The following is a 453,596-nucleotide window of genomic DNA, read 5'->3' as shown; positions in this document are numbered from 1 at the left end:
GCCTCGCCGCCGGTGCGTCGATCCCCTGCGCCGACTATCTGGGCTTTGGCGACCTGACGCCCGAGGTGCTCGATTATATCCTCTTCACCTCGCGCGACCGCGGCGGCAACGAACTCGCGACGGTCACCGCCGACCTCAACGGCAGCCTGTTCAACCTTCCCGCGGGCCCGGTTTCGTTCGCGACGGGGGTCGTCTACCGCAAGGAAAAGGGCTGGCGCGATCCCGATCCGCTGACCGTGCTCGGCATCGCCAACACCAACCAGCAGGATCCGATCTCGGGTTCGACCACGGCGAAGGAGGCGTATCTTGAGCTTTCGGTGCCGATCCTGGCGGGCAAGCCCTTCTTCGAGGCGCTGACGCTCGACGGCGCGGTGCGCTTTTCGGACTATAACCTGTTCGGCAGCGACTGGAACTACAAGGCCAGCCTCGACTGGATGATCAACGACAGCTTCCGGCTGCGCGGCACCTATGGCACCGGTTTCCGCATTCCGAACGTGCCCGAACTCTACGGCGGCGTGTCCGAAGGCAATCTCACCACGACCGATCCCTGTTCGCGCTACACGACGAGCGGCAATGCGACGCTGATCGCCAACTGCCAGGCATCGGGAGTGCCCGCCAACTATGTCCAGCTCGGCACGACCATCCTGACCACCGTCGGCGGCAACGAGAATCTGAAACCCGAAAGCTCGACGACCTGGACCGTCGGGACGGTGATCTCGCCCAAGGGGCTCGTCCCCGGCCTTTCGCTGACCGCCGACTGGTTCGATATCAAGATCAAGGATGCGATCCGCGCGATCCCCGGCTCGACCAAATTGTCGATCTGCTACGCGAGCCAGAATCTGTCGCACCCCTTTTGCGACGATTTCACGCGCAGCAACCTGACGGGTGAAGTCACCTATCTGTCGGCGCAGCCGATCAACACCGGACGCGAGGAAATGAGCGGGCTCGACCTCGGCCTCGTCTACGCCGGCGGCATCGGCAGTGTGAATATCTCGCTCGACGTCAACCTGACCTACCTCAACAAATATGTCGTCCTGCCTTTCCCCGGCGGCGCGCCGATCGATTTCGACGGCTTCATCGGCGGCGGCAACGGCGGCTATTCGAAATGGCGCGGCTATGGCGTGCTCACCGCCGAAAAGGACGGCATCAGCGCGACCTGGTCGACCCAGTGGATCGGCAAGGCGACCGACTTCAATGCGGCGCCCGGCGAAATCGGCTATCGCACCCCGAATGTCTTCTACCACAATCTCCAGCTCGCATACGAAATCGACGAAAAGACGCGTTTTCAGCTGGGGATCGACAATCTCTTTGACCGCAAGGCGCCCTATATCCAGAGCTTCACCGATGCGAACACCGACACCATGACATACGACCTGCTCGGCCGCCGCTTCTACGTCGGTTTCCGGACGGCGTTCTGAAGGGGCGCATGATGGCGATCCGCTGGCCGCTTTTCATCCGCCGGACGCACAAGTGGCTGGCGCTCGTCGTCGGGGTCCAGGCGCTGCTCTGGACGCTGACGGGCTTCTACATGGTGGCGGTGCATATCGACATCATCCACGGCGATCATCTGGTCCGCGCGCCCGCGGCCCGGCCCTTCGACCTCTCCGGCCTCGCGCCGCCGGCGCAGGTCGTCGCGGCCGCGCCGGGAGTGTCCGAAATCCGCCTCCAGCGGCTCGGCGACCAGCCCGTCTGGCGCGCCGAAACCCCCGACGGTCCGCGGCTCTTCGACGCGCGGACCGCGGCGCCGCTGCCGCCGCTGGGCGAGGCGCAGATCCGCGATCAGGCACGGCGCATCTACACCGGCGACGGCCGGATCGTCGCGGTGCGCCTGCTGACTAAGGCGCCGCAGGAAATGCAGGCGCGCAAGCCGCCCTACTGGCAGGTCGAATTCGAAGGCTGGAACCGCCCGACGCTCTACCTGTCGCCCGCGACGGGCGAGCTGATCTCGCGCCGCCACGCGCTGTGGCGCGTCTTCGACTTCGCGTGGATGCTCCACATCATGGATTATGACGAGCGCACCGACGTCAACAATCCGCTGCTCCGCGTCGCGACCTGGAGCACCTTTGCCATGGCGCTCACCGGCGCGTGGCTGCTGATCTGGTCCTTCCCGCGGCGCAAGAGGAAAAAGGCATGAAACGGATCCGGCTGACGCCGCTCTTCTTCCGGCGCATCCACAAATGGGTCGGTCTCATCCTCGGCCTCCAGTTCCTGCTCTGGGCGCTCAGCGGGTCGGTGATGGCGCTGCTCGACAAGGACAAGGTCGGCGGCCACGGCGGCGGCATGTCGCACGCACATCCGCTGCCCGAAGGCGATTATTTCGGGCTGGCCGGCCTGCCGCGCGGCGAAGCGGTCGAGGGGCTGGTGCTCCGCGATCTCGGTGCGCGGCCGGTGTATGAAGTCCATGGCGCCAAGGGCGTGCGGCTGGTCGACGCGACGACCGGCGAGGCGATCCGCGTCGACCAGCAGCTCGCGCGCGACGTCGCGTCGATGATGAACGACGCGCCGGTGCGCCAGGTCAGCGTGCTCGCCAGGCCGAACCTCGAGGCGCGCGATTTCGCGGGCGCGATGTGGCGCGTCGACTTCGCCGATGCCGAGAACAGCAGCGCCTATGTCTCGCTCGACACCGCGCGCTTCCTCGTGATGCGCGGCGACACCTGGCGGACGTGGGACTTTTTCTGGATGCTCCACAACATGGATTATGTGAACCGGGCGAGCTTCAACCACCCGCTGATCATCTTCGTCGGCTTCGGCGCGCTGTGGCTGTCGGGGACGGGTTTCTACCTGCTGTTCAAGAGCTTCAGCCGCGCCGATTTCCGCTGGCTGCGGCGCCGCCGCAAGCCCGTCGTGACGCGCAGCAGCGCCGCCTGACCGTCAGTCGTCGATCGAAAAGGCGGCGGACAGTTCGAAGCGCGTGCCGGGGTGCGTCAACCAGGCGTGGCTGACCAGCCGCCCGCGGCTCCACGTCCGCCGCGTCATGCGCAGCACCGGCTCGCCGTCGGCCAGCCCCAGCATCGCGTGCGTGCGCGCGTCGGGCATCATCGCGCTGACGCGGTGCTCGACGCGTTCGAGCGGCGCGATGCGCGTCAGATATTCGTTCGGGGTCCTCTGCGTGAAGTCGATCCGCCCGTAATCGGGCGCGACCGAGGCGAGCACGAAGCGTTCCTCGAGCTGGATCGGGAATTCGGCTTCGTGGTGGATGATCACCGAATGGAACAGCCGGGTGCCGATCGGGACGCCGAGCAGCGGCGCGGTTTCGGCGGTCGCGCGCTCCTCCGAATTTTGCACGACGCGCGCGCGATAGTCGTGGCCGCGCTCGCGGATTTCCTCGGCGATGTTGCGGATTTCGATCATCTGGCCGATCGGCCGCGGCTCGGCGATGAACGACCCGATCCCGGCGCGGCGGACGATGATCCCCGACGCCTGCAACTCGCGCAGCGCGCGGTTCGCGGTCATGCGCGAGACGTCGAAGCGGTCGACGAGCTCGGATTCGGACGGAACGCGGTCGCCGGGCTTCAGCTGGCCGTCGCGGACCGCGTCCGAAATGCTCTGCTTGATCGCGACGTAGCGCGGGGGCGACCGGTCGTCCTTGCCCGCGGTCCCGTTGGTGGCGTCGATTTTCCGGCTTGCTGCGAGCGCATGAGGATTCATCAGCCGTATATACAGGTGATCAGGCGAAAAATCCAACCGGTGTCGCATAATCCGGCGGACTGTCATGGCCCCTCCGCTGGCGGCGGCGCGGCGCTAGGCGGCGGCGTGCGGCTTTGCTATCGCGGACGCGTGCGGCCGCCCGGCCGGACAGGAGAGGATGATGACCCGTTCGACCTTCTTGCTGCTCGGCGCTTCGGCGCTGTGCGCGGCGCTTGCGGCGTGCGGCGATGCCGGCGCCCCCGCCGGGCAACCGGTCGCCGCGACCCCGCGTGCGTGCGCGACGCTCGCCGACACGCCGGTGCGGCTTGCCGGCGGCCGCTTCGTCATGGGCGAGGACGATGTCTATGCCGAGGAGGGGCCGGTGCGCGAAACGACTGTCGCGGGTTTCTGGATCGACCCGCACGAGGTGACCAACCGCCAGTTCGCCGATTTCGTCGCGGCGACGGGCCATGTCACCGTCGCCGAGAAGCCGGTCGACCCGAAACAGTTCCAGGTGCCTGTCGAGCAAATCCCCGCCGACATGCTCAAGCCCGGGTCGGCGGTGTTCACGCCGCCCGATTTCCCATCGAACAACTATGCCGACTGGTGGAAATATGTCCCGGGCGCGAGCTGGAAGAAGCCCTATGGGCCGACCGGACCCGACCGGGTGGCGAACGAACCCGTCGTGCATCTCGCGTGGGACGACATGGTCGCCTATGCGAAATGGGCCGGCGGCAGGATTCCGACCGAAGCCGAATGGGAATATGCCGCGAGTGCCGGAAAGCGGTCGAAGAATGTCCAGCCCGCCGAAGCGAACAGCTGGCAGGGCGCCTTTCCCAACTACAATGCCGAAACCGACGGGTTCAAGGGCGTGTCGCCGGTCGGCTGCTACAAGCCCAACGCGAACGGCCTCTACGACATGGTCGGCAATGTCTGGGAAGTGACCGCCGACCTCTTCCGGCCCGGGCATGACCCCGACGACACCGACAATCCGAAGGGCCCCGACGAAGGCTCGGCCTATGACCCGCTCAACCCGGGCATGGTGTCGCGCACGGTGAAGGGCGGCAGCTATCTGTGCGCCCCCAACTATTGCCAGCGCTACCGCCCGGCTTCGCGGCAGGGGCGCGACCCCGGCATGGGCACCAGCAACGTCGGCTTCCGCCTCGTCTACGACAAGGCGCCGGGGGCCTGACCGGCAGGACAGCGGCGGGGACTCAGCCGAAGTCGGTGGTCAGCGTCGCGGTCAGCCGGCGCGGGAAATTGTAGAGATAGATCCCCGACGGCCCGTTCGCCCAGCCGAACTTGTTGCCGACATTGGCGAGCTGGACACGCAGCGTCGCGGGCGCCTTGCCCAGCTTGAAGCGGTACCGTCCGCCGACGGACGCGATCGCGCGCGCCGGGATGACGAGCGTGTCGTCGCTGCTCGCCACGCGGTCCGACGTGCTTTCGACCACGAGGTCGACCGAGACGGCGGACGCGAAGGGCGGGCGATAGTCGAGTACCGCGGTCGAGAGCCGGCCGAAGCTCGCCAGCGGCTTGCGACCGGCAAGCCCGCCGTCGATGGCATCGCCCGACAGTTTCGCGTCGATCAGCGCGGTCCCGGCGATCGCGGTCAGCCCGGGTGCGATCTGACCCGACAGCGAGAATTCGGCGCCGCGGTGCCGGACATCGCCGAGCTGGCGAAAGACGCGCGCCGCGTCGAGCGAGTAAAAGGGTTTGCGGACCTCGAACACGCCCGCGACCAGCCGGATCGCCGGCGTGATCGACCAGCGCAGCCCGGCGTCGATCTGGCGCGTGCGGATGGCGGGCGGGGCCTCGTCGCGGTTGACCGCGTGTCCCGGGGCAACCGGGCTTTCCTCCAGCCCCTGCGTATAGCCGGCGTAGAGCGCGAGCGACGGCGCGGCGTGGATGGCCGCAGTCGCGTTGAACAACAGGGGCGCGTCGCGGGTGACGATGGCGGGGACGCCGGGCCCGACGACGCGCTTGCGATAATGCGTTTTTTGCAGCCCCAGGCTGATCTCGCCGACATCCTTCCACCGCCCTTCATAGGCGATACCCGCGGTCCATTGGCGCACCGTGTCGCGCGCCTGCGCGCCGAAGGCGGCGGCGGGTTCGGGAAGGGCGACCGGTTCCTCAAGCGGGTGGCGGCCGATGAAGATGCTCTGGCCGCCGCCATAGGTGCGCGCGCGGTCGCGGCCTTTCAGCGACAGGTGCAGTGCGTGCAGGCGCGGCCCGTCGGCGAACCGGCGCGACAGGCGGATCTCGCCGCTCGTCGATCCGGCGGTGCGACCGGGTTCGGCGATCACCACTTCGTCGGCGTTGCCGTCGGGCTGGACGTCGAGGAACAATTGGGTGTGCGACCGGTCGAGCGTCAGTTCGGACCGGAACACGCCTGCCTTCAGCGTCCAGCCGCCGCGGTCCGCCGACGCGATGACGCCGCCGTTGATGATCTCGCCGTCGTTGGTCGCCCAGACCTGCCCCAGCCGCTTCGCGCGCACGATGCGCGGCGGCAGATAGTCGCCACCCGTCAGCAGCAGCGGCGGATTTTCCTCGTCGGAAATGCCCGTGCGGCTCCAGAAGGGGGTGATGGCGATCCCGTCGGCGGGTTCCCAGCGGGCGATCAGCGCCGCGGTGCGATAATCGGCCTCGCCGCCGGTGTGGTTCCGGTCGGCGATCAGCCCGAACCCGGCGCCCAGCGACAGGCGGGCGGTGACCGGTATCTGCGCGTCGACCTCCAGGGCCGACGCGCGGAAGGGACCGTAACGCGCGCCGACGCTGAAGAGCGGTTCGTCCCCCGGGCGGCGCAGGCCATAGTCCGCGATGCCGGTGGGGGCGGGAAAGGGGTAGCTTTGCGCCGACAGCCCGACGCGCATCTGGAGCCCGCCGATCAACCGGTCGGTGAAGCTGCCCTGCTGGTCGATATACAGGCCGTCGAGGCGGATATTGCCGGCCTCGGCAGCCGAAAAGCCGCGGACGTAATTGGGGTTGTAGATGCCGATCTGCTCGCCGCCGATCGAGGTACCGAAGGCATCCTCGGCGCTCGTCGTCGCATTGTCGTCGCTCCGCTGTGCAAGCGCGGACGCCGGGGTCGCGGCGAGCGCGAACGCCAGCGCGGCAAGGGAAGCACGGCGCATCACCGCACCGCCTTCATGCGGCGCCGGACCTCTTCCCAGTCGGTCATGAACATCGCGGCGGCCAGCCGCGCGGCGGGCCGCTCGGGGTTCAGCCGGTCGCTGCGCAGGTCGTCATTTTCCTGCGAGTAGCTCGACATGTGGACGAGCAGCGGATGCACCCCCGCCGATCCCGGCTGGTACCAGCTGCGGTCGTTCTGCAACTGCATCGCCAGCGGACGCGGTCCCCACGCATATTCGGAATCGGGATCATAGTCGGGGAGCGTGTCGGCGACATAAAGGCCATAGGCCGAGCCGGTCCGGACCTGCAGGCTGCCGTCTTCGACGCCCTCCGCCTGAACCTGGCGGCGCGCCATCATGTCATAGGGGTTGAGAAAGACGTTGAGCACCGCCGCCTCTTCGGAGGTCGTGATATAGCGGCCGTCGCGCGGCACCGTGTCGGCGTTGCCCTCGATCACGCTCTTTGCCCGCAGGCTGAAGATCGCGCCGACCAGCCGGACCCCGTCGATCGTCGGAACGACGGAGATGTTGATGTCGGCCTGCACGCTCGTCCCGCGCACGTCGCGCAGCGAGGGTTGCTGCATCAGCGCGTCGAAGGCGACCATCGCCCGCCGGCGCAGCAGGTCGATCTCGGCAACCGGGATCGGGGACTGCATGCGCGGCTGATGGACATGGATGTCGGGCGCTTTCGACGACCAGCCGGGCAGGCCGGCGCCGGGGTCGGGCGCATCGGCGGACCAGCGCTGCATCAGTTTCTTGGGCGCGCGGCTGTCGCCGGGCGCGGCGATCGCTGCGGGGATCGCGGGAGCACTGACGGCAAGGCCGAGCAGGACGAGTTTGAGGAAGCGATGGTTCATTGGTCGGGCTTTCGGAAAAATGGGAGGGAGGAGGGTCAGCCGGGGACGCCGAGCGCGCTGCCGATCCCGCGCAGCAGGCCGCGCTTCTTCTTCGGCTTCGCCTCGCTTGCGGGTGCGTCCGAATCGCCCTCGTCGCCGCTGCCCGCCAGCATCGCGGCGAGGTCGACGCCGAGCATGCTCATGTGCGTCGCCCTGGTACGCAGCTTGACCGCCCAGCCGGCGGGGGCTTCGCGCGGGGCGCCGTAATTGGCTTCGGGCCCGAACGCGGTCATCATCAGCATCGCCGAATCGGTCGCCTTGCCGACCGCCGACGGAACGACGCATTCGGTCGCTTCGGGCGCCAGCAGGATGCGCTGCTGGACAAGGCGCGCGATATCCGATTGTTCGAGATAGTCGGGCAGCGCCATGCCGGGCATGCGCACCGCGCTCGACGTCCACATCACGACCGTGCCGTCGTCGCGCGCGCCGGTGACGGTCAGGATAAGCCCGCGCGCATTGGCGAGCGTCGGCCAGCTGACCTTGACCGCGCCCGATGCGAGTTCGGCGTTGCGCGGCGCCAGCGCCGCGAGGAAATCATTCGCGGGGGCCACAGTAAAGCGCATGTCGGGCGAATAATTGCCCTGCACGACATGGTCGCCGGCCAGCGAGGCGTTGCGCGGCACGCGCGTACCCTTTCGCCCGTTCGGCCATTCGCCATAGGTCGCATGGCTGGCCGTGGACGGCGGTGTCATCGCCCGTACATTGGGGCCGGTGCCAAAGGGGGAGGGGCCGCCGGCCTTCATCGCCGCCAGGTCGATCACCACCGGCTGGCCGGCCGGGGCGGTTTCGCCGCAGCCCCAGTAAAGTTCGATGCGGCCCTTGGGCTGTTCGGCGGTTCCCGGCCGGTAATCGGCCCTGCCGTCAACCTTGGGTTCGGCGCCCGCGGGCGTGACGAGCGGCAGCCGTTCGCCGGCGCCGAGGATCTGGGGCGGCAGATGTTCGGCGCTGGGCGCGGGGTTGCGGCGCACCGAGCCGAGCTGGAGCAGGAGGTTCTTTTCCACCCCGGCGGGCTGGCCGGTCGCCATCCCCGACACGGTTTCGGCGGAGAGCCAGTAGACGGCCTCGACTTTCGGCTTGGGCGCCTGCTGCGCGGTGGCGGCGGTCGCGGCGAGGGCGATCGCGCCGAGGCCGGCGCCGGCGGTGAGCATCTTGTTCATGGGGAGCGTCCTTCGGAAGGGTCAGGATGCCGGCGCGTCGCGACGCGGCGCAGCGGGCGGGGAGATGTGGAGGCGCAGCCCCGGATGATCGATGACGAAGCGCCGGTCGGCGAACATGTCGATCCCGAGGATCACGGCGGGCTGTTCGGGCGTGAAGCCCAGCACCTTGAACACCGAAAGGTCGGCGATGCGCACCTTGCGCCCTTCGACCTTCGCCGCGCCGATCGTCAGCGCGGCGATCGGGGCCTCGACGCTCGGCATCGCATGATTGGTCGCGCCCTTGATATCCGAAGCCTTGGCAAGCTCCGGGCTGTCGGGCGACAGGCCGATCGCCCTGGCCGCCGCCCAGTTGATGATCGTTCCGCGCGCGCCGGTGTCGAGCACCGCGGGCACTTCGACCCCGTTGAGGCGGATATTCAGCCGCGGCGCGCGCATGTCGTCGAGCGTGAAGGGCACCGACGCCGTCATCCCGTCGAGCATTGCGGCCTCGACCCGGGGCGTCATGCGCCAGCGTCGCCCGGGCATGTCGAGCTCGACCGCGAAGTCGGCGATGATGTCGGCGCCCAATATGCCGTCGATGCCCAGATGGTCGGTCGGTCCGGGGGGCAGGAGCATCAGTTCGGGCGACGGAAAGGCGTGGCCCGCGACGCGCACCTCCTTGACGACGGCGGTTTCGACCTCGCTCCGCCCGGCGGCGCCGTCGAGCGGGTCGTCGGACAGTTTCGCGACGAGGCCGGGCATCGCGGCGCGCAGTTTCGGCATGATCGTGGTGCTGCTCGCGGCGGTGTCGATGACGAAGCGCTTCGGGGCCGAGCCGTCGATGCTGACCAGCACGACCGGGTGGCCCGTCGGCAGGATTTCGAGCGACTCGCCGGCGGCGACGGGCGTGGTGACGGCGGTTGGTTCGGCGGCGATCACCCGCGCCTGTTCGGCAATGACGAGCGCGCCGAGCAGGCCGAAGGCGGCGAGGCCGTGGCGATAGCGGACGAGGGACATATCGGATCTCCTGGCGGCGACGAGCCGCTGACGGAGCCCGGTTATGTCCGGGGGCGGCGCTGCTCCACGCGCCTGCGACGAAGCCCGGAAACGCCTCGCCGGAGCCCGATGCCGCGCGACGAAGGCCGACGCTGGTGCGACGAGCAAGGACGTCAGCACCGCGCATTTCCATTATGCTCGGCTTAAATTACACAATGGAATCGCCATGCCGCTGAAACCCGAACATCGTCAGACGCTCTATCTGGTCGCCGCGACCTGGATATTGTCGGGCATACTCTACCTCATCCCCTATCATCTGTTCAGCGGCGCCAGCCTTTACGTCACCGTTTCGGTGATCAACATCTGCGTGATGGGGGCCTTGCTGTCGGGGGGCGTCTATTGGGCGGTGCGGGCGACGCGGCGGCGCAATGCGGCGGTCCGGCTGGCGGCCATGGGGGTCGCGGTCATCCTCGCGTCGGGGACGCTCGCGCTCGTCGATGCGGCGACCGGCGAGTGGATCGGGCGCCTCGTCGTCTCGTCGCAGCAGGCGGCGCCCTTTGCGCTGCGCGCGACGAACAATTTCATCGCGTTGGTCTGGCAGTTCGCATTGCTCGGCGCGGCATTCTCGGTGATCGAGGCGAACGGGCTGGCGCGCGAGCGCGAACGCGAACTCGCGGCGGCGCGCGAGGCGGCGAGCCGGGCCGAGGCCGCGGCCAGCGCGGCGAGCCTCGCGGCGCTGCGCTACCAGCTCAACCCGCATTTCCTGTTCAACACGCTCAACGCGATCTCGTCGCTGATCGTCACACGCGAATATGCCGCCGCCGACGCGATGCTCGCCAAATTGTCCGAATTCCTCCGCGCGACGCTGTCGAGCGACCCCGAGGTGCTGCTCCCGCTCGAGGACGAACTCGCGACGCTGCAGCATTATCTGGAGATCGAGAGCGTGCGCTTCGGCGAGCGGCTCGCGGTCGAGTTCGTGTGCCCGCCCGGCCTCAACGACGCGCTGGTGCCGGGGTTCCTGCTCCAGCCGCTGGTCGAAAATTCGATCAAATATGCGCTCGCGCCGTCGCCGGTTCCTGTGACGATCCGCGTCGAGGCGTCGGCCGACGACGACGCGCTCGTCGTCACGGTCGAGGACGACGGCACCGGCCACCCCGGCGACATGCGCCCCGGCACGGGGCTGGGGCTGACCAACGTCCGCCAGCGGCTCCGCACGCTCTATGGCGCGGCGGGCAGCCTCGAAACGCTCAAGCGCGAGAGCGGCTTCCTCGCGGTGGCGCGCCTGCCGCTTCGCCGCCGTGCGGCCGCGCCGACCGCCGCATGACCGCGCTGCGCGTCCTGCTCGTCGACGACGAACCGCTCGCGCTGCGGCGGCTCGAAACGCTGTTCGGCGACATCGACGGCGTCGCGGTGGTGGGCAGCGCGGCGAACGGCGAAGAGGCGGAGGAGCGCATCGCCGCGCTCGCGCCCGACCTTGTGATGCTCGACATCTCGATGCCGCAGAAGAGCGGGATCCGCGTCGCCGCCGACCTTGCGGTCGACCCGCGCCCCGAGATCGTCTTCGTCACCGCCTTCGAACATTATGCCCCCGACGCGTTCGAGGTCGACGCCGCCGACTATCTGCTGAAGCCCGTGCGCTTCGACCGCCTCCGCCAGGCGGTCGAGCGCGCGCGCCGCCGCCGGGCGCTGCGCGACGCCGCCGACCGGCTGGCCGGCCTGCCAGGGCCCGACGCGCGCAGCGACGCGATGTGGATCCAGGTCGCGAACGGCAACCTGCGCCTGCCGTTCGATCAGATCGAATGGGTCGAGGCCGCGAAGGACTATGTCCTCCTCCACACCGCGACGCGCAGCTATATCCACCGCATCTCGATGACCGCGCTCGAACAATTGTTCGATCCCGACCGGCTGATGCGCGTCCATCGTTCGGCGTTCATCCGGCCCGCGCTGGTCAAGGCGGTGCAGCGGCTGGGCAAGGGGCTGATCGCGCTCGAGATGGAGGATGGCGCGGTCGTCCCCGTCGGGCCCAGCTACGTCAAGGCGGTGCTCGCGCGGCTGGGGCTCGACTGATCGCGGACCGGACGGGCGGCGCCGTCCCCTCCCGGGTCAGAGCAGCAGCGAATTGGGCGCCAGCCCGACGAGCGCGCGGCCGTGGAGTTCGGTCGCGACGTCGAGGTCGTAGACGATGTGGCTCTGCATGACCTGCACGTCGCGCAGCAGCCGCTGCATCGGATTGTCGAGCGCGTGGACGCTCGATCCGACCGCCTCGCAACAGGTGCGCACCGCCTCGACGCATTGCTGCACCGCGATCGCGATCTCGGCGCGGATGCGGATGCGCTCGCCCGTCTGCTCGGGTTCGTCGATCTCGCCGATCAGCAGATTCTCGCGCGCGGCGGCGCGGATCGTGCGTTCGGCCGAGCGCGCGAGCAGGTCGGCGCGCGCGAGGCGCATCTGCCCCGCGGGTTTCTCGACGCTCGTCGTCGTGCTCCCCAGCTTGACGTGTGCCCGGAGCCGGTCGCGGCACAGCATCACCGCCTGCCGCGCGGCGCCGAGCGCCGGGATCGCCGCGGTGACGCACAAATTGGGCAGCATCGGCGAGCCATAGAGGCCGGGACCGTGGATCGCCCGCCCGTTGCCGCGCCCCGACCGCACCGGCTGGACCGCGAACTGATGGCCTTCGGGGATGAACAGGTCGTCGACGGCGATATCGTTGCTGCCCGTCGCCGCCATGCCCGCCATCTGCCAGGTGTCGATCACGCGGACATCCTCGGCGCGCATCAGCATCATCCGCACGACGGGCGCGCCGCCCGCGACGGGTTCGAGCGCGTTGAGCATGATCCAGTCGGCGTGCATGACGCACGTGCCCCATTTCCAGCGGCCGCTCAGGCGAAATCCGCCCTCGACCGGGGTCGCGACCCCGGGCGGCGCCGCGGCGCTCGGGGCGATGACATAGGGGGTGCGCCCCCACACCTCGGCCTGCGTCGCCTCGGGCATCTGCGCGATCAGCCAGTTGTGCTCGGCGGCGAAACAGGCGGTCCAGCCGGTCGAGGGGCACGCCTCGGCGATCGGCAGCGTCGCGCTGATATAGGTGTCGGGATCGAATTCGAGCCCGCCGAAGCGGCGCGGCACATAGAGGTAGAAATAGCCGCTCTGGCGCAGCGCCGCCCACACCTCGTCGTCGGGGCGACGGTCGCGCTCGGCCGACGCCGCCTTGCTCGCGACGAGCGGTTTCAGCGCCGCCATGCGCGCGATCAGAACGTCGGGGGTGATCGCGGCGACCGCGTCGGGGGGCAGAAAATCGTCGCCGGCGGGAATGCGGCGGTCGGCCAGGCTTTCGGGCATCATCGTCTCCATGCTTTTCGCCAGCATAGGGTGTCGCAAAGGATAATGTCAACTAGGTTGACTAAATTCCTTCGCCGCGTCATGGTCGCACGATGACGCAGCCGCCCGCCTACCCGCCCTCCCACTTGCACGCCGCCGCCCTGCGCGGCGCGCTTCGTTCGCTCGTCCGCCCGGTCGCCGTCGTCACCGCGACGCACGCCGGGCGCCATCATGCGATGGCGGCCACCGCCTTTTGCGAGGTGAGCATGGACCCGCCGTCGATGCTCGTCTGCATCAACCGCGCGAACGCGACGCATGCGGCGGTCGCGGCGGGGGTCGACCTGTGCCTCAACCTGCTTGCCGAGGACCAGGCCGACGTGTCGTGGCGCTGCGGCGGGGGCGTCGCCGCGGCCGAGCGCTTCGACGCCGGCGACTGGCTGTTCGAGCCCGAACGGCCGCCCCGGCTCGCCGGGGCTTGCGCCGCGATCGTTCTGCGCCCGGTGACGATCGTCGAGCATGCGACGCACGCCGTCGTGATCGGCGAGGTCGTCGATGTCGGTGCGACGGGGCCGACGGCGCCGCTCGCCTTCCACGAGGGCGCCTATCTCTTCCCGCTTGCGCACGCGGCGCTCAATTTGGTTGCGCATTCGGCGCGGCTGGGCGAAGCGGACGGCATGCAGGACGGCTATCTGATGCTCGACGTGATGCGGGCTTTCTACTGGTTCGACGAAGGATTGCAGTCGGCGCTGCGCGCGCGCGGCTGGGACGCGGTGTCGCGGTCGCAGTCGATGACCTTTGCCAATATCGCGCTCGGCGTGCGCCGCCCCGCCGATCTGGCGCGCAACCTCGGCATCACGCGCCAGGGGGTCAGCAAGATGCTGCAGGAGATGGTCGAGCGCGACTGGATCGTCATCGAACCCGACCCGACCGACAAGCGTGCGTCGATCGTCGCATTCAGCGAAAAGTCGCAGCAGCTGCGCGCCGACGCGCTCGAAATCCTCGGCAAGATCGATGCCGCGCTCGGCGAGCGGATCGGGGGCAAGGCGCTCGACGCGCTGCGCGCCACGCTCGCGCGCGACTGGGGGGCGCCGCCCGAGATTGCGGCACCCGACCGCGCTCAATAACCCGCGAGGTGGCCGTTGCCGCGCAGTTCGTAGCTGAAGGTCGACGGCAGATAGGGCAGCATGTCGGCGTCCCACGCCGCGAAGGCCGCCTTCAATCGCTCGAAATCGGCGGGCCGGACCGTCTTCAGATTGGCGACCTCGCGCGGATCGGCGGCGATGTCGAACAGGAATTCGTGTCCGCTCATCGCCAGATATTTGAGGTCGCCGTCCATCGCCGCGCGCTGGTCCTGCGCCTTGTGGCGCCAGAATAGCGGGCGCGGCTCCCCGGTCGCCCCGGCGGTGAGGTCGGGGAGCAGGTTGCGGCCGTCGAGGGCGGGCCAGTCCGCCTGCGGCACCCCCGCCGCGGCCAGCAGCGTCGGCACCCAGTCCATCGTGATGTTCACCAGATCGCTTCGCGTGCCCGCCTTGACCCGCCCCGGCCAGCGCAGCAGCGTCGGGACGCGGATGCCGCCTTCGAGCAGTTCGCCCTTCATCCCGCGCAGCGGCCAGACCTTCGAAAAGCGCTCGCCGCCATTGTCGCTGGTGAAGATGACGATCGTATTGTCGGCCTGGCCGTTGGCGTCGAGCGCCGCGAGCAGCCGCGCGACGCCGCGGTCGAGGCTTTCGACCATCGCGGCGTAGACGGCGTTCGATCCGCCGTCATAGTGGAAGGAATCGCGGATCGTCTTCGCGACCTCCTCGTCGGCGGGTCCCTCCCACGGCCAGTGCGGCGCGGTGAAATGCGCGCTCAGCAGAAAGGGGCGCCCCGCGTCGCGCAGCCGGCCGAGCTCGGCGACGCAGCCATCGGCGATCAGGTCGGTCAGATAGCCGGTGCGGTGGATCTCGGTCTCGTTTTCCCACAGATCGTGCTGGAACCGGCCGCGGATCGTCATGCCATGCTCGAAATAGTCGGCGCCGCCCTGATAGATGCCGAAAAAGCGGTCGTAGCCGCTCTTGCGCGGGCCATGGTCGGGCAAGCCGCCGAGATGCCATTTGCCGACGAGCGAGGTGGCATAGCCGGCGCGTTTCAACAGGTCGGGCAGCGTCACCACCGAATCGGCCAGCCCGAGCTCGGGATGCACGCCGAGCGGTTCGTCGAGCCCGGCCGGAAAACGATATTGGTAGCGCCCGGTCATCAGCGCGAGTCGCGTCGGCGAACAGACGCTGCTGTTGGCGTAGGAGCGGTGCAGCGCGACGCCGCCCGCCGCCAGCGCGTCGAGCGCGGGGGTCGCGATATCGTCGCGCCCGAAACAGCCGAGATCGGCAAAGCCCAGGTCGTCGGCGAGGATGAACAGGATATTGGGCGCCTGTTGCCCGGCCGGGCGCGCGGCGGCGCGCGCGCCGACCAGTCCCGTCATCGCCCCGGCCATCGCCGATACCGCACCCGCCTTAACCAATGTCCGTCGTGACAGCATCGCCATTCCTTCTCGCGCATTCCGGGGCGGTTCCGGCCCCTTTTTCCTGCCGGTTCTTCCGCCCGGCGCGGCGTGCGGCATCGGCGGACAATGCCGAAATTCGCGCCGTTCCGCCAGTTTTCCGGCATGGCCATGCTTTCGCATCGCGGCAATTATGTCAACCTACTTTACATTTTATACTTAGAACCCTAAACGATTCCCGACAGGCGGACAGCATCCGGAAAAACCGGAGCCGCCGGCAAAGGCGCCGTCCTTCGCGTTCGATGCGGAGTCGCGGCCTCAGAGGGAGAGAGTGGATGTTTGGCAATGTAGCGCATGGTCTTCCGGTCCGGGTCTGCCTGATCGCGTCGGCGGCTTCGATCCTTACCGCCGTCCCGGCGCTGGCACAGGATGCCGCGGGCGCGGCGGGCGATGAGAATGTCATCGTCGTCACCGCGCAGAAACGCGAGCAGGATGTCCAGGACGTTCCGATTTCGATGACCGTCGTCGGCGGCGAACAGCTCAGCGACCTCGGCATCAAGGACTTCACCGAACTCGACCGCTACGTCCCCAATTTCTATGTCCAGACCACCCCGGGGAACAACGCCTTCTACATTCGCGGCATCGGCTCGACCCCCGGCAACCTGGCCTTCGAGCAGACCGTCGGCCTGTTCGTCGACGGCATTTACGGCGGCCACGCGCGCCAGTTCCAGGCGCCCTTCCTCGACGTCGAACGGATCGAGGTGCTGCGCGGCCCGCAGGGCGCGCTCGTCGGCAAGAATACCAGTGCGGGCGCGATCAGCGTCGTCAGCGCGCGCCCGACGCGTGATTTCCGGGCGACGCTCGAGGGCAGCTACGAATTCGAGCTCGGCGGCACGCGCCTCTTCGGCATGGTGTCGGGACCGCTGTCCGACGCGGTGAGCGTTCGCGTCGCCGGCCAGTATGAGGACAGCGACGGCTATATCGAAAACACGCTGCTCGGCGGGACCGAACCGAAGCGCAAGAGCCTGTTCGGGCGTGCGTCGCTGCTGATCGACCCGGGCAACGGCGCCGACCTGCTGATCCGCGTCGAGGGCGGCAAGGTCGATCTGACCGGCAATGCCGTCGAACGCTATCTGACCGCGAACGACCCCGACCTCAAGCGCGAGACCGGCGGTTTTCCGGGGTTCATGGACAAGGATTACGACAACACCGACAGCCTGAACGCCAGCGCGACCGCGAATATCGAGATCGGCGACCATGTGCTGACCTCGGTCACCGGCTTTTCTTCCTATGACTTCGAAAAGAAGGTCGACGCCGACTTCGGGCCGGCCCCGGCCTTTGCGTCGCTTTTCGCCGAAAAATTCAGCCAGATGTCGCAGGAAATCCGCCTCGCCTCGCCGACGACGGGCCGGTTCGAATATATCCTCGGCGCCTATGCGCATGTGAACGACTATGACCTGTTCGGCACCACGCTGATCCGTTTCGGTCCATTCAACGGCCGGTCCGACCGGGTCTTCCGCCAGGAGAATGTGACCTGGTCGGGTTTCGGCAGCGCGACCTGGCATCTGACCGACGCGGTGCGCGCGATCGCCAGCCTGCGCTACACCTACGACCGCAAGACCGCCGACCAGACGCGCTCGAACAGCGGGGCGGTCCAGCCGACGTGGCTCGCGACGCCATTGTCGGGGCGGCGCGTCGAAAAGGAATGGGATCCCTCGGCGGCGCTCCAGTGGGACGTGTCGGGCGATGTGATGCTCTATGCCTCCTATGGCCAGGGGTCGAAGGCGGGGGGCTTCATCGGGGCGCAATCGACGACCACCCTCGCGCAGTTCCAGATCGAGGCCGAGGACGCCGAGACCTTCGAGGTCGGCGCCAAGCTCGCGCTGCTCGACCGGCGCCTGCGCCTCAACCTCGCGGCATTCCGCACCGACTTCACCAATTTGCAGGTGTCGTCGTTCGACGCGGTCAGCAACAGCTTCATCACCAGCAACGCGGGCAAGGCGCGCAGCCAGGGTATCGAGGCCGATGCCAGCTGGCAGGTCGCCGACGGCTTCGCGCTCAGCGGCTCGCTCGCCTATCTCGACGCGAAATTCATCGATTTCCCCGGCGCGCCCTGTCCCTTCACCAACCCGACCTGCGTGCCCGCGAACAACAATGCCGCGGGGCAGCCGCTGCCGCGCTCGCCCAAATGGAGCGGGACGCTGTTCGCCGACGTCGCCGTACCGCTCGGCGGGGCGATCGACTTCGTCGCCAACGGCGGCGTCACCTTCCGCAGCAGCGCCTTTCTCGAGGAAAGCTTCAACCCGGCCGCGGCGCAGGACAGCTTTGCCAAATTCGACCTCCGGCTCGGGATCCGGGGCGCGAACAAGCGCTGGGAGCTCGCGCTGGTGGGCAAGAATCTGACCGACGAGCTGACCGCCAGCCATGCCTTCAACACCCCGCTCGCTGCCGGGGTCATTTCGAAATTCCTGCAACCCCCGCGGACGATCGCGGTGCAGGCGAAATTCCAGTATTGAGGAGGTGCTGCGCCCCGGTCGCGGCGGACGGCGCGCGCCGCCGCCGTTCGCGGCCGGTCGCGCAAATCGTGCGGGCTGCCGCGCGCATCTTGTCAATTAAATAAGTTGAGTTATGGTGCGTCGATATCGGGACGTAACCGAGTCGACCGATCCCCCGTTTTTCGGACCAGAAGGATCGCGCCATGGCCACGCAGCCGCAAACCCCCGACCTATTCGAAACCGCCCGCCCGCCGGGGCTCACCATCGGCGACTACCGGCCCGGCCATCGCGTGCTCGAACGGGCGACCGTGGCGGGCGACGTGGTGACGCGGTGAAGTTCGACGGCACGATGCTGCAGGGGCCGCGCCCGCGCTTTCGTACCGCCACGCGCGTCGCGATCGTCGGCGCGGGCTTTTCGGGCACGCTGCTCGCGATCAACCTGCTCGAACAGGCGGATGTCGAGGTGCTGCTGATCGAGCGCGACCGGCGGCGCATGGGCGCCGGGGTGGCGTACAGCAGCTTCGACGCCGCGCACCTGCTCAACGTGCGCGCCGGCAACATGAGCGCCTTTCCCGACCGCCCCGATCATTTCACCGACTGGCTCGCGGCGCGCGGGCTCGGCACCGCGGCGGCGTTCGTCAGCCGCGCGACCTACGGGAGCTATCTGCGCGAGACGCTGGCGCATGCGATGGAACGCCACGGCCGCCGCCTGCGGCTCGTCGACGACGAGGTGCTCGACATCGAGGAGCGCGACGGGCGCGTCACGCTCGGGCTCGTCAACGGCGGGCTGATCGAGGCCGACAGGGCCGTGCTCGCGATCGGCAACCTGCCGCCGCACGACCATCCCGCGGTCGCCGCCGCGGGGCTGACCCCGTGGCGCTATGTCGGCGACCCGTGGGCGAGCCCGCTCGCCGAGGGGCTGCGCAGCCACCAGACGGTGCTGGTGATCGGCACCGGTCTGACCGCGATCGACGTCATCCTGCGGCTCGCGTCGAACGGTTTCAAGGGGCGGATCATCGCCATGTCGCGCCGCGGGTTGCGCCCGCATCGCCATGTCGAGGGCCTGCCGCGGCCGCAGCCGGTGCTCGTGACCCCCGCGCCGCACTTGTCGGGTCTCGTGCGCTGGGCGCGCGGCGCGGCGCGCGCGGGCGACTGGCGGCTCGCGGTCGATTCGGTCCGGCCGGTCACCCAGATGATGTGGGCGGCCGCGGGTCCGGCGAAGCGCGCGCGCTTCCTCCGCCACCTCCGCCCCTTCTGGGACGTGCACCGCCACCGCCTCGCGCCCGAGGTGGCGGCGCGGATCGACGCGCTGATCGCGACGCGCCAGCTCGTCTTTCGCGCCGGCAAGATCGCCGACGTCGCCAGCGAACCCGACAGCGTCGTCGTCCGCTGGCGCTCGCGCGGCGAGGACGCGCTCCAGCGGCTCGACGTCGCGCGCATCATCAACTGCACCGGACCGCAGGGCGACCTCTTGCGCGCGTCGGACCCGCTTGTCCGCCGCCTGCTCAAAAAGGGGATGATCCGGCCCGACGCGCTGCGGCTGGGGCTCGATATCGACCGCAGCGGGCACGTCGTCGGCGCGGACGGCGCCGCGGCGGCGCATATCCTCGCGATCGGGCCGATGACGCGCGGCGATTTGTGGGAGGTCGTCGCGGTGCCCGACATCCGCACGCAGGTCAGCGCGCTCGCGCGGCGGCTGGTCAACGCGCACTGGACGGGGGGCGAGGGGCTCTAGCGGCTGCGCACTGGACTTCGGCGCTCGGTTACTTATATACCAACCGTTATGGAACAGGATGTCATCGCCGCCCCGGCCGCTGCGCCAAAGGGCCGCCCGCGCGAATTCTGCGTCGACCAGGCGCTCGCGGCGGCGCTGCATGTTTTCTGGGCCAAGGGCTATGACGGCGCGTCGATGACCGACCTGACCGAGGCGATGGGTATCACCAAGCCCAGCCTCTACGCCGCTTTCGGCAATAAGGAAGCGCTGTTTCACAAGGCGCTCGACCTGTATGAGCAGGAAAAGCTCGAATATGGCCGCGCCGCGCTCGACCAGCCGAGCGCGCGCCGGGTCGCCGAACATTATCTGCGCGGCGCGATCGAGGTGCATGGCGGCAGCCGCGATCCCCGCGGCTGCATGGGGCTGATCAGCTCGCTTGCGTGCAGCCCCGAGGCCGAATCGATCAAGGCCGATGTCGTCCGCCGCCGCGCCTCGTCGCAGCGCGCGCTGGTCGAACGGTTCGAACGCGCGAAGGCCGAAGGCGACCTGCCCGCGCATGTCGATGCCGAAGGGCTGACGAGCGTGCTCTACGCGCTGCTCCAGGGCATCTCGGTGCAGGCCGGCGCCGGGGCGTCGCGCGCCGAACTCGAACGGCTCGTCGATACCGGGCTGATGCTCTGGCCGAGTCCCTGACCCGCGTGCGCTCAATATTCGTACCGGCCGGTATAAAAAGCTTGACGCGGGGCCGGAGGCATTCTATACCATCCAGTATGGAAAGTGGCAGGGTCTTCCGGCCCGCCGCAAGAGCGAAGGGAACGCCGATGCGCCACATGCCCTGTATTCGGGTCTAGTCCGCTAGCCCCTTCCTCGCTTCCGGCGCGATGCCGCCAGCGTCCTCCGGGCGCCGGAACGGTTTCGCCCGCCCTTCATCTCCCCTCGCCGGGCGCGGCTGTCCCCGGGGCTCCGGCCTCGCTGCGCCCGGCACCTCCGCCCGATCCCGCCGCTCCCTGTCCAGGAGGATCCGCCCATGGCCTATCTCGCCGTCAACGAAGCGCTCGACTTCGCCCTCTCGCCGGGGATCATCCCCTCGCTCGCCCCCGCCGCATCGAAAGCCCGGCCCGCGGCCTTTTCGGCGCTGGAATGGTCGGTCGTGATGCTGGCCCGCCACGACCGGCCGTCGAGCCTCCGCGCGCCGGGCCGCATCGCCCGGCTGCTCGCGCTGCTGTTCGGCGACGGCGCCAACCGCCGCCTCGCCGATCCGAAGCTCGAGGCGCTGCGCCGCATGGCGGTGCTGACGTGGCATCATGGCTATACCGTGTCGTCGGCGCAGATCGCGGCCTTCCTCGCCGCGGGTTATTCGCCCGACCATTATGACCTGCTCGGCCGGCGCATCGCGCAGGCGCACGGCGCCCGCCTGTTCCGGCGATAACCCGGCGCACTCGCGCCCGCACCCGCGGCGATTTTTTTGCGCGCCTGCATCCGGTCGCGCGTCCCATGGCGTCTACCTGCTGACCGGCCTCGCGGCCGGTCCTGGCGGCGGTCGTGCCGGCCCGTCCGGGCCTCCGGCTGCCGCGCGCGATCCCCTCTCCCCGGTGGGGTTCGCGCGCGGCCTTGCCCGCGACCGCCGCCTGTGGTTTCACCATGCCGTCCGGCATGCAGGGAGAAGACGCATGATCCATCTGACAGCCGCGATTGCGACCGCCGCGCCCGCGGCGGCGCCCGCCACCCCCGCTGCGGTCGCCGCGGCGCCGGCGGCGCTGCCCGCCCCGCCGGTCAGCCCGGCCGACGTCGCCGCCTATATCGATCCGCGCGATGTCGCCGCCTATCTGCCCGCTCCGCCGCCGACCACCGAACTCGTCGCGATCAGCGGCGATTTTTTCCGTCTTCTCGAGAACATCACGATGGTGGCGCTGTTCGTCGTCGGCTTTTTCCTGCTCGCGCGATTGCTCCATGCCTGGATGCTGCACCGCTCGATCCGCCGCGCGCTCGAGGCCAAGTCCGACGTCGTCGCGCCGCTGATCGACAAGCTCAACAAACCCTACGAACATATCGGCGCCCGACCGACCGATATCGCGGGCGACGCCCCCGGCGACGATCGCAACGGTCTGGTGCTGCTCGCGATCGGGCTGGCGATGGCGGGTTTCGGTTTCATCCAGGGGCATGAACAGATCGTTCGCGTCGCGGCCGGCGCGGCGCTCTTCCCGGCTTTCGTCGGCATCGCGCTGCTCGTCCGCCGCCGCCTCGCGCGCGCCGCGGCTGCCGAGGAACAGGCCGCTGCGCGCGGATGAACGCGCAGGCGATGAGGATTGGGCGCTCAACCAGCGCGTCGTCGCGGGGGATCGTGCGGCCTTCCAGCTCCTCGTGCTGCGGCACGAGGGACGACTGCGCGCCTTCCTGTCGCGCGCGGCGGGCAGCGAGGCCGATGGTGACGATCTGGCGCAGGATGCTTTGGTTCGCGCCTGGCACCGTGCGGCCGACTATCGGGGGCAGGGGAGCTATGCCGCATGGGTCATGGGGATCGGCTGGCGCCTCTTCCTCGACCAGCGGCGGACCGCGAAACGCCGGGCGTTGCTCGCGTTGCGCGACGACGCGCCCGCCGACAGCAACCCGCACCCGGCCAGCGACGCCGCAATCGATGCGGGCCGCCTGCTCGCGACGCTCTCGGCGCAGGAACGCGCTGCGCTCACCCTCTGCTTCGGCCACGGCTGGTCGCATGGCGAGGCGGCCGCGATCATGGGAGTGCCGCTCGGCACGCTCAAGTCGCTGGTCTTGCGCGGCCGCGCGAAAGCGCAGAAGCTGACCGGCGAAGGAGGCGTGTCATGAGCGAATCCGATGATCGGGATCTCGACGCCATGCTGGGCAGCTTGCTTGCGCCGCCGGCCGGTCCCGGCGACCGCGATTTCGCGCTGCGCGTCGATCGTGCGATCGACGTCGAGGCGGCCTATGCGCGCGCGCGCCGCCGCTTCTGGGCCAGCTTCGCCTTCGAGGCAGCGGCGGTCGCCGCGCTCTTCGCCGCGCTCTGGCTGCTCTCGGGCATTCCGCTGCTCGCACCGCTCGCGGGACCCGCGCAATGGGGCCTCGCGCCGCCGCTGCTGCTCGTCGTCCTGCTGTGGTTCGGGGGCACCCGGCGGCTGCGCGGGGTCTAGTGCCGGTCCCGTCCGGATCGGACCGTTCGTCGTCATAATCCCGCGCCCGTCATCGCCGTAACCCTGAGCTTGTCGAAGGGCGCTTCCCGGACGGACGCCCCGCGCCAGGCTCAGGGCTACGGTTCAATATTGCTTCGACCGTCCCGCCCGTCGGCGGGAAGGGACAACGGCGTTCGCTTCCCGGCCCGGTTCGAAAATCAGCTCTCGTCGCCGGCTTCGCCGGGCGCGGCAGGGCGCCCCTTGCGCACCGCACGCGCGGCGCCGGGTGTCGCTTCGGGCACGGCTTCGGCTGCGGTCGCGCCCTTGACCAGCGCGTCGAGCGAGCCGCCGTCGAAGCCCAGTTCTTTCATCAGCCCGTCGATCACCGGTGCCTGCGCGCGATAGGCGAGTGCCGCCGACACGGCATTGCTGGCAAGATTTCCGCCATTTTCGCCGCCGAAGCTCCCGACCCCGGCCGCGCCGCCGCCATTCTGCGTGATGCCGTCGACCTGCACGATCTTGATCGAATCGATCGCTTCCATCGGCTTCGCCGCCTCGCGCACCACCTCGGGCAGCACCTTGAGCAGCGCCATCTTGGTCTGCAGCGAAATCTGGTTCGACGACAGGATGTTCGCGGCCTCGTTGATCGCGCGCTGGCCCGCCGCCTCGACCTCGAAGCGCACGCGCGCGGCGTCGGCGCGCAGCTTCTCGGCGTCGGCCTCGCCCTCGGCTTCGAAACGCAGCGCGGCGGCGCGGTTCGATGCCGCTTCCTTCTCGGCCTCGGCCTGCACCTTCACCGAAATCGCCTGCCGCTCGGCTTCCTTCGCCGCCTCGATCAGCTCGATGCGCTTCGAACGCTCGGCGATTTCGGTCTCTCGCGCGGTCGACACCTGTTCCTCCGCGGCGACCGCGACGGCGCGCGCCGCGTCGGCCTCGCCGCGCGCCTGGCTTTCCTCGCGGCTCTTGTTCTGGATCAGGATCTGCTGTTCCTGCCGCGCCAGTTCGATCGCCTGCTCCTGCGCGATCCGCGCTTCCTCGATCGCGCGGTCGGCCTCGATCTGCTTCGCGTCGATCAGCTGTTTCGCCGCAATGCGGGCATTTTCGGCTTCCTGGTTGCGCTGCGCCTGCTCGCGCGCGATTTCGGCGGCCTGCTCGGCGCGGCGCACCTCGATCTCGCGCGACTGGTTGAGCTTGGCGAACTCCTCCTCGCGCTTGATCCCCAGCGACTTTTGCTCGGCTTCCAGATTCTTGGTCTCGATCTGGACGCGCGTGTCCTGTTCGATGTCGTTGCGCGCCTTCTTGCGCAGCTCGATCTGCTCGGTCAACTTGGTCAGGCCCTCGGCGTCGAACGCGTTATTGGCGTTGAAATGCTCGATCGACGTCTGGTCGAGCCCCGTCAGCGACACCGATTCGAGCTCGAGCCCGTTCATCGACAGGTCGTTCGAACTGACCTGCTGCACCTTCTGGACGAAATCGGCGCGCTGCTCGTGGAGCTGGTTCATCGTCATGCCCGCCGCGACCGAACGCAGCGCGTCGACGAACTTGCCCTCGACCAGATCCTTCAGCGCTTCGGGGTTCATCGTGCGCAGGCCCAACGTCTGCGCCGCCATCGCAATCGCGCCCGCATCGGGACGCACGCGGACATAGAATTCGGCCTTCACGTCGATGCGCAGCCGGTCGAGCGTGATCAGCGCGTCGACATTCTTGCGTTCGACCGCCAGCCGCACCGTGTTCATGTTCACGGGCATGGTTTCGTGGAGCACCGGAAGCACCAGCGCGCCGCCGTTCATGATCACCCGCTCGCCGCGGAATCCGGTGCGGACAAAAGCTATTTCTTTCGTCGCGCGCCGATAAAGCCGCGTGATGATCAGTCCCAGGATGAGCAGGACGGCCAGCCCGATACCGGCGTAGATCGCGATTTCAATCATCATGGAATTTACTGCCCCCAAAAGCCTGTTTCCGGTCCCCGGAATCGGGGACACCATGGGGCGATCTTAGGGTCAGTCGAGGCGGGGTAAATAGAAATCGCCGTTTGAAAAGCCTTTGAATATTTCGCCTTCGCGTTTGACCAGCAGGATCGTCTCGCCGGTCTGGAAGCTCTGGCCGGGGCTGTCGGGCTCGACCATGATCTGGTGCGGGTGGCCGTGGCGGTCGATGCATTTCGCCGGTGCGGGGTTGCCCGGCGACGCGGTGCCGACAGTGATCGTCGCGCGCGTGCCGAGCAGCTCGTCGCGGTCGATCGCGGTGGTCTCGACGCTCGGCAGGATGCGCGCGACGACGCGCGCGGCGAGCCCCGTCGGGGGCAGCGCGGCAATCCCGGCGACGGGCGCCGCGAGCAGTGCGGTGGCGGGGCCGCCGGTGAGCGCGGTCAGCAATTGCTGCAGGCCGAGCCCGACCAGCCCGAACAGCGCGAGGAAGAGTATGAGCCACATCAGGAAGGGGATGCGCCCGATCCCCGCCCAGGCGAGCAGCGCGTCGGCGGCGCCGCCGTCGCCGTCGGCATGCGTGTCGGCGCCGTCGATGTCGCCGACGATTCCCAGCGCCTGCACCGCACCGATCAGCAGCATCAGCACCAGCGCGGCGCTGAAGACGACATTCTCGGGCGCGAAAAACTGGTCGATCATCAGCGCTTTGTGGCGTCAGCCGTCCTCGCCGTCCAGCCCCTGATATTTGAGCTGCAGATAGCGTTCGCGCGTCGCCAGCTTGTCGAGCTCGCCCGCCGCGAGGCTGCGCGCGGCGTGGCCGATCTCGGTCTCGAGCGTCTTGAGGCCGCCGAGCAGCGTGTCGTCGGGGGTGCGCCCGGCATGCGCCTCGCCGCGCAGCCCCGCGGGGATGCGCTGATACCCCGCGACCAGCTCGGGCAGATCCTCGCCGACGAGCTTGCGGATGTTCGCCGCGGCGGGGCTCGACGCGTCGAGCGTCTGGAGCTGCGGCGCGAGCAGGTCGAGCTGGACCCCGATGCCGTCGACCAGCGTCCTTGCGGGCGCGGGCAGCGCCGGGCGCTGCGCCTCGAGCCAGATTTCGGTGCGCCCCGCGAGCTGCTTGAGGTCGGTCTTGACGAGGTCGGCCTGCCGCGGCTCGGGGAAGGGCGGCCATTTGCCGAACAGCACGGCGACCCCGACCAGCAGCACGAACAGCGCGAGCAGCCCGGTGAAGCCGAGCGGCTGGATCAGCGCCCCGAACAGCGCCGCGCCGATCAGCACGATCCCGCCCGCGACGAGCGCGCGGCCGAGCTTCCTGTAGAGATGCTGGCGGCGCAGCGCGACGCTCTTGGTGCCGATCGGGCGGCGGCGCTCGCGCGACCGTTCGATCGCCGATGCCGCCGACAGCCGGACCTTGTCGACCTCGCTCATGCTCACCGGCGTCAGCCCTCGAGCGCGGCGAGCGGGCTGTCGGCGCCGCCGACGCTCGCCTGTGCCTGGCTCGCACCCTCGGCGCGCGCGATATAGCCCTTCGACTTGGCGACCTCACCCTCGAGCGTGGTGACCGTGGTCTTCATGCTGTCGAGTGCCTTCAGCTTGAAGGTGTCGATCGCATCCATCGTGTCGTAGATATTCTGGAACGCGCGCTGGAGCGTCTCCATCGGGATGGTGCTGGAGGCTGCCTGCTCGTGGATGCGCGCGGTATTGTCCTTCAGCATCTTCGACGTGCCGTCGATGATGTTCGCGGTCGTCGTGTTGAGCGCGGTGATCTGTTCGAGCACCAGCTTCTGGTTGGTCATCGCCTGCGCGACGGTGATCGCGGTCTTCAATGCGCCGACGGTCGTCGTCGACGCGCGGTCGACCCCCTTCACCAGCTCGACATTGTTCTTCTTGACGAGGTCGAGCGCGAGATAGCCCTGCACCGTCACCGCCATCTGGGTGAGCAGGTCCTGCGTCCGCTGGCGCGCATAGAAGAGCGCATTCTCGCGGATCACCTTGGCCTTGGCGGGGTTGGTGCCGTCGAGTTCGGTCGCCTTGTCCTTGAGCCGCCGGTCGAGCGTGCCCGCGATGTGGATCATCTGCTCGAGCTTGCCCATCGCCTCCCACAGCTTGCGGCGCTCGACGTCGATCGCCGCATTGTCCATGAGCAGCTCGTCCTTGCCGTTGGCGAGCGCGGTCAGGATGCCGCCGATATGCGTCTGCGCGCTGCGGTACTGCGCGAAATAATTGCTGACCTTGCTGCCGAAGATCTTGTCGAGGAAACCGCGCTTCGACAGCAATTTGCCGTTCGCCGACGGGTCGAGCCGTTCGACGGTGTTCCTGAGCTCGATCAGATTCTGGCCGATGTCGGTGTCGCGGTCCATCGCCTTGACCGGGCGGTCGAGGAAGCGGTTCGACTGGTTCGCCGCCTCGAGCATCTCCTTGCGGCCCATGTTGGTGATCTGGTCGATGCGCTGGCCGAATTCGGGGCTGTTCTCGTCCTGCGCGACAAGATCGTCGATGAAGCCGTCGACGCGTTCCTCGAGCTTCGATTTCTGCTCGGTCGACAGCGACACCAGCCCCGCCGCCTTTTCGGGGGCAACCACCGGCACCGGGTCGGGCGGGGTCAGCTTCAGCTCGTCGGTTGCCGTCGCGGTTGCGGTCACTTCGCTCATTCCTGTTCCTTTCGGGCCCCGTGCTGCCGCCAATATGGCATGCGCAACTGTGTTATTCAAGCATCACACCTGCTTTTGCCTGTCCAGCACCGGCGCGATCCACGCCGACAGCACCAGCTGCGCCATATGATAGACAAGGATCGGGACGAGCACCATGCCGGCGATGGCGGGCGGGAACAGCGTCGCGGCCAGCGGCGCGCCGACCGCGATGCTCTTCTGCGCGCCGGCAAAGAGCAAGGTGATGCGGTCGGGCCGCGCGAGCCGCAGCAGCGCGCCGAAACCCCACGCGCCCCCGAAGGACAGCGCGAGCAGCAGCGCGACCGCCGCGCACACGATGCCGATCTCGCGCGCGTCGAGCAGGTCCCAGATGCCCGCGACCACCGCCGCCGAAAAGGCGACATAAACCGCGACGGCGATCGCGGTGCGGTCCATCACGGTCGCGAGCCCGCGGTGCGCGAGCACCCACGGGCGCAGCCAGCGCTGCGCGAACTGGCCGGCGACGAAGGGCAGCAGCAGGATCGCGACGATACGCAGCGCGCCGTCGCCGCTGATCGCGCCCGCGCTGCCCGCGAGCGCCGCGAACAGCAGCGGCGATGCGATCACCCCGACGAGGTTGAGCAGCGCGGCGGCGACGACGCTCGCCGCGACATTGCCCCCCGCCAGCCCGCTCGCCGCGGTCGCCGACTGCACCGTCGAGGGCAGGATGCCCATGTAGAGGAAACCGAGCGCCAGCGTCGGCGGCAGCCAGGGGGCGGTCGCCGCCTGCGCGGCGAGGCCGAGCAGCGTCATGATCCCGAAGCAGAAGGCGAGCGCGCCGCCCTGCAGTTTCCAGTTGCGAATGCCGTGGAGCACCTCGTCGCGCGGCAGGCGGACGCCGTTGAGGAAAAACAGCAGCACGACCGCCGCGGTCGACACCGCCTCGGCGGCCGGCACCGCGGCCCCGCGCACCGGCAGCAGGCTCGCGAGCAGGATGGTCGCGAACAGGATGGGGACAAAGCGATCGGGAAACAGGCGTGCCAGCATGGGGGAGCGATGGCGGGGGGAGGCGAGGTTTGCAAGCCGATCATCGCCCCACCGGGCAATCGTGGCAATGGTTCACGCGGAGGCGCGGAGGCGCCGAGAGACCTTCCCATTTTCCGTTTGTGCTGAGCTTGTCGAAGCACCGTTCTTCTTTTCGTCGCTGCAAGAAAGAACGGCCCTTCGACAAGCTCAGGGCAAACGGTTTTGGAAATCGCCCTCCGCGCCTCCGCGTGAACCAAATTGTCTGTGCCCTCTGCACGAATCCCGTCATCGGGGCTGGCGACGATCGCTGCGCCCGCTAAACCCGTCCCATGAACCTCCTCATCCTCGCCGCGCTCCCCGAAGAGGCCGACGCGCTCTTCCCGGGCGCGGGCACCGCCGCGACCGGCATGGTCCCCGTCCGCCGCCTCGCCGTGCACGGCCACGGCCTGACCATCGCCACCTGCGGCCTCGGCAAGGTCAATGCCGCGCTTGCGGCGGGCCTCTTCGCTGACGGCGCCGATGTCCTGCTGATGACCGGCACCTGCGGCGCGCTGGGCGCCGAGGCCGGACGCGCCTATTGGCTCGCCGAGGCGGTGCAGCACGATTATGGCGCCAGCCAGCCCGGCCTTTTCCGCCGCTACCGCGCGGGCGACTGGCCGATCGGCGAAGCGGGAGAAGCGCATTTCGCCGCCATGCCCGACCCCGGCCTCGGCCTGCCGCACGCGCGCATCGCCAGCGGCGACAGCTTTATCGCCTGCCCCGACGCTGCTGCCGATCTGAAAGCCAGCCTCGGCGCGACGCTCGTCGACATGGAGGTCGGTGCGGTCGCGCAGGTCGCGGCGCGCCTCGCCAAGCCTTGGGCCGCGATCAAGGCGGTCACCGACGACGCCAATGACGCAAGCGGCGGCGACTTCCACGCCAACCTCCTGCGCGCCGCGCGCGCGGCTGGGCAGGAGGTCGAACGGCTGGTCGCGATGCTGTGAGGCGCGCGCTGCTCGCCGCGCTGCTGCTCGTCATTGCGGGAGCCGCCGTATGGCTGCTGCTCACCCGCGCGGTCGCCCCGATCGCCGGGATCGCGCCGCAACGCGACGCCGACCTTTTCGCCGCGTGGCGCCTCGGCGCCGCCAAGGACGATATTGCGGCGATCGAGGCCTATCTTCAGAAGGAAGGCGTCGCCGACATCCTCCCGCTCGCCGACATCCTGCGCAGCGACGCGCGCTGGCGGACCTGCAAGGCGGGCCAGCCCTTCGCCGTCCCGCCGCGCCGCCTCTGGCCCGCGATGGTCCCGACCTTGCGCTACATTCGCGATGAGCTGGTCCCCGTCACCGGCCCGGTGCGCGTCGTTTCGGGCTATCGTGATCCCGTCGCCAACGCCTGCTTCAGGGGCGCCAGCGCGAGTAAGCACCTCCACTTCGCCGCGCTCGACCTGACCCCGGTCGAACCACTGTCGCGCGCCGAACTGATCGCGCGGCTCTGCCCCCTCCACGCCCGCACCGGCGCGCGCTTCGACGTCGGGCTCGGCATCTACGCGATCACCCGCTTCCACATCGACACCGCCGGCCACCGCCGCTGGGGCGCCGATTACCGCGCGGCGTCATCGCCGTGCGTGAACTGACGAACGTCCTCCTATCGTCACCCCGGGTCGGGCGCGGGATGACGAAGGTCGGGTAACGACCGATTGCGGACGCTAGAGATGTGCACCCCGGCGAAAGCCGGGGCCCAGAATGCCGACGCAAACCCAGCCTGTTGTTACAATGGACCCCGGCTTTCGCCGGGATGACGTCTGCAAAGGACGCGGCCCGCCTTCCGCCCCGAAACCGCCATGCCTCTCAATCATAACTCAGATGCGTCGCCTTCCCCCGGAAGATCCAGTGCGCGAGGATCGAATAGCCGAGGATCGTGGGCAGCACGATGACCGCCCCGGCGAGCAGGATCGTCAGCGATTCGGGCGCGGCCGCGGCCTGCCATATGTCGAGCCGGTCGGCGATCAGATAGGGGTAGAAGCTGTAGGCGATGCCGACGAAGCCCAAAGCGAAGAGAATGCCCGCGGTCGCCAGCGGCACCCACGACAGTTCGTCCCTTTCGCGCAAGGGGCGGCGCAGGAAGATTGCGAGGCCGATGAATAGCGTCGCGGCGGCGATCGGGATCGGCAGCAGCGCGATGATCTCGGGCAGGCGGAACCAGCGATCGAAGATGCGCTCGGACAGGAGCGGGGTCGCGATCGAGATGATCGCCATCGCCAGCGCGGTGAGCCACAGGCTGACCTCGGCCCAGCGCACCGCGCGTTTCTGAAGCTCGCCCTCGACCTTGTAGATCAGCCAGCAGGCGCCGACGAAGATATAGCCCGCGACCAGCCCGAGCGCGGCGAGCAGGCAGAACAGCACCGCGGCGAGGCTCTGGTCGAACCCCAGCACATAGGCGCCGAGCATATAGCCCTGGCAGAGCGCGCTGATCAGCGAGCCGTAGAAGAAGGCGCTGTCCCAGCGATGCTTGTGCTCGGGCGGCGCCTTGGCGCGGAATTCGAAACTGACGCCACGCAGCATCAGCGCGACCAGCATCAGCAGGACGGGCAGGTAGAGCTGGGTCAGGATCAGCCCGTGCGCCACCGGAAAGGCGACGAGCAGCAGCCCGATGCCGAGCACCAGCCAGGTCTCGTTCGCGTCCCAGAAGGGGCCGATCGAGGCGACCATCAGGTCCCGATTCTCGTCCTTTTCGAGCCGCGTCAGCATGCCGACGCCCAGGTCGTACCCGTCGAGGATGACATAGAGCAGGATCGACAGCCCCATCAGCCCGGCAAAGATCACGGGCAGCCACCAGGCATCGAAGAAGGGCGTCATGGCCTCACCTCCAGCGCTTCGGCGGCGCCCTCGCCGCCCCCGGGCATCGGGAACATCGGCTTGCCCTGCGGCGCCGCCTTGCCGAGCCTGGCGAGGCGATAGAGCACCGCGACATAGGCGGCGAGCAGCACCGCATAGACCGAAAGATACAGCGCGAGCGAGGTCGCGACCATGCCGGGGCCCGCCGGTCCGACCGCGTCGGCGGTCTTGAGCACCCCGGTGACGAGCCAGGGCTGGCGGCCGATCTCGGTGACATACCAGCCCGCGAGCGTCGCGACCCAGCCCGCGAAGGTCATCGCGACGAGCGCGCGCGCGAGCCAGCGCGGCATCGCATCGACCCCGCGCCGCTTGATCGTCCACGCCGACGCCCACGCGATCAGCAGCATCAGCACGCCGATGCCGACCATCACGCGAAAGCCCCAGAACAGTGGCGCGACCGGCGGATGGTTGCCCTGATAATCGTTGAGCCCCGGGACGACGCCCGCCGCCTCGTGCTTCAGGATCAGGCTGGCGCCCGACGGGACGGCCACTTCCAGATGATTGGTGCGCGCCTTTTCGTCGGGGATGGCGAACAGGACGAGCGGGACATGGCTGCGCGTTTCCCAGTTCGCTTCCATCGCCGCGACCTTCTGCGGCTGATGTTCGAGCGTGTTGAGCCCGTGCATGTCGCCGACAAAAATCTGCACCGGGATCAGCAGCGCCGCGGCATAGACGGCGGCCTTCAGCGTCCGCCGCACGCCTTCGCCGCCGCCGTCCTTGAGCCAGCGCCACGCGCTCATCCCCGCGATCAGGAAGGATACGGTCAGCGCCGAGGCGAGCAGCATGTGCGTCAGCCGGTACGGCATCGACGGGTTGAAGACGATCGCCCACCAGTCGGTCGCGTGGACGACGCCGTCCCGAATCTCGTATCCGACCGGGGTCTGCATCCAGCTGTTGAGCGCGATGATCCAGAAGGCCGACAGCGTCGTGCCCCCCGCGACGAGCAGCGTCGCCACCGTGTGCACCCAGTTGGGGACGCGGCGGAAACCGAACAGCATGATGCCGAGGAACACCGCTTCGAGGAAGAAGGCGGTCAGGATTTCATAGGCGAGCAGCGGGCCGGCGATGTTGCCGACCTTTTCCATATAGCCCGGCCAGTTGGTGCCGAACTGGAAGCTCATCGTGATCCCCGAGACGACCCCCATCGCGAAGCTCAGCGCGAAAATCTTCACCCACAGGCGGTACGCGTCCATCCACGCCTCGTTGCCGGTGCGGTTGTACGCGAGCTTGAAGCCGAGCAGTGCCCAGCCGAGCGAGATGGTGATCGTCGGGAACAGAATGTGAAAGCTGATGTTCGTCGCGAACTGGATGCGCGCGAGCATCAGCGGATCAAGTGCGTCCATCGTCACTCTCCGTCAGGCTGCGGCCCTTGCCGCGGCCGAGCATCCGGTCCTTGAATTCGAGCGCTTTTACCACACGCTCGCCCAGCCGCAAAAGCTGGAGCAGCCGTTCGGTGTCGAGCCGCTCCATTTCGGCGTACCAGTCGGTGAGCAGCTCGATCTGTTCGTGCATCGCCGCGATGCGGTCCTGCGCGAAGCGGTCGGCGGGATCGGTCGCGGGCTCCATCAGCAAGGTGCGCAATGTGGTAAGCGTCGGGTCGATCTCGCGCTTCTTCCGCTCCTCGACGAGCGTGCGGAAGATCGCCCACACGTCGCGTGGGGTCGCATAATAGTCGCGGCGGTCGCCGGGCAGGTGGCGGAGCTGGACGAGATTCCAGCTCGCGAGTTCCTTGAGCCCCATCGATACGCTGCCGCGCGACAGGCTCAGCGCTTCGCTGATCTCCTCGGCGTGGCGCGGCCCGTCGGCGAGGAACAGCATCGCGTAGATCTGTCCGACGGTGCGGTTGATCCCCCAGCGACTCCCCATCTCGCCGAAGTGCAGGACGAACGCCTGCGCTAGCGGGGAGAGCCGGAACGGCGAAGACGGGGAGTCGGGGGCGGAGGGCGGTTCCACGCGCTGCGCTATACGTGCTGATTTTTGAACTTTCAATAATAATTGAAACTTTAACGATCCGATGGGCCGCTGCGCGGTCCTTTCGCCAACTTCGGCAATTTTGTTGCGGCGCAGCAGCGCTTCTGTTAGGGGCGCGCCGTTAGCGGCGCTCCGCGCGCTGCCCCCAACCATCAAGGTAAAATCCGCATGTCTTTGCGCAATATCGCCATCATCGCGCACGTCGATCATGGCAAAACAACTCTTGTCGACCAGCTTTTCCGTCAATCGGGGACGTTCCGCGAAAATCAGCGCGTCGAGGAACGCGCGATGGATTCGGGCGACATCGAAAAGGAACGCGGGATCACCATCCTTGCCAAATGCACCTCGGTCGAATGGGGTGAGGGCGCCGACACGACGCGGATCAACATCGTCGACACCCCGGGCCACGCCGATTTCGGCGGCGAGGTCGAGCGCATCCTGTCGATGGTCGACGGCGTCATCCTGCTCGTCGACGCCGCCGAGGGGCCGATGCCGCAGACCAAGTTCGTGACCGGCAAGGCGCTCGCGCTCGGCCTCAAGCCGATCGTTGTCGTCAACAAGATCGACCGCAGCGACGCGCGTCCGGCCGAAGTGCTCGACGAGGTGTTCGAGCTTTTCCTGACGCTCGAGGCGAGCGACGAGCAGCTCGACTTCCCGATCCTCTATGCCTCGGGCCGCGGCGGCTATGCGTCGAGCGACCCCGAAGCGCGCGACGGCGATTTCACGCCGGTGTTCGAAACGATCGTCAGCCATGTGCCGGCGCCGGGTCTCGACGAAAGCGGCCCCTTCACCTTCCTTGCGACGCTGCTCGACCGCGACAATTTCATCGGCCGCGTGCTCACCGGCCGCGTCCAGTCGGGGACGATCAAGGTCAACCAGCCGATCCACGCGCTCGACATGGACGGCAAGGTCATCGAGACCGGCCGCGCGTCGAAGCTGCTCGCCTTCCGCGGGCTCGACCGCGTTCCCGTCGACGAGGCGCGCGCGGGCGACATCGTCGCGATCGCGGGGCTTGCGCAGGCGACCGTCGCGAACACCATCGCCGACACCGGCGTGAGCACGCCGATCGCGGCGCAGCCGATCGACCCGCCGACGCTGTCGATGCGCTTTTCGGTCAACGACAGCCCGATGGCGGGCCGCGAGGGCAGCAAGGTCACGAGCCGCATGATCCGCGACCGCCTGATGCGCGAAGCCGAGACCAATGTCGCGATCCGCATCACCGAAAGCGCCGACAAGGACAGCTTCGACGTCGCGGGCCGCGGCGAACTCCAGCTCGGCGTGCTGATCGAGACGATGCGCCGCGAGGGCTTCGAACTCGGGATCAGCCGCCCGCGCGTGCTCTATGGCGAGGACGAGGTGGGCAAGCGCACCGAGCCCTATGAAACCGTCGTCATCGACGTCGACGACGAGCATAGCGGCACCGTCGTCGAGAAGATGCAGATCCGCAAGGCCGACCTCACCGACATGCGTCCGTCGGGCGGCGGCAAGACGCGCATCACCTTCAGCGGCCCGTCGCGCGGCCTGATCGGCTATCACGGCGAATTCCTGTCGGACACGCGCGGCACCGGCATCATGAACCGCCTGTTCGAGAAATACGGCCCGTACAAGGGCGTGATCGAGGGCCGCAAGAACGGCGTGCTGATCTCGAACGGCAATGGCGAAGCCGTCGCCTATGCGCTCGGCCCGCTCGAGGAACGCGGCATCCTGTTCGTCTCGCCCGGCGAGGCGCTCTACGAAGGGATGATCATCGGCGAGAATGCCAAGCCCGACGACCTCGAGGTCAATCCGATGAAGTCGAAGCAGCTCACGAACTTCCGTTCGACGGGCAAGGACGACGCGATCCGCCTGACCCCGCCCAAGCGCATGACGCTCGAACAGGCGATCGCCTATATCGACGAGGACGAGATGGTCGAGGTGACCCCGAAGAACATCCGCATCCGCAAGACGCTGCTCGACCCGCACGAGCGCAAGAAGGCGTCGCGCAAGAAGGAAGCGGCGTAAGCGACAGACCGGCGGCCCCGGTGGCCGCCGGTTTTTCTTTGGGCGCTTTAAAAATCCTGTTCGCATCGAGCGAAGTCGAGATGCCCATCGGCATTGCGCGAGGCCGACGGGTGTCTCGACTTCGCTCGATGCGAACGGTTACAGGTAGGTTCCTGATAGCTGAGGATGCGCCGTGGCCCGCCTGATCCTGTTCAACAAGCCGTACGGTGTCCTCTCGCAATTCACCGATCGCAGTATGCCCGAGGCGCGCGCGACGCTGTCGGACTATATCGACGTGCCCGGCGTCTATCCCGCCGGCCGGCTGGACCGCGATAGTGAAGGCCTGCTGATCCTGACCGACGACGGCGCGCTGCAGGCGCGGATTTCGTCGCCGAAGCACAAGATGCCCAAAACCTACCTCGCGCAGGTCGAGGGCGAGCCCGACGATGCCGCGCTCGAAGCGCTGCGCCGCGGCGTCACGCTGAACGACGGCCCGACGCGCCCCGCGACCGTGCGCTGCATCGACCCGCCGCAGATCTGGGACCGCGACCCGCCGGTGCGATACCGCAAGAGCGTTCCCGACTCATGGCTCGAACTGACGATCACCGAAGGCCGCAACCGCCAGGTCCGCCGCATGACCGCCGCGGTCGGCTATCCGACGCTGCGGCTGGTCCGCTGGCGGATCGGGGCGTGGGAGATTGGGGAGTTGGGGCTGGGGGAGTGGCGCGAGGTTGGGTGAGATAATAAGGCTTGAGCCCCTTTTCCTTCGATATTTCTTGGAATGAAGTCTCTATAATCTCGAGCGGTAGAAGTGATCGCGTAATCTTGGGCTCCCTGAATTATTTGAATCTGATAACAGGGGCATATGATACTTCCTCAAGATGCCCGCTTGGATCGCGCCATTCGAGATGAGAACGGCGACAAGCTTGGCCGTGGCCCTTTCGTTGAAAGTCTCGTTCGGGCTTTAGTTCGGGATGAAGTAGGAACTGACGGCAAACTAACTGCTCGCAGGTCGACAGGATATGTGGTGGGCTTGACCGGCCGCTGGGGTCTTGGAAAATCTAGCGTCGTAAGCCTCCTTTCAAACCGACTAGGTTCAATGGACAAGACCTTGGTCGCTAATTTTAACCCTTGGCTTCTGAAGGGCGGGGATGACCTGCTTACGGGGTTCTTCAATTCGGTACGAACAGCCGTGGGGAAAAATGCGCGAGAAGAATTGGAGGCGCTTAGGGCGGATATCGACAGCTACTGGGGTGCTCTCAACATCGCGGGAACCGCAATCGCCACGGCCGCGGATCCCAGTGGGCTCCTTGCCAAGGTATTTCGCTGGCGACCCGGCAAACCAAGCGTCACCCCTGAAACGGAACGTAAGCGCCTTGAGGACAAGATCGAAAAGCTGGGATGCGCAGTAGTAGTGCTCATTGATGAGCTGGATCGAGTTGAAGATGATGACGTTCGTGCCGTCGCTAGACTCATCAAAGCGGTCGGCGAGATTAAGGGTGTATCATACTTGGTGGCTTATGATCCGGAGCGTGTCGCGGAGGCGTTAGGTCGAGGCGTTGCTGGAGCGGGCGAGCGGTATCTGGAGAAGATTATTCAGCATCCAATTCCACTTCGTCCGCTTTTTGAGGAGGACTCGCGGGCTTTAATCGTTGCTGCTTTCGAGCAACATGGAACCGCGGTGCCAGAGGCTAATGCCGATTTCGAGCGAGAGATTTTCAAATATATTGTTGAGTCTGTTCAGACACCGCGAGAAATCAAAAGATTAGTTGGGGCCTTCACCGTCTTGGAAGAGGCGGTTCGAGGCGAGATCAATCCCTATGATGTGCTGGGATACTGCTGGCTTCAGACGAAGTCACCCCGTGTAAGAGACGTCATCGCCGCAAATCCAGATACCGTTGTGGATGATCCGGGCGAAGTTGAGATAGCTAACCGGGTCGCGCTTCATTTCGATCAAGGCCGCGCCCCCGAGGTTGGGTCGATACTTGGCGATATGGCGACGCCACATGCGGAACTCATTCAGATGTTATTTCCGCGCTTTTCGGATCGACGATCAGCCGGAGAGGGAGACCGTTTGTCGCGACGGCGAAACCTTGTTCGGATGCTTTATCTAGGTAACCCACCGGGGATGATTCGCCGGGCAGATGTCGAAGCCGTCTGGAAAATGGCGAGTCCAAGCTTGGAAAACGAACTTCGCCGGATGGAGGTCGACGATACCCTTCGCCCATTCATTGATAGGCTTGATGATCTGATTCCAAGTCTCAACGAGTCAGGAGACTCGAGCTTCTGGCCCGCACTGTCAAAGACGTTGGTTCGTACCGAGGACTGGTTAAGGGAACCCAACACGGCTTTGTCGATTGCAAACGACGCAGCCACAGTGTTCACGCGGCAGGCCATGCGTGATGTTAGGCTAACCAGCCGCATTCGACACGCAATTGGCTCCCTTCAAATGGCTGGGGATTTAGTCCTCGTACCGTGGATTTTGCGCAAGGCCATGCGTGCTCACGGTCTCTCCGTTCATTCTCGTGGAGATTCCGACAAATTTTTCATGGATAAGCTGCAGACTCAGACAATGATGGAGGATGAGTTTCCAAAATATCGAAGTGCAGTTCAGAGCGGCCACATGCTTCGCCGTCTCCCATCGCTTGAGCCCTTATTTGCATTGCTTAATGCATCGAGATGGAACGATGAGCTTCGCACTTCCATGACCCAGCAGCTCGAAGGTGAAGAAGCTATCGGAACGTTTGCTGGTCTTTTGGTACCACCCGGATACGCGTCTGAGCTAAGCACTATAAATCAGATATGTGATGCCGATAGGCTGAAACAAAACCTTGGAAGCTTGCTTGAGAACGCAGACGCCTTTCCTGATCCATGGATACGCGATTGTGCGGTCCGATTGCATCGGACTTTAGATGGGAAGGATCCATTGTTCGATGACGACTAGGGGCGAACTTTGAAAAACTGTCCTCGGAAATTCGGTCCTTGGAAAAGAACAAACTATAAACAAATCCCTTTCCTAAAATCCGTCCCCCCGTCATATCCTGTCCGATTCGTCCATCGACAGGAGGTTTTCGATGCAGAACCGTACGCCCATCGCGCCGGAGGCGCGGCCGCCGCTGCCCGACTTTACGCCGGTGCCGCGCAAGTACCGGCACGACGGGTGGACGCCCGAGCGGCAGAAGGCGTTTATCGCGGCGCTCGCCGATACGGGGTCGGTCAGCCGCGCGGCCGCGATGGTCAATATGGCGCAGACCAACTGCTATACGCTGCGCCGCGCACCCGGCGCCGAAGGGTTCCGGCGGGCGTGGGAGGCGGCGCTCGATTTCGGGGTCGCGCGGCTGAAGGATATCGCGTTCGAACGCGCGATCGACGGCTATCTGGTGCCGGTCTTTGTCGCGGGCAAGCTGATGGGGTTCCGGCGGCGGCACAATGACGCGCTGCTGATGTTCTGCCTGCGCCATTACGGGCAGGATGCGGGCGGCCGACGCACGACGATCAACTATTTCTCGACGCGCGCGCGGGCGGGGGCGTTGGCCGGCGCCGGTTCGACGGGGGTTTCGACCGCGCTCGACGCGAACGGAGCCGAAAGTGCGGGCGCGGTGGCGGAGGCCTCGACCACGACGGTGCGGACGGTGATCCATGGCGGCGCGGCGGGGGGCGATCCGGTCGGGGCGCAGGACGACGCGGCGGCGCGGCTGGAAGGGTTCGAGGGGGTAGCGCTCGATGCAGAGGCCGAGGCCGAGATCGACGCGGCGCTGCTCGCGCTGGCCGAGCGGCAGCGCGCGCTGATCGCGGCGGCCGACGTCGGCGGGCCCGACGCGATCGCGGCGCAGGTCGCGGATCCCGGGGTCGGGCTGGTGCGGATCGGCGAGCGGAGCGCGCCCTATTACGGGCCGCTGCAACTCGACGACGATCCGGGCGAGATCGTCGAGACGGGGCGGCCGGCGGGCGAGGCGCATTGGGTGAGCGCGGGCGACGCGATCCCCGAAGAGTATCGCGAATGGATCGAGGCCGCCGAAGCGCGCGGCGAGCCGACCGCGGCGGTGCCGCTGGACCGCACGGGCGGCGACGGGGTTGCAAGGGTGCGCCCGCGTCCGCCGCGGCGCCGGCGCGCGGCGGATCCGCCATCGCCCGGCTGAACGCGCGCGGCGGGCGACGGTCCGGGGCGGCGATGCGGCGGGGCGGCTTTACCCTCCCTTCATTCCTGACCCCTATCGTTGCATATGAGGGACCACTCGCACGACGGAACACGCTATGCACATGGTCCACGAGATGCAGCGGCTGCGCGCCGAACATGTCGCGCTGACGACCCTCTCGGGCTTCCTTCTCGATCTGGTTGCCGCGCCGCGCCCGCCGCGGCCGACCGAGCTCGCGGCGGTGCGCGGCATGTTGCGCGACACGCTGGTCCGGCACCTGAAATGCGAGGATTGGGCGCTTTATCCGCGGCTCAAGACGAGCGGCGATCCCGAGCTCGCAAAGCTCGCGTGCGATTTCGTCGGCGAGATGGGGCACGTCGCCGACGCGTTCGCCGCCTATGATGCCCGCTGGACCGCCGAACGCGCGGCGGCCGACTGGCCGGGCTTCTGCGACGAGACGCGGGCGGTGCTCGGCGCGGTCGGGGCGCGGATCGCGCGCGAGGACCGCGAGCTCTATCCCGCCGCCGACGCGCTCGCGCTGCGCCGGCGCCACGCGGCGCAGGCGCGGGAGCGCAAGGCGGCGGCGGTCCGCGCGGCAGGCTGAGCGCGCGCCGCCGCTCGGCGCTTGATTTCGCGGGGCGGCTCGCCTAGCCGCGCGGGCAGGAAACGGAGATTTTACGATGACCGATACGCCCCCCGACCGCATGTCGACCAACCCGCGCTCGCCGCATTTCGACATGGAGGTGCTGCAACGCGGCATCGGCATCCGCTTCAAGGGCAAGGAGCGCACCGACGTCGAGGAATATTCGATCTCCGAAGGCTGGATCCGCGTCGCCGCGGGCAAGTCGAAGGACCGCTTCGGCCAGCCGATGACGATCAAGCTGTCGGGCGAGGTCGAAGCCTGGTTCGAGGATATCGCGGCCGAGGGCGGCGCCGACGCCCCCGAAGCCTGACGGCGGTCTTCGCCGGCGGCGAGTCCCCCCTCACGGACAAGAAAAAGCCCCGGGAGACCGGGGCTTTTTTGTGACTGGCTGGCGGGGGGCTTATTGGCCGAGCGAGGCGACGACGATTTCGAGGCCGTTGCCGGGCTTCCAGTTGTTGTTCGTCCAGACCGGCGCTTCGAAGCTCGGCGCCTTGCGCGGCGCGGCGCTGTGGCCGGGGTAGATGAAACCCTGAACGGGGTTGGCGCGGAGACCGAGGTCGCCGATCGGCGCGTACCAGACGCGGACCATGCTCCAGTCGCCCGCGGCGCTGACGTCGATGACGCGGACGTTGCGCTCGATCTGGCCGCGGCGGCCGTTGATCGGCGACCAGTTGGCGTGGTCGATGCGGATTTCGCGGTCGCTGACGACCTTCTTGACCACCGCGACATGGCCCATCGGCATGCCGCGGGTGCCGGCGAACGCCATCACCGCGCCTTCGCGCGGTTCGTCGCCGCGCTCATAGTCGTCGGCGGCCTGCGCCCACCAGGTCTTCGCATTGCCGCGGATGTCGACGCCCGATTCGGCGCGCGCGAAAGGAACGCACTGGAGATAGCTCGACGCGGTCGCGGGGGTAGCGGTCAGCATCGCGGCAAGCATCGTCAGGCATGCGGCAAAGGCACCCGAAAAGCGGCTGGCTGACATGGAAAGCGACCCCCGTTTGGCTTGTGTTCAAGCGTTGGAGGCTGTCTGCCACGGCTTTCGCGACAAACCACCCGTCGCGCGACGAACCGCATCGCCGGTGCGGTGGACCGGGGAACCGTTTGAAAGCGGGCTCGATTCGCCGCCCGCCGGGCTCGCTTCGCCGTCAGGCGGCGGCGCTCGCCGACCGCTGGTCGAGCGGACGGAAGAGCGCGAGCACGTCGCTCGCGGGCATCGGGCGCCCGTAATAATAGCCCTGGATATTGCCGCAGCCGAGGCTGCGAATCGTCTCGACCTCGAGCTCGCTCTCGGCGCCCTCGGCGGTGGTCGACATGCCGAGGCTGTCGGCGAGCGCGACGACGGCGCGGATGATCGCGATCGATTCGATGCTGCCCTTCGCCGCGCCGACGACGAAGCTGCGGTCGACCTTGATCGTCGAGAATTGCGTCTTGCGCAGATAGCCGAGCGACGAATAGCCGGTGCCGAAATCGTCGAGACTGAGGCGGATGCCGAGCCCGATGAGCTGGTCGAGCAATTGCGCGGCGCCGCCGCCGTCGCGCAGGAACACGCTTTCGGTGACCTCGATCTCGAGCCGCTGCGGCGGCAGCCCGCTTTGCGCCAGTGCCGACACCACCACGGAGGCGAAGGCGGGGTCGGTGAGCTGTTCGGCCGAGACGTTGACCGCGACCTTGAGGTTCGACGGCCAGCGCATCGCCTCGTGGCACGCGGTGCGCAGCACCCATTCGCCGATCGGTGAGATCAGGCGGCTGTCCTCGGCGAGCGGGATGAAGCGCCCGGGCGAGACATTGCCGAGCTTCTGGTTGTTCCAGCGGATGAGCGCTTCGAAGCCGTTGAGCGTGCCGTCCTCGGCGGTGACGACGGGCTGGTAGTAGAGCTCGAATTCGCGGCGTTCGAGCGCCCCGCGCAATTCCTGTTCCATCACGCGCCGCTCCTCGGCCTGCGCGTGGAGCGAGGCGACATAGGCCGCGACGACATTGCCGCCCTTGTCCTTCGACTTGTAGAGCGCGAGGTCGGCGTTGCGCGTCAGCGTCTCGACGGTCGATCCGTCCTGCGGCCCCATCGCGAAACCGATGCTCGCGCCGACGAAGAGCTGGTGGTTGTCGACGACATAGGGGCGGCTCAGGGTCGCGATGATGCGTTTGGCGAGCTCTTCGGCCTCGGCGGGCGACGGGACGTTTTGGAGCACCACCGCGAATTCGTCGCCGCCGAGCCGGCCGCAGGTCATGCCGCGGTCGATCATGCCCCTGAGCCGCGCCGCGACCTGCGCGAGCAATTTGTCGCCGACCGGGTGGCCGAGCGTGTCGTTGACCGCCTTGAAGCGGTCGAGATCGATCATCAGCATCGCACAGCGCGACTTGGCTTCGATCGCGTGGGCGAGCGCGCGTTCGAGATCCTCGTGCAGGCTGAGCCGGTTGGGCAGGCCGGTGAGATTGTCGAAGCGCGCCATGCGCGCGATCTGTTCGGCCGAGGCGCGCTGTTCGGTGACGTCGGATCCGACCCCGCGAAAGCCGAGGAACTTGCCCGCTTCGTCGAGGCGCGGCGACGCCGACAATTCCCACCAGCGCGGCTTGCCGTCGATGGTGACGGGGACGATCAGGTTCGAGAAGCTGTCGCGGCGCTTCATGCGCTCGGCCATGTCGTGCAGGCTCTTCGGGAAATTCCCGGTCGTCCAGGCGTCGCCCGACAGCGCCTGGAGCAGCGGGATGCCCTCGAGCTGCTCGGCCGACGCACCGAGCGCATAGGCGAGGCGCGGCGAGACATGGACGAGGCGGCGGCTGTTGTCGGTCTGCCACAGCCAGTCGGCCGAGGTTTCCTCGAATTCGCGGAGCAGCAGACTGACCGTCTCGGTCTTTTCGTGTAGCACCTCTTCGGCGCGGCGGAAGCGGATGTGGTTCTGCGCGAAGCGGATGCAGAAGGACGAGAGCAGGGCCCCCGCGGCGATCGCGATCCCGGCGAGCGCGGGCGCGCCGGCGAGCGCGAGCGCGAGTGCCGCCGACAGGCTGACCGGGGCGATGAACAGGATGCACGCCATCGGCAGCGTGTGCACGACGATCGCAAGCGTCAGCATCATCAGCAGCGCGACGGTCCACATCGACAGCAGATGATCGACCGAGGGGTGCAGCCCCTGCAGCCAGAAAGGCGCCGACCAGACCACCGCCGAATAGGCGGCGTGGCGGTTGCACAGCCTGAATTCGGCGGTGCCCGAATGGCGCAGGTCGCCGAGCGGCAGCCGCGACACGACATGGTAGGACCAGAGGCTGAACAGCAGCGTCGCGAGCCCCCATCCGGCGATGACGGCGACCGGAACCGTGGTGGCCATCGTCACCACGGCGACGATCGTCATGCCCAGCCCCATCGTCAGCCGCAGCTTGCCGCGGCCGCGCAGCGGCGCGAGCTGCAGCTGGCGGAGGTCGCCGATCTCGTCGTCGCTTCCCGCCAGCCCGAGCAGCACGCGCACGGGAATATCTTCGTTCGGAATCGGATCGTTCGCCACCCTGGTCACAGGGCTGGTTTAACGAAAGCGGGTTACTTGATCGTAACCAGCCACGCGGAGCGGAGCGATCTTCTGTCCCGGAACGGGACGGAAATCAGGCGGCGATCGCGAAGGGCTGGATTTCGCCCGCCAGATATTGCGCGCGCGCCTTCGACCGGCTCAATTTGCCCGAACTGGTGCGCGGCAGGGTGCGCGGCGGGATCAGTTCGATCAGGCAGTTCATGCCGGTGATCGCGCGGACGCGATCGCGAATCGTCTCGCGCAGCGCGACGCGTTCGGCTTCGTCGCTGGTGCGGCACTGGACCAGCACCGCGGGCGTTTCCTCGCCGCCCGGCGCGGTGATCGCGAAGGCGGCGATGTCGCCCGACTTGAAGCCGGGGAGCTGTTCGACCGCCCATTCGATGTCTTGCGGCCAGTGGTTCTTGCCGTTGATGATGATCATGTCCTTGGCGCGGCCGACGACATAGATGTAGCCGCCCGACAGATACCCCATGTCGCCGGTGTCGAGCCAGCCATCGGCCATGCACGCGGCGGTCGATTCGGGGTCGCGGTAATATCCGGTCATCAGCGACGGGCCGGTGCACCACACCTTGCCGACCGTCTGGTCGGGCAGGACGTTGCCCGCCTCGTCGCGGACCTCGATGGTCATGTCCTTGACCGCCTTGCCGCAGTTGACGATCGCGCGGTACCGCGTCGGGCGGCCGGCGTCGTTCGCGGCGCCCGACAATTCGGTTTCCTCGACCAGTTCGACGACGATGCCCTCGCCCGGAGGCATGATGCTGACCGCGAGCGTCGCCTCGGCGAGGCCGTAGCTCGGCAGGAAGGCGCTCGCCTTGAAGCCCGCGTCGGCAAAGGCGTCGACGAAGCTCTGCATCACGTCGGGGCGGATCATGTCGGCGCCATTGCCCGCGACGCGCCAGCGCGACAGGTCGAAGCGGTCGGCGACGTGGCTCTGGCTGGAGATGCGGCGCGCGCAGATGTCATAACCGAAGGTCGGCGAATAGCTGAGCGTCGTGCCCTCGTTGCGGCTGATCAGGTCGAGCCAGGCGAGCGGACGGCGCGCGAAATCCTCGGTCTTGAGGTAATCGACCGACACCTGGTTGGCGACCGGCGAGAGCAGGCAGCCGACGAGCCCCATGTCGTGATACCAGGGCAGCCAGCTGATGCAGCGGTCGCTGTCCTGCAATTCCATGCCGTGCGAATGCGCTGACAGATTGTTGAGCAGCGCAGCGTGGGTCACCGCGACGCCGTGCGGGAAGCGCGTCGAACCGCTGCTGTACTGGAGGTAGCAGGTCGCGTCGCTCTGCTGTTCGGGCAGCGCGGCGACGGGCGCGGCGCGGCGCTCGAATTCGCTCCAGTCCATCGGGCGGACGCCGCGCTGTTCGGCGGCTTCGACCGCCATGGCGGCGATTTCGGGCGGGAAGAAGAGCATCGTCGGATCGCAGCTGGTGAGTTGGACGACGAGCTGGCCGACGTAGGAATCGCGACCGCCGAAGCTGGTCGGCAGCGGCAGCGGCACCGGCCAGGCGCCGGCGTAGATGGTGCCGAAGAAAAGCGCGGCGAATTCGGCGCCGGTCTCGGCGATCAGCGCGATGCGGTCGCCGGGCTGTACCCCGGCGGCGACCAGGCGGTAGGCGGCGGCGAGTGCGTCGGCCTTGAGTTCGCGATACGGATAGGGACGGATGAGCTTGCCGCGCGGATCGTGGAAATTGAGCCCGCGGCTGCCCGCTGCGGCATAGTCGAGCGCTTCGCCGACGGTGGCGAAGTCCGAAAAGCGGCGCGGCTGGGCGCAGGTGGTCGGCGTCGGCACGAGCGCGTCCGCCGGGGTGATCGGGGTGTCGGTCATAAGGGCTCCAGGGTCCCGCGAAGCGGCGCGCGCGGCAACAAGCATGTCATCTTTCGGGTCCATGTGTGCGGCGCGATCCCTTGTGGTTGGAACAAATCGCCTGCTTCGGGCGGATTGGGCCCGATATGGCGGCGCTGGTCGTTCTCAATCGGGCCCGACTGTGGCATAAACATGGCATGGTCAATAGCCGCGCTCGATCCGACCGGAGCAGAAAACGACTCGACGCGGCGCGGCTCGACGAGCTGGGGCTGGCCTATGTCGCGCGATTCGCCACCAGCCGCGCCAAACTGACGCGCTATCTGGCCCGAAAGATTCGCGAATCCGAATGGGTTGGCGACGACGACGCCATGGCGTCATGCGAAGCCGTCGCCGACCGGATGGAGCGGCTGCGCTATCTCGACGACCGCCAATATGCCGCGATGCGCGCCGGCGCGATGACGCGGCGCGGGCTGGGGGTGCAACGCGTGAAGGCGCAGCTTTTCGTCGACGGCATTGCGCCCGAAGACAGCGGCGAGGCGATCGAGGTCGCCGAGGGGGCCGCCATCGCCGCCGCCATCGGTTTTGCCCGGCGGCGGCGCCTCGGCCCCTTTTCGGTCCGCGCATCCGATGATCCTGCCCGGCGCGAGCGGCAGGTCGCGGCCTTTGCCCGCGCGGGGCATTCGCTCGCCCTCGCGCGGCGGATTCTGGCGATCGGGCCGGAGGATACCGCGGCGCTCGACGCGCTGGACGCCGAAGCGAGGCAGGATTAGGGGACGGTCTCCGACCGCTGGCAAGGATGTGGCGATGCGTGCGTGGATGATGGCCTTTGCCCTGACCCTGGCGTTGCCGGTCGCGGGCTGTTCCGACGGCGCGGCGGAAAAGACCGCGACCACCGCGGTGACGATCCGCATGGCCGGCACGGCGCACCGCTTCGACGTCGAGGTCGCGCGCACCCCCGAAGAACAGGCGCAGGGGCTGATGTTTCGCACCAGTCTGCCCGAGGACGGCGGCATGCTCTTTCCGTTCGAGAAGCCCAAATATGCGAGCTTCTGGATGAAGAACACGCTGATCCCGCTCGATATGTTCTTCATCCGCGGCGACGGCAGCATCGACCGGATCGCCGAAAACACCATTCCCGAGAATCTGGAGCCGGTGGTCAGCGGCGGCGAGGTTGCGGCCGTGCTCGAGCTCGCGGGCGGCACCGCGGCGAAGCTCGGCATCGACGAAAGCGCGACAATCAGCTGGAAAGAGTGACGATCGGCCGCGCGCGCGCCCTTTGGCGCTTGCGAAAGACGGGGGCTTGCCTGTAAACGCGCGCGCATGGGCATTTTAGGCAAGATTTTCACCTGGTGGGACGGCGCGACCGTCGGCACGCTGCTGAACAGCTGGAAGACGGGCGAGCAGGTCGGCGAGGACGGCCTCGGCAACCGCTATTTCCGGGCGCGCAAGGGCGACCGCCGCTGGGTGCTCTACAACGGATCGAACGACGCCAGCCGGGTGCCGCCCGAATGGCACGGCTGGCTGCACGGCACGCTCGACGAACTGCCCGGCGAGGCGCTGCCCGCGCCGCGCGCGTGGGAGCGCGAACCGACCGCGAACCTGACCGGCAGCGCGGGGGCCTATCGCCCCGCGGGCGCGCTCGAACGCGGCGGCCGCCGTGCCGCGGCGACCGGCGACTATGAGGCGTGGCGCCCCGGCGCCGAGTGAGCCGGATGGCGGTGCGCCCGATCCCGACCGCGCTGACCGCGCTGGCCCTGACGGTGGCGCTCGCCGCCTGCGACCGCGGCGGCGCGGGCAAGGGCGGCGGCAGCGACACGGTGGCGATCACCAAGGCCGAGCGCGTGCCTGAAGAGGTCGGCGGCATCGAGGGCGCGACCCCGATGGCCGAGCGCGTCGCGGTGGTCGGCCTGCTCAACAAGCGCAACGGGCTGGTCCGCGACCTCGAGATGAAACCCGGCGACAGCGCGCGTGTCGGCCGGGCGATCGTGCGCCTGCGCGCGTGCGAGACCACGGCGCCGTGGGAAGACCCGCCCGAAACCGGGGCCTTCGTCCAGCTGACCGTGCAGGATCAGCGCGACGACAAATGGTATCGCGTCTTTTCGGGCTGGATCTTCCGCGAGCGGCCCGAACGCAACGTGATCCAGCACCCGATCTACGACGTCTTCGTCAAAAGCTGCGCGATGACATATCCGGGCGGCGAACCCGTCGCGCGCTCCGCGCCGAAATCCGAAGCGGGCGCCGCGGCGCCCAAGGCGTCGAGCGCCCCCCAGTCGCCCGCGACGAACGGCGGCGAAGGCACCCCGGCCGGCGCGGCTCCCGCCGCGCCCGCGCCGGCAGCGCCCAAGGCGCCGGCGCCCGCCGACAGCACCGAATAGAGCCGCGCCAGATAATCGGCCTGCGGGATTTCGATCGCGCCCAGGCTTTCGAGGTGCGGGGTGATGAACTGGCAGTCGAGCAATTGCCAGCCGCCGGCGATCAGCCGCGCGACGAGGTGCGCGAGCGCGACCTTCGACGCGTCGCGCACGCGGCTGACCATCGATTCGCCGAAAAAGGCGCGCCCGAGCGTCACGCCGTAGAGGCCGCCGACGAGCGCGTCGCCGTCCCAGCATTCGACGCTGTGCGCGTGGCCGAGGCGAAAGAGCCGTTCGTAGCTCGCCTTGATCACGGGGTTGATCCACGTCGTCGGGCGATCGCCCGCGGGCGCGGCGCACAGCGCCATGATGTCGGCGAAGGCGGTGTCGGTGGTGACGCGAAAGCGCTCGCCGACAACGACCTTCCGCAGGCTGCGCGACAGGTGGAATCCGTCCAGCGGCAGGATCGCGCGCAGCCGCGGCTCGACCCAGTGGACCGACGGATCGTCCGCCGCGTCGGCCATCGGGAAGAGCCCCTGTGCATAGGCGCTGAGCAGCAGCGCCGGGTCTATGGTCTCGAACGGCTTCAGGATGCGGGCTTCACGAATTTGAGCGTCATGCGGTCCGATTCGCCGATCGCGAGATATTTCTCGCGGTCCTTGTCGCCCTCGCGCAAGGACGGCGGCAGCGTCCAGACGCCCTTTTCATAATCCTTCGTGTCGCGGGGGTTGGCGTTGATCTCGCTTTTGGCGGCGAGCTTGAAGCCCGCGGCCTCGGCAAAGGCGATGATCGAGCTTTCCTTCATATAGCCTGATTTCTCCTCCTTCGCGGCATCGTCGCCTTCACCCAGCCGGTGGTCGACGACGCCCAGCGTGCCGCCGGGCTTGAGCATCGCAAAGATCTGGCGGAAGGCGTTCGCGGTGTTGTCGGCACCGTCGAAGCGCCAGTTGTGGACGTTGCGGAAGGTCAGCACGACGTCGGCGCTGGCGTCGGGGACCTTGGGATTGGTGCCCGCGGCGGGAAATTCGGCGAGCCTGACCGCGCCATAGACGTCGGGTTTGGCACCCTGCCATTCCTTGACGCGATTGAGGCCGCGCTCCCACGGCGCCGCGGCGTAGAGGGTGCCGCCGCCGGCCTTGGCCAGCGGGGCGAGGATTTCGGTGTACCAGCCGCCGCCCGGCCACAGCTCGACGACGGTGTCGCCGGGTTTGACGCCGAAGAAGGCGAGCGTTTCGGCGGGGTGGCGATATTTGTCGCGCGCCAGATTGGCGGGGGTGCGGGTGGGGGCGGCGACCGCGGCGGCGATCGCGTCTCCCGCCTTCGCGGCGGCGTGGCCGGCATGGCCGTCGTGCTGCATCGCAGCGGCGGGGACCGCGATCAGGGCGGCGGCACTTGCAACAATCAAAAGCGAACGCATATGGGGCACCTCTCTCCGGGGGAAGGCTCCTGTTTGCGTAGGGATTCGCGTCGATGCAAGTGTCCATGCTGTCGGTGAGTATCGGCGCCGCGCTGCTGTTCGTCGTCGCCGAGGTCGCGGGATGGCGCCGCAACAACCGCCGCGACGTCGACCGCGTCGGCTTCATGCCCTGGCGCGGGATCGCGCTGGCATCGGCCGCGGTCGCGCTGTTTGCGGCGGCTTTCTGGCTGAGCGGCCGCTAGAGGCACGCCTCCAGATAGGGCTGGTCGAAGCCGAACTGGCGCGCCTTTTCGAGCGTATAGGGGCGCAGGCCCATCGCGCGATATTCGCCGATGATCTTGCCGTCCTTGTCCTCGTCGAGATATTCGAACTTGAACAATTCCTGCGTGACGATGACGTCGCCTTCCATCCCGATCACCTCGGTGACGTTGGTGACGCGGCGTGAGCCGTCGCGCAGGCGCTTGATCTGGACGATCAGGTCGACCGAATCGGCGATCTGTTTCGAGATCGCTTCCTTCGGGATCTTGATGTCGCCCATCAGCACCATATTCTCCATACGGCCGAGGCATTCGCGCGGGCTGTTCGAGTGGAGCGTACACATCGAGCCGTCGTGACCCGTGTTCATCGCGGCGAGCAGGTCGAAACATTCCTGGCCGCGGACCTCGCCCATGATGATGCGGTCGGGACGCATGCGCAGCGCGTTCTTGACGAGGTCGCCCATGTGGATTGCACCATTGCCTTCGAGGTTGGCGGGGCGCGTTTCGAGCGGCAGCCAGTGCGGCTGCTGGAGGCGGAGTTCAGCGGCATCCTCGATCGTCAGCACGCGTTCGCCGGGGTCGATCATCTTGGAGAGGGCGTTGAGCATCGTCGTCTTGCCCGAACCCGTACCGCCCGAGATGACGATGTTGAAGCGGCTGGCGCCCGCGATCTTCAAGGCGGTGCACATCTTCTGGCTCATCGCGCCCCACTGGCAGAGCATGTCGAGCGTGATCGGCTTGGCCGAGAATTTGCGGATCGAGATCGCGGTACCGCGCAGGCTGAGCGGCGGCACGATCACGTTGACGCGGCTGCCGTCCTTCAGGCGCGCGTCGGCGAGCGGGGTGGTCTGGTCGACGCGGCGGCCGACCTGGTTGCAGATGCGCTGCGCGATCTGGAACAGATGCTGTTCGTCGCGGAACTGGATCGGCGCGATCACCAGCTGGCCCTTGCGCTCGACATAGGTCTGGTACGGGCCGTTGACCATGATGTCGCTGATGTCGGGGTCGGCGAGCAGTTCCTCGAGCGGGCCGAAGCCGAGCAGCTCGTCGACGAGCACCTTTTCGAGCGCGAACTGTTCGCGGCGATTGAGGGTGATGCGCAGTTCGGCGAGCACTTCGAGGATGATCGGGCGGAATTCCTCGGTCAGCTCGTCCTTGCTGAGCGTTGCCGCGGCTTCGGGATCGACGCGTTCGAGCAGGCGCGGCAGCACCTGTTCCTTGATCTTGTGGACGCTGGCTTCGAACCCTTGGGCCTTTTCGGGCTCCATATTTTCGGCGGTCGAGCGCTGGTTCAGCCGCTCCATCGCCTCCATTTCGGGGCTGAGCGACGACGGGAAGGGATCGGCGGCGGAGGGCGAATCGAGCGACGGGAACTGGCTGCCGCCGCCGGGCGCCCCGGGGCCTCCCTGCATCGGCTTCGCCACGCCAAAAGCGGGGCGGCCTGCGGTTCCGGGACGGCGTCCGAATGCACTCATTTTTCTGTCCTGCCTCGCATGTCATCGGCGTCGGGGCTCGCGCCGGCCGCGCCGGCACACCCCCGATGGACAGGGTGAATAGACCGGAAACTTTGAGATTGTCCTAATGCGCCGCCGCCCAACGCAAAGGGGCCCGCATCGATCCGATGCGGGCCCCGTTTGATCCGATGATGCGGAGACCGGTGTCAGCCGGCGATATGCTCGGCGAGGACGGTCAGCCCGGCCTCGTTGACCTCGGCGAAGCCGCCCTCGACCTCGATCGTCTCGGGCGCGGCGCCCTGCGTCGGATAGATGGTCAGCGGGCCGTTGCGCAGCGTCGCCATGAAGGGCGCGTGGCCTTCGAGCACCGAGAAATCGCCCTCGCTGCCCGGCACGGTGACCATATAGACGTCGCTCGACCGTTCGAGGCGGGCGGGGGTGACGAGTTCGAACTTCAGGGCCATGTCAGTCTCTCATTTCCCTCCCGCCGGAGCGGGAGGGGAAATTGCATTAGGCGGCGTCGGCAGCCAGCTTGGCGGCCTTGGCGACCGCTTCCTCGATGCCGCCGACCATGTAGAAGGCCGCTTCGGGGAGGTGGTCATATTCGCCGTCGACGACGGCCTTGAACGATTTGATCGTGTCTTCGATCTGCACGAACTTGCCGTCGATGCCGGTGAAGACTTCGGCGACGTGGAACGGCTGCGACAGGAAGCGCTGGATCTTGCGCGCGCGGGCGACGGTCAGCTTATCTTCTTCGCTGAGTTCGTCCATGCCGAGAATCGCGATGATGTCCTGCAGCGACTTGTACTTCTGCAGCGTTTCCTGGACGCGGCGCGCGGTCTCGTAATGCTCCTGGCCGACGACGCGCGGTTCGAGAACGCGGCTGGTCGAATCGAGCGGGTCGACCGCCGGATAGATGCCGAGTTCCGAGATCGCGCGGTTGAGCACGGTCGTCGCGTCGAGGTGGGCGAACGAGGTTGCGGGCGCGGGGTCGGTCAAGTCGTCCGCGGGGACGTAAATGGCCTGCACCGAGGTGATCGAACCCTTGTTGGTCGAGGTGATGCGTTCCTGCAGCGCGCCCATGTCGGTCGACAGGGTCGGCTGGTAACCCACCGCCGAGGGAATACGGCCGAGCAGCGCCGACACTTCCGAACCCGCCTGGGTGAAGCGGAAGATGTTGTCGACGAAGAAGAGCACGTCCTGGCCTTCCTGGTCGCGGAAATATTCGGCCATGGTGAGGCCCGACAGCGCGACGCGCGCGCGGGCGCCCGGGGGCTCGTTCATCTGGCCGAACACCAGCGCCACCTTCGACCCGTCGGGGGTCGGGTTGCCGTCGGCGTCCTTGGCGATAACGCCCGCGTCGAGGAATTCATGGTAGAGGTCGTTGCCTTCGCGGGTGCGTTCACCGACGCCCGCGAACACCGACACGCCGCCATGGCCCTTGGCGATGTTGTTGATCAGTTCCTGGATGAGAACGGTCTTGCCGACGCCGGCGCCGCCGAACAGGCCGATCTTGCCGCCGCGTGCATAGGGGGCGAGAAGGTCGATGACCTTGATGCCGGTGACGAGGATCGCGGCTTCGGTCGACTGGTCGACGAATTCGGGAGCCTTGGCGTGGATCGGCGCGGTCATGCCGGCGTTCACCGGGCCGCGTTCGTCGATCGGGTCGCCGATGACGTTGAGGATGCGGCCGAGCGTCTGCGGGCCGACGGGAACCGAGATCTGCGCGCCGGTGTCGGTGACCGGGCTGCCGCGGGTCAGGCCGTCGGTCGCGTCCATCGCGATGGTGCGGACGGTGTTTTCGCCGAGGTGCTGCGCGACTTCGAGGACGAGGCGGTTGCCGCCGTTGTCGGTTTCGAGCGCGTTCAGAATTGCGGGCAGCGGGCCGTCGAACTGGACGTCGACGACGGCGCCGATGACCTGCGCGATGCGGCCCGTCGCGGCGCCGGCGGTTGCGGCGGCCTTCTTCGGCGCGGCGGCCTTTTTGGCGGGGGCCTTCTTTTCAGGGGCGGGTGCGGTTGCCATTGGTTTGTTCCTCGGGTTGATCGGTTAGAGCGCTTCGGCGCCCACTTTCTTCGTGGAGCTACAGCGCTTCCGCGCCAGCAATGATTTCGATGAGTTCGGTAGTGATCGCGGCCTGACGCGTGCGGTTGTAGACGATGGTCAGCTTGTTGATCAGGTCGCCCGCGTTGCGCGTCGCATTGTCCATCGCGGTCATCGACGCGCCCTGTTCGGACGCGGCGTTTTCAAGGAGGCCCTTGAAAATCTGGATCGTGATGTTGCGCGGCAGCAGGTCGGCGAGGATTTCTTCCTCGCCCGGCTCATATTCGACCGCGGCGCCGCTCGACGCCGGGGCTTCGGCCGGGGCGGGAACGGGGATCAGCTGCTGGCCGGTCGCTTCCTGGAGGAGCGCCGAGCGGAACTTCGAATAGAAGAGGTGCGCGACGTCGAAGGCGCCGGTCGCGTACAGTTCCATGACCTTGGCCGAGACGTCGTGCGCCTGCTCGAAGCCGATTTCGCGGATGCCGGTCGTCTCGTACTGCTCGATGATCTGGCCCGCGAACAGGCGCGCGATGACCGGGCGGCCCTTGCGGCCGACGAGGTAGAAGAGGACCTTCTTGCCCTGCGCCTGCAGCTCGTTCGCCTTGTCGCGCGCGGCCTTGACGATGTTCGAGTTGAACGCGCCGGCCAGCCCGCGGTCGCTGTTGAGCACGACGAGCAGGTGGGTGTCGCTGCGGCCGGTGCCGGCGAGCAGCTTCGGCGCGCTGTCCGACCCGCCGACCTTCGACGCGAGGCTCGCGACGACGCCTTCGAGGCGCTCGGCATAGGGGCGCGCGGCTTCGGCGGCCGCCTGCGCCTTGCGCAGCTTGGCCGCCGCGACCATTTTCTTGGCCTTGGTGATCTTCTGGGTCGATTTGACCGAGCCGATCCGGCCTTTGAGTTCCTTCAGATTGGCCATGAAGCCCTATCCTTGTATCCCGGCGCGAGGCCGGGATCTCATGGGCCCCGGCTTGCGCCGGGGATCAGATCACGCGAAAATCTTGGCGAAGGCGTCGAGCGCCGCGACCAGACCCTTCTTGGCGTCGTCGCCAAGGTCCTTGGTGTCGCGGATCGTCTTCAGCACATCGGCATGATCGCTGCGCAGATAGGCGAGCATCGCCTGTTCGTAGCGCGTGACGTCGGTGACGGCGACGCTGTCGAGATAGCCGTTGGTGCCGGCGAAGATCGATGCGGTCTGCTCCTCGAACGGCATCGGCTGGAACTGCGCCTGCTTCAGCAGCTGGGTCAGGCGCGCACCGCGGTTGAGCAGCTTCTGCGTCGAGGCGTCGAGGTCCGAACCGAACTGGGCGAAGGCTTCCATTTCGCGATACTGCGCGAGCTCGAGCTTGATCGAGCCCGACACCTTCTTCATCGCCTTGGTCTGCGCGGCCGAGCCGACGCGGCTGACCGACAGGCCGACGTTGATCGCCGGGCGGATGCCCTGGTAGAAGAGGTTGGTTTCGAGGAAGATCTGGCCGTCGGTGATCGAAATCACGTTGGTCGGAATATAGGCCGACACGTCGCCCGCCTGCGTTTCGATGATCGGCAGCGCGGTGAGCGAGCCCGAGCCGTTGTCGGCGTTCATCTTTGCCGCGCGCTCGAGCAGGCGGCTGTGCAGGTAGAAAACGTCGCCGGGATAGGCTTCGCGGCCCGGCGGGCGGCGGAGCAGCAGCGACATCTGGCGATAGGCGACGGCCTGCTTCGAAAGGTCGTCGTACACGATCACGGCGTGCATGCCGTTGTCGCGGAAGAATTCGCCCATCGTCACGCCGGTGTAGGGCGCGAGATACTGGAGCGGTGCGGGTTCCGAAGCGGTCGCGGCGACGACGATCGAATATTCCATCGCGCCGTTTTCTTCGAGCTGACGGACGATCTGCGCGACGGTCGAGCGCTTCTGGCCGACCGCGACATAGATGCAGTACAGCTTCTTCGATTCATCGTCGCCCGCGTTGACGTCCTTCTGGTTGATGAAGGTGTCGATCGCGACGGCGGTCTTGCCGGTCTGGCGGTCGCCGATGATCAGTTCGCGCTGGCCGCGGCCGACGGGGACGAGGGCGTCGAGCGCCTTGAGGCCGGTCTGGACGGGTTCGTGAACCGAGGTGCGCGGGATGATGCCCGGCGCCTTGACTTCGACGCGCATGCGCTTGTCGGCCTTGATCGGGCCCTTGCCATCGATCGGGTTGCCGAGGCCGTCGACGACGCGGCCGAGCAGGCCCTTGCCGACGGGGACGTCGACGATCGTGCCGGTGCGCTTGACCTGGTCGCCTTCCTTGATCTCGGCGTCCGAGCCGAAGATCACGATGCCGACGTTGTCGGCTTCGAGGTTGAGCGCCATGCCCTTCACGCCGTTGGCGAATTCGACCATTTCACCGGCCTGGACATTGTCGAGGCCGTGGACGCGGGCGATACCGTCGCCGACCGACAGCACCGAGCCGATCTCGCTGACCGTGGCGTCGGTGCCGAAATTGGCGATCTGGTCCTTGATGACCTTGCTGATTTCAGCGGCGCGGATTTCCATTGTTTAGCCTTTCATCGCCTGTGCGAAGCTATTGAGACGGGTACGGATGCTGCCGTCGATCAGCTGGCTGCCCAGCTGGACGACGAGGCCGCCGAGGATGGCGGGATCGACGGTGGTCGCGATCTGGACGTCGCGGCCGACACGGGTCTTGAGGTTCGCGGCGAGCGCCTTGAGCTGCGCAGCGCTCAGCGGGTGCGCGCTGGTGACCTTGGCGGTCACTTCGCCGCGGTGCGCCGCGACGATCGCCTGATAGGCGTCGATCATCGCGGGCAGGTCGGCGAGGCGGCGATTCTCGGCGAGCACGCCGAGGAACTTGCCGGTCAGCGAATCGAGCTTCATCGCCTTGGCGACGGCGGCGATCGCCTTGGCGGCGTCGCCGCGGCTGACCACCGGGCTCGACACCAGCGCCGCGAGGTCGGCCGATTCGGCAAGACCTGTCTTGAGCGTCGCGAGGCTCTTCTGGACGCTATCGATATCGTTCGATTCGCGCGCCAGATCGAACAAAGCGACCGCATAGCGGCCCGCGAGGCCCGCCGTGATGTTGCCCTGAATGCCGCCGGAATTCTCCACGCGTGAAAGTCCTTTGCTACGATCCCGTGGGGGATGGGTCGCGCTTTTACGGGGAGATTCGGTGAACGTCCCCCGCGCGAAGTCGCGGCGCGCCTAGCAACGATTTTGGTGCAATGCAAGGTGGGGGCGGGGTGAATCCCGCCGCCTCCCGAAACCCGTTTGCCCCGAGCTTGTCGAAGGGCCGTTCTTTCTTCAAAGGTCGAAAGAAAGAAGGACGGAACTTCGACAGGTTCGGCCCGAACGGATGAGGGACAAGCATATGGGTGAGATGATTCGGATGACGATGGACGATGGCGCCGAAATCGCCGTCTATCATGCCCCGGCCGAAGGCGAGCGCCGCGGCGGGCTGGTGCTGATCCAGGAGATCTTCGGGGTCACCGACCATATCCGCGACCTGTGCGACGAATATGCCGCCGACGGTTATGAGGTGCTCGCGCCCGCGCTGTTCGACCGCGAGCATCCGGGGTTCGAGAGCGACTATTCGGGGTCGCAGTTCGAACGCGCGGTGCAGCTGGCGCGCGAACTGCACCCGTTCGAGCAGAGCCTGAAGGATGCGCAGACGTGCATCGATGCGCTCAAGGCGAAGGGGGTGGTGTTCATCACCGGCTATTGTTACGGCGGCTCGGTCGCGTGGCGGATGGCGCAGATCAGCCCCGATCTTGCCGCGGCGTCGGCCTATTATGGCAGCCTCGTTCCGACCCAGTTCGCCGATCCGGCGCCGGCCTGCGCCACCATCGCCCATTTCGGCCGCTTCGATGCGGGCATCCCGATGGAGGGGGTCGAGGCGCTGATCGCGAAGGATCATCCGACCGCGCAGATCTTCGTCTATGACGCCAACCACGGCTTCAACAGCGACCGCCGCAAGGATTATCACGAACCGTCGAGCGAACTCGCGCGCGAGCGCACGCTGATGCTGTTCCGGGCGTGCGGGGGGTGAGGCTCGTCTTCCTCCACGGCCCTGCGGCGTCGGGGAAGCTCACCGTCGCGAAGGAACTCGCGGCGCTGACCGGGCTGCCGCTGTTCCACAACCATCTGGTCGTCGACGCGCTGCTCGCGGTGTTTCCGTTCGGCAGCCCGGGTTTCGTCGCCTTGCGCGAACGCATGTGGCTCGACGTCTTCGCCGCGGCGGCGGACGAGGACCGCTCGCTGATCTTCACCTTCCATCCCGAGGCGAGCGTCGCGCCCGACTTTCCGCAGCGCGTCGCGGCGCTGGTCGCGGGGGCGGGCGGGCGCGTCGATTTCGTCGCGCTGACCTGTTCGTCCGCCATCGTCGCGGCGCGCGTCGAGGCGCCGTCGCGGCAGGCGAGCGGCAAGCTTTCGTCGCTCGCGCTGCTGCGCGACCTCGAAGCCGCGGGGGCGTTCGCCTATCCGCCGCTGCCGCCCGCGGCGGTGACGGTCGACACCGGGACGGTTGCGCCGCGCGCGGCCGCGGAACGCATCGCCGACGCGCTGGGGCTGGACGCGCTGGCGCCGTGAAGGTTGCGCTCCGCTCGGCGCTGGTTCTGCTCGCCCTTCTGCTCGCGGCGACCGCGCTGCTCTACACGCAGCAGCGCCGCCTGCTGTTTCCGGCGCCCGCGCAATATCCCGCCGCGGCCCCGGAGGGTTTCCGCCTCGTCCACAGCCGGACCGTCGACGGGCTGCGCCTCGCCGCCTTCTACCGCCCGGCGCAGCCGGGGCGGAAGACGATCCTCTTCTTTCACGGCAATGGCGACAATCTCGACGGCGCGATTCAGGCGATGCGCGGGCCGGCCGCGGCGGGACATGGGCTGCTGCTCGCCGAATATCGCGGCTACGGCGGCAATCCGGGGAGCCCCGACGAGACGGGGCTGTACCGCGACGGCGACGCCGCGATGCGCTGGCTCGCCGAAGCGGGCGTCGCGGCGCGCGACATCGTCGTCGTCGGCAATTCGATCGGATCGGGGCCCGCGACCGAAATGGCGGTGCGGCACCGGGTCGCGGCGCTGATGCTGGTGTCGGGGCTTTCCGACCTGCCGTCGGTCGTGCAGCGTCAGCTTCCGCTCATCCCGCGGTGGCTGGTGCGCGACCGTTTCGACAATGCGGCGAAACTGCCGAAGGTCGGTGCGCCGCTATTCCTGATGCACGGCGACGCCGATACGCTGGTGACCCCCGACAATCTGGTGCGCCTGCGGCAGGCGCGGCCCGACGCGACGGTCGAACGCGTCGCCGGCGCGGGGCACGAACTCGCCTATACCGCGCCCGCGCAGGCGATCCTGACGCGCTGGGTCGATGGCCTGCCCTAGGGCGCCGGAGCCGCGGCGCCCGCCGCGAGCTTCTGGCATTCGTAGACCAGCCGTTCGTTGGGGCTCGCGGGCAGCACCGAGCGGATCGCGTCCTGCTGCGTCGCGAGCGCCGCCAGCTGGTCGGGGTTGGCGCTGCACCCCTTGATCGCGACGCCCGCACGCACCTCGCGCGCCTTCGCCATCGTTTCGGCATCGAGCAGATAATGATCGACGCGATATTCGCGCCCGGCCTGGTCGATCGAGGCGATCGTCACCGTCGCCTCTTCGTTGGGAACCAGGATGCGCTGCCAGCGTCCGTCGGCCCCTTGCGCATATTGGGTGCGGCCGTTGACGCAGCCGTCCTTGCCGATCGTCACGGGTACGTCGGGGGTTTCGGAAATGGTGATGCGGCTGCGGTCGGGGCGGATGGTGCAGAGCAGCCGGCCCTCGGCGAGCGCGGCGGGCAAGGTCGCATTGCCGTCGGCGTCGGGCCCGTCGGCGGGCAGGTCGGCCTGCGCCGAGGGACGGGTGAGGAAGAGGATCGCGGCGGCGAGGATCAGCACCGCGCCCGCGCCACCCGCGATCTTCGCGTTGCGCAGATTCTTCTGGCCGTAGAACATCAGCCCTGCCCCGGCGGCGAGTGCACCGATGACGAAGAGGACGCCGGCGAGCGCGATGCGATTCTCGCGCGCGGCGAGCGCATCCTGTTCGGCGCGGGCGGTGCGCAATTCGCGGTCGAGCCGGGTGGCGGCATCCTTTGCGGCATTGGCCTGCGCCGCGGCGCGCGCGCTGGCGTCGAGCGCCGCACGGTCGCGGGCATCGGCGTCGGCGAGCGACAGGCACGCGGTGCCGATGCTCGTGAAGCTCTGTCCGGCATCGGTCAGGAAGCGCGTGAGCTCGCGGTTCGATATCGCGAAGGCGAAGGGCGAATCGCCGTCGTCGGCGCGCGTGATGAAGGTGTTGATGCCGACGACACGGCCGCAGCCATCGACCAGCGGGCCGCCCGAATTGCCGCGCGCGATCTTGGCGGTGTGGACGAGGCTCGCGATGCCGTCGATCGCCTGCATGTTCGACAGATTGCCCTCGCTGCGCACCGGGGTGCGCGGGGTGATATAGTCGGCCGAACTGCGCGCGGTCGCCAGGTCGACATTGCCGGGATAGCCCAGCGCGACGACGTCGGCGCCCGATTCGAAGGGGCCGACGTAGAGCGCCGCGGCGGGCACGCGGCCTTCGGTCATCTCGATCAGCGCAAGATCGCGCTTGGTGTCGATCGCGATCAGCTTGGCGGCATAGCTTTTCTGGCCCTCCGACGGGACGACGCCCAGCGCGACATTGCCGGGATAGCGCACCGCCGATTCGACGACATGCGCATTGGTGACGATTCGCGTCGGCGAGATGGCGATGCCGCTGCCATGGCCGAAACCGACGACCTCGCCGTCGACCATCGCGACGGTGACGACGCGCACGACGCTGCGCGACGCGGCGCTGATATCGTCGGCGGCGCGCGCCGGAAGGGTGAGCGAGAGAAGGGCGAGCAGCAGCGCGATCAGGCGGGTCATGGCGCGCAACCTAGTCGGGTGCGGCGCGAAGGCAAGCGGTGCGCCGTCAGATATAGGGGCTCCACATCATCATCCATGCCCCCGCGCTGCCGGCAAGGATGACGAGGCCGGCGAGCGCAAGCAGCGCTGCAACGCCCTTTCTGGCCGCGGGGGTGCCGCGCGCGCCGGCGCGCAGATAGAGTTCGGCGACCGCGAGCGGCAGCAGCGAGTTGGCAAAGGCGAGGAACAGGTCGAAGGGGCCGTCCATCGCCTTGCCGATTCCCGCGCCGCCGGTGGCGATCCCCCACGCCATATAGCCGACGCGCATGAACCACACCGCGCTCGCGACGACGAACAGGCGGATCGCCCAGCGCCGATGCGCGGCGAAACGCTGCGCGCGGGCGCTCCGCCACGCCAGCCAGCCAAAGCCGAGGATCAGCAGCGCGTCGAGCGTGATGCCGAAGGCGCCGGGAAGGTTCAGCCAGGTGCCGCGCCCCCATGTCAGCCATAATCCGCCGAGCGCGAGCGCCAGCGCGCTGAGCATATAGAGCCGCCCGTTCCAGCGATGGAGCGCCGGGCGGCGCGTGCGAATCGCGGGGATGAGCTGGACGAGCCCGCCGAAGGTGATCAGCGCCGCCATCAGCACATGCACCGCGAAGAAGAGATTTCCCGCCGCATCGCCCGGCACGAAGCCCTTGATCAGCGGTTTGGTGTTCCACGCCGCGAAATCGCCCGACAGCGCGGACGGGTAATAGAAGAGCAGGATGAAGGCGGTGAACAGCAATTGCCCCGCCGCGATCGCCAGATAGCAGAAGGTCGCCGCGCGCCCGAGCCAGTCGGTGCCGCGCGCCGGTCGGCCGGGTGCGAAGGAAGCGTCGATCGTCGCCATGTTGCGGACTCCCCGATTGGAAGGGAAGCGTGGCGCACGAACGATAGTGTGTCAATGTAATAATACAGCAATACGGTTCGGGGGCTGGGCGATGGCGGTTTTCGGGCGGGAACCGACACTTTTGGTATGGCGAGGGTTATGGGACAGCTTTCCGTCCCAACGGGTCATTGACCGTGATTGCGACGGAGAACGGCAGCATGCGACCGATAGTCGCCGATAGAGATGTGCACCCCGGCGAAAGCCGGGGCCCAGAATGCCGACACGAACCTGGCGTGTTTCTGCAATGGACCCCGGCTTTCGCCGGGATGACCGGAAATGGACGCGGTCCGCTCACCAACCCATTTCGGAAGTTACCGGTCGGTGCGACACTCATGGCAGCAATCGACCGGTTGCAGACATAAATCCTCCCTGTGGCCGCAGGCCATGGGGAGGGGGACCGCTCGCGCAGCGAGTGGTGGAGGGGCTGAAAGGCCGTGCGACGCTTGACGGCGTCGGCCCCTCCGTCAGCGCTTCGCACTGCCACCTCCCCATCGCTGCGCGACAGGGAGGAATGGGACCGCTTCGACAGGCTGCGGGTCTGTCTTTCGTCGTCACCCCGGACTTGATCCGGGGTCCATGACTTCGAGACTGCTATGGATCCCGGATCAAGTCGGCAATTATCCCCTTCGGACAAGTATCGTGACTAAGGCCACAACCGCTGGTATGCGGGCCGGATGGGGGAACTATCAAAAACGAAAGCTAAAAGGGACAAATTTGTTTCGGTTGCCGCCATTCCGATCACAGGTGGAATTGGCTATTTCGTCACAAAGGTCATTGACAGGTGGGGTGTGCTAGACGCCGCCGCCAACAGTATGGGGGATTTCCTCAAAGCCCATGTTTCCGGGGGCGACTTGGGGATCGTGCTTTGGCTTCTGACGTTCTGCGTCCTGTATGGTGCAGTCCTATATCTGGTGCGGCGACCACCGACACGAGAAACTCAGACGACAGCCCCTGCGAAGTACGCGCCGATAGCGCCGGATCAATTCTTCGCCCGTCCATCTCGTTATCGCAAGGAAACCCAAGCAACAGACGAAGAATTGGAATACTGGCGGAATGTCGACCAGATGAAAGTGTGGCAGGCGGCGTATTTGTGGGTCGGAAAGCTACCAGCCAAAGATTACCCGGCCAATGCTCCGGGCGTAGTTAAGGCATTGGCTGAGCGCATGGGGCGGGACGTGAAAACGGGAAAGCTGGCTGTTTTAGAGCCGTTCTCACGTGACAAGAACCCCCGTCTCGCGCTGACTTTTCATCTGGTCGGTCGGGACGAATATTCGACCGTCAGCCGAGACGCGCTGGTGAACTATGCAAAACTGACCAACGAACAACCGCGTTTCCTGTCCCCGCCCTAACTCAGCCCGCGTCCCGCCTTATAGCGCGATACCGCCGCCAATAGAGCCTTGACCTCCGCCGGATTCATCTCTTCGTTCCAAACCGGTCCACGACCCTGAAATCTGAAACGCCATGGCTCACCTGACGCGGCAATCAGTTCAAGGGTCTGGATATCGACATCCACGGCAACAGTCTCCTGATATTTGCAACCGGCCATGCAGGTAATCACGTCCCGACTGATGACGCGAGGGGTGACCCCCACTGGCCCAGCGGGGGTCGAATAACTACCGAGGGAATAGAATCGCCAGTCACCCCAATAGCCGATGCTTGCGGTGATCTGGAACAGCGTCGCGCCAGTCTCCTTGTTAATCCCCGCCCGCAACATGACGTCGCCCTCACCCATGGGGATATGGCCCTTGGTCCTTCCTGCACGCTCTGTGCTGATGATGGCAATCGTCTCCATGTCGTCGTCTAGAACCGTGACAGCGCGGGCATAGTCGGCCTCGCCGCGCTCCATCAGTTTCTTCCGGTATTTCGCCATCGGGTCCGATTGCGCAACGGCAACAGGCGTGATCGAAAGGGCCGCTGCGGCCAATGCGATCTTAGCAATAGTTTTCACGACAATTTCCCCCGCTCGCCCCGGCTGGTGCCGGGTGGTTCGTAACGTGCGAGCACGGGCGAGCACGCCCCACGTATTCCCCGTGAGGGTGTTTTATTTCGTGGGCCGCCCGACAGAGCGGACCCGTGCTCAGCACGTTCAGTGCATCGCAGACGGCTTACGAGACCGAAGGCGACAGAGCGGATGTAGGTTGAAGGCGACCGAAAGTCCATGCCAGAAGCCCCACAGGGAGGGAGCGGGCTTTATGGGCGTACATATCGTATATGTCGGAGGGAGACCCCACGACGTCAGCACTTATCAGCGTCGCAAGACTGTTTGGGTAGCGAGCGGCGAGTACGACGGCGAAAGACTGATTCAAGAAGGCCGTTCGGAAACCTCAGCACTTCGCGCATGGGAGGATATTGCGGACTACCGAATGAAGAAGTGACCTATGGGAGACCTCGAAGGTCCAGCTAGCGTCAAGACTCCAGCATCCCCACTGAAATCCAACCGACAGTGTCAGCAAATCATCCTTCCGAAAAGGGTTACGAATTGCACCCACGGTGATCGTTGGAAGCAGGACAACATGCATCAAACCAAGGTTGCTAGTCTGGCAAATCAGTTTTCCCATAACGGGTATCTCAATACCACAGGTATCAGAATACCGCAAGGGTTACCGCGCAGCCCGATCCATGCTATATCTGGCAGATGACCGACGATCCCAATGACCGCTTCGACCGACTGCTATCCGCCATGGTGCATGGCGGTCCCCCTGTTACCGGGAAAAAGAAACCAGCAGACGATCAAGCATCAGGTGAGGCGTCTGACGCATGTTCCAGCGAAACTCAAACTCTCCAAGATACTTCGGAAGATGTTGACGGCTGACGTGGATATGGGTGCCGTTGATCCCGCGCTTTAGCTGCGCCCAGAAGCCCTCAATCGCGTTCACTCCCGCCCCATCCTTGGTCGCATACTGACCGCGATTGTGGTTGACCTTGATGTGGCTGTAGCCCTTCCGGTCGATGTCCTTGTAACCACCCATTTCGTCGGTGCTGATACGGGTGCCGGGAAGAACGTGCTGCTGGATCAGGTTGTGCATGGCAAACTTGGTCCGGCTAGTGACAACGCGGGTGATGAGTTCGCCGCGACGTTCGAGCATCCCAACGACAACGGTCTTGTTGCCCATGTAGCCATTGCCTTTGCCGGACACCGAACCGCCGACAATCGTCTCATCGATCTCAACCGTCTCACCCATGCCGCCCAGCGGGTCGTCGCTATCCAGCGACCCCATGTATTCCCGGATCTGGTGGCACATACGCCATGCCGTTTTGTAGGTGACGCCTAGCTGGCGTTCGACCTCCTTGGCGGCAACACCGTGGCGCGACGTGCAGAACAGGAACATGACGAAGAACCAGTCGCGCAGCGGCGTTCGGGTCCGGTCAAACGGGGTGCCAGCCGTCGGGTAGACCTGATGCCCGCAATATTCGCAAGCGTAGGACCGACGCTTCGCGACCCGGTAGAAATGTGCGCTCTTGCCGCAACCGCCACAGTCATGCCGGTCACCGAAGCGGACACGCATGAGGTGGTCGAGACACGAATCCTCAGTCGGGAAGCGGTCCATAAACTGGCGAAGGGTAGGTGCTTTGCTCATGCGAATCGTATAGCCGTAGGGGCTACTTGTTTCAAGGGGATAATCGCCGATCAAGTCCGGGATGACGAAGTCAGGCGGGAACGTCCGCTTTCCACCCCATGGCGGGCATCGCCCGCAAATAGGCCTTTCCTATATTATCCGGCTGTGTCAGCCTTCGTCCGGCTTCTTCATTTGGCGGATAAAAGCGGTCGCTGCCCGGCAGGCGCGAGGTCCCGATCGGGGACGCGCGCAGGGCTGAATTTTGCTGAACTTTGGAAATGCCGCGCGGCGCTTGCCCGGCCGCACCCAACCCGGGACGATGAAACAAGGCCATCGCGGCTCACCACCCCGAAGCTGCCGATCCGGCCGTCCGCCGCCCCCCGGGTTTTGAACGCAAGCATCGGGACGCACGCATCGCCGTACCCGGGCAAAAGGGTTCCGACGCTGTGAAAGGACCCCCTCATGACCTATGCGATAACCGGGCTCGATCCCGCCCCCTTTGCGCCGCTGTTCGCGCTGGGCGACGCCGAACTGGCCGAACGCGGCGCACGGCGTGTGGCCGCGGCGGCCGATCGCGGCTTTCCGTGCCGGATCAGCCTCGCGGATGCCCGCGCGGGCGACGAACTGATCCTGCTCCATCATGTCAGCCACGACGTCGCGACCCCCTATCGCAGCGCCTATGCCATCTATGTCGGGCGGGACGCCCGGCCGGCGCGTTTCGTCGACGCGGTGCCGCCGCTGTTCGAAGGGCGCACGCTGGCGCTGCGTGCTTTCGACGCCGCGGGCATGCTGCAGGCCGCGCGGCTTGCCGGACCGGGCGAGGCCGATGCCGCAATCCGCGACCTGTTCGCCGATGGCGGCATTGCCTATATCGATGCGCATAATGCCGCGCACGGCTGTTTCGCCGCGCGGATCGAGAGGAATTGATCATGGCTTTTGACACCATGACCGACGATGCGCGCTGGGCCGCGGTGCTGCGCCGCGACAAGGCGCAGGACGGCCGCTTCGTCACCGGCGTGCTCACCACCGGCATCTATTGCCGCCCCAGCTGCGCCGCGCGCCATCCGCTGCGCGCGAACATCCGCTTCTTTGCCGACGGCGCCGCGGCGCGCGCGACCGGGCTGCGCCCGTGCAAGCGCTGCCTGCCCGACGACGTCGCGCGCGACGAAAGCGCGGTGATCAAGGCGATCGCCGCGATCAAGCAGAGCGAGGAGCCGCTCGCGCTCGCCGACCTTGCCGCGCGCACCGGCTATTCGCCGACGCATTTCCAGCGCGTCTTCACGCGCCACACCGGGCTGTCGCCCGCCGCCTATGCCCGCGCGCTGCGCGAGGAGCGCGCCCGAACGGCGCTCAGCGACGGCACGCGGGTGACCGACGCGATCTACGACGCGGGCTTTTCGGGGCCGTCGCGCTTTTACGACAATATGGAGGGACGCATGGGTATGACGGCTTCGGCGTGGGTGAACGGCGGCAAGGGGGCGACGATCCATTGGGCGGTCGTTCCGACCAGCCTGGGCGACATGCTCGTCGCGGCGACCGCGAAGGGCGTGTGCCGGCTGAGCTTCGACGAGGGGCGCGCGGCGCTCGAGGAACGCTTCCCCGCGGCCGAGCTGGTCGAGGGCGGCGATGCCTTTGCGGCCCTGCTGCGCGAAGTCGTCGCGGCGGTCGAGGCTCCCGTGAACGGTTTCGACCACATCCCGCTCGATGTGAAGGGCACCGCCTTTCAGGAAGCCGTGTGGCGCGAGCTTCGTAAGATCCCCGCGGGCGAGACGCGCAGCTACGCCGATATCGCCGCCGCGGTCGGCAAGCCCAGGGCGGTGCGCGCCGCGGGCAGCGCCAACGGTGCGAACAATGTCGCCGTGCTGATCCCGTGCCACCGTGTCGTGCGCAGCGACGGGTCGCTGGGCGGCTACGCCTATGGCCTGCCGATCAAGGACGAACTGCTGAAGCGGGAGAGGAAATAGTTGAGGGGCGACCAGCCTTGCGCGCGAAGCATGCTGGTCGCCCGGATCCGTATCGATCCCTTGATCCTATTTGCCCTCTTCCTTCTCTTGCTCGGCGAAGATCGCGGCCATCGTCACGCGCGCTTCCTGGATCTGGCCGGCGTCGATCTGTTTGACCACCTCGGCCACCTTATTCGCTTCCTTTTGCTTGTGGCTGGAGAAGGCAAGCGGCGCGAGCACCGAGCGGGCGAGCTTCCCCTTGTTCTCGTCGAGCAGCTGGCGCGCCAAGATCAGGCGATAGCCATTGTCGTAGGACGAATAGTCGAACACGCTTTCGAGCGCGATCAGTGCGGGCTCGGGGATCGGTTCCTTGGCTTCGTAATAGGTCATGTAATAACCGATCGCGGCGCGCGGATCCTTAGGGTCGAGCCGGTACGCCTCGGAGAACCAGGGCCGTGCCTTGGCGTAGAGCGTTTTGTCCTTTTCTTCCTTGGCGCGGGACATGAACAGGCCGCCCATCAGGATATTGGCCTTTTCCGACTGTGGATCGAGCGCGAGCGCCCGCTTCAGCGCCGCTTCGGCTTTCGCATATTCGAGCGCGTCGTTATAGGCCTCCGCTGTCATCAACTGGACCGCCAGATTGTCGCTGTACTGAACGTCTTTGCCTGCGACTTCATTGGCGACGCTTCGCGCTTCGCGCTTGTTGACCCCACGTTGGCTCTTGATATGGGCCTTCATGACGGCCTCTTCGCCGGGCGTCAGGCGACGGATGACGACTTTCGGCGCGACATAATTGGCCGGCTGAACGTCGAGCGTCGGGAATGGACCATCCTTGTATTTGCGCAGTTCGGCCTGCAGCTTGTCGAGGTCGCCGAAAATCCGCTTTGCAGCGACCAGGCTGTCTTCGCCGGCATTCAGCGCCTTCAGATAAGCGGCGAGCTGGCCCTGTCGATCCTTGTTGAAGTTCAGATAGTGGGCAAGCATCCAGCCGAACGAATAGGACTGGTACATGTCCAGCCCGTCGAGGCTCTTGCTGTGATCGAACAGTCGCGACAGGCGGATGCCCGGCAGCTCGAACAGCGCCGATCCGCGGTGCTGGGGTACATTTCCGACGCGGAAGGCCCCGCCGTCGAGCAGTTCCAGCGTCCCGTAAAGCTCTGCGAAACCCTCGACATACCAGTGCGGGTAGGCGGTGCTGAATTTCTGCAGCATGAAATGATGGACATATTCATGGAACAGGATGCGTTCGGGGGACAGGGTTGTCCGCTCGCGGATCGCACGCTGGGTCAGGTCGCGGTTGAACCGATCGTCGTCGCTCTCCTCTGCGGGAACGAAGGAAACCGCCGACCCGGCGCGCGGAATGTAAAAACCCGCGACGCCAGCGCTGCCAGCGAGGCGGCCGATGTCGTCGGTATTGCCGAAACGATAGACGCGAACCTTGTTCGCGTCGCCGACTTCGGGTCCGGGGACGGGCAGCCCCTGCATATAGCGCAGCGCGTTGTCGAAGCGTTCGAGCCGCGTCGCAAAACCCTCGGTATCTTCCTTGCTGCTTTCCGAAATGATGATGAAGTGACTGGTTTCGGCTTCCCACCATTCGGCGTGGGCGATGCTGGCCGATACCAGCATGACGAGAAGGGCTCCGGCGCGCAGAGCCTTGTTGAACAGTGCAACCACTTTGTATTCCCCCGGTTTTCGATGCGGTACTATAGCAAGGCCATGACGCGCATCAACCGCTTGCCGAAAGGATGGACGAGATGACCGACACCGCTGCCAGAATTGCCCGTTTCCGCGCCCTGCACGTTCCCGGCGCCCCCCTCATCCTCGTCAATATCTGGGACGCGGGCAGCGCGCGGGCGGTGGCCGCGGCGGGGGCAAAGGCGATCGCGACGGGCAGTTTCGGCGTCGCGGGCGCGCAGGGCCGCGCCGACGGCGAGGATTCCCCGCTGGAGGATGTGTTCGAAAATCTGGGGCGCATCCTGTCGGTCACCGACCTTCCGGTCACGATCGACATGGAATCGGGCTATGGCGCCGATCCGGCCGCGGTCGGTGCTTCGGTCGTGCGCGCGTTCGAAGCGGGCGCGGCGGGGATCAATATGGAGGATCGGCTGCCCGGCGAAACCGCGCTGCTCCCGGTTGCTGAGGCGCAGGCGCGCTACCGCGCCGCTGCCGACACCGGGATCTTCGTCAACGCACGCTGCGACACCTTCCGCGGCGCCGATGTCGCGTCGGACGGCGATGCGCTGGTCGCCGCGACCCTCGAACGCGCACGTGCCTATGCCGATGCGGGCGCGGGGTCGTTGTTCGTGCCCTTCCTGCTCGACCCGAAATGCATCGGCGCGATCTGCGACGCCTCGCCGCTGCCGGTGAACATCCTGCGCGGCAAGGGCGGTCCGACGCACGGCGAACTGGCAGGTCTCGGCGTGGCGCGGATCAGCCATGGGCACCAGCCCTGGGCGGCCGCGATGGCGTGGCTCACGGGACAGGCTGCACAGGTCTTGGGCGGTGACGAACCCGATTACTGACCGGAGCTATTCCCCGGTTCCGTTCCCGACCTCGTCCTCGGCTTCGATGGCCTCCTCGCGGAGGCCCGTGCTCTCGGCGCGCAGTCGCAGCAACTGGTTGAGCAGCGGGCGGGCCTGTGCGCCCATATGCGGGTCAAAGGCGATCGACTGCGCCAGCTGGATTGCGGAACCGAACTGGCCCCGGTTGGCGAGAGCGAGGGCGTAGGCGACGCGGAATTGGATATTCTCGGGCGAAAGCCGGAACGCTTTCTCCAGCCCGTCGATCGCTGCGGTGGGCGCCATTTCGCGCTGCTCGGAAAAGCTCTGATAATAGACATAGAGCGGCAGCGGGTCGTTGGGATCGGTCTTGATTGCCAGTTCGACCGGCGCCCGCGCCCTGACCCAGCTTGCATCCTCGAAGTCGTCCTTTTCGTCGAGGTCGTGCATCATCCATTCGCCGAGCAGGACGTTGGCGCGGACATGGTCAGGCTTGATCGCGAGGGCGCGGTCGAGCGCACTGCGCACCGCGGGGAGATTGCGGACATCTTCGTCGAGTCCCCATTCGGCGGCGGCATATTCGAACCAGGCCGAAGCCGAGTCCGCATGGGTTGCCGCGAGCGTGCGCAAGCTGTCGCGGATCGCTTTGGCGTCGTCGTCGCGGGCCGGGCCGTTCATTCGTGCGAGACGAAGCGGGATCAGCGCATCCTCCGCCGGGGGAAGCACCGACACGGTGATTTGTGCGGGGACAGGGATCGGATCGTTGGTCATGCGATAGCTGAGAGGGCGCTTCAGATAGACCGTCAGATCCTTGTCCAGTTTCGCGATGTCGCCGAACGCGGTGCGCGCCGCCTGGGTGGGTTCCACGCCCATGTTGATCGCACGGATATAGGTGCCCAGTTGTCCGTCGCGCGCAGGGTCGTGGAACAGCATATGGATCAACAGCCAGGCACGCCCATAGTAGACGTCGACCTGTCCCACGGTTTTGAGTGACTGGGGGTCTGTGGTAATCAGTGCCGCCACCGGAATCTGCGGCAACTGGACCAACCCGTAGCCGCGTCCATAGGCGGGTTTGCCGATAAGCGCCTTGCCATTCTTGTCGAAATCGACGGTCGAATAATATTCGGCGAAACCTTCGATGATCCACGCCGGAAAGGCGCCCGTGCGATAGCGCTTCATGAAATGATGCGCATATTCGTGGAACAGCGTTTCCTGCGACGGGGACGTGCCGCGGGTCGAGCCGCCATTGTCGCGGTGCGACACGGCGAAGCTGCCGTCGCGCGCAGTCCGGTAGAAACCGACGACGGAGGCATCGCGCGAGCCGCTATGCAGCTTTGCGACATCGCCCGTCGAAGCAAGGAGGTATATCGGCAACCGGTTGGGCTCGCCCTGTTCCTTGACATTGAGCAACAGGCGCAGCGCGACGTCGAACCGCTGCAGTTTCGAGGCGAAATCGCGCAGCGATTTGTCGCTCCCCTCGCTGTAGATGATAAAACTTTCGGTTTCGGCGCGCAGCCAGCGCGCGTCGGCTATTGTGGCGGTCAACGCCGCGACTATCGCGGCCCCCGCCGCTAAATATCTGATCATGCAAGCTCCCCCAGCTTTGTCCGCCGATGCTGGCACCGCGCTGCGGGGCTGTAAAGCCCCGCGTGCTCAAACGAAACTATAGGGGTCGATGTCGATCGCGAGGCGCGCCTTCGACGGCCAGTCGATCTGCCCGACCCAGTCGCGGATCGCGCCCTGCAGGTCGAAACTGCGCGGCGCGTGGAGCAAGAGGCGGAAGCGGTGGCGGCCGCGCAGCATCGCCAGTGGGGCGGGCGCGGGGCCGTAGACGGCGAGGCCTTCGGCGACGGGCGCCTTGTCGCCGAGCCTTTTGGCGACGCCGCGTGCGACCTCGATATCCTCCGACGAGATGACCAATGCGGCGAAGCGGCCGTAGGGCGGCGCGCCCGCGAACTTCCGCGCCGCGGCCTCGGCGGCGTAGAAGCCGTCGCGGTCGTTGGCGACGAGCGCCGCCATCACCGGCGCGTCGGGGACGCGCGTCTGGATCAGCACCTCGCCGGGCTTGACCCCGCGTCCCGCGCGCCCCGCGACCTGCGCGATCTGCTGAAAGGTGCGTTCGGAGGCGCGCAGGTCGCCGCCGTCGAGGCCGAGGTCGGCGTCGACCACCCCGACGAGCGTCAGGTTCGGGAAATGATAGCCCTTGGTGACGAGCTGGGTGCCGATGATGATGTCGACCAGCCCGGCCTCGACATTGTCGACGAACTCGGCCGCCTTTGCGGGCGACCAGAGCGTGTCCGAGGTGACGATAGCGGTGCGGGCTTCGGGAAAGCGCAAGCTCACCTCGTCGGCGACGCGCTCGACCCCGGGGCCGCAGGCGACGAGGCTGTCCTCGTCCTCGCATTCGGGGCAGAGCCGCGGCGGCGGCATGACATGGCCGCAATGATGGCAGGCGAGCCGGTGGACGAGGCGGTGCTCGACCATCCACGCGGTGCAGTTGGGGCACTGGATGCGGTGGCCGCAGGTCCGGCACAAGGTCAGCGGCGCGAAGCCGCGGCGGTTGAGGAAGAGCAGACTCTGTTCGCCCTTGGCGAGGCGGTCGGCGAGCGCATCGACGAGCGGCGGTGCCAGCCAGCGGCCGCGGTCGGGCGGATCGTTCCGCATGTCGATCGCGGCGAGGTCGGGCAGGGTGGCGCCGCCGAAGCGTGCCGGAAGCTGGATGTGGCGATAGCGCCCGGCCTCGACCATCGCGAGGCTTTCGAGCGCGGGGGTCGCGCTCGCGAGGATGACCGGCAGTCCCTCGAAATGCCCGCGCATCACCGCGACGTCGCGCGCGTGGTAATGGACGCCATCCTCCTGCTTGAAGCTCGTCTCGTGCGCCTCGTCGACGACGATCACGCCGAGCTTGGCGTAGGGCAGGAACAGCGCCGAGCGCGCGCCGACGACGATCTTCGCTTCGCCGCTGGCGATCGCGTGCCACGCGCGCCGCCGCTCGACCGCGCGCAGCCCCGAATGCCAGGCGACGGGCTCGCAGCCGAAACGCGCCGCGAAGCGCGTGAGCATCGGTTCGGTGAGCGCGATTTCGGGGAGCAGGACGAGCGACTGCCGGCCCGTGTCGATCGCGGCGGCGATCGCCTCCATATAGACTTCGGTCTTGCCCGATCCCGTGACCCCGTCGAGCAGCAGTGTTTCGAATGCCGCCGCCGCGACCGCGCCGCGGAGCTGCGCCGCCGCCGCCGTCTGTTCGTCGGACAGGTCGGGGGGCGCAAAGGCGGGATCGGGTTCGGGGTAGGGGGCGTCGGCCGACACGCTCACCGCTTCGAGCGCGCCGGTCTGGACGAGCCCGCGGATCACCGCCTCGCTGACCTCGGCGAGCGCCGCGAGTTCGCGCACCATGCCCTGCCGCTCGCCGATCTCCTCGAGCGCGACGATGCGCTGCGGCGTCATGCGCGCTGGGATTTCGCCGGTGGCGCGATATTCGACGATCGGGCGCCGCGCGTCGGCGAAGGCGGCACCGGGGAGCACCATCCGCAGCACCGATCCGGGCGGCGCGAGATAATAATCGCTCGTCCATTCGACGAGGCGGCGCAGCGGCGCGGGCACCGGCGGCACCGGCACGATTTCATAGAGGTTGCGCAGGCGGTTGTCGCCGACGGGTTCGGGGGCGCCGAAACTGGCATCCTCCCACACCACGCCGCCCATCCGGCGCGGCCCGAGCGGCGCGACGACGACGCTGCCGAGCGGCGCTTCGCTGCCCTGAGGCACGCGATAGTCGAGCGGGCCGAGAGCGGCGGTCAAAAGGAGGACGCGGGCGCGGGTCATGGAACTGGGCAGGATATAGGGCGGCGGATAAAATAGGAAAGCGCCGAGGCGGGCGGCGTCGGCTGACGACCGATAGCGGACGTTATGTTTCCTGCGCCGCCGCTGCTCTCTCGACAATTTTTCGAGTCAGATATTCGTAGATGCCACGCTGCCGGGTGTCATTTTCAACAATGGCAGCAGCCTCTACCATGTAGTCGGTATTCAGAGCGGCATTTGCGTCTGCAACGCCTGCTTTGATCGCCAGAGCAATCTCTTCTACCGTTTGGCCGCCAGGATGACTGCACTCTCCTATAGGGGGGAGGACCGTAACGACGAACTCTTGCAGTGCGCCCCGGCCAATCTTCAAACGGAGCATATTGTGCGTAGGACCGGTCACATGCTGTGCTGTGAAGGTGCCGTCATTCTCTGAAATATTCATTCGCTCGACCCCCAGCACCATTTAGCGCGCTAATGGCAGCTCTCCACCCCAAAGTGGTCGTCACCCTACATCGCCTTGATATAGTCGACCATCTGGCTGACCACCGTGCCCCAACCGTCGTGGAAGCCCATTGCCTCGTGCTTCTGGCGCGCCGCCGAATCGCCGTGGAGCGCGACCGCCTTGTAGCGCGTGCCGCTGCCGTGCGGTGTCAGGAACAGCCCGGCGGTGAAGAAGGGTGCGGGGGCGGGGCGAAAGCCGGGAAGCAGCGTGTCGGTGAAGATCAGCCGCTCAAAGGGCACGACCTCGAGATAGCAGCCGCTGTTCGGAAATTCTTCGCCCTCGGGCGAGCGCATCACCGTGTTGAACGCGCCGCCGGGGCGTAGTTCGATCGTGCAGTCGGTGATCGTCCACGGCTTGGGCACGAACCAGTGCTGCAGATGTTCGGGGGTCGTCCACACCTTCCACACCAGCTCGACGGGCACGTCGATCTCGCGGTCGAGCACCAGGTCGAGCTCGGGGTCGATATGCGGGAGCGGAAAGGTCATCGGTCTTCCTCCTTTTTGAGCTTGAGCAGATAATCGTCCATGCGGTCGAGGCGCCCCTCCCACAGGCGGCGCTGGGTCCCGAGCCAGTCCTCGGCGAGGCGTAGCCGGTCGGGGGCGAGGCTGTAGGTGCGTACGCGCCCGACCTTGCGCGAGTGGACCAGTCCGCAGCCTTCGAGAATTTTCAGATGTTCGACGAAGGAGGGGAGCGCCATCGCGAAGCGCGCCGCGAGTTCGCTGACCGAGGTCGGACGTTCGCTGAGGCGTTCGAGCACATGGCGCCGCGTCGGGTCGGCGAGCGCGCGGAAGATGCCGTCGATCATCGCGGGCTGCGGGGCAAGGGGGGCGTCGGGCCGGACGTTCGACATGGCGGGGCTTCCTTTTGCGGGGTCCAGTCTATGGTCGGAAAATACTTAGGTCAATCCCTAAGTATTGGGGTGAGTCACCGGACCCGCGAAAGGCGTGCCGATGCGAAGGGATCAGCTGGTTGCGAGCGCCGCTTTCCCGGCGCGAGGCTTCGCGGGTTTCGGGCGGCGGAACCAGAAGGTCCACACCGCGAAGCTGCCGAGCATCGTCATCGCCATTCCCGAAAGCGTCATGACGATCCGCCAGGGCCAGCCGCCGATCTTCGACGCGTGGATCGGGAAGGCCTTGTTGAACGCCTGTGCGCCGCCGGGCATGGTCAGCGCGTCGCGGGCGCCGAGCACCTGGCCGGTCGCGGCGTCGAACCACAATGTCGAACGGCCGTTGGGCAGCCATTCGGCCTGCTGGCGCATGCGCAGCATGATCGGGTCGCCGGATTTGCGCGGCAGGCTGAGGATTCGGAATTCGGCGTCGGGAAAGCGCCGCCGCGCTTCGGTCAGCATCGCGGTATAATCGGGTTTCGCGGCGAGCGGGCCGCCGCTGTATTTCGGCGGCTCGATCGCTTTGGCGGCTTCGGCGGGCGACCCGAACGGCGCGATCATCACCATCGCGAAGGGGCGAAAGATCATCATCGTGCCGGTGACGACCGAGATCAGCAGCAGCGGTGCCGCGATGATGCCGAGGTCGCGGTGGTGCATCACGATCGCCGGGCGCGACATCCGCCTGGGCCACAGCCGCAACTGGAAGGTCTTGCGCGTGCGCCACCACAGGATCACGCCCGAGATCACGAAGAACAGGCCCGCGAGCCCCGCGATCCCGATCACCCATTCGCCGCTGTCGCCCGCGAAGAGATGATGATGGAAGTCGAAGATCCAGAGTTCGGGTCGCTCCCACTGGCTCGCCCAGCGCGTGACGATCTCGCCCGCCTGGCTGGCATAGGCGCCGGTATCGCCGCCGTTCGGCGCACCGAAGCGGAGCTGGTGCAGCCCGAAACGCCCGTCGGCATAGATGATGCCCTGCGCGCCGGGCATCGCCATCAGCCGCTCGGTGGTCGCGGCGACCGTCGCGAGGTCGCCGCGCAGCGGATCGCCGGTGCCCGGCAGCCCGATCCACAGATGCTCGTAGAGCAGGATCGTGCCCGACAGGCCGAGCAGCGCGAGCACGAGGCCGAGCAGGCCGCCGGTCCAGCGGTGGAGCGTGTCGAGCAATTTCATCATCGGGCGGTCACTCGATCAACATCGTCATTGCGAGGGGCCGGAGCCGACGCGGCAAGCCAGGCGCGGCGTAAACCCGCGCTGGATTGCTTCGCTTCGCTCGCAATGACGGAAGGAAAAATCAAAAGCGGTAATCCCAGCCGAGCGTGAAGGTCCGCCCGCGTCCCGCGAAGAAGGCGAGATTGTCGGTCGGCAGCCGCGTGTCGCTCGAATAGTCGATGTAGAATTTGTCGAACAGATTCTGCACCGACAGGCTGAGGCCGCCGAAGCCGGTGTCGTAGCGGATGCTGGCGTCGGTGATGTTGTAGCCGCCGAAATTATTGGCCTGGTTGGGCTGGGGCTTGCCCTCCATCGCATGGAAGCTGCGCGACAGGAAGAATTGCGTCTGCACCAGCGCCGACAGCGGCCCCTTGGCATAGCTCGCCGACAGGTTGACGCGATCGGGCGAGATGTTGACGCCGTCGAGGTCGGTATCGACGATCCCGTCGGGCGCGCCGCGCGAGGCGTCGCTGTCGAACAGGCCCTTGATGTGCGCATAGCCGACATTGAGCTTGAGCCCGTCGATCGGCAGGCGCACGCCGAGGTTGAGTTCGAGCCCCTGGATCTCGATGCGCAGCCGCTGGACGTCGAAATTGCGGTCGGTGCCCTGGATCAGCAACTGCCCCTTGTCGCTCGACGACCAGAAATAGGCCGCCGACGCGTCGAGCGGGCCGCGCTTCACTTCGAGGCCGATTTCGCGATTGTTCGAGACGATCGGGTCGACCCCGATCGAGTTCACCGAAAATCCGGCCTCGCCGACCGAGCGGGTGATGCGGCCGATGTCGGGGACGGTGAAGCCCTCGGCATAGCTCGCATAGGCGCGGATTCCGTCCCACGGCTCGACGATGACGCCGCCGTTGACCAGCAGGTCCTTGAAGCTGGGCTTGGCGCCCGCGACGTCGACGCCGCCATAGGTCGAAACGCCGCAATTCGTCGTGACCGTGGCCGAACAGGCGCGGAAGGTCGTCGACGCCAGCGTGTGATAATCGTCGATCTTGATCCGGACATTTTCCCAGCGCACCCCGCCGGCGACGCGGACGATCCCGTCGAACAGCTTCAGATTCGCCTGACCGAAGGGCGCGAGGCTGCGGAAATCGCTCGGCGGCACCCAGACGCGCCCGGTCGCGATCAGCGCCTGCTCGGTCTTGTCGAAGAGGGCATCGAAGCCGAGCGTGACGGTCAGATTCTCGAAACCCGGCACCGCGCGTTCGTAGCTGATTTTGGCGCCAAGCTTGCGCGACCGGTTCTGCGACTGGTCGAACAGGGTGCCGACCGGCGCGAGCGCGGGGTCCTGGAAGGTCGCCTGCGGGTTGATCTCGCCGCCGAAGGTGTCGCGGCTGCGGTTGAAGAAGATCTGGCTGACGAAATTGCCGCCGCCGAGGTTGCTGTCGGTCAGCGACAGCGCGACGCTTTCGGTGCGATTCTGCGCCGACTTGCCCGGCGGGGTGCCGTGCACCGCGCTCGTCGGGACGCCGGTCAGGCGGTTGCCCGCGACCGCGACATAATCGCCGTCGCCTTTGAGCTCGAACCGGCTCGCGATCAGGTCGAGCCGCATCGTGTCGGTCACTTCGTAACCAAGCCGCGCGAACAGCGAGAGCGCCTTCGAATCCTGCGTTTCGCCCTGCGTCAGGTTGATGCCGATGCGGCGCCCCTCGCCATCGTAAAAGGCACCGCGCTTTTCCCACGCGGCGCCGAAGGTCGCGTCGAAGCGGTCGGCCTTGTACTGGACGAGGCCCGCGACCTTGCCGCCGAGTCCATCCTTGCTGAAGCCGTCGTCGGCGGTACCCTGCAACAGCAGGCGGCCCGACAGGCCTTCGGTGCTCGGCGCACCGACGGTGACCTGGTTGACGATGCCGCCGGTGCCGCCGATGCCCTGCAGCGCGTTCGAGCCATAGATCAGCTCGACGCGGTCGACGAAGAAGCCGTCGACGGTGAAGCCGTCGCGGCTGCCGTCGCGCATCGGGGTCGACTGCGGAATGCCGTTGATCGCATAGAGCGGCGAGCGTCCGCGCAGCGTTTCGCCCGCGCCCGACAATTTCTGCCGCGTCGGCGAGAAGCTGGGGGTCAGCGTCGCGACTGCGTCGGTCACCGAACCCGAAATCGCGATCTGCTGGTCGAGGCTGTCCTTGCCGATGACGTCGATCGTCAGCGGCAGCGCATTGGGGGGCAATATGGTGCGCGCCGCGGTGACGACGATCGTCTCGGCGCCGCCGTCTTCGGCCACCGGTGCGGCATCCTGCTGCGCGAAGGCGGGCGTCGAAAGGGCGGTGCCGGCGAGCGCGGCGGCGAACAACTTGCGATTCATTCTCAACTCCTGTCCGGAGAGCCCGCTAGTGCGACACATTCGCATATGCAAGAGGGAATGCACGCTGCGCGGCACTTTCGCCAACTTCCGCGCGTCCGGTCGAAATTCTCGCCACGCGCCTGCAAGCGCTGCTATCACCCGGGTCATGCGGGAAAAGGAACTGCGCTTCGCCCTGATTTGCTACGGCGGCATCAGCCTCGCCGTCTATATGCACGGCATCACCAAGGAAGTGTGGCGCCTCGCCGCGGCGTCACGGGCGTTCCACGACGGACAGGAACTGCCGGGCTCGTGCGCCGTCTACCGCGACCTGCTTGCGGCGATCGAGGCAAAGACGAGCGTGCGCCTGCGCGTGCTGACCGACATCGTCGCGGGGGCCAGCGCGGGGGGGATCAACGGCATCTTCCTCGCGCGCGCGCTGGCGACGGGGCAGTCGCTCGACCCGCTCACCGACCTGTGGCTCGAGGACGCCGACGTCGACAGTCTGCTCGATCCCGACGCGCGTCCGCTGTCGGCGGCGACCAAATTCTGGGCGGTGCCGATCGCCGGCTGGGCGATGAAGAAGCGCGGCAATGTCATCGACCGGACGGTGGGCGAGGGCGCGCAGGAAGAGGTGCGCGCCAAGCTGTCGCGTTTCGTGCGTGCGCGCTGGTTCGAGCCGCCCTTCGGCGGCGCGATCTTCTCGAACCTGCTGCTCGACGCGTTCGACGCGATGGAGGCGGGGCCGCGCGGGCCGGTGCTGGTTCCGGCGGGACAGCCGATCGATCTGTTCGTTTCGGTCACCGACTTCACCGGGCACAGCATGCCGCTGTCGCTCAACAGCCCGCCGCGCGTGACCGAGCAGGAACATCGGCTGATCATCCGCTTCCGTCACGACGGGCGTGCGGGCGAGGCGCTCGACGACGTGCCCGCGCTCGCGGCGGCGGCGCGCGCCACTGCCAGCTTCCCCGGCGCCTTTCCGCCCTTCACGCTCCGCGAACTCGACGCGGTGCTCGCGGCGCGCGCGATCGCGTGGCCGGACCGCGATGCCTTTCTCCGCGTGCAATTGCCCGCGGGCGGCGAGGCCGATCCCGCCGACCGTGTGCTGATCGACGGCTCGGTGCTCGCCAATGCACCCTTCCGCCCTGCGATCGCCGCGCTGAAACAGCGCCCGGCACGGCGCGAGATCGACCGGCGCTTCGTCTATATCGACCCCAAGCCCGACTACAGGTCGATCAGCTTCGGCAAGCCGGGCGATCCCGCCGAGGGGGCGGAGAGGAAACTTCCGGGCTTTCTCTCGACGATCCTCGGGGCACTCTCCGAAATCCCGCGCGAACAGCCGATTCGCGACAATGTCGAGGCGATCGAGGGCATGTCGCGGCGCATCCGCCGCATGCAGCGCATCGTCGACGCGATGAAGGTCGAGGTCGAGGAACAGGTCGCGGCGCTGTTCGGCACGACCTTCTTCCTCGACACGCCGACCCCGGCGCGGCTCGCCAAATGGCGCGCCAAGGCGCAGGAGCAGGCAGCGGCGCGCGCGGGCTTCGCTTATGCACCCTATGGCCATCTCAAGCTGTCGGCGGTGGTCGAGGGACTGGTGGCGGCGGTCGACCGGGTTGCTCCGCCCGAAGGCGCGGTGCACCGCGCCAACCGGCGGCGGGCGCTGTGGGACGAGGTGCGCGCGCGCGGGCTCGACCGCATTTCGGGACGCAAGGGTGCGGGCGCGAGCGGCGACGCGATTGCCTTTTTCCGCGCGCACGACCTCGGATTCCGCGTCCGCCGGCTGCGTTTCCTTGCGCGCGAACTCGACACCGCGGTCGAGGCGACGCGCGAAGCGCGCGATCCGGTGTGCGAAGCGATGCGCGAGGCGATCTTCAAAGCGCTCGGTCGCTATCTCGAGCGCGAGGCCGACCGCTGGCTCGAAGGGCTCGACGTAACCGCCGATGCCCCGCCGGGCGCATGGATCGACGCGATCGCGGCGCGGCGCGACCTCGTCGCCGTTGATACCGAGGCCGACGTGCTGATCGCCGAAGGGCTGGCGGCGCTGCCCAGGGACGATCGCCGCACGCTGCTGCTCGCCTATCTCGGCTATCCCTTCTACGACATCGCGACCCTGCCGTTGCTTCAGGGCGAGGGGTTCGACGAATTCGACCCGATCAAGATCGATCGCATTTCGCCCTCCGACGCCACCGCGATCCGCACCGGGGGCGCGCAGGCGATGCTCAAGGGGATCGAGTTCAACAGCTTCGGCGCTTTCTTCAGCCGCGCGTATCGCGAGAACGACTATCTGTGGGGACGCCTGCACGGCGCCGACCGCTTGATCGACATCGTGGCGTCAAGCGTGACGGGCGACGGTGCGCTGACCCCGCGCGAGTTGGCGGCGATCAAGCGTCGCACCTTCCATGCGATCCTCGATGAAGAAGAAGGGCGGCTGCCCAAGGTGGAGGCGCTGATCGCGGAGATCAGGGGCGAGGTCGATCGCGCTTAGGCCGGGCGATTGCGGAGATCGCAAATGCGACGTCGATGGCGGCTTTGGGGTGGTTAAGCGATAGTCTGTTCTTGGTACTTTCGCACAAGAGCAGGCGCAGCTTAGCCGGATTTTTTGGGTCGGCCGCGTCGAAGATCGAGCAGCTTCGAATCGAAATCCTGAAGAAGGTGCGCCCCGCTTTTAATATCGCCCCGTTTGAAAGCTGCGTACGACGCTTCCAGCAACGCCGTCGCTGGTGGGATAGCTTCTTTGTCTTTGATGCGGTCGAATGATACCGGAAGGCCACGGCGCAAAATATCATAGGCTTTGTCGAGCGTCATTGGCTCGTCCCAATCGCGTTCCGGAAATCCGAGCGAAGCCCCCATCACGACATAGGCAATGTGATTTCGATATTCCCTGAACCGACCGAACCCATATTCTCTCTCTTTCTGCCGTTCGTCCATGCTGCCCCCAGATCGGAATGTCCGCATGCAGGTGATCTGGCACAGCAAACGAATGGCGACAATCGGTCGATTGCCGTCATTGCACCCAGATCGACCGTGAACGGCAAAAGGGGTGGAGAGCGGACCGCGACCATTTCCAGTCGTCATCCCGGCGAAGGCCGGGATCTCGCCGATGCGTCATGGCTTGCAGGGCGGGATCCCGGCCTTCGCCGGGATGACGGAAAACGACCGAATACAGCCCTCCGTGCGCCCCGGCGAAAGCCGGAGTCCATTGCAGAAACACGCCGGGTTCGTGTCGGCACTCTGGGCCCGGCTTTCGCCGGGATGCACATCTCTGACGTCCGCAATCGGGCGTTACCCGCCGTTGTCGGGTTTGCCATGGCGCTGCCCGAATCTTGTCCGTCGTCCGCGTCGGAAGGCGGTCGTCGCTTCACGCCGCAATGCACCCTCCGGCGGCCCCCGGCCTGCGCGGAGGCGACGGGGCGCTCAGTCGGTCAGATCGTCCCACATGTCCTTGATGCGGCCGAAAAAGCCCTGACTCGCGGGGCATTCGTCGCCGGTCTCGGTCTCGCGGAAGGCCTGGAGCAGTTCCTTCTGCTTGGCGCTGAGCTTCGTCGGCGTTTCGACGTCGATCTGGACGACGAGGTCGCCGTGGCCGCGGCCGTTGAGCACCGGCATGCCCGCCCCGCGCTGGCGGAGCTGCTTGCCCGACTGGATGCCGCTCGGGATATTGATCTCGTGCTTCGCGCCGTCGAGCCCGGGGATGGTGATGCAGCCGCCGAGCGCCGCGGTGGTGAAGCTGATCGGCGCGCGCGTGAACAGCGTCGTGCCCTCGCGCTCGAAAACCTTGTGCCGCGCCATGTGGAGAAAGATGTAGAGGTCGCCCGGCGCCGCACCGCGTGCGCCGCTTTCGCCTTCACCCGACAGGCGGATGCGCGTTCCCTCGTCGACCCCCGGGGGGATGGTGACGGTCAGCGTCTTGCGCCGGTCGACGCGCCCTTCGCCGTGGCAGGTGCCGCACGGATCGGCGATGACCTCGCCCGATCCCTGACAGTGGGGGCAGGTCCGCTCGACCATGAAAAAGCCCTGCTGCGCACGCACCTTGCCGTGGCCGCCGCAGGTGGTGCAGCGGTGCGTCGAGGTGCCGGGCTTGGCGCCCGACCCATCGCAGCTGTCGCAGCGCGCCGCGACGTCGACCTGGATCTCGCGGCTGATGCCGGTGAAGGCATCCTCGAGCCGGATTTCCATGTCGTAGCGCAGGTCGGCGCCGCGCGCCGGGCCGCGCTGCTGGCGGCCGCCGCCGAACGCCGATCCGAAGATCGATTCGAAAATGTCGCCGATGTCCCCGAAATCGGCACCGCCGCCTGCGGCGCCGTGCGGCATGCTCTTGCCGAACCGGTCGTAGGCCGCGCGTTTCTGCGGGTCCTTGAGCACGTCATAGGCTTCGTTGATCGCCTTGAAGCGTGCCTCGCTGTCGCCGCACCCCGGATTCTTGTCGGGGTGGTACTTCATCGCCAGCTTGCGGTAGCTCGCCTTGAGCGCTGCGTCGTCGGCGGTGCGCTCGACCTCGAGCAGTTCGTAATAATCGATGTCGAGCGACATGGTGCCCCTAACCTCGCTTCCCGAAGCCGTTCGCCCCGAGCCCGTCGAAGGGCCGTTCTGTCTTCGTTGGGGAAGAGGGAGAACGGTGCTTCGACAAGCCCGGCACGAACGGCATAGGGATGAGAGTCCTTACTTCTTGTCGTCTTCGACTTCCGAGAATTCGGCATCGACGACATCTTCGTCGGCCTTCGGAGCGTCACCGTCGGCGTTGGGCGACGCCGCAGCCTGCTGCTCCTTCTCGTAGATCGCCTGGCCGAGCTTCATCGCGACCTGCGCGAGCGCCTGGCTCTTTTCGGTCATCGCGGCGGCATCGCCGCCCTCGACCGCGGTCTTGGCTTCGGCGATCGCGGCCTCGATCTCGGACTTGAGACCGGCATCGACCTTGTCGCCATGCTCGCGCAGCTGGCTCTCGGTCGAGTGGATCAGGCTCTCGGCGTTGTTCTTCGCCTCGGCCGCCTCGCGGCGCGCCTTGTCTTCTTCGGCGAACTGCTCGGCGTCCTTGACCATCTGGTCGATGTCCGCGTCGCTGAGGCCGCCCGAGGCCTGGATCTTGATCTGCTGTTCCTTGCCGGTGCCCTTGTCCTTGGCGTGGACCGACACGATGCCGTTGGCGTCGATGTCGAAGGTCACCTCGATCTGCGGCACGCCGCGCGGCGCCGGCGGAATGCCGACGAGGTCGAACTGGCCGAGCATCTTGTTGTCCGCCGCCATTTCGCGCTCGCCCTGGAACACGCGGATCGTCACCGCCGACTGGTTGTCGTCGGCGGTCGAATAGACCTGCGACTTCTTGGTCGGGATGGTGGTGTTGCGGTCGATCATGCGCGTGAACACGCCGCCGAGCGTCTCGATGCCGAGCGACAGCGGGGTCACGTCGAGCAGCAGCACGTCCTTGACGTCGCCCTGCAGAACGCCGGCCTGGATCGCGGCGCCGATCGCGACGACTTCGTCAGGGTTCACACCGGTGTGCGGTTCCTTGCCGAAGAAATCCTTCACGACTTCGCGCACGCGCGGCATGCGCGTCATGCCGCCGACGAGCACGACCTCGTCGATCTCGCTCGCCGAGACGCCGGCGTCCTTGATCGCCTTCTTGCAGGGCTCAAGCGTGCGCTTGACGAGCTCTTCGACCAGCTTTTCGAGGTCGGCGCGGGTGATCGTCTTGACGAGGTGCTTCGGCCCGTTGGCGTCGGCGGTGATGAAGGGCAGATTGACCTCGGTCGTCGCGGCCGACGACAGTTCGATCTTCGCCTTTTCGGCGGCTTCCTTCAGCCGCTGCAGCGCGAGCTTGTCGCCGCGCAGGTCGATGCCTTCGTCCTTCTTGAAGGTGTCGGCGAGATATTCGACGATCTTCGAGTCAAAGTCTTCGCCGCCGAGGAAGGTGTCGCCGTTGGTCGACTTCACTTCGAACACGCCGTCGCCGACCTCGAGGATCGAGATGTCGAAGGTGCCGCCGCCAAGGTCATAGACGGCGATCGTCTTGTTCTCGGTCTTGTCGAGGCCGTAAGCCAGCGCGGCCGCGGTCGGCTCGTTGATGATGCGCAGCACTTCGAGGCCGGCGATGCGGCCGGCGTCCTTGGTCGCCTGGCGCTGGGCGTCATTGAAATAGGCCGGAACGGTGATGACCGCCTGCTCGACCTTTTCGCCCAGATAGGCTTCGGCGGTTTCCTTCATCTTCTGGAGGATGAACGCGCTGATCTGCGACGGCGAATAATCCTCGCCGCCCGCCTTGACCCAGGCGTCGCCGTTGGCGCCCTTGGTGATGTTGTAGGGGACGAGTTCCATGTCCTTCTTGGTCATGGGATCGTCGAAGCGGCGGCCGATCAGGCGCTTCACCGCGAAGATGGTGTTTTCGGGATTGGTCACCGCCTGGCGCTTCGCCGGCTGCCCGATCAGCCGCTCGCCGTCCTTGGCGAAGGCGACGATCGAGGGCGTCGTGCGCGTGCCTTCGACATTTTCGATAACCTTGGGCTTGCCGCCTTCCATCACCGCGACGCAGCTGTTCGTGGTGCCGAGGTCGATCCCGATCACTTTGGCCATATGATTACACGTCCTTGTTGCTTCTTCGGCGCCCTGAAAAGGCACGCCATACCATGGGCCCCGACTGGGGTTTCTGGGCGCGATATAGGTGCGCTAATCCTTGGCACAAGGACTCAATCGGCTTATCGGGAACAGGAAAATTCTTCGCCATACGGAGTCCGATGCCATGAAGCCCTTCACCCCCCGCCTGTTCGCCTGCACCGCGCTCGCCGCGACCGCGCTTGGTCTTGCCGCGTGCGGCGAGAATCTCGGCAAGGGCCAGCCGCTCAACGTGGTGAGCGGGCATATCGTGATGGGCGCGACCCCCGACCGTCCCGCGGTCGGCTATTTCCGCGTCCAGGGCGGCCCGGTGCCGGTCGAGCTCGTCGCGGTGACCGCCGATCTCGCGCAGCGCGTCGAGATGCACGAAAGCGTCAAGGAAAACGGCGTGATGACGATGAAGCCGCTCGACCGCGCCGCGGTGCCCGCGAAGGGCGAACTGGTGTTCAAGCAGGGCGGCAAGCATCTGATGATCTGGAACATCAATCCCGCCGCGGTGCGCGCGGGCAAGCTGCCGATGGCGTTCGTCTTCACCAACAACAACAATGAACGCATCCTGTTCGACATGCCGATCAAGCAGGCGTCGACCGACACGAGCGGCGACGGCGCGGCGATGGATCACGGCGCGATGGAGCATGACGGCACGGGCGATGCCGCGGTGAAGACCGCCGAACCCGCAAAGAAGTAAGCTGCGGGTGGAGCGCGACGGGCGCCGGCTGACCGCGGGCGAGATCGCGCTCGCGCGGAGCGTGTTCGGCGACGCGATCCGCTACGACGCGGTGCGGGTGCGCCACCGCAAATGGGCCTTTTTCCAGCCGCGCGGGGTCGTGATGGCGCCGATGGGGCATCTGCATTTCCATCCGCGCGGCGACGTCTATTGCGAAGATTTTTCCTGTCCGACTTATGACGCGCTCAAGGCGAAGGGGCTGTTCCTCCACGAAATGACGCATGTGTGGCAGGCGCAGACGCGTGGCCGCTGGTATCTGGTGCTGATGCGTCACCCCTTTACGACATACAGCTACAGCCTCAGGCCCGGCTGGCGGCTCGAGCGTTACGGGCTCGAGCAACAGGCCGAGATCGTGCGGCACTACTGGCTGCTGACGCAGGGGGTGGTGATCGGCGGGGCGCCCGGTGCAGCCGCCTATCGGGCGATCCTGCCCTTCACCCCGGAAGGGTCCGCATGACCGATTTCGAATTCGTCTTCGTTCTCTACAGCCTGCTGCTCGGGCTTTCGATGGTCGAACTGCTTGGCGGGCTCGGCCGCGCGCTCGAGGCGCGCTTCGCCGCCGAGGCATCGCGCGGCCAGTTCGCGCTTGGCTGGCTGACGCCGCTCCTTGCGATCTTCGTGATGCTCGACCTGCTGTCTTTCTGGCAGGCAGCCTGGGCGGTGCGCGCGCATGTCGCGGTGTCGGGGACGACGCTGATGGCGGTCGCCGCTTTCGCGAGCCTCTATTATCTCGCTGCACGGCTCGTCTTCCCGTCGCGGCCCGAGGGGTTCGCGAACCTCGACACCCATTATTTCCGTGTCCGGCGCATCGTCCTCGGGCTGTTGCTCGTCCTGCTCGCGGCGCAGTTCGCCTTTTACCTGACGCAGCCCGCGATGGCGGCGGTCGTTGCGCGTCCGCTGGTGTGGGGACTGACGCTGGTCCTTACGGCACTGATGCTCGCGGCGATGTGGGTCCGCGGCGTGCGCGCGAGCATTGCGGTGCTCGCGCTGCTGATCGCGCGCTACGTTGCCGTCTATTTGCTCTGAGGCGGCTGCTGCGCGCGCGGTGCGCATACCTTCCCCTTGAGTAGGGGACGGAAAATTCCAGCTAGCCAAGGGGGCGGTGTTCGTCCTATGTTCCCCGCATGGATTTTGCCTCGCTGCTCGTTGCCCTCGTCGCCCTTGCCATCGGTGCCCTCATCGGCTGGCTGTTCGCCGGGCGGCAGGCGGGCGGGCTCAAGGCCGAGCGCGACGGGCTGGCCGAGCGTTTTCGCACCGCGGTCACCGACCTTGCGGCCGAAGCCGAGGCGCGCAAGGCGGCGGATATCCAGCTGTCGGCGCTGCTCGCCGAACAACGGGCGCGCGACGCGGCGCATGATGCGCAGATCCGCCAATTGCACGATGCGCAGGCTGCGCTCACCGCACAGTTCCGCGAGGTGGGACAGGCGATGCTCGGCGAGGCGCAAAAAAGCTTTCTCGAACGCGCCGACGCGCGTTTCCGGCAGAGCGAGGAGAGCGCCGGGCAGAATTTGAAGGCGTTGCTCCAGCCGGTGCACGAGCGTCTCGAAAAATATGAGAGCGAAGTGCGCAAGGTGGAGACCGAACGGCAGAGCGCGTTCGGCCTGCTGCAGGGCCAGATCGAATCGATGCGCACCCAGAGCGAGCGCGTGTCGAGCGAGGCGGCGAAGCTGGTCAACGCGCTGCGCAACGCCCCCAAGGCGCGCGGCCGCTGGGGCGAACAGCAACTGCGCAACGTGCTCGAAAGTTGCGGCCTGTCCGAACATGCCGATTTCCAGACCGAGGTCAGCGTCGCCGACGGCGAGGGCGGACGCCTGCGCCCCGATGTCGTCGTCAAGGTACCCGGCGGGCAGAGTCTGATCATCGATGCCAAGGTCTCGCTCAATGCCTATCAGGACGCGTTCGGCGCGGTCGACGAGCGCGAAAAGGCCGCGCATCTCGCTGCGCACGCCGCGGCGATGAAGGCACATGTCAACACGCTCGGCGCGAAAAGCTACTGGAACCAGTTCGACGATACCCCCGACTATGTCGTGATGTTCGTCCCCGGCGAGCATTTCCTCGCCGCCGCGCTCGACCACGATCATGAGCTGTGGGACTATGCTTTCGACCGCAAGGTGCTGCTCGCGACTCCGACCAACCTCATCGCCATCGCGCGCACCGTCGCGGCGGTGTGGCGGCAGGAAAAGCTCGCGGGACAGGCGCGCGAGATCGCGGCGCTCGGCAAGGAACTTTATGCGCGCATGTCGGTGATGGGCACGCACATCGCGCGTGTCGGCAAGAATCTCGATCAGGCGACGGGAGCGTATAACGCTTTCGTCGGCAGCTTCGAATCGCAGGTGCTGACCCAGGCGAAGCGTTTCGAGGCGCTCGATATCGAAACCGGCGGCAAGGAGATTCCCGCGCTCCCCGTCGCCGAACAGGCGGCCCGCCCGCTCGCGAAGCTGGCGAGCGCACCGGCGGCGGTCAACGACGCGGGCGAATAGTCAGAGAGCCGCGCCAAATCGGGTCGCCCGAGCCTGTCGAATGGTCGCACTTCCTCTCTGCGCGACAGGGGAGGGACGGTGCTTCGACAAATTCGGCGCGAACGGGTTGGGACTATATCGAGCGCCGCAGCACCGCCGTCAGGCCATCGGCGTCGGTCAGGACAAGCGTGCCGTCGTTGGGAAAGCGGAGGCTCACGGGCCCGCGCATCATCGCGAAGAAGGCGCCTTCCTGCGCCATGCCCGCCCCCGGGCACGCCATTTCGGTCGCCATCAGCGGCCCGGCGGTGAGCGTGCGGCCGTCGCGCGTGTAGCGGCCCGAAAAGCGGTTGCATCCTGCGCTGCCGCTCAGCCGGTCGGCTTCGAAGGCGAGCGAGGTCGGGCGGTCGGCCGCGACGGGCGTGCCGCCGATCGACACGAAGCTCCAGCTGGTCCCGGCGAGCTCGGTCGGCGGGAGGATGCCGCCGCCGCAGCCCTTCACCGTCTTGCCGTTGGCGATGACCGTCACCGTGTCGCGATAGCGCCGGTCGCTCATCCCGTCGCTGCATTCGCCGTGGGTGATGTCGACCGTCAGGCGGCTGGTGACGTAGCGCTCGCCGTTGAAGCTCGGCCGGGCGCCGGGATTGGCGACGACGATCTTGGTGTCGCCATAGTCGCCGTCGTAGTTGAGTATCCCGGGGGTGATCTCGAGCGTCCAGCCCGGTTCGGTGCCGAGCGCCATATAGGCGGCCGCGGGCGGCGTAGCCGGACCCTGCGGGGCTTCGGCGGCGGGAACGCATCCGGCGAGGGCGACGCTGAGCGTCAATATGGCAAGCGGCTTAAACATGGTCATCTCCCAAAACCCGTTTGCATCGAGCGAAGTCGAGATGCGTCTTCCGCGACGCGGGCGTGTCTCGACTTCGCTCGACACGAACGGAGGAGGGGCGTTGTAGTTGCACCGCGCTGTCGCGCGGCTGAATGCTATCTTCGCCGCTGGTTCAGCACTTCATAGGCCATCACCGCCGCCGCGACCGCGGCGTTCAGGCTGTCGGCCTTGCCGAGCATCGGCATCTTGACGCGCACATCGGCGGCGGCGGCATAGGCGGCGGGCATGCCCTGCGATTCATTGCCGATCAGGATGAAGGTCGGCGCGACGTAGCGTGCCGCCTGATAGTCGACGGTGTCGCCGCCGAGCCAGGTCGCGACGAGCTGCCCCGGTCCGCCGCGCAGCCAGGGCAGGAATTCTTCCCAGCGCGCCTGTACCAGCGCCTGCGTGAAGATCGCGCCCATGCTCGCGCGCACCGCCTCGACGGCATAGGGATCGGTCGATTCGTCGAGCAGGATCAGCCCGCCCGCACCCACCGCATCGCCGGTGCGCAGCATCGTGCCGAGATTGCCCGGATCGCGCAGCCGCTCGGCGACGAGCCAGATCGGCGCCGCGCCGCGATCGAGGTCGGCGAGCGCCGTTTTCGGCTCGGCATAGATACCGACGACGGTCTGGGCATTGTCCTTGCCCGACAGCTTCGAAAGGATCGCGGGGGTGGTGTCGATCACCTCGCCGCCGCCCGCGAGCGTCGCGTCAACGAGCGCCTGCGCGAGCGGGTGGCCAGCGCCATCGGGGCCGAGGAACAGCCACAAGGGCAGCACGCCGGCCTCGCGCGCTTCGGTCGCGATGCGCAGTCCTTCGGCGAGGAACAGTCCCTCGGCGCGGCGATGGCGTTTTTCGCGCAGCAGCCGCATCCGCTTGACCAGCGGATTCGACAGGCTTTCGATGGTGGAACGGCGGGCGTGATTCATGCGGATGGGGCCACGGCCTCAGTCCTCGCCGAAGCTGTCCTTGACCAGCCCCACGAGCTTGAGCAGCGCGGCGTCGGCGCCGTCGCCCTTCGTATGGATGGTGATCGAATCGCCCTTCGCGGCACCGAGCATCATCAGCCCCATGATCGAGGTGCCGTTGACCCGGCTGCCGCCTTTTTCGACCTCGACCGACACGGTTTCGGGCAGGCGGCTGACGAAGGTGACGAACTTGGCGCTCGCGCGCGCGTGGAGTCCGCGCTGGTTGGTGATTTCGACCGTCTCGCTCGATTCGCTCATGATGTCACCCCCAGCATCTCCGACGCGACGGAGATATATTTCTGGCCCGCTTCCTTCGCGGCGATCACCGCGGGGCGAAGCTCCATCGTCTTGCGCGCGCTTTCGAGGCGGATCAGCATCGGCAGATTGACCCCGGCGATCACTTCGGTGCGACCGGCGTCGAGCAGGCTGATCGCGAGGTTCGACGGGGTGCCCCCGAACAGGTCGGTGAGCATGATCACGCCGCGGCCTTCGTCGACCTTGCGGATCGCGTCGGCGATTTCCTTGCGGCGCATCTCCATATTGTCGTTGGGCCCGATGCACACGGTTGCGATCGCGCGCTGGGGGCCGACGACATGTTCCATCGCGGTCACCATCTCCTCGGCAAGGCGGCCATGCGTCACGAGGACCATTCCGAGAAGCGGCAGTGCTTTATCGCTGGGCATGCAGTCTACGACCCTTGTGCTTTTCCGCCGGACGCGGGAGGGGGCTTGCCCTCAAGCCCATCTTGCGGGGCGGAGTCAAGGTTGCGGTGGGTCACCGTCGGCGCATGGCCCGCCTCGCGCAGCGTGCGGGCGACGCGCTCGGCGACATGGACCGAGCGGTGGCGCCCGCCGGTACAGCCGAAGGCGACGGTGACATAGCTTTTGCCTTCGGCGCGGTAGCGCGGCAGCAATGTCAGCAGCAATTGCTCGATCTGCGCGATGCTCGCCTCATAGGCAGGGTCGGTCATCACATAGGCGGCGACCTCGGGATCGAGCCCCGTACCGGGGCGCAGGCGCGTGTCCCAATGCGGGTTGCGGAGGTAGCGCATGTCGAACACCAGATCGGCGTTGCGCGGTAATCCGCGTGCGAAACCGAAGCTCAGCACGCTCAGTACCGGCTCGTCGGTACCGGTGTCGCCAAAGCGCTGGCGCACCTCCTGTTGCAGGTCGTTGCTCGAATAATTGGTGGTGTCGATGACATGCTCGGCCCAGCGGCGCAGCGGCTCCATCATCTCGCGCTCGCGCGCGATGCCGTCGGCGGCGGGGCGATCCTCGGCGAGCGGGTGGCGGCGGCGCGTCTCCGAAAAGCGCCGTTCGAGCTCGGCGCCGGCGCAATCGAGGAACAGGGTGCCGATGTCGCGCCCGCCCGCTTCGCGCAATTCCTTCATCCGCCGGACCAGCGGCGCGGGCTTGAAACCGCGGCTGCGGCTGTCGATACCGACCGCGAGCGGGCGGCCTTCGCGGCCCTGCCCCCCGGGCGCGCCGAGCAGCGCGTCGAGCAGCGCGACGGGCAGGTTGTCGACGACCTCCCACCCCAGATCCTCGAGCACCCGGAGCACGGTCGATTTGCCCGCTCCCGACAGGCCCGTGACGAGGAGCAGGCGCTGGCTTTCCTCGGTCATTGTACGCTTCCCACCCGGTCGAGCGCCAGCATCACCTTGATCGGCGCCGATGCCTCGAAGCCCGCGACCAGCACCGCGGGCAGCGCGTGGCCCGCGACCATCTCGGCCTGGTTCGCGGGGGGCATGCGTTCGGGACGGTTCGAAAGCCGCACCGCAAGGGCGAGCGGAACGGGCGCCACATGCGGCTGTTCGACGATGCCGATCCCGCGCACCTCGATCCTGCCGGCCAGATTTTCGGGCGGGCGGCACCACAGCCGGCCGCGTTCGTGCCAGATGTCGCAGCGATCGTCGGCGACCAGTCGCGCGCCGCGATCGATCAGCCGCAGTGCAAGGTCGGACTTGCCCTGCCCCGATGCCCCGAGGATCAGGATGCCGCGGCTTCCGGCGGCGACGCAGGTTGCGTGAATATTGGAAACGGGAATGGTGGTCCGGCGCGGCAACATAGCTTTTCAGCTTACCGGCGTGTCAGCGGCGGGGCAAGGCGGATAGGGGGTGGAAAACCTCCTATTCCGGGACGCGCGCTGTGACCTATCGCTCCGCCTCGCCGCCGGTGTCCGCCGCGGGCAGGGTGATCAGCAGGCTGGCGCCGGGTTTGCCGTCGTCGCGGTCGCGCGCCGCGATATGCCCGCTGTGTCCCTCGACGATCGTCCGCGCGATCGCGAGGCCCAGCCCGCTGTGACGCCCGAACGCCTCGCCGTCGGGGCGCTCGCTGTGGAAGCGGCGGAAGATCGCGTCGCGCTGCGCGGGCTCGATCCCGGGGCCGTCGTCGTCGACCCCGATGTGCACCTCGCCCCCCAGCTGCGTCGCGCGCACGCAGACGAGCCCGCCAGGCGGTGAAAAGCTGACCGCATTGTCGATGACATTGTCGATCACGCGCTCGAGCCGGTGGCCGTCGCCCATCACCATCGTGGTGCCCTTGCGCGGGCGGGCGAAGGCAATGCGCGGGTGCGGCGCCCCGTCCCCTTTGGCCGCATCGGCCTCGGCGCGCGCGGCGCGCGCGGCGAGCATCGATTCGATCATCAGCCCGATGTCGATCGGTTCGAAATTGGTGCGCGACAATTGCGCGTCGATGCGGCTGGCGTCGCTGATGTCGGTGACCAGCCGGTCGAGGCGGCGGACATCCTCGTCGGCGATCGCCAGCAGCTGCGCGCGCTGTTCGTCGTTCTTGACGCGGCCCAGTCCCTCGATCGCCGAGCGCACCGAGGCGATGGGGTTCTTGAGTTCGTGGGTCACGTCGGCGGCGAAATGCTCGCCCGCGTCGATACGTTCGCGCAGCGCCTGCGTCATGTCGCTGAGCGCCCGCGCGAGCGTGCCGATCTCGTCGCGGCGGCTGGGCAGGCGCGGCACGACGACCTCGCGGGCGCGGCCGAGGCGGACGCGCACCGCGGCGCGCGCGAGCTTGCGCAGCGGACGGACGATCGTGCGTGCGAGGAAGAGCGAGAGCAGCACCGACGCGATCAGCACCACCGCGACGACCACCGCGAGGCGGAAGCGTTCGGCGCGCACGGTGCGCGTGATGTCGCGCGCGTTGAGCGTCATCAGCATCGCTTCGGGCGTGTCGAGGTCGACGACGCGCGTCGCGCTGAGCAGCGGGGTTCGTTCGGGGGCGTAGCGGAAGCGGGTCGCGCCTTCACCCGATCGCATCGCGTCGATCACCTCGGGCCAGGCGGCGGCACGGTCGACCGCGGGTTCCTCGAACTCGGGATAGGAAGGGGCGCCGACGATCCAGTCGATGCCGCGATCCATCGCGCGCGCGGCGTCGCGCTTCCATGGTTGCAGGTCGGGGTCGCGCAACGTGTAGGTCGGCGGGCCATGTTCGAAACTGTCGTAGATCCGGCGACCGTCGGGCGCATAGAAACGCAGCCGCGATTCGGTCGCCGCGACGAACTCCTCGATCAGGCGCTGCCGCTGGTCGGGCCGCGCAGCCTCGATCGCGCTGTCGAGCATCGCGAGCTGGTCCTGCATCACCGCGATGCGGGTGTCGACCAGCCGGCTGCGATAGGTGTCGAGATAGAAGAAGCCGAACATCAAGAGCGCGATGGCGAGGATGTTGACCGCAAGAATGCGTGTGGTCAGCGACCAGCGCGCCGACCAGACGAGCGGCTGTTCCTCGATGTCGTGCGCGGGATCAGCCTTCGTCGGCAAAACGATATCCCGCGCCATAGAGGGTGGCGATCGCGTCGAATTCGGGGTCGACCTCGCGGAACTTCCGGCGCAGGCGCTTGATGTGGCTGTCGATCGTGCGGTCGTCGATATAGACGTCGTCCTGATAGGCGGCGTCCATCAGCTGGTTGCGGCTGCGCACGATGCCCGGACGCGAGGCGAGCGTTTCGAGGATCAGGAATTCGGTGACGGTCAGCGTCACCTCCTTGCCGTCCCAGCTCACCTTGTGGCGCGCCGGGTCCATCGTCAGCCGGCCGCGGCTGATCGGCTCGGCGACGGGTTCGTCCTCGGTGCCGGGGGCGTTCCGGTTGAGATCGACGCGGCGCAGGATCGCGCGGATGCGCGCGATCACCAGCCGCTGTGAAAAGGGCTTGGCGATATAATCGTCGGCCCCCATCGCGAGGCCCAGCGCCTCGTCGATCTCGTCGTCCTTGCTGGTCAGGAAGATGACCGGAAGCTGGCTCTTCTCGCGCAGCCGCCGCAGCAGTTCGAGCCCGTCCATGCGCGGCATCTTGACGTCGAACACCGCGAGGTCGGGCGGATTGTCGATCAGCGGTTTCAGCGCCGCCTCGCCGTCCGAATAGACGCGCGTGACGAATCCCTCGGCCTGCAGCGCGATCGACAGGGATTGCAATATGTTGCGGTCGTCGTCGACCAGCGCGATGGTTGCCGTCATTCTCTTTCCATTGGGCGGACCCGGAGAGGCGGATTAGCCGATCCGCCGCCCAGCGACAACCGCGCCGCGCGCCGGGGGTTCTGTCGCTGCGTGTCGGTCGCAAGTGTCGCACGGTCGCGCGGGAATCTTTTGACCTCCCGCGCCATCCTCGCTAACGCGACCGGGATTTACGGAATCGGCGTCACGTCGGCACCCATTGCGAATGCGGGCCAGCCCTTTGGCTTGGCGGGTCTTGCATACCTATGCAACGGGTCGGCGGACATGGGAAAGGCGAAGACAATGACTCAGGTGACGATCGGCAACCGGACCGTGGAAACCGCGGCGACCGTGGCTGAAAACTGGGGCACTGCCCAGCTCGTCGAGGATGCGATCCGCAACGGCGAAGGCGTGCTGGCGAAGGACGGCCCGCTCGTCGTCGCGACCGGCAAGCACACCGGGCGCAGCGCCAAGGACAAGTTCATCGTCCAGGACGATGAAACGCGCGACACCATCTGGTGGGGCAAGACCAACGTCCCGATGACCCCCGATCATTTCGCCGCGCTCAAGGAGGACTTCCTTGCGCACATGGCGGCGCGCCCGCGCCTCTATCGCCAGCAGCTGTTCGGCGGTTCGCAGCCCGAGCATCGCGTCGGGGTGCAGGTCATCACCGAATTCGCCTGGCACAGCCAGTTCATCCGCACGCTTCTCTGCCGCCCGACGGCCGCTGAACTCGCGAATTTCGCGAGCGAATATACGATCATCGACCTGCCGAGCTTCCGCGCCGATCCGGCGAAGCATGGCTCGCGCACCGAAACGGTGGTCGCGGTCAACTTCACCGAGAAGCTGATCCTGATCGGCGGCACGCAGTACGCCGGCGAGATGAAGAAGTCGGTGTTCGGGATCCTCAACTATCTGCTCCCGGTAAAGGGCGTGATGCCGATGCACTGCTCGGCCAACATCGGCCCGGACGGCGACACGGCGGTCTTCTTCGGCCTCAGCGGCACCGGCAAGACGACGCTGTCGGCCGACGCGTCGCGGACGCTGATCGGCGACGACGAGCACGGCTGGTCGGACACCGCGGTCTTCAACTTCGAGGGTGGCTGCTACGCCAAGATGATCCGCCTCTCGCCCGAGGCCGAGCCCGAGATTTTCGCGACCACGAAGCGCTTCGGCACGGTGCTCGAAAATGTCGTGATCGACCCCGCGACGCGCGAACTCGATTTCGACGACGCGACCCTCGCCGAGAACAGCCGCGGTTCCTATCCGATCGATTTCATCCCGAACGCGTCGGAACAGAATATGGGGCCAGTGCCCAAGACGGTGATCATGCTCACCGCCGACGCCTATGGCGTGCTGCCCCCGATCGCCAAGCTCACCCCCGACCAGGCGATGTATCACTTCCTGTCGGGTTATACCGCGCGCGTCGCCGGTACCGAGATCGGCGTGACCGAGCCCGAGGCGACCTTCTCGACCTGCTTTGGTGCGCCCTTCATGCCCCGTCACCCGTCGGTCTATGGCAATCTCCTCAAGGAGCGGATCGCCAAGGGCGGCGTCCAGTGCTGGCTCGTCAACACCGGCTGGACCGGCGGCATGGCGACGATGGACGGGATCAAGCGCATGCCGATCAAGGCGACCCGCGCGCTGCTCAACGCCGCGCTCGACGGCAGCCTCAACGACGCCGAATTCCGCAAGGACCCGAATTTCGGCTTCATGGTTCCGGTCGCGGTGCCGGGTGTCGATACCGCGCTGCTCGACCCGCGCGAAGCCTGGGCCGACAAGGCGGCCTATGACCGCACTGCGCAAACGCTCGTCGGACAGTTCATCGACAATTTCGCGCAATTCGCGGACCATGTCGACGAAGGCGTCCGCCAGGCCGCGCCGCAGGCGGCCGTCGCGGCATAATTGACCCGGAAACTTCCGGGTGCTCAATCACCCGGAAGGACCGGACCCATGACCACCGAATATAGACCGCGCCTGTTCGAGCGCGATTCCGACATCCGCGCGCTCGGCGAGCGATTGCTCGCCTGCGCGCTGCCGCGCGAAGCCTGGACGCACGAGGCGCATCTGGGCGCCTGCCTGTGGCTGCTGACCGAGCGGCCCGACATCGACGTCGACGCCGGGATCGCGACCATCATCCGCCGCTTCAACGAGAGCGTCGGCGGCGTGAACGACGATCACAACGGTTATCACGACAGCATCACCCGCGCCTATGTCGCGGGGGTGCGGCACTTCCTGTCGGGGACCGCCGAGACGGGGCTCGCGGCGCGCGTCAACGCGCTGCTGCTGTCGCCGATGGGCACGCGCGACTGGCCGCTGCGCTTCTACAGCCGCGACCTGCTCTTTTCGGTGCCCGCGCGGCGGGGCTTCGTCGAACCCGATCTGGCGCCGCTGCCGGCCTAGAGCGCGATGCCGGGCGTCCAGCCGCTCGCGGCAAGGAACGCGGCGGGGTCCTGCATCGCGATGATCTCGCGGATCGCCGCCGCCTTGTCAGGCGCGCGCTGGTAATAGCTTTTCGCGACCCGGTATCCGACCCAATAGCCAAGGTCGCCGGGCCATCCGTCGCTGCCCTGCTGGTTGTAGAGCCAGCGCGAGCCGATCGCCTTCACGTCCTTTTCGGCGAGGAAGGCGGTCTCCAGTTCCTTCTCGCGTCCCCTGGCCCATATGTGGAGCAGCGGATAGCCGACCGAACCGGTCATCTGTTCGGCGACAAATTCGGCGGCGCCTTCGGTCAGGGCGGCGCGGAGCACCGTTTCTTCGCGATCCTCCACCTGCGCGAGCGGCTGCTGCGCATGGACATATTCATGCGCGATGACATGGACGAAGCGGTCCTCGTCGTCGGCCTCGATGCACTTCGCCACGCACAGCGCCTCGAGCCCGATGTAGAGCCCCCTGGCATTCGCCGTTCCCGCGGTTGCGCCGCGCCCGATCGCGATCGTGATCGGCGGGAAGCGGGCGGGCGGATAGAGCGCCGCGAGCCGGTCGGTCGCCGCGACCAGCCGCGCGCGGACATTGCCGAGCTTCGCCGCGCAGCCGCGTGCGTCGGCGAAGACCTGCGGCTTGTCGCGCAGCGCCGCCGCGAGCCGTTCGGGCGTGATGCGACGCATGGTCATGAATTCGCGAAGCCCCGGCGATGCATCGGCGAGGTAGCGCGCCGCGAGCGCGTCGGGATTGGCGGCGACCGCTGGATCGTCGTGGAGCGCGAAGAAACGGTCGACGTCGCTCGTCACGATCACAACGCGCGACGTCGCTTCACTCGCATGGCTGGCGGGCCCGAGCAGAAACGCCGCGAGCACCGCCGCAACAGCGCGCATCACCCCTTCGCCCCCGCGACATATTCGGCGACATTCTGCGCTAGAACGTCGAGCGGGACGTTGCCGCCCTTGACCACGACGTCGTTGAAGTCGCGCAGGTCGTATTTCGCGCCGAGCGCCTTTTGCGCGAGGGTGCGCTGACGGACGATCTCGCTGTGCCCGACCTTGTAGCCGCACGCCTGCCCCGCCCAGCTGCAATAGCGGTCGACCTCGCTCGCGACCTCGAGCGGGTTCGAGCCATTCTCCTCGACGAAGAAGCGCACCCCTTCCTCGCGCGTCCAGCGCTTCGCGTGCAGCCCGGTGTCGACGACGAGGCGGCATGCACGGAAGGCGAGCGACTGGAGATAGCCGAGCCGCCCGACCTCGAAATCGTCGTAGAGGCCGAGTTCGTCGGCGAGCTGCTCGGCATAAAGCGCCCAGCCTTCGCTATAGGCGTTGAACGCCAGCATCGTGCGGATGAGCGGCATCGCATGCGCATATTCGCCCTGCCACGCATGCCCCGGAATCGCCTCGTGCATCGCAAGGTCGGGGAGCGAATATTTGCTGTGCAATTCGGTGGTGCGCAGGTTGATCCAGAAACGGCCGGGGATGCTGCCGTCGATCGATCCCGCGCCGCCATAGGCCGCAGGTGCGCCGGGTTCCTCGGCGAGCGGCAGTCGCTTCACCTCGACATTGCCCTTGACCAGCGTGCGGAAGGCGCGCGGCAGTTCGGCGCGGATCTTGCCGAGCCAGCTCTGGATATAGGCGACGATCTCGGCGCGGCCGGCGTCATTGTCGGGGAATTTATATTTGGGGTCCTTGGCGAGCGCGTTCATCCGGTCGCCGACCGAACCCTCGGTATAGCCGATCTTGCGCAGGATCGGGTCCATCTGGCCGTGCAGCGCCGCCAGCTCCTCGCGCCCCATTGCATGGACCTCGTCGGGGGTCATGCGCGTCGTCGTGCTCGCACGCAGTCCCCATGCGTACCATTCGTCGCCGCCCGGCCGTGCCCACAGGCCGGCGTCCATCGTCGCTTTCGGCCGCTGCGCCTTGAGTTCGGCGAGCTGGCGCTCGAGTGCGGCGGCGACAGGGCCCTGCACGATCTTCGCCGACCGTGCGTTCCAGTCGCCCGCGATCTTTGCTTCGCCGGTGCGGCGGGCCAGGCTTTCGATCATCGATCCGCCCGCCCTGGCGTCGGCGAGGCTCGCCTCCATCTGCTTGATCGCCTTGTCGATCAGGAAGGCGGGGGCGATCAGGCCCTGGCCGCCCGCGGCTTTCAGCCGCTCGGTCTCGCCGTCGAGTACCCCCGGAAAAGCGCCCAGGCGCGCGAGATAGGCTTCGGCGTCGGCGGAGTTCTTCACCGGATGGTCGCTGTCGAGGAATTTGGGGATGTCGAGATAGGCGCCGACATTCTGGATCACGACATAGGGCGTGTTGCGCCAGCCGCCGACCGCGACGTCGCCGTAGGGGAGGGCAAAGCCGTCGAGCGCGACGCTATATGCGCTGTCGACCACCGCGAGGCTGGTGCGCGTCGCATGATCGAGCCCGTTCTTGTCGAAGGCGCGCACGCGCGCGACGTCGGCCTTCAGCGTGCCGGCGAGCGCCTGGATGCCCGCCGCCGAGCGGTCACCGAGCTGGCCGCGCGCCGCGGCGCGTGCGCCGGTATCGATGCCGAGCGAGGTTGCTCCTTCGGGCGACTGCGCGAGCAGATTGTCGGCGATCGACGAGAGCAGCGCGTCGGCGCCGGCCTTGCCGGTCGCCGGTGCCGCGGGGGCTGCGAACACGGGCAAGGGGGCGGAGAGGGCGAGCGTCGCACCGCCTGCGCCGATCGCGGCAAGCGTCTGGCGGCGGCTGATCGGGGTGGAAAGGCTGTCGTGCACGTGTGGCTCCCTGCGACCATGGTTTCGGTTGCAACCTGTCTAGGCGGCGCGGCGCAGCGGTCAACGAAAAGGGGCCGGGAAAGCCCATGCTCGCCCGGCCCCCGTCGAAAATTGTGGTGCGTTGGTCAGTCGGTCAGGTCGGCGGGCACGGTGCCGCCGTTCGCCGCGAGTTCGCGCATCACCGCCTTGTGCAGCCAGATGTTCATTTCGGCACTGCCGTCGAGCGCGCCGGTGTAGCCGAGTTCCTGCGCCAGCTCCTTGCGATTGGCGAGGCTCGGGTCGATGCCGACGAGCTTCATCAGGTCGACGATCGAGGTGCGCCAGTTGAGCGGCTGGCCGGCGCCGGCGGCCTGTGCCGACAGGATCGCTTCGACGTCGACGTCGCTGATCGGTGCGGGGGCGGCGGGGACGGGTTGCGGTGCGGCGGGTGCGGTACCCGCCGCGGGGGCGGCGGGAGCGGGCTCGGCGGCCTCCGCCTTCTTGCCGAAAATCGCGTCTTTGATCTTGCTGAAAATACCCATGATGTTGCTCCCACATGATGCGGCCGTACGCCCCCGGAAGGGAAGTCGCACGTCGGCAGGCTAGGCTTGGGCATGGGGAAATGACAGTTCAATGAACGGCTCGTCCCCCGCCCCCGCGCTGCTATGATAACGCGCATCGGCGTGGTTCGATCCCCGCGCCGCGTTGGGAGTGCAAGTCTATGAATTTCACCGATATCCTCTCGCAGGCCGGCGGCATCGAATCGATGGCGAAGGACCTTGGCATCCCGCCCGCCATGGCGAAACAGGGTGCCGAGGCGCTGCTCCCGGCGATCCTCGGCGGCTTCAAGAAACAGGCGCAGGGTGGCGGGGGCGTCGAGGGACTCGGCGGGCTGCTCGGCCAGCTCGGCGGCGGCGGTCTGCTCGACGCGGTGCTCGGGTCGCAACCGACCCCGGTCGACAAGGGCAATGACGTGCTGGGGCAGATTTTCGGAACAAAGGAGGTCAGTCGCTCGGTTGCGGGCGATGCGGCGGCAAGGACCGGCATCGACGCCGGCACGCTCAAGAAGATGCTGCCGATCCTCGCGATGCTCGTCGCGGGCTATATGTCCAGACAGGGCGGCAGCGAGGGTGGCAACGGCGGCCTTGGCGGCATGCTCGGCAACGTCCTTGGCGGCGCGCTCGGTGGTGGCACGGCGCCTTCGGCGGGGGGGCTCGGCGGTCTCGGCAAGCTCATCGATCTCAACGGCGACGGCAATCCGCTCGACGACATCCTCGGCGGGCTGGGCAAGCTGCGCGGATAAGGGATCGGTCCCCTCCCGCTTGCGGGAGGGGATCGTTCACGCCGCCAGAAGACGCAGCTCCTGGCGAAAATCCTCGTCCACCCCGATGCGGCCTCGCATCGGGGTGACGGCGCCATCCGCATCGGCGTCGCCTTCCTCGAACAGCGCGCACGCCGCCTCGCTGCCGCGCGCGGCGCTGAAGCGCGGAACGACGCGGCCGGTCGGGCGAAAGCCGAGCTTGCGCAGCACCGCGCCCGACGCCGGATTGTCGGTGAAATGGCCCGCGGTCAGCCGGGGCAGATTCATGGCGCGCGCGATGCCGATCATCTGGCGTCCAGCCTCGGTCGCGAAACCGAGGCCCCAATAGGGCCGGGCGATCCAGTAACCCATTTCGAGCGTGCCGTCGGGGGCGGGTGAAATGCCGCAGCCGCCGACGAGGCGCGGTGCGCCGCCGGTGCGGGTAAAGATCAGGAAGCGCGGCTGCGCCGGATCGACGGGCTGGCCGAGGAACGCCTGGGCATCGGCTTCGCGATAGGGCCAGGGCGCGGTCGCGAGGTTGCGGACCACCGCTTCCTCGCCGATCGCCCGTGCCAGCGCCGGTGCGTCTTCCTGCCAGCCGGGCCGCAGCAATAATCTTTCGGTACGTGCGAACATTTACGTCACTCCCATTTGCCTGTCGCCGTGGCGCCAGATGGTGACGCTTTGACGACAGTCGATATGCGAGGGAGATGGTCAGCCCGTTTTTCGCGTCGATCCGCCAAGCGGCGGATATAAGACAAGAAAAAAGGGAGCCGGGGTGACCCGTCTCCCTCTTTTCGAACTTTGCCTCCGCTTGCGGCGGAAAGGACCGTTCCGGGTCATCCCTTGGATGGACGACCCGTCAGCGATCGTCCTTATTCGGCGGCTTCGGCCATCATGTCGACCGATACATATTTGCGGCCGAGCTTGCCGTCGTGGAATCGGACGCGGCCGTCCGCGGTCGCGAACAGCGTGTGGTCCTTGCCCATGCCAACGTTGACACCCGGGTAAACCCTGGTGCCGCGCTGGCGCACGATAATGTTGCCGCCGATCACTTCCTGACCGCCGAACTTCTTGACGCCAAGGCGACGGCCGGCTGAGTCGCGACCGTTGCGCGAAGAACCGCCTGCTTTTTTATGTGCCATGACTGATGCTCCTTAACTTTTGGGGGCCGAGCTGCGGGTAAGCGCGCTCAGGCGTCCTTCTTGGGGGCTGCCTTCTTGGCAGCGGGCTTCTTTTCGGCGGTTTCGGCCTTGGGGGCGGCGGCCTTCTTCGGCGCAGCTTCCTTGGCAGGGGCAGCCTCTTCCTTCGGCGCGGCTTCCTTCTTCGGCGCAGCCTTCTTGGCTTCGCCGACAGCGAGGATGCGGAGCAGGGTCAGCGACTGGCGGTGGCCGTTGCGACGACGGTAGTTGTGCCGGCGACGCTTCTTGAAGACGATGACCTTTTCGCCGCGCGTCTGCGCGATGATCTCGGCCGACACGGTCAGGCCCTTGGCATCCTTCACTTCGCCGCCGTCGCCGGCCAGCAGGATATCGCCCAGCGACACGGTGTCACCGGCTTCGCCGTCGATCTTTTCAACGGCGATTTTGTCTCCAGCGGCGACGCGATATTGTTTGCCGCCCGTGCGCACGATTGCGAACATCGTCTTCCATCCAATCAGAAACTAGAACACCCGCGCTGCCGGTCACCCGCCGAAGCAAGCGATTTTTCCGGCATGCGGGAAAGTCAGCGCCACTAGCGGTGAAGCGCTTGGCTGTCAACCGCATATTCCCGTGCTTTTTACGGCTTTTTGCCGTTCGCGCGGGATTCGGGGCATGTGCTCCGATTCGGCGCTTGCTGGACGCGCGTGGCGCCCATATCAGGGACGGCAATGATCCGCACCCGTCTCCTTTTGCCGGCTGTCGCCGCCTCGCTGTCGCTTTCGGGCTGCGCGGCGGCGCAGGGCACCGATGCCCCCTCGCTTGCCAAACGGCCGGTCGAGGGGCGCCTCAACGTCGCGCCGCCGCCCGTCGTCGTGACGCCGCCAGGGCCGCTTCCCGACGACCTGGCGGGGCGGCTCGCGCGCTGGGAATCCGACGGTACGGCCGGGCAGCAGGCTTTTGCGGCCGAACGCGACAATGCCGTCCGTCTCGTCGCTGCGGCGGGCGGTGCGGCGGTCGCGAGCGAATCGTGGGTCGTCGCGCAGCAGGCGATCTCGCGCCTCGTCGCGGCGCGCGCGCCGCTCACCGCTGCGCTCGGCGACATCGATCGCCTCTATATCGAGCGCAGCGTCGACGAAGCGATCGACGGCATGCCGGCGATCTACGCGCTGCGCGATCGTCTCGCCGAAACCGTCGCGACGCAGGATGCGGTGATCGAGGCGCTGAGCCGGCAGTTGCCGGGCGAGTAGCGAGGCCGCCGCTCCCGCGCCGGCGGGGGTGGTATCTTTCTAGTTCAACCCGTGTTTCTTCAGGGCATGGCGAATCTGGTCGTAGCTCAGTCCCAGTGCCTCGGCCGCGATCTTCTGGTTGAAGCGGCAGCGCGCCATGGTGTCGGATAATATCTGTTTTTCATAGGCATCGACCGTCGCGCGCAAGTCGCTCACCGGTCCGGGCGGCGGCGTGGCGGGTGCGGGCGCCGCAGCCGGTGTGCCTGCCGGCGCCGTCGCCGAGTCGCCCTTCGCCGCCGCAACCCTGTTCGCGACCGGCTGCCACGGGCTGGCGAACGGATCGAAGGTCAGCGCGTCGACCGGGCGTTCGGGATCGGCCCAGCGATAGATGGCGCGCTCGATGACGTTCCTGAGTTCGCGGACATTGCCCGGCCAGTCGTGCCCCTCCATCGCCGCGAGGGCGCGCGGGCCGAAACCCGGCCATTCATCCCAGCCGAGCACCGCCGCCATGCGCTGGCCGAAATAGGTGGCGAGGACCTCGATATCGCCTTCGCGCGCGCGCAGCGGGGGCAGGGTGATGACCTCGAACGAGAGCCGGTCGAGCAGGTCGGCGCGGAACCGGTTGTCGTCGACCAGCGCGGGAAGATGCTCGTTGGTCGCCGCGACGATGCGCACATCGACGCGGATCGGGCGCGACGAGCCGACGCGCGTGACCTCGCCATATTCGACCGCGCGCAGCAGGCGCTCCTGCGCGCCCATCGACATCGTCGCGAGTTCGTCGAGGAAGAGCGTGCCACCGTCGGCCTCTTCAAAGCGTCCCGCGCGCGTGCGCGTCGCACCGGTGAAGGCGCCCGCCTCGTGTCCGAAAAGCTCGGATTCGATCAGCGTTTCGGGCATCGCCGCGCAGTTCATGATCACATAGGGCTTGTCCCAGCGCGCCGACAGGCGGTGCAGGCGCTCGGCGATCAATTCCTTGCCGGTGCCGCGCTCGCCGATCACCAGCACCGGCCGGTCGAGCGTCGCGGCCTGGCTCGCGCGTTCGACCGCGTCCTGAAAGGCCGCCGACTGGCCAATGAACTGCGTTTCGCGTTCCATTCCCAATCATTGGCAAAATTTCCCGCTGATTGGCAAGTCGATTCTGCGTGGATTGCGAATCCGGCGTAAAGTTCGGCGGATTTCTGCGCTTCGCTGCAATTGGCACGCCCCCTGCATTGCTTTTGGCGAACCGGTGCAAATCGCTCCGGTGCAGCGAAAAAGGGAATGACGATCATGAAGACGATGTTTGCCCAGGCCACCACCTTCGCGCTCAGCGCGGCCGGCGCTCTGGCGATCCTCGTCGGCGTGATCGACCAGCCCCAAGTCGCCTTCGGCATCGCCGCTTCCCCGGGCGGGATGGCGCTGGCGGCCGCTGCAGCAACCCCGGCGGTCGGCCTGATGGCCTGACCGGCACTGGTGCCGGGGCACTCTCCCCCCTTGCCCCGCCCCGGCACCAGCATCTTTCAACGACAACAGGTCTCGAAAATTCGACAGGAGCTAGTCAAATGGGTATTTTTTCACGCACCCGCGACATCATCGCCGCCAACGTCACCGATCTGCTCGACCGTGCGGAGGATCCCGAAAAGATGATCCGCCAGATCATCTTTGAGATGAACGAGACGCTGGTCGAGGTGCGTGCCTCCGCCGCCCGCACCATTGCCGACCAGAAGGAAATGCGCCGCCACATCGCCAAGCTCGAAAGCCTGCAGGACAGCTGGAAGGAAAAGGCCGAACTCGCGCTGTCGAAGGACCGCGAGGACCTAGCCACCGCAGCGCTCGTTGAAAAGCAGAAGGCCGGCGACATGGCCGCCAAGCTTAAGGCCGAGATCGCGGTGCTCGACGAGGCGCTCCAGGGTTATGAAGCCGATATCGCCAAGCTGCAGAAGAAGCTTTCGGAAGCGCGGGCGCGCCAGTCGAGCGTTGTCAACCGCCTCGAAAGCGCCGAAAATCGCTACCGGTTGCGCGAAATGACCCACGGCGACCGCGTCGAAGATGCCTTCTCGCGCTTCGAGATCCTCGAGCGCCGCGTCGATGAGGCCGAAGGCCGCGCCGATGCGCTCGGCCTCGGCTACAAGAAGTCGCTCGACGAGGAAATCGCCGAACTGCAGGCCGCCGACAAGGTCGCCGACGAACTCGCCGCGCTCAAGGCCGCGCAGGGCAAGAATTAAGGAGCCGGACCGATGGAAGAAGTGATCATTGTCCCGATCGTCATCGGCACGCTCTTCCTCGGTCTGCCTTGGCTGATCCTCCACTATGTGACCAAGTGGAAACAGGCCAAGACGCTGACCGGAGAGGATGAGCAGCTGCTCGACGAACTCTACGACACCGCCCGCCGGCTCGAAAACCGGCTCCACACCGTCGAACGCATCATCAGCGCCGACCATCCCGATTTCCGCCCCGCGGTTCGCAGCGATGAGGATCTGGCGCAGCTCGAAATGACCAGGAGGAACTGAGATGTCTGCCAGCCGCACCAAATTCTACCTCGACAAGCAGAACGCCAAATGGAGCGGCGTCTGTGCCGGGATCGCGGACTATAGCGGTGTCGACGTCCTCTGGGTCCGCGTCGGCGCGGTGCTCCTGACGCTGATGGGAGGCTTCCCCTGGACGCTGATCGCCTACTGGATGGTTGCCTGGATGGGAACGCCCAAGCCCTTCGCGCTCTATGGCTCGAACGAAGAGGCCAAGTTCTGGCAGGGCGTGCGCTCGAATCCGGCCGCCTCGACCCGCGACATCCGTTCGCGCTTCCGCGACATCGATCGCCGGCTCGCTGACATCGAACTCTATTATACCAGCCATAACCGCCGCCTTGCCGACGAAATCGACGCGCTCCGCTGATCCGGACGTCGCGCGGGCAAGACGCAACAGGGAGACGACATATGAATTTCGGTGGAACCGGTTTCGTCCTCGCCATCATCGCCTTGTCGATCGGCGGCTGGATGTTCACCACCTGGATCCGCGCCAAGCATGGCTATCCGGTCGAGAATGAATGGGGCGGCACGGTTCATCGAACCGACCCCGACGCTGATCGAAAAATCCGGCTGCTGACCGACGACAATGCCAAGCTCGCGGGCCAGATCGGCCGCCTCGAAGAACGCATCGCGGTACTCGAACGCATCGCGACCGAAACCAACGGGCAGGCCGCGCAGCTCGCCGATCAGATCGATCGCCTGCGCTGAGTCCGCAACGAAACAGAGGGGAAGACAAGTGAATCTCGACGTCCTGAACGCCCTCGCTCCCGCCGCCGCGATCATCGGCACCATGGCGGTCGGCGGCTGGATCTTCACCACCTGGCTGCGCGTCAAGCACGGCTACCCGCTCGAAAACAGCTGGGGCAAGGCAATCTATCCCAAGACCAGCGACGAGGCGATGGAACGCATCAAGCTGGTCAGCCAGGAAAATGCGCAGCTGCGCGCCGAACTGGGTTCGGTCAAGGACCGGCTCGCGGTGGTCGAACGCATCGTCACCGACGAAGGCCACCGGCTGAGCCACGAGATCGAGGCGCTGCGGCGCCCGTCGAACTGAGCGAAAGGAACGCGTCATGGACAGCTGGGTCCAATTCTTCCTGATCGTCGTCGGCCTGCCCGTCGTGCTCGGCATCGGCAGCGACATGTACCGCCGCCACCTGAAGTTCAAGGAGCGGCAACTGACCGCGATCTCGCACGAAACGGCCGAAAAGGCGGCGCAATATGCGGCGCAGACCGAAAGGCTGGAAGAGCGCGTCCGCGTCCTCGAACGCATCGTGACCGACCGCGGCATCGCCGTCGCCGACGAGATCGAGAAGCTGCGCGACGCCCCGCTCAACTGACGCAATGAAAAGATAAGAGGAAAGGATCCCCCATGAACCCCTTCGAAATGGTCATCGGCATCGTCCTGATCGTGACGATCGGCAGCATCGTCCGCGCGAAATACGGCGTACGCCGCGATCGGCGGGGCCAGGAATATTTCGTCGGCAACGCGGGCAATGACGCCGAGACCAAGGCGCTGATCGCCGAAATCCGTGCGCTCAAGGACCGCATCCAGGTGCTCGAACGCATCGCCACCGACAATAATCGCGCCGTCACGCTCGATCAGGAAATCGAGAAGCTGCGCGACAACAGCAAGATCTGAACGCCGGAAAAGGAGCGACGCTCATGGCTTTCATCACCCCCGATCTCACCGCTGCCGCGGTCGCCCTGTCCGCGCTGGCCATCGTCAGCCTCGTCGCCCTGCGCGGCTGGCGCGACTGGATCCAGCTCAAGCGCGAGGAGCTCAACGCCGGCCATGGCGCCGTCGCGACGCACGAGCCCGGCGTTCCCCACGCAGGATCGCGGATCGAGATCGCCGACCTCAAGGAACGCCTCCGCAAGCTCGAGGCGATTGCGGCCGGCGTCGATCTCTGATCCGTCGCGGGCATCCCATTACCGCGAACGGACCGAAGCCATCCGGGACGACCTTGCTCCGTGCCGGGTGGCTTCGGTCCGTTCGCGGGAGCAATCGGGACGGGCGGGATTGCCGCTCTTTCCTCGCGCCGCAATTTCTGCCAGTGCCGCGCGCATGCGCAGCCTCGACGATATTTTCGAAGAATATGATTTTCTCGACGGCGACGACCGCTATCGCCTGCTGATCGACCTCGGCCGCACCCTCGAACCGATGCCCGACGCGCTCAAGACCGACGCGACGCTCGTGCGTGGCTGTTCGGCCAGCGTCTGGGTCTATCCGGTGCCGCAGGCGGGCGATACCCTGCATTTCCTCGCCGACAGCAATGCCGCGATCACGAAGGGCATCGTCGCGCTGGTTCTCGCCGCGGTGCAGGACAAGCCCGCCGCCGAGGTCGCGGCGATGGACGTCGCCGCGGCGCTCGCGCCCTTCGACCTGACGCGCCAGCTCTCGTCGAACCGCACGCAGGGCGTCCCCAACATGATCGCGCTCGTCCAGGACACTGCAAGGCGCCTCGCCGCGGGCTGACGCCGCTCGGCTATGCCGATGGTCGGCTTCGGGGTGGAGGCGACGTTTGCTTCCGCTTTTTCGTCATCGCGGACTGGCCCCTGGACCGGGGCGGCGCGAGGGCCGCCTGATGTTCCAAAGTTCAGGAAAGTTCAGCCCGGTGCGCGCCCCGTTTCGGGCCTCGCGGCGCGCTGAACGCGCCCGGCATGCCTCGCCGTGGCCGCACCCGCAAGCCGGGCGGCGGCGACCGCTTTATCCAGCAAATGAACGAGCCGGACGAAGGCTGACACAGCCGGATAATATGGGAAAGGCCTATTTGCAGGCCTCGCCCGCTTCGGGGTGGAAAGCTGTCATCAGCGATCCTCCTTGTGGTCGCGGGTCATGGGGAGGGGGACCGTCGCCGCAGGCGGTGGTGAAGGGGCCGCGAGGTCGCGTCCTTCTCCCCTCCGTCAGCGCTTTGCGCTGCCACCTCCCCATCGCTGCGCGACGGGGAGGAGCGACTGACCGCATCCGGTCAAAGGCGGCTTTCTGAAATTTCGCGCCGCTGGGAGAGCCTCCGTTTGCCATCGAGCAAAAGAAAAGGGCGCGGGAGTTGCCTCCCGCGCCCCTGTTCTCGGTCGATCGCTACGATCAGAATTCGTAGGAGACGCCGACCTTCAGGCGCCACACTGACGACGACACGTTGATCTGGTTGTCGCTGGCGATGTTGTCGAGCCCGTTGAAGCCGGTGAAGATGTAACGACCCTGATTGTCGACGCCGCTGACTTGGGCGATGTCCTGCAACCCCGCAAAGTTACGGCGCTTCTGGACGTTCCAGTCATTGTCGAGGAAATTCAGGAAATTGTCCATCGTCGCATAGAGCTTGATCTTGTCATTGCGCCCGAACAAGCGGCCCGGACCCGGGATTTCCTGCGAAAAGGACAGGTCCATATCGAAATACCAGTTGTTCGAGCAGGTATTCCGCGGGACGGTGGAGCCGATGTACTTCTTCGCGCAGCCCATGCCATTGATGTAGTTGACAAGCGACGTCATATCCGCGGCTGAGATGGTTGAATCCGGAGATACGTTAGGATCAACGGCGTTAAGGCCACGCGGCAGATAGGCGAGCGCATTTTCGAAGCCCGAGGCGCTGTCGTTGAAGATACCACCGCCGGTGAAGGTCAGGCTGTAAGGACGGCCCGATCGTGCGATGAAGCTGATCGCGAAGCGCGTCGACAGATCCTCGAAGAATTCTTCGCGGAAGGCGAGTCGAGTCGAGATATTGTGGCGGCTTTCGTAGAAACCCCTCGCAGCAGCCGGATTGTTGCGGTCAAACGCGGCGACGAGATCGTAGTTCGACCCCGCCGTCGAATTGTACATGCTCCGGCGATCCTGCGAGTCGGTATAGGCATAGCCGACGTTGAAATCGACGTTGCCATTCTGGGTGAACAGCCCGCCATCGAACGTCTTTTGCAAGATAATCGACGCGTTGTGGCTGCGAAAACCGGCGCTGTTGGTGAGCTGCAGTTCGTCGTCGCGGCTCGTCGCCGGATTGAAACAGCCAGCGTTGACGTTCGAATAGACCGGACCGGGGTTTAGGCCGACCAGTTCAGCGTTACACGTTGCGGCATTGGGGTCGATCGATGCGTAGATCGGGCGGCCGTCGATGGCGAAGCCGTTCAGTCCCTTGGTGATATTGGGGGTCTGCGACAGGTCGACGATAGTGAACGGATTGCGATATTTGCTGTAGATATAGTCCAGGTTGAGGTTCCACCCGCTGAAGAAACCCGAAGAGGCGAAGTTCAGTTCGGACGAAAAACCGATATTGGCGCGGAGCACCGACGGCATCTTGATGTTCGGGCTGATCGACTGGGTGTCGCCCAAGCCGCGAGCGGCGTTATCCGACGCTGCCTTCTGGAAGCAGGTCGGAACGCCCGTGAACTGGCCGTTCACGACGACGTCGAGCGGGCCGGTGCCGCATGCGGCCGCGGTCGTTGTTCCGGTCGCAAAGCCGCGGCCGTCGTTCTGGAAGGCGTTGCCGAACCAGACGAGCGGATCGCCGCCCGAGAAGATGCCGATGCCAGCGGTCAGCTTCGCACGGCTGAACACCGCGAAATCGTCCATGTCATAGGTGAGCGCGAGGCGCGGCAAGACAATCGGGTCAAGGTTACTGAAACCGGTGGTGTTCGGGAACCCGTAGCGCTGCGCGAACACGGGGTTGTAGTTCGGCTGACCGCCCGAATACCAGTCAACGCGGACACCCGCCACGGCGTTCAGTCGGTCGCTGACTTCCCAATCGTCCTGCGCAAAGATCGAGAAATTGGTGCGCTTAAATGCCGCCGCCGCATCGAGCACGTTGCCGGTTGCCGTGAAATTGCCTTCGGCGCCGACTGCGCCGCCCTGAGCAACCTGCTGGGCGGTCGGGTTGGTCGTCGATCCGTTTGACAGAATGCCGTTGCGCAGGTCGTCGACATTCTTGAAATAGAGCGTGCCGGTCGCATTCTGCACGAACAGGTTGAACAGGTCGGCGCGGTTCATTTCGAAACCGACCTTGAGCTGGTGTGCGCCCAGATCGAGCTTGCCGACGCCGCGGAAGGCGTCGATCGTTGTTTGCAGGTCATTCGCGGCGCGCGAGAAGCCGGGGCCCGCAAGAACCTGACCATAGCGGGTGTTCGCGCCCGTTCCGGTCGTAATGCCGACGATGATGCGCGGGATCGGATTGTCTGACTGCGCTTCGCCACCGCCGATCGGATCCTGACGATCGATGACCTTCGAGTGCGAGTAACGGAATTCGGTCGAGAACTGGTCTGACCACTGCGAATAGAGGCGCGCCGAATAATAGTCCGATTTGGTGCCGCTGAGATAGAAGGTATTGAGGCCCGTAACGCGCGGGTTGCTCGTGCTCGAGCTGAAATCGTCGGGACGCGTCGTGCTCTCCTCAAGGCGCTGATAGGTCAGTTCGAGGCGGTGATCGTCGTTGACCTGCCAGTCGAGGCGACCAAAATAGCGGTCGTTCTTGAAAGGGCGGCTGCGGACGAGCGGGCCGGTTTCGATACCGTAGACGCTGCTCAGAACGTCGGAGATTTCGTCGAACTTGGCGACGGGCACGCCCGCCAACTCGTTGGCATAACCACCGGCGCCGGCGGGGCCGTCATCCTGCGACTGGCCAGCTTCATGATGCTCGTAGGCGCCGAAGAAGAAGAGGCGATCCTTGATGATCGGGCCGCCCAGCCAGGCGCCCCAGCGCTTTTCGGGTTCGACCGGTGCCAGCTTGGCGATGCCGGGCAGCGAATCGCCGCGCATGCCGTTGTCCGAATATTCGAAGAAGCCGCCAAACTTGTAGTCGTTGGTGCCCGACTTGGTCACGACGTTGATCGCGCAGCCGGTGAATGCACCGTAATCGACGTCGAACGGCGCGAACTGGACCTGCGTTTCGCGGACCGCGTCATAGGGGATCGGGGTCGACGAACGCGACGAGAAGCCCGTGTCGTTGAGGCCGTAGACGTCGCCCTGGCTGATGCCGTCGACGGTGAAGGCGTTGCCGCGGTCGTTGCCGCCGAGGCACGAGATGCGGTCCTGGCCCGAGCCGCCATCGTCGCGGTCGAGGCTGACGCGGGGATCGAGGCGGATGATGTCGCGGACGTCGCGGTTGAACGACGGGGCGCTCGACAGGACTTCTGCGGTGAAGCTGGTGCCCGGGCCGACCTCAAGCTGGGTGACGCGGACGCGGGTGCCGGTAACGACGATCTCGCCCGCGCCCGACGCGAGCGCGAAGGTCAGGCCCGTGTTGCCTTGCAGCGTCGTGTAAATGTCGTTGAGCGTCTGGCCTTCGAACGAATCGGCGTTGACCGCGACCGAGTAGGGTCCGCCCGTCGTCAGGCCGGTCGTGGTGAAGCGGCCGTCGGCGCCCGTCGTGATCGTGCGCGAAGCGCCGGTGCGGGTGTCGGTGATGACGACCGTCGCGCCGCCGATCGGCGCGCCGTTGTCGTCGTTCACCTGCCCCTGGATGCCCGTCGTGATCTGCTGCGCCTGGGCCGGCGCGGCGACGATGGTCGCCACGCTGATAGCCATCAGGCTTGCGGCGATCGAATAACGAAGTTTCATGGAAATCCCCTTTGGTGGTGCATTCGGCAGGCACGCATATTCGGGGCGCGCCTGACCTGTGAGCGCCCCTGAAGCCCGCATGTGGCACGATTGTGACAGCAAATGTGACAGTGCAAGCCGTGTGCGGCAGCGCTTTTGTCAGTCCCGCCAAAAAGCGCGCATTTGCGTACAACCCCGCGAGTTATCCACAGGCGGGGTTGCGTTTTTCTTCGCGACTGTTGCTGCAATGCAACATCACCGGCCGCATTTCGGCCGGGGTTACCGCGACTCAGGCGGCGTCGCCGGCCTCCTTCGCCTTGTCGGCATAGACGCGAACAGGGTCCTTGCGGCCCTCGACGACATCCTTGTCGACGACGATCTCGACCACATCGGTCAGGTCGGGCAGGTCGAACATCGTGTCGAGCAGGATCGCTTCGACGATCGAGCGCAGCCCGCGTGCGCCGGTCTTGCGTTCGATCGCCTTCTTGGCGACCGCGACAAGCGCATCGTCGGTGAAGGTCAGCGCGACCTCTTCGAGGTCGAACAGCTTGCGGTACTGCTTGACCAGCGCATTCTTGGGCTCGCCGAGAATCTTGACCAGCGCGTCGACATCGAGATCCTCGAGCGTCGCGATGACGGGCAGGCGGCCGACGAATTCGGGGATCAGCCCGAACTTCAGGAGATCTTCGGGCTCGATCTGTTTGAGCACTTCGCCCTGGCGGCGTTCGTCGGGGCCGGCGACATGCGCGCCGAAACCGATCGACTTGCCCTGCAGGCGGTCGCCGATGATCTTTTCGAGGCCGCTGAACGCGCCGCCCGCGATGAAGAGGATGTTGGTCGTGTCGACCTGCAGGAATTCCTGCTGCGGATGCTTGCGCCCGCCCTGCGGCGGAACCGATGCGGTCGTGCCTTCCATCAGCTTGAGCAGGGCCTGCTGCACGCCTTCACCCGACACATCGCGGGTAATCGACGGATTTTCGGCCTTGCGGCTGATCTTGTCGATTTCGTCGATATAGACGATCCCGCGCTGCGCCTTTTCGACGTTGTAGTCGCTGGCCTGGAGCAGCTTGAGGATGATGTTCTCGACATCCTCGCCGACATAGCCCGCTTCGGTGAGCGTCGTCGCATCGGCCATGGTGAAGGGGACGTCGAGGAAGCGCGCGAGCGTCTGCGCGAGCAGCGTCTTGCCGCTGCCGGTCGGGCCGACGAGCAGGATGTTCGACTTCGCCAGTTCGACTTCGTCGCCGCGGCCCGAATTGGCGAGGCGCTTGTAATGGTTGTGCACCGCGACCGACAGCACGCGCTTGGCGGTGTTCTGGCCGATCACATAATTGTCGAGATGCTGGCAGATTTCGAGCGGGGTCGGTACCGCGCCGTCCTTGCGCGCGGCGACGCCGCCCTTGATCTCTTCGCGAATGATGTCGTTGCACAGTTCGACGCATTCGTCGCAGATGAAGACGGTCGGGCCCGCGATGAGCTTGCGGACCTCGTGCTGCGACTTGCCGCAGAATGAGCAGTAAAGCGTGCTCTTGCTGTCGGAGCCGGAGAGCTTGGTCATAAAATTCCTTCTGGGGCCGCGCAAAACGCCGCGTGGCCCATGGTGACGCCGCCCCCGCTGGAGGCGCCGTCCATTATCCTAGCCCGCGACCACCCAATTACAATATGGCAATTGGGTGACGGCGGGACAATGCCCCCGGCTAGCGACATGCGGCGAACGGGGCGTCAAGAAACGCGGTTACCGGCGATCGGCGGTCCGGGCATGGCCCGCGGACGGCGCGGCGAGGCGCCCGTCCGCGGATCGCGCCGGGTCATTCGGGGGCGCCGCCGCTGCCGAGGTCCTTGGTCGCGGAATCGCCGTCGGGGCGGCGGTCATAGACATGGTCGACCAGCCCGAATGCTTTGGCTTCGTCGGCCTCGAGGAAGGTGTCGCGGTCCATCGCCTTTTCGATCTCTTTCAGCGACTTGCCGGTATACTGGACATAGAGGTCGTTCATCCGCTTGCGGATGCGCAGGATTTCCTTGGCCTGGATCTCGATGTCCGACGCCATGCCGCGCGCGCCGCCCGACGGCTGGTGGACCATCACGCGGGCGTTGGTCAGCGCGACGCGCATGCCGGGTTCGCCCGCGGCGAGCAGGAAGCTGCCCATCGATGCGGCCTGGCCGATGCACACCGTGCCGACGCGCGGGCGGATATATTGCATGGTGTCGTGGATCGCCATGCCCGCCGTGACGACGCCGCCCGGCGAGTTGATGTACATGTAGATGTCCTTCTTCGGATTTTCCGATTCGAGGAACAAAAGCTGGGCGACGATCAGCGAGGCCATCTGGTCCTCGACCTCGCCGGTGACGAAGATGATGCGTTCGCGCAGCAGGCGCGAGAAGATGTCGAAGGCGCGCTCGCCGCGGCTCGACTGTTCAACGACGGTGGGCACCAAAGCGGCGAGCGGGTCGATCATTGGGAATGCGTCCTTCATTATCCGGGATACCGCACCGAGAATTCGGCGGGCTGGCCCCTCCACCGCCCTACATCGGCGCCGTGCGCGGCGGATTCAAGAGGGCAAAAAGAAGGGCGGGAAAGTCCCGCCCTTCCGAATCCCTGTCGACCGGCTTCAGTCGCCTTCGCCGGGCTCGGGTGAGAAATGCGTCTCGAACTTGCCTTCGACGCCCTTGAATTCGTCGGCGTCGGCCGGGCTGTCCTTCTTGACCGTGATGTTCGGCCATTCGGCGCTGAATTTGGTGTTGAGCTCGAGCCATTTTTCGAGGCCGCTCTCGGTGTCGGGCAGGATCGCCTCGGCGGGGCATTCGGGTTCGCACACGCCGCAATCGATGCACTCGTTCGGGTTGATGACGAGCATATTCTCGCCCTCATAGAAACAGTCGACGGGGCACACCTCGACGCAGTCCATATATTTGCACCGGATGCAGGCGTCGGTGACGACATAGGTCATGGAATACAGGCTCCCTTCGAAGGCGGCGTCCTCGCCGTCCAACAGATGCGATTCAGCGCCTCTAGGCCGCGCGGCGCGCACGCGTCAACGCTAAGCGACTGTTGCGAATCACTCTCATCGAATAGCCGCCCGGCGCCGCTTTGGCGGCACAGCATTTCTCGTCGCGCCGATAGTTCAACTCGCGGCGGGAGCCACGGGATCGAGACGTGTGTAGCAAGCCTGCGCTTCGGGCGCGGGACCGCGACGCAACGGCAGCGTCAGCAGCCGGATGACTTCGATTCGTTCGCCGATCGGCAGCACCAGCGTCGCACCGGCGTGCACCGCCGCCGAAGCGCGCGTCACGCGCCGGCCGTCGAGCCGGATATGCCCCGCCGCGACCATCGCCTGTGCGATCGCGCGCGAGCGTGCGAACCGCAGATACCAGAGCAGCTTGTCGAGCCGGATGCTCCCTGCGGCCCCCGGGCTGGACATCAATCCTTCCGCGCGTCGGCGAGCAGCGCGGCGAGGCCGGCGAACGGGCTGTGCGGCGACGGGCCGCGCCGGGCCGTCCGGTCGGGCCGATCCTGTCGCGGCGGCGGGGTGCCGGGCTTGCCGCCCTTGTGCCTCTTGTTCTTGTGCGGCGTGCCGGGTGCGGCGAACGACCGGTCCTTCCCGGCCACGGCGACAGGCTGCGCCGATTGCGGGCGCTGTCCCTGTTTCCGGGCAGGCTTGCGGCGCGGCTTCTTGTCGCGGCCGCGATGCCCCGACCAGCGCCAGCGGTCGAGTTCGGGATCGCCGACGCTTCGAAAACCGAACGCCTGCAGCAAGCCGCGCCGCGCCGCGTCGTCGAGTCCCAGCGAGGTGGCGAGTGCCGAGTCGATCGCAAAACCTGCGGGCGGGGCGGCGGTGGCGGCGGTTTCGTGCCCGCCATGGTCCTCGTCATGCTCGTCTCCGCCCGCGATCGGCGCGGCGGGTTTGGCGTCGGCCTGCAAGCGTGCGGCGTGTGCCTGCCGCGCGAGGCGTTCGGCCATATCGATACGCAGCCATCCGTCGCCGCAGCGGCGAAAGCCGGCGATGGCGAGCGCGGCCGGCAGGCCGTTTTTCTGCCACACCGCGCCGTGCGGCGGCAGCGCGGGCACATGGCCCCCTTGCTGCGCGGCGAGCAGCGCGGCGCGCCAGCGCACCGCTTCGGGCTTCAGCAGCGCGGGATGGAACAGATCGAGCGAGCCGATGGTCAGGCCGATCTTGCGCAGCTGGGGACGTTCATCGGCGCTCAGTGCGGCAAGCTGCGCATCGACGCCGTCACGTGCGACGAAGCCGCCGCCGTCGACCAGTGCCGCGAGAAGGGCGCGGACACGCGGCGGAGTGAACAGGTCGCCCGCGGCAGCGCCCATCGCCGCGAGCGGTCCGGCGTGGCGTGTGAGTTGCGCCGCGACGAAGCGGTGCAGCCGTTCGGAAATCGCCTGCACCTGCGGCGGGTCGAGCCGGCGCAGTGCGGGTTCGATCTGGATCGCCGGCTGGACGAGCGTCGGCCCCTTGGCGAGTGTCGCGACGACGTCGCCATGCCAAGCGAGGCGCGGCGGCTCGCCCGGCGCGCCGACCAGCGAAAGCGCGGCATCCTCGCCCTCGGCCAGCGCGGCGGCGCGGCGCGCGAGTTCGGCGCGGAGATGCTTTTCGGCGGCGGCGAGCAGCAGCCGGTGATCGCTCGCGCGCGCCGTCGCGTCGACCTTGAACTGGAAGCCCTTCAGCGTCCCGATCGCCTCGCCGTCGACCGCGACGGTGCCGTCGGGCCCGACCGCGACCGGCAATGCCGCGTCGCGCTGTCCGGCGTCGCGGATGAGAAGTGCAAGCCGCCGATCGACGAAACGCTGCGCCAGCGCCGCGTGCAGCGCGTCGGACAGCCTGGCTTCGAGGTCCTGCGTGCGTGCTGTCCAGCCGGCGGCGTCGGCGATCCAGTCGCCGCGCTGCGCGATGAAGCAGAGCGTCCGCACCGCGGCGATCCGGCTCGCGAGCTGATCGATGTCGCCGTCGGTCGAATCGAGCCGTGCCAGTCGCCGTGCGAACCAGTCGGGGTCGATCATGCCATCGCCGCTCGTCCGCCACTGCCACAGCTTCAGCACCGTCCGGCTGTGATGCTCGGCGCCCAATTGCTCGAAATCGGGGAGGCCGCACGCGTCCCACAATCGCGCCACCGCGTCGAAATCGCCGCCGCGTGCGCGCACTTCCATGTCACCCGCGAGATGCTTGAGCACCGCGAGGTCGACCGCCTCGGGCGCCGCGCGCAGCCGCGGGTGCGACGGCGGCTCGGCGAGGTCGGCCAGCAATTGTTCGAGTGATCCGAAGCCGGGGAGGGGATTGCGCCAATAGACGCTTTGCAACGGCGGGAAATGATGCTCCTCGATCGCGTGGATCTCCTCGGGGGTGAAACCGCCCTGGGGCAGGCCGACGGTGCCGAAACTGCCGTCCTGCTGGTGCCGCCCGGCGCGTCCGGCGATCTGTGCCATCTCGGCGATCGTCAGCCGCCGCAACCGCCGCCCGTCGAATTTCTGCAAGGACGCAAAGGCGACGTGCTGGACGTCGAGGTTGAGCCCCATGCCGATCGCATCGGTGGCGACGAGATAATCGACCTCGCCCGCCTGAAACATCTCGACCTGCGCGTTGCGCGTGCGCGGGCTGAGCGCCCCCATCACCACCGCCGCGCCGCCGGCAAAGCGGCGCAACATTTCGGCGATCGCGTAAACCTCCTCGGCCGAGAAGGCAACGACCGCCGATCGCTTGGGCAGCCGTGACAGCTTGCACGTGCCGGCGTAGCTCAGGGTCGAGAAGCGCGGGCGCCCGACAATCTCTGCCTCGGGCACCAGGTCGCGGACCAGCCCGGTGATGCTTGCCGATCCGAGGATCATCGTCTCCTCGCGACCGCGCGCGCGGAGCATGCGGTCGGTGAAGACATGGCCGCGCTCGGGATCGGCGCCGAGCTGCGCCTCGTCGATGCCGACGAAGGCGACGTCGCGTGTCAGAGGGAGCGCCTCCATCGTGCCGAGCAGGTAGCGCGCCTGCGGGGGCATGATCCGCTCCTCGCCGGTCACCAGCGCGACCTCGTTTGCTCCCTTGATCCTGACGACGCGGTCATAGACTTCGCGCGCCAGCAGCCGGAGCGGAAAGCCGATCATGCCGCTGGCATGAGCGGTCAGGCGCTCGACCGCCAAATGGGTTTTGCCGGTGTTGGTGGGGCCAAGGACTGCCTTGACCGGGGTGGAAGAGGTTGACGTCATTGCCTTGCCCCCGTGCTGGCATGGGCTGCGCTGCGGCGCAACAGCCGATCGACGGGCCGGAAAAGAAATCCACCATTGCGGGGCGTGCCGTGCGGATATCGGCGTCGCAACCAATCCCGCCGCCGCCACGGCTCGCCGCAAGGCCCCGGGCTTCAGCCGTCCGTTAAATTGACTTTAACGGCCTTTGTTTACAGACCGGCAGCCGGAAACATCATCGATGTTCCGTGCGCGGGAGGCGCGGCGGGCGTCGAATGGGGGTTGCAGTCTTTGTTCCAGCGTCACGAACCCATTGCGGGCATGTCCGGCAACGCGGCCGCGCTGTCGATGACGCAGGCGATTCCCTTTGGCCGTGCCGGTCATGCCGAGCAACCGGGCGACGCCAAATGGCATGAGGGCTGGCGCGAACGGCTCGCCAACCTCGATCTCGTCCCCGATCTCGGCGACAATATCGGTTCGCGCGAATGGTGGCGCGGTCTTGCGACACTGACCTTGCTCTGCGGCAGCGCGATCGCGACCTTTCCCGGCGTCGAACCCGTCGTTGCAGGCGGCACGCCCGCACTCGATGCCGCCGATTTCAACGAGGCGCGCGCGCAGATGATCGTGCCGCTCGCGCTCGGCGGCGATACCGGGCGCCACATGGCGGCGACCGACGCGGTGCGCCCGCTGACGCAGACTCCCGAACGCCCGCAGATCGAACTCACCGCCACATTGGGCAGCGGCGACAGCTTTGCGCGTCTGCTCGAACGTTCGGGGGTCGGCCGTGCCGACGCGCAGGCGCTCGCGAGCCAGGTGTCCTCGGCCGTGCCGCTCGCCGATATCGCGCCGGGCACGCGCATCGACCTGATCCTCGGCCGCCGCGCCGCGCGCACCATGCCGCGTCCCGTCGATGCGCTCGCGATGCGCGCGCGCTTCGACCTGCGTATCGAGATGGAGCGGGTCGACGGGCGTCTGGTGATGCGCCGTATCCCGATCGCCGTCGACGCGACCCCGCTGCGCATCCGCGGCAAGGTCGGCGACAGCCTCTATCGCTCGGCGCGCGCTGCCGGCGCTCCCGCGGAGGCGGTGCAGGCCTATCTGCGCGTGATCGGCAAGCAGATCGCCGTGGGCCGCGAAATCCGGTCGAGCGACGAATATGACATCATCGTCGACTATCGCCGCGCCGAAACCGGCGAGACCGAGGTCGGGAAATTGCTCTACGCCGGGCTGGTGCGCGGTGGAAAACAGAAATTGTCGATGGTCGAATGGACCGTCGACGGGCGCCTGCAATGGTTCGAGGCGTCGGGCGCCGGGCAGGCCACCGGTGGCATGGTCCGGCCGACCAACGGGCGCCAGACCTCGGGCTACGGCATGCGCCGCCACCCGATTCTCGGGTACAAGCGCATGCACAGCGGCACCGATTTCGGCGGCGGTTACGGCGCGCCCATCTATGCGGTGACCGACGGCACGGTGGCGATCGCCGGACGCCACGGCGGTTACGGCAATTTCGTCAAGCTCAACCATGGCGGCGGCGTCGGCACCGGCTACGGCCATATGAGCCGCATCGCGGTGCGCCCCGGGCAGCGCGTCAATCGCGGGCAGGTCATCGGCTATATCGGCTCGACCGGGCTCTCGACCGGCCCGCACCTTCATTTCGAAGTCTATCGCAACGGCCGCGCGGTCAACCCCGCGACCGCCAGCTTCGTCACCCGTGCGCGGCTCGAAGGCAAGGCGCTCGCCGATTTCCGCGCGCGCATTCGCCAGCTCACCGCGATCACCCCCGGCGCGGCGCTGGCGCCGGTCGCGACAAGGGCGGCTGAGGGACCCAAGCTCGGCAGCCTCGCCGATGTCGCTTCGAAACGCGCCGGCGACGGAAGCTGACGAATGCGGCCCACTCCCGAAGGGGAGGGGCGCAGAAGAACCATTTGCCCACGCCGCGCACGCCGCTATGCACGCCGCATGACTCGCGCCGCCTTTCCCGATCTTCGCCTGCGCCGTACCCGCCGGACCGCATGGAGCCGCGCGATGGTGCGCGAAACGCATCTGACCCCCGCCAATCTGATCTGGCCGCTCTTCGTTTGTGCGGGCGAGGGGGTGGAAGAACCGATCGCCAGCCTGCCCGGGGTGTCGCGCTGGTCGGTTGACCTGCTTGTCGCGCGTGCGTGCGAGGCCGTCGCCGCGGGCATTCCGTGCCTTGCGCTCTTTCCCTACACCGAAGCCGATCGCCGCAGCGACGACGGCGCCGAAGCGCTCAACCCCGCCAATCTGATGTGCCGCGCCACGGCTGCGATCAAGCAGGCGCTCGGCGACGACATCGGCGTTCTCACCGACGTCGCGCTCGACCCCTATACCAGTCATGGGCAGGACGGGTTGATCGACGGCGCGGGCCGCGTGCTCAACGACGAAACGGTCGCGGTGCTCGTCGGGCAGGCGCTCAACCAGGCGCGCGCCGGCGCCGATATCATCGCCCCCAGCGACATGATGGACGGTCGCATCGGGGCGATCCGCAAGTCGCTTGAGGCCGAGGGTTTCGGCCATGTCCAGATCATGAGTTACGCCGCCAAATATGCCTCGGCCTTCTATGGTCCCTTCCGTGACGCGGTCGGCTCGCGCGGGCTGCTCAAGGGCGACAAGAAGGGCTATCAGATGGACCCCGCCAATGCCGAAGAGGCGCTGCGCGAGGTCGAAATGGACCTCGCCGAGGGGGCCGACAGCGTGATGGTCAAGCCCGGCCTGCCCTATCTCGACATCGTGCGCGCGGTGAAGCAGCGCTTCGAGGTTCCCGTCTTCACCTATCAGGTGTCGGGCGAATATGCGATGATCGAGGCCGCCGCGGCGGCCGGAGCCGGCGACCGCGACGCGCTCGTCCTCGAAACCTTGCTCGCCTTCCGCCGGGCCGGCGCTTCGGGCATTCTCACCTATCATGCGCTCCACGCCGCGAGACTGCTCGGCGCGTGATCGAGACGTCGCGCCTGACGATGCGTGCCTGGCGCGATAGCGATGTCGCGCCCTTTCAGGCGATCTGCAGCGATCCCGATGTCATGGCGACCCTCGGTCCCCCGCTCGACATGGAAGCCACCGCGACGCGGATCGCGTGGATGCGCGGGCACGCGGCCAAGCATGGTCATTGCTTCTGGGCACTCGAACGCCGGAGCGATGCGCGATTGATCGGTTGGTGCGGGGTGATCCGCGGCGACATGCCGCCGGTCGCCGACAAGGTCGAGATCGGCTGGCGGCTGGCGCGCGACTGCTGGGGCGCTGGCTTCGCCAGCGAGGCGGCACGCGGCGCGGTCGCATGGGCTTTTGCGAACCTGCCCGACGATGAAGTCCGGGCGATCACGTGGCAGGACAATGTCCGCAGCCGCGCGGTGATGGAGCGGCTTGGCATGCAATATTGCGCCGACCTTGACTTCGATCATCCGAAGCTCGCCGCCGACGATCCGCTGCGCCCGCACGTCACCTACTCGCTATCACGTCTGGCATGGGAAACCGCATGACCGCTTCAGCATCGCCACGCCGCTGGCTGTTCGTCGCGACGATCCTCGTCGGCAGCTTCCTGCTCTTCCTCGTTCAGCCGATGGTGGCGCGGATGGTGCTGCCCCGATTGGGCGGCGCGCCCGCGGTGTGGAACAGCGCGATGCTCGTTTATCAGGCGCTGCTCCTCGGCGGCTATGCCTATGCCCATTGGCTCGGCCGCTTCGCGGTACGGCGCCAGGCGATGATCCACGTCGCGCTGCTGCTCGCCGCGGCGCTGTGGTTGCCGATCGGCATCGCCAACCTCGCGCCCGCCGCCCCGGGGCAGGAGGCGCTGTGGGTGCCGTTGCTGCTCGCCGCGTCGATCGGGCCTGTCTTCTTCGCGGTCGCCGCCCAGGCACCGTTGATGCAGCGCTGGTTCGCCGCCGACGTGCGCGCGGGTGATCCTTATTATCTCTACGCGGCGTCGAATCTCGGCAGCTTCGCAGGGCTCATCAGCTACCCCGCGCTGGTCGAACCGGCGCTGCAGCTTGCGGCGCAAAGCTGGGGCTGGACCGCGGGTTATGCCCTGCTCGTCGTGCTGGTCATCGCCGCCGCTGCGGCGCGGTGGCACGGCGCTGCCGCCGAACCCGCCTCGGGTGCGGCTGCCGCTGACGAAGCGCCGCCGACCTGGCGCCGGCAGCTGCACTGGCTGCTGATCGCGGCGGTACCGTCGGGACTGATGCTGTCGACCACGACGCACCTCACCACCGACATCGTCGCGATGCCGCTGCTGTGGGTGCTGCCGTTGGGCCTCTATCTGCTCAGCTTCGTGATCGCCTTTTCGACCGCCGACCGGCTGGTCCAGATCTTTGCCGTGATCGCACCGCCGGTGCTGCTCGCGACCGGCGGGCTCGCGCTGCTCAGCGACGGCGGCGGCTCGATGATCGTCGCGCTCGCCAGCCTCGCGATGCTGTTCATCGTTGCGGTCGCGCTTCACGGCTATCTCTATCATCTGCGCCCGGCGCCGCGGCACCTGACGCTCTTCTATCTGATCATGTCGGCGGGCGGCGTTCTCGGCGGACTGTTCGCGGCGTTGATCGCGCCGCTGGTGTTCGACTGGGCCTATGAACATCCGCTGCTGGTGCTGGCTGCGGCGGCGCTGTTGCCGCTGCCGGTCCTGTTTCCGTGGGACAAATGGCTGGGCCTGGAGCCGCGCCGGGCGACGCTCGTGATGGCGCTGCTCGTGCTGATCGCATGCTATATCGCGCTGCGCATGGCCGACGACTGGCGCGGGTCGCTCGACGGCATGATCGGGCTGGGCGCGCTCGTGATCCTGTTCATCGGCCTGCTGGCGATCGGCCGGCGCTGGGCCTATGTCGCGACGCTGGCGGCGCTGATGCTCGGCGTCGGCGGCCTCAGCACGATCTACGAGAGCTTTTCGGGCGCGCGCGTGCGCAGTTATTTCGGCGTCTACACCATCGCCGACGACGGGGTTCGCCAGGAACGCCGCCTCGCGCACGGCACGACGCTGCACGGGCTGCAGATCACCCGTGCGGGGCACGAACGGCGCCCGACGACCTATTACGGGTTCCAGTCGGGGGTCGGGCTGACACTCGACAAGGCCGAGGCGCTTGCCGGGCCCAATGCCGCGATCGGGATCGTCGGGCTCGGCACCGGCACGCTCGCCTGTTACCGCCGGCCGGGCCAGCAATGGACGATCTTCGAAATCGATCCCGCGATGGTCGCGATCGCGCGCGACCGGTCGAAATTCACCTTCCTCGCCGATTGCGCGCCCGACGTGCCGATCATCATCGGGGACGCCCGGCTCCAGCTTGCCAAGCAGCCGCCCGCCAGCCTCGACATCCTTGTCATCGATGCCTTCTCGTCCGATGCGATTCCGCTGCATCTGGTGACGAGCGAAGCGATCGGGGTGTATGCGCGCGCACTCAAGCCCGACGGCATCCTGCTCATCCACATCTCGAACCGTTTCTTCAACCTCGAACCCGTGCTTGCGGCGGAGGCCCGGGCGCGCGGCTGGACCGCGGCGATCCGCATGGACCCCGCGACCGGCGGCGAAGCGGCATCGCTCACCAGTTCGAACTGGGTCGCGCTCACCGCGACGCCGCAGCGCATGCGGCAATTGACGGGCGGTATCCAACCGCGCGAAAAGGCGTATGACGATGGCGTCTGGGTCCCGCTTGCGGGACGCGAAGGCTTCACCCGCTGGACCGACGACTATGCCTCGACGTTGCCGATCCTGATCTGGAAACATATTATCGGAGGTCGCGACGAATGACACGCGCGGACATCAGCATCATTACCGTGAACGGCAAGACGCCGCAAATCGATCCCAGCGCCTTCATTGCGCCCGGCTGCCGGATTATCGGCGACGTGCGGATCGGTCCCGACGTCAGCATCTGGTACAATTGCGTGCTGCGCGCCGATGTCAGCCATATCGAGGTCGGCGCGCGTTCGAACATCCAGGATGGCAGCGTCGTCCATTGCGACGGCCCGATGCCGCATCGCCCCGACGGCTATCCGACGATCATCGGCGAGGATGTGTTGATCGGCCATCTCGCGATGGTGCACGGCTGCGTCCTCGACGACCGCGCTTTCGTCGGCCTGAAGGCGACGGTGATGAACGGGTGCCGCATCGGCAGCGACGCAATGCTCGCCGCCGGCGCGCTGCTCACCGAGCACAAGGAAATTCCGTCGCGCGAACTCTGGGCCGGTTCGCCCGCGCGCCGCGTGCGCGAGATCGGCGACGAACAGGCCGCCGGCATGCAGGTCGGCGTCGCCCATTATGTGCTCAACGGCCGCATGCACAAGGCGGCGGTCGAGCAGGGCTGAGGATCGAAACCGCCAAGGCATGCACGGAAAAGAAAAGGGCGCCCCGGTTTCCCGGGACGCCCTTTCCGAACCGTTGCCGGTGGCTTAGCTGAAGTTCACCATCGCATAGAGCATCGGGATCGACAGCAGGGTGTTGGTCCGCGAAAAGATCATCGCGGTACGCGCAGCCTTCGCCTTGGTCGCATCGTCGGCTTCGACGATGCCCAGCGCCTTTTTCTGGTTCGGCCAGATCAGGAACCAGACGTTGAACGCCATGATCAGGCCCAGCCACATGCCGACGCCGATCAGCTTGTACGGGTCCTGAAGGCCGAGCGCGGGCGCCAGATATTTGGAATGGCCGGCGATCGCGATGCCCAGCAGAACGGTGATCAGCGCCGCCCAGCGGAACCAGAAGAGCGCGGCGGGCGCGATATGCTTTGACACGCCGGGTTTCAGCTCGGCCGGGATCTTGGGCATCGTCGGCATCTGGACGAAGTTGAAATAATAGAGCAGCCCGATCCACAGCACGCCGAAGAAGGTGTGCAGCCAGCGCATGATCGCGTTGCCCGCGGCGAGGCCATCCTCGAAATTCTGGCCGTTGAGGCACAGCATCAGTACGATCGCCAGCACCAGGCCGGTGCCCAGAACGGCGTGCAGATTACCGAAAAACTTGTCCATGGCAGTTCCCCCTCGCTTGTTGTCGGACGCGGTGCGACCCCGAGCCCGGCGGGGGGTATGCCAGCCCGGGGGGTGTGGCTCAAGCTTGCTTGTCGGCTGCCGGTTCCTCGGGCAGCGCGAGCCCGTTCTTCATCATCACCGGCAGCTGGGTCAGCGTGAAGACGAAGGAGAGGGCGGTGACGCCCCACACCTTGATCGTCAGCCACAGGTCGAAACTCATCTGCTTCGCCTGGATGAGTTCGTACATGACATGGTTGGCGATGCCGAGCGCGGCGAAGAACAGGCCCCAGTTGCGCGACAGCAGCAGCCAGCCGCGCTCGGTCAGCCCTTCGAGCGCCGACTGGAGCAGATATTTGAGCAAGGGCTTGCCGAACCACCAGCCCCCGAGCAGCAGCACGGCAAAGGCGGCGTAGATGATCGTCGGCTTCATGACGATGAAACGCTCGTCGTGGAACCAGATGGTGAGCGCGCCGAACCCCAGAACGAGCAGGCTCGACATCCACAGCATCGGCGAAATCTTGCCGAGCTTCCATTTGGACACCGCCATCGCGACGACGATCGCGACCATGAAGGCGATGGTGCCCTTGATCGCCGCGGTGGTCGCGGCGAAGGCGCCTTCGCCGCCCGACGAGAGTTTATAGGCGAGAAAGAAGACGAGCAGCGGCCCGAAATCGATCGCGAAATTGAGCCCGCCATGTTTGGCGGGCGGCGGCGCAGGGACCGGTTCGGGTCCGCCGGGCAGCTGGTCGATCGGTCCGTTCATCGGATATTTCCTGCAATGATGCCCGCGATCTCGTCGGCGTCGAAGGGGCGAAGGTCGTCAATCGTCTCGCCGATACCGATCGCATGAATGGGAAGGCCGTGGCGTTCGGCCGCGGCGACGAGCACCCCGCCGCGCGCGGTGCCGTCGAGCTTGGTCATGACCAGACCTGTGACCCCGGCGACCTCGCGGAACACATCGATTTGCGACAGCGCATTCTGGCCCGTCGTCGCGTCGAGCACGAGCACGACGTCGTGCGGTGCGGCGGGATTGAGGCGGCCGAGCACGCGCTTGATCTTCTCGAGCTCGTCCATCAGTTCGCGCTTGTTCTGGAGGCGGCCCGCGGTGTCGACGATCAGCACGTCGATGCCCGTCGCGGTCGCCTTTTTCACCGCGTCGAAAACGATGCCCGCGGCGTCGCCGCCTTCGGGGCCGGCCATGATCGGCACGCCCAGCCGTTCGGCCCAGACCTTCAACTGGCCGATCGCCGCGGCGCGGAAGGTGTCGCCCGCAACGAGCATCACGCCATAATCCTGTTCCTGGAACAGGTGCGCGAGCTTGGCGATCGTTGTCGTCTTGCCCGATCCGTTGACCCCGATCACGAGGATGACCTGCGGGCGGGGAAAGGCGTCGATTTCGAGCGGTTCGGCGACCGGGCGCAGCACCGCGGCAATCTCGTCGGCGACGATCTTGCGCAATTCCTCGACATTGCCCGCAACCGCGTCACGGCGCGCCGCAAGCCGATCGCGGATGCGCGCCGCCATGCCGGGGCCAAGATCGGCGGTGATCAGCGCTTCCTCGATCCGGTCGAGGTCGTCCTCGTCGAGCCGCGCCTTGCCGGCGAGCCCGGCCAGATTTTCGCCAAGGCGTTCCGACGTGCGTTTGAGGCCGCCGAACAGCCGTTCGCTCCAGCTCGCGCCGCTCATGCTGCCAGTTCCCTTGCCGCCATCCGCTCGCCGTCGCGGGCGCCGATGCGGACCGGCACGATGCGTCCCGGCGCCGTCGGGGCGGCGAGCGTCAGCGCGGCGAAATTTTCGCCATGCCCGGTAAGTCCGTCGCGTTCGACGAGCATGCGGGTGATGCGGCCCGTCTGGGCGTCGAGCCAAGCGTGTCGGCGCCGTGCATTGGCCTCGCGCAGGGTCGCGGCGCGTTCGCGCGCGACGCCGCGACCGACCTGCGGCATGCGCGCGGCGGGGGTTCCGGCGCGAGCGCTGTAAGGAAAGATATGGCCGAAGACGATGTCACAATCGTCGATCAGCGCCAGCGAATTGGCAAACATGGTTTCATCCTCGGTGGGAAAGCCGGCGATCAGGTCGGCGCCGATCGCGATTTCGGGGCGGGCCGCCTTGAGCCGCCGGGTCAGCTCGACAGCCCCGGCGCGGCGGTGGCGGCGCTTCATGCGCGTCAGTACCATGTCGTCGCCCGCCTGCAGCGACAGATGGACGTGGGGCATGACACGCGCTTCCCGGGTAAGCAGCGCGAACAGCGCCTCGTCGATGCGATCGGGGTCGAGCGACGACAGTCGCAACCGTTCCAGGTCGGGCAGCGCGAGCAGCGCCTCGACCAGCGCCGCGAGGCTAGCTCCGCTGTCGTCGCCATAGCTGGCGAGATCGACCCCGGTCAGGATGATCTCGCGCTGGCCGCGGTCGAGCGCGGTGCGGGCGCTTGCCACCACCGCATTGATGGTTGCCGACCTGGCGGACCCGCGCGCGATCACCGTCGCGCAGAAGGTGCAGCTGTGCGAGCAGCCGGTCTGCACGCCGAGGAAGGCGCGCGCGTGATCGGCACCGGAGAGGGCGGGGGTGTAGTCGCGGCCGGGTACCGCCGCCGGGCCGGCGCCATAGCTCGCCGCCAATCCCTTGGCGTCGTTGCGCACGACCTGTGCGCCCATGTCGGCAAAGCGTGCAGATTCCAGCTCCGCCGCGCAACCGGTCACGACGACGCGCCTGCCGGGGCTTTCCCGCAAGGCGCGTCGCACGGCTTGTCGTGCCTGCCGCACCGCCTCGTCGGTCACCGCGCAGCTGTTGAAGACGATCGTGTCCGGTGCCGCCGCCTCGCGGACCGCCGCGCGGATCGCTTCGCCCTCGGCGATGTTCAGCCGGCATCCGAAATTGACGACTTCGGCGCCGCCCCGCGTTGCGACGCTCATCCGAACTGGGCCCAGTCGGTCTCGCCGTCGAACACGCGCGTCGCGGCGCCGCTCATCACGATGGGTTCGCCGGGCGCCCAGCGGATGATCAGGTCGCCGCCGGGCAGCGAGACTGTCACCGGCGAGGCGACCTTGCCCGCGCGGATCGCCGCGACCGCGGTCGCGCAGGCGCCGGTGCCGCACGCCTGCGTCAACCCGACGCCGCGCTCCCACACGCGCAGTTGCAAACGGTCGGGGCCGTCGAGGCTCGCGACATTGACGTTGACGCGCTCGGGGAAGAGCGGGTCGGTCTCGATCCGCGGGCCGAGGTCGGCCAAGGGAATGGCATCGGCTTCGGGTACGAAGAAGATGATGTGCGGATTGCCGACATTGACCGCCGCGCCATGCTCCAGTTCGTCCCACGCGACGGGCATGTCGCGCGTGTCCATCGGCATCGCTAGCGGGATATGCTCCCAGTCGAATTCGGGTTCACCCAGCGTCACTTCCGCGCCGCCGTCGGCGGGCGCCACGCGCAGCATCCCGCCCAGCGTCTCGATCACGGCGGGCTTGCCGATCAGCGTCGCGACGCAGCGCGTCGCATTGCCACACGCCTCGACCTCGCCGCCGTCGGCGTTGAAGATACGCATGCGCACGTCGGCCTTCTCCGACGGTTCGAGCAGGATCAACTGGTCGCAGCCGATGCCGTGCCGCCGGTCGGCGATTGCGTGGGCGCGCGCTGCCGTCATCGCGACCGGCGCCTCTCGCGCGTCGATCACGACGAAATCATTGCCGAGCCCGTGCATCTTGGTGAAGCGATCCGCCATGCTGGCGCATGTAAGGCGGCGGCGCGGCGAAGTCTAGCGAGGCGGAGGGCCGGCCGGCGCCGCGGCGGCGATTGCTTTTGGAGCCGGCGCTACGCCGTCTTGCGCTGCGCTTCGTCGCCGGGTGCGTCTGCGATCGCGGCCGCCGGTCCCCGCAGCAACCCGCGCTCGGCGAGCAGCTTCAGCGTCGCGGCCGCCGACGCGGGTTTGCCGTAATGCCAGCCCTGCGCCTTGGCGACTCCCAGCCGGGTCAGTTCGGCCGCGGTCGCTTCGTCTTCGACTCCCTCGGCGGTGATCGGCATCGCCAGACTTTCGCCGAGCCGCACGATCGCGATGACGATCGCCTGCGCGTCGGGGCTGCCCTGCATCGCGGCGACGAAGCTCTTGTCGATCTTGATCCGGTCGAAGGGTAGCGCGCGCAGGTGGGACAGCGAGCTGTAGCCGGTGCCGAAATCGTCGAGGCTGAGCGCCACCCCCTGATTCTTGAGGCTGGTGACGATCGAGCGTACGAGCGGCAGGTTTTCGAACAGCGAGCTTTCGGTGATCTCGACCTCAAGCTGGCTGGCGGGGAAGCCCGTTTCGACGAGCAGCTTGGTCAGTTTCTGGCTGAACCAGGGATCCTTGAGCTGCTGCGGCGAGATGTTGACGGCGAGGGTGATCGACGGGTCCCAGCCCTTGGCGATCTCCAGCGCCTGTCCGATCACGCGCAGCGACAGCTCGCCGATCAGGCCGCTGTCCTCGGCGACCGGAATGAAACGGTCGGGCGGGATCAGGCCATATTCGGGCGATTCCCAGCGCATCAGCATCTCGAAGCCGACGAGGCGCCCGGTGGCGATGTCGACCTGCGGCTCGAAATAGGGGGCGAATTCGCCGCGCGGCATGCCGCTGCGGATTCCCGTCTCGATCTGGTTGCGGACCTGTACGGCCATTTCCATGCCGTGCTCGAACCAGCAGAAGCGGTTCCGCCCCTCGTCCTTGCAATGATACATGGCGATATCGGCCTGGCGAACCATCGTGTCCATGGCAGCGCTGGCGTCGGTCGCCAGCGCGATGCCGATCGAGGCGCCGATACGGATTTGCTGGCCGTCGTGCGTCACCGGTTCTTCGAGCGCGGTGACCAGCTGCGCCGCGAGCGTGTCGACATGCGCCCTGCCTGCCGGCTCGAACATCAGCATCGCGACGAACTCGTCGCCGCCCAGTCGTGCCATCAGCGCGCTCGGCGGCAGCACCGCGGCGATGCGCTCGGCCGCCACCTTGAGCAGCCGGTCGCCCGCGGCGTGGCCGTGAATGTCGTTGACGGTCTTGAAATGGTCGAGGTCGAGCAGGAACAGCGCGACGTGACGGCGGGCTTCGGCGGCGGCGGCGATCAGGTCCTGCCCCTGTTCGAGCATCGCGCGGCGGTTGAGGAAATCGGTCAGCGGATCGCGGTCGGCGAGGTAGCGCGCCTTTTGTTCGGCAACGGTGCGCTCGTGAATTTCGCGGTTCAGATCTTCGTAGCGGCGCCAGCCGAACAGGATCAGCGCGATGTTCAGGATCAGCGTCGCGGCGAGCACCCGGTCGGTGCCGCCGCCGATTCCCGACAGCGCGCGGACGACCGATTGCATCACGGTGCTGCCCGTGCCGACGAACAGGATGATCGCCGCGACGACGATGCCGCCCGCCACCACGTCGCGTTTCGCCCCCTCGGCGCGGTCGGGTCGTTTCGGCGGTTCCGCGGTCGCCATTGATCACTATCCCCCACAATCGGCCCGACAATGCGCGCGAAGCGGTGAAATTTGCGTTAAGCGCCGCGCCCCGCAGCGTGGGCCGCTTTCCGTTCCGGCCTTGCCAATCGCCGTGCTTTTGCGTAAGGGGCCCGCGTCCGGACGCATCAAGCGACCGGGCAGATACGACATCCGCGACGGAAAAGTCTGTCCACGGATAGCCGCTGGTTGGCGAGGTTTCGCTCACCGGCGTCTTTTGCGTTGCGGCCTGTCAGAAGGGATTTTTGGCGCATGTTCGACAGTCTGAGCAATCGGCTTGGCGATGTTTTCGGGAAGCTCCGCGGCCGCGGCGCGCTGACCGAGGCCGACGTGCGCGCCGCGATGCGCGAAGTGCGAATCGCGCTGCTCGAAGCCGATGTCGCGCTCCCCGTCGTGCGCAGCTTCGTCGATCAGGTCACCGAACTCGCGATCGGCCAGAATGTCTTGCGTTCGGTCACCCCGGGCCAGCAGGTGGTCAAGATCGTCAGCGACGCGCTGACCGAGATGCTCGGCTCCGAAACCGCCGAGCTCGATCTCAACGTCGCGCCGCCCGCGGTCATCATGATGGTCGGCCTCCAGGGCTCGGGCAAGACGACGACGACCGCGAAGATCGCGAAGCGCCTGAAGGACAAGGAACGCAAGAAGGTGCTGATGGCGTCGCTGGACGTCAATCGCCCCGCCGCGCAGGAACAGCTCGCCGTCCTCGGCGGCCAGATCGATGTCGCGACCTTGCCGATCATCGCGGGCCAGCAGCCGGTCGAGATCGCACAGCGCGCGATGCAGGCCGCGAAGCTTCAGGGCTTCGATGTGCTGATGCTCGATACCGCGGGCCGCCTCCACGTCGACCAGCAACTGATGGACGAGATGCAGGCGGTGTCGCGCACGGCGAACCCCACCGAAACGCTGCTCGTCGTCGACAGCCTGACCGGGCAGGACGCGGTACAGGTCGCGCAGCGCTTCACCGACCAGGTGCCGCTCACCGGCGTCGTGCTCACCCGCATGGACGGCGACGCGCGCGGCGGTGCCGCGCTGTCGATGCGTGCGGTCACCGGCAAGCCGATCAAATTCGCGGGCACCGGCGAAAAGCTCGACGGGCTCGAACTCTTCCAGCCGTCGCGCATCGCGGGCCGCATCCTCGGTATGGGCGATGTCGTCAGCCTCGTCGAGCGCGCCGCCGAAACCATCCAGGCCGAAGAGGCCGAGGCGATGGCGGCGAAGATGGCCAAGGGCATCTTCGACCTCAACGACCTGCGCACGCAGCTCAACCAGATGCGTCGCATGGGCGGCCTCGGCGCGCTCGCCGGCATGATCCCCGGGATCAAGAAGGCGCAGCTGGCGATGGCGCAGGGCGGCGCCGACGACAAGATGCTTGTCCACTTCGACGCGATCATGGGGTCGATGACCCCGAAGGAACGCGCGAAACCCGAAATCCTGACCGCGAAGCGCAAGATCCGCATCGCCAACGGTTCGGGTACCACGGTGCAACAGGTCAACAAGGTGCTCAAGATGCACCAGGAAATGGCCGGTGCGATGAAGAAGATCCGCAAGATGGGCGGATTGAAGGGGCTCGGCGCGCTGTTCGGCAAGGGCGGCGGCATTCCCGGAATGGGCGGCGGCGGGGGCGGCGGCCTCGGCGGTCTTCCCGGCCTCGGCGGCGGGGCGATCCCGCCCGAACTCGCCAATTTGATGAACAAGAAGAAATAACCCAGACAACCCAGTTCAGACGTAGAAGGACAATATCATGGCTACCTCCATTCGCCTTTCGCGCGGCGGTTCGAAAAAGCGCCCCTATTACAAGATCGTCGTCGCCGATTCGCGCAGCCCGCGCGACGGCCGCTTCATCGAGCGCATCGGCAGCTACAATCCGCTGCTCGGCAAGGACAATCCCGAGCGCGTCAAGCTCGACACCGAGCGCGCGAAGCATTGGCTGAGCGTCGGCGCCCAGCCGAGCGACCGCGTCGCCCGTTTCCTCGACGCCGCCGGCGTCAAGGAACGCGCCGCGCGCAACAACCCGAACAAGGGTGTCCCCGGCGAAAAGGCCAAGGAACGCGCCGAGGAAAAGGCCGCGAAGATCGCTGAAGCCGAAGAGGCCGCCGCTGCAGCCGCCGCCGCTCCGGCGCCGGAACCCGAAGCTGTTGAAGAGGCGCCCGCCGCTGAAGCCGCCGCGCCCGAAGCCGCTGAGTCGGATGCGACCGGTTCGGTGAAGAGCGAAGAAACCGCCGAAGCCGTCGCCGAAGCGGTGGCCGACGAAGTCCCGGCCGGCGCGACCGCCGAAGACGCGACCGCGATCGCCGAGGAAGTCGCCGAGGGCGGCCCGGTCGCCGAAGAAAAGGCCGAAGGCTAAGCCTTGGCCGACGCAAACCGCCCCGTCACCCTCGCCGCCATTGCCGGCGCGCATGGGGTGCGGGGTGAGGTGCGCCTGAAGCTGTTTGGCGAAGGCGCGGAGGCTCTCCGCGCCTTTTCCGTTTTCGATGCAGGCGCGCGCAAGCTGACCCTCAAATCGGTGCGCCCCGCCAACCAGGGGGCGGTCGCGACCTTTGCCGAGATCGCCGACCGCAGTGCGGCCGAGGCGCTGCGCGGCACATTGCTCACGGTCCCGCGTTCGGCGCTGCCGTCGCTTGGCCCGGGCGAATATTATCACCACGACCTGCTCGGACTGCCATGCGTATCGACCGATGGGGCCGCCATCGGCCATGTCGTCGCGGTCGAAAATTTCGGCGCGGGCGACATTCTCGAGATCGAGAAGCCCTCCGAGACCGGCAAGAAGCCCGTGCGTTTCATGGTGCCGATGAACGAGCGGGCGGTACCCGCGTGGGATACCGATGGCGTGACCGTCGACGCGGCTTTTGTTGAATAACGGCTCCTTCCCATAAAATCCGTTCGCCCCGAACTTGTCGGCGGGACATTCTTCCTTTCTATGTCGGAAGGACAGAATGGTGCTTCGACAAGGTCGGCACGAACGGAGGTTCGGGATGCGTTTGATTTCCGCTTTTCTCATGGCTTCGGCGCTCGTCGCGCCGACACTGGCCTTCGCCCAGGGCCCCGCCCCCAAGACCCTTGACCAGCTCGCGCCCGAGATCGACGCGCTTTTCGCCAAATATCAGGCCGAAGCGCATGTCCCCGGGCTCGTGTACGGCATCGTCAAGGACGGCAGGCTGGCCTATGTAAAGGGTGCCGGGGTCCAGAATATCGCCGACAAGAGCCCCGTCACCCCCGACAGCCTGTTCCGCATCGCGTCGATGACCAAGGCGTTCACCGCGCTCGCGATCCTGAAACTGCGCGACGACGGCAAGCTCCGCCTCGATGACCTCGCCGAACAATATGTGCCCGAGATGAAGGGCTGGACCTATCCGACGAAGGACAGCCCGCGCATCCGGGTGCGCGACCTGCTCCAGCATGTCGGCGGGCTGGTCACCGATGATCCGTGGGGCGATCGCCAGCAGGTGTTGTCGCAGGATGCGTTCACGACGATGATCGCGGCGGGCGTGCCGTTCAGCCGCGTGCCGCAGAGCCAGCATGAATATTCGAACTTCGGTTATGCGCTGCTCGGCCGGATCGTGACCAATGCCTCGGGCATGGCTTACACCGACTATGTCCGGCAGGCGATCCTGACCCCGCTCGGCATGGCGGACAGCGGTTTCGACGCGCCGAAGGCGCCGAACGCCCGCTATGCGCGCGGCTACCGCTGGGAAAATGATCGCTGGTCGCCCGAGCCCGAGATGATCGACGGGGCGTTCAACGCGATGGGCGGGTTGCAGGTCAGCGCGAACGACTATGCCAAATGGGTCGCCTTCCTGCTGTCGGCATGGCCCGCGCGCGACGATCCCGACACCGGTCCGGTCAAGCGCGCGACGGTGCGCGAGATGGCGCAGGGGCTCAATTTCACCTCGGTCGCCAGCCGCATCGGATCGACGGGTGCGGATGCGTGCAAGCAGAGCCTCGCCTATGGCATGGGCTGGCGCGTCGCGCAGGATTGCGACCTTGGCCTGACCATGGCGCATGGCGGCGGTTATCCGGGCTATGGCAGCCATGTGATGCTGATGCCGGATCATGGCGTCGGTATCTTCGCGCTCGCCAATCGTACCTATGCCGGGCCGTCGGGACCCGCGTGGGACACGGCGGTCGCGATGGAGGGTGCGGGCCTGCTCGAAAGCCCAGCCGTGCCGGTTTCGCCGGCGGTCGCGGAAGCCTTCGCCGCTGCGCGCGCTGCCTATGCCGCGGGCAATATCGGGCCGCTCGAGGGCCGGCTGGCAATGAACTTTCTTATGGACCGGTCGGCCGCGAACTGGGCGGCCGAACTCGCGCTGCTCAAGGAACGGCTCGGTGCCTGCCCCGACGCCGAACCGCTCGCGCCGCTGGGGGCGCTGTCGACCGCTTTCCGGCTGAACTGCGAAAAGGGGAAACTCGACGGCATGTTGCTCCTCGCGCCGACGACACCCGCGACCATTCAGGCGTTGCGCCTGCGGGCGGCGTCCGAATAGCCCCATGGGCTTTCTCGCGCTGTTCCTGCTGCTCTTTCCCGTTGCGGGGGCGGCGCTGGCATGGGGATTGCTGCGCGGTCGGTCGCTGCCGCTGGCATGGCTCGTCGGCGTGCTCGCCGGCAACGCGCCGATCCTGTTGCTCGCGGGTGCGGTCCATCGCGGCGAGGGCGGGACCGCTGGCGGGGGTGCCGACTCCGGACCGCTTCTGTTTCTCGGGCTGTCGATCGGCGTCGGGGTCCTCGTGGCGCTGGCGACGCTCGCCACCCTCCAGTTCGCGTCGCGTTCGCGCGGATGAGTGCGCTCACGCCGCTTCGACGAACACCACCCGGTCGCGCCCGCTTTCCTTTGCGGCGTAGAGGTTGATGTCGGCCGACTTCATCGCCGCGCCGAAACTCGTGTCGCGCGCGATATGGACGAGGCCCATGCTCGCCGTCACCGGACGCTGCAACGACGGCACCATCTGTGCGATATAGGCGCCGACGCGGCGGCGCAGCTTTTCGGCTTCGCCGGCGACCGCGCCCGCTTCGCAGCGGAACAGCAGCGCGAATTCCTCGCCCCCGATTCGGGCCGCCATCGCGCTGCCCGATCCCAGCGCGACCCCGGTAGCGAAGATCACCCGATCGCCGACATCATGGCCGTGCCGGTCGTTGATCGCCTTGAAATGGTCGATGTCGACGATGGCGATCGCGACCGGTGCTTCGCCTTTGTAACTCTCCTCGATCGCGCGGCGGTTGGGCAGTCCGGTAAGCGGGTCGGTATGCGCGATCACCCGCATCGCCTCGGCCTGCGCGCGCGCTTCCTGCCGCTCGCGGCGCAGGCGGACGAGGCGGTCGAGAACGCCGAGCGCGGTGAGCATGACCTCGAGCCCGAGCGCGGGAAACAGGGCAAAGAGGAAGGCTTCGAAAGGCGCCTTGAGTATGATGTCGTGTAACAGGCTGACGCCATAGACGCCGCCAATGCCGCTCCACGCTGCCGCCTGGTACCGCGCGGTGCGGCTGCCGCGGCGCAGCGCGATGGTAATCGTCGTCACGCACAGGATGAGCATTGCCAGAAGAGCGAGGTTGCGCAGCGCGAAATAGAGCGCGGGCGGGGCCGCCATCACCGTCACGGGCGTCGTCAGCAGGATCAGGAACGGCGGCCAGCCGAGCAGCGGCCAGGCCCAGCGGGGTATCGTGTCGCGCTCGAGATAGGCGCGCAGGAACGGCCCCGATACCACGACGCCCAGATCGAAGAAAAAACTGATCCACACCTGACGCGCGAAGCTGTCGGGAGCGAGAATGGGCCCCATCGCAAGCGGCGAAAGGCCGATCGCCAGGGCGAAATAGGCAAGAGCGCGCCCGCTTTGCCAGATCAGGAATCGTTCGCGAAGCAGCGCATAAAAGGCGGCGTTGTAGGCCAGAGAAAAGAGGAGGAGGCCCAGGAAGATCCCCGTGAGGACGCCGTCCCAAGTCATCGTCGTGGCATCGGCGAACCGCGACTGCGCGTGCGCGGGCACGGCGCTGCCCAACAGCCCCGCGCCGATTGCCAACGCTTGCGCCCATCGCGCCATTCGATTCCCCTGGTCCGAGAGAGGGGAGGTTAAGCGCCGAGCCGCTGATTTTTGGTTAACGTCGCGTTGGCAAGCTTGGGGCAAGAGGACCGCAGCGCCGGGCTTGCCGAAGGGCGCCTTGCGGCGGGGACTCCCTTCGGCAAGCCCGGCGCTGCGGCCGGTTGCGCGGAACCGTCATCGAGCCTTGCGCCGCGCCGGAATCCCGCAATGCGCCGCAACCCGCGCGAAGACGCTGTCTGCGCCCGGTGCGCTTGGCAGCGCGATCCATGCGCCAAGACGCCGGAACGGGGTCAGCAGCCAAAGAATGCCGCGGTGCAGATCGCGGCTGAAATGCGGGTGGCCCTCATTCCAGTTCCGCATCCAGATTTCGTCCTTCATCACAAATCTCCTGTTGTTGGACGGATGCAAAATGTCCGTTCGCGCGGCCGATCGCCAACAAAAGCTTTGCACAAATATATAAGGAGAATTTATATAGTAGAATGATCAAGCTGCCTCCTCTCGCCGCCATCCGTGCCTTCGAAGTCGCCGGGCGACTGCAGAATTTTTCGCGTGCCGCCGAGGAGCTGGGAATGACGCAGGCAGCGGTCAGCTATCAGGTACGTCAATTGGAGGACCGGATCGGCCGTGCGCTTTTCGTCCGTGAAAAGGGACGGGTACGCCTGTCCGAAACCGGGCGGCGGCTGCTCCCGGCGATCAGCAACGCCTTTGCGACCATGGGCGACGCGTTCGCGGCCCTCGGCAGCGACGAGGCCGACGTGCTAACGATCGACGCGATGACCACCTTCGGGGGCACCTGGCTCAGCGCGCGGATCGGCGGCTTCCAGCTCGCCTATCCCGACCTTGCGGTGCGCATGTCGATGAACAACGAACTGGTCGATTTCGACGCCACCAACGTCGACGTCGCGGTTCGTGTCGGGCGTGCGCCCTGGCCCGGGCTGCGTGCCGATTTTCTCTATCGGAGCCACGTCACGCCTATTTGCGCGCCAGGCTTCCTCACCACCAACCGCATCGAACGGCCGGCCGATCTGCTCCGCGTCGACCGCCTTGCACCCAACGATCCGTGGTGGGCGGGCTGGTTCGCCGCCGCCGGGGTCGACGCCGTTCCCCCGCCGCAGCGCCGCGGCATCGAACTCGACAGCCAGTTGCAGGAAGCGAGTGCGGTGCAGGGGGGGTATGGCATAGCGCTCATGACGCCGCTGCTTTGGCGCGCCGAACTCGATGCCGGACGCCTCGTCCAGCCGTTCGGCGCGCTCTACCAGCCGGGCACCGCGCATTATCTGGTCAACCGCGAAAACCGCGTCGGAGTCCGCAAGATCGAGCGTTTTCGCGAATGGCTGCACGCCGAACTGGACAAGGATCGCCACCGGCTTCCCGAGGCGCTATGGCAGCCGCTGCCATGACCTTTGCCGCCGTTCCCCTCACCCTCTATCCCGACATGTTTCCCGGCCCGCTGGGCCACAGCATGGCGGGCCGCGCGCTCGAGGCGGGGGTCTGGTCGTGCGCACCGGTGCAGATCCGCGACTTCGCGACCGACAGGCACCGCACCGTCGACGACACCCCGGCGGGCGGCGGCGCCGGCATGGTGCTCAAGGCCGACGTGCTCGCCGCGGCGATCGATCATGCGGTCGCGGCGAATCCGGGGCTGCCGCTGCTCGCGATGACCCCGCGCGGCGCACCGGTCACCCAGCGCCGCATTCGCGACCTGTCCGCCGGTCCGGGGGCGATCATCCTGTGCGGACGGTTCGAGGGTTTCGACGAACGGATTTTCGAAGGTCGGCCGATCGAGCAGCTGTCGATGGGCGACATCATCCTGTCGGGCGGCGAGATGGGAGCACTCCTCCTCCTCGACGCTTGCATTCGCCTGCTTCCCGGCGTAATGGGCGCGGCTTCCAGCGGGGACGACGAATCGTTCGAAAACGGTTTGCTCGAATATCCGCACTATACCCGGCCCGTTACATGGGAAGGGCGCACGATCCCCGAAGTGCTGCGATCGGGGGATCATGCGAAGATCGCGGCCTGGCGGAAACACCAGGCCGAGGTCGACACACGGTTACGCAGGCCGGACCTTTGGGAGCGCCATGAGGGCGCTCGGGACCGACCTGCCTCTGGCGCGCGGCGAAAAGAAAAGGACACGAGGACATGAACCTCATCCAGACGATCGAAGCCGAAGAAATCGCCAAGGCTGGCAAGACGATCCCCGAATTCCGTCCTGGCGACACGCTGAAGGTCGGCGTGAAGGTCGTCGAAGGCGAGCGCACCCGCGTGCAGAATTTCGAAGGCGTGTGCATCGCACGCTCGAACAAGGGCATGGGCTCCAACTTCACCGTGCGCAAAATGTCGTTCGGCGAAGGTGTCGAGCGCGTCTTCCCGCTTTACTCGCCCAACATCGATTCGATTACCGTCGTCCGCAAGGGCGCTGTCCGTCGTGCGAAGCTTTACTATCTGCGTGGACGCACTGGTAAATCGGCACGTATTGCGGAGCGCCGCGAATACCGGTCGGAAGCCGGCGAAGGCTAAGGAGAGCTTCTTCTCTACAAAGCCGAAACAGCTTTCAAAAACGACCGGTTCCGCCAACAGGCAGAGCCGGTCGTTTTCATTTGGGCAAAGCGAATTTGATGCAGCCGTCCGATTCCATGCAGCCGACACGGCGCGCCTTCCTCGGCGCGGGGCTATGCTTTGGGGCGGTCGGCCTGCCGGGCAAGGCGCTGGCCGCAACCGACGCGCAGCGGCTCGTCGCCGCGGCGCGCAAGCAGGTCGGGGTGACGCTCGCCTATGACCCTGCCTACACGGTGCTTGCATTCCCGAACGGCGATGTCGACCGCGCCAAGGGCGTGTGCACCGATGTCGTGATCCGCGCCTTTCGCGACGCGCTCGGGGTCGATCTGCAGGTGCTCGTCAACGCCGACATGCGGTCCGATTTCGCGGCCTATCCGAAAAACTGGGGGCTGCGCCGTCCCGACCGCAACATCGATCATCGCCGCGTGCCGAACCTTGCGACATACTGGACGCGCCAGCGCGCGCGGCTTTCCGTTTCGCGCGATCCCGCAGACTGGCGGCCGGGCGACATCTTTACCGCGATGACCGGCGGGCGCTTCCCGCACACCGGTATCGTTTCCGACCGAATTACGGCAGCGGGCCGCCCGCTGATCATCCACAATATCGGTCGCGGCACACGCGAGGAAGACGCGCTGTTCGATCATCCGCTGACCGGCCGTTTCCGCTGGAAAGTCTGAGTTTCAACCGAGTTCTTGCACTGAGGAGTGAGTAAATGGGTTATCGTATCGTTGTCGCCGGCGCGACGGGCAATGTCGGGCGCGAAGTGCTCGCCATCCTCGCCGAACGCGAATTTCCCTATGACGAGATCGCGGCGGTCGCATCGTCGCGCAGCCAGGGCGACGAGATCGAGATCGGCGACACCGGCAAGACCGTGAAATGCCAGAATATCGAGAATTTCGACTGGTCGGGCTGGGACATGGCGATTTTCGCGATCGGCAGCGACGCGACCAAAATCCACGCGCCCAAGGCCGCGGCGGCAGGGTGCGTCGTGATCGACAACAGCTCGCTTTATCGCATGGACCCCGACGTGCCGCTGATCGTGCCCGAGGTGAACCCCGACGCGATCGACGGCTATACGGTGCGCAACATCATCGCGAACCCGAACTGCTCGACCGCGCAGATGGTCGTTGCGCTGAAGCCGTTGCACGACGCGGCGACGATCACGCGCGTCGTCGTGTCGACCTACCAGTCGGTGTCGGGCGCGGGCAAGGCGGGCATGGACGAACTGTGGAACCAGACGCGCCAGATTTTCGTCGGCGACGAAAAGGATATCCAGAAGTTCACCAAGCAGATCGCGTTCAACGTCATCCCGCACATCGACAGCTTCCTCGACGACGGCTCGACCAAGGAAGAGTGGAAGATGGTCGCCGAGACCAAGAAGATCCTCGATCCCAAGATCAAGGTCACCGCGACCTGCGTTCGCGTCCCGGTCTTTGTCGGCCATTCGGAAGCGATCAACATCGAGATGGAGAAGGAGTTGTCGGCCGAGGACGCACAGCGCATTCTGCGCGAGGCGCCGGGCGTGATGCTCGTCGACAAGCGCGAAGACGGCGGTTACATCACCCCCGTCGAATGCGTCGGCGATTATGCGACCTTCGTCAGCCGCGTCCGCGACGACAGCACGGTCGATAACGGCCTGAACCTCTGGTGCGTCAGCGACAACCTCCGCAAGGGCGCGGCGCTCAACGCGGTGCAGATCGCTGAACTGCTCGGCCGCAGACATCTGAAGAAGGCCTGATCCGGAATCCTCCCCGTCGCGCAGCGATGGGGAGGGGGACAATGCGAAGCATGGTGGAGGGGCTGAAGCCTCGCGCCAAAGCCCCTCCGTCAGCGCTTCGCGCTGCCACCTCCCCATGGCTTCGCCACGGGGAGGATCGCGTTGGCGATAGCTCGATATTCAAGCTATGCCGCTGAAATGCCCAGCCCCTGTGCCTTCACTTACGCCATCGTCCGCAGCCCCGCCCCCTCGGCGGTGAAGGGCATCCGTGCCGGTGGCGGACCCGACCCCGATTTCGCCGGCCTCGTCGCCGAACACGAGGCTTATGTCGGGGCGCTCCGTGAACTCGGTCTTGCGGTCGACGTCCTCGAACCGCTCGATGATTTCCCCGACGCGCTGTTCACCGAAGATGTCGCGCTGACTTTCCCCGAAGGCGCGATCCTGCTCCGCCCCGGCGCGCCGAGCCGCGCCGGCGAGGTCGCGCATATCCGCGTACCGATCGCGGCGCATCATCGGCGCCTCCTCGAAATGACCGGCCCCGGGCATGCCGATGGCGGCGACATATTGCGCCTTGCCGACCGGGTGATCATCGGCCTGTCGGCGCGGACCGACCGCCCCGGCGCCGAGGAACTTGCCGGGCTCCTCGCCCAACTCGGCTACCGCGCCGAGATTGCCGACACGCCGCCCGGCGTGCTCCATTTCAAGACCGGCTGCGGGTTGATTGACGATCGCACGATCCTTGCCGTACCCGCGCTCGGCGACTGTCCGCAGTTCGCGGGACTGGAGGTTGTGATGACCCCGCCCGGCGAAGACGCAGCCGCCAACATCCTGCGCATCGGTGACACCGTCCTCGTCGGTGATCGCTGGCCTGCGACGCACGCGCTGCTGGAAGCGCGCGGCATCGCGTTCCGCGCGCTCGCTACCGATCAGATCGCGCATATCGATGCGGGGCTCAGCTGCATGTCGCTGCGCTGGTGAGAGGAAGCTGCGGATGAGCATCCCGCCCGCGCAGCGCCGCCTGCTCGTCCTCCTCGCGGCGCTGCTGCTCCTCGCGCAGGTCGCGCAGCCCTATCCCGAGGTTGCGCTGCTTCAGCATATTCCGACGCTGCTGACCCTGATCGCGTCGCCATGGCTGCTGCGCCGCTGGCCGCTCTCGACCGCGTCGGTCGCGTGCATCGCCGCCTTTCTGGCGCTTCACACGCTTGGCGGTCGCTACGCCTACAGCAATGTCCCGTATGACGACTGGGCGGTCGCGCTGACCGGCGGCACCCTGTCCGATGCCTTTGGCTGGGGCCGCAACCATTATGACCGCCTGGTCCATTTCGCCTTCGGGGCGCTGTCGGTGGTCCCGGTCGCCGAAATCGCAAGGCGCTGGGGCGGCCTGACCGCGCGCGGCGCGGCGCTGGCGGTCCTCGCATGGGTGCTGGCGCTCTCGTGTCTCTACGAGATCTTCGAATGGCTGCTCACCATCGTTGCGGCGGGGGCGACCGCCGATCGCTACAACGGCCAGCAGGGCGACATCTGGGACGCGCAAAAGGATATGGCGCTCGCCGCCCTCGGTGCGATAGTGGTGCTGGCGGTCCGGCGAAGGAGATAGGCGATGCGCAAGGCGGCGATGCTCGCGGTGGTGCTGGGTCTTGCGGCGTGCAAACCCCCCGGCGAGACGGTCCCTGCCGATGCCGACCCTGCCGCACCGCCCGTGCCCGAAGCCAAGGCCGATGGCCCTGCTGCGGCGACCATGGCGGTCGGCCTCGACGGCGGGGGGCTGCGTTTCGTCGACAAGGCCAGCGGCAAAACCAGCCTGCTCGCCTTCGGCATCGCGCGTGCGCAGGCGGAAGCAGCGCTCGCCAATGTCGCGGGCAAGGAGGATGATCGCAGCGCCAACGCCGAATGCGGCGCCGGCCCGATGGAATTCACCCGCTACGACGCGATGACGCTCAACTTTCAGGGCGGCAGGTTCGTCGGCTGGTTTCTCGGCAACGAACCCGGCGCCTACATATACTCGACGATGGCCGGCACGGGCATCGGCACCACCCGCGCCCGCGCGGGCGAAGCGGTGACGCTCGAAGCGGTCGCGGGCAGTACGCTCGGCGAAGAGGTGCGCCTCGGCGGCGGTGACCAGGCCATCGGTGCGATCTTTGCAGCGCCCGGCGATGCGGCCAGGATCGACGCGTTGTTTGCCGGAACCAACTGCTTCTTCCGCTGATCGCTTTCGCGTTCAGGGAATGATGATGCTCGTGTCGGCCTTCACGCGGTCGAGCGCGATCAGCGAACGATAGCTTTCGATGCCGTCATTTTCGGCAAACAGCCGCCGCGTTAGCGCCTCATAGGCGCGCATGTCCGATGTGACGATCACCAGCACGAAGCTGATCCCGCCGGTGACATAATAGCATTGCTGCACCTCGGGGGTGCCGCGGAACAGCGCCTTCGCCGCGTCGACCGTCGCGACGCGTTCGTCGTGCAGCCGCACCTCGACGACCGAGGTGATCGTCAGCGCAACCGCGTCGGGATCGACCAGCGCGACGTTGCGGGTGATCACCCCCGCCGCTTCCATCGCCGCGATGCGTCGCTGCACCGCGGCGGCCGACAGGTTCACTGCCTCGGCGATCCGCCGTTGCGGCATTTTCGCGTCGCGCTGGACCAGGCGCAGGATCGCGCGATCGAACGAATCGAGATTGCGCGGCGATCGGGAAGCAGAACGGATCATGGGCGGGTTTTTGTTGCATTTCGGCCCCCGATCAAGAGCGCATCGCTCGCGCCCGCGATGATATGACCCGCTCCGATCGAAAAGCCTGGATGGTGCAAGATGGTTCGGAACGGAAATGCGACGCTGACCGGCGTCTTGTGCGGCGCGGGCGCAGGCGCGCTGTGGGGGCTCGTCTTCCTTGCCCCCGAGCTTGCGCGCGCCTTCGATCCGCTCCAGCTCACCGTCGGTCGCTATCTCGCATACGGATTGATCGCGCTGCTCCTCGTTGCGCCGCGCTGGAAGGCGCTTGTATCGCGGCTCGGCCGGCAGGAATGGGTGGCGCTCGGCTGGCTCGCGCTCGCGGGCAACACGCTCTACTATATCCTGCTGTCGGGCGCGGTGCAGATGGGCGGCATCGCGATGACCTCGCTCGTCGTCGGCTTCCTGCCGCTCGCGGTGACGATCATCGGCAGCCGCGAGCGGGGTGCGGTGTCACTCGCCCGGCTCGCGCCGTCGCTGCTGCTGTGCGCCGCGGGGGCGCTGTGCATCGGCTGGCAGGCGGTCGAAGCACTCGCGGCAGCCGCCACGCTCGCGCCGCTGCTCGGGCTGCTCTGCGCGCTCGGGGCGCTCGCGTCGTGGACCGCTTACGCCGTCAGCAACGCGCGCTGGCTGGCGCGGCTCGGCGACATGCCGTCGCACGACTGGAACCTGCTGCTCGGCCTCGTCACGGGGGCACAGAGCCTGGTGCTGCTCCCGCTCGCCTTGTGGCTCGGTGACTGGACGCAGACCGCGGCCGACTGGCGGATGTTCGCGGGCGTGTCGCTCGGGGTCGCGCTTTTCGCCTCGATCGCGGGCAATGCATTGTGGAACCGCGCCAGCCGCCTGCTGCCGCTGACGCTTGTCGGCCAGATGATCCTGTTCGAAACGCTCTTTGCCCTGCTCTATGCCTTCGCGTGGGAAGGGCGCGGCCCGACGCTGCCCGAAGCGGTCGCGTTCGTTTTCGTCGTCGCCAGCGTCCTGTCGTGCATCGCAGCACACCGCCGCCCGGCGACCGAGGCCGGCGCGGCGCCCGCACCCGCCTGTCCGCCGCAGGCCTGACCGGCGGCCAAAGAGGCTGGACCGCACCGGCGCGGCGCGGCATGATGGCGCGATGGAAACGGCCCCGCCCTGGTTCACCGGCCAATTGCTGCTCGCGCTGCCCGGAATCGGCGATCCGCGCTTCGAACATTCGGTGATCGCGATGATCAGCCACGACGAGAGCGGTGCGATGGGGATCGGGATTGCCGACCCGATTGACGGCATGACGGTCGGCGCGGTACTCGACCAGCTCGACATCGCGCATGAGGACGATCCGCTCGACACGCCGGTCTTCCTGGGCGGCCCCGTCGAGCAGACGCGCGGTTTCGTGCTGCACAGCACCGACTGGGGCGGCGAAGGCGCGGTGCAGGTCGCCGACCGCTGGATGCTGTCGAGTTCGCACGACATCTTGCGCGCGATCGGCGGCGGGCGCGGCCCGTCGCGCTGGCTGGTGGCGCTCGGCTATGCAGGCTGGGGTGGCGGGCAACTCGAGGGCGAGATGGTCCGCCATGGCTGGCACGTCACCCCGGGGAGCGACCGGCTGCTGTTCGACACGCCACCGGGCGAGCGCTGGCAGGCGGCCTTTGCCGAGGCGGGGATCGATGCGCGACTGCTGACGACCGAAGGCGGCGAGGCCTAGGCCGGTGTCGCCCCCGTGCGGACGGAGGCGACGGTCACGCGATTGCTACCGCGCGAGCGCGAGCAGCGGGCGGTTGCCCTTGAGATTGGCGAGCGCGGTGCGCGCAGCCCAGCGCGAATCGACATAGCGCCCGTCGGACAGTTCGAGGTCGTAGCGGATCGGGCTGGCGAGCGCGGCCTCGTACGAGGTGGCGGCATCGCCGGTGCGACCCAGGCGCGCATAGGCGGTTCCCATGTTGATCAGCCGCGACGGATCGCGTTCGTCGACCGTGGTTTCGCCGGCCAGCCGTTCGAGCGCACCCTGATTGTCGCCCGCCTTGAGCTCGGCATAGGCGACGGGCAGCTGCTGCGGATCGCTTTCCGGACCCGTGACGACGATGATCGATTGTGCCGCGGCAGGCGCCGCGAAAGCGAAGGCGACGAGCGGCAGCAGGATTTTTTTCATCTTTCTATCTCCCCGAAAACTTTGGCCGATTTTCTCGCGCAGGCAAGGAAAAGTCAATGTTTTCGGGGGTTTGTAACATTGTTGTCACAAATCCGGATTAAGATCGTCGCAAGGCGCATTATAAGTCAGGATTTTCAGAATCTTGGACTTTGCGACTCGCTGTCACAATCGCGCGGCAGCGAGTGTCACAATTGCGTCGGCCGAAAATTATTTCGCGCCGCCCGTCGGTTTTGCGGGCGGTGATTCGCGTCGGCGACCCGCGTCGCGCGCGTCGTTCAAGCGGCCCGCATTCGCGATATAAAGAAAAGTTTATATTTGATCGCAAGCGCGCTTTCGGCTAGGGCGCCGGGCATAATTGCTCGACAATTCGTGGCCGCTCGCCTGCGGCCGAACTGCCTGAATGGAGACAAATCCGTGGCCACTCTCGCCGCCGACACCCGTGACTATGTGATCGCCGACATCGGCCTTGCCGACTTCGGCCGCAAGGAAATCAACATCGCCGAAACCGAAATGCCGGGCCTGATGGCGCTGCGCGCCGAGTTCGGCGCCGCGCAGCCGCTGAAGGGCGCGCGCATCACCGGTTCGCTGCACATGACGATCCAGACCGCGGTGCTGATCGAGACGCTGACCGCGCTTGGCGCCGAAGTCCGCTGGGCGACGTGCAACATCTTCTCGACGCAGGATCATGCCGCCGCCGCGATCGCCGCGTCGGGCGTGCCGGTGTTCGCGGTGAAGGGCGAGAGCCTCGCCGATTATTGGGACTATGTCGGCCGCATCTTCGACTGGGGCGTGGAAGACGGCACGACCTGCAACCTGATCCTCGACGATGGCGGCGACGCCACGATGTTCGCGCTGTGGGGTGCCAAGCTCGAAGCCGGCGAGACGATGCCGGCGCCCGAGAATGAGGAAGAGATCGAAATGCAGCGCGCGCTGAAGGCGTTCGTTGCCGCGAACCCGGGCTACCTCACCAAGACGGTCAAGGCGATCAAGGGCGTGTCGGAAGAAACGACGACCGGCGTCCACCGTCTGTACCACATCGCCAAGAAGGGCGAGCTGCCCTTCCCCGCGATCAACGTCAACGACAGCGTCACCAAGTCGAAGTTCGACAATCTTTATGGTTGTAAAGAGTCGCTCGTCGACGCGATCCGCCGCGGCACCGACGTGATGCTCGCCGGCAAGGTCGCGACCGTCGCCGGCTTCGGCGACGTCGGCAAGGGTTCGGCGCAGTCGCTCCGCAACGGCGGCGCGCGCGTGCTCGTCACCGAAATCGACCCGATCTGCGCGCTGCAGGCGGCGATGGAAGGCTTCGAGGTCGTGTCGATGGACGAAGCCGTGAAGCGCTCGGACATCTTCGTCACCGCGACCGGTAACGCCGACGTGATCACCGCCGAACATATGGCGGCGATGAAGAATATGGCGATCGTCTGCAACATCGGTCACTTCGACAGCGAGATCCAGATTGCGGCGCTCGCGAACTACAAGTGGACCGAAGTGAAGCCGCAGGTCGACCTCGTCGAATTCCCCGACGGCAAGCAGATCATCATCCTGTCGAAGGGCCGCCTCGTGAACCTCGGCAACGCCACGGGCCACCCGAGCTTCGTGATGTCGGCGAGCTTCACCAACCAGACACTGGCGCAGATCGAACTGTGGACGCGCAGCGAGCAGTACAAGAACGACGTGTACGTCCTGCCCAAGCATCTCGACGAAAAGGTCGCGGCGCTGCACCTCGAAAAGCTGGGCGTGCATCTGTCGAAGCTGACGCAGAAGCAGGCCGACTATATCGGCGTGCCGGTCGAAGGCCCGTTCAAGCCCGATCACTATCGCTACTGATCGAACTTCTTCCGATTCAATCTGACCGTAGCCCTGAGCTTGTCGAAGGGCGCCTATCCCGAGAAACGCCCTTCGACAGGCTCAGGGCTGCGATGCGGGATATGCGAACGGCATCAAAACTGTGGACGGCGCGCCCATCGGAGGATGGGACGCGCCGTTTCGCTGTGACATGCGATTGAAACCTGCTGGTATCGCCTCTAGGGCTGGCGATCATGACAAGCGTGTCGGCGGCGGAAATGCGGAGATTTGACCGGGAATGAGCGGCACGCTGTCCCCGACCATGCTGTTCGCGCTCGGCGGTTTCGCGGCGTTGTGGCTTTTGCTCGGCCTGTGGGCGGCCGCGCGCGGGATCGCGATGCAGCGACGGTCGGCCTTTGCCGCGGCGCAGACCGACCGGCTGGCCAATCTGATCGACGTGTCGCCCTATTTGCCCGTGGTGGTGCGCGGCGACTGGCGGATCGAGGCGAGCGAGCGGCTCGGCCGCTGGCTCGGGCTCGAGCGCGGACCGCGCAATTTCGACGAGTTGCGCGGGCTCGACGCGGGGCTGGATGCGGGCGAGCATGAAGCGCTGCGCCAGGCGATCCTCGGTGCGCAGCGCGGCGCCAAGCCCTTTGTCATGAGCCTGCGACCGCAGGGCGGCGCGCGCACGCTCTTCGTGCACGGCACGCCGGCGCCCGTCAGCATCGGCGGCGCGGGCAGCGTTCTCCTGTGGCTCGACGACGCGACCGACAGCCTCGCGTCGCAATTCCAGCTCAAGCACGAGCGCGACGAGGCGATGGCGGCGTTCGAGGCCTTGTCGGGGCTGATCGAAGTCGCGCCCTTTCCGATGTGGTTCCGCGACACCCGGCTGGAACTTGCGCTCGTCAACCTCGCCTATGTGAAGGCGGTCGAGGCGCCGGGTGCGGCGGCAGTGATCGAGCAGGGGATCGAGCTGCTCGAGCCCGTCGCGGGGGTCAGCGCCGCCGAGGCGGCCGAACAGGCGCGCCTTGCGGGGGCGGCGCAGATGCGCACCGTGCCGGTGACGATCGCCGGCGAGCGGCGGATCATGCGCGTCGTCGACGTGCCGCTGGCGCCGCAGGGCGGCAAGTCGATCGGCGTCGCCGGCTATGCGATCGACGTGCAGGAACTGGAGAGCGAACGCGGCGCGCATCGCCGTTTTGCCGACACCCAGCGCGAGTTGCTCGACCGGCTCTCGGCGGCGGTCGCCCAGTTCGACGGCGACCATGGCCTGAGCTTTGCCAACCAGCCGTTTCGCCGCTTGTTCGGGCTCGATATCGAACAGGTGGCCGAGCGCCCCGATTTCGCGCGGCTGCTCGAGGCGTGGCGCGAGGCGGGACGAACGCCCGAGGTGCGCGATTTTCCGGAATGGCGCCAGGCGCATGTCGACTGGTTCGCGCTGGCGCATGCCAGCGAGGAAGACTGGTTGCTGCGCGACGGGACGCATCTGCGCGTCGTCGCGCAGCCGACCCCCGACGGCGGGCTGCTCTTGATCGCCGAGGACCGCACCGAGCAGGTCCAGCTGGCCGGCGCGCGCGACACGCTGCTGCGTGTGCGGACCGCGACCTTCGACAATCTGTTCGAGGCGGTCGCGGTGTTCGCGCCCGACGGACGACTGCACCTGTGGAACCAGCGTTTCCGCCGCCTGTGGGGGGTCGACGAGCCGACGCTGGCGGCGCATCCACGCGTCGATGCGCTGATGGGCGGGCTGGCCGACCGGCTGGCAAAACCCAACCAGATCAGCATCGTGCAGGAGGTGATCCGCGCCGCGACGCTCGAACGCACACAGCGCGCGGGCGAAATCCGCTTTCGCGACGGCCGCCATTTCGATTTTGCCGCGATCCCGCTTCCCGACGGCAATGCGTTGCTGATCATGCTCGACGTCACCGACAGCCGGAAGATGGAAAGCGCGCTGCGCGAGCGCAACGAGGCGCTGGAGGCGGCCGACAAGGTCAAGACGGCCTTCCTGTCACGGATGAGCTATGAGCTGCGGACGCCGCTCACCTCGATCGGTGGCTTCGGCGAAATGCTGCAGGCGGGTTATGCGGGGCCCCTGTCCGACCAGCAGGGCGCCTATGTAGAGGCGATCATGGATTCGGTCGCGGTGCTGTCGCGCCAGATCGACAATGTCCTCGACCTTGCGCAGGGCGAGGCGGGGACGCTCGCGGTCGAACGCGCACCGGTCGATGTGCGTGCGCTGCTCGAAGGCGCGCTCGCCGAAGCGAGGCCGCTCGCGGACGCCGAGGGTGTCGAGCTGGCGGGCAACCTGTCGGCTGCGCTCGGCAACATCGAGGGCGATGCGCCGCGCCTGTCGCGGCTGGTTGCCGGATTGCTCGACAATGCGGTGCGCTATACCGCGCCGAGCCGCAAGAAGGGCGGCCGCGTGCTGCTCCACGCCGATGGCGACGCGAAGGGCCTCGACATCATCGTCTCCGACAATGGTCCCGGCATGCCCGACGCGGTCGCCGCGGTGACGCGGGGGACACAGGCGGGGACACAGTCGGGCGGCATCGGCCTCGCGCTCGCGCGCCAGCTCGTCGCGGCGCACGGCGGCACGATGGAGGTGATGAGCGAGAAGGGACAGGGGACGCTGGTGCGGATCAGCCTGCCGCGTGCATGACCGACTATCGTTGCGACTATGACCTTGCCGATGCCGGCCGGATCGGCGCGGCGATCGGCGCGGCACTGGAGCCCGGCGACGTCGTGCTGCTGTCGGGCGATCTCGGCGCGGGCAAGACGACGCTGGCGCGCGCGATGCTCAAGGCGCGCGGGCTGGCCGGCGAAGCGCCGAGCCCGACCTTCGCGATCGTCCAGCCCTATGCGCCGCCCGAGGTCGACCTGCCGATCGCGCATGTCGACCTGTACCGCATCGAGGCGCCGGACGAACTGATCGAACTGGGGCTCGACAATTATCTGTACGACGGCGTGCTGCTGATCGAATGGCCCGAGCGACTTGGGGCAGAGGGCTGGCCCGGCGCGCTGTCGATCACGATTTCGGGGAGCGGCGACGCGCGCGCCTTGACAGCCGCGGTGCCGACGTCTTGGGGGAGCCGATGGCCGCTCCGATGATTCCGCCCCCGCATGCGCCCGCCTTCCTCGCCGCGCATGGCTGGGGCGACGCGACAATCTTCCCGCTTGCCGGCGATGCCTCGTTTCGTCGCTATTTTCGCGTCGTCGACGGCGCGCGGCAGGCGGTGCTGATGGACGCTCCGCCGCCACACGAGGACCCGCGTCCCTTCATCGCGGTGGCCGAATATCTGTGCGATCAGGGATTGAGCGCGCCGGTGATCCTCGCGCGCGACCTCGACCGGGGGTTGCTGCTGATCGAGGATTTCGGCGATGTCCGGCTGCGCGAGACGATCGATGGCGCGCCCGATCGCGAAGCGCGCCATTATGCCGGGGTGACCGACCTTCTGGTCCACCTGCACGCGCGACCGCCGATGGCGGGGCTGCCGGTGCATGGCCTCGAACAATGGCTCGACGAGGTGATGCTGTTCAGCGACTGGTATTGCCCGGCGCTGGGGATCGACGTCGATCGCGACGCGTTCCGCGCGGCATGGGAGGCGGCGCTGGCGCCGATCGAGGCCGACGGCCTGCCGCGCGTTACGGTGCTGCGCGATTTCCACGCCGAAAACATCATGCTCGTCGGCGACCGCGACGGGATTGCGCATTACGGGCTGCTCGATTTCCAGGACGCACTCGTCGGCCACCCCGCCTACGACCTTGCCTCGGTGCTCGAGGACGCGCGGCGCGACGTGACCCCGGCAGTCGAGGCCGCGATGCTCGACCGCTATGCCGCGGCGACGGGGCAGGGCGCGGCGTTCCGCAATGCCTATTGGGCGCTCGCGGCGCAGCGCAACACGCGCATCCTGGGCGTGTTCGTGCGGCTGTGGAAGCGCGACGGCAAGCCCGGTTATCGCCAGTTTCAGCCGCGCATGTGGGGACTGCTCGAACGCGATCTCGCGCATCCCGCGCTTGTCCCCGTCCGGCAATGGTTCGACGCCAATATTCCCGCCGACAAGCGCGCGGAGGCATGGACGTGAAGGATCCGAAACCGGTGACAATCGAAAGCGCGATGGTGATGGCGGCGGGGATCGGCAAGCGCATGCGTCCGCTGACCGCGACGCGGCCCAAGCCGCTGGTCCGCGTCGCGGGCAAGGCGCTGATCGACCACAGCCTCGACCGCATCGAGGCGGCAGGCATTCCGCATGTCGTGGTCAACGTCCACTATCTCGCCGATGCGCTCGAGGCGCATCTCGCGGCGCAGCGGCGGCCGTTCAGCATCGCGATTTCGGACGAGCGCGCGCATCTGCTCGAGACGGGCGGCGGGATGGTGAAAGCGTTGCCGCAGCTGCGCGGTGACCCGATCCTGATCGTCAACAGCGACAATATCTGGACCGACGGGCCGCAGGACAGCATCCTGAACCTCGCGAGCCACTGGGACGGCGCGCGCATGGACGCGCTGCTGCTGGTGATCCGGCAGGCGAGCGCGACCGGGCATTCGGGACGCGGCGATTTCCACATGGATCCCTCGGGCCGGCTGTCGCGTCGCAGGGCGGGGCGCGTCGCGCCGTTCGTCTACACCGGCGTCCAGCTGATTTCGCCGCGATTGCTGGAAGATGCTCCTGACGGCGCCTTTTCGACGAACATGTTGTGGGACCGCGCGATCGCGGCAGGGCGGCTCTACGGCCTGTCGCATATGGGACAGTGGTTCGAAGTCGGAACCCCCACGGCCATCGCCCCGACCGAAACGGCGCTGACCGAGGTCTGATCGGTTTTGGCCGGGATGAAGGGCGGGCCCGATGTCGGGGGTCGCGCGCCCGCGATTTTGCGCTAAGGCTGCGCGGGTGTCATCCGCCTCGCATCCAGCCGTCTTCTCCATCCCGGTCCACCGGGCCTTCGCCGATGCGCTCGTCGCCGGGCTGACCGCGCGCTTTGCCGACGGTGCGCTGGGGCTCGCCGAAGGCATGATCCTGCTGCCGAGCAACCGCGCGCGGAGCGCGGTGCAGGCGGCGTTCGTGCGCGCCGGCGGGGCGGGGCTGCTGATGCCCCGGCTCGCGGTGATCGGCGACGCCGACCTCGACGAGAGCGTCGCGCTCGCGCTTGACCCGATCGACGAGACGGGGGCGATGCCCCCCGCGATCGAACCGCTGCGCCGCCGCCTGCTGCTCGCCGAACTGATCGAACGCCATACCCCTGCGGGCGAAGAGGCGATCCGCGGCGCGGCAGCGTTCCAGCTCGCCGAAGGGCTCGCGCGGGTGATCGACCAGCTTCATTATGAGGAGGTCGCGCCGGCTGCGCTCGTCGATCTCGACCTCGGCGCCTTCGCCGATCATTGGCGCGCCTCGCTCGGGCGGCTTCGGCTGCTCGTCGATCACTGGCCGGACGTCCTCGCCCGGACGGGGCACATCGACCGCGCGGCGCGGCGCAACCGGCTGCTCGACCGGGTGGCGGACGGCTGGCGCGTCGCACCGCCCGCGCGCTTCACCGTCGCCGCGGGCATCACCACCGCGGCGCCCGCGGTCGCGCGGCTGCTGCGCACCGTCGCCGACATGGCGCGCGGCATGGTCGTGCTGCCGGGGCTCGATGCGGTGATGACCGCGGAAGAATGGGAGGCGCTCGGGCCGACGAAAGCCGATCCCGAAAACCGGGCCCGGCCGCTCGAAACCCATCCGCAATATCATCTCAAGCTGTTGCTCGACCGCATGGGCGTTGCGCGCGCTGAAGTCGTCGAGTGGGACGCGGGTTCGGCGTTCGACGGTCCCGCCGCCCGCTCGCCTTTCGTCTCGCTGCTCTTCGCCCCCGCCGAATTTACCGCGCAGTGGCAGACCGCGGGCGACCAGTCGGCGGCGACGGCGGGTTTGTCGGGCGCGGTGTTTGCCGACGACGGGCAGGAAGCGCAGGGCATCGCGCTGCTGATGCGCGAGGCGATCGAGACAGCCGGGCGGACGGCGGCGCTGGTCACCCCCGATCGCGGTCTGGCCGAACGCGTCGCGGCGGCGCTGGCGCGCTGGGGTATCTCGGTCGACGACAGCGCGGGCCAGCCCCTGTCGAAGACACCGCCGGGGGCCCTTGTGCTGCTGCTCGCCGAGCTGGCGGCGCGCTTCGATCCGATCGCGCTGGTGGCCTTGCTCGGCCATCCGCTGGTCCGCAAGGGCGAGGGGCGCACGGCGTGGCTCGATCAGGTCCGGCGGCTCGACCTGTTGCTGCGCGAGCCGGGGCTGACACCGGGACGCGCCGGGGTGAGCGAACGGATCGCCCGGTGCGCCGCCGACCCCCGGTCGCGCGGGCACGCGCTCGCGGTACAGCTTCAACCCTGGTGGGATGCGGTGGCGGCCGCGCTCGATACGGCGCTCGCGCCCTTTGCTTCGCCTTCGCCGCCCGCGGTCCTGCTCGGCGCATTGCAGGCGGCGCTCGAGATGCTGGCGGGCGACGCGGTGTGGAGCGGACCGGCAGGACGCGCGCTGGCGGGATTGTTCGATCAATGGGCGCTGGCGCGCGGCGATGGGCCGTCGCTGGTCGATCCCGGTGATTTCCCCGCGATGCTGGACCAGCTCCTCGCCGCCGAAAGCGTGCGACCGCCTTACGGGGGACACCCGCGTCTGTTTATCTGGGGATTGCTCGAAGCGCGATTGCAGCGCGCCGACCTGATGATCCTTGGCGGGCTCGACGAAGGGCGCTGGCCCCCGGCGATGCAGCCCGATCCGTGGCTCGCGCCGGGCATCCGCCGCCTGCTTGGCCTGCCCGCGCCCGAACGCCAGCAGGGCGCCGCGGCGCACGACTTTGCGGGTGCGCTTGGCGCGGGCGAGATCGTCGTGACGCGCGCGCGGCGAAGCGGTGGCGACCCCGCGGTGGCGTCGCGCTTCTGGCTGCGGCTGGCGGCGCTCGCGGGCGATCTGCCCGAGCCCGCGCCAGGGGGCGTAGCGGTCACGCGGCTCGCCGCGGAGCTCGACGTCCCGCCGGGCGACCCGCAGCCCGTGGCCCGGCCGCGTCCCGCGCCCCCCGCCGGCGAGCGCCCGCGCCGGATCAGCGTCACGGCGGTCGACCGGCTCGCGCGCGATCCCTATGCCTATTATGCCAACCAGATGCTCGGCCTGTCGGCGCTCGACCCGCTGAGCGCCGCGCCCGACCCCCGCTGGCGCGGCACGCGTGTGCACAAATTGTTCGAGGATTGGGTGCGTGGCGGCGCGACGGCGGACGGCTTCGAGGCTGCGCTTGCGGCGCTGGCGGCCGACCCCGCGCTCGACGCGATCGCGCGCGCTTTCTGGCTGCCGCGGATCGAACCGGCGCTGCGCTGGGCGGCGGCGCAGGTCCGCGAAGCCGGCGTACGCGTGCCGGTCGATGTCGAGGTACGCGGCGAATGGACCGACGGCGGACTGACGCTGCACGGCAAAGCCGACCGGATCGACCGCGACGCCGATGGCGGTCTCGCGATCGTTGATTACAAGTCGGGCGGCGCGCCGAGCACGAAAGCGGCTTATGCGAAGCTCGACAACCAATTGGGGCTGCTCGGCCTGATCGCGCGCGAGGGTGGCATGGTGGGCATCGCCGCGGCGCCGGTTGCGAGCCTTGAATATTGGAGCCTGCGTCCCGATCGCCGCGCGGGCGGGGCGGGGAAGATCAGCAACACTTATGGGCCTCGCAGCGACCTCAAGACCGCCGAGGCGGCGATCGACCATGCCGCTGACGCGCTGTCGGAACTGGCGGCTTCCTACCTGTTCGGCGAAGCGCCCTTCGTGCCGGGCGAGGCGGCGGGCTATGGGGAGTATGACCAGCTGATGCGCCGCGACGAATGGTTCGGGCGCGGGGAGGAGGGCGCATGAGCAAGCCGTCCGGCCTCGCGACGCTCGACCCGCGACAGGGCGCCGCCGCCGACCCCGAACGCCATGTCTGGCTCGGCGCGTCGGCGGGCACCGGCAAGACGCAGGTGCTGTCGGCGCGGGTGCTGCGGCTGATGCTCGACGGGGTGTCGCCCGAGGCGATCCTGTGCATCACCTTCACCAAGGCGGGCGCTGCCGAGATGGCGCACCGTATCCACGAGCGGCTCGCGGCGTGGGTGCGAATGGCCGATGGGGAATTGCGGCTCGACCTGCATGCGCTCGGCCTCGACTGGGATCGGCCGGGGCTGATGGCGCGCGCCCGCGCGCTGTTCGCCACGGTGATCGACAGCCCGGGCGGCGCGATCCGCGTCCAGACGATCCACAGTTTCTGCCAGACGCTGCTCGCGAGCTTCCCGCTCGAGGCGAAGCTGCTGCCCGGCTTTCGCGCGATCGAGGAGGATGAGGCGGCGGCGCTGCAACGGCAGGTGCTGGGCGATCTGCTCGGCGAGGCCGCGAGCGAAGGCGATGCGCAGCGCGGTGCGGCCGCGGCGCTGTCGCGGCGGCTGGGTCCCGATGCCGCGCTGTCCTTCCTGTCGAGCTGCGCTGCCGCTTTCGGCGGTCCGCGCGCGCTGTTGCCGCCCGCCGCGCACGATCTGCGCGCGGCGTTCGACCTGCCCGGCGGCGATCCCGATGCTTGGCTCGCCGCCGAACTCGCGGGCGAGGCCGTCGCCGATGCCGACATCAAGGCGGTGGCGGCGAGCGGTGCGGCGTGGGGGACCAAGACCGGGCTCGCCTGTTCGGACGTGATGGTCGGCTGGCTGATGGCCGACGCGACGAAGCGCGCAGCGATGCTGGACGAATTGCTCGGTTGTTTCCTGACCGGCAAGGGCGAGTTGCGCGCCGATTTCGCCGGCGAAAAGGGCAAGATGACCGACTGCGTCGACAGCGCCGTGTGCATCGTCGATGCAGCGGCGGCGCTGCGCGGCACCGTTGCGGCGATGCGCGTCGCCGACGAACTGGCGGCGGCGTGGAAGCTCGGTAGCCGTTTTGCCGAGGCCTATGCACTCGCCAAGCGCGAAGCGGGGCTCGCCGATTTCGACGATCTGATCACGCTGGCGGGCACGCTGCTGCGCGTCAGCAGTTTCGGCGAATGGGTGCGCTTCAAGCTCGACCAGCGCACCGATCATATATTGGTCGACGAAGCGCAGGACACCAACATGCGCCAGTGGGGAATCGTCCTGTCGCTCGCCGAGGAGTTTTTCGCGGGCGTCGGTGCCAGCGAAGAGCGCATTCGCACGCTGTTCACCGTCGGCGACCGCAAGCAGGCGATCTTCGGCTTCCAGGGCACCGAGCCCAAGGCCTTCGCAACCGCGCGCGACATGTTCCATGCGATGGGCGAGATCGGCGGGCAGCCGTTTCAGCAGGTCGATCTGGTTTCCAACTATCGTTCGACCCCCGCGGTGCTCCGCGTCGTCGATGCCTGGCTGGCGACTGGCGGGACCGCGGCGATGGGGCTCGCCGGCGAGGAACCGCCGCACCGACCGTTCCGCGAGGCGCACGCCGGACAGGTCGAATTGTGGGAGCCGTTGCCGGTGGGCAGGGCGCTCGATGCCGCCACCGAGGAGACGGGCGCGGAAGACGGCGGGGACGAGGGGGGCGGCGATTCGAGCCTGCCCGCGAGCGATCCCGCGAGCATGCGGCTGGCGCGCGCGATCGCGGGTGAGGTCCGGCAGTGGATCGAACATGGCAAGGACGGACGCCCCGTGTCGCCGGGCGACGTGATGATCCTTGTGCGTCGCCGCCGCGATCTCGCGGCGCGAATCGTCGCGCGGCTGCAGGCGCTGCACGTCCCCGTCGCGGGCGTCGACCGCTTCGCGCTGACCCAGCCGCTTGCCGTGCAGGATTTGATGGCGGCGATGCGTTTTGCGGTGCAGCCGCTCGACGACCTGAATCTCGCGGCGCTGCTCGTCTCGCCGCTGATCGGCTGGACGCAGGACGAGCTTTATGCGCGCACCAGGGCACGCGGGCGCGCCGCGATCTGGGAGCATCTTCGCGCTGCCGAGGGCGACATGCCCGCGGGGACGATGGCGGCGCTGCGCGCGCTGCTGAACATGGCCGATTTCACCACGCCGTTCCGCTTCCTCGACACCCTGCTGTCGGGGCCGATCGACGGGCGGCGCAAGCTCTTTGCGCGGCTCGGGCGCGAGGCGCGCGATCCGATCGACGAACTGCTGGGTCAGGCGCTCGCCTTCGAGACGCGCGAGACGGTGTCGCTGCTCGGTTTCCTGACGCAGGTCGAAGAAAGCGCGGCCGATATCAAGCGCCAGACCGAGGCGCGCAGCGACGTCGTCCGCGTGATGACCGTGCACGGGTCGAAGGGCTTGCAGGCGCCGATCGTCATCCTCGCCGATGCGACCGACGATGCGGCGATCGGTCACCGGCCCTTCACCGTCGACGTCGCGGGATGGGAAAAGCTCCCGGTCTTCGCGGTGCCCGCCGACGAACGGCACGGCGCGCTCGCCAAGGCTTATCAGGAAGCTGCCGACGCCGCGGCGCAGGAGCATTGGCGGCTCTTCTATGTCGCGATAACGCGCGCCGAGGAAATTCTCGTCGTCGCCGGGGTGACGAAGAAGCCCGACCGCAGCGTACCCGAGGCAAGCTGGCACGCCGCGGCCGATGCGGTGCTCAGGGATATGGGGCACGAATGGGAGGATGCCGGACCCGACTGGTCGCGGCGACGGGTACATCGCGCCAACGGCGGAAAATGGGCAAAAGCGACAAAGGCGGCGAAAACCACGCCGCCGCTGCTCGTCCTGCCCGATTGGGTGCATGCCGCCGCGCCCGAGGAGGCGCGCCCGCCGCGCCCGCTCGCGCCTTCGTCGCTCGGCGACGACGATGTCGCAACGCCGCCGCAGGGGAGCGTGCGCGCCGACGCGGTGACGCGCGGGCTGCTGCTCCATTCGCTGTTCGAGCGCCTGCCGCCGGTGGCGCCCGAGCGCCGGCGCGCGGCGGCGCTGCACTGGCTCGCGGTACAAGCCTCCGAGCTGGATGAAGCGGCGCGTGGCGCGCTGGTCGACGAGGTGCTCGCGGTGCTGGGCGACCCCGCCCATGGCGCGATCTTCGGCCCCGGTTCGCTGGCCGAGGTGCCGCTGTCGGCGGTGGTCGAGGGCGGCGCAGTCGTTGCGGGGATCGTCGACCGGTTGCTCGTCACGACCGATGCGGTGACGGTGATCGACTACAAGACCGGGCGGCATGTTCCGACGGATGCGTCCGAAGTGGCACCCGCCTATCTGCGGCAGATGGCGGCGTATCGCGACGCGCTGACGGTGATCTTTCCCGGACGGCGGGTCACTGCCGCGCTGCTTTATACGGCAGGGCCGCGGTTGCTCGCGCTGGACGACGCTGCGCTGGCGCCGCACAAGCCGGGCTTGCTGGCGATGAAGGCGAATTTGCCAGCTTCGCCCCTTGAGCCGGGCGCCGCCAACTCCTAGCTTGGCGGCAACAGATATTCAGGAGATTCCCAATGGGTACCAAAGCGATCAGCGACGCCAGCTTCCAGGCCGATGTGCTCGACAGCGACACCCCCGTGCTCGTCGATTTCTGGGCCGAATGGTGCGGTCCGTGCAAGATGATCGGGCCGGCGCTCGAGGAAATCTCGGACGAACTGGCGGGCAAGGTGGTGATCGCCAAGCTCAACATCGACGACCATCCCGATGCGCCGAGCAAATATGGCGTGCGCGGCATTCCGACGATGATCCTGTTCAAGAATGGCGAGATCGCCGACACCAAGGTCGGTGCGGCGCCGAAGAGCGCGCTCAAAGGCTGGCTCGAGGGCGCGCTCTAAATCACAACCTCGTCATTGCGAGCGGAGCGAAGCAATCCAGGGGCGGCATATGCAGCTCCGGATTGCCGCGTCGCCTTCGGCTTCCCCGCAATGACGGGATTGGAGGCTCAGCTCCTGTAGTCGGCGTTGATGCTGATGTAGCCGTGGGTGAGGTCGCACGTCCACACGGTCGCGCGGCCGTCGCCGAGGCCGAGATCGGCGCCGATGCGGATGTTCTGTCCCTTGAGATGCGCAGCGACCGGCGCCTCGTCATAGCCCTCGACCGGTAGTCCCTGTTTCGCGACCCAATGGTCGCCGAAGCGGATTGCGAGGCGGTCGCGGTCGGCGGGTTCGCCCGCCTTGCCCACCGCCATCACGACGCGGCCCCAGTTCGCATCCTCGCCCGCGATCGCGGTCTTGACCAGCGGGGAGTTGGCGACGGCGAGCGCGACGCGCTTCGCGCTGTGGTCGTCGGTGGCGCTGGTGATCTCGATCTCGATGAATTTCGACGCGCCCTCGCCGTCGCGAACGACCTGATGCGCGAGGTCGAGCGCGACCTGCCGGATCGCCGCGTAGAGTGCGTCGGCCCCGGCATCGTCCCATGATTCGAGCGGCGGATTGCCCGCCCGACCGGTGGCGAAGAGCAGCACCGTGTCGCTGGTCGAGGTGTCGCTGTCGACGGTGATGCTGTTGAAGCTGCCGCCCGTCGCCTCGCTCAGCATCGCCTGCAGCAGCTTGGGCGCGACCGCAGCGTCGGTGAAGATATAACCGAGCATCGTCGCCATGTCGGGGGCGATCATCCCCGATCCCTTGACGATGCCGGCCACCTGCACCGTCCGTTCGCCGATCACCGCGCTGGCGCCCGATCCCTTGGCGAAGGTGTCGGTGGTGCCGATGGTCTCGGCGGCGGCTTCCCACGAACAGGGCCCGGCGGTCAGCGCGGCCGCGACCCCGGCGCGCGCCTTGTCTTTGGGCAGCGGGACGCCGATGACGCCGGTCGAACTGACGAAAACATCCTCGCGCGCGCAGCCGAGGTGGCCGGCGACCTGATCCATGATCTGCTCGACCGCCTCGCGGCCGCGATAGCCAGTGAAGGCGTTGCTGTTGCCCGCGTTGACGATCAGCGCGCGGCCCGTGCCGCGCTTGACCTGTTCGCGGCCGAGCTCGACTTCGGACGAGCAGCAGACGTTGCGCGTGAAGACGCCGGCGACGGTCGTGTCCGGCGCGAGCTCGACATAGGTGAGGTCGCAGCGGTCCCATTGCTTGTAATGCGCGCGCGCGACGCGGAGGGTGACGCCGGCGATATCGGGAAGCGCGGGAAAAGCGGCGGGAGCGAGGGGGGAGCGGGTGATCATGATGGGGGGCGCATAAACGCTATCGGCCCATAGCAAAACCCCTCCCGTAAACGGGAGGGGCTGGATCCTCCCTGTCGCGAAGCGATGGGGAGGTGGCAGCAGCGCAGCCGCTGACGGCGGGGCTTTGGCGCGGCCCCTCCACCACTCGCTTCGCGAGCGGCCCCCCTCCCCACCGCTACCCGGCAGGGAGGATTAAGGGGTTACGCCGGGATGCCGCTGATCGATTTCACTTCCATGAAATCCTTGAGCCCGAGCAAGCCGCCTTCGCGGCCGTTGCCCGACGCCTTGTAGCCGCCGAACGCCGCACCGGGTCCGGGACCCCAGGCGTTGACCGCGACCATGCCGGCGCGCAGCTTGGGCGCGATGGCGGCGGCCTTTGCCGGATCGCCCGAGATCACCGCCGACAAGCCATATTCGGTGTCGTTGGCGATATCGACCGCCTGGTCGAGATCGTCATAGGCCATGACCGTCGCGACAGGACCGAAGACTTCTTCCCTGGCGATGCGCATGTCGCGGGTGACGCCCGAGAAGACCGTCGGCTTGATATAATAGCCGCGGTTGACGTTGCTCGGCAGGCCGGTGCCGCCGGTTTCGAGCTTCGCGCCTTCGTCGATCGCCGACTGGATCAGGTCCTGGATCTTGTCATATTGGGCCTTGTTGACCACCGGTCCGATATGGCCGCCTTCCTGCGTCGGGTCGCCGACCGAGGTGCCGTCGAACATCGCCTTGATGACGCCGACCGCTTCGGCTTCGCGCTCCTTCTGGACGAGGATGCGCGTCGGGGCGATGCAGCTCTGGCCGGTGTTGACGAGCACCCCCTGAACCGTCGGGGGGAGCACCGCGGCGAAATCGGCGTCGGGCAGGACGATGTTCGGCGACTTGCCGCCCAGTTCCTGATGGACGCGCTTGACCGTGTCGGCCGCCGCCTTGGCGACGAGGATGCCGGCGCGCGTCGAGCCGGTGAAGCTCACCATCTCGATCCCGGGGTGCGACGAAATCGCGTTGCCCACCGTCGGGCCATCGCCCTGAACGAGGTTGAAAACGCCCGGCGGCACGCCCGCGGCGTCGAGGATCTCGGCAAAGATCACCGCATTGCCGGGGCATTCTTCGGACGGCTTGAGGATCATGGTGTTGCCGGCGGCGAGCGCGGGTGCAACCTTGAGCGCGATCTGGTTGAGCGGCCAGTTCCACGGCGTGATCATGCCGACGACGCCGATCGGCTCGTAGGCGAGCGTGCCGGCGTGATATTGTTCGGTGAAGGAGAAATCCTTCAATGCCGCGATCGTGCCGAGGAAGCCGCCGATGCCAGCGCCGACCTGTGCGGTGCCCGCAAAGCTGACCGGGGCACCCATTTCGGCCGCCATCGATTTCGCGAGGTCGGGACCGCGCTTCTTATATTCCTCGACGATACGGCCAAGCAGTTCGAGCCGTTCCTCGCGCGTGGTCTGCGAATAGGTTTTGAAGGCCTCTTTCGCCGCCGTGACAGCGTCGTCGACGTCGGCGGCGGTGCCGAGCACGACGGTCGAGGCCGCTTCTTCGGTCGCGGGGTTGATCACGTCGTGGAGCTTGCCGCCCTTGCTGTCGACCCATTTGCCGCCGATGTAATTTTGTTTCAGGTGCGTTTCGGTATCGCTCATTCTCTGTCTCCCATCGGCGTTGAATTACGTCTCGGATTGCTACCTAATGACGGCAGCAAAGGAATCAAGGCGCGACGCGCTTTTCGGCGGCGAGGCGCGACATCAGGATGGCGGCGCGGGTCGCCTGGCGCGTGATGCTGTCGAGTTCGACCTTTTCGCCCGGGGCGTGGTCGCCGGTCGAATAGGGACCGAGTCCCGCGATGCCGTCGACGTCGGCCGCCACGAAGCTGATGTCGCCGGCGCCGCGCTTGAGCGGATCGAGCGGCGCCATTTCGGCGAGACCGAGATCACGGTTCACGCCGTTCAACTTGGCGAGCAGTGCGCGGTTGCCGTCGGTCGGCGCCATCGGCGGATAGGCACCCGGATCGAAGGCAAGCGTCGCGCCGGTGCCGGGCAGGTGGCGTGCGACGATCGCCGCCATCTTTGCCCTGACGCGCGCCGACTGTTCGCCCGACAGCGTGCGCAGGTCGCCGCGCGCGATCGCGATCGGGGCGACGATGTTGGTCTTGCCGGTCGCGGTGGCGCGGATGCCGCCCGCATCGAGCGCGGCTTCCTGTCCCCCCGCGATCAGCCCGACGTTGAAGGTCAGGTTGGGTTCGGGCAGTTCGGCGCGGAAATCGCGGACGATGCGCGCGAGTTCGTAGATTGCGCCATCGCCGACATCGGCGCTGAAGATGCCCGAACTGTGCGCGCTCTTGCCGGTGGCGGTAACGGTCCAGCTTTCGGACGAACGCCGCGCGATCGAGCCCATGTCGGCGCCATCGTCGCGGACCAGGCCTTCAAAATCGAGCGCGACGTCGCTGCGCTTGCCCGCCTCGACCAGGTCGGCGCGCGCCAGCGCGACCGGATCGCCTGCGTCTTCCTCGTCGCCGGTCATGTGGATTTCGATGTTGGCGCCGTTCAGCGTGCCCGCTGCCTGCATCGCGCGCAGCGCCGCGACGATGACGACCATGCCGCCCTTGTCGTCGCCCGCGCCCGGACCCTCGCCCCAGCCATCCTTGCGGGTGAAGCGCTGGAAGGGCGAATCGGGTTCGAACACCGTGTCGAGATGCGCGATAAGGAGCAGGCGCTTGGCGTCGGGGCGCCCCTTGCGCACTGCGATCAAATGTCCCGCGCGTTTCGTTTCAGGAGTCGGTTTCCACGTCACCGTGAAACCCAGCGGTTCGAGTTCGGCGCGCATCATCGCCCCGACCTTCTCGACGCCCGCGAGATTCAGCGATCCGCTGTTCTGATTGACCAGCCGTTCGAGCAGCGCGATCGAACGCTCCTGCTCGGCGGCGACGGTGCGCGTCATCGCGGCCTCCGCCTTCGACAGTTTGGCCGCGGCAGGGGGCGCAAACGCGAGCGAAGCGGCGAGAAGGGCGGCAAGCGGCAACGATTTCATGGGGAAGAGCTCCTTTGTCGAATCGCTTTTGCCGTCTGTGCCGACGCTTGGCTACCCCTCTCTCATGGCGAGCCCCTTTGGATATGAGCCGAGCGCCGCCGCCGTCCGCTCGACATCGTTCGCGTCATTATAGGCGTGGAACGACAGCCGCATGACCGTGCCGCGAAAATCCGCACGGAGCCGGTGCTCGTCGAGCGCCGCTGCGACGCGCGGTTGGTCGGCGCCGGTGTCGATACACAGCGTTCCGCCGATCGCACCCGTCGGCCAGCGCCATTGCTGGGTCCAATCTTCGAGCGCGTCGCGCAGCATCGCCTGCAGCGCGCGATTGTGCGCGGCGATCGCGTCGACGCCGATCGCCGCGATCTCGGCGATCCCCGCAGCCGACAGGATGAACGGCGCGACATCGGGCGTGCCGCCCCACCACCGCTTTGCGTCGGTGGCGTAGCGAAAGGCGTGGATATCCATCTCGAACGGATCGTCGTGGCTCCACCAGCCGCGTTCGGTCGGGGTGAGCGCGGTGCGATCGTGAGGTGCAACCCACAGCCACGCCGCGCCGGGGCCGCCGCAAAGCCATTTGACGCTTGTCCCGATCACCGCGTCGACGCCCCAGGCGGCGGGGGCCACGGGCACCACCCCGACCGACTGCGCGCAGTCGGCGATGCAGCGTGCGCCCGCTGCTTTCGCCGTCGCGGCAATGCCCGTCATGTCGGCGAGCGCGCCGCTGTTCGAACTGACGTGCATCGCGATGACCAGCGCGACATCATCGTCGAGTGCGGCCGTCCAGTTCGCCGGATCGCGGACGTCGTCCTCGTCGGGCAGATAGCGCACAGTCCATCCGGTGGCTGTGAGCCCGCCAACGACATAGCCGATAGTGGGAAAGGCGCTCGGCGCGAGCAGGATGGTGCGGCGATCGGTCGCCTGCCCGAGCGCCGAGAGATAGCGTGACAGCCCTGCGCTGACATTGGTTGCGGGGCATAGGTCGCATGCCTCGACTCCGATCAATTCGCCGAGCGCCGCACGCCAATCGTCGATCGCGGCGAGCCAGTCGGGCCAAGCCTCGCCCTGTTCGCGCCACGAATCGAGCAGCCGCGCCTGCAGCGCGGTTGCCGCAGCGCGGGGTTGGCACCCCACGCTGTGGCTCTTGAGATAGGTGACGTCCGGAGGCAGGTGGAAGCGGTCGGTCGCGCCCGGTCGGAGCAGCGCGCCTGTCACAGCCCGCTCCCGTGCCCTGCCGCGCCGCTGCTGATGCTGTCGCGCTTGACGCCATATTCGGCGCCCCAGCGATCGGTCATCTCGGCACGAATGTCCCACAATTCGGGAAAGAAGCGGTGCCGCGCGCCGGCGTTGAGCAGTTCGACCGGGCGACCCTTCAGCGATTTCGATCCCATGCCGATCGAGCGGTGGATCAGGTAGATGTGGACCGCGCGAAAGATCTGGAACTGTTCGTCGAATTCGACCAGCGCTTCCGCGACCATATAGGCCTCATCATGCGCATAGCCGGTGTCGTAGACATCGGCGACGGTCCGTCCCGCGGGATCGAGATAGGCGGTCTTGTAGCGCGCCCAAAGCGGCTGGGGCAAAGTGAGCAGCAGCTGGAAGCCGGGGCTTTCCTGTCCTGATCCGTTGCCGAGTTCGAGCCGGATCGACTGATAGTCGAAGGGGCTCATCGTCTCGAGCAGCGAAAGCTGGCTCGTCATCAGACGCATGATCCGGTTTACGCGGTCGAACAGGCTGAGCACGCGCATCGTCTCGCCCGCGGCCATATGGCCATCGATTTCGGCAAGAGTGAAAGCGATCAATTTCATCCACAATTCCTCGACCTGGTGGACGATCTGGAACTGGAGCTCGTCGGGAGTGCAGAGCGTGGCGAGCGGCTTCTGGCACTGGAGCAGGCGGTCGACCGCGAGGTAGACGCCATAGTCTTTCATGTCGGGGGTTTCGATGCGGCGGTGGATATCGTCTTTGTCGAGCATGGGATCGGTCCCTTGGCTGAATCGTCATCATTCGGAACCGCAACCCCTGACCGGATCGAAGCGCGCTTGTATGCGAAGCGGCCTGTCGACGGGTGCGAGGCTGCGGCTTGGGCGAAGATGTCAGCTGCGCGGGGCGACCCCGGCCGGCGGGCGCCGCGGCGAACCGGCTTGTCCAAGCCAGAGCAGGGCGCCCGCGATGCTCAATTTACGAGCAGGTCCGACGGCAGCGTCGGCTCGCCGATGATCAGGGCGAAGCGGCGCCAGATTTCGTCGCGGTCGGGATCGCCGCGTTCGATGAAGCTCCGCACCATCTGCTCGCCGAGGCCGTAGTTGATCACATAACTGCGATACTGGTCGGTGAAGCTTACCGACTGTTCGGCGCGCTCGGGCGAAACGAGGAGATATTTCTGCGTCAGCTCGATCGCCGCTGCACGGTCGATCATCCCGTCGAGATATTGCTGTGCGATCGTCAGCCGCGCGCCGGTCAGCGCCTTCATCGCGTCGAGCAGCTGCCAGTAGCGATCATCCGACGGCGGGACGATATCGGCGAGCGGCATCAGCACGTCGCGTTCGGTGTCGGGGCGCGTCTGGCCGGGGAAGGCGAGGTCGATGCCGTAATTGGCGGTGCCTTCGGCGATCAGGCTTTGCGGGCTGTAGAGCGGATAGACGCTGTATTCGGTCCAGCCGCGCCCCTTCACCAGCTGTTCCTCGATTTTCATGTTGAGCAGATGATGGCCGGGGTAGCCTTCGTGGCAACCGAGGTCGAGCGCGCGCGAAAGGCGGATCGGCAGGTCGGTGTTGACCTGGATCACGCTGTGATAGCCGCCCTGGTAATAATTATAGCCGCTCCAGCTCTTGCCGGTGACGAACTGCAGGTCGAAGCTTTCGCCGGGAGCGAGCGCGACATGCGCGACGGTGCGCCCGCGGCAGCGCGCGATCGCGGCGTCGAACACGCGCTGCAGCTTGTCCTTGGGGATGGTGAAGCGGTCGAGATAGGCCTCGACGCGCGTTGCGAGGGGGCCGTCGCCGGGGACGAGCGCATCGATCGTGGCGAGCGCCGCGTCGTAGCTCGCCAGCGGCTTGAGCACCGGACGCACCCCGAACAGGCGCTCGGCTTCCTCCGCGAAGGAAAAGCGCGTGCCGCCCATCATCATCAGTCGCGTCTCTGCGGCGCGGAGCTGCGCGGCGAGAAAGGCGCCGCGACGCCGCTCGATCGGATCGACAAGGCCAGCTTCGGCCTCGTCGAGCTTTGCCATCAACTGCCGCGTCACGACGAGCAGCGCCTTCTGGTCGCGCGGACTGGCGATCGCGGCGTCCATCAGCCCCTGCGGCCCGTAATAGGCGTCGATATAGCCTTTTTCGTGGGTTCCGATCTCGAGGCTCAGCGCGACATAGGCGGTCGCGATGGCGTCGACGGTCTGCCCCGCCAGAGCCGCGCGTTCGGGATCGGCCGCTGCGCCGCGCACCGGCCAGCTCGCGGTGCTCGCCGGCGGGGGCGGGGTGTCGGGGATCGCGCCCGACGGCGGCGGCAACGCGGTGAGTCCGGGAACGATCACCGCGCGCGGTTCGACATCGCCGACCGGCGCGGCGGCGCGTTCGGGGGCGCCCGACGGCGGCGGCAGGGCCGTCATGCCGGGGACGACCTCGATGCGGCGCACATCCATGTCTGGAAGCTTCGGCGCATCGGTCGCGGCGGGCCGCGGCGGCGCGGGAGCCGCTGCAGGGGGGCGGGCCACCGGCGCGGTCGGAGCCGGCGTGGCGCCGTCATCCTGTGTCCGGCGCTGCTCGACCGCACGCTTCATCTCGGGATCGAGCGCGTAGCAACCCGACAGGAGGATGACGGTCGCGGTGAGCGCGGCGAGCGGCAGGCGGCGGGTCATGCGGGCAAGGGCTCCGATGTGTCGCGGACATCGCCGTCGCTGGCGATCTCGGCATCGTTCTGGGCGTGGATGGCGTCGTGCTGCGGATGCGACGGGGCGAAGCGCAGTACGGCATAGCCGACGAGCGCCGAGACGAGCGATCCCATCAGGATGCCGATCTTTGCTTCCTCGATCAGCAGCGGTTCGCCCGGGAAGGCGAGCCCGCCGATGAACAGGCTCATCGTGAAGCCGATCCCGCACAGCAGCGCGACGCCATAGACCTGCAGCCAGGTCGCGCCGCGCAGCCTGCCTGCGATGCCGAATCGCACGGCGAGCCAGACCGCGCCAAAGATGCCGAGTTGCTTGCCGATGAAGAGGCCGGCCGCGATGCCGAACGGCAGCGGTGCGAAAATCTGGTCGGCGGTCAGTCCGCCGACGTCGACCCCGGCGTTGGCGAAGCCGAACAGCGGCACGATCGCGAAGGCGACCCACGGATGCAGCGCATGTTCGAGCCGGTGGAGCGGCGAGGTCGGACTGTCGGGGGTGCCCGGGGTGCTTTCGAACGGAATGGCCATCGCGGCGAGCACGCCGGCGATCGTCGCGTGGACCCCCGAAAGCAGCATCGCGTACCAGAGGAGCACGAACAGCAGCAGATAGACGGCGAGGCTTTTCAGCCCGATCCGGTTGCAGGCGAACATGACGCCGAGTATCGCCGCCGCGGCGCCCAGCGCGAGCAGGTTGATCTTGGCGGTATAGAAGAGCGCGATGATCGCGACCGCGCCCATGTCGTCGACGATCGCGACGGTGACAAGGAACAGCTTGAGCGAGGTTGGCGCGCGCGACCCCAGCAGCGCGAGAACCCCCATCGCAAAGGCGATGTCGGTCGCGGCGGGAATGGCCCAGCCCTGCGCGAGTCCCGGCGTGCCCCCGGCGAAGAGCATGTAGAGCAGGGCCGGTACCGCCATGCCCGCGGCGGCGGCGATGAACGGCAACCGCCGCCGGTCCCAGCTCGCAAGACGGCCATCGACGAACTCGCGCTTGATCTCGAGTCCGACGAGCAGGAAGAAGACCGCCATCAATCCGTCGTTGATCCACAGATGCACCGTCATCGGCCCGAGCTTGTCGCTGAGCACCGGACCCGTAACGGCATGGATGATGTGGTGATAGGCCTCCCCGAACGGCGAATTGGCAAGGATCATGGCAAGCGCTGCCGCTGCGATCAGCAGCATCCCGCCGGCGCTTTCGCTTTCGAGGAAGTCACGCAGCGCTGAACGGCTTGTCGAACGAGAAGTCATGGCGCGATCTCCTAGCGTGACGCACGGGCTGCGTCACCCTTTACCGGCGCTCCGCTTTTGTTTACGCCTCGCAACTTGCCGCTACGACGTCGGGGGACGGGGCACGGGATGGGGCTTTCGGTCGCAGGACTGGAGATGCTGGTCGCACTGGCCAGCCATGAACTGATGCTCTTCGCATCGGTGGGGATCCTGCTGATCGGTCTCGACGACCTGTTCTTCGACATCCTGTGGTTCGTCACGCGCGAACGGCGGCGGCCCGTCACCCATTTGCGCGATATGGCCGGGGCCAAACGGGTGACGGGGCCGCTGGCGGTCTTCGTGCCCGCGTGGGACGAAGCGGCGGTGCTGCCGGCGATGATCCGGCGTACCCTTTCGGCGTGGGCGGGCGAGGATTTCCGCCTCTATATCGGCTGCTACCCCAACGATGCCGCGACGCTGTTCGCGGTGTCGCCCCTCGTTGCTGCCGATCCGCGGCTGCGCCTCGTCATCGGCGAAGCCGACGGGCCGACAACCAAGGGCGACAATCTCAACCGGTTGTGGGCGGCGATGGGCGCCGACGAACGTATCGAGGGGTTCCGTTTCTCGGCGATCGTGCTGCACGATGCCGAAGACGTCGTGCATCGCAGCGAACTTGCCCTCTATCGCGCCGCGCTGGCGCGCCACGCCATGGTCCAGATCCCGGTGCTGCCGCTGCTCGGGCACGGACGCCAGTGGATCGCAGGCCACTACGCCGACGAATTCGCCGAGGCGCACGGCAAGGACCTGGCGTTGCGCGCGCGGCTTGGCGCGCCGCTGCCGTCGGCGGGGGTGGGGTGCGCGCTGACGCGCAACGCCATGGCGCTCCTGTCGCTCAAGCGCGGCGGCCTTCCCTTCCGCCCCGACAGCCTGACCGAGGATTATGAACTGGGAATCCTCGTCGGCACGCACGGGCTCAGCGCCGCCTTTGTCGCCGCCGTCGACGATGCGGGCGACTGGATCGTGTCGCGCGGTGCGTTTCCGGCATATTTCGGTGCCGCGATCCGGCAGAAGGCGCGGTGGATCGCCGGTATCGCGCTCGCGGGCTGGGATCATCTCGGCTGGATCGGGCCCGAGGAGGGAAGCTGGATCGCGCGGTGGATGCTGTGGCGCGATCGCCGGGCGCCGCTGGCAGCAGTCGTGCTGCTGGCTTCCTATGCGGCGCTGGTTGCCGGCGCGCTGGCATGGAGCGGGCATATGCTGCTCGGCTGGCGGGCCCCCGCCGCGGGAGCGATGTTGCAGATGCTTTTGGCTGCTTCAGCCACGCTCCTGCTGTGGCGGCTCGGGCTCCGCGGTCATTTCGCGGCGCGCGCATATGGCTGGAAACAGGGGCTGTGGGCGATCCCGCGCGCGTTTGTTGCCAACCTCGTCGCGATGGCAGCCGCCCGCAAGGCGGTTGTCGATTATTGGCGGATGCGGCGTTCGGGCGCTGTGGTGTGGGACAAGACGCGGCACAGCGAAAGCGACATTGCGCTGGTCGCGTCGGCGGTTCCGGTGCGCGGGCTGTGACGACCGCCGCCCTTGCCCGGCAGCCGCGTGGCGATGCGCGGGCACTGCGCTTTCTGCTCCTTCTGATCGGCGGCTGGACCCTGGTGCGGGCGCTGGCGCACTGGAACCCCGCAATACCGCATGCGCAACCCGGTGCAGAGCCGCCGGTGTCATGGGGGCGAGCGGCGTCGCCGCCTCGCTGGGCGCCCGCGGTGAAGGGGCCGGACGGCGGCATCGCCAACGCGCTGTCCGGCGGCCGCGAGACGGTGAACGTCGCGGCGCGGCCATCGATCGAGCTGTCGCGGACAGCGGGAGCACGGACAGAGACGGTCGCCGATGCCGGTGGCCGGTCTGACGGCGGGCTTCACCATCTGCGGCTTGCGCTGATTGCGCGATTGCTGCCGTCGCTGCCGTCGCTGCCGGGCGCGACGGCGCAAACTGCCTTCCCCGCCGATCACTCGGCGTGGGTGGCGCCGCCGAATTCCATATCGGGCCGGGCGGGAACTCCCGGCGCGGGTCAGCCCTTCTGGATGCAGCGCCAGCTTGCGGGCTGGTCGCTCGGCAGCTGGGTCCATTTGCGCGGCGGCGCGGGGCGTCCGCCCGAGGGCATCTCCGCCGCGGGGCAGATCGGCGGGAGTCAGGCCGGGGCGCGGTTGGCCTACGGGTTCGGCGACCGCGGCCGGCTGCGCGCTTATGGCCGCGCGACGATCGCGCTCGCGCAGCCGCGTCAGCGCGAAGTGGCGCTGGGATTTGCCTTCGCGCCCGTCGCACGCTGGCCGGTCGATGTCGCGGTTGAACAGCGCCTTGCCGTCGGCAGCGCGGGTCGGACCGCGCTTGCCGCGATGGTGACTGCGGGGGTTGGCGACGTTGCCTTGCCGCACGATTTCCGGCTCGAAGCCTATGGGCAGGCGGGGCTGGTCGGCGCGCGGCGGCGCGATGGCTTCGTTGACGCCGCGCTGGTGATCGACCGCGAGGTTGCGCGCTTGCCCGACGCGACGCTGCATCTTGGCGCGCTCGCTGCAGGCGCGGCCCAACCGGGCGCGGCGCGGCTCGATATCGGTCCGCGCGCGACGCTGCGCCTGCCCGAAATCGGCGGCGGCAGCCGCGTTGCGCTCGACTGGCGGCAGCGCGTCGCCGGCGATGCCCGCCCCGAGAGCGGGCTGGCACTGACCCTCGCGGCCGACTTCTGACATTTCCCGAACTTTCGGACGCTGAACGATTCCCCGGCGGCGCGAATTGGTCTAGGGTCGGCGCATCGCCCCGTCCGGGGCGTCCTGTCACGTTTCGGGGCCCATGGATCTCTACCTTCCCGTCGCCAACCTGTCGGTCAACGCCCTCGTCATCGTCCTGCTGGGCGGTGGGGTCGGTTTCCTGTCGGGGATGTTCGGCGTCGGCGGGGGGTTCCTGACCACGCCGCTTCTCATTTTCTATGGTATTCCGCCGACGGTGGCCGCGGCGTCGGCGGCGACGCAGGTCACCGGTGCCAGCGTGTCGGGCGCGCTCGCGCACCTCGAACGCGACGGAGTCGATCTTCGCATGGGGTCGGTGCTCATCGCCGGGGGCCTTGTCGGTTCGCTGATCGGCGCGGGGCTGTTCGAACTGCTCACCGCGTGGGGGCAGATCGATACGGTGATCAACATCCTCTACGTCGCGCTGCTCGGTTCGGTCGGCTCGCTGATGGCGCGCGAAGCGCTCGGCACGCTGCGGGCGCAGCGTGCCGGATTGCCCGCCCCGGCGCGCAAGCGGCGCCATCACCCGATGGTCGCCAACCTGCCGCTGCGCTGGCGCTTCTACCGCTCGGGACTCTATATTTCGCCGCTCGCGCCGCTGCTGCTCGGCATGGCGGTCGGCGTGCTGACCATGTTGCTGGGCGTCGGCGGCGGCTTCATCATGGTCCCGGCGATGATCTACCTGCTCGGCATGGGGACGCAGGTTGTGGTCGGCACCTCGCTGTTCCAGATCCTCTTCGTGACGATGGCGACGACGATGGTGCACGCGCTGACGACCGGCGCGGTCGATATCGTGCTCGCGGGACTGCTGCTGCTCGGTAGCGTCACCGGCGCGCAGGTCGGCGCGCGTTTTGCGCAAAGTGTGAAGCCCGAATATCTGCGCATGGCGCTCGCGGCGATCGTGCTGCTCGTCGCGCTGCGTATGGGGGTCGACCTGTTCATCCGCCCCGACGAAATCTACACCGTGCAATGACACGGTTCGGCGCCTTGATCCTCTGGTGCCTGCTGCTGGCCTGGCCCGGCGGCACGGCGGCGCAGGGCGGTGATCCGCGGCTGGTGCCCGACGTGTCGAGCCGCGCGATCGACATCCAGTACAGTTTCACCGGCGAGGAATTGCTACTGTTCGGCGCGATCCTCTATCCGGGTCAGCGCCTGCCCGATGACCGTGCCGACATCGTCGTGGTGCTGAAGGGGCCGGTGCGCCCGATCGTGCTGCGCGAGAAGCGCCGTGTCGCCGGCATCTGGGTCAATGCCAGCAGTCTGCGCCTGCGCACGTCGCCCGGCTTCTACGCGATCGGCTCGTCGCGCCCGATCGACAAGCTGGTCGACGAGCGCACCGCCGCGATCTTCGAACTCGGGCTCGAGAATCTGTCGATGTCGCCGTCGGACTTTTCCGAAGCGAGCAAGCTTGAGCGGTTCGAGGCCGGGCTGGTCGATCTCTATCGCCGGATGGGGCTTTTCTACGAAAACCCCGCCGCGGTCGAGATCAGCGAGGGGGTGCTCTATCGTGCGCGCATACCGGTGCCGGCGCGCGTGCCCGTCGGTACCTATCGCGCCGAGACCTTCCTGATCAGTAAGGGGCGGGTGCTCGCGGTCGCCTCGCGCAATGTCGAAATCCGCAAGGCCGGTTTCGAGCGCTTCGTCGCGCTCGCCGCTGAACGCCATGGCTTCCTCTACGGCCTGACCGCCGTCGCGATGTCGCTGCTGTTCGGCTATGCGGCGTCGGCCGCTTTCAGGCGCCGCTGATGTTCGCCGCGCGGAGGGGCGCGGCGACAGCATAAGCGCTTTCTTTACCATCCGCTGCGATATCGGACCCGGGACGCTTTTGACAGGACAGCGGCGGGGACATTCGATGGATATGCAGGGTAGCGGTTACAAGGCGGGCGAAGCGGCCCCGGTGCAGCATGTCCGGCTCGCCGGCGGCGGCACGGCGGCGGCGCTCAACCCCGCGGCGATACACCACCGCGACGAACTGCTCGTCGGCGAAGTGATCGACATCGCGGGCTCGGCTTCGCGTATCCTGCTCGACGGCCCGGCGCTGCAGCGACTGTCCGAATCGGCCGATGCTGCGGTCGCGATGGCGGGGCAGGTCGGGGCACAGGTCAAGGTGCGCGTCGGCAATGTCTGGCTCGTCGCAAGCATCCGCGACCAGCAGCTCCACGAACGCGGCGAGGGGCTGATCGTCGCGACGATCGATTTCCTCGGCGAAGGCGATGAAGAGAAGCTGACCGGTCGCATCCACAATTTCCGCCGCGGCGTGACGCGCTACCCGGTGCCGGGCAGCCCGGTCTTCGCTGCGACCAGCCCGGACCTCAAGCAGATCTATGCCGCTGACGAGCGCGCGCATGTCGAGGTCGGTACGGTCTATCCGACCAAGGATATTCGGGGGTCGCTCTATGTCGATGCAATGCTCGGCAAGCATTTCGCGCTGCTCGGTTCGACGGGTACCGGCAAGTCGACGAGCGCGGCGCTGATCCTGCACAAGATCTGCGAACTCGCGCCGCAGGGCCATATCGTGATGATCGACCCGCACGGCGAATATTCGGCGGCGTTCAAGAGCACGGGCGCATTGTTCGACGTCGACAATCTCGCGATGCCTTATTGGCTGATGAATTTCGAAGAGCATTGCGAAGTCTTCGTTACCGCCGAGGGCCGCGACCGGCAGGCCGACTGCGACGTGCTTGCGCGCTGCCTGCTGCAGGCGCGGAGCAAGAACCGCCTCGCCGAAGGCATGACCAAGATCACGGTCGATTCGCCGATTCCCTATCTGCTCTCCGACCTGCTCAACATCCTGTCGAACGAGATGGGCAAGCTCGACAAGGCGACCTCGTCCGCGCCCTTCATGCGGATCAAGGGCAAGATCGAGGAAATGCGCGCCGATCCGCGCTATAATTTCATGTTCTCGGGCATGCTCGTCGCCGACACGATGGCCAACTTCATCGGCAAGATTTTCCGCCTGCCGTCGGACGGCCGGCCGATCTCGATCATCGACGTGTCGGGGGTTCCCAGCGATATCACCAGCGTCGTCGTTGCCGTATTGTCGCGTCTGACCTTCGACTATGCGATCTGGTCGCGCGGCGAACCGCAGCGGCCGATCCTGCTCGTCTGCGAAGAAGCGCACCGCTACATACCGGCAAAGGACGTCGGCCAAGGGCAGGCTGTGCGCAAGATTCTCGAACGCATTGCCAAGGAAGGCCGCAAATATGGCGTGTCGCTGGGGCTGATCACCCAGCGCCCGTCGGACCTTGCCGAAGGCGTGCTGTCGCAGTGCGGCACGATCATTTCGATGCGCCTCAACAACGAACGCGACCAGCATTTTGTGAAAGCCGCGATGCCCGAAGGCGCGCGCGGTTTCATCGATTCGATCCCGGCGCTGCGCAACCGCGAATGCATCGTCTGCGGGGAGGGCGTATCGATCCCGATCCGTGTCTATCTCGACACGCTCGAGGAAGAAAAGCGGCCCGCATCGAGCGATCCGCTCTTCTCGAAACTGTGGCGCGAGACCGGCGGCGAGGCTGAAATTCTCGACCGCGTCGTCAAGCGGTGGCGCAGCCAGGGGCGCTAAGGCTCCGTTCCCGATAGGTTGCCGTTACGCGCTTAGCCCGTGATGGCTGACCCTATTTCCGCCACTCGCCGCTCTTGTTGAACTCCTCGCGGATCTGACCCGACTGGTTGAGCCGGGGGTCGGCGTAGGCGGGCGCCGTCGCCGCCGGTGCGGCCGGGGTGCCGATCGGGCGTTCGGCCTGTGTCATCGCCTGCGGAGTCGGCGCGGCTGCGGTTGCGGGAAGCGGGGCGGCCGCGCCGCTGCCTTCGGGGAACAGTGCGGCATCGATCCCGGCGCCCTTGCCCGACAGCACCGCGAGCTGCTGGGCGACCGGCGTATAGGGGCCCGGCACCGGTTCGCGGCCGAGATAGGGCGCGCGGAAGGCGTCGGGCATGCCCCAGCGCCCGCGCCAGCGGTGAAAGATGTGCGCGCCGACGATGTTGGTCATCACCAGGCTCTTGCCCCACCGCGGCCAGATCGCTTGTGTGTGGTAATGGGTCGCGAGCCCGACGCCGGGGAAGACATAGCCATTGAGTGCGGCCGCGGCGATGCGGCTTGCGCGCAGCCAGTTGGGCTTGCTCGGCGCGCGCGCCATCGCGCCGTCGCATGAAAAGGTGAACTGGCAAACGCCGACGCGCTGCGATCCCTGGAAGACGACGCCGCACACCGTGTTGGGAAAACTCGGGTGGCGGACGCGGTTGATCACCGTCTGGGCGACCCCGCGCATCCCGTCGTCGGTTTCCGATGCCGCCTCATAATAGATGGCGGCGGTCAGGCAATAATGGGCGCGCTCGCGGTCGAGCGCGGTGACGCCGCGAAAGACATAGGGTTTGGCGGGCGGGCCGACAAAGGCTTCCTGGCGGAGCGTCGCAGGATCGGTGGGGGGCAGCGCGGCGGCATCGCCATAACCGACGCTGTCGGGATCGGGCAGCGTCGGGTCGAGCTTGAGCGCCGCTTCGTAATCCTCGGCATTCATGATCGCCCAGCGCGTCGGGTCATAGGGTTTGAATTCGAGCGGGACCGAGACGCTGTAGGAGCCGGGCGCAAAGGCGCGGAGCTGGCCACTCGTCGCGACGAGCGCGAGGCACGCGAGGAGGCTGGCGAGTGCCAGCCCGATCCACCAGCGCCGGTCGGGCGCAGCCCGCGCGCTCGCCCCGGCCGGGTCGAGCCAGGGCGAATGCGCGGCGAGGTTGAGTTCGGGCTTCATCGGCGGTTCGGCGTCTCGTGCGGGGTCCGGGCGAGCGATTCGCGCGGACGATCATGCGGCACCTTATGCCACGAGGTGCGAACAAATGATTGCGTGATGCGCTGAACCGGGAGCGGATGCCGCAAATCGTGCGGGGAAGCGCCGCCGCTCGTCGCTGGGGCCGGCCTTTCTGCTTGCCGACTCACGCATGCGGCCCTATATGCGCCCTACTTCTTGACATGGTTAGCCAGTTGGGACGTCGGGGCCGCGGGCCGCGGCGGCTGTACCCACATGCTTTCCGGTCATCCGGATTGGAACATGGACTTGGTCGATTTCGACGCTCTCAATGCGATCATCGCGCCCGAAGCCGAGGCGATGGGGCTGGCGCTTGTGCGCGTCGCCTTTTTCGGCGGCGACAGCGATCCGACCTTGCAGGTGATGGCTGAGCGTCCCGACACGCGCCAGCTGACGATCGACGATTGCGCCGACCTGTCGCGCCGCATCTCGGACCGGCTCGACGCGCTTGAGGAAGCGGGCAAGGACCCGATCGACGTCGCCTACCGGCTCGAAGTCTCGTCGCCCGGCATCGACCGGCCGCTGACGCGCCGCGCCGACTTCGCCGACTGGGCGGGGCACGAAGCGAAGATCGCACTCAAGGAGAAGCGCGATGGACGCCAGCGCTTCAACGGCGAACTGATCGGCATCGACGGCGATGTCGTGACGATTTCGGATAAGGAAGGGGTGGAGCACAGCCTGCCGTTCGACGCGATCGACACCGCGAAGCTGGTTCTCACCGACAAATTGATTGCCGCAACCGTCCCGCTCTCGACCGAGGGCGCCGACGACATGGAAGAAGAAGGACAGGACTGATGGCCACTGCCATTTCCGCCAACAAGGCCGAACTGCTCGCGATTGCCAACAGCGTCGCCAGCGAGAAGATGATCGACAAGGGGATCGTCATCGAGGCCATCGAGGAAGCGATCCAGCGTGCGGCGCGTGCGCGCTACGGTGCCGAGAACGACATTCGTGCGAAGCTCGATCCGCAGACGGGCGACCTCCGTCTGTGGCGCGTCGTCGAGGTGGTCGAGCAGGTCGAGGACTATTTCAAGCAGGTCGACCTCGCCGCGGGCCAGAAGCTGCAGAAGGACGCCAAGATCGGCGACTTCATCGTCGACCCGCTGCCCGCGGTTGATTTGGGCCGCATCGACGCCCAGTCGGCGAAGCAGGTGATCTTCCAGAAGGTGCGCGAGGCCGATCGCGAGCGCCAGTATGAAGAGTTCAAGGACCGCAGCGGCGAGATCATCACCGGTGTCGTCAAATCGGTCGAGTTCGGCCACATCGTCGTCAACCTCGGTCGCGCCGAAGGCGTGATCCGCCGCGATCAGCAGATCCCGCGCGAACTGATGCGCGTCGGTGACCGCGTCCGTGCACTGATCCTGTCGGTGCGCCGCGAAAATCGCGGACCGCAGATTTTCCTGAGCCGTGCGCACCCCGACTTCATGAAGAAGCTGTTCGCGCAGGAAGTGCCCGAAATCTACGACGGCATCATCGAGATCAAGGCGGCCGCCCGTGACCCGGGTTCGCGCGCGAAGATCGGCGTGATCAGCTACGACGGCAGCATCGACCCCGTCGGCGCCTGCGTCGGCATGAAGGGCAGCCGCGTCCAGGCGGTCGTCCAGGAAATGCAGGGCGAAAAGATCGACATCATCCCTTGGTCCGAAGACACCGCGACCTTCGTCGTCAACGCGCTCCAGCCCGCGACGGTGCAGCGCGTCGTGATCGACGAGGATGACGGCCGCATCGAGGTTGTCGTTCCCGACGACCAGCTCAGCCTCGCCATCGGCCGCCGCGGCCAGAATGTCCGTCTCGCCAGCCAGCTGACCGGCAGCCAGATCGACATCATGACCGAGGCCGATGCGAGCGAGAAGCGCCATCGCGAATTCGTCGAACGCTCGACGATGTTCCAGGAAGAGCTCGACGTCGACGAAACGCTCGCGCAGCTGCTCGTCGCCGAAGGCTTCGGCGAACTCGAGGAAGTCGCTTACGTGCCGCTCGATGAACTGGCGAGCATCGAAGGCTTCGACGAGGAGCTGGCCGAGGAGCTGCAGAGCCGCGCGACCGAAGCGCTCGAACGCCGCGAGGAAGCTGCGCGTCAGGAACGCCGCGGCCTCGGCGTCGAGGACGATCTCGCCGAAATCCCGCACCTGACCGAAGCGATGCTCGTCGTGCTCGGCAAGGCGGGGATCAAGACGCTCGACGACCTCGCCGATCTCGCGACCGACGAACTGATCGCCAAGAAGCGCCAGGACAACCGCCGCGGCCCGTCGCGCGATCGCCCCGAAGACAAGGGCGGGGTGCTCGGCGAATATGGCCTGAGCGAGGAACAGGGCAACGAGATCATCATGGCGGCGCGCGCACACTGGTTCGACGACGAACCGGCCGCCGACGCGCCGCAAGCCGGGGAGGCCGCCGATGCGGACCCCGCGCAATGATCAGCTGAACGACACCGGCCGCGCGGGGAAGCGCGGACAGCATGTGCCCGAGCGGCGCTGCGTGGTCACCGGCGAGGTTTCGCCGGCCGAAAGGCTCGTGCGCCTCGCGCTCGGACCCGACGGCGGCATTGCGCCGGATATTCACGGCAAGGCGCCCGGGCGCGGGGCGTGGATCGGCGTCGATCGCGCCGCGCTCGAAGCGGCGCAGGCGAAGGGCAAGCTGAAAGGCGGCCTCGCGCGTGCGCTGCACGAGGGGCAGTTCAGCATCCCCGACGATCTCGGTGCGCGGATCGAGGCACAGCTCGCGCGCGCAACGCTCGACCGGCTCGGGCTCGAATCGCGTTCGGGTACATTGATCAGCGGCGCCGAGAAGATCGAACAGGCGGCGCGCCGCGGACAGGTGCGCCTGCTGCTCCACGCGAACGATGCCGGTCCCGACGGGCGCAAGAAACTGGCGCAGGCGTGGCGCGTCGGCGAGGACGACGAGGGGTCGGGCCGCGAAGGGCACGTCTTGCCGGTGGACCGGCACACCCTATCTATGGCATTGGGGCGGGAGAATGCGGTGCATCTGGCGTTGACCGACGCCCGCGCCGCGATCCGCGTGCTGGCGCATTTGAGCCGCTGGCAGTTTTTCGCCGGATGGAGTAGGGACGCGGCCAACCGCGATTCCGACCCGCACGCCCCGCCGCCTGCCGGCGAGGAAAATATTGGGGCGGAGCCAGACGGCACCGCCGCTTCGGACGCGTTTTGAAGGAATGATGGTTCTCGATGAGTGACGAACAGGACAAGCCGACCCTTACCCGCAAGCCGCTGGGGCTGAAGCGGACGGTCGAGGCCGGACAGGTGCAGCAGCAGTTCAGCCACGGCCGCCGCAACACGGTGGTGGTCGAGGTGAAGCGCCGCCGCGTGCTCGGTCGTCCCGGTGAGGCGGCAGCCGAGCCGGTGGTCGAGGACGTCCAGGCCGCTCCGGCACCAGCGCCCGCTCCGGTCGCGCCGCCCCCCGCACCGAAGCCCGCCGCTCCGCGTGCAAGCGAGAACGACAGCCTGATGTCGCGTCAGGAGCGCCAGGCGCAACTGCTGCGTGAGGCCGAGGAAGCGCGCATGAACGCGCTCGAAGAAAACCGCCGCCGCGAGGAAGCCGAGCGCGCGCGCGCCGCCGAGGAAGAAAAGGCGCGCGCCGAAGCCGCCGTCGCCAAGGCCGCCGAACCGGCCCCGGCGCCCGCGCCGGCTGCGCCCGAGCCTGAAGTCGCACCGGCCGCCGAAGCGCCTGCGGCTGCTCCGGCGAAGCCCGCCGAGGGCGAGGCCGCCGCGCCGCGTCCCGCAACGACGACCGCAACCGCCGCTCCGGCCCCGCGCCGCTTCACGCCCGTCGAGGCGCCGAAGCGTCCCGAACCCAAGCGCCCCGAGCCCAAGGCGACCCGCGGTGCCGACAACCGGCGCCAGTCGGGCAAGCTGACCGTCACGCGCGCGCTCAACGACGATGAGGGCGCGCGCGCGCGCAGCCTCGCCGCGCTGAAGCGCGCCCGCGAAAAGGAAAAGCGCTCGCACGTCCGGTCGACCGGCCCGCGCGAAAAGCAGGTCCGCGAAGTCGTCGTGCCCGACACGATCACGGTGCAGGAACTTGCCAACCGCATGGCCGAAAAGGGCGCGGATCTGGTCAAGGCGCTGTTCAAGATGGGCATGCCCGTCACCGTCAATCAGACGATCGATCAGGATACTGCCGAGCTGCTCGTCACCGAATTCGGACACGAGATCAAGCGCGTGAGCGAGGCCGACATCGACATCCGGCATGACGAGGACGTCGACGCCACGACCGACCTCAAGCCGCGCGCACCCGTCGTGACGATCATGGGTCACGTCGACCACGGCAAGACCAGCCTGCTCGACGCGCTGCGCGGCGCGAATGTGCAGGCGGGCGAGGCCGGCGGCATCACCCAGCATATCGGTGCCTATCAGGTGAAGACCCCCGACGGCAGTCTGGTCACCTTCCTTGATACGCCGGGTCACGAGGCTTTTTCGGAGATGCGCCAGCGCGGTGCCAACGTTACAGACATCGTGATCCTGGTGGTCGCCGCCGACGACGGACTGAAGCCGCAGTCGATCGAGGCGATCAACCATGCGAAGGCGGCCGGCGTGCCGATCATCGTCGCGATCAATAAGGTCGACAAGGACGGCGCCAATCCGCAGCGTGTCCGCGAACGCCTGCTCGAGCACGAGCTGGTGGTCGAGGAAATGGGCGGCGACGTCCAGAATGTCGAAGTGTCGGCGCTCAAGAAGACCGGCCTCGACAAGCTGCTCGACGCGATCGCGATGCAGGCCGAGATCATGGAGCTCAAGGCCAACCCCGACCGCGCCGCCGAAGGCACGGTGGTCGAGGCGAAGCTCGACAAGGGCCGTGGCCCGGTTGCGACGATCCTCGTCCGCCGCGGCACGCTCAAGGTCGGCGACATCTTCGTCTGCGGCGCCGAGAGCGGCCGCGTGCGCGCGCTGGTCAACGACCAGGGCAAGCAGATCAAGGAAGCCGGACCGTCGATGCCGGTCGAGGTCCTCGGCCTCGGCGGCGTGCCGATGGCGGGTGATACGCTGACCGTCGTCGAGAATGAGGCGCGCGCCCGCGAAGTCGCGGCCTATCGCCAGAGCGAAGCGCTCAAGAAGCGGACCGCGCAGGCGCCGGTCAGCCTCGAAGGCATGTTCTCGGCGCTCGCCGACAAGGCGAAGGTCATCGAATATCCGGTGGTCATCAAGGGCGATGTGCAGGGGTCGGTCGAAGCGATCGTCAACGCGCTCAACCGCCTGTCGACCGACGAGATTCGCGTTCGCGTGCTCCAGTCGGGCGCCGGCGCGATCACCGAGAGCGATGTGACGCTGGCCGCCGCGACGGGCGCACCGATCATCGGCTTCAACGTCCGTCCGAACGCCAAGGCGCGTGAGATCGCGAACCGCGAAAAAGTGCGCTTCATGTATTATGACGTGATCTATCACCTGACCGCGGACGTCGCGAAGGAGATGGCGGGCGAGCTGGGTCCGGAGCGCATCGAAAATGTCGTCGGCCGCGCCGAGGTCAAGGAGGTCTTCCCGGCCGGAAAGCGCGACAAGGCCGCCGGCCTGCTCGTGCTCGAAGGCTCGATCCGCAAGGGCCTCCATGCGCGTCTCACCCGCGACGACGTCATCGTCTCGGCGACGACCATCGCCTCGCTGCGTCGCTTCAAGGACGATGTCGCCGAAGTTCGCGCCGGTCTGGAGTGCGGCGTCGTGCTGGCCGACACCAACGACATCAAGCCGGGCGATCACCTCGAAGTCTTCGAGGTCGAGCTGCGCGAACGGACGCTCTGACGGGCGTTCGTTCCGCATAACAGGGAGGCGGCACCATGGCGCGCTATGTCGCCCTGTTCGGCAGCATCAATGTCGGCGGCAACCGGCTGAAGATGGTCGACCTGCGCGCGGCGTTCGAGGCCGAAGGCTTCAGCAACGTCGAGACCGTCGTGGCGAGCGGTAATGTGCTGTTCAACCATGACGCGCGGCCGACGCGCGGGCTCGAGGAAAAGCTTGGCCTGATGGTCGACGACCGCTTCGACATGACGAGCGCGGTCGTCGTGCGCGATCGCGACGAACTGGCGGCGGGCGTGTCGGACAACCCTTTTGCGGGGACGAACGAGGACCGGTTCGTCCACACCATGTACCTCACCGACCAGCCGAGCCAGGAGCAGTTCGACCGGCTGGTCGGCGATCACCTGGGCCGCGGGGGCGAAAAGCTCGCGCTCGGCAAGCGCATGCTGTTCCTCGACTATGGTGACGGTGTTGCCGACAGCAAGCTCACCGGTCCCTTCATCGAAAGGCGCTTGGGCTGCAAGGGCACCGCGCGTAACATGCGCTCGATCGCGCGCATCGTCGCGAAACTGGACGAAGAGAAGAAAGCGAAGTGAAGAAGGGCGAAAAGGATCAGGGGCCGTCGGTCCGCGTGCTGCGCGTCGGCGAGCAGGTGCGCCATGTGCTGAGCGAGATCATCGCGCGCGGCGACGTGCACGACGATGTGCTCGCGACGCATCCGGTGAGCATCACCGAAGTGCGCATGTCGCCCGACCTGCGCCACGCGACGGTGTTCGTGAAGCCGCTGCTCGGCAAGGACGAGGATGCGGTGATCAAGGCGCTGCGCACCAACACCGCGTACCTCCAGAAGACGGTCGCGTCGAAGGTGCGGATGAAATATGCCGCGAAGCTGAAATTTCTCGCCGACGAAAGCTTCGACGAGGCGAGCCATATCGAAAAACTGCTGCGCGATCCGAAGGTGGCGCGGGATTTGGAGCGCGGAGACGACGAAGCTGAGGGCTGACCTCTTGGTCCGTTCGTCCTGAGCTTGTCGAAGGACCGTCCTTCTTCAAGATTCTGGATTTAAAGGGAAGAACGGCGCTTCGACAAGCTCGGCGCAAACGGGTTTGGAGTAGGGCTTCTATTTCCCCTTCGGCGTCTTGATCCCCGCCGCCTGCTCCAGCTCGACCAGCGCCTCCTCCAGATAGTCGATCATCCGCTGCGCGTGCGGCACGCTGCGCCGGCAGGCGGTGATGCCGAAGTCGATATTCCGGAAATTCGACACCTGCGTGATGTTCATCGCCATGCCGTCGACGGGGATGCTCGCGGGATACATGCCGTCGAGCCGCGCGCCGTTCCAGTACATCTGCTCGCGCGGGCCGGGAACGTTCGAGATCGTCACCGAATAGGCGGGGAATTTGTCGGCGGTGCGGGTCAATGCGGTCAGCATCATCGGCAGGCTGGTGATCGCCATATAAAGCTGGATCTGCCCGGCGGTCATCGCCCGGAGCTGGGCCTTGGCCGAGTTCATCGATTCCTGGATCATCGCCATCCGCGTCGCGGGATCGTCGACATGCGTCGCGAGATTGGCGGTCACCGACGCGACCGAATTGCCCGAATCGATATCGTCCTTCGGACGGATCGACACCGGCGCCATCGCCTTCAACGGTTTGTCGGGCAGCTCGTTCAGCGATTGCAGATATTTGCGCATCGCCCCCGAGCACATGCCGAGCACCGCGTCGTTGATCGTCCCCTCATAGGCCTTGCCGACCGCGCGCACGCGGTCGAGCGACCAGCTTTGCGCGACAAACCGCCGCGCCCCGGTAATGCTGCGGTTAAAGCTCGTACGCGGCACGCCGGAAAAGGGCGTGACGAGGCCTTCGCCGCCCAGGCCGAACATCGCGGCCAGATACTGGTTCATCGCCTTGGTGACGCCGACGCTGTTGCCCCATTGCTCCTTCAGGAAATCGCCGATGGCGGCGATGTCGGTCAGGCTGGGGCGCGGCGGCTTTTTGGGCTGCGGGAATTTGCGCTTATACGCTTCATAGGCCTCGACCGAGAGCGGCGAGGCGGTGCGCCGCTCCCTGGGATCGGGCGAGAACATCGAATTATAGAAATGGATGCTCGCCGCGCCGTCCATCAGCGCGTGATGCACTTTCTTGAAGGTCGCGATCTGGCGATTGGGCAGGCCCGAGATCAGGGTGATTTCCCACAGGGGCCGGGTGCGGTCGAGCAGCCCCGAATGGAGCCGCGAGGCGAGTTCGAACATCTCGCGATAGCGCCCCGGCCTGGGCAGTGCGGCGGCGCGGACATGGTAATGCATGTCGATGTCGCGGTCGGGTTCGAGCCGGATCGGTCCGTACTGGCCGAAAGGCGTCAGCTTGAGCCGTTCGCTGAACGGTCGCCGCAGCCCTTCGGACTGGCGCATCAGTGCGAGCTGTTCGCCCAGCCAGTCGGTCTCGTCGACATCGTCGGGCAGGGTATAGAGGTTGATGCCGCCGATATGCATCGGCATTTCGCGACTTTCGCCCCACAGGAACATCGCGTCGGTCACCGGCATCAGCCGCATCGGCAGCTCTCCCCCTGTTGCTGCATCCGTGGACCGCAGCATGGCAGGGGGCGGCGGCGTGTCAAGCGGGCGGCGCGTGAAAGGCGATGCGCAGCGTCACCGGGCCGGTGCGTTCGAGATGATGCGGCACCAGCGGCGGAACGAGCATCGCATCGCCCGCCGCGAGCGCGCGTGCGCCCCCGACATCGTCGTCCCAGCAAAAACGCACCGCGCCGGCCTCGACCGTGAGTACCCCCCACGCCCCCGCCTTGAGATTGTGCATCCGCAGCAGGCCCGCGGGGATGGTGTCGGCCGCGAAGGGCCCGATCGTGCGGTAGGCCCACGCGCCATCGGGCAGTGCAGGGCCGCGGTCGATGAACATCGTCAGAATCCTGCGGTCCAGCGGACGATCAGGAAGGTGACGCCAAGGAAGGCGAAGCCCGCAGGCACGGCAAGGATCTGCGCCGCGACGGTCTGACCGTCCATCGGCCCGGTCCAGGTGTCGAGCATCCCGCCGACGCGGTCGAGCGGCGAGGCATGTTCGGGACCCTTCTGGGCGTGGAGAATGCCCGCGGTCGCGAAATACATCAGCGCATAGAGCGCGGAGACGACGAGCATGAAGATCGTCGCGGTGTCGCGTCCGGTCGCCGCGCCGAGGCCGAGAAAGAAGATGGCGTAACAGGCGAACATGCTGCGCCAGACCCAGCGCGGCAGCTGGAACCCCGCCTGCATGCCGTTCACTTCATAGGGGTCGTTCGACAGGTGGACGACGGAGCGCGCGGGGGACGGGCGGGAGACGGGGGCAGGCGCAACAGGGTCGGGCGAAACAGGGTCAGGCATGGGGAAGCTCCACTTTCCTCGACAGTGCCTGATCCCGGTCGCGGTGGACCCAGATGCCGGTGAGCAGGCTTTCGGCGATCATTCGCGCCTTGGCGCCGATGTGGTCGGCGGCCTCCGGCGTTGGCGCAATGGTGTGCAGCGTGGCGTAGAAGAGTTGCAGCCAGCGTTCGAAATGCGCCTGATCGAGGCCCGGGATGGCGAGATGCTTGACCATCGGATTGCCCGAAAAATTGCCCGCGCTGAGCAGGATCGACTGCCAGAAACGGTTCATCTGTCCTAGATGCCGGGGCCAGTCGGCGATGCGCGGTTCGAAGATCGGGCCGAGTTCGGTGTCGGCGCGCACCGCGGCGTAGAAATGGTCGACCATCGCCGCGATGAAGGCTTCGTCGATGCCCATCGCGCGCGCATCGTCGCGGCGGCGTTCGCGCGCGGCGAGGCTGTGGGGATGGACGCGGGCTGCTGTGCTCATGATCTCGACTCGTTATTTGGTATTTGAAATACCTGTTATTCGCGATTGATCGTAAAAGCAATATTCCATATACCTATTTTATGCGGCTCAGCCTTCACAGCGACTATGCCCTGCGCATCCTGATGGCGCTCGGCGCGACCGGCGACCTGATGACGGTCGACGAGATCGCGGGGCGCTATGGCGTGTCGCGCAACCATCTCGCCAAGGTCGCGCAGCGGCTGCAGGGGCTTGGCTATGTCGCGACGCAGCGCGGGCGCGGCGGCGGCATGCGGCTGACGCACGAACCCGCCGCGATCAACGTCGGCGCGGTGGTGCGCGCGTTCGAAAATCTCGACAATTTTGTCGAATGCATGGACCCCGCGACCTCGGCGTGCCCGGTGCGCGGCGCCTGCGGCCTGCAGGGTGCGCTCGGCGGCGCGCTGGCGGCCTTCCTCGGCCATCTCGACGGTTTCACCCTCGCCGACCTGCTGCCGCAGCCGGCGCGCTTTCGCGCGCTGCTCGAGGGCGCCTGATTCGCCCATTGCACGGGGGCGCAAAGCCGGTCACAGCTTCGCCATGGCCAAGCTCTATTTCTATTATGCCAGCATGAATGCGGGCAAGTCGACGACGCTGCTCCAGGCGGATTTCAACTATCGCGAGCGCGGCATGGAAACGATGCTGTGGACCGCGGCGCTCGACGACCGCTACGGCGCGGGGCAGGTGACGAGCCGCATCGGGCTGATGGCCGAGGCGCACAAGTTTGATCCCGACAGCGACATCGGTGCCGCGGTGCTGGCCGAAAATGCCGAGCGTCCGCTCGCCTGCGTCCTCGTCGACGAGGCGCAATTCCTGTCGAAGGATCAGGTGTTCCAGCTCGCGCGGCTCGCCGACGAGGCGAATATCCCGATCCTCTGCTATGGCTTGCGTACCGATTTTTCGGCGGAGCTCTTCCCCGGATCGGCGGTGCTGCTCGGCATCGCGGACGCGCTCGTCGAGCTGAAGGCGGTGTGCGAATGCGGGCGCAAGGCGACGATGAACCTGCGCGTCGACGAAAGCGGCCGCGCGGTGGTCGCGGGGGCGCAGACCGAGATCGGCGGCAACGACCGCTATGTCGCGATGTGCCGGCGGCATTTCATGGCGAAACGGCGCGAAGCTGCGGCGGCGCCAAGGGAGGTGGGCGCCGATGCTTGACCGTCTCTATGTCGAACTCGCCGATGGCGACCTCCGGCTCGTCAAGCTGACCGAGGCACATCGCGAGGCGCTGCGCGCCGTCTGTGCCGCCGATCCCGACATCTGGACGATCTGTTCGTCGAGTTTCGGTCCGGGGCATTTCGATGCGAGTTTCGATGTGCTGACCGGCCGGAGCGGGCGCATGCCCTATGCGATCATGGACGCGGGCCGGCTCGTCGGCATGACCGCCTGGTTGCGCCCCGAAGTGTCGGCGCAGACGGTCGAGGTCGGCAACAGCTTCATCCACCCCGATGCGCGCGGGACCGGTTTCAACGGGCGGGTGAAGCGGTTGATGCTCGACCATGCCTTTGCGGTGGGGATTCGCCGCATCGAGTTCCGCATCGACGAGCGCAACGCGCGAAGCCAGGCGGCGGTCGCCAAGCTCGGTGGGGTCAAGGAAGGGGTGCTGCGCTCCGAACGCGTCACCTGGACCGGCTTTGTCCGCGATACCGGGCTGTGGTCGCTGCTGGCGGGGGAGTGGAAAGGGAAATGATATACGGTAGCCATCTTCCCAAGTCAGCGCAGGTTCAGCCTCGGCCTGCTATGTGCCGCGTCATCATGAAACCGCAACTCGCACTCTCCCTGGCCGCTCTGCTGCTTCCCCTTTCGGCAGCGGCGGCCGACGAGCCGTCTGCATCGCGCGAACTCGGTGTGGAAACCGGGATCAGCTTTCCGAGCGATTCGACGCTTCGCGATTATCAAGCTGATGGCGACAGGGGAATCTGGATTCAGGATCGCCGCCGGGACTGGTATTATGGTGAGTTCCTTGGAACCTGCCCCAGCTTGAATTTCGCCCGGGCGATCGGGGTCGAAACGCGCGGCTCGGCCCGGCTCGACAAATATGCCACGATTCTTGTGCGCGGCGATAGTTGTGCGTTGAAGTCTTTCGTGACCTCTGCGCCCCCGCCAAGCAAGGAGGAGCGGAAGGCTGCTGCCGCAGCGGCCAAGGCCGGCAAGTCGAATTGACAATTGAACGCGGCGCCAGCAGGGGCGCTGCGATGAACGGCTGGATCATCCTCGACAAACCCGTGGGCCTCGGCTCGACGCAGGCGGTGGGCGCGGTCAAGCGCGTGTGCCGCGAGGCGGGGCTGGGCAAGGTCAAGGTCGGCCACGGCGGCACGCTCGACCCGCTGGCGTCGGGGGTGCTGCCGATCGCGCTCGGCGAAGCGACGAAGCTGTGCGGCCGGATGCTCGACGCGAGCAAGATTTACGACTTCACCGTGCAATTCGGGACCGAGACCGCAGGGCTCGACGCCGAGGGCGAGGTGGTGGCGAGCAGCGACGCGCGGCCCACGCTGGCCGAGGTGGTGGCCGTCCTGCCGCGCTTCACCGGGCCGATCGAACAGGTGCCGCCGGCCTATTCGGCGATCAAGATCGACGGCGAGCGCGCCTATGATCGCGCACGCAAGGGCGAAACGGTCGCGATGAAGGCGCGGGCGGTCACGGTATATGCGCTCGCCGTCCGGGATGAGGCTGGCAGAGAGGGGCGGCTCGAATCGGTCACCCTCACCGCGCATGTGTCGAAGGGCACCTATATCCGCAGCCTCGCGCGCGATATTGCGCGCGCGGTCGGCAGCGTCGGGCACGTCACGATGCTGCGCCGCACGAAAGCGGGGCCGTTCGCGCTCGATCGGGCGATTTCGCTGGACAAATTGAACGCTTTCGGCCAAGGCGCCGCGCAATCAGAAGTCATTCTGCCGCTTGAGGCAGGGCTGGTCGACATCCCGGCTCTGGACCTTTCCCCGGAAGCGGCAGGGGCGATCCGACAGGGTCGCGTCTGGACCGGGGGGTGCACGCAAGACGGGCTCTATTGGGGACGGGACGCCGAAAATCGGCCCGTCGCGCTGGTGGAGGCTTTGGCGGGAACGCTGAAGGTCGTGCGGGGCTTCAATCTTTAAACAGGATGTTCGAGGAAAAACGAATATGTCGATTACCGCCGAGCGCAAAGCCGAAGTCATCAGCGACAATGCCCGTGCCAAGGGCGACACCGGTTCGCCGGAAGTCCAGGTCGCGATCCTGACCGACCGCATCAACACGCTGACCGATCACTTCAAGGCGCACCACAAGGACAATCACAGCCGCCGCGGGCTGCTGATGATGGTCAACAAGCGCCGCAGCCTCCTCGACTATCTCAAGAAGAAGGACGAGGCCCGCTACCAGGCGCTGATCGCGAAGCTGGGTCTTCGCAAGTAAGAATTTCTGGCGGCCCCGGATTTCCGGGGCCGCTGTCATATTGGTCCCGCAAAAATCGCCGGACCACAGGGCCGTTCCCGCATCCGGCGGGGCCGCCATTGGGGCAGACAGACGCCCTAAACCGCCCCGGGCCGGATTGCCCGGAATCAGAGGCCCCGCCCGGCATAGGGCCCGGCGGGCGAAGGAAACCACATGTTTGACGTGAAAAAAGTATCGATCGAGTGGGGCGGTGAAACGCTGACCCTCGAAACGGGCAAGGTTGCCCGCCAGGCCGACGGCGCCGTGATGGCGACGCTGGGCGAAACGGTCGTCCTGTGCGCCGTGACCGCCGCGAAGTCGGTGAAGGACGGGCAGGACTTTTTCCCGCTCACCGTCCACTATCAGGAAAAATATTCGGCCGCCGGTCGTATCCCGGGCGGCTTCTTCAAGCGCGAACGCGGCGCGACCGAAAAGGAAACGCTGGTCAGCCGCCTGATCGACCGTCCGATCCGCCCGCTGTTCCCTGAAGGTTTCTACAACGAAATCAACGCCATCGCTCAGGTGCTGAGCTATGACGGCCACAACGAGCCGGACATCCTCGCGATGGTCGCGGCGTCGGCCGCGCTCACCATCTCGGGCGTGCCCTTCATGGGCCCGATCGGCGCCGCGCGCGTCGGTTACGTCGACGGCGAATATATCCTCAATCCGACCGACGAACAGGTTGCCGAAGGCGATCTCGATCTGGTCGTCGCCGCGACCTACGACGCGGTGATGATGGTCGAATCCGAAGCCAACGAGCTGTCGGAAGAGGTCATGCTCGGCGCCGTCCTGTTCGCGCACGACGCGTGCAAGGAAGTCGTCAAGGCGATCGTCAAGCTCGCCGAACAGGCTGCCAAGGACCCGTGGGAAGTCGCTGCCGGCGACGACAATGCCGCGATCAAGGACAAGCTCAAGAAGCTGATCGGCAAGGACATCGCCGCCGCCTACAAGCTGACCGACAAGTCGGCCCGCTCGAACGCGCTCAACGAAGCGCGCGCGAAGGCGAAGGCGCAGTTCACCGAAGACGGCCTGTCGCCGCAGGACGTCATGGCCGGCATCAAGCTGACCAAGAAGCTCGAAGCCGAAATCGTCCGCACCGCCATCCTCAAGGACGGCAAGCGCATCGACGGCCGCACGACGACGCAGATCCGTCCGATCGTCGCCGAAACGCACTTCCTGCCCCGCGCGCATGGTTCGGCGCTGTTCACCCGCGGTGAAACGCAGACGATCGCCACGGCGACGCTCGGCACCAAGGAAAGCGAACAGATGGTCGATGGCCTGAACGGCCTGTCGTACCAGAACTTCATGCTCCACTATAACTTCCCGCCCTATTCGGTCGGCGAAGTCGGCCGCTTCGGCGCGCCGGGCCGCCGCGAAGTCGGTCATGGCAAGCTCGCCTGGCGCGCGCTGCACCCCGTGCTGCCGACGAAGGACGAGTTCCCCTACACGATCCGCCTGACCAGCGACATCACCGAGTCGAACGGCTCGTCGTCGATGGCGTCGGTCTGCGGCGGTTCGCTCGCGATGATGGACGCCGGCGTGCCGATCAAGCGTCCGGTCTCGGGCATCGCGATGGGCCTGATCCTGGAAGGCAAGGATTATGCAATTCTGTCGGACATCCTCGGCGACGAGGACCATCTCGGCGACATGGACTTCAAGGTCGCGGGCACGTCCGAAGGCATCACCACGATGCAGATGGACATCAAGATCGCGGGCATCACGCGCGAGATCTTCGAAGCCGCGCTCAACCAGGCCAAGGAAGGCCGTGCGCACATCCTCGGCGAGATGAACAAGGCGCTCGGCGAAACCCGCAGCGAATTGTCGGCGCACGCGCCGCGCATCGAGACGATGCAGATCGACAAGTCGAAGATCCGCGACGTCATCGGCACCGGCGGCAAGGTGATCCGCGAGATCGTCGCGACCACCGGCGCCAAGGTCGACATCGACGACGAGGGCGTGATCAAGATCTCGTCGAGCGACCTCGACCAGATCGAAGCCGCGCGCAAGTGGATCGCCGGCATCGTCGAGGAAGCCGAAGTCGGCAAGATCTATGACGGCAAGGTCGTCAACCTCGTCGATTTTGGTGCGTTCGTGAATTTCATGGGCGGCAAGGACGGTCTCGTCCACGTCAGCGAAATCAAGAACGAGCGCGTCGAGAAGGTCTCGGACGTCCTCAGCGAAGGCCAGGAAGTCAAGGTCAAGGTGCTCGAGATCGACCAGCGCGGCAAGGTCCGCCTGTCGATGCGCGTCGTCGACCAGGAAACCGGCGAAGAGCTCGAAGATACCCGCCCGGCGCGCGAACCCCGCGAACCGCGCGGCGATCGTGGTCCGCGCCGTGACGGCGGCGACCGTGGTCGCGGCGGCCGTGACCGCGGCCCGCGCCGCGACGGCGGTGATCGCGGCCCGCGTCGCGAGCGTTCGGAAGACGGTCCGGAAGATCAGGGCCATGTGCCCGACTTCCTGAAGGACTAAGTTCTTCGCGATTGGAAAAGAGAAGGGGCTGCCGAAAGGTGGCCCCTTTTCTTATGGCGACTTTGGGTTGGGGAAAGGGCGCTCCCTTGAATCCTCCCCATGGCTTCGCCACAGGGAGGAGCGAGCGTCCGCTTTCAGCCGCCCTCGATCCTGTCGGCGCGCGGCGCTCAGCCTCGTTGCGCCCGCCAGTCGGCGTAAAGGTCCGGTCGCCCGGGGAGGCGCACCGGCAGGTGGCGGATCGTCATGCTCTGTTCCGCAAACGGCTTCGCCAGATCATCGTAGACCGCCGCGGTCGAGAGCCCGTGCGGTGCACCATCCTCGTTCGAATAGGCGTAGGTCACCGCGGCAACCCCCGCGAGGCGCATCGCCGCCATGCACATCGGGCAGGGATGACCGCTCGCGAAGATCGCGCAGCCCGAGAGGTCGGGCGAGCCCAGCACCTGGCTGGCGCGCCGGATCGCGTTGAGCTCGGCGTGCGCGGTCGGATCGCCGGTCCGGCCGATCTCGTTGACGCCCGATGCGATGATCTGTCCGTCGCGGACGATCACCGCGCCGAACGGGCGGCCGCCGGCCTCGGCATTGGCGTAGGCGAGCGCGATCGCCTCGCGCAGATAGGCTTCGTTCTGGTCCATCGTGGAGTGTCCGTTCCGTTTCGATTCCGGCTTTCCGAAATGCCACGATCGAGGGCCGACTGTCCACGCCGACCGACGCCCCCGCGGCCTCGCGCGGCGACCGGGCGCCGGTTCTCCGAACTGTCAGCCGCCGAAGCGCTCGGCATAGTCGCGGCGCAGCGCTGTCCAATTGTCCCAGTGCGGCGCGGGCGAGGTGCCGCGCAGGCGCGCCGCGAGGACGTCGAGATGGGCGTGCCAGCCGGCGCTGACGTTGAGCAGGACCGACGGGTCTTCGATGCGCCGATGGACGATCGTCAGCAGCACCTCTTCGCCCTCGTCGCGAAGGGTGAAGGTCACGCCGCCGGTGCTGCCCCAGCTGATCGTCAGGCGGTGCGGCGCATCGATCTCGATGATTTCGCAGGTCATGCGATGCTCGTCACCCATGCCGTCGGGGCGCTCCCCCGGCGGATCGGTGAGTTCGTCGTTGCGCCAGACAAGATCGACCGGCGCGCCGGCCCTTTCCTCCATCACCCCTGCCGCGAGCCACTGGCGGCGCAACGCGCCGTCGGTGAGATAGGCCCAGCTTCGGGTGATCGGCCCCGGCAGCCGCCGTTCGATCGTCAGCGTCGCGGGTTCGGTGAGGACACCATAGTCGGCGAGCATGTTCGTCATCGTCATTCTCCTTCTTTCCCGGGAGGGGGAGCTTTCGCGGGTGGGGGCGGCGCGTCGCGCAGCAGCGATTCGAGCGTGTCGAGGCGGCCGGTCCAGAAGCGGCGGTAGATCCCGAGCCACTGGTCGGCGCTCATCAGCGGCGCCGGGTCGAGGCTGCAGACATGCGTGCGGCCGCGTATCTCGCGGCGGATCAGCCCGGCCCTTTCGAGCACGCGGACATGTTTCGACGCCGCGGCGAGCGACATGGCGAAAGGTTCGGCAAGCTCGCCGACGCTTCGCTGCCCGGCGGCGAGTTCGCCGAGCATCGCGCGCCGCGTCGCGTCGCCGAGTGCGTGGAAGATCGTGTCGAGGATCTGCGAATCATGTTCAACCATAAGGTTTAATATGGCGATGTATCGGGAACAGTCAACCATTTGGTTTAATGTTTCCGATGCCCGCTCCCGGAGGCGGGCAGTTTCCGGCTTTCGCGGCGCGGTGCATCGGGTCATAAGGAAGGGATGATCAACCCGTTCCTCGTCGCGCTCGCCCTCGCTGTTCAGTCGTCCGCCATTCCGCCACAGGCGACACAATTGCCGCCACCCCCGCCGCCTATCCCCGCGCCGGTTACACCCGTGGTCGAAATCGACACCCGGCCCCATGTCGCGCTCGTCACCGATCTCGGCACGATCATCGTGCGGTTGGAGGACAAGCGCGCGCCGGTCGCCGCCGCCAATTTCCTGCGCTATGTCGACGGTAAACGGATGGACGGGTTCCAATTCTATCGCGCGACGCGCAACTGGGGGCCGGCGAACCAGCTGGTGCAGGCGGGCAACCGCGGCGATGCGCGCAAGAATTATCCGCCGATCGCGCACGAGCCGACGACGAAGACGGGGCTGACCAATTGCAAGGGCGCGCTGTCGATGGCGCGGCTCAACCCCGGCGACGCGACGAGCGATTTCTTCCTGCTGCTCGGCGACATCAAGGGGTTCGATGCCGACGCACCGGGCGGCGACGGCGCAGGCTTTGCGGTGTTCGGCGAGGTGGTCGCGGGCGCCGATGTCGCCGAACGGATTTTCAACGCGCCGATCTCTCCGACCGCGGGGGACGGGGTGATGCACGGCCAGATCCTCGACCCGATGGTGACGATCAAGACCGCGCGGCGCGTTCCGGCCCCCGCCGATGCTCCGGCGGGCTGCGTCGTCAAAGCGCCGTAAAACCGCGCCGGCCCCTCCATCATTTATTTTGCGTTCATCCGCGCTGTGGCTATACCGCGGCCATGACTCAGCGTCCTTCCCTGCGCGCCTCGACGCGCCTGCTCGCCGCCGCTCTCGTGATCTCGCCTTTGCTGGCCGCCTGCGCCGGGGGCAGCGGGGTCAAGAAGGACACGCGTTATGTCGCGCGCGACGTCAACACGCTGTACCGCGCCGCGCAGGACCGGCTCGACCGGCGCCAGTACGGCCTCGCCGCGGCGCTGTTCGACGAGGTCGAGCGCCAGCATCCCTATTCACCCTGGGCGCGCCGCGCGCAGCTGATGAGCAGCTTCAGCTATTATATGGACCGCGAATATACCCCCGCGATCGAGGCGGCGCAGCGTTTCCTCTCGATCCACCCGGGCAACAAGGATGCGCCCTACGCCTATTATCTGATCGGGCTCAGCTATTACGAGCAGATCAGCGACGTCACCCGCGACCAGAAGATCACCCAGCAGGCGCAGGCCGCGCTCGGCGAAGTGATCCGCCGCTATCCCGACAGCCGCTATGCCGCCGATGCGCGGCTCAAGATCGACCTTGTGCAGGACCATCTCGCCGGCAAGGAAATGGAAATCGGCCGCTTCTATCAGCGCAGCTCGAACTGGCTCGCAGCGTCGATCCGCTTCCGCGAGGTGACCGAGAAATTCCAGTCGACCAGCCACACCCCGGAGGCGCTCTATCGCCTGACCGAATGCTATCTCGCGCTCGGCGTGCCGTCGGAAGCGAAAAAGGCGGCGGCGGTGCTCGGCGCCAACTATCCCGGCAGCGAATGGTATGACCGCGCCTACAAGCTGATGCAGAAGCACGCGCCGACGGCGTGATGCCGCAAGGCGTGGATTCGCGCTTTGTTCTGTTATAAGGGCAGGCCATGCTGACGGCCCTGTCCATCGCCAATATCGTCCTCATTGAACGGCTCGACCTCGATTTCGCGGCCGGGCTCGGCGTGTTGACCGGCGAGACCGGCGCGGGCAAATCGATCCTGCTCGACGCGCTCGGGCTCGCGCTCGGCATGCGCGCCGACAGTGCGCTGGTGCGGCAGGGCAGCGACAAGGCGCAGGTGACCGCGAGCTTCGCCGCGCCCGCGGCCGGCACGGCGCTCGCCGCGCTGCTCGCCGATAATGAGATCGAGATCGAACCCGGCGAGCCGCTGCTCATCCGACGGACGCTCAAGGCCGACGGCGGCAGTCGCGCTTTCCTGGGGGACCAGCCCTGCTCGGCGGCGCTGCTGCGCGAGGTGGGCACGCACCTCGTCGAAATCCACGGCCAGCACGACGAACGCGGGCTGCTCGCCCCCGCGGGGCATCGGGCGCTGCTCGACACCTATGGCCGCTGCGACAGCGCCGCGGTGGCGGCGGCGCATGGCGAATGGCGCGGTGCCGAGGCACGGTTGGCGGTTGCGCGCAGCGCGCTCGACGAGGCGGTGCGCGACCGCGAATGGCTCGAACATTGCGTCGCCGAACTGGCCGCGCTGGCGCCGCAGCCGGGCGAGGAGGCCGAGCTCGCCGAAGCGCGCACCGCGATGCAGAAGGGCGAGCGGATCGCCGGGGACATGGGCGCGATCATGGCGGCGTTCGAGGGCAGCGACAGCGGCCCCGCGCAATTGCGCGCCGCGGCGCGGCGGCTCGACCGGCTCGCGGGCGACCATCCGCTGCTCGCCGAGGCGCTCGCCGGGCTCGACCGCGCGATCATCGAGGCCGACGAGGCCGAGCAGCGGCTGAACGAGGCGGCGCGCGCGCTCGAATATGATCCCGCGCGGCTCGAAGAGACCGAGGCGCGCCTGTTCGAACTGCGCGCGATGGCGCGCAAGCATCATGTCCAGCCCGACGAACTCGCGACCCTTGCAGGCGACCTTGCGGCGCGACTCGACGCGATCGACGGCGGCAGTGAGGGTCTCGCGAGGCTCGAGGCCGAGGTCGCTGCAAAGGCTGCGGCCTATACCCACGCCGCGGCCGCGCTGTCGGATGCGCGGACGAAGGCGGCGCTGCGGCTCGACAAGGCGGTCGCGGGCGAACTCGTCCCGCTCAAGCTCGACGCGGCGCGGTTCCAGACGCTGGTCGAGCGCCTGCCCGCCGAACGCTGGGGCGCCGAGGGCATCGATCGCGTCGAATTCCTGATTTCGACCAACCCCGGCGCGCCCTTCGCGCCGCTGATCAAGATCGCGAGCGGCGGCGAGCTTTCGCGCTTCATCCTCGCGCTCAAGGTCGCTCTCGCCGAAGAGGGCGGCGCCGAGACGATCATCTTCGACGAGATCGACCGCGGTGTCGGCGGTGCGGTGGCGAGCGCGATCGGCGAGCGGCTCGCGCGGCTGGCCAAGGGAACGGGGGATGGCGCGGGCAGGCAATTACTTGCGGTGACGCACAGCCCGCAGGTCGCGGCGAAAGGCGCTGCGCATTTCCTGATCGCCAAGTCGAGCGAGGGCACCGTCACCCGCACCGGCGTTCGCGCGCTGGGCACCGCCGAACGCCGCGAGGAAATCGCACGCATGCTCTCGGGCGCCGAGGTCACCGACGAAGCCCGCGCGCAGGCCGAACGGTTGCTGGAAGTGGCGTGATGAAGATTGAAGCCCCTCCCCTTCAGGAGCCCCGGGGCCACAGCCGCGCTCTGGCGCCCGGTCGGCTCTGAGCGATGACCGCCCATCCCCTCGACCGCCCCGTCTGGAGCATGCTCACCGGGCGCCAGTCGCATCTGGCCGAGGGCGACGCGCGGGCGCTGCGGCTCGATCGCGGCTATGGCGTCTTCGGCGTTGCCGCCGACACCGGCGCCGAGGCGCAGGCGGCGCTCGCGGCGCTCGTCCCCGATGACGGTGAATTGTGGATGGTCGAGGACGAGGCCTGGCCCGTGCCGCCCGGCACGCGCGAGGTGAAGCGTGCCGTCCTTGCGCAGATGGTCGCCGGCGGCTCGCCGCCGATGCCGCGCGGCGGCGAGCCTGCGATGATCGCGCTGGGCGACGATGACGCCGCCGAAATGGCGGCGCTCGCCGAACATGCGAAACCTGGCCCATGGGGACCCAAGACGCATCTTTACGGCCCCTTCTTCGGGATTCGCGAGAACGGGCGGCTGCTCGCGATGGCGGGTCAGCGCATTCTGGTGCCCGGCATGGCCGAGGTCAGCGGCGTCTCGACCTGGGAGGATTGTCGCGGCCGGGGCCTCGCGCGCGCGCTGATCGGGCATGTCATGCGGGCGATGATCGCGCGCGGCGAGACCCCCTTCCTGCACAGCTATGCCGACAATGCGGGTGCGATTGCGCTCTATGAATCGCTCGGCTTCCGCATCCGGCGGCAGGTGCATGTGCTGGCGATCGCGCGATGAACCGGCGCGAACATCTCGCCGCGCTGCTGGCCATGGCGGGGATGCTGTTGCCCGCCGGAAAACTCAGGGCGCTGGAGGCGCGGATGGAAGAAGTCGTTCCCGAATATGGCCTGATCGGCCAGATGATCGCGCAGCCCGGGCAGCGCGCGGCACTCGTCGCGGCGCTCGCCGAAGGCACCGGCACGATGCCGGGCAACATCGCCTATCTGATCGGCGAGGACAGCGCGAACCCCGACGCGATCTGGATCGTCGAGCTGTGGACAGACAAGGACGCACATGCCGCCTCGCTTGAACTGCCCGCGGTGCAGGAGGCGATCCGGAAGGGCCGTCCGCTGATCGCCGGATTTGGCACTCGCGCCGAGTTCAAGCCGGTGGCAAAAGCGCGCGCATGACCGACATTGAATCGCTGACCGAAGCCGCCGCCGCCAACGAACTGATGCGCCTCGCCAAAGCGATCGCGCGTCACAACAAGCTCTATCACGCCGACGACAGCCCTGAGATTTCGGATGCCGATTACGACGCGCTCGTCCGTCGCAACAATGCGATCGAGGATGCCTTCCCGCACCTGATCCGCGCCGACAGCCCGAACCGGCTGGTGGGCGCGGCGGTCGAGGCGTCGCCGCTCGCCAAGGTGACGCACCGGCAGCGGATGATGAGCCTCGACAACGCGTTCGCCGCCGAGGATGTCGAGGAGTTCGCCGCGCGCGTTCGGCGCTTCCTCAACCTGCGCGAGGACGAGGCAATCGCGCTCACCGCCGAGGACAAGATCGACGGCCTGTCCTGTTCGCTGCGCTACGAAAAGGGCAAGCTGGTGCAGGCCGCGACGCGCGGCGATGGCAGCGTCGGCGAGGACGTCACGCCGAACGTCGCGACGATCGAGGACATCCCGCAGGAGTTGAAGGGCGAGGTCCCCGACGTCTTCGAGATTCGCGGCGAGGTCTATATGGCCAAGGCCGATTTCGCCGCGCTCAACGACCGGCTGATGGAGGAGGGCAGGGCGCTCGCGGCGCAGCGCGAGGCGGATTTCGACCCCGCCACTGTCCGCCAGTTCGCCAACCCGCGCAACGCCGCGGCCGGGTCGCTACGCCAGAAGGACGCAAGCGTCACCGCATCGCGTCCGCTGCGCTTCCTCGCGCACGGCTGGGGCGAAGTCAGCGCGGTGCCCGCCACGACGCAGTTCGCGATGATGGAGATGATCGCAGACTGGGGCGTTCCGGTGTCGCCGCTGCTGCAGCGCTTCGACGGCGTCGAGGGCGTGCTCGCGCACTACCGCCGGATCGAGGCCGAGCGCGCCGAGATGCCGTACGACATCGACGGCGTCGTCTACAAGGTCGACCGGCTCGACTGGCAGGGACGGCTCGGCTTCGTCGCCAAGGCGCCGCGCTGGGCCATCGCGCATAAATTCCCTGCCGAACGCGCGCAAACCACCCTGGAAGCGATCGATATCCAGGTCGGGCGCACCGGCAAGCTGACCCCCGTCGGGCGGCTCACCCCGGTCACCGTCGGCGGCGTCGTCGTGTCGAACGTCACCTTGCACAACCGCGACGAGATCGGGCGGCTGGGCGTACGCCCCGGCGACCGGGTGGTGATCCAGCGCGCCGGCGACGTGATCCCGCAGGTGGTCGAGAACCTCACCCGCGACGAGGAGCGGCCGCCCTACGTCTTTCCCGATCATTGCCCGGTGTGCGGCAGCGAAGCGGTCGCCGAGGAGGGCGAGGTCGATGTGCGCTGCACCGGCGGGCTGATCTGCGCCGCGCAGAAGTTCGAACGGCTGCGGCACTTCGTCAGCCGCGGTGCGCTCGACATCGAGGGGCTGGGCGAAAAGAGTATCCAGGAATTTCTCGATCTCGGCTGGCTCGACAAGGGGCCCGCCGACATCTTTCGCCTGAAGGCGCACCGCACCGAATTGCTGGCGCGCGAGGGGTGGAAGGAGAAATCGGTCGACAATCTTTTTGCCGCGATCGAGGCGAAAAGGTCGCCCGATGCGGCGCGCCTGCTCTTCGGGCTCGGTATCCGTCATATCGGCGCGGTGACCGCGCGCGACCTGCTCAAGGGCCTCGGCGATATTGCGCGGCTTCCCGAGAGCGCGGCGGGAATGCAGGCCTGGCTCGACGCCAACCCGCAGGGCGAGGGCGAATCCGACGGCAAATATCTCGCGCGCCGGATGGAGGCGATCAAGGCGATCCTCGAAGTCCGCGCCGACGGTATCGGTCCCGCGGTCGCCGAGGCGCTCGGCGACTTCTTCCACGAACCGCACAACCGCGCGTTGTGGGACGACCTGTTCTCCGAAGTGTCGCCACCGCCCTATGTGGTCGAGACGCGCGACAGCGAAGTATCGGGCATGACGGTGGTGTTCACCGGCAAGCTCGAAACGATGAGCCGCGATGAAGCCAAGGCGCAGGCCGAGGCGCTTGGCGCCAAGGCGGCGGGCAGCGTGAGCGCGAAGACCGACCTCGTCGTCGCGGGCCCCGGCGCAGGCTCGAAGCTCAAGCAGGCCGCCGCGCTCGGCATCCGGGTGATCGACGAGGCCGAGTGGGCGGCGATCGTCGCCGCGGCGGGCTGACCTCCCGTTTCATGGAAGGCCGATTGGATCATCGTGGGTTTGATATGAGCTGTTCGCCCAGAGCTGGTCGAAGGGCCGTCCTTGTCTTTCGGCGCTGAAGGAAGGAACAGTGCTTCGACAGGCTCGGCACGAACGGTTTTGGATCGCGATGCCGTGCGCCAAATCACAGACGGCGCGGGCAAAATGATATGAGGGAGCCGCATGGCCAAACGTGACTATCTGAACAGCCTGATGCGTGACCTCGAATCGCATACCGAGGTGCGGCGGTTCGGCAGCGGCTGGCTGTCGGGCTTTTTCGGGCTGCTGTTCGCGATCGCCGGTTTCTTCATGGTGATCGCGCTGCGCTTTCCCGACTGGTTCGCGACCCCCGAGCTCGCGATCGTCAAGAATTGGGGCGGCTTTCGCGGGCTGGTGCACGCGATCCTGCTCACCAGCTATGGCCTCTCGCTGCTCAGCCTGCTCCTCCGCCCGCGCAAGGCGCTCGGACTGACCGCGCTGATGATCGGGCTCGCCGCGGTGCTGATCGGCGGCGCGAATGTCCAGCCGCAGGAAACGCGCGACTGGGGCATTTTCTTCGGGCTCGACTTCTTCGTCGTCAACCTGCTGATCACCGGCTTCATGTTCGCGCCGCTCGAACGCGCGTTTCCGCACCGGCGAACGCAGCGCCTCTTCCGCACCGAATGGCGCGAGGATCTTTTCTACTATCTGGTCAGCACGATGTTCGTGCAGGTGCTGAGCTTCCTTGCGCTCGCGCCCTCGACGATCATCAACGACCATACGAACAGCTGGGACGCGTTCCGCGCGGCGGTTGCGTCGCTGCCGTGGATCGTCCAGTTCGCGATCGTGCTCGTCGCGTCGGACATGGCGCAATATTGGTTCCATCGCCTGTTCCACAAGGTGCCGTTCCTGTGGGGTTTCCATGCGGTGCACCACAGCGCGAAATCGATGGACTGGCTCGCAGGATCGCGGATGCATTTCGCCGAGATCATCCTGCTGCGCGCGATCACCTCGCTGCCGCTCTTCACGCTCGGGTTCAGCCCGTCGGTGATGCAGGCCTACATCGGCTTCGTCTATGTCTGGTCGTCGCTGCTCCACGCCAATGTCGGCGGCAGTTTCAACCGCGCCGGGCACTGGATCACCACCCCGCGGTTCCATCACTGGCACCACGGGCTCGAGCGCGAGGCGTTCGACGTCAATTTCGCGATCCATTTCCCGTGGATCGACAAATTGTTCGGCACCTTTCATTTTCCGGAAGACCGCTGGCCCAGGGACTATGGCATCCCCGAGGATGTGCCGCGCAATTACTGGGGCCAATTGCTCTATCCGTGGACGCGCACCGGCAAGAAGACCGACGAGACGCCGGCGGAATAACAAGCGCGGCATTGCGCGCCTGAAGTATCTGTCCCTTGTCACCGCACCGCAGGCGCCATAAGGCCTCCCGCGTGGGCCTCCTTGCCGCCTTTCGCCGACCGGGCATCCTTCTCCTGCTGCCGCTGCTGCTCGCGATTGCCGCGCGCATCCTCGTCGCACCGGGCTGGATGATCGAAACCGACGCGAGCGGCAGCATCACCGTCCGTGTCTGTTCGGACCCCGCCAATCCCGGCGGGACGATCACCATCCCGATCGAACGTGCGAGCGACCACGACGGCGCCGTCAGCGACCAGCATTGCCCGTGGGGTGCGCTCGCGGTGGCGCCGATCGTTCCCGCCGAACCCGCGCTGCCCGCCGCTCCCGTGGCGGCCGAGTCCTTGCCCGTCGCGATCCCGTCGCTCGGCTATGCGCCGGGCATCGCCTCGCCGCTGCCGCCGAGCACCGGACCTCCCGCCTTCGCCTGACCCGGTTTGAACGGCCGCCCGCGCATCCCGCGCGGGGCGGTCCGTGCCTGCATTCAAGCGAAGGAAAAATCATGAACTGCCGTACCTATCGGGCGGCGCCGCTGTTGGCGCTCGTCCTCTCGCTCGTTCCTGCCGTCGTCCGTGCCGAGGTGGCCGGGGACGACCAGACGATCATCGTCACCGCTCCCACCGCGACCGACGAAGCCGAGGCGCGCGCCGCGCGCACCCCCGGTGGGGTCGATATCGTCACGCACGGCGACTATGCCGACAAATCAATCGTCAGCCTGCGCGACACGCTCGCCTTTTCCCCCGGCGTCTATCTCCAGCCGCGCTACGGGCAGGAGGTACGCATCGCGATCCGCGGTTCGGGGCTGTCGCGCGGTTTCCACATGCGCGGGCTGACGCTCCTGCAGGACGGGGTGCCGATCAACCTCGCCGACGACAATGGCGATTTCCAGGAGCTCGAACCGATCTTCTTCGACCATCTCGAGGTGTATCGCGGCGCCAACGCGCTGCGCTTCGGGTCGGGGACATTGGGCGGCGCGGTCAATGGCGTGACGCCGACCGGCCGCACCGCCGGCGGGATCTACCTGCGCGGTGATGCGGGGAGCTTCGACAGCGTGCGCGGGCTCGTTTCGGCGGGCGTCGCGGCGGGCGCGGTCGATGCGTGGGGCGCACTCAGCGCCGACACGTCGGACGGCGACCGCGACCATGCCGGGCGCCACAGCCTGCGCTTCCACGGCAATGCCGGGCTCAAGCTGAGCGACGTTGCGAGCACGCGCTTCTACGCCAGCGTCAACCATATCGAGCAGCAACTGCCCGGTGCGCTGACGATGAAAGAGGCGCTGACCACCCCGCGCATCGCCGCCGCGGCGAGCGTCGCGGGGGATCAGGCGCGCGACATCGATTCGCTGCGGCTTCAGAACCGGACACGCTTCGACTGGGGCAGGCTGTCGCTCGACGTCGGCGGCTTCGTCAACGTCAAGTCGCTCTATCACCCGATCTTCCAGGTCATCGACCAGGAGAGCGTCGATCGCGGGGCGTTCTTCCGCGTCGACTATGACGGCGGTGCGGTCGCCGCGACGTTCGGCGGCGAGCTGCGCGTCGGCGACACCGCGTCGAAGCGTTTCCTCAACCTGGCCGGCAAGCGCGGCGCCAAAAGCTTCGAGGCCGAGCAGGATGCCCGCACCGCGACGCTGTATGGCGAACTGCGCCTGACCCCGGTCGAGGCGCTGACCCTCGTCGCCGGCGGCGTCTACGCCGACGGCAAGCGGCGGCAGGCGATCGCCTTCAACAGCGCCGCGCCGGCGCAGGCCGGGACGGTCGGCCACGCCGGTTTCGACGCCTTTTCCCCCAAGCTGGGCCTGCTGTTCGAACCCGTGGCGGATGTGCAAGTCTACGCCAACTACAGCCGCTCGGTCGAATTTCCGGGCTTCAACGAACTGGCGCAGATCGCGAGCTTCGTGCCGCTCGCGCCCCAGCGCGCGTGGACGGTCGAGGTCGGCACGCGCGGCAAGGCGGGAAGGCTGGACTGGGATATCAGCCTCTACCGCGCCGACATTCGGGGCGAGATGCTGCAATATACCGTCGTCCCGGACATCCCGGCCTCGACCTTCAACGCCGGGCGCACCCGGCATGCGGGGATCGAGGCGGCGCTCGAATGGAGGCCCGCCGACTGGCTGCGACTGCGGCAGGTCTATACCTACAGCGACTTCCGCTTTCGCGATGATTCCGAGTTCGGCGACAACCGCCTGCCGATCGTTCCGAAACATGTCTATCGCGCCGAGTTGAGGCTCGGCGGCGATGCGCTGCACGTCGCGCCCAATCTCGAATGGGTGCCGCAGGGCCCCCACGCCGATTATCGCAACAAGGTCCGCACGCCGGGCTATGCGCTGCTCGGCGTGACCGGCGGCGCGCGCGTGGCCGAGGGTATCGACGCCTTCGTCGACGTCCGCAATATCACGGGCAAGAAGGCGATCGGTGATATCAGCGCGGCGATCGGCGTGACGCCGACATCGGCGATCTATTATCCCGTCGAGCGCCGCGCCATCTCGGCGGGTTTGCGCGCGCGCTTCTGACGTCGCAGCGTGGTAGGGGAACCGGTCCGGCGGAGTCGTCGGACCGGTTTCATTTGCAACTATTTCATGCTAGGCCCTGTGCCATGAAGGATGGATTCACCCACGTCCATGAAACCCCGCCGCCCGGCGCCGCGGCCGACTGGACGATTTCGCAAAATTGGGACGCCTTCACCGCCGATGAACATGCGATGTGGGACCGGCTTTTCGCGCGCCAGTCGGCGATGCTGCCCGGCCGCGCCTCCGAAGCCTTTCTGCGCGGTATCGACGTGCTGCGGCTCGAAAAGCCCGGCATCCCCGACTATCGCGAGCTCAACGCGCGGCTGATGGCGGCGACGGGGTGGCAAGTCGTCGCGGTGCCGGGGCTCGTCCCCGACGACGTCTTCTTCGACCATCTCGCCAACCGGCGTTTCCCCGCGGGCAATTTTATCCGCACGCCGCAGCAGCTCGATTATCTGCAGGAACCCGACGTCTTCCACGACGTCTTCGGCCATGTCCCGATGCTCGCCGACCCGGTGTTCGCCGATTATATGGTCGCCTATGGCGAAGGCGGCCTCCGGAGCCTCAGGTTCGACGCGCTGAAACAGCTCGCGCGGCTTTACTGGTATACCGTCGAATTCGGCCTGATCCGTGAGGCGGGCGGCCTGCGCATCTATGGGGCCGGCATCGTTTCCTCCTACGCAGAAAGCGTCTTTGCGCTCGATTCGGACAGCCCCAACCGCATCGGTTTCGACCTCGCGCGGGTGATGCGCACCGATTACCGGATCGACGATTTCCAGCAGAATTATTTCGTCATCGACAGCCTGGACCAGCTGCTCGACACGACGGTGAACACCGACTTCGCGCCGCTCTATGCCGCCAACGCGGCGCTGCCGCCGATCGCCATCGCCGACATATTGCCGGGCGATATGGTGATCACGCGCGGTACACAGGATTATGCGCTCGCAAAGAGCGGTTGACGCCTACCAGCTCCCGAAACTCGCGTCCGCCGGATCGGCGCGGTGCAGCGCGCGCTCCTTGCGGCGCCAGCCATAGCGGCGGCGCTTGACCAGCATCAGGCACGGCCACTGGGCGCTGCCGCCGCGCGCGGCGAGGCGAAAGCCTTGCGCGCGATACGCCGCCAGCACCGGTTCCATCTGGCGCGCGATCAGGCCCGCGAGGATGATGCGTCCGCCCGGCGCGGTGACGCTTGCGATATCGGGGGCGAGGGTGATCAACGGCCCGGCGAGGATGTTGGCGATTACGAGGTCGTAGGGCGCGCGATGCCGGATCGCCGGATGGTTCGTCCCCGCCGCCACGGCGACCGCGAGGCGCCCGCCGCCGCGCCCGAGCGGGACGCCGTTGATGCCGGCATTGTCCTTCGTGACAAAGATGCTCGCGGGATCGATGTCCGACGCGATCGTCCGCGCGCGCGGCCATAGCGCCATGGCGGCGAAGGCGAGCAGCCCGGTGCCGGTGCCGATGTCGGCAATGTTGCGCGGGACGGCGCCCTGCCACGCCAGTCGGTCGAGCATCGAAAGGCAGCCCGCGGTGGTGTCGTGCCCGCCCGTGCCGAACGCCTGGCTCGCGTCGATCAGGAAGGCGGTGGCGCCCGCGGGCACGCGGTCGGCATGGCTGCTGGTGTGGACGAAGAAACGCCCCGCCTGCACGGGCTCTAGCCCCTGCTGGCTCAGCGTTACCCAATCCTCTTCGGGCAACTCGGCGATCACGGGTTCGGTATCGCCGGCGCTCGGGACCAGCGCGTGCAGCAGCGCCACCAGCTCTGCCGATGGCCTGTCGTCCATATAGGCGTCGAGCTGCCATTCGTCGGCATCCTCGTCGATTTCGCGCGTCACGACGACGGGAGCCTCGGGCATCGCATCGAGCTCGGGAATCTCGCCCGACAGGGCTTCGGCTTCGGAACGCGTGCAGGGAAGCGAGACGATCCAGCTCATCGGGTTGCCGCTTCCTTCGCCAGCCGTTCGTCGAGCCGCTTTGCCGCGCCCGCGGCATAGGCTTTGCACGCGCCGGAATCGACCAGCGGTGCCTCGCCCGCGAGCCGTTCGAACAGGCTGCTCGCGCCCGGGTGCGGGGTGATCAGCAGGTCGCAGGGCAGGCCGGGCACCTTGGCGAAGGTGCCGCGCAGCATCGCGATATAGTCGGGATGATCGGTGAAGCGGTAATCGTCGGCCGACACGGCGCTCAGGCTGTCGACATAGGCAATGGTGCGGCAATCGCCCGCCTCGCACGACTTCCAGGTCCAGCTCGTGCTGCCCGGCGTGTGTCCCGGGGTCGCGCGGATGGTCAGGCCGATGCCCCCGACCGGCAGCGTTTCGCCCTCCTTCAGCGTGCGCGCCACGGTCACACCCCGGAACGGCGGGATCGCGCCGCGCTGTGGATCGATTGCTTCGGGTTCGCCGCTGGTCAGCGTTGCCACGGCTTCCTTTCGTGCGAGCACCGACGCCCCGGTTGCGTCCTGCAGCGCCTTCAGCCCGCCGACATGGTCGAGATGCTCGTGGCTCGCCAGCAGATAGCGGACGTCGGCGGGGTCGAAACCGAGGGCACGGATATTGGCGAGGATACCCGGCGCGGCTTCCTCGGTGGCGCCGTCGATCAGCACCAGTCCGTCGGGGGTGGTCACCAGCAGCGCGGTGATGCCGCAGGTGCCGACATAATAGGTGTTGCCGTGGATCTTCGCAGGGGGGGCGGGATCGCTCCAGCCGTCGCGCCCTTCGCACGCGGCGGCAAGCGCCTTGCCGGTCGGCGCGGCGGCGGCGGGCGCGGGCGCCTGTTGCGGCGCGCAGCCGGCGAGCGCCAGCGCGGCGACGGCTGCGATCCTAGCGGACATAGCTTGCTCCGTTCACATCGAGCACCGCGCCGGTCATCGACGCTGGCGCCTGCATCGCGCACCAGCGTGCCATTTCGGCGACCTCGTGCGGCATCGCGACGCGGCCCAGCGGGATATCGGCGAGCAATTTGTCGCCGCCGCGGCTTTCCAGATAATCCTCGGCCATGCCGGTCATCGTGAAGCCGGGGCAGATGGCGAAAGCGAGGATGCCATCCTTCGCATAGGCGCGCGCGATCGTCTTGGTCATCGCCACCATGCCCGCCTTCGACGCGGCATAATGCCAGTGTGCGGGGCTGTCGCCGCGATAGGCGGCGCGGCTTGCGATATTGACGATGCGCCCTTCGGCCTTGCGCTCCTGCCAGTGGCGCACGGCATGGCGGCACAGCTGTGCGCTCGCGGTCAGGTTGACCTGCAGCGTGCGGTTCCAGTTCGCGAGCCATTCGGCGTCGGAATCGTCGATCGGGTTCGCCTCGAATATCCCGGCGTTGTTGACCAGCACGTCGATGCGGCCATCGAGCCGGTCGAGGCTGGTTCGCCACAGGCGGTCCGGGATCGCCGGGTCGGCGAGGTCGCCGTCGGCGCTCGCGAGTGCGACGATTTTGGCGGCGTCGGTGGTCAGCGCCTCGGCGATCGCGGCGCCGATGCCGCGGCTCGCGCCGGTGATCAGGATATGGGTTGCCATGGCCTCGCCATAGAGGCCCGGGCTGCGCTGCGCCAGAGTCGTTCCCCGGCGAAAACCGGGGTCCGTGCCGGGATCAGGACAGGCCCCGGCTTTCGCCGGGGATCATGGGGATTACGCGACCCGGCGGCTGAATTCGCTGGCCGCCTTTTCGAGCGAGTTCAGGCGCTCGCCCATCTTGCCGAATTCTTCGCTGAGCACGCTGATCTCGCCCGCGACCATGCCCGAATCGTTGCGAATGCTGGCGATGGTCGACGACATCGAATCGGCGGCGAGCGCGGTCTCGTCGACCGCTGCGGTGATCGAGGTGACCGTTTGCGCCTGCGCGTCCATCGCGTCGCGGATGCGCTGCGCCGATTGCTGCACCTCGACGATCGTCTGCTGGATCGACTGGTTCGCGGCGACCGATCCGCGCGTCGCCTGCTGGATCGCGGTGATCTTGCCCGCGATATCGTCGGTCGCGCGCGCGGTTTCGTTGGCGAGGCTCTTCACCTCCTGCGCCACCACGGCAAAGCCGCGGCCCGATTCGCCCGCGCGGGCGGCTTCGATCGTCGCGTTGAGCGCCAGCAGGTTGGTCTGTCCCGCAATCTCGCGAATCAGGCCGAGGATCGATTCGATCGATTCGGCGTGGTGCGACAACGCTTCCGACATTGCGACGGCTTCGCCCGCCTGTTCGGAGGCGCGGATCGCGACGGTGGCCGACGCTTCGACCTCGCTGCGTGCATCCTCGATCGCGCGGATGAGGCCCGCGGCGGTCGATGCGGCCTCGCGCATCGCGATCGCCGACTGTTCGGACGCCGCGGCGACTTCGCTCGTCTTGGCGATCATGCCCTTTGCAGCCTGGTCGGCCGAAGCCGCCTGCGCGGCAAGCTGGCGCCGTACGCCGTCGGTGTCCTGGACCAGCGAGGCGATCGAGCGGTCGAAATCGTCCGCGAGCGCATGGCGCTCGCCCGACACGACCGCGCGGTCGAGCTTTTCGGCATAGCGCTGCATGATGTCATATTCGAGCAGGCCGAGCCGGTTGAGCGCGTTCGACAGGCGGACCAGCCGCGCCAAATCGTCGCCGCATGCCTCGAGGATATATTCGAACGTCAGCCGCTGGCTCTCGGCCATGCACGATAGCACCGACGCGAGCGGCAGGTTCACGCGCCGCGCCATATGCGTGTTCTGGCAGGCGATCGTGGCGACCTCCTGCCCCGCCGGATCGCGGTATTTGAAGGCGGTGTGCCGCGCGCTGCCGCGGACATAGCTGTCGTAGAGCTCGCCCTCGATCTTGCGTTCGATCGAGGGAAGGGCGTTGAACGCGTCCCAATAGGCCCGCGCAATCGCTTCCTCGCGTCCGGCAACGATCGCGTGAATCTCGGCACCGTTCGCGGCGAGGCGTCCGTCGAGATCGTAGAAGGAAAAGCGCTCCGACATCGCAATCGGGTCGATCTGCTGCTTATGAATCGGATTTTCCTTCACCATGATCCTGCTTCCCTCACCATGTCGTGGCGCGCGGCGCTGCCGTCCGCTGTCACCGGCGAAAATCATGACCGATCTATGTGGGGAAGGGGTAAATTCAGTGTTAACCAGCGGAACGAAAATTCGCGCTGCGCGTCGCGTTGACGCTATACAGCGAAGCATCCGCGCGGCCACCGGTTGCCGCTATAGCGCTATGGAGAGCGACCCATGCTCATCGGTACCCCCAAGGAAATCAAGAACCACGAATATCGTGTCGGCCTGACCCCCGAAAGCGCGCGCGAACTGGTCGTCCACGGCCACCGCGTGCTGGTCGAGACCGGTGCGGGCGAGGGCATCGGCGCGCACGACCGCTTCTATGTCGAGGCGGGGGCCGAGATCGTCGCCACTGCTGCGGAAATCTATGCCGCCTGCGACATGGTGGTGAAGGTGAAGGAACCGCAGCCCGGCGAGCGCGCCATGCTGCGCCCCGGACAGATTCTCTATACCTATCTCCACCTTGCACCCGACCCCGACCAGACGCGCGACCTGATGGCATCGGGGGCGGTGTGTATCGCCTATGAAACCGTCACCAGCCCGCATGGCGGGTTACCGCTCTTGAAGCCGATGAGCCAGGTCGCGGGGCGCATGTCGATCCAGGCCGGCGCGACCGCGCTCGAAAAGGCGCATGGCGGGCGCGGCGTGCTGCTCGGCGGCGTGCCGGGCGTCGCGCCGGGCAAGGTGTGCGTGATCGGCGGCGGCGTCGTCGGTTTCAACGCGGCGCAGATGGCGGCGGGGGTCGGCGCCGACGTCACCATCCTCGACCGCGATCCCGAGGTGCTCGAACGCGTCGGCACCTTTTTCGAGGCGCGCGCCAAGACGCGCTTCTCGAACCGCGCGAACCTTGCCGAATGCGTCGCCGAGGCGGACCTCGTCATCGGTGCGGTGCTGATCCCCGGTGCCGAGGCGCCGAAGCTCGTGACGCGCGAGATGCTCGGAACGATGCGTCCGGGCTCGGTGCTCGTCGACGTCGCGATCGATCAGGGCGGCTGCTTCGAGACGAGCCACGCGACAACCCACGCCGATCCGACCTATCTGGTCGACGGCATCGTCCATTATGCGGTCGCGAACATGCCGGGCGCGGTCGCGCGTACCAGCACCTATGCGCTCAACAATGTTACGCTGCCGCACGCGCTGCGCATCGCCGACCTCGGCTGGAAAGAGGCTTTGAAACGCGACGTGCATCTTGCGCAGGGCTTGAACGTTTGGAATGGAAAGGTGACGTTCGAGGCCGTAGCCGAAGCGGTCGGAACCGATTATGTGCCTGTGGAACAGGCACTCGCCTGACGACAAGGACATAAGAGAGCGATGACCAACGAAGACAACCTCCCCGACACCGACACCGGCACCGGCGAAGAGACCGAGAATGAGGTGATCCGCGCGGCGCGCGAACTGCAGGCGCAGAAGGAAGCCGCCGAGGCGACCGAAGCTGCCGACCAGGCCGCAGGCAAGGCAAGCGGCAAGCGACCCGGCTGGAAAACCGCTGCCGCCGCCGGCATCGGCATCGGGTCGGCGGCGGTGCTGGCTGCGCTGCTCTACGCGAACCGCGGCAAGAAATGACATTGCCTTTCCGCGCACCCCGGTGCGCGGAGACGGGCGTTGATCGTGGTTCCCGTCCGGGACCGGGGGCGGCTTTGCCGCCCTTTTTCATGCGATCCTGCCGGGCGCGCGAGGAGAAGGACGGGGTTCGACGGTTGCAGGCACTGTCCCCGTGCGTCCGGCAGCGAAAACCCCTCCCCCGAAGGGAAGGGGTTCCGCAGGTATAGGGTGGTTTAGCGCAGGCCCGAGAGGCGCACGTCCTGGACGCGGCCGTAGCGGACATCGCAGCTGAATTTGCCCTTGTCGTAATAGCCGCCGCGACCCCAGCGGCCGCCATAGCCGTCGGTGACGACGACGCGGCCCTTGACGCGATAGCCGTCGCTCTTGCGGTCGATGCTCGTCACCTGCGTGACGTCGGTGCGACCGTAGCGGCGGCTGCCGCGCTCGACCGCGGAAACGCACTGGCTGACCGCGCCGCGGCTGTTGCCGTAGCGACCATAGTCGTAGCCATAGCCGTAGCGCGGGTCGTCGTAGCGGCCGCGATAGCGATCGTCGTAACGATAGCGGTCGTCGTAGCGATCATAACGGTCGTTGTCCGACGAAAGGATCGCGGCCAGGCCGCCGAGCACGACGGCGCCGGCGATGATTTCGCCCGCGCTGATTCCGTCGCGATCGTAACGGTCGTGGCGGTCTCGCGCGGCGGCGGGGGTGGCGCTCATCAACATCGCGCCGGCGGTGGCCGCACCAATCGCGGCCTTGCCGAGCTTGTTCATAGCCATGGGTCGGTCTCCTTCAAAAGCGCAGGCGCCAATCGCGGCCTGTTGATGATGGTGTACCGATTCGGCGGTGACATGAGGCTGAACCCCCCGCTTATCTGCGGTTCAGACTTGGGTCGGCGTGCCTGTCGCGCGGGCAGGTGAAAGCGCCGCGTCACCGGTTGGAGACGCGGTCCGTACGCTCGCGATGCGGGAGGCGATCAGCCGCCGAAGGTGACGTCGACGACGCGGCCGCCGCGAAAGCTGCAGCCGAAGCTCTGCGTCGCGCCGCCGAGCCGCGATGCGATGCCCGTGACGTACCAGCCGCCGTCGCTGGGTTGCGGACTATCGACGCGATCGACGCGGGCGTCGTCGCCCATCTCGGCTTCCACCGCCCAGCTGCATGCGTCGGCCGCACGGGCTTCGGCTTCACCGCCGCCATAGGCGCCGGTGGGGAAGGCGCGATCGTCGTCGCCATAGGTGTCCGCGGGCGGCGGAGCGTCGCCGGGTTCGGATTGGTAGCGCGGGATCTGGCGGTACTCGTCGCGCTCATAGGGCGGTTGGTAACGGTCGTCGCGGTCGCGGCGTTCGGTCTTGTCCTTGCTCGCGGCGCTGGCGATCGCTGCGATGGCGCCGATGACGAACAGGCCGCCGAGTACCTCGCCGGTGCTGATCCGGTCGCGGTCGCGATGATGTCCCCAGCCGCCGTGGCGGCTGCGCGCCTCGGCGGGCGTTGCGGCGATCCCGATCGAGGTCAGGACGACCGCGGCGGCGGCGGTGAAACTGGTCAGACGGCGCATGCGGGGCCTCCCGAAGCACGGGCCCATGCCCGGTTTCCGGGCGATAGGCGCGCGATGCTTTCGCGCCGCTGAACCGTTTTCCGTGCGCGACGAGGCGTTGGCCGGCCACCAAAAAGCCCGCCGTCCCCTGGGAGAAGGCGGGCCTTGCAACCGTCGCGATCCGCGGCTCAGCAGACGCAGCGCGGCTTGGGTTTCGGCTTCCACTTCTTTTTGGCGACGTAGCGCTTCTTCTTCACCGGCACCGTCTCGTAATAGGTGCGCGTCGAGGTCTCGACCCGCTCGGTCACCACCGGTGCACCGTTGGTGATCACCGTCGTCACGACAACGCCGGGCGTATAATATCCATAGGGGGCGCCATAGCCATAATAGCCGTATCCGCCCTGCTGATAGACGGTCGTGCCGCCATGGCCCCCATAATAGGGCGGCGGGGGCGGATAACCGCCACCCTGATAATAGCCGCCCTGCTGATAGTGGGTGCCGCGGCTGGCCCACCAGCTTTCGCAGCGCTTGCGGTCGGCTTCGCTGCCGATCGCGCCGCCGGCGATCGCGCCCAGCGCGCCGCCGATGACCGTGCCTTCGGTGCGGTTGCCGCGCCCGGCGATGCGGTTGCCGGCGATGCCCCCCACGACGCCACCGACAACCGCCCCGCCGACTGTGTCCCCCCGGCCACAGCGGCGCGCCATGTCGGCGTCGTGATCGTAACGGGCGTCGTATCCGCCGCGGTCGCCGCCGTCATAGTATGGATCATAGGGCGGCGGCGGCGCATAACTGGTGCCCGCGCCTTCGACCGTGCCTTCGTAACGGCCATCATAGCGGCGGCCGTCGGGGGTTTCGTAGGTGCCGTCCCAGGTGCCCGTCCAGCGGCCCTGCGCGTCGTACGTGCCCTCGACGCGGCGATAGTCGACCTCGCTCGGCACGCGGTCGGGATAGCCGGTATAGACGCGCGCATCGGGCGCGGCGGGCGCGCCATAGTCGAGACGCGGTGCCTCTGCCCGGGCATGGCCCGTCAGCAGCAGCGATCCGGCGGCGACGCCCAGCAGAAAAACGGTGCGCATGGCTTCACTCCCTGTTCCGTCGGCCGCGCGCGAGGCGGCGGCGATTGGTTAACAGTGTGTTAGCAAATACGGCGCTTTTCGGCGAATCCGTTAACCGTGAAGAATCTGTCCCGTTTTGGGCCTGTTTTCAGGGGGCGAGCGCGGCGGCGATGCGCGCGACGAGCGCTTCGGCGCCCGCTTGGTCGTCGGCGGTGAAACGCGCGGGCGACGGGCTGTCGAGATCGAGCACGCCGACCAGCCGGTCGTTCGCGATCACCGGTACGACGAGTTCGCTGCGGCTCGCTGCGTCGCAGGCGATGTGACCGGGAAAGGCGTGGACGTCCTCGACCCGCTGGGTCGCGCGCAGCCGTGCGGCGGCGCCGCACACGCCCTTGTCGAGCGGAATGCGAATGCACGCCGCCTTGCCCTGAAAGGGGCCGAGGACGAGTTCGGTGCCGTCGAAACGGTAAAAGCCCGCCCAGTTCAAATCGGGGATCGCCTGCCAGATCAGCGCGGCGACATTGGCCATGTTGGCGATACCGTCGGGCTCGCCCGCGACGAGCGCCTCGGCGGCGTCGGCGGTTTCGGCCCACAGCGCGTCGGCGGCGGTGGCGGATGGAGCAAAGACGAAGGACATCGGCGTTCTTTCGGATGGGGCAGCGGCGCAGTGCGGGGCGAAAACCGGCGTCGCCGGCGCATCGCCGCGCCAGCCTGGCCGGAAGCGCGATATATCGGGCGTCATCGTCCGAAAGGCGAGCGCCTTTTTGCCGGCTGCAGCGTCCCCGGTGATCGTGACGCGATGATCCGGATCGCCGCCGCTGGCCCGCCGGGCGGGAGAGCGGCGGCGATCGGGCACCTTACTGGACGCTCAGCCCGGTCCATTTCGCCGCAAAGGCATATTTGTCGGCGGCCTCGGCGATGACCTTGTCGGTCGGTTTGCCCGACCCGTGGCCCGCGCGCGTTTCGATGCGGATCAGGTGCGGCTTGTCGCCTGCCTTCGCATGCTGGAGCGCGGCGGTATATTTGAAGCTGTGCCCCGGCACGACGCGGTCGTCGGTGTCGGCCGTCGTCACCAGCACTGCCGGATAGGCCGTCCCGTCCTTGATATTGTGGTAGGGCGAATAGGACAGCAGGTTGCGGAAGTCGCCCTCCTTCGCCGGGAAGCCATAATCGTCGGTCCAGTAGCGGCCGGCGGTGAAGCGGTCGAAGCGCAGCATGTCCATCACCCCGACCGCGGGCAGCGCCGCGGCGACAAGGTCGGGGCGCTGGTTGGTGACCGCGCCGACGAGCAGTCCGCCGTTCGATCCGCCCTCGATCGCGAGCTGCCCCTTGCCGGTGATGCCCTGTGCCATCAGATATTCGCCCGCGGCGATGAAGTCGTCGAAGACATTCTGCTTCTTGTCGAGCCGGCCGGCGTCGTGCCACGCCTTGCCATATTCGCCGCCGCCGCGCAGGTTGGCGATCGCGAGCACGCCGCCCTTGTCGACCCAGGCGAGCCGGGTGGGCGAGAAGGCGGGCGTCATCGACACGTTGAAGCCGCCATAGCCATAGAGCAGCGTCGGCGATCCCTTGCTGCGGTCGAGCCCCTTCTTCATCACGAGGAACATCGGCACTTCGGTGCCGTCCTTCGATTTGTAGAAGCGTTGCTCGACCGAAAATTCGGCGGGATTGAAGGTCAGCTTGGGCTCGGCGAAAATCTCGCTCTTTCCGGTCGCGGTGTCGAGGCGATAGATTGTCGTCGGCCGCGCGAAGCTGGAAAAGGCGTAGAAGGTTTCGGGGTCGCTCGATTTGCCGCCGAAGCCCGAGGCCGATCCGATGTCGGCAAGGTTGATGTTCGCGACGGGGGTGCCGTCGAGCGCGACCATGCGCGCCTCGGACTTGGCATCGCCGAGATAGGAGAGGATGATGCGGGGCCCGACGCGCGACGCGCCGACCAGCGTGCCTTCCTGTTCGCCGACGAGCTGGGTCAGCGTCGCGGGCTTTTTGATGTCCATCGAGACCAGCCGCTGACGCGGGGCGCCCTTGTTGGTGATGAAGGTGAAACGCGTGCCCGCGTTGGTCACATATTCCCAATTGTTCGCGAAATCGTTGACCAGCGTGATCGGCTTTCCGGCACCCTTGGGACCGATGGGGTAGAGGGTGAGGCCATAGCGCTCGTCGGTGCCTTCGGACCCGACGACGAGAAGATATTTGCCGTCGTCGGTGACGATCGCCGAATTGTTCAGCTCGGGCTTGTCGGGTGTCGCATGGATCAGCACGTCGGCGCTTTGCGGGGTGCCGAGCTTGTGGAAATAGACCGCGTGATTTTCGTTGAGCGACTGGAAGGCTTCGCCCTCCTTCGGCTCGGGGAAGCGCGAATAATAGAAGCCGCTGCCATCCTTGGCCCAGTCGAGCGCCGAGAATTTGACCCAGCGGATCTCGTCGGTGAGGTCCTGGCCCGTCGCGACATCCTTGACCCGCACGATGCGCCAGTCGGTGCCGCCGTCCTGCACCGAATAGAGAAGATATCGGCCGTCCTCGGACGGCGTCCATTCGGCGAGCGCGGTCGCGCCGTCCTTGGCCCAGCCGTTGGGGTCGATCAGGACGCGGCCCTCGCCGGTCAGCCCTTCGCGGACATAGAGCACCGACTGCGGCTGGAGCCCGTCGTTGCGGCTGTAGAAATAGCGCGTGCCTGCCTTGGTCGGCAATCCGAAGCGCTCGTAATTATAAAGCTCGGTCATCCGCACCTTGAACGCGTCGCGGCCGGGCAGCGTGTCCAGATAGGCGTCGGTGACCTTGTTCTGCGCCTCGACCCACGCCGCGACCTTCGGATTGACGCGGACATCGTCCTCGAGCCAGCGATAGGGATCGGCGACGTCTACCCCGAATTGCGGATCGATCGTCGTGCCGCGCTCGCTGGCGGGATAGGCCAGCGTGGCGGGCGCCGTGGCCGTCGCGGCGTCCCCGGCGGCATCCCCGGCGGCATGGGCGGCGGTCGGGGTCATGAACAGGGCAACCAGCGCCAGCGGCGTGGAGACGGCTTTACGGGACATGGCAAGGCGATCCTCATCGGTGGGAGTAATAATCGTGCGTGCCAATGTAAGGATGGAAAAGGTGGGGGCAAGGAGAATTGGGCCCGTCAGGCCGCGACTGCCGGCGCTGCCCCCGCATCCTCGTCGCGCACCGCGCGGCGGGCGGTTTCCGATGGTCCGGTGCGCGGGTTGCGGTCGCGGCCCGCGAACCCTATGTTACCCATCTGATTCCGAAGGAAGAGTAGCCGTCATGGATTTCCCTGCAATGCCATCGCCCCAAAGCCTTGTCTTGCAGGAAGCCGTCCATGCCCGCCATTATCCTTTCGAATCTTCACTACAGCACCGCTGACGCCCACCCGCTGTTCACCGGCCTCGACCTTGGCTTTGCGGCCGAGCGGACGGGGCTCGTCGGCCGCAACGGGGTCGGCAAGACCAGCTTGCTGCGCCTGATCGCGGGCGAGCTCGAACCGCAGGCGGGGAGCGTTTCGGCGTCGGGCACGCTCGCGGTGCTGCGCCAGAGCGTCCAGCCGTCTCCCGGCGAAACGATCGCCGACCTGTTCGGGGTGACGGGCGCGCTCGCGCTGCTCGCACGCGCCGAGGCGGGGGCCGCGACCGCCGACGAACTCGCCGACGCCGACTGGATGCTCGAAAGCCGGATCGATACCGCGCTTGGCCGCGTCGGGCTGACGGCCCGGCCCGAAACGCCGCTGATTGAGCTGTCGGGCGGGCAGCGCACGCGCGCCGCGCTGGCGGCGGCGATCCTCGACGAACCCGACTTCCTGCTGCTCGATGAGCCGACCAACAACCTCGACCGCGAGGGGCGGCGGGCGGTCCACGATCTTGTTGCCGACTGGCGCGGCGGGCTGGTCGTCGTCAGCCACGACCGCGAACTGCTCGAAAAAATGGATGCGATCGTCGAACTGACCGCGCACGGCGCCGCGCGCTATGGCGGGGGCTGGAGCGCCTATCGCGCGCGCAAGGATGCCGAACTCGCGCAGGCCGAACAGACCCTCGCCGAAGCCGAACGCGGAAAGGCACAGGTGTTGCGCGAGATCCAGAGCGCGACCGAGCGGCAGGCGCGCAAGGACAAGGGCGGGCGGAAGAAGGCGGCGAAGGGCGACATGCCGCGTATTCTGGTCGGCGCGCTGAAGCGCCGAGCCGAGGAAACGGCGGGCGCGGGCGCGCGGCTCGCGGAACGCAAGCGCGGCGAGGCCGACGAGGCGCTCGCGGCGGCGCGCGCGAAGGTCGAGGTGCTGCAGCCGCTGACGGTGACCGTCCCGCCGAGCGGCCTCGCCGCCAACCGCACCGTCGTCGAGGTCGCCGATGTGACCGCCGGCCATGCGCCGGGCACGCCGGTGATCGAGGGGCTGTCCTTCACGCTGACCGGCCCCGAACGCGTCGCGATCACCGGTACCAACGGGTCGGGCAAGACGACGCTGCTCGCGCTGCTCACCGAGCGGCTGGCGCCGTGGGAGGGGCGGGTGCGGGTCGTGCCCGAGCATGCGATGCTCGACCAGACGATATCCCTGCTCGATCCGGCCTTGTCGATCCGCGACAATTTCCGGCGGCTGCATCCCCACGCCGACGAGAATGAATGCCGCGCCGCGCTCGCGCGTTTCCGCTTTCGCGCCGACGCCGCGCTCCAGATCGTCGGGACGCTCAGCGGGGGGCAGATGTTGCGCGCGGGGCTCGCGTGTACGCTCGGCGCGCCGAAACCCCCGCTGTTGCTGATCCTCGACGAGCCGACCAATCATCTCGACATCGATGCGCTGGAGGCGGTCGAGGCCGGGCTGACGGCCTATGATGGCGCGCTGATCGTCGTCAGCCACGATGAAGCGTTTCTGGATGCGATCGGGATCGAACGGCGGATCGTGCTGCCGGGCGGTTGAGGCCGACCCTCAGATCTCGATGATGATGCGTACCTTTTCGGGCGTCGTCCCCGCCAGGCGCGCGATTTCCTCGCGGCTTTGCGCCAGCTTCTCGTGCAGCGGCCCGGTCGTGCCGCGGCCGAACAATTTGTCCGCCGTAACCTCCAGAAGGGCGGCGATCGCGTGCATGCGGCCGACCTTGGGGCGCGCCCGATCGAGCTCCCAGTTGCACACGGCAGCGGTGCTGACCGACAGCGCCGCGGCAAAGTCGGACTGGCTCAAACCCCTCGCCATGCGCAGCCTGCGGACGCGGGCGCCAAAGCTCTCGGGATCGGGCGAATCTTCACCATTCATCCACATTGCGGAAATCATGGCATATTTTTTGGTTGTTGAGAAGCATTATCAGAATTTTTACGATAAACCACCGCACGCTTGCCCGCGTTCGGCGGCTGCAGCATTGCCGATGCGTCTGAATCGGGAAAGAAAAAGGGCGGTCGTCCTCGCGGACGCCGCCCTTGATTCCGTCAGGAAGGAGAAGCTCAGGCTTCTGCCATTTCCTCGTCGAACTGTTCGACCGGACCCGAATCCTGGCCCTTCGCATCGACGTCGCGGTCGACGAATTCGATGATCGCGATCGGCGCCGCGTCGGAGGCGCGGATGCCGGCCTTGATGACGCGGGTGTAGCCGCCGTTGCGGTCCTGGTAGCGGGTCGCGAGGACGTCGAACAGCTTCTTGAGCTGCGTGTCGTCCATCAGGCGGCTCTGCGCGAGGCGACGGTTGGCAAGGCCACCGCGCTTGGCGAGGGTCACCAGCTTTTCGATATAGGGGCGCAGTTCCTTCGCCTTGGCGACGGTGGTCGTGATCTGCTCATGCTTGATGAGCGAGGCCGACATGTTGCGGAACATCGCCGTGCGGTGCGCGCTCGTGCGCTGCAGCTTCCGGCCACCCGATTTATGACGCATGATCTTTCCTTACGTTTGTTAAGGGCCCGTGTGAGGTAGCCCAGACCAGGTCGATTTGCGGGCCGACCCCTTCCCGTTGTTGGCCCCGGCCGAAGCCGGGGCGCAAGATCAGCCGAGAAGTTCCTGTTCGAGCTTCTTGGCCATTTCCTCGATGTTCTCGGGCGGCCATCCGGGGATGTCCATGCCGAGGCGCAGACCCATCGACGACAGCACTTCCTTGATTTCGTTCAAGGACTTGCGGCCGAAGTTCGGGGTGCGGAGCATTTCGGCTTCGGTCTTCTGGACCAGATCGCCGATGTAGATGATGTTGTCGTTCTTGAGGCAGTTCGCCGAACGGACCGACAGTTCGAGCTCGTCGACCTTCTTGAGCAGGAAGCGGTTGAGCTGGTTGACGTCCGACTCGTCGGCGGTGGTCGGCGAAGCCGCCATGCCGATCAGGCCGCTGTCGTTCATCGCTTCTTCGAAGTGGACGAAGACCTGGAGCTGGTCCTGGAGGATGCGCGCGGCATAGGCGACGGCGTCTTCCGGGGTCACCGTGCCGTCGGTTTCGACGGTCAGCGACAGCTTGTCATAGTCCAGTTCCTGACCGATACGGGCATTGTCGACCTTGTAGGCGACCTGGCGCACGGGCGAGTAGAGCGAGTCGATCGGGATCAGGCCGATCGGCGCGTCGGCCGGGCGATTGGCGGTCGCGGGGACATAGCCCTTGCCGGTGTCGGCGACGAGTTCCATGTTCAGCGTCGCGCCATCGTCGAGGTGGCAGATGACATGGTTCGGGTTCATCACCTTGATGTCGCCCGACACCATGATGTCGCCCGCCTTGACGGTCGCGGGGCCGGTCGCCGAAAGCTGGAGCCGCTTCGGGCCTTCGCCTTCCATCTTGAGCGCGACCTGCTTGACGTTGAGGACGATGTCGGTGACGTCCTCACGCACGCCGGCGAGGCTCGAGAATTCGTGCAGGACGTTCTCGATCTTGATCGAAGTGATCGCCGCACCCTGGAGCGACGAGAGCAGCACGCGGCGCAGCGCGTTGCCGAGCGTCAGGCCGAAGCCGCGCTCGAGCGGCTCGGCGACGAAGGTCGCCTTGCGCTTGCCGTCGCCGCCGGCCTTGATTTCCAGGTTGCTGGGCTTCTTCAATTCCTGCCAGTTCCGGATATTGACAGTCATAGACTTCCCTTTGCTTTGGGTGGGACGGTCGGGGGTCGGCCAACATGTCCCACATTAGGTATGGTGACGGTGCGGCCGCCCGCGGGCGGCCGGTCCGGAAACGTCAGACGCGGCGGCGCTTGGCCGGGCGGACGCCGTTGTGCGGGATCGGCGTCACGTCGCGGATCGACGTGATGTGGAAACCGACCGCCTGCAGCGCGCGCAGCGCCGATTCACGGCCGGCGCCGGGACCCTTGACTTCGACTTCCAGCGTGCGGACGCCGTGTTCGGCGGCCTTCTTGCCGGCGTCTTCGGCGCAGACCTGCGCCGCGTAAGGGGTCGACTTGCGGCTGCCCTTGAAGCCCATCATGCCGGCGCTCGACCAAGCAATCGCATTGCCCTGCGCGTCGGTGATGGTGATCATCGTGTTGTTGAAGGTCGCGTTGACGTGGGCGACGCCCGACGAGATGTTCTTGCGTTCGCGCCGACGAAGGCGCTGCGGTTCACGAGCCATGATGCTATCCTAAATCCTGAATTCTGCGAAGCTGGCCGTCGGCGCCTGATGGCGTGCCGCCGGCGAAAAGCAAGGAAGCGCGCCCGGGGGACGCGCTCGAACCTTACTTCTTCTTACCGGCGATCGGCTTGGCCTTGCCCTTGCGGGTGCGCGCATTGGTGTGCGTGCGCTGGCCGCGGACCGGCAGGCCCTTGCGATGGCGCAGGCCGCGGTAGCAGGCGAGGTCCATCAGGCGCTTGATGTTCATCGCCGTGTTGCGGCGAAGATCACCCTCGACCGTGTGGTCGGCGTCGAGCGTTTCGCGGATCTGCAGCACTTCGGCGTCGCTGAGGTCCTGGACGCGGCGCGTGTGATCGATGCCGAGCTTGTCGGCGATGTCGATCGCGGTCTTGCGGCCGATGCCGTGGATGTAGGTGAGCGCGATGATCACGCGCTTGTTGGTGGGCAGGTTGACGCCCGCGATACGTGCCATTTATTCTTTCTCCTGCTCCACAGGGCGCGCTGGCAACGGCCCCATCTCAAAGCGTCTGATTTCCAACGCAAAAAACGGACCACGAACACGCTCGCTGCGTTTCGCCGTCCGGTCAGGGTGTTGGAATGGAAGCGCAACTAGGGCGAGTCGGGCCGAAAGTCAAGCGAAGCGCCGGTCTTTGCGGCAAACCGGGCGCGCCCGGCGGTCCGTTTCCGCCGGAAGTCCTTGAAGCGGCAAAGTCCCCGCGCATGCGCCCCGGATATCGAGCTTTCGTGTCCTTGTGCAGCTGTCGATCAGGGCGGTGCGACTGGACGGCGCGCCCGGCAATTGAGGCTCAATCCTTCGCGGTCAGCGCCACCGCGCGGTCGTACAGGCGCGCGACGACGGCGCGGTGAATCCCCGGCGCGCAGGCGATGACGCCGAAGGCCTGCGCGCGCGGCGTGTTGAAACGCAGCGGTTCGCCAAAGGCATCGGTCACCGCGGCGCCCGCCTCGATCGCGATCAGCGCGGCGGCGGCGACATCCCATTCGAAGCCCCAGCGCAGCGTGGCGACGAGGTCGGCGCGGTCGTCGGCGACGAGCGCCATGCGCAGCGCGATGCTGTTCGGTTTGGTGACCATGATCAGGTCGCGGTCGATCTTGGGCAGGCTGTCGGCGGGGACGCGCGATCCGTCGAAAATCATCCGGCGGCTGGCGCGCAGCGCCTCGCCGTTCAGCGTTGCCCCCTTGCCGCGCTGCGCGACCCACAGCTCGTCGAGCGCGGGCGCATAGAGCACGCCGAGTTCGGGGGCGCCGTCGACCACCAGCGCGACCGACACGCACCAGCCGGGGCGGCCGCGGATGAAGTCGCGGGTGCCGTCGATCGGGTCGACGCACCACATCGCGCGCCGCGCCAGCCGGTCGTCGCTGTCGGCGGTCTCTTCGGAGAGCCAACCGGCCTCGGGCACCATCGCGCCGAGCACCGCCTTCAGCCGCGCATCGACCGCCAGGTCGACGTCGCTGACCGGATTGTCGTGCGACTTGTGCCAGACATCGACCGGGCGCCCTTCGCCGCGCCAGCGCGCCATCGCCATGTCGCCAACCTCGCGCGTCGCCGCGATCACGGCTTCGAGGTTGCGGGCGGGCACTGGCGGTCCGCTCAGCTCGACGCGACGGTCATGCCGTCGATCCGGATTGTCGGGGCGTTGGTGCCGTGGCGATATTCGAGATCGTCGGCGGGGACGAGCGCCGCGAACATGTCGATCAGATTGCCCGCGACGGTGAATTCGGCGATCGGTTCGGCGAGCTGGCCGCCGCGGATGGCGAAGCCCGATGCGCCGCGGCTGTAATCGCCGGTCACCGGATTGACGCCCTGGCCGATCAGTTCGGTGACATAGACGCCCTCGGTCACGTCGGCCATCAGCGCGGCTGGGGTGACGCCGCCGGCCGCGAGATGGACGTTGCTGACCGCGACCCCCGACGCGCCGCCGCCGCGGCTCGCGTGGCCGGTCGGGGTCAGGCCGAGCTGCCGTGCCGATGCGGTGTCGAGCAGCCAGCCGGTCAGGCGCCCGCCGGCGATGATGTCGCGCGCCGCCGTCGGCAGCCCCTCGCCGTCGAAGGCGCGGCTTCGAAGACCGCGCGCGCGATGCGGCTCGTCGCGGATGACGATGCCCGAGTCGAACAGCTGCGCCTCTTCCTTGCCGAGCAGGAAGCTGGTGCCGCGCGCGATCGCGGGACCGCCGATCGCACCGAGCAGATGGCTGATCATCGAACTGCTGACGCGCGGATCGAAAAGGACCGGGACCTTGCCGACCGGCGCCTTGCCGGGGTTGAGGCGGGCGACCGCGCGGGTGCCGGCGCGGGTGCCAATGGCCAGCGCGGCTTCGAGGTCGGACAGGTGATGGGCGCTGTGCCATCCATAGTCGCGCTGCATGGTCGCGCCCTCGCCGGCGATGACGCTGGCCGAAAGGCTGTGGCCGCTCGCGCCGTAGCCGCCCGCAAAGCCGTGACTGGTGACGAGCGCGATACGGGTGCGGCTGTGGCTCGCGGTGCCGCCTTCGCTGTTGGTGACGCCCGCGACCGCGCGCGCGGCCTCCTCGGCCTCCAGCGCCGCGGCGCGCAGCGCCTGCGGGTCGGCTTCGCTGCCGTCGTCAAGGTCGAGATCGGGAACGCGGCCGCGGAACAGCAGTTCGTCCGGCGCAAGGCCGGCATAGGGATCCTCGGGGGCCTCGCGCGCCATCGCGACGCAGCGATCGACCAGCTTGGCCAGCTCGCCCGGGTCCATGTCGGCGGTCGATACGCTGGCGCTGCGCTGGCCGACGAAGGCGCGCAGCGCGATATCCTGGCCTTCGGAGCGCTCGACATCCTCGAGCGCGCCGAGGCGCATCGAGACCGAGGTTGCGGCGTTGCAATAATAAAGCGCGTCGGCGGCGTCGGCGCCCGCCTTGGTCGCGGCGTCGCACAGCATATGTGCGCGGTCGAGGGCTTCGGCTACGGTCAGCATGGGCGCGCCTTAGGGCGCGCATGCGAAGCCGTCAAAATCTTATCGGTGGATAATCGGGTCAGCCGGCGAGGGCCGACAGGCCCGTCGTCGCCGCCATTGCGCCGCTGACCCACAGGAAGGGCAGGGCAAGCGCGGCGACCCACAGGCGCCGGACGTCGCGGCGGAAGCGCGCGTGGAGACCCCAGCTGGCGAGCGCCTGACGGCTCAGATGATACCAGCGGCGTTCGGTGATCCGCGCGACCGGCACCGCCAGCGCGAGCAGCAGGGCGAGGGCGACGAAGGTGAGCGCGGTCGGCGCACCGACGGCGATCGCGCTCGACACGAGCCAGATCTGCAGCGCGGCGAAGACGAGAAGCGCGGCGGCGGCATGCCAGGTCATTCGACGACCCAGGCTGCGCGCCGGAGGCACATTGCGGGTCGAGCGCCCCCAGAGGCGCGGTCCAAATGCAGATGCCATTTTATCAGCCCCCTAGGCTGGCGATTCCCAGAAACGCCAAGTTTTCAGCCCCTCATGACCAAGTCAAGACAGAGTGCCGCCGATTCGTTAATTTTGGTCACCATTCGCCCCGCTTTTTGAACGAATTCGGGTCGATACGCGCCAAGACTGCCATATTGGGTGTTTTTTTGGATGTTTTCGGGCCGCAAAACATGTCGGGGACCGCTTGGGCGCCGATGGGCCGGACGACGTGCGCCCCGAGTCGCGGGCGCGGCATTTCATCGATGCGACACCGTTTTCCGTCGAAACTTGCATCCGCCCGAACGACTGATAGCGTCTATTCCCGTCACCCGGACCGATCCGGAAAACAGGGGAATCATCGATGCGTAGTCTTGCCTTTCTGGCGGCCCTCACCCTGCCGCTTGACCCGGCCCTGGCGCAGGAGGCCGCCAAGCCCGCCAATGTCGTGCCGCGTCCAGCGGCGCTCATCGCCGACGGCATGCCCGACATTCCCGCCGAGATCGCGGCGGCGACGCGGCCCTATATGGAAAATCGCGGCGCGAACTTCCTCGGCTGGAACCCGGTCGACAAATCGATGCTGATCGCGACGCGCTTCGGCAACACGTCGCAGGTCCACCGCGTTGCGATGCCGATGGGCGCGCGCAAGCAGGTCACTTTCGAGGAAGAGCCCGTCGGCACCGCCGCCTGGTCGCCGAAGACGGGCGACCTGATGCTGGTCCAGAAGGATATCGGCGGCAATGAATTCTACCAGATCTATGCGATGAAGGACGGGCGGCTCGACCTGCTGACCGACGGCAAGAGCCGCAACGGGCTCAACGCGTGGAGCAGGGACGGCAGCCTCGTCGGCTTTACCTCGACCCGCCGCAACGGCCGCGACAGCGACCTCTATCTGATCGACCCGCGCGATCCGAAGTCGAGCCGGATGGTGGCGCAGGTCGAGGGTGGCGGCTGGGCGATGCTCGACTTCGCGCCCGACAAGAGCTGGGCGCTCGTCGGCAAATACAGCTCGGTGCAGAAGTCGGACTTCTTCCGCCTCGATCTCGCTACCGGCAAGCTGACCCCGATCGGCGATCATGCAAAGATGGTGTCGCACGGCGGCGGCCAGTTCGCGCCCGACGGCACGATCTGGATCACCAGCGACGAGGGCGCCGAGTTCGAACGCCTCGGCACGCTCGACCCCGCAACCGGCGCCTTCACGCCCAGGGGGCCGGCAGAAAAATGGGAGGTCAGCGGGTTCGACATCGCCGACGACGGCAGCTTCATCGCCTATACGGTGAACGAGGCGGGCATGTCGAAGCTGCGTCTTCTCGATCCGAAGACGGGCGCGGTGCGCACCGTCGACGGCTTGCCCGCCGGCATCATCGGCGGGGTCGACATCGCGCCGTGGGGCGAGGTCGGGATCACCTTCACCTCGGCGCGCAGCGCCGCCGACGCGTTCAGCGTCGACCCCCGAACGCTCAAGGTCACGCGCTGGACCGAGAGCGAGACCGGCGGGCTCGACGTGACCAAGAATGTCGAACCCGAACTGGTCAAGGTGAAGAGCTTCGACGGGCTTGAGGTGTCGGGCTTCCTCTATCGCCCCGATCCGGCCAAATTCCCCGGCAAGCGGCCGATGATCATGAATGTCCACGGCGGTCCCGAAGGCCAGTCGCGCCCGGGCTTCATGGGGCGCAACAACTATCTGATGAACGAACTGGGCATCGCGGTCTTCTTCCCCAACGTCCGCGGTTCGACGGGCTATGGCAAGACCTTCGTTAGCCTCGACAACGGCCCCTTCAAGCGCGAGGACAGCGTCAGGGACATGGGCGCCTTCCTTGACCATCTGGCAAAGGACAAGACGCTAGACGCCGCGCGCTTCGGGCTGACCGGGGGCAGCTATGGCGGTTATATGTGCTATGCCGCGGCGACGCACTATGCCGACAAGCTGCGCGCCAACCTCTGCGTGGTCGCGATCTCGAACTTCGTGACCTTCCTCGAAAATACGCAGGATTACCGCCGCGACCTGCGCCGCGTCGAATATGGCGACGAGCGTGTGCCCGAACAGCGCGCCAAGCTGACCGAAATCTCGCCGCTGACGCGCGTCGGGGACATCAGGAAGCCGCTGTTCGTGGTGACCGGCGCCAACGACCCGCGCGTCCCGGCGTCGGAGGCCGACCAGATCGTCGCCGCGGTGCGCAAGAACGGCGGGACGGCGTGGCACCTGGTCGGCACCAACGAAGGGCACGGCTTCGCGAAGAAGGAGAACGCCGACTATAATTTCTGGGCGTCGCTCGTCTTCTGGCAGAAATATCTGCTGAATTGAGGTCGTCGCGGGCTCACCAGGCGATGGTGAGCCCGCCGGTCTTGTAGCGGCCCGACAAATCGTCGATCGCCTTTTGGGCCGGGATCAGGCGCCATTCCATTCCGGCGAGGTCGGCGGGAAGGGCGCCGGCGTTGACGAAGCGCACCCGCATCTGGGCCTCGTAGCCCGAATTCTGCTGATAGCTGCCGATATACATCCCCGACACGTTGGTCGTGCGCGAGATCGACAGGCGGCTGAGCAGGATCATGCTGTCATAGCCCTCGCGGCGCGCGGTCTGCGCCGCGCCGAGCATCGCCAGCTCTTCCACGGCGGCGATCGGCGCCAGATTGTGGGTATAGCGAATGGTCCAGGTATTGCTCTTGCCCTCCTGATTGCGCGACAATCCCGAGTCGCTGAGGAAATAACCGTCGCCGGCTGGCTTGAGCGTCGGAACAATTCGCGAGGTTTCGGGCCGCGGCAGCAGCGCCATCAGCTCGACCGCCGGAAAGTCGAGAGCCTTGACGCGCTCGGCGTCGAAATCGCTCCGCAACCTTGCCCGAACCGCATCGAGCTCGGCTTTTTCGGCGGCATTTTCGGTGGGTAGATTTGCCAATATGTCGGCAATGATCGGCAGTTTATCCAACCCCTTGGCTATGAATTCGGCGTGGGTTTCGTCGCCGGGGCGCATGGCGATCTTCGGCCGCAGGTCGATAGCGGCTTCCCAAAGCTCGATTTCGTTTTTGGCCCGGCGCGCATAGGGCAGCCGACGGCCATATTCTTCGACAACCTGTTTCTTCGGCGGCTTGCCGTCGGCGCGCGGCGGTGGCGGTGCCATCGCTTCGTCGAGGTCGGCCTTCGCCTCTGCGAGCGCCGCCTTTGCCGAAGCGGTATAGCCGGCGGCTGCCTCCGTATAAGCATGCGCGCCCTGCACCGTGGCGCGCTGACCGATCTCTTCGAGTTCGTTCTGCCAGCCGTCCCGCAACGTCCAGCCACCCCGTTGTTTGGGGAGGTCGAAGCTGATGGTCGGTGCGATCGCGCGCGCTGCTTCCAGGTCGCCGTCGAGGAACAGCATCCAGAAAAGTGCGCGGCCGCTTTCGGGCGACAGCGGAATGGCATCCTTCATCTCGGTGGCGTGCGCCGCGAAACTTTTGTCGAGGTGCATGTGCAGTCGCATTGCGAGTTGGCGGATTGACTGTGACCAGGGGCGACCCGCCCGCATTTCCGCGATGGCCGCCAGCGCCTCGTCGCGCCGGCCGAGCGCGATCAGCGCATAGGCCCGGACGCCGCGGTTTCCGACACCGATGCTCTGCAGGAAATAGCCGTCCTTTTGCGCGACGCCGAGGGCATCGCTGGCGCCGGTCAGCTCGATGGCACGTTCGGCCTGGCCCGCCCAAACTGCATGGACAGCCTGCGCTTGCAACAGATTGGCACGGCGCAGCCAGAAGGCGTCGATCAGGCGGGTGTCCTGCAGCGCGCGTTCGCAGGCGGCGAATCCTTTCTCGCCGAACGTGTAAATGCTGTTGCGGCGGATGTCGGCGGATCGCGTGGCAGCGCCGAACATGAAGGTCTCGCGTGCGATTCCGTCCGATTTTCCGCGCGGGGCATTATAGCCGTCGCAAGCCGAAAAATCCTGATCGCTCGCGGCGACGCTCGCCGCCGGTGCGACGGGTGGTGCGAGCGGAGCCTCACCACGCGCTGAAGCTGTCGTCTCGTTCGCCGCCTGTGCGGCAATGGCCGGCACGGCCAGACCCATCGCGGCCGGCAGTAGCGCCATCATTCCGATCTTCATGTATCGCCCCTGTTCCCCAGTCGGGGAATCGCTAACCCAGTGTGGGCGTGCGATCAACCGGTCAGTCGGGGCGTGGCGGTCAGCCCTGCGGCGGAACCGGAAGTTCGCTCGCTTCGGGATCGGTCTCGGGCTGCGCGGGCCGCGGCGCTTCGCCATTGGCCTGGCGCTCGAGTTCGGCGGCGGCCTTCTGCCGCTCGGCGAGCGCGCGTTCCTCGGCGACCACCGCTGCTTCGACCTCGGCGGAGGCGGCATCGATGCCCGCGATGCGCTTGGCGCGCTCTTCGGCGATCATCTTCTGCCAGTCGGTCTTGTCGGCGGCCTGCGCTTCGGCCTTGGCGCCCGCAACGAGCGCCTGGGTACAGCCGGTGAAGCCGCCGAGGCCGACGGGCGAGCAGCTGTCGGTGCCGAAACGGCCGACGCGCTCCATCGCGGTCACGCGGTTGAGCCACGCCTGGTTGCGCGGGTCGAGCGGGTCGCCGCCGCGAAAGATCTGCGGCACGCGATAGCGATCGCCTTCGGGAAGGCGGTTACACACGACGATCTCGTCGGCGCTGCTCGCTTCGCACTTGTCGTTGCCATAGACGATGACCTGGTTGATCTTTTCGGCGGCGCTCGTGTCGGCGTCCTGCGCGGCGGCGGGCAGCGCGGCGAGGCTGCCGGCAAGGAACAGGGCGGCGAGGGGCAGGCGGGTCATCGGTTTTCCTTCGTCATCTGGGGTGGCTTGGCACCGCGAGCCTGCATCCGTCATGAACGGCGCGGGCGATCTTCGTATCAGATACGCTTCGACAGCGCGATGGCTGCGCGGCAACCGGCGCGGATCGCAAAGCTGAGCAGCGGATAACCGGGAGCGCTTTCGGCACCCGCGGCGAGCGCGGCCTCCTTGTGTTCCAGTTCCTCGGCGCGGAAATCGGCAACCGCGGCGCTGAGTTCGGGGTCGCTGTCGCCGAGTTCGGCGAGCTGGTCGCGATAGTGGCGGTCGATCTCGGTCTCCACCGCGGCGGTGCACGCCATCGCGGCGCGGGGCCCCATCGCGGCGGTCGCCGCGCCCAGCGCGAAGCCTGCGACCTTCCAGAAGGGCTGGAGCGCGGTCGGGCGCACGCCGCGCCGGGCGATCATCGCGTCGAAGAATTTGCGGTGGCGCTCTTCCTGTTCGGCCATATGCGCGATCTCGCGCGCCATCGGATGGCGGTCGCCCATCACCGCCAGCTGGCCGGCATAGATGCGCGTCGCGCCATATTCGCCCGCCTGGTCGACGCGGATCATCGACGCGGTGCGCGCGTCGGTCTTGGGGTGGTCGCTCATGCCGCCGATGTGCGCCGCCGGCGCAGCAAGGTCAAGACGAGCGCCGCCGCCGCAAAGGAGAAGATCGCGTTGAAGCCGGCAAGCGAAATGCCGCCGAGCGTCCATTGCGGCACGTCGCAGCGGATGATCGGCGCCGCCATGATGTCGTCGAGCGAGATCGGTCCGGTCGCCGCCGTGCTGCACGTCGTCAGACCTTCCCAGAAGCCATATTCTACCCCGGCGTGAAAGACGCCGATCGCGCCGCTGATCGCGATGGCGAGCGCGGCGAGCAGGGTGAGCGCACGCATCGCGCGGTCGTTGCCGCGCAGGATCAGCGCGAGCGCCGCCAGCACGATCGCCGCCTGATGCGGCCAGCGCTGCCAGTAGCACATCTCGCACGGGTGCAGCCCAAAGCCATATTGCGACACGAGCGCGCCGCCATAGAGGAGCAGGGGTGCGGCGAGCGCGACCAGCGGCGCGATGATGCGCATATTCGTCATGTGGGGCCCCTCGGCGAGCGTTTAGTTGCGGCGCTGCGGCTTGGCGGCGGCGGGCTTCGTTCCCTGCGCCATCTGCGTCGCGGGACCGATGCGGCCGATCGTCTGCAGCGCATAGTGGAGCTGGAAGTCCTCGATGCCCTTTGCTTTCAGCTGTTCGGCGGTTTCGGTGAAGCGCGGATCGGTCTTCTCGTCCTTTTCGAGCAGGCTGTTGTCGACCTTCTTCTCGTTGATCAGGTGGCGGCGCAGGTCGCTCTCGCGGAAGCGCGGCCGGTCCTTGTAGTCGGGGTCCGACAGCTGCGGCACGCGGATGTCGGGCTCGATCCCGCCTTCCTGCACGCTGCGCCCCGAGGGCGTGAAATAGCGCGCGGTGGTAAGGCGCAGCGCGGTGGTGTCGCTGAGCGGCAGCACCGTCTGCACCGATCCCTTGCCGAAACTGCGCTCGCCCATCACCACGGCGCGGTGCTGGTCCTGCAGCGCGCCCGCGACGATTTCGGAGGCCGAGGCCGATCCCGCGTCGATCAGCACGATCACCGGCGCGCCCTGCGCGAGATCGCCCGGCTCGGCGAAATAACGCTCGATATCGCCCTTGCGGCGGCCACGCTGCGAGACGATCTCGCCGCGTTCGAGAAAGATGTCGCTGATGTTGACGGCTTCGTCGAGCAGCCCGCCGGGGTTCGAGCGGAGGTCGAGCACCCAGCCGCGCGGCTTCTTGCCGAGCGACTTCTGGACCGCGACCATCGCCGCCTTGAGGTCGGTCGATGCGTCGGCCGAGAAGCTGGTGACGGTGAGCACGCCGACGTCGCCCTTGACCTCCCATTTGACCGGCTTGAGGTCGATGATCTCGCGCGTCAGCGACAGCTCCATCGGCTTGTCCTGGCCTTCGCGCACGACCGTGATGTCGATCTTGGTTCCCGGCTTGCCGCGCATCTGCTCGACCGCCTCGTCGAGCGTCAGCCCGAAGATCAGTTCCTTGTTGATGTGGGTGATATAGTCGCCGGCCTTGATGCCTGCCTTGTCGGCCGGGGTGTCGGCGGTCGGGGCGATCACCTTGACCACCCCGTCCTCCATCGTCACCGACAGGCCGAGCCCGCCATATTCGCCGTCGGTCTGCGTGCGCAGCGTCGAAAAGCCGTGCGCGTCGAGATAGCCCGAATGCGGGTCGAGGCTGGCGAGCATGCCGTTGATCGCGCCTTCGATCAGCTTCGAATCGTCGACGGGTTCGACATAGTTGGACCGGACCTCGAGAAACACGTCCATGAAGCGCTGGATCTCGTCGGTCGTTGCGGTGTCGACCGTCGCCATCGCGCCCGTCGCGAGCGGCACCAGCGCGAGCGTGCTCAGCGCGGCCGCTCCCTGCCACAGCGCGAAACGCCGCCTGGGGGGCGCGGGAGTCTTGGTCGGTTCGGTCATCGTCGTCTTTCAGCCTTGGCGGAGTCGCCCGCCGCTTTTCCCCGGTGCCGCATAATCCTATGCAATCGGCAGGGCGTCAAGCGGCGCCTCCCGATAGCGGGAGGCCCCCGAACGCCACGTTAACGGGCCGCCGTCAGCCGAGCATCGACGCGATGTCGACCGGGCGTCCTGCGCGGCGCAGCTCGACGGTGATATGCGCGTCGTCGGACCCGGCGCGGCCGATCGGCGCGCCCGCCTCGACGCTGTCGCCGACGCTCGCCGACAGGCCGATCATGCCGGTGAGCAGCGACGTCCAGCCGCCGCCATGGTCGATGATCACGATCTTGCCGTAACCGCGATAGTCGCCCGCGAAGCTGACGCGCCCCGGCGCGGGCGCGACCACCTGGCCGCCGGGCCGCGCGGCGATGGTCAGGCCGCGCGACCGGACGCCGCTGTCGTCGACCTCGCCGAGCCCGGCGATCATCCGGCCGACAACGGGCAGGCGATAGGCGCCGCGCGTCAGCGGCTGGTCGGCGGCGGGCGGCGGCGCGGCGGCGACGGTGCCGTTCGCCGGGTCGCGCGGACGCGGCACCGGACCGGCGAGCTCTGCAAGTTCGGCGCGCACCGCGGCGTCGGTCTCGAGCGTGTCCATCAGGTCGACGATGTCGCGCGCCTTCTCGCCGAGCCCGAGCGCGCGGTCGGCTTCGAGCCGGGCGCTGCTCATCAGGTCGCGCGAGCGCAACCGGCCTTCGTTCTCGAGCCGGGTCAGCGCGTCGCGGCGCGTCGCGAGCTGCGTCTTGCTGGCCGATAGCGCGGCGAGCGCGACCTGCTGCTGGCGGCGTGTCGTCCGCAGGCCGGCCAGTTCGCGTCGCACGCCGGCGGTGCGTTGTTCGATCACCGGCATCACTGCGTCGAGCACCGCGCGCGCGTGGACCATCTCGGTCAGCGAACCGGGCTGCGCGAGGACGCTGACCGGCGGCTGCCGCGACAGTTGCTGCAGCGACGCGGTGAGTTCGAGCAAGGGCTGCTGCTGCTCGGCGAGCCGTGCGCGCTGCGCCGCGAGCCGGCGTCCGACCAGCGCGACGCGTGCCTCGCCGGCGCTGATGTCGGCCTCGGCCGACTGGATACGCGCTGCGAGCGCCGCGCTGCGCTTCTTCAGCCGGTCGGCCTCGTTGCCGGCGGTGCGTGCTTCGGCTTCGAGTGCTGCGCTGCGCGCGAGCGCTTCTGCCGATTGCTGCTTTGCGGCGACCAGCTGCGCGCGTTCGCGCGCCGCGATCGCCTCGGGATCGAACAGGTCGCTCTGCGCGAGCGCGCCACCCGCCGCGGCAACCAGCGCCAGCAGGGCGGGAGCAAGCGCGCGCCTCATTGCTGGCCCTCGCGGTGATAGGGATGCCCGGCGATAATGCTCGTTGCACGCCACAATTGTTCGGCGAGCATCGCGCGCGCCATCAGGTGCGGCCAGGTTGCGCGGCCGAAGGCGATCGCCTTGTCGGCCTGCTTGCGCTCGTCGGGGGTGAAGCCGTCGGCGGCGCCGAGGCAGAAGCGCACTTCGCGCACGCCGTCGTCGCGCCAGCGCTCGAGGAGCTTTGCGAGGTCGATCGAGGTGATCTGTTCGCCCGTTTCGTCGAGCAGGATGGTGCGGCTGCCCGGCGCGGGCGCGGGGGATTTGCCCCCGCTATCGGGCAATTCGGTGATCTTCTGCGGCCAGCCGACGCGCTTCATGTAGCGCTCGACGAGTTCGGCCTCCGGCGAGCGCCCGATGCGCCCCCGCGCGATGATGTGCAGCAACATGACGTTCTATTTCACCTGCGGTGAAGGCGGTACCAGCCCGCTCCCCCACCCGGCCTTCCACAGGCTACCAGGGTCGGGGAGGCCGGGTGGGGGAGCGGGCTGGTGCCGCCTCTGTTCGGGCCTTAGTCCGAACAGACTGAAAACGTCAATTTGCCGCGGCAACCGGCGGCGCATCGCCGAACGACCACATGCGTTCGAGGTTGTAGAAGCTGCGCACCTCGGGACGGAACAGGTGGACGATGACGTCGCCGGCATCGAGCAGCACCCAGTCGGCGTTGGGCAGGCCCTCGACGCGGACCGCGCGTCCCGCTTCCTGCTTGATTCGCTGCGCCAGCTTGTCGGCGATCGCCGAGACATGGCGCGTCGACCGGCCGCTCGCAATCACCATATGATCGGCGATGCTGCTCTTGCCGGCAAGCGGGATGGAGATGGTTTCCTGGGCCTGATCCTCGTCCAGCTGGTGGAGGATCAGCGCGTGGAGCGCGTCCACGCTGTCATTCGGTGCGGCGCCGGGCGCGGCATCCTTACTGGCGGCTATCAAGCGGTTTCAATCCTTTCGGGCCTCAGGCGCGAATGCGTCAGCGGGTCGCGCAACGCGCGGCCTTGATAGCGTTCGAACCAGCGGGGGTCGGCCTGCCGTATCGCAGTTGCGGATCGCACGTCGGGCGAAAATCGCAGGAACACGAGGGCGGGCGGTCTCCAGTCTGTCCAGTGCGTCTTGCGGTCTGCGGGCCGGACAAAGCGCCGCAGCCAACCCATGGCACGGGCTGCATGGGTGCGGCCATTATAGCCCGGACGCGCGACAACCGCAATCGGCATCAACCGCGCGATCTCCCGCCAGTCGCGCCATTGCGGCAATTGGGCCAGATTGTCGGCGCCCATGATCCAGATGAATTGCCGGTTCGGGTACCGGCGCACCAGCTTTCTGAGCGTGTCGATCGTGTAGCGCGTGCCGAGTTCGGCCTCGATCGCCGTCGCGCGGATCGGCGAACGGCGCGCCATGCGCTGCGCTGCCCCCAGCCGCGCCGGCAGCGGCGCCATCCCAGCCTTGGGCTTCAACGGATTGCCCGGCGAGACGAGCCACCATAATTCATCCAGATCGAGCGCCTCGATCGCGTTCAGGCTGATCGCGCGATGCCCGCCGTGCGCGGGGTTGAAGCTGCCTCCGAGGAGGCCGGTAGGGATTTTGCGGGTCAGGGCCGGACCTGTCCCGTGCCGCGCACCAGCCACTTATAGGTGGTGAGCCCTTCGAGCGCCACCGGACCGCGCGCGTGGAGCCGCCCCGTCGCGATGCCGATTTCGGTGCCGAGGCCGAATTCGCCGCCGTCGGCGAATTGCGTCGAGGCGTTGTGCATCACGATCGCGCTGTCGACTTCGGCGAGGAAGCGTTCGGCGGTGGCGGCGTCCCCGGTCACGATCGCGTCGGTGTGGCGGCTCGAATGCGCGTCGATATGCGCCAGCGCGCCCGCGAGGCCGTCGACCATCGCGACCGACACGATCGCGTCGAGATATTCGCAATCCCAGTCGTTGGCGCTCGCCGGGGTGACGTGCGGGCTCAGCGCCACGACATCCTTGTCGCCGCGCACCTCGCAGCCCGCCTTGACCAGCGCGTCGATGACGGCGAGCGGCGCGGGATAGGCGCGGTCGATCAGGATCGTCTCGGTCGCGCCGCAGATTCCCGTGCGGCGCATCTTGGCGTTGACCGCCAGCCCGACCGCCTGCGCCGGTTCGGCGGCGCGGTCGATATAAAGATGGTTGATGCCGTCGAGGTGCGCGAGCACGGGGACGCGCGCCTCGTCCTGCACGCGCGCGACCAGGCTCTTGCCGCCGCGCGGGATGATGATGTCGATCAGCCCCTGTGCGCGCAGCACCGCGCCCACCGCGGCGCGGTCCTGCGTCGGGACCAGCTGCACCGCATCGGCGGGCAGCCCCGCGCCTTCGAGCCCCGCGGCGAGCGCCGCGTGGATCGCGCGGTTCGAATGCACCGCCTCGCTGCCGCCGCGCAGGATCACGGCATTGCCCGACATCAGCCCCAGCGCGGCGGCGTCGGCGGTGACGTTGGGGCGGCTTTCATAGATGATGCCGACGACGCCTAGCGGGACGCGGATGCGGCTGAGCACCATTCCGTTGGGTCGTTCGGCGCGGTCGATTTCCTGTCCGACGGGGTCGGGCAGCGCCGCGACCGCTTCGACTGCCGCTGCGATCGCCGCCAGCCGGACTTCGTCGAGCCGCAGCCGGTCGAGCATCGCCGCCGACAGGCCCGCCGCCTTGCCCGCCGCCATGTCGCGCCGGTTCGCGTCGAGGATCGCATCGGCGCGCAGGCGCAGCTGCGCGGCGGCCGCCTTTAGCGCCGCGGCCTTTTCCGCGGTCGGTGCGACCGCCAGCCGCTTTGCCGCGGTGCGCGCGCGCGCGCCCATGTCGGCGATCAGCGCTTCGGGATTCGGAACGGCAGCGGGGGTGTGGGCTTTGGCGGTCATGCGCGGCCCCTATCACGCTTTGTCGCGGCGGCGAAAGACCCCGTTGCGCGTCGGGCGAGGCCTGCTACCTAGGGCTGGCCAGTCCACACGAAACGCCCTTTGCCGCAGCCCCGAGCGTGTCGAGGGGCGGTCGCCGGGACGGGGTTTTCGACAGGCGCGGGGCTTTGGCCGCCATTCGAACGGGACGAAACGGGACGCATGAGCGGGGATATCGAAGGCATCGGCGCGGCGGTGACCGCGGGGCTCGCGGCGCGGGCGGTCGAACCGCGCCATGGTGGTGAGAGCGGCGGCGGGCATGCCGGAGCGCGCTGCCTCAACTGCGGGACCAGCCTTGCGGGTTCGCATTGCCACCATTGCGGACAGAAGGCCGACCTCCACCGCAGCTTCGGCGCGATCGGGCACGACCTCGTCCATGCGATCTTCCACTTCGAGGGCAAGATCTGGAACACGCTGCCGCTGCTCGCCTGGCGCCCCGGCGACCTGACGCGCCGCTATATTCACGGCGAGCGCGCGCGCTTCATCTCGCCGCTCGCGCTCTTCCTGTTCGCGGTGTTCCTGACCTACGCGGTGCTGTCGATGGTCGGCAGCGGCGAGTTCGGCAAGGGGATCAACGACGGGCTGGGGTTCGACGAGGCGGTCGCCGAACAGACCCGAGCGGCCGCGATCACCGACAGCATGCAGCGCGAAGTCGACCGGATCGATGCCGCGCTGGCGAAGGCGGACCTGCCCGCGGCGCAGCGACGCGACTTGCTGGCGGAACGCGAAACGCTGCAGAAGAGCGCCGACTATCTCGGCGTCTCGCGCAGCCGGAGCCGGGAAGAGCGCGCCGCCGATCGCGCAGCGGGACCGCCCATTCTCGACGATCCCGCCGCACAGGTGAAGACGAGCGCCGACTTCCTGACGCGCAACAAGGTCGATACCGGGGTTCCCTTCATCGATCACGGCCTTGAAAAGGCCTTCGCGAACCCCGCGCTGATCCTCTACAAATTGCAGGCGAACGCCTATAAATTCGCCTGGGCGCTGATCCCGCTGTCGCTGCCCTTCATGTGGCTGCTCTATCCGTTCAGCCGGCGCTTCCACACCTACGACCATTTCGTCTTCGTGACCTATTCGATTTCGTTCATGCTGTTGCTGTTCGTGGTCGTGCGGCTGCTCAACCTGACGATCGTCGGCGATCTCGCGACCTTTTTCGCGATCGTCTACGTGCCGTTCCACATGTATCGCCAGTTGCGCGGCGCCTATCGCTCGTCGCGCTTCGGATCGCTGGTGCGTGCGACCATTCTGCTGCAATTCAGCGTGTTTGCGGTGACGGCCTTCATGCTGTTGCTGCTGGCTATGGGGGTGGCGGGCTAGCCGAAACGTCACATCGACCGGGCAGGAGCGCCGGCGACCGGAGAGGGGATTCGCGATGCACGAGCTTTGGGGCGAAATCGACCGCCGGCTGCTGGTCAAGCTCGGCGCCGCGGGACTCGCGGCGCTCGCGCTGCCCGGCGCGGCGCGCGCGGCGATGGCGCAGGGTTTCACCCATGGGGTGGCCAGCGGCGAGCCGGGCGCCAATTCGGTCCTGTTATGGACGCGCTACGCTGCGCCGTCCGACACCCGGCTGACCGCAGAAATTTCGGAAACGTCCGACTTTGCCCGCATCGCGGGCGGTGGATCGGTCACGGCCGCGGGCGATCGCGATCATACCGCAAAGATCGGCGTCGACGGCCTGCATCCGGGACGCTGGTATTTCTATCGTTTCGTCGCGCCCGACGGCCGCATGTCGCCGACGGGGCGGACGCGCACCCTGCCGCAGGGGCCGACGGCGTCGTTCAACCTTGCGCTGTTTTCCTGCGCGAACCTGCCCTTTGGCTGGTTCAACGCCTATGGCCACGCCGCCGCGCGCGGCGACATCGACCTGTGCGTCCACCTCGGCGACTATCTCTACGAATATCGCTCGGGGGAATATCCTGCCGCCAGCGATGTCGTCCCCGGGCGGCTGGTCCAGCCGGAGCACGAGATCGTCGCGCTCGCCGACTATCGGCTGCGCTACGCCGCCTATCGCAGCGACCCCGACCTCCAGCGGCTGCACCAGCTGTTCCCGATGATCGCGCAGTGGGACGATCATGAATTCGCGAACGACGTGTGGAAGGGCGGCGCCGAGAATCACAACGACGGCGAGGGCGAATGGCGCGCGCGCGAAGCCGCCGCCGAGCGCGCGCATCGCGAATGGATGCCCGTCGCCGACACGCGCTGGCGCGACTATCAGGTCGGCGACCTCGCGACGATCTTCCTTCCCGAAACGCGCATTACCGCGCGCGACAAGCCCTTCGAGCTGGGCGACATCATCGCGGGCAAGGGCGACGTCGCGGCGGCGCTGAAGGCGTTCGCCGAAACGGGGTACCGCGACCGCGGGCGGCAATTGCTCGGCGGCGATCAGGAAAAATGGCTGTTCGACGGCTTCGCGGCCTCGACGCGCGCGGGCACGCGCTGGCAGGTATGCGCGCAGCAGATCGTGATGGGATCGCTGTTCACCCCGCCCGAATCGGCGAACTGGTTCGGCGCCGACCAGCCCGACTATGTCCGCCGCCGCGTCGCGGTGGCGCAGTTCGCGGCAAAGGCGGGACTGCCGCTCAACATGGACAGCTGGGACGGCTATCCGGCGGCGCGCGACCGCTTGCTCGCCGCGGCGCAGCGCGCCGACGCCGATCTGGTCACGCTGTCGGGCGACAGCCACAACGCGTGGGCGTTCGACCTGACGCACGACGGCCGGCCGGCCGGGGTCGAAGTCGGCGGGCACAGCGTCACCTCGCCGGGGTTCGAGGCCTATACCACGGGGATTTCGGACGAAGTTCGCACCGCCGCGCTGCGGGCGGCGTCGCCGCAGCTCCAATGGGCGAATACGCAGGATCGCGGCTATGCGACCGTGCGCCTCGATCGCGAGCGGGTGACCGCCGACTGGCACATGCTCGCATCGGTGCGCAGCCGCACGCCCGCGCTCAGGACGACGCACCGCATGGCGGCGACGCGCGGGCGGCGGCGTTTCGATCAGCCGTAAGGCGGTGCGTCCTCGAATTCGTCGAACCAGGGATAGTCGCTCGCAACGCTCGACGTGAATTCGGGCGCGCGCTTTTCGAGGAAGCTCGTCACCCCCTCGGCGGCGTCGGGGCTGCGCCCGCGGGCAAAGATCACACGGCTGTCCCAGCGATGCGCGCTCATCGGGTGCGGCGCGCCGAGCATCCGCCACATCATGCGGCGGGTCAGCGCGACCGAGACCGGGGCGCTGTCGGCGGTGAGTTCGCGTGCCTTGGCGATCGCCGCGTCGACGAGTTCGCCAGGGGTATGGACCGACTGGACGAGGCCCTTTTCATGCGCCTCGGCGGCGGGGATCAGGCGCCCCGAATAGCACCAGTCGAGCGCGGTCTGGATGCCGACGAGCCGCGGCAGGAACCAGCTCGACGCCGCTTCGGGAACGATGCCGCGGCGCGCGAAGACGAAGCCGTAGCGCGCGGTATCGCTCGCGAGGCGCGCATCCATCGACAGCGTCATCGTCGCGCCGATGCCCACCGCGGCGCCGTTGATCGCGCCGAGCACGGGCTTCTTCGCCTCGAAGATGCGCATCGACACGCGCCCGCCGCCGTCGCGGATCAGCGGATGCGACCAGTCGATCGTGCCGTCGTCGGCGACCGGGCTTGCGGGGATGCCGTCGGGCAGCAGCGCCGCCTTGTCGGTGCGCTTGTCGTAATCGAAGGTGTCGGCACCGCTGCCGAGGTCGGCGCCCGCGCAATAGGCGCGATCGCCGTCGCCGGTGAACACCACCGCGCGCACCGCATCGTCGGCGTCGCACTCGTCGAGCGCGGCGATGATCTCGGTCATCATCTGCGTCGTGAAGGCGTTCATGCGGCCGGGGCGGTACAGCGTCAGCAGCGCGATGCCGTCCTGCTTGTCGAGGCGAATCTCTTCGAAGCTCATCTGTCTCTCCATTGTTTGCGACCACCGTTGCAAGCGTCGCCGCCGAGTGCAAGTCCTAGTTGACGTAAACGTAAAGCGGGGGTGCAACCCCGGGGATGACGCGCGGGCGCTTTGTCGCTATAGGCGCGCGCATCGCCCCGGCGCTGCGTCTCGCTTGAGTCGTCTTCGCCGGGGCCAGCTGTTTTGACGTCAAGGAAAGTAAGCGCCCATGGCCCGTCGCCGCCAGATCTACGAAGGCAAAGCCAAGATCCTTTACGAAGGCCCCGAACCGGGCACGCTGATCCAGTATTTCAAGGACGACGCGACCGCGTTCAACGCGCAGAAGCGCGGGACGATCAACGGCAAGGGCGTGCTCAACAACCGGATTTCGGAGCATGTCTTCACGCTGCTTGGCAACATCGGCGTGCCCACCCACTTCATCCGCCGCCTCAACATGCGCGAGCAGCTGATCCGCCAGGTCGAGATCGTGCCGATCGAGGTGATCGTGCGCAACGTCGCCGCGGGCACGCTGTCGAAGCGCCTCGGCATCGAGGAAGGCACGCAGCTGCCCCGCACGCTGATCGAATATTGCTACAAGGACGACGCGCTCGGCGATCCGCTGGTGGCCGAGGAGCATATCGCCTGCTTCAACTGGTGCAGCCAGGACGAGCTCCACGACATCCAGGACATGGCGATCCGCATCAACGACTTCATGTCGGGCATGTTCGCCGCGGTCGGCATCCGTCTGATCGACTTCAAGCTCGAATTCGGGCGGCTGTATGAAGGCGATTTCAGCCGCATCATCCTGGCGGACGAGATCAGCCCCGACGGCTGCCGCCTGTGGGACATGACCACCAACGAAAAGCTCGACAAGGACCGCTTCCGCCGCGACCTCGGCGGCGAGGTCGAAGCCTATCAGGAAGTCGCGCGCCGTCTGGGCCTGCTGCCCGAAGGGGGCGACAATGCGGTGCTCGACCTCGACAGCCACCGCAAGAAAAAGGGCAGCTGAGTTCTCGTGCACCCCGGCGAAAGCCGGGGCCCATCGAAGCGGTCACGGACCCCGGCTTTCGCCGGGGTTCGCATTTCTGACGCCCTCAGATATTGATGCTCGTCGGGATCAGGCTCGGCTGGAGATAGGGATAGGGCGCGAACCGCTGCGCGTTGCGCGCGAGGATTTCGGTCTCGACGTCGGCGAGTGCGGCCTGGAACCATGCCAGCGGGCCGCTCTTCGCCGTCACGCGCGGGTCCTGGAACCATTTCGGATAGGGAAAGGCGTTGCTGCGATAGTCGCCGAGCGGGCGATAGTGCAGCGACCCGAGCAGTTCGAGCACGTTCAATTGCTCGAGCGCGAGCGCCATCGGCGGCATCATCGCGAGCCAGCCGGGCTTGTCGTGCCCGCGCTGCCCGGTCGGCGCGGCTTCCCACCCCGCCCCCGTCACCGCGGGGGCAAAGGCCATGATGTCCTTTTGCGGAAAATTGACCGCCGCATGCTGCGCGCTCGCGGTGAACATCACCATCGTGCAGATGTTCGCGAGCTGCTTCCGGCTGGTGATCGGGCCGAAGCCCCGGATCTTCGCTTCGGTCGCGAGGCACGCCGCCCACGCGGCAAGCTCGGTGTCGGCCGCCACCGCGGCGTCGTTCGCATAATAGAGGTCGACATATTGGCGCGCCCATTCGTGGATCGCGTTCCACACGAGCAGGGCATCGTCGCGGTACGGATAGTCGGCGAGCGCCGAATCGCTGCCGACGCCGCGCGCGGCGAGATCGGCGGGCAGCATGCGGGCGTAGAAGTCGAAGGCGAGCCGCGCGTCGACCGCCGCCGCCTGGCTCGAGGTGATCGTGCCTGCGAAAATATGGTCGATCGGGCCGTCCGCGGCGATCAGCGACGTCGCCGCCGCTTCGTTGATGAACAGCGTGCCCTCATAGTGCGGGACGAGCAGCGCCCAGATCGGGTGGACCTCGGCGAGGTGGCGGTGCGTCGCGACCGCGAAGGCCTCGATCACGAGGTGCGTGCGCGCAAGGTGCGTGAAGAGTTCATGATAATTGCCGTCGGCGACCTGCACGACGAGCTTCGCCATCTCCCAGCCCCACAGTTTCTCGGGCGCGGGTGAGGGGGTGAAGATCGGGAAATCGGCCGGATCCTGGCCGCACTGGATCGCGACGGGGACGAGCGACGATCCGCCGGGTGGCACCGCGAACAGCGCGATCGGCTGCCCGACATATTTGGCCTCGCCCTTCCACGTGCCCGGGTCGAGCACCGCAAGATCCTTGTAGTCGAGCAGGAAGAGCCGCCCGTCGGCGAGCGCCCGGTCGAGCGTGTCGCCGTTCACCACCGCGGCATATTGCTTTGCCGACAGCGGGAAATTCGCGGGGAGCGCGTCGCCTGCCGCGGTGACCAGCATATTGTTCGGCCCCTGCACGCGCAGCCGGGCGAATTCGCCGTCGTCCTGGAAATTATAGGCGATACCGGGGACGGGCAGCGTCCGGAACAGCGCGCGATAGGCGTCGAGGCTGCGCGGGGTCTTGCGTCCCAGTTGGGCGATCTCGGCGTCGCTGACCTTCATCAGTTCCTCGAGGCGGTCCTTGTAGCCCTGAAGCAGCGAAAGATGCGCGTCGCGTTCGATCGCCGCAACCGCATTTTCGACGTCGCCGACGATGCGTTCGAAGATGGTGCCGCCTTCGTGGACGCCATGGTCGGTGGCGATCTTTGCGGTCGAGGCCTCGATCGCGTCGCATTCGGCGAGCGCGGTCTCATAGTCGGTCCGCGGACCCGCAAGTTCGCCCTTGTCGACGCCGTCGAGCTTCACCGCGAGCGCGTTGCGCACGATCGTAAGGCCGATGGTGATCAGGCGGCCGAACCATGCGATCGTCGGCACGTCGTTGCGCGGCACGTGGGTCGCGAGCGGAACGCCGGGCAGCGTCGGGACATCGTCGGTCCAGACATAGACGGTCTGCGTCGCGGCCAGTTGCGCGGCGCGCGCGGCCTGCTGGGCCGGGCTGTCGTTCTGCGGCAACGACGGGTGTGCGGACGGCATCGGCGACGCCGGTACGACGACCGGCGTGTTCAGCGACGGAACAGGATAGGACATGATGACAATTCCCCCAAGGATCGAAAAGACTGGCGGGACTGGTTTCACAACATGGTTAATATTTCGCGATCCATCGCGCTGTTGTTTGATCCTATTCGGGTGATAAGCGGGGATTTAATTCCTTAACCGATGCTTTACCCGCGGTTGGTATCGCCGTTCGCATGACGGGGGTTCATCACTGGTTGCGGACGCGGATTTTTCCGCCGGTTCCGGAAGCGATACGCGACGATGTGGCGTTGCTGCGCGCCGATCGTGTCGAAACACTGACCCCGATGCTGTTCCTGATGCTGGCGGCGACGACGCCGACCGCCATCTACGGCGGGGTCGAAAGCGTCCACTGGATCGTCCGCCTCGGCTTTCCGGTCACGCTCGCGGTCGTATGCCTTTTCGGCTTCTTCTTCCTGCTCAAGACGCGCGGGCGGCGGATGAGCCCGCGCCGCGCGCGCCGGGTGATCAAGGAAGCGACCTGGCTGTCGGGCACGATGGGCGCGATGTGCAGCAGCTGGACGGTGGTCAACTGGCTGGCTGCGCCGCCCGAACATCACAGCTATTATGCGATGATCATGGCGATGGGGTCGCTCGCGACCGCCTATTGCCTGTCGTCGATCCGCTTCGCGACGATCGTCAACCTCGGCATCGGCCTCGTGCCGATCATGCTGCTGATGCTGACCTCGGGCAATCCGCCCGAATTCGCGGCGGGAACCAGCCTGTTCGTCGCCACCGCCTTCCTGCTGCGCATGATCGTCCAGCAGCACGGCCAGCTCGTCGACCTGCTCCAGCTGCAGCAGCAGATGCGCGACCTCGCGCACACCGACCCGCTCACCGGGGTGTCGAACCGCCGCGAGCTCGATGCGCGGCTCGACCGCGAAATCGCCGCGGCGGACGAGGGGACGCGCTTCGCGATCGCGCTGCTCGATCTCGACGGGTTCAAGCCGGTCAACGACCTCCACGGCCATGCGGTCGGCGATGCCCTGCTTTGCGAGGTGGCGGCGCGGCTGCGCGGCGCGTGCGGGCACCATGCCATGGTCGCGCGGCAGGGGGGCGACGAATTCGCGATTCTCGTCCCCGCGGGATCGCCCTTGCTCGACACCGCGCTCGCGGGCCACATCCTCGCGGTGCTCGCCGCGCCCTATCGTATCGAGGGCAAGGTGATCCGTGTCGGTGCCAGCATCGGTGTCGCGACCTGGCCCGAACAGGACAGTGCGCAAAAGCTGTTCGAATTCGCCGATCGCGCGGTCTACGCGGCCAAGGCCGGACCCGGCGATCCGCTCCTGTCGCCGGTCGAAAGCATCGCGCAGGCGGGCTGACCGCGGCTTGACCGCAGGCAGGGGCGCCGCCAGACAGGCGGCATGACCTTCGGACCCCTGCTGCGCGCGTCCGCCGCGCTGTCGCCCATCGCCCTTGCCCTCGCTGTCGTTCTCGCCGGACCCGTACCGCTCGCTGCGCGCGAACCGGCGGCGCCGGCGGCCACGACCGTCAGCGCGGGCACGAACCCGCAAACCGATGCCGCGCGCGCCTGGAATTACGCCGCGAGCGACGTGCCGGTCGATCCCGGCATCGTCTTCGGCGTGCTGCCCAACGGGATGAAATATGCGCTGCTCAAAAACAGCACGCCCAAGGACAGCGTGTCGCTGCGCCTGCGCTTCGACGTCGGCAGCTTCGCCGAGGCCGACGACCAGCGCGGGCTCGCGCATTTCCTCGAACATATGGCGTTCAACGGATCGACCAACGTGCCCGAGGGCGAAATGATCAAGCTGCTCGAACGCAAGGGGCTGGCCTTCGGCGCCGACACCAATGCGTCGACGGGCTTCGACCAGACGGTCTACCAGCTCGACCTTCCCAATGCTTCCGACGATCTCGTCGATACGGGGCTGATGCTGATGCGCGAGACCGCGAGCGAGCTCAGGATCGATCCCGAGGCGGTGAACCGCGAGCGCGGTATCATCCTGTCCGAACGCCGCGCGCGCGACACCTATCAGCTGCGCAGCGCGGTCGACCAGTTCGCCTTCCTGTGGCCCGGCATGCGCGTCGCCAGCCGCCTTCCGGTCGGCACCGAGGAGGTGATCCGGAACGCGCCCGCCGCGCGTATCCGCGACCTTTACGACCGCTATTACCGCCCCGAGCGTGCGACGCTGGTGATGGTGGGCGATTTCGATCCCGCGGCGATCGAGGCCAAGGTCCAAGCGCGCTTCGCCGACTGGCAGGGGCGCGGCCCCGCGGGCGGCGACCCCGACATCGGCACGATCGACTATGGCCGCGCGGCGGCCGCCGACGATTTCGTTGATCCCGCGATCAGCGACGGGGTGACGATCGCGGCGTTCAAGCCCTGGGTGAAGCTGCCCGACACCCGGGCGAAGCGCGCGCAGGATCTGGCCGAGGGGGTGGGCGAGGCGATCGTCGGCCGCCGCCTGGCCAAGCTGGCGCTCGCCGAGGATTCGCCGATCCTGAACGGCTATTTCGGCGATTCGAACGGATGGGATATTTTCGACCAAGTCACGATCGGCGCCGCGGCGAAGCAGGGGGCATGGCGCGAGGCGCAGGCGCTGCTCGAACAGGAATGGCGCCGCGCGGTCGAACATGGCTTCACGCAGGCCGAGGTCGACGAACAGCTCGCCAACCGTCGCACCGCGCTCCGCAACGCGGTTGCGGGGGTCGACACGCGCCGCAGCGAAAGCCTGGCCAATATACTCGTCGAGGCGGCGAAGGGCGATTTCGTCGTCACCCGGCCCGAAACCTCGCAGGCGCTGTTCGAGGCGAGCGCGCCGTCGCTCGACGCCGCGGCGGTCACCGCCGCCTTCCGCAAGCGCATGGAGGGGCTCGGCGCGCCGCTCGTCCGCGTGACCGGCAAGGCGCCGATCGAAGGCGGCACCGACGCGATCCTCACGGCGTTCAAGGCCTCGCAGCAGGTCGCGGTTGCCGCGCCCGCCGCCGCGGCGAGCGCCGTCTTCGCCTACACCGACTTCGGGACCCCGGGGACGGTCGTCAGCGATACGCGGATCGCCGATCTCGGCATCCGGCGCGTCCGCTTCGCCAACAATGTCATGCTCAACGTCAAGCGGACCGATTTCCAGAAGGACATCGTCTATCTGGCGCTGCGCATCGACGGCGGCAGCCTGCTCGCTACGAAGGAGGATCCGACGCGCGTCGCGCTCGCGGGTTCGATCAGCCTCGGCGGGCTCGAAGCGCACAGCCGCGACGAGCTCAGCACGATCCTCGCCGGCCGCACCGTAAGCAGCAGCGTTGGCAGCGGTACCGATGCCTTCGGCGGCACCGCCCGCACCTCGCCCGAGGATTTCCTGCTGCAGGCGCAGTTGATGGCGGCCTTCCTGACCCATCCCGGCTACCGTCCCGACGGGCTCGCGCTGATCCGGCGTTTCCTGCCGCAGCAATATGCCGCGAACGACGCGACGCCGGGCGCGGTGCTCGGGCGCGACGCGGGCGGTATTCTCGCCAATGACGACCCGCGCGCGGTCACCCCGCCGCTGGATGCCATGCTCGCGCTCGACTGGGCGAGCCTCAAACCCGCGATCGCCGACAGCATGACGCATGGCGCGATCGAGATCGGGGTCGTCGGCGATATTGACGAGCAGGCGGCGATCGACGCCATCGCCGCAACCTTCGGCGCGCTGCCCGAACGCCGCCCGGCCTTCGACCCGCGTCCCGAGGCGCGCATTCGCGAATATGCGCAGGACCGCAGCGAGCGGACGCTGATCCACAAAGGCCCCGCCGAGCAGGCGGAGGTACGCGTCTACTGGCCCGCGCGCGACGACAGCGACCTTGCCGAGGCGATGCGGCTGCAACTGCTGGGCCGTGTGATGCAGTTGAAGCTGACGGAAGAACTGCGCGAGAAGCTTGGCGAAAGCTACAGCCCCGGTGCCGGTGCGACCCTGTCGGATGATTTCCCCGGCTACGGCCATCTTTTCGCGTCGAGCAACGTTGATTTCAAGGATATCGCGACGACACGCGCCGCGATCTTCCGTATCGCGCAGGAACTTCGCGATGCACCCGTCGATGCCGACCTGCTCGACCGCGCACGGCGGCCGTTGGTCGAGGCGATGACCAAGGCGCGCCGCGAGAATGGCTATTGGCTGCCCTATGTCGCCGCGGCGACGAGCAAGGAGGCGCGGCTCGACCGCAGTCGCCAGGGCATCGCCGAGGTCGAGGGCGCGACCGCGGCCGAGCTTCAGGCACTCGCGAAGCGCTATCTGGGCGACGACAAGGCGCTGGTGATCAAGGCGGTGAGCGACAAGGCGGGGACATAGCGACGACCCCAACGACCGGTTGCGGTCGGAAATCCTCCCTGTCGCGCAGCGATGGGGAGGTGGCAGCGCGCAGCGCTGACGGAGGGGCCGGCGCCGTCAGGCGTCGCGAGGCCTTGCCGCTCCTCCACCACCGCTTCGCGGCGCCCCCCCCCCTTCCCCACAGCCTGCGCGACAGGGAGGAGCGGTAGCGACCGACCGCTTGCGGTCAAATCACGCCCCTCAAGTCCGTTGGTGCCGAGCGAAGTCGAGACACGTGAAGGCCCGCACGAACGCAGCGTGTCTCGACTTCGCTCGACACCAACGGGGACCCGACCGAACCCGGAACGACGAAAGAAGGCCATGGCGGTTTGCCATCCTGCGGCTGGCATCGGCTATCATCGCGGCGCGTCGGCGCTGCCGCGCGTCAAACCCGGCCCGGTGCTCTTGCGCGGATGAAATTTTCCAGCGCGACGAAGATCATCTCGCGGCCATCGCCGCCGAGCAGGTCCGAACTCAGCCGGTCGAAGCGGGCGCGATCGCCGTCAGCGGCCGCGCCGACCATATCGGCGAGCAGCGCCTCGTCGAAGCTGACACGCGGGCAGCAGGGCGGGGCGACGGCGAAGGGATCGGGCCAGCAATGCCCGATCGCCTCGACCACCAGCCGGTAGCGCCGCGCCGCGAGGATATTGCCCCAGCGGCGTTCGAGCTCTGGCATCGGGTCGCGCTCGCTGCGGCGACAGAGGATGCAGTAGCGCAGCGCGAGCACCGCCTGCGCGGCGCCGACCGGCAGGTCGCGGACGAGCGCCTGCTCGGCCAGCCTGCGGATCAAACTGCTGCTTTCCATGCTGTCTCCTCGTGCCGGGCCGATCGTCGGCAATCCCGTGCCGGCTTTCGAAAAAGCCGCCGGCCGCTGCGTGGTGCAGCGACCGGCAGGAGGGGACTGCCTCGCCTTGCTATTGAGAATTATTCGCAAATACAAGCGAAAAAAGAGGCGCCCGAAAGCGCCTCCGAAAACCGCGATTTTTCTTTGCGCGCGCCGCACCGGCCGGCGGCCGGATCGGCGCGAAGTGCGATCAGTCGTCGCTCACCGGCTTCGACTGGAGCTGGATATAGTTTTCGAGTCCCATGCGCGCGATCATCTCGAACTGCTTTTCGAGTTCGTCGACATGATGCTCCTCGCTTTCGAGGATGTCCGAGAACAGGTCGCGGCTGACATAGTCGCGGACGCTTTCGCAATGCGCGATCGCATCCTTGAGCAGCGGGATCGCCTCTTCCTCGATCGCGAGGTCGGCCTTGAGGATTTCCTCGACCGTTTCGCCGACGCGCAGGCGCCCGAGCAGCTGGAAATTGGGCAGGCCGCCTAGAAAGAGGATGCGGTCGGCGAGCTTGTCGGCGTGCTTCATCTCGTCGATCGACTCTTCGCGCTCGAAATGCGCGAGCCGCGCGACGCCCCAATTGTCGAGCATGCGATAGTGCAGCCAATATTGGTTGATCGCGGTCAGCTCGTTCTTGAGCGCCTCGTTGAGGAAATCGATGACTTTTTCGTCGCCCTTCATTGGTCTTGTCCTGTTTTGAGATCGGGTGGGGAAGGGTGCATCATACCCCCCCGGACCCGCTCAGGCCAAGGTCAAAAAAGGCGGAAAACCAAGAAAAATCAGGCGGTCGCGGCGACGTCGCTGATGATATTGCGAGCGAATGACAGGCACTGTCCGCACTTGGGTTTGCGACCCAATTGCGCATAAGCGGCCTTGGCACACCGCAATTGGCCATCGCGCGCGACGTCGCGCAGCTGGCTTTCCCTTATTGCGTTGCAGACACAGACGACCATGTGCGAATCCTTCTCAACAATCCCGGTCTAGGGATAGTGCGAGGGATTCGCAATAGGAAAGATGCGAGTGACTCGCAGTGTGAGCAGCCGCGATTTCGTGGCGCTGGCCCCTTGCCCGCGGCGTGATTCGCGGGCATAGGCGCGCCCATCTTCCCGCCCTTCCAGAACAAAGGCCCTCCCATGAAAGTCCAGGTCTATGTGACGCTCAAGCCGGGGGTCCTCGACCCGCAGGGCAAGGCGATCCACCATGCGCTCGAGGGGCTGGGCTTCGGCGGCGTCAGCGACGTGCGTGCGGGCCGCTTCATCGAACTCGAAGTCGCCGACGATGTCACCGACGCCGATCTCGACGCGATGTGCGCGAAGTTGCTCGCGAACACGGTGATCGAGAACTACCGCATCCAGCGCACCTGATCCGCGGGTCACGAGGAGCATCGCCATGAAAACCGCCGTCATCGTCTTTCCCGGTTCCAACTGCGACCGCGACATGGCGGTCGCGCTCGAAACCGTGACGGGCAGGGCGCCCGCGATGGTGTGGCATCGCGACAGCGAACTGCCCGACGGCACCGATTTCATCGCGCTGCCCGGCGGCTTTTCCTATGGCGACTATCTGCGCTCCGGCGCGATGGCGGCGCGCTCGCCGATCCTGCGCGCGGTCGCCGACGCGGCGGCGCGCGGCGTGCCGGTGCTCGGCGTGTGCAACGGCTTCCAGGTGCTCACCGAGGCCGGGCTGCTCCCCGGCGCGCTGATGCGCAACGCGGGCCTGAACTTCGTCTGCCGCAGCGTGACGCTCCGCGTCGAGAACAGCCAGTCGCTGTTCACCGCCGCCTATCAGGCGGGCGAGACGATCGACATTCCCGTCGCGCATCATGACGGCAATTATTTCGCCGACGACGCGACGCTCGACCGGATCGAGGGCGAGGGACGCGTGGCGTTCCGCTACGCCGCGCCGGTCAATGGCTCGGCGCGCGACATCGCGGGCGTGCTGAACGACGCCGGCAATGTGCTCGGCATGATGCCGCACCCCGAACGCGCGATCGACCGCGCGCACGGCGGCACCGACGGACTACGCCTGTTCGAAGCCGCGCTCGGCGTCCTCGCCTGACGCTTCGCCGCGCGCCGAGGCGGGCGGCCACCAGCGTTCGAGCAGCACGAGCACGCTCGGCCACCACAGCGTGTTCCAGATATCGTGCCAGTGCGCGGTGTCGGGCTGCAGGTCGCCGCGCAGGTTTTCGCCGCGCAGGTCGAGCCATTCGCCGGCCAGCGCGGCTGCCAGAACCAGCGTCCACGCGACCCAGCGCCGCTGCGGAACCAGCAGCCGCGCGCCGAGATAGATCGCCATCCCGCCATAGATGTGGAGCGCGTCCTTGCTGAGCCCGCTGCCGTCAATCAGCAGCAGCTTGAGCTGTTGGTAAATCTCCGATGCGGCGGCTGCCACTCCGTCAGACCTTTGCCCGGAATGGGGTGAAGTCGGTACCCTCGTCGAAGATGTCGACCCCCTCGCGGCGCTTGAGGGTGCCGACGACGGCATAGGTTACGGGGGTCAGCGCCGCTTCCCACAGGGTCTTGATCAGCCACTGCGACAACACGACCTGGGCCAATTGCTCGGGCGGCCACCCGGCAAGTCCGTAAAAGGCCAGCGGATAGAAGATCAGGCTGTCGAGCCCCTGGCCGACGATCGTCGATCCGATCGTGCGCATCCACAGAAAACGTCCGCGGGTCCACAGCTTCATGCGGGCAAGGACATAGGAGTTGGCGAATTCGCCGACCCAAAAGGCGCACATCGACGCGATCACGATGCGCCAGCTGTTGCCGAACACGGCTTCATAGGCCCCCTGGTGCGGCCAGCCGTCGGCGGGTGGCAGCGATACGACGACCCACGCCATGAACGCCATGAAGGCGAGCGCGGCAAATCCGGTCCAGATCACTCGCCGCGCGCGCGCATAACCATAAACTTCGGTCAGTACGTCGCCGATGATGTAGCTGATGGGGAAAAACAGCACGCCAGCGCCGAACGCCCACTGGCCGCCGTCGGGCAGCGGAATATAACTTGGTTTCGATGCACCGATGATGTTGCTGAGCAACAGGATCGCCACGAAAGCCGCCATCACCAGATCATAATAGCGGAAATGCCGCACCGCGGCGGCATTGACGGCGGCGGGCGCACCGTCGGCAGGGGATGACTCGATCATGGCCTTGCTGCTTATCGCGCTTTGCGGCGCGCGCAAACCGCGCTATTCGCCGCGCCGGGCGCCCGTAGCTCAGCTGGATAGAGCACCCGCCTTCTAAGCGGGTGGTCGCAGGTTCGAATCCTGCCGGGCGCGCCATTCTCGAACAAAAGAGAGAACTGCGGGCCGGTACGGTTTTGGAGCCGCTGATGCGGATTTCCCTGTCGTTCACGCGCACCTCGCTGGGCAGCAGCCGGGTGTAAGCCTGGCGTAGATCAGGCGGGGCATGATGCAACTTGTCGCCGAGCAGCAGCGCCAGCTTTTCGACCTTCGATGGCCTGATCACGGGTTCGGCCATCGCAAGGCGACGGGTGAGATCAGAAATTTGTTCGGCAAGCTCATCCCGCCTCATCCCGCCGGAACCGGCCGGTTTCCGGCGACGGGAACGGAGATGTGGATCATCAAAAACCGAAGGCGACGCCGACCCGGCCGCCGGTCGAGCCCTTGACCGTCGATCCCGCGATGCCGCCGCTGACATATACCCGCGGCGCAAGCCGGACGACCGCAGCGCCGGCGAAACCCTGTTCGCCGCGATAGGTGGCAAGGTTGAACGAGACCGAGACATCGCTGTCGGGAACGATCATCGTGCCGCCCATCGCCATCGCGGTCGCGATGCCGCCGTTCGCCTGTTCGGCATGGCGTTCGAGCACCAGCGTGCGCTGGTCGAGTGCTGCCGCCTGCTGTTCGAGCAGATTGACCCGGCCGGGAAGCCCGCCGAGCGTCGCGATATCGAGGGCCGAGGTGCCGAGGTTGCCGGCGGCGTCGGTGGTCAGCAGCCGCAACGTACCCGTCTGGGCCGCATTGCTCGCCGTCGAACCCACCCCCGCGAGCGTGTAGGTGCTCGCCGAATTGCCGAGCGAGACCTGGCCCGCGCGGCTGGCGACGGCGCCGTTGCCGATCGCGATCGACCCGTCACCCGTGGCGCTGCTCGCGTTGCCGAGCGCTACCGCGCCCGTCCCGACGGCCGTGTTGTTGGCGCCCAGCGCCACGGCGCCGGTCCCGGTCGCGATGTTGGGATCGCCGATCGCGACCGCACCATTGCCCGAGGCCGTATTGCCTGCACCGATCGATACCGCCTGCCCGTTGAGTGCGCGGGCGTTGGCGCCCATGGCGACCGACTGGTTGCCGCTGGCGAGGGCGCCGGGCCCGACCGCGATCGAGTCGACGCCGGTGGCCTGTGGCCCCGGCCCGGTGCTGTTGGCGCGGAAATAGGTCCCGTTGGCGAGCGCGGTGTTCGCGGTCGATTGGGCGGCGGCCGCTTCCGAACGCGCCGTCGTCGCGGTCAGCTGCGCCGCAGCGGCTTCGCTGCGCGCGCTGTTCGCGGTCGCCTGCGCCGCCCCGGCATTGGCAAAGGCGGCATCGGCACGATCCTGCGCGAGCGCGGCATTGGCGCGCGCGGTATCGGCCTGCGCTTGCGCCGCCGCGGCTTCGGTTCGTGCCGTGTCGGCGGTCGCCTGTGCGGTTGCCGCCGCCGCGGCGTTGGTCTGCCCTGCGGCGAGCGCCTGATCCGCCGTCGCCTGCGCCGCATCGGCGTTGGCGAAGGCGGCGTCGGCGCGGCTCTGCGCGGTCGCGGCTTCGACGCGCGCGGTGTCGGCGGTGGCCTGTGCCTGTGCCGCTTCGAGTCGGGCGGTGTTGGCCGTGCCCTGCGCGGTGGCTGCATTGACCAGCGCAGTGTTCGCGGTCCCCTGCGCCGCGAGGGCCGCGGACTGCGCCGTCGCGGCGTTCGCAAGCGCGGTATCGGCGGTGCCTTGCGCGGCTGCGGCATTGGCCAAAGCACTGTTCGCGGTACCCTGCGCACCATTGGCGGTCGCTTGCGCCGTCGCGGCATTGACCAGCGCCGTATCCGCAGTCGACTGCGCCGTAGCCGCCGAGGCCGCATTGCTGGCATTCCCGGCCAGCGCCGCGTCGGCGGCCGCCTGTGCCGTCGCCGCATTGGCGAGCGCCGTGTTCGCCGTGCCTTGGGCCGTGGCTGCATTCGCCAATGCGGTATCGGCGGTGGTCTGTGCTGCGGCAGCGCTTGCCGTCTGCGTCGCGATCGCGGCATTCAGCTGGTCGAGGTTGACCGCATCGGTGCCCGCGGTTGCGGTGCCAACATTGGCGATGATCCGTTCCGCTCCCGCTGCGCCCACGGAAACGGTGTTGGCGCGATCGGCGCTCGACCCCGCTCCGATCGCGACGCTGTTCGGCGCGGCAGCGGTCGCGGCGTCGCCGAGCACGGTCGAGCGATCGGCGCTGGCAAAGGCGCCCGCCCCGATCGCGATCGAATCGTCGCCGGTGGCGCCGCCGATATTGCCGATCATGATGGCGTCGCGGCCGCTCGCCACCGATTGCGAACCGACGGCGATGCTAAAATCGCCGCTGGCGCGCGTCGGGAGCAGATCGCCGCCGCCGATGGCGATTCCGAACGCCCCCGCCGCGGTGGCGTTTTCGCCGACCGCAACCGTACCCTCGCCGCTCGCCTGGGCGCCGCCCCCGGCCGCGATCGAGCGGAGGCCGCCGGCCTGTGCGTTCGCGGCGGCGGAATTCACAGCGACATAGGGATTGGCGCCGGCGGCCACGCCAGCCAGCCCGGCGTTGAGCTGGGCGAGGTTGACCGCGTCGGTTCCCGCGGTGCCGGCACCGACATTGGCGATGATCCGCTCGCCCCCTGCCACGCCCACGGAAACGGTGTTGGCGCGGTCGGCGACCGAAAAGCTGCCGAGCGCCACCGAGTTGAGGGCGATGGCCTGCGAATCGCTGCCCAGGGCGGTTGCGAAATCGCTGCTGGCGAGGCTGTCGCGGCCGACCGCGGTGCTCTGGAACGCCTGCGCGCGGGCAAAGGTCCCGGCAGCGGTTGCGCCTTCCGCGCTGGCCTCGGCAATGAAACCAGCGGCCGTCGCGTCCAGTGCGGAGGCCGTGCTGCCCGCACCGGTCGCGGTCGATTGCAGTCCTGTCGCGTGGGCGAAGTCGCCGGTCGCGGTGCTCCGCGTGCCGGATGCTTCGCTGAAGCTGCCCGTTGCCGTCGAAAAACCGCCGGTCGCGAGCGCCCCGGAGCCGGTGGCGCTGCTGCTTTCGGCGGTCGCCTGCGCGCCGATACCGGTTGTGGTGCTGTTGAACCCCGTTGCCCGGCTGAGATTGCCCGTCGCGGTCGATCCTGTCGCATTGGCAATGCTGTCGCGGCCGGTTGCCGTGCTGCGCTCGCCGCTCGCTTCGGCGAAGGTGCCGGTCGCGGTCGAGCCGATGCCCGTTGCACGCGCGCCCCAGCCCAGCGCGGCGGCGTCCATGGCGGCCGCGCGGCTGAATGCCCCGATCGCGACGGCATGGGCTGCGGTCGCCTGGCTGTCGGGGCCGATCGCGATCGTCTCGGTGCCCGTCGCCCGCGAGAGGCCACCAACCGCGACGTTGCCGTCGGACGAGGCCGCTGCCTGATCGCCCATCGCGATCGCCGAATTGCCCGTCGCATTGCTCAGATTGCCGAGTGCAATGGCGGCGGTCCCCGTGGCGACATTGTCGGCGCCGACGGCGATCGCCCCGGTGCCGGTTGCGCTGTTCGGGTCGCCGATCGCCACCGCGCCGTCGCCCGACGCGACATTCTCGAAGCCGATCGAGGTTGCCTTGCCGTTCTTGGCGACCGCGCCCGACCCGATGGCGGTCGCACCGTCGGATTGCGCCTGCGCGCCGCCGCCGGCGGCAAAGCTGTCGTCGCCCGTCGCCTGCGCGGGGGCCCCCGTGCTATTGACCCCGACATAGGGGTTGGACCCCGCCACAACCCCCGCGATGGCGGCGTCGAGCTGCGCGACATTGACGCCATCGGTCGCGGCGGTGCCGGCGGCGAGGTTGGTCAGCTGGCGTTCGCCCCCTGCCATGCCGACCGACACGCTGTTGCCGCGATCGGCGACCGAGCCGCGGCCGAGTGCGACGCTGTTGGCACCCGTCGCATTGGCGAATACGCCAACCGCCGTGGCATCGTCGGCGCCGGCGGTCGAATAGGCGCCGAGCGCGCTCGCTTCTTCGGCGGTCGCCTGTGCCCCCGTCCCGACCGCGGTTGCGTTGAGGGTCCCCGTCGCGCGCGCTCCGGTGCCCAAAGCGGTGCCCTGATTGCCCGTGACTGCACCGCCGCCGACCGAGACTGCGTTCAGGAAGGCCACCGAATTATAGCCTGCCGCGACCGAGTTGAAGCCCGAGAGGGCGTTGGCACCGACCGAGGTCGACTGGTCGCGCGTCTTGGTGTTGAACCCGATTGCGGTCGCATTCTCGCCCTCGGCCGCGGCGCTCGCCCCCAGCGACGTGGCATTTTCGGAAATGGCCTGTGCGCCGGTGCCGACCGCGGTGGCGTTGAGGCTGCCCGTCGCGCGTGCGCCGGTGCCGACGGCAGTGCCCTGATTGCCGGTCACGGCGCCGCTGCCCACGGCGACGGCGTTCAGTAAGGCGACCGAATTATAGCCCGTCGCGACCGAGTTGAACCCCGACAGGGCATTGGCGCCGACCGAAGTCGACTGGTCGCGCGTCTTGGTGTTGAACCCGATTGCGGTCGCATTTTCGCCTTCGGCCGCGGCGATGGCGCCGAGCGCTGTCGCGTTTTCGGATATCGCCTGTGCGCCGGTGCCGACTGCGGTGGCGTTGAGGGTCCCCGTCGCGCGTGCGCCGGTGCCGACGGCAGTGCCCTGATTGCCGGTCACGGCGCCGCTGCCCACGGCGACGGCGTTCAGGAAGGCGACCGAATTATAGCCCGTCGCGACCGAGTTGAAGCCCGACAGGGCCCCGCTGCCGATCGAGGTCGATTGCTGGCGGGTGGCGGTGTTGGCGCCGACGGCGGTCGAATCCTCGCCATCGGCCTCGGCATTGGCGCCGCATTCGGTCGCGTTCGCCGCGGAGCCGCTGTTGCATTCGGGTGTCGGGTCGGCGTGTGCCGGTGCCGACAGCGACAAGGCCAAAGCCGCGGGCGCGACGGTGAGAAGCAATCTGGTGGTCTGGCGCATCGGTAATCCCCTTGCCTTCGCCGCGCGGTGCGGCTGCGATGAAAACGCGACCTCGGGGCTTCGCTCGTCCGGCATGTCGGCCCCGCGCGCGATGCCGGCGGACCGGCGATCACGCTTGCCAAAGCCTTGGTGCGTCCGCATAAAATCGAACGGCCAAAACGGCTGGCAAAAGGTAAGACGGGAAAAGGCGATCGAACCGGACACGCCTCCTTCGGAAAAATTTCCGCGAACGGCCGATGCGCTCGTCGCCGCGCTTTACGAGGAGTTGCGGACGATCGCCCGGCGCGAGCATTATCGCGCCGGCGGTCCGCAGACCCTGCAGACGACCGCGCTGATCAACGAGGCTTATGTCAAATTGCGCCGCGCCGACGGCTGGGAAAGCCAGTCGCACTTCCTCGCCTGCGCGGCGACCGCGATGCGGCATATATTGATCGACGCAGCGCGGGCCCGGCTGGCGTCGAAGCGCGGGGCGGGCGATTTCAGCTTCACCCAGAGCCTCGATTCACTGGCTGCCGCCGTACCCGAGGACGAGCAGGTGCTGAGGCTGGGCGAAGCGCTAGAGGGATTGAAGCGGCTCGATGCCAATCTGGCGCAAGTTGTCGATTGCCGTTTCTTTGCCGGAATGGACGAGCGCGAAACCGCCGACGTTCTGGGTGTAACCGACCGCACCGTGCGCCGCTGGTGGGTGCAGGCGCGCGCGTGGATCCATCAGGAGATGGCGGCGACCTAGCGGCCCGCGGCGATGCGTTTGCGGAGCGCGGCGACCGACGGGAGATAGGAGTCGCCATTCGGACCGGCTTCGCGGAAGATCTTGTCGGCGGCGTCGATTTCCTTGCGCGCCTCGGCGAGGCGGCCCTGCTTCAGCCGGAGGATGGCGCGGGCGCGCGCGAGAACCCCGGTGGGCAGGCCCGGCGCTGCGGCGTCGAACAGGGGCTGGAGCCGGGTGACCAGCGCCTGCGCGCCGTCGATATCGCCGGACTCGGCGCGTGCCTCGGCGAGCGCGGCGCCGATGATGATTGTCGGCAATGCCTTGGGCGACAGATTGTCGGCGGCCATCGGCCAGGCTTCCTCGAGCGCCTTGCGCGCTTCGGCATATTTGCCGAGCGGCATCTGTGCGCGACTGAGCTGCATCAGGTCGACCGCGAGACCCGCCGATTCCCCCAGCGTCGCGCGGCGCTGGGCGACGAGGGCGACGAGCAGGGGTTCGGCCTCTTGAGGCTTGCCGAGGCGGATCAGGCGCAACGCCTTGAGCTGCCGGATATTGAGGTCCGACCCGCTGTTCGTCTCGCCCGATCGCGCGATAAGCGCCTCGGCGCGCGCGATGATCGGCGTCATTTGGTCGAGCTGGCCGAGTTCGATCATGTAGACGAGGATGTTGTTGTAGATCGACAGCATGTCGCGGTGGTTTTCCTTCCACACGACCTCGGCGTCGGGCAGCAACGACACGAGCAGCTTGACCGCCTCCTCGGTCTTGCCGGTACGGCGCAGATATTGCGCCTTGGCCTGTTTCAACTCGACGATCTGCAGGCGATAGCGCACCGGATCGGTCGCGAAGACGCGTTCGGCGTCCGCGATCAACGCGGGCATTTCGCCGGTATTGCCCGTCGCGGCCGCGGCCGCGGCCTTCTTGACCTTCAGGTCCGCCGTGGCGGCGGCGCTGTCGCTGCCGACCCCGCGTTCGAGCGCCCGGCTGACGAGGGTATACGAGCCGAGATTGTCCTCGAGGTTCACATAAAGATTGTAGAGCGTCGCGACGAGAACGGCCGATTCCTCGCTCTTGTCGAGCGAATTGGCGAGACGGTCGGCGGTCTGGTCGAGCATCTGCTTGACCGTCGCACTCTCTCCCGCGTCGGTTGCGGCGGTGTCGCGCAGCATCACGCTGAGCAGACGGTTGATCGCCTCCGAGCGCTTCGCTTCGGCGAGTGCGGCGTCGCGCTCGATAGCGGTCTGGCGGGCCTGCCATGCGATGCCGCCGGCCCCGACGAGCAATGCGGCGAGCACTGCCGCGGTCGCGGCCACCCCCCAGCGATAGCGGCGGAGGAAGCGCCCGGCCATATAGCGGGTCGACCCGTCGCGGGCCTGAACGGGCAGGAATTGCTGGTGGCGGGCGACATCCTCGGACAGCGCGCTGACGCTCAGATAGCGTTCGGCGGGGTTGCGGCGCATCGCCTTCATCACGATTGCGTCGAGATCGCCGCCGATCCGGTTCGCGGGGACCGGGGCACCGCCCGAGGCCGCGGCGCGGCTGGGGAGGGCGGCGTCCTCATAGAGGACGCGCCGGATCATCGCGGGCACCGAGGATTTTTCGCCGCGCCAGGGACTCTTGCCGCTCACCAGTTCGTAGAGCACGACGCCGAGGGCGTAGACGTCGGTTGCGACGGTCGCCTCGTCGCCGTCGAGCTGTTCGGGCGCGGCATAGTCGGGGGTGAGCATCGCCTGCGTCGTCGCGGGCAGCGCGGCGCTGTCGTCGAGCAGCTTGCCGATACCGAAATCGACGAGGCGTGGCTTGCCCGCCGGGTCGACCAATATGTTCGACGGCTTGATGTCGCGGTGGACGACGAGGTTGGCGTGGGCGTAGGCGACCGCGTCGCAGGTTTCGCGAAACAGCCGGAGCCGCGTGTCGAGGTCGGCCGCATGGACGCGGCACCATTCGTCGACGGGCAGGCCGTCGACATAGTCCATGACGATATAGGGACGTCCATCGGGTGCGACCCCGGCATCGATCAGCCGCGCGATACCGGGATGGTCGAGCCGCGCGAGCAGCCGGCGTTCGCGCGCAAAGCTTTCGGCGCGCTCGGCCGCGTCGACGCGCAGCAGCTTGAGCGCGACCCGCTGGTCGAAATCGGCGCCGGCGCGGTGTGCGAGATAGACCTCGCCGAGCCCGCCGCGGCCGATCAGCCGCTCGATGGTGAAGCCGCCGACATCCTGCCCTGCAGCGAGCGAGGTATAGCTGACCATTGCCGCTTCCGCACCGAGTGGCGGCGGGCTCAGGTCGAGGATTCCTTCGCCGCGCGAGGCGGCGAGCAGGCCGCGGACGGCAGAGACGATTTCGGGCACGTGCGTCGACCCCGTCAGTCCTTGGGTCTGGGCATCCGGCGGCAGGTCGACGAGTTCATCGAATAGCTCTTGGATCGCCTGCCAATCGTCGCGGTCGAGCGCGGTCATGATGCTATCTCCCCCATAATAGGGATATATCATCGGTGATCGAGGTAAAAGCGGCCTTTCGAAAGGCCTTCGAAGAGAGCCGGCCTTCACCTTGCCGACGTCAGCTTTTGGCAAATCGTTGCCGAAAGCTGACCGTCCGCTAGCGGCCATTCGCCACCGTCCGAGCGATGAGGCGCGCGCACCGCGCAGCCCCTCGGTTTCTATTTTGCAGCGCCGGCCGTCCAGCCGAACGCCTTCATCATGACGTCGAACAGGTGGGTGTTGGGGAAGTAGCCGCGGACGCGCTCGGCGCCGGCGCCCGTGGCGAGCGCAGGGACTTCCTCGGCAGTATGCGTGTCGTTGACCAGGACATTTTCGAGCCGGACGATCCCGTCCTTCGTCTTGGCTGCCTTCCACGCGTCATAGCCCTGAAGGACATCGCCGCCGCGGCGCCCGCCGTCGACCTGCAGGCCGAAGCTGTGGTCGGCGGTAAAGATCAGGAGCGTATCGTCGAGGTTCACGCGCTTTTCGACTTCTGCGATCAGCCGGTCGAAGTTCGCGATATTCTCGAGGCCTTCGCGCGGGTCGTCGGTGTGGGCGTCCCATTCGACGGCGAGAAAATAGCCCTTCGGCGATTTCTCGAGGATGTCCAGCGCCTTGAGCGTAGCAGCGCGAACGTCGATCTCGTCGGCGACGACGACCGGACGCTTCTCACCTGCCGTTACCTCGGCCAGCGTGGCGCGGATCGGGCGACCGTGCTTGGTGGCCAACTGGTCGAAGCTCGTTCCCGCGGCCGTCAACTGCTCGCCGATCTTGCGGCGACCTGCGCCGAACAGGACGTCCACGCCATCGCCGAAGCGCGGCGTGAAGGCCTGCGGGAAGATCTCGCCCCATTTCTTGCGGTCGTTCGAATGTGCGTAGTTGGCGGCCGGCGTCGCATCGGCGATCGACTGCGTGCTGATCACGCCGGTGAGCAGACCGCGCTCTTCGGCATATTCGAGGATGGTCTTGGTGGGCGTTCCATCCTTCTTGCCGCGTTCGACGTCGGGGCCCTGGCTGATGACCCCGTTGCGGGTCTTCACGCCGGTGACGATCGACGACATGCCGTTCGCCGAGTCCGACACGAAGGCGTCGACGGGCGACGTCTCGCTGAGTCCCAGATGCGGCCATTGCTGGATGCGGAGCTTCAGGGGTTCGCCATAGGCGAGCAGGCTCGCGGCGTGGACCGCCGACACGCCGCCGGCATCGGCGAGGAACAGGATGACATTCTTCGCGGTGCGCGGTGCGCTCTGAGCGGTGGCGTTCGTGGCGACAGCCGGGGCAGAGGTGTCGGTCGAGCTTGATTGCGCGGCTGCGGAGGCGGCGGCGGCAAGGGCGAGCGGAAGGCAGAGCCCATAAGGAAGGATTTTTTTCATCGTCATCGCTCTCTTTTCGATCAGAATTTATATTCGAGGCCGAAACGGAACTTCCGCCCGGTGAGGCTCGCGTCCTCGACGAACTGGCGATAGCCCGAGTAGGACACCTGCGGTTCGTCGGTCAGATTGGTGACCGCGACATAAGCGCGGAGGTTTTTGGCAAAGCTGTACGCGGCCTGCAGGTCGACGCGCTGCTCGGCGGCATAGAATTCGTCGCTCTCGATGCTGTCGCCGAGACCTTCGACATAGTGGCTGCGGTGAATGTAGTCGGCGCGAATTTCGAACCCCTTCCACGCCCATTCGAGCGACCCGGTGAAGAGGAATTTCGAGAAGCCCGGAACCGGAAGGTCGCGGTCGTCGGTGCGGTTCGGATAGGTCGCCTTGCTGTCCGAGAAGGTGGCACTGACGCTGGCGCTCAGGCCGCGCAGCGCGCCGGGAAGGAAGGTGAAGCGCTGGCGCGCGATCAGCTCGATCCCGTAATTCTTCGCGGTCGACCCGTTCATCGGAACCTCATATTCGAGGTCGCCGTCGGGATTCTGGATCGGGATCCCGTTCGCGTCGACGTTGTTGAAGTTGTAGACCTGCGTGTAGCTGAAATCGCGGACATTCTTGTAGAAGACGGCGATGCTGTAGAGTCCGCCATTGTCGGTATAATATTCGAGCTGGGCATCGAAATTGTCGGACAGCGCGGGCTTGAGATTGGGGTTCCCGTCGACGATGTCGCCATCCTCGTTCACGAACCGCCCCTGCGTCAGTTCGCTGAGCCGCGGGCGACCATAGCTGCGATTGTAGCTTTCACGCATGATGAGGTTCGGTGCGAGTTCGTGGCGGAAATGGATGCTCGGCAGCCAGTGGCCATATTTGTCGCCCTGCTTCGCACGCGTGAAGCTTGCATCGCCGTCGAGATAGCTGACCTGGTAGTTGCTGTTCTTCCAGTTCACATGCTCGTAGCGCACACCGCCGAGAATGGTGTGGGCGCCCGAACGCCATGTGCCCATGATATAGCCTGCCTTGGTCGTTTCCGAGGCGTCATAATCCTCGAAATAGCTGTCCTCGAGCGCGTCCTCTTCTTCGAAGCTGAACAGTTCGGGCCGGCTCTGCAGAAGCGCGACGCCCTTGGCAGGGATGACGTCGAAATATTTGCTGCCGCCGAGAATGACCTTGTTATTGGGATTGGCGACGTCGGCATAGGGAAAGGCCTCGTCCATCGAATAGACGTCGGCAACCTGGTCGAAGCGGCGCTTGCTACGGTAATATTTTGCGCCGGCCTTGAAGGTAAAGGCGCTCGATCCGAGATCGAAGGTCCGTTCATAATCGGCACGCGCGCTGTAGACCTTCTCGATACCGACCGAGTTGTTGAGGATGAGTTCGCCCTCGGTCACGAGTGAGAGATCGGTCGGATCGCGTCCGCTGAGCTCGTTGATGATCACCTCGCCGCGCGAGACGTCGATCAGCTGATATTCGAACTGGAGCCATGGATCGTCGGGTTCCATGACGAAGTTGAGTTCATTGTCGTTGGTCGTCCGGTCCTTGTTGCGCGAATAAAAGAAATCATAGGTCAGAAGGTCGTTGGTGCCTTCGTGACGGCCGCCGAAATTGGCGGAGAAAAAGCGCGACTTGCGATCGTCCTCGGTCCCGATCCACCCGCGCGACGCGCGCGACCCGTTGTTCCCCGTCGTGCCGCGGCCATAGTCGGGCGTGAGTTCGGCATAGGTCTTGCGGCCGCCCACCGCGTCTTGAAAGCGCGTGTCGATGTCGATGTCGGTTTCGAACTTCTCGCCGCGGCGCCCCGCATTGCTGTATCCGAAGCGGGCGTAGAAGGAATTGAAGGGGTCGGTACGAAAGTCGAGATTGAGGTTGGCCGTGGTCGTCCTGGTGACGCGCGTGTCATATTCCCAGTGCGACGATTCCATGAACCACACAGGATCGCTATATTGTTCGAGGCCCAGCGCAGGGTTGTTCGCCGGTGTCACCTGGACCCAGTCCATGTCGCGGTTGAGCGAGTAGCGGTCGGTCCGGTAGTTGCTGATCGTGCCGCTGATGCCGAAGTTCCGGTCGCCGCCGCCGATGCTGAAGATGTCCGAATATTGCGCAGTGACCGCGTGGCCCATCTTGTTGGGCAGGTCACTGTACACGCCGCCGACGTCCACGGCGATTTCCTGGCCGCTGCGCTGGAAGGCGCTGCGCGTTACGACATTGACGATGCCCCCGATCGCGTCGCCGTCGCGGTCGGGTGTGGGCGCCTTGATCACTTCGATCGTCGTGATGCCGTCACCAGCGAACCTGGTGAGGTTGATGCCGCGTGATCCGCCAGAGGTCGGAACACGGTTCCCGTCGACCTGAAAGGAGTTGTAGTCGCCTTCGATACCGCGAATGTTGATCCCGGTCGGTGAGCCGTCCTGATCGGTGTTGACGCTGAGCCCGGGCAGACGCTGGAGCGCGTAGCCGATATTGCCGTCGGGCGACGGACCGAAGGTCTCTTCGGAGACGATGTTGACGATGCCGTTGGCGGTTTTTTGCTGGTTGATCGCGAGCGCCTGGCCGCTGGCCTGCGCGCGGACGACGATCTCCTCGCGGCTGAGCGCACTGCTGGTCAGCTGGACGTCGACGGCGCTGTTGGCGCCCGGCGTCACGTCCACCGCCCGCGTGACCGTGTCGAGACCCACATATTCGATCTGGAGGGTGATCGGTCCGGCCGGCGCGGCGATCTGATAGCGACCATCCTCGGTCGTATAATCCTGTATGTTCGTGCCGACGACGCGCACGATCGCGCCGCGCAGCGACTTGCCGCTCGCTTCGTCGTAGACGCGGCCGGTCACCGTGCCCTCGCGTGCGCCGGTTTCGGCCGCTTGAGGTGCGCTTTCAGTCTGCGCATGCGCGGTTCCGGCGGCGAGCGCGATCATCGCCGAAGAGAGGAATGCGGCCGTACGCCATTTTGCAAAACAGTTCATGAGGTGCCCCCAGAGATTCAGTCGAAGCATCGGTGTGGGCCGATGCAGATGAGTAAAGCTCTCCCGTGCCGAAAGGCGTCGTGCCGATCGGGTGATAGAGAATTTGGAAATTCCGGTGTTTCGACTATCTGATATTGAAATTCTTGAATTCGGGCGGGCGCCCGTATCGTCCTTTCAATTATCGAGCTTTTTGTTCTCAAAACGCCTGTGAAGGAAGTTACGCCTCCTCCCGTGGCGGGAGCTAGGTTTCGATCGTGACATTGTTGTTACGCGTTGGAGCGGCGGATTCATTAAATTTCCCTAATGATCGGCCAGCCGAAAAGCCTTGTCCGGAAGCGCGTTTGCGCCGCGAAAGGCTGCCGCCAAACCGTCACACAGGCTGCCTAGGCGCGGCTCGTGCCGCATCTGGGCGGCCGGATGAGAGGGCATGTGTCGACGACACCCAATCTGGTCGTAAACGGCGCTACGGGGGCCTGCCGCGACGCGGCGCGCTTGCTGGTCATCGAGGATGATCGGCAGACCCGGGCCTTTCTGCGCGCGGGGCTTGAGGAGAGCGGCTATGTCGTCGCTTGCGCGGCGGACGGGGGCGTGGGTCTTGAAGCGGCGAGGCGCCTGCGGTCCGATGCGATCATCCTCGATCGTATGCTGCCCGCGACGGATGGCCTGACGCTCCTTCAGACGCTGCGCGATGAAGGCATCGATACGCCGGTCCTCATCCTGTCGGCGATCGGATCGACCGACGAACGGGTCCGCGGACTGAGGGCGGGGTCCGACGATTATCTTGTGAAGCCGTTCGAGATGAGCGAACTGGTTGCGCGTCTCGAGGTCCTGCTGCGCAGGCGGTCGGCGCTTTCCGCATTGACGCATCTTGAGTTCGAAGATCTGTCGCTCGACCTTCTCGCGTCCCGCGCGTCGCGCGCAGGCAAGGCGCTGGCGCTCCAGCCGCGAGCGCTTCAACTGCTCGAATTCCTGATGCGAAATCCGCGTCAGATCGTCACGCGGTCGATGATTCTGCATACTGTCTGGAACTATGACTTCGACCCCCGGACGAATGTGATCGATGTGTATGTCAGCAATCTTCGGCGGGAGATCAACCGTCCGGGCCTGACGCAACTGCTCCACACCGTCCGAGGCGTGGGCTTTCGTCTGAGCCCTGAGGCGTGAGCCTCGCTCAATCCTCGTCCGCATGGGGAAGAGAAGAAGCGACCGGTTGCCAGATCGGACGGTGGCGACGTGTCGGTACTTGGCGTCGACATTGGGCATCAACGAGTGTGCGCTTCACCTTGCTGCACGTTCTGCTGAGCCTTGCCTGCACAATCCCGGTTCTCGTATATGTTTACAAGGAAGTGGACGAGATTCTCCTGTCGGAATTCACGCGCCCGCTCGAGTTTCGGCAAAGCAATCTCGACAAGCAATTTCGCAGCGGCGGAATCCCGAAGCTCAAAGCCGAAGTGGAAAGCCGGGCAGCGCGCGTCCATCATGACCAGACCGCGATTCTTCTCGTCGACCCTGCGGGTCGCAAGCTTGCCGGCAACCTTGCTGTTTGGCCGGCTTCGGTTCCGGTTTCGGGTGGCTGGATTCCGGCGACGCTCGAGCGGGACGGCATAGGGCATTCAGAACAATTTCTCGTGCGCGCCAAAGAGCTTCCGACGGGACACCGCGTGCTCTTGGGAGGGTTGCTCGACAACCGGGCAGAGATGCAGGAGGCGCTGCTAACAGCCCTGATTGCGGCGCTCGCGCTCGCCATTCCGATCGGACTGGTCGGAGGCCTGGCGCTGGCGCGCCAAATGAACCGGATGGTTGCCGCTATCGGAGATCTGGGAGCGCATGTCAGTGTTGGAGATCTGAAACGGCGCGCTGCTACCGATGGCAGCGGTGATCCCGTCGACCGCCTCAAGTCCACCCTGAACCAGATGCTCGATCGCATTCAGAAGCTGGTCGAGGAGCACCGGATCCTGACCGATGCGCTCGCTCATGATCTCAGGTCGCCGCTCACGCGCATTTCGATGCAACTGGCAGGGGCATCACCGGTATGTGGGAAGCAAGATCATGCGGAGCGATTCGAGATGATCGGCCAGGAAGTCGATGGCGTGCTCCATATCCTTGAAAGCGCACTCCAGATCAGCCGTGCAGAAGCCGGGACTGGTAAAGAGAGCTTTGAGCCGGTCGACGTATCCGCGATGATGCAGGATCTTTGCGAAATCTATGGTCCGTTGGCCTCGGCCGCAAAGGTGCGGCTGGAGTTCGAAGGCGAAGGCGACCTGGTCGTTCAGGGGGACCGGGTTCTTCTTGCGCGGGCGGTTTCCAACCTGATCGACAATGCCATCAAATATGGCGCGGGCGGGAATGTTATCTACCTTCGGACCGAGCGGGAAGGGCACACGGTTCGGATCGAGGTGTCGGACCGTTCGGCGGGCATTCCGGAAGAACGACGTGCGGAAGCGCTCAGAAAGTTCGGGCGGCTCGATCATGCCCGCTCGACACCGGGAAGCGGCCTTGGTCTTACCCTCGTGAACGCGGTTGCATCGTTGCACAGCGGTTCGTTCGAACTGCTCGATCACCGCCCCGGCTTGCGAGCCGTTATTGCGCTGCCGGCTAGTCGGCCAACATAGACGTCTTGCTGCTTTATGCTGCCACAACTCCAAAAGCCGCCAGTCCGCAATCGGCCATTGGTGGCATCGTCCACACGAATTGCGCCATCGAGCCGATTGTGACGCTGATGACGCAACTGGGAGGATTTGCGCAAGTTTCATCTCTTTGAACGGAGCAAGTCGATGACGGTCAGCAAGCAGCTATACCAGATCGAGCAGGCCTTCTAGCTTAAGGGTGAGGAACATTTCATAGGGTCAGGACCCATTGATTTGATGTGACGGCTGTGATTCAGGCTCGCGGTGAGGAGCTTGGATGATGAGTGATTTGTTCTGGCTGACGGCCGAGCAGATGGCGCGTCTTCGGCCCTATTTCCCAGAGAGCCATGGCCGCGAGCGCGTTGACGATCGGCGCGTTTTGAGCGGGATCATCTTCGTCAACCGCAATGGGCTGAGGTGGCGGGATGCGCCGAGGGAATATGTCCCGGCGAAGACGCTCTACAATCGCTGGAAGCGGTGGAGCGACAAAGGCATCTTCATCCGCATGATGGAAGGACTGGCCACACCGCGGGCTGCTGATCGCAAGGCGATCATGATCGACGCGACCTATCTCAAGGCTCACCGCAGGGCAGCCAGCCTTGGAGAAAAAAGGAGGCCCGGGACGCCTGATCGGACGGACGAAAGGCGGCATGAGCACCAAGCTGCACGCCGTGATCGATGCGAATGGTCGTCCGATCAGCTTCTTTATGACCGCCGGACAGGTCAGTGATTATACCGGCGCGGCCGCGCTGCTCGATACCCTATCCCAAGGCGCAATGGATGCTGGCCGACCGGGGCTATAACGCCGACTGGTTCCGCGACGCCTTGCAGGAAAAGGGGATCACGTCCTGCATCTCGGGTCGAAAAATACGGAACGAGACCGTCAAATACGACAAGCGCCGCTACAAACGCCGCAACCGTATCGAGATCATGCTCGGTCGCCTGAAAGACTGGCGGCGCGTCGCAACGCGCTATGATCGCTGCCCGAAGGCCTTCTTCTTCGCCGTGGCCCTCGCCGCTACCTTCATCTTCTGGCTCTGATCAATGAGTCCTGACCCTAGAGTCGTACCGACGTCTCCAGCATGTCGCCGAAGCCGCACACCGTGATCCGATAGTCTCCCGGTTCGAATCGCCAGCCGTGCGCCGCCGTGTCGCGGTAACGCAGGTCGTCGAGGGCGATCGTCAGCGTCACCGTGCGCGCCTCGCCGGGCTGGAGCGACACGCGCGTGAAGGCCTTGAGCATGCGCGGCCAGCGCTCGATCCCGCCGGGGCCGCCGACGTAGCAAAGGAGACTCGCATCGCCGGCGCGGTCGCCGAGGTTGCTGATGGTGGTGGTGATTTCGAGCGCGGTCGCGGTTGCACGCACGTGCAGCGCGCGTTGGCCGAAACGGGTGTAGCTGAGGCCGTGGCCGAAGCGATAGCGCGGTTCGACCCCGTCGCGCGCGAATTTGCCGTAGCCGTGCCAATAGTCATAGCGGATCGTGTCGGCGTCGCGGTCGAAGAAGGGGTAGTGGGCGGGATCGCGCGCGACCGTGAAGGGCAGTCGGCCCGACGGGTTCGCGTCGCCGAACAGGATGTTGGCGAGTGCGGTGCCGCCCTCCATGCCCGCGTAGAAGGTTTGCAGGATCGCCGCGGCGCGGCCGCGCCAGCCCTCGACGAGCACCGCCGACCCCGCGACGATCGCGACGATCACCGGGGTCCCGGTGGCGGCGACGGCGTCGATCAGCGCGACCTGCGCCGCGGGCAGGTCGAGCGACAGCCGGTCGCCGCCGATCGCGGCGCGGCGCGTGCCGTCGCTTTCCTGTCCGAGCGTGAGCTCGCCGGGAATATATTCGCCTTCCTCGCGCGCGGTGTAGCCCGCGACGACCAGCGCGACGTCGGCGCCGCGCGCGGCGGCGACCGCGGCCGCGATATCGTCCTCGTCGCCGGTCAGGATCGCGTCGGGACCCAGGCGTTCGCTCAGCGCCGCAAGAGTCGTCACGACATGCGGCGGGCGGACGCGGCTTGATCCCCTGTCGCCGGTGTTCGCCTGGACCGCCAATTTGCCGAGCACCGCGATACGCCCGATCTTCGCGCGATCGAGCGGCAGGACGCCGTCGTTTTCGAGCAGGACGATCGATTTTTCGGCGGCCTCGCGCGCGAGCGCGACGTGCGCCGGGCCGGCGACCAGCTCGGCCGGATAGGCCTCGCACGGATCCTCGGCGCAGGCGAAGCGATATTGGGTGTGCAAGATGTTGCGGCAGGCGCGGTCGATCACCCACGGCGCGACATGCCCCGCCTCGACCGCCGCGACCAGCTTGTCGCCGAGGATCTGCGGCTCGGGATTTTCGATGTCGAGCCCGGCGGACACGGCATAAGGCTTGTACAATCCCATCACCCAATCCGAATGGACGAAGCCGGAAAAGCCCCATTCGGTGCGCAATATGTCGGTAAGCAGGCCGTGGTGCTGGCCGCAATATTCGCCATCCAGTTTATTGTATGCACTCATCACCGTCGCGATGCCGGCGTCGAGCGCGGCCTTGAAATGCGGCAGGTAGATCTCGTGCAGCGCGCGTTCGTCGATCCGCACATCGACCCTGAAGCGGGCATTCTCCATCGAATTGAGCGCGAAATGCTTCACCGTTGCCATCACATTCTGGGTCTGGATGCCGAGCCCGAGCGCGGTGCCCATCGCGCCCAGATGATGCGGATCCTCGCCATAGGTTTCCTGTGCACGGCCCCACGCCGGGTGGCGGAGAAGGTTGATGCAGACGGCGCCCGACAGGTCGCAATCCTGCGCGCGCATCTCCTTGCCCATCGCCTCGCCGATCCGCATTTCGAGGTCGGTGTCGAAGGTCGCGCCGCGCGCCATGGTGCATGGAAAGCAGGTGCTTTGCCCGCGCGCGACCCCGCGCGGCCCGTCGGAGAACCACAGCGGGGGGACGCCCAGCCGTTCGATCCCGCTGCCGGCGCGATAGGGGCGTGCGCCCCACAATTTGTCGTCGGCAACGAAATCGGCAAAAAAACCGCGTCCCGACAGCATGCCGACCTTTTCGGCGAGCGTCGCCTCGGCGATGATCGCTTCGATCGTTTCGGAAATCCACGCGTCGGACGCACCGCGGCGGGGAGCGAAATCATGCTGCGTCGGATCGGTCATCGGGCGTCTTCCGTTGTTTGGAGGAATGGGGCATTGCGGCGCGCGTTGCGCCACGCGATCGCACGGACGAGACGCGCATGGGTGCGTGCGTCGAGCGGATAGAAATGGATGAACAGCCCGGCGCAGATCGCCAGCAGGGCGGGCGCCAGTCCGGTGAGCGCGCGGATGCTGGTCAGCGCTTCGGGGGTTTGGTCGGCGTTGGGAACATAGCCGATCGCATCGAGCAGGATGCCGATCAGCCCGGTGCCGACCCCCAGCGCGACCTTTTGCGTAAAGGCGAGGAAGCCGACAAGCGCTCCTTCGGCGCGCAGCCCCGTCTGCCATTCGCCGACCTCGACCGTGTCGGGCAGCATCGACCAGAAGGTCAGGACGAAGGCAGCGCTGCCGACGCCGTTGAGCGCGAGCAGCCCATAGAGCAAGGGTCCCGCTTTCGGTGCGAGGGCGAAGATCAGGATGTTCGCCGTGGCACCGATCGCGATACCGCTGAGCCATACCGTGCGCTTGCTCGTCCGCCGTGTCACCTTGACCCACGCCAGCATCGACAGCGCGGCGGCGGTCAGCGAAATAGTCAGACCGACGGTGATCGTCTCCTCCGACCCGGCATAATATTTCATGTAATAGAGCAGCGCCTTGCCCCCCATCGCATAGCCGATCGAGCCGACGAGCGTTGCGCCGAGCAGGAGCAGGAAGGCGCGGTTCGAACGCACCGCAGCGAGCATCGCGCCAAAGGCTGGATGCGCGTCGGGGGCTTCGCCGATCGCCTCGCGTGTCCGCGCGAAGCAGTTGAGCAAGACCAGCGTCGCGATGCCGGCATAGAGGATCGTGACCCACAGAAAGCCCTCGCGCCCGCCGCCGAAGCGGCCGACGAGCGGCAGCGTCGCCGCGGCGAGCAGCAATCCGGTGAGGATCGCGAACAGCATGCGTGCGCCGGCGAGGCGCGAGCGGGTCAGCGAATCGCCGCTCATCCGCGCCGAGAGCGCGACGAAGGGGATGTTGACGACGGTATAGGCGGTGCGGAACAGGATGTGTGTGACAAGGCAGAAGGCTGCGAGCGCGGTCCCCGACAGGCCGAGCGGCATGAACATCGCGACAAAGCTCAGCGCGAGGAGCGGGGCGCCATAGAGAAGATAGGGACGGTAGCTGCCGAAGCGGCTGCGCGTCCGGCTGGCGATCACCCCCATCGCGGGGTCCGTAATCCCCTCCCATACCAGCGCGATCATGATGATGAGCCCGGCCAGCGACGCCGAAAGCCCCAGCACGTCGGTGTAAAAATAGAGGAGGAAGAGCGAACAGAAGGTGAAATAGAGGTTGAAGGCGAGGTCGCCCGATCCATAGGCGACGACCTGACCGGTCGCCAGATCGGTGTGCGCTGCCGTGACGCGATTGCTGCTGGTCATCGTTGCTCCCTCCCCATCGACGGCACGGGTCTATCGCAACGCAATTCCTTTGTCTGCTATTTTTATCCAGATGGATAGTTATTTGCTGGACTTGCCTTCCAGTCGCGATACGCCGGGCAGGAAAAGCGCTACGATACCGTCGGAATAGGCCTCGATCGTTTCATCCGACAGCGCATCGATCCCGTGCGTGTGCTTGGCCTCGGCGGCGAGGTTGAAGATCGATTGGGCGGCACCGGTCAGCGCATAGATCATCAGCACCGGGTCGACCCGCGGCATTTGGCCGCTTTGCATCAGTTCGTCCCAGCGGGGCAGGATGCGATCGTGGCTCGGCCGGATGAACTGCTTGGCGGCCCATTCGAGCCGGTCATTGTCGCGGAAGGATTCCTGCACCATCAACCGCGCGTGTTCGGGATGTTCGGCGCAATAGCGGATATAGCGCCGCAGAGAGCGCTCGAACGCCTGGCCGGACGGCATGTCGGCCTCTTCGGGCGGCGGGCGCAGGATCTCGGACATGCGCGCGAACAGCAGGCGAACCGCCTCGCGCCACAATTCGTCCTTGGTGCCGAAATGATATTTGATCAGCCCGTGCTGGACACCGACCGTCTCGGCGATTTCGCGCACCCCGACGCCGTCGAAGCCATGGCGGGCGAACAGCAGCAGCGCCTCTTCGACGATGCGCTGGCGCGTTGCGACACCGCGATCCTGGACGCGCCTCTTCGGCTCCCGCTTCGGTTGCAATCTATTCGGTCCCCGGCTGTCGGTCCCGCGCCCCGGACGGGCGACGAGGCATTTGGCAACTATCAGTTGTCGGCCGGTCTTCGCAACGGCCAATACGGCGGCAGGATCAGGGCAGCGTCTTGCCGCCCGGGAGGCGGTCGGGTTCGCGTTTCACCCCCAGCGGTTCGAACCGGGCGCGATAGCGATCGAAGCGCGCACGCATGTCCTGGACCACATCTGGATGCAGCGAGGCGACATTGTAATTTTCGCCCGGATCGGTCGACAGGTCGAAGAGCAGGTTGGCACCGATCCGCGCGAGTGGAAGGTCATATTCGCGGTAATAGCTGCGCGCGACGAACTTCCAGCGGTCGGTGCGGATGCCTGCCACCTTTTCATTGTCGAACAGGATCAGATCATCGTGCGGGCCGGGTGCTCCCTTGTGCATCACCGCGCTGATATCCTTGCCGTCGATATCGACCCCGGCGGGCAGCGGCTTTCCGGCCAGGGCGGCAAAGGTCGGCAGCAGGTCGAAATTCATCGTCAGCGCGCCGCTCCGGCTGCCGGCGGGAATACGGCCGGGGGCCCAGGCGACGAAGGGTACGCGATACCCGCCGTCCCAGCCGGCGCCGCCCTTGCGGTCGCGCAATGCGCCGCTCGATCCCTCGAACCACGGGCCATTGTCCGAGGTGACGATGACATAGGTGTCGTTCGCAAGGTCGAGTCGTTCGAGTTGTTGGCGCAGCCGGCCGAGCTCGGCATCGACCTCCTCGACGACGTCGCCATAGGCGCCGGCGGGCGAATGACCGGCGTGGTCGGGGGTCGGGTTCAGCGGGATGTGGGGTGCGGTCAGCGCCAGCATCAGGAAGAAGGGCCGGCTGTGGTTCGCTTCGACGAAGTCCGACGCGCGCGCGAAGAAACGCTGCGTCAGCCGCACCATGTCGACATCCTCCTGCGTGAACTCGACGCCCTTGCCTGCGGTGTAGAGCGAAAGCGGCTTCATGTCGTGGCTGTAGGGCAGACCGAAAAACAGGTCGAAACCTTGCACGGTCGGCGGCCAGTAGGGTGGGACATGGCCAAGGTGCCATTTTCCGATCAGCGCCGAGGCATAATCCTTGCCGAGTATTTCGGGGATCGTCATCTCGCCGGGTGGCAGCCCGTTGGTGTCGCTGGCCTGTATCACCTGATGGGCCAGTCCGGTACGGATCGGGTAGCGCCCGGTCAGCAGGCCCGCCCGCGACGGGGTGCAGACGTTGGCCGAGGCATAGGCGTCGGTCATCAGCAGCCCGTCGGCGGCGAGGCGATCGATATTCGGAGTGCGGATCGCGCGCGACCCGTTCGCGCCGATGTCGCCGTAGCCGAGGTCGTCGGCGAGCACTACGATGAAGTTTGGCGGCCGCTTGTGCGCCTCCCGGCTTTTCGACTTCGCCAGCGCGAGGGTCGAGGCACCGCCGGCGCCCGCCAGCGCGAGGGCGGCGAGCAGGCTCCGGCGATCGAGGGTCGTCATCAGAACCGATACTCCACGGTGGCGCCGAACTGGCGCGCGGCGGTTGACGGGAAGAATTGCGACTGGCCGCCTTCGTCGAGCGGGGTGTCGTAGATCAGTTCGACGAAGCTCTTGTCGGTCAAATTCTTGCCCCAGATCCACGCCCGCATGCGATCGCCCGGCAGCGCGAAGCCGAGTTGGGCGTCGAGCAGGCCATAGGCCTTTTGCACCGACTTCGGATCGAGGTCGAGCGCGGTGAAGGTGCTACCGCGATGGGCATAGGAGAGCTGCCCGAAGATGCGGTTGCCCGACGCCGACACCTCGGTTTCGTAGCGCAGCGTGGCGTTGCCGGTAAATTTCGGCGCCTGGGCGAGCGGCTTGCCGGTCAGGTTCTGGCTTTTCTGCCCGCCGGCGGTGATGCACCCCTGCGCCACCGTCTGTCCGTAGAAGCACGGCGCGCCCTTGAAGTCGGTATATCTTGCCTTGGTGTATGCCGCACCGCCGTCGAGACTGAACCCCGCGCCAAGGTCGATGCTGACGTCGGCTTCCACCCCGCGGGTGCGCAGCGAACCCGCGTTGACCACATCGAACACCAGCGTGCCGGTGGCCGAAGTGCCGATCGCCTGCGCCTGGAAATCATCGAAATCGGTCTGGAACAGCGCGACGTTGAGCCGCACCCGGCGGTCGAACAGCTGCGTCTTGGCGCCCAGTTCATAGGCGGTCGGAATTTCGGGTTCGACGGTGCGCAGCACGGCCGAATCGAGCAGCGGGTTGAAGCCGCCGCCCTTGAAGCCGCGCGCGACGCTGCCATAGAAAGTGACGGCGTCCGACGGGACGAACTGCGCGCCGAGGCGCCACGTCCATGCCCCGTCGACGCGCTTGCCGCGTTGCGTGGTGGGGGCGACGATGGGAGTCGTACCGGGCAGACCGTAGCGGCTGAAAGTCGTATTCAGCCGCTCGACGGTGTAGCGCAGCCCGCCGAAGAGGTTGAAGTGGTCGCCGAAATGATAGGTGGCGTCGGCGAAGGCGGCGAAATTCTGCGTTTCATTTTCGACCGCGATCGCGCGCGAAAGCTTGGTGCCGAGCGGGGCGAGCCCGAACGTCCCTTGCTGGCTGTTGGTGAGGTCGAAACTCTGGTTGAACAGGAATAGCCCGCCGACCCATTCGAACGTCTGCTTCGACGGCGACGAGAGACGCAATTCCTGGGTGAACTGGCGCTGGTTGCTGACCCCGGCATTGATGCTGAGCACCGCGGTCGGGCGCTGGTCGGAATCGTTGTTGTCGGTGGTATCCCACCAGCGCATCGCCGAGATCGAAGTGAGGGTAATTCCGCTCGCGCCCTCGATGTCGACCTGGACCGATCCGCCATAGGTTTCCTGCCGGACGAAGGTCCGGCCATCGAGCGTCACGTCGCGGTTCTTGGGTCCGGGAACGATGCCGGCGGCGGTGACAAGCGACTGGACGTTCGCGTTGGTCCCGAAGCTGCGAATCGTCCACATGCAGCAGGCGGCATCGCGCGACGAATAGTCACCGGCGACCAGCACGCGGATATTGTCGGCGGGCTCCCACAGCAATTTGGCACGTGCGCCCCATTCGTCGCGCTCGTTGAGGCGGCTGCCGTCGAAGCGATTCCTGATATAGCCGTCGCGCTTGGTGAGATAGCCCGAGGCGCGGAATGCCAGATTGTCGGTCAGCCCGCCGGTGACCGTGCCGCGCAGGACGATTTCGTCAAACTCGCCATAGGTCGCCTGCACGCGTCCGCCCCAATCGTAGCCGGGGTCGTTGGTGACGATGTTGAGCACGCCCGCCGAGGCATTCTTGCCGAACAGCGTGCCCTGCGGTCCGCGCAATATCTCGACGCGCTGGACGTCGAAAAAATCGGTGAGACCGGCACCCTGACGCCCGATCGGGACGCCATCGACGACGATGCCGACCGATCCCTCGATCGCCGACGAGAAATTGTTGGTACCGATTCCGCGGATCGAAATGCCGGCACCGCGCGGGTTGTTGCTGCCCTGGAACGAGAAGTTCGGGGTCGCCGTCTGCAGCTGGGAAATTTCGGTGATGTTGCGGTTGCCGAGCTGTTCGCCGCCCAGAACCGCAACCGATAGCGGAACATCCTGCAACGACTGCTCGCGCTTTTGCGCGGTCACGACGATCTCGTTCGCATTGTCGGCGGCGTTTGCATCGGGCGTCGGAGCGCCTTCCTGTGCATAGGCACCGCTCACGATCAACGTCGACCCCATCAACGCCGTGATTGCACGCTTCATTGTCCATCCTCCCCAATATTTATCCATATGGATAGTAATTTTGCCATCGCCTTGTCAAGACGGAGTCCGCGGGGCGGACGGCGGGGATTCGAGCGGGCGCGTTGGTCGTCGCGCGGCGCGGCGGGCGATCGGCAAAAGATGCGTCGGCCGCCGGAGGAAAGCTTCGACCGGCGCGGTTTCCTGCGCCCCAACATTATTCAAGTTGCTGAAACGGGCGACCGTGGGGCATGCCCGCGCAATCGGCCACGGAAGCGAAATCGCGATGACTGCCAAGCATAATATCCTGATCGTCGACGATCATGGCATCACGCAGAGCGGACTGAAGCTGCTGTTTGCGTCGCACGATCGCTATCAGGTGATCGGGGCGCTCGATCGCGGGGCGACGGTCAATGCCTTCGTCCAGTCACAGCCGGTCGACCTCGTCATTCTCGACCTCAACCTGCCCGACGTCCGCGGCATCAACGTGCTCGCCGAGATCGTCGGATCGCGCGACATGACGGTGATCGTGCTGACCGGCGAAACGCTGCTGGCGGAGATCGACTATGCGCTTAAGCTTGGTGCGCGCGCGGTGGTCAGCAAATCCGATCCTCCCGAACAGATCGTTGCCGCCTGCGATGCGGCGCTGGCGGGCGACATTTTCGTGTCCGACCATATGCGCGAGGCGCTCGGCAAGTTTCACCAGCCGCCCGTTGCGCTGTCGTCGCGCCAGATGGCGATCCTCCACTATCTGGCGCAGGGCGAGAGCAACAAGGAAATCGCGTACCGGCTGGCGATTGCCCAGCCGACCGTGTCGTTCCACATCGCCGAACTGCGCCGCAAGCTCGACGTGCCGAACAACCGCAAGATCGTCGAGCGGGCGCAGGAACTAAAGCTGCTCTGACGCTCCCAGCGCCGGATGGCGACCCATTTCGCGGCAGGGCGGCTTGACGATCATCAGGCCGACGATGTCGCTGAGCCGGCCACGTGTCACCGTGGTGTCGTCATAGGTTAGTGCTACGAGCCGGTCCCGCATCGATCCGCTCTCGGCCAGCGCCGCATCGAAAGCCGCGCGCTGGTCGAAATCGAGAAGTCGCCGCGTGCCGATTCCGGCCTGCAATTCGTCGGTCGCGCATGGCGTCACATGGTCGAACGCGCAGGGCAGGGTGATCCGGAGCGTCGTGCCCTCGGATGAGGAGGCGATGATTCGGAGTGTTCCCGACAATATTTCGACCAGCCGTTTGGCCGACCGGAATCCCGATCCCGACCCCTCGATGCTTTCGTCGCCGCGCAACCGCGTCGCGGTGTCGCCGTTGAGCGCCGCGACCAGTTCGGCGGACAGGCCCCGGCCGCTGTCCGCGATCGTTATGATCGCATTCCCGTCGCGGCGCTGGAGCATGACCTTGGCGCCACCCTTGTCTGTAAATTTATACGCATTGCTCAGCAGATTGGCGAGCGCGCGCATCAGGAGGGGTTTGTCGGAGATCAGGGTGACATCGCCCTCGACCCGCGTTTCGAGGCGCAGTTTCTTGTCGGCGAAGGGCGCCTTGAACATCATCTGCAGCGGTTCGAGCAGTGCCCGCGCCTCGAAGGCGCTCAACGCGAGGAAGCGTATGTCGCTGCCGACGATATTGGCGCCCGACATGGTCGTCGAAACGATTTCGCTCAAATAGGTCGCCGAACTCTGGAGCATACCGGTGAGTTCGTCGTGGACGCCATCGGTATCGCCGCGGCGGAGCACCTCTACCGCGGTGTTCAGCGCGAGGATCACCTGCTTGCTGTCGTGACCCGACGCGTGGAGCAGCGCATTCTGGCTGTTCACCGTTTCGAGTGCGAACGCCTTTTCCTGGGCGAGCCGCGCCGCGTGCTCGCTCATCTCGAGCCGTTCGGCCAGCGAGCGCGCATATTTATGGTCAGCGACCAGCTTGTCGTTCTGGATCTTCCTCAGGTTCAGCCCGAGCGCCAGCGTGACCATGATCGATTCGAACAGCCCGACGGGACCCGCAAGGTGCCAGTTGATCGGTAGCCAGGCGAAGAAGCCCATCGAAGCGATCGCGGCGTAGATGATGAAGACCGCAAGGCTCCCCCAGCCAACGAACAGCGGCCAGAGCTGGCGGCCGAGTTGCTGCATCGCGGCAAAGCCGACAAAGGGCAGGAACAGTGCGACCGCGACCGCAACCAACCAACCGCCAATGTGCAGTGCCTGACGAAACCCGGGCGGATAGAGCGCCAGCCCGGGCTGCAACACCATGATCAGCAGCGCGGCACCGATCAGGACGCGCAGCGCGACGTCGCGGCGCGGGAAATGCGCGGGCGTGTTAATGAAGCTGCGCCCGAACTGGGCCATGGCGGCGGCGAAGCCGCATTTGAAGACATCCTCGATCGCGACCCCGGCCAGCGGACGGTCGGCGAGAAAGAAGATGGTGATATAGCCTTCCGAATGCACCGTGTTGAGCGCGAAGAAACCCTGCGCGACGGCGAGCCAGATGAATTCGCGATGCCCCGTGATCGAAAAGAACAGGAAGTTCAGCAGGATCAGCACGACGACCCCGAATACGACGCCCGAGACCATTGCGATGTTCGATCGTCGTTCCTTGAAGAAGCTGCCGTAGCTGTTGATCTTGAGCGGAAGATAAGTCGAATTTTCCGACAGGAAGTCGATCAGCAGCAATTTTTCCTGCCCGGGGTCGAGCACGAATTCGGTGCTGAAGGCCTGATAGGTCCGCAGATTTTCGCTCGCGATCGCCGGATCGGTGCCGTCGACGAGCAGGTGCGGCTGGTTGCCCGACATTTCGTAGAGGCGGAAATAGCTGAGCGAACCGCGTCCGGTCGTGAAAATCCAGCTTCCCTGATTGTCACCGGCATTGCGGACCTTGATCATTACCATCGTCTTGCGGCCGGGCGGCCCGAAATGGATTGTCGGCCCGGTGACGCGCTGGAGCGGTTCGGCCAGTACGCTCGCCATGTCGATCGTCGCCGGATAGGCAGTGCCCGTCTTGTAGCGCACGAAGCGCGCGAGCGCCGGGGCATCCTCGCCGGCGTGGAGCTCGATCGTCGGCAGGACCCGGGCTGCGGCCCCGCTGGGCGACAGCCAGGCCAGCATCATGAAGGCGATGAGGGAGATCCAGTGTCTCGTCGGCATGCGGCCAAATCTGTCGCGTGCCGGTCGGTTAAAGTCAATTTCACTTTGATCGGGGGTTTTGGCGACCCCGTCCCGCGTGGCGGCGGCGGTTGCCCCCCGTCGCCGCCGCCGCATCCCGGCGGCGCGCGATCGCGCGGGCGCACCGGGATGGAGCCTGATGCACGACCCGGCCGCGGCGCACCACCCCAAGGAACATTGGGTAGACGCGGCGTGTCCGCGGTTCCTAATCGATCCGAAATACAGCCGAAGGCGGGGGGCCTCCATTCGGCGGATGGGTCGCAGAAAATGGCAAGCAACGGAGGTGGAGTGCGCGCGGCGTCCTTCGCCGACGACCATGCTTGTGTTCGTGACTTGTCGGGGAGTGTGAACATGTCGAAAATTTCCAGATCGCGCCTGATGGCGACCAGCGCCATTGCGGGCCTGTCGATCCTTCAGCTGCCGGCGGCGCATGCGCAGGACGCGTTCGGCGTTCACAATGACCAGCCCGACACGCTGGAAGTTGTCGTCGGCGCGGGGGAAGAGGTCGAGGGCGACGATATCGGCGTCTATGCCGACAATGGTGCCGTCGTGGTCGACAATGCCGGCACGATCCGCGGCAATGGACCGGTTTATGGCAGCATCGACAGCCGGCCGAGCGGCGGTGTCGTGATCGCCCAGCCGGGATCGAGCGTGACCAACAGCGGCACGATCAGCGGTACTGCCAACGGCGTGACGACCTCCTATTTCTTCGGCGAGGATGCGGAAGGCGAAAGCCTGCCGGCGCAGGCGCTGGCGACCGATACGACGGTGACCAATAGCGGGCTGATCCGTGGCGAAGCGGGGAGCGGGGTTGCGCTGATCGGCGGCGGCGACGTCGTCAATAGCGGCACGATCCAGGGTCTCAACGGCACCATAGGCAACGGCGCGCAGGGCAATGGCGTCGTCATCGCCGAATTCCCCGAAGCCGTTGCCGAAGGGGTGACCGGCATCGGTTCGCTGACCAACAGCGAAACCGGCCTGATCGAGGGGCAGCTGTTCGGCGCGCTGCTGCAGGGTGGCGGCACGATCGACAATGCGGGCATCATCCGCAGTACCGGCGCCCCCAATCCGGCGACGCCCAATGTCAGCCCCTTCGGTTTGATCGTCGGCGCCAACGCCAGCCAGGAAGGACGCAGCGCGACGGTCAACAACAGCGGGACCATCTCCGGCTTCCTCGGCCTGCTCGCGGGCGGTACGCTGGAAAGCGCGACGATCAACAACACGGGCCTGATCACCGCCAATCAGGCGGCCGTTTTCGGTCTCAACAGCGGCGCGCTGATCGTCAACAACGACGCCGACGGCCAGATCGTTGCGAACGGCCCCGCGATCGTTTCGAATGCCGGCACGCTCACGGTCGACAATGCGGGCCTGATCCGCAGCAACGCGCAAGCCGGCATCAACATCACCACCGCCAACGCGGTGATCGACAACAGCGGGACGATTCAGGGCGGTACGTTCGGTATCACCACCAATCCGTTCCAGGTCGGTCCCGGCGTCTTCGACGATCGTTCGGTCAACACGACGGTGACCAATTCGGGCGCGATCATCGGACTGAACAACGACGGCATCCGCCTGCAGGGCGGCGGCAGCGTCACCAACAGCGGCATGATCAGCGGGCAACAGAATGTCCAGGCCGACGGCGTGTCGATTTTCAGCCTCGTCACGCAGGATCTCGAAACCTATTCGGCGACCGTCGCCAATACGGCGGACGGTTCGATCGACGGCAACCGTTTCGGCGTCATCATCTCGTCGGGCGGCACGCTCGACAATGCCGGGACGATCGGCGGCAATGCCGGCGGGGTGGTGATCCAGAACGGTCTCGCGGCCGACGATATCACCGGGACGCTGACCAACAGCGGTACGATTACCGGTCATGCGGGAATGGGCGTGGCCTTCGACGGGCTTGCGACGGCAACGCTGGGCAACAGCGGGACGATCGAGGGGCATGGCGGCGATGGCGTCTATGCGACCAATTTGCGCGACGGTGTTGCAATCATCGACAATGACGCCGACGGCGTGATCACCGGCGCGCAGTCGGGTGTTCATGTCGAACAGGGCGGCCTCACCCTGACCAACGCGGGCACCATCCGCGGCGACGGCGGTAATCTCGGTTTCGATGCGCCGCCCGATGCCGGCGTCACCATTTCGGGTAGCGTCAACACGATCACCAACAGCGGCACGATCTCGGGCAATCGCTTCGGCATAACGACCGCCAATTATTTCAACCCCGCCACCGGCCAGCTCGAAGGCCTCGCGACCGGCACGACGGTCGTCAACAGCGGCACGATCATCGGTGACAATGACGACGGGGTGCGGTTGATCGGCGGCGGCAGCGTCACCAACAGCGGCACGATCGAAGGCCGGGTCGAGGACTTCGCCGATGGTGTGTCGATGTTCGCCTACACCAATCAGGCCAACGAGGACTATAGCGCCGCGGTGAGCAACGAAGCGGACGGCACGATTGCCGGCGCGCGCTTCGGCGTCATCCTGTCGGGCGGCGGCGACGTCACCAATGCGGGCAGCATCACCGGCGTCGTCGGCGGTGTGTTCGTCCAGGGAACCGCGATCAACAGCGATCCCGGGGAGGATCGCAGCGGCCTCGTCGGCCGCGTCGTCAACAGCGGCACGATCACCGGGACCGGACCGCGGCAGGCGCTCGGTTCGGGCAACAACGGCTATGGCGTCGGTTTCGGTAGCGACATGTCGACCGCGATCCTCGACAACAGCGGCTCGATCACCAGCGAACAATCGGTCGGCGTCCTGCACGGATCGCTCGCCGATCTGACGATCACCAACGCTGCGGGCGGTGTCATCACCGGCGCGACGTCGGGCATTTACGGATCGGCGGGGGGCACGCTGGTCGTCAACAATGCCGGCACGATCCGTGGCGAGGGCACCTACGACGGCTTCGCCGCGCCGCCCGACGCGGGGATCACGATCGGGACCGCCGATTCGAGCGTTACCAACAGCGGCACCATCTCGGGCGCCGGCGCGGGCATCACCACCGCCTATCTGTTCGACGAGGATATCGGCCAGCTGGTCTTCCTTGCGGCAGGCACCACCGTGGTCAACAGCGGCACGATCCGCGGCGAGGCGAACGACGGCGTGCGGCTGATCGGCGGCGGCAGCGTGACGAACAGCGGCACGATCCGCGGCGAGGGCAGCGCGCTGGCCGACGGCGTGTCGATCTACCCCTTCGATCAGCAGGTGCTCGAAAATTACGCCGGCGTCGTCACCAACAGCGAAAGCGGCGACATCAGCGGCGAGCGCTTCGGGATCATCCTCTCGGGCGGCGGCACGATCGACAATGCGGGCACGATCACCGGCGATGGCCCGGGCGGCGTGCTCATCCAGCGCGGCACGGGGCTGGTGCAGGAAAGCGGCCACAGCGGCCTGCTCACCAACAGCGGCACGATCGCCGGGACCAACGGTTATGGCGCGGTCGTTCTGGTCACCGACAATGCCACGATCGCCAACAGCGGCACGATCACCGGCGCGACCTCGGGTGCGGTGGTCGAAGGGGTGGCGGTATCGGCCGACATCGCGCAGACCGGATCGATCACCAACAGCGGCACGATCACCGGTAGCGGCACCTTCGGTGTCGCGACCGCGGGCGCGCTCGACACCGCGGAGATCGTCAACAGCGGCACGATCAGCGGCGCCACCGACGGCGTTATCCTGGGCAATTTCGGCCACGCGACACTGACCAACAGCGGCACGATCACCGGCGGCGGCCGCGGCGTGTGGGGCGACGACAGCGGCCCCGTTACGCTCGACAATGCCGGCGCGATCGCCGGGGGAAGCGGCGTCGCGGTGCAGCTCGGCAGCTTCGACGACAGCGTCATCCTGCGCACCGGCAGCAGCATCGACGGCGTCGTCGATGCGGGCGCGGGCACCGACGGGCTGACGCTCGACGGCGATATCCTCGAACTCACTGCGGCGCAGCAGATCGGCGCGACGGCCAATTTCGAGACGCTCGACGTGGCGGCGGGCTATTGGTCGACTTCGGGCATGGTTGGCACGTTCGACGCGGTGACGATCGCCGAAGGCGCCGCGCTCCAGGTCAATGAAGTCGATCTTGGCGACGATGGGCTGAGTTCGCCGATCCTGACCTCCGCGGTCACGACCAACGGGCGCCTCGTGCTGAACTTCAGCGGTGACGACCAGTTGTCGGAACTCGACGCGCTGTCGGTCACCGGCACCGGCGTCCTCCAACTGATCGGCGAGGCGGTGTTCACCGTCGACACCGATACGCTCACCCACACGGGCGGCACCACCGTCTCGAACGGCGGGCTGATCCTGACCGGAACCCTGCTCGGCGATGTCAGGACCGAGGGGGACGGCGTCTTCCAGCTCGGGGCCGGCGGGACCGAAGGCAATTTCGCGGGTAATATCGTCAACGACGGCACCTTCGTCTTCAACCGCTCGGACGATTACGACTTCCTCGGCGCCTTCTCGGGCACCGGGACGCTGGTGAAGGATGGCAACAGCGTCCTGTCCTTCCTCGGCGACTACGGCTTCACCGGACTCACCAGCATCCTCGCGGGATCGGTGCGGATCGGGGGGGTGATCGATCCCGGAACCGACTTCAACCTCGGCGGCGGCTCGCTCGACATCAGTGGCACCAACCAAACGATCGGCGGCCTGTCGGGCGGCGGCGGAGCGACGGTGATCATCGACGACAGCGAACTGACCATCGATCAGGATGAAAACACCAGCTTCGCCGGCGACATCGCCGGCAACGGCAGCCTGACCAAGGACGGCGACGGCATCCTCAACCTGACCGGTACGAACAGCTACACCGGCCCGACGAACGTCAACGGAGGGACGCTCGCGATCAACGGCAGCATCACCTCCGGCGTCACCGTCAACACGGGCGGCACGCTTGGCGGCAACGGCAGCGTCGGCGACACCAATGTCAACGGCGGCGGGACGCTGGCGCCCGGCAATTCGATCGGCCGCCTCACCGTCAACGGCGATCTCGCGCTCGCCGCGGGTTCGGTCTACCAGGTCGAGGTCAATGCCGCCGGGCAAGGCGACCGTGTCGATGCGACGGGTGCGGTGACGATCGCCGGCACCGCAAAGGTCGAAGTGCTCGCGGAGAACGGCAATTATCGTCCACGCACCGACTATGTCATCCTGACCGGCGCGACCGGCGTCACCGGGCGCTTCGGTTCGGTGACCAGCGATCTCGCCTTCCTCAACCCCTTCCTGCGCTACGGCTCGAACGCCGTGACGCTGTCGCTCTACCGCAATGACATCGACTTCGCCGACGTCGCGGCGAACGCCAACCAGGTCGGGGTCGCCCATGCGGTGCAGGCGCTGGGAATCGACAATCCGTTGTTCGAGACGGTGCTGGTCCAGAATGCGACGACCGCGCAGGCGACCTTCGGCGACCTGTCGGGTGAAATCCTCGCCAGCAGCGTCAGCGGCCTCACCGACGACAGCCGGCATCTGCGGAACGCCCTGCTCGACCTCAAGGGACCTGAAGAAAGCGGCGCCTTTGTCTGGGGTTCGGCCTTCGGCGGCTGGGGCGATTTCGATGCCGCCGGCGGGCGCTTCGCGATGGACACCGATCACAAGGGCTTCGTCGCCGGCATCGGTTACGGCGGCCAGGGCTTCGCCGCGGCGCTGTCGGCGGGCATCGGTTCGTCGGACTTCAACCAGGAGGGGCGCAGCGACCGTGCCGATGTCGAGAGCAAATATCTCGCCGCGCACGCGACCTACGGCACGGGCGAGGGCATCCGCGCCGCTTTCGGCGTGAGCTATGCCTGGCACGACATCGACAGCAGCCGCGCGGTGGGCGCGGCACCGCTCGCGCAGACCCTGGTCTCGCAGCGCGATGCCGACACGCTGCAGGTCTTCGGTGAACTCGGCTACGACGCCCGGATGGGCAAGGCTGCGGTGACGCCCTTCATCCGTCTTGCGCACGTCAGCACCGATGCCGACGGCGTGACCGAGACCGGCGGCAACGCCGCGCTGGTCGTAAGCAAGGCGGAGCAGAAGGCGACCTTCCTCAGCCTCGGTGCGCGGGTCCGCTTCAATGCCGGTGAGGGCGGTTTCCAGCCTTATCTGTCGGCCGCCTGGAACCGGACATTCGACGACCGTGCGGCGGCGTTTGATGCTCGCTTCGCGGCGGGCGGCCCCGGTTTCACCATCCTCGGCGTGGCGATCCCCAAGGATTCGGCCGAGGTCGAGGCGGGTTTCGACTACAGCACCGGCAATTTCCGGATCGGTGCCGCCTATACCGGCACGCTCGCGTCCGACCGGACCAGCCACGGTGCCCGGATAACCGCCCGGATCGCTTTCTGATCTGCGACCCGGTCCGTATCGATCGGGGCGGTTGGAGGCCGGCGCGACACCCAGTCGCGTCGGCCTCGTCATTTCTGCGGGGTGGCGACGGCGATCGGGGGAACCCGATGCTTTGTGCGGCGTGTCCCATATGATGGCCCCGACGAAGAAAAACCCTCCGCCGCCGCCCGCGCCACCGCCACCGGCGCCGCTGTGCCGTTTCGAGGAACTGGCGAACCGCGAAAACCGGCTGCGCGAGGAAGCGGACGCGCGGTGCGACCCCGACAAAAGCACGGACAAGGACTGGTCGCGGGAACTCTTCGTGCGCCGCGACGCTATCACAGGCGATGGAACTCAACGCGCCGATACTCGTCCACTGGATCGACCTCGATCTGCTCGCGCGGCTCGGCATTGCGGCCCTGCTGGGGCTGTTGCTGGGGCTCGACCGCGAGATTCGCGGGCATGAGGCGGGGTTTCGCACCCACGGGCTGATCTGCTTTTCGGCCGCGGCAATGACCGTCTCGATCATCGTGCTCCACGCCCAGATCGGCGGCGAGCGCGCCGATCCCTTGCGCATCTTCGAGGCGACGGGCGCGTTCATCGGCATCATCGGCGCCGGACTGATCGTGTTCAGCAAGGGCGAGGTGCGAAACCTCACCACCGCCGCGCATCTGTGGCTGGCGGCGGTGATCGGTATCGCGTGCGGGGCGGGGCAATGGCCGCTGGTGCTGATCTGCAGCGTCATCAGCGTCGTGATGCTCAGCCTGCTCGGCTGGATCGAGGCACGTTGGGAGCGTCGGCGCGCCGACGCCGACGATATGCCGTGATATTGCCATTTGGCATCGTATATCTTATATAGTGCCATAAGGAGATGATCCATGCTGGCCTTGCAGCCCGTCGATACCGCGGTGCCGCCCTTTCGGCCCGATCCCGTCACGCAGGAGGAGGGGGCGGCGATGTTCCGTGCCGCCATGACGCTGTTCGGAAAATGGCGCCTGACCGACGAACAGGGTGCGACCCTGCTCGACATGCCGCTGCGCAGCTATCGCCGCTGGAAGGCCGAAGGCCCGGGCCGCCTGTCGCGCGACGGCCGGGCGCGGCTGTCGAACCTGATGGGCATCCACAAGGCGCTGCGCATCATCTTTCACGAACCGCAGCGCGGCTATGACTGGATCGGCGCGTCCAACGTGGCCTTTGCCGGGGCGAGCGCGCTCGATGTGATGCTTGGCGGCGAACTCACCGACATCATGCGCGTGCGGCGCTATCTCGACGCCGAACGCGGCGGATGGTGACCGGCACTGCGGCGCTTCCGGTCGCGCAGATCCAATGGCCGGGGGCGGTGCGGATCATCCGCAGCCTGTTCCCGCCGATCGACCTGTTCGAGGATATCGCCGATCCGGCCGACTGGGCGCTGCTGCTGTCGGCGGAGCAGAAGAGCAACCCGCGCATCATGGCGACGGTGGGCAATCTCGACCGCGTGCCGCCCGACCGGCGTGTCGGCGGGCCGGGAGCGTCCTTCCTGATGGCGCCCTTCACCCATGTCAGCTCCGACCGGAAAAGTCGCTTTTCGGACGGCAGCCATGGCGTGCTCTATGTCGCCCGGGCTTATGAAACCGCCTTGTTCGAAACCATCCACCACCATGCGCGCTTCATGGCGCGAACCGCCGAGGCGCCCGGCTGGACCTCGCAGTTCCGCGAGATCGTGCTGACCGTCGCGGCCGGCCTGCACGATTTACGCGGCGAGGGCGATGGCGGGGAAGCACTCGCCCCTGACGATTATGCCGCGGGCCAGCGCCTCGCTGCCGGGCTTCGCGCTGCGGGCGCCGACGGACTGGTCTATCCCAGTGTCCGTCATCGCGGCGGCGAGTGCGTCGCGCTCTTTTACCCCGACGGCGCGTCGGCTCCGCTGCAGGGGCGCCCCCTCGACTATCATTGGGACGGCGGCCGCGTCGACCTGGTTCGCGACGCGGGAACAGGCGCGGTGTTCCGGCTCGTCGAGCAATGATACGGCGGCGTCTGCGACGCGGCGCAGCGTAAAATCATACGCAAATACTATGCGGCCCGACTTTTCCGGCTCTCGAATTAAAACGCCGGCCTCTCCTATCTGACGCTCCGCAGGCGAATCGCGCACGCTTCCCGTGGCGACGTCTTGCCGGAGCAACCGCATGCAGGACCTTCTCTGGATCGGCATCATCCTCGCGCTTTTGGCGGCAAGCCTCGGCTATGCCCGCCTCTGCGACGACGCGTGAGGGGTGCCGATGACTCCCGACCTTTGGCTCGCCGCGATCACCGCGCTCGGCCTTCTCGCCTATCTTGTCGCCGTGCTCGCGCGGCCCGAACGCTTCTAGGGGGAGGCGGATCATGACCGTCCAGGGATGGTTTCTCATCGTCGCCTTCGTCGGCATCCTGCTGGTGCTGGCGCGGCCTATGGGCCAATGGCTCTTCGCGCTCTATGAAGGGCGCCGAACGCCGCTGCACCGCCTGCTCGGCCCGGTCGAGGCGGGCTTTTACCGCCTCTCGGGGATCGACCCCGCCGAAGAGCAGGGGTGGCGCCGCTACGCGGTCCACATGCTGATTTTCAACACGGTGCTGCTGCTCTTCACCTATGCGGTGCTGCGCCTGCAGGGCGGGCTGCCGCTCAATCCACTCGGCTATGACGGCACCAGCGCGCATCTCGCCTTCAACACCGCGATCAGCTTCACCGCGAACACCAACTGGCAAAGCTATGGCGGCGAATCGACGATGTCGAACCTGTCGCAGATGCTCGGCCTCACCATCCACAATTTCCTGTCGGCGGCGACCGGCATCGCGCTCGCCTTCGCGCTGTTTCGCGGTTTCGCACGGCGCGAGAGCAAGGCGATCGGCAATTTCTGGGCCGATATGACGCGGGTGACGCTCTATCTGCTGCTGCCGCTCTGCATCGTCATCGCCCTCTTCTATATCGCGAGCGGGGTACCGCAGACGCTCGCGGCTTCGGTCGATGTGACGACGATCGAGGGCGCGAAGCAGGTGCTCGCGCTCGGCCCCGTCGCGAGCCAGGAAGCGATCAAGCTGCTCGGCACCAACGGTGGCGGCTTCTTCAACGCCAATTCGGCGCATCCGTTCGAAAATCCGACCGCGCTCACCAATCTCGTCCAGATGCTGTCGATCTTCGTGATCGGCACCGGGCTCACCTATTGCTTCGGCAAGGCGGTGGGCGATACGCGTCAGGGCTGGGCGATCCTGTCGGCGATGATGCTGCTGTTCCTCGCCAGCGTCGCGATCACCTATTGGCAGGAAGCCGCGGGTAACCCGATCCTGCACCAGCTCGGCGCGCACGGCGGCAATATGGAGGGCAAGGAGGTGCGCTTCGGCATCGCCGCCTCGGCGCTGTTCGCGGTGGTCACCACCGCGGCATCGTGCGGCGCGGTCAATGCGATGCACGACTGCTTCACCGCATTGGGCGGGATGATCCCGCTGTTCAACATGCAGCTTGGCGAAGTCGTGATCGGCGGCGTCGGGGCGGGAATCTACGGCTTCCTGCTCTTCGCGATCCTCGCGGTGTTCGTCGCGGGGCTGATGGTCGGGCGAACCCCCGAATATGTCGGCAAGAAGATCGAGGCGCGCGAGGTCAAGCTCGCGGTGCTCGCGATCGCGGTGCTCCCGCTCACCATCCTCGGTTTCACCGCGATCGCGTCGGTCACCGGAGCGGGGCTCGCGGGGCCGCTCAATCCGGGACCGCACGGCTTTTCGGAGATCCTCTATGCCTTCACCAGCGCGACCGCGAACAACGGGTCGGCGTTCGCGGGGCTGAGTGCCAACACGCCCTTCTACAACGGGCTGCTCGGGATCGCGATGTGGATCGGCCGTTTCTTCATCATTATACCGATGCTGGCGATCGCGGGCGGTCTGGCGGCAAAGAAGCACACGCCCGAAACGGCGGGCAGTTTCCCGACCACGGGACCGCTGTGGACGGGCCTGCTCGTCGGGATCGTGCTGATCGTCGGCGGCCTGACCTTCCTGCCCAGCCTCGCGCTCGGGCCCGTCGCCGATCATCTCGCGATGATCGGCGGCCAGCTTTTCTAAGGATCCCTCCCCATGACCCGATCCGTGCAAAAATCGATGTTCACCGCCGACCTGATCGTGCCGGCGATCGGCGACGCTTTTCGCAAGCTCGACCCCCGGCAATTGATCCGCAACCCGGTGATGTTCACCACCGCGGTCGTCGCGCTGCTGCTCACCATCCTGCTCGTCGTCGGACAGGACGGGCTCGCCGCGGGTTTCAAGCTCCAGCTTGTCCTCTGGTTGTGGCTGACCGTGCTTTTCGGCACTTTCGCCGAAGCGCTCGCCGAGGGGCGCGGCAAAGCGCAGGCGGCGTCGCTGCGCGCGGCCAAGGCCGAACTCACCGCCAAGCGGTTGAAGGGCGAAGGGCGGGTGCACGAAACGGTGCCCGCCAGCGCGCTCCGGGTTGGCGATATCGTGCTCGTCGAGACCGGCGATCTCATCCCGTCGGACGGCGAGGTCGTCGCCGGGGTCGCGTCGGTCAACGAGGCGGCGATCACCGGCGAAAGCGCGCCGGTGATCCGCGAGGCGGGCGGCGACCGCAGCGCGGTCACCGCGGGAACGCGCGTCATCTCCGACCAGATTCGCGTTCGCGTGACGGTGGGGCCGGGGCAGGGTTTCCTCGACCGCATGATCGCGCTCGTCGAGGGCGCCGAGCGCCAGAAGACCCCGAACGAGATCGCGCTGACGCTGCTGCTCGTGGGGCTGACAATCATCTTCCTGATCGCGGTCGGTACGATCCCCGCCTTCGCCAGCTATGCCGGGGGCAGCATCCCCGTCGCGATCCTCGCGGCGCTGCTGATCACGCTGATCCCGACGACGATCGCGGCGCTGCTGTCGGCGATCGGCATTGCGGGCATGGACCGGCTCGTGCGCTTCAACGTGCTGGCGAAATCGGGGCGCGCGGTCGAGGCGGCGGGCGACGTCGACGTGCTGCTGCTCGACAAGACCGGCACGATCACCGTCGGCGACCGCCAGGCGACCGAATTCCGCCCGGTCGGGGGCGCCTCGATCGCTGACCTTGCCGAAGCGGCGCTGCTCGCCAGCCTCGCCGACGAAACCCCCGAGGGGCGTTCGATCGTGGCGCTCGCGCGCGAAAAATTCGGCCAGACCGCGACGACGTTGCCCGAGGGGGCGGAGATCATCGCCTTCACCGCGCAGACGCGTCTTTCGGGCGTCCGGATCGGCGACGTGGTCATCGGGAAGGGCGCGGTGGATTCGGTCCTGAAGGCCAATCCCGACGCCGGGGCGACCGCCGCCGCAACCGAGCTTCGCCGCATCACCGACGAGATCGCGCGCGCCGGCGGCACGCCGCTCGCGGTGGCGAAGGACGGGCGGCTCCTCGGCGCGATCTTTTTGAAGGATATCGTCAAGGCGGGCATCCGCGAACGCTTCGGCGAGCTGCGCGCGATGGGCATCCGCACCGTGATGATCACCGGCGACAATCCGCTCACCGCCGCGGCGATCGCCGCCGAGGCCGGGGTCGACGATTTCCTCGCGCAGGCGACCCCCGAGGACAAGCTCGCGCTGATCCGCGCCGAACAGGCGGGCGGGCGCCTCGTCGCGATGTGCGGCGACGGCACCAACGATGCGCCCGCATTGGCGCAGGCCGACGTCGGCGTCGCGATGAACACCGGCACGCAGGCGGCGCGCGAAGCGGGTAATATGGTCGATCTCGACAGCGACCCGACGAAGCTGATCGAGGTCGTCGGGCTCGGCAAGCAGCTCCTGATGACGCGCGGCGCGCTCACGACCTTTTCGGTCGCCAACGACGTCGCCAAATATTTCGCGATCATCCCGGCGATGTTCGTCATCCTCTATCCGGGGCTCGGCGTGCTCAACGTGATGGGGCTGTCCAGCCCCGAAAGCGCGATCCTGTCGGCGATCATCTTCAACGCGCTGATCATCCCGCTGCTCGTGCCGCTGGCGCTGCGCGGCGTCGCCTACCGCCCGATGGGCGCGGGGCCGCTGCTCGCGCGCAACCTCGCAGTCTACGGCCTCGGCGGCCTCGTCGCGCCCTTTATCGGCATCAAGCTCATCGACCTGGCCGTCGGCGGCCTCGGTCTTGTCTGAGGAAACGACCATGAACAAGGATCTCGTCAGCGCGCTGCGCCCGGCAGTCGTCATGACCTTGCTGTTTGCGCTGCTGCTCGGCATCGCCTATCCGCTCGCGCTCACCGGCGCCGGACAACTGCTCTTCCCCGATCAGGCCAATGGCAGCCTGGTACGCGAGAATGGCAAGATCGTCGGATCGACCGTTGTCGGTCAGGCCTTCACTTCGGATCGCTATTTCCACACCCGCCCGTCGGCGGCGGGCGAGGGGTATGACGGGCTCGCCTCGTCGGGCTCGAACCTCGGCCCGACCTCACAAGCGCTCGCGACCCGCGTGAAGGAGGATATCGCGGCCGCGCAGGCGGCGGATCCCGGCAAGCCGGTCCCCGTCGACATGGTCACCGCATCGGGGTCGGGGCTCGACCCTGACATCACGCCTGAAAACGCCTATTTACAGGTCGACCGGGTGGCGCGCGCGCGCGGGCTCGAACGTGCCGCGGTGCAGAGGCTCGTCGATACGAGCATCGAGCGACCGTTGCTCGGCTTTTTGGGCGAGCCGCGCGTCAATGTCTTCAAGCTCAATCGACGGCTCGATGCATTTGGGGCTAAACCCGCCGCGTGACCGAGTCCGACCGACCCTCCCCCGAGGCCTTTCTGCGACAGGCGGCGCAGGAAGGCCGCGGCCGTCTGAAAGTCTTCCTCGGCGCGGCACCGGGGGTCGGCAAGACGTGGGAGATGCTCACCGAGGGACGCCAGCGGCGCGAAGCGGGGATCGACGTCGTCGTCGGCGTGGTCGAAACACATGGCCGTCGCGAAACCGGGGCGCTGGTCGAGGGGCACGAGGTCGTGCCGCGCCGGACGGTCGACCATCAGGGGCACAGCCTCGGCGAGATGGATCTCGACGCGATCCTCGAACGCCGCCCCGGGCTCGTGCTCGTCGACGAACTCGCGCACAGCAACGCGCCGGGCAGCCGCCATCCGAAACGCTACCAGGATGTCGAGGAGCTGCTCGATGCCGGCATCGACGTCTATTCGACGCTCAATATCCAGCATGTCGAGAGCCTGAACGACGTCGTCGCCTCCTTCACCCGCGTCCGCGTCCGCGAGACGGTGCCCGACGCGATCCTGGACAATGCCGAGATCGAGGTGGTCGATATCCCTCCCGACGAGCTGATCGAGCGGCTCAAGGACGGCAAGGTCTATATCCCGCAGGAAGCGACGCGCGCGCTCGGCCATTTTTTCTCCAAGTCGAACCTGACCGCGCTGCGCGAACTCGCGCTGCGCCGGGCGGCGCAGGCGGTCGATGCGCAGATGCTCGACCATGTCCGCAGCCACGCGCTCGCGGGCAGCTTTGCGGTCGGCGAACGGATCGTCGTTGCCGTGAGCGAACGGCCCGTCGCCGCCGAACTGGTGCGCGCGGGCAAAAGGCTCGCCGACGCGCTCCGGGCGCCATGGACCGCGGTCTATATCGAGACGCGGCGCAGCGGGGCCATGTCCGACTCCGACCGGCGTCAGCTCGCCGACACGCTCGCGCTCGCATCGCGACTCGGCGCCTCGACCGCGAGCGTGCCCGCGGCGAGTGTCGTCGACGGGCTACGCGCCTTTGCGCTCGATGCGCGCGCGACACAGATCGTCATCGGCAAGTCGGCGCGGCCATGGTGGTTCGAAATGCGCCACGGCTCGGTCGTCGACCGGCTGGTGCGCACGGTTGACGATGTCGCGGTGCACGTGCTGCCCGGCGAACCCGACACGCCGCCGCGCCGGTGGGCGCCCGCCGCCGCGCGCGGGCGCTGGGGCCGGCCGGCGCATTATGTCTGGACGCTGGCCATGGTCGCCGCGATGACCGCGCTCGGCCGCCTGTTGCTCGCGGGCATCGACCTCGGCAACATCGCCTTGCTCTATCTGGTCCCCGTGATGTTCGCCGCGGCCAGCTTCGGGCTGCGCGCCGGCCTGTTCGCGGGGCTGGCGTCGAGCCTTGCCTATAATTTCTTCTTCCTGCCGCCGACCGGGACGCTCACCGTCAACAATCCCGAAAACGTCGTCAGCATCCTCGTGCTGCTCGGGGTCGCGGTGGTGACTAGCCAGTTCGCGGCGCGCGTGCGCGCGCAGGCCGATCTCGCCCAGTCGAGCGCGCGCCAGAACGCCGCGCTTGCCAGCTTCTCGCGTCAATTGACCGCGGCACCCGATCAGGACGCGCTCATGCAGGCGATCTGCGCCGAGGTCGGGCGCCTGCTCGACGTCCGCGCGGTACTGCTGCTGCCTTCGCCGGACGGGCCGACGCTGCGTGCCGCGGTGCCTCCCGAGGATCGGCTCGAACAGATCGAGCGCGCCGCGGCGCAATGGGCGATGGACAATGCCCAGCCCGCAGGGCGCGGATCGGCGACGCTCACCGCGTCGGACTGGCTCTTTCACCCGCTGCGCACGACGCGCGGCGTGCTCGGCGTGCTCGGGCTGACCCGCGACGATGCGGGCGAGCCGGTGCGGTCCGACCAGCTGCCGTTGCTGATGAGCCTGCTCGACCAGGCGTCGATCGCGCTCGACCGTATGGCGCTCGAGGAAGCGGCGCTGCACGCACGGCAGGTCGACGAGCGCGACCGCCTGCGCTCGGCCCTGCTCTCGTCGGTCAGCCACGACCTGCGCACCCCGCTCACGACCATCCTCTCGGCGGCGCAGGAGATGCGGCGCCATCCCTCGCCCGCGATGGCCGAGACGATTGAGGTCGAAGCGAAGCGGCTGAACCGCTTCGTGTCGAACCTGCTCGACATGGTGCGCGTCGAGGCCGGCGCGCTGCCGATGCGGGTCGAGGCGACAGACCTGTTCGACGCCGCCGCGAGCGCGGCGCACGATGTGCGCGCATCGCTGGCGGGGCACGAGGTCAGGGTCGACATTTCGCCCAACATCCCGCTCGTGCGGGTCGATCCGGTTCTGCTCCACCATTGCCTGATCAACCTGCTCGACAACGCCGGCCGTTATGCCGATCCGGGCACGCCGATCACCATTTGTGCGCGGCGGACCGCCGAAGCGATCCAGCTGTCGGTGATCGATCAGGGCCCGGGCATTGCGCCCGGCAACGAAAAGCGCGTCTTCGAAACATTCACGCGGCTCGAGGGCAGCGACCGCGCGAAGCATGGCACGGGGCTCGGCCTCGCGATCGTCAAGGGCTTTGCCGAGGCTATGGGGCTGTCGGTCGAGGCGGGCAACCGCAGCGATCCGCACGGCGCCTGCTTCACCATCCGCATCCCTGAAGCGCTGATCATCACCCATCCGGCCGAGAAGGACATTCCATGACCGTGCGCCACAAGGTGCTGATCGTCGACGACGAACTCCACATCCGTCGCCTGATCCACGCCGCGCTGGCGCGCGCCGACTATGCGGTGGTTGAGGCGGAGAACGCGCGCGAGGCGCTTGACTGTCTCCGCAACGAACGGCCGGACATCACCCTGCTCGACCTCGGCCTGCCCGACCGCGACGGGCTCGAACTCGTGCCGCTGTTCAAGCGCCAGTCCGATGCGACGCTGATCGTCGTTTCTGCGCGCGACGCGACCGACCAGAAGGTCGCGGCGCTCGATCTTGGCGCCGACGATTATCTGACCAAGCCGTTCGACACCGACGAACTGCTCGCCCGCGTGCGCGTCGCGCTGCGCAACCGTCTGACCCGCGACGGCGGCAATCTGTCGCTGTCGGTGGGCGATGTGACGATCGACCTCGTGGCGCGGACGGTGACGAAAGCGGGCCGCGAGGTGCACCTGACCCCCAAGGAATATGTCGTCTTCGCTCAGCTCGCGCGCTTCCCGGGCCGCGTCATCACCCACAAGCAGATCATGGCCGAAGTCTGGCCGAACGAGCATGCGCATCATGTCGAATATCTGCGTGTCCTCATCCGCACGCTGCGGCAAAAGCTCGAGGATGATCCGCAGCAGCCACGGCTCATCTGCAACGAACTGGGGATCGGTTACCGGCTGCGGCCGGGCGGCGATGCTCCGGACGCGGGGCATGAACAGCCGGGCTGAACGCGCCGATCCTATGCAATTGCTATGGAAATGGCGGTGGTTCGCTCTCGAATTCCAACGCCGCGCGCCGCTAGTCCCGCGTCCATGGCCCGCGATGATACCGATCAGCCTTCGCCCGCACCGCCGGCGCTGCGCGACCGCCTCGTCGACTGGCTCGGCGCGCAGGGGCCGTCGCGCCTGACCATCTATATGTGCGGCGCGGTCGCGCTCGTCGCCTTCTGCGCCGATGCGCTGCGCTGACTCCCACGCACGCGCGAATCCTATGCAATCTCAACGCGCGCGTCGCTGTCTCGCTCTCGAATTGCTACGCGCGCCTGCGTAATTGGACGGCCTTCCCGATTGGAGGTTGCCCATGACGAAATGGCATCAAACCCGCACCGCCGATCTCGGCCTGCGCACTGTCGGTGCCGCGCTGCTGGCGGCTGGCTGGGCGATTGCCGTTCGCCTGCACCAGCTGGCGCCCGCTGCGACGCCGGGTGATGCGGGCTCGCTTCTGCTCTTTCTGTCGGCCGCCGCCTTCCTGTGCGCGAGCGCCGGCAGCGCGCTGCTGTTCGTCGGGCGCGGCTTGTGGGAATGCGTCGAGGTGTCCGAACGCTGGCGCCGCGTCGCACCACCCGACGCGCGGGCCGAACGGCATCCCGGCGCATAGCGAAAACACTATGGAACCGCGCCACCCTCGCTCTCGATTTCAAACGCGCCGCTGATCTAGTCGGACGCCCTCGCAAGCCTCCGCCAGTCCGGCCGGGGCCTTATCAAGAGGATCCTATGAAACGCATCATTCCGATCGCCGCCCTTCTGGCCGGCGCTTTCCCGGCCGCCGCGCTCGCGCAGGAGGCGGCGGCCGAACCCGTCACCATCTCGGGCACGGCGGCGATGGCCTCCGACTATCGCTTCCGCGGCGTCTCGCAAACCGACGAGAAGATGGCGGTGCAGGGCGGCCTGACGCTGACGCACGCCAGCGGGCTCTACGCCGGCGTCTGGGGCTCCAACCTCGCCGGCTGGGGAACCTTCGGTGGCGCCAATATCGAACTCGACCTGATCGCGGGTTTCAAGACGCGGGTTGCCGACAAGGCGACGCTCGACGTCGGGCTTGTCTGGTACATGTATCCCGGCGGCGCCGACAATTCGGATTTCGCCGAGCCCTATGTCAAGCTGAGCGGAATCACCGGCCCGGCGACGCTGACCGCGGGCATCGCCTATGCGCCCAAACAATATGCGCTCGCGAATGTGTCGAACGCGCCGAACAGTCGCGGGCAAAAACAGGATAATCTCTATCTCTGGGGCGACGGCGCGCTCGCCATTGCGGGAACGCCGCTGACTGCGAAGGCGCATATCGGCTATTCGGACGGCAACCCCGGCCTCGGTCCCAACGGTACCAGCATCGCGCCGACCGGCCGCTACTGGGACTGGTCGCTCGGCGTCGATGCAGTCTGGCGGAACCTGACGCTCAATCTCTCCTACGTCGATACCGACATCGGCAAGGCGGAAGCGGCGCGCCTCCAGCCCAATTTCAGCAAGGGGCTGGACGGGCGCGGCGCGATCGCCGACGCCGCGGTGATGGCCAGCGTCACCGCTGCCTTCTGACCCGGCGGCGGCTGCGATCGGGCCGGCCCCACCCTCTCCGCCGGCGCCGGATGGGGGGGGGGGAGGGACCGGCTCCGTGATCCCCTTCGATGGCGGTCTGCGCGTGCTGCATTCGGCTCGAACTCGACTTTCAGCGCCGCGCCCGCCATAGGCGCGCGCCATGACGACACGATTCGCCTTTCAGGTCGCGGCGACCGATGGCGCTGCGCGCACGGGAACGATCCGGATGCGGCGCGGCGAGATTCGCACCCCCGCCTTCATGCCCGTCGGCACTGCGGCGACGGTGAAGGCGATGCGGCCCGCCGAAGTGCGCGCGACCGGCGCCGACATCATCCTCGGCAACACCTATCATCTGATGCTGCGCCCCGGCGCCGAGCGCATGGACCGGCTCGGCGGCCTCCACAAATTCATGGGCTGGGACCGACCGATCCTGACCGACAGCGGGGGCTATCAGGTGATGAGCCTGTCGGCGCTGACCAAGCAGAGCGAGGACGGGGTGGCGTTCAAGAGCCACCTCGACGGCTCGCGGCACATGCTGACCCCCGAACGCTCGATGGAGATCCAGCGCCTGCTCGGCAGCGACATCGTCATGGCGTTCGACGAATGCCCGCCCAACGGCGTCGACGCAAAGCGCGCCGAGGCGAGCATGGCGCGTTCGATGCGCTGGGCGGCGCGCAGCCGTGCGGGGTTCGACGCGGGCGAGGCGCATGCCGAACGCTCGGCGCTGTTCGGCATCCAGCAGGGATCGCTGAACGAAAAATTGCGCGCGCGCTCGGCGGCGGCGCTCACCGACATCGGCTTCGACGGCTATGCGATCGGCGGGCTCGCCGTCGGCGAAGGGCAGGAGGCGATGTTCGGCGTGCTCGACTATGCGCCCGGCCAGCTTCCCGCCGACAAGCCGCGCTACCTGATGGGCGTCGGCAAGCCCGACGATCTCGTCGGTGCGGTCGCGCGCGGGGTCGACATGTTCGACTGCGTGCTGCCGACGCGCTCGGGGCGCAATGGACAGGCCTTTACCTGGGATGGCCCCGTCAACATCCGCAACGCCAAACATGCCGAAGATGTGGGGCCGCTCGATGCCTCGTGCGACTGCCCGGTGTGCACGACCTGGTCGCGCGCCTACCTTCATCATCTCGTCCGTGCGGGCGAAATGCTCGGCGCCATGCTGATGACCCAGCATAATCTTCATTTCTATCAGGCGCTGATGCAGGCGATGCGCGACGCGATCGCCGCTGGGCGCTTTGCCGCGTTCCAGTCGGATTTCGCGACGCGCTACCGCAAATGATCAATTGAGCTTTTTTGAGTTCAATTGAGTTTGTTGAGAAGATCCAGCATCGATGAGGGAATCGATTCGTCGACCGCTGAATCATAAGCGCGACGCAGGATGTCGTTCACATCCTGCGCCTTTCTGGGCATCTTCTTTTCAGCGCCTTTTCCGGTGGGACCTCGTGACGTGGAACCGGATTTAGGCGACATTATCGGTACATCCGCTGGACATGGGCCTTTTGCTAACCGCGCGCCGGACAAAGAGCAATGGCGCGTTTGTTCCTTCCCCATGAAACCAATTTGGGGCTAAATCGTTCCGCCAAGGCGCAATAATCCGGGACGTCGATGGCGCGTGGACGCGATTCGCTCGGATTTGCGCAGGTTTCGAGGCGGGGCCTGACCCGTTTGAGGAGATAGTTTATGTCATTGGGTCAGGCGATTGCGCCGCATCTTCCCTATTTGCGACGCTATGGCCGCGCAATTTCGGGGAGCCAGGCCAGCGGTGATGCGCTGGTCGCCAGCCTGCTCCAGACCCTGGTCGCGAATCCCGGCGCGGTCGATACCGGTACCGATCTCCGCATCCAGCTCTATCGCATGGTCCACGACAACTTCGGGCTGGTCACCGAGCAGCAGGGGGTGCCTGCCGAGCCCGCCGCGGCGGACATCGCCATCGCCGATGCGCGTCTGCGCCGCATCCCCTCGCTCGCGCGCCAGGCTCTGCTGCTGACCGCGGTCGAGGGTTTCAGCGAGGAGGATGCGGGGCGGATCGTCGGCCGCGACGCCGCCACGGTGCGCGACCTCATCGCGCAGGCGATGGAGGAGATCGATCGCCAGACGCGCGCGCGAATCCTGATCATCGAGGACGAACCGATCATCGCGATGGACATCGAGATGATCGTCCGCGATCTCGGGCACGATGTCGTCGCGATCGCCACGACGCACGGCGAGGCGGTCGCCGCGGCGCAGGAGCATCGGCCGAGCCTCGTGCTCGCCGACATCCAGCTCGCCGACAATAGTTCGGGGATCGAGGCGGTGCAGGAAATCCTCACCGACGTGCAGCTACCCGTCATCTTCATCACCGCCTTTCCCGAACGGCTGCTCACCGGCGACCGGCCCGAGCCGGCCTTCCTGCTCACCAAGCCCTACCAGCCCGCAACGCTGCGCGCGGCGATCTCGCAGGTGCTCTTCTTCAACGAGGCGACCGTTCCGGCCTGACGCCCTTGTCTTGCGGCGCGGCGCGGGTGATAGGGCAGGGCGATGACTGTTCGCGATGCTTCCAGCCGCCGGTCGGCGCTCGACCGGCTGACCGCCAACGCGCCCTTTCTCGCGCGGCTGGCGGAACTCTATCCCGACGATGTGGCGCATTTCCTCGCGGAGGGGACCGACGCGGCGCTCGCTGCCCTCACCTCGCCACCGGCCGCTGAAGAGGTCATGGCCGCGCTGCGCCGCTGGCGCGGGCGCAATGCGCTGCTGCTTGCGCTCGGCGACCTGTCGGGCGAGCATGACGTCGCGACGACCACCCGCCTGCTCTCGGACTTCGCCGATGCTGCGTGCGACGCGGCGCTCGCCGCGGCCTTCGCCGAGCGGGTTCCCGATGAGGAACCGCGCGGCCTGGCGGTGATCGCGCTCGGCAAGCTCGGCAGCCACGAACTCAACTACTCGTCGGATATCGACCCGATCCTGATCTTCGACCTCGCAACCATGCCGCGCCGCTCGCGAGACGATCCCGGCGAGGCCGCGGTGCGCATCGCGCGGCGGATGGTCGAAATCTTGTCGGCGCGCACTGCGGGCGGGCATGTGTTGCGCGTTGACCTCCGCCTCCGCCCGCATCCCGAGGTGACACCGATCGTGCTGCCGGTGAACGCCGCCATTTCCTATTATGAATCCGAAGCGCTCGCGTGGGAGCAGGCGGCGTTCATCCGGTCGCGGGCTTCGGCGGGCGACCGCGCGCTCGGCCGCGAGTTTCTGGCGGCGATCGATCCCTTCATCTGGCGCCGCAGTCTCGATTTCCGGCAGCTCAAGGAAATCGGCGCGATGAGCGACCGCATCCGCGACCATTTCGCGCAAGGCCAGCAATTCGGTCCGGGCTACGACCTCAAGCGCGGGCGCGGCGGCATCCGCGAGATCGAATTTTTCGCACAGGTACACCAGCTGATCTACGGTGGGCGCGATCCTTCGCTGCGTACCCCCGCGACGGTCGATGCGCTCGCGGCGCTGTCCGCGGCGGGGCGCATCGAGCCCGAGGTCGCGGCGCGGCTGGCGGACCATTATGCGGTGCTGCGGCGGGTCGAACACCGGTTGCAGATGATCGAGGACCAGCAGACGCATTGCCTGCCGACGCAGGAGGGGGCGCTCGACGCGGTGGCGCGGCTCGATGGCCATGCGGACGGCGCCGGACTGCTGGCGATGCTCGAACCCGTCGTGGCTGACGTGGGGACCTGTTACGACCGCCTTGTCGCCGAGCGCGCGGTGATCGCCGGGCTGCCGCGTGACGAGGGCGAACTGGCGGCGCAGCTGGCCGCGGCGGGCTTCGATCCGCCCGGTGCGGCGCTGCGCACGATTGCCGAATGGCGCGGTGGCAAGCTGCGCGCGTTGCGCAGCCCCGCGGCGCTCGACGCGCTCGAAACGGTTCTGCCCGAACTGGTGAAGGCGCTCGGTGCGGCGCCCGATCCGCAGGGCGCGCTCGTTCGCTTCGACAAACTGGTGTCGGGCCTGCCGAGCGCGATCAACTTCTTTCACCTGCTCGCGGCGCAACCCGAACTCGCGAAGATCGCGACGCGCATATTGTCGATCGCCCCGACGCTCGCCGACGCGCTCGGCACGCGCGTCGAACTGATCGAGGGGTTGATCGACAAGCGCGCTTTCGATGCCCCGGCGACCAAGGAAGGACTCGCCGCCGAATGGGCGCCGGGGCTCGCGGGGCTCGACTATGAGCGGTTGCTTGACCGGGTGCGCGATCATGTCGGTGAACGGCGTTTCGCCTATGGCGTGCAGCTTGTGGCGGGCGCGACCGATCCGCTCGTCATTGCGGGCGGCTATTCGGAGCTCGCCGAAGCGGCGTTCGGCGTGCTCGCCGACGCGACACTCGCCGAATTCACCGCCACGCACGGCCGCGTGCCCGACAGCGAACTTGTCGTGCTCGCGCTCGGGCGCTTCGGCGGGCGGGCGCTGACGCACGCCTCGGACCTCGATCTCATCTATCTTTTTACTGGTGACCATCTTGCCGAATCCGACGGCCCGCGCCCGCTCGGCGCGACGACCTATTACAACCGCCTCGCGCAGCGCGTGACCGCGGCGATGTCGGTGCCGACCGCCGCGGGCAAGCTCTACGACGTCGATACGCGGCTGCGTCCGCAAGGCGCGCAGGGGCCGCTCGTCGTCACCCTCGACAGCTTCGAGCGCTACCAGCGCGAAGAGGCGTGGACGTGGGAGCATATGGCGCTGCTACGCGCGCGGCCGGTTTATGGCTCGGACGCCGCACGCGTCGAGGTCGGACGCATCATCGGCGACCTGCTTGCGATGGCGCGCGATCCTGCGAAGCTCGTCCAGGACGCGGCCGGGATGCGCGACAAGATGGCGGCGCACAAGCCGTCCAAGGGCGCGCTCGATATCAAGGGCGGCCCAGGCGGGCTTGTCGATCTCGAATTCGCCATGCAGGTCACCCAGCTCGCCAGCGGCCAGTGCCATGACACCAACATCGCCGCGGCGATCCGTTGCCTTGCGGGTAAGGGGCTGGCACCGGCGACGCTGCCCGATGCGCACGGCCTGCTCGCGCGAATGCTCGTGATGCTGCGGCTGACCGCACCCGAGGGCGAGCCTGCGACCGCCGCGGCGCGTCAGCTGGTCGCCAGTGCGTGCGGTGAACCCGGCTGGCCGCAACTGCTTGCTGCGCACGATGTCGCGCGGCAGGAGATCGGCGACTGGTGGGCATCGATTCGCCCGTCCGCCCCACCCGAACAGGAGATTGAACAATGAGCGCACCCGCGATCGGAGATGCGATTCCCGCCGTGAAACTTGCCGATGCCGACGGCGCGACGATCGACCTTGCTGCGCTGAAAGGCGCGCCGCTGATCGTCTACTTCTACCCCAAGGCCGATACGCCCGGGTGCACGACCGAGGCGCAGGATTTCACGCGCCTCGCCCCCGAATTTGCGCATCTGCACGCGCAGATACTCGCCGTGTCGCGCGACGCGCCCGCGAAGCTGTGCAAGTTCCGCGACAAATACGGGCTGACGGTTCGGCTCGCCTCGGACGAGGACGGCGCGGTGTGCGAGGCGTTTGGAACCTGGGTTGAGAAACAGAACTACGGCCGCACCTATATGGGAATCGAGCGCTCGACCTTCCTGTTCGGCGCCGACGGCAAGCTCGTGCAGATATGGCGCAAGGTGCGCGTGAAAGGGCATGCTGACGCGGTGCTGGAGGCCGCGAAGGCGCTCTAGTGCGGACTCTCGGCGACGCTGCGCGCGCGGTTCTGCTCGCCGCCGACCCGCACGCCAAGCGGCGCGCGGCGCGCGGGCTCGCGCGCGCCTGGCGGCGGGGTGAGCTGGTGCATCGCTGCGACATCGCCATGCCCGATCGCCCGGCGTGGCCCGCGGCGCCCGAGTTGCTTGCGCCGAACCAGATGCCGCGCCGCCGCAAGGGCGGGTCGGAACGTGGACGGATCGCGATGCTGCACGCGCTCGCGCATATCGAATTTGTCGCAATCGACCTCGCAGTCGATCTGGTCGGGCGGTTCGGCGGCGAGTTCCCGCGCGGCTTCGTCGACGACTGGATCGGCGTCGCGGCCGACGAGGCGATGCACTTCGCGTTGCTCGACCGGCGGCTGCGGCAGCTCGGTAGCCACTATGGTGCGCTCCCAGCGCACGCCGGATTGTGGGAGGCGGCGGAACTGACCGCCGACGACGCGCTGGCGCGGCTGGCGATCGTGCCGATGGTGCTTGAGGCGCGCGGGCTCGATGTCACGCCGGCGACGATCGAGCGTTTTCGGGCAACGGGCGACGACGCGTCGGCGAGAATCCTCGAACGCATTTACAAAGACGAGATTCGTCATGTGAGCGCGGGCACAGACTGGTTCGAATGGCTGTGCGACGAACGGGGATTCGCACCGCAGCCGATGTGGCAAAGCCTCGTAAAATCGCGATTTCGGGGGGTGTTGAAGCCGCCGTTCAACGACTCGGCGCGCCGCGACGCCGGTTTAACGCAAGAATACTACGCGGTTGTTGCTTCGTAAGGATTGCCCAAGCACTAACGCTCCCGGGCAGGGAATAATCCCATCCACAAGAAGCAACCGGCACCGGCGGCGTAAAAATGTCACCGGCGACCAGGACACTGCGGGGTCGATACGTGCGAAACGCAACGCTTGCGCAAAAGTTTCATTTCGGGCTCATTTTCTGCGCCACGGCGCTGGCGGGCCTGACGGCACCGGCAGTCCAGGCGGCCGAAACCAGCGCCGACGCCGGCATCGTGGTTCCCGACGAACCCGACGACGACAGCTTCAACCCCGGCGTTTCGACCCCGGGCGAGGACAGCGAAGCCCGCGCGGTCTTTCAGGCGTGGAAGCGCCTCGACACCGGCCTGACTGCCAGCCTCGGCATCGCTGTTCCCTCACGCCGCCCGATCGATCAGATGTCGCTTTCGTCCTCCTACGGCATGCGCGTCCACCCGATCACCGGCAAGGTTGCGCGCCACAACGGCATCGATATTCCGGCGCCGCACGGCACCGCGATCTACGCCACCGCCGACGGCATCGTTGGCCGCGCCCAGCGCCTCGGCGGCTACGGCAACTATGTCGAAATCGAACATGGCAACATGATCCAGACGCGCTACGGCCATATGTCGTCGTACATCGTCCGCCCCGGACAGCAGGTGAAGAAGGGCGACATCGTCGGCTACGTCGGTTCGACCGGCCGTTCGACCGGCAATCACCTCCATTATGAAGTCCGCATCGAGGGCGCGCCGGTCAACCCGATGCCCTTCGTCCGGTCGGATCAGATGGCGATCGCCGCGATCACCGGCAAGAACGTCGCGATGGGCGGTCCCGAGTAACACGAGTTTTCAGGTCGGAGAGGAGGGGGCGTCCTCCGGCCAAAGGCCGGGGCGCCCTTTTCATTTGCGCCGGAACGCCTATCTTCACCCCATGGCAACGCAACCGCTTTCCGACATCACCCTCTCGCCTGCCGCCGCGGCGCGCGTCCGCTGGATCGCAAGCCGCAAGGGCGAGGCCGATGCCGCGCTCCGCCTTGCGGTCGACGGTGGCGGTTGTTCGGGTTTTACCTATCGCTTCGGACTGGCCGAGGGCATCGACGTCGACGATGTCGTCACCGAGACCGACGGGGTGAAGCTGGTGGTCGACAGCGTCAGCATCGATCTCGTCCGCGGCTGCATCGTCGATTTCGTCGATTCGCTGGGCGGATCGTCGTTCAAGGTCGAAAACCCCAATGCGGCCTCGGGTTGCGGCTGCGGGTCGAGCTTCTCGATCTGACGCCTTTCTAAGCGTTTCGCTTCCTGCCATAGGAAGCGCATGAAAATCGCGACCTTCAACATCAACGGCATCAAGGCCCGACTGCCGCGGCTTGTCGAGTGGCTGGAGGAAACACAGCCCGACATCGTCTGCCTGCAGGAACTCAAGTCGAGCGACGAGACGATGCCGACGAAGGAGATCGAGGCCGCAGGATACGGCTTCCTCTATCACGGGCAGAAAGGTTTCAACGGCGTGGCGATCCTCGCGAAAGGAACGCAGCCGGCCGAGATCCAGCGCGGGCTCGCCGGCGAAGCCGAGGACGAGCAGTCGCGTTATCTTGAGGCCGACGTGTTCGGCATTCGCGTCGCGTCGATCTACCTGCCCAACGGCAATCCGCAGCCCGGACCCAAATTCGACTACAAGCTGCGCTGGATGGCGCGGCTGCGCGAGCGGGCGAAGGCGCTGCTCGCCGCCGAAATCCCGACGATTCTTGCCGGCGACTATAATGTCATCCCGCACGACGACGATGTGTGGGACCCGCGCGGCCCGATGGCGGACGACGCGCTGATGCAGCCCGAATCGCGCGATGCGTGGTTCCGCATCCTCGGCGACGGCTGGACCGATGCGGTGCGCAGCCGGCATCCGGCGGGCGGCGTGTGGACCTTCTGGGACTATCAGGCGGGCGGCTGGCAGCGCGACCACGGGTTCCGCATCGACCACCTGCTGCTCAGTCCCGCGCTCGCCGACCGGCTGGCCGATGCCGGCGTCGACAAGGACCATCGCGGGCGCGAAAAGGCGAGCGACCATGCACCGACCTGGGCGGTGCTGGGATGAATCCGCCGTCCGCCGCGAACCTGGCGGACGCGCCGCTCTTTGCGGGACTGGACCAAGGCGAGCGCAGCGAACTCGCCGATGCCTTTCTGCCCCGGCATTTTGCCGACGGTGAAGCGATCCTGATCCAGAACGAGCGCGCCGACGGCCTCTACCTGATCGCCGCGGGCCGGGTCGACATCGGCAAGCGTCTGCCGGGTGGCGGGCTCGCGCTGCTCGCCAAGGTTGGACCGGGCGAGGTGATCGGCGACATGGCGCTGATCGGGCGCGACCTCAAGCGGTCGGCGATGGGCATTGCGCGCGGCGCGGTCGCGACCTGGTATCTGCCCGCCGAGCAATTCCGCGCCGCGCTGGCGCGGCTGCATCCGGCGTCGCTCCGCTTGCAGGCCGAACTGGGGGAACTGATCGCCGCGCGCGTCGCGGGAAAGACGCGCGATATCGCGGCGCTGCTCGCTCGGGGACCCGACGGCTTCACGCCGAGGCCGCAACGCGCCTTGCTCCTCATGGCCGAGGAGGGTTTCGCGGCCGAACCCTTTCTCGCGAAACTGCCCTGCTGCGCGGGCATGAGTCCGGCGCAGCGGCAGGCGGTGTGGAACGCGGGTGAGCGCATCGACATCGCGGCGGACACCGATCTTGCGGTGGTGGGGGCGCCATCGGACCGGCTATGGCTCGTCGTGCGCGGTGCGGTACGCAGCGCGCTGCCGCATCGCGGCGGCGTCTATCAACTCACCGTCACCGGCCCCGGCCAGTTCGTCGGCCTCGCGCCGCTGCTGCGCGCCGCACCGCATGACCGGTTGCTGCGAACGAGCGAACAGGCAACCCTGCTCGCGATCGACCGCGCGACCTTTGCCGAGATGCTCGGCACGGGCGATGCGCTCAGCCGCGAAGTCGGCGCGTCGGTCAACGCCGATCTCGTGACCGCGCTCGACGCGCTGGACCAGGTCGAAGCGCGCATCCTCGCGATGCAGCGCGGCCACGCGGTGGCCGCCTAGAAACACTAAAAAGCCATCGGCCGAACCGGTCGAAAGACCTCCCGGCTTTTCTTTCGGTTCGCCTTCGGCCACCGTCCTTCGGTGGATGCAGGGGAAGGGATCGTCATGTCGCGCTGGGTTGCTCTCGCATTGTTTTTGCTCGCGGCCCGTCCGGCCGCAGCCGACGAGCACGCTTTCGACACGGCGCTGCGTGACTTTCGCGAGGTGCATCGCGCAGAAACCAGCCGCGCGCATATCGCCGGAAGCAGTTTCTATCTCGTGCGCGCCGGACGCACGGTGGCGGCCGATCATCTGGGTGAACAGGACGCCGAAACGCATGTCCCGGTCGATGCCCGCACCGTCTATCATTGGGCGTCGGTAACCAAAACGATGACGGGCATCGCGATCATGCAGCTGCGCGATCGCGGGCTGCTGTCGCTCGACGATCCGATCGTCAAATATGTGCCCGAACTCGCGGTGGTGCATAACCCTTATGGCGATACCGGCGCGATCACGCTGCGCCAGCTGATGAGTCACAGCGCGGGCTTTCGCAGCGGAACCTGGCCGTGGCGCGATCACGACTGGCAACCGTTCGAACCGAAGGACTGGTCACAGCTGGTGGCGATGCTGCCCTATACACAAGTCGAGTTCGAACCCGGCAGCCGCTTCGGCTATTCGAACCCCGGCATCGTCTATCTGGGGCAGGTGATTGAGCGTCTGTCGGGCGAGGATTATGAAGTCTATATCGACAAGAACATCCTGAAACCGCTGGCGATGCACGCCAGCTATTTCGACCGCACGCCGCCGCACCTGCTGCCGCACCGCTCGCACAGTTATTATGTTCGCGAGGGCCGGCGCGTCGCGGCGCCGTTCGATGTCGATACCGGCGCGACCGTGTCGAACGGCGGGCTCAACGCGCCCATGCCCGACATGGCGAAATATCTAGCCTTCCTGCTCGGCGATCCGATGCGGCAGGCCGAATATGACCGGATCCTCAAACGATCGTCGATCGAGGAAATGTGGCAACCGCAGATTTCGGCGGGCGAGGATTTCACGCAGGGCCGCATGGCAACGACGACACAGAGCGGCCTGTCCTTCTTCATCGACCGCCGCGCCGCGGTGCGCTTCGTCGGCCACAATGGCGACCAGAACGGCTTTCGCGCCTATCTCAGCCTCTGTCCCGACCAGCGCCTCGGAAGCCTGCTCGCCTTCAATACCGAAACGCAGGGCGTCCTGAACAGTCCCGCCAATCGCGAAACGGCCGAATCGCGCATCGCGCTGGCGACCGACAAACTGTGCGAGGCGCTGGTCCGATAGCGCGGTGGCGGCGAGCGCTCGTCGACCGAAACCGGCGTCCGTCGATTTCTATGCCGCGATTCCCGGCGTTTTTGTCATCATGACGCACCGCGGATGATGAGGAGGCTGCCGATGCGCGCGGCGTCAGGCCGGGAGACGGACGATGAGGCGCGACTGGATGACCGCGGGGGCGACGCTGCTGCTCGCGACGACCGCGACGGCGCAGCAAGGCACCGGAAGCGGGCCATCGCCATCTGCTCCGGCGACGCCCGTGCAGGACAATGAACTCGTCGAAACATGGAACGAGCGGGTCAGCGCGGGGGCACCGGTCGGTTCGACTCCGGAATTCGAGGGATGGAGCCTCGGGCATGCGATGCCGCTTGCCCGTTCGGAACATGCGGTGGCCGAACTCGACGGCAAGATCTGGGTACTCGGCGGCTATCCGCCCGGACGGCTTCCTTCGAACCTCGTCCAGGTCTATGATCCCGCCGCGAGCCGCTGGTCGCTCGGCCCGCGCCTGCCGCAGCCCCTCCATCACACCATGGTCGCCGCTGTCGGCGGCAAGCTCTACGTGATCGGCGGCGAGATGGACGGCGCGAGCACCGGGCGTCCGGAGATTTTCGTCGCCCATGTCTGGCAGCATGACCCCGCCGTCGGCGGCTGGGTCCAGCGCGCCTCGATGCCAACCGCGCGCAGCGGTGGCGGCAAGGCGGTGATTGACGGAAAAATCTATATCGCCGGCGGGCGCCCGCCCGGTGGCCATGCCTTCGAGGTCTATGACCCGGCGACCGACACATGGGAAAGGCTTCCCGACCTACCGACGCAGCGCAATCATCTCGCGATGGTCGCGCTTGATGGAAAGATCGTCGTCGCCGGCGGCCGCACCGGTCCGGGCGCGATGGCCGAGCGCGTCGATGTCGTCGAGATCTACGATCCGGCGACCCGTCGCTGGAGCAAGGGCGCGCCGCTGCCGGCGCCGCGCGGCGGCATCACTGGCGCGGCGCACGCCGGCTGCATGTTCGTGTTCGGCGGTGAGGGCGAGCGCGCCCATGTGCTTGGGCTGACGCCCACCGCCTATGGCTATGATCCCCGCGCCGACCGCTGGACGCGGCTGCCCGACCTTCCCATCGCGGTGCACGGGTTGAAGGGCAGCGCGGTGATCGACGGCCGCGTCTTCCTGCCCGGCGGTGCGATCACGCTGGGCGGCAATACAGGGACCAACGCCATGCAGGTGTACCGGCCGTCGATGCGCTGCGAATGACGCACCTGTCCGTCGCTTCGGCATAGGCGGGACGGCGAGCGCTTACCGGTTTTTCCGCCCCTCGATCAGCCCGTCGACGAGGCTCGGGTCGGCAAGCGTCGAGGTGTCGCCCAGCGATCCGAAATCATTCTCGGCGATCTTCCTGAGGATGCGGCGCATGATCTTGCCGCTGCGCGTCTTGGGCAGGCCCGGCGTCAGGTGGATATGGTCGGGGGTTGCGATCGGGCCGATCTCGGTGCGCACCTGCTGCTTGAGCGCTGCGGCGACCGCGTCGGTCGGTTCAACCCCGGCGTTCAGCGTGACATAGGCATAGATGCCCTGACCCTTGATATCGTGCGGGAAACCGACGACCGCGGCCTCCGCCACCAGATCGTGGAGCACCAACGCGCTTTCGACCTCGGCGGTGCCCATGCGGTGCCCCGACACGTTGATCACATCGTCGACGCGGCCGGTTATGCGCCAATAGCCGTCGGCATCGCGGCGACAGCCGTCGCCGGTGAAATATTTGCCCTTGTAGGTCGAAAAATAGGTTTCGGCGAAGCGCTTGTGGTCGCCATAGATCGTGCGCGCCTGACCCGGCCAGCTGTGCGTGATGCAGAGGTTGCCCTCGGTCGCGCCGCCGCTCTGCTCGTCGGCGAGCACGCCGCCCTCGGCATCGACGAGCTGCGGACGGATGCCGAAGAAGGGACGACCGGCGCTCCCCGGCTGCATCGGATGTGCGCCCGGCAGGGTGGAGATCATGATCCCCCCGGTCTCGGTTTGCCACCAGGTGTCGATCACCGGGACCCGGCCCTTGCCGACAATCTGGTGATACCAGCGCCACGCTTCGGGGTTGATCGGCTCGCCGACGCTGCCGAGCAGTCGGATCGACGACAGGTCATGCCGCGTCACATAATCGTCGCCTTCGCGCATCAGCGCGCGGATGGCGGTCGGCGCGGTGTAGAGGATGTTGACCTTGTGCTTGTCGACGACCTGCCAGAAACGGTCGTGGTCGGGATAGTTGGGGATGCCCTCGAACATCAGCGTCGTCGCGCCGTTCTGGAGCGGGCCGTAGACGACATAGCTGTGCCCGGTGACCCAGCCGATATCGGCGCTGCACCAGAAAATCTCGCCGGGGCGATAGTCGAAGCCGTACCAGAAGGTCGACGCGGTCCATACGCTGTAGCCCCCGACCGTGTGGAGCACGCCTTTCGGCTTGCCCGTCGAGCCCGAGGTGTAGAGGATGAACAGCGGGTCCTCGGCGTTCATCGGCTCGCACGGACAGATCGCATCGACATCGGCGGAGAGCGCATCGTACCAGTGATCGCGACCCTCCTTCATGCTCACGTCGCCGCCGGTGTGCGCGATGACGAGTACCGCCTTCACATCGACGCGCTCAAGCGCCTTGTCGACATTGGCCTTGAGCGGGATCGTCTTGCCGCCGCGCAGCCCTTCGTCGGCGCAGATCACCCAGTCGCTGCCGCAATCCTCGATGCGGCCGTGGATCGCTTCGGGCGAGAAGCCGCCGAAGACGACGCTGTGCACCGCGCCGATGCGTGCGCACGCGAGCATCGCGACCGCGCCTTCGGGGATCATCGGCATGTAGATGGTGACGCGGTCGCCCTTCTGGACGCCCATTTTCTTCAGCGTGTTCGCGAAGCGGACGACGTCGGCAAGTAGCGCCGTGTAGCTGATCGTGCGCGTCTCGCCGTCGGGGGCGTCGGGCTCGAAGATGATCGCGGTGCGGTCGCCGTGCCCGGCGGTGACATGGCGGTCGACGGCGTTGTGGCACAGGTTGAGAACGCCGTCCTCATACCATTTGATGTCGACGGGATCGTACGACCAGTTCGCGGTCTTCGTCGGCGGGGTGATCCAGTCGATGCGCTGAGCCTCGGCCGCCCAGAAGGTGTCGGGGTCGTCGATGCTCTGCGCATAGAGCCGGTCATATTCGGCCGCGCTGCAATGGGTGTTCGCGGCCGCGTCGGCGGGAACGGGGACGAAAGGCTCGGACGGTGGCAGTTCGGACACGCGCGACTCTCCCATACGGGTTTGCATTGTTCGCCCGCTGCGATAACCCGCGAGCCGCAAGTTGCAAGGCGCGAGCGCGTTTTTGAGGGGGCATGACATGGGGCGGCTGGGTCAGGAGATCGAAGCGTTGCTGGACGCGCTCGGCGTCGGCCGGCGCGACTGGACCGAAGGATCGATGCCCGTCCTGACGCCGCTGACCGGCGAACAGGTCGCGATGGTGCGCGTTGCCGATGCGGCGGCGATCGATGCGGCGCTCGATCGCGCGACCGGCGCCTTTCGTGCGTGGCGCCGCGTCCCGCCGCCGCGCCGCGGCGAGCTGGTGCGGCTGTTGGGCGAGGAATTGCGCGCGGTGAAGGACGATCTTGCGAGGCTCGTCACGATCGAGGCGGGCAAGATCCCGTCGGAGGGCGCGGGCGAGGTGCAGGAGATGATCGACATCTGCGACTTCGCGGTCGGTCTCTCGCGGCAGCTCTATGGCTTCACCATCGCGACCGAGCGCCCGGGTCACCGGATGATGGAGCAATGGCATCCGCTCGGTGTCGTCGGGGTGATTTCGGCGTTCAACTTCCCCGTCGCGGTATGGGCCTGGAATGCGGCCGTCGCGCTCGTGTGCGGCAACAGCGTGGTGTGGAAGCCATCCGAAAAGACCCCGCTGACCGCGCTCGCGGTGCAGGCGATCTTCGCGCGAGCGGTGGTGCGCTTCGGCGACGCTCCCGAGGGTCTGTCGCAGCTGCTGGTCGGCGGCGGCGAAGCGGGCGAGGCGCTCGTCGACGACCGGCGCGTCGCGCTCGTCTCGGCGACCGGGTCGACGCGCATGGGGCGCGCGGTGGCGCCGCGGCTCGCCGGGCGCTTCGCGCGCGCGATTCTCGAACTCGGCGGCAACAATGGCGCGATCGTCGCGCCTTCGGCCGACCTCGACCTTGCGCTGCGCGGCGTCGCCTTCGGGGCGATGGGGACCGCGGGGCAGCGCTGTACGACGACGCGGCGGCTGTTCGTGCATGACAGCATCTACGACATGTTCGTGGCGCGGATGAAGGCCGCATACGCCAGCGTCCTGATCGGCAATCCGCTCGAAGGGGATGTGCTTGTCGGACCGCTGATCGATCGTGCCGCCTACGAGATGATGCAGGAGGCGCTGGCGGCCGCGCGCGCGGCGGGCGGGGTCGTCCATGGCGGCGACCGCGTCGGCGAAGGCGCCAGCTATTATGTGCGCCCGGCGCTGGTCGAGATGCCCGGACAGGTGGGGCCGGTGCTCGACGAAACCTTCGCGCCGATCCTCTACGTCATGCGCTATGACGATCTCGACGCGGCGATCGACGTCCACAACGATGTCGCGGCGGGCCTGTCGTCGGCGATCTTCACCACCGACATGCGCGAGGTCGAACGTTTCCTGGCGGCGAGCGACTGCGGCATCGCCAACGTCAATCTGGGCACCAGCGGCGCCGAGATCGGCGGGGCGTTCGGCGGCGAGAAGGAAACCGGCGGCGGCCGCGAAAGCGGGTCGGACAGCTGGAAGGCTTATATGCGCCGCGCGACCAATACGGTGAATTATTCGGACGCGCTGCCGCTGGCGCAAGGGGTCTCGTTCGATATCTGAGCGCCGCCGCACGCGGCGATCAGTAGCAATCCCACTGATAGAAGACCTTGCTGAAATCGCGCTTGAGCAGGTCTTCGCGCCGGATCAAGAACTGGCCTTGCCCCATGTCGCCCCACATCAGGCGATCGTCGCTCCACAGGTTGATCAGGACGCGATCGACGTCCTGATAGCGCGGCGCGGCGCGCCAGTCCGATTGGGTGAAGCCCGGATGGCCGCCGACGTGATGCTGCGGGGGCGCCGCTTCGAACTGCTTGTCGGCAAAGGCATAGATGCGGCCGTCCTTGTCGCCTTCGAGCAGCTTGCCGAGGTCCCGCTCGGCGAGCCAGGAATCGGTCGAGGGAAACTGGTCGGTGCGTTTCGGCGTCAGCGCGATGCCCTGTTTGACCGCGTCGTCGCGAAGCGGCGAATAATCGTCGATCCCCTGATCGCCCTGCGGCCGGCCCGCGTGCAATTTGCCGGGCCCCTCGATCTTCTCGCGCCAGATGACGCGGAACTGGCCGGCTTCCGGTTTTTCGAAATTCGCCCCGTACAGGTCGTCGCGCGCGATGAAGAATTGCAGGATTCCGCTGTCGGGGTAGTCGGGCAGGGGCGGCATCGCGCCAAAATCGAGCTGCGCGAGAAAAGCCATCGGCTGCCCTCTGGCATCGGCCGGCCAGGCTTCGCCAGCCGCCAGCCAGACCGCGCCGCCGATGCGCGTGCCCCCCGGCGTTGACGGCGCCGGTCCGGCCGGTTCGAGTTCGATCGCGGGAAGGCCGTGCTGCTGCTGCCACGCCGAAAATTCGCGGACCGCGGGATCGCGCGCCAGCTCCTGCATCGTTGGTTCGGCGGGCGCCGCGGCGGCGCAGGCGGTGATGCTCGCCGCCGCGAGGGCGACCGGAATGAAAAACGCTCTCATGCGGCGGAGCCTATCGGCTTCGCGCCCCGGGAGCGAGCGAATTTGGCGATCATCCCCACCCGCGCGCGGGCGGGGACAGGCTTATGCCCGCCAGCCGAAGCGATCCTCGCCCAGCGCGACGATCTGTCCTGCCGCACCCACCGGTTCGGCCTTGCCATCGGTCAGAAAGGCCAGCATCGCGGCGTCGCTCACATCGACATGCGCCAGCGTCCGCTGTCCTGCGGGCGTCCGTGCGACCACGACCCCGGCCTTCGGCGCGCCGTCGCGGCCGTAGAAGACCGTATAGCTTTCGATCGTGGCCGCGCCCGCATGATCCTTGACCAGCTCGGGGACCGGGCCGCGTTTCGCTTCGGCTTCGGCCTGATAGTCGAAGTCCTGCGGAAAGCTGGCGGCGGCGATCGGTTCGCTGCCCAGCACGATGCAATGATTGTCGGTCGCGAAGCCGCCATTGGCGAAGAGGAAGCCGTAACGGCCCTCCTTGCGCAATTTTTCGACCATCGAGACCACGGCATGGCTCATGTAATTGGCGATCGGGCCGCCGCCGAAGGTCAGGCCGCCGAACACGCTCGCGGGGCGATCCCACGGCCAGCCGAGCGTACGCCGCGCCATCTTGGGAACGCACGGAAAGCAGCTGTAGAGCTCGACGCAGTCGAAATCCTCGACCGTCATGGCGTTGAGGGCGAGCGTGCGGTTGATGCTCGTTTCCATGCTGACGCTGCCGTCGTAGCGGTCGCGGTGGAGGATGTTCGCGGGTTCCTTCGCGGCAGCGCCCATGCCGACGTAGACGAGGCGATCCTCGGCGATACCGCGCCGGCGCGCTTCGGCGAGGCTGGTGACGATGAAGCCCGCCCCCTGGTTCACCGACGAATTGGCGACCATCAGCTTCGAATAGGGGAAGGCGATCGGCCGGTTGCGTTCGTTCACGTCGAGGATGTCGGCGGGCGAGGCGGGCTTGCGGATCCACGCGCCGTCGTTCGCCGCCGCGACTTCGGAGAAGCGCGACCAGATTTCGGCGCTCTCGAACTGTGCTTCCTCAAGGCTCTGCCCCCAGGCGGCGCGGGTGGCGTTCTCATAGAGCGGATAGACGTCGACCGGCGCCGACAGGCCGTGCATCTGCGAATAATTGGGCTCGCGGCGCGTCGCGACCTGCCGCACGGCATTATAGCTCTTGTCCTCGCCCTTCGCGGCCTTGGCGGCGCGCCCCGCGGCGGTGCGCAGCGCTTCGGCGCCGACGATGGCGGCCAGCTTGACCTCGCCCGCGCCGATGCGGTTCGCGGCCTCGTTGAGCAGGCGGATCGGGGTGTCGCCGTGCGGCGCGTCGGACTGGTAATTGACCTTCGGCGCCGCACCGATCGCGGCGGCGAGCGGTTCGGGCAGCTTGCCGAGGCTGTGGAAGCTGATCTGGTCGACAATCGCCAGGCTGTCGATCTCGGTCAGCGACACGCCCGCATCGCGGGCTGCGATCTCGAGCGCGGCAACCATCAGGCCGAGCGAATCGAGCCCCTGATCGGGGTCTTCGGGCCGGTCGTTGACCTGCCCGACGCCGATGATGACGGGAATGCGTTCGGCATCGGTCGTTGCGATCGTCGGAGCCATGGTCAGCGCGCCTTCCACTCGGGCTTGCGCTTCTGCGCAAAAGCGAGCGGGCCTTCGCGGGCGTCCTCGCTCGCCATCAGCATCTTGCGCTCGCGCTTGTTGTCGTCCCAATGCGCGTCGTCGCCCGCGATCTGGCCGTCGATGATGCGGAGCGCGACGCGCTTCGACGCCTGCACCGACAAGGGCGCATTGCCCGCGATCTTTTCGGCGATTGCGATCGCGGTCGGCATCAGCTCGGCGAGCGGTACGACACGGTTGGCAAAGCCATAGCGCAGCGCGGTGGCGGCGTCGAACGGATCGCCGGTGAGCAGATGTTCCATCGCGAGCTTCTGCGGCAATTGCTTGACGATGCGAAAAGCCCCGCCCGCCGCGGCGAACAGCCCGACCTTGACCTCGGGCAGGCCGAACTGGGCATTCTCGGACGCGACGATCAGGTCGCACATCAGCGCGAGCTCGCAACCGCCGCCAAAGGCGAAGCCATTGACCACACCGATGATCGGTTTCGAAATCGGGTGCGCGGCAAAGCCGCCGAAACCCCACGCCTGCTGCGCCTTGTCGTCGGGCGCCAGCTGTCCGCCGCGCGACAGCGCGACCAGGTCGGCGCCCGCGCAGAACGCCTTGTCGCCTGCGCCGGTGATCACCACGACGCGGGTCTCGGGGTCCTTCTCGGCTTCCTCCAGCGCGGTGCCGATGCCGACATGCACCGCCGCATTGACCGCATTGCGCGCCTCGGGGCGGTTGATCGTGATGATCAGGATATGGCCCCGACGCTCGGTCAGGACGGCGGGTGCAGCGGTGTCGGTCATCGAATCTCTCCCTTTGTCGGGAAGAGTATCGGCGTGAGTTGACGTTTACGTCAACCGTAAACGACGGATGTTAGATTGACTGCCCGGTCTTCGCCCAGTCGGCGAGGAAGCCTTCGATGCCCTTTTCGGTCAGGACATGCTTGAACAGCCCCTTGATCACCGACGGCGGCGCGGTCATCACGTCGGCGCCGATCTTGGCGGCTTCGAGCACATGGATGCCGTGACGGACGCTCGCGACGAGGATTTCGGTGGCGAAATCATAATTGTCATAGATCAGGCGGATGTCGCCGATCAGCTGCATGCCGTCGAAGCCATTGTCGTCGTGACGGCCGACGAAGGGCGAGACGAAGGTCGCGCCGGCCTTGGCGGCGAGCAACGCCTGCGCCGCCGAGAAGCACAGCGTGACGTTCACCATCGTGCCGTCGCCGGTCAGCGCCTTGCATGTCTTGAGCCCGTCGATCGTCAGCGGCACCTTGATGCAGACATTGTCGGCGATCTTGCGGAGGATTTCGGCCTCCTGCATCATCGTGGCATGGTCGAGCGCGACGACCTCGGCCGACACCGGCCCGTCGACGATCGCGCAGATTTCCTTGGTCACTTCCTTGAAGTCGCGCCCCGATTTGGCGATCAGCGACGGGTTGGTGGTCACCCCGTCGAGCAGCCCCGTCGCGGCGAGTTCCTGGATGTCGGCGATTTCGGCGGTGTCGGCGAAGAATTTCATGATGGGATTCCTGTCGGGAGGGCGATTCGTACGGGTGCCTATAGCCGCCTAGCGCGCGAGGCCAAAGACCGCGGTCAGCAGCGGGCTGCCGGTCTCGCGCGGGTTGGCGCGGATCGCGGCTTCTTCCTTGCCGATGGCGCGGTAGATGCCGTCATGGGTGCGGTCGCTGACATCCTGTACCAGCCCGCGAAAATCGATGCCGGTTGCGGCGCGCAGCGCTTCGGTGACGACGGCATTGTCGGCAAGGCGCAGCCCTTGATCGATGCCGGGGAACATCGCGCCGACGAGGCTGCGGCCCATCGACCGTTCGAGCAGGTCGGTTGCCGCGTTCGGCCCGCCGCGTACGATCGCGGCAGCATCGGCGATGCTGATGTTCCGGATTGCGTCGGCGGCGAGCGGCGCGGCGCGTTCGGCGCCTTCGCGCGCGGCGCTGTTGACCTGCTTCGTCAGCCGCGTCTTGAACGCGCCGGTGAGCAACACGCGCGCGACGATTGACGAAGCGCCCGCGCCGCCAAGCTCGGGCGGCAGGTCGATGCGCGCGACCTGACTGTCGTAAAAGCCGTTCGGCTGAAGCAGCAGCGCGAAGGCGCGCTGCGACGAGAGGCTGAGCAATTCACGGATCGCGTCGGTCGGACTGAAGCCCGGCAGGCTGGCGCAGCCGGGGAGGGTGAGTAGCGGAGCAAGCGCGAGGCCCGACAACAGGGTCCGGCGATCGGCGAGAAGGGTGGTCATGATCATTCTCCCGAAAACTCTGGCGTTCCATCTTTGTTCCGATTAAGCGGGCGACATGGCCAAAGCGAAGCGTCAATATGTCTGCCAGAATTGCGGCTCTGTCACCTATCGCTGGCAGGGGCAATGCGCCGATTGCGGCGAATGGAATACATTGGTCGAGGAAGCGGGCGAGACCGCCTTTTCGGCGAAGCACGACCTGAGCAAGGGCGGGCGCACGATCGCGCTGGAATCGCTCGACGCGCACAGCATCATGCCCGACCGCATGTTGTGCGGCATTGCCGAATTCGACCGCGCTCTGGGCGGGGGCTTCGTCGCGGGATCGGCGACGCTGATCGGCGGCGATCCGGGAATCGGCAAGTCGACCCTGCTGCTGCAGGCGGCAGGGCGGCTGGCGCTGGCGGGCAAGTCGGTCGTCTATATCAGCGGCGAGGAGGCGGCGGCACAGGTGCGGCTGCGCGCGCAACGGCTGGGGCTCGGCAAGGCGCCGGTGGCGCTGGCGAGCGCGACCTCGGTGCGTGACATCCTTGCGACGCTCGGCGGCAGCGACCCCGATTTCGTCGTGATCGATTCGATCCAGACGATGCACAGCGACCTGATCGAGGGCGCGCCGGGCACGGTGAGTCAGGTCCGTGCCTCGGCGCAGGAACTGATCCGCTTCGCCAAGGACAGCGGCGCTGCGCTCGTGCTCGTCGGCCATGTTACCAAGGACGGAACGATTGCCGGGCCGCGCGTCCTTGAACATATGGTCGACACCGTGCTGGCGTTCGAGGGCGAGCGCAGCCACCAGTATCGCATCCTGCGTGCGGTCAAGAACCGCTTCGGCGGCACCGACGAGATCGGGGTGTTTGCGATGGGCGAGGGCGGGCTGGGCGAGGTCGCCAATCCGTCGAGCCTGTTCCTGACCGATCGCAGCCGCGACGTGCCGGGATCGGTCGTGTTCCCCGCATTGGAAGGTACAAGGCCCGTGCTGGTCGAGGTGCAGGCGTTGACCGTACGGCTGGCAAGCGGGGCGACTCCCCGCAGGGCCGTTGTCGGCTGGGACAGCGGCCGGCTCGCGATGGTGCTGGCGGTGCTTGAGGCGCGCTGCGGGCTGCAGCTCGGCGGGGCGGAAGTCTATCTCAACATCGCCGGTGGTTACCGGCTGACCGATCCCGCTGCCGACCTCGCGGTTGCCGCGGCGCTGATCTCGGCATTCAGCGAGCGGCCGGTGCCCGCCGATGCGATCGTGTTCGGCGAATTGTCGCTGTCGGGCGAGGTGCGCCCCGTCGCGCACGACGCGCTGCGGCTCCGCGAAGCGGCGAAGCTTGGTTTTTCGACCGGCTGGGGGCCGAAGGGGATGAAGGGCGTCGGTGGGATTTCGGTGACCGGTTTCGGCCGCCTCGGCGAACTCGTTGACCTGATGCTCGGGCGCGACTAGCGCACGGCAAATGGGTTTGACCATTCTCGATATTGCCGTGCTGACGCTCGTCGGCGGCTTTGCCGTACTCGGTTTCATGCGCGGGCTGGTGCAGGAAGTGACGACACTTCTCGCCTGGGTGCTCGCGATCCTTGCGGTGCGTTTTTTCCATCCGCTGGTGACCGATTTTGTGTCGGGCTGGGTCGGGACGGCGGGGGGCGCGTCGCTGCTCGCGTTCGTGCTGCTCTTCGGCGGGGTGTTCGCGCTCGCCAAATGGGCGTCGCGCGCGATAGGGCAGCGCAGCCGCGCGTCGATCGTCGGCGGCTTCGATCGCGGGCTCGGCGCAGGTTTCGGCGCGGTGAAGGGGCTGATCGTCGCGACGCTGGCGTTCATGCTGATCACCTTCCTTTACGACATCGGGTACGGAAATGTTCAGCGCCCCGCTTGGCTGACCGACAGCCGCACCTATCCGGCGCTCAACGCGACGAGCGCGGCGATGAGCCAGGTGATCGCCGATCGCCGCGCCGAGGCGCGGGCGGCCGAAGCCGAAGCCGCGAAACAGGGCGCGACGACGCGATGAGCGCGCCGCTCTATAATCGCGATATCCTGTCGCTGGCGGTCGCGACCGCCGAGTATCTGCCGCGCCCCGAGGCGGCGTATCACGCCAGCCTGCGGGCGCCGCTCTGCGGCAGCCGCATCCTGCTCGACCTTGACACCGACGAAGCGGGCCACGTGCAGGCGATCGGCCTGCACGTCGAGGCCTGCGCGCTCGGTCAGGCGTCGGCGGCGCTGCTCGCGCGCCACGCCCCCGGACGCAGCCTCGACGAATTGCGCGCCGCGCGCGTCGCGATCGCGCGCTGGTTCGCGGGCGAGGGCGTCCAGCCCGACTGGCCGGGTTTCGATCTGCTCGCGCCGGCGCGCGACTATCCGGCGCGGCAGGGCGCGATCCTGCTGCCCTTCGATGCCGCGATCGCGGCGTTCGAGACCGAGGCGGTGCAGGCATGAACCTGCTCGCGCTGACGGCGGCCGCAACCGAAGCGGTGGCCGAAAGCGCGACCGACACCGCCCTGATCGAGGGGACGATCCTGCTCGGCGTCGCGACGCTGTTCGTGATGCTCTTCCGCCGGCTCGGTCTCGGTGCGGTGCTCGGTTATCTGATCGCGGGCGCGCTCGTCGGTCCGCACGGGCTGGGACTTGTCGGCGGCGCCGAATCGAAGCTCGCCTTCGCCGAAATCGGCATCGCCTTCCTGCTTTTCCTCGTCGGGCTCGAACTGCATCCGCGGCGTTTGTGGGAACTCCGGCGCGCGATCTTCGGACTTGGACTCGCGCAGGTCGTGGTGACGGGGCTGGTGCTCACCGCGCTGATCTTCGCGACGCTGGGGTTCAGCTGGCAGGCGGCGCTTGCGCTCGGCCTGCCGCTTGCGCTGTCGTCGACAGCGCAGGTACTGCCGAGCCTCAAGGCGACCGGGCGGATTAACTCGCCCTTCGGTGAACGCGCCTTTTCGATACTGCTGTTCCAGGATCTCGCGATCGTGCCGATGATCACCATCGTCGCGGCGCTGTCGCGCGCACCTGCCAGCGTCGATGCCCCGCCGGGGTGGCAGATGGCGCTGACTACCGTCGCGGCGATCGTCGCGCTGGTTTTCGCGGGACGCTTCGTGGTCAATCCGCTGCTGCGGCTCGTCGGCCGCTATGGCGAGCGCGAGCTGTTCGTCGTCGTCGGGCTGCTGTCGGTGCTCGCCAGCGCGACCTTCATGCACAGCCTCCACCTGTCGACCGCGCTCGGCGCCTTCATCGCCGGGGTGATGCTCGCCGATTCGCCCTATCGGCACGAGATTGAGGCCGACGTCGAACCCTTTCGCCTCGTGCTGCTCGGGCTCTTCTTCCTCGCTGTCGGTATGGTGCTCGATATCGATGCGGTGCTGGCGCGGCCGCTGCTCGTCCTCGCGCTCGCCGCGGGGCTGGTGGTCACCAAGGTCGTCGTGCTGACCCTGATCGTCCGTGCCTTCGGCAAGCCGTGGAGCGTCGCGCTCGGGCTCGGCCTGCTGCTCAGCCAGGGCGGCGAATTCGGTTTCCTGCTCTTCGGCCAGGCGGCAGACGCGCTGCTCATCGCGCCTGAGGCGGCGAGCCTGTTCAGCGCGGTCGTGACCCTGTCGATGATGTCGACGCCCTTCCTGATGCTGTTCGCGCGCAACCTCGAATTCTCGCCCGGCAGCGAAGACATCCTGCTCGACGATCCGGGCAAGGCGCCGCGCGGATCGGCGATCGTCGTCGGCTACGGCCGCTTCGGCCAGATCGTCGCGCAGATGCTCCATGCGGTCGACTGTTCGGTGACGCTGATCGACAAGAAACCGAGCCAGATCGAGCTGTCGGGGCGCTTCGACACCAAAGTCTATTATGGCGACGGGCTGCGCACCGACGTGCTGCGGCGCGCGGGGGCCGACGAGGCGAAGCTGATCATCTTCTGCACCGACGACCGCAGCATCGATGCGGAGGCGCTGCGCCCGATCGTCGACGCTTTCCCGCAGGCGAAGCTGCTCACGCGCGTGTTCGACCGGCGCCAGTTGATGGCGATCGACGGGGCGGGCGCCAGCGGTGCGGTGCGCGAGGTGTTCGAAAGCTCGGTCGCGCTCGGGCTGCTCGCGCTCGAACAGCTCGACGTCGACCGCCGCGAGATCGAGGATGTCGAGGCGGCGCTGCGCCATCTCGACGCGATGCGGCTCGACGCGCAGATGAGCCAGGGCGACCTGGCCGCGGGTCTCGATCACCGGTTCCAGCCGGGCGGCAGCCGCGAGGGGACGAGCATCCTCGAACGGCTGCGCGAAAAGCGCCGTGCGGCGAAGCTCGCGAAGGAGGAGGCCGAGGCGGCGGGCTGACCGGCGCCCGCGCAGCCGCTGCGAGATCAGCCGCGCGCGCCGTCCAGAAATGCCGCGACCGTGTCGAGTCCATAGGCGTCGGTGACGAAGCTCTGCCCGATCCCGCGCGTCAGGATCAGCGGCAGCTTGCCGCCGCGCACCTTCTTGTCGTGCGCCATATGCGCCGCCAGTTCGCCGCCGCCGCAGTTCACCCCCGCGCTCGCCAGGCTGTGCGGCAGGCCGACCGCGGCCAGATGCGCGCGCACGCGATCGGCGTCGGTGGCGGGGCAAAGGCCGTTTGCGGCCGAAAACTGATGCGCCAGCACCATGCCCGCGGCGACCGCCTCGCCGTGGAGCAGACGGTCCGAATAGCCCGTCTCGGCCTCGAGCGCGTGGCCGAAGCTGTGGCCGAGGTTGAGCAGCGCGCGCACGTCCTGCGTCTCGCGCTCGTCGGCGGCGACGATGCGCGCCTTGGCTGTAACGCTGTGCGCGATGGCGTGGTGGCGCGCCGCACGGTCGCCCGCCAGCAGCGCGGCGCCGTTGGCCTCGCACCAGCCAAAGAAACCGGCGTCGTCGATCAGCCCGTATTTGACGATTTCGGCGTAGCCCGCACCGAGTTCGCGGCGCGGCAGCGTATCCAGCGTCGCGGGGTCGATGACGACCAGCGCGGGCTGATGAAAGGCGCCAATCAGATTCTTGCCCGCCGCGACGTTGATCGCGGTCTTGCCCCCGACGCTGCTGTCGACCTGCGCGAGCAGCGTCGTCGGTACCTGGACGAAGGCGCAGCCGCGCTTGACGATCGAGCAGGCGAAGCCGACGAGATCGCCGATCACGCCGCCGCCGAGCGCGATGACATGGTCGCTGCGTTCGATCCCTTCGCCGATCAGCCAGTCGGTCAGGCGCGCGAGTCCGTCCCAGCTTTTGGTGCCCTCGCCTGCGGCAAGGACGAAGGAGGAAAAGGAAATGCCCTCGGCGCCCAGCGAGGCGCCGACCGCGGCCAGATAGTGCGGCGCGACATGTTCGTCGGTGACGATCATCGTGCGCGGGCGCTTGAGCAGCGGCGCCACCTGTGCTCCGATGTCGCCGATCAGTCCGTCGCCGATCCGGATCGGATAGCTGCGGCTGCCGAGTTCGACCGTCAATTCCTGCATGTCGCGAGGGCCTCCATGATCGCGCGCACCGTATGTTCGTGCGGGCTCGATGCCGAACTGACGCGCAGATGCGCTTCGGCGTAGATCGGGTTGCGCACCGCGGCGAGTTCGCGCAGCACTTCGGCCGGGTCGCGATCCTTGAGCAGCGGGCGGTGGCTGCGGCGCGCGACGCGATCGACCAGTGTCGGAATGTCGGCGTCGAGCCAGATCGACAGCGCGTTCTGCTGGATCAGCGCTCGGGTCTCTTCGTTCATGAAGGCGCCGCCGCCCGTCGCCAGAACCAGCGGCCGCCCGGTGAGCAGGCGCGCGATCACGCGGCGCTCGCCGTCACGGAAATGCGCCTCGCCGAAGCGCGCGAAAATGTCGGAGATCGTCATGCCCGCTGCGCGTTCGATCTCGTCGTCGGCATCCGCGAAGCGCATGCCGAGCCGTTGTGCGAGCCGGCGGCCGATCGTCGACTTGCCCGACCCCATCAGCCCGACGAGCACGATCGGCCGGTCGCGGATATCCGCGGGCAGGGCTGTTTCGGGGCTTTTCGGGTTTCGCGTCATGGTCCGCGCGGCTATACCGCCCGAAACGCGCGGGACAATGATTTTGCAGTGTCCGTGCAAGCGAGCCGCCGGGGCGGCATTGGATGTTGCCAGACCGGGGCGGATCGGGAAAAGACCCCGCGATCGCCGCGAATGATTGAGGTGCAAGTGACCGACAAGACTGCCGAAGGCGCGACGCAATGAAAAAGACGCTGCTGTCGCTGACATTGGGGCTGTCGGGCACCGCCATGGCCGCTGCGCTGATCTTGCCTGCGCTCGCCCAGGAATCGCTCCTTCCCGAAGGGTTCGGCAACCCGGCCCCGACGCCCGCGCCGAGCCCGACCCCCGCACCGCGCCCGACGGCCCCGACTCCGACTCCCGCGCCGAGCCCGGCCTCGGTCGCGCCGCCTGCGGTGACCGCGACGACCGCCGCGGCCTCCGACGAGGAAGGCGAAGAGGAGAGCGAGGAGGTCGAACCCGGCACCCTCAAATATGACCTGCCGCCCGGCGCGCGGCGCCTGCTGACGCGCGTCGGCCCGCTGACCCCCGAAACCGGCGGGCTCGCCCCCGACGCGTTCGGGGTGCGCGGCCAATATGCTGCGGCGATCATGCGCGCGACGCGCGGGCCGGTCGCCTCGCGCTGGGGATCGATCCTCCTGCGGCGCTCGCTGGCCTCGGCGATCGACACCCCCGCGACGATCAACGGCGCTGACCTTGCTGCTGCCCGCGCCGGCTTGCTGCTGCGCATGGGCGAGGCGAATGTCGCGCGCCGCATCGTCCAGTCGGTCGATTACGACCGCGCGAGCCCGCGCCTCGTTCAGGTCGCGCAGCAGGTCTATCTGGCCAACGCCGATCCGACGGGGCTCTGCCCCTATGTTCCTGCCGGCCTCGCGCACGGTGACGAACAGAGCTGGCGGCTCGCCGCCGGGATCTGCGCCGGGCTGTCGGGCGAGGCAGGACCTGCGGGCTGGGCGATGAGCCGGGTGCGGTCGAGCGGCAAGATCGCCAATTTCGACATTCTGCTTGCCGAACGCGTGCTCGGCGCCAGCGTCAGCGGTGGGCGGTCGATCACGATCCAGTGGGACAATGTCGACCGGCTGACGAGCTGGCGCTTCGGCATGGCAACCGCGACCGCGACGCCGATTCCCGCCGAATTGCGCGGCAAGGCGGGCGCCGCGATGCGCGCCTGGACCGTGCTTGCGCCGATGGGCGAAATGGCCGATCGTGTTGCCGCCGCGCCTGACGCCGCAGCGCGCGGGGTGCTGTCGGGCGAGGCCTATGTTTCGCTGATCAGCGCCGCTGCAAGCGACGAGGAGCCGGGCGAGGGGCTCGCGGCGCAGGCCGATCTGCTGCGCACCGCCTTCGGCGCAGGCAGCGGCGCCGAGCGCTATGGCGCGATGCAGAACCTGTGGAATGCGGGAACGGGCCCGATCGCGCGCTATGCCGCGCTGGTCGCGACCGCGCGCGCCGCCGCGGGACTGCCGGTCAGCACCGACGTCGGCGACGATCCGTGGCAGCTGATCGGGTCGATGCTCGCGGGCGGTTACGACCGCAATGCGATCGACTGGGTACCGACGATCAATGTCGGCAGCCGCAGCTGGGGTATTCTCGCGGTCGGATCGCCGCAGCCGCTCAACGGTACGAACGCCGGCGCGGTGAGCAATTTCTCGAGCGATGACGACAGCGCCGATTATCTCCGCTCGAAGCTGCTGCTCGCGGGCCTCGCCGGGCTCGGACGCATCGACGCGGGGCAGGCGGCGTCGGCGGCGAGCGATCTCGGCGTCGATCTGGGCAAGCAGACGCGCTGGACGCGCGCGATTTCGGACGCCGCCGCGCGCGGTGAACCCGGCATGGTCGCGCTGCTCGCAGCGACCGGGATGCAGGGCGACTGGTCGAAGATGCCGCCCTATCATCTCTATCATGTCGTCCGCGCGCTGCGCGAGGTCGGGCTGGCGTCCGAAGCGCGGATGATCGCCGCCGAGGCGCTGGTGCGCGTTTGAGGTGGGCGAAACCGACGCCGCGCTGATCGACCGTTTCCTCGAAATGATGGCCGCCGAGCGCGGCGCCGCGCGCAACACGCTCGCCGCTTATCGCCGCGACCTCGAACAGGCGGGGGGACTGGTGCGCGGCGGGCTGGCCGGTGCCGACACCGCGGCGCTGCGGGGCGTCATGGCCCAATATCAGGGGCTCGCCGCGAGCAGCGCGGCGCGCAAATTGTCGGCGCTGCGACAATTTTACGCCTTTTTGCGCGATGAAGGCGAGCGCGCCGACGATCCGGCGCAGGCGCTCGCGCGTCCCGCGACGCGGCGTCCCCTCCCGCGCCTATTGACCCACGACGATGTCGGGCGGCTTTTCGCGCAGGCGGGTGAGGAAGCGGAGGGCGAAACGCCGCCGGCCGCCGCCGTGCGGATGCTGCTGCTGCTCGAACTTCTTTATGGTTCGGGGCTGCGCGCGAGCGAGCTGGTGTCGCTGCCGCGCCGCGCCGTGGCGGGCGAACGCCAATATCTGATCATCCGCGGCAAGGGCGACAAGGAACGGCTGGCGCCGCTGTCCGAACGCGCGCGCGATGCGCTCGACCGCTGGCTGCCGCTCGTCGCCGCCGACACGCCCTGGCTCTTTCCGTCGGGAAAGGCGCATCTGTCGCGCGTGCGGCTGTTCCAGATGCTGCGCGATCTCGCGGCGCGCGCCGGGATCGATCCCGCGGCGGTCAGCCCGCACGTGCTGCGCCACGCTTTCGCGACGCACCTGCTCGAGGGCGGGGCCGACCTGCGCGCGCTGCAACTGATGCTGGGGCACGCCGATATCGCGACGACCGAAATCTACACCCATGTCGACAGCCGGCGGCTCGTCGAACTGGTCAACCGGCGCCACCCGCTGGCGCGCATGGACACCGTGCTCGGAGCGAAGGCGGCAAGCGTTGACGTTGCGGCATCATCGTCCTAACCGCGCAAGGATGACAGCCTTTCTGGACTTCGAAAAACAGGTCGCGGCGCTCGATCGCCAGATTGCCGAATTGCGCGAAATGGGCGACGATCCGACGCTCAATATCGACAATGACATTGCTCGGCTGGAGGACAAGTCCTCGAAATTGCTGCGCGAAATCTATGCAAAGCTGACACCTTGGCAGAAGACCCAGGTCGCCCGCCACCCCGACCGTCCGCATTTCAAACATTATGTCGCGGGGCTGTTCGACGACTGGATGCCGCTCGCCGGCGACCGCAATTTCGGCGACGATCAGGCGATCCTCGGCGGCCTCGCGCGCTTTCGCGGACGCCGCGTGATGGTGATCGGGCATGAAAAGGGCGACGATATCCCGTCGCGGATGAAGCATAATTTCGGCATGGCGAAGCCCGAAGGCTATCGTAAGGCGATCCGCCTGATGCAGCTCGCCGATCGTTTCGGCATTCCGGTCGTGACGCTCGTCGATACTTCGGGTGCCTTCCCCGGTATCCAGGCCGAAGAGCGCGGGCAGGCCGAGGCGATCGCGCGTTCGACCGAGCAATGTCTCGCGCTCGGCGTGCCGATGGTCGCGACGATCGTCGGTGAAGGCGGGTCGGGCGGGGCGATCGCGATCGCCGCGGCGAACCGCGTCCTGATGTTCGAACATGCCGTCTATTCGGTGATCTCGCCCGAGGGGTGCGCGTCGATCCTGTGGCGCACCGCCGACAAGGCGGCCGACGCCGCGACGGCGATGAAGATGACCCCCGAGGATCTGCTCGCGCTCAAGGTCATCGACCGCATCGTGCCCGAACCCGTCGGAGGGGCGCATCGTGCGCCCGAAGTTGCGATCCGCAATCTGGGCGATGCGATCGAACAGGAACTTGCCGGGCTGTCCGGGCTGTCGCGCGATGCCTTGCTCGCAGCGCGCGAGGAAAAATTCCTCGCCATGGGTCGCGCCTGAACGGCCCTTTCGTGGCGGGTGCTTCGCGCCGGACCGGAACCCGATCCGCGGTGCTGGCGTTCTCCCTGTCAATCGGCTGAGCCCGATGTTCATCGCGCGTCTTGCCCGTCGCGGGTAAACCGATATGGCTCGGACAGTCAGGACCAAGGGAGGCGCGATCATGAGCCGGAAAACAAAAGCGATTTTGACCATATTGCTCGCGACCGCGGTGGGCGCCGGGGGCGTTGGAAGCGGCGCCGAGGCGCAGACGCGGGGCAAGGTCAAGACGATCAAGACCGCGACCGCGATCACCGCGAACGAACGCAAGCAGGGATCCGAGGCGCATCCCGAGCTGATGCAGGAATTCGGCGGCGCCTATGCCGGGCCGCAGGCTGCCTATGTCACGCGCATCGGACAGAATATCGCGGTGCAGTCGCGCCTGTCGAACGCGCGGAGCGACTTTACCGTCACCCTGCTCAATTCGCCGGTGAACAACGCCTTCGCGATCCCCGGCGGCTATGTCTACGTCACGCGCCAGCTGATGGCGCTGATGAACGACGAGGCCGAACTTGCTGGCGTGCTCGGCCACGAGGTTGGCCATGTCGCTGCACAGCACAGCAAGAAGCGCCAGTCGGCGGCGACACGCAACCAGATTCTCGGCGTGCTCGGCGCGGTGCTCGGCGGCGCGATCGGCGACAATGGCGGGCTGCTCGGCGGGCTCGGCGGACTGCTCCAGAACAATGCGATGCAGGTCGCGCAGATGGCGACGCTGGGCTTCTCGCGCGGGCAGGAACTCGAGGCCGACCAGCTCGGCGTGCAATATTTGCGCAGCGCGGGTTACGACCCGATGGCGCTGTCGACCGTGCTTGCCAGCCTCGCGAACCAGACCAGTCTTGAGGCGCGGCTTGCGGGCGGTGATGCGCGGGCGCTTCCCGAATGGGCCAGCACCCACCCCGACCCGGCGTCGCGCGTGCGCAATGCCGAAACGCTTGCGAGCCGCGTCGGCACCGGCGGGGTGCGCAACGCCGACGCCTTTTTCGCGTCGGTCGACGGCGTGCTCTACGGCGACGACCCTGCGCAGGGTGTCGTCGAGGGCAATGAATTCCTCCACCCCGACCTCCGGCTCAAATTCGCCGTGCCGGCGGGTTACGGCATGCAGAACGGAACGACCGCAGTGTCGGTCAGCGGCAACGGCGGGCAGGCGCAGTTCACGACCGGCGCGTACAGCGGTGACATGAACGCCTATATCGCGGCGGCGTTCAAGGCGGTTGCCGGCAAGGCGCAGCTTTCGCCGGGGAGCATCCAGCGCACGACAGTGAACGGAATCCCCGCTTATTATGCGACCGCGCGCGCGAACACCCAGTCGGGGCAGGTCGACGTCACCGTCTTCGCCTATGAATTTTCGAAGAGCAGCGCCTTCCACTTCGTCGCGCTGACCAAGGCCGGCGGCGGCGGGGTGTTCAATTCGATGTACAACAGCATTCGGCGGCTGAGCGGCGCGGAGGCGGCGGCGATCAAGCCGCGGCGGATCGACGTGGTGACGGTGGGGCGCGGCGACACGGTCGCGACGCTGGCGCGGCGCATGGCGTACAGCAACTACCAGGCCGAGCGCTTTCAGGTACTCAACCGGCTCTCTGCGACGAGCCGGCTGACCCCGGGGCAGAAGGTCAAGATCGTGGTCTATGCGAGCCGATAGCGCCGACGAGACACGGACGGCTCGATAAAGGAAAAGGGCGGTGGATCGCTCCACCGCCCTTTCCTGTATGTCGTCGCCCCGGCGAACCGGGGAGAGGAAACCAGCGCTTAGCCAGCGTTGGTCAGGCCCTTGTCGACGTTATTGAAGGTGTTCTCGACGCTGCCGCCGACGGCCTGCATCGCGGTGATGCCGGCGACGGCGATCAGGGCGGCGATCAGGCCATATTCGATGGCGGTGGCGGCTTTGGTGTCGCGAACGAACTTTTTGATGAACTTCATGTCTGGTCTCCTTAGGTCACTTGCCCGGTTGACCCTCTGGTCTGGGTCAACATCGACGCTTCTAGGCGCTATTGGTTTTGAAATTCTTAATGGCGAGAGCCGTGTAAAGCGCTGAATAAGGTCCCGAAACCGGACAATATCACATGGCGTTCGTCGACGAGGTCGACACATTGTTCCACATGGTGATCGCCGACTGGCCGACGCTGCTGATCGCTCCCATCGCCGCAAGGAAGATGAGCGCGAGTATCAGTCCATATTCGACCGCCGTGGCGGCCCTGGTCGACCGCAGCAGCTTGGCAATCCTGGTCATAGTTCCGGCCCCTGCCTGTGACAGGATCAGCGCCCCCGCGTTGCATGCCGCCTTGTTCCCGGCCCGATGGGCGGTGCGCGACCGGTCCCGTCGCGCCTGCGCCCGATAGCGTCGAACAAATCTCAAAAACCTCAGCCGTGCAATTCGGGGATTCTGGTCCTAGAGTTCCCGAGAATTCCGGAATTCGCATATCAAGGTTAATAATTTGTCCGCGCTCACCCCCGTATTTCCGCCAAAAAACTGTCTCATTGTGGTCGCGGCGGCGCTTGTCGACCGCGACGGGCGCGTGCTCGTCCAGCAACGCCCCCCCGGCACGCCGATGGCGGGCCTGTGGGAGTTTCCGGGCGGCAAGCTCGAACCCGGCGAAACCCCCGAAGCGGCGCTGATCCGCGAACTGGCCGAAGAACTGGCGATCGACGTTGATCATGCCTGTCTCGCACCCGCCTGTTTCGCCAGCGAACCGCTCGGCGACCGCCACCTGCTGCTGCTCGTCTATGCGTTGCGCAAATGGACGGGGGTGCCCGTGGCGCAGCATGCGACCGCGCTGCGCTGGGTGCGCCCGGTCGAACTCTATGCGCTCGACATGCCCCCCGCCGACAAGCCGCTGATCGGGCTGCTCGAGGCGCTGTTGTAGGCGCCGGGCCGAGGTCTCCGGTCTAGCGCAGCGTCATCGTGTCGCCGGCGACATTCACCGCGGCGAGCTTCGCCAGATAGCTCTGCCCGAGCAGCGAGACGCCCATGTCGGCGTCGAGGACCGCGGCTTCGACGCCGCGCACTTCGATGCCGTCGATGTCGACGCTGGCGAGGACGACGCGGCGCAGCGGTACGTCGCCGCCCGCCGTGCGCGCGGTCCCCCCGACCGGCAAGCGGTCGACGTCGATCCCGATCGCTTCGGCATCGCGCCGCGTCAGCGCGACGACCGAGGCGCCGCTGTCGACCATCATGCGGACCGGCGTGCCGTCGATGTCGACGTCGGCGTAGAAATGCGAATCGCCGGCGCGTTCGAGCCGTACCTCGCCCGCGGCCGGTGCGCGCTGCGGCGCGGCCGGAGCGGTACCGAGGCCGCGCTCGCGTGTCGTCCAGTTGCTTTCGTCGCGCGCCGTCGGTGCGGGCGCGCCGTCGCCCGCGCGGCCGGCAAGGCTCGCCACGCCGACCGACACCGCCGTCAGCGCGACGGCTATGGCAAGAGATCGCCCCAACATGGCCGCCATCGTTGCAGCTTAATCTTGGAGATTGGTTAAGCGCGGGCGTCCGGCGGGCAAAGCCGCGGCGAGGTCGCCACCGTCCTGCTCGATGAAGGCGCGCCACATTGGGGTGCCGCCGCGGATGCTGTAGGCGATGCGCGCGCAGGCATAGGGGCGTCCGGGGCGATTGTCCGCCTCGCGCGCCGTCTCGGGCCAGCGACCCTCGCCGGTGCCGCCCGACGCCCAGCACACCAGCGCCTCGGCCTCGAGCCCGGCCTCGATCGCCGCGCGTTCGGTCGCGCTCATCGACGGCGGGGCGGACCAGCCCAGCAGCACCTGGCGGGCATGGTCTTTGGAGAACAGCGCAGGGAGAAAGGGGCTGTCGCGGTCGCGGAGCAGCGCCCCGACGCGTTCACGCTCGGCGGTTGCAAGCCATGGTCCGCCGAGCAGCGGCCCCCACCGCGCCGCGTCGCGCGAGCGCAGCGCCGCCGCCAGTTCGCCGGCGGCGGCCTCGAAACGCGGCGTCCATGCCGAGTCCGCGGCGAGCGGGGACAACGGTGCAGGCGGTGGCGCCGCTTCGCTTCCGGTCGGCAGCAACGATATCGGGGCGCCCGCGCCTTCGCTGGCGGCGGCGGGCATCGCGAGGGTGGCGGCGAGCGCCAGCGAGATCAGGAGGGCGCGCATGCCCGGATCATAGCAGCCGCTGGGGTCGCTGTCATGACCCGGTGGCGGCGAGACTTGCACGCATCCAGGCGGGAGCCGCGGCCGGATCGATCGTCTCGACCCGGCGGTGTTCGACCGACCAGCCGAGTTCGGGCCAGGCGACGACCTGCCGCTTCGCATCGGCTTCGGCGAGCGGCACGACGACCAGCCGCCGGTTCACCTTCTGTCGCCAGTTCATCCGCGCAGTATTTTCCTGTCCGACATAACAGCCCTTGGTGAAGCTCACCCCGTTGAGTTCGGCGGCGTTGCATTCGAGCCAGAGCGTTGTGCCGTCGCCCAGTTCGGCGCGGCCTTCGGCGACGCCGAGTGCCAGCCGGTGCGCGCGCCACGCGCTGTCGGCGCCCGCGTCTCCATCGGCGGGCGCCAGCCAGCGCTGGCCGAGTTCGGGAAGGCGGGGATCGACGACGCCCATGTCGCCAGCCGGCGCCCAATTGACGCACAGGTCGGGCTCGCGTGCGATCGCGATCGCGCGGCGCAGGCGATAGAGCGTCAGCCGTTTCGCGAGGTCGCCCGCGGCGTCGCGCTCGCAGTCGATCAGCACGTCGTCGCCATCACCCCAGATCAGGAAATCGAACAGCACCTTGCCCTGGGGGCTCAGTAGCGCCGCCCACACCGGCAGGTTGCCCGTGACGTCGTTGGTGACGAGTCCCTGGAGGAAGCCCCGGACATCCTCGCCCGAGAGACGGAGGAGCGCGCGATCGATCAGGGTTGTGTTGGCCATGCACCGACAATAGGGAGCGCGGGAGCCGACTTAAAGCCCCTCGCGCCCGCGGGAGGGGGGAGAATGACATGACACACCGCCTGACCATCCGCCGCCCCGACGACTGGCACGTCCATCTGCGCGACGGCGCGATGCTCGACGCGGTCGCTCGATTTACCGCGGCGCAGTTTGCGCGCGCGATCGTGATGCCCAACCTGTCGCCGCCGGTGACCACCGCCGCCGAAGGTGCCGCCTACCGCGACCGCATCCGCGGGGCTGTGCCCGCCGGGCTCGATTTCACCCCGCTCATCGTCGCCTATCTCACCGACAACAGCGACCCCGACGAGCTCGCACGGGGGCACAGCGAAGGCGTGTTCACCGCCGCAAAGCTATATCCGGCGCATGCGACTACGGGTAGCGCGCACGGCGTTACAGACATAGCGAAGATCATGCCGGTGCTTGAGCGCATGGCCGGGATCGGCATGCCGCTGCTGATCCACGGCGAAGTGACCGACCATGATGTTGATATCTTTGACCGCGAGGCGGTGTTCATCGAGCGCACGCTCGCGGGGCTCGTCCGCGACCTGCCGACGCTCAAGATCGTCTTCGAACATATCACCACCGCCGAAGCGGTCGATTTCGTGCGCGCCGCGCCCGCCAACGTCGCCGCGACGATCACCCCGCAGCATCTGCACATCAATCGCAACGCGATGCTCGTCGGCGGCATCCGCCCGCACGCTTACTGCCTGCCCGTCGCCAAGCGCGAGCAGCATAGGCTCGCGGTGCGCGCCGCCGCGGTGTCGGGCTCGCCCAAATTCTTCCTCGGCACCGACAGCGCGCCGCACGCGGTGCACACCAAGGAAGCCGCCTGCGGCTGCGCGGGCATCTTCAACGCGCCCTATGCGCTCGAATCCTATGTCACCGTGTTCGACGAGGAAGGCGCGCTCGACCGGTTCGAGGGGTTCGCGAGCGAGCACGGCCCCAATTTCTATGGCCTGCCGCTCAACGGCGACACGATCACGCTCGAACGCGGCGCGACCGTGGTGCCCGACCGCTGCGGCGAGGTCGTGCCCTTCCACGCCGGCGAGACGCTCGGCTGGCGGATCGTCTAGCGTTTTTCGGTCGACCTTCACCGTCGCCCTGAGCCTGTCGAAGGGCGCCTGTCCGGGAAACGCCCTTCGACAGGCTCAGGGCTGCGGTTGACAATCAGGCGGCGGGCATCGTCCGTTCGGCGCGCATCTTGCGCCACATGTCGAAACTGAACACCGCGATGCTCGCCCAGATCAGGAGGAAGCAGGCGAGCTGCGCGGGCTTCAGCGGTTCGTGGAACACGAACAGGCCGAGCAGGAAGGCGATGCTCGGCGCGAGATATTGCACGAAGCCGAGCGCGGCATAGCTCATCCGCCGCGCCGCGGTCGCGAAGAGGAGGAGCGGCACCGCGGTGACGACCCCGCCCGCCGCGAGCAGCCAGCTGATCCCGGCGCCTGACCCGAAACCGCGCCCGTCGCCGACCCAGATGAACCACGCCGCGGCGACCGCCGACACCGGCATCAGCACCGTCGTCTCGATCGCCAGCCCGGGCAGCGACCCGACCGGCGCGACCTTGCGGATCAGGCCGTAGATGCCGAAACTGAGCGCGAGCGTCAGGCTGATCCACAGCGTGTCGAGCGCGCCCGCGAGCAGGATCGCAACGCCCACCGCGGCGATCGCGACCGCCGCCGCCTGCAATCGCGACAGCCGCTCGCCGAGGAAGATCATCCCCAGCATCACGTTGATCAGCGGGTTGAGATAATAGCCGAGGCTCGCCGCGAGTACATGGTCGGTGAAGATCGCATAGATGTAGACGAGCCAGTTGACCGCGATGAGCACCGAACTGGCGAGCAGCAGGCGCAGGATGCGCCAGTCGCGCAGCGCCGCGAGATAATCGCCGATCTGGCGGCGAAAGGCCATGATGACGAAGCAGAGCGGCAGCGACCAGAGGATGCGCTGCGCGAGCACCTCGACCGGCGGTACCGCGGTCAGCAGCTTGAAGAACAGCGGGACGAAGCCCCAGATCGCATAGGCGGCGATCGCATAGGGCAAGCCGCCCTGTTCGCTCCCCGCGGGGGCCGGTGTCTGCGCCATGAGCGTGTCGTCAGGTCAGAAGATGCCGCCGCCGAGCATCAGCCGGACGACGCCGATGACGATCACGACGATGTTGAGGTTCCGCCCCGCGGTCTTGTCCGACATCGCGCCGAGCGCGAGCCCGACGACGGCGAAGGGAATGATCACCCAGTTCGCCCAGCCGAGCAGCGGAATGAAGGCGAACACCGCGAGAATGAGCGCGATCACGCCGATGACCAGGGAGCCGATGTTGAGCATGGCGGCGAGTGTCGCATGCTCCGCGCGGCCGGGCAAGGGGCGATACGGCGCCCTTCGTTTCGTCGATGAAATCGCTCGCTTCGTCTTGTTGCCCAGGGTTCATGCAACAGACGCGAGGATCGGGCCGTTCTCATCATCGAAGCGACCGATCCCCTCGCCGGGGCCGGGACGCCGAACCAGGAAAGGACTTCACATGCGTATTTTCACCAAGGGCCTGCTCGGCGCCTTTGCTGCGGTAAGCGTCGCCGCGACCGCCCCCGCCTTTGCGGGTGTTTCGGTCGCCGCGCCGGCGCAGGACCACGGCTTCGTCAAGGCCGAGCAGGAAGCCGGCTTTCACAAGAAGAACAAGCGCGGCCGCTATTATGCGCGCGATCAGCGTATCAATTCGAACACCCGCATCTGGCGCGGCAATGACGGCCGTTATCGCTGCAAGCGCGACAATGGCACGACCGGTCTGCTGATCGGCGGCGCCGTCGGCGGCCTCGCCGGCCACGAGATCGCGGGCAATGGCGACAAGCTGCTCGGCACGGTGCTCGGCGCCGCGGGCGGTGCGCTGCTCGGCCGCGAGATCGACCGCGACAAATATCGCTGCCGCTAAGCGGTCAGGCTACCGTTGCGGCCGCGGGTCCGAGACCCCTCCTCCCGCAGCCCGTGATGGAGAGGGCGTCGATCGCAAGATCGGCGCCCTCGTCGTTTGGGGAAAAGCGAGGGGGCGAGCGGGCAGCGAATGCGAGGCCCGTCCCGGCCGAAGGGCACCGTGACCCTGAGCCTGTCGAAGGGCGCCTGCCTGCGAAGCGCCCTTCGACAGGCTCAGGGCTACGGTTCATATCAAACGCACGATGCCCTAGCCCTGATCGGGCCTCGGTTTCAGCGCGTCGGCGAGCGAGGCGGTGCCGCTGCCGCGGCGCGCGGGTCGCGGCTGGTCGGGGTGCGGCGCCCAGCCGCTGAAGTGGATCAGGCGAAAGCTCTCGGCGATGCGTCCGTCGGCATCGGCCTGCGCCGTAAAGGCCAGCGCGATGCGCGCGACCTCGTCGCGCGTCAGCGGCGGCGGCGCGGCGGCGAGCCGGCTCGACAGCCCCGCGGCGCGCAGGTCGCGGACGAGCGCGAACCAGTCGGCGTAGCGGACCGTCAGCGCCTCGACATCGACCACGGGCAGGGTGAAGCCGGTGCGCTGGAGCAGGTTGCCCATCGCCGCCAGATCGACCTGCGGGTGCATGCGCGCGATCGGGCGCACCCCGTCGGCCATCGTCGCGCGGCGCAGCCTGGCGAGGCTGCCGTCGCCGACGAAGCTGCCGAGCAGCAGCCCGTCGGGCGCGAGCAGCGCGCGCAGCCGGACGAGCGCGCCGGGCACGTCGTTGACGCTGTCGAAGCCGCCCGGCCAGAGGATCAGGTCGAAACTCGCGAAGGGCAGGTCGAGCGCGTTGACCTCGCTTTCGACCGCGCCCGTGGCGGCGGCGAGCCCCGGTCCGGCCTCGACCAGCGTCAGCGCCGTGCCGGTGCCGCGCAGATGGTCTATCAGCGCCGCGTCGTGCGCGCCGATCAGCAGCGTGCGCGCAAAGTCGCGCGTCACCATCGACAGCCGATCGAGCAGGGTTTCGGCGATGATCGGCGCGAGGAAATCGGCGCCCGCGGGCTGGCGGGCCATGCGATCGCGCTGGGCGCGGTGGCGCGCGGAGGAGAAGAGCGGGGCGGGGGGCTGCGACATGGCGCGCTTGTGCCGCCTCGGCCGATGCGGCACAAGTCCGACATGGCGACGGCAAGCGGGGACGCCGACACGGACGCGCGCCCGCGGGCGGGGCGGGGCCTTTTGCGGCTCGCGCGGCAGGCGGGGCGGGCGGTGGTCGATTATGCGCTGCCGCCGCGCTGCCCGGCGTGCGGGGTGATCGTCGCCGACGACCGGCAATTCTGCCTCGCCTGCTGGCAATCGCTGCACTTTCTCGACGGGCCCGCCTGCGCGCGCTGTTCGATCCCGCTGCCGACCGCGCTGCCCGGCGACGCGGTGCCATGCGGCGCCTGTCTCGCCGATCCGCCGCCCTTCGACGGCGCCCCCGCCGCGGTCGCCTATGGCCCCGCGGCGCGCACCGTCGCGCTGAGCCTCAAATATGGGCGCCGCACCGGGCATGCGCGGCTGATGGCGCGGCTGATGCTGCGGCCGCTCGTCCGGCTGGCGGGCGAAGGAGCGGGGGCGGGCGATGCGCTGCTCGTCGCGGTCCCGCTGCATCGCTGGCGGCTCTGGTCGCGCGGCTTCAACCAGGCCGCGCTGGTCGCCGACGAACTGACGCGCATCGGCGGGATTCCGCACGACCATCATCTGCTCCTCCGCACTCGGTCCACCGCCTCGCTTCGCGGCAAGGGGCGGCGCGAGCGCGAGCGGGTCGTCGCGGGCGCCTTTGCCCTCGCGCCCGGTGCCGCCGCGCGCGCGGCGGGGCGCCACCTGATCCTGGTCGACGACGTCCATGCCAGCGGGGCGACGCTGCGCGCCGCGGCGCGCGCGCTCCGCCGCAGCGGCGCGGCGCGCATATCGGCGCTGAGCTGGGCGCGGGTGGTCCCCGATGCGCTGATGACGGTCAACATATTTGACTTTGCGTCGCTGGATTCCGATATCGGGGACGAAAGGATGACAGGATAGCCACATGGCCAATATCGAAGTCTTTACCAAAGCCTTCTGCCCCTATTGCACGCGGGCGAAGGCGCTGCTCGACCGCAAGGGGGCAGCCTATCGCGAGATCGACGTGACCATGGATCGCGCCGGTTTCGACGCGATGGTCGGCCGTGCCGGCGGGCGCATGACGGTTCCGCAGGTCTTTATCGACGGAAAGCATATCGGCGGCAGCGACGACCTCGCCGCGCTCGACGCGCGCGGCGGCCTCGACCCGCTGCTGGGAGCGGGCTGACCCTTGATCGTCTTCGACCTTTGCTGCGCCGCCGGCGACCACCGGTTCGAGGCCTGGTTCAACAGCAGCGCGAGCTTTGCCGACCAGCAGGCGCGCGGTCTGATCGCGTGCCCCGTCTGCGGCGACAGCGACGTGCGCAAGGCGGTGATGGCGCCGCGCGTCGGCGCCAAGTCGAACCAGCTTGCGGTCGCGCCGGCCGCACCCGCCGCGCCTGCGGCGACGCCGGCCGATGCCGCGGGCGGCGGCGAACTGCCCGCCGCGGTGATCCGCAAGGTCATCGCCGGGATCGCCGCCAAACAGGCCGAGATGCTGCCGCAGTCGCGCTGGGTCGGGCGCGAGTTCGCCGACGCGGCGCGCGCGATGCACGAGGGGCGCGCCGCCGAGGATCTGATCCACGGCCAGACCTCGCCCGAAGAGGCGCAGGCGCTGCGCGACGAGGGGATCGCGGCGATGCCGCTGCTCGTGCCCTTCGTGCCGCCCGACGCGGTTAATTGACCGGCGCCGATTGACGGCGCGCGCCGCGCCCCGCTACACGAACCGCGGCGCGCCCGTAGCTCAGCAGGATAGAGCACCAGATTCCTAATCTGGGGGCCGTGGGTTCGAATCCCGCCGGGCGCACCATTTCGGAACAAGGCCGGGCACCGCGCCCGGCTTTGTTCCGGCCGCTCCCGCGCGAGCGCCGGCAGCGGATTGTTCCTTGCAGCCGGGCCTTCGCACTTCCCCTTCATCGACCTCGACGGGCTGCGCGAGCGCGGACATGATGGCGGCGATGGCCTCCCGTTCCCACGACGCGGCCGCTTATGCGCGGCCGCCCGCCGTATCTTGCGGATGGCACCGAGCCCCGGTGTTATCCGTCGTCCGGTGACGTGAGGCGGAAGAGGGTTTGCACCATCGCGGGATGGAGGAGCTCAATCTCCAGCCGCTTCTTGACCTGCGAGCCGCGTTGCTCGGGGTAGCCGATCGGCAGCAGGAAGCTTGTCGCCGGCAAGCGGAGCGGGGTCGGGACGGGCATCACCGTGGCTCGCGCCATCGCAGTGGCACATGACCGACCCCGACCGTATGGCCTCTCGCGCCCGAGCCGCTCAAAACTCCCCGGCGACGCCGACGCGGACGGCGTTGTTGCCGTTGCCCGCGTAAGCGAAGCCCGCGGTGAGCGCGAACGGGTTGTCGGTGTTGAGGCGGTGCGCGATCGCCCCGCCGATCGCCTGCGCCTCGCGGAACGTCGCGCCGTTGAGCGCGTAGCTGGTGCGCCCCGGCTCCGAGGGCATCGGGGCATAGCCCATCGCCATCGCCGCGGCGGTGCCCGAACGCGCGTCGCGCCGGACGCGGTCGAGGTCGAAGCGGATCTGTGCCAGATCGTTCGGGCCGAAGTCGGACAACGCGAGATTGCCCGCGGCGTCCGACGTCACATAGTTCAGCGGACCCGATTGCGCCGCGCGGCTTGCGGCGGAGCCGATCCCGGCGAGCGTGTAGGTCGAGGCGGTCGAACCCAGCGCGATCTGACCCGGGCGGTTGGCCACGGCATTTTCGCCGATCGCGATCGCACCGTCGGCGGTCGCCCGCGCATTGCTGCCGAGCGCGATCGCCGAACGCCCCTCTGCCACGCTGTCCGCGCCGATCGCCAGCGCGGCGAGCCCGGTCGCGCGGTTGTCCGCGCCGATCGCGACCGCGCCGCGTCCGGTCGCAAGATTGGGGTCTCCGATCGCGACTGCGCCATCGCCCGAGGCGATATTGCCGAGCCCGATGGCGACCGCCGCGCCGTCGGTCGCCCGGGCACCGGTGCCGATGGCGACCGCGTCGTTGCCGCTGGCGTTCGCCCCCGATCCCATCGCGATCGCATTCGTGCCGGTGGCGGTCGGCCGGGCGCCGCTGCCGTTGATCGCCATATAGTCGGTGCGCGCCAGCGCTTCGTTGGCGGTAACCTGCGCGGCATTGGCATTGACGAGGGCATTGTCGGCAACCGAACGGGCGAGATCGGCATTGGTCCGCGCCGCGATCGCGATCGTCTCCGCCCCCTCGGCCCGCGCCGCGGCGGCATCGGCTGCGATCTGGGCATTGTCCGCATTGGCCAGCGCCAGATCCGCCGTCTGGCGCGTCACCACGCCGCTGGCGATCGCCTGATTGGCAAGGTCGCGAGCCTCGTTTGCACGAGTCTGTGCGGTCGTCGCTTCGGTGCGGGCAATGGCCGCCTCGCTTGCGGCATTGTTCGCGGTCGCCTGTGCGGTGGCGGCGTTGGTCAACGCGGTGTCGGCGGTATTCTGGGCCGTGGCGGCATTCGCCAGCGCCGTATCGGCGGTACCCTGCGCCGCCGCAGCTTCGGCTCGGGCGGTGTTGGCGGTGGCCTGTGCGGCGTTGGCGGTGTTCAGCGCCGTGGCCGAATTGGTGAGCGCGGTATCCGCGGTGGCTTGCGCGGTGGCGGCATTGGCGAGCGCGGTATCGGCCGTCCCTTGCGCCGCGGCCGCGTTGGCGAGCGCGGTGTCGGCCGTGCCTTGGGCGGCGGCGGCGCCGGCCAGCGCCGAATTGGCGGTTCCCTGTGCGGTCGCGGCGTTGGCAATCGCGGTGTCGGCTGTGCCTTGCGCCGCGGCGGCGCCGGCCAGCGCTGAATCGGCAGTGTCCTGTGCCGCGGCCGCATTGGTCACGGCGGTGTTCGCGGTCGTTTGCGCCGCCGCGACCGCCTGGTTGGTCGTGTGAAGCTGCCCGCCCGTCACCGCGTCGGTGGAGCCGGCCGCGACGCTCCCGTTGGCGAGGTTGACGATGCGGCGCCCGGCGCCCGCCGCGCCGACCGAGACGGTGTTCGCCTGATCCGCTACCGATCCCTGTCCCAGCGCGACCGCGCCGGCGCCGGTGGCGCTCGCGCCCTGACCAAAGGCGGAGGCGCCGAGAGCGTGGGCCTTGGCGCTCTCGCCCACGGCGGTCGCGTCACTCTGTCCGGCGGCGGTCCCGCCCGCCTGCGCATTGGCGCCGATCGCCGTCGAGCGGGCATTGGAATAAAGTGCACCGCTCCACGTGCTCCCGGCCTGGGCGAAATGGCCGATCGCGGTACTCGATTCGCCCACGGCAAGGCTCCTGGCGCCGGTCGCGGTGCCATAGTCGTCAAAGACGGTGCTGTCCTGGCCGACGGCGGTGCTGCTCGCGCCATCGGCCCTGCCGCTTTGCCCGATTGCGGTGCTGTTTGCGCCGTTGGCAATGGCGAACTGGCCCAGCGCGGTGCTGTTCGCGCTGGTGGCGATGCTGCGTTGACCAACCGCGGTGCTGTTGGTGCCCGTAGCGCTGCTCAACGAGCCGATCGCGATGCTTTGGTCGGCCAGGGCGTTCGCGCCCTGGCCAAAAGCGGAGGCGTCGACGGCATTGGCCAGCGCGCTTTCGCCCACCGCGGTCGCGTTGTTTTGCCCGGCGGCGGTCGCGCCCGCCTGAGCACCGGCGCCGAGCGCGGTCGTGCCGGCGTTGGTGAAGCCGTTCGCCGCCGTTCCGCCGGCCTCGGCGTGGAACCCCATCGCCGTACTCTGCAGGCCCGATGCGAAGCTGCCCACGCCCGTCGCCGTGCTGCCGTCGCCCGACGCGACGCTGTCGGTGCCGGTTGCCGTGGTGTAGGAGCCGCTGGCGACGCTCTCCGCACCGATCGCAACACCGAAATCTCCGCTTGCGACGCTGTTCGCACCCGTCGCCGTGCTGCGGATGCCGCTGGCCTCGGCTCCCCGGCCGGTGGCGGTGGCGGCGAAGCCGCTCGCGGTGCTGCCATGCCCGGTCGCGGTGGTTGCGGTGGCGCTCGCTGTGCTGTCCCGGCCGACGGCGGTGCTGTTGAGGCCGCTGGCGTCGCTATTCTCGCCGCATTCGGTGCTGTTCGCGCCGGTGCCGACATTACACTCGGGCGTCGGGTCGGCGCGGGCCGCCGTGGGCAGCGTCAGCGCGGCGGCGATGGCGAGCGGGGTGGCGGCGGCAAGCAAGGTTACGCGGATCGGACGCATGATATTTTCCCCTGGGTTCATGGCGACATGCGGCCATCCGGATGAAGAGGATCAGGTTTCCGCGCGATGTTGCGGACCATGCCCTCCGGTACGCCGGTGCTGCGCCATGTCGCGGGCCAGACTAGGCGCGTGCCGCGCGGCAGTTCTACCGATCAATTCCAGTGAATTCTGACCAAAACTGTCGCTGCCCCTGGCCAGATTAATTGGGTTAATCGAACTCAAGCCATTGAGTTTCAGTATGAAATACAGGATGGGCGATTCATGGGCGCGCGATCGACATGCTTGATCTGAAGACGATCCTGATCGTCACGCTGGCGACGGCGTGCCTCCAGGCCATCGTCTGGATATTCGCCTGGCGCGCCTGGCGGCACCTTTACGAACTCAAATTCCTCGCGGCGGGTTTCGTCGCGATGGCGGCAGGCGTGGCGCTGATGCTTGTGCGCGGGGGCCAGCCCGAGGAATGGGCGATCATCATGCCCAACACGATCATCAAGGTCGGGCTTGTCCTGCTGGCCGAGGGGCTCGCGCGCTTTCTCGGGCAGCCGCGCTACAGCTGGATCGGCGTTTCGCTGCTGGTCGCCCATGTCGCGGGCTGGAGCCTTCTCGTCGCGGTCGACCCGGACAATATCGCCGCCCGCATTCACGCCTCGACGCTGTTCACCGTGATCATCATGTCGGTGATGTGCCTCGGCCTCGCGCGCGACCGCATGCAGCCGGCGGTCCTGCGCTGGGCGACGATTGCCGTGCTCGCCGAATATATGCTGGCGAGCATCGTCCAGAGCGTGCTGGAGATCGGCCTTCCGGCCGACTTCCAGAGCGCGCCGGTGCTGGCCGACCGCAACGCCTGGTACCTGCTGCAGGGCGCGCTGTTCCTGATCGCGCTCTTTGCATGCCTGCTCTTCATGGTGAGTTCGCGCCTGTCGGTCGACCTGCGCGAGAAGAATGAGCGCCTCTCAGCCGAAGTGCTGGAGCGGCGGCGGCTCGAGAGCCATTTGAACGCCAGCCTCGAGACCGAGCGCGCGCTGCGCGAGGAGCAGGCCGACCTCATGCGGATCGTCAGCCACGAATTCCGCACGCCGCTCGCGATCATTCGCAACGCGGCGGACATGATCGGGCTGGTCGGGAACCGGTCGCCCGAGGCGACGCGCGAGCGGCTCGCGGGGATCGACGAGGCACTCGATCGCCTCTTCGCGCTGATCGATCGCTTCATGGCCGACGATCGCGAACGCACCTACCGGCCCGAAGCGACCCCGATCAGCGCCGTCATCGGCGGCGTGCGGAGGCATTTCGCGATGACGGGGGCGGGCGATCGCCTCGAGATCGCGGCGGAGCGGGACATGACTATCCTCGCCGACGCAGAGATGCTGGTCACCGTCCTCATCAATCTCGTCGACAATGGGCTCAAATATTCGCCGGACCATTGCCCGGTCCGCGTGACGATCCGCGAAGAGCGCGCCGGCCTCGCGATCGCGGTGCGCGACGAGGGCATCGGCATCCCCGAAGATCAGCGGGCGAGGGTGGGGCGCCGCTTCTTTCGCGCCTCGAATGCCGCGACGATCGCGGGAACCGGCCTTGGCATCTATTCGGCCCGACGGCTGCTCGCCTATCACGGCGGAACGGTCGATTTCGAACCCCATGGCGAAGGCGGCACCGCGGCAATCGTCCACATTCCGCTGCGCGGCGACCGCGAATTTCAACCCGTTTGCGAGGGCATGACGGCGTGACGCATATCCTGATCGTCGAGGACGAGCCGCGCCTGCGCCAGGATCTCGGCGACTTCCTCGAATTGCGCGGTTTCGAGGTCACCGCGGCCGCCACGGCGCGCGACATGCGCGCGGCGCTGAAAGATGCCCCGCCACCCGCGATCGTCATTCTCGACGTCGGATTGCCCGACGGCAACGGGTTCGACCTCGCCGGCGAAATCCGCGCGGGTCACGATTGCGGCATCATCATGCTCACCGCCTTCGGCGACAGCGCCGATCGTGTCCGGGGCTATGATAGCGGCGCCGACATCTATCTCGTCAAGCATAGCAGTTTGCGCGAGATCGAAGCCGCGATCCGCAGCCTGCTGCGGCGAACCGGAACGTCGCGGGGGCCCGCGGACGACGGCAAGGATCGGTGGGTGCTCGATACGGCGAACTGGACCATGATCGCGCCGGACGGGCAGGCGCTGCGCCTGACCGCCACCGAGTTCGCCTTCCTGCACCTGCTCTGCAAGCGGCAGGGCGCGGTGTGCCCGCGCGACGAGCTGGTGGCCGCGCTCGCCCGGCCCGGCGGCCATTTCGATCATCGTCATCTCGACGCCGTCGTCAGCCGGCTGCGCCGCAAGTTCGAGCGAACCACCAGCCTCCCGTCCGCGATCAAGGTCGTCTACGGCATCGGCTATACCTTCACCGCGCCCATCGCCGTGGCGTGAATGCCGCCGGCCCGCCCCGCCATTATTCGTCTTTCGCCTTTGCGTGACAGCAGTTAGGCACGGCACCCATGCAATATCGCAACGACATCGCCGGGCTGCGCGCCGTTGCGGTCCTTCCGATCCTGCTCGTGCACGCGGGGCTCGAGACGATCCCCGGCGGGTTCATCGGGGTCGACATCTTCTTCGTCATCTCGGGCTATCTGATCACCTCGATCATCGTGCGCGAGATGGAGGCGGACCGCTTCACGCTGGCGGGTTTCTACCGCCGCCGCGCGGTCCGCATCCTGCCCGCGCTGCTGACGATGCTGCTCGTCACGCTCGCCGCGGGCGCGTTCCTGCTGTTCCCCGACGATCTCGCCAATCTGGGATGGAGCACGGCGTCGGCGTCGCTGTCGGTGTCGAACCTCTGGTTTTGGCGCAACGTTTCCTATTTCGGGACGCGCGCCGAGCTCGAACCGCTGCTGCACACCTGGTCGCTGGGGGTCGAGGAGCAATTCTACCTCCTCTACCCTGTCTTTCTGATCCTCGTGCGCCGCTTCGCCCCGGCGCACCTCAAGCCGGCGCTGTGGCTGGTGCTTCTCGCTTCGCTCGCGGTCGGCTGGGCGCAATTTCCGAGCACCGCCTTCGCCTTCTACATGCTGCCGAGCCGCGCGTGGGAACTCGCGCTGGGCGGGATCGTCGCGCTCGGCGGTTTCCCGCCGGTGCGATCGGTGGCAACGCGGGGGGCGCTAGCCGGCGTCGGGCTGGCGCTGATCGTCGCGGGGCTGTTCGTCATCACCCCCGACATGGCCTTTCCCGTTCCCTGGGCGCTGCTGCCGTGCGCCGGCACCGCGCTGCTCATCGCCTATGGCGAGAGCGGCGGCACCGCGCGGCTGCTCTCGCTTGCACCGATGCGCTTCGTCGGCGACATCAGCTACTCGCTCTATCTGTGGCACTGGCCGGTGATGAGTTTCTGGCGGTTCCAGCGCGGCGTCGTGCTGGCGCCGTGGGAGATGGCGGCGACGATCGCGCTGTCGTTCACGCTCGCCGTCATATCCTATCGCTGGATTGAGCGCCCCTTCCTTGCGCGCCACCGCGACAGCGCCGCCGGGCGCGTCGTCGCCGTCGCGGCGATCGCCATGCTCGCTGTCGCCATCGTCGCGGTCGTCGCCGCGCGCTTCGCTCCCGTCGTCCGCCCCGTCGACCCGCGTGTGGCCGGGATCATGGAAACGGCGCGCTATCCCCAATCGGCGACGATGCGCGAGCAGTTCGGGGTCGGCCGCTGTCACGTGACCGTCGAATCGCCCGCCTTCCGCACCGAAGCCTGCCTGTCGCCGGACCCGGCCCGGCCGAACATCCTGTTGCTCGGCGACAGCCATGCGGCGCATCTGTCGCAGGCGCTGCGCGAGCGGCTGGGCGACGCGGCGCACCTGCTCCAGGCCACAGCATCGGGGTGCCGGCCGATCCTGCCCTATGCGGGCGACGCGCGGTGCACGCGCGTGATGCGGCTTGCGGTCGACGGACCGTTGCGGGGCGCCGCGGTCGACCGCGTCGTCATCGCGGCGCACTGGCGCGCCGACGAGCTTGGCGGCGTGCGGACGATGGTCCGGGAATTGCGCCGCCGCGGCATCGCCGTCACCGTTCTCGGGCCGGTGATGCGCTATGAAGAGGATATGCCCCGCGTGCTGGCGCGCGCTGTCGCCAACGACGACGGGGCGATGGTCGCGCGCAATGCGGACACGACCCGCGTCGGGGTCGACCGGGCGCTGCGCGATGCGCTCGCCGGAACGGGGGCACATTATGTGTCGATGATCGACCTTGAATGTCCGGGCGGCACCTGCCCCCGGTTCGCGCCCGACGGGCGGCCGTTTCATTTCGATACGACCCATTTCACGCTGTCGGCGTCGCGCGAAATGGTCGGGCGCTTGCCCGCCGCGGCGCTTGCGACGCCGCGCCGCGACTGACGGCCGGAGGGTGGACGAATATTTGACCGGCGGTGGAACCGGGCGCCGAGCTGATCGTTCTCGCGGATAAGAACGCCCGCGTTTCTGCGGCAGCGCCCGCGGAGCCATTCATGACACCACTCGAACGCGCCTGCCGGGCCGCGCACGACATGCATCACGACGGAGAAGCAAGCGTTCAGGCCGCCGACCCCTTCTGGGATGGCTGGAAAGCCTGGGTCCCCGTCGTCGAAGGCATGCTCGAGGCGATCCGCGATCCCGGCGATGCAGCGACGGACGCGGGGCATCGTGCGATCGCTGCACAGGGGGGCGGGACCGGCGGTCCCGACGGTGATTCGGTCGCTGCAGCCTGGCGCGCCATAATCGACGCCATCGTCGCCGACGGCTTGCCCGGTCCGGATCCGGACCGGCGCGGGCAATAATCGGTCAAGGACCGGCCGGACCTTTTCATCAACCTTGCTCGAAACGACCAGTACAGGGCGCGAAGATATTTCGGCGCTCAAAGATAGTCCTCCGACGCATCGCGCCACCTAGCGCGCCAGCGGCGCCACGCGGAAGATCGGACGCTCGGCCTGCATTTCGGCGTGCACCATCGCATATTCGGGGACCGGCATCCACGTCGCGCTGTTCGACGACAGCGGCTCCGACGCGACGATGATCGCGCGCGGGGGTTCTTCGCCGCCGACCATCTGCCATTCGCCGTCGTGGAGGCCGTAGTCGCGCCCGGTGGTGAACCACATCGACAGGAAATTCATGTTCGCCTCGTGCAGCTGGTCGGGCGAGCCGGTGCGATAGCGGCCGAAGTCGAAGCAGTGGCGCAGCCCGAGGATCTGGCGGCCGGTGGTGAGGAAGAGGTTGCAGCTCGACGAGATGGCGATGCCGTGGTGCCGCCGCGCGGCTTCGAGGATGTCGACCGTCCGCTGCACCGCGGCGATCAGCGTGTCGCCGTCGGGCTCGGCGCGCCAGTCGGGAAGCTGCGAGAGCAGCAGCGCATAGACCCATTCGCTGTCGGTCGATCCCGATATCTGCGCGAGCAGGTCGGGCGCGATATCGGCCATCAGCGTGCCCTTCATCTCGCCGATGCGATAGATGTCGCCGTTGTGCGCCATCGCGACCGCCGCGCCGGGGAAGTGAAAGGGATGAGTGTTCTGCTCGCTCACCTTGACCGTCGTCGAATAGGCGACCCCGCGGACGTGCGCGATCACGCATTCGGCGCGCGTCTTGACCGCGAGCGATTTCAGATTGCCGTCGAACACCGGCAGCGACGGCGAGCGGTAGCGGTGCGGTTCGAGCGGTGCGTGCGACGCCGAATCCCACGCCATCATCCCGAACCCCGCGAGGTTCAGCATGTGGAGCATCCGCGGCATATAAGCCTGGTTGACGAGGCTCGAATCGGGTTTGAAGAGCAGGTCGTCGAGCGTGACGCGCTCGCCCAGATACATCATCGCCCGGCACATCGGCTGATCCCCCCTGGCCCCATGCTGCGAGGTTACACGAGGCGTGCCGGCGTGCCAAATCCGCTCGGCGCTCTGCGACCTCAGGCCAATAGTTCGGGGTAGAGCGCCCGGCCCACCTGCACGGGATCGAGCGCATAATGGTGCGCGACGGCCCCGGCGATCACGCGCTCGAGGCTGCGCGTCGGTTTGAGGTCGCGGCCGGCGAGCAGCGCCGTGGATGCGAGCCCCGGCCAGTCGGCCGCCACCGTGCCGCCGCGGGCGAGATCGCCGCCAAAGAGCAATGCCGCCGACCCCGTGCCGTGGTCGGTGCCGCCGCTGCCGTTGACTGCGACGGTCCGGCCGAATTCGGTCGCGACGATGACCAGCGTGTCGGCCCAGGCCGGTCCGAGTCCGGTCTTCAGCGCGCCGACGAGCTGGTCGAGCCCGCGCAGCTGCCCCGCGAGGCGGCCGTGCTGGTTGCTGTGGGTGTCCCAGCCGCCGGTTTCGACCATCATCACGCGTGCGCCGTCGGCGGGGGTCATCAGCGAGGCGGCGAGGCGGCCGAGATCGGCGCCGTTGCGCCCGTTGTTGCCGCCGATGTCGCCCGCGAGTTCCTGCGTCCGGACCGCGCTTTCCCACAAGGGGTGCAGCAGCGCGTCGCTTTCGTAGAGCGCCGACAGCCGCGCGATCAGGTCGGCATCGGCCTGCGGCAGGCGACTGGGGACATAGGTGGCGACCGGCAGCGCGCCGCGCAGCGCGAGCGGCACCGACGGGGCCACCGCCAATGCGCTGCGTTCGCCTTCGGGCAGCAGCGACAGCATCCGGTTCAGCCAGCCGTCGGCGCGGCCATAGGGACGCGTGCCGCCGCCTTCGAGGATATTCTGGCCGTCGAAATGCGACCGGTCGCGATAGGCGGTGGCGACGGCGTGCACGACATGCGCCTCGCGCGCGGCGAACAGCGCGGCGGCACCCTCCATCGCGGGATGGAGGGTGAACAGCGTATCGAGCCGGGTCCCGGTCGCGGCTTCGGCCGCCAGTGCGGCGCGCGCGCCGGCAAAGGCTGGGTCCCCCGTGGGGGCGGCGATCGCCAGCCCGTCGGCGGCGCCGCGCTGGATGACGAAGATCAGGCGGCGATGGGTCGGTGCGGCGGCAAAGGCGAGCGCGGGGAGGGCGGCGGCGCCGATCCCGGCGGCGATGGCGGCGCGGCGCGAAAGGATCATCGTCTATCTCCGCAGAAAGGCCGGGCTGGCGAACAGCATCGCCAGTCCCTGCGCGGGGGTGTCGGCGCCCGCAATCGCCTGTGCGAGGTCGGGCGTGAGCGCGTCGGCGAGGAGTTGCGGCGCGAGCGCGCGCGCGTCGGCGCGGTCGCCGATGCCCCCGGCGATGCGGCTGGCGAGCTCGACGCGCTGCATCAGCCCGCCCGATCCCGCCCAGGTGGCGACCGTGTCGCCATAGCCGGCGGGCGATTCGGGGCGCCAGACCGGCTGGCCGAGCTGGCGGAGGAGGCCCGCAACATTCTGGCGTTCGCCGAGCGCGGGCACGGGCAGGCCGCGCGCCATCGACACGAACCAGTCCCACGGCGACTTGAACATCGCGGGCCCGTCCTGCCACGGCTCGGGCGAGAGAATGAGCGTGCGATAGAGCGACGCAAGGTCGCCGCCGCTGCGCAGGAAATCGGCGGCGAGGCGATCGACCAGCGGTTGCGGCGGATCGTCGGCGGTGAAGTGGCGCGCCAGCTTGGTGGCGATGTGGCGCGCGGTCGCCGGATGTACCGCGAGGTCGCGCAGCACCGCTTCGGCCTGCGCGGCCCCGGTGTCGGGATAGCGTTTGCCGAGGATCGTCTGTTCGCCGGGCTGGTGCAGTTCGGCGACGAACACGGTGTCGCCCGGTCGCGATCCGGCGGGGATCAGCCGCCGCGCGGCGCCGCGGCCGAGCCCCGCGACCGCGAGACCGGTCAGGGCGCCGGCGAAGGCGGTGACGTCGGTCTGCGTATAGCCGCTGCGCACCCCGAGCGTATGGAGTTCGAGGATTTCGCGCGCCAGATTTTCGTTGAGCCCGGGCCCGCTGCGCGCGCGGCGGGTGCGGATGGCGAAGGCGCTGTCGGTACCGAAGCTCAATATCTGGTCGAGGTAAAGCAGCATCGCGGGATGGCGCACCGCCGCGATCAGCAGGTCGGCAAAGCGGCCCATGACGTGCGGGCGGATCGCGCCGAATTCATGCGCGCCGGCAAAGCCCGACACGAACTGCTTTTCGGTCGATACCGCGAAATGATTGGACCAGAAATGGACGAGCCGTTCGGCAAAGGGGGTCGGCGAGGCAACGGCCACCGCGAAACGGGCGGTCGCGGCGTCGGCATAGAGATCGTTGAGCGCCTGGCGCGTTTCGCGTTGCGGGGTCGATTCGGTCGCGCGGGCGTTGGCCGTCGGCATGCCACCGGCCTCGCGGCGCATCGCGTCGCCCTGTTCGCGAAACAGGATATAGGTTTCGGCGATCGCCTCGGGGCGGGGGAGCGCGGCGATCGGCGGCGGAGCCGGATCGAAGGCCTCGAGCTGCCGCAGCAGCCCCGCCTGCGCGTCGCGCAGCGCGGGCACGTCGGGATCGCCGACGCGGCGGCCGAGGCCGAAGCGGTTGGCGGCAAGATATCGGGTTGCACTCACAAGTTTTTTCCGATCGCCGGTCAGGCTGGACGCCAATTGTCGCAAACTTGTCCCGCCGTCGCGGATGCGCGCCCGCTCGTTTTCATATCATGATCGGCCGGTGTCACGCGACCGCGTCCATCAGGATAAAGCTGCCCTCCCGTCGCTGGTGGGCGTTGATCAGCGGGACGAGCCGCGTGAAATGTTCGGTCCGGCAATGCAGGTCGAGCGCGGCGCGATCGGGCCATTGTTCGATGAAGACGAAGTGGCCGGGATCCTTCTGGTCCTCGAACAGCTCATAGGCGATGCACAGCGGCTCGGCGCGCGTCCTGTCGACCAGTTCGCGGTAGAGCGGCAGGACGATGGGGATCGCGCCGGGCCTGATGAAATCCTCGGCGATGACCTTGAGCATCAGCCGGCGTCCAGCGGCTTGTCGTAGATCAGATACACGCGGTTCACCGTCGCGTCGATCGCGCCGGCGACGGCGTTCATCCCCTGATTGTCGTCGAGCACCCAGCCGATGTCGCCATACTGCCCGCCAAAATGGGCCACGCCGTCGCGGCGGATATGTTCGATCATCATGAAGGCGAGCGTGCTGGCCATGCGGCTGTTCTGCAATTTCTTCGCCACCCCCATCAGCGGCACGCGCAGCGTCTTGCACTTGGGTTTGCGCAGCCACCACAGCAGCCGCGCCCAGTTGAAGGGAAGGAGCGAACCTTCCATGTCGATGAGCAGTTCGTTGATATTGGGGAGGACGATCATGAAGGCCACGGGTTCGCCGTCGAGTTCGGCGACGCGGATCAGGTCCTCGAACACGATCTGCTTCAATTTCTTGCCGACATAGGCGATCTCGCTGTCGGTCAGCGGGACGAAGCCCCAATTGTCCGACCAGGCGTCGTTGAGCAGCCCCATGATGAGCTTCGCCTCGGCATCGAAGCGGCGCTTGTCGACCTTGCGCACGCGGATGCGCTCATTCTTCTCGCCCGCCGCGACGATGCGGTTCACCAGCGGCGGGAAGCCGTCGACGATCGGCACCGAATAGTTGAGCAGCTTCTTGGCGGGGCGATAGCCTTCGGCCTCGATCCACGCGCGGTAGAGCGGGCTGTTGTGCCCGAGCATGATCGTCGGGGCCTCGTCGAAACCCTCGACGAGCAGCCCGGGTTCGTCCCAGATCGAGATCGACAGCGGGCCGAGCGCGCGCGTCATGCCCTGGCCGCGCAGCCAGTCCTCGGCGGCGACGAGCAGCGCGTGCGCGACCTCGGCATCCTCGGCCTCGAGCAGGCCCCAGTTGCCGGTGCCGGGCCCCATGCCCTGTTCGGCCGGCTGTGCGAGCGCGAGCGCGTCGATATGCGCCGAGATCCGCCCGACGGTGCGGCCGTCGCGGCGCGCGGTGAACAGCTGGGCCTTGCCGTGCTCGAACCACGGATTCTTGCCGGGGGTGAGCAGGCCGTAGACCTCGTCCTTGAGCGGCGGAACCCACGCCGGGTCGCCGCGGTTGAGGCGATAGGCGAGCTCGACGAACTCGCGCCGGTCGGCCTTGTCGAGGACCGGGTGGATGGTGACGGGGCCTTCGTGATGTGCGGCCATGGCTGGTTTCCCGTGTTGCAATGCCTATATGTTGGCGACGCATTAGGGCATCGGTGTGGCGCTGGCGACCCGCATTTAGCCATGATGCTGCCACGAAATCATGATCAAGGTTTGGGCATGCTAGCAATGAACACCCTCGTCGATCGCCACTCGATGCGACCCGCGGCGAAAGCTCCCAAGTCGGCGATCGCCGACGATATGGCGATGCTGCGCGCGGCGTCGGAACTGACGCGCGACCTCGTCCAGCCGAGCCGGGCCATCTACTGGACCGACTTTCTCGCCTCGACGCTGCTCGGCTATGCCGGCGTCGCCGCCGCGATCCTCGCGCCGTCGACCCCGTGGATGCTCGCCGCGGCGCTCGTCGCGGTGCTCGCGCTCTATCGCGCCGGCAGCTTCATCCACGAGCTGACGCATATCCGCAAAAATGCGCTGCCGGGGTTCCGCCTCGCGTGGAATGCGCTGGTCGGCGTGCCGCTGCTGATCCCTTCCTTCCTGTACGAGGGCATCCACAGCCTGCACCACAATCGCACCAAATATGGCACCGCCGAAGACCCCGAATATCTGCCGCTCGCGCTGATGAAGCCGTGGACGGTGCCGCTGTTCGTGATCGCCGCGGCGTTCGCGCCGGTCGCGCTGCTGTTCCGCTTCGCGGTGCTGACGCCGCTGTCGCTCGCGATTCCGCCGCTGCGCCGGGTGGTGATGGAGCGCTATTCGGGGCTGATCATCAACCCGCTGTTCCGCCGCCGCCCGCCCGAGGGCGAGTTCCGCCGCCAATGGGCCTGGCAGGAGGGCGGGGCTTGGGCGTGGTCGACGCTGCTGATCGTGGCGGGGGTGCTCGGCTGGGTGCCGCTGCGCGCGCTGCTGATCTTCGGCGCCATCGCCTCGGCCAGCCTCGTGTTCAACCAGATCCGCACGCTCGTCGCGCATCTGTGGGAAAATGACGGCGGCGAACTGACCGTCACCGCGCAGTTCCTCGACAGCGTCAACGTGCCGCCCCCCGGGCTGCTGCCCGAAATCTGGGCGCCGGTCGGGCTGCGCTATCACGCGCTGCACCATTTGCTGCCCGGCGTGCCCTATCATGCGCTGCCCGAGGCGCATCGCCGCCTGAAGGAAGCGCTGCCGGCGGATTCGCAATATCATGGCGCGAACTACGGCGGGCTGCCGCGGCTGGTGGTGCGGCTGGTCGCCAATTCGGCGCGCGGCGGACCGGCGCTGTCCTGAGCGGCTGAAATCGCCGCCGCGCGGCGGCGTGTCTGCCATTCGCCGAGGGGCCCGGGAAGCGGAAACAAGAAAGGGTCCGTCGCGACAGTGCCCCGGCCGCGGCGGACCCTTCCCAGCGATCGGAGCATGTCGCCCCGGTCGCCCCCTCCCGCAGAGGCGGGAAGGGGGAGAGCTCCGATCAGAATTGTCCGCGCAGCGTCACGCCATAGGTGCGCGGTTCGCCCGGGAAACCGACGAACAGCTGGTTCGCGGTGCCCGCCAGCCCCGACGACGCCGGCGCCGCGACGGCGCGGAAGGTGCCGCTGCCCTGGAGCGGCATGTCGGCGCCGATCATGTAATATTGCTTGTTGAAGATATTCTGCGCCCACAGCTCGATGCCCCAGCGGCGTTCGGCACCGTAGAGGCCGAGGCGGCCGTTGAAGACCGCGAAGCCGTCCTGGATCTTTTCGACGTCGAGATCCGATCCGGTGTTGGTGTCGCTTTGCAGGCGGGTGTCGAGATAGACGAGCCCGGTCAGCCCCGAACTGCCGATCGGCGGGGTCCAGCTGATCCCCGCGGTTGCGACATATTTCGCCGCATTGGATACGCCGCGGCCGGGCAGCTGGAACAGCACCGGCGACAGCGGGCGGCCGCCCGTGCCGACGAGGTTGCGGCGATAGAGGGTGTCGACATAGGTCAGCCCCATGTTGATCGACAGGTAGCGCGCCGGGCGCAGGAAGGTCTCGATCTCGATCCCCTGCGCACGCACCCCGGGTTTCAGCCGGTCGGGGGCACAGGCACCCGTTGCGGCCGACCCGTCGCTGTCGGCGCCGTTCAGGTCGTCCTTGCACGCCTGGATGTTGGTGACCTCGAAATTGACGCCGTTGAAGGTGTTGAGCTGGTAGTTGCTATATTCCTGATAGAAGGCGGCGAGGTTCACGTCGAAGCCGGGGCCGTCATATTTGATCCCGAATTCATAGGCGTCGACCTTTTCACTCGCGAACTGCAGGTCGCTCGCTTCGGGCCGGCCGTTGCCCGGGGTGTTGGCGGGCAGCGCGAGCCGCGCGGCGCAGGCGGTGTCGAAGGTCGTGTTGCACGTCCGGTCGAGCGCCGAGAAGTCGAGGTTGAAGCCTCCCGCCTTGTAGCCCTTCGACGCCGAGCCGTAGACGAGCAGCTCGTCGGTCGGTTTCCAGCTGAGCACCGCGGTGCCGGTCCATTCATTGTCCTTGAACTTGGTACCGGCGCTGCCGCGCGGCAGGTCGGGGGCGGTGCCGTTGATCACGCAGGGCAGCGAAGCGAGCGACTGGAACGGCGAATTGACGATCAGCGAACAGATGCCGTTGTTGAAATTGGCATCGGCGTCGAGCGTCTTGCGTTCGCTGGTGTAGCGCGCGCCGACGGTGAGCGTCAGCCGGTCGGGGATGATGTCGAAGCTGTTGTGGGTGAAGATCGCGAAGTTGCGGCTCTTCTGGTCGAAGGTCGATCCCGCGTTGCCGGTGCCGTTGATCGCGAGGTTCGGCTGGCCGAGCGCCGCGGCGAGCGAGCCGAAGCCCGGCCGCGCGGGGTTGGCGATCAGCGCCGACAGGAGCGGGATCGATGCGCGTCGCGGATCGCCGACGGGGAGCGCCGACAGGCCCGCGATCGTTCCCTGCACCACCGGCACATTGACGCAGTGCGCGTTGCCCGGCAGCACCGCCGTCGGCAGCGCCTGTGCGAAGAGCAGGCAGTTGGCGAATTTCTCGTAATTGGCGCCGTAGACGATGTCGTCGTCGACATCGAGCCGCTCGTTGGCGTAATAGCCGCCGATCAGCCAGTCGAGCCGTCCGTCGAACGCTTCGCCCTGCAGCCTGAGTTCCTGCGTGAACAGGCGGAAACGACGGTCGAGATCGGTGCGCCGCAAGATGTCGAGCGCGCTGAAATCGGCGTCCTGCCCCTGTGCATTCTTGTAGTCGCGATAGGCGGTGATCGAGGTCAGCGATGCGCCGCCGAGGTCCCAGGTCAGCTCGCCCGACACGCCCCAGTCCTTGGTGTCCGAACGATAGTCGACCCCGGGGGTCGTCGCCTGCTGGCGGATGAAGCTGGTGCCGGCGGGGGCGACCTGATGGTTTGCGCCGATCGCCTGAAGCAGCGGCAGCAGCGTGTTCGCCGACGCGACGGGGAAGCCGTCGGGGCCGCGCGACAGGTTGCGCACGGGGTTGAGCAGGATGCCGCCGCAGCAGTTTTCCTTGCGTTCGCTATAGTCGGCGATCAGGCGGAATTTGAGCGCGTCGCTGGGTTCGAACAGCAATTGTCCGCGCACCAGCCAGCGGTCGCGGTCGTTGATGTCGGCTTCGCCCGGCGTGACATTCTTGAGGAAGCCGTCGCGCTGTTGCCAGACGCCGTCGATGCGCACCGCCGCGGTTTCGCCGAGCGGCGCGTTGATCATGCCGTCGACGCGCCAATAATCATAATTGCCGTAGGAGATCGATCCCTTGCCGGCGAAGCCGTTGAGGTCGGGTCCCTTGGTGACGATGTTGATCAGCCCTGCGGTCGAGTTGCGGCCGAACAGCGTGCCCTGCGGGCCGCGCAGCACCTCGACACGCTCGATGTCGCCGAGTTCGGAGAGGCCGACCCCGGTGCGGCTGCGATAGACGCCGTCGATGAACAGGCCGACCGAGGATTCGAGGCCGGGGTTTTCGCCGACCGTGCCGATGCCGCGGATGCGTGCGGTGAAATTGACCTCGCTCGTCGCGCCCGAGACGAGCAGCGACGGGGCGACCTGGCCGAGCGCGCGGACGTCGGTGGCGCCAGTTTTTTCGAGCGTGTCGCCCGAGACGGCGGAGACCGCGATCGGCACGTCCGACAGGAGCTCGCTGCGCCGTGTCGCGGTGACGATGATCGTGTCGTCGTCGGTCGTCGCCGTCGGCGGCGCCGCGTCCTGCGCCCAGGCCGGCATCGCCAGCAGGGCCGCCGTCAGGGCAATGCCCTGCGCGCTGCAACGTACGACGGACGCAATTCTCCTCTCACCATTTTTCATTGTATTCCTCCCACCAGGCTCTTTTTATTCTCAGCGATGATAACTGATTTTTGTAAAACCACCATAGCAGAAAACCGCCCGTATCACGAGGGATACGGGCGGTTCCGAAGCCTCTGAAAAGAGGAGCTTTGGCTGTTTAGAACTTGCCGCGCAGGGTCACGCCATAGGTGCGCGGTTCGGCAAGGAACATCGAGAAGATCTGGCGGCCGCCCGGATATTGCGGGTCAGCAAAGGCGGTGCCGGTCGAGGTCGCCCCCTCCTGGAACGGCGAGTTGAACGCGACCTGCGAATATTGCTTGTTGAAGATATTCTGCGCCCAGAGCTCGATGCCCCACTTCTCGTCGCGGCCGCGCAGGCCGAGACGCGCGTTGAAGATGGCGTAGCCGTCCTGTTCCTTTTGCGGGAAGAGGTCCGAGCCGGTGTTGTAGTCGCTGGTCATGCGGCCATCGATGTAGACGAGGCCGGTGAGCCCGCTGCTGCCGATCTCCGGGGTCCAGGCGACGCTGCCGGTCGCGACCAGTTCGGGCGCGTTCGACATGTTGTTGCCGGGGAGCAGGCGCAGCGCCTGGTCGAGCGGCGTGCCCGTCTTGGTCCCGACCAGATTGCTGCGATATTTGGTCTTCGCATAGGTCAGCCCCGCGGTCATGCGGAAGTCGGGCGCGGGCGCCAGCGAAGCTTCGAGTTCGAAGCCTTCCGAGCGCACGCCCCAGCCCACCTTGTCGGTCGCGCACGCGCCGGTCGCGCCGGCACCGGCGTTGTAATTGGGCGCGCCGGGGAATTTGCTCTGGTCGCGGTCGCCGCCCGCCAGATCAGCCTCGCAGCCGTTGATGTTCTGGACGAGGAAGACCGTGCCGTTGAAGGTGTTCAGCTGGAAATTCTCGAAGTCCGAGCGGAACAGCGTCAGGCCGAGGCTGAACGGACCGGTCGCATATTTGGCGCCGATTTCGTAGCTGTTGACCAGTTCGGGATCGAACTGCAGCTTGCCGACCAGCCCCTGCGCGCCGCCGACCGCGGCGAAGGTCGAGCTGGGGTTCGCGCCGGTGATCACCGGATTCTTCAGCGCCGACCGGTCGAGGTTGAAGCCGCCGGCCTTGTAGCCGCGTGAATAGCTCGCATAGACCATCAGGTCGTCGACCGGCTTGTACGACAGGATCGCGGTGCCGGTGAACTCGTCCTCGCTGCGCTGGTCGTTGATCGACACGCCGTTGAGTTCGGCGGTCGAATTGCCCTGGCAGCTCAGCCCGAGGATGCCCGCGACGAGCGGTTGCAGCGCCGCGTTGGCGAGCAGCCCGCCGATTGCGGCCTGGTTCGCGGTACAGATCGTGTTGTCGTTGGTGAAGCTGGCGGCGAACTTCTTCTTGTCGTGGGTGTAACGCACGCCGAAGGTGAAATCGAGCCGGTCGGTGATGTGGAAGATGTTGTGCGTGAACAGCGCCCAGTTGGTGCCGTTCTGGCGATACTGGTCGTCGATCGAGCCCTTGTCGCTGAGCGTGCTCAACCGGTCGATCGCGCCGAGCAGCAGCGGGGTTGCCGCGCCGAACTGGCCGGCGCCGCCGTTCGCAGCTAGCAGGCCCGCGCGGCCCGCGGGGCTGAGACAGCCCGGCTGGGTCGGGCCGTAGGCGAAGGCGAAGCTGCCCGAAACGAGACGGCACGCCGCGAACTGGCCATATTCGGTACCGAAGCGCAGATTGTCGCGCACCGTCAGCTTTTCATTGGCGTAGAAGCCGCCGACGAGCCAGTCGAGCTTGCCGTCGAACGCCTCGCCCTGGAGGCGCAGTTCCTGCGTGAAGGTGTGGAACTGGCGATAGGCGTTGTCGCTGGGCGCGCGATAGAGGATGTCGACCGCGCCATAATCGAGGTCGCCGGCCTGTCCCGAGCGATATTCGCGGTAACCGGTGATCGAGGTCAGCTTGGCGCCGCCGAAATCATAGTCGATCTGGCCCGAGAAGCCGTAATCCTTGGTCTCGCCCGCGAAGCTGCGTCCCGGCGTGACCGAGATGTTGCGGTCGAAGCCCTGGTTGAAGGCGCCGATCGGCTGGCCGAGGTCGCGCAGCACGGTGATGATGTTGTTGGCGTTGGCGGGGATCGGCGCGCCCGGCGGCAGCGGCAGCGGCGACGGATTGTTGAGGTTGCCGATCGTCGGGTTGACGCTGTTGTCGATATAGATGGCGCCGCAGCATTTCTCGTCGCGATAGGTATAGTCGGCGATCAGCCGGATCGACAGCGCGTCGGTCGGTTCGAAGAGCAACTGCCCGCGCAGGAAATAGCGGTCGCGGTTGTTGACGTCGGTGTTGTTCGTCGCGTCGCGCAGGAAGCCGTCGCGCTTCACCCACACGCCGTCGAGGCGCGCGGCGATCGTGTCGGTGATCGGCCCGGTGATGCTGCCGCCGAGGCGCCAGTAATCATAGTTGCCGTAGGTCACCTCGCCGGTCGCGCCGAACTGGAATTCGGGTTTTTTCGAATAGACGCTGATCAGGCCCGCCGACGAGTTGCGGCCGCCGAGCGTGCCCTGCGGGCCGCGCTGCACCTCGACGCGGTCGATCTCGCCGAGTTCGTTGAGGCCGATCCCCGAGCGCGAGCGGTAGACGCCGTCGATGAAGACGGGGACCGAGCTTTCGAGGCCGGGGTTGTCGCCGACGGTGCCGATGCCGCGGATGCGTGCCGAGCCGTTGGCTTCCGAACCCGTCGACGAGACGAACAGCGAGGGGGCAACCTGGTTGAGCTGGCGGATGTCGTTCGCGCCGCTGTTCTGCAGCGCTTCGGCATTCACCGCCGAGATCGCGACCGGCACGTCGGCGAGCCGCTGCGCGCGGCCCTGCGCGGTGACGACGATTTCGCTGTCGGCGCTGTCATCGGCGGCAGCGGCCGTATCCTGCGCGAAGGCGGGGACCGCGACGCTGGTGATCGCCAGCGAGACGCCGAGCGCGCTCGTGCGCAGAAGGCGGGCAGCACAAAGGGTATGGGATTTCATATCGGGCACTCCTCTCAACATTTCGTTGTTATTATCGGGGTGCATTCTTACGCATTATAACAGGCTGATCCAGCCGAGGCGGCGCTTTCGCGGCAGGTTTTTGGCGAGTGCGGCTTTTGGGTCACAGGCTGTAAAGTGCCCGTTTTTGCGGGTTTAGCCGCGGCGCCGCATTGCCGTAGCGTCATCGGCGGGCGTCGCGCGGCACGGCAGCGAGAGCAATTTGTCCCCCGCGGCGAGCATCGCGTGATAGTCGCCGGCGAAATTGGCCGCGATCGCCCGGTCGGTCACGTCGAGCCCGCCCGTCAGGCTGCCGAAGGCGGGCAGGATCAGCCGCCGGGCATCGCCCGCGAGGCAGGGCCGCGACACGGGGCGCCCGCGCAGGTTCACCCGCAGCTTGGGATGATAATGGCCGGAAATCTCGGGGCGGGTGTCGCCCGGGTCGCACTGGTGGCGAAAGACGATGCCGTCGACGACCATCTCGTCGGCGACGGTGCCGCCCCACGCGCCGCCGGCGAGCCCGTCGTGATTGCCCGCGATCCACACGAGCTTCGCGGCGCCTGCCTGCCGGTGCAGCCGTTCGGCGACCGCGGGGGCGATGCGTTCGGACGCGGCGCGGTCGTGGAAGCTGTCGCCGAGGCACCAGATCGCCTCGGCGTGCAGCCGGTCCGCCAGCGTCGCCAGCCGGTCGAGCGTGTCGTGGCTGTCATAGGGCGGCAGCGGCTGGCCGTGCGCGGCGTACCAGCTCGCCTTTTCGAGGTGCAGGTCGGCGACGATCAGCGCGCGGTGGCGCGGCCAGAACAGCGCGCGTTCGGCGAGCAGGGCAAAGCGGTGACCGGCAAAGTCGAACGTCGGCGTGGCGGGCATGGCGGCGCTATGGCGGCTGCGCCGGCGTGCGTCTAGCTCCCGCGCCGCGTTTCGTTGGCGGCGTAGCGCTGGCCCGTGCTCCGGCTGGCGCCGCTGGGCAGCTCGAACACGACGCGCTTGTTCGGGAAATCGATCTCGACCCGGTCGAACAGCGCGAGGCTGTCCATCCCGAGCAGCAGCGCGGGCCGCTTTTCGAGCCCCAGCGCGCGAAAGGCCTGGCTGTCGGCGAAGGACACGGGCAGGTCGTTGACCTCGGCCCCGTTGATCTTGATCTGGCGGATCGCGGTGCGCGTCGCGGGTACCGCTTCGCCCGACACCGCGTTGAGGACGGTCGGGAAGAAGGGAAAGCGATGCTGGCGATGCGTCGCGACGAGCCGTTGCAGCGCGAGATTGCCGACGCTGGTCTGCGCGCCGGTGTCGATAATCACGTCGACGCGCCGGCCGTCGATCCGCGCATCCGACAGGATCAGCCGTCCCGCCATGTTGCGCGCGGTGACGACGATTGCATCGTCGTCATCGATGATGGCATGCGCGCGCTTGCGCGTTTCGAGAATGTCCATCGTTTCGCGGCGGAAGTCGATCAGGATGCGGCGGTCGGCAAGCATGTCGACCCCGATCAGTCCCGCCGCTCCGATGTGGCGTCCGGCAAAGGCCGGTGCGTCGAACGGCGCCATGTGCAGGTCGGTCATGCTCAGCGCCGCGACGCGGAAACTCTGCACCTCGGTCGAGCTGCCGATCGTGGCCAGTCGCAGCTTCTGGCCGTGCGCCAGCTCCAGCCGCTCGGCGAGCTCGCTCGCGATCACGGTGCGTTCGGCGCCGGTGTCGACCAGAAAGGAGAAGGGTCCCTGTCCGCCGACCATCACCTTGACCGCCATGCGCCGTGTTGCGTCGAGGTCGAAGGGCTGGATGAAGGGGGTGACCTCGCCCGTCAGTCCCGTTTCGGCGGACGTCGGGGCAGGGGCGGGAACCGCCGGCGGTCCATCGGGCGTCGTCGTCTGTACCAGCGGGCTCGCGGCGATGAGCCAGGGAGCGGCGACCAGCGCCGTCCAGATCATGGGCCGCCTGAGAAGATCGGTCATCGCGGGCATCCTCATTATATTTGCCCGCAGTCTACGCCTCGCGCGCCTTCGCTGCAAGCGGGCGACGCACCGGAAGGCAGCGGCGGTTTCGGGGTTTCGAGACGCTTGCCTTTCCTCGCGGGACGGCGAGCGGCGGCGATGGAAACGGAGCGCGGAGGGGCGCAGGATGCGCCTCCGGTCGCCGGCCCCTAGCCGAAGGCGGCGATCTTTTCCGCCGGGCGCGGGTCGGTGCTGCGCCGGATCGCCTCGTCGAGCTGGGTGAGGGTGAAGGGTTTGCGGAGCACGTCATGGTCCCCGAAACTGGCGATTTCGGAGGCGTCGCCCGCGAAGCCGGTGACGAAAAGCACGGCAAGGTCGGGCCAGCGCTCCTTCAGCGCGGCGACCATTTCGGGGCCCGTCAGTTCGGGCATCAGCACGTCGGACAGGATCAGGTCGAAGCCGTGTTGCTCGACGAGCGCGGCGGCCTCGCGCGGGTCGTCGCACGTGACCGCGCGGTGCCCGAGTTCGGCGACGGCGTCGGCGGTCGCCGCGAGCACGCGCGCGTCGTCCTCGACGATCAGGATGTGGAGCGTTTCGCCGGCGGCTTCGGCCACAGCTGCCGGGGCGGACACGGCTTCGGGTTCGGCCGCGTCGAAATGTTTCGCGACGGGCAGCAGCATCGCGACGCGCGTCCCTTCGCCCTCGGTCGAGGTCACCTGCACCTCGCCGCCCGACTGGCGGCAGAAGGCGAAGACCTGGCTCATGCCCAGCCCGGTGCCCTGGCCCGCGGGCTTGGTGGTATAGAAGGGATCGAAGACGCGCTCGAGCACCGCGGGCGACATGCCGCAGCCGGTGTCGATGACCTGCACCGCCAGCGCCGCCGTCTCCTGTTCCTCGTCGCGCAGCGTACGGATCGTCAGCGCGCCATGGCCCTCCATCGCGTCGCGCGCGTTGACCGCGAGGTTGAGCAGCGCATTTTCGAACTGCTGCCGGTCGAGCCAGCAGGCAAGGTCGCCGGCGCCGAGGTCGAGCGTCAGCGCGATGCGATCGCCGATCGTGCGTTCGATCAGTTCGGCGAACGCGGTGATGCTGTCGTCGACGACGAGCATTTCGGGGCGCGCCGGCTCGGAGCGGGCGAAGGCGAGCAGGCGCCGCGTCAGGTCGGCGGCGCGGTTGGCGCCGTCCATCGCATTGCTCAGGTGGCGCTGCGCCTTTTCGGGAGCGGAGGCAATCACGCGCTGCGCGAGTTCGAGCCCGCCGACGACCACCGCGAGCATGTTGTTGAAGTCGTGCGCGATGCCGCCGGTGAGCTGGCCGACCGCCTCCATCTTCTGCGCCTGACGCAGTTGCGCCTCCGCGGCGGCGCGGTCGGCCATTTCGCTGCGCAGCGCGACGTTCGCCCTGGCGAGTTCGGCGGTGCGCTCCTCGACCGCGGCTTCGAGCAACGTCGCGCGGTCGCTTTCCGCAAGTTGCTCGCGCCGCGCGAGCCGGCGTTCGCCGTCGGCACGGATCAACGAGAAGGTGGCGCCGATGGCGATCACCGCGGCCGCCGCGCCGAGCAGCGAAAAGAGCAGGATCGCCTGGTTGAAGCTGGTGCGGTCCGCCGCAGCGAGCCGGTTGCGATCGCGCAGCAGCGCGCGTTCGTTGCGGATCAGCTCGCTGAGGATGGCATCGATGCGCGAGAGCGCGGCGTCGTGGCCCGCGGCGTTATATTTGGAAATCGCGGCGACGGTCTGCCGGTAGTTGGCGCTCAGCGCGGCGTCGCCGAGCTGCGCGCCGCGGCGGTTGAACTCCTTGGTGAGGTCGGCGACCAGCGCCGCCTGCTTCGGATTGTCGCGGACGTTGCGCGTCAGCAGCCGCAGATATTGCTGCGCGATCCCCCATTGCTGCTGGAAGACGCGCCCGTCCTCCTTTTGCAGCCCGACCGCGAAGCGGCCGAGCGCCGCCTCGGCGCGAGCGATCGACGCGTCGAGCGAGCGCGTCTGCGAGATGATCTCGAGGCTGTGCGCCTGCCACGCGAGCGAGCGGTCGTAATTGTCGTTGGTGCGCACGAGCAGCGTGACGAGTGCGACGACGATGCTCGTCAGGATCACCCCGACGCCGACGGTCAGCCAGAAGCGGACGCGGTCGCGCCGGCTTTCATTTTCGCTGTCGAATTCCCTCTCGAACACGGGGGCGTTGTACCGGACATGGACGGCCGGGCAAAGCCGCGAACGAGTCGCGGCGCGCGGGCCGCTTCAACTCGTCGCGAAAAGGAATCCGCTGGTCGGCGGACGCCGGTGCCTCAGCCGATGATGCCGACGCGCTTGCCCGCGCGTTCGAAGCGGCCGAGAATCTCGCCGACCTGGTCGCTCGAATGCTCGGCGCAGAGCGAGCAGCGCAGCAGGGTCATGCCCGCGGGGGTTGCCGGCGGCCGCGCGAGATTGACGTAGAGCCCCTCTTCGAGAAGCGCCTCCCACATCATCGCGCCCTTTTCGAGGTCGGGCATGATCACCGCGATGATCGCCGACTGCGGCTCGTCGGTGCCGAGGGTGAAGCCGAGAGCCCGAAGTCCCTTGTGCAGGTCCTTCGAATTTTCCCACAGATGCGCGCGCTTGTTCGACCCGTGCATCAGCTTGCGGATGCTCGTCGCCGCGGTCGCGACGACGCTGGGGGGCAGCGAGGCGGTGAAGACATAGGGACGGCAGACGAGCCGCAAAATTTCGAACTTCGGGTGGTTCGACACGCAGAAACCGCCGACCGTGCCGACGCTCTTGCTGAAGGTGCCGATGATGAAGTCGACGTCGTCGATGACGCCCTGCGCCTCGGCGACGCCGCGGCCATGTTCGCCGATGAAGCCCATCGAATGCGCTTCGTCGACGAGGACCATCGCGCCATTTTCCTTGGCGATGCGGACCATTTCCTTGAGCGGCGCGATGTCGCCGAGCATCGAATAGACGCCTTCGAGCACGACGAGCTTGCCGGCATCGGCGGGCAGGCGCTTCAGGCGCTTTTCGAGTGCGTCGATATCATTGTGGCGAAAGGCGACGATCTCGGCGTCGCCCATCTTGCAGCCGTCGTAGATCGAGGCATGGCTGTCGATGTCGAGGATGACATAGTCACCCTTGCCCGCGATCGTCGAAATGATGCCGAGGTTGGCCTGGTATCCGGTCGAGAACACCATGGCATGGTCCATGGCGTAAAATTCCTTGAGCGCGTCCTCGCACTCCTTGTGGCCCTGATAGGTGCCGTTGAGCACGCGGCTGCCGGTGGTGCCGCTGCCGAACTTGTCGAGCGCGTCCTTGCCCGCGGCGATGACGTCCTCGTCGAAGGTCATGCCCATATAATTGTAGGTGCCGAGCAGGATCGTCTCGCGCCCGTTGCAGATCGCGACGGTGGGGGAGACCACTTTTTCCATGACGAGGCTGAACGGATCGGTGACGCCGGTGGCGAGAAGGTCGGCGCGCTGCTGGATCAGCGGATCGAATTTCGAGAAAAGGTCGGTCATCTTGGGTTCTTCCATGTTCCCCGGCGAAAGCCGGGGTCCAGATATGTTGCGCGGCTCCGCATGGACCCCGGCTTTCGCCGGGGATCACGACAGCCTCAGCCCTGCAGCTTCTCGACAGCGGCGATCAGCTGGCCGACGGTTTCGATCTCGGCCTGCATGTTCATCGTGATGATGATGTCGAAGGTGTCCTCGACCTCGGCGACGAAGTCCATCACGGTCAGGCTGTCCCATTCGAGGTCGCCGGCAAAGGTGGTCGCGTCGGTCAATTCGACGCCTTTCTTGTTGAAAGGCTCGATCAGGCCGTGAATCTGGTCGCGCAGCGCGGTGCTCATGATGATGTCCCGTCAAGGTAAGAAACTTGCGCGCGGGCATGCCGCGCCACCGCCCGCTTGGCAAGCGAATGCGGCGGCAATCGGGCAGCATCTTGCCGCAATCCGGCGAACATGCCATCGCTGGGGCGGGTCGCACCAACAGCAGCGTGGCAGGGGACGGCTATGAGCGACGACGCGAACGAAACGAAGGCGACGGTGCCGCCGCCCGCGATCAGCTTTCCGCCCAATGCGGTGCATCTGGTGCGGACCAACCAGCAGCTCACGATGAACCTGTCGCAGATGGCGGACCAGAAGGCGTCGATCCTGATGGGCGCGACCTTCGTCGTCTTCACGCTGGCGATCGGGCAGGCGCGCGCGGGGGCAGGGGCGCTCGCGGTGCCGCTGGCGATCCTCGCGACCTTTTCCTTCCTGTCGGCGCTGCTCGCGATCTCGGCGGTGCTGCCGCGCGTCGGCAAGGCGCCGCCGATCGTCTACAGGGACGGCAAGGACCACAGCAACATCCTCTTCTTCGGCCGCTTCGCGCAGATGGAGGAGCAGGAGTTCATCGATGCGGTGAAGGCGCGGCTCCGGACCGAGGAGGATCTCTACGAGACGATGCTGCGCGATACCTACCAGAACGGCATCGTGCTCGCGCGGCGCAAATATCGCTATCTCGCCTATGCCTACCGGTTGTTCGTCATCGGGCTCACGCTGACCTTCATTGCCTTCGCGGTCGAGATGGCGATGCTGTGGACAGGCTAGGCGCGGTGCGTCGGGCCGCGCGGGCACGCGCGGGCGGCGTTGTTGCCATTTTGCCACCGCGGCGCCTGAAATGGCGCGATCGCAACGACCGGGATTGAACCGGGCGCGGTCCGCGCCTAACCGGGCCGGCTATGCTTCAGCAGGCCTCCACCCTGACCGCGGACGTTCCGTCGGGTCTTCGCGACGAGTTTCGCGCGACGCTCGCGCTCGCCTGGCCGCTGGCGGCGGCGAACCTGCTCCAGATGCTCGTCCATGCGATCGACGTGATCTTCGTCGCACGGCTCGGCGACGCCGCGCTCGCCGCCTCGTCGCTCGGTGTCGCGATCTTCGGGCTTTTGCTGTGGACCGGCAGCGGGCTGGTCGGCGCGGTCGCGCCGCTGATCGCCGCCGAACTCGGGCGCCGCAAGCATGCGGTGCGCGAGGTGCGGCGCTCGGTGCGCATGGCGCTGTGGCTCGGCCTGCTGATATCGATCGCCTTCATGGGCATTTGCGTCGCGGGCGGGCCGATCATGCTCGCGACCGGGCAGCCGCCCGAAACCGCGGCGCGCGCCGCGGGGTTCCTGCTCATCCTGATGTGGGGCATGTTCCCGATGATCGCCGCGGCGGTGCTGCGCATCTTCGTGTCGGCGCTCGGCCGGCCGAAGATCGCGACCGCGATCACCTTCCTCGCGCTCGGCGCCAACGCGCTCGGCAACTGGACGCTCGTTTTCGGCAACCTCGGCATGCCCGCGCTCGGCTTTCACGGCTCGGCGCTGTCGAGCGTGCTGACGAGCGTGCTGATGCTGCTCGCCTATGTCGTCGTGATCCAGTTCGACCGGCGGTTGCGGCGCTATCATCTGTTCGGGAAATGGTGGCGTCCCGAATGGACGCGCTTCTTCGAAATGCTGCGCATCGGCACCCCGATCAGCCTGACCATCCTCGCCGAGGCGGGGCTGTTCACCGGCGCCGCCTTCCTGATGGGGCGGATCGGCGAGACCGAACTGGCGGGGCACACGATCGCGCTGCAGGTCGCGGCGCTGGCCTTCCAGATTCCCTTCGGGGTCGCGCAGGCGGCGACGATCCGCGTCGGGCTCGCCTATGGCGCGCGCGACCATCGCGGCATCGGCCACGCGGGCACCGCCGCGATGATCCTCGGCATCGGCTTCATGGGCGTCACCGCGACGATCATGTGGCTGTTCCCCGCGCTCGTGCTGTCGATCTATGTCGACGTCGACGCGGCGCGCAACGCGGCGCTGGTCGGTTTCGCGATGCAGTTCCTCGTGGTCGCCGCCGCGTTCCAGCTGTTCGACGGGGCGCAGGCGGTCGCGGCGGGCGCGCTGCGCGGGCTTCAGGACACGCGCACCCCCATGGTCATCGCGATCTGCGGTTACTGGATCGCGGGTTACGGCACCGCCATCTACCTCGGCTTCTGGACCCCGCTCGCCGGGGTCGGGGTCTGGATCGGGCTCGCGGTCGGGCTCATCGTCGTCGCCGGCCTGCTGCTGTGGCGCTGGTCGCGCCGCCGCACCCTGGGGCTGCTGCCCTGAGGCGCGGCCGCGCTATTTGCACAGCTCCTGCGCATATTTATAGTCGGGGCGCGACCACCACGCCGCTTCCATCACCGCGCTGTCGCCCCAATGGCCGATGTGAAAGATGCGCGGACCGCCCGCGTACATTTCGGGTCCGGCGTAGACGGCCTCGCCGATGATCGCCTTCTGGGGCTTGCCGAACTCCTTGACCCAGCCCTCCATCGCATCGCGGAAGGCGTCGGATTCGGGATAGGAGGAGGCATAGACCTTCAGCGAAAAGCCATAGGGTTCGGTGACCTCGTCATTCTTGAAGGCGTAGCGATAGCTGACCTCGAACAGCTCGCCTTCGGCCACCAGCTCGACATAATGGGTGATGTCGCCGTCGCCGTCGGTCTTGCTTTCGCGCTTCTCCTCGGCCGCGGGCATTTTTTCGAGCGGGAAGGCGGCGATCGCGGCGGCGGGGTCGAAGTTCGCCCCGGTCAGCGAGGCGCAGAACCATTTCGATATCGGCGCCCTGGGCTTCGCCTCGGCGGTCCCCGGAAGGGCCAGCCCGCCCGCCAGCATCGCCGCCGCAAGCAGCATCCGGCCCTTTGCGCCGGCCATCGCATCGATCGTCATGGTCCCCTCCCGCTATTTCTTCAAAAGCCTGAACCCCAGTTTCTTGCCCGTCCCCTCGGCCGGAAATTCGTGTCGTGCCAGCAGATCCTCGGCCGCACCGTCATAGGCCGCGCCCATCGCGGTGCGCACCCCGCATGCGGCCGAGGCGCCCGCGCAGCTCGCCGTCCATTCGAGGATCTTGCCGACATAGGCTGGCTGGCCCGGCGGCTCGGTCGCGGTGTCGACGCGCGGCAGGCGGCGGTTCGCGGTGCGCGGTCCCTTGGCAAAGGGGGCGAAGACCGCCTGCCATTCGTCGGCGGTCGGCAGCTCCCACGTCTCGCCGGTGCGCTGCGACAGCCAGGCGGCATAGTCGGCGGCGCCCGCCCAGCTGACGCCGACCATCGGCTGGTTCGGTTCGGCAAGCGCGTCCTCCGCCGCGCTGCATCCCGCTTCCTCGACGCAGAGCCGATATTGCGCCTGCGTGACCGGATAGCGGCCGACGACCAGTCCCGCCGCGCTCACGGTTTCGGGCGGCGCGAAGGTCGCGGCGGCGGATGCCGGACCCTTTTCGCGGCCGGGCAGTGCGGCCGCCACCGGCGATGGCGGCGGTGCCGTCGCGGCGGTGGCGTCGCAGCCGCCGAAGCAGAAGAAGCCCGACAGGCCGACGCGATAGTCGGGGCGCTGCAACCCGTCGGTCAGCGCCAGCGTGCTCGACGTCACGCGGTTGAACAGCAACTCGACCGGAACCTTGGGCTGTTTGAGCTCGCGCGACAGCGCGATGGCATAAGGCGAATTGCCGCCGTCGCCGTCGAGCGCCGCGGTGCCCGGCGACGCGGCGAAGGCGATCAGGCTGTTCGCGGTGTTGGGGACGTCGGCCAGCCCCTTCGGCCGCGACCCGCTGCGCGTCCGCCCGTCGAGCGGATTGAGCCGGCACGCGTCGAGGATCAGGATGTTGGCGATGCCGCCGAGCGACCGGCGCGCGAGTCCGAACGAGTCGAGCAGATGGTTCAGTGAGACATATTTCTGGCTCAATATCTTCTCGCGCCCGGCGCCCGCCGCATTCTCCACCTCGAGGAAGGAGGCGCCGTTGACGGGGACGACGTAATTGACGCCGTCGACCTGGATGCCGTGGCCCGAATAATAGATGAGCGCGATCGAATTTTCGGGCAGCGCGCTCGAAATCGCGGCGAAGTCGGCGAGCCGTTTCTGCAAGGCGTCGCGCGGCAGGTTGATCGCGGGGACCTGGACCTCGAAGCCGACCCCCGTCAGCGTTTCGCGCAGCAGCCGCGCATCGTTCACCGGGTTTTTGAGCGCCGGCCATTCGGCGCTCTGATAGGTCGAATTGGCGATGATCAGCGCGATCTTCTTCGGCGGCGCAACCGGCTCCGCACCGCTGCGCGCGGGCAGCAGGCAGAGCAGCAAAAGGCCGATCAGCCCCAGGATCGGACGACTCGCGGTCATGCGCCGACTGTGCGTCGTCGGCCGCGGGGGCGCAACGCGGAAAAATGTAGGGGTGGAGGGGCGGGTGTGCCTCCGAATCGGGCGGTCACCCTGCGCCGCTTCCGGACCGCCGCAAAAAACTTGTGCCGGCCCGCTTGACGCTCTTGGGGGTGCCACCCATATGGCCGCCTGTTAGCACTCGCACCCCGTGAGTGCTAAGCGACATCATTTGCATTTCTGGAGGGATATCCATGCAATTTCGTCCGCTGCACGACCGCGTGCTCGTCCGCCGTATCGAAGCCGAAGAAAAGACGGCTGGCGGCATCATCATCCCCGACACCGCCAAGGAAAAGCCGCAGGAAGGCGAAGTCGTCTCGGTCGGCGAAGGCGCCCGTGACGAGGACGGCGACCGCATTCCGCTCGACGTCAAGGCCGGCGACCGCATCCTGTTCGGCAAATGGTCGGGCACCGAGGTCAAGGTCGACGGCGAAGAGCTGCTGATCATGAAGGAATCGGACATCCTCGGCATCATCGCCTGAGTCCGTCCAACGATTTGAGAGTGAAGTTGCGCAGTTTTCTGCGCCTTTGAAAGGAATGAGCCAATGGCTGCCAAGGACGTAAAATTTTCGCGCGACGCGCGCGAGCGCATCCTGAAGGGCGTCGACATCCTCGCCGACGCCGTCAAGGTCACGCTGGGCCCCAAGGGCCGCAACGTCGTGATCGACAAGAGCTTCGGCGCCCCCCGCATCACCAAGGACGGCGTCAGCGTCGCCAAGGAAATCGAACTCAAGGACAAGTTCGAGAACATGGGCGCGCAGATGCTGCGCGAAGTCGCCTCGAAGGCGAACGACAAGGCCGGTGACGGCACCACCACCGCGACCGTCCTCGCCCAGGCGATCGTTCGCGAAGGCATGAAGTCGGTTGCCGCCGGCATGAACCCGATGGACCTGAAGCGCGGTATCGACCTCGCGGTCACCAAGGTCGTCGAAGACCTCAAGGGCCGTTCGACCCCGGTCGCGGGCACCTCGGAAATCGCGCAGGTCGGCATCATCTCGGCCAACGGTGACACCGAAGTCGGCGAGAAGATCGCCGAAGCGATGGAAAAGGTCGGCAAGGAAGGCGTGATCACCGTCGAGGAAGCCAAGGGCCTCGAGTTCGAACTCGACGTCGTCGAGGGCATGCAGTTCGACCGTGGTTATCTGTCGCCCTACTTCATCACCAACCCCGAGAAGATGGTCGTCGAACTCGCCGACCCGTACATCCTGATCTTCGAAAAGAAGCTGTCGAACCTCCAGTCGATGCTTCCGATCCTCGAAGCGGTTGTGCAGTCGGGTCGTCCGCTGCTGATCATCGCCGAGGACATCGAAGGCGAAGCGCTCGCGACCCTCGTCGTGAACCGTCTGCGCGGCGGCCTGAAGGTCGCGGCCGTCAAGGCGCCGGGCTTCGGCGATCGCCGCAAGGCGATGCTGCAGGACATCGCGATCCTGACCGCCGGCGAAATGATCAGCGAAGACCTGGGCATCAAGCTCGAGTCGGTCACGCTGAACATGCTCGGCCAGGCCAAGCGCGTCACCATCGACAAGGACAACACGACCATCGTCGACGGTGCGGGTGAAGCCGATGCGATCAAGGGCCGCGTCGAACAGATCCGCGCGCAGATCGAAACCACGACCAGCGACTACGACCGTGAAAAGCTGCAGGAACGACTGGCGAAGCTCGCCGGCGGCGTTGCGGTGATCAAGGTCGGCGGTGCGACCGAGGTCGAGGTGAAGGAACGCAAGGATCGCGTCGACGACGCGCTGCACGCGACCCGCGCCGCGGTCGAGGAAGGCATCGTCCCCGGTGGCGGTACCGCGCTCCTTTACGCGACCAAGGCCCTCGACGGCCTGAAGGGCGCCAACGACGACCAGACCCGCGGCATCGACATCGTCCGCAAGGCGATCGAAGCGCCGCTGCGCCAGATCGCGGCCAACGCCGGCCACGACGGTGCGGTTGTCGCCGGCAACCTGCTGCGTGAAAACAACCAGGATCAGGGCTTCAACGCCGCGACCGACACTTATGAGAACCTGAAGGCCTCGGGCGTCATCGACCCGACCAAGGTCGTGCGCACCGCGCTTCAGGACGCTGCGTCGGTTTCGGGCCTGCTGATCACCACCGAAGCGGCGGTGAGCGAGCTGCCCGAAGACAAGCCGGCAATGCCGATGGGCGGCGGCGGCATGGGCGGCATGGGCGGCATGGACTTCTAAGTCCGCGCCATCCAGGCCATCCAGCGCAAGCTGACAGGAAGGGCCGGCGGAGCGATCCGCCGGCCCTTTTCCCTTGTGCCGCTTGCAGGACGGTTCGGGGCCGGGCATGTGTTGCGCCGATGACCACGGCTACCCCCATCGACCGCCTGCGCACCGCGCTGCTTGCCGACGAGGACGCGCAGCTTCGTCTGGCGCCGATCGCTGATACTGCGGCGTTTCTCGACGCGATCACCGTCTATGCGGCTGGCCTTGATCTGCCGATCGCCCGCGAAACCTTTGCCGCGGGGCTGGCGCGCGCCGCGACGCCGCAGATGCAGCGACAATTGCCCGCGCTGCTGCTCGCCGGGGCGCCGCCGCGCCATTGGCTGCCGGTCGACCTCAAGCGGCACGAGGGTCGCATCCTCGTCGAATGGCTGCACTTTGCCGGCCTGCCGCTGACCGACCCCTTTTTCGAGGAAACGCAGCGCAAGGCGCAGATATTGCCGTTCAACCGGCTGATGCGCTGCGCCACACCGCTCGCGGCGATCGAGAGCTTTGCCGAAGCCCCGCCGCCCGATGGCCTCGTCTTTCACATGTCGCGCTGCGGTTCGACGCTCGTCGGACAGATGCTCGGCGCGGCGGCGGATCATGTCGTGGTTGCCGAACCGCCGGTGCTCGACACGGTGATCCAGCTTGTCGGGCGGGGCGTCCTGCCGCCCGGCACGATCGGTGCGATGGCGGGCGCGCTGACCCGCGACCGGCGCGGCGATGCGCGGCATCGCTTCATCAAGCTCGACGCGTGGCACTGTTTCGTGCTGCCGATGCTGCGCCGGGTCTGGGCCGACACCCCGTGGGTCTTCCTCTATCGCGACCCCGTCGAGGTGCTCGTGTCGCAGCAGAGGCGGCCGGGCATGCATTGCCGCCCGGGGGTGCTGCCGCTCGATGCCTATGGCATCGACGCCTATGAGGCCGCGGCGGCCAGCGACTATCCGGCGTGGATTCTCGACCGCATCTGCCGCGCCGCCGCCGATGCGGTCGACGATCGCTGCCTGCTGCTCGACTATGCCGCGCTGCCCGGGGCGCTGGTCGACAGCGTCCTGCCGCATTTCGGCGTCGCGCCGGGGGGCGCGGATCGGGCGCGGATCGTCGCGGCGGGCGGTCGCTATTCCAAGGCGCCGGCACAGGCCTTTACCCCCGATTCCGCAACCAAGCAGCAGGAAGCGTCGCCCGCGCTGCGCGCCGTCGCCGCGCCGCTGCTCGAGACCCACGCGCGGCTCGAAGCGTTGCGGCGCGGGCAGCGTGCGCCGGTCCCGGTGGCGGCGTCATGAGCCTGCTGCTGGCCCTCGTCTTCGCGCTGGCGCCGCCGGCGACGGGGGCCGCGCCACCGGCGGCCGCCGAGACCGTCGCGCCGCCGCCGCGCTGCGGCTATCGCATCGTCCAGACCTATCCGCACGATCCCTCGTCCTTCACCCAAGGGCTGTTCTGGCACGACGGGCATCTCTACGAAGGCACCGGGCAATATGGCCGGTCGAAGGTCGCCCGGGTCGACCTCGCGACAGGAAAGGCGCTCGCCGAAACGAAATTGCCCGCCGACCAGTTCGGCGAAGGCATCGTCCGCTGGCGCGACCAGATCATCGGCGTGACGTGGCAGGGCGGGGTCGGCAATCGCTGGCGGCTGAAGGACCTGAAGCCCGTCGGGAGGTTCCGCTACACGGGTGAGGGCTGGGGCGTGACGCTGCACGGCGACAGCCTCGTCCTCAGCGACGGTACCCCCGAGCTGCGCTATTTCGACCCGGCGACGATGACCGAGCAGAAGCGCGTCACGGTGCACTTCGCCGGGCGGCCGCTGGCGATGCTCAACGAGCTCGAAACGATCGACGGCGAAATCTGGGCCAATGTCTGGATGACCGATGCGATCGTGCGGATCGACCCCGACAGTGGGACGGTGACCTCCTTCATCGACCTGACCGGCCTTGGGGAACAGGCGGGCGCGTCCGATCGCGACGAGGTGCTCAACGGCATCGCGTGGGACCCGAAGGCGAAGCGACTGTTCGTCACGGGCAAATATTGGCCGAAGCTGTTCGAGATCGCGCTGACCGACTGCCGCTAGTCCGGTGCGGTCAGCGCTTCCTCCATCCGCGCCGCCGCCGCGCCATAGACCCGCGCTTTCAGCCCCTCGGTCACCGCCGCGGGTGCGCGATCGGGGTGACCGCCGGCAAAGGGCGGGGCGGGGTTATATTCGATCGCGAGCTGGATCGCTTGCGCCGCCGCATCGCCGCGGATCCGCGCGATCAGCGTCAGCGCGAAGTCGAGCCCGGAGGTTACCCCGCCGCTGGTCACGACCCGGCCATCCTCGACGACCCGCCCCGGCGCCGGTTCGGCGCCGACGAGCGGCAGCAGGTGGGTGTAGCCCCAATGGGTGGTCGCGCGCCTGCCGGCAAGCAGGCCGGCGCGGCCGAGCAGGAACGCGCCGGTGCACACGCTCGTCACCCACTGCGCCTGCGCCGCCTGGCGCGCGATGAAGGCGATGGTTGCGGCGTCGCCCAGCGCTTCGGTCACGCCGTGGCCGCCGGGAACGCAGAGGATGTCGGCCTGCGGGCACGATGCGAAATCATGCGTCGGCACGATCGAGAAGCCGCTGTCGGTCGCGATCGGGTCGAGGTTCGCGGCGGCCCCCGCGAGGCTGGCCCCGGGCATGCGGCAGAGCGCCTGTGCGGGCGCGGTGAAATCGAGCTGGGTGATGCCCGGAAAGAGGAGGAAAACGACCTGGAGCGGCTGTGGTTCGGTCATGCGGATGGTCCCTTGCTCTAGCGGTGGGGCACCCAGGCGCGCGGCTCGGAAGGACAACTCGAAAGGATGAGGCGTCCGTCCCGTTCCCCGATGGGACTCCATCTGCAAGCGCCAGTCGCGGGACCGGACCGTTCTAGCGCCGCGTCTTGCCCGCCGAAAGCCTTCATTCGCCTTTTGTCGCGTCGCCGCCGCCGGAGGTTTCGGTTGCGCCGGCGGGGGTGCTGTCGCGGCTTTCGAGCATTTCGGCGGCATCGTCGAGCGCCTTGGCTTCGCTGACCGTGACGCCGCCGGGTCCGGGTTCATTGTCGGTGCGGCTGCATCCGCCGGCCGGCATGAGCGCCATCGTCGCCAGCATCGCCATCGTCAGGCGGGGCAAGGGCATCATTCTTCTCCCACGAAAAAGGGCCCCATTCGCGAAGAATGGAGCCCCCTTGTTGCACGCTTCGGGCGCGCCGACGACTTACTTCTTGTCGTTGGCTTCGGCCTTGGCGGTTTCTTCCTTGATCTTGTCGCCGGCAGTGGCGGCGGCATCGCCCGCAGCGTTCACCGTGCCCTCGACGGCGTTGCCGGCGTCCTTGGCGGCGGCAGCGGTCGCGTCGGCGGCTTCGGCGGCACCGTCGGCAACCGCGTCGCCCGCGGCAGCTGCATCGTCAGCAACGGCGGCACCGGCTTCCGACGTTTCCTGCTGGGCCTTTTCCGAGCAGGCGGCGAGGCTGAACGCGGCAGCGGCCATCGACGCGATGATGAGTTTGCGCATGTAATATCCTTTCAAATGCCAAGGCGGCCAGCATCCGGCCCCTGGGGTCGAAGCCTAACCACGGCTCAAGCGCTTGGCAACCGCATTGGGTTCCATCGCGCCCAAAGGAAAAGGGGCCGCCGGCCCAGGCCGGCGACCCCCTTTGTCCTTCGGTCCAGGGACCGGAAAGAAGCTTACTTCTTGGCTTCTTCCAGCGCGCCCTTGGCAGCGTCGGTCGCTTCGGTCGCGGCCTTGGCAGCTTCGCCTGCCTTGTCGGCAGCCTGGCCAGCCTTGTCGGCGGCGCCGGCAGCGGCGTCGGCAGCTTCGCCCGCAGCAGCGGCGGTCGCGTCGGCGGCGCCGGCCGCGGCGTCCATCGCGCCGTCAGCGGCGGCTTCGGGGGTCGCGGCTTCTTCGGTGGTCGCCGGTGCTTCTTCGGCCTTCTTTTCACCGCAAGCAGCCAGGCCCATCGAGGCGGCCAGAACGAGCGACAGAGTGATCGACTTCTTCATGTGGGAATACCCCTCTCGATTGAACTGATCGGTAGCATCCGGAGCGATCCGTCAGGACCCGGCGAATTGCCAACCGCCCTCATAGCTACAATGTCGCAGAATCGGGCGCAACGGACTTTTTGCGCGCCTTGGCGCAAATGCGGCGAGGTGGTCGTTCATCGGGGAGAAAGGCGCGGGTTTTTGCCGCGACGCTCGGTTGACGACATATAAAGAAATCTTTATATCACACTTCGTGACCGAATTGCTCGACATTTTCCGTGCCCTGGCGGACCCGACGCGCTTGCGAGTCGTCGCCCTGCTGCGCGAGATGGAGCTGGCGATCGGCGAACTGGCGGTGGTGCTCGACCAGAGCCAGCCGCGCGTGTCGCGGCATGTCCGCATCCTTGCCGAGGCGGGGATCATCGAGCGCCGCCGCGAAGGCAGCTGGGTCTTCCTGCGGATCGCCGAGGGCGGCCCGGTCGGCGATCTTCTGGTTCGGGCCGAACTCTGGCCTTTCTCGCCGGGCGAGGCCGCGGTGGTGGCGCAGGATGCCCAGCGCCTTGCCGCGGTGCGGATCGAGCGCGCCGCTGCAGCCGAACGCTATTTCGCCGATCATGCCGCCGAATGGGACGCGATCCGCTCGCGTCATGTCGCCGAAAGCGAAGTCGAGGCGGCGATGCTGGGGCTGATGCACAACCGCCGGCTCGGCCATCTGCTCGACATCGGCACGGGCACCGGGCGCATGGCCGAGATTTTCGCGCCGACCGCGCGGCGGATCACCGCGCTCGACCGCAGCCCCGAAATGCTGCGCATCGCGCGGACCAAATTGTCGGGGCAGGCGGTGCCGATCGACCTCGTCCAGGGCGATTTCCTCGACCTGCCGCTTGCCGGGGCGAGCATCGACAGCATTGTCATCCACCAGGCGCTGCACTTCGCGCACGAACCCGACCGGGTGATCGCCGAGGCGGGGCGCGTGCTGCGTGGCGGCGGTCATCTGCTGATCGTCGATTTCGCGCCGCACGAGGACGAGGAAATGCGCACGCTCGCGGCGCATGCGCGCCTGGGGTTTTCGGATGCGCAGATCCGCGGCTGGTTCGCCTCGGCCGGGCTGGTGCTCGAAACCGCGCAGACGCTCGAGGGCGGCGACCTGGCGGTGAAGCTGTGGCTCGGCCGCCGCCGTTCCGATGAAGATCAATCCCCCGTCCGCGATGACGGGCAAGGCAAGAGGTTTGCGGCATGACATCGAATTTGAACTCGCTCGCCGAGGCGCGCCGTGCGGCGGCCTCGCCGCTTTTCGCCGACCTTGCCGGCGACATCGGCGTCAGCTTCGAATTTTTCCCGCCCAAGACCGAAAAGATGGAAGCCCAGCTCTGGGAGACGTTCCGCACGCTCGAGCCGCTTGGCCCCAGCTTCGTGTCGGTGACCTATGGTGCGGGGGGCTCGACGCGCGAGCGAACCCACGCGACCGTCGCGCGGATTGCCGCCGAAAGCGCGGTGCCGCCCGCGGCGCACCTGACCTGCGTCGAGGCGTCGCGCGCCGAGATCGACGAGGTCGCGCACGCCTATTGGGATGCGGGGGTGCGCCATATCGTCGCGCTGCGCGGCGACGTTCCGGGCGGCGCGCCGTATCGTGCGCACCCCGACGGTTATGCCAATGCGATCGAACTCGTCACGGGGCTCAAGAACATCGCCCCGTTCGACATTTCGGTCGCCGCCTATCCCGAAACGCATCCCGATGCCGATTGCGCGCAGTCCGACCTCGACAATCTGAAGCGCAAGCTCGACGCGGGGGCGACCCGCGCGATCACGCAATTCTTTTTCTCGCCCGACTGTTTCCTGCGGTTCCGCGACGCGGCCGCGGCGGCGGGGATCGATGCGCCGATCATCCCCGGCATCCTGCCCGTATCGAACGTATCGCAGACGCGGCGCATGGCCGACATGTGCGGCACGCAGATTCCGGCATGGATGGTGTCGCTTTTCGACGGGCTCGACGACCTGCCCGCGGCGCGCCAGCTCGTCGCGGCGACGATCGCCGCAGAAATGTGCCGCCGCCTCTATGCGGGCGGGGTGCGCGATTTCCATTTCTACACGCTCAACCGGGCGGAGCTCAGCTACGCCATCTGCCACCTGCTCGGCCTTCGCCGTGTGGCGGCACCCGCAACGGAGGAAGCCGCATGACCGCCCGTGATGCCTTGATTGCCGCCGCGAAGGAGCGCATCCTGCTGACCGACGGCGGCTGGGGAACGCAGATCCAGCTGCGCAAGCTCGACGAGGCCGACTATGCGGGCGCGCTCGGGCTCGGCCACGACCAGAAGGGCAACAACGACATTCTCGCGCTGACGCGCACCGATGTCGTCACCGCGATCGGCGAATCCTATCTGGCGGCCGGATCGGATATCGTCTCGACCAATACGTTCAGCGCCAACCGGATCAGCCAGGCGGATTACGGCGCCGAACATCTGGTCGCCGACATCAACCACGAAAGCGCGCGGCTCGGCCGCGAGGCGGCCGACCGCTATCAGGCGCGCGACGGTCGCCGCCGTTTCGTCGCCGGCGCGGTGGGGCCGACGAACAAGACCTTGTCGCTGTCGCCCGACGTCAACAATCCCGGCTATCGCGAGATCGATTTCGACGAGCTGAAGGACGTCTATCTCGAACAGGTCGTCGCGCTCGCCGAGGGCGGGGCGGACTTCATCCTGATCGAGACGATCTTCGACACGCTCAACGCCAAGGCGGGGATCGCCGCGACGCTCGAGGCCGAGGCCAAGGTGGGCCGCGACCTGCCGCTGATGATCTCGATGACGCTCACCGACCTGTCGGGCCGCAACCTGTCGGGGCACACGGTCGAGGCCTTCTGGTACGCGGTGCGCCACGCCAGGCCGCTGACGATCGGGCTGAACTGTTCGTTCGGCGCAGCGCAGCTTCGCCCGCATGTGAAGGTGCTCTCCGACCTCGCCGACGCGCTGGTGATGGTCTACCCGAACGCCGGCCTGCCCAACGAACTCGGCGAATATGACGAACTGCCCGAGACGACGGCAGAGCTCGTGCGCGAATGGGCTGCGCACGGGCAGGTCAATATCCTCGGCGGCTGCTGCGGCTCGACGCCTGCGCATATCGCGGCGATGGCGCAGGCGGTGCAGGGCCTCGCGCCGCGGTCGATTCCCGAGGTGCCGGTCCGCACGCGGCTGGCAGGGCTCGAACCTTTCACCATGGCGGCCTGAAGCGATGCGCGACGATCCGACATGGACGATCCGGGAAGCCGGACCCGAAGACGCGGCGGCGCTGGCGCTGATCGGTGCCGCGACCTTCCTCGAAACCTTCGCCGGGATTCTCGATGGCGATGCGATCGTCGGCCACTGCGCGGCGCAGCACAGCGACGCGGCCTATCGCGCCCATCTGGCGGACGGTGCGCGCGCGTGGATCGCCGAGGCGCAGCCGGGCGGAGCGCCCGTCGGCTTCGTGCTCGTCGGCAAGCCCGACCTCGCCGCCGCGGGGGAAGGCGATATCGAGCTCAAGCGCATCTATTCGCTGTCGCGCTTTCACGGGAGCGGGCTGGGCGCGGCGCTGATGCAGCAGGCGCTCGGGGCGGCGTGCGGCCATCGCCGCCTGCTTCTCGGCGTCTATGCCCGCAACGAACGCGCGCTCGCCTTCTACCGGAAACAGGGGTTCGCCGACCTCGGCACGCGCCAGTTCAACGTCGGCGGCAAACTCTACGACGATCTCGTCCTCGCCCGCCCGCTCGCCGCTTAATGCCCGTATTCAGGATAGTCCGATGACCACCGCCGCTTCCTCCAGCTTCGTCAATATCGGCGAACGCACCAACGTCACCGGTTCGGCGGCGTTCAAGAAGCTGATCCTCGCCGACGATTATACCGCGGCGGTCGAGGTCGCGCGCCAGCAGGTCGAGAATGGTGCGCAGGTCATCGACGTCAACATGGACGAAGGCCTGCTCGACGCCGAATATGCGATGACCACCTTCCTGAAGCTCATCGCCGCCGAGCCCGACATCGCGCGCGTTCCGGTGATGATCGACAGCTCTAAATGGGACGTCATCGAGGCGGGGCTGAAATGCGTTCCCGGCAAGCCGATCGTCAATTCGATCAGCATGAAGGAAGGCGAGGAACAATTCCTCGCGCATGCGCGCAAATGCATGGCCTATGGCGCGGCGGTCGTCGTGATGGCGTTCGACGAGGTGGGGCAGGCCGACACGCAGGCGCGCAAGGTCGAGATTTGCGAGCGCGCCTACAAGCTGTTGATGACGATCGGTTTTCCGCCCGAGGATATCATCTTCGACCCCAATATCTTCGCGGTCGCGACGGGGCTCGAAGAGCATGACAATTATGCCGTCGACTTCATCGAGGCGGTGAAGGTCATCCGTGTCCGCTGTCCCCACGTCCATTTTTCGGGCGGCCTGTCGAACCTGTCGTTCGGTTTCCGCGGCAACGAGACGGTGCGGCGCGCGATGCACAGCGTCTTCCTCTATCATGCGATCCCGGCCGGGCTCGACATGGCGATCGTCAACGCGGGGCAGCTCGACGTCTACGATACGATCGACCCCGAACTGCGGAATGCGTGCGAGGACGTCATCCTCAACCGCAAGGTCGAGGGCGAGGCCGAAAGCCCGACCGAGCGGCTGATCGCGCTCGCCGAACGCTACAAGGGCACCAATGCGGCGCAGGAGAAGGCCGCCGAGGAATGGCGCGGCTGGGTGGTCGAAAAGCGCCTCGAACATGCGCTGGTCAAGGGCATCGATGCCTATGTCGTCGACGATACCGAGGAAATGCGCCTGCTGATGCCGCGCCCGATCGAGGTGATCGAGGGCCCGCTGATGGACGGGATGAACGTCGTCGGCGACCTGTTCGGATCGGGCAAGATGTTCCTGCCGCAGGTCGTCAAATCGGCGCGCGTGATGAAAAAGGCGGTCGCGCACCTGCTGCCCTTCATCGAGGCATCGAAGGAGCCGGGGGCGAAGGGCAAGGGCAAGGTCGTGATGGCGACCGTCAAGGGCGACGTTCACGATATCGGCAAGAATATCGTCGGCGTCGTGCTCCAGTGCAACGGCTTCGAGATCGTCGACTTGGGCGTGATGGTCCCGTGGTCGAAGATCCTCGAGGCGGCGAACGAGAATGACGCCGACATGATCGGCCTCAGCGGGCTGATCACCCCCTCGCTCGACGAGATGGTGACGGTGGCCGAGGAAATGCAGCGCGCGGGGATGACGATGCCGCTGCTGATCGGCGGCGCGACGACGTCGCGGGTGCACACGGCGCTGCGCATCGATCCGGCGTATACGGGGCCGGTGCTGCATGTGCTGGATGCGAGCCGCGCGGTCGGGGTCGCGACGGCGCTGGTCAGCGACACCGGCCGCGACGCCTATGTGCAGGGATACAAGGACGATTATGCTCATGTTCGCGACGTCCGCGCGGGCAAGGGGCAGAGCGTGCTGCTGAGCATCGAGGAAGCGCGCGCCAACTATTACGACGCGTACCTCAGCGATAAACCCGCGCCGCCGCTGCAGCCCGGATTGCACCGCTTCGACGACTGGTCGCTCGAGGATCTGCGCGACTGCATCGACTGGACGCCCTTCTTTCGCGCGTGGGAGCTCCACGGCACCTATCCGTCGATCCTCGAGGATGAGGTGGTCGGCGAGACGGCGGTGGCGCTCAAGGCCGACGCCGACGCGATGCTCGACAGGCTGATTGCGGAAAAATGGCTGACCGCGCGCGGCGTCTGCGCCTTCTGGCCGTGCGCGCGCGACGGCGACAGCGTCACCATCCACCTCGCCGACGAGGAACGGCATGTGACGCTCCCCTTCCTGCGCCAGCAGATCAAGAAGAGCCGCGACCGCGCCAACATGTGCCTTGCCGACTTCATCGATCCGGCGGGCGACTGGATCGGCGGTTTCGCGGTCGGCATCCACGGCATCGAACCTTTTTCGGAGCGCTTTCGCGCCGACAAGGACGACTATTCGGACATCCTGCTGAAAGCGCTGGCCGACCGTTTCGCCGAAGCCTTCGCCGAGCGGCTGCACCAGCATGTGCGCACCACCCTGTGGGGCTATGCACCGGGCGAGCAGCTCACCAACGAAGCGCTGATCAAGGAAGAATATCGCGGCATCCGCCCGGCGCCGGGCTATCCCGCCTGTCCCGACCACAGCCTGAAGCCGATCCTGTTCGATCTGCTCCAGGCAGACGCGAACGCCGGGCTGGTGCTGACCGAAAGCTTCGCGATGTTGCCGACGGCGGCGGTCAGCGGTTTCTATTTCGGGCACCCCGAAAGCCAGTATTTCGGGGTGGCGCGGATCGGCAGCGACCAGCTTGCCGACTATGCAGAGCGGCGCGGGGTCGATATCGAGACCGCGACGCGCTGGCTGCGCCCCAATCTCGACTGAGGAAGAGCGAATGACCATGACGGTGGAAATGCCCGAAGTCGCATGTCTGGAGGAATTCTGGGCGTCGCATTCGGGCAAGGGGCCGCCGCTCGACGAGATGATCGGCAAGCTGCTGCTCGACACGCTCGGGCTGGGCAACCAGCAGGTGTTCGAAATCCTCTATGGGACGAAGCCCGACTTTGCGGAATTCCAGGCCTGGATCCTCGCAACCGCGGGGGCGCCCGATCCGGTGCTGCTCGACCGCTACCATGGCTGGCTGATGGAGCAGCTGCCGGGCGAGGCGGCGGCGGCGCAACTCGCCGCGATCGCCGCCATGCCCGATGTTCTCGACGCCGCGGCGCTCGCGCATTGGGACGAGCATGGCTATGTCATCCTGCCCGACGCGATCGCGCCCGACGAAATCGCGGCGGTGAAGGCGCTGCTGTGGGAGGTGATCGGCGCGTCACCCGACGACCCCGAAAGCTGGTATTCGGCCCGAACCAACGGGATCATGGTGCCGCATTTCCAGCATCCCGCACTCGAGGCCGCGCGCCGTTCGCCGCGCGTGCACAAGGCATTCGCGCAGCTCTGGGGCAGCGAAGATCTGTGGGTGACGGTCGACCGTATCGGTTTCAATCCGCCCGAACGGCCGGGGCATTTGTTCAGCGGTTCGGACGTGCACTGGGATGCCAGCCTGGCCCGGCCGATCCCCTTTGCGACCCAATCGGTCCTCTATCTGTCCGACACCGAGGAAGATCAGGGGGCCTTTCGCTGCGTTCCCGGTTTCCATCGCAGGATCGACAGCTGGTTCGACGCGCTGGACGGCGCCGACCCGCGTGCCTTCGATTTTTCGGCGGAGGTGAAACATGTCGCGGGGCGCGCGGGCGACCTGATCATCTGGCGGCAGGACCTGCCCCACGCCGCGAGTCCCAACCGGTCGGACCGGCCGCGGCTGGCGCAATATCTGACCTATTATTCGCCCAACCTCGAAATCCGGCGCTGGTGCTGACCGGTTAATCCGCCGCCCCGCGGGCGTCCGGTTTCGGGACGGCCGGGCGGTTAACCAGCCTTGCACACGACTGGCGCCGCCGTTTCGGTTAAGGCCGTGCCATGACCCGTATCCGTCCCAGCCTCATCGCCGCGCTGCTGATCGCCGCCGCGGTCGTCGCCGCGCCCGCCCCCGCCCAGACCGGCGGGACGCCCTATGTGATCGCCGAGAGCGGCCAGGGGTTCGGCCGGTTGCAGGATGCGGTCGACGCCATCGGCGACGGGCAGGGGACGATCCGCATCGCGCCCGGCTATCATCGCGACTGCGCCGTGCAGACCGCAGGGCGCGTCGCCTTCGTCGCGGCCGAACCGGGAAGCGCGGTTTTCGACGGGGTAACATGCGAGGGCAAGGCGGCGCTGGTGCTGCGCGGCGGCGGCGCCCGGGTCGATGGCATCGTGTTCCAGAACATGCGCGTGCCCGACGGCAACGGTGCGGGCATCCGGCTCGAAAAGAGCGACCTCGAGGTGGTGAACAGCATGTTCCGCGGCAGCGAGCAGGGCATTTTGACCGCCGACGCCCCCGACGCGTCGCTGAGCATCGATCGCTCGACCTTCTCGCGCCTCGGCCGCTGCGACCGCGGGCTGAGCTGCGCGCACAGCGTCTATACCGGCCTCTATGGTCGTGTGACGGTGACCCGGACGCGCTTCGAAAAGGGCAGCGGCGGCCATTATCTCAAGACGCGCGCCGCGCAGGTCGACATTCGCGACAACAGCTTCGACGACACGCAGGGCAGCGCGACCAACTATATGATCGACCTGCCGGCGGGCGCGACCGGGCGGATCGCGAACAATCTGTTCATCCAGGGCCGCGACAAGGAAAATTACTCGGCGCTGATCGCGGTCGCCGCCGAGGACCGCAAGAATCCGTCGCGGGGGCTTGCCATCGCGGGCAATCGCGCGAGCCTGCCCGCCGGGATGGGCCGCAAGTCGGTATTCGTCGCCGACTGGAGCGGCGAAGCGCTGGCGATCGGCGAGAATCAGCTCGGTGCCGGGCTGACGCGTTTCGAAAAGCGCTGAAGGGAATCACCGCAGCCCCGAGCCTGTCGAAGGGCGCCTATCCGAGAAGTGCCCTTCGACAGGCTCACGGCTGCGGTTTGAAAGCCTAGAGTGCGTTCGGTTTTGATCGAATCAAAACCGGCACTCTAGAATTTTGTTTTTCCATGTTTTCCGGGTCGTCAGGTGAGTCCACCTGACTTGAAAACACTCTAGGCCTCGCCGCGCGTTTCGATCAGCGAGGCGGCCAGCGCTTCCGCGGGCGACTTGCCGCCCCACAGCACGAACTGGAACACCGGATAGAAGCGCTCGCATTCGTCGATCGCGCTTTCGATAAGCGTTTCGGTGAGGTCGAGCGACAGCGAGCCGTCGCCGCCGACGAGCATGCCGTGGCGGAACAGGATCGTGCCGCTGTTCGACCAGAGTTCGAAATGGCCGAGCCAGAGCTGTTCGTTGATCAGCGCCAGCGCTTCGTGCGCAACGGCGCGCTTGTCCTCGACGACGCGGATATCGGGGAAGGCGAGCAGCTGGATGACGCCGTCGTCGGCACGCCAGACGGCGCGCAGTTCATAGGCCGTCCAGCTGCCCTGCGCGGTTGCGACGATCTCGTCCTCGCCGACCATCTCGTGCGGCCAGTCGTGCGCGGCGAAATAGGACGCGAGCATTTCCATCGGCGCCGCGTCCTGGCCGTCGTCGTCATCGTAGATATCGTCGCTCATGCGCGCGCCTTTAGACCGAAACGCGCAAGGTGGCGAGTCGCTGCGTCAGCCCGCCTTGGGCTTGCGCGCCGCGGGCTTGGCGGCGGCGGGTTTCGCGGCGCCTTCCAGCTTGTCGAGGCGCGCTTTCAGCGCCTCCGCCTCGGCCCGCGCCGTGGCCGCCATCTGCTTCACGGCCTCGAATTCCTCGCGGCTGACGAAGTCCATGCGGCCGATCCATTCCTTGGCGCGCTCGCGCATCGCGGATTCGGCTTCGCGTCCCGCGCCCGCCACGGTTCCGGCAACGCCGTTGATCATCTTGGCGAGATCGTCAAAAATGCGGTTTTCGCTTTGCATCAGTCTTTCCTTCGTCGGGGGAGGACCCCTCAAAAATCTTTCGGGCCGCTACCTATCTGGGTGCTGGCGGCGGCGGGGACAAGGGTCTCGGCGCCGGGATTGCGCTGGTCGATCTGGAAATTGAGGATCGATGCAAAGCAGAGCCAGGCCATATAGGGGACAAGCAGCCACGCTGCGGCCTTGCGGATCGGCGCGAAGGCGAAAGCGGTCGCGATCGTCATCAGCAGGATGAAGACGATCAGGTAGAAGGCCGTGGTGACCTGATGGGCGCCGAAGAAGAGCGGCGACCAGGCGAAGTTGGCGACCAGCTGGATGAAGAAGAGCAGGAGCGCGAGCCCGCGCCCCTTTGCGCCGCGCGCATGCAGGATCATCGCGAGCGACAGGCCGAGGCAGATGTAGAGGATCGGCCAGACCGTCGCGAACACCCAGCCCGGCGGGGTGATTGCGGGCAGGTCGAGCGCCGCGAACCAGCGGTTGCCGTAACCGCTGTTCGACAACAGCCCCGACAGGCTGCCGCCTAGCAGGATCGCGGGAACCGTGACGAGCGCCCAGCGCAGATAGGACATGCGAAGCTGGCCCGGCGTTGCGATTTCGGTCATGCCCGCAATATCCCCCACATGCGAATCCGTTGCATTGTGTCGCGATTGCGCGGCGCAGCGTCAAGCGGCACGCTTCTCCGCCGCGATCAGAAATTCGACATTGCCCTCGGGGCCGGTGATCGGGCTTTCGACCAGGTCGACGACCGACCATCCTTCGCCTTCGAGCCAGGCGTGGACCCCGGCGCACACGCGCGCATGGACCGCGGCGTCGCGCACGACGCCCTTCTTGCCGACTTCGTGGCGTTCGGCTTCGAACTGGGGCTTGATCAGCGCGACCATGCGCGCGCCGGGCCGGGCAAAGGCCATCGGCACGGGGAGCACCTTCGACAGCGCGATGAAGCTCGCGTCGCAGACGATGAGGTCGACCGGTTCGGGAATGTGCGCGGGGGTCAGGATGCGCGCGCTCGTCTGTTCGTGGACGATCACGCGTTCGTCCTGCCGCAGTTTCCAGGCGAGCTGGTTGGTGCCCGAATCGACCGCATAGACACGTGCCGCGCCGCGGCTCAGGAGCACGTCGGTGAAGCCCCCGGTCGACGATCCGACGTCGATCGCCACCGCGCCGGTGACGTCCCAGCCGAGATGGGTCAGCGCATGGTCGAGCTTGATCCCGCCGCGCGACACCCACGGGTGGTCGCGGCCCTTGACGCTGATCGCGGCATCGTCGGCGATCTGCTGCCCCGCCTTGTCGATCTTGCGATCGCCGACAAAGGCGAGCCCGGCCAGGATCAGCGCCTGCGCGCGCGTCCGGCTTTCGGCGAGGCCGCGGTCGACGAGCAGCTGGTCGGCGCGCTGCTTTGCCATCAGCGTTCCGCCGCCTTGCCGGTCAACATGCCCGGGGTGAGGATCTGCGGCAGAATCTCGGGCTTGCCGGCGCCCGGCGCGTACCAGAGGTAGAGCGGCACGCTGTTGCGGCCATGTTCGGCGAGGGTGCGCGTGATCGCGGGATCGCCGTTGGTCCAGTCGCCGACGAGCGTGATCACCCCCGCCTTGTCGAACGCCGCCTGCACCGCCTCGCGATGGATCGCGCCGGCCTCGTTCGCCTTGCACGACAGGCACCAGTCGGCGGTGAAATAGACGAAGACGGGCTTGCCGGTGGCGCGGGCCTTGGCGAGCGCTTCGGACGAGAAGGCGGACCCCGAGGCTGCTACCCTATGCTCGGTTCGTGCGAGTTCGGCGGTTGTCGCGGCAAGGCTGCCGACCAGCAGAAGGGCGGCCGCGCCAAGAAGCCATTTTCGGCGGTCGCCGCGCTGGATTGCGCCGAAATGCCACAGCAGGACGATGGCCATGCTCGCCGCGATCAGCGGATAGACAAGCCCGGCGCCGCTGCCGATCTGGCGCCACAACAGCCACGCAAGCGCCAGCGCCGTCAGCCCCATCGGCAGCGCCATCCATTTGCGGAATTTTGCCATCCATGGTCCCGGTTTGGGCAACCGGCGTCGCAAGGCCGGAACAAAGCCGATCGCGAGGAAGGGCAGGGCGAGGCCCAGCCCGAGCCCGCCGAAGATCGGTAAGGCCGCCCATGCCGGCAGCACCAGCGTTGCGCCGAGCGCGGCCCCGAGCAAAGGCCCGCTGCACGGTGTCGCGACGAAGGCGGCAAGCGCTCCGGTCCAGAAACCGCCCGCGGCGCCGCTCTTCGCGGTCAGCGTCTGGCCTTTTCCGAAGGACGGCAGCTCATAGGTGCCGAGCAGGTTGAGCGTGATCGCGATGGCAAGGATCAGGAGGATCAGCACGCTCAGCGGATGCTGCAACTGGAACGCCCAGCCGACCTGTTCGCCCACCGCGCGCAGCGCCAGCAGCGCCCCCCCCAGCAACAGCGCGGTGATCACCGCGCCCGCGGTATAGGCGAGCGCCTCGACCTTGGCTTCGCGTGCATCGCCGCCCGAGCGCGCGAGGCTCAGCGCCTTGAGGCTGAGGATCGGGAAGACGCACGGCATCAGGTTGAGGATCAGTCCGCCGAGGATCGCGCCGCCGAGCGCGGTCCAGAACAGCGTGCCGTCGATGCCCGCGGCGGGTGCCGCAATCCGATCGCCCGCGGCGCGCACCGGGCCCGGTTCGAAGTCCACCGACAGGCCGCGTCCGTCGGCCAGTTTGAACAGTGCGGCCATCGGACCCGCCGCGTCGCCGTTGGCGCGCGTTTCGACCACGATCCAGTCGCCGTTGCGGCTGAACGCCTGCGGGGCGGAATAGTCGACAAGGCGGGGTGTCTCGAGGAACAGGTGCGGCGTGTCGATCGCCGCGCCGGCGGGCAGCGGGATTTCGAAGCGCACCGTCTCGCCGCGCCGCTCCCAGCGGCCCGTTTGTTCGAGCGGTTGCGGCAGACGGGCCCGCCAGGCGTCGAACGTGGCGCGGTCGGCCTGCGTCACCTTGCCGTCGCCCGCGGTCAGCTTGACCGAGATCACGGCCTTTTCGGGAACGCAGACCTTGTCGGTGCAGGCAAGCCAGTTGGCGACGCCCGACAGCGTCAGGTCGGTGCCGGGGGCGACATTCTTGTCGACGCGGACATCGGCGAGCAGCGCAAAGGGATGTTCGTAGACATGGTTCATCATGCCGAACAGGACCAGCGCCTCGGGCACGGGATAGCGGAAGGGGGCTATCGTCACCCCTTCGGGGGCGTTCCATTCGACCGACATGCCGAAACCGGCGTCGCCGCCGTTCAGCCAATAGCCGTGCCAGCCCTTGTCGGGGTTCATCGCCAGCGCGAGCGTCGTCGCGCCGCCGGGCGCCGGTGCGGGCGATTCGGCGACGAGTTGCGGCTGGATGTTCGTCGCGCGTGCGGGTGCGACCAGGAGCAGGGCGAAAGCGAGCAAGACCAGCGCCGCCCGCCCGATGCCGGTCCAGAAATCCTGTCCTTCGCGATGCATGTTCGTCCCGCCGCTATCCGTCGTTCAAGGCTTGCCATATAGGCGGCTTTGGCCGAGAGGACAGCCCGCACCGATGCCGCCAAAGGGGACATGCCGCTCATGACGCTCAAACATCTGGCGACCGCGCTTGCCGCGACGCTCGCCGTCGCCGCCACGGGCGCCGTTTTTGCCCAGGATGCAGCCGCTCCGGCGCCGAAGGTGACCGCCGCGACGCCGCCGCCCAAGCTGCTCGTCGTCATCTCGGTCGATCAATTCTCGGCCGACCTGTTCGCCGAATATCGCGGGCGTTTCACCGGCGGTTTTGCCCGGCTCGCGTCGGGCGTCGTCTTTCCCGCGGGTTATCAGGCGCACGGCGCGACCGAGACCTGTCCCGGGCATTCGACGATCCTGACCGGCAGCCATCCGGCGCGCACGGGCATTGTCGGCAACAATTATTTCGACCTGTCGGCGACGCGCGACGACAAGCGCATCTATTGCGCCGAGGATGAGAGCGTTGCCGGTACCTCGTCGAAGAGCGGCCAATATGCGCCGTCGGTCCGGCATCTGCTCGTTCCGACGCTCGGCGACCTGATGAAGGATCGCGACCCCCGGGCGCAGGTCGTCTCGGTGTCGGGCAAGGACCGTTCGGCGATCATGATGGGCGGGCACAAGGCCGACGAACTGATGTGGCTCGCGCCGACCGGGCTCACCTCCTATCGCGGAACCGCGCTGTCGCCGACCGCCACCAAGGCGGGCGCCGCGATCGCCGCCGCGATCGGCGAAGCGCGTCCCGGCCTTGCGCTTCCCGCCGATTGCGCGCGGCAGGACATCGCGATCCCGGTCGGCAGCAAGGGCGCGACCGTCGGTACCGGCCGCCTTGCGCGCGACGCCGGTGATTTCCGGCGCTTTCTCGCTTCGCCCGAGGCCGATGGCGCGGTGCTCGCGACCGGCGCGGCGCTGCGCGCGGCGCGCAAGATGGGCGAGGGCGAAACGACCGATCTGCTCATCCTCGGCCTCGCTGCGACCGACTATGTCGGCCACGGCACGGGGACCGAGGGCAGCGAGATGTGCCTGCAGATGACCGGGCTCGACCGCGAGCTCGGCGATTTCTTCGCGCGACTCGATGCGACCGGCATCGACTATGCCGTCGCGATGACCGCCGACCATGGCGGGCACGACCTGCCCGAACGCAATCGCCAGAATGCCTGGCCCGCCGCCGAGCGCGTCGATCCGGCGCTCGATCCCGCGGTGCTGGGCAAGGCGGTCGCTGAAAAGCTGGGGTTGCCGCAACCGCTGCTGCTCGGTGACGGCGGCGACTATTATCTGTCGAAGGCGCTGACCGCGGCGCAGCGCAAGGCGGCGCTCGCCGAAGTCCTGCCGCGGCTGCGCGCGCATCCGCAGGTCGAGGCGGTCGTCACGCGCGAGGAGCTGGAAGCGCACGCGATCTCGAAACGGTCGCCCGACGTGTGGACGCTGATGGACAAGCTGCGCGCGTCGTACAATCCGCAGCGCTCGGGCGACTTCATCATCGCCCTGAAACCGCGCGTCACCCCGATTCCCGAACCGGGTATCGGCTATGTCGCGACGCACGGGTCGGTGTGGGACTATGACCGCCGCGTGCCGATTCTCTTCTGGCGCAAGGGGCTGGCGGGTTTCGAACAGCCGAATGCGGTGATGACGGTGGACATTTTGCCGACGCTGGCGGCGCTGATCGGCCTGCCGGTCGATGCGAACAAGATCGACGGCCGCTGTCTCGACCTGATCTCGGGTCCGGAGAGCAGCTGTCGCTAGGGACGAAGTAGGGACCATGACGAAGATTTTGGAGACCTTCTCCGGCCGGCTGCTGCTGGTCGGCTGCGGCAACATGGCGGGCGCCATGCTCGATCGCTGGCGCGTCGCGGGACTCGATGCGGCGCAGGTCGCGATCGTCGACCCCTTCGCTGCGCCGCGCGACGGGATCGCGCACTATGGGTCGCTGGGCGACTGGCAGGCCGCGGGCGGCGGCGCCGACTGGATCATGCTGGGCATGAAGCCGCAGCAGCTGGGCGAAGTGGCCGCCGAACTCGGGCCGCACGTCGCGGGCGCGCATCTGCTCTCGATCCTGGCCGGGGTCTCGCTCGCCGATCTCGCCGCGCGTTTTCCCGGCGCGAAGGCGCACGTGCGCATCCTGCCCAATCTTGCCGCGCGTATCGGCGCCGGGGTGACGGCGGTGGCGAGCAGCGGAGAGAGCGACGACAGGGCCGTCGCCGCGCTGCTGCAGCCGCTCGGCGACGTGGTGCCGCTCGCCGACGATTCGTCGATGGACCTCGTGACCGCCTTCACCGGCAGCGGGCCCGCTTTCGTCTTCCGCCTGATCGAAGCCTATGCGGCGGCGGGCGAGCGACTCGGCCTGTCGGCCGACGATGCGCTCAAGCTGGCGACCGCGACCTTCGGCGGCGCGACCGCGCTGCTCGCGGGCAGCGGCGAGAAGCCCGGCGCGCTCGTCACCCAGGTCGCGAGCAAGGGCGGCACGACGCAGGCCGGGCTCGACGTTCTCGATGTCGACGGCCAGCTCGCGGCGTTGATGACCAACGTGCTGCGCGCGGCGCGCGACCGCGGGCGGGAGCTCGCCGACCTCGCGCGGGGCGAGGGATAGGCGGCTTCGGTTCAGCCGGGGTCGCCGCCCAGCCTCGCGACGCGTCCGCGCTCGCGCGGCGGCATCAGCGCCTCGCTGACTTGCCAGAAACCGGTCACCGCGGTTTGACCGGCATGGGTGTAGGCGCGGCTCATCGCGTCGCGCAGCACGCCGAAGATCGACGCTTCGACCGCGCGGCCCGCATCGGTCAGCCGCAATTCCTTTTGCCGCCGGTCGCGATTGCCCGGCCGGGTCGCCAGATAGTCGCGCGCCTCGAGGTCCTTGACGACGCGCCCCAGCGACTGTTTGGTAATGCCGAGCAGCGCGAGCAGGTCCGAAATCGTCAGCCCCGGCTGGCGGGCGATGAAATAGAGTGCGCGGTAGTGTGCGCGGCCGAGGTCCTGTTCGGCGAGCCGGGCGTCGATCGTCCGCCACAGCGATCCGTGCGCGAAAAACAGATATTCGATGCCGCGGCGCACTTCGGCCTCGCGCAAGAAAAGAGCGGATGCGGCGGGGACTTGTGAAAGAAAATTATCGTCCGGCATAGTCGCTACCGTTGCGCCCGGCGCGCTCCTTTGGCAAGAGGCGCGCACGATTCATCCCGTCGATCACCCTCCAGCCACAGGTTTTTCCGTCATGACCGCACTCAGCTTCGCCCGCCTGCCGCACGCCAATCCGACGGCGGACGAGGTTCGCGAGGCGGCGATCGCCGACCCGCAGTTCGGACGCGTCTTCACCGACCATATGGTGTCGATCCGCTACAGCGAGGCGAAGGGGTGGCACGACGCGCAGGTGATGCCGCGCGGGCCGCTGATGCTCGACCCCGCGACCGCGGTGCTCCACTATGCGCAGGAAATCTTCGAAGGGCTGAAGGCGTACCGGCTCGACGACGGTTCGATGGCGCTGTTCCGCGCCGAGGCCAATGCCGCGCGCTTCAACGCCAGCGCACGCCGCATGGCGATGGCGGAACTGCCCGAAGAGCTGTTCATCGCCGCGGTTCGCGAAGCCGTCGCCGCCGACGCGCACTGGTTCCCGCCGGTCGAGGGCGGCGCGCTCTACCTGCGCCCCTTCATGTATGCGAGCGAGGTGTTCCTGGGCGTGAAGCCCGCGTCCGAATATCACTTCCTCGTCATCGTCTCGCCGGTAGGCAATTATTTCAAGTCGGGCGCCCCCGCGGTCTCGCTGTGGGTGTCGGAGGATTATACGCGCGCGGCGCCCGGCGGCACCGGCGCCGCCAAATGCGGCGGCAATTATGCCGCAAGCCTGATCGCGCAGCAGGAAGCGATCGCCAAGGGGCACGACCAGGTCGTCTTCCTCGACGCCGCCGAACATCGCTGGATCGAGGAACTGGGCGGCATGAACATGTTCTTCGTGTTCGCCGACGGCAGCATCGTGACCCCGCCGCTCACCGGCACGATCCTGCCCGGTATCACGCGCGATGCGATCATCACGCTGGCGAAGGACGCCGGGCTGACGATCCGCGAGGAACCCTATGCGATCGACCAGTGGCAGGCCGATGCGGAAAGCGGCAAGCTGACCGAGAGCTTTGCCTGCGGCACCGCCGCGGTGGTGACCCCGGTGGGCAGGGTGACGCGCGGCGAGACCAGCTTCACGATCGGCGCGGGCGGTCCCGGACAGGTCACCGAAATGCTCAAGGCCAAGTTGGTCGATATCCAGCGCGGCCGCGCCGCCGACCCGCACGGCTGGGTCACGCGCCTCTGATCCGCCGACCCGCCTTGCAATAGAAAGCGGCGCGCTATAGAGCGCGCGTCGCACCGGCCGTTGGGGCGTAGCCAAGCGGTAAGGCAGCGGTTTTTGGTACCGCCATGCGCAGGTTCGAATCCTGCCGCCCCAGCCAGCCGGTGTTTCCAGAGACGCTCTTAAGCGCTCAGGACATCTCATCTAAGTTAATAAAAACAATGAGTTATCTTGAGACGGAATCGCGATTCCGCTCAGGCCGTGCCCTTGCAGCTCGAGCCGTTTTTGGCCAGATTGTTGGTAGCAATTCCGCTCCTACCAACAAATTTCGCGTGCGCAGGATTCGAACCTGTTCGCGCGCTGGGAAAGGCTGTGCCGTGCTCACGAACGTCGCCATTAAGGCATTCAAACCCACATCGAAGCCGTACAAGAAAGCTGACGGGGGAGGGCTCTTCCTCCTCATTCAGCCGAATGGATCGAAAACTTGGCGCTTCGCCTATCGTTTCGACGGAAAGCAGAAGTTGCTCTCCGGTGGGCTGTATCCGGCGACGACTTTGCTCGCGGCGCGAGGCTGGCGTGACATGATGAAGCATCAGCTCGCTCTCGGGCTCGACCCTTCGGCAGAGAGAAAGGCCGCGAAGGGGAGGGCGATTGTAGGTGCATCCGCGCCGATCGTGAACACATTCGAACATATCGCTCGCGAATGGCTGGAAACGCGCATGCTAGCTTGGTCTCCTCGCTATGCGGCGCTCGTCATCGGGCGGCTCGAGGCGGACGTGTTCCCGGCAGTCGGAAAGCTCGAAATCAGCACGATAACGCCGCGTCAGATGCTCGATGCGATCCGCAAGATTCAGGCGCGGGGCGCGATTGAAATGGCTCACCGGGTCAAGAACCACTGCAGCGAGATTTTTCGCTACGCAATTCCTGACGGTCGCTGCGAAAGCGATCCGTGCCGCGATCTGTCGCCGGCGCTGACTAAGGCGAGGCCGGTGAAGCACCACCCCAAAGTCGCTGCCAAAGACTTGCCTTCGTTCTACTTGAAGCTGAACGCCGACGGGGCCGAACGCATGAGCCATCTCGCACTGCGATGGACCATGCTCACGATGGTGCGAACGCAGGAGACACGCTTTGCCGAGTGGGACGAGTTCGAGGAACTGGACGGCCCCAATCCGACGTGGCGCATATCGCCCGAGCGCATGAAGATGCGATCCGAGCATCTCGTGCCGCTGCCGAGGCAGGCGCTTGAGCTGCTCGAAGAAATCAACGACATCAACGTGTATCGCAAAGCCGGCAATGCGAAACTTGGCCGCTTTCTCTTCCCGGTGGCCTACACCAAATCCCGGGTTATAAGTAACAATCGGATGCTTGATATCATGTATCGCATGGGCCTCCGCGGAAAGGCGACCGTCCACGGGTTTCGCGGGCTCGCGAGCACGGTTTTGAACGAGAGCGGGCTCTTCGAACCCGACTGGATCGAGTGCCAGCTCGCGCACCAGCCGCGCGGTGTTCGGGCAGCCTATAATTCTGCCCGCTACTTGGCCCACCGGCGGCCGATGATGCAGTGGTGGGCCGATTATCTCGACGCCGCGGAGGCGAAGGGGATGAAATCGGGATGATCTCTGGCCGCCGGATCGTCACGAGCGCTAACATGGAGTCGAGTGACAGAGGTCGCCAAAACGCCAACTGCCTGGGACGTTGATGTGATTTGGCGGCTCTGGCTATTCGTTGCGCCTGGAGGCCGCGATTGCGCGAAGGCGCAGAGCGACCGCGACCGCGGCGATAGCCAGCGCGAGGCAATAGGATGCGACCCCGGTCCAGCCAAAGGCGTCCCAAGCCAGCCCTCCGACGGCTCCGAAAAGGCTCGAGCCCATATAATAGAACTGGAGATAGAAGGCGGCCGCGAGCGCTCGATCTCGTGTGGCGCGCTCGCCGACCCAACCCGACGCGGTAGAGTGAGCCGCGAACAGTCCGCCGGTTACAATGCCCACGCCGAGAATGATCAACGCCAAGTCGCGTGCTTCCGTGAGAGAGATGCCCACCGCCATTGCTGCGACGGGCATCCAGAGCAGTCGGTCGCGTCCGTACCGCGAGGCCAGCCCGCCAAACCACGCCGAACTATAGGACCCGATGATATACAGGAAGAATATCGACCCAATCGCCGCTCGGCTCAGGCTGTAGGGCGGCTGCTCCAGATGGAAACCAAGATAGTTGAAAATCGTAACGAAGGTTCCGAGCAGCAGACATCCTTCAAGATATAGCCATGGCAACGCACGGTCGGCGAACAATCGGCGGGTGGCTGCAGCAAGCGAGCTCAGGTTGTGATGAGTGGTAGAGAAGCCGCGCGACTGCGGTGCGCTGAACAGGAAAATCGTGCCGGCGCACACACCGATCAGCCCTGCGGCAGCGATGGCAGCCTGCCAGCCGAGGAACTCGGACAGCCATGTCACGCCTATCCGGCCCGCCATCCCGCCGATCGCGGACCCGGCGATGTAGACTCCCATCGCTGAGCCAAGGGAGCCATGATCAACCTCTTCGGCGATATAGGCCATCGCTACGCTCGGGACCCCGGCCAGCGCGACGCCTATGAGCGTGCGGAGCACGAGCTGAGCAGTCCAGTCCGTGACGATGCAAGAGGCTATGGTGAAGATCGATGACGCGAAGAGGGATCCGATCATCACAGGTCGCAGACCGATCCGATCCGAGAGAATTCCTGCGGGTATGAAGCTCAGCGCCATCGCACCCGTAGAAAGCGAAACCGCAAGGCTGGCATTGGCTGCGCTTATGGCGAAAGATCGCGAAAAAATCGTCAACAGTGGCTGGACCGCGTAAAGCAGCGCGAATGTTGAAAATCCAGCCATAAGCAAAGCGGCGGCAAGACGTCGGTAATCCTTTGTTCCGCGTACGAAACCGTTGGGAGTGTCGTCATTCGCAGCACGGGCTGGCATGTGCAGGGGCGTCCTGATCAAGCGTGGAAGAGGGAGCGAGATCACTCTCGTGCCTCAAACGCTCAATTGCACGATGGTATCGTGCCGCCGGTGGCCTGCTCACCGGATTTTAGCGTCGTCAGCGAGTTTTGCTTGGTCTCGAGGCTACCGCCCGTCCGAGCACGAAGGCCGTTCTGGCCGGGCCGATTGATGCGGAAATTGCAATTTTTTCGAGGGCGACCGGTCGTGTATCCCAGATTCTCCACATTCGTCCGAACCTCGCAGGTGCGGCCTGGAGAGCGACAACCGGCGCAAGTTCATCGCGGAGGGGATTCCCTATGTGTCGTTTTTGAAGGGAAATCGGAAACTACCTCATACATGCCGGGATCAAATGTTGCGAATGAGAGAGCCTCTTCGAGATACGGGCGTAGGCTTGGATCTTGTCGCATGGCCTCATAGTCAGCGAGGCTGGCCCATTTTGCGTACATCGTGACCTTGCTGCCGTCGATGCTACGATGAAGGGTCGAAGAGATAAATCCAGGTGCATTGCTGACAATCTCGTCCGTAACCTTGGTCAAAATATTAACCAACCGCTGTTGCTTGGACGGGTCGACATGGAAGACATTGATGAAGATAATCACAGCATTCCAACCTAGCGAAAATACGAATCACTTCTGTGAGAAGTAGGGCAGATGGACGCCGAGGCAATCGCCGCTTTCAAGAGAAAACGTTGGTCGACGATTGCTTTAGGGTGGATTGTTCGCCGCTGGTAGCCGCTAGCGGCCTTTCGGCTTTGAGGCGGACACTGGCCAAAGCGAACCACCGGCAAGCGAGAAATTGAACCTGGGCCCCACGGCTGACGAGGGGAAGACGCGGCGGAGCCGCCGTCGTCCGGCAGGCCCCCCGCGAGCTTTATAGTTCTTGTATTCAGATACTCCTTGAGCCCACCGACGAAGCTAGAGCAGACGCGAAATCGCGATAGGAGTGCAGCGGACGTCCGAGGATTCCGATCAGACGCTGAACGTCGCCTTCCTCGGGGATCATCCCATCGCTGACATAGCGTTCGGCCATCAGGCGCATCTCATAGGCCGTCCACTTCGGCATGAACGTTGCCATGCTCTGCTCGAACCCACTGGGATCGTCACCACCATAGCTAATCGGGCGGCCGAGGACATCCGACCAGATAGCGGCCACGTCCGAACCGGTGAGCGTGTCGGGGCCGACCAGGTTGATGGTTTCAACCGGCAGGACGCCTTGCGCCTGGTCGCGGCGGATAAGTTCGATCGCGGCCACCTCTGCGATGTCACGGGCGTCGACCATGGCGATACCCTTGTCGCCGATGGGCATTGGGTAGACTCCGTGGTTGAGAATGACGTCCTTGATCATCTGCTCATTGTCGATGAAATAGGATGGACGCAGGATCGTGGCGTTGAAGCCCATCTGTTCGATCATTCGCTCAGCACCGGACTTCACTGCGAAGTGCGGCACGTTCACGGCCCGGTCGGCCGCAAACACCGACAGATAGACGACGCGGTCAACCCCGGATTCGCGGGCAATGTTGAGCGCGATGAGCGCCTGCGTAAATTCGTCGCCCGTGACGGCGTTGAGAAGGAACAGCGTGCGGATGCCGGTGACGGCCGCGCGGAGCGCGTCGATGTCGAGCAGGTCGCCCTGGGCCACCTCCACGCCGGCCGGGAAGCTGGTCTTGGCGGCATCACGGGTAAGCACGCGTACCGCGGCGCCGCGTTTGACGAGCTGGTCGACCACATGGCTGCCGACACGGCCGGTGGCGCCTGTAACTAGGATGGTCATGGTAAAGTCTCCTTGGCTTGTCGGGATCGACAGATCGGAATTTAGCGATCCATATATGTGCCAATAGATGCTATATCTGGACCCACTGTCTCATAGGTGGAACACATGGATCTTCTCGCCCTTGCCGACTTCAATCTCGTTGCAAAGCACGGCGGCTTCGGACGCGCTGCGCGCGCCGCCGGGCGTCCGAAGGCCACCTTGTCACGGCGGGTGGCCGAATTGGAGGCGAGCCTTTCGCTGAGACTGTTCGAGCGAGGGGCTCGCGATCTCAAACTCACGGAAGAAGGGCGAGCCTTGCACGCGCGGACGGGTGTGCTGCTCAGGGAAGTCGATGAGGTGACCGCCGAGATCGCGTCAGGCGGTGACACCCCGCGCGGCCGATTGCGGATCAGCGCGCCGCTCCTGTTCGCGCAGACCGCGATGGGCAAGATCGCGGCCCGGTTCGCGCTCGAATATCCTGAGGTGCAGCTGGAGATCACGACCGACGATCGCGCCGTCGATATGATCGAGGAGGGCTATGATCTCGTGATCCGGGTCAATCCGCGGTCCGACGAGAACCTGGTGGGGCGAGCGTTTCTTCACGACAGACTTGTGGTCGTGGGGAGCCCGGACCTTGACCGGTCAAGCGATACCCCCGTTCCGGCGGTGATCCGCGGATCGGCCGATTCGGACACGATCTGGACCATCACCACGCCAGACGGGCAGTCCGCCCTCGCGATCAAACCCGTCCTGTCGCTGTCGTCGATAATCATGGTTCGCGACGCCGTCCGGCTGGGCGTCGGCATCGGGCAACTGCCGCTTTCGTTGGTCCACCACGATCTGGCCAGCGGCCGGCTTCTGACATGGGGTGGAGTGCCAGGCCCGGACACCGCGCTCTGGACGCTATACCCGTCGCGGCGCCTCCTGAGCGTTCGCGTATCGGCTTTCCTCTCATTCCTGAGGAGAGCATTCCGTATCCGCCCGGTGAGGGCCGCCTTGTTCGTCGCGGTTTCGCTCGCTCATAAGCGTGCTCGTATGAGCGAGCTTAAGGACGGATATGAGCCAGGTAACGCTGTTTAGCGGCCCCGAGCGTCGTCGGCGGTGGAGTGAGGATGAGCGGCTTCAGATCCTGAACGAGGCGTTTGCGCCGGGTTCCTGCGTTGCCGAGGTTAGCCGCCGGTATGACGTTTCGACCAGCCTGATCTATATATGGCGGCGCAAGTTTCGCGCAGCCTTGCCGGGCCCCGTTTTCGCCGAGGCGATGGTGGCCGACGATCTGCAGCCGCCTTCGTCCGCGCCGGGCGTCGCGATCCTGATCGAGCTGCCCGGCGGCGGCCGGGTCAGTATTGCGGCATCGGCATCGCCGGTGCTGACCGCCGCGGCCTTGAAGGCGCTGCGATGATCCCGCCCGGCGCGCGGGTATGGATAGCGATGGGGCATACGGATATGCGCAAGGGCATGCAGGGGCTTGCGCTGCTCGTTCAGCAGAGCCTGGGGCGTGATCCTTTCGGCGGCGATCTGTTCGTCTTTCGGGGGCGTGCCGGATCGCTGACCAAGATCATCTGGCACGATGGTATCGGCATGTCGCTTTACGCCAAGCGCCTCGAGAAGGGACGCTTTATCTGGCCGTCGGCGAAGGACGGGATCGTGTCGCTGACCAGTGCGCAGCTGGCCTGTCTGCTTGACGGGATCGACTGGCGTAACCCGCAGTATAGCTGGCGGCCGCAGAACGCGGGATAACGCCCGTCATGATGCATTTTTGGCTTGATAGGCGGCGCCGATGGTGATTCATTCATGGGCATGGAAGCCGCCGTTTCGCCCGTTCCGGACGACGTCGCAGCGCTCAAGGCGCTGCTGAACGCGGCGACCCGCAGAGCCGATGAGGCCGAGGCGCAGCTCGCCAACGCAAAGGCCCGCGAGAGCGCCACCGAGGCGATGATCGCCCATCTCAAGCTGCAGATCGCCAAGCTGAAGCGCGAGGCCTACGGCGCCAGCGCAGAACGCAGCAAGCGTCTCCTCGCGCAGATGGAGCTACAGCTCGAAGATCTCGAGGCCGATGCCAGCGAGGATGAGCTCGTCACCGAGGCCGCCGCCGCAAAGGCTCTGTCCGTCACCGCGTTCGAGCGCAAGCGGCCGAGCCGCAAGCCATTCCCCGATCACCTGCCGCGCGAGCGCGTCGTCGTGCCCGCTCCCTGTTCGTGCCCCGCATGCGGCAGCACCCGCCTCGCCAAGCTCGGCGAAGACATCACCGAGACGCTCGAGGTCATCCCGCGCGCGTGGAAGGTCACCCAGACGGTGCGCGAGAAGTTTTCTTGCCGCGATTGCGAGAAGATCACCCAGCCACCGGCGCCCTTTCATGTGCTCCCTCGCGGCTGGGCCGGGCCGAGCTTCCTCGCGATGCTGCTGTTCGAGAAGTACGGGCAACACCAACCGCTCAACCGCCAGGCCGAGCGGTTCGCCCGCGAGGGTGTGCCGCTCAGCACATCGACGCTCGGCGATCAGGTCGGCGGCGGTGCCCATGCGCTGCTACCGATCTATCGCCTGATCGAAGCCCATGTCCTCGCCGCCGAGCGATTGCACGGCGACGATACAACCGTGCCGGTCCTTGCAAAGGGCAAGACCGATACCGCGAGGCTGTGGGTCTATGTGCGCGACGACAAGCCGTTCGCAGGTGCCGATCCGCCCGCGGCGCTGTTCCACTACTCGCGCGACCGGCGCGGCGAACATCCGCAAGCTCATCTCACGTCCTGGACGGGGATATTGCAGGCCGACGCCTATGGTGGCTACGGCGAGCTCTACCGCGAAGGGCGTATGCCCGGACCCATCTTCGAGGCGGGCTGTTTCGCCCATGCACGGCGCAAGTTCTTCGAGCTCGCCGACGTCGAGGGCGCTGCGCGCAAGAAGAGCCGCGGCGAGCGCTCGGGTCTGATCTATCCGATCGCGCTCGAAGCCGTGCAGCGGATCGATGCGCTGTTCGACATCGAGCGCGCCGTGAACGGCAGCAGTGCCGCCGAGCGGCTCGCCGTGCGGCAGGAACTCAGCGCACCGCTCATTGCCGAACTCCACGCCTGGCTCACCGAACAGCTCGGGAAGCTGTCGCGCAACCACGACCTGGCGAAGGCGATAAACTACATGCTCCGACGCTGGGCCGCGTTCAGCCGCTTCCTCGATGACGGCCGCATCTGCCTGACCAACAACGCGGCTGAGCGGGCACTGCGCTGCGTGCCGCTCGGTCGCAAGGCCTGGCTGTTCTGCGGATCCGATCGCGGCGGTCAGCGCGCCGCCATCCTCTACACCCTGATCCAGACCGCGCGCCTGAACGACATTGATCCGCAAGCGTGGCTCGCAGACGTGCTCGCCCGCATCGCCGATCATCCGGTCAGCCGGCTTGATGAGCTCCTCCCCTGGAACTGGCAAAGCAAGCCCGCCGCGATCGCCGCCTGATGTCCGTGAACAACGTCAGTAGCGTCAAAACCCTGGCGCGCGTCGCACGCGAGCTCGGCAAGGACGAGGAATCGCTCTTCGATCTCGCGTCGGGAATGGACCCGGAAGACGGCCTGATCTGGGTGTTCGGTCCCGACGACGACGGCGGCGTCATGGCATTCACGCCCTACGGCGTCGAATGCCTCATCAACCTCATGGCCGAACAATCATAGCAGGGCCGCGGCCCTCACCGGATGGCTACAGCATTCCCGGAGGGAACGCCAGAGGAACTGGCGGCATTGATCGACTAACCGCAGCTGTTTCAAATTCTGGCCGTTTGGCGAGAGTCTGCTTCCGGGCGGGTACCGTGAAGAGCGGACCTACAGGTGCAGCGACTGTCGAGGGCCTCTGCCGAGCCGGGGTTAGCAAGGCCGGGGTGTCCCCGCTCCACCTTGGCCTGCTAGAAGGGGTCTTCGTCACCCCAATCGATCGGGGGCAGGACACGCCGCGCCACGAACAGGCCGACGATCTTCGCATTGGGAAAGTGAGGGAGCAGCAGGCGCTGTGCCGCCTTGAACGTCGTCCCATTCGTGATGACGTCGTCCAGAAGGATAATATTGGCCGGGGGCGGCATATCAAGCTCGACCAATTGCATGGAGGCCGCGAGATCATCAATCGACGGACGGTGATCAGCGCGCTTCGCCTGCTCGCGCGCTTCAACTGTTTCTAGCAGACAGCGCACGTCGGCCTGCGCTGAAATTTGGCGGGCGATCCGTTCAATCCGGTCATCATAGTCGGGATGGCCTCGCGGCTTCGAGGGGGGCGCTGGAACAATCACCACTTCACCGCGCACCGCTTTTCCCGATGCAGCCCGAATGGCGGTCGCGATCTTCGCGATCGCGACATCCTTATACTTATAGTCGGCCATGCCCTTGCGGGCGTTAGGCTTCTGCAGATTTGAGATCAGGTTATTGGTCTCGCCATGAACAAAACCGGCGCGCGCCGTATATTCGCCGAAGAAGAGGCATTTGTCGTCAGGCTCGAGGTAGCAGTGATCGGCCCGCTCGATATCACCGATCAGGCGCGGCTTAGCCGACCAGTCGCTGTCGGACATCATTATAATCCCGGACGCGGATCGCGCCCTGCTCCTCGAACCGAGCGGGCCAGGTCAGCCGAGGGTTTTCGAAAGCGCTGTTGAGAATGAAGAGCTTACGCCCCTGTTTGATCGCCTCGCGCGCTTGAACGAGGGTGCCTGAGGTCTCGCCAGCTTCGACGATGATCGTCGCTTCGGTGAGCGCTGACATTGTCTTGTTGCGTTCGGGAAAGAAGAATCGGTTGGTGGTCGGATTCTGGGCCGCATAGCGTTCGATCGGAACTTGGCTGATCACAAGGTGCTCACGCGCGATAAATTCCTGCAACTCGGCGTTCTCGGCCGGGTAGTGTGAACTGAGCGGAGTACCCAAAACCGCGATCGTCTTTCCACCGGCTTCGATGGCCGTCCGGTGCGCGACGGTATCCACACCGCGTGCTAGACCTGAAACAATCGTAAATCCGTCCTCGACCAGCGATTTAACGATCTTGCGCGCGCGGGCACGACCGTCTGGCGACGGGTCCCGGGTCCCGACGACGGCAACCGAGCGCGTATGAATGAGGTCCCAGTGCCCTTGATAATAAAGAAGCTCGACCGGATGCGTCGCTTCACGGAGGCGCTCAGGATATTCGACCTCGCCGTGCAGCCGGATATTGAACCCGCCTTGGAGACGGGCGCGAAGATGCTCGATAGTCTTTGCCGCTGCGACTTCCGCTTCCCCGCGGTCGATGAAATCCGACGGCCGCGCGCCCGGATCTTTCGCAAAGCGCGATGCTAACGTCTTGAAGCTGGCACCGGCCTGCATCCACAGGCGCTCATAGGCACCGAGCTCAATCGCGGCGTCGATCGCGTCGTCGAATATCTCCGACCCGCGCGAGAGCGGCAAACTCGCCATAAATACCTCCAGCCTCACCGGGCTTTAATAGGAAACGCGAGAAACGTCAGCCCATCAATATGCGCATAAGCATTTTCCTGCCGCCGCCATTATAGGAACATAAAGTGAACATTGCAAACTCCGCTTCTCTACACCTATCCTCCCGCCCGTCCCTTGCGGCATTGGGGATGTGGGCTTCGCGAGGAATTTGACCGTCGCAGCAATGGAACGAAAACACACCCGATCAAGGTGTGATCGTCCAAAGCGATAGCATGCCCTTCTTACCTTCCCATTCACTGCCGATTCGAGTGAACCCCGAGCGCTCTAGATTGTGTCGCATGGTATCACTGTCAGTTGTCGCAAAGGTTGGCGCGGTGATTTGCTCAACAATAGCGGCCACCAGAATGCCAGAGAGATGCTTACCCCGCATGTCAGGAGAAACGACAACATATCCGAGTTCGGCCGCAGTCTCGAAGCCTGCGATAGATGCGTCGGCCTTTATAAAACTACCACGGCGGTAGGCAGCAGCAGGCCGCTTCAATGCCGCAACAGCAATGATCCGATTGGTGCGTTTCTCCCGAAGCAATGCGACGCTGCGAGAGCGCTTAAGGCGGGCTAGAAGATCATCGACTGTTCCAACGACTGCTCGCCCTTCAACTACCAGCTGCGCCACAGCATGCTGGTCATCTAGACCGAGGTCGTTGAAATCACCTGACCAGGAAGATGTATCGTCAGCCATTTTCATTGCTCATTCTACGGCACGCAGTGTCGGAGAACGCGTCAGCGAGGAAGAACTTGCGGAGTTGTGGCATATCAATGGGCGCAGCCAAAGCGTTCGCGATGGCGCGCAACGAAATGCGGTGCGGGCCTTAGGCGCTCGTCGGCTGGAAGATGCAATTCACGATCAGTCCGGATCAAGATTTCGCGCACTTGTTCGGGAAGGCGGTTGTGCGCGACGAGCAGCCTATAATTCTCATCGATCGAGATCAGATGCCGATCGAATAGCCAATGAGCCGTGCCGGAAAGCGCTATTCCATTCTGGACAACATCAAGTCCATCATCGGCGACCGGAACGATATGCGCAGCTTGGGCCTCGGCGCGTCCGCCTCCGTTGATGATGCGCAGCCCCGTTACCGCACAAGTGTCACCATAAGCCGCAAGGACCTTTTGCCGGAAGCTCGCATCGCGGATTTTGCGGTTCATCAGTAACTGAACAACTTGCCGAGCGGCTTCGGCGGGTAATTGCGGTACCAGCGCGCTCACAATCAACTGCCGATCTGCACCATCAAGGCCCAGTCGAACTGCGTTTTGCTCAGCGAAAGTTACGCCCAGTCCTTTGATGATTATTGCGGCGAAATCCTCGTCTGCGAGCGGACGAACTGATCTCCCACGAAGCGCTACGCCGACCCCAGCCCGCCGGGTTAGCGAACGGAGCGGCCCCTCCTCGTATCGACCTTCGCTGCTGAACGGCACTGGAGCATCGAAGGGGATGAATCCGTCCATCAGAGCATAGGCATTCGTCGCGTCCAGAGGATCATCGACAACGCTCGCGACCCGGGCGGCGGCGAAATAGGCCATCGACCCGTGGTTCTCGCGAGGTTCGCGATAGACAATCCAGTCACCAATCGCCGCGACGGCAACTTCCAAGTAGCCGCGCTTCGGAAAATGATAGCGCGTGGCGACTTCGTCGTCGTAACGCGAGCCAGGTTTGGAATCGAAAACGGCCTTCACGGCGTGCGCCGCGCTTCTTCCAAAGCGCGAAGCGGGCGGCGTTCGAGCTCAAATGTATCGACAAACCGCACCGTTTCTCCCCCCGCGAGCGCGAGGCCCTCGGCGCCATCGCGCTTCCATAGAGGATGGATAACAACGACGGGCGCAGGGTCATCGTTCCCCCCTTCGAAGAGGCACGGCAGACCCGACGCGGCATGCGTTCCCGCGGTCAAAGTGCCGGGGCGCATTCGGGCGACGGTTTCGGCCAGCGCAGCGGCGCGCTCGTTCCATCCCGCCAGCTCCGGATGCGCAAAATCGGTCCGATCGAGGCCGCAGCTATGACCGGGCTCGATCATCGCACGCAGGTAAGAGAGGCCGAGCCGCCAATCGAGAAGTCCGTGATAGGGACGGTTGCTGTAGCGCTGGATGCACCGGTAGCAGGAGGTTTGGCATTGTGTGGCGTGGGCTTCGCCATCGCTGTTCAGAAGGTCGATCAGCGGCCATGCGGCGCGATCGGAAATGATGCTGCGCATGATGCTGAGGATATAGGGCGTGCCGTCGCTGAGATCAGCACCGAGCCGGCGGGACAGACCCGATCCATTGATGAGCGCGTCGGCGATTTGCAGCATCGGCCGGCCTGCGCGCAGGCGTGGCTCAAGTGCTTCGAATTCGTCGGCGGACACATCGAGCTCGAGGGCGGCGCGCTGCACAAGCATGTGGGTAGCGCTGATCGCCGCGGCTCTGGTTGGCAGATGCGAACTCAAACCGCGGCGCGCAACCTGCTCCAGCGTCAGACGCGGGTCGAAAGCCTGCATCTCGAGGTAGAGGGCGTCGGTTTCCTTCTTGGCAATCAGCCCAAAGGTCGCAGTACTGTTGGGTAAAGCCTGCCACCGGCCAGTTGTGGCATTGGCGACAAGATGACCGGCATCGATCGCCTGCGGTGCCAAGAGCTGCGCGTTGCGCGATGATAAGGGGACGGGAACAAGCTGATCGACCGCTTCGACGACGCTAAAACGATCCGAACCACCTTGGTCGTTATCGGGCCCATCGTTGAGCTGCATGATCGTCACGCCGGCCCCGCGTCGGATCCGGATATTGCCAACTTCCCGGATTTCACCGTGATGGAGGACGGTTGCCACCGTGCGCGTCGCCATTCGCCCGATCGTGTCGAGATCGTTGCGTTCGGGACGAAAGTCGGTGCGGAATGCGGCGGGCGTCACGTAGAGCCCAAAATGCTCCGCCTCGATAGCACTCCCGCAGTCTTCGCATTCTAACGGGTCAAGGGGTGGTTCCACTGCGTAGCGTGCCGACCCGCATTGCCGGCAGAGCGCGACAAAGTGATCGGATTCGCGCCAAGCCGAGGCTGCCGAGAGCTGGACATCATTGCCGCGCCGTTCGGGCGGGAGAAGATCGCCGCTGAACCCGATCACCCGGTGCTTGCGCTTATCCTTGGTCAGAACCGCGCCGGGTGCAAATTCAAACACCGCCATGTCGAGATCGCGATCCATTGTGGACCAGTCATAGTCGGTATCGCGCTCTTCGCTCTCCGGGCGCAGCCCCAGATAAAGCTGCCGGACGCGTGTCGGCATGCCGTACATGGGCAGCAATCCGCGCTCGGCGAGAAACTGCGCCAATCCCCGGCGCGTGCCGCGAGGAAGCGCTTCGCGTTGCCCCCAGATTTCTTGGATGAGCGCCTCGGCGCTGGCACCTTCTGCCAAGCGCTCCCGCAGGTTGCGGTCGATCGTCGCCGCCGCGATGAAACCGTCGCGCACGTCGGTCGTTGCGTCGAGCGCGCGGCGAAGTTCGACCTGCCAGTCGGGTCCGGGGACATCGCCATAATATTCGTCGGTCGGGACATATTCGCCATGGACATCTGGCGGCACGAGGCCGTCACTGGGGAAGGCAGCGCCGCTTGCCTGATGCTCCCGGCGAAGCAGGTCGAATGCGGCCCGAAGCCAGACCTTGCGCAGCAAGCGCTGGGGTATCGGAATATGGTCCACCGCCAAAAAGGGCGGCGGCGGCGGATCTCCGGTGATCGCGGCCGGATGCGCAAAATAATAAGCGTCGTGACTGCGACCACGGCAGAAGGTCACGACTAGCGAAAAGGCCTGCCCGCGCCGCCCGGCGCGGCCGACGCGCTGCTGATAGTTGAAGCGCTGCGGCGGCATATTGGCCTGATAGACGCTCTGGAGCGAGCCAATATCGATACCGACCTCCATCGTGGTGGTCACCGATAGCATGTCGATTTCGCGGGCGCGCCGCGAGACGCCATCCTCTCCATCGACAAAAATGCCTTTGAACTTGCGCAGTCGATCCGAGAAATCGTCGGTCTGACCCGTCAGCTCTTCGCAGCGCAAACGGAAACGGCGAACCTCTTCGGCGCGGCCGCGCACGATGCGGCGGCCGAGAAAATTGCTGCTCCAAAGCTCGGTTACTGGTCCCGTGGCATCCGCCGGTAAAGGAGCGTAGCAGCGCGTGCAAAACCCGACCCCGCGGTGCATGTGAACCCGCTCACACGACTGGCATCGCCAATAGGGGTCGTTTTCGCGGGCGATGCGCAGGAAGACATTCTGGATGCGGACGACCCCGTTGGTGTTGCCCATCGTCCCGAGCTGCCGCAATATTTCGTCGAGCCCATGACCGCCATCGTCGCCGAAGACGGCTTCCGCAAATCGGGCCACCCGATTGGTGGAGGGCACCGCTGACGCATCGGGCCACTCGCGAGCCCGTCCGCGATCAAAATACTGATTCTCCTCAACACGTGTCGCGCTCGCGAAGACGCGGAGCCAGGCATCCATGCGGTCGACATCTGCACCCGCGTCCGGCGATGTCGAAGGATAAGCGAGCCCGGTTTCCTCGAGTGCAAAGAAGGTATTGGCGAATATCACGTCATCGACGAGTTTCTTTTGCTCCTCGAATATCTTTAGCCAGAGCTTGGTCCGATCGGTATCGGACAGGGAGGGGTCAAAGCGAACGGCACCGTCTTGCTCCTGGAACGCTTCGTGCCAGGGCCGACGATTGAACAATCTTAGCCCAACCTCGTCGAACGGATGGACGCCCAAACGGACATATTCCGAGATCAACTGTCCGACGTCACCGCTTTCGCCCGACTGATAGTCGAGGATCCGGGATAACCGCACCTTTCGGTTCGCGATGCTGACATCGCGGTCGCTCTGCTGCTGGCTTAAACGAGTGGCGAGCGCAACGCCAGCATCCGGATCCGTCGCCATAAGCTCAGTGATGCGCGCAACGGTCTCGTCGCGATCGAGGGCATCTGCTGCTAGGCGGTCGAGATAAGTGGTCGCAACCGATATCAGCACTTCGCGGCGAAGGTCTCGAAGATGGAGGCGCTCGATCTCGAGCGACTGGTTGGCAGCGTCCTGGCGGCTGTCCGAAAAGACGATGCTCTTGGGGTCGGCACCGATCGCGTAGAGAAGCTCGAATAGCTCGGTCGCGACCAGCTGCGATGCTTTGCTGACACCCGTTCTGAAAGCACGAATGGGCGAGCGTGACCGGCTGCTTGTTGGACGGTTCGAATAGTCCGTTCCGCATTTCGGGCAGCAGAAGGGCTGCGCTGATTTTACGCCGAGCGTTTGCGACCGGCCCCGGCTTACGGCGGCATCGGCCTGAAAATAGAGATAGCCGCCGATGGAACCGGCGGGCACATCATAACCTATGGTGGCGACCCCCGTCTCGGGATTGAGGCTCGCCGGCTCCCATGTGTCAAAATTGCTTAGGAGCGGATCCTGGCGACGCGGCCAGAAGACGGCAAATTGGTCCTGCGTCATCCGGTCATAATATTCGGCTGCCGCCCGCTCGGGGAGATTCTCGAGTTCCGCGGTCGCGGGCAGAAGTTCAGTTTCGCGGCGGCTGCCGTTGACGGTGCCCCGCTGGCCGCCGATCAAAAGATCGCCGCATGCTTCGCAATAGAGCATTTCGAACAAGCGGCGCCCACGCGCCTCGCCAGGAGCCGGCGGCGCATGCGATAACCCGCGCTCAACGCCCAGGCTTGAATAAACGACCTCGCCATCCTCGCTGAGCGCAGGAGCAGCAAAAAGCCCTTCGATATTCCGGACAAAGCAATGAACGCGAAAGGACGGCGTCGAGCTTGGAGGTGTGCCTAAACCGCTAAAAGCTGCGGCCTCGGGCAGTGCGCGCGCCAGCATCAGACCGCGCACCGCTTCCGCCCTGCCCGTATCGCCGAATATCCGCATCGCGACATCGTCGAGCGCGCGCGCACGAACGCCGTCACCATCGCGGCAGGCATCGGTCAGAATCGCGGCGGCTGCTTCGGCGAGGGCCGGGACGACGTTCGCGCCGCCGGACAAGCCAAGGGCTGCGGCAGCATTGGCGATCGCCGGCTCGAAGCGGGCCGGATCGTCAATCCTTGCGACAAAGCCCGCGCCCCCGACGCCAGCGGCAAGAAGCGATTCAAAGGGCGCGGCGGGGACAGCACCGCCCCCCCAGCTCGGCAGCTCGGCGACACCGCGAACGACGCAGTCGGCCCAGAACTCGGTCGTCTCCGATCCCGCGTCACCGGGCCCGGTGCTGGTGCCGAAAGGAGCGAAGAGATCGCGAAGATAGCGCTTCGACTGCTCGCCGCGTTCGCCATCCATTGGAAGCGACGCCGACGAGGCAAGGATCCGCAGCTTGTGGCGGTGTGCAGGGGCGTCGAGCCCGAGCCGCTGGATGAGCGATTTGACGAGAAAGGCAACCTCGGTACCGGCAGAGCCCCGGATCAGGTGAAGCTCGTCGAAGACAAGGTAAAAATAGGAGTCGTCGTCGGCTTCGAGCCAGGCTCGCGTCTGCTCGAACATCCCCTGTTCGACTTCGCGCGAGAGCATAGCTCCGAGCATCGACGCGTTGGTGACCATGAGGTCGGGGGGGCTGTGATGCATGTCCCAGCGCGAGTGCATTTCAGAGCCATCGAGCGAGGGAAAGATATAGCGCGTCAGATCGGGTGGCCGCACGCCGGCCTCGCGCGCGCGTTCGGCTTCGGCTGCGTCGTGCCGCCGCGCTGCGGTTTGATCGGCTTCAAGCGAACGGAGCGTATGGCGCAATTTGCGGAGGCGGCGGCTGCGCCGGTCCTTTTCCACCTGCTCTCCGGCGATACGCGGATGCCGCTCATAGCCGGTGACGGGGGTTGAGCCGGTATATTGACCGAAGAAGACGCGGTTGCCTGCGAAGCGCTCGTCCATCACCGCCCGCGCCGCGTCGGAATCGAGCGTTCGCCGGAGCCGGACCATCTGATCCTCGACGAGCGCATTCATCGGATAAAGGACGAGAGCGCGTATGGCGGCGGGGCGATTTTCCCCGCTGCGCTGCGGTGTCCAGCGCGTGCGCGACCCGTTCCACCACGTGTCGGCAAGATATTCACCTCCGGGCGCAGCCCAGCCGACCGCCTCGTTAGCGATGGCCGCGAGAATGGGCAGCATGAAGCTTTCGGTTTTTCCCGAGCCCGTGCCCGAGGTCACGATGCCCGGCTGCCCTGGGCGGATACCACGCGCCAGCATATCGATCTGGTGGCGATAGGGTTCATACGTCGACCGGCGCCGGACGTCTCCGTCGTTCGGCTCGCCGTCGAACAGACCCGATAGCGCAAGCTCGACGAAAGCGATGCGCGCCTCACGGCTCAGGGGGCCGAGCGGCCCGTCGGGCCAGTCGATCAGGTCCTCGAGGCGATGCGCGCTCGGCTGATAGCGGGGTACCGGTTCGATGAACGGCTGGGTCGCGAACACATTGTCTTCGCCAAGGAGGGCGCCCCGCGCAGCCGCGACCGCAGGATTGGAAATTCGGAAGCTCGTCTCCACGTAGGAGGTGAAGAAATCCTGGATGCGGTCAAATCCGCCAATCGGATCGAGCATCGGCGTGTCTCCTATTGGCTAGCGCACGTCGCGCAACCGATGGCGCTGCAAAAGCGCTGTGCGATGGCCTTAACAGCCGACATGTCATTGGGTGTTAGTGCCGATGCTTCGGCGATCACTCTTGCCACCCGCATGACGGCAGGAAGATCGAGAGCCAGGCCTTCTAGCTCTGCGATCGCCTTTGTGGCACCGGAGAGATCGGTGGGGGCCTCTCCGGGATCGAGCTGTAGGGCGATCGCTGTCGGCGCACGGCTGAGCAGACTCGGTGCCACCAGAAATGCGTCGCTGAGGACAGCCTCTTCAATGACCAGTCGGCAGCTATCGTTCGGCAGCGCGCCCGCTTCTTCCGAAGCTGTATCCTGAAGCGTTGCGAACAGCAGGAGCGGGCGTGGAAGGAGACCCCGGCGCGCGAGCGCGCTCAGCGCGGGATGCCAGACGCGCGCTGCCGACCGCTCAATGCCGCGCAGCTGCACCAGGAAAGTCTGATCAACACCTGCGATTGCTGCCGCTTGCGCGACCTGCGAAGGGAGATGGGATCCCGGACGGGACCAAATGTCGTCGGGTGCAATGATCGTCGAATCAGTGTCGAACGGAATGAGGCCTTCGGCGGCGATTAGAGCCTCGGCGACCAGAATGAAGGCGTCGACATCCGCGCCTTCCAATATGGGGACTTCGCCGGCGAGCATATAGGCCGTGAACGCCGTCATCATTGCTTTGCCATGGTCGGTTAGAAGAACGCAGGCTGCGATCCGGCGCCCGAGTTCTGCCGGGTCGACCCGTTCCGGAGTTTTGCGCTCTGGGATGGTGACGAGAGGGCGCGGCGCCATCGCCGCGTGCCCGTCACCGATCCTATGTTCCTTGGCGATCGCCACGGCGCGATCGGTGGCGACGCGTGCCCGCTCTTCTTGCTCAGCGGTTTGCTCACGGAGTGCAGCAAGCGCGATCTTAGCCTCATCTTGCGCTTCGTTCAGCGCGGCGAGTTCGCTGCGCGCGTCATCGGCGGCGCGCGTCGCCGCCTCCTTTTCGGCGGCGAGCACGCTCGCCTGCGCATCGGCTTGTTCGGCAAGGCGCGCCGCGAGATCGGCCGCGGCTTTCTTTTCTTGCGCGGCGAGGCACTCTGCAAGCGCCGTCTCGGCCGCGGACCGTTCGGCTTCGAGATCGCCGAGGAGCGCAGCGCGCTTTGCGGCAAATTCGTCGGCTAGCTCTGCTTCAAGCACGGTTCGGACCGCGGCACGTCCCTGTTCGGTTTCTCGCGCGACCGCCGCGGCGACCAGCTCGGCGACGATGGGATCGGTTCGCACCGCATCCAGATAGGATTGCATCACGTCCCGATCGGCGGCCAGCCGCGCCGCAAGTTCGCCCGACCGCAAGGCCTCGAAGGCCCGTTCATGATCCGTACCGATGGCCGATACGCGGCCCGTCACATCGTCGCGGTGGAGTTCGAGCCAGGTGATGAGTTCGGGCAGCCGCGGATCATTGGCACCGGCGAGCGCACGCACAACATGCGCAACATAATCGGCACCGGGCGACCAGTCATATTCGGCGAGCGGCGCGCCGCCGTCGGGCTCGTAGAGCAGCTGCTCCCCACTTGCGCCAGGTTCGACCAGCAAACGAGCTTCGTCGAAAGGCAGGCAGAGAATTTTGCCGAGACTTCGCTCGGTGCACCGTAGGCGACCGTCCTTCGTGCGCTCGAGTTGCAGCGCTAGATAGCGGTCGTCAGCAATCCGGACGGCCCAATGACCGGGATCGCTCGCGCCGTCCCATCCCTCGCGGGCGAACCGGAACCGCGCAGTGTCGATCGTCCCGGCACTGCGCATGTCGGCGTAGCGCGGCAGATAATGATGGGCCCCTATGCGGGTCTGGCCGGCACCCGGTCTGCCATCGTCGACCACCTGGAAGGCTAACCAGTCGCCGGCGTTGCCTTCTAACGCTGCTGCTCCCTGGAGGTCGACCTGGCCCATTTTAGGGAATAGGCGCTTCGGATTGTCGACCGGATCCCACCCGGCGCGCCCGCGCACGGCGACGACCTCGACAGGCGTTCGCATGGCGCGCCGCCTCATCAGTCGGCCGGCGTACCAGGGGCGTGCCGCGCTCATGCCGCTCTAACCTCCCCATTGGTCCAGTAGAGCCTTACGCGGCCGCCGCTTCGGCGCGCGCGAGCCAAGGTCGCAGCTTTCGCCTCGTACGGAGGCGCAGACGCCAGCTGTTCCGCGAGGTCGTCGATGCATCCCGGCAATGCCGCAGCGAGCGCGCGCGGCGGCATTCCGCCGAGCGGATAGACATATCGGCCGTCGGGCGCCGGACCGCCGCCTTCGGTTGCGCGTCCGCGCAGCCATTTTGCAACTTCGAGCGGCAGCGCGCCTTCGGCCGAAGTTCGGACGAGCGTGTCGCCCTCGATCTCGAAGAGAGGAACGCCCGCGGCGATATGACCCTGGAGGATCGCGGCGTTCCGCGTTGCATGCCGTGTTTCACCTGCGGCCGATGTGACGCGATACTGATCATGATCGCGGCCGCCTGGATGAACCCAGCGCGTGATCGAAACATCTGAGGCGGCCACGGCGGCCGTGACGAAGCGGCGGCGGTGCCAGTCCCAGCTTGATGCGAGACGATGATGCCCACCGACCAGCCGCGATGTTTCGAGATAGGGCGCCCCGTGTGCCGGCGGCTGCCCGGGCACGGCAACCTCCCATCCGAGAGCTACGGCGAGCACCGCGGCTTCGACCCCGACCGCGCCGATCACGGGCGGACTCCAGGCCGACCCGGACATATGCCGAAACGGAACACCACCGGCGGCTGCGGCGACGGCCCGAAATTCTTCCTGAAGGAGCGCGCAGGTCGCACCGTCAACGCGTACTGACGATCTCAAGTCGATCAGGCGGGGGGCACCCAGCGTCCATATGCGGCCGCGCCATTTTGAACGCTGCCGTGCGCAAAGAAAGCCGCTCTCCTGAATCGACCGAAGCCGATCCCAAGGCGACGCCTTCGCATTGGCGCGGTGAAGCAAATCGAGGACGTCGCCATCGGACAGCCCTGATCGGCCCGAAGCATAAAGCGCTTCGAGCAGGTCGGCCATTGGCTGCGGAACGTCGTTCCATGTCGCAGCGGCAACTTCGGGCTGCGGCAAATCAGCGCTGCCCGTTTCGGTCCATTCGGCGATCGGCGTTTCGCGGAGGGCCGCACAGCTCAGATCGACATGAGGGGGCGCGTTCTCGAAAAAGCGCAGGCGCTTCGACCATTCAACTTGCTGGCTATCGACGTCGGCGTAGATGCTGAGCTCGTAACGACCATGAAGGGGCTCGTCGGCGACGAGCGCACCGCCGACATATTGAACTTGTGGCTGCGGTCTTTCGGTGTCGGCGAGGGCACGAACGCTGACCTGCCGCTGTTCGGCTTCAATGCGCGGCAGAAATGTGGGCCGCCCCAGAAGCCCGCCTTCGATATGTACGGCACCTTCGATGGCAATTTCGACCAGATGTTCGCGGCGGAGCCGGCCAAGGCGCAGCTGTGCTAGGAGATCGTCGACGTTACGGGGCGTGAGCGCCGCTGAGGAGAGCAACCAGTCACCGCTTTGCGCGAATTCGATCAGAGTTCCGCGCACGGCACCGGCGAGACCAGGGCCGACGGCAAGGTGCGACGACCCCGGTTGGGGATCGGCCTCGGCCACCCAGCGGGCCATGCCAACTTGCCGAAAAAACAAGAGCCCTCGCTCGAAGGCCGGGCCGAGATTGGCGCTGCGCACGACGAGCGGCGATTGGATCGCCGAGCCGAGATTGGGGAACAGGCTTCCTTCCAGACGGAACTCGGCACGGCCATCCTCATCATATTCGAGCTCGAGCCGGGCGAGGACGGGCGCGGCCTTTTGTGTCTGGGCACTTTCGGCGCGCAGGATGAAGCGCCAGAAGCGGTGGCTAGCTATCGCGCTGCCATTGCGAAAAGCCCGCTGGAACTCGCCGAATGCGGCTTCCATCCCCCAGGAGACATCGTGGCGGCCGATTGCGGTTTCGATGGCGCGGACCAGGCCCGGCGGATCGACGCTCCCACGTGGGAAGCTCGCCAAAACTCGGGCGAGGAAGCGCAGGTCGGAGCGGGTTGGAAAGGACAGGCGGCGGGTGTGTCCGATTTGATACCAGCTGCGCGGGTCGGGGAGCAGCAGGGTTCGGACGTCGTCGCCCACCGCCGAGCGTTCGTCCAGCCATGTCGCGAGATCGCGCCACATCGACGCGATCCCCGAGAGCTGCATCATCGAGCGCGACGTTCCCAGCCATGTGCGAAGCCGGGCGCGATATTCGCCTTGCGCCGAATAGGCACCATCAAGGAGCGTATCGATCAGGAGCGATGCGCAAAGATAGGCGAAGCAGCCCGGCGCGGCGTCGCCAGCCCGACAGGGCCGGCCCAGCCGGAACGCTCGGAACACATGGCGATCGCCCCTGACAGCGGCTTGAAAGGCAGTCGCTGCCTCATTTGGGCTCGCGTCCGCGTCCGGAAACACGGTCGCCAGCGTTTCGGGGGTGATTTCGAAGGATCGCAGAGGCGAGCTCTCTTCGCCCTCGCCAACGCGCAGAAAGCGATCGACGAGGCCCGCTTCCCATTCTGCCAGTGTTGTCGGCAGCGCCTCGCTCAAGCCAGCTGCTCCTCGACGGCGGCGGGTTCGGGCACTGCATCCGGCGGCGGCGGTCCGATCGGCGCGCGCGCGAGCGGTTCGATGAGCGTCCGACCGAGGAACCTCACGACGGGAGCGACGACGCCATCGCCCATGAGCTGAAATGCATGCTGATATTTGTCGGGCAGCGGATATGTTTCGGGAAGTCCCATCAACCGGGCCGCTTCGCGCGCCGAGAGAAGCCGCGTGCGGACATTCTCGCCTTCTACAACGATGATACGGGGGCGCGATCCGCCACCGCGGGGCGTTCGCAGGCACCCCAATGTGGGCGCGAAGCTGATTTCCGCGCATTGCACATTGCCATGTTCGCGTGGCCGCATCCGCAAGTAGAGGCTTCCGATCACGGGCCTTCCGGCGGCTTTCGCTTCCTCGAGCCGCGCCTTGTGCGTATCGGGCATCATCGCCAACAGGCGGTCAGTTTCCGCAGTGCTATTCCACGCCGCGGCGGCCGTTAGATCGATCGCGCGAACGAGCGCGTCGTCCGCGAGCTCTGGTGCGGCGCCAAGATCCCACCATCGCCAGCGCGGGGAGAGGTGCGGAGGGAGCGTGGCGTGGACATTCTCGATGCCGCTATTGTGCCATGGCCTGACGGCCTCTGCTCCTAGAAGGCCGGCGGGCAGTTGCCTATCCTCGCGTGCTGCAATGAGGAAGACTCGCGGCCGCGACTGCGGCACAAAAAATTTGGCGTCGATGAGAACGGCACCAAAAACATAGTCGAGGCTCGCAAGCGCCTCGCAGATGGTCGTGAAGTCCTGACCGCCGTTCGATGTCAAAAGTCCGGTGACATTCTCCAGGGCGATCACTGCGGGATGATCATCCTCGTCCTTCAGCGCGGCCATTAGATCGAGGAAGGGCCAGAGCGCGCTCGACCGTGTCCCCCTCTCAGCAGCCGTGCCGATGCCCAGCCCGTTGCCGGCGACTGACACATCTTGGCAGGGGAAGGAAGCCCAGGCCATATGCGCGCCGCGCGGGAGATCTGTTGACGCGACTTCGTCAATGCTCCGCGTGTCGAGGTGACCCTCGCCCCATCGCGCAGCGTAAGCGAGAGCCTTTTTGGTCGAATTGTCATTCGCAAAGGTGCAGTCCCAGGTGGGCTCGAGGCCGACGCGTGCCATGCCTCCACCGGCGAAGAACTCGTAAAACTTCAACCGACCCGTCATGCGAGAAATAGCCCCCCCAATCTCGCGTTGCATTTTAGGCCAACCCAACATCTTTTATGTCTCAGGGCGGTCCTTGAGACGTCTTACAAGCTCATGTTGCAATTGGAAGCCGCTAACAACGATGCCACCCTTCTATAGTTCGCACGCCACTAATCCGCCAAGATGCGCGGCGACCAAATTCGGCGCACTCCTGGAGAAACTTAAGCATTTCCGAGGCGATCGTCGGAGGTTCGGCCTGATAACTGCGACGAAAAAGGATCCGCATCGGACCATTCTCTGCATCGTGGGCGAGCATAGCCTGCGAACCAAATTACCAGTTTGAGATGTACGCTAATCGAAGTCGGGACCGCAGACATCGGGCGGGAAGCGGTGGCGATAAGCGCCGCGATCAAATGACCGCTTACAGGCAGACGCCAAGCAAGGCAGGAATGGCTGACATCGGGCGCAATTCTGCCGCAAATTGAGCGCGGCCTCAAATGAGCGCGCACTGACGGCGGCAGGCTGCCGCCAGAGGTCGCGCGTTTGCTTGGGTTCCCGCGCGGCGCTCTTGCTTGCTTGTCTTGGCGGGGCGGCGGCTAAGCACATCTGCGCGCGCACGCCGCCCCGCCCGCGGCTTCGCCAAGGGCGCGTCTGTTATCCGGTGTTGGCGCCGCGCTGACCGCACGGCGGCGTTGCCGGGTTTGCCGGCCACGGACAGCGTGTCGTTCGGCGCACGGCTATGGGACCGCTCGGCCGTCGCGCAAGCCGGGCAATGCCCGGCTCCTCCACTTCGTTGCAGCCCTTCGGGTGCGCGCCGTCCTTTGGCGCGATCCCGTCGCCTTTTCTCGCCGCCCGCCCCGCCGTCCGGGGCCGGGTGTGGTTGAAGAGAAGGAAGAAAGTCATGAAGCTTGATTTCATTGATCTGGGCAACCTGTCCATCGCCGCCGCCAACATGCGCGGGAAGGGGAAAGACCCCGACGTCACCGACCTTATGCCGAGCATCCGCGCGCGCGGGGTGCTGGTTCCGCTGCTCGTCCGTCCGAACTGCTCGGAAGGCCATTACGAGATCGTCGCGGGGCGACGGCGCTTTACCGCTGTCGGCGCGGTCGCGCGCGAGGGCGGGGCGGTTCGGCCCATTCCTTGCGCCATTCTCGACGAAGGCGACGATGCCGATGCGCTCGAAGCGTCGATGCTCGAAAATCTCGCGCGGGTGCAGCCCGACGAGGTGAGCCAGTGGGAAGCGTTTGTCGCGCTCGTGAAAGCGGGGCGCAGCGTCGAGGAGGTGGCGGACAGTTTCGGGTTCGAGCCGTGCGCGGTGAAGCGCATCCTCGCCCTCGGCAATCTCTTGCCGCGTATCCGCACTCTCTATCGCGGTGGCGAGATCGATCCGGCCACCGTCCGGCATCTGACCCTCGCATCCAAGAGCCAGCAGAAGGCATGGCTGGCGCTGTTCGACGACGAAGGCGCCTATTGTCCGACCGGCCATCAGCTGAAAGCGTGGCTGTTCGGCGGCACGGCCATTGCGGCGAAGCACGCGCTGTTCGATGTCGCGGAATCGAAGCTCGCTGTCGTGTCCGACCTGTTCGGCGACGACAGCTTCTTTGCCGACAGCGATGCTTTCTGGTCGGCGCAGGTGGAAGCCATCGAGGCGCGCAAGGCCGCATACATCGAAGCTGGTTGGTCCGATGTCGTCATCATGGCGCGGGGCGACTGGTTCCGGTCGTGGGATTACGCCCATGCGGGCAAGCGCAAGGGCGGCCGTATCTATATCGAGGTTCGCGAGAGCGGCGAGGTGACGTTCCACGAAGGGTTCGTCACGACCAAGGTATCGAAGCGGCTGTCGGGCGGCAGTGGGAGCGGCGAGGGCGATGCCGTCATTGCCAAGCCGGTGCGTCCCGAGGTGTCGGGGCCGCTCAATGCCTATATCGATCTTCACCGCCATGCGGCGGTGCGGGCCGATCTGGCAGGGCACGGTGGCGTAGCGCTGCGGGCGATGCTCGCGCATGTGATCGCGGGCGCGGACCTCTGGCGCGTCGATGTCGAGAGCCAGCGCGCGCCGAAGGAAGATATTGCCGAGAGCGTCGAAACCTGTCCTGCCGAGACGGCCTTCGACCTCAAGCGCCGTGCGGTACTGGCGGTGCTGGGGTTCGACGAGGAGGCGCCAACCGTCACGGGAAGGCCGCTGAACCGACCCCCTTTTGCCCCGCTCTTCGCGCGGCTGCTCGAACTCCCCGACCCGGTGGTGCTGGAGATCGTCGCGATCGTCATGGGCGAGACGCTGCGAGCGGGAAGCGACGCGGTCGAGATGATCGGCCTCTATCTCGGCACCGACATGCGCCAGCACTGGTCGGCGGACGCGGCCTTCTTCGACCAGCTTCGCGACCGCGAAGTGCTGCTCGCCATCGTCGGCGAGGTTGCGGGACAGGAGGTCGCCGCAGCGAATGCCGGTGAGAAGGGCAAGGCGCTGAAGGCGATCATCGCCGACAGCCTTGAAGGGGCGAACGGCCGAGCGAAGGCCGAGCCGTGGGTGCCGCAGTGGATGGCTTTTCCGCCTTCGGCCTATACGACGCGGGGCGGGGTCGGCAGCGTCAAATCGGCGCGGCGGGTCGCGCATGAGCTTGCGGCTCCGGCAGCGCCCGAACCCGATGCGAAAGACGCACAGCCTTTGGCAGCATGAAATGACGGCGGGCGGCTTCGGTCGCCCGCCATATTTTCTGCGGGCGCAAAATGACGCGCCGGCCTTGTGGGCCGGCGCGGCGCTCATGACTTGGGCGCGCCGCCGCCGCAAGCGGCGACGGCCCGCGGTTCAGCTAAAGAAAGAGGCGACGCGAAGTTGCCTTCGCGCCGCCCATACGAGGATGCTGCATCCTTCGCCCCACCATCCTGACTTGCCGGGGTCGCTAATCGCCAAGCCCGGACGGAAGTTGGCGAGCCCGATAATATCGGTTCTGACCCTAGGATTGTACGGAAACGCCAAATCGCATGCCTTGGACATGGTTTTCTTGCCGCGCGGCATGAGCTGATAGGAAGACGGACTGCCAACTCGGGCGCGGCCGCTCTGATCGTACCCACAGTTCGCGGTTAGATCGCCTTTCTCACTCAAGTTTCTGCGTTTGATCGTTCACGCGGATAGCGCGGGCTCGCTCCACCTGTTCTGCAGGACCATCCCGGCGACGGGCGATGTGACCTGAACCGGCGCGGCGCCCCGCGAAAGCGCGGCGGCGCGATTATTTCCCCGCGTGCTGCGCACGCTCCTCGCGGCCGCTTCGCTCCAAATAATCGCGCCGCCGCACTCCTCCGCTTGCGCTGCGGCCCTGCGGGTTCGCGGCACACCTTGCGCGCCGGTTCCTGGTCCGCCCATGCCGCAGGGACGGTCCCGCGGTACTTCAAGGAGACGACCAATGGCAGCTATCGGCTTTGTGAACGGTACCATCGAAACGGGTTTCGTGGGCCAGCTCAAGACCCTCTCGATCCGCGCCGCGATCGAGATCCGGACCAACCGCTCGAAGAGCGGCGACGTCCAGCCCGACTACCGGGTCTGGTCCGAAGGCGTCGAAATCGGCGCCGGCTGGATCCGCGTCGGGCAGCAATCGGGTGAGCCCTATGTATCGGTGAGCCTCGCAGCCCCCGAGTTTGGGCCGCGCCGGCTCTATGCGAACCTCGGCCGCGCGCCCGGCCAGGATGGCGAGGACGGCTACGCGCTGATCTGGAACCCCGCCGACTGAGGCGGGTTTCCACCCCGCGCCGCGAACCGCGGCGCGGGGCTTTGGCGTGCGGGGCTATTCAAACTTCGTCCGGCGGTAGGTCGTCGAGGGTGAATGTCATGGGGTTGCGCTGCCAGATGCGGACCTCGGACTCGCGCCAACCGCAGCATCGCTCGGCGAGTTTGTGCTGCGGCGGAAAAGTACCTGCGGCAATTTTCCGGTAGAGGGTTGCCCGACTAAGTCCGGTACGGTCGAGAACGGCATCGAGGCGAATAAAGCGGTCAGGGGAGGGAAGAGACGCCATGCACATATCCTTCATTTACTGGCTGCGATTGATGCTCCCTGAGAGGAGAATGGGAATTCATCTATCGACGTCAATGGCTTGAGAAGGGTCGCTAAGCGGTCAAATGCGGCCAATTCTTTCCTGTTGGTTGCTGCTGGTTCCTGCTGGCACCCAACGGTACTTCGGTGCGCTGAGAAAAAATTTCGATCCGATGTGGATTATTCGTCTCACCCTTGTCGAATGAGACCGTCTGAGACGGTCGCGCCCAAATTGACGCGCCGCGAGCGACGCGGTCGTCGTCCGAGTCGTGAGATGGATCAAAGGTCGCCGCTAGCGCGGCGGCGTTGTCTGTCCCGGCGCGGCGGGGGCGGAGGTGGGCGTCACTCGCCTCTAGCCCCGCCCGGCCGGGCCGCAACCCGCTCCGCGGGTCCGCCACTTCGTTCCGGTCCTTCGGATGCAGCCCGCCCGATGATGCGGGTCTGCAGGCTCCTTCCTGCCGCCCACCTCCGCCCCTTCCGGGCCGGGGTGCGGTTGGCGGGAAGGAGAAGCGACATGCGCAAGGAACGGATCGAGAATGCCAGTCTCTATTCGGAGGTCACCAACCGGATCATCGCGGAGCTTGAAGAAGGGCGGCTGCCATGGGTGCAGCCGTGGGATGGTGCGGCGTGTGGTTGCACGATGCCGCAAAATGCGGGGACGGCCCGCAAGTATAGCGGGATCAATGTGCTGATCCTTTGGGCCGAGGTTGTCCATCGCGGCTATGCCTCACAGCGCTGGCTAACCTACCGGCAGACCGAGGCGGCGGGCGGCAACGTCCGGCGCGGCGAGAAGGGAACGGTGATTTGCTATGCCGACCGCTTTACGCCGAAGGCCGAAGCCGAGGCGGCACGCGGCGAGGATCGCGAGGCGCGGCAGGTGGCTTTTTTGAAGCGCTTTGTCGTGTTCAATGTCGATCAGTGCGAAGGTCTGCCTGAGGATTACACCTTCCCCATGGTCAGCCCCGATCCGGTGCTCGCCATCGCCGAGGCCGATGCGCTGATCGCAGCGAGCGGCGCGCGGTTCAACATCGGCGGCGCCGAGGCCTTCTATAGTCCGAGCCATGATTTCGTTCAGGTGCCGCCTCAAGCCGCGTTCTACGAGCCATTGAACTGGTATCGCACCGCGCTGCACGAACTTGCCCATTGGACGGGTCACGGCAGCAGGCTAGATCGCGACCAGAGAGGCGGCTTTGGATCGGAGGCTTACGCCAAGGAGGAGCTTGTCGCCGAGTTGGCGGCGGCGTTTACTTGCGCCTCGCTCGGCATCGCGCCGACCGTTCGGCATTCGGATTATATCGCGTCGTGGCTGTCGGTGCTGCGGGATGACGAGAAGGCGATCTTCCGCGCCGCCAGTCAGGCGAGCAAGGCGAGCGACTATCTGCTCGACTTCGCGGGAGTCGAACCATGAGGCGCCGCGATCTTTCCACCGTCACCCTCGAGGATGCCGAGCGCCGCATGGTAATCGCGCTCGGTAAGATGACCGAACGTCAGTGCGATATCTTCCTGTCGATCCGCTTCGATGAAACGCCCTATGAGGAATTAGCGTCGCGCCACGGTGTCACGATCGATCAGGTCACCACCGACTTCGCCCGCGCTCTTGGCATGTGGTCGCGCTGCCTCCATTCGCGCTTCCCGCATCTGGTCTGGCCATGGCTTTGATCGGCGGCGGGCGGGATGGCGCTTGCCATCCGGCCCGCCGCCTTCCTAAGGTTGCCGCAATGCGAACCGGCCTCGATCATCTCCCGCAATCCAAGCAGCGCGAACTTGCCGATGTCGTGCGCATCCTCTTCGAGGAATTTGAAACCGCGCATGCGCGCGGGAATTCGGACTGGAACCGCAAAGGTCGCATCTTCAAGATCGTCCTCTACGGCAGTTATGCGCGCGGCGATTGGGTCGACGATCCGGTCGGCGGCTATCAGTCGGACTTCGATATTCTTGTCGTCGTCAACAATGAGCGGCTGACCGAGTTCGAGCATTGGTCAGCCGCCGAGGATCGGCTCATGCGCGAGGTCACGATCAACCACACGCTGACCGCGCCGGTAAGCTTCATCGTTCACTCCTTGAAGGACGTGAACGCGCAGCTTGAGCGCGGACGGCCGTTCTTTGTCGACATCGTCGAGCAGGGTATCGCGCTTTATGAAGCCGAGGGATACGAGTTTGCGCAACCACGTAATCTGCCGCCCGAAGAAGCGCGTATCGAGGCAGAGAAGCATTTTGAAGAATGGTTCTCTACGGCGGCGGAATTTCGCGCGGGAGCCGACTTTCATCGGGAACGTGATGCCGAGAAGGTCGCAGCCTTCAATTATCACCAAGCGGTGGAGCGCTATTATCACTGCGTGCTGCTGGTGTTGTCCCTCTACAGCCCGAAATCCCATCGCCTCAATTTTCTGCGCTCGCAATGTGAGCAGATTGCGCCGGCGCTGGTCAAAGCTTGGCCGCGCGACGACAAATTCAGTCGCCGTTGCTTCGAGCTTTTGCGGCTCGCCTATGTCAATGCGCGCTACTCGAAGTTATGCCGCGTTCGGCATAATGGCGATTATGCCGAGCGCGCAACTATGCCGAGCGGGCGCGGGATGCCCGCGCTTTCCCGTAACTTTGCGGTGATCGGCTCGGCATAGTTTTACGCTCCTCCCTGCACTCATTGCAGAGGAGGAAGCCATGACGCTGGATGATTTTTTGAACGGCAGCTGGACGGTCCGCGATTTGCGCGCGGGACCCTTCAGGGACTGCATCGACCTGTACGCGTCCCGGCTGCGCAAGGACGGCTACAGCACGGTCACGGCAAGATATTCGGTCAGGATCGTCAACTGCTTCATCCAGTGGATGATCCGGCATCGTTTCGATCGCGGCGATATCAGCGGCCAGCTCGTCGATCGCTTTTTCAGGGACGAGGATCGAGGTTGCGGTTTGAGCGGCGGCGACCCGGCGGCGATCGGCAGATTTTTGGAGGTTGTCCGCGAGGCGGGGATCGTGGCTCCGGCGGCACCGCGTTTGCTCGGTCCCCCAGATCATATCCTTGAGCGCTACCGCGCATATCTCGACCATCGGCTTGGTCTGAACGCACGGTCGTGCGCGGCCTATACTAAGTTCACGCGCCCATTTCTGCGCGACATGACGATTACCGACCCGGACGACTTCGCTCGGCTGACAACGGCCGACGTCCTCGGATATGTCGAACGGCGCGCCCGCGATGCCAGCGCGGCAACAGCGGTTGCGATGTGCTCGCGGCTGCGATCGTTCCTGCGATATCTCCACGTCGAAGGCCTGATCGAGCACGATCTTGCCGCTTGTGTCCCTTCGGTGAAGAAGTGGCGCTTCACAGCGCTTCCGACCTATCTCTCAGCTGCTCAGCTCGAGCAGGTGCTTCAGCACTGCGACCGGAGCACCGCGTCTGGACGCCGCGACTATGCCGTCCTGCTATTGCTCTCCCGGCTGGGCCTCCGGGCACAGGAGGTCGCAACCCTCACGCTCGACGACATCGACTGGCGCGCGGGCCAGTTCCGCATCCGAGGCAAGGGGCGGCAGCCGGCGATCATGCCGCTGCCTCCCGACGTCGGCGCCGCCATTGCCGCATATCTTCAGAGCGGCCGTCCAGCATCGGGTCACCGCCAGCTCTTCCTGAAGGCCTACCCGCCGCATTCGGGATTCCCGCCAGCGACCGGCATCCGGGATATCGCTGCAAGAGCGCTCCGGCGAGCCGGGATCGGCGACATCGCCCATCGCGGCTCGCATATTTTCCGCCACAGTCTCGCGACCGAGCTTCTCGGTTCAGGCGCCGCTCTGACCCAGATCAGCCAGATCCTGCGCCATAGGGATCATAACACCACGCGCATCTACGCAAAGGTCGATCTGGCGAGCCTTCGCACCCTGAGCCTGCCATGGCCGGGAGCTGTACAATGAGCCCGCTGCGCGATGCGCTCGATCGCTACATCACGATGCGCCGCGGGTTTGGCTACAAGCTGCGATGCGAGGCCTATCTGCTAGCGCGTTTCGTGGGCTACATGGAGCAACAGGGCGCGACGATCATCACCACCAGGCTGGCCCTCGACTGGGCTACCAGCGAGGCAAGCCCGCCAACGTGGCCGGAACGCCTGTCGGCCGTTCGCACCTTTGCCAGGCATTTATCGAGCACCGAGCCACGCACCCAGATTCCGCCGACGGACATGCTCGCGGCAAGGCAGCGCCGAACGCCCCATATCTACACCGACCAGGAGATCGGCAGCTTGCTCGATGCGATGCTGGCTGTCCGCTCGGCAAAGGGCCTGCATCGCTGGACCTATTACTGCATTTTCGGCCTGCTTGCGGTCACCGGATTGCGGATCGGCGAAGCGTTGAGGCTCAAGCGCGATGATGCCGATCTCGAGGCCGGCCTTCTGACCATCCGCGACACCAAGTTCGGCAAGTCCCGGCTCGTTCCGATCCATTCGACCGCGGTCGCCGTGCTCAACGATTACACCAAGCGCCGCGACGCACTCTTTCCCACGCCGATCAGCCCGACATTCTTCGTAGGCGAACAGGGGCGCGCGCTAAATCATAGCGCGGTCCATCTGATATTTCGGAACGTCGCCCGCCAGATCGGCTTGCGGCGTCCCGGCGATGCCTATCGCGGCCCCCGCATTCATGACCTGCGCCACAGCTATGCCGTCGCCACGCTGCTGCGATGGTATCGCGCCGGTGACGATGTCGAGCAGCGATTGCCCGTCCTGTCGACCTATCTGGGGCACAGCCATACCAGCTGCACCTATTGGTATCTGTCAGCCTGCCCCGAGCTGATGGAACATGCCGCGCGGCGGCTCGATGCCCGGTGGGAGCAGGCGTCATGACCCGCTCTTCCTCCATCGCACCGCTGATCGAACGCTATTTCGCTGAGCGCCTCATGCATCAGCGCGGTGTCAGCCCGCACACCGTCGCCTCCTACCGCGACACGTTCCGGCTGCTATTGCGCTTCGCTCAGCGCAGGCTCGGGAAGCCGCCTTCGCAGCTCGATCTCGCCGATCTCGACGCCCCCTTCATCATCGCCTTCCTCGACGATCTCGAAGCGGGCCGCGCGATCGGAGCCAAGACCCGCAACCTCAGGCTTACCGCGATACGGGCCTTCTTCCGCTTCCTCGCCTTCGAGGAACCGGCAAGCAGCGGGCAGATACAGCGCATTCTCGCGATCCCCGGCAAGCTCACTGAGAAGCGCGAGGTCCATTTCCTGTCGCGCCCGGAGATCGACGCGATCCTCGCCGCGCCCGACCGAACAGGCTGGCTCGGCCGCCGCGATCATATGCTGCTGCTCTTTGCGATCCAGACCGGCCTCCGGCTTTCGGAGATAGCCAGTCTTGATCGCAGCGACGTCGCTCTTGGCACCGGCGCGCACGTCCGATGCGTCGGCAAGGGCCGCAAGGAACGGCGCACGCCGCTCGCCGGTCAGGTTCGCGCCGCCATGACGACCTGGCTGAAGGAACCGTCACGCGGCAGAGCATCGGCGCTGTTCCCCACGATCCACGGCGGTCGTCTCAGCTCCGACGCCATCCAGTATCTGCTCGCGAAGCACGTCCGGATGGCGCGGGCGCAGTGCCCGTCGCTACGACACAAGCGGGTATCGCCGCATGTCCTGCGCCACACCGCCGCGATGGAGCTGCTCCAGGCGGGTGTCGACCTGTCGGTGATCGCGCTGTGGCTCGGGCATGAGTCGATCCAGACGACGCAGACCTATCTCCACGCGCATATCGGATTGAAGACCGCTGCGCTCGCCAAGCTCCAGCCGCATGACATGAAGCGGACCGCGCGGTTCGAACCGGAAGATCGGCTGCTGGCTTTCCTCGACGCACTGTAACCTGCGCCGCCGCGGTGATCAGATCAAAGGTCTGCCTTCTGGCGGAGCCCGTCGAGCCATTCGCGCGACACCGTCTCGACCGTGTCGCGCAGCGTGGTCACGGCTGCCCGGATTGCCTGCAGATCGTCACCGTCGATGGCGTATGCAGCCGAGTAGCGAGCCTCAACATACGCGCGCTTCGCCAGCTCGAAGCGCCGGCGATCGGTCTTCGTCGCCCGCGGCCAGGCCTCGACAAGCCGGGTTTCCCGGTCCTCGGCGAGCGAACGCAAGAACTTCAGATTATGCGAGCGCGGGACATATTGGCTGCGCACCAGAAGGAAGCAGGTGTACGCTCGCTCTGCCGCTTGGTGGTAGGAGAACGCGGCATCCTTGCGCCAGCCGAGGTCATCCGCGCCCTTCAGTTCCTGTTCTTTTGCCGTGGCCAAAGCCCGGTCGATGCTTGGCAGCCATTCTGCAAGATATTCACTTGCCATCTCATAGGCATCGGCCGCCGTCAGCGGCATCGGGGTGGCCAGCTCGCTTCCGGGAAGATCGTACAGCACGACCCCGTCACGCGCGATGTCGACCCAAAAATATTCGCCGCGCTTCAGCCCGCGGTTCACCTCGTCGAGCGTGTGGACGATGATGTTCACGGGTCGCGTGATCGCGGTATCGCGCAGGATCTTGTCCTCCGCGACATACCAATAATCCGCGATCTCGGTGAGGTCTTCGTGGCTGACGATGATCAGCAGATCATAGTCCGACTGATAGCCGTTGTCGGGCTCGTCGACCCAGTCGCCGCGCGCATAGCTGCCGAACAGGACGATCTTCCGGACTTTGCCGTTCTTCTTCCACGGTTGCGTCGCGCGCGAGGTCGCGAGGGCAAATTCGTCCATCAAAATCCGCGTTGCCAGCGCCAGTTCGTCCTGCTGCGCCGGCGGGAGATGATCGACATCGTTCTTCATGCGCGGAGTCTCGCCATCTTCACGCTCCGTGGCAAGGCCTCATTGCGGCCGCGCGGTGTCGATTGGTCCAGATCGGATGCTAAAAACTATGCCGAGCCGATCACCGCAAAGTTACGGGAAAGTGCGGGCATCCCGCGTACACTCGGCATAGTGTGACGCTCGGCATAATCGCCGCATTACAAGATCAGCGCCGAGGAATTGACCTGGATCGGCGAACGCGTGGCCGTCCTCGAAGGCCTCGTCGAGAAAATTTGCCGCGATCACCTCGCGGCGCTCGGCAGCGCGGACCGCGCCGCCGAATAGGGAGAGTTGAAATTGGAAGATCATGAAACGCTGGTCACGCTGACCGCCGATATTGTCGCCGCGCACGTCAGCAACAACAGCGTTGCCATATCGGACATTCCGCTGGTTATCCGCTCGGTGCACGAAGCGCTCACTGGTCTTTCCGCGAGCGCCGAGCCGGAACCCGAACCGCAGCAACCTGCGGTGTCAGTGCGCGCGTCGGTGAAGCCCGACTACATCGTCTGCCTCGAAGACGGCAAAAAGCTCACCATGATGCGCCGCTACCTAATGACCAATTTCGGCATGACGCCCGACGAGTATCGCGCAAAGTGGAATCTGCCGAAGGATTATCCGATGACAGCGCCCAACTATACCGAGAAGCGCCGCGAACTTGCCAAGCAGATCGGTCTCGGCACCAAGGGCCGCGGCGGTGGCCGCAAGCCCGCTGCGCGCGGCCGCGCCAAGGCTAAATAGCCTCGGCACTCGCCGCCGAAAATGCGCGCCGCCCCCGGCGGCGCCACTTCATCAATTGCTGCTCGCGCGTTTCGCCGCGCAGCGTTGCAGCAGCCTCGACGAGAAGCCCGAGCAAGACCGCGCGGTCGTCGCCGGTCAGCTCGACCAGATCGGCCTTGGCGACGAGGCCGCCAAGCTCGATCAGCTGGCGCGTGCGTTCACGGCGCTTCACCTGCCACGCCCGCGTGTCATGTCGCGCCCGCTGCGCTTGAAGACGGTTGCTGGCCTGCACCGCTCGCTGATGCGCCTCCCGCGTTCCGGCCAGCGTCCTTGCGAGCACGGGCGCTGTCACCGCGAAAGAAGGCTGCGCCGCTCTTGCGCCACGCCTCCTTCCGCGCAGCGTCGGCCCCGACCGCTTCGAGCAGCGCACCGGCAAGCTGTTCGATTGTTAGCGCGTCGGCGCCGATTGCGATTATCAGTTCGCCGAGCTGACCTTGCTTCTTCGTCTTGAGAGCCTTTGCCTTGGCGGTGAGCGCCTGGAGTTCGGCATCGAAATTACGGGGTCTGCGCATCGTCTGTCCTTCCGTTTGAGAGGGTTGGACGAACCAGCTATGCAGAGTCTCAACCTCGTTCAAGCAGCTGAAATATCTTGCGACTTTGTGATCCCGAGCGCGATGAAATCGTGTGAGGGCGCGCTTATACGTCGTGCCGACGTGCTCGTTTTGCCGTAAATGGTACGCCGCCATGGCGATCTATCATTTCTCAGCAAAAGTGATTTCACGCGCTGCGGGCTCGTCGGCCGTTGCGGCCGCTGCCTATCGCTCAGCAGACCGCCTGCATGACGAGCGGCTCGGCCGCTCCCATGATTTCACGAACAAGGCGGGCGTCGTGCATAGCGAGGTGTTGCTGCCCACGAATGCCAATGAGGGCTGGCAGGATCGCGAGCAGCTTTGGAATCATATCGAAGCTGTCGAGGTTCGCAAGGACGCGCAGCTTGCGCGCGAAGTCGAGTTCGCAATTCCACGCGAGATGACGCAGCAGCAGGGTATCGAGCTGGCGCGTGATTTTGTGCAAGCCGAGTTCGTCGACCGCGGCATGATCGCCGACCTCAATGTCCATTGGGATATCGGCGCCGACGGCCTCGCCAAGCCTCACGCGCACGTCATGTTGACGATGCGCGAAATCCGCATTGGGGAGGATGGAAGCTCCCAGTTCGGCGCCAAGGTGCGCGACTGGAACCGCACCGAGCTGCTGACCCATTGGCGCGAAGCCTGGGCGGAGCATGTCAACGAGCGCCTTGCCGCGCTCGACATCGAGGCGCGCGTCGATCATCGCACGCTGGAAGCGCAGGGCATCGACCTTGAGCCGCAGCACAAGATCGGTCCGGCGGCGTCGCGTATGGCGGGGCAGGGGCTTGAGTCCGCCCGGCATGGCGAGCATCTGGAGATCGCCCGATCGAACGGCGAGAAGATATTCGCCAATCCCGTCATCGCGCTCGACGCTATCACACATCGGCAGGCGACATTCACCACGCGGGACCTCGCCATGTTCGTGCATCGCCACAGCGACGGCAAGGAGCAGTTCGATGCTGTGATGTCGGCGGTCAAAACTTCTCCCGACCTGGTGGCGCTCGGCAAGGACGGGCGCGGCGATGATCGGTTCACGTCGCGGTCGATGATCGAGACTGAAGAACGGCTGGAACGGGCGACCGCCACGCTTGACGCGCGGCGTAATCATGCCGTTACCGACCGCCATCGCGAACGGGCGCTGGAGCGCGCGCTTGATCGCGGTTTGCAGCTTTCCCCGGAGCAGCGCGGTGCACTCGATCATGTCACATCGGCACGCGGCGTCAGCAACGTCATCGGCTATGCCGGAACGGGCAAGAGCGCGATGCTCGGTGTTGCCCGCGAAGCGTGGGAGGCGGCGGGCTATCGGGTACTGGGAGCAGCGCTGTCGGGCATCGCTGCGGAGGGTCTGGAACAAGGCTCTGGCATAGGTTCGCGCACGCTTGCCAGCCTCGAACATCAATGGGCGAATGATCGCGAGCGCCTGACCGACAAACATATCCTCGTGATCGACGAGGCGGGGATGGTCGGCACGCGGCAGCTCGAGCGTGTTATGGCGGAGGCCGAACGACAGGGCGCCAAGGTCGTTCTCGTCGGCGATCCCGAGCAGTTGCAGGCGATCGAAGCTGGAGCGGCGTTCCGCGCCGCCGCCGAGCGCCACGGCGCCGTCGAGATCATGGACATCCGCCGCCAGCAGCAAGAGTGGCAGCGCGAGGCGACGCGAGAACTTGCAACGGGGCGAACCGGCGAGGCGGTTGCACGCTATGCCGACGCGGGCTTTGTCCACGCTGCCGACACCCGCGAAGCCGCGCGCGCCGAGCTTGTCGATGCCTGGGAGCGCGATCGGCAGCAATATCCGGATGCCAGCCGGATCATTCTGACCCATACCAATGACGAGGTGCGGGCTCTCAACGAGGAAGTTCGCGACCGGCTGAAGACGGGCGGCGCGCTCGGCAAAGAGGTGGCGCTGACGGTCGAGCGCGGCGAGCGCGCCTTTGCACCGGGCGACCGCATCATGTTCCTCAAGAATGAGCGAGACCTTGGCGTGAAGAACGGCTCGCTCGGTACCGTGCAGAATGTCGACCGGATGCGCATGGCGGTGATGCTCGACGACGGCCGCAGCGTCGCGTTCGACGTGAAGGATTATGCGCAGGTCGATCACGGCTATGCCGCGACGATCCACAAGGCCCAGGGCATGACGGTGGATCGGGTGCAGGTGCTGGCGACCCCGGGCATGGATCGGCACAGCGCCTATGTGGCGCTGTCGCGACATCGCGAGGCGGTCGATGTCCATTATGGCTGCGACGACTTTGCCAATCGGGCGAAGCTTGTTCGTACGCTCGGCCGCGAGTGCGGCAAGGACATGGCGAGCGATTACCGGGTTCGGGAAGTCGCGAAGGCGACAGAGCCCAAGCGCTCCATGTTCGACGGGCTCAGACTTACGGTCCCGCGCAAGGCGCTCGAAGAGCCTGCGCCCGCCACGCCGCGCACTGTTCGCCTCTCCGAGGTGAGGGTCCGTGCCCACGCTTTCGATCCGGCTGTTACGCGGTCGCCCCTCGACAAGGCGGTCGAGCGCTTTGCGCGGGTGACGAAGGAGATCGTCGATGTCCGGCGTGCCGGCGGAAAGGAGCTGCCGCACGAGCTCAACGCCTATCGCAAGGCCCGGGAGGAAGTTGACGCGTTGCGGCCCGGCGGCGCGAGCGACCTGCGCGAGGCGTTCGGGAAGGACTATACGCTCACCAGCGAAGCGGCGGAGGGCCGCACTGCCGACGCGATCGCGGCGATAGACCGGCAGGAGGCTGCGCGCGTGGCCGGACGCGCAGCAGCGGACCGCGCGGCGCGTGAGGGGCCGCGCCGCGCCGCTGAAACAAATAGGCTCGCCGCCGAGACCGAGAAGCGCGCCGAGCTGTTCGTCACGAACTGGAAGAAAGCGAATGCTCGGGTTCGCGAAGCGCCGACCTATGCCGCGCGCGACCAGGCACGCGCGAGCCTGTCCGACATGGCGAAGAGCCTGCACCGCGACCCGCAGCTCGAGTCGCTGCTCCAGCAGCGCCGCGCCGAGCTGGGCCTGAAACCGTCTGCGACAGGATCGCTGTCTCACGACCTCCAGCAATGGCTCGGCCGCTCGCGCGGGATCGATATATCGATGTAGCCCGGTGCCATGACAGCAAAACCAGCCCGCTCCACCCCGCCTTCCACAGACGCTGCCGGCGCTTTCGAGGAGCTGCGGAAGCAAGTCTCCCTTCTCCACTCGGCGATTGAAGGGCTCGCCGCCGCCAAGGAGAAGCTGCCTGACTACTCGCCCACACTTCGCGCGATAGAGGCGCGTCTCGATTCCATAGATCGGCATATCGATAGCATCGACGACAAGCCCGCGATGCGTCTCACGCCGCTGGCCCTTGCCGCCGAAAGCCACGAAGCATCGCGATCCTATGGCGCCGAGGACCGCAAGTCCGTTGGCGAGGCCCGCGAGGCGCTGGCGCGCTCGCTTGGCCGGGTCGAGGGCATGATCAAGCAGCGCCGGTCGAACGATGAGCAGGACTGGTGGGTTACTTGGGCCGCTACCGGCGGGATACTCTCCGGAGCGCTCCTCGCGCTGATCGGGGTGGCCGTCTGGATGTAGCTAAAGGATATCGATGCGCGATGACTTGCAGCGTAGTGCAGCGATTCCTCTCATTCGCGCGCGTTTCTCCGTTGGAGTTTGAGCATGAGTGGTCGCTGGGAAATGGTCGCGACATCAATTGTCGTGAGCGCAGCTATTTTAGGAGCACCCGAACACGATAGGTGGAGAGGCGGAAATGACCATTGAACGACGAAGAGGACCAAGTTTTCGGAGGCCAGATTGCCGTTGTGCTCAAGTCGGCCAAGGATGGGGCGTCAATTGGGGAGGTCTGTCGGAGAGTCGGGATCAGGGAGGCCACATACTATAACTGGGGCAAGAAGTGCGCGGGGCCAATGCCGTCGGAGATGAAGCGGTTGCGCCAGCTTGAGGAGAGGAACGCCAAGCTGAAGCGGCTTGTCACCGGTCTGTCGCTCAACAAGGCGATGTTGCGGAATAGCGCGGATCCGCATGGTCGGGTTGGCGCTCTCACCTGGCGTGAGGACCTGCGTCCTGCTTTTGCAAATTGGGCTTTGCAGTGCGACTTCAACCAGCCGTCATGCCGCAATCCACTGCGATACCGGCTCCGGTAATCCCGCGGGCTAGAGGTGATGCAAGGAAAAGCGCCACATCTGCTATTTCATTTGGCTCAAGTAGCCGCCCGGTGGGATGGAAGCGTTCGAGGTCGGCAAGCGCCGCTTTCGGGTCGGAGGCCTGCGCCAACAAGGTCTCGACCATCGGCGTTCGCACGATTCCTGGAAGGATTGCGTTGACGCGGATATCGTAACCTTGTTCCGCGCAATGGAGTGCCGTGGTCCGGGTGAGCGACAGCACCGCTGCTTTGGAGGCCGCATAGCCTGATGTCCATGACTGCGCCTTCACGGCATTCGCAGATGCGATGTTTATAATGGATTTGTCGCCCGGATGCTTCTTCATGGCGCGTATGGCTTCCTGGCAGGCGACGAATACACTCTTCGTATTCACATCCAGCATCCGCATGAGTTGATCCGGAGCCATCTCCTCTATGCTGCCTGAGGACAGGATTCCGGCGACATTCACCACCGCATCCAGTCTGCCGTGCAGCGAGGCCGCTTCATCGACAATATTCCTCCAAGCGCCCTCGTCGCTGACATCCATGCGGACTGGTCTGAATCTCTCCGACGGGACAGCGCCGTCGTCAATGTTCAGATCGGCGCCGATTACAAGGGCGCCTGCGATGAGAAAACGATCTGCAATGGCTTTGCCTATACCGGACGACGCACCGGTCACGATGGCACAAAAGCCAGGCTCGAGTGTCAGAGTCATGAAATTTCTCTTCAAGATTGGAGTGCGATCAGGCGCGTAGCCAGTCAGCGCTCGACGATGACGCCGAGCGTAGAATGGCCAAAAGCGAAGAAATGTGGCGCTGAAGCAACGCCAATGTCCGGAGCGATTTGGATTGAACGGAAGGTCGCCAGCATCGTCTCGAAAGCAATTCGCATCTCGGCCCGCGCTAACTGGTTGCCTACGCAGAAATGGGCGCCTGCACCAAAGCTGAGATGCTGGTTTGCATTTCGCCTTTCCAGATCAAGTCTCGAAGGGTCGGGAAATTTGTCCGGGTCACGATTTGCCGCGCCCCAGCTTAATACAACGGTATTTCCGGCCCAGATCGGGCAACCATCGATCTCCGTATCGCTGACGGCGCGGCGGAATAGTCCCTGAATGGGCGCGTCCAGCCGGAGAACCTCCTCGCAATAGGCGGGGATCCTGCTGGGATTCGCGCGCAGTTTGGCTTGCAAGTCAGGAGTTTCCGCAAGACGCCGCACGCCGGCCGAGATGGCGTTGGCGGTTGTCTCATGCCCGGCGGGGACAAGCATCTGAATGACACTCAGAAGCTCCGCCATCGTCATCTGGCCTTCGTCCGCCGCCAGAACGAGATGGGTGAGCAAATTCGTCCCTGGTGCTGCGCGAACCTCCGCGATACGTCGAGCGAGATATTGCTGCATCTCGCATACCTGGTGGGTTAGTTCCAACTCGCGCTCGGGCGCAAGATCAGGATTCATCTGCTCGAGCAGAATCATCGCCCATGCATTCCATCGATCAAGGTCAGACGCGGGAACACCCAGCTCGTGCGAGATCACCATCAACGGAAGTCGTAGTGAAAACCCCGGTATCAAATCGAATGCGACGCCGTCCGGCATGGAACGGCACAACTCTTCGGCAGTGGCGCGGATATACGGTTCTATTGCCCTCACATGTCTTGGCAGGAAGGCCTTGTCCACAAAGGCCCGAAAGCGGCCATGGTCCGGCGGGTCATTGTTGACCAGTGAGTGGACGGGCAGCCAACCTTCTGCTGCATAGATTTGTCGGACCTTTTCCGCCACCGGCGACCCGTCGCGAACAGAAATTTGACCCGCTTTACTTGAAAAATGCGTTGTATCTGCTGTGGCTTTGCGAACGTCGCCGTATCGCATCAGCATGTCGAAGCCAGTCGAGGAGTCCCGATACACTGGAGCTGCGGCCCGAAGGCGATCATAATGGGGAAAAGGGCAACGCTGTACCTCGGGATCGACGAAGCTCGTAGGTTCGGGCGCTCGGTCCATGTCATATTCTCCCATCTGGCGCGTTTTGGTTCGCGTACATCAGGCTATCATGCTGAGCGTCATTGCGTTCGGCCACCCATTAATGGGGCAAAGTAGTTTTGCGAAAAGCGCATGATTGTGGCGCGATTATTGTGCAATCCCGACGAAGCGCTCGGTCAGGAAGTCGATAAATGCCCGTATTTTTGGAGAGATGCTTCGTTTTTCCGGATACAGGCCATAAATGACGGAATCGTCGCATTTCACCTGGTATTTTTCGAGAACCGTCGTGAGTTGGCCAGATTCCAGATAGGGGCTGGCGAGCCATGACGGTAGTCGCGCAAAGCCGCCCCCTGCAATGGCGGCGTCGAGTATGGGGGACAGCAGGTTGGCGCGGAAGTTTCCCGAAACCTCGACCGAAATATCGACGCTGCTTTTTGCGGAGCTGAATTGCCATATCTTGCGACCGGTATGGACCAGGCAGTTCTGCTCGCTTAGCGCGCTAGGGAATGCGGGTTCCTCGACCAGCTCCAGATAAGACGGCGCGCAGCATATGACATATTGATTGCGCGCGAAACGATGAGCGTAAAATCGTGAGTCTGCTGGCTCGCCGATATGGATCGCCACGTCATATTTGGCTGAAGACAGTTCGCTTTCTTTTTCGCCCAACGTTAGGTCGACGCTCAATCCCGGATACTGGTTCATGAACTGCGGGATGAGGGCATTGAGGCGTACCATCCCAAACTCTTGTGGCGCCCAGACGGTCAGCGAGCCAATGACATCGGCGGAGCTTGCACTTGCCAGCCGCCAGGCGTCGGCAACTTCGTCAAGGATGGTTCTTGCCCGCTCGTAGAAGGCGGAACCTGCGTCGGTGAGGAGCAATTGTCGTGTCGAGCGGCGAAAGAGCGACGTGCCCAAACTCTGCTCGAGATTGGAAATATAGCGCGAGACCGACGAAGCCTGTAAATTATGCTGCGCGGCGGCGCGCGAGAAGCTGCCAAGCTCGACCGAACTCGCGAACAGCCGCATGGCTAAAAGATGATCCATGATACTCCCGCTCGATTAGTGCATATCGCGCAAGGTTGGTTTGCTCGATTATCCCTGTGACTTTCGTCCGGCTTTTGTCAATCTGCAACCCGGATGCGAAAAAACGCGCGGGAGAGAGAAATGGCGGGCGATTGTAAGGCAGGTAGCTACGACTATCGCAAGGGCTGGTTGCTGAACGAGAAATCGGTCGATGGTTCGTTCGAAGCCAAGGCGCCCTATGTCGACAATGGAACCGGCCTTGTGGAGCCGCAGCGTTATTTTGACCCGGCCTTCATGCGACGCGAATGGAGCGAGCTCTGGACCAGGACCTGGCTGCTCGCGGGGCGCGTTTCCGATATTCCGGAGCCAGGTGATTTCTTCCGTTTCAATGTCGGATCGGAGTCCTTTCTCGTCGTGCGCGGCACCGATCGCGAAATCCGGGTAATGTATAATGTGTGCCAGCACCGCGGCGCCCGTCTTGTCGCGTCGGACTTTGGCAATCTGAAGGAAATCCGATGCCGCTATCACAGCTGGGCATGGACGGTGAACGGCGCAATCTGCGACATCACCGATCGGGAAACCTTTCGTCCCGAAGTTCTAGAGGGCTCGCTCGATCTCTCGAAAGTGCGCCATGACGTCTGGGGAGGCTTCGTATTTCTTTGCATGGACGAAAAGGCGCCTCCGCTTGCCGAATTTCTCGGCGTGCTGGAGCCGCATCTGGCCGTCTATCGGCTCGAAGATATGGTGACCGTCAAGGATGTCGAGGTTGAATGGCCTGCCAATTGGAAGACGGTCGTCGACGCATTTCTGGAAAGCTATCACGTCCACGCGATTCATCCGGAAATTCTGCCTTTCTATGACGATTATCACCAGCAATGGGATCTGTACGAACACGGAATGAGCCGGATGCTCATGAAGTTTGGTGCGGTCAGTCCGCGCCATGAGGATCAGGACAGCGTGAACGATTTTCTTGCAGGCATGCTCGCGGAGGTTGGCATTGACCCGGAAGGCTTTGGAAAAGCGGCAGGCGATGTTCGCGAGGCCGTCCAGAAAGCCAAGATGAAGTTGTCCGATCGTCTCGGCCCGACCGCCGGCGATTATGCGCTCAACCAGATGACGGACGATTGGGCATATTTCGCATTTCCGAACGTGACCTTTAATATCCATCCCGAAGGCGCCTTGGTCCAGCGGTTCCGCCCGCACGAGAGCGATCCGGAAAAGATGATCTATGATGTTACAGTACTCATCCACCCGATCCGCGACCCCGCTATCCAAATCCCGGCCTATATGGGAGTCGAAGAGGGAACGGACTGCACGGGGTCTACGCGGCCGCAACGGCGTTATCTGACGCGGGGCGATGGCGGCGTCGGTCCGGTGCTCGAGCAAGATGGACGCATGATCCCATTTGTCCAGGCGGGCATGCACAGCCGCGGCTTTCGAGGAGCACGGCTTAGCGAACAAGAGCAGCGGGTCCGTCACTTTCACCGCGAGATCGACCGCTATCTTGATGGAGAAAAATGGTGAGCTACTCCCAGCTTTCGGTCGAAATAGATCCAAATGGGATTGCGACAGTCATGCTCAACCGACCCGACCGTTTGAATGCGGCGGGTGCGGTCATGCACGCGGAGCTGTCCCTCGTATTTCGCGAACTCGAACGTTCTCCCGATGTCCGGGTCATCATTCTGACGGGAGCTGGCAAGGCCTTCTCGGCCGGAGGCGACATCGAGTGGATGCAGGAGATGATCGACGATCCGCGGATATTTGAGCGAACGATCCGCGAGGCCAAGGAAATCATCCTGTCGATGCTCGACTGCGAGAAGCCGATAATCGGTCAGATCAACGGTCACGCCACGGGCCTGGGCGCCACGCTCGCCTTGTTTTGCGACATCACCTTCATGGCGGATACGGCCAAGATCGGCGATCCGCATGTCGCCATGGGACTGGTTGCTGCCGACGGCGGCGCGGTCATCTGGCCTCAGCTCGTGGGATATGCGCGCGCGAAGGAATATCTGCTGACGGGCGATCTTCTCAAAGCGGCGGACGCTGAACGCATCGGCTTGGTAAACCATGTCTGCAGTCTTGAAGCGCTTCCAGGCGAGGTCTCGACGCTTGCCGTGCGTCTCGCCGCCGGGGCCCAAAAAGCGATTCGTTGGACGAAGGCGACAGTGAATATTGGACTGAAGCAGCTCGCTGACCAGATGCTGGACGCGGGGCTTGCTTATGAGGCGGTGACGAATCTCAGTCGCGATCATCAGGCGGCGGTTACCGCGTTTCGCGAGGGCCGTAAGCCAGTCTTCGAATAGGGTCCATTTTAGGCGCGGCCGGCGCGTACCGGCTCTTCCCCAAAACAACGGAAAACGGCAAGACGGCATGACATCTGACGATGCGGACAGGCAGGAACGGGTTACCGCCCGCAGCGCGGCGGCAGGTAACGCCGACGCGCGGTTGATCAGCGAACTGGCGTGGGAAAAGCGTCGGACAATGCCTGATGCGGTTGCGCTATACGACAATGGTATCGCGGTCACGTACGCCCAAATTGTCAGCGAAGCGGAAGAACTTGCGGCGGGCTTTGGAGCGCTTGGGATCCAGCCGGGAGAGACGATCAGTTTTCAGCTTCCTAACTGGCGAGAGGCGGTGGCGATCAATCTGGCGGCTGCGGCTGCGGGGCTCGTGATCAATCCCGTGACCCCCATCTATCGCGGCGCCGAACTCCGTTTCATTCTTCAGAATTCGCGCAGTCGGCTGATCTTCATCCCGGATAGTTTTCGGTCGATCAACTATCGCACCATGCTCGACGAATTGCGTGGCGATCTTCCAGACTTGCAACATGTCATCAGTGTGCGCTCTATCCTGGCGAGCGAGGATACGGAGGATGGCTACGAATGGCTGCGGTCGCTGGGACGTGCGATCTTGCCATATAGTCTTCCGTCGGTTTCCCCGGCGTCGAACAAGCTTCTCCTCTACACATCCGGCACGACAGGAACCGCCAAGGGCGTGATCCACACGCATGACAGTATCGATCATGGCACGATGTCGGCAGTCGATTTCTGGGAATTGGCTGAGACCGACAATATGCTGATGGCATCGCCTGTGACGCACATAACAGGCTATGCCTTCGGCCTTGAATTGCCTTTCCAGAGCGACTGCATCGTCACCCTGATGGATCGTTGGGAACCAACGCGCGCCATCGAGCTTATCGACGCGCATCAGATCACGGCGAGCATCGGTGCCACGCCTTTCCTTAAGGAGCTTGTCGAGGAGGCCGCGCGGCTCGGACGTAATCTGCCGTCGCTACGAATGTTCGCCTGCGGCGGTGCCGCGGTTACGCCGGAATTGATCCTCCAGACTGCGCGCGTGACGGAACGTTGTGTCGCCTTCCGGGTCTATGGCGCTACGGAAATTCCGTTGGTCACCAAAGGGTTTCTGCAAGCCGGGCAACGCGCACTGGCATCGGAAACCGACGGTGAAATCGTGGGATATGACGTCCGGATTGTCGATGCTGATGGCAAGGCGCTTGGCCCCGGTCGGGTCGGTGAAATTCGTGCGCGCGGCCCAGCGATGCTCGTCGATTATACGGACCATGACGAGTTTCTCCGAGCAATCGACGCCGACGGCTTTTTTTGTACCGGCGATCTGGGCATGGTCACGGAAGATAACGCGGTCGTCGTCACAGGACGGCTCAAGGATATCATCATCCGCGGCGGGGAGAATCTCTCTCCGGTCGAGATCGAGCGTGCGCTGGAACTCCATCCGGCGATTCTGGAGGCAGCGGTCGTCTCGATGCCTCACCCCCGTCTGGGAGAAGGTGTGGCCGCGTTCATTCGCGCCCATGAAGGGGCCGAATTGCCGTCGCTCATCGAAATCGCCGATTTTCTTGCCCAGCGCGACCTTGCTAAACAGAAGTTTCCTGAGCGGATAGAATATATAGACGATTTTCCAAGAACGGCATCGGGCAAGGTGCGCAAGGACCGCCTGCGCGATGCGCTTCGTCAGCCGCTCGTAATTACCGTTGAACAAGCATCGTCCAATGCTCGTCTCCTGCCGACGGAAGAGCGGTCATGACGTTTGCATTCAGCGACGAAGCGCTCCTGATCCAGGAGGTTGCCGAACGATTCCTGCAGGACCGCTTGTTGGCGTCGCCTGGCGGGCGGGTGTCTCCCAATGATGCCGTACTGTGGTCAGACATGGCGGAAATGGGATGGCTCGGCCTGCCGCTTCCCGCCGACGCGGGGGGGCTGGACGCCGAACCGGTGATCCTCGCGCTGATCGCGCAGGCCATTGGCCAAGCGGGAATCGTGCAGCCGTTCACCGCGCAAGCGGCCATTCCGCTATATGTGCTCCGCCAATGTCACGGTTCAGAGGCGGTCGAGCTTGCTGCTGCGGTCGCGGCGGGTACCCGACGCGCCGCGTTCGCAAGATCTGACAATTTGCGCGTTTATCCAGGCAAGAACGGCTTGCGCATCGGAGGTGCCATGACGTCGGTCGCGGGAGGAGGGAGCGCTGATGTGTTCCTGGTGGCGGCCAGATACGGTGGCGATGAGGCGCTCTTTGTCGTCGAGGCGGACGCGCCCGGCGTCGAACGGGTACATGTGGCGACGATCGATGGGTCGGATATGGCCGATGTCGTGTTTCAGGATGTTTTCATCGGAAAGTCGATGGATATCCGGGATGGCAATCCCGCGCTGGTCGACCATGCGGAGGAACTGAACATCCTACTGGTCTGCGCCGAGGCCGTAGGCGTGATGGGGGCGCTGGTTCACGACACCACAAGCTATAGCGTGATGCGCCAACAGTTTGGCAGGCCGCTGCGCGGTTTTCAGGTCGTCGAGCACGCACTGGCGGACATGCAGGTTGCGCTGGAGGAAGCGCGGAGCGTCGTGCGTATAGGGCTTCTTCGCCTTCGGGGCGCGCCGACGCAGCGCCGCCGAAGCGTTTGCGCCGCGATCGCCAAGGTCGCCGCGGCGGGGCGGCTCGTCTCCCATAACGCCATTCAGTTTCATGGCGCCATGGGCGTGACGGAAGAGCTGCGGATCGGCGCCTTGGTCAAGCGTCTGATGGCTTTGCGCTGTGCCATTCCGGACGAAGGTACTGCGCTGGATCAGTATGCAACCTTGCTTCGGTCCGGGGCGTGCGGTTCCTATCTCGCCGAGCCTGGTCCGGACTCCGGACTGCTCGCCGAGCCTGCCCTGGAAGAGTTTCGTGATGTTGTGAGCGGATGGCTCGATACGCATCTCGATGTCGATGTGGCGCGGGCGCAGCAATTGACGACAATGGTCTATGCCGAGGCTGAGGTCGCGCAGCGTTGGCACGATATTCTCCATCATCAGGGCTGGTCGGCGCCGAATTGGCCTTCCGAATTCGGAGGAACGGGCTGGTCTGCGCTTGAGCGCTACGTCTGGGCGCATGAAAGCGCTAAGCGCTTTGCGCCAGTCACGTCACCGCTCGGATTGCCGCTGGTCGGGCCCGTGCTTTTTCATTTTGGAACCGAAGCACAAAAGAGTCGTTTTCTCCCGCCGATCGTCTCGGGCGAGGAGCTTTGGTGCCAGGGGTTCTCGGAACCCGGCGCCGGATCGGACTTGGCCGCCCTGACAACGCGAGCCACGCGCGATGGCGACCATTATATCGTCAATGGGACGAAAATCTGGACGACGCAGGGTCATGAGGCGCAGATGATGGCCGCTCTGGTAAGGACGGGAGGCCCGGGCTCACGCCGCGAAGGGATATCCTTCCTGCTCATCGACATGCTGGCACCGGGAATCGACATTCGTCCTATCGAGACCATCGGCGGCGATCACGAACTGAACCAGATATTCTTCGATGATGTGCGGGTCCCCGCGGAGTATCTCGTTGGCGTCGAGGGGCAGGGTTGGGAAATCGCCAAATTTCTTCTCGAGTATGAGCGCGGCGGTGACATCATGTCGGCGGCCCAGCGAGCCCTGCTTCGCGATGTCGATGCGGTCGCTGTCAAGCGAGGCAGAGATGACGTTAGCTATCGGCGGCGCGTTGCGAGCGTGTCGATAGCTATCGATACGCTTGATGCGATGGAACTGCTCACCTTGACCGGCAATGCCGGACATCCCGCTACGCCATCGATCCTGAAGCTAAGGGTGAGCGAAACCCAGCAGGCCATAACGGAACTCGGGGTCGATATTCTCGGCGCCGACGCCATACGGTGGTCGGCCGGGCGCCCGTTCCATGCCAACCCCGATACGCAGCCCGAAGACTGCTTCACGTCACGTTATCTGAACAGCCGAGCCAACACGATTTTCGGCGGTGCCAGGGAAATCCAGAAGACGCTCATCGCGAAGGCCATGCAATGACGATCCGGATGCCCGAGCCGGATCGAGCGGTGATTGCGAAGCGCGCCGCGATCGTTGCGGCGTTACGTGCAATCGTTCCCGGCGAGGGCGTGATCGCGGATGCCGACCGGCTGCAAGCCTTCGAGAGCGATGGTCTCACGGCCTATCGACAACCACCGATGATCGCGGTGCTTCCGGAAACGACCGATCAGGTGTCCCGCATTCTGGCTTATTGCAATGCTGAAGAAATTCGGGTGGTTCCGCGCGGGGCTGGCACTTCGCTTTCAGGCGGCGCGCTTCCTCTCGCCGACAGTGTGCTTGTCGTCATGACGCGGTTTAGCCGCATCGTTTCGCTCGATTTCGAGAACCGGCTGGCGGTCGTGGAGCCTGGCGTGACCAATCTCGCGGTCACCAAGGCCGTTGAGAAACAGGGCTTCTACTACGCTCCTGATCCGTCGAGCCAGATCGCCTGCACGGTGGGAGGAAATATCGCCGAGAATTCCGGCGGGGTCCATTGTCTCAAATATGGGCTCACGACCAATAATGTTCTTGGTGTCGAACTTGTTCTCATGGACGGAACGGTTCTCCGGATCGGGAATGGCACGCTCGAAGGCCCCGGTCTTGATCTCCTTGGCGTCATTGTCGGTTCGGAAGGGTTGCTCGGCATCGTCACGGAGGTAACCCTGCGTATCCTGCCAACCCCGGATACCGCCCGGGGGCTACTGATCGGTTTCGAAACGGTCGCTGGCGCGGGCCAGTGTGTGGCGGACGTCATCGCCGCCGGCATCATTCCGGCAGGCATGGAAATGATGGATCGGCCGGCCATTCATGCCGCCGAGGCATTTGTCCGCGCCGGATATCCGCTCGATGTCGAGGCGCTGCTGATCGTTGAGGTCGATGGGCCCGAGGCGGAGTGCGCGGCTCTGGCATCGCGGATCGAGCAGATCGCGAGCGCCAATGGTGCTACCTCATGCCGAATATCCCGCGACGAAGCGGAGCGGCTCACATTCTGGAAGGGGCGCAAGGCGGCCTTTCCGGCAGTCGGGCGCATCGCACCCGATTATTATTGTATGGATGGTACCATTCCGCGCGGCCGCCTCCCAGAGGTGCTCCAGCGGGTGGAAGAACTGTCGCGTCACTATGGGTTAGGTGTCGCCAATGTTTTTCACGCGGGGGATGGAAATCTCCATCCGCTCATCCTCTACGACGCCAATCAACAGGGGCAGCTCGAGAGCGCCGAAGCCTTCGGCAATGATATCTTGCGGCTGTGCGTGGAGGTCGGCGGTGTGTTGACCGGCGAACATGGCGTCGGGGTCGAGAAGCGGGATTTGATGCCGGAGATGTTCACGAGAATCGATCTTCAGCATCAACAGCGGGTCAAATGCGCCTTCGATCCAAAATTGCTGCTCAATCCAGGGAAGATGTTCCCGACGTTGCACCGATGCGCCGAACTCGGCCGGGTGCATGTTCATGGCGGCCACAGCCGCTTCCCCGAGCTCCCGAGATTCTGATGACAATTCCGATTGAATCATGCGCCAGGGTGTACCGCCCCGGTAACGCTGATGACCTGCGCTACGTGATCAACGATGCAGCTTGTGCGGGAGAAAAGCTGCGTATCCGGGGTGGCGGAACAAAGGATCTGGTCGGCCGTCCCCTAGGCCGCGAGAAGGTGCTGGATATGCGAGGGTTCAGCGGCATCAATTCCTATGAACCTGCCGAACTCGTGCTCACGGCAGGCGCCGGAACGCCTCTTCATGTGATTGCGAGCGCGCTTGAGGCGGAGCAGCAGGTGCTGGGCTTCGATCCGTTCGACCATGCATCGCTGTTCGGTGTGGAGGGCACTGCGACTATTGGCGGGGTCCTGGCTGCCAATGCCTCTGGCTCGCGCCGCCTCGCCCGCGGCGCGGCACGCGACCATCTGCTTGGCTTTACGGCCGTCTCCGGACGCGGCGAACTGTTTGTAGCCGGCGGACGCGTCGTGAAAAACGTTACGGGCTACGACCTTCCCAAGCTGATGGCGGGCAGTTGGGGGCGTCTCGCCGCGCTCGTCGAGGTCACGTTAAAAACAATGCCGCGACCTCAAGTGTCGACAACCGTCCGCGTCACTGGCCTTGGTGTCAATCAGTCCGCCAATCTCATGGCTCATGCTCTCGGTACGTCCACGGAAATCGCTGCGGCTCGCCATTTTCCTGCACCATTGGCTTGGCACTGTACCGGTGCCGAGCATTCCGTGACGGACTTCCTGATAGAAGGATTCCGTGAATCGGTCGAGGCAAGGTGTGATCACCTGGTTCGGTTCATTTCGGACAACGTGGGAGAGCGCCCCGTAGACATGATCGGTGCCGAGACTTGCGACTGGAGCGCGATCGGGCCGAATGTGGCTTTACCATTCGACCAGCCGCTCTGGCGCGTCAGCATCTTGCCGAGCAGGGCTTCCGCCTGCTTGGAAGCGCTCGAAACGCTTGGTGCCAGCTACTGGATGGATTGGGCCGGCGGACTATTGTGGGTCAGCGTTGGCGACAAAAGTGTCAGGGTTCGCGAGATTGCTACCGCGTTCGGCGGCCACGCGATGCTGCTTCGTGCGCCTGACGAAGTACGCGAGCGCGTTGCAGCGTTCGAGACATCTTCCGCGCCGCTGGCCGCGCTCGAAGGCCGGGTTCGTCGGGGCTTCGATCCTTCCGGCATATTCGAGACAGGGCGCTTTTGATGCAAACCCATTTTTCCGAAACGCAGCTTGCGGACACGGAGACCGCCGCAGCGGAACGAGCTATACGTAAATGCGTCCACTGCGGCTTCTGCACCGCGACCTGCCCAACCTATGTTCTTCTCGGCAATGAACTCGATTCCCCGCGAGGGCGCATCTATTTGCTCAAAGAGATGCTGGAGCAGGAGGCGACGCCTACTCGCGAAGTCGTGACGCACATCGATCGCTGCCTGTCCTGTCTCTCCTGCACTTCGACTTGCCCATCGGGGGTCGATTATATGCATCTCATCGACCATGGACGGGCTTATATCGAGACGCACTATAAGCGCCCTTTCACCGACCGTATGCTCCGCTGGGCCTTGGCCCGCATATTGCCTTTTCCGCGCCGGTTTCGGATGGCACTGCGGCTCGGAAGACTGGCGCGCCCGCTGTCGCCTCTCCTTGCGAGGACGTCGCTAACCGCGCCGCTTGCCGCGATGCTGCGTATGGTGCCCGCATCCGGACGGCCAACAGCTTCCGTTGTACCGGAAAGTCAAGTCGAGCAACCCATCGGGCGCGTTATCCTGTTCGGTGGATGTATCGAGCCCTCGTTACGTCCGTCGTTCAGTGCGGGACTAACCCGCGTCCTGAAACGGTCAGGTGTTGAGGTGGTCGTCGCGAAGGGCGAGGTGTGCTGCGGTGCGATCCCTCATCATCTGGGGCGCCGCGAGGAGAGTCTCGAATTTGTGCGCGATAATGTCAGGGCTTGGCGGGACGAGATTTCTAAAGGTCCGGTGCTGGGGATCGTGACAACCGCCTCGGGATGCGGTTCGATGCTCAAGGACTATGCCCATCTTCTGCGCGATGACGGCGACCTTGCCGAGACAGCGCGCGAGTTGGCCGCGCTCGTATGTGACAGCACGGAACTGCTGTCGCGTATTGCCTTGCCGCCGACGCGCGACACTCCGCTTCCGAGCATTGCCTATCACGCGCCCTGTTCGTTGCAGCATGGCCAAAAGATCGGCAGCATCGGATCGGATCTTTTGACGCGGGTCGGTTTCGAAGTGCGTTTGCCAGCCGAGCCTCACCTGTGCTGCGGATCCGCCGGGACTTACAATATTCTTCAGCCGTCGCTCGCCTCTCAGCTCGGCAAACGCAAAGCTGACAATCTGGAGCGGCTCGCCCCCGACCTGATCGTGACGGCCAACATTGGCTGCGCCATGCAGATAGCGCCCGGCGTGGCCCGGCCCGTTCTTCATATCGTCGAAATCATAGATTGGGCGACCGGCGGTCCACTCCCCGAAGCGATGATTCATTGGAAAGGTTAAAACCATCATGATTTCGCTGTCTGACGCCAACAAGCTTATCTCTGCCATTCTCGCGGAAAGGGCACGAATGAAGCTTAAGCCGCTCAGTGTTGTCGTCACGGACCCTGGCGGGCATGTCGTGGCATTCCAGCGTGAGGACGGAGCGTCGCACGGTCGGTTCGCCCTGGCTCTGGGCAAGGCTTCGGGGGCCCTGTTTCTCGGTGTCAGCAGTCGAGCCGTGGGAGAGATGGCGGCGGATCGTCCGAGCTTCATCGGCTCCCTCGCCTCGATTGTGCCTGGCGGAATCATACCCGCTGCTGGTGGTGTGGTCATCAACGGCGATGACGGGAGGCCTGTGGGTGCCGTCGCTGTGACCGGCGATACTTCCGACAATGACGAACGTGCAGCTCTTGCCGGACTGCGATCGCTAGGCCTGCACCCCCTTTCCTAGTCAATGAACCAAATCATGCAAAAATCGCAAAGCTAAATTGCACAGTAAGTCGATTGTTCCTGTGCCTTTCCCCATCAATGATCGAGAGGACAAAATGGGAGGCGACGGCGTTCTGCCGAGTTCGCGGCCCGTCTCGACGATGACTTAAGGCTGGAAAACAGCCGATTTAGGGAGAGGGTAAATGAGGATTTCGAGACTGCGCGCCTTGAGCTGCGTGTTGCCGGCAATCGTCGCGGCATGTCCTGTATATGCGCAGGATAATACGCAAGCAGGCGATGGCACTGTTGCGTCTTCCGACGATATCGTGGTGACGGCTCGGCGCCGGGAAGAATCGCTCGCGCTTGTGCCCGTTTCCATTTCGGCTTATGGCGCCGAAGATCTGGAGAAGAGGGCAATCCGAAGCGAGGCCGATCTTCAACTTGCGACGCCCGGGGTCACGGTACGGCAAAATCTTAGCCAGAATCAGCTGAACTTTTCGATTCGCGGCCAGTCGGTCGACGCCTTCTCGAATTCGTCGCCCGGCGTTCTTCCGTACATCAACGAAGTGCAGGTCTCTGCGAGTACCGCGACATCTTTCTTCGACCTTCAGGGAATTCAGATACTGAAGGGGCCCCAGGGGACGCTATTCGGCCGCAATGCGACCGGCGGGGCCGTGCTGTATCAAACGCAAAAGCCCACCGACGAGTTTGAAGGCTTTGTTTCAGCGCGTGTCGGAAACCTTGGCCAAGCTGGTCTCCAGGGCGCGGTCAATATCCCCCTGTCTTCAGACAGGGTGATGCTTCGGGTAGCCGGAGACTATAATCGGTCGGACGGAAACGTCTATAATGCGTACCGCGATACCCGTACCGGCGGCAGTGACGCCCGGTCGCTTCGTGTCTCATTGACCGTTAAGCCGTTCGAAGGGCTCACGAATGAGTTCGTTGGTCAATATGGCTGGTTCGGCGGCACCAATTCGGACCCGTTTCTATATTCGGCGAATGCATGCGGTCTGACGAACAATGGATATACGCCCTCCTCGTCGGCGGGGTGCCTTTATGATCCCTCATTTCCCTCTTTTGCGGCCTTTCTTGCGGCACATCCCGGCGTTTACCCCGATGGTGTGAAGGCGCTGGAGGCATATGTTCGCACTTTGGGGAAGTTCACATCCTATAATGATTACCCGGCGCGGCATCGTGCCAGGGCGGGCTTCATCTCTAACGCGACGACGCTTGATCTCGGCAGCGACCTCCAGCTGAAAAATATTGTCGGCTTCACCAGGTCGCGAGCCAATGAGCAGAGCGATCTTGATGGCACGCCCTATCCCATCTTCGCTGCGCTCAACTCGCCAGCCGATTCGATCGGCCAGACATATCGTACCCGTCAATTTTCTAACGAGTTGCAGCTTCAGGGAACCGTCGCAGACGGCTCGCTCGACTTCATCATCGGCGGATATTATTCATTCCAAAAGGACCAGCAGGACCATCCGCTTCTTGCTTTCGATCTGTCTCCTGAGATTCCCGGAACGCCGGTCACCTATGGTTGGTCGACGGTCGATCGCTCGCGCGCGCTTTTTGGTCAGGCCACATACCGGTTCGGCAACGGGCTGAGCGTCACTGGCGGCTTGCGCTATACGTGGGAGACATTCTCCATCGCGCAGACGCCCGGCACGATTTACGCCAGTGCGCCTTCCGAACGGATAAAGTTCAGCAAACCGAGTTGGTCGGTCGGACTGGATTATCAGGTATCGCCGGACCTCATGCTCTATGCGGTGACGCGTGGCAGTTGGCGCACCGGAGGCTTCAACGGCTTTTCCCCTCCCGTGTTTGCCACCGCTGCTGGCGGCGGAAATCTGTTTCTTCCAGAGAAGGTGAAGGACGTCGAGGTTGGAGCCAAATTTGCCGGAAGGGTGGGTGATACCCCCCTGCGGATGAACCTTGCCCTATACAATCAATGGATCGACGATATTCAGCGGACCGCATATTATATTTTGAACGGCAATCCGCTGTCATTCACTGCGAACGTGCCGAAGGCCAAAGTGACGGGTGTCGAAGCCGACATTAACGTCAAACCGGCAAGCTGGCTCGAACTCGGCGGATCGATCGCCTACGCGAATGCTCGGTTCACCAGCCCGCGCGTTTCCTTCTTCGGGACTTCGGTCGATTTCGGACCATATGCGGACGCGCCGAAATGGACCGGCACGCTGTTTGCCCAAGCGACGGCGCCGCTGCCGGGTGACGCGGGTTCGCTCGGGTTGCGAGCGGAGCTTTACGCACAGACGGGGCAATATTTCTCGAACCTTAATGACACGATCAATCCGGACACCCGTCTGCCAGGATATGCACTCGGCAATGTGAGGCTCGACTGGGAGGAGCCCTTCTCCGCTCCCGTCACTGTCAGCGCCTTCGTTAAGAATGTCGGCAATCGGGGCTATTGGGTGGGCGGCGTTCCCGAGGGCGCCAATCTCGGAGTTAATATTGCCTCTTGGGGGCAACCGCGGACCTATGGTCTGGAAATGCGCTACCGCTTCTGAACGACGAAATCCTGGGGAGGATGGGGTGCCTGGTCTGCATCATCGCGATGGAGCACCAGGCGCTTCCCGGCTTTCCCAAACGAATGGAGACATGTCTTGCCCCCGCAGACCCATATTGCCGATGAGGTTTTGCTCGACATCTATCGTCGCGCCAATCTCGTGTATCAGTGCGACGAGAAGTTTCGCAATCTCATCCTCTCCGGAACATTGCAGATCCTCTACTACAGTCCGCGAGGGCAGGAGATATTGGCTGCTGCTTTGATGGCCGCTCTGCAGCAGGACGATTATCTCGTAACGACCTACCGCGGAATGCATGACCAGTTGGCGAAAGGCATTCCCGCACGGGACCTCTGGTCCGAATTCGCCGGTAAGGGAAACGGAACATGCAAGGGCAAAGGCGGCCCGATGCACATTACACATCCCGAAACAGGCGTGATGGTTACGACCGGTATTGTCGGATCCGGTATGCCGATAGCCAATGGTCTCGCGCTGGCCAGCCAGCTCGAGCGCGACAACAAGGTTACGGTCGTGTGCTTCGGCGACGCGGCTACGAATATCGGAGCATTCCATGAGAGCCTGAACATGGCACAAATCTGGAAGCTTCCGGTGCTCTTCGTTTGTCAGAATAATCTATATGGTGAGCATACGCCTCAGGCGATGTCGACGGGTTGCAAGGAATTGGTGGACCGCGGCATCGGATATGGGATCCGCTCAGTGCAGGTGAATGGCAATGATGCCTTCGCCATGTATGATGCCGCGAAGACCGCCGTCGATCTGGCGCGAGCCGGCGAGGGCCCCACCTTTATAGAGGCCAAGACTTTCCGCTTCTTCGGCCATCTCTTGGGAGATGACAGCCATTATATTCCGGCCGAGGAAATGGCCGCTGCGAAAGCGGTAGATCCGGTTCCCGCGTTTCGATCACAACTTCTTGCGCGCCAAATACCTGAAACGACGCTGGACAAGATCGATGCCGAGCTTCGCGCCGAAGTGGACGCGGCGGCAGCGCATGCGCTCGAGAGCAGCTATCCCGACATCGCCGAGTTGCGCCGTGACGTGTATGAAGAGGAGATCGCGGCATGACGACCGAGGGGAAGAGCCGGCCCAAGCGCATGAGCTTCGGCCAAGCAATCAATCTCGCGATGGATGAGGCGATGGCGGCCGATTCTCGGGTGATTCTGATGGGGGAGGATATCGCCGACGATCAGGGTGGCGGGGTGTTCGGTGCCACCAAGGGGCTCTCCTCGAAATATGGTGTCGATCGCGTTCGGTCGACACCGATTGCGGAGCAAGCGATCATTGGCGCTGCAGTCGGCGCGGCGCTTGTCGGCTACCGTCCTGTTGCCGAGATCATGCTGATGAACTTCATGACCGTCGCGATGGATCAGGTGGTGAACCACGCGGCCAAACTTCGCTTCATGTCCGGCGGGCAAACGAGCGTGCCCTTGACGATTCGTACGGCCACCGGCGCGGGCGCCGGTTTCGGCGGTCAGCATTCCGACATGCTCGAGGCATGGTTTGCGCATGTTCCGGGACTGAAGGTGGTCACCGCATCCAACCCGGCTGACGCAAAGGGTCTGCTCCTATCTTGCATCCTCGACAACGACCCGTGCATCTTTATCGAGAACTCGGTCAGCTACGGAGTGTCGGGCGCCGCGCCCGAGCCTGGATATCGCGTCCCTCTCGGAAAGGCTGCGGTCGCGCGTGAGGGAACCGATGTGACCGTGATCGGATATGGCCCGGCAATCGGCCATGCTCTGATGGTAGCAGAAGAGCTCGATCAGACTGGCGTGTCGGTAGAGGTGCTTGATCTGCGTACAATTGCTCCCTTTGATCGTGAGGCGGTTCTGGCTTCGGTCGAAAAGACAAAACGGGCAGTTGTCGTGCATGAAGCCGTAAAGGCCTTTGGCGTCGGCGCCGAAATTTCGGCGATAATTCATGAGCACCTCTTCGACACGCTCGAAGCACCGGTCGAGCGGGTTGGCTCGGCGTTTGCCCCGGTCCCCTTCTCGCCCGTGCTCGAACAGGCATTCCTGTACCAGCGGCAGGACATCTCCGCTGCAATCATCAAAACCATGAGGCGATAATGGCGACCGCAGTAATACGAGTTCCAAAGATCGGGATCAGCATGACCGAGGCCACGCTTGTGGAGTGGTTTGCCGCTGACGGTGAGGCTGTCGAGGCCGGGCAAACGCTCTATGCACTCGAGATGGACAAGGCGACGAACGAAATCACTGCTCCGTTGTCCGGGAAACTTGAGATCATCGGGGAGGTCGGCGAGATTTACCAGGTCGGCGACTTGATCGGGAAAATCATCACCGGTTGATGGCTTGCGTCGCAGGCCCACGTATAGGCGAAAGCACAATGGCATCGATGTTGAGCGGAAAAGTAGCCGTGGTAACCGGTGGAGCGAGCGGAATTGGAAAGGCTGTTGTGCGCCGATTTCTCGCCGAGGGCGCTCGCGTGTGTGTCGTGGATCGGACGGCAACATCTACAATATTCGATGCGTCGGATGATTTGTGCAGTCTGGCGATCGACATCACCGATCCGCAAGCGCCAGCCTCGATTGTCGCAGAAACTGGACGTCGACTTGGCCCCATTGACATCCTGGTGAACAATGCCGGCATATGCGACTATGCGGATATTGGCGAATGTGCCGACGAAATATGGGACCGTACGCTTGCCGTGAACATAACTGCGATGTTTAAACTATGTCGCGCCGTTGCACCGGACATGGCTAACCGCGGCTGGGGCCGCCTCATCAATACAGCCTCCATCATGGCCGAACGTTCCTACCCCGGTCTTGCTGCATATGCGGCCAGCAAGCACGCGGTAGCCGGTTTGACGCGGACGCTCGCAATTGAGCTAGGTCCTCGCGGAGTAACCGCCAATTACATACTCCCCGGGGCCATTTTGACGGGGATCACCGAGCCGCTGATCGATGCCGATCCGACGCTGCAAATGACTTATGATAATATGGGTGTTGTAGGGCGCATGGGAACTCCCGAGGATGTATCTGGCGCTTTTGTCTTTTTGGCTTCCCAAGAGGCAGGATTCATAACTGGACACGGACTAGCAGTCGATGGAGGGGCTTTGCTAAAGGTTTAGGGTCAGCCTCATTGATCTGCGGTGACGGCCGCGATTTAGGTTCGCGGTGAGGAACTGCCCACATCGCTTGGGATGCCGCTCCTGGAAAGATTGCGGGCGGCGCTTAAATCGGGACCTGCGCGACTGATAACATTGGCGTGCTCGTGAACCCACGGACGACGTCTGTTGTGATCATGGGATTGGCAGCCCGGAGTTCACGGGAATGACGTAATTCATGAAACCTGAAGTTCGGAGGGCCCATTGGCATGGCCTCGTAAGTTCCAACGTACAAAAGCCACGGCTGGCCGCATATCCCAAATTGGCTCGTGAAAGCTCCTCAAAATGATGTGCCAATTGATGGTAATCGTCTCCGAGATTTGAATTTATTCTAATTAAATCAACGACGTGGTATGTCTCTCCGGCATCTGCCGCCCCAGCCAGCCGGTGTTTTCCCTCGTGATGAAGGCAAGCCGGCCGTCGGCGCGTTCCGCCGGTCGCGATTTTCGTCGCCCGTCGAGCGGTGTTCGTCGCGGATCGAGGTATCGGGCGTGCGCTGGGCGGCTTCGGTCGCCGCGGCGGCGACGCGCGCGGGCGCGCGTTCCATTCCCGGATCGACGGATCCGAGGAGGAACAGATGAAATATCCGATGATGATGGCCGCCCTGCTGGCGACCGGGACGGCGCTCACCGCGGGGGCACCCGTTGCCGTGCAGGCGCAGGATGGCTGCGCCGTGCCGAAACCGCAAAAGAAGCGCGGGGTGGGCGGCCTGTTGTCCGCTGCGCGTTCGGGCGGGCTGGAGGGTTCGGTTGCGGGGGCGCTGCGCGGTGATGGTGATCGCGGGTCCGGTCTCGAGGACTCCGGGCGCCGGACGGCCGCGGGCGACGGGGCGGCGACCGGCAAATGTTCCCAAACGCCGCGCGGGGAAGACAAGGGCAGGCCCGTGGGCGCCGTCGCCGTGCCCGAGACCGCAACCGAACGCGCGCGGCGCGAAATGGCGGCGAACGACGCCAAATATCCGAGCCGCATGCCCATCCCTGAGGACTGGAAGACCGCCAAGACGGCCTATGACGCGTTCGGCAAGGTGCGATGCACGAGCTGCGAAGGCGGCTATGCCCAAGCGGGCTGGCCCGATTGGCCGCGCGACGAATATTCGGGCAAATATGGCGGTGCCGAAACGCGCCTGTCGCGGCTGCCCGTGGGCCATGTCCATCGCTGGTCTGCCAGCGGTTTTTCCGGGACGTTGACCATCGACGGCGAGGAGCAGGTGAACGGGTTTCGCTGCCGCAAGATGACCTATCGCCTCGAAAAGGGCGGCCAGAGCGTATCGCGGCCCGGCCTGATGTGCTGGGGCAAGGCCAATGAATATGCCGGAAGCGACAGCTGGGTCGGCGTCTTCTGACCCGGCACGCCCGGGCGTTCGCTTCGCCCGCTCCGCGTTCGCGGCCCGACGGGAGGACGTCCGGGACGCCCCATCCCCGCCAGACAAGGACATGTCGATGAAGAAAAGTTCCATCCTGCTGCTTGCGGCGGTCGCCGCCGCGGCGATCCCTGCGCTATACGCCCAGTCGGCGCTGGCCGGTGCCATCGGCCGCTGGACCCAGGCGAGCAGCGGCAAGGAACTGGTGCTGGTGCCGCGCATCAAGCTCCAGCCCAACGTCGGCGTTTCGCAGGGCACCAACCTTGGCGGGACGGTCGGCTACGGGTCGATGACGCGCACGACGATCGTCACCGAACCGGTGATGATGGAGGTCGCGCGGTCGATGACGCTCGCGGTCGAAGCCGACGGGCGGTTCCAATGGACGATCGTCCGGCGGCATGCCGAGCAGGCGGATTGCACGATCACCACGACGCAGGTGAAGCAGGGACGTGTCGCGCAGGGCGGCGGACAGGCGGTTTTTTCGGTCGAGGGCGGTACCGAAAGCTTCGTGACGAGCTGCGGTCGCCGCGGTTCGGCGGCGATCGCCAAATCGACCGAGCGGTACGGCATGCAGCTTGCCGGGGGGCGCTTCGTCCTGACCAGCGGTCCGAGCCGCTGGACTTTCGCCCGCGGCTGAAACGCTGGTTGCGGTCGCGGATTCTAGCCGCCGGCGAGGGCCGCGGTCACGGCCCGTGCATAATTGGGGCCGACCGCGACCTCGGCGCCGTCGTTCAGGACCAGCGTGAGCAGCCATTTGTCGACCCTGCGGATCTCGACGACGCGCGCCAGCCGGACGAATGCGGATCGGTGGACGCGCATCAGTTCGCCGGGATCGATGCGCTTTTCGAGCGCCGACATGGTCGTGCGCAGCAGGTGGCTGCGCAGCGCGGTGTGCAGCATCGCATAGTCGCCCGCCGCCTCGATCCAGTCGATGGCCGCGATCGGGACGCGGGCCTGTCCCTCGCGCAGCGGAACCCAGATCGCATCGTCGAACGTCGATGTCGCTCCGCCGCCCGACTGCATCGCGGCGCGGCGACCCGTCTGGCGGCGCCGTGCGCGTTCGACCGCCTGCCGCAGCCGGTCGAGCCGCACCGGCTTGAGCAGATAGTCGGCCGCCTCGACCTCGAACGCGTCGGGAGCGAATTGCTCGAATGCGGTGACGAAGACGATCTCGGGGCGCTCGTCGAGCGGCAGCGTTCCCGCCAGCGCCAGCCCGCCCATTTCGGGCATCTGGATGTCGAGCATCACCAGGTCGGGGTGCAACTGCGCGATCGCGGCTTGCGCCTCGACGCCGTTGGCGGCGGTCCCGACGACTTCGCTGCCCGGAATATTGGCGAAAAAGGCGGCAAGGCGTTCGATCGCCGGGGGTTCGTCGTCGACGAGGAGGACGCGCATCAGCAGGCTCAATTCGTCAACGGAAAGCGGATGCAGGCGCGGAAACCGTCGCCCGTCGGCGCAGCGTCGAGCGACGCCTCTGCGCCATAGATCGCGGCAAGGCGCTCGCGGACATTGGCGAGCCCGAGGCCGGTACCCGGTGCATCCGGCGCCATTCCGTGACCGGCCGCATCGTCGGTCACGCAGATACGGATCGTGTCGCCGGTCTGTGCGACATCGATCGACACCGCTACCGGGCGGCTGGTCGATCCGACGCCGTGCTTGATCGCATTTTCGACCAGCGGCTGGAGGAGGAGGGCCGGCACGCCGATGTCGCGCAGCTCGGGCGGGCAGTGCATCTCGACATTCAGGCGGTCGCCCAGCCGGGCGCCTTCGATCGCCAGATAGTCGGCCAGCGTCTGCAGTTCGTCGTCGATCGCGACCATGCCCGTTGCCGGGGCGGTCAATGTCGTGCGCAGGAAATCCGACAGCTTGCCCAGCATCGCTTCCGCCGCGTCGGCACGGCCGGTCACGACCGCCGACGAGATGGCGTTGAGCGTGTTGAACAGGAAATGCGGGTTGAGCTGGTAGCGCAGGGTTTCGAGCCGCGCCGATGTGGCGGCGCGCTCGGCTTCGGCGGTCGCGAGCGCGGCCTTGCTTGCGGCCTCGCGCGCCTCGGCCACTTCGCGCGCGCGGACAGCGAGCTGCTCGTTATGGATCAGGATCAGGTAGATGGCGGCGATCAGCGCGAACAGCGGCGCCCAGCCGGCAAGGTTCGCCAGCGCGCGGAACATGACGCGCTCGGGGGCCATGGCAGGATCGAGCAATCGCATCAGCCAGGCGCTCTTGTACGCGTCGACCAGCGTCATGACACCCGCGACCGCTATTGCGACCAGCCCGGTCAGTCCGTAGCGCCGCCACGGCGCGGCGTCGCGAAAGCGCAGCGCGCTCCAGAAAATCAGGGCCGAAACGGGAATGCCCAGCGCGACCGTGCTGCCCACCCCCGCGAGCATCGACGCCGAAACCGGATCGTCGAGCAGCAGCGCGGGCAGCAGGAAAAGCCCCGCGGTGGCGATCCACAGCCCGATGGTCAGAAACGCCGCTTGCTGCGATAGGGTGCGGTGGCTGCCGTGCATGGGGCATGATCCTAGCGCGGCGCGCGCGAGGGGGCGAGAGTGCCGGTCGCGTCGCGGTCGGTTTTCGTCGATTGCCTCGCGCCTCCTTGCGGGCCGCGTACGAGCGAAGGGAGCGGAGGGGCCGGTCGCCCAAA

411 protein-coding genes, 3 tRNA genes and 4 pseudogenes (1 of these 418 only partly in view) are annotated in these 453,596 nt (G+C 66.6%); 224 read left to right on the top strand and 194 right to left on the bottom strand.

What is annotated here, in order from left to right; genetic code table 11:
* The 3 genes in view from EAO27_RS16345 to EAO27_RS16335 are tightly spaced (at most 11 nt apart) and all read left to right on the top strand, a layout consistent with a single transcriptional unit that may run on beyond the window.
* Positions 1–1,418, top strand: partial view of a TonB-dependent receptor gene (locus tag EAO27_RS16345; RefSeq protein WP_242771739.1) — the 3' portion only. It extends 1,291 nt beyond the left edge of the window; only the last 1,418 of its 2,709 coding nucleotides appear in the window; its start codon lies off the left edge, out of view; the stop codon is at positions 1,416–1,418.
* 11 nt (positions 1,419–1,429) lie between these two features.
* Positions 1,430–2,134: a hypothetical protein gene (locus EAO27_RS16340; RefSeq protein ID WP_347567148.1), complete on the top strand. Its 705-nt coding sequence runs from the start codon at positions 1,430–1,432 to the stop codon at positions 2,132–2,134.
* Positions 2,131–2,868 (top strand): PepSY domain-containing protein, encoded by a 738-nt coding sequence (locus EAO27_RS16335; RefSeq protein ID WP_242771735.1) that lies wholly within the window; start codon positions 2,131–2,133, stop codon positions 2,866–2,868. The genes EAO27_RS16340 and EAO27_RS16335 overlap by 4 nt, the downstream gene beginning before the upstream one ends.
* Before the next feature lie 3 nt (positions 2,869–2,871).
* Here EAO27_RS16335 and hutC read toward each other — a convergent pair whose 3' ends face one another.
* Positions 2,872–3,648 (bottom strand): histidine utilization repressor, encoded by a 777-nt coding sequence (gene hutC / locus EAO27_RS16330; protein WP_242771733.1) that lies wholly within the window; start codon positions 3,646–3,648, stop codon positions 2,872–2,874.
* 157 nt (positions 3,649–3,805) lie between these two features.
* Here hutC and EAO27_RS16325 point away from each other — a divergent pair, with 157 nt between their 5' ends.
* Positions 3,806–4,819: a formylglycine-generating enzyme family protein gene (locus tag EAO27_RS16325; RefSeq protein WP_242771731.1), complete on the top strand. Its 1,014-nt coding sequence runs from the start codon at positions 3,806–3,808 to the stop codon at positions 4,817–4,819.
* A 22-nt stretch (positions 4,820–4,841) separates the two neighbouring features.
* On the opposite strand, the gene EAO27_RS16320 is transcribed toward EAO27_RS16325, so the two are convergent.
* From EAO27_RS16320 to EAO27_RS16305, 4 genes are read right to left on the bottom strand one after another with little or no spacing between them, the layout of a single operon-like run.
* Positions 4,842–6,761, bottom strand: a complete 1,920-nt coding sequence (locus EAO27_RS16320; RefSeq protein ID WP_242771729.1) for a TonB-dependent receptor — start codon at positions 6,759–6,761, stop codon at positions 4,842–4,844.
* A complete protein-coding gene (locus EAO27_RS16315; protein WP_242771727.1) occupies positions 6,761–7,615 on the bottom strand; it encodes a hypothetical protein in 855 nt (284 codons plus the stop codon). The genes EAO27_RS16320 and EAO27_RS16315 overlap by 1 nt, the downstream gene beginning before the upstream one ends.
* A gap of 35 nt (positions 7,616–7,650) precedes the next feature.
* A complete protein-coding gene (locus EAO27_RS16310) occupies positions 7,651–8,811 on the bottom strand; it encodes a hypothetical protein (RefSeq protein WP_242771725.1) in 1,161 nt (386 codons plus the stop codon).
* A 21-nt stretch (positions 8,812–8,832) separates the two neighbouring features.
* Positions 8,833–9,807: an aspartyl protease family protein gene (locus EAO27_RS16305; protein ID WP_242771722.1), complete on the bottom strand. Its 975-nt coding sequence runs from the start codon at positions 9,805–9,807 to the stop codon at positions 8,833–8,835.
* A 205-nt stretch (positions 9,808–10,012) separates the two neighbouring features.
* Between EAO27_RS16305 and EAO27_RS16300 the strand changes: the two genes are divergently transcribed.
* On the top strand, positions 10,013–11,110 hold the full coding sequence (locus tag EAO27_RS16300) for a histidine kinase (protein ID WP_242771719.1): 1,098 nt from the start codon (positions 10,013–10,015) through the stop codon (positions 11,108–11,110).
* Positions 11,107–11,853 carry a LytTR family DNA-binding domain-containing protein gene (locus tag EAO27_RS16295; protein ID WP_242771716.1) on the top strand — a complete coding sequence of 249 codons (747 nt, stop codon included), beginning with the start codon at positions 11,107–11,109 and terminating at the stop codon, positions 11,851–11,853. Before EAO27_RS16300 ends, EAO27_RS16295 begins: the two co-directional genes overlap by 4 nt.
* A 36-nt stretch (positions 11,854–11,889) precedes the next feature.
* Here the strand turns inward: EAO27_RS16295 and EAO27_RS16290 are convergent, their stop codons facing one another.
* On the bottom strand, positions 11,890–13,152 hold the full coding sequence (locus EAO27_RS16290) for an acyl-CoA dehydrogenase family protein (RefSeq protein ID WP_242771713.1): 1,263 nt from the start codon (positions 13,150–13,152) through the stop codon (positions 11,890–11,892).
* Between the two features lie 65 nt (positions 13,153–13,217).
* Here EAO27_RS16290 and EAO27_RS16285 point away from each other — a divergent pair, with 65 nt between their 5' ends.
* Positions 13,218–14,228 (top strand): flavin reductase, encoded by a 1,011-nt coding sequence (locus EAO27_RS16285; protein WP_242771710.1) that lies wholly within the window; start codon positions 13,218–13,220, stop codon positions 14,226–14,228.
* Here EAO27_RS16285 and EAO27_RS16280 read toward each other — a convergent pair.
* Entirely contained in the window at positions 14,222–15,622 is a 1,401-nt protein-coding gene (locus EAO27_RS16280) for a sulfatase-like hydrolase/transferase (RefSeq protein WP_242771707.1), read from the bottom strand. The genes EAO27_RS16285 and EAO27_RS16280 overlap by 7 nt on opposite strands.
* Before the next feature lie 296 nt (positions 15,623–15,918).
* Between EAO27_RS16280 and EAO27_RS16275 the strand changes: the two genes are divergently transcribed.
* The 8 genes from EAO27_RS16275 to EAO27_RS16245 all read left to right on the top strand — a co-directional run bounded on the left by EAO27_RS16275 (position 15,919) and on the right by EAO27_RS16245 (position 22,938).
* Positions 15,919–18,099: a TonB-dependent receptor gene (locus EAO27_RS16275; RefSeq protein WP_242771705.1), complete on the top strand. Its 2,181-nt coding sequence runs from the start codon at positions 15,919–15,921 to the stop codon at positions 18,097–18,099.
* A 182-nt stretch (positions 18,100–18,281) separates the two neighbouring features.
* Complete coding sequence (locus tag EAO27_RS20945; RefSeq protein WP_278190102.1) at positions 18,282–18,413, top strand: hypothetical protein; 132 nt, start codon at positions 18,282–18,284, stop codon at positions 18,411–18,413.
* Positions 18,410–19,813, top strand: coding sequence for an FAD/NAD(P)-binding protein (locus tag EAO27_RS16270; RefSeq protein ID WP_242771703.1), 1,404 nt, complete (start codon positions 18,410–18,412; stop codon positions 19,811–19,813). Before EAO27_RS20945 ends, EAO27_RS16270 begins: the two co-directional genes overlap by 4 nt.
* Positions 19,814–19,861: 48 nt before the next feature.
* Complete coding sequence (locus EAO27_RS16265; protein ID WP_242771701.1) at positions 19,862–20,485, top strand: TetR/AcrR family transcriptional regulator; 624 nt, start codon at positions 19,862–19,864, stop codon at positions 20,483–20,485.
* A gap of 334 nt (positions 20,486–20,819) precedes the next feature.
* On the top strand, positions 20,820–21,221 hold the full coding sequence (locus EAO27_RS16260; RefSeq protein ID WP_242771699.1) for a hypothetical protein: 402 nt from the start codon (positions 20,820–20,822) through the stop codon (positions 21,219–21,221).
* Positions 21,222–21,462: 241 nt separating this feature from the next.
* Positions 21,463–22,080, top strand: a complete 618-nt coding sequence (locus tag EAO27_RS16255; RefSeq protein WP_242771697.1) for a hypothetical protein — start codon at positions 21,463–21,465, stop codon at positions 22,078–22,080.
* Complete coding sequence (locus EAO27_RS16250) at positions 22,049–22,615, top strand: RNA polymerase sigma factor (RefSeq protein ID WP_278190168.1); 567 nt, start codon at positions 22,049–22,051, stop codon at positions 22,613–22,615. The genes EAO27_RS16255 and EAO27_RS16250 overlap by 32 nt, the downstream gene beginning before the upstream one ends.
* On the top strand, positions 22,612–22,938 hold the full coding sequence (locus EAO27_RS16245) for a hypothetical protein (RefSeq protein WP_242771693.1): 327 nt from the start codon (positions 22,612–22,614) through the stop codon (positions 22,936–22,938). The genes EAO27_RS16250 and EAO27_RS16245 overlap by 4 nt, the downstream gene beginning before the upstream one ends.
* Before the next feature lie 197 nt (positions 22,939–23,135).
* Here the strand turns inward: EAO27_RS16245 and EAO27_RS16240 are convergent, their stop codons facing one another.
* The 5 genes from EAO27_RS16240 to EAO27_RS16220 all read right to left on the bottom strand — a co-directional run bounded on the left by EAO27_RS16240 (position 23,136) and on the right by EAO27_RS16220 (position 28,516).
* Entirely contained in the window at positions 23,136–24,848 is a 1,713-nt protein-coding gene (locus tag EAO27_RS16240) for a flotillin domain-containing protein (protein ID WP_242771691.1), read from the bottom strand.
* Between the two features lie 69 nt (positions 24,849–24,917).
* Complete coding sequence (locus tag EAO27_RS16235) at positions 24,918–25,541, bottom strand: OB-fold-containig protein (RefSeq protein ID WP_242771688.1); 624 nt, start codon at positions 25,539–25,541, stop codon at positions 24,918–24,920.
* 15 nt (positions 25,542–25,556) lie between these two features.
* Positions 25,557–26,270: a hypothetical protein gene (locus tag EAO27_RS16230; RefSeq protein ID WP_242780613.1), complete on the bottom strand. Its 714-nt coding sequence runs from the start codon at positions 26,268–26,270 to the stop codon at positions 25,557–25,559.
* 11 nt (positions 26,271–26,281) lie between these two features.
* Positions 26,282–27,493, bottom strand: a complete 1,212-nt coding sequence (locus tag EAO27_RS16225; RefSeq protein ID WP_242771685.1) for a toxic anion resistance protein — start codon at positions 27,491–27,493, stop codon at positions 26,282–26,284.
* 63 nt (positions 27,494–27,556) lie between these two features.
* Positions 27,557–28,516 (bottom strand): bile acid:sodium symporter family protein, encoded by a 960-nt coding sequence (locus tag EAO27_RS16220; RefSeq protein ID WP_242771681.1) that lies wholly within the window; start codon positions 28,514–28,516, stop codon positions 27,557–27,559.
* A gap of 308 nt (positions 28,517–28,824) precedes the next feature.
* On the opposite strand from EAO27_RS16220, the gene EAO27_RS16215 reads away from it, so the two are divergent.
* A complete protein-coding gene (locus tag EAO27_RS16215) occupies positions 28,825–29,478 on the top strand; it encodes a 5'-methylthioadenosine/S-adenosylhomocysteine nucleosidase (RefSeq protein ID WP_242771678.1) in 654 nt (217 codons plus the stop codon).
* The gene (locus tag EAO27_RS16210; protein ID WP_242771675.1) at positions 29,475–30,110 is read left to right on the top strand and encodes a D-Ala-D-Ala carboxypeptidase family metallohydrolase; all 636 of its coding nucleotides are present in this window, start codon (positions 29,475–29,477) and stop codon (positions 30,108–30,110) included. The genes EAO27_RS16215 and EAO27_RS16210 overlap by 4 nt, the downstream gene beginning before the upstream one ends.
* 214 nt (positions 30,111–30,324) lie before the next feature.
* Here the strand turns inward: EAO27_RS16210 and EAO27_RS16205 are convergent, their stop codons facing one another.
* The 3 genes from EAO27_RS16205 to EAO27_RS16195 are packed head-to-tail and all read right to left on the bottom strand — an operon-like array spanning position 30,325 to position 33,324.
* On the bottom strand, positions 30,325–31,332 hold the full coding sequence (locus EAO27_RS16205) for a cytochrome d ubiquinol oxidase subunit II (protein ID WP_242771672.1): 1,008 nt from the start codon (positions 31,330–31,332) through the stop codon (positions 30,325–30,327).
* Complete coding sequence (locus EAO27_RS16200) at positions 31,329–32,714, bottom strand: cytochrome ubiquinol oxidase subunit I (protein WP_242771669.1); 1,386 nt, start codon at positions 32,712–32,714, stop codon at positions 31,329–31,331. The genes EAO27_RS16205 and EAO27_RS16200 overlap by 4 nt, the downstream gene beginning before the upstream one ends.
* A complete protein-coding gene (locus tag EAO27_RS16195; protein WP_242771667.1) occupies positions 32,701–33,324 on the bottom strand; it encodes a GbsR/MarR family transcriptional regulator in 624 nt (207 codons plus the stop codon). The genes EAO27_RS16200 and EAO27_RS16195 overlap by 14 nt, the downstream gene beginning before the upstream one ends.
* Before the next feature lie 186 nt (positions 33,325–33,510).
* On the opposite strand from EAO27_RS16195, the gene typA reads away from it, so the two are divergent.
* The 6 genes from typA to EAO27_RS16165 all read left to right on the top strand — a co-directional run bounded on the left by typA (position 33,511) and on the right by EAO27_RS16165 (position 40,411).
* The gene (gene typA, locus EAO27_RS16190; RefSeq protein WP_242771665.1) at positions 33,511–35,343 is read left to right on the top strand and encodes a translational GTPase TypA; all 1,833 of its coding nucleotides are present in this window, start codon (positions 33,511–33,513) and stop codon (positions 35,341–35,343) included.
* Between the two features lie 172 nt (positions 35,344–35,515).
* On the top strand, positions 35,516–36,061 hold the full coding sequence (locus EAO27_RS16185; protein ID WP_242771663.1) for an rRNA large subunit pseudouridine synthase E: 546 nt from the start codon (positions 35,516–35,518) through the stop codon (positions 36,059–36,061).
* A gap of 126 nt (positions 36,062–36,187) precedes the next feature.
* Positions 36,188–38,266: a P-loop NTPase fold protein gene (locus EAO27_RS16180; RefSeq protein ID WP_242771661.1), complete on the top strand. Its 2,079-nt coding sequence runs from the start codon at positions 36,188–36,190 to the stop codon at positions 38,264–38,266.
* A gap of 130 nt (positions 38,267–38,396) precedes the next feature.
* Positions 38,397–39,461, top strand: a complete 1,065-nt coding sequence (locus tag EAO27_RS16175) for a hypothetical protein (protein ID WP_242771659.1) — start codon at positions 38,397–38,399, stop codon at positions 39,459–39,461.
* Between the two features lie 115 nt (positions 39,462–39,576).
* Positions 39,577–40,062, top strand: a complete 486-nt coding sequence (locus EAO27_RS16170; RefSeq protein WP_242771657.1) for a hemerythrin domain-containing protein — start codon at positions 39,577–39,579, stop codon at positions 40,060–40,062.
* A gap of 76 nt (positions 40,063–40,138) precedes the next feature.
* Complete coding sequence (locus EAO27_RS16165) at positions 40,139–40,411, top strand: DUF3297 family protein (RefSeq protein WP_242771655.1); 273 nt, start codon at positions 40,139–40,141, stop codon at positions 40,409–40,411.
* A 90-nt stretch (positions 40,412–40,501) separates the two neighbouring features.
* Here EAO27_RS16165 and EAO27_RS16160 read toward each other — a convergent pair whose 3' ends face one another.
* The 3 genes from EAO27_RS16160 to EAO27_RS16150 form a co-directional block, all read right to left on the bottom strand.
* Complete coding sequence (locus tag EAO27_RS16160) at positions 40,502–41,083, bottom strand: CHAP domain-containing protein (RefSeq protein WP_242771653.1); 582 nt, start codon at positions 41,081–41,083, stop codon at positions 40,502–40,504.
* A gap of 163 nt (positions 41,084–41,246) precedes the next feature.
* Positions 41,247–43,604, bottom strand: coding sequence for an EAL domain-containing protein (locus EAO27_RS16155; protein WP_242771650.1), 2,358 nt, complete (start codon positions 43,602–43,604; stop codon positions 41,247–41,249).
* An 85-nt stretch (positions 43,605–43,689) separates the two neighbouring features.
* Positions 43,690–45,441 (bottom strand): fatty acyl-AMP ligase, encoded by a 1,752-nt coding sequence (locus EAO27_RS16150; RefSeq protein WP_242771648.1) that lies wholly within the window; start codon positions 45,439–45,441, stop codon positions 43,690–43,692.
* A gap of 176 nt (positions 45,442–45,617) precedes the next feature.
* On the opposite strand from EAO27_RS16150, the gene EAO27_RS16145 reads away from it, so the two are divergent.
* The 4 genes and pseudogenes from EAO27_RS16145 to EAO27_RS20975 all read left to right on the top strand — a co-directional run.
* A complete protein-coding gene (locus tag EAO27_RS16145; protein WP_242771646.1) occupies positions 45,618–46,190 on the top strand; it encodes a RecX family transcriptional regulator in 573 nt (190 codons plus the stop codon).
* 34 nt (positions 46,191–46,224) lie between these two features.
* Positions 46,225–46,674, top strand: coding sequence for a DUF192 domain-containing protein (locus tag EAO27_RS16140; RefSeq protein ID WP_242771644.1), 450 nt, complete (start codon positions 46,225–46,227; stop codon positions 46,672–46,674).
* Between the two features lie 66 nt (positions 46,675–46,740).
* Complete coding sequence (locus tag EAO27_RS16135) at positions 46,741–47,127, top strand: NADH:ubiquinone oxidoreductase subunit NDUFA12 (protein WP_242771641.1); 387 nt, start codon at positions 46,741–46,743, stop codon at positions 47,125–47,127.
* A gap of 5 nt (positions 47,128–47,132) precedes the next feature.
* Positions 47,133–47,537, top strand: a pseudogene (locus EAO27_RS20975) (DUF2155 domain-containing protein); the annotation flags it as partial.
* A 35-nt stretch (positions 47,538–47,572) separates the two neighbouring features.
* Here EAO27_RS20975 and aat read toward each other — a convergent pair.
* Both aat and EAO27_RS16120 read right to left on the bottom strand, forming a co-directional pair.
* A complete protein-coding gene (gene aat / locus EAO27_RS16125; protein WP_278190167.1) occupies positions 47,573–48,361 on the bottom strand; it encodes a leucyl/phenylalanyl-tRNA--protein transferase in 789 nt (262 codons plus the stop codon).
* Positions 48,358–49,188 (bottom strand): methyltransferase domain-containing protein, encoded by an 831-nt coding sequence (locus tag EAO27_RS16120; RefSeq protein ID WP_242771637.1) that lies wholly within the window; start codon positions 49,186–49,188, stop codon positions 48,358–48,360. Before EAO27_RS16120 ends, aat begins: the two co-directional genes overlap by 4 nt.
* 53 nt (positions 49,189–49,241) lie before the next feature.
* On the opposite strand from EAO27_RS16120, the gene EAO27_RS16115 reads away from it, so the two are divergent.
* Positions 49,242–49,430: a hypothetical protein gene (locus EAO27_RS16115; RefSeq protein WP_242771634.1), complete on the top strand. Its 189-nt coding sequence runs from the start codon at positions 49,242–49,244 to the stop codon at positions 49,428–49,430.
* Here EAO27_RS16115 and EAO27_RS16110 read toward each other — a convergent pair.
* From EAO27_RS16110 to EAO27_RS16085, 6 genes are all read right to left on the bottom strand, one after another.
* Entirely contained in the window at positions 49,427–50,920 is a 1,494-nt protein-coding gene (locus tag EAO27_RS16110) for a CpaF family protein (RefSeq protein WP_242771632.1), read from the bottom strand. The genes EAO27_RS16115 and EAO27_RS16110 overlap by 4 nt on opposite strands.
* A gap of 185 nt (positions 50,921–51,105) precedes the next feature.
* On the bottom strand, positions 51,106–51,363 hold the full coding sequence (locus tag EAO27_RS16105) for an ATP synthase F1 subunit epsilon (protein ID WP_242771630.1): 258 nt from the start codon (positions 51,361–51,363) through the stop codon (positions 51,106–51,108).
* A 46-nt stretch (positions 51,364–51,409) separates the two neighbouring features.
* On the bottom strand, positions 51,410–52,924 hold the full coding sequence (atpD, locus tag EAO27_RS16100) for a F0F1 ATP synthase subunit beta (RefSeq protein WP_242771628.1): 1,515 nt from the start codon (positions 52,922–52,924) through the stop codon (positions 51,410–51,412).
* Between the two features lie 58 nt (positions 52,925–52,982).
* Complete coding sequence (locus tag EAO27_RS16095) at positions 52,983–53,858, bottom strand: F0F1 ATP synthase subunit gamma (RefSeq protein WP_242771626.1); 876 nt, start codon at positions 53,856–53,858, stop codon at positions 52,983–52,985.
* Between the two features lie 69 nt (positions 53,859–53,927).
* Entirely contained in the window at positions 53,928–55,457 is a 1,530-nt protein-coding gene (atpA, locus tag EAO27_RS16090; protein WP_242771624.1) for a F0F1 ATP synthase subunit alpha, read from the bottom strand.
* A 3-nt stretch (positions 55,458–55,460) separates the two neighbouring features.
* Complete coding sequence (locus tag EAO27_RS16085; RefSeq protein WP_242771621.1) at positions 55,461–56,027, bottom strand: F0F1 ATP synthase subunit delta; 567 nt, start codon at positions 56,025–56,027, stop codon at positions 55,461–55,463.
* 259 nt (positions 56,028–56,286) lie between these two features.
* Between EAO27_RS16085 and EAO27_RS16080 the strand changes: the two genes are divergently transcribed.
* Genes EAO27_RS16080 through EAO27_RS16070 form a run of 3 tightly spaced genes read left to right on the top strand, consistent with a single transcriptional unit; the run spans position 56,287 to position 58,288 of the window.
* Positions 56,287–56,964, top strand: a complete 678-nt coding sequence (locus EAO27_RS16080; protein ID WP_242771618.1) for a dienelactone hydrolase family protein — start codon at positions 56,287–56,289, stop codon at positions 56,962–56,964.
* Positions 56,961–57,503, top strand: coding sequence for an AAA family ATPase (locus EAO27_RS16075; protein WP_242771615.1), 543 nt, complete (start codon positions 56,961–56,963; stop codon positions 57,501–57,503). The genes EAO27_RS16080 and EAO27_RS16075 overlap by 4 nt, the downstream gene beginning before the upstream one ends.
* On the top strand, positions 57,500–58,288 hold the full coding sequence (locus EAO27_RS16070; protein WP_242771612.1) for an alpha/beta fold hydrolase: 789 nt from the start codon (positions 57,500–57,502) through the stop codon (positions 58,286–58,288). Before EAO27_RS16075 ends, EAO27_RS16070 begins: the two co-directional genes overlap by 4 nt.
* Here EAO27_RS16070 and EAO27_RS16065 read toward each other — a convergent pair.
* Positions 58,285–59,826, bottom strand: coding sequence for a serine protease (locus tag EAO27_RS16065; protein WP_242771609.1), 1,542 nt, complete (start codon positions 59,824–59,826; stop codon positions 58,285–58,287). The genes EAO27_RS16070 and EAO27_RS16065 overlap by 4 nt on opposite strands.
* Before the next feature lie 46 nt (positions 59,827–59,872).
* The gene (locus tag EAO27_RS16060) at positions 59,873–60,694 is read right to left on the bottom strand and encodes a DUF2306 domain-containing protein (RefSeq protein ID WP_242771607.1); all 822 of its coding nucleotides are present in this window, start codon (positions 60,692–60,694) and stop codon (positions 59,873–59,875) included.
* 713 nt (positions 60,695–61,407) lie between these two features.
* Between EAO27_RS16060 and EAO27_RS16055 the strand changes: the two genes are divergently transcribed.
* Positions 61,408–62,082, top strand: a complete 675-nt coding sequence (locus tag EAO27_RS16055) for a hypothetical protein (protein ID WP_242771605.1) — start codon at positions 61,408–61,410, stop codon at positions 62,080–62,082.
* Here the strand turns inward: EAO27_RS16055 and EAO27_RS16050 are convergent.
* The gene (locus EAO27_RS16050; RefSeq protein ID WP_242771603.1) at positions 62,079–62,681 is read right to left on the bottom strand and encodes a hypothetical protein; all 603 of its coding nucleotides are present in this window, start codon (positions 62,679–62,681) and stop codon (positions 62,079–62,081) included. The genes EAO27_RS16055 and EAO27_RS16050 overlap by 4 nt on opposite strands.
* Positions 62,682–62,925: 244 nt before the next feature.
* Here EAO27_RS16050 and EAO27_RS16045 point away from each other — a divergent pair, with 244 nt between their 5' ends.
* Positions 62,926–63,108 (top strand): hypothetical protein, encoded by a 183-nt coding sequence (locus EAO27_RS16045; protein ID WP_242771600.1) that lies wholly within the window; start codon positions 62,926–62,928, stop codon positions 63,106–63,108.
* A 327-nt stretch (positions 63,109–63,435) separates the two neighbouring features.
* Here EAO27_RS16045 and EAO27_RS16040 read toward each other — a convergent pair whose 3' ends face one another.
* Positions 63,436–64,311 carry an IS1595 family transposase gene (locus EAO27_RS16040; protein ID WP_242771599.1) on the bottom strand — a complete coding sequence of 292 codons (876 nt, stop codon included), beginning with the start codon at positions 64,309–64,311 and terminating at the stop codon, positions 63,436–63,438.
* A 441-nt stretch (positions 64,312–64,752) separates the two neighbouring features.
* On the opposite strand from EAO27_RS16040, the gene EAO27_RS16035 reads away from it, so the two are divergent.
* A complete protein-coding gene (locus EAO27_RS16035; protein WP_242771596.1) occupies positions 64,753–65,217 on the top strand; it encodes a DUF1203 domain-containing protein in 465 nt (154 codons plus the stop codon).
* 2 nt (positions 65,218–65,219) lie between these two features.
* Positions 65,220–66,254 carry a bifunctional DNA-binding transcriptional regulator/O6-methylguanine-DNA methyltransferase Ada gene (gene ada / locus EAO27_RS16030; RefSeq protein ID WP_242771593.1) on the top strand — a complete coding sequence of 345 codons (1,035 nt, stop codon included), beginning with the start codon at positions 65,220–65,222 and terminating at the stop codon, positions 66,252–66,254.
* A 66-nt stretch (positions 66,255–66,320) separates the two neighbouring features.
* Here ada and EAO27_RS16025 read toward each other — a convergent pair whose 3' ends face one another.
* Complete coding sequence (locus EAO27_RS16025) at positions 66,321–67,907, bottom strand: hypothetical protein (RefSeq protein WP_242771590.1); 1,587 nt, start codon at positions 67,905–67,907, stop codon at positions 66,321–66,323.
* Positions 67,908–67,987: 80 nt separating this feature from the next.
* Between EAO27_RS16025 and EAO27_RS16020 the strand changes: the two genes are divergently transcribed.
* Positions 67,988–68,755, top strand: a complete 768-nt coding sequence (locus EAO27_RS16020) for an isocitrate lyase/phosphoenolpyruvate mutase family protein (RefSeq protein WP_242771587.1) — start codon at positions 67,988–67,990, stop codon at positions 68,753–68,755.
* 6 nt (positions 68,756–68,761) lie between these two features.
* On the opposite strand, the gene EAO27_RS16015 is transcribed toward EAO27_RS16020, so the two are convergent.
* The 7 genes from EAO27_RS16015 to EAO27_RS15985 all read right to left on the bottom strand — a co-directional run bounded on the left by EAO27_RS16015 (position 68,762) and on the right by EAO27_RS15985 (position 77,434).
* Positions 68,762–70,318 carry a hypothetical protein gene (locus EAO27_RS16015; RefSeq protein WP_242771584.1) on the bottom strand — a complete coding sequence of 519 codons (1,557 nt, stop codon included), beginning with the start codon at positions 70,316–70,318 and terminating at the stop codon, positions 68,762–68,764.
* A 66-nt stretch (positions 70,319–70,384) separates the two neighbouring features.
* Positions 70,385–72,553, bottom strand: coding sequence for a primosomal protein N' (locus tag EAO27_RS16010; protein WP_242771581.1), 2,169 nt, complete (start codon positions 72,551–72,553; stop codon positions 70,385–70,387).
* Positions 72,554–72,635: 82 nt separating this feature from the next.
* Positions 72,636–72,992, bottom strand: a complete 357-nt coding sequence (locus EAO27_RS16005) for a hypothetical protein (protein WP_242771578.1) — start codon at positions 72,990–72,992, stop codon at positions 72,636–72,638.
* A gap of 44 nt (positions 72,993–73,036) precedes the next feature.
* Positions 73,037–73,516 (bottom strand): SRPBCC family protein, encoded by a 480-nt coding sequence (locus tag EAO27_RS16000; protein WP_242771576.1) that lies wholly within the window; start codon positions 73,514–73,516, stop codon positions 73,037–73,039.
* Complete coding sequence (locus EAO27_RS15995; RefSeq protein ID WP_242771574.1) at positions 73,513–73,881, bottom strand: metalloregulator ArsR/SmtB family transcription factor; 369 nt, start codon at positions 73,879–73,881, stop codon at positions 73,513–73,515. The genes EAO27_RS16000 and EAO27_RS15995 overlap by 4 nt, the downstream gene beginning before the upstream one ends.
* A 111-nt stretch (positions 73,882–73,992) precedes the next feature.
* On the bottom strand, positions 73,993–75,090 hold the full coding sequence (locus tag EAO27_RS15990) for a PepSY-associated TM helix domain-containing protein (protein ID WP_242780611.1): 1,098 nt from the start codon (positions 75,088–75,090) through the stop codon (positions 73,993–73,995).
* A 121-nt stretch (positions 75,091–75,211) separates the two neighbouring features.
* Positions 75,212–77,434: a TonB-dependent receptor gene (locus EAO27_RS15985; protein WP_242771572.1), complete on the bottom strand. Its 2,223-nt coding sequence runs from the start codon at positions 77,432–77,434 to the stop codon at positions 75,212–75,214.
* 145 nt (positions 77,435–77,579) lie between these two features.
* Here EAO27_RS15985 and EAO27_RS15980 point away from each other — a divergent pair, with 145 nt between their 5' ends.
* Complete coding sequence (locus EAO27_RS15980; RefSeq protein WP_242771571.1) at positions 77,580–79,898, top strand: patatin-like protein; 2,319 nt, start codon at positions 77,580–77,582, stop codon at positions 79,896–79,898.
* 101 nt (positions 79,899–79,999) lie between these two features.
* On the opposite strand, the gene EAO27_RS15975 is transcribed toward EAO27_RS15980, so the two are convergent.
* The 3 genes from EAO27_RS15975 to dnaK form a co-directional block, all read right to left on the bottom strand.
* The gene (locus EAO27_RS15975; RefSeq protein ID WP_242771569.1) at positions 80,000–80,341 is read right to left on the bottom strand and encodes a hypothetical protein; all 342 of its coding nucleotides are present in this window, start codon (positions 80,339–80,341) and stop codon (positions 80,000–80,002) included.
* A gap of 486 nt (positions 80,342–80,827) precedes the next feature.
* Entirely contained in the window at positions 80,828–81,943 is a 1,116-nt protein-coding gene (gene dnaJ, locus EAO27_RS15970; protein ID WP_242771567.1) for a molecular chaperone DnaJ, read from the bottom strand.
* Between the two features lie 129 nt (positions 81,944–82,072).
* Complete coding sequence (dnaK, locus tag EAO27_RS15965; RefSeq protein WP_242771565.1) at positions 82,073–83,977, bottom strand: molecular chaperone DnaK; 1,905 nt, start codon at positions 83,975–83,977, stop codon at positions 82,073–82,075.
* Positions 83,978–84,143: 166 nt separating this feature from the next.
* On the opposite strand from dnaK, the gene EAO27_RS15960 reads away from it, so the two are divergent.
* The 4 genes from EAO27_RS15960 (at position 84,144) to EAO27_RS15945 (ending at position 87,223) form a co-directional block, all read left to right on the top strand.
* On the top strand, positions 84,144–84,704 hold the full coding sequence (locus tag EAO27_RS15960; protein ID WP_242771563.1) for a copper chaperone PCu(A)C: 561 nt from the start codon (positions 84,144–84,146) through the stop codon (positions 84,702–84,704).
* A gap of 7 nt (positions 84,705–84,711) precedes the next feature.
* Positions 84,712–85,200: a vgr related protein gene (locus EAO27_RS15955; RefSeq protein WP_242771561.1), complete on the top strand. Its 489-nt coding sequence runs from the start codon at positions 84,712–84,714 to the stop codon at positions 85,198–85,200.
* Positions 85,197–85,769, top strand: a complete 573-nt coding sequence (locus EAO27_RS15950) for a hypothetical protein (protein WP_242771558.1) — start codon at positions 85,197–85,199, stop codon at positions 85,767–85,769. The genes EAO27_RS15955 and EAO27_RS15950 overlap by 4 nt, the downstream gene beginning before the upstream one ends.
* 98 nt (positions 85,770–85,867) lie before the next feature.
* Complete coding sequence (locus EAO27_RS15945) at positions 85,868–87,223, top strand: DNA recombination protein RmuC (protein WP_242771556.1); 1,356 nt, start codon at positions 85,868–85,870, stop codon at positions 87,221–87,223.
* A gap of 112 nt (positions 87,224–87,335) precedes the next feature.
* On the opposite strand, the gene EAO27_RS15940 is transcribed toward EAO27_RS15945, so the two are convergent.
* From EAO27_RS15940 to EAO27_RS15905, 8 genes are all read right to left on the bottom strand, one after another.
* Positions 87,336–88,046: an META domain-containing protein gene (locus EAO27_RS15940; protein WP_242771554.1), complete on the bottom strand. Its 711-nt coding sequence runs from the start codon at positions 88,044–88,046 to the stop codon at positions 87,336–87,338.
* A gap of 134 nt (positions 88,047–88,180) precedes the next feature.
* Positions 88,181–88,996 carry an RNA methyltransferase gene (locus tag EAO27_RS15935; RefSeq protein ID WP_242771552.1) on the bottom strand — a complete coding sequence of 272 codons (816 nt, stop codon included), beginning with the start codon at positions 88,994–88,996 and terminating at the stop codon, positions 88,181–88,183.
* An 18-nt stretch (positions 88,997–89,014) separates the two neighbouring features.
* The gene (locus EAO27_RS15930; RefSeq protein WP_242771550.1) at positions 89,015–89,293 is read right to left on the bottom strand and encodes an HPr family phosphocarrier protein; all 279 of its coding nucleotides are present in this window, start codon (positions 89,291–89,293) and stop codon (positions 89,015–89,017) included.
* Complete coding sequence (locus EAO27_RS15925; protein WP_242771548.1) at positions 89,290–89,718, bottom strand: PTS sugar transporter subunit IIA; 429 nt, start codon at positions 89,716–89,718, stop codon at positions 89,290–89,292. The genes EAO27_RS15930 and EAO27_RS15925 overlap by 4 nt, the downstream gene beginning before the upstream one ends.
* 5 nt (positions 89,719–89,723) lie before the next feature.
* Positions 89,724–90,659, bottom strand: a complete 936-nt coding sequence (rapZ, locus tag EAO27_RS15920; protein WP_242771546.1) for an RNase adapter RapZ — start codon at positions 90,657–90,659, stop codon at positions 89,724–89,726.
* Positions 90,656–91,102: a serine kinase gene (locus tag EAO27_RS15915; protein ID WP_242771544.1), complete on the bottom strand. Its 447-nt coding sequence runs from the start codon at positions 91,100–91,102 to the stop codon at positions 90,656–90,658. The genes rapZ and EAO27_RS15915 overlap by 4 nt, the downstream gene beginning before the upstream one ends.
* An 85-nt stretch (positions 91,103–91,187) precedes the next feature.
* Entirely contained in the window at positions 91,188–92,822 is a 1,635-nt protein-coding gene (locus EAO27_RS15910; protein WP_242771542.1) for a stimulus-sensing domain-containing protein, read from the bottom strand.
* Entirely contained in the window at positions 92,788–93,498 is a 711-nt protein-coding gene (locus EAO27_RS15905; RefSeq protein ID WP_242771539.1) for a response regulator transcription factor, read from the bottom strand. The genes EAO27_RS15910 and EAO27_RS15905 overlap by 35 nt, the downstream gene beginning before the upstream one ends.
* A gap of 279 nt (positions 93,499–93,777) precedes the next feature.
* On the opposite strand from EAO27_RS15905, the gene EAO27_RS15900 reads away from it, so the two are divergent.
* Positions 93,778–95,379 carry a phosphoenolpyruvate carboxykinase gene (locus tag EAO27_RS15900; protein ID WP_242771536.1) on the top strand — a complete coding sequence of 534 codons (1,602 nt, stop codon included), beginning with the start codon at positions 93,778–93,780 and terminating at the stop codon, positions 95,377–95,379.
* Between the two features lie 48 nt (positions 95,380–95,427).
* Complete coding sequence (locus tag EAO27_RS15895; RefSeq protein WP_242771533.1) at positions 95,428–95,877, top strand: hypothetical protein; 450 nt, start codon at positions 95,428–95,430, stop codon at positions 95,875–95,877.
* Here the strand turns inward: EAO27_RS15895 and EAO27_RS15890 are convergent.
* From EAO27_RS15890 to EAO27_RS15880, 3 genes are all read right to left on the bottom strand, one after another.
* Positions 95,874–96,788 (bottom strand): DUF2268 domain-containing putative Zn-dependent protease, encoded by a 915-nt coding sequence (locus tag EAO27_RS15890; RefSeq protein WP_242771530.1) that lies wholly within the window; start codon positions 96,786–96,788, stop codon positions 95,874–95,876. The genes EAO27_RS15895 and EAO27_RS15890 overlap by 4 nt on opposite strands.
* The gene (locus tag EAO27_RS15885; protein ID WP_242771527.1) at positions 96,788–98,647 is read right to left on the bottom strand and encodes a DUF885 domain-containing protein; all 1,860 of its coding nucleotides are present in this window, start codon (positions 98,645–98,647) and stop codon (positions 96,788–96,790) included. Before EAO27_RS15885 ends, EAO27_RS15890 begins: the two co-directional genes overlap by 1 nt.
* Before the next feature lie 125 nt (positions 98,648–98,772).
* Positions 98,773–99,168, bottom strand: coding sequence for a DUF3597 domain-containing protein (locus tag EAO27_RS15880; RefSeq protein WP_242771524.1), 396 nt, complete (start codon positions 99,166–99,168; stop codon positions 98,773–98,775).
* Between the two features lie 179 nt (positions 99,169–99,347).
* Between EAO27_RS15880 and EAO27_RS15875 the strand changes: the two genes are divergently transcribed.
* Complete coding sequence (locus EAO27_RS15875) at positions 99,348–99,929, top strand: DUF937 domain-containing protein (protein ID WP_242771522.1); 582 nt, start codon at positions 99,348–99,350, stop codon at positions 99,927–99,929.
* 36 nt (positions 99,930–99,965) lie between these two features.
* On the opposite strand, the gene EAO27_RS15870 is transcribed toward EAO27_RS15875, so the two are convergent.
* The 3 genes from EAO27_RS15870 to rplU form a co-directional block, all read right to left on the bottom strand.
* Positions 99,966–100,562 carry a GNAT family N-acetyltransferase gene (locus EAO27_RS15870; protein ID WP_242771520.1) on the bottom strand — a complete coding sequence of 199 codons (597 nt, stop codon included), beginning with the start codon at positions 100,560–100,562 and terminating at the stop codon, positions 99,966–99,968.
* A 239-nt stretch (positions 100,563–100,801) separates the two neighbouring features.
* A complete protein-coding gene (gene rpmA / locus EAO27_RS15865; RefSeq protein WP_242771518.1) occupies positions 100,802–101,071 on the bottom strand; it encodes a 50S ribosomal protein L27 in 270 nt (89 codons plus the stop codon).
* A gap of 47 nt (positions 101,072–101,118) precedes the next feature.
* A complete protein-coding gene (gene rplU / locus EAO27_RS15860) occupies positions 101,119–101,568 on the bottom strand; it encodes a 50S ribosomal protein L21 (RefSeq protein ID WP_242771516.1) in 450 nt (149 codons plus the stop codon).
* A 228-nt stretch (positions 101,569–101,796) separates the two neighbouring features.
* Between rplU and EAO27_RS15855 the strand changes: the two genes are divergently transcribed.
* A complete protein-coding gene (locus EAO27_RS15855) occupies positions 101,797–102,315 on the top strand; it encodes a hypothetical protein (RefSeq protein WP_242771514.1) in 519 nt (172 codons plus the stop codon).
* 39 nt (positions 102,316–102,354) lie between these two features.
* On the opposite strand, the gene pspF is transcribed toward EAO27_RS15855, so the two are convergent.
* Entirely contained in the window at positions 102,355–103,389 is a 1,035-nt protein-coding gene (pspF, locus tag EAO27_RS15850; protein ID WP_242771512.1) for a phage shock protein operon transcriptional activator, read from the bottom strand.
* Between the two features lie 174 nt (positions 103,390–103,563).
* Between pspF and EAO27_RS15845 the strand changes: the two genes are divergently transcribed.
* The 10 genes from EAO27_RS15845 to EAO27_RS15800 all read left to right on the top strand — a co-directional run bounded on the left by EAO27_RS15845 (position 103,564) and on the right by EAO27_RS15800 (position 107,274).
* Positions 103,564–103,737: a hypothetical protein gene (locus EAO27_RS15845; RefSeq protein WP_242771510.1), complete on the top strand. Its 174-nt coding sequence runs from the start codon at positions 103,564–103,566 to the stop codon at positions 103,735–103,737.
* A 98-nt stretch (positions 103,738–103,835) separates the two neighbouring features.
* Positions 103,836–104,498 (top strand): phage shock protein PspA, encoded by a 663-nt coding sequence (gene pspA / locus EAO27_RS15840; protein ID WP_242771508.1) that lies wholly within the window; start codon positions 103,836–103,838, stop codon positions 104,496–104,498.
* A gap of 12 nt (positions 104,499–104,510) precedes the next feature.
* Entirely contained in the window at positions 104,511–104,783 is a 273-nt protein-coding gene (gene pspB, locus EAO27_RS15835; RefSeq protein WP_058807398.1) for an envelope stress response membrane protein PspB, read from the top strand.
* A gap of 1 nt (position 104,784) precedes the next feature.
* Positions 104,785–105,165 (top strand): envelope stress response membrane protein PspC, encoded by a 381-nt coding sequence (pspC, locus tag EAO27_RS15830; protein ID WP_242771505.1) that lies wholly within the window; start codon positions 104,785–104,787, stop codon positions 105,163–105,165.
* A 41-nt stretch (positions 105,166–105,206) separates the two neighbouring features.
* Complete coding sequence (locus EAO27_RS15825; protein ID WP_242771503.1) at positions 105,207–105,506, top strand: hypothetical protein; 300 nt, start codon at positions 105,207–105,209, stop codon at positions 105,504–105,506.
* Between the two features lie 82 nt (positions 105,507–105,588).
* Entirely contained in the window at positions 105,589–105,852 is a 264-nt protein-coding gene (locus EAO27_RS15820) for a hypothetical protein (protein ID WP_242780609.1), read from the top strand.
* Positions 105,853–105,868: 16 nt separating this feature from the next.
* Positions 105,869–106,135 carry a hypothetical protein gene (locus EAO27_RS15815; RefSeq protein ID WP_242771501.1) on the top strand — a complete coding sequence of 89 codons (267 nt, stop codon included), beginning with the start codon at positions 105,869–105,871 and terminating at the stop codon, positions 106,133–106,135.
* 32 nt (positions 106,136–106,167) lie between these two features.
* Positions 106,168–106,437 (top strand): hypothetical protein, encoded by a 270-nt coding sequence (locus EAO27_RS15810; protein WP_242771499.1) that lies wholly within the window; start codon positions 106,168–106,170, stop codon positions 106,435–106,437.
* A gap of 23 nt (positions 106,438–106,460) precedes the next feature.
* Complete coding sequence (locus tag EAO27_RS15805; protein WP_242771497.1) at positions 106,461–106,709, top strand: hypothetical protein; 249 nt, start codon at positions 106,461–106,463, stop codon at positions 106,707–106,709.
* A 154-nt stretch (positions 106,710–106,863) separates the two neighbouring features.
* Positions 106,864–107,274, top strand: a complete 411-nt coding sequence (locus EAO27_RS15800) for a SufE family protein (protein ID WP_242771495.1) — start codon at positions 106,864–106,866, stop codon at positions 107,272–107,274.
* Between the two features lie 609 nt (positions 107,275–107,883).
* On the opposite strand, the gene EAO27_RS15795 is transcribed toward EAO27_RS15800, so the two are convergent.
* From EAO27_RS15795 to EAO27_RS15770, 6 genes are all read right to left on the bottom strand, one after another.
* Positions 107,884–111,336: a TonB-dependent receptor gene (locus EAO27_RS15795; RefSeq protein ID WP_242771493.1), complete on the bottom strand. Its 3,453-nt coding sequence runs from the start codon at positions 111,334–111,336 to the stop codon at positions 107,884–107,886.
* 268 nt (positions 111,337–111,604) lie between these two features.
* Positions 111,605–112,873 carry an ATP-dependent Clp protease ATP-binding subunit ClpX gene (clpX, locus tag EAO27_RS15790; protein WP_242771491.1) on the bottom strand — a complete coding sequence of 423 codons (1,269 nt, stop codon included), beginning with the start codon at positions 112,871–112,873 and terminating at the stop codon, positions 111,605–111,607.
* A gap of 250 nt (positions 112,874–113,123) precedes the next feature.
* On the bottom strand, positions 113,124–113,771 hold the full coding sequence (gene clpP / locus EAO27_RS15785; RefSeq protein WP_242771489.1) for an ATP-dependent Clp endopeptidase proteolytic subunit ClpP: 648 nt from the start codon (positions 113,769–113,771) through the stop codon (positions 113,124–113,126).
* Positions 113,772–113,924: 153 nt separating this feature from the next.
* Complete coding sequence (gene fdxA / locus EAO27_RS15780) at positions 113,925–114,263, bottom strand: ferredoxin FdxA (protein ID WP_242771487.1); 339 nt, start codon at positions 114,261–114,263, stop codon at positions 113,925–113,927.
* Positions 114,264–114,437: 174 nt separating this feature from the next.
* Entirely contained in the window at positions 114,438–114,734 is a 297-nt protein-coding gene (locus EAO27_RS15775; RefSeq protein WP_242771485.1) for a S4 domain-containing protein, read from the bottom strand.
* Positions 114,734–117,514 (bottom strand): helicase-related protein, encoded by a 2,781-nt coding sequence (locus tag EAO27_RS15770; protein WP_242771483.1) that lies wholly within the window; start codon positions 117,512–117,514, stop codon positions 114,734–114,736. The genes EAO27_RS15775 and EAO27_RS15770 overlap by 1 nt, the downstream gene beginning before the upstream one ends.
* A gap of 297 nt (positions 117,515–117,811) precedes the next feature.
* Between EAO27_RS15770 and EAO27_RS15765 the strand changes: the two genes are divergently transcribed.
* The 5 genes from EAO27_RS15765 to EAO27_RS15745 all read left to right on the top strand — a co-directional run bounded on the left by EAO27_RS15765 (position 117,812) and on the right by EAO27_RS15745 (position 123,796).
* Entirely contained in the window at positions 117,812–119,371 is a 1,560-nt protein-coding gene (locus tag EAO27_RS15765; RefSeq protein ID WP_242771480.1) for a M23 family metallopeptidase, read from the top strand.
* Between the two features lie 78 nt (positions 119,372–119,449).
* Positions 119,450–120,448 (top strand): porphobilinogen synthase, encoded by a 999-nt coding sequence (gene hemB / locus EAO27_RS15760; protein WP_242771478.1) that lies wholly within the window; start codon positions 119,450–119,452, stop codon positions 120,446–120,448.
* Complete coding sequence (locus EAO27_RS15755; RefSeq protein WP_242771475.1) at positions 120,445–120,987, top strand: GNAT family N-acetyltransferase; 543 nt, start codon at positions 120,445–120,447, stop codon at positions 120,985–120,987. Before hemB ends, EAO27_RS15755 begins: the two co-directional genes overlap by 4 nt.
* Entirely contained in the window at positions 120,984–123,242 is a 2,259-nt protein-coding gene (locus tag EAO27_RS15750) for a fused MFS/spermidine synthase (protein ID WP_242771472.1), read from the top strand. The genes EAO27_RS15755 and EAO27_RS15750 overlap by 4 nt, the downstream gene beginning before the upstream one ends.
* Positions 123,239–123,796, top strand: a complete 558-nt coding sequence (locus EAO27_RS15745) for a gamma carbonic anhydrase family protein (protein ID WP_242771469.1) — start codon at positions 123,239–123,241, stop codon at positions 123,794–123,796. Before EAO27_RS15750 ends, EAO27_RS15745 begins: the two co-directional genes overlap by 4 nt.
* Positions 123,797–123,880: 84 nt before the next feature.
* Here the strand turns inward: EAO27_RS15745 and EAO27_RS15740 are convergent, their stop codons facing one another.
* From EAO27_RS15740 to EAO27_RS15715, 6 genes are all read right to left on the bottom strand, one after another.
* Complete coding sequence (locus EAO27_RS15740; RefSeq protein ID WP_242771467.1) at positions 123,881–124,453, bottom strand: urate hydroxylase PuuD; 573 nt, start codon at positions 124,451–124,453, stop codon at positions 123,881–123,883.
* Positions 124,454–124,532: 79 nt separating this feature from the next.
* Positions 124,533–125,216 carry an inner membrane-spanning protein YciB gene (locus EAO27_RS15735; RefSeq protein WP_242771465.1) on the bottom strand — a complete coding sequence of 228 codons (684 nt, stop codon included), beginning with the start codon at positions 125,214–125,216 and terminating at the stop codon, positions 124,533–124,535.
* On the bottom strand, positions 125,213–126,139 hold the full coding sequence (gene ftsY / locus EAO27_RS15730) for a signal recognition particle-docking protein FtsY (RefSeq protein ID WP_242771463.1): 927 nt from the start codon (positions 126,137–126,139) through the stop codon (positions 125,213–125,215). Before ftsY ends, EAO27_RS15735 begins: the two co-directional genes overlap by 4 nt.
* Positions 126,136–127,362 (bottom strand): MiaB/RimO family radical SAM methylthiotransferase, encoded by a 1,227-nt coding sequence (locus EAO27_RS15725; protein WP_242771461.1) that lies wholly within the window; start codon positions 127,360–127,362, stop codon positions 126,136–126,138. The genes ftsY and EAO27_RS15725 overlap by 4 nt, the downstream gene beginning before the upstream one ends.
* Positions 127,359–128,165 (bottom strand): diaminopimelate epimerase, encoded by an 807-nt coding sequence (dapF, locus tag EAO27_RS15720; RefSeq protein ID WP_242771458.1) that lies wholly within the window; start codon positions 128,163–128,165, stop codon positions 127,359–127,361. Before dapF ends, EAO27_RS15725 begins: the two co-directional genes overlap by 4 nt.
* An 89-nt stretch (positions 128,166–128,254) precedes the next feature.
* Positions 128,255–129,886, bottom strand: a complete 1,632-nt coding sequence (locus EAO27_RS15715) for an EAL domain-containing protein (protein ID WP_242771456.1) — start codon at positions 129,884–129,886, stop codon at positions 128,255–128,257.
* A 270-nt stretch (positions 129,887–130,156) separates the two neighbouring features.
* Here EAO27_RS15715 and ffh point away from each other — a divergent pair, with 270 nt between their 5' ends.
* The 5 genes and pseudogenes from ffh to EAO27_RS15690 all read left to right on the top strand — a co-directional run bounded on the left by ffh (position 130,157) and on the right by EAO27_RS15690 (position 134,680).
* Positions 130,157–131,608 (top strand): signal recognition particle protein, encoded by a 1,452-nt coding sequence (gene ffh / locus EAO27_RS15710; protein ID WP_242771453.1) that lies wholly within the window; start codon positions 130,157–130,159, stop codon positions 131,606–131,608.
* A 37-nt stretch (positions 131,609–131,645) separates the two neighbouring features.
* Positions 131,646–132,089: pseudogene (gene rpsP, locus EAO27_RS15705) on the top strand (30S ribosomal protein S16); the annotation flags it as partial.
* Between the two features lie 162 nt (positions 132,090–132,251).
* The gene (rimM, locus tag EAO27_RS15700) at positions 132,252–132,761 is read left to right on the top strand and encodes a ribosome maturation factor RimM (protein ID WP_242771451.1); all 510 of its coding nucleotides are present in this window, start codon (positions 132,252–132,254) and stop codon (positions 132,759–132,761) included.
* 115 nt (positions 132,762–132,876) lie between these two features.
* Positions 132,877–134,385 (top strand): serine hydrolase domain-containing protein, encoded by a 1,509-nt coding sequence (locus tag EAO27_RS15695; RefSeq protein WP_242771449.1) that lies wholly within the window; start codon positions 132,877–132,879, stop codon positions 134,383–134,385.
* 4 nt (positions 134,386–134,389) lie between these two features.
* Entirely contained in the window at positions 134,390–134,680 is a 291-nt protein-coding gene (locus EAO27_RS15690) for a hypothetical protein (protein WP_242771447.1), read from the top strand.
* Positions 134,681–134,686: 6 nt separating this feature from the next.
* Here EAO27_RS15690 and EAO27_RS15685 read toward each other — a convergent pair whose 3' ends face one another.
* Positions 134,687–135,934: a diguanylate cyclase gene (locus tag EAO27_RS15685; protein ID WP_242771445.1), complete on the bottom strand. Its 1,248-nt coding sequence runs from the start codon at positions 135,932–135,934 to the stop codon at positions 134,687–134,689.
* Between the two features lie 174 nt (positions 135,935–136,108).
* Positions 136,109–136,312: a hypothetical protein gene (locus tag EAO27_RS15680; protein ID WP_242771443.1), complete on the bottom strand. Its 204-nt coding sequence runs from the start codon at positions 136,310–136,312 to the stop codon at positions 136,109–136,111.
* Positions 136,313–136,413: 101 nt separating this feature from the next.
* On the opposite strand from EAO27_RS15680, the gene EAO27_RS15675 reads away from it, so the two are divergent.
* The 8 genes from EAO27_RS15675 to EAO27_RS15640 all read left to right on the top strand — a co-directional run bounded on the left by EAO27_RS15675 (position 136,414) and on the right by EAO27_RS15640 (position 142,413).
* A complete protein-coding gene (locus EAO27_RS15675; RefSeq protein ID WP_242771441.1) occupies positions 136,414–137,334 on the top strand; it encodes a LysR substrate-binding domain-containing protein in 921 nt (306 codons plus the stop codon).
* Positions 137,331–138,077 (top strand): tRNA (guanosine(37)-N1)-methyltransferase TrmD, encoded by a 747-nt coding sequence (gene trmD / locus EAO27_RS15670; protein ID WP_242771439.1) that lies wholly within the window; start codon positions 137,331–137,333, stop codon positions 138,075–138,077. Before EAO27_RS15675 ends, trmD begins: the two co-directional genes overlap by 4 nt.
* Positions 138,074–138,451, top strand: a complete 378-nt coding sequence (gene rplS / locus EAO27_RS15665) for a 50S ribosomal protein L19 (protein WP_054589016.1) — start codon at positions 138,074–138,076, stop codon at positions 138,449–138,451. The genes trmD and rplS overlap by 4 nt, the downstream gene beginning before the upstream one ends.
* A gap of 98 nt (positions 138,452–138,549) precedes the next feature.
* Entirely contained in the window at positions 138,550–139,167 is a 618-nt protein-coding gene (locus tag EAO27_RS15660) for a DUF1287 domain-containing protein (protein ID WP_242771437.1), read from the top strand.
* A gap of 35 nt (positions 139,168–139,202) precedes the next feature.
* Positions 139,203–140,228, top strand: coding sequence for an aspartate-semialdehyde dehydrogenase (locus tag EAO27_RS15655; protein WP_242771434.1), 1,026 nt, complete (start codon positions 139,203–139,205; stop codon positions 140,226–140,228).
* 177 nt (positions 140,229–140,405) lie between these two features.
* Complete coding sequence (locus tag EAO27_RS15650; protein ID WP_242771431.1) at positions 140,406–141,185, top strand: arginine deiminase family protein; 780 nt, start codon at positions 140,406–140,408, stop codon at positions 141,183–141,185.
* A gap of 13 nt (positions 141,186–141,198) precedes the next feature.
* Complete coding sequence (locus EAO27_RS15645; protein WP_242771427.1) at positions 141,199–141,804, top strand: DUF2238 domain-containing protein; 606 nt, start codon at positions 141,199–141,201, stop codon at positions 141,802–141,804.
* Positions 141,805–141,807: 3 nt separating this feature from the next.
* Complete coding sequence (locus EAO27_RS15640; RefSeq protein ID WP_242771424.1) at positions 141,808–142,413, top strand: hypothetical protein; 606 nt, start codon at positions 141,808–141,810, stop codon at positions 142,411–142,413.
* A 12-nt stretch (positions 142,414–142,425) separates the two neighbouring features.
* Here the strand turns inward: EAO27_RS15640 and EAO27_RS15635 are convergent, their stop codons facing one another.
* On the bottom strand, positions 142,426–142,914 hold the full coding sequence (locus EAO27_RS15635; protein ID WP_242771421.1) for an Lrp/AsnC family transcriptional regulator: 489 nt from the start codon (positions 142,912–142,914) through the stop codon (positions 142,426–142,428).
* 99 nt (positions 142,915–143,013) lie between these two features.
* On the opposite strand from EAO27_RS15635, the gene EAO27_RS15630 reads away from it, so the two are divergent.
* Both EAO27_RS15630 and EAO27_RS15625 read left to right on the top strand, forming a co-directional pair.
* Positions 143,014–143,991, top strand: coding sequence for a DMT family transporter (locus EAO27_RS15630; protein WP_242771418.1), 978 nt, complete (start codon positions 143,014–143,016; stop codon positions 143,989–143,991).
* A 52-nt stretch (positions 143,992–144,043) separates the two neighbouring features.
* Positions 144,044–144,610: a YqgE/AlgH family protein gene (locus EAO27_RS15625; RefSeq protein WP_242771415.1), complete on the top strand. Its 567-nt coding sequence runs from the start codon at positions 144,044–144,046 to the stop codon at positions 144,608–144,610.
* A gap of 45 nt (positions 144,611–144,655) precedes the next feature.
* Here the strand turns inward: EAO27_RS15625 and EAO27_RS15620 are convergent, their stop codons facing one another.
* Positions 144,656–145,054, bottom strand: coding sequence for a hypothetical protein (locus EAO27_RS15620; protein WP_242771412.1), 399 nt, complete (start codon positions 145,052–145,054; stop codon positions 144,656–144,658).
* A gap of 414 nt (positions 145,055–145,468) precedes the next feature.
* Here EAO27_RS15620 and ahcY point away from each other — a divergent pair, with 414 nt between their 5' ends.
* From ahcY to trxA, 8 genes are all read left to right on the top strand, one after another.
* Complete coding sequence (ahcY, locus tag EAO27_RS15615; RefSeq protein ID WP_242771409.1) at positions 145,469–146,884, top strand: adenosylhomocysteinase; 1,416 nt, start codon at positions 145,469–145,471, stop codon at positions 146,882–146,884.
* A 256-nt stretch (positions 146,885–147,140) separates the two neighbouring features.
* Positions 147,141–149,501, top strand: a complete 2,361-nt coding sequence (locus EAO27_RS15610) for a PAS domain-containing sensor histidine kinase (RefSeq protein ID WP_242771407.1) — start codon at positions 147,141–147,143, stop codon at positions 149,499–149,501.
* On the top strand, positions 149,498–149,950 hold the full coding sequence (tsaE, locus tag EAO27_RS15605; protein WP_242771405.1) for a tRNA (adenosine(37)-N6)-threonylcarbamoyltransferase complex ATPase subunit type 1 TsaE: 453 nt from the start codon (positions 149,498–149,500) through the stop codon (positions 149,948–149,950). The genes EAO27_RS15610 and tsaE overlap by 4 nt, the downstream gene beginning before the upstream one ends.
* Entirely contained in the window at positions 149,947–150,924 is a 978-nt protein-coding gene (locus tag EAO27_RS15600; protein ID WP_242771403.1) for a phosphotransferase, read from the top strand. Before tsaE ends, EAO27_RS15600 begins: the two co-directional genes overlap by 4 nt.
* On the top strand, positions 150,915–151,652 hold the full coding sequence (locus tag EAO27_RS15595) for a nucleotidyltransferase family protein (RefSeq protein WP_242771401.1): 738 nt from the start codon (positions 150,915–150,917) through the stop codon (positions 151,650–151,652). The genes EAO27_RS15600 and EAO27_RS15595 overlap by 10 nt, the downstream gene beginning before the upstream one ends.
* Positions 151,653–151,728: 76 nt before the next feature.
* Complete coding sequence (addB, locus tag EAO27_RS15590; protein ID WP_242771399.1) at positions 151,729–154,704, top strand: double-strand break repair protein AddB; 2,976 nt, start codon at positions 151,729–151,731, stop codon at positions 154,702–154,704.
* Positions 154,701–158,192 carry a double-strand break repair helicase AddA gene (addA, locus tag EAO27_RS15585; RefSeq protein WP_242771397.1) on the top strand — a complete coding sequence of 1,164 codons (3,492 nt, stop codon included), beginning with the start codon at positions 154,701–154,703 and terminating at the stop codon, positions 158,190–158,192. Before addB ends, addA begins: the two co-directional genes overlap by 4 nt.
* 32 nt (positions 158,193–158,224) lie before the next feature.
* Positions 158,225–158,545, top strand: coding sequence for a thioredoxin TrxA (gene trxA, locus EAO27_RS15580; RefSeq protein ID WP_242771395.1), 321 nt, complete (start codon positions 158,225–158,227; stop codon positions 158,543–158,545).
* Between the two features lie 107 nt (positions 158,546–158,652).
* Here the strand turns inward: trxA and argJ are convergent, their stop codons facing one another.
* The 7 genes from argJ to nhaA form a co-directional block, all read right to left on the bottom strand.
* Complete coding sequence (gene argJ / locus EAO27_RS15575; RefSeq protein ID WP_242771393.1) at positions 158,653–159,879, bottom strand: bifunctional glutamate N-acetyltransferase/amino-acid acetyltransferase ArgJ; 1,227 nt, start codon at positions 159,877–159,879, stop codon at positions 158,653–158,655.
* Between the two features lie 200 nt (positions 159,880–160,079).
* The gene (locus EAO27_RS15570; RefSeq protein WP_242771391.1) at positions 160,080–161,516 is read right to left on the bottom strand and encodes an aldehyde dehydrogenase family protein; all 1,437 of its coding nucleotides are present in this window, start codon (positions 161,514–161,516) and stop codon (positions 160,080–160,082) included.
* A 64-nt stretch (positions 161,517–161,580) separates the two neighbouring features.
* Positions 161,581–162,900 (bottom strand): M20/M25/M40 family metallo-hydrolase, encoded by a 1,320-nt coding sequence (locus tag EAO27_RS15565; RefSeq protein ID WP_242771389.1) that lies wholly within the window; start codon positions 162,898–162,900, stop codon positions 161,581–161,583.
* 51 nt (positions 162,901–162,951) lie between these two features.
* Positions 162,952–164,112 (bottom strand): aminotransferase class V-fold PLP-dependent enzyme, encoded by a 1,161-nt coding sequence (locus EAO27_RS15560; protein ID WP_242771387.1) that lies wholly within the window; start codon positions 164,110–164,112, stop codon positions 162,952–162,954.
* Positions 164,109–164,873 carry a tryptophan 2,3-dioxygenase family protein gene (locus EAO27_RS15555; RefSeq protein ID WP_242771385.1) on the bottom strand — a complete coding sequence of 255 codons (765 nt, stop codon included), beginning with the start codon at positions 164,871–164,873 and terminating at the stop codon, positions 164,109–164,111. The genes EAO27_RS15560 and EAO27_RS15555 overlap by 4 nt, the downstream gene beginning before the upstream one ends.
* A 200-nt stretch (positions 164,874–165,073) precedes the next feature.
* Entirely contained in the window at positions 165,074–166,753 is a 1,680-nt protein-coding gene (locus EAO27_RS15550; RefSeq protein WP_242771383.1) for a hypothetical protein, read from the bottom strand.
* Positions 166,750–168,027 carry a Na+/H+ antiporter NhaA gene (nhaA, locus tag EAO27_RS15545; protein WP_242771381.1) on the bottom strand — a complete coding sequence of 426 codons (1,278 nt, stop codon included), beginning with the start codon at positions 168,025–168,027 and terminating at the stop codon, positions 166,750–166,752. Before nhaA ends, EAO27_RS15550 begins: the two co-directional genes overlap by 4 nt.
* 108 nt (positions 168,028–168,135) lie before the next feature.
* Between nhaA and EAO27_RS15540 the strand changes: the two genes are divergently transcribed.
* The 5 genes from EAO27_RS15540 to EAO27_RS15520 all read left to right on the top strand — a co-directional run bounded on the left by EAO27_RS15540 (position 168,136) and on the right by EAO27_RS15520 (position 174,324).
* The gene (locus EAO27_RS15540; protein ID WP_242771379.1) at positions 168,136–169,551 is read left to right on the top strand and encodes a glycosyl transferase family protein; all 1,416 of its coding nucleotides are present in this window, start codon (positions 168,136–168,138) and stop codon (positions 169,549–169,551) included.
* Positions 169,548–170,720, top strand: coding sequence for a hypothetical protein (locus tag EAO27_RS15535; protein WP_242771377.1), 1,173 nt, complete (start codon positions 169,548–169,550; stop codon positions 170,718–170,720). The genes EAO27_RS15540 and EAO27_RS15535 overlap by 4 nt, the downstream gene beginning before the upstream one ends.
* Before the next feature lie 103 nt (positions 170,721–170,823).
* Entirely contained in the window at positions 170,824–171,732 is a 909-nt protein-coding gene (locus tag EAO27_RS15530) for a sulfite exporter TauE/SafE family protein (RefSeq protein ID WP_242771375.1), read from the top strand.
* Positions 171,729–172,505 (top strand): TIGR02186 family protein, encoded by a 777-nt coding sequence (locus tag EAO27_RS15525; protein ID WP_242771372.1) that lies wholly within the window; start codon positions 171,729–171,731, stop codon positions 172,503–172,505. Before EAO27_RS15530 ends, EAO27_RS15525 begins: the two co-directional genes overlap by 4 nt.
* Positions 172,506–172,611: 106 nt before the next feature.
* Positions 172,612–174,324 carry an ATP-binding protein gene (locus tag EAO27_RS15520; RefSeq protein ID WP_242771369.1) on the top strand — a complete coding sequence of 571 codons (1,713 nt, stop codon included), beginning with the start codon at positions 172,612–172,614 and terminating at the stop codon, positions 174,322–174,324.
* Positions 174,325–174,376: 52 nt separating this feature from the next.
* Here the strand turns inward: EAO27_RS15520 and EAO27_RS15515 are convergent, their stop codons facing one another.
* Positions 174,377–175,510, bottom strand: a complete 1,134-nt coding sequence (locus tag EAO27_RS15515; protein WP_242771366.1) for a cell wall hydrolase — start codon at positions 175,508–175,510, stop codon at positions 174,377–174,379.
* Positions 175,511–175,807: 297 nt separating this feature from the next.
* Here EAO27_RS15515 and rimP point away from each other — a divergent pair, with 297 nt between their 5' ends.
* From rimP to rbfA, 6 genes are read left to right on the top strand one after another with little or no spacing between them, the layout of a single operon-like run.
* A complete protein-coding gene (gene rimP, locus EAO27_RS15510; protein WP_242771363.1) occupies positions 175,808–176,359 on the top strand; it encodes a ribosome maturation protein RimP in 552 nt (183 codons plus the stop codon).
* Positions 176,359–177,981 (top strand): transcription termination factor NusA, encoded by a 1,623-nt coding sequence (gene nusA / locus EAO27_RS15505; protein WP_242771361.1) that lies wholly within the window; start codon positions 176,359–176,361, stop codon positions 177,979–177,981. Before rimP ends, nusA begins: the two co-directional genes overlap by 1 nt.
* Entirely contained in the window at positions 177,962–178,732 is a 771-nt protein-coding gene (locus tag EAO27_RS15500) for a DUF448 domain-containing protein (protein WP_242771359.1), read from the top strand. Before nusA ends, EAO27_RS15500 begins: the two co-directional genes overlap by 20 nt.
* Positions 178,733–178,749: 17 nt before the next feature.
* The gene (gene infB, locus EAO27_RS15495; protein ID WP_242771357.1) at positions 178,750–181,314 is read left to right on the top strand and encodes a translation initiation factor IF-2; all 2,565 of its coding nucleotides are present in this window, start codon (positions 178,750–178,752) and stop codon (positions 181,312–181,314) included.
* A gap of 35 nt (positions 181,315–181,349) precedes the next feature.
* The gene (locus EAO27_RS15490) at positions 181,350–181,904 is read left to right on the top strand and encodes a DUF1697 domain-containing protein (protein WP_242771355.1); all 555 of its coding nucleotides are present in this window, start codon (positions 181,350–181,352) and stop codon (positions 181,902–181,904) included.
* Positions 181,901–182,311: a 30S ribosome-binding factor RbfA gene (gene rbfA / locus EAO27_RS15485; RefSeq protein WP_242771353.1), complete on the top strand. Its 411-nt coding sequence runs from the start codon at positions 181,901–181,903 to the stop codon at positions 182,309–182,311. The genes EAO27_RS15490 and rbfA overlap by 4 nt, the downstream gene beginning before the upstream one ends.
* Before the next feature lie 117 nt (positions 182,312–182,428).
* Here the strand turns inward: rbfA and EAO27_RS15480 are convergent, their stop codons facing one another.
* From EAO27_RS15480 to EAO27_RS15465, 4 genes are all read right to left on the bottom strand, one after another.
* Positions 182,429–183,856, bottom strand: coding sequence for a wax ester/triacylglycerol synthase family O-acyltransferase (locus EAO27_RS15480; RefSeq protein ID WP_242771350.1), 1,428 nt, complete (start codon positions 183,854–183,856; stop codon positions 182,429–182,431).
* A 61-nt stretch (positions 183,857–183,917) separates the two neighbouring features.
* Positions 183,918–184,217, bottom strand: a complete 300-nt coding sequence (locus EAO27_RS15475; RefSeq protein ID WP_242771347.1) for a DUF1971 domain-containing protein — start codon at positions 184,215–184,217, stop codon at positions 183,918–183,920.
* 2 nt (positions 184,218–184,219) lie between these two features.
* Positions 184,220–184,675: a hypothetical protein gene (locus EAO27_RS15470; RefSeq protein WP_242771345.1), complete on the bottom strand. Its 456-nt coding sequence runs from the start codon at positions 184,673–184,675 to the stop codon at positions 184,220–184,222.
* A complete protein-coding gene (locus EAO27_RS15465; protein WP_242771343.1) occupies positions 184,668–185,144 on the bottom strand; it encodes a group III truncated hemoglobin in 477 nt (158 codons plus the stop codon). Before EAO27_RS15465 ends, EAO27_RS15470 begins: the two co-directional genes overlap by 8 nt.
* An 80-nt stretch (positions 185,145–185,224) precedes the next feature.
* On the opposite strand from EAO27_RS15465, the gene EAO27_RS15460 reads away from it, so the two are divergent.
* The 7 genes from EAO27_RS15460 to pnp all read left to right on the top strand — a co-directional run bounded on the left by EAO27_RS15460 (position 185,225) and on the right by pnp (position 191,036).
* The gene (locus EAO27_RS15460; protein ID WP_242771341.1) at positions 185,225–185,656 is read left to right on the top strand and encodes an Rrf2 family transcriptional regulator; all 432 of its coding nucleotides are present in this window, start codon (positions 185,225–185,227) and stop codon (positions 185,654–185,656) included.
* Between the two features lie 43 nt (positions 185,657–185,699).
* Positions 185,700–186,314 carry a thymidine kinase gene (locus EAO27_RS15455; protein WP_242771339.1) on the top strand — a complete coding sequence of 205 codons (615 nt, stop codon included), beginning with the start codon at positions 185,700–185,702 and terminating at the stop codon, positions 186,312–186,314.
* Positions 186,307–186,846, top strand: a complete 540-nt coding sequence (locus EAO27_RS15450; RefSeq protein ID WP_242771337.1) for a GNAT family protein — start codon at positions 186,307–186,309, stop codon at positions 186,844–186,846. The genes EAO27_RS15455 and EAO27_RS15450 overlap by 8 nt, the downstream gene beginning before the upstream one ends.
* A gap of 65 nt (positions 186,847–186,911) precedes the next feature.
* On the top strand, positions 186,912–187,319 hold the full coding sequence (locus EAO27_RS15445; protein WP_242771335.1) for a DUF6491 family protein: 408 nt from the start codon (positions 186,912–186,914) through the stop codon (positions 187,317–187,319).
* A gap of 32 nt (positions 187,320–187,351) precedes the next feature.
* A complete protein-coding gene (gene truB, locus EAO27_RS15440; RefSeq protein WP_242771333.1) occupies positions 187,352–188,251 on the top strand; it encodes a tRNA pseudouridine(55) synthase TruB in 900 nt (299 codons plus the stop codon).
* 25 nt (positions 188,252–188,276) lie between these two features.
* Positions 188,277–188,546, top strand: coding sequence for a 30S ribosomal protein S15 (rpsO, locus tag EAO27_RS15435; RefSeq protein WP_242771331.1), 270 nt, complete (start codon positions 188,277–188,279; stop codon positions 188,544–188,546).
* Between the two features lie 192 nt (positions 188,547–188,738).
* Positions 188,739–191,036, top strand: coding sequence for a polyribonucleotide nucleotidyltransferase (gene pnp / locus EAO27_RS15430; protein ID WP_242771329.1), 2,298 nt, complete (start codon positions 188,739–188,741; stop codon positions 191,034–191,036).
* Positions 191,037–191,203: 167 nt separating this feature from the next.
* Here the strand turns inward: pnp and EAO27_RS15425 are convergent, their stop codons facing one another.
* The 3 genes from EAO27_RS15425 to EAO27_RS15415 all read right to left on the bottom strand — a co-directional run bounded on the left by EAO27_RS15425 (position 191,204) and on the right by EAO27_RS15415 (position 192,693).
* The gene (locus EAO27_RS15425) at positions 191,204–191,668 is read right to left on the bottom strand and encodes a nucleoside deaminase (protein WP_242771327.1); all 465 of its coding nucleotides are present in this window, start codon (positions 191,666–191,668) and stop codon (positions 191,204–191,206) included.
* 123 nt (positions 191,669–191,791) lie between these two features.
* Positions 191,792–192,319 (bottom strand): SRPBCC family protein, encoded by a 528-nt coding sequence (locus EAO27_RS15420; protein ID WP_242771325.1) that lies wholly within the window; start codon positions 192,317–192,319, stop codon positions 191,792–191,794.
* A 2-nt stretch (positions 192,320–192,321) separates the two neighbouring features.
* Complete coding sequence (locus tag EAO27_RS15415) at positions 192,322–192,693, bottom strand: metalloregulator ArsR/SmtB family transcription factor (RefSeq protein WP_242771323.1); 372 nt, start codon at positions 192,691–192,693, stop codon at positions 192,322–192,324.
* A gap of 123 nt (positions 192,694–192,816) precedes the next feature.
* Here EAO27_RS15415 and EAO27_RS15410 point away from each other — a divergent pair, with 123 nt between their 5' ends.
* From EAO27_RS15410 to phhA, 10 genes are all read left to right on the top strand, one after another.
* Complete coding sequence (locus EAO27_RS15410) at positions 192,817–193,512, top strand: peptidylprolyl isomerase (protein WP_242771321.1); 696 nt, start codon at positions 192,817–192,819, stop codon at positions 193,510–193,512.
* 62 nt (positions 193,513–193,574) lie between these two features.
* A complete protein-coding gene (locus tag EAO27_RS15405; protein WP_242771319.1) occupies positions 193,575–194,369 on the top strand; it encodes an outer membrane protein assembly factor BamD in 795 nt (264 codons plus the stop codon).
* A 47-nt stretch (positions 194,370–194,416) separates the two neighbouring features.
* Positions 194,417–196,099: a DNA repair protein RecN gene (gene recN / locus EAO27_RS15400; RefSeq protein ID WP_242771317.1), complete on the top strand. Its 1,683-nt coding sequence runs from the start codon at positions 194,417–194,419 to the stop codon at positions 196,097–196,099.
* A 74-nt stretch (positions 196,100–196,173) separates the two neighbouring features.
* On the top strand, positions 196,174–196,857 hold the full coding sequence (locus EAO27_RS15395; RefSeq protein WP_242771314.1) for a GNAT family N-acetyltransferase: 684 nt from the start codon (positions 196,174–196,176) through the stop codon (positions 196,855–196,857).
* Positions 196,854–197,249 carry a putative quinol monooxygenase gene (locus EAO27_RS15390; protein WP_242771312.1) on the top strand — a complete coding sequence of 132 codons (396 nt, stop codon included), beginning with the start codon at positions 196,854–196,856 and terminating at the stop codon, positions 197,247–197,249. The genes EAO27_RS15395 and EAO27_RS15390 overlap by 4 nt, the downstream gene beginning before the upstream one ends.
* Positions 197,246–199,420, top strand: a complete 2,175-nt coding sequence (gene ligA, locus EAO27_RS15385) for an NAD-dependent DNA ligase LigA (protein WP_242771309.1) — start codon at positions 197,246–197,248, stop codon at positions 199,418–199,420. Before EAO27_RS15390 ends, ligA begins: the two co-directional genes overlap by 4 nt.
* 201 nt (positions 199,421–199,621) lie before the next feature.
* A complete protein-coding gene (locus tag EAO27_RS15380) occupies positions 199,622–200,791 on the top strand; it encodes a sterol desaturase family protein (RefSeq protein WP_242771307.1) in 1,170 nt (389 codons plus the stop codon).
* A 71-nt stretch (positions 200,792–200,862) separates the two neighbouring features.
* On the top strand, positions 200,863–201,255 hold the full coding sequence (locus EAO27_RS15375) for a DUF2946 family protein (RefSeq protein WP_242771305.1): 393 nt from the start codon (positions 200,863–200,865) through the stop codon (positions 201,253–201,255).
* Between the two features lie 71 nt (positions 201,256–201,326).
* A complete protein-coding gene (locus EAO27_RS15370) occupies positions 201,327–203,333 on the top strand; it encodes a TonB-dependent receptor (protein ID WP_242771303.1) in 2,007 nt (668 codons plus the stop codon).
* A gap of 83 nt (positions 203,334–203,416) precedes the next feature.
* A complete protein-coding gene (phhA, locus tag EAO27_RS15365; protein WP_242771301.1) occupies positions 203,417–204,289 on the top strand; it encodes a phenylalanine 4-monooxygenase in 873 nt (290 codons plus the stop codon).
* A 3-nt stretch (positions 204,290–204,292) separates the two neighbouring features.
* Here phhA and EAO27_RS15360 read toward each other — a convergent pair whose 3' ends face one another.
* The 4 genes from EAO27_RS15360 to EAO27_RS15345 all read right to left on the bottom strand — a co-directional run bounded on the left by EAO27_RS15360 (position 204,293) and on the right by EAO27_RS15345 (position 208,303).
* The gene (locus tag EAO27_RS15360; RefSeq protein ID WP_242771299.1) at positions 204,293–205,264 is read right to left on the bottom strand and encodes a 50S ribosomal protein L11 methyltransferase; all 972 of its coding nucleotides are present in this window, start codon (positions 205,262–205,264) and stop codon (positions 204,293–204,295) included.
* Entirely contained in the window at positions 205,261–206,157 is an 897-nt protein-coding gene (bla, locus tag EAO27_RS15355; protein WP_242771296.1) for a subclass B3 metallo-beta-lactamase, read from the bottom strand. The genes EAO27_RS15360 and bla overlap by 4 nt, the downstream gene beginning before the upstream one ends.
* Complete coding sequence (locus EAO27_RS15350; protein ID WP_242771294.1) at positions 206,147–206,839, bottom strand: SDR family oxidoreductase; 693 nt, start codon at positions 206,837–206,839, stop codon at positions 206,147–206,149. The genes bla and EAO27_RS15350 overlap by 11 nt, the downstream gene beginning before the upstream one ends.
* Before the next feature lie 111 nt (positions 206,840–206,950).
* Positions 206,951–208,303: a methyl-accepting chemotaxis protein gene (locus tag EAO27_RS15345; protein ID WP_242771292.1), complete on the bottom strand. Its 1,353-nt coding sequence runs from the start codon at positions 208,301–208,303 to the stop codon at positions 206,951–206,953.
* A 204-nt stretch (positions 208,304–208,507) separates the two neighbouring features.
* Here EAO27_RS15345 and ald point away from each other — a divergent pair, with 204 nt between their 5' ends.
* Positions 208,508–209,623: an alanine dehydrogenase gene (ald, locus tag EAO27_RS15340; RefSeq protein ID WP_242771290.1), complete on the top strand. Its 1,116-nt coding sequence runs from the start codon at positions 208,508–208,510 to the stop codon at positions 209,621–209,623.
* Positions 209,624–209,644: 21 nt separating this feature from the next.
* Positions 209,645–209,896, top strand: coding sequence for a hypothetical protein (locus tag EAO27_RS15335; protein WP_242771288.1), 252 nt, complete (start codon positions 209,645–209,647; stop codon positions 209,894–209,896).
* 212 nt (positions 209,897–210,108) lie between these two features.
* On the opposite strand, the gene EAO27_RS15330 is transcribed toward EAO27_RS15335, so the two are convergent.
* From EAO27_RS15330 to EAO27_RS15310, 5 genes are all read right to left on the bottom strand, one after another.
* Positions 210,109–210,654 (bottom strand): hypothetical protein, encoded by a 546-nt coding sequence (locus tag EAO27_RS15330; RefSeq protein WP_242771286.1) that lies wholly within the window; start codon positions 210,652–210,654, stop codon positions 210,109–210,111.
* Positions 210,655–210,851: 197 nt separating this feature from the next.
* On the bottom strand, positions 210,852–211,430 hold the full coding sequence (locus EAO27_RS15325) for a hypothetical protein (protein ID WP_242771283.1): 579 nt from the start codon (positions 211,428–211,430) through the stop codon (positions 210,852–210,854).
* 167 nt (positions 211,431–211,597) lie between these two features.
* On the bottom strand, positions 211,598–212,485 hold the full coding sequence (locus EAO27_RS15320; protein ID WP_242771280.1) for a glycine zipper 2TM domain-containing protein: 888 nt from the start codon (positions 212,483–212,485) through the stop codon (positions 211,598–211,600).
* Positions 212,486–212,612: 127 nt separating this feature from the next.
* Positions 212,613–213,101: a GAF domain-containing protein gene (locus EAO27_RS15315; RefSeq protein WP_242771277.1), complete on the bottom strand. Its 489-nt coding sequence runs from the start codon at positions 213,099–213,101 to the stop codon at positions 212,613–212,615.
* A gap of 220 nt (positions 213,102–213,321) precedes the next feature.
* On the bottom strand, positions 213,322–215,496 hold the full coding sequence (locus EAO27_RS15310) for a prolyl oligopeptidase family serine peptidase (protein WP_242771273.1): 2,175 nt from the start codon (positions 215,494–215,496) through the stop codon (positions 213,322–213,324).
* A gap of 284 nt (positions 215,497–215,780) precedes the next feature.
* On the opposite strand from EAO27_RS15310, the gene EAO27_RS15305 reads away from it, so the two are divergent.
* Positions 215,781–217,364 (top strand): ABC-F family ATP-binding cassette domain-containing protein, encoded by a 1,584-nt coding sequence (locus tag EAO27_RS15305; protein ID WP_242771270.1) that lies wholly within the window; start codon positions 215,781–215,783, stop codon positions 217,362–217,364.
* Positions 217,365–217,373: 9 nt separating this feature from the next.
* Here EAO27_RS15305 and EAO27_RS15300 read toward each other — a convergent pair whose 3' ends face one another.
* The 8 genes from EAO27_RS15300 to EAO27_RS15265 form a co-directional block, all read right to left on the bottom strand.
* Entirely contained in the window at positions 217,374–217,697 is a 324-nt protein-coding gene (locus tag EAO27_RS15300) for a helix-turn-helix transcriptional regulator (protein WP_278190165.1), read from the bottom strand.
* Between the two features lie 185 nt (positions 217,698–217,882).
* On the bottom strand, positions 217,883–218,305 hold the full coding sequence (rplQ, locus tag EAO27_RS15295; protein WP_242771263.1) for a 50S ribosomal protein L17: 423 nt from the start codon (positions 218,303–218,305) through the stop codon (positions 217,883–217,885).
* Positions 218,306–218,413: 108 nt separating this feature from the next.
* Positions 218,414–219,472 (bottom strand): DNA-directed RNA polymerase subunit alpha, encoded by a 1,059-nt coding sequence (locus tag EAO27_RS15290; RefSeq protein WP_242771260.1) that lies wholly within the window; start codon positions 219,470–219,472, stop codon positions 218,414–218,416.
* A 103-nt stretch (positions 219,473–219,575) separates the two neighbouring features.
* On the bottom strand, positions 219,576–219,965 hold the full coding sequence (gene rpsK, locus EAO27_RS15285; RefSeq protein WP_003040416.1) for a 30S ribosomal protein S11: 390 nt from the start codon (positions 219,963–219,965) through the stop codon (positions 219,576–219,578).
* Positions 219,966–220,068: 103 nt separating this feature from the next.
* Positions 220,069–220,437, bottom strand: a complete 369-nt coding sequence (gene rpsM, locus EAO27_RS15280) for a 30S ribosomal protein S13 (protein ID WP_242771257.1) — start codon at positions 220,435–220,437, stop codon at positions 220,069–220,071.
* A gap of 334 nt (positions 220,438–220,771) precedes the next feature.
* Positions 220,772–221,563, bottom strand: coding sequence for an inositol monophosphatase family protein (locus EAO27_RS15275; protein WP_242771254.1), 792 nt, complete (start codon positions 221,561–221,563; stop codon positions 220,772–220,774).
* Positions 221,564–221,574: 11 nt separating this feature from the next.
* Positions 221,575–222,918 (bottom strand): metallopeptidase TldD-related protein, encoded by a 1,344-nt coding sequence (locus EAO27_RS15270; protein WP_242771251.1) that lies wholly within the window; start codon positions 222,916–222,918, stop codon positions 221,575–221,577.
* Between the two features lie 58 nt (positions 222,919–222,976).
* Positions 222,977–223,297: a hypothetical protein gene (locus tag EAO27_RS15265; RefSeq protein WP_242771248.1), complete on the bottom strand. Its 321-nt coding sequence runs from the start codon at positions 223,295–223,297 to the stop codon at positions 222,977–222,979.
* 439 nt (positions 223,298–223,736) lie between these two features.
* On the opposite strand from EAO27_RS15265, the gene EAO27_RS15260 reads away from it, so the two are divergent.
* Positions 223,737–225,677, top strand: coding sequence for a prolyl oligopeptidase family serine peptidase (locus EAO27_RS15260; RefSeq protein ID WP_242771245.1), 1,941 nt, complete (start codon positions 223,737–223,739; stop codon positions 225,675–225,677).
* A gap of 13 nt (positions 225,678–225,690) precedes the next feature.
* Here the strand turns inward: EAO27_RS15260 and EAO27_RS15255 are convergent, their stop codons facing one another.
* The 10 genes from EAO27_RS15255 to EAO27_RS15210 all read right to left on the bottom strand — a co-directional run bounded on the left by EAO27_RS15255 (position 225,691) and on the right by EAO27_RS15210 (position 234,883).
* Positions 225,691–227,601: a hypothetical protein gene (locus EAO27_RS15255; protein ID WP_242771242.1), complete on the bottom strand. Its 1,911-nt coding sequence runs from the start codon at positions 227,599–227,601 to the stop codon at positions 225,691–225,693.
* Positions 227,525–228,139, bottom strand: a complete 615-nt coding sequence (locus tag EAO27_RS15250) for a hypothetical protein (RefSeq protein ID WP_242771240.1) — start codon at positions 228,137–228,139, stop codon at positions 227,525–227,527. The genes EAO27_RS15255 and EAO27_RS15250 overlap by 77 nt, the downstream gene beginning before the upstream one ends.
* A 77-nt stretch (positions 228,140–228,216) precedes the next feature.
* Positions 228,217–228,747, bottom strand: a complete 531-nt coding sequence (locus tag EAO27_RS15245; RefSeq protein WP_242771238.1) for a demethoxyubiquinone hydroxylase family protein — start codon at positions 228,745–228,747, stop codon at positions 228,217–228,219.
* A complete protein-coding gene (locus EAO27_RS15240) occupies positions 228,744–229,226 on the bottom strand; it encodes a disulfide bond formation protein B (protein WP_242771235.1) in 483 nt (160 codons plus the stop codon). The genes EAO27_RS15245 and EAO27_RS15240 overlap by 4 nt, the downstream gene beginning before the upstream one ends.
* A 21-nt stretch (positions 229,227–229,247) precedes the next feature.
* Positions 229,248–230,636 (bottom strand): S41 family peptidase, encoded by a 1,389-nt coding sequence (locus tag EAO27_RS15235; RefSeq protein WP_242771233.1) that lies wholly within the window; start codon positions 230,634–230,636, stop codon positions 229,248–229,250.
* Between the two features lie 133 nt (positions 230,637–230,769).
* The gene (locus tag EAO27_RS15230) at positions 230,770–231,981 is read right to left on the bottom strand and encodes a peptidoglycan DD-metalloendopeptidase family protein (RefSeq protein ID WP_242771231.1); all 1,212 of its coding nucleotides are present in this window, start codon (positions 231,979–231,981) and stop codon (positions 230,770–230,772) included.
* Positions 231,978–232,406 (bottom strand): 23S rRNA (pseudouridine(1915)-N(3))-methyltransferase RlmH, encoded by a 429-nt coding sequence (locus tag EAO27_RS15225; RefSeq protein WP_242771229.1) that lies wholly within the window; start codon positions 232,404–232,406, stop codon positions 231,978–231,980. The genes EAO27_RS15230 and EAO27_RS15225 overlap by 4 nt, the downstream gene beginning before the upstream one ends.
* Before the next feature lie 145 nt (positions 232,407–232,551).
* Complete coding sequence (rsfS, locus tag EAO27_RS15220; RefSeq protein WP_242771227.1) at positions 232,552–232,947, bottom strand: ribosome silencing factor; 396 nt, start codon at positions 232,945–232,947, stop codon at positions 232,552–232,554.
* Positions 232,944–233,636: a nicotinate-nucleotide adenylyltransferase gene (locus tag EAO27_RS15215; RefSeq protein ID WP_242771225.1), complete on the bottom strand. Its 693-nt coding sequence runs from the start codon at positions 233,634–233,636 to the stop codon at positions 232,944–232,946. The genes rsfS and EAO27_RS15215 overlap by 4 nt, the downstream gene beginning before the upstream one ends.
* Positions 233,600–234,883, bottom strand: coding sequence for a glutamate-5-semialdehyde dehydrogenase (locus EAO27_RS15210; protein WP_242771223.1), 1,284 nt, complete (start codon positions 234,881–234,883; stop codon positions 233,600–233,602). Before EAO27_RS15210 ends, EAO27_RS15215 begins: the two co-directional genes overlap by 37 nt.
* A gap of 198 nt (positions 234,884–235,081) precedes the next feature.
* Between EAO27_RS15210 and EAO27_RS15205 the strand changes: the two genes are divergently transcribed.
* Both EAO27_RS15205 and EAO27_RS15200 read left to right on the top strand, forming a co-directional pair.
* The gene (locus EAO27_RS15205; RefSeq protein WP_242771221.1) at positions 235,082–236,236 is read left to right on the top strand and encodes a DUF3667 domain-containing protein; all 1,155 of its coding nucleotides are present in this window, start codon (positions 235,082–235,084) and stop codon (positions 236,234–236,236) included.
* Positions 236,237–236,291: 55 nt separating this feature from the next.
* The gene (locus EAO27_RS15200) at positions 236,292–237,923 is read left to right on the top strand and encodes an alkaline phosphatase D family protein (protein ID WP_242771219.1); all 1,632 of its coding nucleotides are present in this window, start codon (positions 236,292–236,294) and stop codon (positions 237,921–237,923) included.
* Here the strand turns inward: EAO27_RS15200 and EAO27_RS15195 are convergent.
* Positions 237,914–238,837 (bottom strand): crotonase/enoyl-CoA hydratase family protein, encoded by a 924-nt coding sequence (locus EAO27_RS15195; RefSeq protein ID WP_242771217.1) that lies wholly within the window; start codon positions 238,835–238,837, stop codon positions 237,914–237,916. The genes EAO27_RS15200 and EAO27_RS15195 overlap by 10 nt on opposite strands.
* 208 nt (positions 238,838–239,045) lie before the next feature.
* On the opposite strand from EAO27_RS15195, the gene purC reads away from it, so the two are divergent.
* Positions 239,046–239,825: a phosphoribosylaminoimidazolesuccinocarboxamide synthase gene (gene purC / locus EAO27_RS15190; protein WP_242771215.1), complete on the top strand. Its 780-nt coding sequence runs from the start codon at positions 239,046–239,048 to the stop codon at positions 239,823–239,825.
* 85 nt (positions 239,826–239,910) lie between these two features.
* Here the strand turns inward: purC and EAO27_RS15185 are convergent, their stop codons facing one another.
* Positions 239,911–241,905, bottom strand: a complete 1,995-nt coding sequence (locus EAO27_RS15185; protein WP_242771213.1) for a lipoxygenase family protein — start codon at positions 241,903–241,905, stop codon at positions 239,911–239,913.
* 161 nt (positions 241,906–242,066) lie between these two features.
* On the opposite strand from EAO27_RS15185, the gene EAO27_RS15180 reads away from it, so the two are divergent.
* Both EAO27_RS15180 and EAO27_RS15175 read left to right on the top strand, forming a co-directional pair.
* Complete coding sequence (locus EAO27_RS15180) at positions 242,067–243,212, top strand: diguanylate cyclase (protein WP_242771211.1); 1,146 nt, start codon at positions 242,067–242,069, stop codon at positions 243,210–243,212.
* Positions 243,213–243,254: 42 nt separating this feature from the next.
* Entirely contained in the window at positions 243,255–246,167 is a 2,913-nt protein-coding gene (locus tag EAO27_RS15175) for an insulinase family protein (RefSeq protein WP_242771208.1), read from the top strand.
* Between the two features lie 403 nt (positions 246,168–246,570).
* Here EAO27_RS15175 and EAO27_RS15170 read toward each other — a convergent pair whose 3' ends face one another.
* The 3 genes from EAO27_RS15170 to EAO27_RS15160 all read right to left on the bottom strand — a co-directional run bounded on the left by EAO27_RS15170 (position 246,571) and on the right by EAO27_RS15160 (position 247,974).
* A complete protein-coding gene (locus EAO27_RS15170) occupies positions 246,571–246,990 on the bottom strand; it encodes an addiction module antidote protein (protein WP_242771206.1) in 420 nt (139 codons plus the stop codon).
* Positions 246,991–247,219: 229 nt separating this feature from the next.
* Entirely contained in the window at positions 247,220–247,702 is a 483-nt protein-coding gene (bfr, locus tag EAO27_RS15165) for a bacterioferritin (RefSeq protein ID WP_242771204.1), read from the bottom strand.
* 98 nt (positions 247,703–247,800) lie between these two features.
* Positions 247,801–247,974 carry a (2Fe-2S)-binding protein gene (locus EAO27_RS15160; protein ID WP_242771201.1) on the bottom strand — a complete coding sequence of 58 codons (174 nt, stop codon included), beginning with the start codon at positions 247,972–247,974 and terminating at the stop codon, positions 247,801–247,803.
* Positions 247,975–248,154: 180 nt separating this feature from the next.
* On the opposite strand from EAO27_RS15160, the gene purS reads away from it, so the two are divergent.
* The gene (gene purS / locus EAO27_RS15155) at positions 248,155–248,385 is read left to right on the top strand and encodes a phosphoribosylformylglycinamidine synthase subunit PurS (protein ID WP_242771198.1); all 231 of its coding nucleotides are present in this window, start codon (positions 248,155–248,157) and stop codon (positions 248,383–248,385) included.
* Between the two features lie 25 nt (positions 248,386–248,410).
* Positions 248,411–249,076, top strand: a complete 666-nt coding sequence (gene purQ / locus EAO27_RS15150; protein ID WP_242771195.1) for a phosphoribosylformylglycinamidine synthase subunit PurQ — start codon at positions 248,411–248,413, stop codon at positions 249,074–249,076.
* On the opposite strand, the gene EAO27_RS15145 is transcribed toward purQ, so the two are convergent.
* Both EAO27_RS15145 and EAO27_RS15140 read right to left on the bottom strand, forming a co-directional pair.
* Entirely contained in the window at positions 249,038–249,409 is a 372-nt protein-coding gene (locus EAO27_RS15145) for a hypothetical protein (protein WP_242771192.1), read from the bottom strand. The two genes, purQ and EAO27_RS15145, sit on opposite strands and share 39 nt — an antisense overlap.
* A gap of 4 nt (positions 249,410–249,413) precedes the next feature.
* A complete protein-coding gene (locus tag EAO27_RS15140; protein WP_242771189.1) occupies positions 249,414–250,163 on the bottom strand; it encodes a queuosine precursor transporter in 750 nt (249 codons plus the stop codon).
* 58 nt (positions 250,164–250,221) lie between these two features.
* On the opposite strand from EAO27_RS15140, the gene EAO27_RS15135 reads away from it, so the two are divergent.
* Positions 250,222–250,298: transfer RNA gene (locus EAO27_RS15135), tRNA-Arg, on the top strand.
* Between the two features lie 302 nt (positions 250,299–250,600).
* On the opposite strand, the gene EAO27_RS15130 is transcribed toward EAO27_RS15135, so the two are convergent.
* On the bottom strand, positions 250,601–255,106 hold the full coding sequence (locus tag EAO27_RS15130; protein ID WP_242771187.1) for a YadA-like family protein: 4,506 nt from the start codon (positions 255,104–255,106) through the stop codon (positions 250,601–250,603).
* Between EAO27_RS15130 and EAO27_RS15125 the strand changes: the two genes are divergently transcribed.
* A complete protein-coding gene (locus EAO27_RS15125; RefSeq protein ID WP_242771185.1) occupies positions 255,021–255,887 on the top strand; it encodes an ECF-type sigma factor in 867 nt (288 codons plus the stop codon). The genes EAO27_RS15130 and EAO27_RS15125 overlap by 86 nt on opposite strands.
* Here the strand turns inward: EAO27_RS15125 and EAO27_RS15120 are convergent.
* The 3 genes from EAO27_RS15120 to EAO27_RS15110 all read right to left on the bottom strand — a co-directional run bounded on the left by EAO27_RS15120 (position 255,884) and on the right by EAO27_RS15110 (position 262,667).
* Positions 255,884–258,322, bottom strand: a complete 2,439-nt coding sequence (locus EAO27_RS15120; protein WP_242771183.1) for a serine/threonine-protein kinase — start codon at positions 258,320–258,322, stop codon at positions 255,884–255,886. The two genes, EAO27_RS15125 and EAO27_RS15120, sit on opposite strands and share 4 nt — an antisense overlap.
* A gap of 200 nt (positions 258,323–258,522) precedes the next feature.
* Entirely contained in the window at positions 258,523–259,722 is a 1,200-nt protein-coding gene (locus EAO27_RS15115) for an alkaline phosphatase (RefSeq protein ID WP_242771181.1), read from the bottom strand.
* Positions 259,723–259,736: 14 nt separating this feature from the next.
* Positions 259,737–262,667, bottom strand: coding sequence for a TonB-dependent receptor (locus EAO27_RS15110; RefSeq protein ID WP_242771179.1), 2,931 nt, complete (start codon positions 262,665–262,667; stop codon positions 259,737–259,739).
* 429 nt (positions 262,668–263,096) lie between these two features.
* Between EAO27_RS15110 and EAO27_RS15105 the strand changes: the two genes are divergently transcribed.
* From EAO27_RS15105 to EAO27_RS15090, 4 genes and pseudogenes are all read left to right on the top strand, one after another.
* A complete protein-coding gene (locus EAO27_RS15105; RefSeq protein ID WP_242771177.1) occupies positions 263,097–263,831 on the top strand; it encodes a response regulator transcription factor in 735 nt (244 codons plus the stop codon).
* A gap of 182 nt (positions 263,832–264,013) precedes the next feature.
* Positions 264,014–265,279: a HAMP domain-containing sensor histidine kinase gene (locus tag EAO27_RS15100; protein ID WP_242771174.1), complete on the top strand. Its 1,266-nt coding sequence runs from the start codon at positions 264,014–264,016 to the stop codon at positions 265,277–265,279.
* Between the two features lie 5 nt (positions 265,280–265,284).
* The gene (locus tag EAO27_RS15095) at positions 265,285–265,428 is read left to right on the top strand and encodes a hypothetical protein (protein WP_242771171.1); all 144 of its coding nucleotides are present in this window, start codon (positions 265,285–265,287) and stop codon (positions 265,426–265,428) included.
* A 146-nt stretch (positions 265,429–265,574) separates the two neighbouring features.
* Positions 265,575–266,335 (top strand): annotated as a pseudogene (locus EAO27_RS15090) (IS5 family transposase).
* A 16-nt stretch (positions 266,336–266,351) separates the two neighbouring features.
* Here the strand turns inward: EAO27_RS15090 and EAO27_RS15085 are convergent.
* The 5 genes from EAO27_RS15085 to EAO27_RS15065 form a co-directional block, all read right to left on the bottom strand.
* On the bottom strand, positions 266,352–268,430 hold the full coding sequence (locus tag EAO27_RS15085; protein ID WP_242771170.1) for a glycoside hydrolase family 3 C-terminal domain-containing protein: 2,079 nt from the start codon (positions 268,428–268,430) through the stop codon (positions 266,352–266,354).
* Positions 268,427–269,827, bottom strand: a complete 1,401-nt coding sequence (locus tag EAO27_RS15080; protein WP_242771167.1) for a glycoside-pentoside-hexuronide (GPH):cation symporter — start codon at positions 269,825–269,827, stop codon at positions 268,427–268,429. Before EAO27_RS15080 ends, EAO27_RS15085 begins: the two co-directional genes overlap by 4 nt.
* A 78-nt stretch (positions 269,828–269,905) precedes the next feature.
* On the bottom strand, positions 269,906–270,658 hold the full coding sequence (locus EAO27_RS15075; RefSeq protein ID WP_242771165.1) for a TetR/AcrR family transcriptional regulator: 753 nt from the start codon (positions 270,656–270,658) through the stop codon (positions 269,906–269,908).
* 13 nt (positions 270,659–270,671) lie between these two features.
* Positions 270,672–272,048: a sulfatase gene (locus EAO27_RS15070; RefSeq protein WP_242771163.1), complete on the bottom strand. Its 1,377-nt coding sequence runs from the start codon at positions 272,046–272,048 to the stop codon at positions 270,672–270,674.
* On the bottom strand, positions 272,048–274,297 hold the full coding sequence (locus tag EAO27_RS15065) for a TonB-dependent receptor (protein ID WP_242771161.1): 2,250 nt from the start codon (positions 274,295–274,297) through the stop codon (positions 272,048–272,050). Before EAO27_RS15065 ends, EAO27_RS15070 begins: the two co-directional genes overlap by 1 nt.
* 262 nt (positions 274,298–274,559) lie before the next feature.
* On the opposite strand from EAO27_RS15065, the gene EAO27_RS15060 reads away from it, so the two are divergent.
* Positions 274,560–275,177 carry a response regulator transcription factor gene (locus EAO27_RS15060; RefSeq protein WP_242771159.1) on the top strand — a complete coding sequence of 206 codons (618 nt, stop codon included), beginning with the start codon at positions 274,560–274,562 and terminating at the stop codon, positions 275,175–275,177.
* On the opposite strand, the gene EAO27_RS15055 is transcribed toward EAO27_RS15060, so the two are convergent.
* Positions 275,163–277,379, bottom strand: coding sequence for a sensor histidine kinase (locus EAO27_RS15055; protein WP_242771157.1), 2,217 nt, complete (start codon positions 277,377–277,379; stop codon positions 275,163–275,165). The two genes, EAO27_RS15060 and EAO27_RS15055, sit on opposite strands and share 15 nt — an antisense overlap.
* Before the next feature lie 405 nt (positions 277,380–277,784).
* On the opposite strand from EAO27_RS15055, the gene EAO27_RS15050 reads away from it, so the two are divergent.
* The 14 genes from EAO27_RS15050 (at position 277,785) to tgt (ending at position 296,696) form a co-directional block, all read left to right on the top strand.
* Entirely contained in the window at positions 277,785–283,745 is a 5,961-nt protein-coding gene (locus EAO27_RS15050; RefSeq protein WP_242771155.1) for an autotransporter domain-containing protein, read from the top strand.
* Positions 283,746–284,071: 326 nt separating this feature from the next.
* On the top strand, positions 284,072–284,551 hold the full coding sequence (locus EAO27_RS15045) for an MgtC/SapB family protein (protein WP_242771152.1): 480 nt from the start codon (positions 284,072–284,074) through the stop codon (positions 284,549–284,551).
* Positions 284,552–284,602: 51 nt separating this feature from the next.
* The gene (locus EAO27_RS15040; protein WP_242771149.1) at positions 284,603–285,016 is read left to right on the top strand and encodes an MbcA/ParS/Xre antitoxin family protein; all 414 of its coding nucleotides are present in this window, start codon (positions 284,603–284,605) and stop codon (positions 285,014–285,016) included.
* Positions 285,013–285,729: an RES family NAD+ phosphorylase gene (locus tag EAO27_RS15035; protein WP_242780607.1), complete on the top strand. Its 717-nt coding sequence runs from the start codon at positions 285,013–285,015 to the stop codon at positions 285,727–285,729. Before EAO27_RS15040 ends, EAO27_RS15035 begins: the two co-directional genes overlap by 4 nt.
* A 253-nt stretch (positions 285,730–285,982) precedes the next feature.
* Positions 285,983–286,072, top strand: coding sequence for a K(+)-transporting ATPase subunit F (kdpF, locus tag EAO27_RS15030; RefSeq protein WP_242771145.1), 90 nt, complete (start codon positions 285,983–285,985; stop codon positions 286,070–286,072).
* Between the two features lie 13 nt (positions 286,073–286,085).
* Positions 286,086–287,789 (top strand): potassium-transporting ATPase subunit KdpA, encoded by a 1,704-nt coding sequence (gene kdpA, locus EAO27_RS15025; protein ID WP_242771142.1) that lies wholly within the window; start codon positions 286,086–286,088, stop codon positions 287,787–287,789.
* A gap of 12 nt (positions 287,790–287,801) precedes the next feature.
* The gene (gene kdpB / locus EAO27_RS15020; RefSeq protein ID WP_242771140.1) at positions 287,802–289,838 is read left to right on the top strand and encodes a potassium-transporting ATPase subunit KdpB; all 2,037 of its coding nucleotides are present in this window, start codon (positions 287,802–287,804) and stop codon (positions 289,836–289,838) included.
* 10 nt (positions 289,839–289,848) lie between these two features.
* Positions 289,849–290,439: a potassium-transporting ATPase subunit KdpC gene (gene kdpC / locus EAO27_RS15015; RefSeq protein WP_242771138.1), complete on the top strand. Its 591-nt coding sequence runs from the start codon at positions 289,849–289,851 to the stop codon at positions 290,437–290,439.
* Positions 290,436–293,105, top strand: a complete 2,670-nt coding sequence (locus EAO27_RS15010; protein WP_242771136.1) for a sensor histidine kinase KdpD — start codon at positions 290,436–290,438, stop codon at positions 293,103–293,105. The genes kdpC and EAO27_RS15010 overlap by 4 nt, the downstream gene beginning before the upstream one ends.
* Positions 293,102–293,827 (top strand): response regulator transcription factor, encoded by a 726-nt coding sequence (locus EAO27_RS15005; protein ID WP_242771134.1) that lies wholly within the window; start codon positions 293,102–293,104, stop codon positions 293,825–293,827. Before EAO27_RS15010 ends, EAO27_RS15005 begins: the two co-directional genes overlap by 4 nt.
* An 84-nt stretch (positions 293,828–293,911) precedes the next feature.
* Positions 293,912–294,067: a hypothetical protein gene (locus tag EAO27_RS15000; protein WP_242771132.1), complete on the top strand. Its 156-nt coding sequence runs from the start codon at positions 293,912–293,914 to the stop codon at positions 294,065–294,067.
* A gap of 112 nt (positions 294,068–294,179) precedes the next feature.
* Positions 294,180–294,476: a hypothetical protein gene (locus EAO27_RS14995; RefSeq protein ID WP_242771130.1), complete on the top strand. Its 297-nt coding sequence runs from the start codon at positions 294,180–294,182 to the stop codon at positions 294,474–294,476.
* Between the two features lie 116 nt (positions 294,477–294,592).
* Positions 294,593–295,411, top strand: coding sequence for a TorF family putative porin (locus EAO27_RS14990; protein ID WP_242771128.1), 819 nt, complete (start codon positions 294,593–294,595; stop codon positions 295,409–295,411).
* A gap of 160 nt (positions 295,412–295,571) precedes the next feature.
* Positions 295,572–296,696, top strand: a complete 1,125-nt coding sequence (tgt, locus tag EAO27_RS14985) for a tRNA guanosine(34) transglycosylase Tgt (protein ID WP_242771125.1) — start codon at positions 295,572–295,574, stop codon at positions 296,694–296,696.
* Positions 296,697–296,716: 20 nt separating this feature from the next.
* Here tgt and EAO27_RS14980 read toward each other — a convergent pair whose 3' ends face one another.
* The gene (locus EAO27_RS14980) at positions 296,717–296,806 is read right to left on the bottom strand and encodes a NepR family anti-sigma factor (protein WP_242771123.1); all 90 of its coding nucleotides are present in this window, start codon (positions 296,804–296,806) and stop codon (positions 296,717–296,719) included.
* Positions 296,807–297,097: 291 nt separating this feature from the next.
* Here EAO27_RS14980 and EAO27_RS14975 point away from each other — a divergent pair, with 291 nt between their 5' ends.
* From EAO27_RS14975 to EAO27_RS14930, 10 genes are all read left to right on the top strand, one after another.
* Entirely contained in the window at positions 297,098–297,892 is a 795-nt protein-coding gene (locus EAO27_RS14975) for a response regulator (RefSeq protein WP_242771120.1), read from the top strand.
* A 42-nt stretch (positions 297,893–297,934) separates the two neighbouring features.
* Positions 297,935–300,652 (top strand): bifunctional [glutamine synthetase] adenylyltransferase/[glutamine synthetase]-adenylyl-L-tyrosine phosphorylase, encoded by a 2,718-nt coding sequence (locus tag EAO27_RS14970; protein ID WP_242771118.1) that lies wholly within the window; start codon positions 297,935–297,937, stop codon positions 300,650–300,652.
* The gene (locus EAO27_RS14965; protein WP_242771116.1) at positions 300,649–301,116 is read left to right on the top strand and encodes a peroxiredoxin; all 468 of its coding nucleotides are present in this window, start codon (positions 300,649–300,651) and stop codon (positions 301,114–301,116) included. Before EAO27_RS14970 ends, EAO27_RS14965 begins: the two co-directional genes overlap by 4 nt.
* Positions 301,116–301,907 (top strand): ferritin-like domain-containing protein, encoded by a 792-nt coding sequence (locus EAO27_RS14960; RefSeq protein ID WP_242771114.1) that lies wholly within the window; start codon positions 301,116–301,118, stop codon positions 301,905–301,907. The genes EAO27_RS14965 and EAO27_RS14960 overlap by 1 nt, the downstream gene beginning before the upstream one ends.
* Before the next feature lie 113 nt (positions 301,908–302,020).
* Complete coding sequence (locus EAO27_RS14955; protein WP_242771112.1) at positions 302,021–302,722, top strand: M23 family metallopeptidase; 702 nt, start codon at positions 302,021–302,023, stop codon at positions 302,720–302,722.
* A gap of 91 nt (positions 302,723–302,813) precedes the next feature.
* A complete protein-coding gene (gene erpA, locus EAO27_RS14950; RefSeq protein WP_242771110.1) occupies positions 302,814–303,158 on the top strand; it encodes an iron-sulfur cluster insertion protein ErpA in 345 nt (114 codons plus the stop codon).
* A 39-nt stretch (positions 303,159–303,197) separates the two neighbouring features.
* Positions 303,198–303,971, top strand: a complete 774-nt coding sequence (gene xth, locus EAO27_RS14945; RefSeq protein WP_242771108.1) for an exodeoxyribonuclease III — start codon at positions 303,198–303,200, stop codon at positions 303,969–303,971.
* Entirely contained in the window at positions 303,968–304,960 is a 993-nt protein-coding gene (locus EAO27_RS14940) for a cyclic nucleotide-binding domain-containing protein (protein WP_242771105.1), read from the top strand. Before xth ends, EAO27_RS14940 begins: the two co-directional genes overlap by 4 nt.
* A gap of 105 nt (positions 304,961–305,065) precedes the next feature.
* The gene (locus EAO27_RS14935) at positions 305,066–306,256 is read left to right on the top strand and encodes a serine hydrolase domain-containing protein (protein ID WP_242771102.1); all 1,191 of its coding nucleotides are present in this window, start codon (positions 305,066–305,068) and stop codon (positions 306,254–306,256) included.
* A 142-nt stretch (positions 306,257–306,398) separates the two neighbouring features.
* Positions 306,399–307,496, top strand: coding sequence for a kelch-like protein (locus tag EAO27_RS14930; protein WP_242771100.1), 1,098 nt, complete (start codon positions 306,399–306,401; stop codon positions 307,494–307,496).
* 42 nt (positions 307,497–307,538) lie between these two features.
* Here EAO27_RS14930 and acs read toward each other — a convergent pair whose 3' ends face one another.
* Complete coding sequence (acs, locus tag EAO27_RS14925) at positions 307,539–309,530, bottom strand: acetate--CoA ligase (RefSeq protein WP_242771098.1); 1,992 nt, start codon at positions 309,528–309,530, stop codon at positions 307,539–307,541.
* 70 nt (positions 309,531–309,600) lie between these two features.
* On the opposite strand from acs, the gene EAO27_RS14920 reads away from it, so the two are divergent.
* The gene (locus EAO27_RS14920) at positions 309,601–311,100 is read left to right on the top strand and encodes an aldehyde dehydrogenase family protein (RefSeq protein WP_242771096.1); all 1,500 of its coding nucleotides are present in this window, start codon (positions 309,601–309,603) and stop codon (positions 311,098–311,100) included.
* A 19-nt stretch (positions 311,101–311,119) separates the two neighbouring features.
* On the opposite strand, the gene EAO27_RS14915 is transcribed toward EAO27_RS14920, so the two are convergent.
* The 5 genes from EAO27_RS14915 to EAO27_RS14895 form a co-directional block, all read right to left on the bottom strand.
* Positions 311,120–311,995 (bottom strand): DUF1963 domain-containing protein, encoded by an 876-nt coding sequence (locus EAO27_RS14915; protein ID WP_242771094.1) that lies wholly within the window; start codon positions 311,993–311,995, stop codon positions 311,120–311,122.
* A gap of 81 nt (positions 311,996–312,076) precedes the next feature.
* Positions 312,077–313,591, bottom strand: coding sequence for an acetyl-CoA acetyltransferase (locus tag EAO27_RS14910; protein WP_242771092.1), 1,515 nt, complete (start codon positions 313,589–313,591; stop codon positions 312,077–312,079).
* 2 nt (positions 313,592–313,593) lie between these two features.
* On the bottom strand, positions 313,594–314,397 hold the full coding sequence (locus EAO27_RS14905; RefSeq protein WP_242771090.1) for an enoyl-CoA hydratase-related protein: 804 nt from the start codon (positions 314,395–314,397) through the stop codon (positions 313,594–313,596).
* A 70-nt stretch (positions 314,398–314,467) separates the two neighbouring features.
* Positions 314,468–315,118, bottom strand: coding sequence for a fructose-6-phosphate aldolase (gene fsa, locus EAO27_RS14900; RefSeq protein WP_242771086.1), 651 nt, complete (start codon positions 315,116–315,118; stop codon positions 314,468–314,470).
* 48 nt (positions 315,119–315,166) lie between these two features.
* Positions 315,167–315,850 (bottom strand): DUF4197 domain-containing protein, encoded by a 684-nt coding sequence (locus EAO27_RS14895; RefSeq protein ID WP_242771063.1) that lies wholly within the window; start codon positions 315,848–315,850, stop codon positions 315,167–315,169.
* Between the two features lie 55 nt (positions 315,851–315,905).
* Here EAO27_RS14895 and radA point away from each other — a divergent pair, with 55 nt between their 5' ends.
* The 4 genes from radA to EAO27_RS14875 are packed head-to-tail and all read left to right on the top strand — an operon-like array spanning position 315,906 to position 320,122.
* Positions 315,906–317,267 carry a DNA repair protein RadA gene (gene radA, locus EAO27_RS14890; RefSeq protein ID WP_242771061.1) on the top strand — a complete coding sequence of 454 codons (1,362 nt, stop codon included), beginning with the start codon at positions 315,906–315,908 and terminating at the stop codon, positions 317,265–317,267.
* A gap of 10 nt (positions 317,268–317,277) precedes the next feature.
* The gene (locus tag EAO27_RS14885) at positions 317,278–317,826 is read left to right on the top strand and encodes a CvpA family protein (RefSeq protein WP_242771059.1); all 549 of its coding nucleotides are present in this window, start codon (positions 317,278–317,280) and stop codon (positions 317,824–317,826) included.
* On the top strand, positions 317,823–318,251 hold the full coding sequence (locus EAO27_RS14880; RefSeq protein WP_242771057.1) for an iron-sulfur cluster assembly scaffold protein: 429 nt from the start codon (positions 317,823–317,825) through the stop codon (positions 318,249–318,251). The genes EAO27_RS14885 and EAO27_RS14880 overlap by 4 nt, the downstream gene beginning before the upstream one ends.
* Positions 318,248–320,122, top strand: coding sequence for a cation:proton antiporter (locus EAO27_RS14875; protein WP_242771055.1), 1,875 nt, complete (start codon positions 318,248–318,250; stop codon positions 320,120–320,122). The genes EAO27_RS14880 and EAO27_RS14875 overlap by 4 nt, the downstream gene beginning before the upstream one ends.
* 26 nt (positions 320,123–320,148) lie before the next feature.
* On the opposite strand, the gene aroB is transcribed toward EAO27_RS14875, so the two are convergent.
* Both aroB and EAO27_RS14865 read right to left on the bottom strand, forming a co-directional pair.
* Positions 320,149–321,252 carry a 3-dehydroquinate synthase gene (aroB, locus tag EAO27_RS14870; RefSeq protein ID WP_242771053.1) on the bottom strand — a complete coding sequence of 368 codons (1,104 nt, stop codon included), beginning with the start codon at positions 321,250–321,252 and terminating at the stop codon, positions 320,149–320,151.
* Positions 321,240–321,803 carry a shikimate kinase gene (locus EAO27_RS14865; protein WP_242771051.1) on the bottom strand — a complete coding sequence of 188 codons (564 nt, stop codon included), beginning with the start codon at positions 321,801–321,803 and terminating at the stop codon, positions 321,240–321,242. Before EAO27_RS14865 ends, aroB begins: the two co-directional genes overlap by 13 nt.
* A gap of 179 nt (positions 321,804–321,982) precedes the next feature.
* Here EAO27_RS14865 and EAO27_RS14860 point away from each other — a divergent pair, with 179 nt between their 5' ends.
* From EAO27_RS14860 to EAO27_RS14845, 4 genes are all read left to right on the top strand, one after another.
* The gene (locus EAO27_RS14860; RefSeq protein WP_242771049.1) at positions 321,983–323,782 is read left to right on the top strand and encodes a hypothetical protein; all 1,800 of its coding nucleotides are present in this window, start codon (positions 321,983–321,985) and stop codon (positions 323,780–323,782) included.
* Between the two features lies 1 nt (position 323,783).
* On the top strand, positions 323,784–324,725 hold the full coding sequence (locus EAO27_RS14855) for a tyrosine recombinase (RefSeq protein WP_242771047.1): 942 nt from the start codon (positions 323,784–323,786) through the stop codon (positions 324,723–324,725).
* 10 nt (positions 324,726–324,735) lie between these two features.
* Positions 324,736–325,683: an acetyl-CoA carboxylase carboxyltransferase subunit alpha gene (locus EAO27_RS14850; RefSeq protein WP_242771045.1), complete on the top strand. Its 948-nt coding sequence runs from the start codon at positions 324,736–324,738 to the stop codon at positions 325,681–325,683.
* 160 nt (positions 325,684–325,843) lie between these two features.
* Positions 325,844–327,358: a M48 family metalloprotease gene (locus EAO27_RS14845; RefSeq protein WP_242771042.1), complete on the top strand. Its 1,515-nt coding sequence runs from the start codon at positions 325,844–325,846 to the stop codon at positions 327,356–327,358.
* Positions 327,359–327,465: 107 nt separating this feature from the next.
* Here EAO27_RS14845 and EAO27_RS14840 read toward each other — a convergent pair whose 3' ends face one another.
* Together EAO27_RS14840 and EAO27_RS14835 are read right to left on the bottom strand one after the other, a co-directional pair.
* Positions 327,466–327,636, bottom strand: coding sequence for a Flp family type IVb pilin (locus tag EAO27_RS14840; RefSeq protein ID WP_242771039.1), 171 nt, complete (start codon positions 327,634–327,636; stop codon positions 327,466–327,468).
* 139 nt (positions 327,637–327,775) lie between these two features.
* Positions 327,776–327,946 (bottom strand): Flp family type IVb pilin, encoded by a 171-nt coding sequence (locus EAO27_RS14835; RefSeq protein ID WP_242771036.1) that lies wholly within the window; start codon positions 327,944–327,946, stop codon positions 327,776–327,778.
* A 250-nt stretch (positions 327,947–328,196) separates the two neighbouring features.
* Here EAO27_RS14835 and EAO27_RS14830 point away from each other — a divergent pair, with 250 nt between their 5' ends.
* Positions 328,197–328,580 (top strand): (deoxy)nucleoside triphosphate pyrophosphohydrolase, encoded by a 384-nt coding sequence (locus tag EAO27_RS14830; RefSeq protein WP_242771033.1) that lies wholly within the window; start codon positions 328,197–328,199, stop codon positions 328,578–328,580.
* Between the two features lie 22 nt (positions 328,581–328,602).
* Here the strand turns inward: EAO27_RS14830 and EAO27_RS14825 are convergent, their stop codons facing one another.
* The 3 genes from EAO27_RS14825 to EAO27_RS14815 are packed head-to-tail and all read right to left on the bottom strand — an operon-like array spanning position 328,603 to position 330,574.
* Positions 328,603–329,157, bottom strand: a complete 555-nt coding sequence (locus EAO27_RS14825; protein WP_242771030.1) for a retropepsin-like aspartic protease — start codon at positions 329,155–329,157, stop codon at positions 328,603–328,605.
* 9 nt (positions 329,158–329,166) lie between these two features.
* On the bottom strand, positions 329,167–329,814 hold the full coding sequence (locus EAO27_RS14820; RefSeq protein ID WP_242771027.1) for a hypothetical protein: 648 nt from the start codon (positions 329,812–329,814) through the stop codon (positions 329,167–329,169).
* A 31-nt stretch (positions 329,815–329,845) separates the two neighbouring features.
* Positions 329,846–330,574 (bottom strand): folate-binding protein, encoded by a 729-nt coding sequence (locus tag EAO27_RS14815; protein WP_242771024.1) that lies wholly within the window; start codon positions 330,572–330,574, stop codon positions 329,846–329,848.
* 68 nt (positions 330,575–330,642) lie between these two features.
* Here EAO27_RS14815 and pyrC point away from each other — a divergent pair, with 68 nt between their 5' ends.
* Positions 330,643–331,665 (top strand): dihydroorotase, encoded by a 1,023-nt coding sequence (gene pyrC, locus EAO27_RS14810; protein WP_242771021.1) that lies wholly within the window; start codon positions 330,643–330,645, stop codon positions 331,663–331,665.
* A 94-nt stretch (positions 331,666–331,759) separates the two neighbouring features.
* Here pyrC and rarD read toward each other — a convergent pair whose 3' ends face one another.
* Positions 331,760–332,677, bottom strand: coding sequence for an EamA family transporter RarD (rarD, locus tag EAO27_RS14805; RefSeq protein ID WP_242771018.1), 918 nt, complete (start codon positions 332,675–332,677; stop codon positions 331,760–331,762).
* Between the two features lie 15 nt (positions 332,678–332,692).
* Complete coding sequence (locus EAO27_RS14800; RefSeq protein WP_242780605.1) at positions 332,693–332,914, bottom strand: hypothetical protein; 222 nt, start codon at positions 332,912–332,914, stop codon at positions 332,693–332,695.
* Positions 332,915–333,107: 193 nt separating this feature from the next.
* Here EAO27_RS14800 and EAO27_RS14795 point away from each other — a divergent pair, with 193 nt between their 5' ends.
* The gene (locus EAO27_RS14795; RefSeq protein ID WP_242771015.1) at positions 333,108–333,512 is read left to right on the top strand and encodes a glycine zipper 2TM domain-containing protein; all 405 of its coding nucleotides are present in this window, start codon (positions 333,108–333,110) and stop codon (positions 333,510–333,512) included.
* Between the two features lie 246 nt (positions 333,513–333,758).
* Here EAO27_RS14795 and EAO27_RS14790 read toward each other — a convergent pair whose 3' ends face one another.
* On the bottom strand, positions 333,759–334,619 hold the full coding sequence (locus tag EAO27_RS14790) for a methyltransferase domain-containing protein (protein ID WP_242771013.1): 861 nt from the start codon (positions 334,617–334,619) through the stop codon (positions 333,759–333,761).
* 24 nt (positions 334,620–334,643) lie between these two features.
* Between EAO27_RS14790 and EAO27_RS14785 the strand changes: the two genes are divergently transcribed.
* The 4 genes from EAO27_RS14785 to EAO27_RS14770 all read left to right on the top strand — a co-directional run bounded on the left by EAO27_RS14785 (position 334,644) and on the right by EAO27_RS14770 (position 336,429).
* On the top strand, positions 334,644–335,543 hold the full coding sequence (locus EAO27_RS14785) for a double zinc ribbon domain-containing protein (RefSeq protein WP_242771011.1): 900 nt from the start codon (positions 334,644–334,646) through the stop codon (positions 335,541–335,543).
* A gap of 4 nt (positions 335,544–335,547) precedes the next feature.
* Positions 335,548–335,808, top strand: a complete 261-nt coding sequence (gene grxC / locus EAO27_RS14780; protein ID WP_242771009.1) for a glutaredoxin 3 — start codon at positions 335,548–335,550, stop codon at positions 335,806–335,808.
* A gap of 3 nt (positions 335,809–335,811) precedes the next feature.
* Positions 335,812–336,303, top strand: coding sequence for a DUF1178 family protein (locus EAO27_RS14775; RefSeq protein WP_242771007.1), 492 nt, complete (start codon positions 335,812–335,814; stop codon positions 336,301–336,303).
* Positions 336,304–336,352: 49 nt separating this feature from the next.
* A tRNA-Arg gene (locus EAO27_RS14770) sits at positions 336,353–336,429 on the top strand.
* A 226-nt stretch (positions 336,430–336,655) separates the two neighbouring features.
* Here the strand turns inward: EAO27_RS14770 and EAO27_RS14765 are convergent.
* Both EAO27_RS14765 and EAO27_RS20940 read right to left on the bottom strand, forming a co-directional pair.
* A complete protein-coding gene (locus EAO27_RS14765; protein WP_242771005.1) occupies positions 336,656–336,820 on the bottom strand; it encodes a hypothetical protein in 165 nt (54 codons plus the stop codon).
* A 70-nt stretch (positions 336,821–336,890) separates the two neighbouring features.
* The gene (locus EAO27_RS20940; protein WP_278190101.1) at positions 336,891–339,773 is read right to left on the bottom strand and encodes a hypothetical protein; all 2,883 of its coding nucleotides are present in this window, start codon (positions 339,771–339,773) and stop codon (positions 336,891–336,893) included.
* A gap of 278 nt (positions 339,774–340,051) precedes the next feature.
* Here EAO27_RS20940 and EAO27_RS14740 point away from each other — a divergent pair, with 278 nt between their 5' ends.
* From EAO27_RS14740 to EAO27_RS14725, 4 genes are all read left to right on the top strand, one after another.
* A complete protein-coding gene (locus EAO27_RS14740; RefSeq protein ID WP_242771002.1) occupies positions 340,052–341,497 on the top strand; it encodes a HAMP domain-containing sensor histidine kinase in 1,446 nt (481 codons plus the stop codon).
* Positions 341,494–342,189, top strand: a complete 696-nt coding sequence (locus tag EAO27_RS14735) for a response regulator transcription factor (protein WP_242770999.1) — start codon at positions 341,494–341,496, stop codon at positions 342,187–342,189. The genes EAO27_RS14740 and EAO27_RS14735 overlap by 4 nt, the downstream gene beginning before the upstream one ends.
* A gap of 68 nt (positions 342,190–342,257) precedes the next feature.
* On the top strand, positions 342,258–344,132 hold the full coding sequence (locus EAO27_RS14730; protein WP_242770997.1) for an acyltransferase family protein: 1,875 nt from the start codon (positions 342,258–342,260) through the stop codon (positions 344,130–344,132).
* 32 nt (positions 344,133–344,164) lie between these two features.
* Positions 344,165–344,551 carry a hypothetical protein gene (locus EAO27_RS14725; protein WP_242770995.1) on the top strand — a complete coding sequence of 129 codons (387 nt, stop codon included), beginning with the start codon at positions 344,165–344,167 and terminating at the stop codon, positions 344,549–344,551.
* Positions 344,552–344,659: 108 nt separating this feature from the next.
* Here the strand turns inward: EAO27_RS14725 and EAO27_RS14720 are convergent, their stop codons facing one another.
* The 5 genes from EAO27_RS14720 to EAO27_RS14700 all read right to left on the bottom strand — a co-directional run bounded on the left by EAO27_RS14720 (position 344,660) and on the right by EAO27_RS14700 (position 349,788).
* Positions 344,660–345,586, bottom strand: coding sequence for a class II glutamine amidotransferase (locus EAO27_RS14720; protein ID WP_242770993.1), 927 nt, complete (start codon positions 345,584–345,586; stop codon positions 344,660–344,662).
* Positions 345,587–345,666: 80 nt separating this feature from the next.
* Complete coding sequence (locus EAO27_RS14715; protein WP_242770991.1) at positions 345,667–346,785, bottom strand: DUF1501 domain-containing protein; 1,119 nt, start codon at positions 346,783–346,785, stop codon at positions 345,667–345,669.
* Between the two features lie 3 nt (positions 346,786–346,788).
* A complete protein-coding gene (locus tag EAO27_RS14710) occupies positions 346,789–348,222 on the bottom strand; it encodes a DUF1800 domain-containing protein (RefSeq protein WP_242770989.1) in 1,434 nt (477 codons plus the stop codon).
* A 103-nt stretch (positions 348,223–348,325) separates the two neighbouring features.
* Positions 348,326–348,613, bottom strand: coding sequence for a putative quinol monooxygenase (locus EAO27_RS14705; RefSeq protein ID WP_242770987.1), 288 nt, complete (start codon positions 348,611–348,613; stop codon positions 348,326–348,328).
* Positions 348,613–349,788: an N-acetyltransferase gene (locus EAO27_RS14700; RefSeq protein ID WP_242770985.1), complete on the bottom strand. Its 1,176-nt coding sequence runs from the start codon at positions 349,786–349,788 to the stop codon at positions 348,613–348,615. Before EAO27_RS14700 ends, EAO27_RS14705 begins: the two co-directional genes overlap by 1 nt.
* A 126-nt stretch (positions 349,789–349,914) precedes the next feature.
* Here EAO27_RS14700 and EAO27_RS14695 point away from each other — a divergent pair, with 126 nt between their 5' ends.
* Positions 349,915–351,009, top strand: coding sequence for a fatty acid desaturase (locus EAO27_RS14695; RefSeq protein ID WP_242780600.1), 1,095 nt, complete (start codon positions 349,915–349,917; stop codon positions 351,007–351,009).
* 178 nt (positions 351,010–351,187) lie between these two features.
* On the opposite strand, the gene EAO27_RS14690 is transcribed toward EAO27_RS14695, so the two are convergent.
* From EAO27_RS14690 to EAO27_RS14660, 7 genes are all read right to left on the bottom strand, one after another.
* Complete coding sequence (locus EAO27_RS14690; protein WP_242770983.1) at positions 351,188–354,004, bottom strand: TonB-dependent receptor; 2,817 nt, start codon at positions 354,002–354,004, stop codon at positions 351,188–351,190.
* 136 nt (positions 354,005–354,140) lie between these two features.
* The gene (locus EAO27_RS14685; protein ID WP_242770981.1) at positions 354,141–356,975 is read right to left on the bottom strand and encodes a TonB-dependent receptor; all 2,835 of its coding nucleotides are present in this window, start codon (positions 356,973–356,975) and stop codon (positions 354,141–354,143) included.
* 153 nt (positions 356,976–357,128) lie between these two features.
* Entirely contained in the window at positions 357,129–357,839 is a 711-nt protein-coding gene (pdeM, locus tag EAO27_RS14680; RefSeq protein WP_242770979.1) for a ligase-associated DNA damage response endonuclease PdeM, read from the bottom strand.
* Between the two features lie 32 nt (positions 357,840–357,871).
* On the bottom strand, positions 357,872–358,918 hold the full coding sequence (locus tag EAO27_RS14675) for a retroviral-like aspartic protease family protein (RefSeq protein WP_242770977.1): 1,047 nt from the start codon (positions 358,916–358,918) through the stop codon (positions 357,872–357,874).
* 188 nt (positions 358,919–359,106) lie between these two features.
* A complete protein-coding gene (locus tag EAO27_RS14670) occupies positions 359,107–361,068 on the bottom strand; it encodes an ATP-binding protein (protein WP_242770975.1) in 1,962 nt (653 codons plus the stop codon).
* Between the two features lie 113 nt (positions 361,069–361,181).
* Complete coding sequence (locus EAO27_RS14665; RefSeq protein WP_242770973.1) at positions 361,182–362,384, bottom strand: aminotransferase class I/II-fold pyridoxal phosphate-dependent enzyme; 1,203 nt, start codon at positions 362,382–362,384, stop codon at positions 361,182–361,184.
* A gap of 95 nt (positions 362,385–362,479) precedes the next feature.
* Complete coding sequence (locus tag EAO27_RS14660; protein WP_242770971.1) at positions 362,480–362,716, bottom strand: acyl carrier protein; 237 nt, start codon at positions 362,714–362,716, stop codon at positions 362,480–362,482.
* Positions 362,717–362,878: 162 nt separating this feature from the next.
* Here EAO27_RS14660 and EAO27_RS14655 point away from each other — a divergent pair, with 162 nt between their 5' ends.
* Both EAO27_RS14655 and EAO27_RS14650 read left to right on the top strand, forming a co-directional pair.
* Entirely contained in the window at positions 362,879–363,457 is a 579-nt protein-coding gene (locus tag EAO27_RS14655; RefSeq protein ID WP_242770969.1) for a Pycsar system effector family protein, read from the top strand.
* 131 nt (positions 363,458–363,588) lie between these two features.
* A complete protein-coding gene (locus EAO27_RS14650; protein ID WP_242770967.1) occupies positions 363,589–364,983 on the top strand; it encodes an MATE family efflux transporter in 1,395 nt (464 codons plus the stop codon).
* A gap of 12 nt (positions 364,984–364,995) precedes the next feature.
* Here the strand turns inward: EAO27_RS14650 and EAO27_RS14645 are convergent, their stop codons facing one another.
* Both EAO27_RS14645 and EAO27_RS14640 read right to left on the bottom strand, forming a co-directional pair.
* Positions 364,996–365,583, bottom strand: coding sequence for a hypothetical protein (locus EAO27_RS14645; RefSeq protein ID WP_242770965.1), 588 nt, complete (start codon positions 365,581–365,583; stop codon positions 364,996–364,998).
* A gap of 12 nt (positions 365,584–365,595) precedes the next feature.
* Positions 365,596–367,023: a caspase family protein gene (locus tag EAO27_RS14640; protein ID WP_242770963.1), complete on the bottom strand. Its 1,428-nt coding sequence runs from the start codon at positions 367,021–367,023 to the stop codon at positions 365,596–365,598.
* Positions 367,024–367,253: 230 nt separating this feature from the next.
* On the opposite strand from EAO27_RS14640, the gene groES reads away from it, so the two are divergent.
* The 4 genes from groES (at position 367,254) to EAO27_RS14620 (ending at position 371,337) form a co-directional block, all read left to right on the top strand.
* The gene (gene groES / locus EAO27_RS14635; protein WP_242770961.1) at positions 367,254–367,541 is read left to right on the top strand and encodes a co-chaperone GroES; all 288 of its coding nucleotides are present in this window, start codon (positions 367,254–367,256) and stop codon (positions 367,539–367,541) included.
* Positions 367,542–367,604: 63 nt separating this feature from the next.
* The gene (groL, locus tag EAO27_RS14630) at positions 367,605–369,248 is read left to right on the top strand and encodes a chaperonin GroEL (protein WP_242770959.1); all 1,644 of its coding nucleotides are present in this window, start codon (positions 367,605–367,607) and stop codon (positions 369,246–369,248) included.
* A 119-nt stretch (positions 369,249–369,367) separates the two neighbouring features.
* Entirely contained in the window at positions 369,368–370,555 is a 1,188-nt protein-coding gene (locus tag EAO27_RS14625; protein ID WP_242770955.1) for a hypothetical protein, read from the top strand.
* Positions 370,552–371,337 carry a glutaminyl-peptide cyclotransferase gene (locus EAO27_RS14620; protein WP_242770953.1) on the top strand — a complete coding sequence of 262 codons (786 nt, stop codon included), beginning with the start codon at positions 370,552–370,554 and terminating at the stop codon, positions 371,335–371,337. The genes EAO27_RS14625 and EAO27_RS14620 overlap by 4 nt, the downstream gene beginning before the upstream one ends.
* On the opposite strand, the gene EAO27_RS14615 is transcribed toward EAO27_RS14620, so the two are convergent.
* The 4 genes from EAO27_RS14615 to EAO27_RS14600 all read right to left on the bottom strand — a co-directional run bounded on the left by EAO27_RS14615 (position 371,334) and on the right by EAO27_RS14600 (position 373,262).
* Positions 371,334–372,017 carry a DJ-1/PfpI family protein gene (locus EAO27_RS14615; protein WP_242770951.1) on the bottom strand — a complete coding sequence of 228 codons (684 nt, stop codon included), beginning with the start codon at positions 372,015–372,017 and terminating at the stop codon, positions 371,334–371,336. The two genes, EAO27_RS14620 and EAO27_RS14615, sit on opposite strands and share 4 nt — an antisense overlap.
* A gap of 163 nt (positions 372,018–372,180) precedes the next feature.
* Positions 372,181–372,402, bottom strand: a complete 222-nt coding sequence (locus tag EAO27_RS14610) for a hypothetical protein (protein ID WP_242770949.1) — start codon at positions 372,400–372,402, stop codon at positions 372,181–372,183.
* Positions 372,403–372,477: 75 nt separating this feature from the next.
* Positions 372,478–372,774: an entericidin EcnAB gene (locus EAO27_RS14605; protein ID WP_242770947.1), complete on the bottom strand. Its 297-nt coding sequence runs from the start codon at positions 372,772–372,774 to the stop codon at positions 372,478–372,480.
* Between the two features lie 173 nt (positions 372,775–372,947).
* The gene (locus EAO27_RS14600) at positions 372,948–373,262 is read right to left on the bottom strand and encodes a hypothetical protein (protein WP_242770946.1); all 315 of its coding nucleotides are present in this window, start codon (positions 373,260–373,262) and stop codon (positions 372,948–372,950) included.
* Between the two features lie 232 nt (positions 373,263–373,494).
* Between EAO27_RS14600 and EAO27_RS14595 the strand changes: the two genes are divergently transcribed.
* The 7 genes from EAO27_RS14595 (at position 373,495) to EAO27_RS14565 (ending at position 381,675) form a co-directional block, all read left to right on the top strand.
* Positions 373,495–374,481, top strand: a complete 987-nt coding sequence (locus EAO27_RS14595; RefSeq protein ID WP_242770945.1) for a metalloregulator ArsR/SmtB family transcription factor — start codon at positions 373,495–373,497, stop codon at positions 374,479–374,481.
* Entirely contained in the window at positions 374,478–375,419 is a 942-nt protein-coding gene (gene metF / locus EAO27_RS14590; protein WP_242770943.1) for a methylenetetrahydrofolate reductase, read from the top strand. Before EAO27_RS14595 ends, metF begins: the two co-directional genes overlap by 4 nt.
* A complete protein-coding gene (locus tag EAO27_RS14585; protein WP_242770941.1) occupies positions 375,416–376,462 on the top strand; it encodes a homocysteine S-methyltransferase family protein in 1,047 nt (348 codons plus the stop codon). The genes metF and EAO27_RS14585 overlap by 4 nt, the downstream gene beginning before the upstream one ends.
* Before the next feature lie 4 nt (positions 376,463–376,466).
* The gene (locus EAO27_RS14580; RefSeq protein WP_242770939.1) at positions 376,467–376,991 is read left to right on the top strand and encodes an N-acetyltransferase; all 525 of its coding nucleotides are present in this window, start codon (positions 376,467–376,469) and stop codon (positions 376,989–376,991) included.
* Positions 376,992–377,013: 22 nt separating this feature from the next.
* Positions 377,014–379,632: a methionine synthase gene (gene metH / locus EAO27_RS14575; protein WP_242770937.1), complete on the top strand. Its 2,619-nt coding sequence runs from the start codon at positions 377,014–377,016 to the stop codon at positions 379,630–379,632.
* A gap of 10 nt (positions 379,633–379,642) precedes the next feature.
* Complete coding sequence (locus tag EAO27_RS14570) at positions 379,643–380,620, top strand: phytanoyl-CoA dioxygenase family protein (RefSeq protein ID WP_242770935.1); 978 nt, start codon at positions 379,643–379,645, stop codon at positions 380,618–380,620.
* Between the two features lie 101 nt (positions 380,621–380,721).
* Positions 380,722–381,675, top strand: a complete 954-nt coding sequence (locus tag EAO27_RS14565; protein ID WP_242770933.1) for a right-handed parallel beta-helix repeat-containing protein — start codon at positions 380,722–380,724, stop codon at positions 381,673–381,675.
* 188 nt (positions 381,676–381,863) lie between these two features.
* Here EAO27_RS14565 and EAO27_RS14560 read toward each other — a convergent pair whose 3' ends face one another.
* The 5 genes from EAO27_RS14560 to EAO27_RS14540 are packed head-to-tail and all read right to left on the bottom strand — an operon-like array spanning position 381,864 to position 386,163.
* Positions 381,864–382,370, bottom strand: coding sequence for a YbjN domain-containing protein (locus EAO27_RS14560; RefSeq protein WP_242770931.1), 507 nt, complete (start codon positions 382,368–382,370; stop codon positions 381,864–381,866).
* A gap of 45 nt (positions 382,371–382,415) precedes the next feature.
* Positions 382,416–382,703 (bottom strand): accessory factor UbiK family protein, encoded by a 288-nt coding sequence (locus EAO27_RS14555; RefSeq protein WP_242770929.1) that lies wholly within the window; start codon positions 382,701–382,703, stop codon positions 382,416–382,418.
* Between the two features lie 29 nt (positions 382,704–382,732).
* Positions 382,733–383,302 carry a TspO/MBR family protein gene (locus EAO27_RS14550; RefSeq protein ID WP_242770927.1) on the bottom strand — a complete coding sequence of 190 codons (570 nt, stop codon included), beginning with the start codon at positions 383,300–383,302 and terminating at the stop codon, positions 382,733–382,735.
* A 60-nt stretch (positions 383,303–383,362) separates the two neighbouring features.
* On the bottom strand, positions 383,363–384,103 hold the full coding sequence (locus EAO27_RS14545; protein ID WP_242770925.1) for a TlyA family RNA methyltransferase: 741 nt from the start codon (positions 384,101–384,103) through the stop codon (positions 383,363–383,365).
* A complete protein-coding gene (locus tag EAO27_RS14540; protein WP_242770923.1) occupies positions 384,103–386,163 on the bottom strand; it encodes a thioredoxin family protein in 2,061 nt (686 codons plus the stop codon). The genes EAO27_RS14545 and EAO27_RS14540 overlap by 1 nt, the downstream gene beginning before the upstream one ends.
* 99 nt (positions 386,164–386,262) lie before the next feature.
* Here EAO27_RS14540 and EAO27_RS14535 point away from each other — a divergent pair, with 99 nt between their 5' ends.
* Complete coding sequence (locus EAO27_RS14535; RefSeq protein WP_242770921.1) at positions 386,263–387,933, top strand: alkaline phosphatase family protein; 1,671 nt, start codon at positions 386,263–386,265, stop codon at positions 387,931–387,933.
* Between the two features lie 16 nt (positions 387,934–387,949).
* Complete coding sequence (gene proC / locus EAO27_RS14530; RefSeq protein WP_242770919.1) at positions 387,950–388,777, top strand: pyrroline-5-carboxylate reductase; 828 nt, start codon at positions 387,950–387,952, stop codon at positions 388,775–388,777.
* 11 nt (positions 388,778–388,788) lie between these two features.
* On the opposite strand, the gene EAO27_RS14525 is transcribed toward proC, so the two are convergent.
* Positions 388,789–389,301 carry a MarR family transcriptional regulator gene (locus EAO27_RS14525; protein ID WP_242770917.1) on the bottom strand — a complete coding sequence of 171 codons (513 nt, stop codon included), beginning with the start codon at positions 389,299–389,301 and terminating at the stop codon, positions 388,789–388,791.
* A 91-nt stretch (positions 389,302–389,392) separates the two neighbouring features.
* Here EAO27_RS14525 and EAO27_RS14520 point away from each other — a divergent pair, with 91 nt between their 5' ends.
* The 3 genes from EAO27_RS14520 (at position 389,393) to EAO27_RS14510 (ending at position 392,070) form a co-directional block, all read left to right on the top strand.
* Positions 389,393–390,478: a branched-chain amino acid aminotransferase gene (locus EAO27_RS14520; RefSeq protein WP_242770915.1), complete on the top strand. Its 1,086-nt coding sequence runs from the start codon at positions 389,393–389,395 to the stop codon at positions 390,476–390,478.
* Between the two features lie 61 nt (positions 390,479–390,539).
* Positions 390,540–390,614, top strand: a tRNA-Gln gene (locus tag EAO27_RS14515).
* A 217-nt stretch (positions 390,615–390,831) separates the two neighbouring features.
* The gene (locus EAO27_RS14510; protein WP_242770913.1) at positions 390,832–392,070 is read left to right on the top strand and encodes an integrase arm-type DNA-binding domain-containing protein; all 1,239 of its coding nucleotides are present in this window, start codon (positions 390,832–390,834) and stop codon (positions 392,068–392,070) included.
* Between the two features lie 102 nt (positions 392,071–392,172).
* On the opposite strand, the gene EAO27_RS14505 is transcribed toward EAO27_RS14510, so the two are convergent.
* The 3 genes from EAO27_RS14505 to EAO27_RS14495 all read right to left on the bottom strand — a co-directional run bounded on the left by EAO27_RS14505 (position 392,173) and on the right by EAO27_RS14495 (position 395,190).
* Positions 392,173–393,399 (bottom strand): MFS transporter, encoded by a 1,227-nt coding sequence (locus EAO27_RS14505; RefSeq protein WP_242770911.1) that lies wholly within the window; start codon positions 393,397–393,399, stop codon positions 392,173–392,175.
* A 296-nt stretch (positions 393,400–393,695) separates the two neighbouring features.
* Positions 393,696–394,019 carry an antibiotic biosynthesis monooxygenase family protein gene (locus tag EAO27_RS14500; protein ID WP_242770909.1) on the bottom strand — a complete coding sequence of 108 codons (324 nt, stop codon included), beginning with the start codon at positions 394,017–394,019 and terminating at the stop codon, positions 393,696–393,698.
* A 286-nt stretch (positions 394,020–394,305) separates the two neighbouring features.
* The gene (locus tag EAO27_RS14495; protein ID WP_242770908.1) at positions 394,306–395,190 is read right to left on the bottom strand and encodes an NmrA family NAD(P)-binding protein; all 885 of its coding nucleotides are present in this window, start codon (positions 395,188–395,190) and stop codon (positions 394,306–394,308) included.
* A gap of 105 nt (positions 395,191–395,295) precedes the next feature.
* Between EAO27_RS14495 and EAO27_RS14490 the strand changes: the two genes are divergently transcribed.
* From EAO27_RS14490 to EAO27_RS14470, 5 genes are read left to right on the top strand one after another with little or no spacing between them, the layout of a single operon-like run.
* Positions 395,296–396,249: a LysR family transcriptional regulator gene (locus tag EAO27_RS14490; protein ID WP_242770907.1), complete on the top strand. Its 954-nt coding sequence runs from the start codon at positions 395,296–395,298 to the stop codon at positions 396,247–396,249.
* A complete protein-coding gene (locus EAO27_RS14485; protein WP_104960184.1) occupies positions 396,227–396,571 on the top strand; it encodes a transposase in 345 nt (114 codons plus the stop codon). Before EAO27_RS14490 ends, EAO27_RS14485 begins: the two co-directional genes overlap by 23 nt.
* Complete coding sequence (gene tnpB, locus EAO27_RS14480; protein WP_242770906.1) at positions 396,568–396,909, top strand: IS66 family insertion sequence element accessory protein TnpB; 342 nt, start codon at positions 396,568–396,570, stop codon at positions 396,907–396,909. The genes EAO27_RS14485 and tnpB overlap by 4 nt, the downstream gene beginning before the upstream one ends.
* A 60-nt stretch (positions 396,910–396,969) precedes the next feature.
* A complete protein-coding gene (locus EAO27_RS14475; RefSeq protein WP_242780598.1) occupies positions 396,970–398,613 on the top strand; it encodes an IS66 family transposase in 1,644 nt (547 codons plus the stop codon).
* Complete coding sequence (locus EAO27_RS14470) at positions 398,613–398,825, top strand: hypothetical protein (protein ID WP_242770905.1); 213 nt, start codon at positions 398,613–398,615, stop codon at positions 398,823–398,825. Before EAO27_RS14475 ends, EAO27_RS14470 begins: the two co-directional genes overlap by 1 nt.
* A 227-nt stretch (positions 398,826–399,052) precedes the next feature.
* On the opposite strand, the gene EAO27_RS14465 is transcribed toward EAO27_RS14470, so the two are convergent.
* From EAO27_RS14465 to EAO27_RS14430, 8 genes are all read right to left on the bottom strand, one after another.
* Positions 399,053–399,709 (bottom strand): hypothetical protein, encoded by a 657-nt coding sequence (locus EAO27_RS14465; RefSeq protein WP_242770904.1) that lies wholly within the window; start codon positions 399,707–399,709, stop codon positions 399,053–399,055.
* A complete protein-coding gene (locus EAO27_RS14460; RefSeq protein ID WP_242770903.1) occupies positions 399,681–400,577 on the bottom strand; it encodes a DNA-processing protein DprA in 897 nt (298 codons plus the stop codon). The genes EAO27_RS14465 and EAO27_RS14460 overlap by 29 nt, the downstream gene beginning before the upstream one ends.
* Positions 400,578–400,800: 223 nt before the next feature.
* A complete protein-coding gene (locus EAO27_RS14455; RefSeq protein WP_242770901.1) occupies positions 400,801–401,295 on the bottom strand; it encodes a hypothetical protein in 495 nt (164 codons plus the stop codon).
* A gap of 74 nt (positions 401,296–401,369) precedes the next feature.
* Positions 401,370–402,287 (bottom strand): HNH endonuclease, encoded by a 918-nt coding sequence (locus EAO27_RS14450; RefSeq protein WP_242770899.1) that lies wholly within the window; start codon positions 402,285–402,287, stop codon positions 401,370–401,372.
* Positions 402,284–408,130 (bottom strand): DEAD/DEAH box helicase, encoded by a 5,847-nt coding sequence (locus EAO27_RS14445; protein ID WP_242770897.1) that lies wholly within the window; start codon positions 408,128–408,130, stop codon positions 402,284–402,286. Before EAO27_RS14445 ends, EAO27_RS14450 begins: the two co-directional genes overlap by 4 nt.
* A gap of 11 nt (positions 408,131–408,141) precedes the next feature.
* The gene (locus EAO27_RS14440) at positions 408,142–410,226 is read right to left on the bottom strand and encodes a hypothetical protein (protein WP_242770896.1); all 2,085 of its coding nucleotides are present in this window, start codon (positions 410,224–410,226) and stop codon (positions 408,142–408,144) included.
* Positions 410,223–412,751: a hypothetical protein gene (locus EAO27_RS14435; RefSeq protein ID WP_242770895.1), complete on the bottom strand. Its 2,529-nt coding sequence runs from the start codon at positions 412,749–412,751 to the stop codon at positions 410,223–410,225. Before EAO27_RS14435 ends, EAO27_RS14440 begins: the two co-directional genes overlap by 4 nt.
* The gene (locus EAO27_RS14430; protein ID WP_242770894.1) at positions 412,748–413,950 is read right to left on the bottom strand and encodes a DNA cytosine methyltransferase; all 1,203 of its coding nucleotides are present in this window, start codon (positions 413,948–413,950) and stop codon (positions 412,748–412,750) included. Before EAO27_RS14430 ends, EAO27_RS14435 begins: the two co-directional genes overlap by 4 nt.
* Positions 413,951–414,830: 880 nt before the next feature.
* On the opposite strand from EAO27_RS14430, the gene EAO27_RS14425 reads away from it, so the two are divergent.
* Together EAO27_RS14425 and EAO27_RS14420 are read left to right on the top strand one after the other, a co-directional pair.
* Positions 414,831–416,606, top strand: coding sequence for a ParB N-terminal domain-containing protein (locus EAO27_RS14425; RefSeq protein ID WP_242770893.1), 1,776 nt, complete (start codon positions 414,831–414,833; stop codon positions 416,604–416,606).
* Between the two features lie 724 nt (positions 416,607–417,330).
* Positions 417,331–417,654, top strand: a complete 324-nt coding sequence (locus tag EAO27_RS14420; RefSeq protein ID WP_126494937.1) for a DUF736 family protein — start codon at positions 417,331–417,333, stop codon at positions 417,652–417,654.
* Between the two features lie 58 nt (positions 417,655–417,712).
* Here the strand turns inward: EAO27_RS14420 and EAO27_RS14415 are convergent, their stop codons facing one another.
* Positions 417,713–417,937: an AlpA family phage regulatory protein gene (locus EAO27_RS14415; protein ID WP_126494935.1), complete on the bottom strand. Its 225-nt coding sequence runs from the start codon at positions 417,935–417,937 to the stop codon at positions 417,713–417,715.
* 531 nt (positions 417,938–418,468) lie between these two features.
* Between EAO27_RS14415 and EAO27_RS14410 the strand changes: the two genes are divergently transcribed.
* From EAO27_RS14410 to EAO27_RS14385, 6 genes are read left to right on the top strand one after another with little or no spacing between them, the layout of a single operon-like run.
* Positions 418,469–419,362 (top strand): zincin-like metallopeptidase domain-containing protein, encoded by an 894-nt coding sequence (locus EAO27_RS14410; RefSeq protein ID WP_242770892.1) that lies wholly within the window; start codon positions 418,469–418,471, stop codon positions 419,360–419,362.
* A complete protein-coding gene (locus EAO27_RS14405) occupies positions 419,359–419,613 on the top strand; it encodes an RNA polymerase subunit sigma (RefSeq protein WP_242770890.1) in 255 nt (84 codons plus the stop codon). The genes EAO27_RS14410 and EAO27_RS14405 overlap by 4 nt, the downstream gene beginning before the upstream one ends.
* Positions 419,604–420,572, top strand: a complete 969-nt coding sequence (locus EAO27_RS14400) for a HEPN domain-containing protein (RefSeq protein ID WP_242770887.1) — start codon at positions 419,604–419,606, stop codon at positions 420,570–420,572. Before EAO27_RS14405 ends, EAO27_RS14400 begins: the two co-directional genes overlap by 10 nt.
* A gap of 40 nt (positions 420,573–420,612) precedes the next feature.
* Entirely contained in the window at positions 420,613–421,854 is a 1,242-nt protein-coding gene (locus EAO27_RS14395) for a tyrosine-type recombinase/integrase (RefSeq protein ID WP_242770885.1), read from the top strand.
* Positions 421,851–422,777 carry a tyrosine-type recombinase/integrase gene (locus tag EAO27_RS14390; RefSeq protein WP_242770883.1) on the top strand — a complete coding sequence of 309 codons (927 nt, stop codon included), beginning with the start codon at positions 421,851–421,853 and terminating at the stop codon, positions 422,775–422,777. The genes EAO27_RS14395 and EAO27_RS14390 overlap by 4 nt, the downstream gene beginning before the upstream one ends.
* Positions 422,699–423,775 (top strand): tyrosine-type recombinase/integrase, encoded by a 1,077-nt coding sequence (locus tag EAO27_RS14385; RefSeq protein ID WP_242770881.1) that lies wholly within the window; start codon positions 422,699–422,701, stop codon positions 423,773–423,775. Before EAO27_RS14390 ends, EAO27_RS14385 begins: the two co-directional genes overlap by 79 nt.
* 23 nt (positions 423,776–423,798) lie before the next feature.
* Here EAO27_RS14385 and EAO27_RS14380 read toward each other — a convergent pair whose 3' ends face one another.
* On the bottom strand, positions 423,799–424,719 hold the full coding sequence (locus EAO27_RS14380; RefSeq protein WP_242770879.1) for a nucleotidyltransferase domain-containing protein: 921 nt from the start codon (positions 424,717–424,719) through the stop codon (positions 423,799–423,801).
* Positions 424,720–425,034: 315 nt separating this feature from the next.
* Between EAO27_RS14380 and EAO27_RS14375 the strand changes: the two genes are divergently transcribed.
* The gene (locus EAO27_RS14375) at positions 425,035–425,475 is read left to right on the top strand and encodes a MucR family transcriptional regulator (RefSeq protein ID WP_126494927.1); all 441 of its coding nucleotides are present in this window, start codon (positions 425,035–425,037) and stop codon (positions 425,473–425,475) included.
* Here EAO27_RS14375 and EAO27_RS14370 read toward each other — a convergent pair.
* Positions 425,468–425,686: a conjugal transfer protein TraD gene (locus EAO27_RS14370; RefSeq protein ID WP_126494925.1), complete on the bottom strand. Its 219-nt coding sequence runs from the start codon at positions 425,684–425,686 to the stop codon at positions 425,468–425,470. The two genes, EAO27_RS14375 and EAO27_RS14370, sit on opposite strands and share 8 nt — an antisense overlap.
* Positions 425,687–425,702: 16 nt before the next feature.
* The gene (locus EAO27_RS14365; RefSeq protein WP_242780596.1) at positions 425,703–426,026 is read right to left on the bottom strand and encodes a conjugal transfer protein TraD; all 324 of its coding nucleotides are present in this window, start codon (positions 426,024–426,026) and stop codon (positions 425,703–425,705) included.
* 172 nt (positions 426,027–426,198) lie between these two features.
* On the opposite strand from EAO27_RS14365, the gene traA reads away from it, so the two are divergent.
* The 3 genes and pseudogenes from traA to EAO27_RS14350 all read left to right on the top strand — a co-directional run.
* A complete protein-coding gene (gene traA, locus EAO27_RS14360; RefSeq protein ID WP_242770877.1) occupies positions 426,199–429,171 on the top strand; it encodes a Ti-type conjugative transfer relaxase TraA in 2,973 nt (990 codons plus the stop codon).
* 9 nt (positions 429,172–429,180) lie between these two features.
* Complete coding sequence (locus EAO27_RS14355; RefSeq protein WP_242770875.1) at positions 429,181–429,642, top strand: DUF6118 family protein; 462 nt, start codon at positions 429,181–429,183, stop codon at positions 429,640–429,642.
* A gap of 192 nt (positions 429,643–429,834) precedes the next feature.
* Positions 429,835–430,070, top strand: a pseudogene (locus EAO27_RS14350) (transposase); the annotation flags it as partial.
* Positions 430,071–430,164: 94 nt separating this feature from the next.
* Here EAO27_RS14350 and EAO27_RS14345 read toward each other — a convergent pair.
* The 3 genes from EAO27_RS14345 to EAO27_RS14335 form a co-directional block, all read right to left on the bottom strand.
* Positions 430,165–430,923 carry an SDR family oxidoreductase gene (locus EAO27_RS14345; protein ID WP_242770873.1) on the bottom strand — a complete coding sequence of 253 codons (759 nt, stop codon included), beginning with the start codon at positions 430,921–430,923 and terminating at the stop codon, positions 430,165–430,167.
* Between the two features lie 44 nt (positions 430,924–430,967).
* A complete protein-coding gene (locus tag EAO27_RS14340) occupies positions 430,968–432,077 on the bottom strand; it encodes a cytochrome P450 (protein ID WP_242770871.1) in 1,110 nt (369 codons plus the stop codon).
* Between the two features lie 249 nt (positions 432,078–432,326).
* The gene (locus tag EAO27_RS14335; RefSeq protein ID WP_242770869.1) at positions 432,327–433,223 is read right to left on the bottom strand and encodes a LysR family transcriptional regulator; all 897 of its coding nucleotides are present in this window, start codon (positions 433,221–433,223) and stop codon (positions 432,327–432,329) included.
* Positions 433,224–433,343: 120 nt separating this feature from the next.
* Here EAO27_RS14335 and EAO27_RS14330 point away from each other — a divergent pair, with 120 nt between their 5' ends.
* The 15 genes from EAO27_RS14330 (at position 433,344) to EAO27_RS14260 (ending at position 451,589) form a co-directional block, all read left to right on the top strand.
* Positions 433,344–434,726 (top strand): aromatic ring-hydroxylating dioxygenase subunit alpha, encoded by a 1,383-nt coding sequence (locus EAO27_RS14330; protein WP_242770867.1) that lies wholly within the window; start codon positions 433,344–433,346, stop codon positions 434,724–434,726.
* Positions 434,720–435,505: an enoyl-CoA hydratase-related protein gene (locus tag EAO27_RS14325; protein WP_242770865.1), complete on the top strand. Its 786-nt coding sequence runs from the start codon at positions 434,720–434,722 to the stop codon at positions 435,503–435,505. The genes EAO27_RS14330 and EAO27_RS14325 overlap by 7 nt, the downstream gene beginning before the upstream one ends.
* 67 nt (positions 435,506–435,572) lie before the next feature.
* Positions 435,573–437,264, top strand: coding sequence for an AMP-binding protein (locus EAO27_RS14320; protein WP_242770864.1), 1,692 nt, complete (start codon positions 435,573–435,575; stop codon positions 437,262–437,264).
* The gene (locus EAO27_RS14315; RefSeq protein WP_242770863.1) at positions 437,261–439,522 is read left to right on the top strand and encodes an acyl-CoA dehydrogenase family protein; all 2,262 of its coding nucleotides are present in this window, start codon (positions 437,261–437,263) and stop codon (positions 439,520–439,522) included. Before EAO27_RS14320 ends, EAO27_RS14315 begins: the two co-directional genes overlap by 4 nt.
* Positions 439,519–441,012 (top strand): FAD-linked oxidase C-terminal domain-containing protein, encoded by a 1,494-nt coding sequence (locus tag EAO27_RS14310; RefSeq protein WP_242770862.1) that lies wholly within the window; start codon positions 439,519–439,521, stop codon positions 441,010–441,012. Before EAO27_RS14315 ends, EAO27_RS14310 begins: the two co-directional genes overlap by 4 nt.
* A 29-nt stretch (positions 441,013–441,041) precedes the next feature.
* Positions 441,042–442,208, top strand: coding sequence for an FAD-binding protein (locus tag EAO27_RS14305; protein ID WP_242770861.1), 1,167 nt, complete (start codon positions 441,042–441,044; stop codon positions 442,206–442,208).
* Positions 442,208–443,512 (top strand): glycolate oxidase subunit GlcF, encoded by a 1,305-nt coding sequence (gene glcF / locus EAO27_RS14300; protein WP_242770860.1) that lies wholly within the window; start codon positions 442,208–442,210, stop codon positions 443,510–443,512. The genes EAO27_RS14305 and glcF overlap by 1 nt, the downstream gene beginning before the upstream one ends.
* Before the next feature lie 7 nt (positions 443,513–443,519).
* The gene (locus EAO27_RS14295; RefSeq protein ID WP_242770859.1) at positions 443,520–443,942 is read left to right on the top strand and encodes a heme-binding protein; all 423 of its coding nucleotides are present in this window, start codon (positions 443,520–443,522) and stop codon (positions 443,940–443,942) included.
* A gap of 181 nt (positions 443,943–444,123) precedes the next feature.
* Positions 444,124–446,451 carry a TonB-dependent receptor gene (locus tag EAO27_RS14290; RefSeq protein WP_242770857.1) on the top strand — a complete coding sequence of 776 codons (2,328 nt, stop codon included), beginning with the start codon at positions 444,124–444,126 and terminating at the stop codon, positions 446,449–446,451.
* Positions 446,452–446,547: 96 nt separating this feature from the next.
* On the top strand, positions 446,548–447,531 hold the full coding sequence (locus tag EAO27_RS14285) for a thiamine pyrophosphate-dependent dehydrogenase E1 component subunit alpha (protein WP_242770855.1): 984 nt from the start codon (positions 446,548–446,550) through the stop codon (positions 447,529–447,531).
* Positions 447,528–448,535: an alpha-ketoacid dehydrogenase subunit beta gene (locus EAO27_RS14280; RefSeq protein ID WP_242770853.1), complete on the top strand. Its 1,008-nt coding sequence runs from the start codon at positions 447,528–447,530 to the stop codon at positions 448,533–448,535. The genes EAO27_RS14285 and EAO27_RS14280 overlap by 4 nt, the downstream gene beginning before the upstream one ends.
* Positions 448,535–448,774, top strand: coding sequence for a lipoyl domain-containing protein (locus EAO27_RS14275; protein WP_278190100.1), 240 nt, complete (start codon positions 448,535–448,537; stop codon positions 448,772–448,774). The genes EAO27_RS14280 and EAO27_RS14275 overlap by 1 nt, the downstream gene beginning before the upstream one ends.
* Before the next feature lie 38 nt (positions 448,775–448,812).
* On the top strand, positions 448,813–449,556 hold the full coding sequence (locus EAO27_RS14270; RefSeq protein ID WP_242770849.1) for an SDR family NAD(P)-dependent oxidoreductase: 744 nt from the start codon (positions 448,813–448,815) through the stop codon (positions 449,554–449,556).
* Between the two features lie 613 nt (positions 449,557–450,169).
* A complete protein-coding gene (locus tag EAO27_RS14265; protein WP_242770847.1) occupies positions 450,170–450,934 on the top strand; it encodes a hypothetical protein in 765 nt (254 codons plus the stop codon).
* Between the two features lie 97 nt (positions 450,935–451,031).
* On the top strand, positions 451,032–451,589 hold the full coding sequence (locus EAO27_RS14260; RefSeq protein ID WP_242770845.1) for a hypothetical protein: 558 nt from the start codon (positions 451,032–451,034) through the stop codon (positions 451,587–451,589).
* Positions 451,590–451,612: 23 nt separating this feature from the next.
* Here EAO27_RS14260 and EAO27_RS14255 read toward each other — a convergent pair whose 3' ends face one another.
* Positions 451,613–452,347 (bottom strand): LytTR family DNA-binding domain-containing protein, encoded by a 735-nt coding sequence (locus EAO27_RS14255; protein WP_242770843.1) that lies wholly within the window; start codon positions 452,345–452,347, stop codon positions 451,613–451,615.
* Between the two features lie 8 nt (positions 452,348–452,355).
* Positions 452,356–453,462: a histidine kinase gene (locus tag EAO27_RS14250; RefSeq protein ID WP_242770841.1), complete on the bottom strand. Its 1,107-nt coding sequence runs from the start codon at positions 453,460–453,462 to the stop codon at positions 452,356–452,358.
* Positions 453,463–453,596 lie beyond the last annotated feature (134 nt).

It is taken from the genome of Sphingopyxis sp. YF1, assembly GCF_022701295.1.
Lineage (GTDB): Bacteria > Pseudomonadota > Alphaproteobacteria > Sphingomonadales > Sphingomonadaceae > Sphingopyxis.
Note: the sequence above shows the minus strand (reverse complement) of the source record. Positions and strands in the feature narration are given on the sequence as shown.

Bases quoted from the DNA above. Each gene is read 5' to 3' on its own strand.
- EAO27_RS14430 (WP_242770894.1), bottom strand. From the start codon at position 413,950: ATGACGGGTCGGTTGAAGTTTTACGAGTTCTTCGCCGGTGGAGGCATG.
- EAO27_RS15055 (WP_242771157.1), bottom strand. From the start codon at position 277,379: ATGATGCTGGCCTGGCTGTCGCCCAGCGGGGCCGCAGCCCGGGTCCTG.
- EAO27_RS15950 (WP_242771558.1), top strand. From the start codon at position 85,197: ATGACCGATTTCGAATTCGTCTTCGTTCTCTACAGCCTGCTGCTCGGG.
- dapF (WP_242771458.1), bottom strand. From the start codon at position 128,165: ATGGCGGATCGCTTCACCAAGATGCACGGGCTCGGCAATGATTTCGTC.
- EAO27_RS16105 (WP_242771630.1), bottom strand. From the start codon at position 51,363: ATGGCCCTGAAGTTCGAACTCGTCACCCCCGCCCGCCTCGAACGGTCG.
- EAO27_RS15875 (WP_242771522.1), top strand. From the start codon at position 99,348: ATGAATTTCACCGATATCCTCTCGCAGGCCGGCGGCATCGAATCGATG.
- EAO27_RS15445 (WP_242771335.1), top strand. From the start codon at position 186,912: ATGAAACCGCAACTCGCACTCTCCCTGGCCGCTCTGCTGCTTCCCCTT.
- EAO27_RS14655 (WP_242770969.1), top strand. From the start codon at position 362,879: ATGAGCGACGACGCGAACGAAACGAAGGCGACGGTGCCGCCGCCCGCG.
- EAO27_RS14330 (WP_242770867.1), top strand. From the start codon at position 433,344: ATGGCGGGCGATTGTAAGGCAGGTAGCTACGACTATCGCAAGGGCTGG.
- pdeM (WP_242770979.1), bottom strand. From the start codon at position 357,839: ATGCCCGCCACGCCGACGTTCGACTTTGCCGGTCACCGCTTTGCCCTG.
- rpsO (WP_242771331.1), top strand. From the start codon at position 188,277: ATGTCGATTACCGCCGAGCGCAAAGCCGAAGTCATCAGCGACAATGCC.
- EAO27_RS14255 (WP_242770843.1), bottom strand. From the start codon at position 452,347: ATGCGCGTCCTCCTCGTCGACGACGAACCCCCGGCGATCGAACGCCTT.
- EAO27_RS14315 (WP_242770863.1), top strand. From the start codon at position 437,261: ATGACGTTTGCATTCAGCGACGAAGCGCTCCTGATCCAGGAGGTTGCC.
- EAO27_RS14740 (WP_242771002.1), top strand. From the start codon at position 340,052: ATGCTTGATCTGAAGACGATCCTGATCGTCACGCTGGCGACGGCGTGC.
- EAO27_RS16285 (WP_242771710.1), top strand. From the start codon at position 13,218: ATGACGCAGCCGCCCGCCTACCCGCCCTCCCACTTGCACGCCGCCGCC.
- EAO27_RS15170 (WP_242771206.1), bottom strand. From the start codon at position 246,990: ATGGAAAGCAGCAGTTTGATCCGCAGGCTGGCCGAGCAGGCGCTCGTC.
- EAO27_RS15660 (WP_242771437.1), top strand. From the start codon at position 138,550: ATGCAGCCGTCCGATTCCATGCAGCCGACACGGCGCGCCTTCCTCGGC.
- EAO27_RS14935 (WP_242771102.1), top strand. From the start codon at position 305,066: ATGTCGCGCTGGGTTGCTCTCGCATTGTTTTTGCTCGCGGCCCGTCCG.
- EAO27_RS14565 (WP_242770933.1), top strand. From the start codon at position 380,722: ATGACCCGTATCCGTCCCAGCCTCATCGCCGCGCTGCTGATCGCCGCC.
- EAO27_RS14915 (WP_242771094.1), bottom strand. From the start codon at position 311,995: ATGAGAGCGTTTTTCATTCCGGTCGCCCTCGCGGCGGCGAGCATCACC.
- pspF (WP_242771512.1), bottom strand. From the start codon at position 103,389: ATGGAACGCGAAACGCAGTTCATTGGCCAGTCGGCGGCCTTTCAGGAC.
- EAO27_RS14885 (WP_242771059.1), top strand. From the start codon at position 317,278: ATGGGTTTGACCATTCTCGATATTGCCGTGCTGACGCTCGTCGGCGGC.
- EAO27_RS15255 (WP_242771242.1), bottom strand. From the start codon at position 227,601: ATGGCGAAGCGCCGCGGCCCGCGCAGCCCGAGACCGATCCCGAAGCGA.
- EAO27_RS15110 (WP_242771179.1), bottom strand. From the start codon at position 262,667: ATGAACTGTTTTGCAAAATGGCGTACGGCCGCATTCCTCTCTTCGGCG.
- EAO27_RS15825 (WP_242771503.1), top strand. From the start codon at position 105,207: ATGAATTTCGGTGGAACCGGTTTCGTCCTCGCCATCATCGCCTTGTCG.
- kdpF (WP_242771145.1), top strand. From the start codon at position 285,983: ATGACTCCCGACCTTTGGCTCGCCGCGATCACCGCGCTCGGCCTTCTC.
- EAO27_RS15305 (WP_242771270.1), top strand. From the start codon at position 215,781: ATGCCCGCCATTATCCTTTCGAATCTTCACTACAGCACCGCTGACGCC.
- EAO27_RS15300 (WP_278190165.1), bottom strand. From the start codon at position 217,697: ATGAATGGTGAAGATTCGCCCGATCCCGAGAGCTTTGGCGCCCGCGTC.
- EAO27_RS16060 (WP_242771607.1), bottom strand. From the start codon at position 60,694: ATGGCGACGATCGACGCTTCCTTCGCACCCGGCCGACCGGCGCGCGGC.
- EAO27_RS14895 (WP_242771063.1), bottom strand. From the start codon at position 315,850: ATGACCACCCTTCTCGCCGATCGCCGGACCCTGTTGTCGGGCCTCGCG.
- EAO27_RS14970 (WP_242771118.1), top strand. From the start codon at position 297,935: ATGACTGTTCGCGATGCTTCCAGCCGCCGGTCGGCGCTCGACCGGCTG.
- EAO27_RS16255 (WP_242771697.1), top strand. From the start codon at position 21,463: ATGATCCATCTGACAGCCGCGATTGCGACCGCCGCGCCCGCGGCGGCG.
- EAO27_RS16150 (WP_242771648.1), bottom strand. From the start codon at position 45,441: ATGACCGACACCCCGATCACCCCGGCGGACGCGCTCGTGCCGACGCCG.
- EAO27_RS15685 (WP_242771445.1), bottom strand. From the start codon at position 135,934: ATGGCGCGATGGGCGCAAGCGTTGGCAATCGGCGCGGGGCTGTTGGGC.
- EAO27_RS14920 (WP_242771096.1), top strand. From the start codon at position 309,601: ATGGGGCGGCTGGGTCAGGAGATCGAAGCGTTGCTGGACGCGCTCGGC.
- glcF (WP_242770860.1), top strand. From the start codon at position 442,208: ATGCAAACCCATTTTTCCGAAACGCAGCTTGCGGACACGGAGACCGCC.
- EAO27_RS14835 (WP_242771036.1), bottom strand. From the start codon at position 327,946: ATGACCAGGATTGCCAAGCTGCTGCGGTCGACCAGGGCCGCCACGGCG.
- EAO27_RS14995 (WP_242771130.1), top strand. From the start codon at position 294,180: ATGACGAAATGGCATCAAACCCGCACCGCCGATCTCGGCCTGCGCACT.
- EAO27_RS15235 (WP_242771233.1), bottom strand. From the start codon at position 230,636: ATGACCGAACCGACCAAGACTCCCGCGCCCCCCAGGCGGCGTTTCGCG.
- EAO27_RS15570 (WP_242771391.1), bottom strand. From the start codon at position 161,516: ATGAGCGATACCGAAACGCACCTGAAACAAAATTACATCGGCGGCAAA.
- pnp (WP_242771329.1), top strand. From the start codon at position 188,739: ATGTTTGACGTGAAAAAAGTATCGATCGAGTGGGGCGGTGAAACGCTG.
- EAO27_RS14325 (WP_242770865.1), top strand. From the start codon at position 434,720: ATGGTGAGCTACTCCCAGCTTTCGGTCGAAATAGATCCAAATGGGATT.
- EAO27_RS15520 (WP_242771369.1), top strand. From the start codon at position 172,612: ATGGATATGCAGGGTAGCGGTTACAAGGCGGGCGAAGCGGCCCCGGTG.
- EAO27_RS14380 (WP_242770879.1), bottom strand. From the start codon at position 424,719: ATGAAGAACGATGTCGATCATCTCCCGCCGGCGCAGCAGGACGAACTG.
- EAO27_RS14340 (WP_242770871.1), bottom strand. From the start codon at position 432,077: ATGCTGATGCGATACGGCGACGTTCGCAAAGCCACAGCAGATACAACG.
- EAO27_RS15450 (WP_242771337.1), top strand. From the start codon at position 186,307: ATGCTTGACCGTCTCTATGTCGAACTCGCCGATGGCGACCTCCGGCTC.
- EAO27_RS15395 (WP_242771314.1), top strand. From the start codon at position 196,174: ATGACCGCCCATCCCCTCGACCGCCCCGTCTGGAGCATGCTCACCGGG.
- rarD (WP_242771018.1), bottom strand. From the start codon at position 332,677: ATGGCGCAGACACCGGCCCCCGCGGGGAGCGAACAGGGCGGCTTGCCC.
- atpD (WP_242771628.1), bottom strand. From the start codon at position 52,924: ATGGCAACCGCACCCGCCCCTGAAAAGAAGGCCCCCGCCAAAAAGGCC.
- trmD (WP_242771439.1), top strand. From the start codon at position 137,331: ATGACCTTTGCCGCCGTTCCCCTCACCCTCTATCCCGACATGTTTCCC.
- EAO27_RS14505 (WP_242770911.1), bottom strand. From the start codon at position 393,399: ATGCCAGCCCGTGCTGCGAATGACGACACTCCCAACGGTTTCGTACGC.
- purS (WP_242771198.1), top strand. From the start codon at position 248,155: ATGAAAGTCCAGGTCTATGTGACGCTCAAGCCGGGGGTCCTCGACCCG.
- EAO27_RS16305 (WP_242771722.1), bottom strand. From the start codon at position 9,807: ATGTCCCTCGTCCGCTATCGCCACGGCCTCGCCGCCTTCGGCCTGCTC.
- EAO27_RS16310 (WP_242771725.1), bottom strand. From the start codon at position 8,811: ATGAACAAGATGCTCACCGCCGGCGCCGGCCTCGGCGCGATCGCCCTC.
- EAO27_RS15820 (WP_242780609.1), top strand. From the start codon at position 105,589: ATGGCGGTCGGCGGCTGGATCTTCACCACCTGGCTGCGCGTCAAGCAC.
- EAO27_RS15805 (WP_242771497.1), top strand. From the start codon at position 106,461: ATGGCTTTCATCACCCCCGATCTCACCGCTGCCGCGGTCGCCCTGTCC.
- EAO27_RS14455 (WP_242770901.1), bottom strand. From the start codon at position 401,295: ATGGCTGACGATACATCTTCCTGGTCAGGTGATTTCAACGACCTCGGT.
- EAO27_RS15940 (WP_242771554.1), bottom strand. From the start codon at position 88,046: ATGTTTAAGCCGCTTGCCATATTGACGCTCAGCGTCGCCCTCGCCGGA.
- EAO27_RS16200 (WP_242771669.1), bottom strand. From the start codon at position 32,714: ATGGACGCACTTGATCCGCTGATGCTCGCGCGCATCCAGTTCGCGACG.
- infB (WP_242771357.1), top strand. From the start codon at position 178,750: ATGAGTGACGAACAGGACAAGCCGACCCTTACCCGCAAGCCGCTGGGG.
- pspA (WP_242771508.1), top strand. From the start codon at position 103,836: ATGGGTATTTTTTCACGCACCCGCGACATCATCGCCGCCAACGTCACC.
- EAO27_RS15405 (WP_242771319.1), top strand. From the start codon at position 193,575: ATGACTCAGCGTCCTTCCCTGCGCGCCTCGACGCGCCTGCTCGCCGCC.
- EAO27_RS14540 (WP_242770923.1), bottom strand. From the start codon at position 386,163: ATGCATCGCGAAGGACAGGATTTCTGGACCGGCATCGGGCGGGCGGCG.
- EAO27_RS14600 (WP_242770946.1), bottom strand. From the start codon at position 373,262: ATGAAGAAGTCGATCACTCTGTCGCTCGTTCTGGCCGCCTCGATGGGC.
- EAO27_RS15880 (WP_242771524.1), bottom strand. From the start codon at position 99,168: ATGGGTATTTTCAGCAAGATCAAAGACGCGATTTTCGGCAAGAAGGCG.
- EAO27_RS16015 (WP_242771584.1), bottom strand. From the start codon at position 70,318: ATGATCAGATATTTAGCGGCGGGGGCCGCGATAGTCGCGGCGTTGACC.
- pspB (WP_058807398.1), top strand. From the start codon at position 104,511: ATGGAAGAAGTGATCATTGTCCCGATCGTCATCGGCACGCTCTTCCTC.
- EAO27_RS15195 (WP_242771217.1), bottom strand. From the start codon at position 238,837: ATGAGCTTCGAAGAGATTCGCCTCGACAAGCAGGACGGCATCGCGCTG.
- EAO27_RS14615 (WP_242770951.1), bottom strand. From the start codon at position 372,017: ATGACCGAACCACAGCCGCTCCAGGTCGTTTTCCTCCTCTTTCCGGGC.
- tsaE (WP_242771405.1), top strand. From the start codon at position 149,498: ATGACCGACTATCGTTGCGACTATGACCTTGCCGATGCCGGCCGGATC.
- EAO27_RS14700 (WP_242770985.1), bottom strand. From the start codon at position 349,788: ATGGCCGCACATCACGAAGGCCCCGTCACCATCCACCCGGTCCTCGAC.
- EAO27_RS15315 (WP_242771277.1), bottom strand. From the start codon at position 213,101: ATGTCCTTCGTCTTTGCTCCATCCGCCACCGCCGCCGACGCGCTGTGG.
- EAO27_RS16290 (WP_242771713.1), bottom strand. From the start codon at position 13,152: ATGCTGGCGAAAAGCATGGAGACGATGATGCCCGAAAGCCTGGCCGAC.
- ftsY (WP_242771463.1), bottom strand. From the start codon at position 126,139: ATGAGCGGCGCGAGCTGGAGCGAACGGCTGTTCGGCGGCCTCAAACGC.
- EAO27_RS16160 (WP_242771653.1), bottom strand. From the start codon at position 41,083: ATGTCAGCCAGCCGCTTTTCGGGTGCCTTTGCCGCATGCCTGACGATG.
- EAO27_RS15345 (WP_242771292.1), bottom strand. From the start codon at position 208,303: ATGGTGAAGGAAAATCCGATTCATAAGCAGCAGATCGACCCGATTGCG.
- EAO27_RS15500 (WP_242771359.1), top strand. From the start codon at position 177,962: ATGCGGACCCCGCGCAATGATCAGCTGAACGACACCGGCCGCGCGGGG.
- clpP (WP_242771489.1), bottom strand. From the start codon at position 113,771: ATGATCGACCCGCTCGCCGCTTTGGTGCCCACCGTCGTTGAACAGTCG.
- EAO27_RS15225 (WP_242771229.1), bottom strand. From the start codon at position 232,406: ATGTTGCTGCACATCATCGCGCGGGGGCGCATCGGGCGCTCGCCGGAG.
- EAO27_RS15060 (WP_242771159.1), top strand. From the start codon at position 274,560: ATGACTGCCAAGCATAATATCCTGATCGTCGACGATCATGGCATCACG.
- EAO27_RS15935 (WP_242771552.1), bottom strand. From the start codon at position 88,996: ATGAATCACGCCCGCCGTTCCACCATCGAAAGCCTGTCGAATCCGCTG.
- EAO27_RS15600 (WP_242771403.1), top strand. From the start codon at position 149,947: ATGATTCCGCCCCCGCATGCGCCCGCCTTCCTCGCCGCGCATGGCTGG.
- bfr (WP_242771204.1), bottom strand. From the start codon at position 247,702: ATGAAGGGCGACGAAAAAGTCATCGATTTCCTCAACGAGGCGCTCAAG.
- EAO27_RS14585 (WP_242770941.1), top strand. From the start codon at position 375,416: ATGACCGCCCGTGATGCCTTGATTGCCGCCGCGAAGGAGCGCATCCTG.
- EAO27_RS15260 (WP_242771245.1), top strand. From the start codon at position 223,737: ATGCGTAGTCTTGCCTTTCTGGCGGCCCTCACCCTGCCGCTTGACCCG.
- EAO27_RS14265 (WP_242770847.1), top strand. From the start codon at position 450,170: ATGAAATATCCGATGATGATGGCCGCCCTGCTGGCGACCGGGACGGCG.
- EAO27_RS15620 (WP_242771412.1), bottom strand. From the start codon at position 145,054: ATGAAAAAAATCCTGCTGCCGCTCGTCGCCTTCGCTTTCGCGGCGCCT.
- purC (WP_242771215.1), top strand. From the start codon at position 239,046: ATGGCCCGTCGCCGCCAGATCTACGAAGGCAAAGCCAAGATCCTTTAC.
- EAO27_RS14940 (WP_242771105.1), top strand. From the start codon at position 303,968: ATGAATCCGCCGTCCGCCGCGAACCTGGCGGACGCGCCGCTCTTTGCG.
- EAO27_RS14460 (WP_242770903.1), bottom strand. From the start codon at position 400,577: ATGGCGAGTTTGCCGCTCTCGCGCGGGTCGGAGATATTCGACGACGCG.
- EAO27_RS15270 (WP_242771251.1), bottom strand. From the start codon at position 222,918: ATGCTGACCGTAGCCGAAGCCCTCGACCGCGCACATATGCTGTGCGAC.
- EAO27_RS14825 (WP_242771030.1), bottom strand. From the start codon at position 329,157: ATGGCGGCCATGTTGGGGCGATCTCTTGCCATAGCCGTCGCGCTGACG.
- EAO27_RS15655 (WP_242771434.1), top strand. From the start codon at position 139,203: ATGGGTTATCGTATCGTTGTCGCCGGCGCGACGGGCAATGTCGGGCGC.
- EAO27_RS14390 (WP_242770883.1), top strand. From the start codon at position 421,851: ATGAGCCCGCTGCGCGATGCGCTCGATCGCTACATCACGATGCGCCGC.
- EAO27_RS15310 (WP_242771273.1), bottom strand. From the start codon at position 215,496: ATGTCCCGTAAAGCCGTCTCCACGCCGCTGGCGCTGGTTGCCCTGTTC.
- EAO27_RS20940 (WP_278190101.1), bottom strand. From the start codon at position 339,773: ATGCGTCCGATCCGCGTAACCTTGCTTGCCGCCGCCACCCCGCTCGCC.
- traA (WP_242770877.1), top strand. From the start codon at position 426,199: ATGGCGATCTATCATTTCTCAGCAAAAGTGATTTCACGCGCTGCGGGC.
- EAO27_RS14335 (WP_242770869.1), bottom strand. From the start codon at position 433,223: ATGGATCATCTTTTAGCCATGCGGCTGTTCGCGAGTTCGGTCGAGCTT.
- EAO27_RS14365 (WP_242780596.1), bottom strand. From the start codon at position 426,026: ATGCGCAGACCCCGTAATTTCGATGCCGAACTCCAGGCGCTCACCGCC.
- EAO27_RS16140 (WP_242771644.1), top strand. From the start codon at position 46,225: ATGCGTGCGTGGATGATGGCCTTTGCCCTGACCCTGGCGTTGCCGGTC.
- EAO27_RS15200 (WP_242771219.1), top strand. From the start codon at position 236,292: ATGCACGAGCTTTGGGGCGAAATCGACCGCCGGCTGCTGGTCAAGCTC.
- EAO27_RS15205 (WP_242771221.1), top strand. From the start codon at position 235,082: ATGAGCGGGGATATCGAAGGCATCGGCGCGGCGGTGACCGCGGGGCTC.
- EAO27_RS14395 (WP_242770885.1), top strand. From the start codon at position 420,613: ATGACGCTGGATGATTTTTTGAACGGCAGCTGGACGGTCCGCGATTTG.
- phhA (WP_242771301.1), top strand. From the start codon at position 203,417: ATGAAGGATGGATTCACCCACGTCCATGAAACCCCGCCGCCCGGCGCC.
- proC (WP_242770919.1), top strand. From the start codon at position 387,950: ATGACGAAGATTTTGGAGACCTTCTCCGGCCGGCTGCTGCTGGTCGGC.
- EAO27_RS16225 (WP_242771685.1), bottom strand. From the start codon at position 27,493: ATGAGCGAAGTGACCGCAACCGCGACGGCAACCGACGAGCTGAAGCTG.
- EAO27_RS16080 (WP_242771618.1), top strand. From the start codon at position 56,287: ATGGGTGAGATGATTCGGATGACGATGGACGATGGCGCCGAAATCGCC.
- EAO27_RS14930 (WP_242771100.1), top strand. From the start codon at position 306,399: ATGAGGCGCGACTGGATGACCGCGGGGGCGACGCTGCTGCTCGCGACG.
- EAO27_RS14415 (WP_126494935.1), bottom strand. From the start codon at position 417,937: ATGGCGTCTCTTCCCTCCCCTGACCGCTTTATTCGCCTCGATGCCGTT.
- rpmA (WP_242771518.1), bottom strand. From the start codon at position 101,071: ATGGCACATAAAAAAGCAGGCGGTTCTTCGCGCAACGGTCGCGACTCA.
- EAO27_RS15045 (WP_242771152.1), top strand. From the start codon at position 284,072: ATGGAACTCAACGCGCCGATACTCGTCCACTGGATCGACCTCGATCTG.
- EAO27_RS14290 (WP_242770857.1), top strand. From the start codon at position 444,124: ATGAGGATTTCGAGACTGCGCGCCTTGAGCTGCGTGTTGCCGGCAATC.
- ada (WP_242771593.1), top strand. From the start codon at position 65,220: ATGGCTTTTGACACCATGACCGACGATGCGCGCTGGGCCGCGGTGCTG.
- kdpA (WP_242771142.1), top strand. From the start codon at position 286,086: ATGACCGTCCAGGGATGGTTTCTCATCGTCGCCTTCGTCGGCATCCTG.
- EAO27_RS15465 (WP_242771343.1), bottom strand. From the start codon at position 185,144: ATGAGCACAGCAGCCCGCGTCCATCCCCACAGCCTCGCCGCGCGCGAA.
- EAO27_RS14475 (WP_242780598.1), top strand. From the start codon at position 396,970: ATGGAAGCCGCCGTTTCGCCCGTTCCGGACGACGTCGCAGCGCTCAAG.
- EAO27_RS16135 (WP_242771641.1), top strand. From the start codon at position 46,741: ATGGGCATTTTAGGCAAGATTTTCACCTGGTGGGACGGCGCGACCGTC.
- EAO27_RS15690 (WP_242771447.1), top strand. From the start codon at position 134,390: ATGGGCTTTCTCGCGCTGTTCCTGCTGCTCTTTCCCGTTGCGGGGGCG.
- fsa (WP_242771086.1), bottom strand. From the start codon at position 315,118: ATGAAATTCTTCGCCGACACCGCCGAAATCGCCGACATCCAGGAACTC.
- EAO27_RS14640 (WP_242770963.1), bottom strand. From the start codon at position 367,023: ATGACCGCGAGTCGTCCGATCCTGGGGCTGATCGGCCTTTTGCTGCTC.
- EAO27_RS14690 (WP_242770983.1), bottom strand. From the start codon at position 354,004: ATGAAAAATGGTGAGAGGAGAATTGCGTCCGTCGTACGTTGCAGCGCG.
- EAO27_RS14485 (WP_104960184.1), top strand. From the start codon at position 396,227: ATGAGCCAGGTAACGCTGTTTAGCGGCCCCGAGCGTCGTCGGCGGTGG.
- EAO27_RS15360 (WP_242771299.1), bottom strand. From the start codon at position 205,264: ATGAGCTGGATCGTCTCGCTTCCCTGCACGCGTTCCGAAGCCGAAGCC.
- EAO27_RS15415 (WP_242771323.1), bottom strand. From the start codon at position 192,693: ATGGTTGAACATGATTCGCAGATCCTCGACACGATCTTCCACGCACTC.
- EAO27_RS14605 (WP_242770947.1), bottom strand. From the start codon at position 372,774: ATGCGCAAACTCATCATCGCGTCGATGGCCGCTGCCGCGTTCAGCCTC.
- EAO27_RS14860 (WP_242771049.1), top strand. From the start codon at position 321,983: ATGAAAAAGACGCTGCTGTCGCTGACATTGGGGCTGTCGGGCACCGCC.
- EAO27_RS16180 (WP_242771661.1), top strand. From the start codon at position 36,188: ATGATACTTCCTCAAGATGCCCGCTTGGATCGCGCCATTCGAGATGAG.
- EAO27_RS14295 (WP_242770859.1), top strand. From the start codon at position 443,520: ATGATTTCGCTGTCTGACGCCAACAAGCTTATCTCTGCCATTCTCGCG.
- EAO27_RS15080 (WP_242771167.1), bottom strand. From the start codon at position 269,827: ATGACCAGCAGCAATCGCGTCACGGCAGCGCACACCGATCTGGCGACC.
- pspC (WP_242771505.1), top strand. From the start codon at position 104,785: ATGTCTGCCAGCCGCACCAAATTCTACCTCGACAAGCAGAACGCCAAA.
- EAO27_RS15475 (WP_242771347.1), bottom strand. From the start codon at position 184,217: ATGTTCATCGACCGCGGCCCTGCACTGCCCGATGGCGCGTGGGCCTAC.
- EAO27_RS15905 (WP_242771539.1), bottom strand. From the start codon at position 93,498: ATGACGGCAACCATCGCGCTGGTCGACGACGACCGCAACATATTGCAA.
- EAO27_RS14880 (WP_242771057.1), top strand. From the start codon at position 317,823: ATGAGCGCGCCGCTCTATAATCGCGATATCCTGTCGCTGGCGGTCGCG.
- EAO27_RS16035 (WP_242771596.1), top strand. From the start codon at position 64,753: ATGACCTATGCGATAACCGGGCTCGATCCCGCCCCCTTTGCGCCGCTG.
- EAO27_RS15120 (WP_242771183.1), bottom strand. From the start codon at position 258,322: ATGACCGCGCTCGACCGCGACGATTGGCAGGCGATCCAAGAGCTATTC.
- EAO27_RS14905 (WP_242771090.1), bottom strand. From the start codon at position 314,397: ATGACCGACACCGCTGCACCCGCCGTCCTGACCGAGCGTCGGGGCCAT.
- EAO27_RS16115 (WP_242771634.1), top strand. From the start codon at position 49,242: ATGCAAGTGTCCATGCTGTCGGTGAGTATCGGCGCCGCGCTGCTGTTC.
- ffh (WP_242771453.1), top strand. From the start codon at position 130,157: ATGTTCGACAGTCTGAGCAATCGGCTTGGCGATGTTTTCGGGAAGCTC.
- EAO27_RS15160 (WP_242771201.1), bottom strand. From the start codon at position 247,974: ATGGTCGTCTGTGTCTGCAACGCAATAAGGGAAAGCCAGCTGCGCGAC.
- EAO27_RS16320 (WP_242771729.1), bottom strand. From the start codon at position 6,761: ATGCGCCGTGCTTCCCTTGCCGCGCTGGCGTTCGCGCTCGCCGCGACC.
- EAO27_RS16065 (WP_242771609.1), bottom strand. From the start codon at position 59,826: ATGACCCGCCTGATCGCGCTGCTGCTCGCCCTTCTCTCGCTCACCCTT.
- EAO27_RS15065 (WP_242771161.1), bottom strand. From the start codon at position 274,297: ATGAAGCGTGCAATCACGGCGTTGATGGGGTCGACGTTGATCGTGAGC.
- EAO27_RS15870 (WP_242771520.1), bottom strand. From the start codon at position 100,562: ATGTTCGCACGTACCGAAAGATTATTGCTGCGGCCCGGCTGGCAGGAA.
- EAO27_RS15635 (WP_242771421.1), bottom strand. From the start codon at position 142,914: ATGATCCGTTCTGCTTCCCGATCGCCGCGCAATCTCGATTCGTTCGAT.
- EAO27_RS16315 (WP_242771727.1), bottom strand. From the start codon at position 7,615: ATGAACCATCGCTTCCTCAAACTCGTCCTGCTCGGCCTTGCCGTCAGT.
- EAO27_RS15675 (WP_242771441.1), top strand. From the start codon at position 136,414: ATGATCAAGCTGCCTCCTCTCGCCGCCATCCGTGCCTTCGAAGTCGCC.
- purQ (WP_242771195.1), top strand. From the start codon at position 248,411: ATGAAAACCGCCGTCATCGTCTTTCCCGGTTCCAACTGCGACCGCGAC.
- xth (WP_242771108.1), top strand. From the start codon at position 303,198: ATGAAAATCGCGACCTTCAACATCAACGGCATCAAGGCCCGACTGCCG.
- EAO27_RS14310 (WP_242770862.1), top strand. From the start codon at position 439,519: ATGACGATCCGGATGCCCGAGCCGGATCGAGCGGTGATTGCGAAGCGC.
- EAO27_RS14715 (WP_242770991.1), bottom strand. From the start codon at position 346,785: ATGATCCTTTCGCGCCGCGCCGCCATCGCCGCCGGGATCGGCGCCGCC.
- dnaK (WP_242771565.1), bottom strand. From the start codon at position 83,977: ATGGCCAAAGTGATCGGGATCGACCTCGGCACCACGAACAGCTGCGTC.
- EAO27_RS16110 (WP_242771632.1), bottom strand. From the start codon at position 50,920: ATGAGTGCATTCGGACGCCGTCCCGGAACCGCAGGCCGCCCCGCTTTT.
- erpA (WP_242771110.1), top strand. From the start codon at position 302,814: ATGGCAACGCAACCGCTTTCCGACATCACCCTCTCGCCTGCCGCCGCG.
- EAO27_RS14250 (WP_242770841.1), bottom strand. From the start codon at position 453,462: ATGCACGGCAGCCACCGCACCCTATCGCAGCAAGCGGCGTTTCTGACC.
- EAO27_RS16295 (WP_242771716.1), top strand. From the start codon at position 11,107: ATGACCGCGCTGCGCGTCCTGCTCGTCGACGACGAACCGCTCGCGCTG.
- EAO27_RS15320 (WP_242771280.1), bottom strand. From the start codon at position 212,485: ATGCGCACCGTTTTTCTGCTGGGCGTCGCCGCCGGATCGCTGCTGCTG.
- EAO27_RS16095 (WP_242771626.1), bottom strand. From the start codon at position 53,858: ATGGCCAATCTGAAGGAACTCAAAGGCCGGATCGGCTCGGTCAAATCG.
- EAO27_RS16230 (WP_242780613.1), bottom strand. From the start codon at position 26,270: ATGAGCGAGGTCGACAAGGTCCGGCTGTCGGCGGCATCGGCGATCGAA.
- EAO27_RS14820 (WP_242771027.1), bottom strand. From the start codon at position 329,814: ATGCGCGCCCTCCTGATCTCGCTGGCGCTCGCCGCCACCCTCGCGATG.
- EAO27_RS16275 (WP_242771705.1), top strand. From the start codon at position 15,919: ATGTTTGGCAATGTAGCGCATGGTCTTCCGGTCCGGGTCTGCCTGATC.
- EAO27_RS15290 (WP_242771260.1), bottom strand. From the start codon at position 219,472: ATGACTGTCAATATCCGGAACTGGCAGGAATTGAAGAAGCCCAGCAAC.
- EAO27_RS15595 (WP_242771401.1), top strand. From the start codon at position 150,915: ATGGACGTGAAGGATCCGAAACCGGTGACAATCGAAAGCGCGATGGTG.
- EAO27_RS14660 (WP_242770971.1), bottom strand. From the start codon at position 362,716: ATGAGCACCGCGCTGCGCGACCAGATTCACGGCCTGATCGAGCCTTTC.
- EAO27_RS14280 (WP_242770853.1), top strand. From the start codon at position 447,528: ATGACGACCGAGGGGAAGAGCCGGCCCAAGCGCATGAGCTTCGGCCAA.
- EAO27_RS15245 (WP_242771238.1), bottom strand. From the start codon at position 228,747: ATGAGCGACCACCCCAAGACCGACGCGCGCACCGCGTCGATGATCCGC.
- EAO27_RS14620 (WP_242770953.1), top strand. From the start codon at position 370,552: ATGAGCCTGCTGCTGGCCCTCGTCTTCGCGCTGGCGCCGCCGGCGACG.
- EAO27_RS15555 (WP_242771385.1), bottom strand. From the start codon at position 164,873: ATGCTCGACAAAGACGATATCCACCGCCGCATCGAAACCCCCGACATG.
- EAO27_RS15645 (WP_242771427.1), top strand. From the start codon at position 141,199: ATGAGCATCCCGCCCGCGCAGCGCCGCCTGCTCGTCCTCCTCGCGGCG.
- ald (WP_242771290.1), top strand. From the start codon at position 208,508: ATGCTCATCGGTACCCCCAAGGAAATCAAGAACCACGAATATCGTGTC.
- EAO27_RS15240 (WP_242771235.1), bottom strand. From the start codon at position 229,226: ATGACGAATATGCGCATCATCGCGCCGCTGGTCGCGCTCGCCGCACCC.
- groL (WP_242770959.1), top strand. From the start codon at position 367,605: ATGGCTGCCAAGGACGTAAAATTTTCGCGCGACGCGCGCGAGCGCATC.
- EAO27_RS16280 (WP_242771707.1), bottom strand. From the start codon at position 15,622: ATGCTGTCACGACGGACATTGGTTAAGGCGGGTGCGGTATCGGCGATG.
- EAO27_RS15210 (WP_242771223.1), bottom strand. From the start codon at position 234,883: ATGACCGCCAAAGCCCACACCCCCGCTGCCGTTCCGAATCCCGAAGCG.
- EAO27_RS14270 (WP_242770849.1), top strand. From the start codon at position 448,813: ATGGCATCGATGTTGAGCGGAAAAGTAGCCGTGGTAACCGGTGGAGCG.
- EAO27_RS15810 (WP_242771499.1), top strand. From the start codon at position 106,168: ATGAACCCCTTCGAAATGGTCATCGGCATCGTCCTGATCGTGACGATC.
- EAO27_RS15945 (WP_242771556.1), top strand. From the start codon at position 85,868: ATGGATTTTGCCTCGCTGCTCGTTGCCCTCGTCGCCCTTGCCATCGGT.
- fdxA (WP_242771487.1), bottom strand. From the start codon at position 114,263: ATGACCTATGTCGTCACCGACGCCTGCATCCGGTGCAAATATATGGAC.
- kdpC (WP_242771138.1), top strand. From the start codon at position 289,849: ATGAACAAGGATCTCGTCAGCGCGCTGCGCCCGGCAGTCGTCATGACC.
- EAO27_RS14795 (WP_242771015.1), top strand. From the start codon at position 333,108: ATGCGTATTTTCACCAAGGGCCTGCTCGGCGCCTTTGCTGCGGTAAGC.
- EAO27_RS15490 (WP_242771355.1), top strand. From the start codon at position 181,350: ATGGCGCGCTATGTCGCCCTGTTCGGCAGCATCAATGTCGGCGGCAAC.
- EAO27_RS15610 (WP_242771407.1), top strand. From the start codon at position 147,141: ATGAGCGGCACGCTGTCCCCGACCATGCTGTTCGCGCTCGGCGGTTTC.
- metF (WP_242770943.1), top strand. From the start codon at position 374,478: ATGACATCGAATTTGAACTCGCTCGCCGAGGCGCGCCGTGCGGCGGCC.
- EAO27_RS15350 (WP_242771294.1), bottom strand. From the start codon at position 206,839: ATGGCAACCCATATCCTGATCACCGGCGCGAGCCGCGGCATCGGCGCC.
- EAO27_RS14720 (WP_242770993.1), bottom strand. From the start codon at position 345,586: ATGTGCCGGGCGATGATGTATCTGGGCGAGCGCGTCACGCTCGACGAC.
- EAO27_RS14320 (WP_242770864.1), top strand. From the start codon at position 435,573: ATGACATCTGACGATGCGGACAGGCAGGAACGGGTTACCGCCCGCAGC.
- EAO27_RS14840 (WP_242771039.1), bottom strand. From the start codon at position 327,636: ATGAAGTTCATCAAAAAGTTCGTTCGCGACACCAAAGCCGCCACCGCC.
- hutC (WP_242771733.1), bottom strand. From the start codon at position 3,648: ATGAATCCTCATGCGCTCGCAGCAAGCCGGAAAATCGACGCCACCAAC.
- rplQ (WP_242771263.1), bottom strand. From the start codon at position 218,305: ATGCGTCATAAATCGGGTGGCCGGAAGCTGCAGCGCACGAGCGCGCAC.
- EAO27_RS14705 (WP_242770987.1), bottom strand. From the start codon at position 348,613: ATGCTCAAGGTCATCGCCGAGGATTTCATCAGGCCCGGCGCGATCCCC.
- EAO27_RS15815 (WP_242771501.1), top strand. From the start codon at position 105,869: ATGGACAGCTGGGTCCAATTCTTCCTGATCGTCGTCGGCCTGCCCGTC.
- EAO27_RS14910 (WP_242771092.1), bottom strand. From the start codon at position 313,591: ATGGCTCCGACGATCGCAACGACCGATGCCGAACGCATTCCCGTCATC.
- nusA (WP_242771361.1), top strand. From the start codon at position 176,359: ATGGCCACTGCCATTTCCGCCAACAAGGCCGAACTGCTCGCGATTGCC.
- EAO27_RS15740 (WP_242771467.1), bottom strand. From the start codon at position 124,453: ATGGACAAGTTTTTCGGTAATCTGCACGCCGTTCTGGGCACCGGCCTG.
- EAO27_RS15890 (WP_242771530.1), bottom strand. From the start codon at position 96,788: ATGCGCGCTGTTGCGGCGGTGCTCGCGGCGTTTCTGCTCGGGCCCGCC.
- clpX (WP_242771491.1), bottom strand. From the start codon at position 112,873: ATGACCAAGCTCTCCGGCTCCGACAGCAAGAGCACGCTTTACTGCTCA.
- rpsK (WP_003040416.1), bottom strand. From the start codon at position 219,965: ATGGCTCGTGAACCGCAGCGCCTTCGTCGGCGCGAACGCAAGAACATC.
- EAO27_RS16175 (WP_242771659.1), top strand. From the start codon at position 38,397: ATGCAGAACCGTACGCCCATCGCGCCGGAGGCGCGGCCGCCGCTGCCC.
- EAO27_RS15985 (WP_242771572.1), bottom strand. From the start codon at position 77,434: ATGAATCGCAAGTTGTTCGCCGCCGCGCTCGCCGGCACCGCCCTTTCG.
- EAO27_RS15455 (WP_242771339.1), top strand. From the start codon at position 185,700: ATGGCCAAGCTCTATTTCTATTATGCCAGCATGAATGCGGGCAAGTCG.
- EAO27_RS14470 (WP_242770905.1), top strand. From the start codon at position 398,613: ATGTCCGTGAACAACGTCAGTAGCGTCAAAACCCTGGCGCGCGTCGCA.
- EAO27_RS14765 (WP_242771005.1), bottom strand. From the start codon at position 336,820: ATGCCCGTCCCGACCCCGCTCCGCTTGCCGGCGACAAGCTTCCTGCTG.
- EAO27_RS15380 (WP_242771307.1), top strand. From the start codon at position 199,622: ATGGCCAAACGTGACTATCTGAACAGCCTGATGCGTGACCTCGAATCG.
- EAO27_RS16335 (WP_242771735.1), top strand. From the start codon at position 2,131: ATGAAACGGATCCGGCTGACGCCGCTCTTCTTCCGGCGCATCCACAAA.
- EAO27_RS15250 (WP_242771240.1), bottom strand. From the start codon at position 228,139: ATGACCCGCCTGCCCCTCGCCGCCCTGTTCCTTGCCGGCAGCCTCGCC.
- EAO27_RS15515 (WP_242771366.1), bottom strand. From the start codon at position 175,510: ATGAAGCCCGAACTCAACCTCGCCGCGCATTCGCCCTGGCTCGACCCG.
- EAO27_RS15995 (WP_242771574.1), bottom strand. From the start codon at position 73,881: ATGTCGAACGTCCGGCCCGACGCCCCCCTTGCCCCGCAGCCCGCGATG.
- EAO27_RS20945 (WP_278190102.1), top strand. From the start codon at position 18,282: ATGGCCACGCAGCCGCAAACCCCCGACCTATTCGAAACCGCCCGCCCG.
- EAO27_RS16010 (WP_242771581.1), bottom strand. From the start codon at position 72,553: ATGACCCGCGCCCGCGTCCTCCTTTTGACCGCCGCTCTCGGCCCGCTC.
- EAO27_RS14555 (WP_242770929.1), bottom strand. From the start codon at position 382,703: ATGCAAAGCGAAAACCGCATTTTTGACGATCTCGCCAAGATGATCAAC.
- EAO27_RS16235 (WP_242771688.1), bottom strand. From the start codon at position 25,541: ATGATCGACCAGTTTTTCGCGCCCGAGAATGTCGTCTTCAGCGCCGCG.
- bla (WP_242771296.1), bottom strand. From the start codon at position 206,157: ATGTCCGCTAGGATCGCAGCCGTCGCCGCGCTGGCGCTCGCCGGCTGC.
- nhaA (WP_242771381.1), bottom strand. From the start codon at position 168,027: ATGACTTCTCGTTCGACAAGCCGTTCAGCGCTGCGTGACTTCCTCGAA.
- EAO27_RS15735 (WP_242771465.1), bottom strand. From the start codon at position 125,216: ATGAACGGACCGATCGACCAGCTGCCCGGCGGACCCGAACCGGTCCCT.
- EAO27_RS15115 (WP_242771181.1), bottom strand. From the start codon at position 259,722: ATGACGATGAAAAAAATCCTTCCTTATGGGCTCTGCCTTCCGCTCGCC.
- EAO27_RS14405 (WP_242770890.1), top strand. From the start codon at position 419,359: ATGAGGCGCCGCGATCTTTCCACCGTCACCCTCGAGGATGCCGAGCGC.
- rpsM (WP_242771257.1), bottom strand. From the start codon at position 220,437: ATGGCACGTATCGCGGGCGTCAACCTGCCCACCAACAAGCGCGTGATC.
- EAO27_RS14560 (WP_242770931.1), bottom strand. From the start codon at position 382,370: ATGAGCGACGATATCTACGATGACGACGACGGCCAGGACGCGGCGCCG.
- EAO27_RS15325 (WP_242771283.1), bottom strand. From the start codon at position 211,430: ATGCGCCGTCTGACCAGTTTCACCGCCGCCGCCGCGGTCGTCCTGACC.
- rplS (WP_054589016.1), top strand. From the start codon at position 138,074: ATGAACCTCATCCAGACGATCGAAGCCGAAGAAATCGCCAAGGCTGGC.
- EAO27_RS15770 (WP_242771483.1), bottom strand. From the start codon at position 117,514: ATGACGTCAACCTCTTCCACCCCGGTCAAGGCAGTCCTTGGCCCCACC.
- EAO27_RS15650 (WP_242771431.1), top strand. From the start codon at position 140,406: ATGCCCAGCCCCTGTGCCTTCACTTACGCCATCGTCCGCAGCCCCGCC.
- EAO27_RS16040 (WP_242771599.1), bottom strand. From the start codon at position 64,311: ATGAGCAAAGCACCTACCCTTCGCCAGTTTATGGACCGCTTCCCGACT.
- EAO27_RS16325 (WP_242771731.1), top strand. From the start codon at position 3,806: ATGATGACCCGTTCGACCTTCTTGCTGCTCGGCGCTTCGGCGCTGTGC.
- EAO27_RS15330 (WP_242771286.1), bottom strand. From the start codon at position 210,654: ATGGCTATGAACAAGCTCGGCAAGGCCGCGATTGGTGCGGCCACCGCC.
- EAO27_RS15050 (WP_242771155.1), top strand. From the start codon at position 277,785: ATGTCGAAAATTTCCAGATCGCGCCTGATGGCGACCAGCGCCATTGCG.
- EAO27_RS15525 (WP_242771372.1), top strand. From the start codon at position 171,729: ATGACACGGTTCGGCGCCTTGATCCTCTGGTGCCTGCTGCTGGCCTGG.
- EAO27_RS15715 (WP_242771456.1), bottom strand. From the start codon at position 129,886: ATGGCGACCGCGGAACCGCCGAAACGACCCGACCGCGCCGAGGGGGCG.
- EAO27_RS14850 (WP_242771045.1), top strand. From the start codon at position 324,736: ATGACAGCCTTTCTGGACTTCGAAAAACAGGTCGCGGCGCTCGATCGC.
- EAO27_RS15565 (WP_242771389.1), bottom strand. From the start codon at position 162,900: ATGAAATCGTTGCCGCTTGCCGCCCTTCTCGCCGCTTCGCTCGCGTTT.
- EAO27_RS14465 (WP_242770904.1), bottom strand. From the start codon at position 399,709: ATGATGTCCGACAGCGACTGGTCGGCTAAGCCGCGCCTGATCGGTGAT.
- EAO27_RS14550 (WP_242770927.1), bottom strand. From the start codon at position 383,302: ATGACCGAAATCGCAACGCCGGGCCAGCTTCGCATGTCCTATCTGCGC.
- EAO27_RS14580 (WP_242770939.1), top strand. From the start codon at position 376,467: ATGCGCGACGATCCGACATGGACGATCCGGGAAGCCGGACCCGAAGAC.
- EAO27_RS14965 (WP_242771116.1), top strand. From the start codon at position 300,649: ATGAGCGCACCCGCGATCGGAGATGCGATTCCCGCCGTGAAACTTGCC.
- EAO27_RS15975 (WP_242771569.1), bottom strand. From the start codon at position 80,341: ATGGACGAACGGCAGAAAGAGAGAGAATATGGGTTCGGTCGGTTCAGG.
- EAO27_RS15180 (WP_242771211.1), top strand. From the start codon at position 242,067: ATGACGGGGGTTCATCACTGGTTGCGGACGCGGATTTTTCCGCCGGTT.
- EAO27_RS15370 (WP_242771303.1), top strand. From the start codon at position 201,327: ATGAACTGCCGTACCTATCGGGCGGCGCCGCTGTTGGCGCTCGTCCTC.
- EAO27_RS14275 (WP_278190100.1), top strand. From the start codon at position 448,535: ATGGCGACCGCAGTAATACGAGTTCCAAAGATCGGGATCAGCATGACC.
- EAO27_RS14675 (WP_242770977.1), bottom strand. From the start codon at position 358,918: ATGACCGATCTTCTCAGGCGGCCCATGATCTGGACGGCGCTGGTCGCC.
- EAO27_RS15005 (WP_242771134.1), top strand. From the start codon at position 293,102: ATGACCGTGCGCCACAAGGTGCTGATCGTCGACGACGAACTCCACATC.
- EAO27_RS14260 (WP_242770845.1), top strand. From the start codon at position 451,032: ATGAAGAAAAGTTCCATCCTGCTGCTTGCGGCGGTCGCCGCCGCGGCG.
- EAO27_RS15960 (WP_242771563.1), top strand. From the start codon at position 84,144: ATGAAGCCCTTCACCCCCCGCCTGTTCGCCTGCACCGCGCTCGCCGCG.
- EAO27_RS16165 (WP_242771655.1), top strand. From the start codon at position 40,139: ATGACCGATACGCCCCCCGACCGCATGTCGACCAACCCGCGCTCGCCG.
- EAO27_RS14495 (WP_242770908.1), bottom strand. From the start codon at position 395,190: ATGACCATCCTAGTTACAGGCGCCACCGGCCGTGTCGGCAGCCATGTG.
- EAO27_RS15000 (WP_242771132.1), top strand. From the start codon at position 293,912: ATGGCCCGCGATGATACCGATCAGCCTTCGCCCGCACCGCCGGCGCTG.
- EAO27_RS15680 (WP_242771443.1), bottom strand. From the start codon at position 136,312: ATGAAGGACGAAATCTGGATGCGGAACTGGAATGAGGGCCACCCGCAT.
- EAO27_RS15745 (WP_242771469.1), top strand. From the start codon at position 123,239: ATGACACGCGCGGACATCAGCATCATTACCGTGAACGGCAAGACGCCG.
- EAO27_RS16340 (WP_347567148.1), top strand. From the start codon at position 1,430: ATGGCGATCCGCTGGCCGCTTTTCATCCGCCGGACGCACAAGTGGCTG.
- EAO27_RS14420 (WP_126494937.1), top strand. From the start codon at position 417,331: ATGGCAGCTATCGGCTTTGTGAACGGTACCATCGAAACGGGTTTCGTG.
- EAO27_RS14990 (WP_242771128.1), top strand. From the start codon at position 294,593: ATGAAACGCATCATTCCGATCGCCGCCCTTCTGGCCGGCGCTTTCCCG.
- EAO27_RS15925 (WP_242771548.1), bottom strand. From the start codon at position 89,718: ATGCCCAGCGATAAAGCACTGCCGCTTCTCGGAATGGTCCTCGTGACG.
- EAO27_RS14490 (WP_242770907.1), top strand. From the start codon at position 395,296: ATGGATCTTCTCGCCCTTGCCGACTTCAATCTCGTTGCAAAGCACGGC.
- EAO27_RS15895 (WP_242771533.1), top strand. From the start codon at position 95,428: ATGACCACCGAATATAGACCGCGCCTGTTCGAGCGCGATTCCGACATC.
- EAO27_RS14685 (WP_242770981.1), bottom strand. From the start codon at position 356,975: ATGAAATCCCATACCCTTTGTGCTGCCCGCCTTCTGCGCACGAGCGCG.
- tnpB (WP_242770906.1), top strand. From the start codon at position 396,568: ATGATCCCGCCCGGCGCGCGGGTATGGATAGCGATGGGGCATACGGAT.
- aroB (WP_242771053.1), bottom strand. From the start codon at position 321,252: ATGCAGGAATTGACGGTCGAACTCGGCAGCCGCAGCTATCCGATCCGG.
- EAO27_RS15175 (WP_242771208.1), top strand. From the start codon at position 243,255: ATGACCTTCGGACCCCTGCTGCGCGCGTCCGCCGCGCTGTCGCCCATC.
- rimP (WP_242771363.1), top strand. From the start codon at position 175,808: ATGGACTTGGTCGATTTCGACGCTCTCAATGCGATCATCGCGCCCGAA.
- grxC (WP_242771009.1), top strand. From the start codon at position 335,548: ATGGCCAATATCGAAGTCTTTACCAAAGCCTTCTGCCCCTATTGCACG.
- EAO27_RS14845 (WP_242771042.1), top strand. From the start codon at position 325,844: ATGAGCCGGAAAACAAAAGCGATTTTGACCATATTGCTCGCGACCGCG.
- typA (WP_242771665.1), top strand. From the start codon at position 33,511: ATGTCTTTGCGCAATATCGCCATCATCGCGCACGTCGATCATGGCAAA.
- EAO27_RS14345 (WP_242770873.1), bottom strand. From the start codon at position 430,923: ATGACTCTGACACTCGAGCCTGGCTTTTGTGCCATCGTGACCGGTGCG.
- EAO27_RS15530 (WP_242771375.1), top strand. From the start codon at position 170,824: ATGGATCTCTACCTTCCCGTCGCCAACCTGTCGGTCAACGCCCTCGTC.
- EAO27_RS16215 (WP_242771678.1), top strand. From the start codon at position 28,825: ATGAACCTCCTCATCCTCGCCGCGCTCCCCGAAGAGGCCGACGCGCTC.
- EAO27_RS15900 (WP_242771536.1), top strand. From the start codon at position 93,778: ATGACTCAGGTGACGATCGGCAACCGGACCGTGGAAACCGCGGCGACC.
- EAO27_RS15795 (WP_242771493.1), bottom strand. From the start codon at position 111,336: ATGAAACTTCGTTATTCGATCGCCGCAAGCCTGATGGCTATCAGCGTG.
- EAO27_RS14445 (WP_242770897.1), bottom strand. From the start codon at position 408,130: ATGCTCGATCCGATTGGCGGATTTGACCGCATCCAGGATTTCTTCACC.
- EAO27_RS14695 (WP_242780600.1), top strand. From the start codon at position 349,915: ATGAACACCCTCGTCGATCGCCACTCGATGCGACCCGCGGCGAAAGCT.
- EAO27_RS16020 (WP_242771587.1), top strand. From the start codon at position 67,988: ATGACCGACACCGCTGCCAGAATTGCCCGTTTCCGCGCCCTGCACGTT.
- EAO27_RS15410 (WP_242771321.1), top strand. From the start codon at position 192,817: ATGATCAACCCGTTCCTCGTCGCGCTCGCCCTCGCTGTTCAGTCGTCC.
- EAO27_RS14790 (WP_242771013.1), bottom strand. From the start codon at position 334,619: ATGTCGCAGCCCCCCGCCCCGCTCTTCTCCTCCGCGCGCCACCGCGCC.
- EAO27_RS15265 (WP_242771248.1), bottom strand. From the start codon at position 223,297: ATGACCTGGCATGCCGCCGCCGCGCTTCTCGTCTTCGCCGCGCTGCAG.
- EAO27_RS16005 (WP_242771578.1), bottom strand. From the start codon at position 72,992: ATGGTGCTGGGGGTCGAGCGAATGAATATTTCAGAGAATGACGGCACC.
- EAO27_RS14525 (WP_242770917.1), bottom strand. From the start codon at position 389,301: ATGCCGGACGATAATTTTCTTTCACAAGTCCCCGCCGCATCCGCTCTT.
- acs (WP_242771098.1), bottom strand. From the start codon at position 309,530: ATGCAAACCCGTATGGGAGAGTCGCGCGTGTCCGAACTGCCACCGTCC.
- recN (WP_242771317.1), top strand. From the start codon at position 194,417: ATGCTGACGGCCCTGTCCATCGCCAATATCGTCCTCATTGAACGGCTC.
- EAO27_RS15185 (WP_242771213.1), bottom strand. From the start codon at position 241,905: ATGTCCTATCCTGTTCCGTCGCTGAACACGCCGGTCGTCGTACCGGCG.
- EAO27_RS15910 (WP_242771542.1), bottom strand. From the start codon at position 92,822: ATGGCGCGGGATATCGTTTTGCCGACGAAGGCTGATCCCGCGCACGAC.
- EAO27_RS15845 (WP_242771510.1), top strand. From the start codon at position 103,564: ATGAAGACGATGTTTGCCCAGGCCACCACCTTCGCGCTCAGCGCGGCC.
- EAO27_RS15230 (WP_242771231.1), bottom strand. From the start codon at position 231,981: ATGAGGCGCGCGCTTGCTCCCGCCCTGCTGGCGCTGGTTGCCGCGGCG.
- EAO27_RS15800 (WP_242771495.1), top strand. From the start codon at position 106,864: ATGCGCAGCCTCGACGATATTTTCGAAGAATATGATTTTCTCGACGGC.
- EAO27_RS14785 (WP_242771011.1), top strand. From the start codon at position 334,644: ATGCGGCACAAGTCCGACATGGCGACGGCAAGCGGGGACGCCGACACG.
- EAO27_RS15550 (WP_242771383.1), bottom strand. From the start codon at position 166,753: ATGACCCGCCGCCTGCCGCTCGCCGCGCTCACCGCGACCGTCATCCTC.
- EAO27_RS16265 (WP_242771701.1), top strand. From the start codon at position 19,862: ATGGAACAGGATGTCATCGCCGCCCCGGCCGCTGCGCCAAAGGGCCGC.
- EAO27_RS14440 (WP_242770896.1), bottom strand. From the start codon at position 410,226: ATGAGCGCGGCACGCCCCTGGTACGCCGGCCGACTGATGAGGCGGCGC.
- groES (WP_242770961.1), top strand. From the start codon at position 367,254: ATGCAATTTCGTCCGCTGCACGACCGCGTGCTCGTCCGCCGTATCGAA.
- EAO27_RS16260 (WP_242771699.1), top strand. From the start codon at position 20,820: ATGGCCTATCTCGCCGTCAACGAAGCGCTCGACTTCGCCCTCTCGCCG.
- EAO27_RS14535 (WP_242770921.1), top strand. From the start codon at position 386,263: ATGACGCTCAAACATCTGGCGACCGCGCTTGCCGCGACGCTCGCCGTC.
- rplU (WP_242771516.1), bottom strand. From the start codon at position 101,568: ATGTTCGCAATCGTGCGCACGGGCGGCAAACAATATCGCGTCGCCGCT.
- EAO27_RS14625 (WP_242770955.1), top strand. From the start codon at position 369,368: ATGACCACGGCTACCCCCATCGACCGCCTGCGCACCGCGCTGCTTGCC.
- pyrC (WP_242771021.1), top strand. From the start codon at position 330,643: ATGACACACCGCCTGACCATCCGCCGCCCCGACGACTGGCACGTCCAT.
- EAO27_RS16240 (WP_242771691.1), bottom strand. From the start codon at position 24,848: ATGATGATTGAAATCGCGATCTACGCCGGTATCGGGCTGGCCGTCCTG.
- EAO27_RS15725 (WP_242771461.1), bottom strand. From the start codon at position 127,362: ATGAGCGTCGCAACGCGGGGCGGCGCCGAAGTCGTCAATTTCGGATGC.
- EAO27_RS15775 (WP_242771485.1), bottom strand. From the start codon at position 114,734: ATGTCCAGCCCGGGGGCCGCAGGGAGCATCCGGCTCGACAAGCTGCTC.
- EAO27_RS14545 (WP_242770925.1), bottom strand. From the start codon at position 384,103: ATGGCAAAGCAGCGCGCCGACCAGCTGCTCGTCGACCGCGGCCTCGCC.
- EAO27_RS14665 (WP_242770973.1), bottom strand. From the start codon at position 362,384: ATGACCGACCTTTTCTCGAAATTCGATCCGCTGATCCAGCAGCGCGCC.
- EAO27_RS15980 (WP_242771571.1), top strand. From the start codon at position 77,580: ATGCGGGAAAAGGAACTGCGCTTCGCCCTGATTTGCTACGGCGGCATC.
- EAO27_RS16045 (WP_242771600.1), top strand. From the start codon at position 62,926: ATGGGCGTACATATCGTATATGTCGGAGGGAGACCCCACGACGTCAGC.
- EAO27_RS16220 (WP_242771681.1), bottom strand. From the start codon at position 28,516: ATGCTGGCACGCCTGTTTCCCGATCGCTTTGTCCCCATCCTGTTCGCG.
- kdpB (WP_242771140.1), top strand. From the start codon at position 287,802: ATGACCCGATCCGTGCAAAAATCGATGTTCACCGCCGACCTGATCGTG.
- EAO27_RS15855 (WP_242771514.1), top strand. From the start codon at position 101,797: ATGATCCGCACCCGTCTCCTTTTGCCGGCTGTCGCCGCCTCGCTGTCG.
- EAO27_RS14975 (WP_242771120.1), top strand. From the start codon at position 297,098: ATGTCATTGGGTCAGGCGATTGCGCCGCATCTTCCCTATTTGCGACGC.
- argJ (WP_242771393.1), bottom strand. From the start codon at position 159,879: ATGATCACCCGCTCCCCCCTCGCTCCCGCCGCTTTTCCCGCGCTTCCC.
- EAO27_RS14875 (WP_242771055.1), top strand. From the start codon at position 318,248: ATGAACCTGCTCGCGCTGACGGCGGCCGCAACCGAAGCGGTGGCCGAA.
- EAO27_RS14425 (WP_242770893.1), top strand. From the start codon at position 414,831: ATGAAGCTTGATTTCATTGATCTGGGCAACCTGTCCATCGCCGCCGCC.
- EAO27_RS15390 (WP_242771312.1), top strand. From the start codon at position 196,854: ATGAACCGGCGCGAACATCTCGCCGCGCTGCTGGCCATGGCGGGGATG.
- truB (WP_242771333.1), top strand. From the start codon at position 187,352: ATGAACGGCTGGATCATCCTCGACAAACCCGTGGGCCTCGGCTCGACG.
- EAO27_RS15695 (WP_242771449.1), top strand. From the start codon at position 132,877: ATGCGTTTGATTTCCGCTTTTCTCATGGCTTCGGCGCTCGTCGCGCCG.
- EAO27_RS15085 (WP_242771170.1), bottom strand. From the start codon at position 268,430: ATGACCGATCCGACGCAGCATGATTTCGCTCCCCGCCGCGGTGCGTCC.
- EAO27_RS14650 (WP_242770967.1), top strand. From the start codon at position 363,589: ATGCTTCAGCAGGCCTCCACCCTGACCGCGGACGTTCCGTCGGGTCTT.
- EAO27_RS14645 (WP_242770965.1), bottom strand. From the start codon at position 365,583: ATGACGATCGATGCGATGGCCGGCGCAAAGGGCCGGATGCTGCTTGCG.
- EAO27_RS14355 (WP_242770875.1), top strand. From the start codon at position 429,181: ATGACAGCAAAACCAGCCCGCTCCACCCCGCCTTCCACAGACGCTGCC.
- EAO27_RS15480 (WP_242771350.1), bottom strand. From the start codon at position 183,856: ATGCGGCTGATGCCGGTGACCGACGCGATGTTCCTGTGGGGCGAAAGT.
- EAO27_RS14570 (WP_242770935.1), top strand. From the start codon at position 379,643: ATGACCATGACGGTGGAAATGCCCGAAGTCGCATGTCTGGAGGAATTC.
- radA (WP_242771061.1), top strand. From the start codon at position 315,906: ATGGCCAAAGCGAAGCGTCAATATGTCTGCCAGAATTGCGGCTCTGTC.
- EAO27_RS15915 (WP_242771544.1), bottom strand. From the start codon at position 91,102: ATGTTGCCGCGCCGGACCACCATTCCCGTTTCCAATATTCACGCAACC.
- EAO27_RS14410 (WP_242770892.1), top strand. From the start codon at position 418,469: ATGCGCAAGGAACGGATCGAGAATGCCAGTCTCTATTCGGAGGTCACC.
- EAO27_RS16000 (WP_242771576.1), bottom strand. From the start codon at position 73,516: ATGACCTTTCCGCTCCCGCATATCGACCCCGAGCTCGACCTGGTGCTC.
- EAO27_RS16145 (WP_242771646.1), top strand. From the start codon at position 45,618: ATGGTCAATAGCCGCGCTCGATCCGACCGGAGCAGAAAACGACTCGAC.
- EAO27_RS15040 (WP_242771149.1), top strand. From the start codon at position 284,603: ATGCTGGCCTTGCAGCCCGTCGATACCGCGGTGCCGCCCTTTCGGCCC.
- EAO27_RS15460 (WP_242771341.1), top strand. From the start codon at position 185,225: ATGCGGCTCAGCCTTCACAGCGACTATGCCCTGCGCATCCTGATGGCG.
- ligA (WP_242771309.1), top strand. From the start codon at position 197,246: ATGACCGACATTGAATCGCTGACCGAAGCCGCCGCCGCCAACGAACTG.
- EAO27_RS14610 (WP_242770949.1), bottom strand. From the start codon at position 372,402: ATGATGCCCTTGCCCCGCCTGACGATGGCGATGCTGGCGACGATGGCG.
- EAO27_RS15420 (WP_242771325.1), bottom strand. From the start codon at position 192,319: ATGACGAACATGCTCGCCGACTATGGTGTCCTCACCGAACCCGCGACG.
- EAO27_RS14865 (WP_242771051.1), bottom strand. From the start codon at position 321,803: ATGACGCGAAACCCGAAAAGCCCCGAAACAGCCCTGCCCGCGGATATC.
- metH (WP_242770937.1), top strand. From the start codon at position 377,014: ATGACCACCGCCGCTTCCTCCAGCTTCGTCAATATCGGCGAACGCACC.
- EAO27_RS15070 (WP_242771163.1), bottom strand. From the start codon at position 272,048: ATGACGACCCTCGATCGCCGGAGCCTGCTCGCCGCCCTCGCGCTGGCG.
- addA (WP_242771397.1), top strand. From the start codon at position 154,701: ATGAGCAAGCCGTCCGGCCTCGCGACGCTCGACCCGCGACAGGGCGCC.
- EAO27_RS15640 (WP_242771424.1), top strand. From the start codon at position 141,808: ATGCGCAAGGCGGCGATGCTCGCGGTGGTGCTGGGTCTTGCGGCGTGC.
- EAO27_RS15930 (WP_242771550.1), bottom strand. From the start codon at position 89,293: ATGAGCGAATCGAGCGAGACGGTCGAAATCACCAACCAGCGCGGACTC.
- EAO27_RS15425 (WP_242771327.1), bottom strand. From the start codon at position 191,668: ATGGACCAGAACGAAGCCTATCTGCGCGAGGCGATCGCGCTCGCCTAC.
- atpA (WP_242771624.1), bottom strand. From the start codon at position 55,457: ATGGAAATCCGCGCCGCTGAAATCAGCAAGGTCATCAAGGACCAGATC.
- EAO27_RS15630 (WP_242771418.1), top strand. From the start codon at position 143,014: ATGGTTCGGAACGGAAATGCGACGCTGACCGGCGTCTTGTGCGGCGCG.
- EAO27_RS14815 (WP_242771024.1), bottom strand. From the start codon at position 330,574: ATGGCCAACACAACCCTGATCGATCGCGCGCTCCTCCGTCTCTCGGGC.
- EAO27_RS15140 (WP_242771189.1), bottom strand. From the start codon at position 250,163: ATGATCGAGTCATCCCCTGCCGACGGTGCGCCCGCCGCCGTCAATGCC.
- EAO27_RS14800 (WP_242780605.1), bottom strand. From the start codon at position 332,914: ATGCTCAACATCGGCTCCCTGGTCATCGGCGTGATCGCGCTCATTCTC.
- EAO27_RS15470 (WP_242771345.1), bottom strand. From the start codon at position 184,675: ATGCCTGACCCTGTTTCGCCCGACCCTGTTGCGCCTGCCCCCGTCTCC.
- EAO27_RS15540 (WP_242771379.1), top strand. From the start codon at position 168,136: ATGGGGCTTTCGGTCGCAGGACTGGAGATGCTGGTCGCACTGGCCAGC.
- EAO27_RS16245 (WP_242771693.1), top strand. From the start codon at position 22,612: ATGAGCGAATCCGATGATCGGGATCTCGACGCCATGCTGGGCAGCTTG.
- tgt (WP_242771125.1), top strand. From the start codon at position 295,572: ATGACGACACGATTCGCCTTTCAGGTCGCGGCGACCGATGGCGCTGCG.
- EAO27_RS14730 (WP_242770997.1), top strand. From the start codon at position 342,258: ATGCAATATCGCAACGACATCGCCGGGCTGCGCGCCGTTGCGGTCCTT.
- EAO27_RS15765 (WP_242771480.1), top strand. From the start codon at position 117,812: ATGTCCGGCAACGCGGCCGCGCTGTCGATGACGCAGGCGATTCCCTTT.
- EAO27_RS14400 (WP_242770887.1), top strand. From the start codon at position 419,604: ATGGCTTTGATCGGCGGCGGGCGGGATGGCGCTTGCCATCCGGCCCGC.
- EAO27_RS16300 (WP_242771719.1), top strand. From the start codon at position 10,013: ATGCCGCTGAAACCCGAACATCGTCAGACGCTCTATCTGGTCGCCGCG.
- EAO27_RS16055 (WP_242771605.1), top strand. From the start codon at position 61,408: ATGGGGGAACTATCAAAAACGAAAGCTAAAAGGGACAAATTTGTTTCG.
- EAO27_RS16205 (WP_242771672.1), bottom strand. From the start codon at position 31,332: ATGACGCCCTTCTTCGATGCCTGGTGGCTGCCCGTGATCTTTGCCGGG.
- hemB (WP_242771478.1), top strand. From the start codon at position 119,450: ATGACTCGCGCCGCCTTTCCCGATCTTCGCCTGCGCCGTACCCGCCGG.
- dnaJ (WP_242771567.1), bottom strand. From the start codon at position 81,943: ATGTCGCTCGACATCGATTATTACGAACTGCTCGAGGTCGAGCGCACC.
- EAO27_RS14520 (WP_242770915.1), top strand. From the start codon at position 389,393: ATGACCGCACTCAGCTTCGCCCGCCTGCCGCACGCCAATCCGACGGCG.
- rapZ (WP_242771546.1), bottom strand. From the start codon at position 90,659: ATGACCGAGGAAAGCCAGCGCCTGCTCCTCGTCACGGGCCTGTCGGGA.
- EAO27_RS15990 (WP_242780611.1), bottom strand. From the start codon at position 75,090: ATGAAATTGCTCGACACGCTCCACCGCTGGACCGGCGGCCTGCTCGGC.
- trxA (WP_242771395.1), top strand. From the start codon at position 158,225: ATGGGTACCAAAGCGATCAGCGACGCCAGCTTCCAGGCCGATGTGCTC.
- EAO27_RS15335 (WP_242771288.1), top strand. From the start codon at position 209,645: ATGACCAACGAAGACAACCTCCCCGACACCGACACCGGCACCGGCGAA.
- EAO27_RS15750 (WP_242771472.1), top strand. From the start codon at position 120,984: ATGACCGCTTCAGCATCGCCACGCCGCTGGCTGTTCGTCGCGACGATC.
- EAO27_RS16120 (WP_242771637.1), bottom strand. From the start codon at position 49,188: ATGCGTTCGCTTTTGATTGTTGCAAGTGCCGCCGCCCTGATCGCGGTC.
- EAO27_RS16170 (WP_242771657.1), top strand. From the start codon at position 39,577: ATGCACATGGTCCACGAGATGCAGCGGCTGCGCGCCGAACATGTCGCG.
- EAO27_RS15625 (WP_242771415.1), top strand. From the start codon at position 144,044: ATGGAAACGGCCCCGCCCTGGTTCACCGGCCAATTGCTGCTCGCGCTG.